The organism is Gelidibacter sediminis, from assembly GCF_004364975.1.
Taxonomy (GTDB): Bacteria; Bacteroidota; Bacteroidia; order Flavobacteriales; family Flavobacteriaceae; genus Gelidibacter; species Gelidibacter sediminis.
The window spans coordinates 791,624-1,252,996 of the sequence record NZ_SOBW01000008.1; the positions used below are offsets into that span (position 1 = coordinate 791,624).

A 461,373-nucleotide genomic window follows, 5' to 3' on the forward strand; every position below is an offset into this window, starting at 1 on the left:
TTTATAATTGAGGTAGAAGGTGTTTTGCGATACTCACGTTAGCCATTTGCGTGAAACGGCACGTTTAGAAAACCAAACTAAAAATACTGCGATTACGATAATGGTTAAACTTAAAAAGATGTCTCGCGGATTGACTTCTGTCAAAATATAAAATTGTTGAAGTCCAACGGCAAGGAAGGAAATAAAAAAAAAAATGTATGCCCAACGTTTGCGTAAGAGTAGCGAAATGGCACCAAGCAGACCAGCAAATACTGCAATGGCAAACACTGAGATATACCAAACTGGCAAGTTAGCGTATAAAGTTTGGTCAGATTTCGAAAGTGCAGATAGCTCTTCCTGGGTCATTAAGGCGTGTGAAAGATAGTTGTAGACACCAATGGCATTCCACAGTATCGCTATCACACTTACCACCCAAAAATAGACAGGAGGCTTGTTTAAACTAGTAAAATTCATAAATTGTCGTTTTTAAGTCGGTTAGGACACAACAATTTATGAATTTTTTGATTATAATCAGAAAGTATTTTCCTGAGATGCTAAAAGAAACTTTAATCTTCTTCTACAACATGAAGCACTGGGGTTTTATTAACCCATTTTCCGTTTTTAGATTCACCTAAAATGTAAACTTCTTTAGTCAATTCATACTCTTTAATAGTACGAAGCATATGTTCTTTAGTATCTCTATGGATTTTAATTCCTGTAGTTTTTCCTTTATTTCTGATTTCTATATAAAAACCGTCTCTAAATTTGATCGGTCTTGTAGGTGGTCTTCCCATGAATATTATTATTTGTAGTATATAACACGCATATTAAACATTTTAATGTCAAAAAGCAAACGTTATTTAAATTTTTCAAAAATAGCTTTCTTTATCATCTAAAGCACATTTATTTGATAGTAATTTTATATTCATTAATTGAGCCATACTATACGGAAAAAAATATTTACTTTTAAATCAATTATTTCTACAAAAGTGCTTAATGAAATCCAAAACGAAAAAAAAATCTTATAAAACCGTCAATCGTTCACCAGGTACTGTACATTACCGTGGTAGAAAACAATCTACTGTAACCACTGTTGAGATTATCAATTATAGCAAACAATCACATCAGCTTATAGAAACACAAAATGTAGAAGAGGCTTTTCATTTTAAAGGGAAAGATACGGTTACATGGATTAATGTTAATGGTCTCAATAATACATCTCAAATTGAGAAACTTGGAGTCCATTATGGGCTACATCCATTAACCATGGAGGATATTCTAAATACCAACCATAGGCCTAAATTGGATGAATTTGATCAGTATTTGTTCCTTGTTTTAAAAATGCTATATTTTAAAAATGATGAAGAACTGGTGTATGAGCAAGTTAGTATTGTTGCGGGAGAAGGCTACGTATTAACTTTTCAAGAAGCCGACGGCGATGTCTTTGATGATTTAAGAGAGCGCATTAAAGTAGGAAAAGGGCGTGCACGGGGCATGGGTTCAGACTACTTGATGTATACCATTGTAGATGCTGTTGTAGACAATTATTTGACAGTTATAGAAGCTTTTGGAGATAAAATTGAAGACATTGAAGATCGTATTTTTGAAACAAACACAGAAGATCATCAAACTGCCAATACCATTCAAGCACTCAAACGCGAGGTCATTAAAATTAGACGCTCTGTATTTCCGTTACGTGAGGCCATAAACAGGTTGGAGAAAATAGAACACCCTATTATTGAAGAGAAAACCAGGAATTTCATTAGAGATTTATATGATCATATTGTACAAGTAAATGAAAGTATCGAAGTTTATAGAGAAATGGTGTGGAGTTTATTGGATATGTACATGACCATAATCAGTAATAAAATGAACGAAGTAATGAAAGTATTGACCATTATTGCTACTATTTTTATTCCGCTAACTTTTATTGCAGGCATCTATGGGATGAATTTTGACAACATACCAGAATTGCATTATAAGTATAGTTACTTTATTTTGTGGGGTGTCATGATTTTTGTATTCTTATTAATGCTATTGTATTTTAGAAGAAAGAAATGGCTTTAAATTTATTGAAAACAAATATAATTGTATTGTTTCTACTGTCATATTAGTCAATGAGACATCAGGATTAGTACTACACAGAGATAAGTATTGTTTTCAGAAAGGCCCTGTAACATTATGTTGTGTTCGTATACATCAAACAAAAAATCTCAGGTTGATTGGTAGACCAGAAATAAAAGTTCCAATACAAAAGTTTACAACGTCCATTGCCATATTTTAATATTAGAATGGATGTATCATCCTAACTTTATCAACTATTAATTATTTTAAAATTCGTAATAATTTCACATATGAGAGAAGAATTAAATAAATCATTTCAAAGTCTAGTTTCTAAGTTGTTGGGGTGGATGAATTCATTTGTCGAGAATATTCCAAATTTAATATTGGCAATGTTAGTGATGCTCATTGCATATTTTTTGGCGAAATATGTGAGTCAACTAATGATGAAGTTAGTTGGGAGTCGAGTTAAGCAAAAATCAGTCAGCAATATTATTGCCAGGTTAACGACTATCATGGTTGTGTTTTTAGGACTGTTTCTAGCCCTCGGAATTTTAAACCTCTCGCAAACTTTAACATCACTTATTACCGGTGCGGGAGTTTTAGGATTAGTAATTGGTTTGGCGCTACAAGGCACACTTTCTAATACAATTTCTGGAATTGTTATTTCGTTTAGAGATAAAATCCAAATTGGACATTGGGTAGAAACCAATGATTTTGCTGGCGAAATTATAGATATTAATCTTAAGAATTTCACCCTAAAAGAATCAGATAATAACATGGTTTTAATTCCCAATAAAACCATTCTTGAAACCCCAATGAAAAATTACTCATTAACGCCCTATATTCGTGTTGATGTATCGTGTGGTGTAGGCTATGAGTCAGATTTAGAATTTGTTCAGGAGTTAACTAAAAAAACCCTAGAACAAACTTTTGAAAAAATAGATGATATGAAGCCAGTAGAATTCTTTTTTACAGAATTTGGTGATAGTTCCATAAACTTTAAATGTAGATTCTGGATTGAAGGCACCAAAAATGTCCATAAACTAAATGCCACCAACAAAGCAATAATAGCGATTAAAAAAGCATTTGACGAGGAAGGAATAAATATTCCGTTTCCAATTAGAACTTTACAGTTTAATAATCAATTGAGTGTAACAGAAATCAATGATGACACATCAAATTAGTATTAAAGAGAAGTTTTATGTACTCGCCTTAAATTTGAATATATGATAAGATATCCCGTGTTCTCTAAAGCACTATTGGATTTTTTAAAGCAATTAAGAGACAATAATAATAGAGATTGGTTTGCTGAGCACAAAGCAGAGTTTACCATTTTGCAAACAGACGCAAAGCATAATTTCAATGTCCTCTTTGAAGCACTTAACATGCATGACGACCTAGAACGTTTAAAAATATTTCGGATTTATAGAGATGTTCGTTTTTCTAAAAATAAAGCACCCTATAAAACACATTTCAGTGGGTCATTTCAAAGAAGAAAGCCAGAACTACGGGGTGGGTACTATCTACATATCCAGCCCTACGACAAATCATTTATCGCTGTGGGTTTTTGGGATCCCTCTAAAGAAGATTTATTGAGAATCCGAAAAGAATTTGAAATGGATGATGATGTAATCAGAACATTAATTGAGTCTAAAAAAATACGTGAGATCTGGGGAGAATTGATGGGTGATGAATTAAAAACGGCACCAAAGGGTTTTGATAAAACACACAAGGCCATTGATTTGATCAGGAAAAAGCAATTTCTTTTCACCAAAACATATACTGATGCGCAGGTGCTTTCCCCTGATTTTTTAGAGGATGTCAATACCGCGTTTAAGGCCATTAGACCATATTTTGACTATATGACTGATGTTCTAAATACCAATACCAATGGAGAACTACTTATATAACTTCCGTTATCGTAAAAGTGTTCCCATTAAATTCAATTTTATCTCCGCTAATTTTATTGTTCAAAAGCAATCCAATTGGTGAGCTTGGTGAAATAGCAAACACACTGAGGTTATCAATGTCAATTTTTCCGGCACTAATTGAAATAAAAAAATGATTGGTGGTGGTTTTAACTAAACTCCCCAATGACACATAAGTATTGACTGTTTTGGGACTAATAGCCCTTAAACTGTCCAACATTTTTTGTGCATCGATAAGATGGAGCGAATTCTTTTCCAGATCATTTAAAAGTTTTCCGTTTCCTGAATCGTCATCGTCACCGCTACCTTTATCATTGCTTTCAAGAGAATCTTTAATGGTTTCGATTTCATTCTTGTAATTGGCAATACGCTTGTTGGCATAATCATAACATGCCTGCAGAACATCACTTTTTATTTTCATATAACTGCTGCCATTTCTGGTCTAAATAGTTGAATATGACTAACCAATCGCTCCTTTACAAGATTCATCATTCGCTTGTTTAACGCGGATGAATTTTTAATATAATCTGCATATTCTTCAATAGTAAACTGACCTATGATCATACCTTTTATTGAATTTCTGAGCTTCATATCCTTGTTAATGGCATTCTCAATATAGTCCAATTGTTTCGGCAAAGATAAATCATAAAACACATTTTTGTGCTTCACAATGTAATTTTTAAACACTGCCACAATAAGATCATTTTGAAGTTTTAATAAGGGTCTCAAAATTCCATTTTGAAATCGCTCTTCACTGCTCATCGTATCGTAAATTCTAGCTCTAGAAATGATCGGTCTTATTTGAAGGAGATCTTTTGTTCTGTTTGTCATAGCATTGGATTTTATTAAATGTATGCATAATACATTCTTCATATAACAAAGCGCTTAGATATTGTTAACTGCTTTATTAACAACCATACATCTTGCTCTTATTTTAAAATCTTAAAAATTTAATAGTTCTGTAAGTATTGCATTGAAGTCAGTAAAAATATCAATATGATTAATGATGCCATTGCAAGTGTGCTAGATTTGTAGTCGTTCAGTGTTGAATATAGATGAGTGGTGTCCACCTCAATTATTTAAGCACTTTATAAGTTGATTAATAAAAATAAGTATTAAACCACTATATGAGATTTCACACACGTAAATGGGTAAAACCTGAAGATTTAAATCCTAACGGTACTTTATTTGGAGGACAATTGTTGGCTTGGATTGATGAAGAGGCAGCACTCTATACTGTTATTCAGCTAGAAAACTCTAAAATTGTAACCAAGTATATTTCTGAAATCAATTTTATGAGTTCTGCCAAACAAGGAGATATTATTGAAATTGGCATGGACGTGGTGAAATTTGGTGGAACTTCAGTAACATTAAAGTGTGAAGCGCGAAACAAAATGACTAGAGAAACGATACTTACCGTTGATAATATCATAATGGTAAATTTAGGAAAAGATGGAAAACCAGCGCCACATGGCAAAACTGAAATTGAGTTTGTGAAGAACCGGATGAAGTGATTTTTTAAAATACCTTAACAAATTATGGGAAAGCATTAACAACCCGTATGTAGTAATATTCGTATATTTAATAATAACCAATAGAACTTTATCACAATGAAAAAAATAGGAATTATAATTCTCGTAGCATCACTTTTCATGTCATGCTCTTTATCAAAAGTAGAGAAATCTGCTCGAAAAACTGTTGATGGTAATTGGGTACTCAACTCCGTTACTTATGACACGCCAGGCGTTTTCAATACTGTTTTATTGAATGATGCAACAGCGTCTTGCTTTGAAGATAGTCAATGGTTTTTTAGATCCAACAATAGTACCGGAACTTATAACATTATAAATACCGATTGCTCAACTGGAGTCAGAAACTTTAGATGGGCCGCAAATGAGATTGGAAAAGATACGGGTAACTTTGATTTTACCTTAAAATTTACAGATGCTAAATTTAAAGATATACAGGAAGATACCGGCTATCGAATGAATTTGAAATACCTAGATGATAACAGTATGCAAATTACCCAAACCGTACAATTTGAAGGAAAGCCCTTTAAGATCAATTTAAACTTTACAAGAACAACTTTATAAACTTAAACACATGAAAAATACGATAAAAACAATTGCATTACTATTTATGGTAACTGCATTAGTAAGCTGCGATGCCACCAGAAATGCTAATAATAAGCAGAAAGGAACAGTCATTGGGGCGTCTAGTGGCGCTGTAATTGGTGGGGTTATAGGAAATAATGTTGGTGACAAGAACAACACCGCTTTAGGTGCCATTATTGGTGCGGTAGTTGGAGGAGTAGCAGGAAATTATATAGGTGACCGGATGGATCGTCAAGCGGAACGCATAGAACAAGAAATTCCGGGTGCTCAAGTAGAGCGCGTAGGTGAAGGAATCAACGTCGTGTTTGATGAAAGTAGTGGGGTGTATTTTGATACTAATAAATATAATATCAATAGTGCCTCCTCAGCAACATTAAACAAATTAGCTGGGATCTTTAAGGAATATCCAGATACTAATATTTTAGTGGAAGGTCATACCGATAGTACAGGGCCTTACGATTTTAATATGACCTTATCTAAACAACGCGCAGGTGCTGTTACATCCTACTTATCAAGTCAAGGTATTTCATCAGGACGCTTTACAACCAATTGGTATGGTCCTAATCAGCCGAAGTATGATAATTCCACTACAGAGGGTAGGGCAAAAAATAGACGTGTAGAATTAGCGATTATTGCCAATGATAAAATGAAGAAAGAAGCAATGGAAAAAGCGGGTGATTAAACTAATACCTATAATCTCTTTTAAGACAAAAACAGCCCTTAAAGGGCTGTTTTTTTATGGTTTATGGTTTGTATTAAATAGGATGGGTGACAGCTCAAACATTTCTAAATCGAAATATGAAATTGCTGCGATAACATGATCAAAAATATCAGACATAATATATTCATAGTTCACCCAACGTTTATCACTACTAAAAGCATAAATTTCTAGAGGAATACCTTGTGCGGTGGGCTCCAATTGCCGCACCATTATCGTCATGTCTTTATTAATGCCAGAATGACGTTCAATATAGGTTTGAATGTACTTTCTAAAAACTCCTAAATTGGTCAGGTTACGCCCGTTAATTAATGTTGATTTATCTACCTTATTAGATGTATTGTAGTCTAATAGCTCATTTTGCTTAGTGGTAAGATAAGCAGATATGAGTTCAATTTTTTTGAGATTTTCAATTTCATCATCAGTAAGATAATGAACACTTTTTGATTTAATAAGTATTGATCTTTTAATACGTCTACCGCCTGAAGATTGCATACCTCGCCAATTCTTGAACGATTCTGAGATAATCGCATAAGTTGGAATATTAGTAATGGTCATGTCAAAGTTTTGAACTTGAACAGTGGAGAGATTTATCTCAATAACATCTCCATCAGCACCATATTTTTCCATCGTAATCCAGTCGCCAATTCTTAAGGTATCATTTATAGCCACCTGAATACTAGCAACAAATCCTAGGATGGTGTCCTTAAATATCAATAATAAAATTGCAGATGCAGCACCTATAGTGGTAAAAAATTTAAGGAATGATAGATCTATAATCGTAGCTAATATTGAAGCTGCACCTATAACCCATACAAATAGCATTACTACCTGAATATAACTGTCTATAGGTTTGTCCCTTAATCGGGGTAAGGTTTTAAAATACGATTCTAAACTTCTGAGAACGCTTCTAACAATCCATATGGTAAGTAAAATTCCGTAAACTTTAAGTGCCATAAGTATAAAGGACTCGAAGTGCGGATAATCGTAAAACACTATGGGAAATAACTTTATTGTAATTAAGAGGGGCACCAAATGCGCAATATTCCGTGGCGCTTTATGACTTACTAATAAGTCATCAAATTGGGTACTTGAACGTTGGGCAAATTTATTGAACGTTTGCACTAAAATTTTCCGTGTAACGTAATCTGAAACAAAAATGATTACACACAAAATTAATAGTAACGTAAGCATGTTCATAAATGTTGCCCACTGATCAGTGAAGCCTAGACCAAGAAAGTAATCACAAAAAATATGAGTGTATTCCGACATTATGCGGTTTGGTTTAAATATTTACGTTCAATGTAAAATGTTGCAAACGGAATAAGTGATGCCAATAGTACAATACCTAGTGTTTTAAAGGACCACTTTAATTTAGATCCTACCAATAGGGCTAAAATGACATAGGCAATAAATAATAAACCGTGCGTCATACCGATAGGATAGAGTAGGGTCTCGTAAATTTCTGGTTGAAAAGGTTTCACCAATAACATGTTACCAAATAAGACTAAATAGGAAATACCTTCCAAAATGGCAACAAATTTGAAGCTTTTTAATAGTGTGAACATGGCAATAAAATTTTTATGCAAAAATACCTATGTTATCCTGTATAAGCTAATTTTAACAGGAGAAAATAGGGTATTTGCATTTGGCATTTATACGGTAAGATAGCTGACCATTATATCGAAAAAAGAACGATATTCAGCTTTTATTCTGATAAGTATAACCATTCAAAATGGTCTTCATTTTTGAGTGATTTTATTCGTGTAAAACCGTTTTTGACGTAAAATTGATGTAATCGATTTTCTTCAGTCAGCAGAAAATATTTTTCATGCGCTTCAGCTTTCTTAAGTTGGGTAAGCCAGTAAGAACCCAAATTATTGCTGCGTTTGTGTTTTGCAATCCAAATAAATCCAAGATAGAGATAGCCCTTGCTAAACCAATAATTTGCTTCATCCTCAAAATATGTAAAGTTTGGAGGGCAAGCAGAAAACATGATGCCACCTCCTATAATGATATCGTTCTCTTCAATAATATAAATTTTGGCAACAGATTCATAATCCTTCCAATATGGAGCGATTTCTTTTTGCCATTCTGATGGTAACATATCAAAGAATTGTTGGGGTTCTGTAGTGAGCTGTCTAAAAGTTAGGGAATCCATGTTTTTAATTTATTGCTATTAATATAAAGGGTATAAAGTTAAATATTTTAAGATGAATACAAACTATAATAGACCCCAAGACCACAATCGATCAGAATCTTCAAACCAACGGTCGCCTATATCTGTCCTGTAATAGCCATTATTTACAATAATATTGCTGATTCTATTATACATCATCTTTTGCGCATCTTTCATGGTAATTCCTGTTCCTGTTACTAAAAGGGCAATACCCGTGTTTCCCGTAATCAACCATTCATCATTAACTTTTTTAAGGTGCATTGGATGGACACCTTCTTTTAAATCTTTTCTAAAAACCACTACAGCATCCTTAGAAAATAATTCGAAAGTTTTTTTATCATTATAAGGAAAAGGTGGTACTACTATAAAAGCGCCCACTTGAAAGCCTTTTTTAGTGGAAATTTTAAAATTCTGACCTGTAGCCACTTTATAGAGCAGTTCTCCTATAGGCTCATTAATGCCCGCACGTTGGATAAATATTTGAGGAAATCCAAATCGGGAGGTGAATTCAAGAGGATAAATACCGTTACCATTTACAATACAGTTAATGTCAATATGTCCTATAAAATGTTGTTTAGCTAAAGTGGCTTCGAATTTTTTAAGCGTGGCGTCAAAAATTGGGGATTGATTCACCCAAAACATGCTTGAGCCCATTTCGCCAGTAGACACCCCTAATTCTTTAGGGAATAGTTTTTTATGTTCAAAGGTAATATTGATGGGCTTGAGAAATTCTATGCCATTAAAAAAAGCAGAGACTGAAATTTCTACCCCTTTAACTTTTTTCTGGAGTTGGAAATTCCCAAAATCATTTCCCCAAGATTTGTCATAGGCTCTTAAAACACGTATGACGTCAAGACCTTCGTCATCACTTCCAACAAATAACAATTGCTTTAATTCTTGGGTTTCACCAGAGGGTTTTACAACGTAGGCATCAGGATTGTTCTCAACATAGGTAATGGCATCCTGAAAACTTTCAAACTCCCTAAACGGCAAGGTTTTTATTTTGTGTTTTTGAAGTTCCTGTTGTCCAAAATTTCGATCCAACTCAAGTCTATCGGTATATTCACTTCCACCAAATACAACCTTCCCAGATGTTCTTAGGGCCGAACATTCTTTTCCAAAACCCGTATAATCAAAAATGAGTATATCAGCCCATTCTATGTGCTTCTTCCAATCCTTAACTTTTTTTATAAAGCCAGAACCAATTTCTTTTGACGGTTTATCCTCAATGTATAGTTTAACATCGTGTCCTTCATTTTTAGTGGTATATGCAATATCAAGAATCTCGCCCCAACGAGAAACGAACAGGAAGTTCTTTGGTAAGCTGTTGTGCTTTTTCAAGGTGTTTTTATAATGAATTATGTCTTACGAAATTACTCAATTATTCGATTGGAAAAATAAATTAACAACCAATTTAAAAATAAAAGAGACTGTTAGAAATAACAGTCTCTTTAGGATTAATTAATTAAAAAATAATGCCTATTCTTCAGTTCCCATTAGGGCAAAGAATTTATCTAAATTAGGAAGAATCACAATACGCGTTCTTCTATTTTTAGCTCTATTATCATTTGTGTCATTCTCAGCAATTGGCTTGTAAGAACTTCTACCTGCTGCAATCATTTTTTCTGGTGCAACACCATAGTCATCTTGTAACTTTCTAACAACTGAAGTGGCACGCAACACACTTAAATCCCAGTTATCTGCAATTTTACTTGTACGGATGCTTCTTGAGTCTGTATGACCTTCAACCATAACCTCTACACTTGGTTCTGAATTGATGACATTAGCCAATTTTTGTAAAATATCATTTGCTTTGTTGCTAACTTTATAACTAGCTGTGTTGAATAACATTTTATCAGAAATTGAAATCATCACGACCGTTTCATTAATGTCTATTGAAATATCTTCATCTTCATTAAGTTCACTATTGTCTAATGATTTATTCAGGTTATAAGACAACGCAAGATTCATAGAATCTTTTAAAGTCTTTGCTTCTGCTAATTTAGCCTGATCTACATTCTGCAATGTTTTACGCATTGCTTTTTTAGTATCATTTGAAATCACTGCAATATTGTCAACGTTTACAAGCATAGCATCATTCTCCTCTGTAAGGGAATTGATTTTTTTATTGTAACTGTCAACACGAGCTTGTATAGCATCAAACTTAGCTTCAAGATCTTCTTTTTCTACTCTCGTCTTAGTTAGTTCACTCTTTATTTGGCCATTTTCTTGCTCAAGAGCAACATATTTCTTTTTAGAAACACACGAGGTAAACATTATAACGGTGAATACTGCAATTGAAATTTTTTTCATAATTATAAATTTATTGGTTTAGTATATGTACGATCAGCTATGCCTTATAGACGTAATGGCTTCTCATATTTTTGATTATTTTAACATTTTGCATTGTTAATGCAACAGGATCTGTTAGTTAAGTGTTTTCTGTCATTTTATTTTTTTTTAGATAAAGTTAAACTGTGTAATGAATTGCGAGTAGGCTCTCTCATATTTAGGGCTCTGAATCTTTGCTTCCTTGGGTTACAGAGGTTTCGCTTTTTTCCAATCTTACTGGAAATCCTTTCTCGCCACCGTAAAGTTTTATTTCTTGGATATCGGCTGGTAGGTAATAGCCATTATCCTCTAATGCTTCTTTAATATTCCTAACCACGTTTCCTTTAGTAATCAATGCCATTCTCCTAAAATCGGTGGTATCAACCCAAAAATAGACCTTTAGGTTAACCGTGCTTGTCGCAAGTTCATCTTCTATGACAAAATTTACGTGTTCAGGATCTTCGATCACATTCGGCTCTTTTTTTAAGGCATTCATAATGGTTTGTTTTGCCCCTTCTATATTATCTTCATAGGCGATTCCAATTATAAAATTCCATCTATAAAAGCCATCTTCAGTATAGTTGGTTACGGGTTTTGTTAAGACATCACTATTTGGTATATAAACATCCTTTCCATCAAAAGTTTTTAGTTTAGTATACCTAAACTCCAAATTTTTGACTTTACCAAAGTTATCTCCTATTTCAACCGTATCATTTACATCAAATGGTCTGTTGAATGCCAATATCACCCCTGCAATAAAATTTTCACCGATATCCTTAAATGCGAAACCTAAAACTAAAGCGCTAGCTCCCGCAGCAGTCAGTATGGCCGTTGCAATTCCACCCAGTCCGGCAGATCTTAACGCAATCATGATGGCGAATATAATGAGCACATACTTAATTGCCTGACCCAAAAATTTACTCATAAGTGGATCGTGGGTTCTATCAGATATGCGCCGTCTTGCAAACTGACCAATCCATCCGGCTATAAGGGAACCTAACACTACAATTAATACACCAACCCCGATACCTGGAAGTTGGTCTATAAAGTTGTTATAAAAGTTAATGAAAGACTCTGTTACCGTTTTTGTATCGTATTGCATAGGTTTATATAAGTGACACTACTTTTATAGCTCAATCTATCTCTGTTGAATCTGTTTCCTCCAAATGTTCATTTCCTGGACCACCTTGACTGTAGAGTTGATTTTCTTCATCTTTCAATTTTCTTTTGGAGTTAGTATTTGGTTGTTCCCTACCGGGAATATCCAAATCCTTTCCTTCAAAATCTACGGGCATAGTTCTATTATCATCATCCAAAAACGCGTCATCACCCCCGTCTGTTCTAAGATGTTTTTTCTTATCGCCAAGAATTTCTTTATCATGTTTGGTGACGTCTGAATTATATGTTTTTTTCTCTTTATTATCCATAGTTGTCATATTTATAATTTCCTGTTTCTAAGATACAGCGGTATTAGTTTAACATTTAACCGGTTCGATAGTAATCTTAATGCTATAAGAATCAACAGACGTCTGTGGTGAGTTTGAGATGAGTTCAGTTTTAAATGGGTTGCATCAATCAATTAGCTTTTAAGGTTATAATTTTGAATTGTTGGTATACTCACGTCGTGGTAAGCGTTTTTTACACAACGCAACACAAACAACTCATCTATAAAGTGAAGTAAATCACTAAAGATTGAGAGAGATGCAGTTGATCAGTCAACTTACTGTTTAAGCATTTAATAGGCAACGCCAGCATCATTTTTAAACAACACACACAATTAGACACTATGAGTACAGATAAAAAAACATTTGCTACAGTCAATCCGGCAACTGAGGAGGAGATTGCAACCTATACATATATGACCAGCGAGACTGCGTTTAAAGCGGTGGAAGAGTGCCATAGCGCTTATCTCGAGTGGCGGACAAGGCCGGTTGAAGATCGAGCTAAAATTATTAAATCCATTGGAAAGGAATTAATTAACCAAAAAGATAAATTGGCAAAATTGATGACTGAAGAGATGGGGAAGCTCTTAAGGCAAGGTCATCAAGAGATAGAGCTTTGTGCTGGCATTTGTGAGTTTACAGGTACTGAAGGTATTAAGTACCTTAAAGATGAGGAAAGAGATCTGGCTGAGGGCGGAAAAGGAATCATAACATACTCTCCAATAGGTGTTATATATGGTATTCAGCCTTGGAATTTCCCAACTTATCAGGTCATTAGATATTCTATAGCCAATTTATTGGCAGGAAATGGTATTTTATTAAAACATGCTAAAAATGTAACTGGCTCAGCTTTGTTATTGCAAGAGATTTATAATACGGCTGGACTACCAAATGACTTGTTTAAGGTACTTATTGTAGACCATGACCTATCGGACAAAATAATTGAACATGATTTGGTGCGTGGCGTAACCTTAACCGGTAGCTCTGAAGCTGGCCGAATTATCGGAAAAAAAGCAGGTGCTGTGTTAAAGAAAACGGTTCTGGAATTAGGAAGTAATGATGCATATTTAGTGCTAGATGATGCTGACGTGGCATTGGCTGCAAAAACCTGTGTACAAGGTCGTATTTATAACAATGGTGAAACTTGCGTTTCAGCAAAACGTTTTATTGTGACTGAAAAAGTATACGATCAATTTCGGGACGCTTTTATTGAGGGCATGAAAGCGATAGTGACTGGAGATCCTACTGAAAAATCTTCTAAGATGGGACCATTAGCTCGAAAAGATTTACGAAAAACGCTCCATGAACAAGTAGAAGAAAGTGTGAAAAAAGGTGCCAAAATTAGTTTGGGTGGAGTAATACCCGAAGGCAAAGGATATTATTATCCAGCAACAGTTTTAGAAAACGTCACCCCAGGACAACCAGCTTATGATGATGAATTATTTGGACCTGTAGCATCCTTAATTAAGGCCAAAGACAATGAAGACGCCATGCGAATTGCCAATGATAGTCAATTTGGATTGGGTGGGGGCATATTTTCCAATAATGAGGATAAGGCCATCCAATTGGCAAGAGAGCATTTTGACACAGGAATGGTTAACATCAACTCATTCGGATTGGCAAGGCCAAATATGCCATTTGGAGGTATTAAAAATTCAGGATTTGGCAGAGAACATGGCGGATTTGGGATTCGTGAGTTTGTAAATGCAAAATCCATTTATATTCCAAGAAAAGATTAATCAATTATTTAAAATAAAATTTTATGAACATTACATCAGGCAGAGGCAATCATAGTTAAGGCTAAAGAAAAAGCACAGGAAATTGATACAAAAATGAATATCTCTATAGTAGGTGTAAGTGCAAATCAGGTCGCATTTGTCCGTATGGATGGCGCATAGTTAAGGAATGCAGATATCGCCTTAAAAAAAGCTAAAACTGGAAAATTTTTTGATATGATCAATGGAGACGGTGGTAATTTGTCCCAACGTAGGACGTCACTATACACTATTGAGTATTCCAATGGCGGTTTAATTACGTGTCCAAGAGGTATACCAAGTAAAGATCCTCAAGTACAGATAATTGATGTCATAGGAGTGAGTGAAAGTTTAGTTGAAAATGACCATATGGTTGCATCAGCTGGTGCTTCAGCATTATAAGTTAAATTTAAAAAAAAAAAAAAAATAATATTATGAAATTCAATAGAACAGCCAAGGCCCACTGGGAAGGTGGTGGCAAGGATGGTAAAGGAACATTAACAACGGAAAGTGGCGTGCTAAAAGAAGCTCCTTATGCCTTCAAAACACGATTTGAAGATGCGGTTGGTACCAATCCGGAGGAATTAATCGGAGCGGCCCACGCAGGTTGCTTCACAATGCAATTGAGCTTTTTTATAGTGGAGGAGGGATTTACAGCAGAAAGTTTAGATACACAAGCAAGAGTCTATTTTGAAGACGGGAGCATACCACAAATTGAATTGGATCTTAAAGGTAAAGTGCCTGGTATGGATAAAGACAAGTTTAATGAATTGGCCACAAAGTCTAAAGAGAATTGTCCGGTATCTAAATTGTTGAATGCTGATATATCGTTAAAAACTTCTTTTGAAAGTTAAGTCATCCTGATTTATCTAACATTGCATCAAGGTATTTGGATAGATTTATCTAAATTTTTATTTCTGTTAATGAAGCCAATGCCTATACAAATTTATGATTGAAATGGTCGTATTGCACTACTAAATCCATCCGATAAATAACAATTTTAAAAGAGGCGATGCAACGTCTCTTTTTGTATTTTTGCGCATTACTTTTCGTCACTTTTCCACTTTATACCTTATGAGCAGTTCAAAAAATACATTTTTAATAATACTCGCTTTTTTTTCTATTTATGTTATTTGGGGTTCTACTTATTTACTCAACAAAATTGCAGTAACAGAGCTACCACCATTTATGTTGGCTTCTATGCGATTTGTAACAGCCGGCATCCTCATTTTTATAATTGCTAAACTTATGGGAAAATCTTTAGCTATTACTAAAAGACAGTTCCTCAATACAGTGATTGCTGGATTTTTGTTTTTAACTTTTGGTAACGGCATTGTGGTGTGGGCACTTAAATACGTAGATTCTGGGTTTGCAGCTTTGGAGATTTCTGCGCAACCGTTGGTAGTGTTGATTTTGATGCGCATATTTCAAGGAAAAAAGATTAAGGCCATGTCTCTATTAGGCGTCATTTTAGGTGTTATTGGTATTTATTTATTGGTCAGTCAAAATGAAGTGGTAAGTAAAGAAGGATCTATATTGGGGATGATCATGATTTTTGTCTGTATGGTAAGTTGGGCTGCAGGCAGTTTGTTTGTGGGTAAGGCTGATTTGCCTTCCAATTATTTCGTCAATACCGGTTATCAAATGTTTGCAGGTGGTATAATGTTAATAGTGTTCAGCTTGTTATTTGGAGAAACATGGAGTTCACCACATATTTGGAGTGAAAAAGTTCAGATGTCCATGGGATTGTTAATTGTTTTTGGCAGCATTGTGGCCTTTACCTCATTTAATTTTTTGCTCAAAAGGGTATCTCCAGAAAAGGTAGCCACTTCCACCTACGTCAACCCCATTATAGCTTTATTGTTAGGATGGTATTTCCTAAACGAGGTAATTACGACACAATCCATAATTGCAGCCATTGTTTTACTGACAGGGGTCTATTTTATCAATACAAAGAAAAAACTCGTGCTTTTTGCTCGTTTCCGTAATAGAATTTAAATATCTTTAAGTTTTAAGCAGTCATGGATAAACAGACTTTACATAACACAAGAGCGCGCATTTTACCCTATGTACACAACACGCCAATATTTACATCACATTTATTGGATGATATGTCCGGTGCAAAATTGTATTTTAAATGCGAGAATTTTCAGAAAATGGGAGCCTTTAAAATGCGTGGTGCTGTTAATGCTATTTTACAATTGTCCACTGAACAGCAGGAGCGAGGGGTTGTTACACATTCTTCAGGTAATTTTGCACAAGCCTTGTCTTTGGCAGCTAAAATTTTAAATGTCCCTGCATATATAGTAATGCCAGACAATGCCCCAAAGGTTAAAAGTGAAGCAGTCGTGGGTTACGGTGGAAATATTACGTTATGCGCTGCAACCATTGCTGCTAGGGAAGCAGCCGCTGCAAAAATTGTTGCTGAAAGAGGCGCAACATTTATTCATCCTTCCAACAATTTGAACGTTATTTTAGGAAATGCTACAGTGGGAATGGAGCTCTTACAAGCTCATCCTAATTTACAGATGATTGTGTCGCCTGTTGGTGGAGGAGGATTGATAGCCGGCACTGCATTATCTTCACATTTCTTTGGTGTGGATTGTAAAACCATTGGGGGAGAACCCAAAGTTGTGGATGATGCCTATAGATCAATGCAAACTGGTCAAATTGAAAAAAATGAAGTCAGTCATACTATTGCTGACGGATTGAGAACACAACTAGGTGATATTAATTTCCCTATCATACAGCAATACGTTGATCATATTATTTGTGTAGAAGAACAGGAAATTATCCAAGCTATGAAATTACTTTGGGAGCGCTTAAAAATAGTTGTCGAACCATCCAGTGCAGTGGCTTTTGCAGCGGTATTAAAAAATAGAGACTATTTTAAAGATCAACACGTTGCTATTATACTTTCTGGGGGTAATGTTGATCTAGAAACTATCAAATTTTCATGAGCCATCTGGTTTTTAATCGTCAATAATTGACGTTTATGTAATTTGCTTACCTTTTAACGTTTAAATCAAGCGTTTATATGTTTTTTTACTTAAACATTAGTCAATCCTTTAATTTTGAAGTAATTAATAGGTAGTTGACATATGAAAAATCTAAATTTTATTCTCATAATGGTATTGGGGTTTACGACAGGTTTTGGAGTTAACGCACAAGAACCTGGTTCGGAAGAATCAGTTAATTATCAAGATCGTCATCCCATTTTTGATTATTCAGAAACAGTTTTGAATAGTATCGATTCAGTACCGGATTTTAATTCAAAATCCAATCCTTTAAAAATTACTGGAACAGTATATATGAGTGATGGGATGACACCAGCCCAGAATGTTATTTTATATATTACGCAGTCAGATGAGCATGGACAATATCAATTGAAAAATAAAGCAGATAAGCGCTATGTGTTTCATCAAGCGTGGGTAAAAACACAAGCTGATGGAAGTTATACTTTCTATACTTTTGTTCCTGGGAAAGAGCGAAGAAGTAATACTCTAAAACGTATTCATTTGGCAATTAAAACCCCAACAGGCATGGTGGTACAAGCCAATGATCTTGTTTTTGACAATGACCCATTACTAAGAAAATCTTGCAGAAAAAAACTAGCCAAAAAGGGATTTGACTCAATACTTAAATTGGAAAAGAAGGGCAACATCTCTGTGGCCAGGAAGAATATCATTCTTGACAAGTCTGTAATGCAGATTGCACAAAATTAAATTGATTTCGAACGTCATTTATTTTTTGTCATAAAAAAAACCCACAATTTGTGGGTTTTAGTACTTTTACAAGCATTCGATTAGCTTTTATTAGCTAACTCATTCACGTCAGTCTTCACATCCGATTTAACGTTTTGAGCGCTATTTTTTAAGCTGTCTAGGTTTGATTTTACTGAAGATTCAACTTCAGTGTATGTATCTTTAACCTTTTGACCTACGTCGTTAACTTTGGAATGAAGTTTATTTTTCTGTTCAGGAGATAAGTTTTTATATTTCCACCAGGCAAAAACACCTGCTCCAAGTCCTAATAAGGCCAATAACCCTTTTCCTTGCTGTCTTTTCATTATTTAAGTTTTTAGTTTGATTTTGTTCTTTAAAGATAAGCTATTTTTAGATTAAAGAATAAATATTTTAATTGATTGTGAGAACTTTAATAGCTTATTAAGAAAGTTTTAAGAAGTTTATAGACATCTTATTTATTGGCCTTCACACATCGGTATCCAAACATAAAAAATAATAATATAATCTAACCAATTCAGCTAGCTTAGTAAGTTAATTTGCTTATAAAACTGAGTATAGAATTGATTATTAGGTTGTAATGTTTTAATTTAGAAAAAAACAAAATATGAAAAATGTAATTACAGTCCTAATACTCTTATTTTCAAGTTCAATATGTGCTCAGATTCCTGATGGCGTAGATAGCCCGAGTATAAAACATGAAGCCGATAGAATAACAAATGCCTATGATAAGCATTTAGGCCTTACGGGAATTCAATTTCCGTTGTTCAAAAATAAGGTTGCCGATTATTTGAAACTAGCCCAAAAGATCAAAAATAACAATGAGGGACGTGAGGAGTTAGATGCGTTATTAGAACTTCAGGCGAATGAAACCTTAGCCATGAGCGATATACTGACCCAAGCGCAACACAGAGTTTATAAACGACTTAAAAGTACGATTCAGCCCTTAAAAGTTATAAAAGTAAAAGAGGATTAGTTGGGCAAATAACTTATTTAAATTTTAATTTTACCAAATGAATGGTTGCAGGTCCGCCCGCTGATTCGTTTGAGATATAGAGATCGCCAGTGGCACTAAATGTCATTCCTTCTGGTTGTGGGAAGTTTAGTTCGTCCAATTTATAAGCCCACTTTGGTGTGCCTTGGGGGTCCATTATTAGTAATTTCGGATTTCTTCCTTCTAAAATATAAATCTCTTTGGTAGTGGGATGCACAGCAATTTCAGATGGATAGAAAGTTTTCTGAAGTTTTTTATGTCTGAAAGGTTTTAGTATATCTGAGGCCATTTCTATTTTATATGTGGGCGAATTTCTATCCATATTTTGGCTGGACAATGAAATACTGTAAATACCTTTATAATCGTCTTTTAAATCCGTGTCTTTAGGTACGGTCAACAGTGTACCTTCCTTATTTGAATAGGTAAGAGATTCTATATTGTTTGATGATTCGAAATCAGTTTGATATGAGCTTACTGATTTTTTTTCGCTATCCCAATCTTTAATTTCATAGAGCAAACCATCACTTTGCATCACGTATAAATCATTTTTATAACGAGCAATAGCTTCAAAATCGCCATGATCTGCAAATGGAATTTTCCTCGTGATTGTTTTGGTATTTAAATCATATATGTATACAATACCGTCTTCATCCTGTACACAAGCAATAGTTTTATTATCTAACCACACAATGCCACTAACTTCATCAAGATCTGAGGGCAGCTCCCAAGTTTTTTCTATGGTGTAATTAGCACTGCCTTTTTTCAATTCAGCGTTTGCATCATTCACTTTTGCAAATCCAATAACCGCTATTCCAATTAGAAGAGCCACAAAAAATCCTATATAAATTGTTGATTTTTTCATAATGTAAATTTCTGTGTCAAAGTTCTATTTTAAAACTGAAAAGAATTAGGAATAATTTACTAAACCTCCATATTTAATACAAAATTAACCACCCTTTGGAAAATATAAATTGAAATAGTGCTGATCTTTGAACGAGTATAAAAGTTCGATCGCATATTTTTCTGAAATTGCCTTTGCAATCGCAAGTCCTAATCCTGTAGATTTTTTATCAACACTAATTTTTTTGAAACGTGAAAATATCAGGTTAGTATCTAAAGCAATAGGACTACCAAAATTACTTATCACAATTGAATTTTGATGGACTATAATGGTCACGGTATTATTCTGTGAACCATGTACAATGGCATTTTTTATCAAATTGGTCAATAATACAATGGCCAGGTCTTTATTCATTTCAAACTTTAGCCGTGCGCGATAATCAATCTTTAAATTGATGTGTTTGTGTGAAGCTAAGTCTTGAAAATCTTCGGTTATAGTGGCAATTAGTTGATTAAAATCTATGGGTTGCTCATCTATGAATTGTTTATTTTCTATTTTTGACAGTAACAGTAAGGATTTGTTTAGGCGGGTTAATCGTCCTAAATCGTCTAATATAGAAGCTAAGGTTTTGAACTCTGCCTCTGATAAATTGGTATTTTCCAAAAATAACTCCAATTTATTGATGCTAATTGCCAAAGGTGTTTGTAGTTCATGTGATGCGTTTTCAATAAAATGCTGTTGCTCTAAATACCGCGCCCTGCTTTGATCTATTAAAGTGGTGATGGATTGATTGAGTAACTTAAACTCTTCTATCGTGGTGTCTTTTGTTTTGATCTGGTGGTTTTTTTCAATTCTAAAATTTGGCAATTGTGACATTAGACTATGAAAAGGTTTCCAAATTTTTTTGAGCATCAAATTGTTTAATACAATAATGGTAATCATAAGCGAGAGATATAACACAATCAGATAGGTTACTAAGTCCCTAATTAAGTCATCCTCTTCTACCATAGACGTTATGAATTTTATCTTATAATACGCGTCATTATATTTCATTTTGGTTTCAAAAACTCGTACAGGTTCAAAATCTTTTTCGTTGAGCATATACATTAAAGTGTCAGAATACCGCGTTTCAAACTTATCGTAATACTGTCTAGAAATAGGGGTAATACTGTGGTTCCATAGCTCTAGGTCCTTATGTTCCAATATTTCAGGGTTTGCTGGTAACCGCTGCAAAAGCAATACCTTTTGATTGTCCAGCCCATCATCCAGACTATCATAAATTTCATCAAGCATGGCATAATAAAATATAAATGCCCATATTGTGATGAGTGGCACCAATAGGATGGCTAGGTATTTTGTAGTATGATTGAGTAATTTCATGAGATGACCTCAAGTTTATAACCTACACCGTACACTGCTTCAATAGTTATGGTGGCATGCTCAAGTTTTTTTCTGAGATTCTTAATTTGTGAATAAATAAAATCAAAACTGTCTGCTTGGTCAATATGATCTCCCCACACATGTTCTGCTAAGGCTGTTTTGGTTACCAATCTTTTTTTATTAGTAATCAGGTACATCAAGATATCATACTCTTTTCGGTTTAGCACTAAGGGTTGGTTCTCAACCATGACTTCTCTGGTTTCAGGAAAAATGGATACATTACCAATACTAATATGAGGGTTGCCATCAAAATGACGACGTCTTAACACCGCTTTTACCCGTGCATGAAGTTCAGACATATGAAAGGGTTTTGGTAGATAATCATCAGCACCTAAATTCAGACCTGCCAATTTATCGTCTAATGAGTCTTTGGCAGAGACAATAATTACACCTTCATCTTTCCCAGAAGCCTTCAAAGTTTTTAATAATTCTAATCCATTGCCATCAGGTAATGTAATATCCAACAAAATACAATCATAATCATAAACCCCAATTTTATGAAGCGCAGCAGAATAATCAGTAGCCGTTTCTACAATATAATGTTGACGTTCCAAGGTCTGCCTCATATTCTCCAACATTTCGGGTTCGTCTTCTATAATCAATAATTTCATAAAGAGCGTTTTTTGTTGCAATCTTACTATTGAAAACTATAATCATTTAGGAATACTTCTAAAATAATCAAAATGGTTTTGGTGCAACGGTGGATAAATAGAATTTTAGAAAAGCTTAACATATAAAAATTGTTATTCCTAATTTGTTACAGTTTTGGGCCCTTTCTTTGTATCAAATTAAAATAATAATATCATGAAAAATTTAAAAATAGCCGCTGTACTATTATTTGCAACAGCAACTATTAGTGCACAAGATTTAAAAACTAATGAAGTACCAGCTGTAGTACAAAATGCGTTTTCTACTGCCCATAATAACGCAACTGATGTGGAATGGGAAAAAAAAGCTGAGCACTATAAAGTAGAGTTTGAAGTCAATAACATGGAACGGGATATATGGTATGATAGCAACGGGGCTGTTGTAAAGTCGGAAATGGAAATTTCAGAAGGTGAATTGCCTGCAGCCGTTGCAAAAGCTGTTAAGGATGCATATACCGATTACAAAATCGATTCAATAGATGTGCTTGAAATGAATGGAGAAAAAACATATGAGATTGAAATTGAAAAGGGTTGGTTAAAAGAACGTAAGCTGATTATAGATGCTACGGGAAAAGTGATCAGCGATTTAGAAGATTAATTTATTATAGTGTAGTGATTTAATTAAAGGGATTGAAACAGCGTTTCTATCCCTTTTTTTATAATATAAATTTTTAATGTATATATCAGAGTATCGCGTTTTACTAATATTGATTATCCTTTTTTTATCTTTAAAAACAAGGTCGCAGAATACCTTATCAAGTTATTTTGAACCATCAATTTCGCTATCATATCAAGTCAGTTCGAAGTACAGTCATAATTTTGGAATTGAAAGCAGAAATAGTATATATCATAATGATAAATTAGTCTTTAAGATGAAGCAAATTGATATCTCCCATTTATCTGAATTCCAATGGAACGCACAATATGCTATTGGATTTGGGCTACAATTCCGTTCAGAACATACGTTTGATACTACCAAAAAAAATGAGTTCAGGCTGCAACAAGAGTTGGCCTATAGCCCTTCTTCCAAAAATTTACAAATACATCATAGGTGGCGCATTGAGCAACGACTATATACGTCAGTTTCAAAACACCGATTTAGATACCAATTAAACTATAAAATTCCATTGACGCCAAAGCAAGTTTACGAGACGTACGTGACAATTGAAACTGAAAGTCTGTTAGAACTAGCTAAAACTCAAAAGCCAGAATTAGAGCAGCGGGTTGGCATGGGTGTTGAATAGACGTTGAATACAAGTTCCTCATTCCAAATAGGTTTAGAATATCAATTGGAGAATTTTACACAGCAATTACAACATGAAATTTTTATTTCTGCCGAATTGGGCCTTGAGCTATAACAATTTTTAAAATAATCTTCATCCCACACAAGCCAGATCTATGACAGACTAATGCTTTATTCCGGCTGTTCAGAATCATCAGTTTTTTTGCCACTCATCATAAAGCTTATAATTATGCCTACTAAGGCAATGCACACCAGTGCAAAAATTATGATCATTATTACGCCATTGTTCCAATTGGCATCTAAAAATGTTGGTTGATACATCGTATTTATATTAAGTTGTCATCCAAAATTAAACCTTTACGCACATATTAAAAATGATTAATGTCAGCTAACTCCAACATAAAAACTAATGATTTGATACTATTAAAAATTCTTTCATAATATTCATTAAAATAAGCATGAAATCATTTTTTAAATATGGAAATTGTATAATTTTGCAACGCCTTAAAACACAGAAAAATGAAGCCATATATTATAATGATCCTCATGTTGTTTTCAATAAGATCAGTAGCCCAAATTGATTATAAACGACAGTTGGACAGTTTAACAACAGTCCATAAAGTATGTACCATTGAAAACATGATTAGAAATCATCGGATCAAGCTCGATCAATTAAAAAAGGAAAAGCGACGACTTAATGCCCAATTAACGGATATACAGAGTTTTAAATTGGGGCGCACAGAAGCTGAAAAAGAGGAGCAGCTCTTTGAGGTTAATACCTTACTAGAGGCAAATGCACAAGCGCTTACCAATGCAACCGTTTATTTGACATCACTGATCAATGATTTAGTTATTGCCAATGATGATGTTAAAAATTGGCCAAAAGAATAGTCAATTGTCAGTATAATGGGAGTGTTTAATGAGTCATAATAAAGTTTAAGTCTGGTAAAGACTATATGCCATGTAAAACACTCCCTTTACTCTGTAAATCACACCTTTTTAGGGGGTAGCGCAAAGGCTACCGCATCATGCTCAAAATGGTTGCGATGTGAGCCGTCACAAAATGGTTTATTGGCAGATAGACCACATCTACATAGAGAGATCACATCTCTACCGCCTAAATCATATGCATTACCATCTTTATCTACAATTTCGAAATCTCCTTCAACTCTTAATGAGCCATTGTTGTTAACTTTTAGGATTGTTTTACTCATAGCAATTATATTAGATATTTTGTTAGGATATATTATGCTAATTTAGGCTAAGTTTTTCAATTTAGAAGTGAAACATTAAGTTTGGGCAGTTGACCAACTATTAAACAAAGACTTGGATGTAGAAATTGAATTTTATTAGGTCTTAACTTCAAAGTTTGTATGCTTTGCAAGGATTAACAAAGCACTAACAGAAAGAGTGCGGTAAATGCCTTAATTTAGTGATTTCAAACCATCTTAGGCCCTAGTCATTAAATATTCTATGCCACATGAAATTTACCACCACTGCGTATTCCATATTAGATTTGGCTCTCGTTTCCGAAGGTCACAGCCTCAAACAAACCTTTAATAATTCACTTTTATTGGCGCAACACGCAGAGCGTTATGATTATACTCGTTTCTGGCTCGCTGAACATCACAACGCGGTCAATATTGGCAGTAGTGCTACCTCTGTGCTTATAGGATATATTGCGGAAGGTACAAATACCTTGCGGATAGGCTCTGGCGGGATAATGCTTCCTAACCATTCGCCGTTAATTGTGGCCGAGCAGTTTGGGACTTTAGGTTCCTTATATCCTAACCGGATTGACTTAGGGTTAGGTAGGGCACCAGGAACTGATAGGGAGACAGCACAGGCTATCAGATCGGATTTTATGCAAGCTGCACATTCTTTTCCTGAGGACTTGGATGCCATTCAACAATATTTCTCAACGGACAACGCACACTCTAAAATTAGAGCTACTGTAGCAGAAGGGGTTGATGTACCACTATATATTTTAGGTTCAAGTACTGATAGTGCTCATTTGGCCGCCAGAAAAGGATTGCCTTACTCTTTTGCAAGTCATTTTGCAACGCGCCATTTGGAAGAAGCAATAGCGATTTATAGAAAGGAATTTCAACCTTCAGAGGTCTTAGCTGCGCCGTATGTTATGGCGGGGGTAAATATTATTATTGGAGAAACCGATGCTGAAGCCGAAAGTTTTGCCACGTCTTTAATCCGAATGTTTTTAGGCATATTTACAGGGAAGCGCGATTATATGCAGCCACCAACTGCCATGACTCAGGAGTATAGAGAAATTATGGCGCATCCGCAAGTGCATCAAATGTTGAAATATTCCTTTATAGGTAGCAAAGCAACCGTTAAAGCCCAAGTGAAGGATTTCTTAGAGACTCACAAAGTAGATGAGCTTATTGCGGTAACCAACATTTATGATATTCAAGACAGGATTCGTTCTTACGAATTGTTTGCGGAGATTATGGAGGAGTTGAATGAAGAGTAAATTGAGCCACATTTAAGACCATTTCATATTAGTGTAAGACCTTACCAAGGCATTAATATCCCATACCATGTCATTCTCTGCAAAAGTGTGGTTATCTTTGCCAAAAATATTTTTATGTCGCAATCATTTTCTGATTTAGGTATCAATAATCAATTACAACAAAGTTTAAAAATTTTAAACATTTCTGTACCTACAGAAATTCAAATAAAAACCATTCCAGTTATTCTAAATCAGAACGAAGATGTTGTGGTATTGGCAAAAACTGGAACCGGGAAAACTGCAGCTTTTGGTTTGCCTTTGTTGCAATTAATTGATGCTGAAAACACGGCTGTACAAGCCCTAATTTTAGCACCTACAAGAGAATTAGGACAACAAATTTTTAATAATATTACTGCCATTGCTGGAGAAAGCTCACAACTTTCTATAGCTTCCGTTTGTGGCGGAATCCCCATCAAATCGCAAATAGAACGTTTAAAATTGACCACTCATATCGTAATTGCAACTCCAGGAAGATTACTTGACTTGGTTAAACGTGGTGCCATTGATCTCAAGAATATTCAATATTTAGTTTTGGATGAAGCAGATGAAATGGTCAGCACTTTAAAAGATGAGGTCGACGCCATCATTAAAAGCATTCCAAAATCGAGACGTACCCTATTGTTCACTGCTACCATGCCTGGAGCCATCAAACAATTGGTTCAAAATTACATGTCAAAACATGTGTTACATATAGAAGCTGATATGGCATCTGTTGGACATCAGGGTATAGATCATCAATATGTGGTGGTGGAGCCTATTGAGAAATTGGAGGTATTGCTACATTTTTTAAATTCAAAAGAAGGTGAACGCGGTATCATCTTTTGTAAAACGAAAGCAGCTGTTAATAAGCTAGCCAAAAATTTAGCTATCAATAAATTTCCTTCCGGAGCGCTTCACGGGAGTTTGACTCAGGGGATTCGCGATCGGATTATGGGGCAATTTAGGGAAGGGTATATTGATATTTTAGTAGCTACAGATCTGGCAGCGCGTGGTATTGATGTTAAAGAAGTCTCCTACGTAGTCAATTATCATTTGCCGGACACTTATGAAGCTTATGTGCATAGAAGTGGGCGTACGGCAAGAGCAGGTGCTAAAGGATTATCCTTAACCATTCTGCAACAGGAAGAAGTTGAAGATATTGCCGATTTTGAGAATGAACTAGGCATTGTTTTCAGCACAATTAAAAAAGCAGACGCCCAAAGTATTGAAGAGAATAACACCCTTTTATGGGCCAAAAAAATATTCAAGACCAAGCCTAATCGAGACGTTTCGGAAGATCTAAAATCGAAGATTAAAACTGTTTTTCATCATTTAACCAAAGAGGAGTTGGTGGATAAAATCCTGGCGAATTACTTGGCACAATCTCATATTGAAACGCCTAAACCAGCAGTTTCTAAGTCACCTAAAAAGAATAAAAAATAATGGCAAATACAATCAAAGACCAACAGGATATTTTAGATAAATTAAATATCCAAACCTTGCACCCAATGCAGGAGGAGGCCATTTCCGTAATTTCAGAAAACGTCAACACCATTTTATTGTCCCCAACAGGCACAGGAAAAACATTGGCGTTTTTATTACCATTATTAGATACACTAGATCCAACAGAAAGTGATGTTCAGGCATTAATCATTGTGCCATCGCGAGAACTCGCCATTCAAATTGAGCAAGTCGCTAGAAATATGGGTTCTGGGTTTAAGATTAATGCAGTTTATGGTGGAAGGCCAATGGCTAAAGATAAAATTGAGCTGAAGCATACACCAGCGGTTTTAATTGGTACGCCTGGTCGAATTTTGGATCATTTTGATGCCGATCGTTTTTCGAAGAAAAGTATAAAAACACTTATTTTAGATGAGTTCGATAAATCTCTTGAAGATGGATTTGAGGACGAGATGAAACATATAATTGGTCAGTTACCAAGTATTAATAAGCGCATCCTTACGAGTGCCACTCAACTTGAAAAAATTCCAGGATTTGTGCGTTTGGATAAACCCGTAACTGTTAATTATCTAAATGTTAAACGTAAATCTACACTATCTATTAGAACCGTGGTGTCTCAAAAGCCAAATAAACTACCTATACTACTAGAGCTTTTACACCATATTGGTAATGAGCAAGGCATCATATTTTGTAATTTGAGAGAAGATATAGACCGATTGAGTCACTTTTTAAAGCGCAACAATATAAGTCATTCGGCTTTTTCTGGAGGTATGGAGCAGCAGGATAGAGAACGATCTCTTATCACTTTTAGAAATGGCACGAGTCAAATATTGTTAGCGACGGATTTGGCCTCGAGGGGGATTGACATTCCTGAGCTTAAATTCATCATTCATTACGCATTACCAAAACATAAGGAAGAATTCATCCATAGAAATGGTAGAACTGCGAGAGTCAATAGTAAAGGAACGGCATATATTTTAAAAGGTAGTGATGAAACCTTGCCAGATTTTGTCAACGATGCTCAAGGTATAAAGATTTCCAAAAAGGCACCTGTTACAGCACCACAATGGGAAACCCTATTTATTTCCGGTGGCCGAAAAGATAAAATCTCAAAAGGCGATATTGTGGGGCTTTTTATGAAACAAGGAGGACTTACGCAGGAGCAATTGGGTACTATTGAGCTCAAACAAGATTGTGCATTTATTGCTGTGCCACTAAATGAAGCTAAACGCATCGTCAGCCTTCTGGACAATACGCGCTTGAAGAAGAAAAAAGTAAGGATAAGGGTATTGTAATTAGAGATATGAACCCTTATTATTCTTTAATTCTGATCGGTTTCAAGCGAATTATACCTACGGCATCCAAGATTCTAATAACTAAGTAAGTCATATCAATTTCATACCATTTTACGCCAAAGTTTGCTCTACTGGCGTGTCTGTGGTGGTTATTGTGATAGCCTTCACCCATCATTAAAAAATCAAAACGGAATAAATTCTTACTGGTGTTTTTCATTTTATAATTGACATAGCCATAAATATGTCCAAACCAATTGATGATTACACCGTGGATTGGCGCCATTAAAAAAGTAACAGGAAGTAAAAGCCATTGCCACCATGCCGTTGCGAAGTATACAAATACTAAAACATAAAAGGTTATCCAAAGCAATCTTGAAAAACGAGAGCCTGCAAACTTATCAAAGGCAGCCCATTGTGGTACATTTTTAGTGAATTTCTGATCTACTTCTACCCGTTGATCGTTAATATCTTGATAGATAGTTTTCGTTTTCCACATCATCGCGAATAAATTATCGTCGTAAGAAGGGGAGTGTGGATCTTTTTCAGTATCTGTATAAGCATGGTGCATACGGTGCATGATGCCGTAACCATAGGCACTCAAATAACTGGAACCTTGAAAAATCCAAGTGAGTACAAAAGTGATGCGTTCCATTGTTTTAGACATCGTGAACACTTGATGTGCAGCGTAGCGGTGTAAAAAGAATGACTGAAAGAATAGGCCGCCGTACCAAAGTACTAAAACGAAAATAACAATTACCATAAAAAACTTTTTTTACAAAGGTAAACTGATAGCAGTCGCAAAACAATGAACCTAGGTCAAGTAATCTTATTATAAACGTTTTCTAATTCGGCTAAGTGCCTGAGCTGTAATGCCAATATATGAGCTGATGTATTTTAACGGAATAACTTTTAGGAGTTCTGGGCGTTCCTTAAAGAGCTTCATATAGCGCTCTTCAGCACTAAGGTTTAATAGGTTCTGCTCACGTTTAGATTTGATTAAAAAGAGTCGTTCCGCTGTTAAGCGACCAATGAGGTTGCCAATTTGTGTGGTTTTATAAACTTCTTGTAAGTCGTCATAAGAGATGCTCAAAAGTGTTGTCTCCGTGAGTGCTTGAACCTGATAAGCGGACGGTGTTTGGGTTAGAAAGGAGTCATATGCACTGACAAACTGATCTTTAAAACTAAAACCAAAAGTGATTTCTTTTTCTGGATTGTCTTTAGGTATAAATAAACGTACAACACCTGATTCAATGAATGAAATATAATTTTCAATCTCATTGACTTTTAAAAAAACGGACTTTTTAGGAATAACACGACGGTGCAATTTTGAAGTGAAAAAATCCCAATCTTCGTCGGCTATAATGGCAATTTGATCAAGATAAGCTCTGATTTGATTCACGGTGCTGTTATGAGGGTTTTACGAAGGTGCAAAGATAAGGATTTGGCTTGGTTTGACAATTTCAAACTTAGAGGTTTAAAACATGATAGATGATCGCACTGATGTTGCAAATAATGTCTCATCACCAAAATGGTTATGAACCAAGATATAAAGTTGAATTAGCATTATGGAAATATAAAAAAGGTCAGTATATGCTACTGACCTTTTTTAAGTGTTTTAATATATTTAATGTCCTACTTTTTTTCTTTTAAAGTTATATAATGTTTCATCTATCGTAAACCAACAGAAGTAAAAAATTCCCACTGAGAAAATAACATCGCCAATCATGCGTAACCATTTTAAGGTTTGGACTACAGGAGAGTATAATAAATCTGCATCTCTCGCAAATGAATAGCCTTGTGTTATGGATGTATACGCTTGAATAATTCCTATAGGTAATAAACTAAAAACAACCATAGCTACCAATCCAATGTTTAACAACCAGAAAGCGCGTTTCAATTTTGTGTTTTCCCATATACGATCAGAATAAAAACGAAGACAAATAATAATGAAGCCCATACCTAACATGCCATAAACACCAAATAAAGCGGTATGTGCATGGACGGCGGTGGTATTCAAACCTTGTATATAGTACAGTGCAATTGGCGGATTAATCAAGAACCCGAATACACCGGCACCAATAAAATTCCAAAAGGCAACAGCAATAAAGAAAAAGATGGGCCATTTGTATTTTTGAATCCAATCTTGACTTTTTAACAGGTTCCAGTTCTCTCTAATTTCAAACCCCATTAAGGTTAAAGGCACTACTTCTAGCGCACTGAATGTAGCGCCTAGCGCTATGGCCTGTACAGGTGTTCCGGAGTAGTACAAATGGTGTAATGTTCCAATAATACCACCAGCTAAAAAGATGGCTGCAGACGCTACAGAGACACGACCTGCAGTTTTTGTGGAAATCACTTTCATTCTCGAAAATATAAAGGCGATCACTACGGTTGCAAACACTTCAAAGAAGCCTTCCACCCATAAGTGAACTAACCACCACCTCCAATAATTGATAACTGGGAGACTGCTGTTTTCTCCATACATTAATCCAGAGAAAAAGAATAAGCCAATGGCCACCACTGACACAAGCAAGATGATTACAAGATCTCTAGATTCATCTTTCTTATTAATGGCGTACATTAAATGTCTTCCCACCATGATCACCCATAATACAAGGCCAATGGCTAAGACATATTGCCAAAAACGGCCTAAATCCATATACTCATAGCCTTGATGCCCAAAGAAAAAATTGGTGGTTAAATCGAGAAACTGATGTACCCCCAACCATTCTCCAAGCATAGAGCCTAACACTATAATTAGTAAGGCAAAGAATAGAAAATTGATTCCAAAAACTTGATATTTCATTTCTTTACCAGAAATCATCGGTGCCAAGAAGAGTCCAGTAGCTAACCAAGTGGCAGCAATCCAAAAGATGGCCAACTGTGTATGCCAGGTTCTGGTGATGGAATAAGGTAAAAATCGTGACAAATCATAACCAAAAAACGCTTGTCCCTCAACTGTATAATGCACGGTCAGAGCTCCTAATATAACTTGCAAGCCAATCAATAATGAAATGACTATAAAGTATTTTAACACCGCTTTTTGAGAGCCCACCAATTGTAATTTGGATAACGGATCTAAACCTGGTTTTTCTAATATTTCACCTTTTTCGTGATTTCTTAAATAATAGTAGGTTAAGATCCCGATGAACAATAACAGCAATACAATGGACAATCCTGACCAAATTAGTGAATCATCAGTAATTAAATTGTCAATTAAAGGCTCATGTGGCCAGTTGGATGTATAGGTGTAATCTTTTTCTGGCCGATTGGTGCTTGCCGCCCAAGACGTCCAAAACAAAAAGGCATTAAGCTGTCCTAATTTTTCAGTATCGGTTAAAGCACCTTTCGGAATGGCATATTGCTCATGGCCTTCAGAAAAAATAGAACTATAATGTTTGATGTTTTCTGAAATAGCATCCCAGCGCACCTGAGATATAGTGATGGTTTTGGTAGTAGGGTTGAAGGTGTTCGTCTTAACATCCTTAATTAAGCGGGCCTTGATGGCTGCCTTTTTTTCCACATCAAGGTCGTCATAAGCAGTATTGTAATCCTTTTGTGCCCAATGCTCCAGCATATAAACTGCTTCTTTATGTATCCAATCTGCCGTCCAATCAGGAGCTACATAACTTCCGTGACCCCAAATAGAGCCAACTTCCATACCGCCAATGGACTCCCATACATTTTGACCAATCTGAATATCGGCCTTGGTGTAAACAACTGAATTGGTTTCTTTAACAATCACCTGTTCAGGAATGGGAGGTTGGGTTTGATACACTTCAGTCCCAATCCAGATTAGGACGACGAATGATAATACGACTACGCTGATAAATGCGATCCAAATTTTTCTCATGTGTTCTAGTAGGTTTTAAGTTAGGCAACAACATTATTGACGCGCTCAACACTGTCATTTTTTGACAACGATAGGCGTATAATAGCGTCTTGGGTACAGTGTAAATCGTGAGGCACGTTTGGATCTAAAGTGATGAGATCTCCCTTTTTTAGTTGTAGTGTTTGACCATTGACACCAAAATCTATCGCTCCTTCAAAAATCTCTACAACAATAGAAGAGGGGGCTTTATGTTCTTTCATTTGGTGGCCTTTGCGCATGGCAATTCTAATTTCCTTTGAGTGGTTGCTCTCTAGGAGAACAGTGACTGCTGGCTTGTCTGATTTATAAACCAATTGATCTGTTAGTGATGCTGTTTTCATAAATAAAAAATATCTAAATGTTAATTAGTATAAAAAGGTCTTTTTGTCCTTTATTGATGTAAATGATTTAAGTTTTTGCGTGGAATGACTGAAATTTTATGGCTGTGGCCAACACTTTCAGTGTGATGTTGTGTATTATGTTTAAGTTCTTTTCTAATCTTTAGAAAAACACTCCTCCGAGTTTCACGCACTATAAAAAAGCGGTTATATAAACTTTTTACAGATTCAAAGAGATTGCACTTTGCCATTTGCACTAAAATTTTAGCTTTAAAAGCAGGAGGGAAGTCTTCCGCTTTTAAAATAGTTGTTACATTCACTTTTCCTCCAAAATACGATGGTTTTGCTCTGAAAATGACGGGTCTTAATCTGTACTCACAAGACTTAGAAAACATAGTGGTGATTTAGTCTGCAAAAGTAAATCAAAAATCTATAAAGGACAATTTTATCCTATATAAAATTATGAGTATTTTTCATGGTAATTTATAGGGTTGAATGTCAATAAATTAAGTTACTATAATGGCTGAGCAGACGGCAATGACAGATTATATTATTTAAAAGTCATACTTTAAAAAAAAATCCGCTATGTTTACAATTCAAGAGAATTTATACCATATAACATAAAAGTCGCACCCTAAGAATTGTAAAAATAGATAACAATCAAAACATAAAGTTTGTTATTTGTTTTCAAACATTTTAAAGTAATGATTGCATCAGAAACCTTAGTGACTTATATGTGGATTTTATTGGCCGTTTACGCAGCGGTCATTTTATTTTTTGTGATTAGAGGTGCACGTAAAAATAAAGATCTTCAGGATTATGCGGTTGGAAATATTGGGTTCCCTGCTTGGGTTGTCGGATTATCTTTGGCAGCATCTATGACCAGTGCGGCAACCTTTATCATCAATCCAGGATTTATAGCGCTATACGGTATTTCAGGTGTGATTTCTTTTGCCTTGGTATTGCCCCTTGCAGCATTTATTTCGTTGATTGTGTTTACCAAAGGTTTTGCCAAACAAGGGAAAGCCGTTAAGGCCACTACAATGGCACAATGGATTGGTAAGCGCTATAAAAGTAAAAACTATGCTATTTTCTTCGCGTTTGTCGCACTCTTATTAATGACATTTATCGTATTGATTAATGTTGGGCTTACCCAAGTCATTTCAAAATCTCTGAATGCAGAACCTTTTTACGTGTTGATGGCGATTACCACGTTTGTATTTGGATATATGATGTTTGGTGGTGCAAACTCTATGGTTTATACCAATACTATTCAAGCGATTATCATGTGTATAGTGGCCATCATTTTAATTGGTTCTGGTGCGGAATATTTTACGGACGGGATAGATGGTTTTATGCAAAAATTAAATGCTATCGACCCTAATTTAACTAAGCCAACCAATCCGTCAAGTTTCCTTTTTCGTGATTATTTTGAAATTATCGTCACCCAAATTGTCATTGGTGTCGCTATTGTTTGTCAACCGCACATCATCACCAAATCATTATTATTAAAAGATGCAACTAAAGTAAACACGTATCTATTTAGTGGAATTGCGTTTATGGTCATCTTCTTTTTGGTGGTTATTGTTGGGCTTTACGCCCGTATCAATTTTCCGGATTTCACCGTCAACGGCACAACCTTAAAAATGGATGAAATCATTCCAACCTATGTGGTCACAAAATTCTCTGTAGGTGTTGGACTAGTAATTGTGGTGGGGCTAATTTCCGCAGGATTATCTACCTTGGAGAGTTTGATACAATCCTTATCCATCACCATTACGTCAGATATTATTAATCCGCTGTTTAAGGATAAGTTTACTAAAAACACTATTTCTATCAATAAAGCGGTAATCGTAGTACTAGGAATTGTGAGTTTCCTGTTGAGCTGGAACCAAATTAAAAATCCGGATATTAGTGTGGCTATTTTCGCGCAAAACGGTGTGTATGCCTATTTTGCCGCTGCTTTTGTACCGGTGTTATTCGGAACATTCTTGAAAAACGTTTCTACAAGGTCTGTCTTTATTGCCAGCATCACCGCTATTGTGGTTCATTTTGGAATTTATTATGGCAGATTAACCCCGTATATGCAAGAGCCGGTTAACAATCCTGGAGTATCTGCAGCAATTGGAATTGTAGTATCACTCATTGTAGGGTATATATTTTATAAATTAGACGAAAAGAAACAACGTGGACACATTAGATTGGATAGCTAAATGGGCGGATTATACGCCTGAAAAAATTGCAATCACTTCGTATGACTCGAATAAAAGTTATACGTATAGCGACTTGCACAACTATGCCAATCAATTAACTAAAAAATTTGCTGCACGCCATATAGAAGAAGGTGACAGAATAGCTGTTTTATCTGAGCACGGTTTGGAATATATTGTACTGTTTGTGGCGTGTCAGAGAATGGGCGTGATTATGGTGCCTCTAAATTACCGACTGTCGCAACGTGAGATTTCAAAGCTCATTGCCGACTGTACGCCAAGTTTACTTATTTATAATCAGAACCATCAACCTAAAGTAGCACAACTCGCCAATCAAAATTTAAAAACAATTTCGTTTGACACCTTAAGAGATTACTATGAATCCCCTAGTGCTACTCCAGTAAAAAACTTCGAGATTAAAGAGGATAATCCTTTATTTATATTTTACACTTCCGGCACCACGGGTACTCCAAAAGGCGTTATTTACACCAATAAGATGTTATTTTGGAACAGTCTCAACACGTCTATGCAACTCGGAATCACTTTTAGGGATTCTACCATTAACATTTTGCCTCCCTACCACACTTCTGGGTGGAATGTATTTATCACACCTTTATTGCACAAAGGTGCTCATATAGGCATGTTAGAAAAATTTGATGCTGAAAAAACCTTGTGTTTGTTAGAACTTAACAAGACCACCTTGTTTATGGCGCTTCCAACAATGCTCTTGATGATGCAAAAAGCACCTATTTTTAAAAATGTTAACCTCCGCAAATTACGTTATATCATTTCAGGAGGCGAGAAAGTCCCTTCAGAACTCGTTGCCTATTGGAAAGAAGAAAAAAACATTTACATCAGGCCAGGCTATGGTTTAACGGAAGCCGGACCAAGCATTACCTCGTTACATCATAAAATGGCGCATCTTAAACCAAATTCCATTGGGAAACCCAACTTTTATTTAAGTATAAAAATCGTCAATAAAAAAGGTGATGTGGTGCCGCCAACTGAAGTAGGGGAACTGTGCATTAAAGGCGATATTGTTACCCCTGGATATTGGAATAATTCGGTAAAAACAAATAACAAAATAAAAAAAGGATGGCTTTTTACGGGCGACTTCGCCTATAGTGATGCAGAAGGTTTTTTGTATATGAAAGGCCGAAAAAATGACATGTATATTTCAGGTGGCGAAAATATTTATCCGCAGGAAATAGAAACCCAATTGGAAGCTATGGAAGCTATTGATAAGGCGGTAGTGTTAAGTGTAAAAGATGAAAAATGGGGCCAATGTGGCATTGCCTTTGTAGCCTCATCAGACGCACAACTCTCTGTAGCTGAAATAAGGACATTTTTAAAACCTAATCTCGTCGCATTTAAACATCCTAAGTATATCTTTATATTAAACGACATTCCGCAGACAAGTTTAGGGAAAGTATCCCGAAAACAACTCTTAACGTACTATAATACAATCACAGCCAAACCATGAAACAGCTAAGCTTCCTTTTTGCATTTATTCTTTTTAACGCTTGTGTATATTCTCAAAAACCTATGAAAGAGCTACTTTCTGATTATGATTTTAAAAGCCAAATGGTTACAGTGGACGATTTGGAAATCAGTTATATCAAAGAAGGTTCCGGAGAAAAAACATTGCTTTTTGTACATGGGTTGAGCAGTAATGCTGATGCATGGTCTAAAAATATTGATGCTCTTAAAAATGAGTATACCTGTGTGGCTTTAGATTTACCTGGTTATGGAAAATCTTCTAAACCTGAGGCAGATTACACAGCATCATATTTTGCTGAAATTCTATACAAATTTATTGAAAAGTTAGCCTTGAAAAACATTATTTTGGTAGGTCATTCAATGGGTGGGCAAGCAAGTGTTAAATTGGCTGTACATCATCCTGAAACTATAGAAAAACTGATTCTTGTGGCACCAGCAGGTTTAGAGCAGTTTTCTGAAGCTAGCGGTAACCTTATGAAATCCTTTTTAACACCGGAATCTGTTAAAAACACCACGGATGAACAAATTGTAAAAAACTACGCTTTAAATTTTCATGATCAGCCTGAAGAGGTTTCAAAAATGATAGCGGACAGAATCCGAATTAAAGAAGCTTCAGATTTTGATGCCCATTGCAATGCCATTGTTAACAGTGTTTCTGGTATGTTGAATGATCCAATTCACAACGACCTGAAATCTATTTCGCAGCCCACATTGGTTATTTTTGGAGATAAGGATATGTTGATTCCAAACCGTTATTTTAATCCAACGCTTACTACTAAAGCGGTTGGTGAAATCGCGTTAAAGTATATTCCAAATGCTCGTTTGGAATGTATTGAAAATGCAGGTCATTTTGTGCAATTTGAAAAGCCATCTGAGGTTAACGCACTCATCCAAGAATTTGTGTCTGGAAACTAAATCAATTTTAAATTTAACATCATTCTATTTATTTAGAACCATAAGCAGGATGCCTTATAACCTACAGTTTCTGCTATATTTGAAACCATGAAGACGAAGCTTAAAAAATTCACTGAATTTAGCAAAACGATATTGCCAAACGAAGCTAAATACCTTCAGGGACAATATCAATTTGTCGATGAAGAAAAGCTTCAAATCATCCAATTGGTTATTGCCAATGCACTGTCTCAATCTACAAGAAAGGATTATGACGATGCCATAGATAAGCGAAAATATTCTTATATAAAAGATTGGATTGCACGGAAATTGCTAAGCATAGACGTTGATGCCACTATTGGTTGGCTCATGTCCTTGAATCAGAAAATCCTAACGGATGCCATATCATCAAATGAAGAAAAGCAATTCCTGAACTATATCAGTGGTTATAAGGCAGTCGATTTTAATTTCCAGAATTTATATGAATTAGCCAAAGAATATAAGTCATTTCTATTGGTGAGGATGCGGTATAAGGACCATCAAGTCGTGGCTGATTTTATTAAGGAATTCAATCCTTCCTATTCAAAAGCCATCACTATAAAGGAAAAATTATACACCGCCACAACTGAAATCACCAATCAATACACCCTCAATAATAACGAAACGAAGCATTTGGAAGCGTGGTTATTGGAAGTTTTTAATGATGATTTCATTAGCGGTAAAAACAGGTATCAGGCCTTTGTATTACTCGCCTTCATGTATACCAATTACAATGAAAATGATAAGTTAAAAGTGCTATTCGATCAAATTGACTTTTACTTCAGTCAAGGAAAAATGTATTCAAGACGTTTGTTATCCAATTATTATGCGAGTCGTGTACTACTGCATTCCAAACAAGATGAATTGAAGGAAGCTGAATATTATGGCTATCTCTCCATCCGTCAAAACAACAATGACACCCTGATGTATTTGAATAATCTGGTTGCCATTTTGTTGCGTAATAACAAACCTGATAAGGCGTATCTGTTGTTGGAGAAACATAAAGATCTTTATAAGGAAACCCATAATTACCATCAAAAAATAGGGTATTGTTCCTACCAAATTCGCGTCTTATCTGAACTTCATAAAAACGAACTTGCGGAAGCTACCGCCAAAACTTTTTTGAGAAAGTATAAAAACGAAGTCTTAAAACACCGTTGGCACCATTTTTTCACCTCCTATATTGGAACCTTAATCGCGCAGGAGAAATATGAAGACGTTTTAAAACTTTCCACAAAATTCGGACTCATAGAAAAGGAGGAAGAACGCCAGAAACAAAAGAATTATGTGCCAAATATTTCATGGAGTATATCCTTGTCGCGCTATATGGAAGGCAAGATCAATTCAACGCGTTTATTGGACGAAATAAAGGCGCCACTCATAGATATCAAACCCACCACAAATCAAAAACAATTGATGATTAAGGTGATTGATCGGCTTTCAAAAAATTTACCTGAAGCCTTTTTAAAACTAAAGTCACATATCTAAGTTTCTATAAAATTTCATAGCATATATAATGTGTCTATAGGATTTAAAGTCTATTTATAGTATAAAGTCACACTTAAAACCTTTTGGTTTTGCCGCGTTTTGTTTTGTAATTCATAATAGATTGCCACCTAAACGAACTCAATCCATATTCACAATTATGAAAAAACTACTCTTTTTACTAACCTTAATTGGTTCTTTTGTGGTTAACGCCCAAGATACAGGAACCGTAAGCGGCTTAATTACAGATGCCAAGGGCATGCCTTTATCTGGTGCAACTGTGTCTATTAAAATTCTGAATAAAGGTGCCATGACTGATTTTGATGGCCGTTATACCATTGAAAATGTCAATGTTGGCACGTATAACGTGGCTGTTTCCTATATTGGTTACGAAACGAATACCAAGAATATTTTGGTAACTGCTGGTCAAACAACCCAAGTGGATGTCTCTTTAAAAGATTCTGATACAGTGTTGGATGAAATTATCTTAACTGCAAACAAAAAGCCACAAAAAATTACAGATGTTCCAGCGACTGTAAATGTGATTACTGCGAGAGAAATTGAAGAATTTCCTAGCTTTAATATAGGTGAACTTGCGGCAAGACAAAAAGGGGTAGACTTTGTAAGAAGTGGTGTTTTAGGAACTGGAATTAACATAAGAGGTTTTAATTCTGCTTTCAACTCTAAAAACTTACAAGTTACTGATGATCGTTTGTCTTCTCTGATTGCTACCGGATTGCCATTAGGCTCATTTTCTACGGTAACTAAAGATGATATTGAACGAGTTGAAATTCTTTTAGGACCTAATGGAACACTTTACGGACCTAATGCGCATAACGGGCTTGTGAGTACCATTACAAAAAAACCTAGAACTTCTGAAGGCACAACTTTTGCAATTGGCGCAGGTAACCAAAGTGTTTTAACTGCAAGATTGAGACACGCACAAGTAATTGACGACAAATTTGCCTATAAATTTCATTTTGAGAGATCTCAAGGAACGGAATATGATTATGTTGACAGTGTATATGTAGGCACAAAAGCTTACAAAGAACTTGAATTGGATCGCGATTTCGATTCCCAAAAATATGGTGCATCTTTATACTACAAGCCTACCAAAGGTTCTGAATTGATTGGTTATTACGGCCATAGTAACACGAACAATATTGGCGCTACCAATGCGGGGCGTAACCAAATTAAAGACTGGAGTATTGATGTGGCACAAGTAAAATTTGTGTCTAAAAACTTCTTTGCGAATACATACTATACTTGGAGTAAAACAGATGATACCTATGCCATGAATCAGCGTACCCAAAACTACGTTTCATTTATTGATAACGGATTTTCTGAACAGGAAGCCCGCGAGCGCTCCTATACAGAGCAATGGTTTCCTACGGGTGAAGGAACGGGAATTGTGTTGCCACGAGGTGCGGTGTTTAAGGATGCTTCAAAACGTTTTAATGCTGAAGCGCAATACAATAATAATTGGGATGCCTTTTACCTTACTCTAGGCGCTCAGTATCAACTTGACATGGCAGATTCTAAAGGAACTTATTTATTGGATGATGGTGGTATAGATTTGGCACAAACAGGTATCTATACACAGTTGGAGTATAAATTAGAAGACTCAGGATGGGGATTTCTCCTTGGCGGTCGTTTGGATAACCATGATTTATACGGGTCCAATTTTATCCCTAAAGCTGCTATTACCAAAAAAGTAAATAATGGCACTTTTAGAATAACTTATGGTAAAGGAATTGCCGTGCCATCTATTCTAAACTTAAAAGGAAATTTATTTGGTGGCTTAGTTTTAGGAAATGGGGAAGGTTTCACACTAAAAGATGGTACTAAAATTGCCAAATTGGATGTAGAAACCATCAATTCTTATGAAATTGGCTACAAAGGCAAAATTTCAGACAAATTGTTTATTGATACGAATGCCTATTATAATCAGTCGGATAATTTTATAAGTCCATTAGTGAATGTTGCGGGTACGGCTACAGGAAACTTTGTGACGCATGTTGGAGACAAACCAATTGGTGAAGTTGTACAAGGGTCTAACGGTGCATTTATATTGACCTATTTAAACTTTGGCTATGTAGATACTTACGGACTTGATGTTGGCCTAAACTACTATTTTACTGATAGTTTTAGAGCGGCGTTTAATTACTCTTATTTTGATCGTGATCTTGACTTAACAGATATGGCTAACGATGGTAATTTAGATGGAAAAGTTCTTGAGAGTGAATTGCCTATCAATACACCAAACCATAAATTTAGCTTAGGGTTTCACTATAATCAAGGGAAATTTTACGGTTCTATTTTTGGACGTTATGTTCAAAAATACGATTTCTTCTCAGGAATTAATATTGCTGCGAAAACGCAAGACTTAGATGGTGATGGTGTAAATGAGATTGTTGAAAACGCTAGAGTTGGTAGAACTTGGAATTACGGTCAATTGGGAGGTTTTACAGTAGATGCTAATGCAGGTTATAACTTTACAGATAATTTGTCTTTAGGGATGAGCATTACAAATTTATTCAATGCTGAAGTAAGAGAATTTGTGGCGTCACCAGTAATCAATACGTTGATTTCTTTTGAGCTAAAATACAAAATCAACTTCTTTAAAAATCAGACAGTAGCAACCAACTAAGTTTCTTAAGCATGTCAAAAATACAAGTGAATAACATTGAACTTGATTATGAAGACCATGGAAAGGGACAAGTGCTTCTATTGCTTCACGGATTAGGATCAACAAAAAAAGATTGGGACGCTCAAGTCCCTTTCTTTTCTAAAAACTATCGCGTTATTACGGTAGACTTAAGAGGCCATGGCAACTCTAGCATACCAACAGATGATTATGGCGTACTGGTGATGACTGAAGATGTCAAAACCTTTATGGACCTGTTGCAAATTGACAAGGCTACCCTGGTAGGGTTTTCAATGGGCGGCGCTATTGCTTTTCAGATGGCAGTAAGCCATCCCAACTATATTCATAAAATAGTGATTGTTAATAGTAGTCCGGATTTCAATAACATGGGAACCATTGGCGAAGAATTGCTTAATAGTAGAACTCAATTTTTGAAAACTAAAGGCTTGAAACTACTAGCAAAAGAGATTGCGTTTAATATGTTTCCTGAACCACACCAGTTCAAATTGAGAAATGCCTTTGAAGAGCGATGTAAAAATAATAACCACAATGCCTATTATCAAGCTTTTGTGACTTTGATGAACTGGGGACTGGGAGCACAATTGGAGACAATTAAGGCAAGAACACTTGTGGTGGCGTCTGATATGGATTATACACCTGTGGCCTTTAAACAGGCGTATGTAGAGAGGATGCAAAACGCACAGTTAGCTGTGATTAAAAATTCAAGACACGGTGTTGTTTTAGATCAACCAGACGCGTTTAATAAAGTGCTCGAAAAATTTTTAAAAAATGAATAAAATCGTACTCATTACAGGAAGCACTAGTGGTATAGGATTGACCATAGCGAAGAAATTCGCAAAGAATGGTTATCATGTAATGTTTCATGGTTTAGAAACAAACGGTGCTGAGATTGCAGAAAAAATAGGCGCGAAGCATAAGGTAAAAGTGGCCTTTTCTAATGCGAATTTATTACAACCTGAAGCTGTTGAAGGTTTGATTGCGGAGACCATTTCTAAATTTGGAGCGTTGCATGTATTGGTGAATAACGCCGGAATTCAACATGTGTCGCCAATTGAAGACTTTCCAAATATCAAGTATGAAAACATTATTGCCATTAATATGAATGCAGTATTCTATGCTTCAAAAGCGGCTTGGGGTCAGATGAAACAGCAGAAATTTGGTAGGATTATCAATATTTCTTCCGTCCACGGATTACGAGCATCCGAATTTAAATCGGCTTACGTGGCGGCCAAACACGGCGTCATTGGGATGACTAAAGTTTTGGCTTTAGAAGGTGCACCTTTTAATATTACCTGTAATGCCATTTGTCCTGGCTACGTCAAAACACCTTTGGTGGAAGGCCAGATAAAAGATCAGGCCAAAGTCCATAATATGACGGAAGAAGAAGTGGTTGAAAAAGTCATGCTTAAAAAGCAAGCCGTAAAACAATTTGTCCCAGCAAAAGCCATTGCAGATATGGCAATTTTGTTAGCCAAAGAATCTTCAACAACAATTACTGGGACCTCATTCACCCTAGATGGCGGCTGGAGTGCCCAATAATACTACTGCTAATTTAATTTTAATAGTTGAGTTCAATGCCCCGACGGTTCCGCTTTCGGGGTATTGTGTTTTATGATTCTAAATTAATGACTATTTCAATTTAAGTCTGAATTGAATGAATTTATAAAATTAATCGTATCCCAAATTCTCCTCCTTTTTAAGGAGGAGTGGATTCGGTAGAGATGCAGAAGACGCGGTTGTTTTTAAAATGATTCTCACTTGATTTCGCATTTCCAATTTTCGTAAATTGTAGGAATCTAAATTTATTCATAATGGATCAGGTAACTTCATTTGATTGGGCACGAATATTTGTAGGGGAACAGCCCTTGTTCTTCTTGGCCGAACTGTTTTTACGCGTAGTGGTCATTTATATTATGGCTATATTGTTATTGCGGATAGCTGGAAAACGCTCCCGTCAACAACTTACCACCCTAGAGCTGTTGTTGGTGATTGCTTTAGGCTCCGCCGTGGGCGATGTGATGTTTTATCCGAGTGTGGCAATACTTTATACCATTATCGTCATGTTAACGATCTTGATTTTGCAGCTCCTCATCGAAAAACTAAAAACAAGATTCCCACGATTTGACAAATTTGTCGATTCAAAACCGACTTTGATCATAAAAGATGGCCAATTTATAGAAGAAAGCTTAACATCAGAGAATCTTACCAAAGCTGAGATTTACAGTTCGCTACGACTAAAAGGAATCCGAAATATGGGTGAAGTAGAATATGCCTATTTAGAAATACCCGGACAAATTAGTGTCTTCAAATTTGAAAAGGGCCAAGAAAGAGACGGCTATGTTTTAGTGCCGTACCAAGAAGAATAAAATGAATCTATCTATATACAATAGAAATTCATGAAATACATCAGGACCGCAAAATTCTCCTCCTTTTTAAGGAGGAGTGGATTCAGCTTCAGCAAAGAAGCAGAGGACGAGGTGGTTTTTTTTGAAAGAACTAATTACAGCTGAGTTATACAGTTCGCTGCAATTAAATAGAATTCTTGATTAAAGAAGTATAATATACCTTTCCGATATCCTCAGGATAATTCTATCTTATCAATGAGTATATATTTTACTATAAATTTTATAAGTTTTGAAATCCCAAAATTCTCCTCCTTTCTAAGGAGGAGTGGCTTCTGATTCCGCAGAGAAGCAGAAGACGAGGTGGTTCTGAAGCAGAATCAAACCTAAAACCTCAATCCTCACCCCTCAAACCTATTTCAACAAAGGCTCCAAAGTCTCCCAAACCGTTTCTGCCAAAATTTTATGCCCCTCTACATTCGGGTGAATACCATCACCTTGATTTAAAGCAGCAATGCCACCAACATCCTTCAATATAAATGGAATAAATTCTAGGTTATTTTTTTCGGCAAGATCAGCATACAATTCTCTAAATCCGGTGGTGTACGTTTTACCCATATTTGGAGGTAGTTCCATCCCTGCAAGAATAATAGTCGTCTCTGGGCTTTTTGATTTTACCACATCAATAATCGCCTGTAAATTGGCGCGCGTTTCAGACAAGGCCACACCACGTAAACCGTCGTTGGCACCCAATTCTAACAAAAAGATATCAATAGGTTGCTTGATGACCCAATCAATTCTGCTTTTTCCACCCGCCGTCGTTTCACCGCTGACGCCTGAATTGATAACCGTATAATTCAAATTTAAAGAATCAATTTTTTGTTGCACCAAAGCCGGATAAGCTTCAGTCGTATCCTCCAAGCCATAGCCTGCCGTGATACTATCCCCAAAACATAAAATAGTTTTTGTGGCAGTTGTTGGCGTTGTTGATTCTTCAACCAGGGTGTCAGTCTGTTCGATATTTGTAGTTTTTTTTGTATCAGAATCGCCACAAGAAAACAACAACAATGGTAAGATAAAATAACAAAACTTTATGAGTTTATGCCTGCTGGACGTTGGTAGATGTAATTGCAATTGTTTATTTTGAGCCTCGAACATAAATCGCTATTTAAATTAAAATTAAATGTCAAAGATATTAAAGATTACTGGGTTGGAAAAAACATATACCAGTGGTAACAAACAATTAACGGTCTTACACGACATCTCTTTTGAGGTTGAGAAAGGCCAAACCTTTTCTATTGTCGGACCTTCAGGCAGCGGAAAGACCACCTTGTTAGGAATTTGTGCTGGTTTAGACCAACCCAATGCCGGCAATGTGGAGTTATGTGGACAGGGCTTAAATAGCTTAAATGAAGACCAGCGCGCACAATTGCGGAACAAAAATGTCGGATTTATTTTTCAGAATTTTCAGTTGTTACCAACCCTTACCGCCCTCGAAAATGTAAGTGTGCCTTTAGAATTACAGGGCGCGAAAGATGCTACCCAGAAGAGTAAAATCTTATTGGAAAAAGTAGGACTCGGTGATCGAGTGCACCATTATCCGTCGCAACTCTCGGGTGGCGAACAGCAGCGTGTAGCCCTAGCGCGCGCGTTTGCAAATTCACCATCCATTTTATTTGCTGATGAACCTACAGGTAACTTAGATGAAGAAACAGGAGAGAAGGTCATTCAATTATTATTTGACCTCAACAAAGAAAATGGCACCACCTTGGTGATCATTACGCACGATTTAGAATTGGCCAACCGAACCCAACAAATCCTAAAACTTAAAGGCGGAAAAATAGTAACCAATCAACTGACTTCAGCACTGTGAACAATTCCAATAACAACACTTCCTTACAAACACCTTGGCTTTTTAAAATGGCTTGGCGTGATGCCAAAGCTAGCATAGTACGCTTACTTTTATTTATGGCGTCCATTATTTTGGGTATTGCCGCCGTGGTGTCTATTCAATTATTTAGCACGAATTTAAAGGACAATATTCAGCGTCAGTCAAAAAACTTGATGGGAGCTGATTTTATCATCGATTCCAGACAAGTACCAACTGAGCGTGCGCAAGCCATTATCGATTCTTTACAGCCTGATGCTTCTGAAGTCAAATTTGTATCCATGATTGCGTTCCCTAAAAATGGTGGCACAAAATTGGTACAGGTGCGTGGTCTTGAAGGTAGTTTTCCATTTTATGGAAGCCTCGATACAGAGCCTTCTGCTGTTTCCGGAACCTACCAAGAATCTGGAGGAGTGCTAGTGGATGCCACTTTAATGTTGCAGTTTAACGTTAACCCTGGAGATTCCATCAAAATTGGAGAATTGACACTTCCAATTGCCGGCGCATTAAAATCGATTCCGGGAAGTTCTGCGTTTTCGAGTTCTGTAGCGCCGCCAGTGGTTGTTCCGTACCGATTTATAGAAGCCACTCAATTATTGCAATTTGGAAGTCGAAAGGAATATCAATATTATTATAAGGTTTCGGATACTATTAATCTGAAACAACTTCAAGATCAATTAGAGCCGCAACTCGATTTGGAGAATGCCGATTTAGACACGCATACCAGTACTACCAACCGCTTGGGAAGGCGTTACGACAACGTGGGCAAGTTTTTGAATTTAGCCGCTTTTATTGCCTTGTTATTAGGGTGTATAGGTATAGCCAGCTCGGTGCATATTTATATTAAAGAAAAATTACGGGCCATCGCTGTTTTAAAATGTATGGGAGCATCCCGACTTCAAAGTTTTCTGATTTTCTTGATTCAAATTGCGGGCATCGGGATTGTTGGCGGCTTAGTAGGCTCGCTGATTGGGGTGGGACTTCAACAATTATTTCCATATCTGCTTAAAGACTTTTTACCGTTCACACTGGTCATCAGTATTACGCCAGCACCTATTTTGATTGGGGTGTTCTTAGGGCTGTTCATGTCCGTATTATTTGCGCTGTTGCCCTTATTACGCACTTGGTATGTATCACCTTTGGATGTGCTGCGCGTGGATGAAAAAGCCTCTCAAGAACCTACTAAAATCCGACTTCTTGTATTTGGAGCCATATTGGTGTTCTTGTATTTATTTTCATTGTGGTTGATAAAGGAGCCGCTCTATGCTTTGGCATTCGTGGCTGGTACCCTGATTACTTTTATGATTTTGGCCGGGGTTGCCTTAGGGTTTATCAAAGCCGTAAAACGCTTTTTTCCTAAGCACTGGAATTTCACCGCGCGTCAAAGTCTGCTAAATTTATTTCGCCCTAATAACCAAACCGTAGTTTTAGTGGTGGCGATTGGCTTGGGGACATTTTTAATCAGCACCCTGTATTTCACTAAAGACATTCTGTTGTCAAAAACAGAAGTAGGGCAGACTTCAGAAAATGCCAACATCATCGTATTAGATGTGCAACCGCCGCAATTGGATTCGGTAGCTCAAACTATTACGGAGAACAGTTTACCTGTTCTTAATAAAATTCCGTTGGTGACTATGCGGATGCACAGTCTTAATGGAAGATTGGTGAATGAACTGCGTCAAGATACCACTCGCCAAATCCGCGGTTGGGTCTTAAACCATGAGTTTAGAACGACCTATCGGGATGCCTTGACGCCATCCGAGGAAGTGGTAGAAGGCGAGTGGGTTTCGCAAATCAATACCAATGATCCTATAGCCATCTCCATTTCAGATAATTTAGCCGACGATGCCAAACTGAGCGTAGGCGATCCTGTAGTCTTTAATGTTCAAGGTGTATTGATGAAAACCACCGTAGGCAGTATCCGTAAAGTAGATTGGGCACAAATGCAGCTCAATTTTACCATTGTTTTTCCTGCAGGTGTACTGGAACAGGCACCACAATTTAATGTGCTGACCACATCTGTACCTGACGATGCCAGTTCGGCAGCGCTGCAACAGAATTTGGTCTCCAATTTTCCCAACGTCACCATCATTGATTTGCGCCAGGTCTATACCCTGGTGGAGGATATTTTAGATCAGGTTTCTTGGGTGATCAACTTTATGGCCTTTTTCAGTATCATTACGGGAATTATTGTCTTAATTGGCTCGGTAAGAACTAGCAAATACCAAAGGATTAAAGAAAGTGTCTTGCTACGAACCTTGGGTGCAAAAAATTCACAGATTTTACAAATTTCAGCTTTTGAATATGTGTTTTTAGGGTTGTTGGGAAGTTTGGTAGGTATTATCCTTGCCCTCATCAGTAGTTTGTGTTTGGCACTTTTTGTATTTAAAGAACCTTTTATACCGTCACTAATTCCATTTATAGTGTTTCTACCAGGTATTACCTTGTTAGTACTGGTCATTGGCTTGAGTAACATTCAAACCGTGTTGAGAAGTTCACCGTTAGAGGTATTGCGGCGTGAAGCATAAACACAACTACTAGTAAAATTTAACCGTTCCGAATTCTTCGGGACGGTTTTTTATTTTATAGCCGCACTTAATCGGCTATTATTTAATTCATATTCACTGATTTATTCCGTAAATTGAGTGCTAATCATTTATACATAAAAAATGCGTAACTTACTATATTCATTACTCATCCAATTACCACCGGGGACTCGAAACCCAGATGATAACAGTCCCATGGATTTTTCCAATCCCTTTGATCTCATTGTCTATATCATTCTGCCCATTCTATTGATCATCTTTTATATATTATGGAGAAGGAGCAAAAGACGCAATAGAGACTAGAATCTGTTTAAGACTTGAATTAATCCACTAACAATAACCTTTCCATGTTACAAAATGTTTTAATAGAACGTCAAATTTATGCTTCAGAAGAACATAAAATGATGCAACAAATGATTCAAGATTTCATAAAAAATGAGATCATGGATCATATAGACGAATGGGAAAACAATGGCATGGTCAGTCGCGAGATTTGGGAACGTGCGGGCGAATTGGGATTGTTGTGCATTGACATGCCCGAGCAGTATGGTGGCAGTGGATTGGATTATAGTTTTAGTGCGCTCTTTATTGAAGAATTAGGCAAAGAAGGCATTAACGGCCCAGGGTTTTCATTGCATTCAGATATTGTAGCACCTTACCTTTTAAAATATGGGACGAAGGCTCAAAAAGAGGCATACCTCCCAAAAATGGCTTCCGGTAAAATGATCACGTCTATCGGGATGACTGAGCCCAATTGTGGAAGCGACTTAAAAGCGATTAGAACTACTGCTGTTGACAAAGGAGACCATTATTTGGTTAACGGACAGAAAACTTTTATCACCAATGGGTATATGTGCGACATGTCTATTGTTGCTGTAAAAACCCATCCGGGGACAGAAAAAGAAGGCGTGTCCTTATTGATTATGGAAAGTGCTTGGAATGGATTTGAAAAAGGCATTCCGTTTAAGAAAATTGGCATGAAAGCTCAAGATACCTGCGAGCTGTTTTTTGATAATGTTAAAGTCCCCAAAGAAAATTTATTGGGTGAAGAAGGTTTAGGCTTTAAAATTATGATGACTGAATTGGCCAGAGAACGCTTAACAGTAGCACTAAACGCCATTGGTGGGGCAGAAGGAGCCATAGAAAAAACCATTGCTTATACCTCTACCAGAACGGCGTTTAAACAACCTATTGCCGGTTTCCAGAACACCCAATTCAAGTTGGCCGAATGTGCCACGCAACTACAATTACATCAAGCGTTTTTAGACCGCTGTACCCAATTGTTATCGACACATCAACTCACTGCTGAAAGCGCATCTATGGCGAAATATTCTGCCACCGAAATGCACAGTAAAGTAGTGGACGAATGTCTACAGCTTTTTGGAGGCTATGGCTATATGTGGGATTACCCAATCGCGCGGATGTATGCCGATAACCGTGTGGCCAGAATTTACGCTGGAACCAATGAAATCATGAAAATATTGATTGCGCGTGGCTTGTTTAAGGAAGTGTTTGAGCAGATGAAGAAAGAATCTAGACCGATTCGCTGATAGAATTAAGAATTAAGATCGCTTCGCTATTAGAATTAAGAATTTAGACCGCTTCGCTGCAAGAATCAAGAATCAAGATTTGGATGGTGGAAATGTTTATGTTTTAATTTCAGATTTAAAATTTCGTGAAATTCGTGCAATTCGTGTCCAATAGAATCAAGACCGCTTCGCTGCTAGAATCAAGAATCAAGACTTGGTTGGTGGAAATGTTTATGTTTTAATTTTAGATTTAAAAATTCGTGAAATTCGTGCAATTCGTGTCTTATAGAATTAAGACCGCTTCACTGTTAGCATTTAGAATCTAGATTTGGTTGGTGGAAATGTTTATGTTTTTAGTTCAGATTTAAAACTTCGTGAAATTCGTGCAATTCGTGTCAAAAAAACACGCACTTCATTAAAGATGCTTTACAATTGGAGTTTCGTAACTGTATATTTCTTGTGTTTTCTCAAAGTAGATGTATTAGAAACATGAATTCGCGCTTCAGCTCATCAAAAAATCACGTATCTTTAGCATTCTTATAAAAGCTAAAATCCCAATGAATTTATGAAGTATGTGATGTCATTACTGTTTGTCGTCTTATTATTTGGCTGCAAAGAAGTGAATTCTAATGACGAAAATAAACTACGAAAATTTGTAGAACAATGGAATGAGGCGCATACACTTTTAAAATCGCCTTATTTAGCACCTAATTACATGAATGTGGTCTCCTATTACGGGAAACAACGCACCAGAGCACAAGTCATGCAGGACAAAAAGATGCTATTTGAACAATTTCCTGATTATACCCAAAGTATTTTAAACGATGAAATTGAAGTCACGGAAGAGGCAGGAAAATATTTGGTGACCTTTACCACACACGTTAGGTATAACGGAATAGAAACTGATTACGATTCTTATCTATCAGTAACAATTAAAAACGGCGATTTTAGAATCCTACGAGAAGGCGTGGCTGAATCAGGTAACAATTTGGATGCTCCTATTTTTCCGAAGGCACGCGAAAATAATCGCATTATCGCTAATAAAAGGCAGCTTTTTGGCGATTTTAATGGCGATGGATTATCAGATTATGCCACGGTCATTTCCCCAGAAGTAATCTCAACTGAGACGACTGAAGGTCAAAATAACGATGGCGTAAAATGTAAAGGTGGGTGTGAGAGCATTATCGTTTTTAGTAGTAGCGACTTAGAGAATATCACCATAAAAGGAGCGTACAAATCGGAGCTAGAAAACCTCAAGGACCTGAATAGAGATGGTGCTGATGAGATTGGCTTTTGGGATATCAAGCCCACATCCAAGACCTTATACGTGTTTAATGCCACCAATGGCGCCTTACTTACCCAACCGATTTTTATTAACACCACAGTGCATAAAGGCTTAAAACTTATTGATGTTTTTAAGAAATCAGGTGTCAACAAAATTACGGTTACCCGCAGTGTGGAGCAAGATGGCAAATGGGCACTAAAAAGCCAAATTATTATGTTGGACTAGACTTTTATTTCGATTCCCAAAGTAATTTTCTGGCCGTTCCATAGTTCCCCAATTGATACAGCGCTAAAGTAGGGGCCATAAATTTTGTTGGACGAAATTTATGAGTCTCTAAACTATCTAAAACGGACGTATCTGCTACGCCTAAACTGATGTGCGGATTATAGTTTTCATAGCTGTGATCACTCACAAACTTCGGTACGTAGGCAAATGTAAAATCGTCAATAGGCGTTCCATCCTCATTTTGCACATACGATGCTTGGGAACCATTGCTCAAACTGAACGGTTCTAAAATTTTAATCACCTTTTCATGTAGTCGCATGAGCGGTTCACTTTTTTCGATCCCCATTGAAGCGAAACTTGCTTCTTGGCCCTTATTATATTGGAGTTTGTCCACCAAAAGGGTCTCATTTTCTATGGTTTCATAAAGCCCCTCGAGTACTTTTTCTATTTCAGGCACATCGCTTTCATTGACATAGGCCTGTATTAGGGTGATGTGGGGAATATGTTGAGCGTCTAAAGTAAAATTGTTTGGATTGTTTTCTAACACCGATTTGTTCAAAGCAACCGCTTGATTATATACGTCTTGGGGAAGCGTGAGAAGTACATCGATAGCGATGACGTTTTCTTGCTTTTGTCCACAGGAATAGGTAAGGGTCAGGATTAAAAAGGAAATGATCAGGTACTTCAACTTCATATTAACACGTAAATTAATGCGGTCAAAAATAACCAAAATGTGACACATTCCCTTTTTTAAGGCTTTAATAACGCACACTTCGTTGTTAGCTTTTCAACCAGGAACATTTTAATTGTTATTGATTAAGCATCCAAAACCACAGTTTCCTTTTTCGCCGTTTTATTAATTTTTAATTGCAATAAAAACACCATCGCTATAAACGCCACTCCAAAAATGAGCAATAACATTATGATTTCTGAGGATACGGAGGCAAAATCGCCACCATAAAAAGCTATTTTACGAAATGCACTCAAAAATTGCGTCACCGGAATAAACTGCGCCACACTTGCAATAACCTCAGGAATTGCAGCCGTCGGCCAGGTAAATCCGCTCAAAATAAATGCAGGCGTAGAGATGACCATCAATAATTCGGTTGCTTTTAACTGACTAGGGATGGCGATAGAAAATAACATTCCAATAGCCATAGACGCCAAGGTCAACAAGATGGTTAGGACCAACATTGGGAAATTGAAAATATCTGCCGTAATCTTAAAAAATGGGAAAAATGAGCTAACAATTCCCCAAATAAAAGGCAACATGATTAAAAATGGTGTCGCTTTTAGTAAAATAAGGTATAACGACGACTTGTGATTTTTTACCAAATTCGCAAAATACCCATCTTCAAAATCTCTTGAAAACGCCAAAGCCATTGCTAAAAATATAATTTGTTGCATAATAGCAGCCATAATCCCTGGCAACATAAACGTCACATAGTTTCCGGTAGAATTATAGAGTTTATTAAAGTTGATTTTAAAACTTTCGAAGGATGCTTTGGCCTGGTCTGGATGCATGCCTTGTTTTTTAAGCCCTTCAATTTCAATCCCTGCATTCATCGTCATCAACACCGTGTTAATGTGATTACTTGCCGTGTTGGCGTTCACGATATTGGCCATGTTCAAATCTACACGAATTTCAGGGTGCTTCTTTTGTAGCACGTTCTTTTCAAAATCGGTAGGAAAGGTAATCACTGCCGCATATTGCTCGGTAGGCATTTCGGCAACAATATTCCCAGAAGTTGGGCGCACATCTTTTACAAACAAACCTTCATTTGCTATAAACGCATCAATAATTTGATCGGTTACCGGACTGCGGTCTTGATCTACAATAACAATCGGTAAATCTTTAACCTTGGCCTGTTGGTATACAAAGCCGAACAAAATTCCGTACCCAATTGGGGCTCCGAAAAAGATAGCCATCAATACGCTATTTGAAAAAATACGCTTGAATTCTACCTTAAGTAAGCTTTTGAAATCTTTCATGGGTTACTATTTGATAAGAATGGTTGCGTTAGTATAAAACTGTTGTTTGGATACATCTGATGTTGGCACCACTTTCAATTCATAGATAGACTCAGACAAGTTGTATAAAGGCGCCGTACTGGTAATGTCAGCATACTGTGCCATTTGTTTAATAGCGACAATTTTAGCGCTTGTCTCATCTTTTGTATAAGGATTGATTAACGTCAATTCCTGACCCAATTTGAAGTCGTAAATTTTAGATTCCGGAATGGTAAATCTGAAATACAGACTGTTGGTTTTGTAGCCATTAAACATGGTATAGCCCGGCGTTAACAATTCGCCTTCCTCTAAACTTATGGTCTCCACAGTCATATCTGCTGGGGCAATCATATATTGTTCATCAGAGGCTGACAAGACTTCTTCCTTAGCACCTACGGCACGGTCCAATTGGCCTTGTGCCTGTGCGATTTGTTCTGAACGCGCTCCTTTTCTAACCTCATCACGCTTTGCTTCCAAAGCTTTTACTTGAGCTTTAGCCATATTGAGTTTCATACGTACCTCATCAAATTGCTGTTGACTCACCAGCGAATCCTGATACATGTTTTGCAATCTGTTATACGACTCTTGGGCAAACTCCAATTGCGCTCTACCAGAGTTTAATTGGCCTTCAATTTGGTTCAACTGTTCAATTGTAGCGCCGTTAGTAGCCAGATTTAATTGACCTTTGGCAGCCGTTATAGCTCCTTCAGCCTGTGCAAGTTTTGCATTGACTTCAGGGGTATTCATCAATGCTAGTGTATCACCTTTTTTAACCGTTTGACCTTCTTCAACGTAAATTTTTTCAATTCGTCCACCAATTTTGCTGCTAACAGCAATGGTTTCAAATTTCACTTTTCCACGGTTGGAAGTTATTTTATCGTTTTTACAAGCGTTTAAAGAGAGTAGGGCAAAAGCGCCTAAAAGTATGTGTGTATATGTTTTCATGTCTTAAGTTGTTGTAGGGTTAGTAAGTGAGGATGCCTTTGGCGTGTAACAAATCGGCTACAGCACGGCGTTCGTTAAAATAGGATTCTTGTAATTTAAAATTGGCTTTTTCAACATCATTTAATGCATCAAGCACATCGTTAATGGACGCTAAATTGTTTTTATACTGTTTGTTGATCATTTCGTAAGTGTCATTTGCCAATTCAATTTCTTTCTGCACAATTGTGGTGTTTTGCAGTGCCGCCTGATATGTTAATTCTGCTTTTGTGATACTCAAAGCAATCATCTCTTCAGCATCTTCTATTTGGTCACGGTATCTTTGACTTTCCAAAAGCGTTTTTTTGCTGTTCAATCGGGATTGGTTGCCATCAAAAATCGTCCATCGCACACCTGCACCAATAAACCACTTAGGATCTAGGAGCGATAAATCGTCTTCAATAAATTCATAATGACCTTTTACCGCAATTTTCGGAATAAAACTGCTTTTCTCCATTTTGGCTTTGTATAGGGTCGCTTTTTCAGCTTCTTCCAATGCCTTAATTTCGTTGCGCTTTTCAACGTTAGCGACTTCTGAAACTGCAAAGGATTGCAATTCTGGATCTAACAATCTTAAATTTTCTTTCGTTTCGCCTGTCAATTGGTGTAGAAGTTCAATAAGTAAGATGTTGTTGTGTTCAAACTCTAATTGTTTGCCTGCCAATTGCTGTTGTGCCAATTCAATTTTTTTCCTGCTGATAGGTGTCGCCAAGCCATTTTCAATCGCTTTTTTCACATAAAACACCTGTTCGTTTAAATAGTCTTCAGATGCCGAAAGGACTTTTTTAGAGGCTTTTACCAAGGCTAATTTGTCATAAGCTTCAATAATTTGTAAAGCGACTTTGTCTTTTTCGGCTAGTCCTACATAGTTTAGGGACGATTCTTTATGTCGACTTGCCTTTAGGGCGTTGGTCGCTTCGAATCCGCTAAACAATACCCAATCTAAATCCACCGACGATTTTAAAATGTTTTTATTTTGAAGGTTGGGAACTTCTGTTAAAGGAATATTTTCAGGAAACGGTGTATTAAATGGAATCCCAATAGCATCCTTAATGACCAATTTCTGAGTCCCAATCAGTAAATTCCGAGTGTTTTCATCAAAGGTAATGTCGTCATTCAGCCTTGTGTAGCTCCCGTTAAGAGTGATTTTTGGCAAGAAAACAGACTTCGCTAATTGCTGATCTATTTGCGCTTGTGCGGCATCAATTTGATTGGAATTGACCTGATGATTCTTAGTGATGCCTTTTTGAATCAATTCTTTAAGTACAGGATCTAATTGTTGTGCTGAAAGTGACGATGGGACTGCAATTGCAACAACCATCAAAAATAATCTTAAGACACTGTTTTTTAAATTCATTAGTAAATGGTTTTAAATACTAGGCAAAATTACGTATCAATATCTTGATTTCCTTTGACCTATGTCAAAAAAACGGAGGTAGGTGTAAGGTTTGAGGGTGTAAGTTGTAGGTTTGAAGTGGATTTCAAAATGTTGATTAGTGAATACTTTACTTACGGATGCGGCTGAGGGTTTCTTGGGTCATGCCCAAATAAGAAGCAATATGGCCAAGCGGTACTTGATGGACAATATCAGGGAATTCGGCCAACATATAATCGTAGCGTTCTTTGGCGGTTTGAAATTGGATGGCGTTGAGCTTATTCACAATTTTAGTGAGCATTTCTGTTGTCACTAATCTTCCTAATTTTTCCATCTTGTGGTATTTTGCAAAGAGTTGGTCTATGTCTTTTTTTGATATGCTAAATACCACGGAATCTACCAAGACTTCCAAATTGTACAAGCTTGGTGTTTGTTGAAAAAAACTGTCGGCGCTGGTCATAAATTTTCCAACTCCAAAAAACCATTGGGTAATTTCTTTTCCGTTTTCATTAGTGTAAAAACTTCGGCCCATACCTTGTTCTATAAAATATAAGGTTTTGCATATATCACCTTGATTAACGAGTAGCTGGCTTTTAGATACAGTCTCTTTTTTGAAATGACTTTGGATGTCATTCAATTCTTTATTTGTAAAAGGAACCAAAGTGCCAAGAAATTCATATATGCTCATAGTATAGTGCTAAACCTTATTAATATTGGCATTTGACAAGATAGGTAAAAATGTAAAACAGCAAAAGACACTAATAACAATTACTGTTTTTTATTAAAAACTGATCACTAAAATAATCATCAAACCCAAGGAAATCTTCCCCAAATACATCTGATTCAATCTCTTAATTTAAAAGTTGGACAGCATGTGCTAAACCAGTTTTTAAAACTTATTTTAGACATATTTTTTTTACATTGGATTAATTGACTCATCAGTATAAGGACTGGTATCACAATAAATAGAATCTCTCACACCATCTAAAAACAAATGCCTAATTTTGCAGTCATTTGTTGACAGAGCTTCAAAACTTTCCTTTCCAGTTAAATTTAAGACATCGCAGAATATAGCCATTTAACGATTTGGCTTAAAAATATTATGTTGATGATGGAAGTATTGCATGTCAATTAAACGCATCAGGACATTAAGGTATTCTTTATTCATGAAGATATGTACACACGAGACTCTAACGGCTTAAACAAGGCTTCACGAACGCTATTGCTAATAGGCGTATTATTTGTGGCTATCAATCTTAGACCAGCCCTTTCTAGTATTGGTCCCTTGGTAGATCTGATAAGTCAGGATTTTGGATTATCAGATACGCTACTCGGACTGCTCACTACCATACCACTAATAGCATTTGGCATTGTATCTACCATCACACCTCTTTTTACCAAACGTTTTGGCATTGGAAACACTTTGTTAGCCGCCTTAATTTTACTGACTTTAGGCATTGTAATCCGTTCTATAGCGGGTGTGTTTGGGTTGTATTTGGGTACCATTTTATTGGGTATTGCCATTGCGTTTGGTAATGTCTTGCTCCCTGCGTTAATCAAACGAAACTTTCCTCATAAAGCAGGATTTGTGACCAGTTTATATTCAGGTATCATGTCTCTAGGGGCTGCAGTCGCGGCGGGCCTAAGTTTTCCTTTGGCTGTAGAATTTAATTTAGGTTGGCGAGGCTCTTTAAGTGTGTGGGCGGTATTGTCCATAATAGCATTAATCATATGGATTCCTAATATTAAACGGCTTGACCGATCCGTACCTAGCAGAAGTTTTAAGGTGGCCATGAAAAGGTTAAGCAGTTCAGTATTGGTGTGGAAAATGGCACTATATATGGGACTCCAGTCTTTGACGTTTTATGTGATTTTGGCTTGGCTGCCTGCCATTCTTATGGATAGAGGTTTTGACGCCTCCTATGCAGGTTGGATGTTGTCACTGTCTCAGGCCACTGGAATTATCGGTGCTATTGTAATTCCTATTTGGGCCGGTTCAAGAAAAGATCAACGCTTGATTATTGTGTCTTTAATAATCATTGAAGTAGTGGCTTTGGTTGGCTTAATTTTGCCAGGCATGGCTTTGGTGGAGCTTTGGGTTGGACTTATTGGATTAGTGCTTGGAGGCACTTTTGGATTGGCCTTATTGTTAATTGTTTTGCGTTCAAAAGATGCTGAAACAGCTGCCGAACTTTCTGGAATTGTACAATCTATTGGGTATCTGATTGCAGCAACTGGCCCGTTTATTGTTGGCCTCATTTACGACCTAACACAATTATGGGATTATGCTTTGGCACTTTTAGTTGCTGTTGCAATAACCAAGTTGGTTATGGGTATTGATGTAGGTAAAGATAAAAAGGTTTAACATTTAATGAGTTGTCTTTAAAAATTTGGCCATCTGCATGTAGTGGCTAACGTGTGCCTTTGACATCAGTATTTATTCATTTCTGATCTATCGTTTATAATCTTAAGCATTTACTAGTGCGCTTCACAATCATAATTTAAAAATTTATTTTAGTTTCATAATTATTGATTATCAATGTTTTAGTGGTCATAAATTTTTATCTTTAGAGGTAGTAACTCTTATATGACTTCTAAATTGAAACACTATTTTATACCCATTTTGTTGTTGTGTATCTCTATGGCCAAATCAAACGCGCAAAATGGAGCCTTATCGAGTGATGAAGCATACGCTCAATATAAGAATATAAGTGATTCCATGGCTATTTCATTCCCTGAAGATGATATAAAAACATTCAGGCGATCATCTTTTAATGAAACCCAATTGGAAAAATATCTATCCATGCATTTTAAGCGGATGGATCTCCTATCCCATATTAAAGGACATCATATTTTTGTGCTAAACAGTTATCTGCATTCTGGCAATTGGTTTAAAGCTATAGGTTTCCCGAAGGAATCCATTAAATCCTATCAAAGTTTCTTTCTTCATTATCAGTTGGTAGAACATGAGTTGTCTGAAGAGGATAAAAATGGTTTTAATGTGATGCGGTTTTTTGCTCATGGTATTCTTGCTGAAAATTATGCCAATCTTGGACAAATGGATAGCGCTGAACAGCAGCACCAACTGAATATGGACTTTACCCGCAACCTTGATAATTTCTATTATCCTTCGGCTATTAACAATTATGGATTGCTCCTGTATTGGCATAAAAAAGAATTGGATTCAGCCCTTCATTATTTTCAGAAAGCTTATCAAATCACAGCATTAAAATTCCCTACGCACACATTAATAGGGAGTATACGCGATAATATTGCAGATGTTTATGTTGAACAAAATCTTCATGAAAAAGCGCAACCGCTATATGCTCTCAATTTCGATTTTTATAAAACAGCAATTAATGAGAGAACCTTAAAAAAGGATATACCCCGCCTAATTAGTGCTGGCGCCCAATTGCTGACAAGTAATATTCAATTAAATAGGCTAGGGGCCGCACAGCAAATTTATGAAGATTTAGAAACCATTGTAAAAAATCAGGAAAATTCCAATTCTATCCAACCTGAATCCTATTTAGAATTTTTAAAAGCAAAACAATACCTTTTACAGCAACAACATAAAATTGACGCTGCATACACCACTGCAAAACATATTTATGCGTATTCTGATAGTATTCATAAAGTTGCCGCCATAACCGATAAACGTTGGCAAGAGGAGTTTAATGACGCCACTATTGATAGAATTGCGCTCAATTTTAAAATTGATCAAATGGAAAAGGAGAATAAAATTAAAAGCCAGAGTGCAAAATTAAAGTTAATAGGATTGGTCTCCTCCGTGTTTATTTTACTCTTACTGATTCTGTTTTTAAGCAGACGCCAACATTTGGTCAATGCCAAGACCAAACAATTGCTGGCCGAACAGCAATTGGAAAATTCAGCCTTAAAGGTGAAGCAGCTTCATTCTGAAATTAAGTCTAAAGAACGCGATTTATCAGATTTTGCAATTAGCTTAACCCAGAACCAAGAGTGGACCAAACATCTTGCAGAACATTTAGAAGCGATTAAATTAGCCCCACCTGAAGATCGCGATGTGCTGTTGGAAGCCTTAGATCAGGATATTAATAATAAAATAAGTTTTGATAGTGATACACGGGAATTCTTTGAGCGCTTAGACAAATTAAGTGATGCATTTTATAGTAAACTTACCTCGCTGTATCCTAATTTAAGCAAAAATGAAATCAGATTATCTTCTTTAATTCGCTTAAAGATTGAAAGTAGAAGTATTGCTACGCTTCAAAATATTACTATGGCTTCACTCAATACAAGCCGTTATCGGCTCAGAAAAAAACTCGATCTTTCTGAAGATGTCGATCTTGACACTTTTATTCAAAATTTGTAAATTCTTATAAAACAGCCATTTTGGAGCCTAAATCACTGGTTGTCTATTAAATGTCTATGGCTTGTATATCAGCTGTCTATACTCATTCTAAAAATTTACAGTCCATCTTTTTTAATTTAGTGCTGTCCTAAAATCAGAGTTACTCCCTCAAATTTCCTAAGTGTTCTTAGCGTCACACCTTTGTATAATTTTAAAACACCTTACACTCATGAAAACAAGTATCCTCGGTTTAGTATTTTTAGGAATGACCAGCCTCATGCCCGCACAAAATGATTTTGCAATGGTTACACCAGAGTATAGCCATAGCGTAACCTCTAACAAACCCGTTGTTAAAAACGGTCAGTATTTATCGAAAATGACGTTGCAACCTGAAGCTGTGCGCGTTATTAAATTACAGTCCATAGCAGCCAACTATGACATTAGTGCAAAGTCTATTTACAATGCAAAAACATCACAAACGTATTCGGTAGTTATCAAATCAGCTGAAAATTATATCAAAGCCATTTATGACCATGATGGGACCATCATTAAATGTGAAGAGTTTTACAACAATGTGAGAATGCCCTACCAGATCAGCAGCGAATTGGCAAAAGAATATCCAGGTTGGGAGTTTCATAAAATCCATTACACCATTGATTACGCTTTAAATGAAACGCCAATCTTTGTGTATGAGGTCATATTAAAAAAAGGGAAAACCTCTAAAAAAGTTCAAATTACACTTTAAATATTTTGGATTTTGTTATGATGCTCGTGAATTAGGGCATATGTATGGCGTACACGATACGTTGCTCAGTGTTACTCAGCAATAAGACTATAGAAATTAAAAAAGGCTGTCCTATTTAAAAGACAGCCTTTTTTGATGTTCAAAAAGTGAGCATGCTATTTCAAACTTTCTAGTAACTTTTCTGCTACCAACTCAGAAGACGCTGGGTTTTGACCAGTAATCAAATTCCCATCTTGAATGGCATAAGCTGCCCAATCTTCTTTTTTAGAATAGATCCCGCCATTTTTACTAAGCATATCTTCCACTAAAAAAGGAACAACATCAGTTAATTGTACAGCCGCTTCTTCAGTATTTGTAAATCCAGTCACCTTTTTGCCTTTGACTAATGGATTGCCTTCAGCATCTTTAACGTCTTTTAAAGCCGCAGGTGCATGACATACAAAAGCAATAGGTTTCTTCTGACTGTTGAATTTTTCAATTAAAGCAACAGATGTTTTATCATTTGCCAAATCCCATAAAGGACCGTGACCACCTGGATAAAACACGGCATCAAAATCATCCGGATTCATATCTGCCAATACTTTGGTGTTTGCAATTAATTTTTGCGCTTCGGCATCATTATCAAAACGCTTCGTCGCTTCTGTAGCCGCATCTGGAGCATCACTACTTGGGTCAATTGGTGCAGCACCACCTTTTGGCGTTGCAATAGTAATGTTGGCACCTTTGTCTAATAAAGTGTAATATGGGTTTGCAAATTCTTCAACCCAAAACCCCGTTTTTTTTCCTGTATCTCCTAATTTATCGTGAGATGTTAATACAAATAAAATGTTCATGTCTTTTTTATTTTTAATGTTATTCTGATCTTCTGAAACGATTTCAGAAGCTGATTTAGTGTGATCCTCTTTACAACTAGATGTGGTAATGAGGGTTAAAATTACTGCGAGTGATGGTATTAGTTTCATAACTTAATAGGCCATTTTTACAATCTTCTCAACTTTATCCGGAGAAAGATTTTGATGTTCTCCTAATCCTAACCAGCCGCGTTCTGTAAAACGTTTTGAGATCGTTTCCGCCGTACCTTCGTAATCTTTAGTGTAATCAGATAGTTTTGTGTCTATTCCCAATTCGTGGAAAAATGCCACTGTACGTTCAATAGCTGCATAAGCTTTATCATCGGTACTTCCTTCAGTGATATTCCAAACACGTTCACCATATTGTGCCAATTTTTCTTTCTTAGCTTCAAAATTATACTTGTAATGGCTTGGAGCAATGACTGCTAAAGTTCGGGCATGGTCAATTCCGAATAGTGCGGTTAATTCATGGCCCATAGCGTGAACAGCCCAATCTGTAGGAACTCCTTTTTGTAACAATCCGTTTAAGGCCATGGTACAGCTCCACATAAAGTCGGCAGCCGCTTTATAGTCCGTTGGATCCTTTATTACTTTTGGAGCCACTTCAATAATGGTCTGTAAAACGCTTTCTGCAAAACGATCTTGTAAAAGTGCACCGTTAGGATAGGTCATATACTGTTCTAGCACGTGGGTAAACGCATCGGTCAATCCGTTGGCCAATTGACGTTCAGGAATGGAACTGATCACTTGCGGATCTAAAATGGAAAATTCCGGAAATAATCCAGGCCCGCCCATAGCGAGTTTTTCTTTAGTTTCTGCCCTGGTAATTACTGCGCCTGAATTCATTTCAGAACCTGTTGCAGGTAAAGTCAACACCGTTCCAAACGGCATTCCTTTTTCGGTTTTAATGTTTTGGGTTAAAATATCCCAAGGGGTATCGCCTTCAAATAGGGCAGCAGCCGATAAAAATTTGGTGCCATCAATCACTGATCCACCACCAACGGCGAGTAAATAGGTGATGTTTTCATACTTGATAACCTTTAAGGCCTCCATCAACACGGCGTATTCCGGATTGGCAGGAATGCCGCCAAACTCAATGACCACAAAGTTTTTTAATGCAGATGTAACTTGATCATAAATGCCGTTTTTCTTAATACTTCCACCACCATAGAGTAATAGTACTTTGGCATTTTTAGGAATTTCATTTTCTAGTTTTGCTATCGTGTCCTTTCCAAAAATGATTTTGGTCGGGTTTTTAAATTCAAAATTGTTCATTATTTAATGTTTTTTTTAGTTAATTATAGTTTAACAATCATTTTCCCAGTGTTTTTACCTTCAAATAAGTCGATAAAAGCAGTTGGGATATTGTCAAATCCTTCCACGACTGTCTCAGTGTAGGTCAATTTATCTTCAGCTAACCATTGTGATAATTGTGTCATGGCTTCTGGAAATTTCTCAGCGTAATTAGACACAATAAAACCTTGCATCAGTGCACTATTCTTTACCAAAAATGGCTGTACACTCAAGCCTTTAGGAAGTTGGGTATTATTATATACAGAGATGGCACCACAAATGACCATTCTTGCAAATTTGTTGATGCTAAAAAATACTGCATCAGAAATGGGGCCGCCAACATTGTCAAAGTAGATATCAACACCGTTCGGCGCTGCTTCAGCAATGGCAGCCGGCATATCTTTGGTCGTGTTATAATTGATTCCTGCATCAAAACCGAATTTCGATTTGAGCATCTCAATTTTTTCATCGGTACCTGCAATGCCTACCACTCGTAATCCGAGGAGTTTGCCAATTTGACCTACTACCGAGCCAATAGCTCCAGCAGCTCCAGATACCACTAGAGTTTCTCCAGCTTTTGGTTGTCCTATTTGGGTTAAGCCTAAATAGGCGGTCAAGCCGGTCATGCCTAAAATTCCTAAATACGCACTTAAAGGTGCTTTAGATGGATCGACTTTTAAAAGACCTTCACCACTGCTTATTTGTTGGGTTTTCCAATCGAGCATACCAGAAACATAATCACCTGCTTTGAATCGCTCGTTTTTGGAAGCAGTTACCTTAGCTATAACACCAGAATGAATTGGTTTGTTGAGTTCAAAAGGTGGTACATAAGATTTTGCGTCGCTCATGCGACCTCTTAAATAAGGGTCTACGGAAACATATACGGTCTCTAAAAGGAGTTCCCCATTGGCAATGGACGACTCGGTATTGTCAGTAACAAATTCGAAATCTGCTAAAGTAGGGGTTCCTTTTGGTCTGTTTTTTAATAATATAGTCTTGGTCATGATATGTTGTTTTTAGTTTATAATTGTTACTAAATCAGCCATAGGTTTTCGCACCTTAACCAAATTTACCAACCAATCTTCTTCTTCTTCTTTTCTATAGCCTAAGGGCAATAACACTGCGCTGCGTAATCCTTTTTCACGAAGCCCTAAAATAGTGTCTACGGCCTCCGCCTCGAAACCTTCTATAGGCGTCGCATCTACACCTTCAAAAGCAGCCGCTATAATGGCTTGCGAAAAGGCAATGTAGGCTTGCTTTGCAGCATGATGATAGTTTTCTTCAGCATCTTGTTGAGGATAGGATCCGAGCAACATCTGACGGTAATTCTCCCAGCCCTCATTTTTAAATCCGCGAATCTCGTTGGTCAAATTGAACATATAGTTGATCCGATCCTCAGTATACGTATCCCATGCCGCAAAAACGAGTAGGTGAGAACAGTCTGTAATGACCGATTGATTCCAAGCTACCGGTCTGATTTTCTCCTTTAACTCTTGATTTTTAATCACCATGATCTCAAAGGGTTGTAGGCCACTTGAGGTGGGCGCCAAACGGGCTGCTTCTAAAATGTGTTCAATTTTATCTTCAGGAACAGCCTTGCCATTCATTGCTTTTGCGGCATAACGCCAGTTCAATTTATCTAATAATTCCATATCTACGTTATCGTACTATTTGTTTATAATTTCAGCTCTAATAAAAGCTTCTTTTAAAAGTTTAATTCTGTTACACAACGCCTATTTGCAATACTCCAGACCACAAATCTTAATACTTAATTCTCAATACTCAATTCTTAATACTGCTCCAAGCCGATTGATAGGCATCTTCTAATTGTGAAGCCTCCAACTGAAATGCGCCACGTTTTTGTGCCATCATTAAAAATGACAACGGATTGATGGCATAGGCATACAATAAATAGTTGGACATGTTTTTGATCAATCCTTCTTTTTTACCGCGTTCCCAAAGGTCGAGTAGGGGTTGTAAATGTTTGATGCCTTCCTGCAAACTTGGTTCGTCTATAATTGGAGTGTTATCACATTGCGCCAGAAACATTGCGTTTTCAGATTCGTTGAGTTTAAAATCGGCAATGCGTTTCCAAATAATCTCAAAACCGTGTTCTACAGACATATCAGTAGTATAAGTTTCAAAGGCATAACTGGTGTACTGCGCTTTGACGTCGATATAGGTTTTGTTGACTAAATCTTGCTTATTTTCAAAATATAGATAAATGGTCGCCGGAGAAACATTGGCCATTTTCGCAATCTTACTCATAGGTGTTGCGTGAAAGCCATTATTGTTTACCAACTCAATGGTGGCCTTTATAAGCGCGTTGCGTTTGTCAATACTTTTTTGAAGTTGTGCCATGTTATCTTTAAATCTGATACAAATATACAATAAAAATGAACGTTCATTCTTTTTTTAACAAAGGTTTAGGGTTCCAGGTCTAAGTGGTCCTAATGGAATCCTATTAGGATCACTGTTTTAAGGAACCTAGAACCATATACTTAAAGTTATTTTTGGGCCCTTATGCGTGCCGGTGCCTCGCGCTTTAAGATGATAAATAGGGTCGTAGAGGCGAACAGCAGGAGGAGATACCAAGAATTTCCAACCAAATCAACATAACTGATTTTGCCATTGGCGAAACTTAAAATCATCAATACTTGCGCGCCATAGGGTAACAGTCCCTGGGTGATACACGCAAAAATGTCTAAAGTGGAGGCCGTTTGCTTAGGGTCTAGGGCATAATCATCATTGATAGATTTAGCGATGGCACCAGAAATGATAATGGCCACGGTATTATTGGCAATGGCGAGATTGACGCTCGACACCAAGGCGCCAATCCCAAATTGGGCGGTTTTTTTGTTATTGATTACCGTTTTTATGTTGACCAATATAAATTCGATACCACCGTTAAAGGCAACCAGCGCTGCTAAACCACCCGTTAATAAGGAGAGCAGAAATATTTCGGTCATATTGGTAAAGCCGGTGTAGGCGATGCGGGTGAATTCAATGATCGAGAAATCGCCATAAAACAAGCCTAATAGTCCTGCGGTAATGACGCCCAACACCAAGGTAACAAACACATTGACTCCAATGATAGATAGGATGATCACCATCAAATAGGGCGCTATTTTTAAGGCCGAATAGCTGTAAGCTACCGTATCTGAATCAGTTGGTTCCAACGCCAAACCTTGATAAATAAGAATACCGATAGTCGCCACGGCAGCGGGAAGAGCAATTTTGATATTGGCTTTAAATTTGTCGCTCATTTTGACGCCTAAAGATTGGGTGGCCGCAATAGTGGTATCGGAAATGACTGATAAGTTATCGCCAAACATAGCCCCGCCCAACAAGGCGCCACAAAGGATGCCCAATGAGAAGTCGCCCGTATCCGCAAAGCCAATGACGATAGGTGCCAAGGCAACGATAGCACCCACCGACGTTCCGGTAGACACAGATAGAAATGCGGCAATCACAAATACCCCAAAATAAATATACTGGCTACTAATCAGGTCCATACCCAGATGCACAATAGTATCTACACTTCCGGTGGCTTTGGTGACCGCGGCGAAAGCTCCCGCCAGGAGGTAAATCATACACATGGTAAGAATCTTAGGATCGCCACAACCTTCTAAAAGTGTCTTGATCTTAACTTCTACGGATTGTCTAAACAGTAAAAACGCCACTAAAATTCCGGCGATGACGGCAATAGGCGCGGGGAGGGCATAAAAATCATCTTGGATGATGCCAACACTTAAAAAGGTGATGATAAATACAAAAAATGGGATTAAAGCTTTAAAACTGGGGGTCACTGTACTGGTCATGAGTCTGTCTTTACAGAATCGCAACGGGAGGAGGATAGCAAATAATGAGGACATGGGATAACGTTTGTTCCAAAGTATTTGGCTTATCTATTTAGCACCTTGCTCGTTAATGCAGGTTGCTATCTCTCTATGAGATTCTTGATAATTAAGTGGGCAAAAGTAAGGGATTTTTTATAGTAAAAATGAAAAGGTTGGAGAATTTTCAAGAAGAATCTTCTAGTACTAATTGTGAAAAATTACCAGATTGAGATTTTAATTAAAACCTACAATTATGTCAGATCACGTAAAAATCCATATTCCCAAAACTGTAATATCTTTGTTCTTTTTTTTTGTTATATAACTATGGAAAAAAAAACTTTAAAGATTTCTTTTGTGCATGTTAGCAATAAATCCATTTTAGTGGTTGGTATAATCTTTATTAAATAGTTTTTCTTAAACTTTATACTCAAGGTTCAATTCGCTAGAATCGTCTAAAATATATTTTAACGTATATTTTTCCAATATCCGAGATTTTTGTTAAGAGTGGCAATATAAATCTTAAAATAAAATTTGTTCTATAATTTATATTATGTAAAATAGAATTTCATAGCAGAAAGAATGGCCTTTATTCCTTGCCATCTTCCAATGCACTCACCCGACCTGTATATTCAATTGAACTTCTGGTTGTGGACTGTACGTTGATCGTGCTTCTTAAATTTGGGTATAATGTAATTCGCATATCGTAATGTTCGCTGTTGCGGTATTTGTCATCAATCCTAAATCGAATCTCTACAGCGTGCTTAGCATCGTCTTGAATAACTTCATACGCTTTAGGCACATCATCAAACTCAATACTAGTTTTATTGGCATTATAACCACCACCAAAATTCTGTTCACCAAAAAATGGCAAATAACCGCTAATACTATCGCCTTTAATGGTCAATTTATTGGCGTTTGTGGTCAAGTCAATATTGTTGGCGTTATTGCCAGGACCTAAAATATTTGAATTGGCCACTCTACTAAACGCTGCAGATGCAAATGGTGAAGCACTGTTGGAGATAATCACTAAAGATCGCGAGTCGACTAATTCCTTTAAGTTTTGATAGGCAATATCATCCTGTGGTGTAAACTCTTTGGATGAACCACATGCTATTAGCACCAAAAAGAGCGCGCTATAAAGAAGTACATTTTTCATAGTTATTAATTTACGAATTTTTTTGGAAGTGATTCCGATGGTTTTACTAAACTATTCTTAAAATTTTGTTATGAGAAAAGAGAAGTTTTGGACACGAATTTCACGAATTGACACTAATTTCTCTGTGGAATTCTGTGTATCTCTGTGTAACTATTTCTTAGAAAAGAGAGAAGAGTAAAAAGTAAAGAGATGTTTTGGACACGAATTTCACGAATTGACATGAATTGATATATATTGAATCCCAAGATGTACTCTGGTGATACCCTTAAATTACTGTTTTTCCGCATCATTCGTGACATTGGTGAAATTCGTGTCAAAAAAACATTTATTTAATTTACACGAGTTTTTCTCTGTGGAACTCTGTGTAACCTCTGTGGATCTCTGTGTAACTTTTAGAAAAGATAATAGAAAGAAGAGACCACCTTTGTAGTACCATCGTGTCAAAAAAAAAGAGCATCCACAGTGTCCTGTAAATGCCCTTTCATCTTAAATATTCTTGTTTTATTTTGGATCTAAAATCAATTCAATGCGTTTTATGGCATCTTGATAGTGGTATTTTGTCTCCGTTTGAGCCACTGAATTTTTGCGGTTAATCAATTGATTTTTCAGAGTGTTCAACTCCCCTCTCACTAACGCTCTAACGTCTGATTGGTTAACATTATAATACGATCCCCATCGACTTGGTTTCAATTCTTCAGTCATCAAATAGGCCATTCGGTCTATATAAGCACGCTGTAAGTTACGACGGTAAACATCAACACTTTGGTGGCTAGTGAGTTCTTTCCAAATGCCTTTACGCATGTCTTGCAACAGTTCCAACGCCGAATAATTTTCAGTACTAATTGCTATGCCATCAATTAATCTGCCCATCACGTCAAAATCTAGAATATTATTTAAATGTCTGGCCTGAGCGTTTCTAAACCTCTCCGTATACCCCGTGTGGTCTATATTTTGAAGAATTTGAAAGTCAATCATCCATGTAGGTGTTGCAAAAGTATTGGTTTGTAACCATGCCATGGCCGCCTTTTGGTCGGCTTTAGGAGCAGCAGTATAAATGACACCACCTTGCTGCGGTCGTTTGGTGTTTTCATAAACCCCACCAATATGTGTGGCAACATGACCAATATAGCGGTTCCAAACCCCTAACAACTCCCCTTGCAATTCTTTCAAATCTTCATAATCATTGGTCTTATCGCTGGTCCACTGCGGTAAATTTGCTGCAACATATTGCAAATTTTTGAGTCCGTAAGTACTCGCTTTAATAGAATTGTTACCAATATCTTCCGTTTGTGACGACGGATCAAAACGACTGCTCTGTTTGCCGTATTTAAATCGTGGATCATCAGCTTTATCCAAAATCCACTGATTCAAGGTTGGCTTCTCCCCTTCTGTGGTTGCGCCTGGAATAAAGCGGTAGCCCCAATTGGTGACATAATGATCATACGGTCCCATCTGACGGATAAAGCGTATATTCTGATCGCCTGGTTGGGCAATATAATTATAACGGGCATAATCCATTAAACTCGCAGCAATGCCATGTTCTTGAGTGAACGCACCATCCCGATAACTTTCTACATCGTAAGCGTTACTAGCCGCCATATTATGAGGAAATCCTAAGGCGTGACCTACCTCATGCGCAATAACCATGCGCATCATTTCCCCTATTTCTTCATCGCTCGTTTCTAAAGTACGTGCAGACGGATTGGCAGCACCAGTCTCAAGCATGTAACGGTTTCTATATGAACGCAAATGGTTGTGGTACCATATGATATCACTTTCAATAATTTCTCCGGTGCGCGGGTCCGATACACTCGGGCCTACAGCATTCCTTGTAGTGCTCGCCACATAACGGACTACCGAGTATCGGATATCTTCAGCGCTAAATTCTGGATCTTCTTCATAAGTTGGAGGATCTTTCGCAATAATGGCATTTTTAAAGCCTGCGGTTTCAAATGGTTTTTGCCATTCTTCAATCCCTTGCTTAATGTATTTGCGCAGCTTTTCAGGGGTGGCAGGATCTAAATAATACACAATTGGTTTGATGGGCTCTACCAACTCTCCTCTATTATAGGCCGCAAGATCTTTAGGTTCCAATCGCCAGCGACGTATGAATGTTTTTTCATCAGCTTTCAAAGCTTCACTACTATAATCAACTTGACTAACCGTAAAAAAACCAACCCTTGGGTCAGCAAGTCGCGGTTGCATGGGCACTGTAGGTAATAGAACCATAGATTGATTCATCTGTAAACTGATAGTTTCCGTTTCAGGTAACATAGGTGGTTTTGAAGCATTGTACGTAAAGTCTTGAACGATTTCAATATTCAGAGGAAAACTTTTTGCAGAAGTGATAAAACTTCTAGAGTCATCCAAGTTGCGGACCTTATAGGTATCACGTAAGCTTGCCGATAGACCGCTGATGGCTTTAACATCGGTACTGTAAAATTTGGTCACATCAATAACCACTGCAGATGAATCTTTGTTAAAAGCTGCAATATCAAATGCATATAAAGTAGGTTCGTAATTATTTGCCTTTACGGAAATATTGATGGGCAAACTGTCATGAGCAACTGCGTTATATGATTTGACCTTGATGAGTATCTTATCCTGAAACCGTTCCCAAGTAATTAACTGTTCATTAGCCTTTGACCCTGCATTCATATAACCACCACCTAAATTAGACGGTAATTTTGCCATACGGCTCACCAACAGCATATCCTTATTGAGCAAACTATCTTGGATTTCAAAAAAATACTTATCCTTTATTTTATGGATTTTGAACAATCCATCATCTGTAACAGCCTCCTTTGTTATGACTTTGTCATAAGGCCTGATGGCGTCCTCTTTCTTTTTTTCAGGTGCCGGTGCGGTGACCTCATTTTTAGATTTTTTCTTCTTTCTTGCAGATTGTGACTGTACGTTAAGCGGATTGAGGAGCCCTCCAAAAAGTAGTGCCCACAGACATAATTTTTTCATTAAATGGCGTTTTTATTAAGGTTCATAAATATAGCAAGAAGTTTTAAACTAAACATGGACTAAATACAGACAAATGTCCAAACACAAAAAAGGCCTTATCCATTTACAGATAAGACCTTTTGTATCCTATGATAATGTGCTTAGATCATCGATTCGAGTTCTGCTCTATTCACCGCTTTTCCATAAATTTTTTGATCAGGGTCCATGATTTTCGTTTTGCTTAAATCGCCAACATATACCGCATCAAATCCAATGTCTTCAATGAGTTGTTGGGTCACACGCTTACTATCTTCATCTTGTGCAGCAAATGGTACTGCCACTCGGTCTTGATCACGCCACGCTTTCGTTTTTAAATGATCGGCTTTTATGGTATTAAATGCTTTGGCCGTTCTTGCCGTCCCAAATTTCATGGCGGTGTATTCTGAGGCATTTCTATTGCTGTCTGTTACCTCTTGTGCCATTGCACCATCGAGTTCTGGGTATGGGTTTGTCGCATCAATAATTACGCGATTTCCATATTCGCCAGCATAGAGCTCAGCCAATTCATCAATGGCTTTAAAAGGTACGGCTAATAGATACACATCAGCATTGGCTTCAAACGCTTTTTCAACGCTCACCGCCTTGGCATTGCTGCCGCTATCTCTGACCAAATCGTTTAACTGTTCTGGATGGCGTGAGCTGAAGAGCACTTCGTGTCCTGCTTTTGCCCAATGTTTTCCTAAATTTCCGCCGATATTTCCACTTCCTATAACTCCTATTTTCATCTGTTTAATTTTTAACTGTTACTAAAACCATCTTGAAGATCAAGATTGCTAATTACAAGTTAACTTGAATTAATAGAAAGCGCTTGCCGAATTGCGCATAATCTTGACCCAATTCAACTTTTAACAGATAGTTGGCAAAATTAAACAAATAGGTAAGCTAATTCAGATTCTAAAAAGGAGATGCTTATTCTTCTGGTGGATAACCGTGAATTTCTTCAAAAACCGTGTCAAAATTCTCTCTGATATAGGCGCGTAATTTCATACGGTAATCGTCATGCAGCCATTTTACAAAATTGAAGGTGCTTTTACTGATACATTGTGTATAACGCTCCAAACGATGATTGATATCATCTTCCAACAATTTCATGAGAGCGAGTGCATCATAAACATCTTCGCTGTTTTCAACACATATTTTGGTGTGATGGGCAATAGATTGCTCCAATAAAACCTTTGAAGAATCGCCATTATTTACAGAGTCAATATAGGCCTGTTTCATATCGAAATAGACTTCTTTAGAATTCGCAAATTCCTTGCGAATGGCATCGGGCATCTCATATCTAAAATTGGCCTCAATATCATCATCATTAACAATGCTATCTAAATAATAATTTGGAGATCCGAATATTCTTTGCCAATCAATATCCGCACCCCACGGTCCGAAACGGTGCATATTGTTACCTAAATCGATAATCTTAAAGACCTCTTTACCTTCATAAATACGAGACCCACGTCCCACCATTTGATAATATAATGCCAAAGACTTTGTAGCTCTGTTTAGAATAATGGTATCTACAGATGGTTCATCAAAACCTGTAGTCAAAATACTTACTGATGATAAAATAGCATTTGGCGTTTCTTTAAACCATTTTAAAATAGCTTTACGTTCTTTTTTAGAAGCGGTATTATCTAAATGTGCAATGGTATACCCTGCTCTTTTAAAGGTATCATAAACATGTAAAGAAGTGTTGATCCCGTTGTTGAAAATCAAGGTCTTCTTATTTAAGGAGTGTTGCTCATAGGCATACACCACTTTTCTTAACATGTCTGTATTGGTGTAGAGATCTTCAGAAGATTTAACGGTATAGTCGCCGTTAGAGCCCACTTCCAATGAGGTCAATCCAACATTATATTGATAAGTTTCGGCCCGAGACAAAAAGTTATTTTCAATAAGGGATTCTATAGTTTCACCAGTAATCAGTTCATTATAATTATCCTTCATTGGTAAATCTTTATTAGAACTCAACGGAGTTGCCGTAACGCCGAGAATAAAGGATTTTTCAAAGTACTTAAAAAGTTTAGTAAAAGAATTGTAATGAGCCTCATCAATAATAACCAAACCGACATCTGATATATCCAACATATCCTCTTGGAGCCTATTGTTCAAGGTTTCTACCATTGCTACAAAACAGCTATAGTCGGCCTGATCATCCAAATTAGCCTTACTGTCTACCACCTTGTTGCTTACGTTAAATTCCGTCAACATTTTTGAGGTTTGCTTGAGCAACTCAATACGGTGGGTTAAAATCACAGCTTTTTTGTCGTGATTCTTCAAGTATTGTCTTACAAATTCAGAGAATATAACCGTTTTTCCGCCACCAGTAGGCAATTGGTAAAGTAAATGATAATCTTCAGGAGCTTCATCGAAAGCTTTAAATACTTTATCGATAGCTTTTTTCTGATAATTATATAAATCTTTTCCGGTTTGACGTTCTAAATTTTCTGAAATGGTTTTTACAGACATTCGCAATGGAGCTTAGGCATTTGTATTAGTAAGAAGCTGCAAAGATAAGTGTATTAGAGGGGTATTGCAATATTTCGTATAAAAGATATTTGTAATTTGCGACGGATTATTATGGATACAGTTACTTTACAACGAAATTTTGAAGGATATGTCAACACACCTTTACTTTGGTGTGATGCTCCAGTTTACGGATTGAAACCCTATGTTATGGGTTCATATTCAATTGAACATCATATCATCCCAAACGGTAAAAATCTTAGACTTGGGAAGCTTGTGGAACAATTTGTATTCCACGAAATGGCAGCCGATCCTTCTTGTATTATTTTGGCCAAAAACATTCAGATACAAGATGACAAGTTAACCATTGGCGAATTGGATGCTTTATTGGTGACCAATACTGGGCCTGTGCATCTGGAAATCATCTATAAATTTTATCTGTATGATCCAGATGTAGGAGATAGTGAATTGGCACATTGGATTGGCCCAAATCGGAAAGATGCACTGGTGCAGAAACTGAACAAACTTAAAGAAAAACAGTTGCCACTCCTCTATCACCCAAAAACACAACCGCTGATTAAAAAACTAGGATTGAACGCCTCAGACATTCAGCAACAGGTCCTCTTTAAAGCCCAATTGTTTTTGCCATTACATTTTAGAGGCGATGCTTTTAGCCAATTAAACCTTGAGTGTGTAAACGGGTTTTATTGTAACAGCGCTGATCTTGCCCAGTTTAAAGCCCATTTATTTTATATTCCCAGCAAGCTCAATTGGATCATGGACCCTGATGACAACGTGAGTTGGCTAGATTATGAAGATTTTATGGTGGACGTTATGGTTTGGCTACACGAACATCGATCGCCCTTATGTTGGCTGAAGACTGGCACGTACATTAAAAAATTCTTTGTAGTCTGGTGGTAAATTTTATAATCGATTCATCCCCAAACAGATTGTGGGTTTAAACAGAATCCTTGCCAGATGTCCACAAAAAGTTTTACTTTGCACAGGTAATTTTGCAGGGTTCAATCAGCGTTTCAAACTCTATTAAATTTACCATTAATCAACTTTATTTTGGGTTTATGCCCCCAAATATTGAGCACCATTAATCAAACACCAAAATCTAATTTTGAAAGTCTGTATTGCCGAAAAACCGAGTGTTGCCCGAGAAATTGCAGCTATTTTAGGAGCCAATAGTAAACATGATGGATACTATGAGGGCAATGGCTATGCAGTAACCTATACGTTTGGGCATTTGTGTACCCTTATGGAACCCAATGATTATAAACCGCATTGGAAAAGTTGGGATTTAAATAATTTACCCATGCTGCCCGAAAAGTTTAAAACCAAGGTGGTCAGCAATTCTGGCATTCAGAAGCAATTTAAAATTGTCAAAAAACTGTTTGATGGCGCTGATGTGGTCATTAATTGTGGTGATGCGGGCCAGGAAGGAGAATTGATTCAACGTTGGGTATTGGACCAAGCCAATTATAAAGGTAAAGTGCAACGCCTATGGATTTCTTCATTAACCTCAGAAGCCATCAAAGAAGGTTTTGAGAACCTGAAACCCTCTGAGCAGTATGATAATCTTTTTTATGCTGGATTTTCTAGAGCCATCGGCGATTGGTTATTAGGCATGAACGCCACCAGATTATACACCCTTAAACACGGGGGCTATAAGCAAGTACTATCAGTTGGACGCGTGCAAACGCCTACACTTGCCATGGTGGTCAACCGATTTAAGGAAATTGAAAATTTTGTACCACAGCCCTATTGGGAATTACAAACTCTTTATAGAAATGTTGTATTTAGTTATGAAGAAGGTCGGTTTACCAAAATGGAAGACGGTGAAATTCTGGCCAATAAAGTAAAAGAACACGAGTTTGAAATCGTCTCTATTACCAAGAAAAAAGGCAAGGATTATGCACCAAAACTCTTCGATCTTACGGGTTTGCAGGTGTATTGCAACACTAAGTTTGGTTTTTCAGCGGACGAAACTTTAAAAATTGTCCAAAAGTTATACGAACAGAAAGTGGTGACCTACCCGAGAGTAGACACCACCTTTTTACCTAATGATATTTATCCAAAGGTTCCAGGGATTTTAAAGAACTTGACAAAATATGCGCCACTGACCACGCCGCTTTTAAATAAAAAAATTAAAAAATCGGCTAAGGTTTTTAACGATAAGAAAGTTACAGATCACCACGCCATCATTCCTACGGGTGTGGAAAGTCCGTTGCAATACAACCAACAACAGGTCTACGATATTATTACAAGACGTTTTATAGCGGTATTTTATGACGACTGTGCCGTGTCTAATACCACAGTGATTGGAAAAGCAGTCGACGTAAATTTTAAAGCTACTGGAAAGGAAATCTTGAGTAAAGGCTGGCGTGTCGTTTTTGAAAGCGCTTCCAGTTCAAACAGTAACAGCGCCAAAGAAAATTTACTACCAAGTTTTGTAAAAGGTGAAAAAGGTCCGCACGAGCCGTCGTTTTTAGAAAAACAGACCAAACCGCCCAATCAATTTACAGAAGCTTCCCTCCTACGGGCTATGGAAACCGCAGGAAAACAAGTGGATGATGATGAGATGCGCGAACTGATGAAGGAAAATGGAATTGGCCGTCCCTCAACACGAGCAAATATTATAGAAACGCTTTTTAAACGCAAGTATATAGAGCGCAATAAGAAGCAGGTCTTACCTACTCAAATTGGAATCCAGCTGATTGACACCATCCAAAATGAACTTTTAAAGTCGGCGGAGTTGACCGGGATGTGGGAAAAACAGTTAAAAGATATAGAAAAAGGTACTTATAGTGCGGCCCAGTTTATTGCGAACATGAAGAAAATGGTGGATGCCTTGGTATATGAAGTGCGGAGCGAAACCAATCGTGCCAATATTTCACACACCCAAGCTGTACAGAAAACCGTTGCCAAAAGAGAAACGAAAAAGAAGGCAGGCATAACTTCAGAACAGTGTCCGAAATGCAAACGAGGATATTTGATTAAAGGGAAATCGGCTTTTGGATGTAGCAACTTTAAGAATGGGTGTCGTTTTGTGCTTCCCTTTAAATTTAAAGACAAAAAGATTTCAGAAAAGCAATTTATTAGATTACTCCAAAAAGGTTCTACCGTCAACTTAAAAGGATTTCAAACGGAGACTGGAGAATTGGAAGGACTCCTACGTTTTGATGATAAATTTCAACTGGTTTTGGAGCCAAAGAAATCGGCCAAAAAAGCGCTTCTCGATACACTGACCTGTCCTAAATGCAAAAAAGGAACGGTTATCAAAGGCAAAACAGCCTATGGGTGTAGTGCCTATAAATCAGGCTGTGATTTCAGATTTACCTTCGACGAGGTTCGTAAAAAATCAGAAGGAAAAAAAATGAGTAAGGAATTGGTATATAGCATTTTAAATGGAGACATCTAAAGCAGAAACACATGTGTATTATATGCTTCATAAACCTTTTGGATACTTAAGTCAATTTATGAGTAATGCCAAACACGAACGCAATAAAAAATTTTTGGGAGAACTCTATGAATTTCCGGAAGGCGTGATGCCCGTTGGTCGTTTGGATAAAAATTCGGAAGGCCTTTTGCTTCTTACCACCGATGGATTTTTAAGCAATGAAATCAACAGCAGTCAGGTAGAAAAAGAATATTATGTGCAAGTAGATGGTGCTATTACAGCACACGCCATAGCGGCCTTGCAAACGAGTGTCAATATCGGGTTTAAAGGGATTAAATACGATACGAAACCGTGCAAAGTATTTCAATTGGAAGGTCCTCCTAAATTACCAGAACGGTCTATAAAAATAAGGGATGCACGACATGGGCCAACCTCATGGTTATCGATTACGATAAACGAAGGAAAGTTTAGACAAGTCCGCAAAATGACCTCTGCGGTTGGTTTTCCTACATTGAGATTGGTACGTGTACGTATTGGTACCATTCATTTAAATAGAATGGCACCAGGTGAGGTTATAAAATTGAATGAATTAAAAGTAGATTAAACGCGCTTAACTCTAACGGCATTCATGCCTTTCATTCCGCGTTCCAACTCAAAGGTTACTTTGTCATTTTCAGCGATATCATCTAAGAGTCCGCTCACGTGACAGAAATACTTTTCATTATTTTCTAGGTCAATGATAAATCCGAAGCCTTTAGAGCTATCGTAGAAAGATACCTTTCCTTGTCTGATCGGATCTTCTTCTTCGCCTTCTTCTTTCTTAGGCACACCTAATACAATATCCTCAGCTTCAACTTTAATTTTATCTTCAGGGTTTGGAGGTGTGTCTGTTAAATTGCCGTAAGCATCTACGTAAGCAAACTGAATACCATCTGTTCCACCTTCCGCTTTACGGGCTTCTTTTTTCTTTCTTTTTTCTTCACGTTTTTTAGCACGTGCTTTTTCTTTTTCAATTTTGTTAAAGGTCTGTTGCGACTTAGCCATTCTTTTTTTTAAATATGTTTTAAGGGTTAAACTTTGAAATACCAATCAATACTGAAGATAGGCAATTTTTGAAAATTGAAACGTCTAAAGATTAATCAAGTGATTACAACGTATGTAAATTATAGAGAGTAATAAGTCTCTAATTATATACATACCTTACAAATATAAGATATTGATTTCAATCTGCCATCTGTCAAGCCATTATTCTTTGTGGTTGTGGGCCTAGCCCTCATATGAAGAGCCAAAAACTAAACTAATATCAGCCTTAAAAAGCACCTTAATTGCCAGACTTGCTTTATAAACAATCCTCGTGTAAATATTTTTTTGTCCTATTATAAATAGGATTGTTCCCTAATTCGATACTTGGAACAAAATTTGTAAAAGGAATTATTTTTCTCCAAAATGATAAAATTAATAAGATGGCAAAAATTTTATAGATATTTAAATCTATTGCCTTGAGGTCTTTACAACAGAAGATTATATTTTTCAGGCAGCTCATAAACCACAAAGTTTCATTTATAAAGAACTAATCTATTAGGAGATTTGTAAATATTTATCTAAATTTATAAAGAGAACTCCGCTAAACATAACGCTAAATGACTTTTATCACTGAAAATATTATCCCAGGAAATTATGGTAAAAAATTCACCACAGATGTGAATGAGGCGAATGAAAAATCACGATTGGAAGCAGCTATTATGGAAGTAAATGGGGTGACAAAGGTTATCTTTGAAGCTGGTGTCTACCCATTAGAATTTACCGTTCATACAGATCAGGTTGTACATATCACCGAGTTGCAGGACAAAGCGAAGGCCTTGGGGTATCATGTGATTGCTAAAGAACCTTTCTTCCCATTATTTTAGTATTACTCTTCCTTTATAAGAATAATACTAGCAGTAACACCAGTAAGTAGATTCCATTTTTTAGAAGATACAATTACGCCATTATCATCATACACCTGAAATTCTGCGGTATTTGGTCCCGACTCTCCTTGATTAAGCGCTACAAATTCTATTTTATTGATGCCCGGAACCAACGGCACGTCAAAACTCTTATAACTTCCTGTCAGTAATAAATTGGGGATGAATACTGAGCCATTGACAAAAACGCGTACACGGTCGCCATCAGGATATTCATGATCTCTACAAACAATATTCGCCTTGTTTCCTGTCATTCTGAAATTACCCAAAAACTGGTCTTCCATAGTTTCCATTTTAAAACCCTGTTCTACAGCCTTGGCATTCCATTTTTTATCAAAAATTTCACCTGGATCCCTAAGATTAGAGTCGTCAAACATTGAAAATTCCTTTTCTTGTTTTTTAATGGTAATGGGATTTTCTTTTGGAGTAGACTCTTCTTTCTTTACCGGATCAATTTTAACGGGTGTAGGCGCTGGTTCTTTCTTTTCTTCCTTTTTTTCTACTGCAGGAATAGGAATACTCTTAATTGGAAATTCCTGAGCGTTCGTATTGAAAATTGTTACGAGAAAAAAAATGCCTAAAAGCTTAAGTTTGTAGGTTGCCATACGTTTAGAAACTGTTTCAGGTACCTTAATCAATAATTGTACCTATTAACGAAACTAACAATAAATATTGACTATAATTTTAAAGAAAACGTTAAAACTTACCGTTAAAACTGAGCCTTAGTTTCCTGATATACTCTTCCATAAGCCAGTCTTTATAATTTTTGGTGCTGTTCATCATACAATAGGAATATTGTTTGATCCTATAGGAAATATCATCCTGTAGATATTTTATAATATCGCGTGCATCAAATATGGTGTCAACATTCTCGATAATCATTTGTGAATGTTGCTCAATAGATTTTTCTATTGCCGTGATAGACTTCTGACCGTCAGCAATGGCACGTTCATAAGCTTCTTTCACATCAAATTCAATGTGTTCAGTGTTACTAAAGCGTTCCCGAATAGAATCCGGCATAACATACACAAAATCGCGCTCAATATCTTCATCATCTCTTAAATTTTCAAGATATAAATCAGGATACTTAAAAATATGTTGCCAGTCTACGGTCTGATCCCATGGTCCAAAACGAACTGCATTATTTCCTAAATCTAACACTGTAAATGTTTTTTTATCGGCTAGAATACGTGATCCACGTCCAATCATTTGAAAATAAAGAGTTAGAGAACGTGTGGCTCGATTAAGAATGACAGATTCTACTGTGGGCTCATCAAAACCAGTAGTTAAAATGCTGACAGAGGTTAAAATTCCATCAGGAGTATTTTTAAACCATTTCAATATTTCTTTACGTTCTTGCTTACTACAGGTGTTATCTAGATGCCTAATATTGTACCCCGCACGTTGAAAAGAGTAATATACCTCTCTAGAGGTCTGGATGCCATTATTAAAAATGAGCGTTTTTTTTCCTTTAGACATTTCTTCGTAAGCAAAAATCAGCTTACTCAACATGTGTGAATTGGTATAGAGCGCCTCCGAAGATTTTACTGTATAATCACCGTTAACTCCAATTTTGAGCGTGTTTAATTCCACATCAAAATTGTAGAGCTCAGCTTTGGCTAAAAATCCATTCTTAATTAAGGTTGAAATATCATCACCAACTATCAATTTTTGGTAATTATCTTTCATTGGTAACTTTATGTTAGAGCTTAAGGGTGTAGCCGTAACACCTAGAATAAAACAGTTCTCAAAGAATTTAAACAGTTTTCGAAAAGAGTTGTAATGGGCTTCATCAATAATGACCAGACCAATATCTTCCAAACGCAATTTTTTATCATTCAAACGATTGTTCAAGGTTTCAACCATGGCCACAAAACATTTATACTGATCTTGGTCTGGCAGTTCTTTAACCTTGCTATTAATGATTTTGTTATGGACATCAAAATTAGTGAGCATTTTTGATGTTTGTTTGCAAAGCTCAATCCGATGTGTCAAAATGACCACCTTCTTGTTATGATTTTTTATGTAGCGCCTAACAATCTCAGAGAAAATAACCGTCTTTCCACCTCCTGTTGGGAGTTGGTACAACAAATTAAAGTTATCAGGAGACGTTTCCAACACCTCAAAAATCTTGTTGAGATCAGCAAGCTGATAATCATATAGATTTTTTTTGGTTTTGGTGACATTAAAATGTTCTGACGTTTCTAACATAACATAGGGAATTCGGAGAAAATTTGCACAAAATTAATACTTTATAAGAGTTAATGGGAAGGAATGTTGAAAAGATTTTAGTAACGATAAAAGTCAGGTGTATGATTTATTTGAATATTGTACGATACTAGGTGCACAATATCGAAACGTTAGAAAAAAAAAGAGAACCTTATAAAGGTTCTCTCTAATTAAAATAAAAATTATTTTTAAGGTATTAGGAAACGTTAATACGTTTTGCAGGTTTTTCCTTTGCTTCTTCTTTTTTAGGCAAATGTACCGTCAAAATTCCATCTTCATATTTTGCGCTTATATGATCAGATTCTATACTGTCTGGCAAAGTAAATGTTCTTTTAAATGAGGCATATCCAAATTCTCGACGCGTATAATTACCCTCTTCCGTTGTGTTGTCTTCTTTTCTTTCAGAAGACACAGAAAGAATTTTGTTATCAACGTCAATGTCGAAATCTGATTTTTTCATTCCAGGAACCGCAATTTCCAAAAAGAATTCCTCAGCGTTTTCCTTAATATTTACTGCTGGTAATGTCATTCCTGTATTAAAATTAGACATAAAACCTGTGCCCATGCCACTTTCAAACAAATCTTCTACCCAAGATGAGAAGCTAGGCAATGATGCATTGCTCCTTCTGGTTGCATTTTTTGAAGTAGACATCTCGTTTCCATTTTTCTGAATTGTTGCTAAACTACTCATGGTTCATCAAAATTTTAAGTTAAACTTCATTTTCAATTCGTATAATTCAAAATGAATACCAAATTTTAAAATGAGATTATTTGCTCGCAATTTTGACGTCTAACGGACAATTTGGCACGGTTAACACTCTAAAAACTAGCAAAATGACAGATTTCGATGTCTTTTTATTGCCAAAGGATGAATTATTCCATTGACGCTTTTTTAATAGCCTCTTCAGATAATTTATACTCGATACAAACAGTGCGTCTCCCCCATTCTCTTGCTGCTTCAATATCTTTTCCCATATAAATATCTATGTGCTTACGCCATTTAGGGTGCATTTTATCTTTTACCAGATATACACCGTCAAAACCCTCAATAACTACCGGAGTATTATGTTTTATCCCCATGCGAAGCAAATCACGTGACACTGCTATATATTTCACGCCGGGTTTCAAACTATCTCCAAAAGCTGTTATTTGTGGAGTGCTGCTGGTTTGCGCGGGTGTAGAATTGTAAGCACTAGCTTCAACTGTAATGGAATCCCATATCTCAATAGGTGCAACTTCTACAGGTTTCGCACAGCCCAATACTATTAAGAACATCATTAAAAAACGTATTCGCATGAAATAAATATACAACTTAAAGAATCATAAATTCATTTTTGTAACTTGTCAAGTCATAAATATATTATATAAATCCATGAAAAAAACGATTCTTTCTTTAAGTTTATTAACGCTCGTTATGAGTTGTAAAGACGACAACCAAAAAATGGTAGAACCAGATGCAAAACAAGATTCCATAGCACTTATTGAGCGTGCTAAGGCTATCCATGAGCGTGTCATTACCTTAGATACGCACTGCGACTTTAATGTTGCCAATTTTACAGATGAAACTAATTATACCCAAGATTTATCATCTCAGGTAACACTTCCTAAAATGAGTGAGGGCGGCTTAGACGTGGCCTGGTTTATTGTGTATACAGGACAAGATGAATTAACGGACGCAGGATTTAAAAAAGCGCACGAAACCGCCATGGGTAAATTTGATGCTATTCATAAATTGGTAGATGATATCGCACCAGATGACATAGAGCTGGCAGTAACATCAGATGATGTCAGACGCATTGTAAAATCCGGAAAAAAGGTGGCTATGATCGGGATTGAAAATGGCTATCCGGTAGGAAAAGATATTGCCAATGTTGAGAAATTTTACAATTTAGGTGGACGCTATATGTCATTGTCACATAATGGTCATAGTCAATTGAGCGATAGCAATACGGGTGAAGCCGATTCCGTATGGTTACATAATGGTTTAAGTGATTTAGGTAAGAAAGTGATCAAAGAAATGAATCGTTTAGGGATGATGATTGATGTATCACACCCAAGTAAAGAAGCAATGAAACAAATGATCGAACTGTCAGAGGCCCCAATTATTGCATCTCACTCTTCTGCAAGAGCTTTGTGCGATCACAGTAGAAATTTAGATGATGAGCAATTGGAGTGGCTTAAAGAAAATGGCGGTGTTGTGCAAACGGTTGCTTTTGCGGCGTATTTGAATACCGAGAAGGCTGAAAAATATGTGGCATTTAAAAAGGAAGTGGCTCTGACAGTCATGGACTCAATGAATGTGGCATATTTGGAATGGAATGATATGAAAGATCTTTCGCCAGATGAGCGCGATGCATATTATGCCGTTTTAGATAAAGTAAGACCTATTGTGGATGCGAAGATTAAGGGTATGAAGGATGTTCCTGAAGGGGTAACAGTTTCAGATTTTGTAGATCATATTGATTATATGGTCAAAAAAATTGGGATTAAGCATGTTGGTATTAGTAGCGACTTTGATGGCGGTGGTGGTATTGTCGGTTGGAATGATGCCTCCGAAACCTTTAACGTAACCCTAGAACTCGTAAAGCGTGGCTATACTGAGGAAGAAATTGGAATGCTATGGAGTGGAAACTTGTTACGGGTTTTGGACGACGTGCAGGCCTATGCTAAAAGTGTTCAAAAAAGCTAAGCCTTACATACATTAGTAATTACAAAAGTCCGCATGATGCGGACTTTTTATGTTTATAAAAAGAATTACTTTACGATTTGTTGCTGGCTATAATTTGCTTTGCTTTATCCGCATCAGCATGAGATACATAAATTTCAATATCGCCGTAAATTCCGGGATAAGAAGAATCCGACTTATTCAATTCCTGGTAAGCAATAGCCTCATTTTCTAAAATATTTTTGATTTCCATAATTCTCACCTGAGAACTTCCTGAATATATTTTTACGTCGCTCATATGTTTTAGTTTTAAATATGTGATTATCTTTCTAAGTTAAGGAAAAAAAAGGAAAGTATCTCAATTGTAACGCTGACAGCATACTGTTAAAAATAATGAGAGATTTATAGTTTAAAATGGATGTTATTTGTGCTGATGTGTAGGGAATATGATCCTAAAAACAAAAACCAGTGTCTGTGAGAAACACTAACACTGGTATAATTTTAAATTAATATCTTGTCTAGTACGCTAATACAGCACGTAATGCCGCTTCAAATTTCCCTTTAGCCAAATATTGATCTTCCAGTTGGTTGATGAACGGAATTGGGGTTTCCATACTAGCGACACGTTTAACCGGTGCGTCTAAATATTCGAAACACTGTTCCATGAGCATCGCACTTAAGTCGCTCGCAATTCCACCAAACATAGAATCCTCTTGTAGTATAATGGCGCGGCCTGTTTTTTTAACAGAGTTAAAAATAGCTTCAGAATCTAAAGGCTGCAAGGTCCTTAAATCGATAAGATCAGCTTTAACATCTTCATTTTTCGACAATGTATCGAGTGCCCAATGTACTCCTGCTCCATATGTGATAATCGTAATGTCATTGCCTTCTTTTAATAATGCTGCTTTACCAAACGGAATGGTAAAATAATCAGTCGGTACGTCTTGGCGAATACTTCTGTACAACGCCTTATGTTCAAAAAACAACACCGGATTTGGGTCGTTTATAGCTGTGTTCAACAAGCCTTTGGCATCATAGGGGAATGCAGGATAGACCACTTTTAAACCAGGGGTCTTCGTAAACCAAGCTTCATTGGTTTGCGAGTGGAATGGCCCGGCAGCAACGCCTGCGCCGCAAGGCATTCTAATGACTACATCAGCCTTTTCATTCCATCGGTAATGCGATTTTGCTAAATAATTGACAATTGGGTTGAAACCTGAACTCACAAAATCGGCAAATTGCATCTCAACAATGGCTTTCATTCCTGCAATAGATAACCCCATGGCTGTCTCCACAATGGCGGATTCGCATATTGGTGTATTGCGCACGCGCTCCTTTCCAAATTCGGCTACAAAGCCTTCTGTTATTTTAAATGCACCACCGTATTCTGCAATATCCTGACCCATTATCACGAGGTCTCTATGGCGTTTCATACTCTGTCTTAATCCTTGAGAAATGGCATCGATAAATCGAATATCTTCACTGTTTGACTTTGGTTCAACATGCTGATAATCAAACTCTGCGTAGACATCATTTAATTCAACGCTTTCATCGGCTTTGATAGTTTCCTCTGCGCTTGCAGCTTGTAGAGCGACATCAATTTCTGCTTTAATGGTGCTTTGAAATTGATTGTCTTGTGCCGTTGTTAAAACGCCTAAATTAAACAGGTAATTTCTATAATTATTAATAGGATCTTTAGCTTCCCATTCTTTTATTAGTTCAGTAGGTACATATTTTGTGCCACTAGCCTCCTCATGGCCACGCATTCTAAATGTTTTAAATTCAATAAGTATAGGACGTGGACGCTTACGCACACTCTCGGCCAGTTTGAGTACTTTGCCATACACTTCAAGGATATTATTTCCATCTAAAATGAATGAATCAATGCCATAGCCTTTACCTCTATCGGCTAAATCTTTACAAAAATATTGTTCGCTGGTAGGTGTCGATAGACCATAGCCGTTATTTTCAATACAAAATATAACGGGTAATTGCCAAACGGCAGCCACGTTTAAAGCTTCGTGAAAATCGCCCTCACTAGTTCCTCCTTCTCCAGTAAACACCGCGGTTACTTGGTTTTTATTCTTGAGTTTGCTCGCAAGTGCGATACCGTCAGCAACGCCCAATTGCGGCCCCAAATGAGAAATCATTCCCACAATATGGTATTCCTGTGTTCCAAAATGGAAAGAGCGATCACGACCCTTAGTAAAGCCATTTGCTTTGCCTTGCCATTGACTGAAAAGGCGTTGCAAAGGGATTTCGCGTGTGGTAAACACACCTAAATTACGATGCATAGGCAAGATATATTCGTCTGACTGCAACGCCATGGTAACACCAACCGAAATTGCCTCTTGCCCAATTCCTGAAAACCATTTTGAAACTTTACCCTGACGGAGTAGTATTAACATCTTTTCTTCTATCAATCTAGGCTTCAGCATAGTTTTGTAGAGTTGAAGAAGTGTTTTGTTATCGAGATTCTTCCTATCGTAATGAATCGCGCTTTTAATGGATGATAACATAAGGTTAGCGGTTTAATTCTCAAATGTAAATAAAAATCGATAGAATGACTCTAATCGTTCATTTTTTTACCGTAATAAAGCACTTAGGATTTACAGTATTTTAGTTACTTTTGTGATAAAGCAATTAAACCTAAAACAGATATAGCAATGAATGTGATACCAAGTGTAAATCTTAAGGATTTTGTATCAGGAGATCCAATAAGGAAACAAAAGTTTATTGACGAAATTGGTAAAGCCTATGAAGAAATTGGTTTTGTGGCCTTAAAAGGACATTTTCTAGATGATTCATTGGTAGATGATCTCTATGGAGAGGTTAAAAATTTCTTTTCGTTACCAACAGAAGTCAAACAGAAATATGAAATTCCAGGAATTGGAGGTCAGCGTGGCTATGTGTCATTTGGTAAAGAAAGTGCAAAGGGCCAGAAGCAAGGCGATTTAAAGGAGTTCTGGCATTTTGGCCAATATGTAGAAGATGATCCTGTGCGTGCTAAAGAATATCCTGAAAACGTTCAAGTAACTGAGTTGCCTAGGTTTAATGAAGTTGGAAAAGAGGCTTATATCATGTTAGAAAAAACTGCTAAGTATGTACTCAGAGCTTTAGCTCTTCATTTAGATTTAGAGGAAACATATTTTGATAATTACATACACAATGGCAACTCTATATTAAGACCTATCCACTACCCACCTATTCTTGAAGAGCCAAAAGATGCTGTACGTGCCGCAGCGCATGGCGACATTAATTTGATTACGCTACTTATGGGCGCACAAGGGCGAGGATTGCAGGTTCAAAATCATAAAGGTGAATGGTTAGATGCCATTGCAGAACCTGATGAATTGATGATTAATGTTGGCGATATGCTTTCAAGACATACCAACAATAAATTGAAATCGACAATACACCGTGTGGTTAATCCACCAAGAGAGTTATGGGGAACCTCACGATATTCCATCCCATTTTTTATGCATCCTATCAGTGAAATGAAATTGGATGTTTTAGATAGTTGTATAGATGAAAATAATCCGAAGCAATATGATGATATAACGGCAGGTGAGTTTTTGACGGAACGTCTCATTGAACTTGGTTTAATCAAAAAATAATGATTCAAGATCATTTAAAAGTATTCATACTTAATTTCACAACTCATAGAAGACTGATACGATATGGATTTAGAAGATCAACTTAAAAAGTTGTTTCCTGAACATACACCAGAAGAAACACCAGAGGACAAACCTTCCAACATATGGTTGCAAGATGAACCTATCCTCTGCAAATATGAGAAAAGAAAAGGAAAACCGATTACTATTTTAGAAGGGTATACAGGTGCAACGGAAGATTTTAAAACTCTAGCTAAAGAGTTAAAGACAACATTAAGTGTTGGGGGTAGTTTTAAGGATGACAAAATCATTATTCAAGGTGATTACAGAGATAAAATTATGGCACTGCTTAAAGAAAAGGGGTTTGCTGTAAAACGTGTAGGAGGCTGATGGCTTCTAAAACATTACATATCACTAATGGTAATCAGCTCACTGATTATTTAAAAAAGCTCAAGTATGCCGGCCATTTTCTGACTTGGCAAGAAATGCTTTGTGAAGGCCCTACTATTGAACATATCGCATCACGAGCGTTTTATAATTTAAGGAAGGAATTTTTACAAGAGTGTTATGATATTGAAATCAATAAGGAGGAGCTTATTGAAGAAATGGATATTTTGAATCATATAGAACAGTTTGATGAAATCATCTTATGGTTTGAATATGATTTGTTTTGCCATATCAACCTAATAGCAGTGATGAATCTCCTCAGGCAAAAGGGCATTGAGCTTCCACTCTACTTGGTATGTAGTGGCCGGGTAAAGGGAGAAAAGGAACTCAAAGCATTGGGAGAATTAACGCCAGAACAGCTCCAAAAACACTATACTGAAAGAATTAAGTTAACAGAAATTGATAAGGATTTAATGCGTTCTTTGTGGCGCATCTATTGTGGCAAAGACCATAACCTTTTTAAACCCTTTATTGTTCAAAATTCATCATTCCCTTATTTAAGCAATTGTTTAAGAGCGCATTTAGAGCGGTTTCCAGATTCAAAAACCGGCCTATCTACACTCGAGACCCATACACTTAAAATGATTGCAGACCACAACATCAAATCCACACGTCATTTATTAGGATACATCCTCAATTTTCAAGGCTACTATGGCTTTGGAGACCTTCAAATTAATAGGATGATTTCACTTTTGGAAATATTTTATGTACAACTGGACGATCGTCTTGTCCTAAACGAAAAAGGAAGACAAGCCATTGAACATGCTCATGATTTTTCCTCAGAACTCCAATCTCCGATGGTATTTGGAGGGGTAAAAAAATTAGATTTTCAGTTCAGTAAAACTGAGAATAAACTTATAAACACAGTATAATGGCGATAGCGGCTTCAGAACTCATATTAAATCCAGACGGTAGTGTGTACCACCTTAACCTGAGACCAGAACATATGGCAAGCACAATCATCACCGTGGGAGACCCAGATCGTGTTGATAGTGTTACCGAGCATTTTGACACTGTCGAATTTCAAACTCGAAAAAGAGAATTTCATACTCAAACGGGTAGCTATAAGGGCAAACGTATTACTGTAATTTCTACTGGTATTGGTACAGATAATATTGATATTGTTCTTAATGAATTGGATGCACTTGTCAATATCGATTTAAAAACAAGGACGCTTAAGAAAGATCTGACTACTTTGGATATTATCAGAATTGGCACATCTGGCTCAATTCAAAAGGAAATTCCGATAGATACATTTTTGATAAGTGAATTCGCTGCAGGGTTTGATAGCTTATTGCACTTTTATAAAAACGAAGGTATACAAGATTTTGAGATGTCTGAGGCACTCGTTAAACACACTAATTGGAGTCCTTTAAAATCAAAGCCCTATATTGTCAAGTGTAATACTGACTTAATGGCAAAATTCAGTTCAGATCAAACCATAAAAGGTTTTACGGCTACTAATGTCGGGTTTTATGGGCCTCAAGGGAGAGTGTTGAGATTGCCGGTTCAGGATGAGAGCCTTAACGACAAATTAGCGCATTTTAATTACAAGAATAGATTTATTACAAATCTTGAGATGGAAACGGCTGGCATTTACGCGCTTTCAACACTTTTAGGACATAGAGCTTTATCGATGAATGCTATTATTGCCAATAGAGCTACGGGAGAATTCAGCAAAAATCCGTCAGAGATTGTTAACGCTTTAATAAGTTATACTTTAGAAAAATTAGTACAGTAACAGATTGCAGAAAAGCAATAATCTAAATAACAAAACAAACTTCTACGAGCAGAACTTGTAAGAAGTATAACATGATTCTTAATGAAGACAGTAAAAATTGGTGGTGTACCGGAACATTTCAATTTGGCGTGGTATTTAACGTTGAAGGATGGCGAATATAAAGACGAAAACATCAATTTGCGTTGGCAGGATTACTATGGTGGCACTGGTGCTATGACTGAAGCCTTGAGAAACGGCGATATTGATATTGCGGTGATTTTGACCGAAGGAATTGTGAAGGATATAGCAGAAGGAAACCCGAGTAAAATTGTGCAGGTTTTTGTTGAGACACCACTCATTTGGGGCATTCATGTGGCGGAAGGTTCAGAGTTCAAAGCTATAGACCAATTAAAAGGCAAACGTTGCGCCATTAGTAGATATGGTTCTGGATCTCATTTAATGGCTTATATCAATGCTGAAAATAATGATTGGAATCTAGAAACTGATTTGCGATTTGAAGTAGTGCAAGATTTGGAAGGTGCCGTAAAGGCCCTCAGTAATGGCGAGGCTGACTACTTTATGTGGGAGAAATTTATGACCAAACCTATTGTAGACTCTGGCGTTTTTAGACGTATTGCCAATTGCCCAACCCCATGGCCTTGTTTTGTAATTGCTGTCAGAAATGAATTTCTGGAGGCTAATGAGAATATTGTGAAGATTATTCTTGAAATCATTAATAATACCACTATTGATTTTAAGGAGATCCCTAGTATTGATCGGATGATTGCCAATAGATATGCGCTAGAATTAGAAGATGTGCAAGAATGGCTTTCTTTAACAGAATGGTCTCAACGCCATTTGGATGAAGCTACAGTTACCAAAGTTCAGCAAAAACTCATGAAACTGGACATTCTCTCTGAGCAACTTCCTTATAAGCAAATTGTCAAAAATGTTTAGAACAACAGCATGTTGAGATAACAAAACAACTGGCATTACCATTCTATAATTGGCAAACCTTGCCGCTCAAGCTCCGCATTTGTTTGGCTAAAACAGCCATTTCCAAACCAATAGCCTCTATTGGCGCTCAGCGGTGATGGGTGTCCAGAACTGATGATGTGGTGTTTTGACTTCTCTATAAATTTAGTTTTTTGTTTGGCAAAGCTACCCCACAATAGAAAAATAAGACCGTGTTTTTGGTCGCTTAGCGTTTTAATTACCGCATTGGTAAAAGTTTCCCATCCTTTATTTTGATGACTCCCCGCAAGACCTTCTCTCACGGTAAGGGTTGCATTTAACATTAATACGCCTTGCTTTGCCCACGATTCTAAATTTCCAGAAATTGGATAGGCTTTGTTGACATCGGTTTCAAGCTCCTTAAAAATATTTCTAAGAGATGGTGGGTGTATAATGTCATCATTCACTGAAAAACACAAACCATTGGCCTGTCCTGCACCATGATATGGATCTTGTCCAATGATTACCACTTTGACATCCTTAAATGAACACCAATTAAAAGCATTGAATATGGCTTCTGGTTTTGGGTAACATTGATATGTTTCATATTCTGTTGCAACAAATTCTTTTAAAGCTTCAAAATATGGCTTTTCTAATTCGTGTTGTAAATGGCTTTTCCAGCTTGGAGGTAGGTTGAATTCCATATATTTATATATACTTTGAATAAAAATAGGTTGATTTTTGGTTCTAGTAAAATATCTATCTGAAAACTTTAATTTTCCTTAAATTTGAACATATTTAAAGATCTACATAAAAGCGAATGCACATTCACGAAAAAACTCTTAAAGATATTGAATTCTATACCGTCCTTAATCAAATGGCAGCGCATTGCATAACCCAATTAGGAACGGAGAAGGCATTGCAGACCGTACCATATTCTCAAAAACAGGACTTGTTGACGGCTTTAGCCTTAACTAATGATTATTTAGCTTCTTTTGACAATGACAATCGCATTCCAAATCATGGTTTTGAACCAATTACCAATGAAATAAAGCTTCTTAAAATAGAAAACTCAAATTTAGATACGGTAAGTTTTAGAAAGATAAAAGCCATATCTATTACGAGTAACGAGATAATAAATTTTCTGAAAAAATTCAAGGAATATTATCCTAACCTTCTCGAGTACGCGTCAACAATTACGGTTACCACAGAATTGATTACTCAAATTGATGCCGTAATTGACAGATTTGGTGATGTTAAAGACAATGCTTCTGATGAGCTTTTTAGATTGCGGCAAGAGATAAATGTGGTGAGAGGAAAAATCAACCAGAGTTTTGGCGCGGCCTTAAATTCTTATAATGGCTTAGAGTATTTAGATGATATAAGAGAGTCCGTTGTTGATAATAAACGTGTCTTGGCCGTAAAAGCTATGTATAGACGAAAGGTGAAAGGCGCTATTTTAGGTGGAAGTAAAACCGGTAGTATTGTCTATATTGAGCCTGAGGCCACCTTTAGATACACCAGAGAACTCCATAATTTAGAGTTTGAAGAAAAGGAGGAAGTCACCAGGATATTAAAACAACTGACCAATTATATCAGGCCATTTCGTAATTTATTGCAAGAATATCAACTTTTCTTAACAAATGTAGATGTCATTTTTGCAAAGGCAAAATACGCCCAATCCATAAATGCAATTCTTCCTGAAATTATTGAAACTAAAGATTATATGTTAAGGGATGCCATTCATCCTTTACTCTATATTTCAAATAAACAGAAAAACAAACCTACATACCCGCAGTCTATTGAACTGCATCCCGAAAATAGAATTATTGTCATCTCGGGACCTAATGCGGGCGGCAAAAGTATTACCCTTAAAACCGTTGGCTTACTTCAGGTGATGCTTCAAAGTGGTATGTTAATCCCTGTTCATGAACGCAGTAAAGTCTGTTTGTTTGATCGTATTTTGACCGATATCGGTGATAATCAGTCTATAGAAAATCATTTAAGCACCTATAGTTACCGCTTAAAACAGATGAATTACTTTTTAAAAAAATGCAACAAAAACACTCTATTTCTGATAGATGAGTTTGGAACGGGCAGTGATCCTGAATTGGGAGGGGCATTAGCAGAAACATTTTTAGAGGAATTTTACCATAGAGAAGCCTTTGGGATTATTACCACCCACTACTCCAATTTGAAAGTATTGGCTAATGAATTGCCGTATATGCAAAATGCCAATATGATGTTTGATGAAAAAAGTTTGGAACCGATGTTTAAATTGGCATTGGGCCAAGCCGGAAGTTCATTTACTTTTGAAGTGGCTCAAAAAAATGGCATTCCCTACAGCTTGATTAACAGAGCAAAGAAAAAAATTGAACGTGGTAAAGTCCGTTTTGATGCCACTATTGCAAAACTTCAGAAAGAGCGCAGTAAACTCGAAAAGACAGAACAGTCTTTAAAGGTCAATGAACGTAAAACCCAATCTGAAGCTGAAAAACTTGAAGAAATTAATAATAAAATTCAGAAAAAATTGGAAAGCTATCAAGAATTGTATGATAGCAACCAACGGTTAATTTATTTGGGACAGAAAGTGAATGATCTGTCTGAAAAATATTTTGACAACAAAAGAAAGCGAGAGCTGATGGACGAACTGTTCAAATTGGTACAAATAGAAAATTCAAAGCGCAAAAAGGTATCTGCCAAAGTCAAAAAAGTTCAGAAGGCAAAAGAACAAAAAGTTATTAAAGAAGCTGAGAAAACAGTAGAAGTCATTCGCCAGAAAAAAAAGGCAGCCAAAAAGAAAGTTGATGCGGCGCCTAAGCCTAAACCAACCTTTAAAGTTGGAGATCGGGTTCGTTTACAAGACGGAAGAGCGGTTGGGAGTATTGATAAAATAGAAAAGAATAAGGCATTTATTGATTATGGTATGTTTACGACCAGTGTAGATATGGAACAATTGGAATTGGTACAACGGGTGAAGTAGGTTTTGATTTCTCTAACTAAACACAACCCACTGAATACTGAATACTGAATACTTAACACTGAAAAACTGAGTACTGAAGACTGAAGCCTGGATTCAAGCCATAATGAAAGAAATAAGAACAGTATAAAAAGAACCTATGTCCATACCATTAGAAAAAGACAAACAACTCATCCTTTTTGATGGCGTTTGCAACCTCTGTAATACTTCTGTGCAATACGTAATTAAACATGATCATCAGGATGTTTTTCGGTTTACGGCCTTACAAAGTGAGGTGGGGCAAGAAATTTTAGCGCAATTTAAGATTGATACTAGCAAAACTGACTCAATATTGCTTTATTCTAAAACAGATGGCATTTCGTACAAATCTACGGCAGCCTTAAAAATAGCCTCAAAATTAGGGTTCCCTAGAAACCTCATAGCAACTTTCCTAATTGTACCTGTCTTTATTAGAAATTGGGTATATGATTATATTGCACAAAATAGGTACAAATGGTATGGTAAAAAAGAGGAATGTATGATTCCCACTCCAGAACTAAAATCAAAATTTTTATAATATTAATATAAGTAAAAAGTCCTCAAATGAGGACTTTTTACTTCTATATTCTATTTCAAATATTTAAGATAATATACCCATCGAACTTGTATTAATTACAAAGTAGCCAATCGACTATTATAAAGATAGTCACTGTACATGTTTTTATAGTATACCTTGCGTTCAATAGACTCAATAACAGGTGTCGCAAAATTAGTATCGTACATTTGTCCCATCACATTTAATCCGCCAGGACTAAATACATTAATTTCCATTAATTTGGATCCAACAATATCAATTCCTACTAAAAACATTCCATCTTGCACCAGTTTTGGTTTAACAATATCCGCCAATTCCATAATCTGATCCGTCATTTTTACCTTTTGAGGTTTTCCTCCTGCATGTATATTACTTCTAATATCACCTGAAGCGTTTACTCTTTGCATTAAAGCATATTGACCGTTTACTTGTAATGGTTCACCATTCATGATAAAAAGTCGTGTGTCGCCTCCTGTAGCTTCTGTGAGGTATTCTTGAGCAATTACGAATCCATCTCTACAAATAGCATCTATTGTTTGTGAAAGATTGTGTTCATTCTTTTTATCCATCATAAACACATTTGTACCACCAGATCCCTGCAATGGTTTTAAGATCATTTTTTGCTTTTGTTCCTTAAAAAACTCTTTTATTTCATTATGATCTCTAGTAATGATGGTTTTTGGGCGAATAATTTCAGGAAAATGTTGGAAATACATTTTATTGACTGCCCCTGCCAAACTACTAGGGTGGTTTAAAACAATGACCCCATTTCTCATGGCAATTTCTCCAAAAATAAAAGCGGCATTATAAGCCCAATCACGTTCATTTATTTCATCAGCTGGATTATTTCGCAAAAACAGAACGTCTAAATCTTGTGATGAAAGGGTCGTAAATTCTTCCTTCTGAACAGCTTTAAAATACGTTTCTTCGCTTTTAAAGGTTTTGTCCTTAACAGTTTTACACCGTACTGACAAATGGCCTTTTGAGGCATATGATAATTCTCCAACACCAATAAAAAAGACTTCATGCCCTCTTTTATAGGCCGCAAAGCCCAGTGCAGGTGTTGTGTAATTCCACTTTTCTGTGGCATGATCATTTATAATAAAAGCTATTTTCATTTTTTATATAATTTAATTAACAAGTTCAACAATATTGATGCCTTCACGTAGTTTTTGCAAACGTATTTTTACATCGTCACGAGCTAAAAACCGAGGTAAAATAGGCTGTTTCAATACCTTGCGGTATAATAATTCTTCAATTAATTTAATATGTGTAACATTAAATTTTCCCGTATACAATGGCTCTATGCGGCCACCATTTTCCAAATAGGCCATTAAATCTATCAGACCAGCTAAATACACCGCATCTTTGGTAAGCCCACCACCTCTATATACACGCATACTTATGTAATAGGCAACCCTATCAGGAAATGCGTAGTCAGTTCTCAAGAGATTAAAAGTTTCAATAAAATTGGCATTGTCTATCATGGACTGTACGGCAATCACCCTACCCGCCAACAACCGAAGCCTATTAATAGTCAGGCCACCTACCAAATACTCTGCAATAACAGCCAAACCTTCTTGTAATTGATCATAACCTTCAAACCCTTCATGCATTTGTTTTAATGGCTGACTCTTACCATTACAATAGGTTAAAATATGGGTTCCAATTTCGTGTTGTATGAGGGCATCACACCTATTGACATCCAAATTCATTTCTTCATTGATCAGTAATTTTGATTTTGAAACCATAATGCCTGCCACATCATCCCTAATCTCAATACCAAGGTCTAAATCTGGAAACTGTTGAATGTAATGGTCCATTTCACGTTGTGCAAACTCAGCAAACTCAATTCCGTTATAACGTTTAGAGCTTTTTATGGTCTCCGCTTTTGGATAGACTGCTAAGATATGTTTTGCGACATCTAGAATATCTTCCCTTATAACCCCATATAAACTTTCTCCAATAAACCTGAAATTATCAGTACCTCGTTCTTCCAACATGATGAGTTGCTTTTCAATTTCAAGACGTTTTCCCCTTAAAATAAAAGCGATGGTAGGATCTTCAATTAGATCTATAGGGATGTTATATAATTTTCGTTTTTCGAGCTCCGGGTCAACGGCAAGTAATCTGTACTTAAATGATGGTATCTTTTCATAATTATTTTGTACGAATTTGTCCCATTCTTCATTGCTATTTACAGGCGTCACTCGAAGCAGAAATGACATGCCTTCACTGATTTCGGCCAATTTGGTGTCAGAAGAAAGGGTGACCGCGTCAATGTGGGTTTTACCAAGCATCAAATAATTTTCGAAAGCATCGGTAGTTTGTACTCTTATAAATTCGTAAACCGCCCTTTTTATCGTTTCGGAAAAAATGGTGTAGAATTTTCTAAAAAACAACGAAAACAATTGATTGGTTGCAGAATTCAAATAAACAGTAGGTACAGATATCCCGATAATAAGCGTTCCCTGTTTCTTTGACTGTTCCACATCTAGCAAGGGTTTCAGATGCTTAGGGTGTCTAAACTCTGTGTGAATGATTTTAGAGTCTACGTAAGACAAGGTTTTTCTAATCTCACTAAAACCTTCCTTGAGAGCATTTACAGTTTCTAAAGATTTGCTCTTAGGACCATAAATTTGAAATTGACTTTTTAATGAGTCGTTATTAGGCCATAATTCGAGAATCAAAAATGTTTCAAATTTTTTGGATGTGATCAATCTTATGGCTTCCAAAAGATGCGAAATTTCAACGTTTTCATCAACAATGATGTAAGATGCTTGAGTTTTAAGCAATCGTGAAAAATAAACATCCCGTTCTGTATATCGGTAGACACAAATAAACGGGAGTAACTTATCAATATGTAAGAGACCTTTATTTGGCAATTCCACATTAACAGGGACATGCTCTGTAATGTTATTACAAATTGTCTCAACTAACTCAGCATCTATATGGTAATCTTCAATCATTTAATTGGAATAAATATTATAGAAGTTGGAAGCGTGTTCTGGCAATTTCGATTTAAGCCCTTTTCTAATTGCAGAGACAACTTCTGGGAAAATAACCTGACTTTCTTCATCGCAATAAATTTTAGCCACTTCGGTTGCCAGCACTAAAGTATGATCAAAATGTTCTGTAATGAATTTCAGAAAATAACCATTACCCTGAAAAGTATCGTTAATTTTGGCTGTATTTGGGATGTCATTAGGCAATTTTATTTTCGAAAGATCTTGTCTCCAATCTTCTATAGAATTTTTAAAACGTTCATTATCTACGTTTGAAGTTCCTAAATTCCATGTTGGCACTGCCCTATCCCAGCGCTTCCAGTTATAACTATGCATGTCATAAACAATGCAGCAACCAAATTTCTCTTCCAGAGTTTTAATTAGCGCATAAACAACTCTATAAAAATTAGTGTGCTTTTCCAAACTTTGTGCTTTTTCGACCGCTGTTAAAGGTTCCTTCCACAATTGCTTGCCCCAGGCATCATCATATATAGCATTCTCAGGATCACGGTTAAGATCATATTCAAATCTTGAATCCATTCCAGAAATGACAATAGGATGATGTTTTACCATATTTTCGGTTTCAGGATCTTCTTCATACCAACGCTCATACTCAGTATGTAAACACTTGGACCATAGTGACCTCCTAAATTGATGGCCATTATGCACTGCAGCACAAGCATACGGCACATAGTCGTCAATTTTTATGGTAAAGGAATAATCCGACGAAACGGCGTGAAATAGTTCTTTAGCTTCTATTTTAGAAATAATGTCCTCAATTGATAATTTTTGCATATGACTATTTAAATACTTTAAAAATGGAAATTAAAGCATTCATGGCTGAAGAGTGAACTCATATCATAACAATTGTATCGATTTTTGAATAGTTGGGTTGGTTTAAGAAATACTTAAGAATTTAGAGGTAGTGACAACAATGTTTAAACTGAACTTCTTTACGTTATACTATTATCAAACTACTTTTTTAGAATACATTTGCAGGCTTATTAAATTTTATTTCCATGAACACTAAATATTATGTTGCGGTCATCAGTGCCTTTAGCATTTGGGGCTTTTTTAGTGTAGTTTTAAAATCATTGGACGATTTTACTGCGTTTGACATACTGAGCTATCGCACCTTGGGATCTGTTGCAATCATGCTCTTTGTGTCTATGGCACTGCGACCAAAAGTATTAAAAACCAATATAGTACTATTTAAAACGCTAGGGCGACTGGATAAGAGACGGATTGTTATAGTCAATATTTTAAGTGGTTTATTTTTAGCACTTAACTGGTATATCTTCATTTATGTAATGAACAATGTAAGTGTGAGTGCTACCTCTTTAGCGTATTTGATTTGCCCTATTTTAACTATGGTATTGGCCTACATCATTCTGAAAGAAAAATTGTTTAAATTACAATGGGTGGCTGTGGTTTTAAGTTTAATAGGGTGTTTATTGCTTTCTTTGGGTAATTTTACCGATCTGTTTTATAGTATGATCATTGCATTAACCTATGCATTATACTTGGTGTTGCAACGAAAGAATCAGGAAATGGATCGATTTTTAGTGCTGACCTGTCAGGTATTTTTTGCCGTAATTTTTCTTTTACCGTTTATTATTAGCTATGATTCTCCTAATGAGAAAACACCATATTTCTATGGAATGTTGGCGTTAATAGCCGTGGTTTTTACCATCATTCCAATGTTTCTTAATATTTATGCCTTGCGAGGTCTAAACTCTTCAGTGGTAGGTGTTTTTATCTATTTAAATCCACTGATTAATTTTGTTCTTGCTATCTTCTATTTTGAAGAAGCTATCAGTGTGTTAGAAGCAATTTGTTATATTTTGATAGTCATCTCAATTGTGATCTTTAATTTCTCGGCAATAAGGAATAGAATCAACAGAAGGCGTGCCACTCACATTTAACTTTTAGAATCCAAATCAAAAGTTTCCGTTGGACTTTTATGATCTTTATAATCTAGCATATTTTCGCCATCGGCAATTATGGAACATACCGTAGCATCTCCAGTAACGTTGACCACAGTTCTAAACATATCCAAAATTCGATCTACAGGGAAGATAATTGCAATCCAAGCCGGATTTAGGCCAACAGAATCCAAAACGATTATCAACATCACCAATCCGGCACTAGGCACCGCTGCTGAACCAATAGAAGCCAAGGTTGTTGTCAACACTACCGTTATCTGTTGTCCTATTGTCAAATCGATCATGTGCAGCTGAGCCAAAAAGATGACCGCCACAGCTTGATAAAGGCTGGTACCATCCATATTGACCGTAGCACCAATAGGAAGAACGAAGCTGCTTATTTTTTTATTCACCCCAAGATTTTGTTCTACACATTCCATAGTCACCGGAAGTGTGGCAGCACTACTAGAGGTTGAGAAAGCTAAGGTTTGGGCAGGACTCATTGACTTAAAAAAGCCTGCATACGGGATCTTCTTAACAAAACTTTTCAATATTAAAGGGTAGGTTATAAATATCATGATAAGAAGCCCCATCAATACCGTTAATGAATACCAACTCAATCCTTTAAATATTTCTAGCACTTTGCCAATATCATTTCCGGCCATTTTACTCACAACACCAGCTAATAACGCGAAAACAAAGAATGGCGCCGCCTGCATGACCAGATCTACCATTTTCAGAAAAACCTCATTAATACCATCGACGAGCCTCAATACAGGTGCCGATTTGTCATCAGGAATAAACAGTAAAGAGACACCAAAGAAAATTGCGAAAAAGATGACCTGTAACATTAAACCATTATTGGATAGGGAACGAAAAAAATTGTCAGGCACAATGTCTACTAAAGGCTGTAAGGGCGTAGACTCCTTTTGTTTTCCTGCGGTTTCAAGTTTATCTGAAACAGAGGCCTCTTTAAGGTCTTTTTTAGTTAAATCAGAAATTTCCTGAGCGCGCTTAAAATACTCAGGATCTTTTAAATAATTAATGCCGTCTTTTATTTCGTAACCTTGAGAATCTGCCCAAATCTCATAATTGATGCGGTTATCAATACGGCTCTGTTCATCTATTAACTTACCGGGTTTAATTGTGTTTACCAATAGCAGGCCCAAGGAAATAGCGAGGATTGTAGTTATTAAGTACATGCCTAAGGTCTTTCCTCCCATACGCCCCAAACTTTTTGGATCTCCAATATTAGCAACCCCACTTATGATGGAAAACAATACCAATGGAACGGCGATTAATTTTAATAAATTGATAAAAATTGTGCCAAACGGATCAATCCAATTGATGGTAAAAGCGCTCCAGCCCATAAAACTTGAGACTAATGCCCAAATAATGCCAAGGACCATTCCAATGATTATTTTCCAGTGTAATGCTAATTTCTTCATATATATAAATATGTTTTACTCCCGCGAAGGCAGGAATCTTTTCAATTTTAGACAGACGCTTGCGACACTAACCCTAGCCTCAGGATTAGTTTTAGAACTCCTGCTTGCGTAAAAGTTGATAATCGGCTAGTACCAGTGCTGCCATGGCTTCTACAATAGGAATTGCTCTTGGAACAACACAAGGATCATGTCTTCCTTTACCTTGCATTTCTACGATATTGCCTTTATTATCTAGCGTATTTTGTTTTTGAATTAGGGTTGCAACAGGTTTGAAGGCCACTCTGAAATAGATATCCATGCCGTTGCTGATCCCACCTTGAATACCTCCTGATAAATTTGTTTTTGTACTGCCGTCCTCATTAAATTGATCATTATGATCACTGCCTTTCATTTTGGCACCACAAAATCCGCTGCCATATTCAAAACCTTTTACGGCATTTATGGAGAGCATGGCTTTACCCAATTCAGCATGAAGTTTGTCAAATACTGGCTCGCCGAGACCTATGGGCAAATTTTGTATGACACAGGTCACTGTTCCACCTATGGTGTCGCCTTGCTTCCTAATTTCTCTTATGCGCTCAATCATTTGATTTGCAATAGCTTCATCAGGACAACGTACAGTATTACTTTCAATTTTTGAAAAGTCTAATTCTTGGTAAGGTTTCTCCAAAAACAAATCGCCCACAGATGATGTATAGGCATAGATTTTAACGTCTTTAAGCATTTGCTTTGCTACAGCACCTGCTACTACGCGACAAGCAGTTTCCCTTGCTGAGCTTCTACCTCCACCTCTATAATCGCGGACACCATATTTTTGATCGTAAGTATAATCTGCATGACTTGGGCGATACACGTCTTTAATATGTGAGTAATCGTTAGACTTCTGATTGGTGTTTTTTATGATAAACCCGATGGGAGTGCCTGTAGTCTGACCTTCAAAGATTCCGGAAAGAAACTCCACAACATCGGACTCCTTTCTTTGGGTCACAATATCTGATTGGCCTGGTTTGCGCCGATCCATTTCAGCTTGAATGGCTTTAAAATCTAATTGAATTCCTGATGGACACCCATCTATGACTCCACCAATTGCAGCTCCGTGAGATTCTCCAAAGGTGGTTAGTTTAAACAATTTTCCGAACGAATTCCCCGCCATATATCTTATTTTATGCTAATGTAATTGTATTCTGAGAGATACAAAAATAGAATTTTTAAACCTTTTTTGATTTTTTAGATCATAAAATTCAATTTAAGTTCACTAATGTGTTGGAATTTAATTTCTTATGTAATATTCAATGTTGATAGTTAAACATGAGTTTGTTTTAAAATAGATTTGATGTTGGTAATCAATTTCAATTATCATCTCATAAAAGTGCACGCCTTAAAATGGTTATAGGATGCAAGGCTTCCTTTTGAGTGCCGTCTTTAATTTGATGCCTGCAACTGGTGCCATTAGCCGAAATGATTGCACCTTCATCTGCGAACCTTACTGCAGGAAACAAAGTTTGCTCTCCCACTTGCATGCTTACCTCATAATGCTCGGCTTCATAACCAAAACTACCAGCCATGCCGCAACAGCCACTCGGTATTAGAGTTGCCTTATAATTTTCTGGCAAATTCAGAACTGCGAAACTCGACATCTGGTTGCGCAGTGCCTTTTGATGACAGTGGCCATGGAATTTTATAATCTTTGATTCGTTTGTAAATTGTGAGGCTGTAATATGGTTTAAAAGTATTTCCTGCTGTATAAACTCTTCAATTAGGAATGTATGTTTGGCAATAGTTTTGGCAGCCTCCTTATTCTCAGCCAATTTTGGATATTCATCTGTAAATGTCAACATAGCAGATGGCTCGATACCTATTAATGGAGTGTCCGCCGAAATGAGATCTTTAAAGATTGTCACATTCTTATTTGCTACTTTTTGAGCTTGCTCTAACAGACCTTTAGATAAAAATGCACGACCGGACTCAGCATGCTGAACAAATTTAATTTGATAATTAAGCCCCATCAACAACTCTATTGCATCACGTCCAATAGCTGCATCTAAATGATTTGTAAATTCATCATTAAAAAAATAAATAGTTTTAATGAATTTTTTGTCAATATGTTGATTTACTTTGTTTTCTATAAAGTTTCTTAAACTATAAGTTGAAAGTAATGGTAGAGTTCTTTCTTGTGCAATATTGAACATTTTTTTTATCATTCTGGAAGTAAAACCCTTACTAAATAAAAAGTTCGTAAGTTGTGGTGCGACTCTCGCAAATGCATTGAGATCATTATTGTAAGCAAATAACTTTGTCCTTAAAGTAACGCCATTAGCCTTTTGGTATTGGTATTGAAATTCTGCTTTTAAACTTGCCACATCTACACTGCTCGGACATTCGCTAGCACAAGCTTTACAACTTAGGCAGAGCTCAAAAACGTCTTTCAGTTCTTGATGATCAAATTTATTGGCTTTTTCAGAGTTTGTTAAAAATTCGCGTAACGCATTAGCCCTCGCACGTGTTGTATCCTTTTCATTTCTGGTTGCCCTATAGCTTGGACACATAGTGCCTCCAAACTCAGGAAGTTTTCTACAATCGCCCGATCCATTGCATTTTTCAGCCTCCCTTAAAATGCCCAAAGATGCAGAAAAATCTAATAACGTGTCTATTTCAGGCTCTGATCTGTCGGGTTGATACCTTAGATTTTGATCCATTGGGTAAGCTTCCACAATTTTCCCTGGGTTAAAAATATTATGCGGATCAAAACAAGCCTTTATCCGTTTGAGCAGTTGGTAATTTTCTTCGCCAATCATCATTGGGATAAATTCCGCCCTAACAATTCCATCACCATGTTCACCACTCATAGAACCTTGATATTTCTTCACTAAATGGGCCACATCAGTGGTAATTTGCCTAAATAATGCTACATCTTCACTTTTTTTGAGATTTAGAATGGGTCTTAAGTGTAATTCACCCGCTCCGGCGTGGGCATAGTAGATGGCTTTTTGGTTGTGTCCTTTCATTAATTCAGTAAACTCACTGATATAATTAGCTAAATCAGGTAACGCCACAGCCGTGTCTTCAATGCATGCTGCTGATTTTTTATCGCCAATCATATTGCCTAAGAGGCCGAGCCCAGCTTTTCTAAGTTCTACTGCTTTATCTATTTCATCTCCTACCAACACCGGAAACGCATAACTCAATCCTGACTCTTGGATAGTGCTCAAAAGTGCTTCCGTTTGTTGTAGAACAGCTTCAACAGTTGTTGCCCGCACTTCACACATCAAAATCGCTTCAGGATCATCAACAATAAAAGCTCGGTTTTCTGCCTGCGTTTTATTTTGCTTGGTGCAATCTAAGATGGTCTTATCCATCATTTCACATGTAAATAACTGATGCTGCATGGTCATTTCTACACTTTTCAAACATGCCTCTATACTATGGAAATGCGCCGCCACCATCATGCTTTCACTAGGAGGTAGAACATCCAATTGTAGGGTGATTTCTGTAGTAAGTGCCAAGGTGCCTTCACTACCAGAGAGCAAATTACACATGTTAAATTGCTCCGGCCTATCACTAAATATTTCATTTTTTAATAACTCATCAATCGCGTAGCCGGTATTTCTGCGATGGATTTCAGGCTTTGGAAAGTTGTTCCAGATACGTTGTTGCACCTGTTTTGATTGCAGTTCTTTATAGATTTCCTGATAAATAAAGCCTTCTAAAGATTTTAGTTGGGTCTTTTCAAAAAATTCATCCTTAGAAAGTTTGGTGAATATGGTCTCTGTGCCATCACTCAAAATGGTTTTCAATTTTAATACCTTATCTCTTGTGACACCGTACTGAATTGAGGTAGTGCCTGAAGAATTATTACCCACCATACCGCCTATCATACAACGGTTGGAGGTAGAAGTGTTTGGACCAAAAAACAGACCAAATGGCTGCAAATAATTGTTCAATTCATCGCGCACCACTCCCGGCTCAACAGTCACTGTTCGCTCTTTTTCATTGATATTCAAAATCTTGGTAAAATGCTTGGAAACATCTACAACAATCCCATCACCTACACATTGTCCTGCTAACGAGGTTCCCGCTGTACGGGGAATTAAGGAGGTTTTATGTGTTTTGGCAAAATTTACCAGTACTTTTAGATCGTGGACAGATTTTGGATAAACCACAGCAAGAGGAAGTTTTCTGTAAACTGAAGCATCTGTAGCATATAGTGCCTTCATTAATTCATCAGTAAACAATTGACCTTCTAGCTGATTACTAAGGTCTTGAAATGGAGTTATTAAGTGGCTCACCATTGATGTGTTTAAAATTCTAGGATATTGTTGAAATTTAGGTCTAAAATTAGGGGTATTTAGCCGATTTTAACATAATGTTGGCTTATTATTTTCATTAACATATCAATTCAAAATGTATTTTTGTTTAAACTTAAAAACTAACATTATGAGAAAAATATTTTTAATTGCAGTTGCTTTTATTGGCGGCTCTATGATGATGAATGCGCAAGAGATTTCAGAAAATGCCATTGGTTTACGTTTGGGCGATAGTGATGGTTTTGGTGCAGAAATATCCTACCAACGCTTACTTGGTTCAGACAATCGTTTGGAACTAGACCTAGGCATTAGAAACGGAAAATATTACGATGGTTTTAAATTAGCAGGTATTTACCAATGGGTATGGAACATAGATGGCGGCTTTAATTGGTATGCAGGTCCTGGCGCTGGTCTTGCAAATTACAGCTATGATTATAATGATAAAAATTTTCGCGATGATGATAGTGAGACCTTTATCTTTCTTGCGGGTCAAGTGGGTATTGAATACAATTTTGACATTCCTTTAATGTTGTCTTTAGACTTCAGACCTGAATTAGGATTTGGTAATGAGAATATTGTGAATAATAATAATGACTTAGATTTTGATATTGCTTTAGGGATTAGGTTCCAATTCTAAATTCTACTGCGCTTTATTTAAGAAGCGTGTATAAAAAACCATCATGTAATTATGATGGTTTTTTTTATAAATTTTTCTGATGTTTACGCCTAAATTCGGTAGGTGTCATTTGATACGCATCTCTAAATATTTTGGAAAAATAACTACGACTTGTTAGTCCTGTTTTATATACGATTTCAGAAATGTTTAAATCTGTATCCTGAAGTAAGGCCGATGCAAGATCCAATCGAATTTCAGAGATATAGTTGTTTACCGTAGTATTGTATAGTATTTTAAATCCTTCCTGTAATTTTGCCTCAGTCAGCCCAACCTCCTTTGCAATATCATATATTTGATAGGCTTTCTCGAGGTTCAACTTGATGAAATGTACGGCTTCCTGTACCTTAGAAACTTCATATTGTCTTAAGACATTGCGATTTTGTTCATTATTTAAATCGTCCTGATACTGTACAATTTGTTTGCCCAAAAGCTGATAACCGCTACTGATCATAAAAATATGCCGTAAAAAATGATCGTCCTTATAGTTTTTTATCTCATCAAATACTCCGGCAAGGGCCAAACTATAATAGCCTTCATGATAAAAACTTTTGGTAGCCGTGGTGTCATCAAAAATTGCCCTTAGTTCAGATTTAGAAATGTCTGAGGCACAATCGTCATAAAGTGTAAAGCGTTCTCTATCCATCTCTAGACTGTACAGATTAATTTCCTGATTTTTTTTAAAACGGATAACATGGCCGTTATAATCTTTACTTGCTACAATGGCTTGTTGAAATTCTTTAAGGTCGTGACGCTCTTCTTCGTTAGAAAATCGATGATCAAAATGACCTTTGGTACAGTATAGAAATTTTAAAGGATGTGTAGAATCTTTAACAAACTGGAGTTCCACATCCATGTTAAATTGACAATGGTATTCAATAATGCCCAAACCGGACTCCAACATCATAGCTTTAATATAGCCCTTTCCAATAGCATCCGTCAATTCTAAGTGGTACTCTTTACAATTGAGTTGATATGGAAGCTGTAATGCGTCTGCCAAATCTTGAATGACAAGATCTACGGGTAAGGAATTGACCTTAAGAATAACCATAACTTAAAAAATTGCTTCCATATTTGTTTACATGGAAAGATAAAGATACATTTATTTTGTTACCATGCTCTGCTTTAAGGTTCTAACGTAAATGGCTTCGTATTGTGGTACCACCTTACCAATACCAAACTTTGCGGCTTCCTTGGCAGCATTTACCTTAAATGTATTAAGGCGTTCATCATCACTTAAAATATAGATGGCATTTTTTGACATGTCCTCCACGTCATTCACATTGCTTAAAAAGCCAGAAACACCTTCAATATTCACTTCAGGAATTCCGCCAGTGTTACTGGAAATGACGGGCACACCTAGCGCCATTGCTTCTAAGGCGGCTAAACCAAAGCTTTCTGTCTGGGAAGGCAGTAAAAACAAATCGCTAAAACATAGTATTTTGTCAATTTCATTACTATTACCAAAAAACACTACTTTATTTTCAATGCCCAGTTTTTCACAAAGACGTTCAGCCTCTATTTTCTCAGGCCCCTCACCTACCATCAATAGTTTTGCAGGCATTTGCTTTTGAATGTTATCAAACACCTTAATGACATCAGGAATCTGTTTTACCTTGCGAAAATTACTGATGTGCGTAATAATTCTTTCGTTGTCCTTAGCAATAACATGTCTTTGACAATCTGTTATTTGTGTTGTATGCCGACTAAAATCTATAAAGTTAGGCACAACGTCAATCTCTCTTTTAATATCAAATAAACGTAAGGTATCGTCTTTCAAACTTTGAGACACAGACGTAACAGCATCTGAATTGTTGATACTAAAGGCCACAGCGGGTTTATAAAACGGATGGCTCCCTACTAAGGTTATATCTGTACCGTGTAGTGTAGTCACAATAGGAACGTAAATCCCTTCTTCCTCCAGCATTTTCTTTGCCATATAGGCTGCATAGGCATGTGGTATGGCATAATGTACGTGCAGTATTTCAATGCCGTGGAGTTTAACCATATCTACCAACTTACTAGATAACGCCAATTCATAAGGCTGGTACAAAAATAAGGGGTATTCCGGAACTGTTACTTCGTGATAATGGACATTGGTGCCCAACAAGTCCAATCTTACGGGTTGGCTATAAGTGATAAAATGAATCTCATGACCACGTTTTGATAAGGCGAGACCCAATTCTGTTGCTACCACGCCACTGCCTCCAAAGGTTGGATAACATACAATTCCTATTTTCATTATTTATACTTTATCTGATAAGTGCCAAGGTGCACTTAAGGGTTTGGAGTAAAGTTAGATATTTTTAAATTAAAAACTTTTAACTTCACGAATCTGTTGCTATAATAATCTTTTGCTTACAGTGTCTACTTTAGACCTAATCTATAATGGCTTCATAAATTAAACGTTGAATTTCCGTTCTGATACCTTCCTTTATTAAGGTATTATTAGTTGCTGACGGATAGGTTCTGTTTGACAAAAACACATATACAATATCCTGGTCTGGGTCTGCCCATGCGTATGTTCCTGTAAATCCGGAATGGCCAAAACTTGATAAGGACACGCAACCACATGTAGGACCGGCAGTACCTAGTTGGGGTTTATCAAACCCGATACCACGCCTAACGCCAGTTTCACAATAATAGCACGTGTTAAATTTATCTATCGTATCAGATTTTAAGTAGCGTTTACCACCGTAAAATCCTTTTTGAAGGTACATTTGCATAATTTTGGCTACATCATTACTATTACTGAAAATACCAGCATGACCGCCAACACCGTTCTGCATGGCAGCACCCATGTCATGCACATAGCCTTGGATGGTTTGATATCTGTAATAATCATCTTCTTCAGTGGGCACCAACTGACTGTTGCTAAATTTTGAGGCCGGATTATACGTGGTATGATTTGCTCCTAAAGATTGATAAAAGTGCTCTTGAACCAAATCATCCAAGCCTTTGTCATAATGACGTTCAATATATTTTTTTAATATAAAATATGGAAAATCACTATATCGGTAACGCAAACTTGGTAACAAATCAGTATCCCTAATAATTTTTTGTAGCGTGTCTGGATAATCATGTCTTAAATACATCTCATCAGCTACTTTCACGTTAAACATTGGACTCGATACTCGCCTGTAGTATTTTGGGTCTGGCTTTTTGGAGGCGTCTAAGGTAGCGGTGTAGAATGGGATCCATGGCTTAAGTCGGGCGTAATGCGAGAGCATTTGTTTAATGGTAATATTCTTTTTATTCGATTCTCTATATTCCGGTAATATTTGAGACAATTTGGTTTCTGTTGATACCAACCCTTTTTCTTCCAGTTCCATTAATAGTGGTAAGGTAGCCAATATTTTTGTCAAGGAAGCAACATCATACATATCGTCTAATTCTACTGGTTCCTTACCATTGTAAGTGTGTTTTCCAAAAGCTTTGTTGTAAATAACTTTTCCTCTTCGTGCCACTAAAAGTTGTAAACCAGGTGCTGCCTTATGAGCAATGGTCAGGTTTGCCATAGAGTCTAATTTCTTTAATTTTTCAGAGCTCATACCTACAGATTCCGGCAAACCATAACTCAAATTCTGTAAACTATTATATGTATACCCTGTACCAACTTTAAAGTTCTCTCCTGCAGATACAGGTAAGGTACCAATTGCCGGAATGGCACCAAAAATGAGTTGCGCTGATTTACGCATAGAAATTTCGCTATTTTGATAGCTCATTACGATACCTTCAATATTTTCAACAGAATGCAGGTCGGATAGCGCATATGGGCGAGCAAAAACATTTAAAACCACATTATTTGTTCGTGCAATTTCATAGAGCCAAGTCATCTCTCTTTCTGAAAATTGGTAAGGCTTCCACGGATTGACATTTGATTTGTGAAATCCTACAATTACTGTATTGTAATTTTGAAGCTTAGCCAATAAGGCATCCAACTTATCAGCTTTAATTTCATGAACTTTGGTATATTTCCTTAATTCATCTAAATATGCCGAATTATCAATGGCATCACCCATTTCTACATAAGCAATCTTCTTAGTCTCCAAATGTCTTAAAGGCAGAATTTGCTTTTTATTGCGCACCACAGTAATGGCGCTTTCCATCAATTTTTCGTAAAGTAGATCATCCTTTAAACGGTTAAGGTCTTGCACAAGATTGTTTGTACCTATTGGAACATACTTATGAAGGCCCACCTTGTATTTAGCCATTAAAATCTTTTTGACGGAATGTGCCAGTCGTTCTTCTGTAAACTCATTGGCCTCATAAGCTGCCACCATCTTTTCTATAGCTAAAGGAATATTTTCAGAAATTAAGAGTACGTCATTTCCAGCCATAAAGGCAGCCAAATCAATATCTCCAGGTTTACTGAAATTTGCCACGCCTTTCATTTCCAAAGCATCGGTAAAAATTAAGCCTTCAAATTGCAACCGTTCTTTTAATAAATCAGTTATGATGCGTTTAGACAAAGATGAAGGTGTCCCAACATTAGGTTCTAAACTCGGTACATTCAAGTGGGCAACCATTACACTGGACAGTCCTTCTTTAATAAGTTTTTTATAAGGATAGAGTTCAATGGAATCAATTCGTGTTGCATCAAAATTTATTGTGGGTAGTGTCTTATGGCTATCGGTATCCGTATCGCCATGCCCAGGAAAATGTTTGGCATTGGCCAATACTCCCGCACTTTGGATGCCTTTCATAAATGCTAATGATTTTGCCGTGACATTATCTCTGTCTTCGCCAAAAGAGCGATTCCCGATGATTGGATTTTTGGGATTGGTATTGATATCTACATCTGGAGCGAAATTAAAATGCACCCCAATCCGTTTGCAATGCTCACCAAGCTGCCGGCCCATTTGCTCCACGAGCGTGTTGTCAGTAATGGCACCAAGGGTCATGTTATAAGGAAAGGCATAGGTTGAGTCCAAGCGCATGCTCAGCCCCCACTCAGCATCCATACCAATCAATAACGGCACTTTAGAAATGGCTTGATATCGGTTGTTTAATTTGGCTTGCTTTACGGGTCCGCCGGTAGAATAAATAAGTCCACCAATGTGGTATTCGTTTATAAGTTTGGCTACTTCAGCTTCATTAGATTTATTGTTGTTTGACAATGCGCGTGCCATAAATAATTGGCCGATACGTTCTTGAAGGCTCATGCTATCATAAATGTCATTCACCCATTTTTGTTGGGCGGAGGCATCAGTTGTTACCAATGGGTTTTTAGAGTTCTGGGCAGAAATTTTATATATAAAACAAGATAAAATGAGGAAAACAATTAATCGCATATAAATTTGGGTCTTTAAAGCTAAATATTGAGGGTTAAAACCGTGGTAAAATACCACTTTTCATGGAGGTGCATAAAATTTTAAGATAGTTTTATAACGTGCGTCGCTATGATATAGTACGGATGTCGTAATACTTTTAAAACTGAATTAAGGCATCCAATGTTTTTGTAGTTTAAAAATCACATTTTATGCCAAACTGAAGGTGGTTTTTTTATTTCAAAAATCGACTATGCCAACTTTCGCTCGCAGGCACTTCCCAATTTTCATTAAATTCTGCAATATTGTTGACTAAATTATTAAAGACAATGGTGTTTTTTGAAACCGCTTTATCTTTAGCCATTTTCTTAAAATCAATGAGCGTTTTGTAAGCTATAAAATCACCTTGTTTATAGGAGACATTCATTTTATCCATAAGATCAACGTTGTACTCCTTTTCCAATTGTTGTATAAAATGGACTGAGGCGTCAATACTGCACCCTGTAGCTTTATTTAGATTTTGATTTAAGGCGATAACAATAAATCTTTTGTACTTAATGGTATAACCAGATTCTAAATCGCTGCCATGTGCAGTCCAATTAGAAATAAACATATCTAATTTAGATTCCAATTCAACAATTTCTTCATCGGTAAATGAGCGATTGGCTTGATAAATCCAAACTCGGGATTCTTCTGGTAAGGTATTAAAATCAACTAGCATAAATATTCTTTTTCTGATGCAAAAATACGGTTTTACATCCAATTTCTGTCTTGAGATTCGATCTTATATAAGAGAAAATCTAATATAGACCGGGCATGTACTTCTGAAATATATGGAATACTTACTGATTGTGATGCTGTAGCAATATGTAATGAAGCAATATGGCGATGTTTTTGAAAAATGCTTTGTTTAATGGCAACCGACTGAATTTTATGCACTTCATTAATATGTTTGACCCGGTCCATAAAACCACTGTTTATGGTAATATATTCTTCAGTAATTTGAAAGCTTGCCTTTTTGTATGAGAAATGTACAAATAACGCGATCCAAATTATTATCGGAACATTAACCAACCAAAAATAATTACCAAAAATAAAGAATGCAGGAATATTTAGTATAATCCCAATAGGTACTGACCTTAATAAGAGCACACGTTTGTATAATATTTCTGGTTTGAATATTTCACCTCTATCATCATACTTAGGATAGAAATTACGGATTAGATGTGTTAATTGATGTTTTTCTAAAGCAACAATCACAGAGTTTTTTTGCTGTTTTTTATTAATCATAGCCTGCTTAATAGACAAGGTATGCAGCCCGAGATAACTCTTCAACCGGTTGGTCTTAACCACTAAGTTTTGAATTCTTACCGAGGTTAAAATCAGTGAAACTTTATTGAACAGTCCTTTATTTATTTCAATGGTGTCAGCATTTTCAATAACTTCCAAATTGTAATTAGAAATGAATGTTTGAATAACTGAAAATAGCATGGAACCTAAAATAGCAAGAATTACTATAAATATGTTGGCTATTAAAATATTGATAATGCTACCAGATTGCAAATTGACAGATGCTTTTAATTGCTCTGTAACATGAAATTGTTGTAGATATTTCTCAAATTCATTATAAAGTCCAACAACAAATGAGAATATAATTAGGAAGCTTTTAATATGATTTTTTGAAATACCTTCTAGCAACAATCGCCTACCGGAAACTCTAAAATAAACGATAGGTGCTGAATGCTTTTTGTCAACACTAAATTGCTCCAATTGCTTATTGCTAAACAATTGGTTTTTGAGACTGAGCGCAGTATCGCGGTCTAGAGCATGGATCTCAATTTCAGTGTCATCATCGCCTGCAGTTTCTATGGTTAATGAAACCACGTTTATAAGTTGTTGTATAAAATTCTGTTTAATATAAACATTTTGAATTTTGTTTATAGGGAGAATTGTTGTGTCCTTGTTGAGAATTCCTGTAGCTAAATGGAATTCGTCATTATCTAAGTAAAATTTAAAATTGAGATATTTAAGTATGGCAATCGCCAACAGCATTATAAAAACACCTATGATGGCCAGTGTCATGTTGGTTGGATTTAAAAACGCAAAGGATTCGTTCTTGGACAACGACAGGCCTAAGGCTAAAATCAATACAAAAGACCTTGCAAAAAATTTATAGGTATTCAGGGCAAATATGACAAGAATCCCTTTAGGAGATTGGCGTGCAGATTGCGAAAAATCATGCTGTTCCATTGACTTTCTTACTTAAGAACTCATTGATTTTTTCAGCTTCATTCAGGTTAAGGCCTTCAATGTTCAAATCAATCCCTGATTCTCCAGCAGTAAAAATATTCAATGTGGCCAATTTAAATTTTCTGGCCAGCCAACTTCGAGAAATTTCGATGTGCTGAATACGTGAGATCGGAACGGCCGCAATTGTATTTGTCAATAAACCCTCAGTATAAATGACGTCCTGCTCCCTAATGGCGTATTTTCTAGTTTTAAATGCCAGAATGGTATAGGCAATAGTGATAAACGCCAGGAGACCCACAGCGGAGGTCAGGTACCAGAACAAGCTCTGAAACAGCCCTGTATTGACCATTTGTTTAGCAATAAAAAGACCTATTATGATTAGAAAAAAAATGGCACATCTATTTAAAATTAAGATGTTGAGATATTGCCTAGAAACTGATTTAAATTCTATAACATCAATAGAAGGCAAAATATTTAAGTCAATTTGCTGGTTGCTAAACATTGATGCGTGGTTTCTAATATAAGTAAGATTTACTTTTTGAGTTGTTTTTTGAAATTTCTGTAGCTCAAAAATCCGTAGACCAACACCGCAAACGGGAAATAGAATGCTAAGCGTTCCCAACGAATTCCACGGCCTAAAATATAATCAAAAATCAAGACGACAACGCAAAACAGCGTGCCACCTACAAATGCTGCAATAACGACTCTTTTCTTGCTGACTTTTGGCATCTTAGAGATCTTGGGCGTTGGCTATCAACTCAGCAATATCCATGACTTCAATTTCAGATTCTTTATCTTTAGCTTTGACACCATCCGTCATCATGGTGTTACAAAATGGGCAGCCGGCTGCAATAATTTGAGGTTTAACATCAATAGCTTGTTCTGTACGCGCAATATTAACTTCTTTATTGCCCGGTTCAGCCTCCTTAAACATTTGAGCGCCACCTGCACCACAACATAAGCCACGAGATTTGCAACTTTTCATTTCTACCAGCTCAGCATCCAATTTTCTGATCAAATCTCTTGGTGCCTCATATACATCATTAGCACGACCCAAGTAGCAAGGGTCATGAAAAGTAATACGTTTTCCTTTAAATTGGCCGCCTTCAACGGTTAAGCGCCCTTCATCCAAAAGGGATTTCAAAAATTGTGTATGGTGCATCACTTGGTAATTTCCACCAAGTCCAGGATATTCATTTTTAATGGTGTTAAAACAATGTGGACAGGCCGTTACAATTTTTTTAATTTCATACGCATTGAGCACTTCAATATTGGTAACAGCTTGCATTTGGAAAAGAAATTCATTGCCCGCACGTTTGGCAGGATCACCCGTACAGCTTTCTTCAGTTCCTAACACAGCAAAATCCACATTAGCTTTGTTTAATAATCTCACAAAGGCTTTGGTTACTTTCTTGGCTCTATCATCAAAACTCCCCATACAACCCACCCAAAAGAGGACCTCTGGTTGCTTCCCTTCTGCCATATATTCCGCCATTGTAGGCACCTTCAATGTAGTATTACTCATAATGTCATATTTTATTCTAAAATCTTCTGCATGCGCAGGTTTAAGCTCTAATCATGATGTCCATCATCAAAAACCTTGATAGTTACATTCTTGTCTACAAGCTCAGTAAACTTGCCTTTGTATTGTGTTGCTTTAACTAAATGGTTATCTATCCAATGGTAATTTCCACCACGTGGTTTTCCCATTAGTAAGGTATGGTATTTAAAGCCATGTTTTTTTAACCAAGTTTCAGTATGGTTACGGTGCTCTTCCATACGCGATGTAAAGAAACAAATCATATGGCCTTCGTCATACCATTTATTACAAGTTTTAAGGGCGTCAGGATACACTTCTGCGGTAAGCATACGTTCTGGTTCTTCATTTGGGATATCATCACAAATGGTTCCATCGATATCAATTAAATAATTCTTGACACCTTCTGGGAGTACAGGGCTTACTTTCTCTCCTTTTTCTACTTTGTCGTGTAAAAATTTGTCTGCTTCTTCTCTTTCCATAATTATACACCCAATACTTGGGGTTTTTATTAATTAAACGCTTGATTAAAATATTTTCAAGCTTAAAACTAATATTATTTCAGCACAAAGTTCGTTATAGCACAATTATTATCCGCTTTTTCAATTATACTCAATAATCGTAATGCTCTACTGTTATTTGTTTAAATTATAAGATGTAAATTAACAAATCTTGAATATTGAACTTAGACCATTATTCATTTTTCCAGTTCAGTCTATCCATTTGATTATAAGGCCATGGTGCACCGTTGTTTTCAACATTGGTCATCATATTGTTCAGTTCCATAGGTGCTGCAGACTGCTCCATTACTAAATAACGACGCATCTCCATAATAATAGACAGTGGGTCAATACTTACAGGACAAGCCTCAACACAAGCATTACAAGTGGTACATGCCCATAATTCTTCTCTAGTAATATAATCATCTAATAATTGTTTGCCATCTTCTTTAAATGTGCCACCGTTGGCGTCTATATTCTTACCCACCTCTTCTAGACGATCTCTAGTGTCCATCATGATTTTACGAGGCGATAATTTTTTGCCTGTTTGGTTGGCAGGACATTCACTGGTACAGCGTCCACATTCCGTACATGTATAGGCATTGAGCAATTGCACCCAGTTGAGATCTTGAACATCACTAGCGCCAAATTTTGCAGGCGCTTCAGCACTTTCCGGTTGCGCCGCAAAAGGATCTATACTTGGGTCCATCATCATCTTAACCTCATTGGTTACAGATTCCAAATTATCCAACTCGCCTTTTGGTTTTACTTTACCGTAATAGGTATTTGGAAATGCTAATAAAATATGTAAATGTTTAGAGAAATAAAGGTAATTTAAAAAACCTAGGATCCCCAAAATATGTAACCACCATGCGCTACGCTCAATGATATGAATGGTGCCATCTGAAAGGCCGCTAAACCAAGGTGCAATAAATTGACTGATGACATTGCCATTATTCATTTCCTGAAACTTCAGATCGGTGGCATTCATAACCAAGAACAACAACATGAGCACCATCTCAATATAAAGAATGTAATTGGCGTCATTTTTAGGCCAACTGGTCATTTCATTAGCCCAAAAACGTTTAATTTTTACGACATTACGTCGAATCCAAAAAATAATTACGGAGACCAAAACTAAAAATGCGAGCACCTCAAAAGCGCCGATAAGAACACCGTATAATGGACCAATTCCTGAAAAAATACGATGTGTGCCGGCCAAACCATCAATGATGATTTCTAGGACTTCAATATTGATAATAATAAATCCGACATAGACAATAATATGCAAAAAGCCAGCAATAGGACGTTTGACCATCTTACTCTGACCGAGTGCAATCATTGCCATGTTTTTCCAGCGTTGCGAGGTGTTATCACTCACATCTACATCATGGCCTAATTTAATGTTGCGGATTAATTTTTTTACATTTTTGGCAAAATAACCAATGCCAACAATCAATGCGACTGCAAAAAGGATATTTGGAATGTAATTCATTGTTAGGTTGGTTAGTTGTGTTCTAATTCTACATGAATATCGTCAGGTTGCGATTTTTCATCTTCAATAATATTACCCTCAGCATCAAAACGCTTCGGCTTCTTTCCAAAAACAGAAAAATGCACATAACGTTTTGGGTTTAATTTAAAGTCTTGCAATAATTGTTCGAGCTGTAATGATGCGCCTTCAAGGTTAACATATAACTGATCATCATTAAGCATTTTTCCCAAGGAACCTTTTCCATCTTTAACACTAGCCAATAAATTATTGACTTCTTGCAATGTATTATCTAGATTTTCAAAGGTTTTAGAGATTTCCACTTGCTTAAATTCTGTTGTAATTTCCGCAAGGTTTCCTGATAAGGTATCAAAATTACTAATTGCTGATGTTAAAGAAGCATCGTTTTTAACCACCAATCTATTCATTGCATTAGAAACTTCTCTAAACGAAATAATTGTTCTATTTAATTCAGCAATTGCAGCCTTTAAACCATCTTCATTTTCATTAATAATTAAGGTATTAAAATTAGTCATTAATGAATCAGCAGTCTTTAAGGTAACCCCTAAATTACTACTAATTCCAGAAAAGTTTTTGGTTAGGCTTGTAATTAGACCTTCTTCAATTTCGGACTCTAGAAAATCGCCGTCTTTTGCAAGTTCTTTTCCAGGCATTGGTACGATAGCTAACGCGTTCCCCCCCATTAATCCCGTTTCATACATGCGGATTTTACTGTTTGTAGAAAACTTCACATCTTCAGTAACCACAAATGTGACAATGGTTTTGCCCGTGTTGTCATCATAGGTTATTTCTTCTATTTTGCCAATTGTATTACCTTTTATAGTAACTAAGGAAGCCGTACTTAGCGCATTATAATCAAATTGCGTTTGGTAGCGATTGTGTTTCTTAAGGATATTGATACCCTTTAGGTAGTTGATCGTAAAAACCATTAGGAGAATTCCACAGATTACGAGTATCGCTGTTTTAACTTCTCTTGTTATTTTCAAAGTCTTTGAGGTTTAGTTGCACAAAATTAGGTATAAATTTATTAAGAATCTTTTTAATTTGCGGCAGATTTTAGAACAGATGAAAGGTCTACACGCTTCCCATTTTGATAGGCAACGATAAATGAAGATGGATAGCCTTTAGTTTTAGCAACTTCAGCGAGTCTTTTAATTTCATTATAATCAGATGTATACCCGTAGAAATACTTAAATAGATTCCCTTCTTTCTCTCGGGATAACTCCTGCAATCCTTTAAAATTATACGGTTTCGGTTCAATTTTGTTAGAGCTTGCCGCTAACTGCACTTTAAATACAATATTTGCATAAATTTGGGTTGCTGAATCATCAGATTTAACCTCTTGATCAACGGCTTGGGTAATACTTTCAATATCAGTGACATCTTTATAAACATTCTCTCCAACGTTTCTATTCAAAATCATTTTATAATCCATAATGCCTTTGTAAATAGATAACGCCATTTCATTTTGCCCTTTAGTTGAATTGAGGTAAGCACCTTCAGGCTTGTAAGTTAGAAATCCAGTCTCTACCAAAATACTGGGCATATAGGTATTGTGCAATACCCAAAAACCAGCCTGTTTTACACCACGGTCTGTACGTTTTAAATTGTTCGTAAAATTATCTTGTACCAGTCGTGCTAGCTGGGTGCTCTGATCTAAATAATCCTCTTGCATTAAAGTCAATCCAATAAACGATTCTGGAGCATTGGGATCGAAACCGTCATAATGTGATTTATAATCTTCCTCCAGAAATATAACTTCATTCTCCTTTTTGGCAACTTCAAAGTTACGTTGATTGGCATGGAGCCCCAGAACGAAAGTTTCCGTGCCATGAGCACTAGAATTATGGGCATTACAGTGTACAGACACAAATAAGTCAGCATCAGCATCATTGGCTATTTTAGCGCGGCCTCTTAAGGGTACGAAAACATCTGTTTTACGCGTATAAATCACTTTTATGTTAGGGTGCTTTTCTAAGGCCTTACCAACGGTAAGGACGATATTGAGTGCAATATCTTTTTCTTGATAACCGTTACCGGTATTTCCGGGATCATTACCGCCATGGCCAGCATCCAAAACAACCACAAATTTGCCCTTGTTTTTTTGAAAGGCATGTACAGTAGATGTGAAACTTATGACTATAAATATATGTAATACGAAAATGTAATGTAGGTGCGTTCTCATAAAGGTTTAAACGAATAAAAATCTCGGTTTATTTTAATTTTAAATTTTAAATGAATAATAATTAATCACAAAAAAATATATGTAATTTTGACTTTTCAAAAACCGAGCCATACTTTTACAAAAATACACTTAAAAGCATTGCATACAAATAGCTTTCATATTCTTTTTTTTCTGAGTTTTACAGTGTTTATTAACACTTTGGGGATGGCTCAAGAGCTCCCTAAAAAACAAACACCAATACTTCCAAAAACAGAACAAGAAGCTATGAAAGTTACTATTGACGCTGACTCTATATTGAAACCAGTCGTCAATATCCAAGAAACCGACTCTACTCAGCAAGACACACTCCCCAAGAAGAAAGAATTCCTCACAGATGTGGTTAACTATAAAGCTTTGGGTTATGTGTCTCTCAATCAAAAGTTTAAGCAAACCACTTTATATGACCAGGCGGAAGTGAATTACCAAGATATGTCTATTAAATCTGGTATCATTGTAATTGACCATAATAAAAATTTGGTTTACGCCGGGCGTTTAAAAGATTCAGCTGGAGTGTATTCGCAAGCACCAACTTTTAAGCAAGGGGCTAATTTGGTAGAACCAGATTCGATCATTTTCAATACTGAGACCAAAAAAGCTCTGATTTTCAATTCGAGAACAGAGCAAAGTGGTGGCTACATAATTGCGGATATCACAAAAAAAGAAAACGATTCGGTTTATTTTATAAATCGCGGAAAATTTACAACTTCTGAGAATAGAGAAGATCCGGAGTTTTATTTTTTAATGCGTAAAGCCAAAATTGTTCCGGACAAAAAAGTAGTTACGGGGTTGACCAATATGTACATTTACAATGTGCCAACACCCATTGGATTGCCTTTTGCCTATTTTCCATTAACAAAAAAACAGACCTCAGGTATACTCTTTCCAACATTTGGCCAAGACAGTCGACGCGGATACAACCTTCAAAATGGAGGCTACTATTTTGCGATTAGTGATTATGTAGATTTGGCAGCATATGCCGATTATTATACCAATGGTAGTTATGGCTTTCGTACCGAGAGCAACTATGCCATACGGTACAAGTTTAGAGGAAATTTTGGCTTTAGATATGAGAACCTCATAAACAGTGAACGGGGCTTTCCGGATTATTCAAAATCTTCTATTTATAATTTGAGATGGTCCCATTCTCAAGATTCCAAAGCCAATCCCAGTTCGCGTTTCTCGGCTTCTGTTAACCTAGGGAGCAGTAAGTATTACCAAGAATCTGTCAATCAGATTAACGCCTCCAATTTTTTAAATAACACTCTATCATCTTCAGTATCGTATTCAAAATCGTTTACGGGGGAACCACAGGTAAATATGAGTGTTACTGCCACCCATTCACAAAATACGCGAACCCAGCAAATAGACATGACCTTGCCTACGTTTCAAGGAAGTGTGAGTAGAATATTTCCGTTCGCCCCAAAGGTTGGCACCAAGAAAGGGATCATTGACAATATCAACTTTCAATACAACATCAACGCCCAGAATAGAATTAGTACTACTGATTCGCTATTCTTTAAAAAAGAAATGTTTGATGAGGCAAGAATGGGCGTGCAACAGACCATTCCACTATCAACCAATTTTAAGGTCTTCAAATATTTTAGTGTGAGTGCCAATACAAATTTTGAAGAAAATTGGACATTCAATACGGTTCGTAAATATTATGATGAAGAAGCCAACCAAATTTTAACTCAAGACTTGACCGGATTTGATAGCTTTAGAACCTACAATTTTAGCACTAGTATTGGAACTACAATATATGGCATGTTTAACCTTCAGAAAAAAGGAAAAGACACCAAGATTAAGGCCATAAGGCATATTATGAGGCCATCTATTAGCTACAACATCAATCCTTCATTTGATGAGTACTATGACACTTTTGATTACATTACCGCCAATGGCGATATTACAAGAGCGGAATACAGTAGGTTTGAAGAATCTCTTTACGGTGCCCCAAATAAAAACTTTTCGAGCTCTCTGGGCTTGAGTTTGGGAAATAATATTGAAGCAAAAGTAAGAGATCGGGACTCCACGAAAACAGAACCTAAAAAAATTATCCTGTTGAACAACCTTAACTTTTCTACCTCTTACAATTTTGCTGGAGATTCGTTACAATGGAGTCCGGTAAGAGTTTCTGGTGGCACTCAATTATTCAATAATAAGATGAGCGTTAATTTTGGAATGACATTAGATCCTTACGCACTTGACAATAACAATAGACGCATAGCAAAATTTAATATAGATAATGGAGGTAGCCCTTTTAGAATGACCTCAGCCAGTTTGAATTTGAGTTATAGTTTGAGCAGTGATACGTTTTCAGGCATAAAGGAACCTGATCAACGTGCCATAGATGAATCTGTGAGAAGTGGTGGCCGTGCCGATGACCTTTTTGGAAAACCACAAAATTTTGCTGATGACCGTTTGGGAGATGAAGAACCCGAAAAAGATACTGATGTGAAATCTGAATTTTATAACTTTACCATTCCATGGAGTTTACGTATTGCCTACGCAGTTAATTATTCCAATAGTGCGCGGCAGAATGAAATTTCATCCAATTCATTAATGTTCTCTGGTGATATTGATTTATCACCGCGATGGACGGTAGGTGTATCTTCAGGTTATGATTTCAAAAATCAGGGATTTACATATACCCAATTACGTTTTGAGCGGGATTTACTGAGTTGGCGAATGAACTTTAGCTGGATCCCCTTCAGCCAACGCAGTAGCTGGAACTTCTTTATTGGTATTAAATCGAGTTTATTGAAGGATATTAAATATGACAAACAAAGAGAACCTGACCAACGTTTGTAGTTGGCTTTCAACTCATTTAACGCATAACACTTAAATTTAGAATGTAAAACCAATGTATTATGAAAAAAATCATCAACACTCCCAATGCCCCTGCTCCTATTGGTCCCTATAATCAAGCTGTTTTAACTGGAAATACGCTCTACACTTCAGGACAAATTGCGTTTGATCCAGAGACTAATGAATTAGTTTTAGATTCGATTGCGGTAGAAACAAAACAGGTCATGGAAAATTTGAAGGCTGTTTTAGAAGCTGCAGATATGACGTTTGAAAACGTTATAAAGTCATCTATCTTTATTAGTGACATGAATAACTTTGGACAGATAAATGAAGTCTACGGCACATATTTTATTGCTGAAACAGCACCTGCTAGAGAAACTGTAGAAGTTGCCAATCTACCTAAATTTGTAAATGTTGAAATTAGTATGATTGCGGTAAAATAACAAGAGTTGGTAATTTGATTGACAATTGCAAAAACAAAAAAGCAGTGTTCTTATATGGAACACTGCTTTATTTATTTTTAAGGCCAATACGTAAAAATCAATTTAATCTCTTTGTATGGTAGGCCACTAAACCTTCTATAGGACGTCTAACAAAATTACCTGCGGTAAAGCCCATTTCTTCTGCCACTTCCAGGATTTGTTTTTTAGCAAAAAATGCAATAGAACCTACAAAATGAACAGGGACTTTTTCTACTTCATGCTTATATTGAAAAATCATATTTTTTGCAAATAGACGGATACCTTCCTTAATCATATCTTGAATGTAGGGCGAATCTATATTCAAAAACATAAATTCTGCAAAACTTGCCAAATATGCATTAGGGCTTGGCTGTTTGTATAGATTGTATTTTATAAAATCAGCATCCATATTATATTTATCCGCAAAGGAAACTTTGATGGTCTCAGGCATATGGTTAAAATAATAATCTCGTATCATTTGTTTTCCATAATAATTGCCAGAAGCATCATCCATTAACGTATAGCCTAAAGATTGAACCCTTTGATCTAAATGAGCACCATCATAATAGCTGCAGTTTGACCCTGTTCCTAAAATACATACCACTGCAGCTTCGTTGTCATCATTAAGCGTTGCTCTTACAGCAGCCATAGTATCTTCTGTAACCTCTACTTCTGCGTTTATAAATATGTCTTCTAAAACCCGTTTTAGGAGCAACCTCGGATTTTCAGTACCACATCCTGCGCCGTAGAAGAAGATGTGAGTTACCTCGCGTTTATGCGCCATCAGTTCCTCACTCTTACGAATGGTTTTATAAAGTTTTTTCTCTTTAAGAATTTCAGGATTTAAGCCACTCGTGCGGATTTTTTCCAGAAGTTGTTTCCCGTTATTGTCTACTGAAATCCAATCGCATTTTGTAGAACCACTATCAACTATTAAAATCATCTGTCTTTAGAATAAAAAATCCGTATAAGTTAAGCTATACTTAAAAAGCACGTCTTATACGGATTTTATGGGTTACTTATAAGGAGTGGATATGTTGCGCCAATTCAACCAATTTAGTAGAATATGCAAACTCATTATCATACCAACCTACTACCTTGAAAAATCGTGAATTCAATTCTATTGAAGCATCAGCATCAAAAACACAAGTGTTTGTTTCTCCTACAAAATCTTGAGACACCACCAATTCTTCGGTATAGCCTACCACACCTTTCATGTCACCTTCTGAAGCATCCTTAAATGCTTTTTTGATTTCTGCCAAAGAAGTTTCCTTAATGGTTCTCACAGTTAAATCTACTACTGATACATCTGCCGTTGGAACACGGAACGCCATTCCTGTAAGCTTACCGTCCAATTTAGGAATCACTTTCCCCACAGCTTTAGCTGCTCCTGTAGATGCTGGAATGATATTCATTAGCGCACTTCTACCGCCTCTAAAATCTTTTTTAGAGGGACCATCAACCGTTAATTGCGTTGCTGTAGTGGCGTGTACTGTGGTCATTAATGCTTCTTCAATACCAAAGTTGTCATCAATAATTTTAGCCATAGGGGCTAAGCAGTTAGTTGTACAAGAAGCGTTTGATACAATTTTATCAGATGCCTTTACATCCTTATGGTTTACACCCATTACAAACATAGGGGCATCTTTACTTGGTGCTGATATAACTACTTTCTTAGCGCCAGCTTCAATATGATATTGTGCTGATTCTAGCGTTGTGAAAATTCCTGTACAGTCTGCAACAACATCTGCCCCAACTTCATCCCATTTAAGATTGCGTGGGTCTCTTTCTGCAGTCACACGGATAGTTTTGCCATCTACTACCAAATGTCCATCTTTAACTTCAATTTCTCCGTCAAATCTACCATGTACAGAATCGTACTTTAATAAGTATGCTAAATGCTCTACTTCTAACAAATCATTAATGGCTACGATATCTACATTTGGTTTTTTTAATGTTGCTCTAAAAACGATTCTTCCAATTCTTCCAAAACCGTTAATTCCTAATTTTAAATTTGACATGATCTTCTATTATTTATTACTATTATTATTTATGTGTTTGTACGTTCTAAAGTGTCCTTTACTAAGAGTCTGTTTTGAATCCTTTAAGTGGACATGATTTCAGAAACGCGCAATAACTCTCTATTTATTTGTGATTTCCCTTTAACAGCTTGTTCTAGAGGCGTCAGAGTCATCTTGTTATTAAGTAATCCCACCATATAATTAGACTTTCCTTCCAACAAACTTTCTACAGCCTTTACCCCCATTCTACTAGCTAGGACCCTATCAAAACATGATGGCGGACCTCCACGTTGCATATGGCCTAATACAGAAACTCTTACATCGTATTCGTCGAGATTGGCCTCTACATAATCTTTAAGCTCAAAAACGTTTTTACCAATTTTATCACCTTCAGCCACTACTACGATACTTGACGATTTACCAGAGCGTTTACTGCGTTGTAAAGATTCCAATAAGCGTTCTAACCCTAGATTTTCTTCAGGGATTAAAATTTCTTCAGCTCCTGCGCCCACACCTGCGTTTAATGCAATATGACCAACATCACGCCCCATAACCTCTACAAAGAATAAGCGGTTATGTGAACTTGCAGTATCTCTAATTTTATCAATACATTCTACCACTGTATTCAATGCAGTGTCGAACCCAAGGGTATGCGAAGTTCCGAAAATATCATTGTCTATGGTTCCTGGAATTCCGATAATAGGAAAATTAAACTCCTTGTTGAAAACGAGTCCACCATTAAATGTACCGTCACCCCCAATAACTACCAACGCCTCTACACCGGCATCTTGAAGTTTTTGATGTGCTATTTTACGACCTTCAGGGGTTCTAAACTCTTTAGAACGGGCTGATTTAAGAATGGTACCGCCCTTATTGATTATATCTTTTACGCTACGTGCATCCATTGCCTTAAAGTCGCCTTCCATCACACCTTCATAGCCGCGATAGATGCCCACACATTCCACATTATGATAAGCGCAGGTCCTGACCACAGAACGAATGGCAGCATTCATTCCAGGAGAGTCACCTCCAGATGTCATTACCCCAATTTTTTTTATGCTTTTTGACATTGATTTTTTATGTTAGAATAGTAAAACTACTAAAGAAATATTATAAAGAAGGTAGCATTTATCATATTTTGAGTAGAAGACTTAAATTCAATCGTTTTCGTTAATAACTATCTCAAAATTGTTCGAAAATAAGTGGGCCTATAAGTCATTTTGATCACTTTTGTCCTTCATTTTGATGTATTCAACCAAAGGCTCTTCTTCGCGGATTGCCGATTGTTCGTCCTCAATAACCGGATCCTGTTTTCTGTTTTTGCCTGAAAAGATGATACGAAGTAATTCTCTAAAGGTGTCAAACTCTACATTATAAGATAGACCAACACCTTGCGTATACCCAATTTCTTCACCAAAATTTCGAATGTTATTCTCCCGATTGAAGAATTTTGCTGATAAGGTACCGTCTTCATTTAATAAAAGTTCTATCTCCGCATCGCCAGCAATAACCGTTTCATTAACCCCGCCAATTGGTACGCCCACCTTGCCATTAAATAGCACCCTGTCGCTAATTTTAGTGCTTAGGGTTAAGCCCAAACGATCATCTGTTCTATAGTCTGGTGTTTGCTCTCCTGCCTGAAAATTAAGTCCCAATTTCAGTTTGTCGTCATCACTAGATAACAAGCCATTAAACAGACTGTTTACACGGTCAGCGATGGTCCCATACGCCTGCTGACCTAGACTAATTTCACTAGCAAAAGACCCTGTGGCCAATAAAAACAATGCTTGGTTTTCTCTACTCTCCTTCGTTTCTAAACGATATTCCAATTCTGACCGCACAGTAGAACTGGCATTTGGAAAAGTAACTGCAAAATCAGGTGTGGGTTGTTCCAATTGCCCTGTAAGATTAATTTCTACATTAACAGGAATGCTTCGGTTAATAGGATTATCTAATAAAATTGACGGATTGGCCTCGGTTTTATAGATGGCTTTGAGGTTAATTTGTGCCTTTAAAGGATCACCTTCCCAAATGATACTCCCTCCAGGTTCTACTACCAAGTCTTTCTGAATCAACCCACCATATGAAAAGTTATAGATGCCTTTAAATACTGAAAAATCACCCCACATTTTAAATTTGCCGTTGGTGTTGATTTCAAATAAAAGATTCCCTTCTCCATTTCCACGGATAGTACTGCCAGAGTTTCGGTCGATGACAATTTCTATATCAGCATTTTGGTTGACGTCTAAGTCAAATTTGAGTTCCAATCCTTTCACTTGGGTTTCTGTAACCACTTCACCCCTTAAACGGGCTGCTTTTTCTTCTGGACTTAAAAAGTGAATGTAAGAGTTGTCTCCAAAACTTTCTACGTCATTTAATGGTATTTTGAATACTGTGCCCTCAGAAGTACTTCCATCAACCGTTATGACCAATTGATCAGTCGGGCCGTATATACTTGCCGTACCATTCATAAATGCGGTGCCATAGTAGAGTGCATCTTCAGCATCGTCAGTATTTAACACCAACAATCTCTTTGTGTCAAAATTTAAACCGAGTTTCCAGTCTGAGAAATTTTGATGAGACATATAACCATTTAAAGTTGCTTTCGAGAAAAATTCTGAATCTGTCAGCACCACGTCATTCATAATGAAACGTTGCTCTTTTAAAATAACTTCGGTATCAAAATCAAAGGCATAATCTACATTTAGATACGGAATGGCCATTCCGGCATTGTCTAATATCAATTTCCCTTCAATTTGAGGTTTTTTCAATTGGCCGGTTACCTGCACATTTCCTGAAGCTAGTCCCCTGATGTTATTGATAACATCTGCACCAAAAACATTGAGTGGCTCCAAATCAAACTCATCAAAATCAATATCTAAGTCAATAAACGAATTGTTGGCACTCACATCGATACTGCCCTTGGCGTCCAAAGACTTAAGGTTGTCATTTCGCAAAAACAGATCCACTTCATAGTTTGTGAGTGACTGATTGCCTGCAATGTCTGCCTTTAAATCGCCCAACAAATAGTCATTAAATTTAAATTTATCAATGGTGACATTGGAGTTGGGAATATATACCCCATTTTGTTGAAGCACGTCTAAATTTCCATTTACAATACCACCAAAGGATAGGCTATCTAAAGTTGGTGTGATTTTGTACAAATCGACGTCCTTTAAACTCAACTTGAGATCTTTATAAGTAGAGTCTCTTAAAGCACCCGCCAGTAGAATCTCTTCATCGTCATGGCTAAACATGACATCCGAAATATTAAACTCTTTAAACCCTCTATCAAAAGCCACTTTATTCAATTGGTTTTTTTCCTCATTGATAAACCATTTGTTGTCTTTAAGTATAACATCCGATTTCTTAAACCCAACCACTGACTTATTATCTTTATCAATGGTATAAAACAGACTCAAATTATAGTGGTCCTTATTCTCTGTACCCCCATTAAATTCAGATTTTATAAACAAAGTATCTCTCACCGTAACATTAATCAGGCTGAATTTTGAAACATTATAAAAGTTGGTATTTATAGAATCTATTTCTATAAAGGTGTTATAAAGTGGATTGCTATTATCAATAGTGACTTGGATGTCATTAGCGAAATAATTTAGCAATTTAATTTGCGGTGAATTAAATTTTAAATCGAAGCCGCGCTCATCAGTCTCAATTCGACCTTTCAGAGAGGTGTTTTTGCCAAGTTCCAAATCATGGTAAAAGACCTCGACTATTTTATTGTATATGGTAAAATCAAAATCCATATACTGCTCACTCAATATTTTATGAGGAATATAATTAGTATAAATACTACCTATAGAATTTTCAACAAGTTTACCAATGTCCCTAAATTTAAATATGCCCCTGACAGTACCTTGGACAATGTCTGGCGAATTGATATCTATGACACGCTCATTTTCCTCATAGCGCGATATGATTTCAAAATCGTCAAAGTAATAATAATCGTGCTCATTTATGTACGTGGTGTTTTTAAAGGTCAGCTTTCCATAAGCATCGTCTATAGTAGACCCGTCCATGTCCATCAAAATAGTACCCATAAAAACAGACATGCTATCCTTTTGAACAAAATTTAAAGCTTTAAGATTTGCATATTCCACGTCTGCCGTAAAATCCAATGAACTCACTTTCTTTGACATATCAGCCAATCCATTAAATCTAAACTTAAAGTTTTCATCATGGGACACCAAGTTGCCATTAAAAACTTTATTTCCTAATTTACCTGAAACGTCAATATAGTTGTAGTTATAATTGTTGTAATTGATGCTTTGTACCTGCCCATTAATATTGGTTTTTAAATTTTCGAGCGTAAAGCCTTTGCCATCAACATCTAAATCAAAACTTGTTTCTTTAAGATTTGGATCATTTAAGAGCTCTCCAATATTAAAATTCTCAACTATTATATTGCCTTTGTAGCTGGCATTATCAATATCATTAAATCGTAATAAATATAAATCAGAATCAATATGTCCGAGTGCTGTGTTGATTTTTAAATCGGCAAAGATATCTGTAGAGGTTATTTTAGTCTGACCGTAAATGGTGAAATTACCCAATTTTGAAAAGACACTCGGGATGGAGGCTCCTAATAGATTGGGCATTAAGGTCCTAAGATCGTAATAATTTGACGATAAATTACTAAAATCTCCATCCATTACAAATGTATTACTCTCAGTATTAAAAAGGTTTTTAAAATTAATATCACCGTAAATCTTGGTTTGACTACTGGTATTGAGTCTGAGGTTGTTCATATTCAAATCATTTAGTGTCCCAGTTAGATTGACACTAAACCTGGCATGATCTTCTATACTGAATTCGTTATAAAAAGTGTTCAGTTCATTCAGCATTACATCAGAATCATTGAATGTGGCCACTACTTCTACCTTATTGGTAAAGTCAACAAAATCAGCTCTATTATAGTTGAAGGTCAGTTCACCATTTAAATAAGAACTGGGAGTTTTGATAGACAGGTTGGCAAAGGTCATATACTCTAAGGTATATTCAAAATCAGTGACCATGTTCTGAATGGTCAAGCCTCTACTGTCTTTGAACGTTAAGGTGTTTATTCGTGCACTAACATTACTTCCATTGATTAAAAAATTGGTAGCGTTAAGGTTGAGATTGTTAAACTCTAATATTTTAGGAGTTTCCTTGTTGTCATTTATCATCCTGAAAACACTCGCATAAATGGAAACATCACTAGAAGACAATAGGAAATCGCTAGTTTTGGAAGGATTGTCCTGAGCAAAACGTTCTACAAAGACATCTAGATTAGTATCCTCTTCTCCAAGATAGGTCCTTACATTAAAAGTTAACCCCTGAATATCTATGTCTCCAAATGCCAATTTGCCATTAACAAGATTTCTATAACTTCGAATTGAGGTATTTAATTCCTGAATCCCTATCAGGGTGTCTTGTTTGTAATCTTCAATAAAAATACCCTTTAACTCTACATCTCCATTAAGCTGTAGCGCCACTTTATTAATAAAAATATGAGTTCCGTAGGTATCATTTATGCGTTGGGTGACCTTTTTTCCCAAATAAGTCTGTACTGGCGGAATAGAGAGTATTAGCACCAAAATGATGAATAGCAATAAGATTATTGCTACAATTTTAGATGCTATTTTTAAAAGTTTTTTGATACGTATTAAAAGTTATAACTTTGAAGCCAAAATTAACAATTATTGCGCCTAATTCTTACTAATGGCTACACAAAATATTTATATTCTTGCTATTGAGTCTTCCTGTGATGATACTGCAGCTTCAATAATGCTTAACGGCAAAATATTAAGCAATGTTGTGGCAGGGCAAAGTATTCATGAAGCTTACGGTGGTGTGGTACCTGAATTGGCATCTCGCGCACATCAACAAAACATTGTTCCTGTTGTAGATCAGGCCTTAAAAAGAGCAAATGTAAACAAGAACCAATTGCATGCCATTGCGTTTACACGCGGTCCTGGTTTGATGGGTTCATTATTAGTAGGGACCTCCTTTGCCAAGTCCTTGGCTTATGGTCTGGACATACCAATAATTGACGTAAACCATATGCAGGCCCATATTTTGGCACATTTTATTGATGAAGAAGGGTTTGAAAAGCCACCATTTCCGTTTCTAGCAATGACAATTTCCGGTGGACACACCCAAATTGTAAAGGTCAATTCCTATTTTGATATGGAAGTAATTGGTGAAACCATTGATGATGCAGTTGGAGAAGCCTTTGATAAAAGCGGAAAATTACTAGGTCTTGGCTATCCTGCTGGTCCCGAAATTGACAGACGTGCAAAACTTGGCAATCCAAAAGCTTTTAAATTTACAAAACCCAAAGTTGACGGCTTGAATTTTAGTTTCTCAGGACTCAAAACTGCCATTCTGTACTTTATTCAAAAAGAAACGAAGTCAAATCCCAACTTTATTGAAAACAATTTGAATGACATTTGTGCTTCCATTCAATATACCATTATTGGAATTTTAATTGATAAATTGAAACTGGCGAGTAAAGAGACTGGCATCAATCATATTGCTATTGGCGGTGGCGTATCAGCAAACTCAGGCATCAGACAAGCTTTGAAAAATGGCGAATCTAAATTTGGATGGAAAACCTATGTGCCCAAATTTGAATTTACTACAGACAATGCGGCCATGATTGCCATAGTGGGCTATTTGAAGTTTTTAGAAGGAGATTTTGCAACACAAAGTGTAACAGCTTCATCGCGTCTTAAAATTTAATCATCAGACAAGTATACTATGCAACTTTTTTATAACCCGACCCTTACCGAAGATACAACTCATATTTCTTTCTCAAAAGAGGAAAGCAGACACATTGTTAAAGTACTCCGTAAGACCAAGGGTGATTTATTGCAAATCACAAATGGTAAAGGCTGGTTATTTACTGCAGAAATTATTATAGCAGATGTTAAAAACTGTCAGGCAGCACTACAATCTAACATATTTGAATCCCAACGTGATTATAAAATTCATTTGGCCGTAGCGCCTACTAAAATGAATGACCGTTACGAATGGTTTTTAGAAAAAGCTACTGAAATTGGCGTCGACACTATCACGCCAATTATCTGTGACCATAGTGAGCGCAAGGTTATAAAACTCGAACGTTTTGAAAAAATCCTACAATCGGCAATGAAACAATCCCTGCATTATTATTTGCCAAAACTTAATGATGCTATTCCGTATACTGAATTTATAGCAAAGGAATTTCAGGGGCAAAAGTTTATAGCGCATTGTGAGGAAACAGGGCGAAAATCATTAAAAACAAGTTTAAAATTAAAACAGGATGCACTTATATTGATAGGACCTGAAGGCGATTTTAGTACTAATGAAATAGATTTGGCCATTAGCTTGGGTTTTGAGCCCGTCATGTTGGGGAACACACGATTGCGTACTGAGACGGCAGCAATTGTAGCGTGCCATAGCATCATATATTCAAATGAATAATTTATTAAAATAGAGTGACTTAAGTAGTTGTGATAAAGCATCTTAAAACATTTTATATGCTATAAAATTTTGATATCAGTATTCCATGATATTAAATATTACTTTTAGTAGGGTGTTTCTTTTGCACTTATTAAAGAAGGCACATCATCAATTTATATTTATTTTTGGTTTATGAATATTTTTAAGGCGCATTATTATAAGTTTTTAAATGTTGTATTTGTGTTTATAACATTTTCAACATATATATCCGCTCAAAATATTGCTGTACTAAAATATAAAGGAGGGGGCGATTGGTACGCAAACCCGACAGCCTTGCCTAATTTAATTGCGTATTGCAACGCTAACATTCACACAAAATTAAATCCTAAACCTCAAACGGTTGAACCAAATAGTACGGAGATATTTGAATATCCATTTCTTCATATGACAGGCCATGGTAACGTGTTTTTTAGTGAAGATGATGCTGATAATCTGAGAAATTACTTGTTATCTGGTGGCTTTTTACATATTGATGATAATTACGGTATGGAGCCCTACATTGTTAAAGAACTAAGAAAAGTATTTCCTAATAAAGAACTCATTGAATTACCAAAAACACACCCAATATTTCATGTAGCTTATAAGTTTCCTGAAGGCCTGCCTAAAATTCATGAACATGATGGCAAAAGGCCACAAGCTTTTGGAATATTTGAAAAGGAACGATTAATCATTTTGTTTACTTATGAAAGTGATTTAGGAAATGGTTGGGAAGATCCAGAAGTTCACAATGATCCTTTCGAGGTCAGGGAAAAAGCTTTGAAGATGGGTGCTAATATTATAAAATATGTTTTTGAAAACTAATGTTCCAAATCAGTAATCATCAATCTACAATCCCCATGCAACTCACCCATTACACATCTAAATTTAAACGCCACACATTTCCAATCACCTTGGTTTGCGAAAATGTAACGAATGCCGCTAATGTAGGAAGCATATTTAGGATTGCGGATGCATTTGGCATAGAAAAACTTATTTTTTGTGGGAGTCCAATCCCAAAAGGACGAAAGATGACAAAAACATCGCGGTCCACTGAAAAGTATGTTCCTTATGAACATCACGAAGATGCGCAATTTTTGTTAGGAACACTCAAAAACTCAGGATATCACATTGTAGCTATAGAAATTACCTCTTCAAGTACGGCACTTGATAAAATGAGCATTGAACAGCAATCGCCTATTGTTTTGCTTGTGGGTGATGAAAACTTTGGAATTTCTGAAGCGTGTTTAAAATTGGCAGATCAAATTGTACATATTGAAATGTTTGGACAAAACAGTAGTATGAACGTTACGCAAGCTACCAGTATCGCACTATATGAAATGACTAATCAATTGAAGAACTAATTAGAATTGGCTCATGTTAAAGCAATAATATGGAAACCGTTAAAGTTATTCGTAACAGCATCCTAAATTTGGTTAAATTTAAAGCATGAATTCAAACATTATCTCTAAAGGTCTGTTAAAAACGCTCGCCATTGTATTTGGCATTATCATACTCATCTATTTTCTTTATCAAATACAATCGCTACTACTGTATCTTTTTATTGCTGGCGTAATTTCATTGATTTTTAGACCTGTTGTTCACTTTTTAAAAAGGAAACTTCGACTGGGTAAAAACCTGTCCTCTTTTATAACGCTTTTATTGATTGGAGGGCTCTTTACATTGATTCTTTGGATTTTTATTCCAATTATTCTAGAACAAAGTAAAAATATCTCAGAAATTGATTTTGAGATGGTTAAAACAGATTTAAACGAACTAAACATTCAAGCAAGTGAATATTTAGGTGTTGAAAAAATTAATATCATTGAAGCCATTAAACGTACGGACACCGTAAGAAATTTTGATTCTGAAATTGTAGAGAGTTTTGTGGATGTCTTTGTAAATAACATCACCTCATTTATTGTTGGACTCTTTTCAGTATTATTTATCTCATTCTTTTTGTTAAAAGATGAACGGATGATCAGCAATGCCGTAGCCATTTTTGCAGAAGAAGGCAAGGAACGTCGTTTTTTAAGAGTATTGGACAAAGCAAAAGAGCTGTTATCCCGATATTTTATAGGACTCATGGTTCAAACTACCATAATGGCCATATTTTACTTGGTATTACTAATGTTTTTAGATATTAAGAACGCATTGGCTATTGCTATTATCTGCGCATTCCTGAATATAATTCCTTACCTAGGCCCACTTCTTGGTGGTGTTGTCATGATTTTAGTGGTGGTATCCAATAATTTAGGGGCTGATTTTTCTTCAGATTTACTTCCATTATTAGTAAAAGTAGTGATTGGCGTAGGTTTGGCCCAACTTATTGACAACCTTGTTTCCCAACCAATCATTTTTAGTCATAGTGTACGCTCGCATCCATTAGAAGTGTTTATTGTTATTATTTGCGGTGGCTTGTTATTCAGTATTCCAGGAATGATTTTAGCAGTTCCGGTCTATACGACGCTAAAAGTGATTTCCAAAGAGTTTTTGTCTGAATATAAAATTGTGAAGCATTTAACCAAGGACCTATAGTTTCTTTTTGATAATTTCGCGTAAAACCGATTTTAATGAATTTAGCAATTCTAGAAGATGATGTTCAAGAGTTCATCACGAATAACCTGAAATCTGATGTCACCGCATTGATATTAAAAGGAGTGCCATTTAAAAAGGTATCGGTACAAGAAGTGGTGGAGCAAATTGAAGCCAAACTAAAATCGGAGAAAAAACTACCCACCTGGTTTCTCAATCCAAAGATCTATTTTCCAAATAAATTAAATATAGAACAGACTTCGTCTGAACTTACGGCTGATTATAAAACTCAAATCATTGATGGTAGCACCCTTATAGATCTTACCGGAGGTTTTGGTGTAGATGCCCATGCTTTTGCGAAACATTTTGATCACGTCACGCACTGCGAATGGAATACTGATCTCAGCGCAATTGTAAGTTACAATTTTGAAGTGTTAAAAGTTTTAAATTGTGAATGTATAGCTGTAGACGGGATAGCTTACCTTCAAACATCGACAAAATCTTTTGATTGGATTTATGTTGACCCATCTAGGCGTCATGACAGTAAAGGAAAAGTATTCTTTTTAAAGGATTGTTTACCCAATGTTCCAGAACATCTGAATGTTTTGTGGTCGCATACCAACAACATTCTGATAAAAACATCACCATTGTTGGACATCACAGTGGGTTTAAATGAACTGGAATTTGTTAAGACCGTTCATGTAGTAGCCGTAAATAATGAGGTTAAAGAATTATTATGGATTTTAGAACAAGGGTTTCAAGGAGAAGTTGAAATCAAGACGATGAACCTTAAATCTTCCAATTCAGAACAATTTGATTTTTTAATACATGAAGAAACTTCTAAAGATGCTGTTTACAGTCCACCACTCTCCTATCTTTATGAACCCAATGCGGCCATTCTTAAGTCAGGTGGATTTTCAATTTTAACACATCTGTTGCCTGTAACCAAACTCCATAAACATTCACATCTCTATACAAGTGACAATTTGATTGATTTTCCTGGAAGAATTTTCCAAATCCTCAATGTATTGCCATATAACAAAAAGCTGATTAAAACATTAGATATTGATAAAGCGAATATAACTACAAGAAATTTCCCAGAAACTGTACAGGCTCTTAGAAAACACTTTAAAATTAAAGATGGTGGCACAAAGTACCTATTCTTTACTACAAATGAGGAGAACGAGAAGATAGTAATTGTATGTAAAAAAGTTGATTTAATATAAATCAAACTGAATTACAAAGTTGACACATATTTGAGCATCATGTAATTCAGCTGATTATATTATTTTGAAGTTGAAGTGAGTATTCAGAATATTAATTCTTAGAACATATTAAACACTGGTCCTAGTAGTACATAAATAATTATAAACACTACAATGGTACCAATACATCCACACTTACCACCACCAACTTTCTTTGCTCCCCAACCTGCAAGAAGCGCTCTAAGTATATTTTTCATCTTTATAAATTTTAAAAAATAAAGATAGTTCAAAACTATAGCGATGAAGTGCGCATTAAATAGAAATTATAGCTCAAATAATGATTTTTCAGTAAATCCGTAGCATACAGAAGCGTCCACGGTGCGTTTAGTATTGAGTCCAGTAAATTCACTAAATGCAGGTAAAATTAACCGTTGCTCAGACACTTCAAAACAAGGTAGTTTAATAAATACTTTCCCTCGGCCTTTAATGGTAACACCAGGATGCGTATGTCCTGAAACACAAAAAACAGTTGGTTCGCAATGTTGTTCATCATGAACAAACCTAATTCCATTGACATCTTTATGCGTTTTAAAAACAGAAATTCCCAAAGCCTCGTAAAAACTATCTTTTAGTCGGTCGTGATTACCTTTGATAAGCTCAAAAGTAATGGAGGCATTCTTTTGGATAAAAGTCTGAAATTGATCAATATCAGTATTGTTTTCGGCATGAAAGAGATCGCCAACTACCAAAACAGTGCGCACATTAAAACGGTCAATAAGCGCTTGCAAACGTTTTAAATCTGTATCCAAAACAGCGGACGGGATAGCGATGCCTGCTTTTCTAAAATGAGCAGTTTTTCCAATATGTAAATCAGAAACCACTAATGTAGCCTCAGCTTTCCAATAGAGCGCACGCTGATTGGTAAGTGTTAAGGTGGTAAGATGAACCGAAATGTCTTTGGTAATAATGGTCATATTTGGGTTTGCTTCATCACTTCATCACGAATTCGTCTAATGCGTGCATCCAGATCTTCACTGGTAAGCGATTGACGTAAACTATCCACTTTTATAGGAAAGCTTAAAGGTGAGAAAGATTTGGCAAATTTAAGAATAAGTTTGCTTTTAGAGATCCGTTCAAAGGCTTCTTTTAAACGCACTTCTTCCAACTGCTGATTAAAGACTTCTGTATAGGCTTGTCGCAGTAGTAAATTTTGAGGTTCATAGTCTTCCAATACTCTAAAAATAAGTCCCGAGGACGATTGTAAGCTTTTATTGTTTTTCCGATTTCCGGGCTGACTTTGCACAACGAGTCCTGAAATAACCGCAATGTCACGGAATTTTCGTGAGGCCATTTCTGATGCGTTGATACTGCCAATCACATGCTCCATCAAATTTTCCTTTGACAGAATCGTTTTTATCGTGTGTTCATCAATGGGAATGGATTGGTCACTTAACAATTCAAAACCATAATCGTTCATAGCGATGGTAAAAGTCAACGGTTTTATCAGACTCAAGCGATAAGCGATTAATGCCGCCATTACCTCATGAACCAGGCGCCCTTCAAAAGGATACATAAACACATGATGACCATCCTTGGTTTCAATCAGTTCAATCAAAAACTCATCTTTTTCAGGAATGTGCGAATGCTTTTCCTGTTGGGAAATCAACGGATGTAAAAATTTGAGTTCCTTCTCAGTTGTTTTAGGGTGTAAGGATTCTGACAGTTTCTCACGCAAATATTGACTTAAATAAGACGACAAGGGCAAACGTCCGCCCAACCAACTGGGCGTTACGGCCGATTTCCGTTTACTGCGTTTTACTAAAACCGTCATGTCCTTGATGGTAACAATTTCTAAAACGCGCCCCGCCAAAATAAAATGATCATTAGGTTTTAATTTGGAAATAAAATACTCTTCCACCATCCCGATATAACCTCCGGAGAAAAACTTCACTTTCAACATGGCATCACTGACGATGGCACCAATATTCATGCGGTGCAACATCGCAATGCGTCTGCTTTTTACTTTGTATAATCCATCATCATCAATGATGACTTTATGGTATTCTTCATAAGATTTCAAGGTGTTCCCGCCTTCGGTGATAAAATGTAAAGCCCAGTGCCAATCCTCTTCGGTCATATAATGAAAGGCATGCACTTTTTGGACGGCCGCAAACAACTCTTTTTCATTGAATCCTTCACCAACCGCCAAGGACACCATATATTGAATCAACACATCAAATGTGAGCACCATCGGCTCCCGTGCCTCAATGCGTTTGTCTTTTACCGCTTGTTTAAGAGCTGCAGCTTCTATCAGTTCTAACGAATGGGTGGGAACAAAATAGATTTTGGAGGTTTCGTACGGCGAATGGCCACTACGACCGGCACGTTGCATAAATCGGGCAATACCTTTTGGTGATCCAATTTGAATGACACAATCTACAGGTTTAAAATCGACGCCCAAATCTAATGATGATGTACAGACCACAGCCCTTAAAAGTCCATCGGAAATAGCGTCTTCTATCCAATTCCGCAACTCTGCGTCAATAGACCCGTGGTGAATGGCAATTTGACCCGCCAAATCTGGTTCAATTTTTAAAATCTGTTGGTACCAAATCTCCGACTGATTTCGGGTATTCGTAAATATAAGCGTGGTGTTGTTTTCATAAATAATGGGTATTATTTTGGCGGCCATTTTCACACCCATATGCCCTGCCCAAGGCAAGACTTCGATTTCATCAGGTAAGACGGAGACAATTTCTATTTTCTTTTTTTCCTTGGCAACTATGCGTTTTGTTTTGATATGCTCATAAGGAATCAAAACTCTTTGCGCTTCGTCAAGATTTCCTATGGTGGCGGTGATGCCGTAAATAAGCATTTTTGGAGATAGCGACAACAACCTAGAAACCGCCAATTCAGTTAGCACCCCGCGTTTGGAACCTAATAGTTCGTGCCATTCATCAATAGCAATGCAATTGAGGGTTTTAAAGAATCGTGAATTGTTTTTTTGAGAAAATAGTATGTGTAATGTTTCGGGAGTAGTCAGTAATACATCCGGCATCAATCGTTCCTGACGCCGACGGTCCTTTTGTGGAGTGTCGCCATTTCGGACTTCAACTTCCCAATCCAAACCAATTTCTTCTACCGCAATGATCATAGCTTTGGCTAAATCTTTTGCCAAGGAGCGCAACGGACTTACCCATAACAGTTTCATCCCTTTTTTATAGGCTTCAGGTTGGTTTAAATAATCAATCACCACGGCTAAAAACACTGAAAATGTTTTTCCAAACCCCGTTGGTGCCACCACCATACCACTATAACCATTATGATATTGGTTCCAGGTTTGCAACTGAAAATCAAACGGCTTCTGCCCTTTTTCGTGCATCCAATCCGCAATAATCTGATAGCCTTGTGAATCTTGAACGTTTTTCAATTTGGATTGGTGATTAAAAGTTTAACTTGTTCAATAGTATCAATCTCCTCAACTGATTTATCACGACGCCACCTTAAGATACGTGGAAACCGTAAGGCTACGCCAGATTTATGACGGTTGCTAAACGCGATCCCTTCAAAAGCGATTTCAAACACAAGCTCAGGTTTAACAGTTCGTACGGGGCCAAATTTTTCAATGGCATTCTTATTGACAAATCTCGAAATTTCTGTTATTTCTTTATCGGTTAAGCCCGAATACGCTTTAGCTACTGTTACTAACCCGTCATCTTTTTTAACTGCAAAGGTATAATCGGTGTATTTGCTACTGCGACGGCCACTCCCCTTTTGCGCGTAAATCATCACCGCATCAATGGTCAGCGGATCTACTTTCCATTTCCACCAATCGCCCTTCTTTCTGCCGGTATGATATGGCGAATTTTTCTGCTTTAGCATCAAGCCCTCACTATTAAATTCTCGAGCTTTATTGCGAATGGCATCCAATTCATCCCACTCCGTAAATTCTATAATTTCTGAGATAACAAGGGTGTCATGCGCACTATTCGAACTTAAAAGTTGTTCCAATAATTGCCTCCGGTACTGTAAGGGTTGCGTACGAATGTCATCGCCATTCCATTCCAAAACATCATACACATAAAATCCGACCGGCACTTCCTCAAGCATCTTTTTACTGACATTTTTCCGGTTGAGACGTTTTTGTAAATCGTTAAATAATAATACAGCGTTGTCCTTGAGCGCTAGAATTTCACCATCAATTACAAAGTCTTCCTTAAAGTCTTGCAATATGGTGACGAGTTCAGGGAATTGACTTGTTACCAATTCTTCACCTCTAGACCAGATAAAGATTTCATTATTGCGTTTTACAATTTGCCCTCTGATGCCGTCCCACTTGTATTCCACTTGCCACTCTTCAGGTTGTCCCAATTCTGGCAGTTCTTTTTCTAAGGAATAGGCCAAGCAAAATGGATAAGGTTTAGAATTGTCATAATTAATATGCTCCCCATTAACGAGTTCATTAAAGCTTATGGTATCCATATCCCAATGGCCAATAATACTGTGCATGAGTTGATTGGCATCTATACCTGAATATTTAGACAAGGCATTTACTAAAGTTTTCTTAGACACCCCAATTCTAAAACTACCTCCTATAAGCTTGTTGAAAATTAGACGTTCTTGCATTTGCAATCCAGACCAAGCATGGAGCACATAGGCTTTTTTTTCTGCATCAGATTTTGACTTAAGCGCTTTTAGTTCGGTCATCCAGTCACTTAAAGTTTTATCGATATGGTGAGTGGGATCCGGCAACATCAAGGCAATAGTTTCGCCTAAATCGCCCACACTGCTATAGCTTTCCAAAAACAACCATTCCGGTAGCCCAGTAATTTCTAGACACCATTGACGCATGAGCGTCGTTTTTACGGGGCGCGGTGGACGTTTGCCAGTAAATAAAGTGATCAGCCATAATTTATCCTTTTCGGGAGCAATCTTCAAATAATCGACCAAGGCATCAATTTTTGCATTGGTTTTATTAGTGATTTCAATGGCGCTAATAAGGTCAGAAAAATGCTTCATGGGCTAATGGGTTTTTCTGAGATAAGTTCTGCCTCTTCTTCTTCCGTGCCGTATTCTGTTTTCACTTCCGCAGATGGAATTCCTATTTCATTTAAATATTTAGAAAACGTAGCCTGACTGCCATGGGTAACATACACTTTTTCAGCTTCTGTTGCTTTTACTGCAGATAAAAGTCCATTCCAATCTGCATGATCACTGACTGCAAAACCTGCATCTACAGACTGCCAACGTCTATTACCTCTAATTTGCATCCATCCCGAGCAAATAGCGGTAGCGGCATTAGGGATTTTCTTAATTAATTTTGATCCCAATAACCCTGGGGGTAAGATCACTATTCTATTCTGTACATCCTCTTTCTTAAAGTCATAGGTTAAAAGTTCCGTTTCCGGAAGCGGAATGCCGGAATCTTTAATAGCAGTATTTAAATTATGGATGGCGGAGTGCACATACATTTTATCCACACCTTCCATGAGTTTCATCAGGCGTTGGGCTTTCCCAAGTGAATATCCTAAAAACACACTCGTTCTATTATGTGCTTGATTTTTCAGTACCCAATTATACATCTGTTGTTGCAATTGCGCTTCACTTAGCCAATTATAAATGGGAAGTCCGAAGGTGCTTTCGGTAATAAATTCATGACATTTGATAGGTTCAAACGGAACGGTGATATAATCATTCTTCACTTTATAATCGCCCGTAAAAACGACAACAAAGCCTTTGTATTCCAATCGAATTTGGGCTGACCCAATTACATGTCCGGCAGGGAAAAAGCTCACCTGAACCCCATTGATCATTTTGGGTTCATTATAATTTAAGGATTCCACGTGAATATCAGCGCCTAAACGATGCTTTAATATGGCTTTGGAATCTGTTTGACACAAATAGAATTTATTACCACGTCGTGCATGATCGGCATGTCCGTGAGAAATAATAGCATACTCAACCGGCAACCACGGATCTAAATAAAATTTCCCAGGGATGCAATAAATACCTTTTTTTGTGAATTTAACGAGTTTCAAATGCCTTATTTATAGATTAAAAAACTCGAACCGAAGTCCGAGTTGGTGTGGATTTAAACTTATGGCTTTAATGTACCACTATCCATAGTATCAGGTTGATTTCCTGTAATGGCACCGATACCCATTTTAACTAAAGATATTAATTTATTATTCTTAGGATCCCAATAGAATGCCTCCGTAGGTTTAACCGAAATTGCGGTTATATTGGGATCATTCTTACCATCAAACCAAGCATCGTCACCACTTCCATAAAGGTCCTCAATAATAGATCGGTCTGTCGTAATGGTGGCCATTCCATAAATGTTTAAAAATTGCATATCATCCTTATCGGCATAAATGAGATGTAAGTTGGCATCATTCATAATATTTTGATTGTGGGTGCTATTTTTATGACTTAAAAACCAAATATTACCTTGGTCGTCCACTTTTTTAGTGCTCATGGGAATCATGTGCAGCGGTGTTTGTTTCAAATTGGTCGCCATCATGGTGAAGTCAATATCTTCTGCCATGTCTTTAATCTTCTTCCTAGCGTCTTCGTTATATAAATTATCAGTGCTCATAAATCCTTATTTTTTAATTAATATTCAATCTGTTTAAGATATTGTTAAAATTACTAAACAGATCCACAGATGCATAGTGCAATCCAAAAAAATAATAGCGCAATTCCAAATTTGTGGAATCGCATTTCATTTCTTGACACACTAATTTTAGCAAATGAGCTAACCAAATAGTTATTATCGCCCTAATTTAGATGTTAAAACTACATTTATGGACACCAAAAGAATATCTCAAGAAATAGAAGCTATTTTAAATGATCAAGTCACCAAAGAAGCTGAAGCGGCACAGGTTTTTCTAAGTTATGGCTGTTGGGCCGATGCTCAAGGTTATGGAGGAATTGCAAACTTCTTTTTTAGACATGTAGCCGAAGAACGTAACCATATGATGAAAGTTATGCAGTATATTATGGAGCGTGGTGGTAAAGTTAGAATTACAGCAATTAAAGCACCCCCAAAAGACCCTACAAGCTTGCAAGACTGTTTCGAAAAGACATTTCAGCATGAAGTAGATAATACATCAGCTATTTATGAAATCGTAAATTTGGCGCATGAACAGCGCGATTGGGCTACCTATAATTTTGCACAATGGTTTGTAAAAGAGCAAATAGAAGAAGAAAAATTAGTTATGGAGCTTTTAGACAAACTTAAAATTGCTGGTGGCGAAAAAGCTAGCAATGAATCTTTATTCAATCTCGACAAGTTTATTGGTGAAGCTCCAGATGATGTGCCTTTGGCCCGAGAAGCCACGATGGATAATCCTGAATAAAGCATAAGTTAGTTTAACTGATATAGTAATGCCTACAGAAAATTTGTAGGCATTTTATATTGTATATATGAGAAGTCGAGAGAAATTTTCATGTCTGATTTGATCAGTGTCAGAGGACAACATACGTCTACTTTAGAAGATTTAGATTTTATTCGTTTTATCTATGAAAAATATAGCAGTGCAACGCCTGAACAAGTTGATTATTTAGTAGCTATTGCCAGTCATTTCAATACTACAAGTGATCAAATTCGGGAAAACCCATTTTTCGCCTCCGATGGTTTTGCAAGTTCAACTGGTGTGATTGTCATTGGTGATGGTATTGTTTCCATGTTAGCTGAAACTGGTCGTGATTCAAAAGTTGTATGGTCTGCTATACTTGCACATGAGTGGGCGCATCAATTGCAATTCCAAAATTATGGAAATTGGGAGTATCCCGTACCAGGGTTTATTGGGACTCCAGAATCAACACGTATGACAGAATTGGAAGCTGATTTTTTTACTGGGTATTATTTAACTCATAAGCGTGGAGGAACATACAACTGGAAACGCGTAGAGGATGTGTTATTGGCGTTTTATAATATTGGCGATTGCGGATTTAGCAACCCCGGTCATCATGGCAATCCACTGCAACGTTTAGAAGCTGCCAAACAAGGCTACATGTTGGCTGCCAGTCAACAAAAAGCAGGTCAAACTCCTGATTCACAATATATGCATGAAGCATTTATTTCTACGTTGCCGATAATTACAGAATTAGCTCAATAAAGCGTCTAACAAAATAAGATACCATAATGTTTAAACCACCCCTTTTGGGTGGTTTTTTTTATTTCATATCGATTTTATCCAAAAGAAGTACCTATATAACAATATCGTGCTTTCCTGTTTTAGCGCAATATGATTTAAATGAAAAAAGCGCACTGACAGTGCGCTTTTGTGTTGTGAGCCCGATAGGATTCGAACCTATGACCGCCTCCTTAGAAGGGAGGTGCTCTATCCAGCTGAGCTACGAGCCCATTCAAGAACTAATGTTCTGAAATGATAAAACAAATTAAAGTCTATTTAGTTTGTCTTACGGTCGGCAAATATACAATTTCTATTAAAACATTATAAATAAAAAGTAAAAAAATTACGCATTAAATACTCTATTTTTCTGCCTTGATAAATCGCTGAATGAAATGACTTAATTTTTAATAAGTTAGCAAATGTGACACTTTTATACTCAAGAAAGAAAGTAAACAACAATTTTCAAAATTTTATCATTTGCTACTCGGGTCTAAACAATCTTTAATATTACAACGAAAATTCATGGAGTGTTTTTGATTTGTTTCGTCTGTGATACCAATCATTATATACCAACTCAAGCTTATCTACATTAAAAGCCCCAAAATAATGGTCGCGGTAACTCTCTAATATGGTTAAGAATTTCAAATTATGCTCCAATAGGTTGCTAAACCTGCAAACTGTGGCGTGGGCTGTTTGAATTAAGTACCGCTGGTCCATACTTTCTTGGAGATTTGAATTTTTGAAATTTGCTCTTAATTGATTTCTAAGCGAATTTAAAGCAGGTTCCGTAGGAAACCCCTGAATCATGATGCCAGATGGCGATGCGGTAATGCCTTTGCAGGTTATGGAAATTGGAGCTATCCGTTTAAGGCTTTTTTTTACTAACGCTATATAATCTGGAAAATGTAATACATCACTATCAAGGCCATCATAACATGAAATTATTGAAAGTACTGTAATATGTATGTCTGTAGCGGGATAATAATACTGATTTGGCGCAGTATTATAAAGTTCTTTTAGGAACATCTGTATGGCGGTCTTAACCGACTCTGGTGGTCTTATGATGAGCGACAACCCATAACGCTGATCCTTATTGGAATGAATTAATGGATCAACCTCATAGGTGTTGGAGATGATGTGTTTTACAGCGTTTTTATACATGTTGCGATACCGTTCCTCTAAAAGCACTGGATATGTTCTTTAACGTTATTAACTATAAATTTTCAATTAGACTTTTTTTGTTTTTGAGAGTAAACCGTTTCATTATTAAAAAAGGTAGCTCCACAAATGGCACTACCTTTAACACAAAACCATATTGTAAATTCAATTTACCAAAGCAAAAGCTTGTTTGGCAATTTCTAACTCCTCGTTGGTTGGAATTACTAATATTTTTACTGGTGAGTCTGCAGTATTGATTTCCCTAATATCTTTTGACCTGATGTTATTCTTTGAATCCTCTAAATATATTCCAAATACATCCATCTCGGCACAAACCAATTTTCTAATCATACTAGAATTTTCTCCAATGCCTGCAGTAAATACAATAGCATCTAAACCGTTGAGTGCAGCTACGTAGGCGCCAATATACTTCTTAATGCGATAGGCATTAATGTCTAGAGCGAGTTGGCATTCTCTATTGCCTTTCTCGGCTTTAGCTTCAATGTCTCTTAAATCCATATGTCCGGTCAGTCCCAACATGCCACTTTTATTGGTGAGCAAGGTTTTCACTTCATCTAGCGAGTACTTCAAATTATTAACCAAATGAAATATGATAGCATGGTCAATATCACCGCTGCGAGTCCCCATGACCAAACCATTAGAAGGCGTAAACCCTAAGCTTGTATCAATACTTTTACCATTCTTTACGGCCGTCATACTGCACCCATTACCCAAATGGATGGTTATGATTTTTGAAGCATCCATTCCTAAATAAGTAATAGCTTTTTCTGATACATATTGGTGACTCGTGCCGTGAAATCCATAAACCTGAATTTTGTGTTTTTCATAAAGTTCATTTGGTACGGCATACCGCTTTGCATAATCTGGAATGCTTCGATGGAAGGCAGTATCAAAAATAGCAACTTGTTTGGCCAATGGAAAAATTTCTTCACACACAAAGATGCCTTCAAGATTTCCCGGGTTATGTAAAGGCGCCAATGTAGCGTATTCTTGAATATTGTCCTTTACCTCTGGTGTAATTAATGTGGTGTTTGAAAATGAATTGCCGCCATGTACTACCCTATGCCCTACTATACTTATTTCCTTGGTATTATTTATAACACCTTTATCGGCGTCTTGCAGCAATTCCACAATCATGTTCAATCCTTCACTATGAGTACCAATACTTTTCGTAATTCGAAGTTCATCAAGGTTTGTTTTATAGTTGATAATAGCATCATTAGAGCCTATACGCTCTACTAGACCGCTGCAAATTAAAGTTTCAGAAGGCATTTCCATCAATTGAAATTTAATGGAAGAACTTCCAGAATTTATTATTAATATCTTCATTATGTTTTGTATTTAGATGCCTTGGGCTTGTATGGCGGTAACGATAACTGTATTGTAAATGTCATCTACCGTACAACCCCTGCTCAAATCATTAACAGGTTTGTTTAAGCCTTGAATAATAGGTCCTATTGCTAATGCTTTTGTTTCACGCTGCACCGCTTTATAAGTGTTATTGCCAGTATTTAAATCAGGGAAGATAAAAACATTAGCTTGGCCAGCGACTTCAGAATCTGGAAGCTTTAATCTGCCAACAGTAGCATCTACTGCGGCGTCATACTGGATAGGACCTTCAACTTTTAAATCAGGTCGCTTGTTCTTTACAAGTTTAGTGGCTTCACGAACACGTTCAACGTCTGCACCCACACCAGAAGTGCCTGATGAATAGGAAAGCATTGCTATTTTTGGATCAATTCCAAACATCATACTGGTTGCAGCAGAAGAAATAGCAATATCAGCCAATTGAATTGAGGTCGGATTCGGGTTAATGGCACAATCTCCATATACAGAAACGCGATCATCCAAACACATAAAAAACACAGAAGAGACAATAGGCGCTTCAGGTTTAGTTTTAATAAATTGTAGTGCAGGCAAAATGGTATGTTGGGTGGTATGGGCGGCACCTGAGACCATCCCGTCAGCATCTTCTTTATACACCATCATGGTACCAAAATAGGATACATCTTCCATCAAATCTTTAGCCATGGCGAGATTAACGTTCTTATGCTTCCGCAATTCAAATAAGGTTTCGGCATAGGCTTCAAAATACACAGATTCGATAGGGTTGATGATATTGACTTTATTTAAATCTAAACCAATGTCAAGCGTTGCGACTTTATCGTCTATTTGTTTTTTGTTTCCAAGCAGTGTTATACTTACAACATCCAAATCAACAAGGCGTTTGGTAGCTCTTAAAACACGTTCATCATTACCCTCTGGCAAAACAATATGTTTTTTATTGGCTTTGGCTCTTTGAAAAAGATTGTACTGAAACATGCGAGGCGTTACTCCATTGGTTTCGAAAGTTATAAGGCGCTCAATTAACGCCTCTACATTAACATATTTTTCAAAAACTTTAATGGACGTGGTAATTTTTTCAGTGTTTTGAGCGTAAATCTGCGATTTAATGTTTCCTAGTCGATTTGTCACGGAAAAAGTGCCACCTTCAACCAAAATAATTGGAACGACCTCTGAAAGGCCTTCTATCAGTTTAAGTATCGGTTCCTCAGGCATTAATCCACCAGTCAGTACAATTCCCGAAATACTTGGATAATTATGTGAAATATTGGCTTGTAATGCACCTAAAATTATATCAGCGCGATCACCTGGTGTAATTACTAAGGCATTTTCTTTTAAATGAATGAGGTAATTGCGCAATTGCATGGCACCGACACTAAAATTCCCAGCTTGATTGTTAATAAAAGCCTCCCCAAATAATACTTTGGCATCTAAAGTGTCAACAATTTCCTTGATGGATGGATTCGCCAATACGTAATTGAGCGGAATTGCATTGACGATAACTTCTTTAGGTAGGTATTTTTCTAATTCAGAAGTAACTAAGGTAAGGTTTCTTGGTTCTATTTTATTGGCAATTACAGACAAGACTTCAACGCCTTTATCTTTAAATGAATCGAATGCCATTTGCAAGTTCCCTACCAATTCATCCAAGGTTTTACCTACGCCACCACCAATGATGATAGCAGGAACGGCAAGGTTCTTAGCAATCAACACGTTCATGTCGAACTCCATAATAGAACCTTCACCAATAAAACTGGAGCCTTCTACTAGCACAAAATCAAATCGGTCTTCTAAAGCTTTATACTTCTCAATTATTCTACCAATAATTTCGTCATCCTTATTTTCGTTTATTTTTTTTATCACCTCACTTCTGGTGTAGGCATAAGCATCTTCAAATTGAAGATCTAAATTAAAATATGTAGAAACGGTGTTGATATGGTTATCGATTTCTCCTGGATTGAAGTTATCAATTATAGGCCTGAAATAGCCAACCTTAGCGGCTTTTCCCAATAACGATTGCATCAAACCAAGTGCAATAATAGATTTTCCAATATTGGGTTCAGTAGTGGCAATATAGATGCCTTTGTTTGTGTTTTTTCTTGTCATTTGATCCTCAATTTCTAAAATTATACTATGACGCCAAATTTTTTAACAAAAATAACGATTTCAAACAGTATAACAAGATAAGGCCTTATGACATTGGTCATAGTTAAACCAATGAATTTTACAATTTATTACATTTTCATTGCTGGTTTAATAATGAAGAATTGTAGCCTAAAAAAACATGTCGCAGTTTAAGGTTTATCCTTTATTTTGTATATGTATGCATCTAGGGTATCCTAGTCCATTGGTTTGTGGTTATTGCTCCTTTGTAATCTAACAATTATGCTAGTTAATTTTTCAATACTATTCTAAATCGTGCTTTACCACTTTCTAGGTGTTCTATAGCTTCATTAACCTTTTCCATAGGAAATTCCTCTACTTGTGGATAAATGTTGTGTCTGACACAAAACTCGAGCATGGTCTTGGTTAATGCGGGACTGCCTATTGGACTTCCTCCTACTGATTTTTCGCCCATAATTAAAGAGAATGCAGGAATTGCCATTGGTTCCAAAACAGCTCCTACCGTATGGAATCGTCCTTTTGGTGCTAATGCGGTCAAATAAGAATTCCAATCTAATGAGACGTTGGTTGTATTTAATATAAAATTCAGTTTCCCTACTACACTTTCCAATTCTTTTGGTGAGGTTGAATCAATAACCTGACTTGCACCCATATTTAAAATAGCGTCCTTTTTCGCTGCATTTGAACTAAAGGCTATCACTTCACATCCCCAATGCTTTAAAAATTTTATGGCCATATGTCCTAAGCCTCCAATACCAATAACACCAACCTTATCTGTGGGTTTAACTCCTGCAAGGATAATTGGATTGAAAACGGTAATGCCTCCACATAATAAGGGGCCCGCTTTGCTCATGTCAATGTCATCAGGAAGCGGAATTGCCCAAGACCAATGGGCGCGAACTTTATCAGCAAATCCACCATGTCTTCCTACAATAGTTGCCTCGCTCTTTGAACAAAGATGGTGGTCTCCATCCATACATTGATCACAACTCATGCATGATGCCGAGGTCCAGCCCAAACCGACTTTGTCTCCAACGATTACATTTTTTACTGCATTTCCGACAGCTATCACCTCTCCAATTATTTCATGACCAGGAACTATTGGGTATTTCGTCATTCCCCAATCATTATGTATCATACTTAAATCAGAATGACAAATGCCACAATAGGACACTTTGATATCAACCTCTTCAGAACCTAGTGCTCCTAAGTTATAGGAATAAGCTGTTAGCTTTGCTTTTGGCTCAGTGGCCGCATATCCGTTTACTTTCATAATATATAAAGTTTAAGTTTTATAGTTTTTTTAAATTATTAAACAATGCTATTGAAGTAAGTAGCCCCATCATATAGCTAACGTCTGAAAACCTTAGTCATCTCTATAAAATTGGGATGGGTGTGTCTTTTGCATTTTAAAAACTGGTACTTCAATACCCCAAATTATTTTATTAAATAGCGTAGTCAAAAAATTTCAAGATTGCAAGAACACATCCATTATATACAAGTTTGGACATCAGCCTCAATAACTTAACTGACCCCATAGCAGTTAAATTTTAAAAATACTATCAGCATCAATTATACAATTGGCAACTGTACAAACATCTGTGCTGGCCTTACACCTGCGTACTTCCAACCAAGAAAGTCACATTATCTGCTGCAAAATTGCTAAGATCTGCTGCCGTTTCCTGTCCTGCAGGAGAATCCATTGTGGTTTGCAAAGCTTCGGGACTAGCAAACCAGAACTCTGCCATTCGGTAATACCTAGCCTCCGACTCGTCAGGAGTGCTTAAAAATTTTGTTAGTTCAAATTTTTCATAGCCTTTCATTTTAGATGCTATGGGCAAATGTGTTTTAGAATAGTAGTTTTCAAACGCCACTGTATCCTTTGGGTGGCCGTAAAGTATGGTTAATTTTATCATGACCTTAAAATTTTAATTAATTTGATTTATATACTTCCATTTCAATCTCAATCATAAATTCTGGAATAGCCAATTCTCTTACGCCAATCCACGACCCAGTGGGATAACGTCCTTGATATAGTTTGTTTCGATAGGTCGCAACTTCAAGAAATTTGGGCATATGAGTAGTGAACACGTTTTCAACAATAACATCATCGAAGCTACAATCAAAATGTTTTAATATGCGTTCTAAATCAGCATAACAATTTATCATTTGTTGTTCCAAATCACCTATAGCAGTAGGATTGCCCTCAGCATCCATACTTACGGCACCTGAGATTTTAATTGTATTTCCAATTTTTACTGCATGTGAGTAGCCTTAGGCACGCTCTACTTCTGGTCTCAAATTAAAATATTCAGGAACATCCTTAGCGTCAGAATTTAGAGCTATTGAAGGTTGATTTAAAACAGGTTTGGCATTGGTTTGTTGGTTACAACCTGTAAAGGATAAAGTTATGAATAACATAATGCCTAAGAGAATACCTTTAATTTCTTGTAGTATTCCTCGTAGTTTCAGGTCATTTAGAATCCTGAATTTGAAAGCTATTGTTAGTGGTTTCATATAGTATTAAATTATAAGTAAAAATTAGATTCTGAAGTCTTAGGATTGATCATTACAATTTTGGTTTTAGCCATATAGCTACAATCAAAATTGAAAAAAATGTGCGATACGGCATACCGCTACCGCACATTGAGGTGGTCTTTTTTATTTTCTCTCAGAAACTTTTACATCGCCACTAATTCCGCTTAATTCTGGACGTAATATCCAAATTTCCGTCTCAACACCATCCGTCAAAGCCATCCAATCTTTTAGGAATGTTGCCCAACTGCTTTTGCCATAAACCGACTCATATTTAGAAACGAAATTGTTATCTCTACCCAACCAAGACGATTTATCGAAAAATGAAATGACTGCCATATCCCGGCCTTCCTTAGTGCTCGAAAATTCATTGGTATATATGCCATAAGTTTCCTCCGGACTCTTGTCAGCATAAACTTTATTAATTTTTTTAACTAAAGCTTTGGCATCATTCATTTTACCACGTTTCATATCCCAATAGTTGACTTCCATATTTTTGATTGTAAAATCTTTAGGAAATCGAGACATTTCAGCCTCAAAGCGCCAATAGCTGGTATGTCCACTATCTGCAGTAGTATATGGTGCCACATTGGTGTTCCAGTCGTCATCATGGCCATCTTTTTGCGTTGGTCTGTTATCTAATGAACTCCATGGAAACGGCCCCATAACCCACACATAACTTCCCGTGTTTGGTCCGTTGGATATCCAATAGACTCGTGTAGCATATGGTCCGTTGCCATGAAATTTCTTATTGTGTGCCATGAGTCCCTGTTCAAATTGAGTCACTTGCGCTGGGTTGGCCCTGAGTATAGCATTTTCAAAGACGCCATATTCTGCTGTATTTTGAGAGAGGCCTATAAAAGGTATCAATAATACTATTAAGGCTGCTTTTTTTAATAAATCCCAAATTGGGTTGGTTTTTAAATGTCTATTTTTTTGTAAAAGTATCATAATATATATTTTGTGTTCGTTAATTACGAACTGGTTAAAACTTATTCTCAAACTTCAATTATGATTTGGGAATTATGGTGAAAAGCACTATTAATCCAATAATTTGGCATTATAATAGGCTGTTTCTGATATTATTTTTCCGTCCTTATTAAAATCCATGATATAATGAATTGGTAGGATAAGTGCTTTCTTATCAGCTTTGCGAATAAAATTAATATTCCACCACGATTGAACCACGCGTGCATCGCCCATCTCATAATGCAAATAGTCAGGATAACCCACCATATCAATACTGCTTACTTCAAATTTTTCTAAGATTTGTTTGTCAATTGCTTTCTGTTCCTCTAATGATTTACCTTCAAAAGTTGGAGAGCTGGAATCGAGAAAACGGACGCCTTCGTCATAAAAACTATACACTTTTTCCCAATCATTATTCTCAATGGCATATATCATCTTTCTCACTGTATTAATGTTTTCATGATTATTGTATATAGTGCCATTAGACCTTTCAGCATAGCTTGCTCTGATTTCATCAATGACGACTTCATTGCCATAGTCTATAATCATTTTAATTTTATGATCTTTGGTCACTGTGTATAAACGATGGGCTGCGGCATCAATTTTTACCCCAGACTTCTTGTGTACACCTTTTAATATGTCCCAAGTTTGTACCCACACTTCTTTATTGGGATTATCTTTTTTGTACTCAATTGCATCTGGGTATGAACCGGGATAGTTTTCACGTGCATAGTAATCAAGTTGATTATAATATACCATCTGATTGTTTAAAAATGCCTCTTTATCTCTTCCTTTGTCATTCTGATTGGTAGATGTTCCGTTATAAGCCTTAAAATCCTCACTTAAATAACTGGCCAATTTACTTTTATCTCCAGCTATAGAGGCTTTAACAAAATCCTGTACGACGTCTATGCTTGGATGCTCCATATAAACGGTTCCATTATTTTTTTGGGCATAGGTCATAAATGCACTAAGCATCAGTACCACATAAATTATTTTTTTCATATTATTTGGTTTTATCGTTGCTCTCGCAAACTGGTTAGTATTCAATTGTTCTTATTAGTATTTTAATTATGTAGTGTTGCTTTAACAGTTCGGAATGGAATTTTTAAATCCTGAACTGCCAATCGGTTTTGATAAATGATTTTAGGTTGATTTTTGGGTTGTTTTCCATTTAACATTAAACTAACGTCAGATACGGGATAAGTTTCACTGGAAAGCAAGTAGTTTTTACCATGTAACCCAAAGGTGGTAGCAGCTTTATAGATGCCATGAGCCACATCATTAACATCTACAACCGCAAACTCTGCATCTGTATCATAAAGCATTTTCACAAATGCATTGGGTGCAAGATTATTTTTGATTAAAAACTGTAAGCCTGTGGAGGTGGAATCTTCTCTTTTGGACATCGATTCTCCAAAAACGGCTACCGGCGAAACACTAGTGATTTCAACATCGAGATCTGGATGTTCTTTTATATATCCTTCAACAGCTTTGTTGGCGATATACTTAGCTTGGGCATACGGATGGCTTTCATTGCTTAAAAAAGGTGGATCGTTCTCAGAAATTGTATCTGTTGCCATTTTACCTTGAGGCGGTAAAGGAAAATTAGTGTTCCAGGCAGCAACCGAAGCTATAAATACAATCTTTTTTATCTTTGGACTTTCGGAAAGCACATCCAAAAAGTTTTCTGTACCACGTATCGTAGGGTCCAAAAGCTCCTTCTGCGCATCTTTAACCTCCAATTGAAATGGAGTGCCCCCATGAATCACTACATCACAATCATTAACAAAGGATTTAAGTTTTAATTTGTTTATAACATCTAACTCTTTAATCTCTAAATGCTCAGAATTATGAAGCGTTTGTAAGTGCTGATACTTATCTTTTTTGGAAATATCTGTAACAGACACCTTCACTTTATACCCTTGATCTAAAAACTGTTTGGTAATATGACTTCCAATAAATCCAGATCCCCCAATAACGCCTACTGTTTTCATAATTAAAGGTTTTTATGAGTTATGACAAGCGTCTCAACACTGTGGTTATAAAGCCTCCTATTATTAGTTATGATATCCTGTAAAATATTAAAATTTGTAAATCGCTTTATTAAAGGCAGCTTACCCACTAAGGGCATGGTGATGATTAGGTTGTCTAATGGTTGTGAACTTAAAGTGGCGGATGGGTTTGGAACTGTGAATAAGATGTGGTAACAAATCAATAAAATTCCAATAATGATTAATTTTGAAAATCGATGATTTTTTAATTGATGGTTGTTAAGGTTTTCTAATTTCTGGACAGATTTATCCTGTGGATTTTTGACGGTGACACATAAAAATGAGAAAAATTTTATATGGAAATTAGCGACATTAATTGCCCTTGCGGTTTGAGAATATAATTTATGCCCTTTAGTTTTCATAATAATTTGCATGTATTGGAACACATTTAAAAGCTCAGGCTTTAAAAATCTGCACTGCTTTGCTATCAATTATTATAAGCTTAATCAGGTTCTAGGGGAAGTGGGTTAGCTTAAAAAAAAATGTCAACATGATCGACCATTTTAATATTTACTAAATTACACTGTACATTGCTCATTGTCAACCACATATTAATGTGGTTTTAGCTTATCTTTTTGTATATTTGAATGTTACCAACCTTTTCCATTCTTAAAAGCTTTGAAACCTCTTATAAAGAAAATAGCTTTTGTCACCTTTATTTATTTGCTTTTTGTAAATAATGTGCTCAATGCACAAAACCCTTCCCAAATAGACATCCTCACTACTGAACAAGGCTTAATTTTTAGAGACGTTACTTCTATTGCACAAGATGCTAATGAAATGATGTGGTTTGGAACAGATTTGGGTTTGGTTAGGTATGATGGGTACAATTTTAAAGTCTATAATTCTGATAAAAGCAATCCCTTTTACATTAAGGAAGAATTAATTACCGGAGAATTGGTTTATAACGCCCACACCAATGAGCTTTGGTATATGGCTAATGAAAAGCTGTTTAAAATTCAACTTTCTACAGATGCTGTAACAGCATACAATAGTAATCATAATTTGAAAGGAAATGTACTGCGCATACTTAAGGACTTAAATGGCGATATATGGGTCATTACAGATGATTTTGTTACCGCAGATTATGGTCAGGCAAAGCATTACCTTCAAAAATTAATTAACGGTTCGTTTGAAGTGAAATATAGTATTCCAAGAAATAAACACCCCTACAGCCGATTAATTTGTGACAAAAAGGGTGATTTGTTATGGAGTGCACCCTTATATAGTTTAAAATTCGACACAGATGGTACGTTACTAAAGACCTTTAATTTCCCAACTTTTGAATGGCATGGAAATTTATTACAGTTTACGGTATCTTTCTATGACAGTCAGAATACACATTATTACTTTTCTCAAAAAGACAGGGGTGTTTCAAGATTAAATGAAGAAAATCTTAACACAACACGTGTATTCGATATTGAGCATCAGTTTTATTATGGTATTGAAGATTATCAGAAACATTTATGGTTTGCTAGTAACAAAGAATTATACCGGATGCATCCAGATGGTCATGTCAAAGATTTCACTGCTCAATTACAGGCACGTTTTGAGTACTCAAAAATTAATTGTCTTTTTATAGATGTCAATAAATTACTTTGGGTAGCCACTGATAACGGATTATTTAAGATACGGATAGGTGAAGAATTATTTACACCGCTCTTTAAATCAGATAATAAAGGATGGGGCAATACCATGCGTGGTGTTTTTGAAGATGCCAATGGGACTATTTTTGCCAAATGTGAAAACAAAAATAAGTTGATTTACAAAACTATTTCTGGAAATATTGACACACTAACCATTCAAATAGATAGTGTCGCCTTAGAAGGGTTACAGTATACAGCAAATTTTTATGTGCTTGATAAAAACAAGCGGCATGCTTACACATTAGGTGAAAACTTGTTGAAAATTAATTTAAAGACAGGCGCCACCAAGAGTTACGATGAATTTAGGCCAAACGTAACCTTCAAAGCCCATAATCCATTAATCAAATTAAAGAATGGCAAATTACTTTTTGGTCAAAGTCTGTCAAGATTAGTGCTTTTTGATCCTGACACAGAGACGAGTGTGCCTGTCTTTAAAAACTTTAATAAGGCTAATGACATTGCCGATTTAACCTATTTTAAAGAAAGTATACACGACAGCATTTTCTATATTGGCACCCGCAATGACGGCTTACTAAAAGTACATCTCAGTGGCCAAATTGAAACGATCTTCAACACCAACTCACACCCCACTATTTCCAGGAATTTTGTACTTGTTATTGAAGAAGAACCAAATGGAGCACTTTGGGTAGGAACCTATGGAGGTGGCTTAAATTTTATTTCCGACGATGGTCTGATTGGAAAAATTTATAATAAGTATAATGGGTTGCCTGATGATAATGTTGTAGGTATCCTGACTGACGATCAGGATAACTTATGGATTAGTACATATAATGGCCTGTCTCATTTTGACAAGAATACAGAAATCTTTCAGAATTTTTATCCTGAAGATGGCTTGTCTCATTATGAGTTCAATTACACCTCATTTTTTAAAGACAGTCGTGGCAATTTTTATTTTGGTGGTATGAATGGTCTTAACCAATTCAAACCTTCTGCAGTATTGAAATATTCTGATCCACCAACATTACGGTTGTTAGGCGTTTCGGGCTATAACAGTAAAATGAAATCAAGGTTTTTTACTGATTTCACCCAAACCCAAACAAATGCCTTAAACCTAACAGCATATGATCAGTACTTCGAAATTAACTGGACGATGCCAAGTTATTTCCAAAACCAAAAAAACAGTTATTCAACCAAATTAGAAGGCCTGGAAAAGCAATGGTTTTATAGAGGTAACGTGGCCTCCATACGCTACAATCAACTGCCTGCTGGAAATTATGTGTTAAAAATAAAAGGTAAAGATTCGAGGGGCAATGAAAGCGAGGCAATGTTGGCCATTCCAATTCATGTACGTGAGATTTATTATAAACAATGGTGGTTTAAAGTGCTTTTGATGCTCACTATTATTGGAATTATGTTTGTCATATTTAGATATCGTTTTCAACAAGCCTTAGCTATGGAACGGTTGCGGACAAAAATATCGAGCGATCTTCATGATGATGTTGGGTCTTTGCTATCCGGATTAGCAATGCAAACTGAACTCATGGAAATGAATGCCAGTGAATCTGATAAATTCAAACTTCAAAAGATTGCAGGTATAAGTAGAAATGCCATTTCGCAAATGAGAGACTTAGTCTGGAGTATTGATAGTAGACGGGAAACTGTTAAAGATTTGATTGAACGGATGCAAGAGCTGGCTGAAGAATTAGTATTACCAAAAAACATCTCATTTCATATTGATAGCGCGAGTGTTAAACATCCCAATAGGAAGTTATCAGCACAAACCAAACAACATATATTTATGATTTATAAAGAGGCAATTACTAACATTATTAGGCATTCTGATGCTAGCAGTGTAACCATAACTATACTGAGTAATGCGCATAATACGGACATTATTATTAAAGATAATGGGCAGATAAAAATGCCTCATAAATCGACAGGATTTGGTTTGGCAAATATGGTGATGAGGGCAGAAAAATTAAATGGCACTATTAAATTTAAAAAAAACCATGGATTTGGGGTGTTTTTACACTTGCCATTCGCACTATAATACCACATGATAATGTGATTGCGCGCATGAGTTAATAAAAGTACCTTACATAACCTAACTATTCTATACCAACATGAAAGACATTAGGCTGGCCATTATAGAAGATGATGCCTTAGTACAAGAGAGCTTATGCAGTTTTTTTGAAGTTCTCAATCATACCGAATGTCTCTTGGTAGCCTCCTCTATAGAAACTTTTCTAAAAGACTTTAAAGACTTAAAAGTACCCCCTGACATCATTTTATTAGACATCAATTTACTTGGAATGTCTGGAATTGAAGGTATTCCATTACTAAAAAATGAATTACCTAAAACAGATATCATCATGCTCACCACTTTTGATGATAGTGATAGTATTTTTAACGCATTGTGTGCTGGCGCCTGTTCGTATTTATCAAAAAAAACCTCCTTAAAAAAGATACAGGAAGCCGTAGAAATCGTATTTGATGGAGGGTCTTATATGTCGCCTTCAATAGCCCGAAAAATTGCCAATCATTTTGCACCTAAATCGGTCAAAAACCAGATTCTCACACCTCGTCAGCAAGAGATTGTAGCCGGAATCGTTGATGGCAAGAGTTATAAAATGATTGCTGAAGATTTATTTGTTTCACTAGACACTGTTCGGAGTCATATTAAAAATATCTATAAAACTTTAGAAATTAACAGTAAGGCTGAACTGATTAAAAAGTCTTATAATAATGAAATTTAAATCAGGCATTAACGATGTACACGTATTAAAAATAACATGATGCGAACGTTTATTGTAGATATGAATTCAAAATAGTTGCTCATTATAAGCCTAAAACCGCGAAGGGCGATTTTAGAGTCTTTTTTCATCTATTCGCTCATGCGCAACTCCGTTGGCACCGCCACATATAAAAAAAGCCTAACAAATCTTATGATTTGTTAGGCTTTTAGTGGTCGGGATGGCAGGATTAACTTGGTTGATCCTGAGTAAGGGTCGTTGCTCATTATAAGCCTAAAAACCGCGATAAGCGGTTTTAGCGTCTTTTTTCATTTGTTCGCTTATGCGCAACTCCGTTGGCACCGCTACACATGAAAAAAGCCTAACAAATCTCATGATTTGTTAGGCTTTTAGTGGTCGGGGTGGCAGGATTCGAACCTGCGACCTCCGCGTCCCAAACGCGGCGCGATAACCGGGCTACGCTACACCCCGAAATCAACTACTAAAGTTGAATTCTTTTAAAATTGCTATCCGGTATTATTAGCAATTGTTGCGGAGAGACAGGGACTCGAACCCTGGCGACAGTTTCCCGTCGACAGATTAGCAATCTGCTCCATTACCACTCTGGCACCTCTCCTATTGTTAAAGAACATCCTTAAATGCGGATGCAAATGTAGCCCTTCATTACAAAGAAAACAACTATTTTTTAAAAATTTTATAGGAATTTTTTTATTCCGGATATTCTATCCTGAGATGGAAGATGTTAGCCAATTTATTCTTTAAAATTTTCTTGATAGATTCAATCTCCTTAAAGGTAATATTGGCATTTAAAAACTGTCCGTCCTCCATCTGTTTGTTGATAATATTTTCAACAAAATGATTGATTTTTGTTGATGAAGGATCCTTCAAACTTTTAGAAGCAGCTTCAACACTGTCGCACATCATCAAAATTGCAGTCTCCTTACTAAAAGGCTTTGGCCCTGGGTATCTAAAATCATCAGCATCCGTGGCAATATCAATCTCCTTTTCCTTCATATAAAAATAATACACCATACTCGTCCCGTGATGTGTCCTGATAAAGTCAATAACACGATCTGGTAAATTGTTCTTTTTAGCTATTTCAATACCATCCAATACATGGGAAAAGATGATGGCAGCACTCTCTTGGGCCGACAATTCATCATGAGGGTTTAATCCTGTAGATTGATTCTCTGTAAAATACGTAGGGTTCTTCATTTTACCTATGTCATGGTATAATGCTCCTACCCTGACCAACATTGCATTTGCCCCAATTTCATTGGCTGAAGCTTCGGCTAAATTGGCAACGTTTAAACTGTGATGAAACGTACCAGGTGCCTTGTTAGACAATTCTTTTAACAACTTCGTATTGGTATCTGAAAGTTCCAATAATGACACGTCTGACACTAGACCAAACAAGCGTTCATATATGTAAATAAGCGGTTGCACAAACAAGGTTGCCAATCCACATAAAATAAACATTCCAAAGGCTTCCAAATCGAGCTCAATAATACTGCCTTCGTGAATTACGAAAAACGCAAAATACGTTACGATATACACTAGTGTAATTTGCCCAACAGAAATAAAGAGGTTTGCACGTTTATACAACTCTGAAACGGTAAGGATGGTTACGATGCCGGCAGTAATTTGCAAAAACATATATTCATAACTATTTGGCACCACAAAGCCCAACAAGAGTACCGTTAAAACATGTGCAAATAAACCGAGTCTGGCATCAAAAAAGGCCTTCAATACTAATGGCAATACACATAGTGGCACAACATACACAAATTTAGAATTGTACTTTACAATAAGCGTAGTGAGCAAAACCATTAAGAGAATATTGAAAAATATAAAGGTTACTTTGGTGTTGTCCAAAAAGACATCTTTGCGGTATTTCCTTAAAAAAAGCAGTAACATTAATAACGTTAGGGCTACTAAAAGGGAATAGGAAATGACAACCCAGGTATAATTTGAAGCACTCCAGACCTGCGATTCATACTCCGACTCTAAAGATTTAAGAATATCGTATTTATGGCCTTCTACCAATTCTCCTTTAGAAATTATCAGCGTTTCACGCTCAACATTCCCTCGTGTAGATGATATTTTATCAAGTTCTTCATTTAGGGCGTTTTGGGTAATGGATTTATTGACCTTTAAATTAGGCTCAATCAAATCAAAAAACATTGACACAAAGACGGCACTAAAGTTAGAATTCCTTTTTTCTTCAAGTTGTTTTTCCAAAATCTTTCTGAAAGCATCAATTTTGGCCAATTCGGAATAGGTGGTTGTGGCAACTTGATTTTGACCATCTAATAAAATGACACTCTTGTCGTTAGGGTAATTATAGTCTTCTTCTAAAACACCATTTTTATAGATTTGGTCAAGTACGAGCTTCCCTATCCTGTACAACTCGGTTTTTTTCCTGCCAAGTGAGTCATCAAATGTAGCGTTGAATTTTTTATTATAGTCTTCGTAAACAAAGTCTTTAACCTCGCTAAAAAGATCAAAATAAACCGCACTATTTTTTACAATAGCAGACTTTTCCTTTTCAAGTTCCTCCGGTGTTTTTTGTATGGCAAAATCAAATGGAGCATAAAGATTCTCAGATTGCCACGGTTTGTTTTTGTCAAAATTATATTTGAATTTACCACTCTTTGGAAAGAGGTAAACAATTAAAAAAGTAGTTCCTATAAAAAGGAGAATTTTGTAAATAAGTGCATGATTCTTGTACCACTTACTAATAAGATTTTTCATCAAAGTCGTCTCAATTGTCTTTCAAAAGTAATAAAATATTAAGGGACTTGTTGGTTTAACGTGAGGTTTCATTCCGAAATCAATTAAAAAATGTTTAATTTTGCGTTAATCAAATCAAAACCCATATAAAATGAGTAAAGAAGTCGTTATTGTATCAGCAGCAAGAACTCCGATAGGTAGCTTTTTAGGCGCTTTATCAACAGTTACTGCACCCAGATTAGGAGCCGTTGCCATTAAGGGAGCAATGGATAAAATTAACCTAAAACCTGAATTGGTACAAGAAGTGATTATGGGCAACGTAGTTCAGGCTGGCACAGGCCAAGCACCTGCGAGACAAGCCGCAATTTATGCTGGAATTCCGGACACTGTTCCGTGTACTACCGTAAATAAAGTTTGTGCTTCAGGTATGAAAGCAGTAATGCAAGCGGCCCAAGCAATTGCGTTGGGAGATGCTGATATTATTGTTGCCGGCGGAATGGAAAACATGAGTTTAATTCCGCATTATCTTCACGCAAGAACGGGAACAAAATTTGGTCCTGCCACATTAATTGATGGCATGCAAAAAGATGGTTTAGTAGATGCTTATGATGAAAACGCCATGGGTGTTTGTGCAGATGCATGTGCTACAGAATATAAATTTAGTAGAGAAGATCAGGATGCTTATGCAATTCAGTCTTATGAGCGTTCTTCAGCAGCATGGGCTGCGGGAAAATTTGATAATGAGGTAGTTCCGGTAGAAGTTCCTCAACGTCGTGGTGATGCTGTTGTAGTTTCAAGAGACGAAGAATATACCAATGTAAAAATGGATAAAATACCATCATTGAGACCTGCCTTTTCTAAAGATGGTACTGTAACAGCTGCCAATGCCTCAACTATTAATGACGGTGCTGGCGCTGTTGTTTTAATGAGCAGGGAAAAGGCTGACGAATTAGGTTTAAAACCATTGGCTATCATAAAAGGATATGCTGATGCGGCCCATGAGCCAAAATGGTTTACAACTGCGCCAGCTAAAGCTCTACCAAAAGCATTGGATAAAGCGGGAGTTGCAATAGAAGATGTCGATTTTTTCGAATTTAATGAAGCTTTTGCGGTGGTTGGTTTAGCCAATATGAAACTTCTAGGTCTTAATGATAGTAACGTTAACGTTAATGGCGGTGCCGTTTCTTTGGGTCATCCATTAGGATGTTCGGGGGTAAGAATTATCATTACCTTAATAAATGTATTAGAACAAAATAATGCGAAGCTAGGTGCTGCGGCAATATGTAACGGTGGTGGAGGTGCATCTGCAATTGTAATAGAACGTGCATAAACTAGTCTTGTTCTAAAAATCATCGCATTGCAATCATTACATTTGTTGTTACCAATTTTTCAGGTCTTATAAACTGAAAATTTATAAAAATAGTCAATAGACCATTTCACCCCTATGCCATACGGAATTGCCAACTTAAGCATCATCCCTTTAAGAATTGAACCTGCTGATTCTACTGAATTGTTATCTCAAGTACTCTATGGCGAAATTTTTAAGGTGACCGAACGACGGAAAAATTGGAGTAAAATTCGTTTGGTGTATGATAATTTTGAAGGATGGATTGCAAATAACCAGTACTTGGAAATTACGGAAACGGACTATGAAACATTAATCGGATTACCATCACGACTTTCTGGAGACTTACTTGAATTTATACAAGATCAGCAGAATCAGTTGATCACGATTCCTTTAGGCTCAAGTTTGTCAGCTCTCAATTACCTAAACCATACATATGATGGTTATATACTAGAAGGCATTCAATCAAAATCCAATATTATTGATACTGCATTTTTATATCGAAATGCACCATATTTATGGGGTGGTAAAACACCTTTTGGTATTGATTCCGCTGGATTTACGCAGATGGTCTATAAATTGAATGGTTATCAACTGTCTCGTGCTGTTGAACAGCAAGCAAAACAAGGCGATGCGCTTAGTTTTATTGAAGAAAGTGAAGTTGGCGATTTGGCTTTCTTTGATGACAATGAAGGACAAATTATTCATGTAGGAATTATCATGCCAGACAATTATATTATACACGCCCATGGTAAAGTTCGTATTGACCGCTTAGATCATTCTGGAATTTATAACGTAGATACTAAAATGCACACCCACAAATTAAGGGTAATTAAAAAAATCATATAAAAAAAGGCTATCTTTTAAAGATAGCCTTCTTCTAAACATATAGTTTTTGTGCCGTACTATTGACCACTTTCTAAAGCTTCCACTTTAAGTTTCATTTCCTTCATTTTTGCAGTTTCACCCAAAGCGCTATAAATATTCACTAAAGTCTTTGCCGCTTGTAAATCTGTAGGTCTTAACTTTAAAGTTGTTTCCAAATAAGGAATAGCCTCTGCATACAACTGAGATCTTTTCTCTTTCAACTCGTCATATTTCTTATTATCAGCAGCTGAACTACCTAAAGCATTCATCTGCTCAATAATGCTTTGCTCTTGACTCAAGATTAAGACTGCCATGTTATTATGAACGTCAGTATAATCTGGCTTGATTTGTAAGGCTTTATTGTAATATTTTTTTGCAGTTTCAGCATCTCCTCCTTCTGCAGATACAATCCCTAAGTTGAATAACAATTCTGGATTATTAGGGTCACTTACCAAGGCTTGTTCAATTAATTTTTTGAATTCGTCCTTATTCCCCATCTTTAATTGCATATTAGCTTCAGAAATAATTAAGCTCGCATCATCAGGGTTAGCTTTTCTTGCATCCTTCATAGCTGCAATTGCTTTTTCGTTATCACCTCGCGTCATATAGATCAACGCGATGTTTTTAACAATCTCTCCTCTCTTAGACTCAGATTTCTTAGTAGCCGGTGAAATATGTGTTCCAGCTTTTACAGAGATATCCATGATACTTTTGGATGGAAAACTCTCCTCTTCCCCAGTTTCCTTGTTAACTGCAACGTATTCCGTATCAATACCCACATAGCCTAAATCTTTCAATTCTTCGTAATGTTTTAAGGCATTGTCATAATCTTCACCATTTACCGCAGTTGCAGCTGCATAATAAAGATACAAAGTGTCTTTTGTTGACATTCTATAAGCTTTTTCAAAACCTTTAGAAGAAGCTACATAGTTTTTCTTTTCTAAAGCGCCATTCGCGTTAGTTAAGAAAGATTCTAACATTTTTTGCTTTATTTCCTGAACATCATCAGCATATTTTCCATCTTTCCCTTCTACTTTAGCTACCATGTCCAAACTTTCAATAGCAGCATCCATATCAGCATCTGATCCTGCACCATTGGCATAGAGTGCCTGTCCCTTTAAGAAATAAAAGTTAGCCTTCATTTTATCATCTGCATTGCCTATTAAAGATTCAGCAGCGTTAATTGCAGATTTAGCTTCTGCATAATTGTTTTTCTTTATTGCTTTTTCAGCATCTTTTAGCTCACTCTTCTGTGCGAAAGACATAGAGCCTACTAAAAGTGCGAAAGCGACTGTGACTTGTTTTTTCATTTTTAGTTGTTTAAATATTAAGGATTAATTATAAATTATTGGTTTTCGTCTTCTGTGTTATCAAGAGTTGTGCCATTATCTGAAACACCATCATTATCAGCAAGCTCATCTAGTGCCTCTTCTATTAATGGATCCTCTTCATCCTTCATCACTTTTGCGACAGCCGCAATAGAATCGTTACCCTTCAAATTAATCAATTTTACACCTTGTGTAGCACGTCCCATTACGCGAAGATCCTGAACGGCCATACGGATGGCAATTCCTGATTTATTGATAATCATTAAATCATTATCATCACTCACAGACTTAATAGCCACAAGACTTCCTGTTTTTTCAGTAATAGAAATTGTTTTCACACCTTTTCCACCTCTGTTGGTAATTCGATATACAGCTTCACCATCTTCTGGATCATCAATATAGGTGCGCTTGCCATAACCATTCTCAGACACTACCAATACTGACTCTTCCTGCGGGTTTTCAATAGTCACCATTCCAATAACTTCGTCTTTAGGATGCGCTAAGGTTATCCCTCTTACTCCAGAAGCATTTCGTCCCATAGGGCGTGTTTTTGCTTCTTCAAAACGAATTGCCTTACCAGATTTAAGTGCCAACATGACCTGGCTGTTACCGGTAGTCAATTTAGCCTCTAGTAAAATATCATCATCTTTAATAGTGATGGCATTAATACCGTTGGTTCTTGGACGGGAATACTGTTCTAGTGAGGTTTTCTTGACTTGACCATTTTTGGTTGCCATAATGACATAATGACTGTTAATGTAGTCTTCATCCTTAAGGTCTTGAGTACAGATAAACGCTTTCACCTTATCATCTTGTTCAATATTAATCAAGTTTTGAATGGCTCTACCTTTTGATGTTTTGGTGCCTTCCGGAATTTCGTACACGCGCATCCAGAAACATTTTCCTTTTTGAGTAAAGAACAACATGTATTGATGATTGGTACCCACAAATAAATGTTCCAGGAAATCTTCATTACGCGTCGTTGACGCTTTCTGACCAACCCCTCCTCTATTTTGGGTTTTATATTCTGTTAAAGAGGTACGTTTAATATACCCTGCATGAGAAATTGTAATGACCACTTGCTCATCAGGAATCATATCCTCAATACTTAAGTCGCCACCTGCATATTCAATAGTAGAACGGCGTTCATCACCATACTTATCTTTAACAACGACCAACTCATCTTTAATGATTTGCATACGACGCTCTTTTTTATCAAGAATATCCTTCAAATCTTCAATGGTTTTCATCAAATCTTCATACTCAGAACGCAATTTATCTTGCTCCAGTCCTGTCAATTGACGTAAACGCATCTCAACAATGGCCTTGGCTTGTAATTCAGAAAGTTCAAAGCGTTCAATTAATTTCTCTCGAGCTTCATCGGCATTAGATGATGCACGGATAAGGGCAATAACTTCGTCAATATTATCAGACGCAATAATTAAACCTTCTAAAATATGAGCGCGCTCTTCTGCTTTACGAAGTTCATAGGTAGTCCTTCTAACAACCACCTCATGTCTGTGCTCCACAAAATGGTGAATCAACTCTTTTAGATTCAGCAATTGAGGACGCCCATTGACCAAGGCAATATTATTGACACTAAACGATGACTGTAATGCTGTATATTTATATAAGGTATTTAAAACGATGTTAGGAATGGCATCACGTTTCAACACGTAAACGATGCGCATCCCATTTCTATCTGACTCATCACGAATCATGGAAATACCGTCAATTTTCTTCTCATTAACCAAATCAGCCGTTTTCTTAATCATATCAGCTTTATTGACTTGGTACGGGATTTCAGTCACTACTATAGACTCTCTACCTTGTACCTCTTCAATATTGGCTTTACCTCTCACAACAATTCTTCCACGACCTGTTTTAAATGCTTCAATCACTCCATCATAACCATAGATTGTTCCACCTGTAGGAAAATCTGGTGCTTTAATATGGGTAATCAATTCATCTATTTCTATATCATGATTCTCGATATAGGCAATGATACCGTCCACAACTTCACTTAAATTATGTGGCGGCATATTTGTAGCCATACCAACAGCAATACCAGAAGCACCATTAACTAATAATCCTGGAATACGTGTAGGCAATACGGTTGGCTCTTGCAACGTATCATCAAAATTCAGTTTATGGTCTACAGTCTCCTTATCAATATCTGCCAACATGTCTTCTGAAATCTTGCGCATACGTGCTTCTGTATAACGCATTGCTGCCGGACTATCACCATCAACTGAGCCAAAATTCCCCTGACCATCAACTAACATGTAACGTAAACTCCATTCCTGGGCCATACGTACCATCGCATCATAAACAGAGGTATCGCCATGTGGATGGAATTTACCTAATACCTCACCAACAATTCTCGCCGACTTTTTATGTGCGGTGTTAGATCTCACTCCCAGTTCATGCATGCCAAAAAGCACACGTCTATGCACAGGTTTTAGACCATCTCTAACATCTGGTAATGCACGTGACACAATGACCGACATTGAATAATCAATGTAAGCCGATTTCATTTCATCTTCAATGTTGATAGGAATCAATTTTTCTCCTTCTGCCATATATAAATTAATTAGATTTTTTGTAGGTTTTCAAATCGTGCTAAGATAACCAATTCATGAGTTATAACGCCACTTTAATAAGGCTTTTTTGGTGTTTTTTATTAACAATATCGCATCTTTTATATTTAATAAGTATCTCGTTAAATGTTTTGAAATTGTGAAGTTTTTTTTGTCACTTAGCAACTATAAAACATTTAAGGAATAGTTTTTGCCCTAATACACTTGTTTTTACTATTTTTAATGCAGAAAGGATTTTACTATGGATGATAATTTTTCCCCAAGAGTCAAGGACGTTATAGCCTACAGCAAAGAAGAAGCTTTAAGGCTTGGCCATGACTTTATTGGAACAGAACATTTGATGCTCGGATTGCTGAGAGATGGCAATGGCAAAGCCATTGATATACTAAGCGCACTAGAGATTGATTTAAACCATTTACGTCGTAAGGTTGAAATCTTGAGTCCAGCAAACCTTAGCAATACCGCTATATCAAACGAAAAGAAAAACTTGCACCTCACGAGGCAGGCAGAGCGTGCCCTGAAAACAACCTTCTTAGAAGCTAAATTGTTCCAGAGCACTGCTATTAATACCGCACATCTTTTATTGTGCATCTTGAGAAATGAAAATGATCCTACAACTAAGCTTTTAAATAAGCTTAAAGTGGATTATGATAACGTGAAAGAACAATTCAAATCTATGATAACTAATAATGATGACTATACTGAGTCCCCTAAGGCTGAGTCGTTTTCTGATGATGATATGAATGAAGATGACGCTACTAAGCAAAATCCGTTCAGTCAATCCACCGCTAAAGGTGCGAAGAAGTCAAAAACACCGGTTTTAGATAATTTTGGTCGTGATTTAACGGTTATGGCCGAAGAAGGGAAGCTCGACCCTGTTGTGGGTAGAGAAAAGGAAATACAACGTGTCTCACAAATTTTGAGTCGACGTAAAAAGAACAACCCATTGCTTATTGGCGAGCCGGGTGTTGGTAAATCGGCTATTGCCGAGGGTTTAGCACTGAGAATCATCAAACGTAAAGTATCCAGAATCCTTTTTAACAAAAGAGTTGTTACTTTAGATTTGGCTAGTTTAGTTGCCGGTACCAAATACCGTGGACAGTTTGAAGAGCGTATGAAGGCCGTAATGAACGAATTAGAGAAGAATGATGACATTATTCTTTTCATTGACGAGATCCATACCATTGTTGGCGCAGGTGGTGCTACTGGTAGTTTGGATGCGTCAAACATGTTCAAACCTGCTTTAGCCAGAGGCGAAATCCAATGTATTGGTGCAACTACGCTAGATGAATACAGACAGTATATTGAGAAAGATGGTGCTTTAGAGCGTCGTTTCCAGAAAGTCATTGTGGAGCCAACAACTGTTGAGGAAACAATAGAAATTCTTAATAACATTAAAGGCAAATATGAAGAACATCACAACGTTCAATATACACCAGAAGCTATTGAAGCTTGTGTAAAACTGACCAATAGGTACATGACGGAGCGTTTCTTACCAGACAAGGCCATTGATGCCTTGGATGAAGCAGGTTCACGAGTCCATATTACCAATATTGATGTTCCTAAAAAAATATTAGAGCTCGAAAAGCAGTTAGAAGATGTTAAGGAGACCAAGAACTCTGTGGTTAAAAAGCAGAAATATGAAGAAGCTGCCAAATTGCGTGATGATGAAAAACGTTTAGAAAAAGAATTGGCTACAGCCCAAGAAAAATGGGAAGAAGAAACCAAACTTCATAAAGAAACCGTAACTGAAGATAATGTTGCCGATGTTGTGTCTATGATGACTGGAATTCCGGTAAATAGGATTGCACAAACGGAAAGCAATAAATTGGCAAAATTACCAGAACTAATCAAAGGAAAAGTAATTGGCCAAGACGAAGCTGTCGCTAAAGTGGTAAAAGCTATTCAGCGTAACCGTGCGGGACTTAAAGATCCTAATAAGCCAATTGGTTCATTTATCTTTTTAGGTCAAACAGGTGTTGGTAAAACGCAGTTAGCCAAAGTGCTGGCAAAGCAACTTTTTGATAGTGAAGATGCCCTTGTTAGAATTGACATGAGTGAATACATGGAGAAGTTTGCAATATCAAGACTTGTAGGTGCACCTCCTGGATATGTGGGTTACGAAGAAGGTGGTCAATTAACTGAAAAGATTAGACGTAAACCGTACGCTGTTGTCTTATTGGATGAGATTGAAAAGGCACATCCTGATGTGTTCAACATGTTGTTGCAAGTATTAGATGATGGGTATTTAACAGATAGTTTGGGTCGTAAAATCGATTTCAGAAATACTATTATCATCATGACTTCCAACATTGGAGCTCGTAAACTGAAAGATTTTGGTCAGGGCGTCGGATTTGGAACAGCTGCAAAAGCTGCACAGGCAAGCGACAACTCGAGAAGTATTATTGAAAATGCGCTGAAAAAAGCATTTGCTCCTGAGTTCTTGAACCGTATTGACGATGTGATGGTATTTAATGCTTTGGAGAAAGAAGATATCGATAAGATTATTGATATTGAGTTGGCACAATTGATTTTGCGCATTAAAGATTTAGGATACGCACTTAAATTGACGCCGGCGGCTAAGGATTATATTGCGGAAAAGGGATTTGACAAACAGTATGGTGCAAGACCATTAAAGCGTGCCATTCAGAAGTATGTTGAAGACACTTTGGCAGAAGAAATCATTACCGCGCACATCAATGAAGGTGACACTATTACTATGGATTTGGATGCCAAAACCAATGAGTTGGTTGTTTCTATAGAAAAGCCAGAAGAGGAAACAAAAATGTAGGCATATTTATATATATAAAATAGCATCTATAAATTATAGATGCTATTTTTTTTGAATTACCTCAAATTTTGCTTAAATTAAGCTATGATTGATTTTTTAAAATTTGACTTCTGTTAGATTGAAATACATGATAGTTATGTTATTGTAACTATTGATGAAGGGGTTACAGTGATGCCAAAACATAACACTGTACTTGTTAATATCGTAGATACTTATTTTAGAGATCGTGAATTTGTATATATTACGCACCGTATCAATTCGTATGCTGTAGATCCTTCTGTCTATTTTGAAACTTCAAAAATAAAGAATCTCCGAGCTTTTGTAGTGGTGTCCAACGATTACAAAGCCAAGTCGAATGCTGAGGTAGAAATGTTATTTTCATCAAAACCATTCAAAATATTCGACAATTTGGAAGATGCGGTATCATGGGTAAAATCTTCTGTTCTAGCATAAAACTCATGAATTTAACATGAGACACTCTTAGAATTACTATCATTAATAAACGATTTTTTTCGTCCCTCAAAAATCACTCGAACTGACATTGCACAGCCATTGTCAATTCGAGTGAATTCCACGATTGAAATGAGTGGAATTTGTATCGAGAATCTACCTCGATTATTGCACGGTTCTCGATACTATTTTTTCGTCCCTCAAAAATCACTCGAACTGACATTGCACCTTTGTCAATTTGAGTGAATTTCACGATTGTAATGAGGGAAATTTGTATCGAGAATCTATCTCGATTATGGAACCGTTCTCGATACTATTTTTTCGTCCCTCAAAAATCACTCGAACTGACAGTGCACAGCCTTTGTCAATTCGAGTGAATTGCACGATTAAAATGAGTGGAATTTGTATCGAGAATCTATCACGGTTATTGAACGGTTCTCGACACGATTTTCTCGTCCCTCAAAAATCACTCGAACTGACATTGCACAGCCATTGTCAATTCGAGTGAATTCCACGATTGTAATGAGTGGAATTTGTATCGAGAATCTTACTCGCTTTTTGAACGGTTCTCGATACGATTTTTTTCGTCCCTCAAAAATCACTCGAACTGACATTGCGTAATTCTTGTCAATTCGAGTGAATTGCACGATTGAAATGAGTGGAATTTGTATCGAGAATCAATTGCGCTTATCGAACGGTTCTCGATACGATTTTTTCGTCCCTCAAAAATCACTCGAACTGACATTGCACATCCTTTGTCAATTCGAGTGAATTGCACGATTGAAATGAGTGGAATTTGTATCGAGAATTTATTGCGCTTTTTAAACGGTTCTCGATACGATTTTTTCGTCCCTCAAAAATCACTCGAACTGACATTGTACAGCCTTTGTCAATTCGAGTGAATTACACGATTGAAATGAGTGGAATTTGTATCGAGAATCTATCTCGATTATTGCACGGTTCTTGATACGATTTTTTCGTCCCTCAAAAATAACCTCGAACTGACACTTGCGGTTATACCTGGAACAACACACTAAATTAATAAGTCGCTAATTCAGCAAGATGAGTGTAATGAAACCCTCCATGGTTGTTTTTCGTAATAAATTTGAAATAGCGATATGAAGTACCTTCAGGCAAATTCACGTATTGCCAGTTTTGCATTTTTTCTAATGAATAGTCTCCTAATTTCACCCAACTACCGTTGGTGTTGCTGCCATAAAGTTCAAAGTCTTTGATGGCACCATTTAAATTTTCCCGATTGCCAAATGCAAAACCATTTATTTGTGTAGATTCATTCCTGTCTAAAATAAAGTAGTGGGGATGATTTGGACGACTCGTTTTATATTGCGTATGCCAAAACGTATCTTGAAACCCATCGAGCATAGTACTTGCCAAGCCATCATCTTCCTGACTGTTAACCTCGATGATATTCCATTCTGTTGGGTGGATTAATTTTTTACTATTGATGACTTCAATATTTGGGATACCATTTTTAAATTCATATTCATAGCTATAGGTGCTATGTGAACCATTTTCATGGTAAAACCGAATTCTAAGTTGGTAGTCGCCACTTAATATAAAAAATTCAGATAGTGAGCTTTCAATATACAGACTGTCTGTGCCAACTGGTTTTACGTTCCATGCAGGTGCATCATAATCTTTATTGCCTCCGGCAGGATAAGGATCGTGCCACACTACAATGTCCGTAACAGGTATGGCACTCTCAAAGTTCCCAGAAATTATAATTTTATTATCTTCTACCTTTCCTTTCAAATAGGTCAGTTTATTCTTGGTTGGTCCGTACCAATCCGTGCGAACTTCATTACTAAAAGCTTGACTATTCGCAAATGTAGCCGCTGTGGCGCCGGTCATAAACGTAGGAGATTTACCATAGGTATAATTGCCCGCGCCCATCAAAGCAGTGCCTTTAGTTGCTTTTTCACTCTTCTTTTCACTATTGTGAGGCGCGTTTAATCCATGGCCTAACTCGTGGTACAATCCGCCAATCCATTTGGTGGCTAGTGCGCCATATACGCCAGTGGTTTCCAAGTGTTCCAATTTCATTTCAGGATAATCTAATGCATAGCAGAAGGTGCCCAGTCCATAAAAAGGCACACCTCCAGGGTTTAAAGGATCTCCTGATATAGACGGAAGGATGACCAAAGAATGCTCACTGTGTTTTTTGTCTGGGTTTTCAGCAAAATAAGATTTTAATTCTCTATTTATAACCGACCCTCCTCCGCTATACGGGTAAGCATCTTTGCCACGTTCAGCAAAAATGGTATTAATATTAACGATGTTATTACTTTTTAAATCCAATCCAAATGACTTTCTTCCAAAGCCTTCCTTTTCCATATAGTCTGCACAATAGCCTTGAAAGGCTAATAAAATCTCAGAAATTCGTTTGGTATAGCCCGGAACCGTATCAACATCTATTGGCACCCAATAAATCACATTCAACTTATAGGCTTGATCTTTCCATTCATTATCAATAGTAGTATTAGAGGTAATATTTGGTGGATTGCCCTTAGATGTCCTGTTTTTTGAAGCACAACCAAAAAGTGATATTAGAACAACAATAGTTAATGCAATAGGAATGAATTTTATCATGCGTAAGGTTTTAGAGAATTATGTAGATTATAGTTCCGCCCCAAAAATATTGTTTAACTCTAAGAAGTAAAAGTAATTTTAGAATTTTATAGTCGTGGAACTAAATACTTATACTTTGCCTATTCGAGTGAATTGCACGATTGAAAAGAGTGGAATTTGTATCGAGAATCTATCTCGGTTGTTGCACGGTTCTCGATACGATTTTTTTCGTCCCTCAAAAATCACTCGAACTGACAGTGCTTAAATTTTGTCAATTCGAGTGAATTGCACGATTGAAATGAGTGGAATTTGTATCGAGAATCTTACTCGATTATGGAACCGTTCTCGATACTATTTTTTCGTCCCTCAAAAATCACTCGAACTGACAGTGCTTAAATTTTGTCAATTCGAGTGAATTGCACGATTGTAATGAGTGGAATTTGTATCGAGAATATATCTCGATTGCTGCACGGTTCTCGATACGATTTTTTCGTCCCTCAAAAATCACTCGAACTGACAGTGTCTTAAAATTTAATCAAACAGCAACTCATTTTCAATCGAAAAATCAGTGATAAATTGCACCGATTTCTGCATGAGCTCATGAAAAATTAAATCTTGAGTCACAAATTGCACTTCACTTTGGTAACTATTTAAAAATGCTTCTATTAAAGGTGACGACGTTGTTGGTTTTCTAAAAGTGATGGCCTGTGAAGCATTCAACAATTCGATTGCCAAAATCTTTTCTACATTATACACTAAGGTATAGGCTTGAGTTGCAGAGTTAGCACCCATGCTCACATGGTCTTCCTGTCCGTTTGAGGACACAATAGAATCTACACTTGCAGGTGTGGCCAATTGCTTATTGGCACTGACGATACTTGCAGCAGTATATTGCGGAATCATAAATCCGGAATTCAACCCAGGATTGTCCACCAAGAATGTTGGCAATCCGCGCAATCCTGAAATGAGTTGATAGATACGTCTTTCAGAAATGTTGCCAAGCTCTGCCATAGCTATCTTTAAATAATCTAATGCTAAGGCTAATGGCTGTCCGTGGAAATTACCACCAGAAATAATTTCGTTCTCACCAACAAACACGTTAGGATTATCGGTTACTGAATTGATTTCGGTTTTTATGGTTGTATGGATAAACTCTAAAGTATCTTTAGTTGCGCCATGAACCTGTGGAATGCATCTAAAGGAATACGGATCTTGAACATGCTGCTTTTGCTGAGAAATCAACTGACTGCCATCCAAAAATTCCCGAACACGTTCTGCCGTTTTCAATTGCCCATTATGAGGACGTACCAAATGCACCAATTCATTAAACGGCTCGATTCTTCCATCAAAAGCATCCAAAGAAATACTTCCGATTAAATCGGCCAAATAAGAAAGTTTATAAGATTTCAATAATAAGTGGACACCATAAGCACTCATAAACTGCGTTCCGTTTAAAAGCGCCAAACCTTCTTTAGACAACAACGTAATAGGTTGCCAATTGAATTGCTCCATAATTTCAGAAGCTGGCTTTACCTTGCCGTCATGAAAGACTTCCCCCTTCCCTATCAATGGTAAGGCCAAATGAGCCAAAGGTGCAAGGTCTCCAGAAGCGCCTAATGAACCTTGAGTATATATAATTGGTAAGATATCATTATTATAAAAATCGACCAAACGCTGTACCGTTTCAAGCTGTACACCACTATGACCATAACTTAACGATTGAATTTTCAGCAATAACATCAGTTTTACAATGGCATTGGGTACCTGATCTCCCATCCCACAGGCATGAGACATCACCAAGTTTTCTTGTAACTGGGTTAATTTGTCTTTAGAAATTTTTACATTGTATAACGATCCAAACCCAGTATTGATACCATAGATTGGCTCATCTTGCTCCAACATTTTGTCGTTGAGATATACTCTACACGTATTAATTTTGGAAATGGACTCCTTTGAAAGTTCAATCTTTTTGTCATAAAAAAGGATGTCGCTTATCGTAGATATTTCTAAAGTCTTCGAGGATATCGTATGCGTTAAATTCATTATTGTCAATTATAGGCTCAAAAATCAACAATACCTTTACATTATGCAACAAATGTTAATAATTAATAAAAGATTCTATAATGTCTCTACAAACCCTTATTTTTGGCAACCTAAAAATATAACAATGAAAAAAATATTTATTTTCTTAAGTGCTTTAGCTATTGTGTCTTGTAACGAAGCACCTAAAGATTATGTTACGTTATCAGGTAAAATTACCAATAAAACGAGCGATTCTATTTTGTTAAGAAATAGAACGACCATGAAAGCAATTGTATTGGCTTCTGACGGAACTTTTTCTGATACCATTAAAGTGGATCAACCTGAAGTATTCGGTTTTTTTAATGGCGGAAGCGCTTTACCTATCTTCTTAAAAAATGGATTTGATATAAAAGTAAATGCAGATGGTAAAGATTTTGAAGAATCTTTAGAGTTTTCAGGATCGGGAGCTGAACATAACAATTTCTTAAAAGATCAAATGCAATTAGAGAAAAAGTTATTAGATCAGGATAAATTGAGCAACTTAAGTTCTGAAGGACTTAAAGCTGAAATGGACCAGATTAGAAAAGAATTATTGGCGTTTTATGACCACGATAAAAGTATTGATTCTACTGTCGTTAACATGGCCAAATCAAACTTGAATCCCATGCTGAATATGTTTCAAAATTACTTTGCAGAATCGATTGCCATTAGAGAGCAATTTCCTGTAGGCTCACCTTCTCCTACGTTTGAAAACTATGAGAACTTTAAAGGCGGCACAACATCTCTTAAAGACTTGGCTGGAAAATTTGTTTATGTTGATGTTTGGGCAACTTGGTGTGGACCTTGTATTGCAGAAATTCCTGCTTTAAAGAAATTGGAGGCTGACTACGCCGATAAGAATATAGAGTTTGTAAGTATTTCTATTGACGATGCCATGCGAAGTGGCGGCGGCGATTTAGCAGTGGCCAAAAACAAATGGAAAACCATGATTGAAGAGAAAAATTTAGGAGGCATTCAGTTGTTTTCTGATAAAAACTGGCAGTCAGATTTTATACAAAATTACAACATCAAAGGCATCCCGAGGTTTATTTTAATTGATCCAAACGGCAACGTTGTCAATGCAAATGCACCAAGACCTTCAAGCGATAAGCTTACGGAATTGTTCGACAGTTTGAAAATTTAACAAATCAATTTCTACAAAAATTAAAAACCGCACTTTCATTAAAGTGCGGTTTTTTGGTTTTAGCGTTTACCTTCCTCCGCTTCATCGGTTGGTTGCGGCATCGGCGGTTTTTCAAAAAGGCTGAGGTAAGCTCTGCCTAAATAATCTATGACATGGCTTGCTGTTAAACTTTGATACCCATAATCTTCTACAGCAATATCAGCCGATTTTCCGTGAAGATAGACTCCAAAAACCGCGGCAATTAATGGTTCATACCCTTGGCAAATAAGTCCGGTGATAATTCCTGTCAGCACATCTCCCGTTCCCGCTGTGGCCAATCCGGGGTTGCCCGTTGAATTGACATAGAATTTACTTTCAAATACGGTTATGGTATGCGCCCCTTTAATGACAAGGATACATTTATATTTTTTGGAGAATGCTTTGGCTTTTTTCAGTTTGTCAAAGTCATCCTTCCAGGTCCCAATCAAGCGTTCCAACTCTTTCGGATGTGGCGTTAAAATGGTTTGCGGTTTTAGCAATTTGAGGTCACTTTTGTGTTTTGATACTATATTAAGCGCATCAGCATCAATTACTAAAGGTGCTGTGTTAACCTTTAAAAATTCCTGAAGTGCAAGATGTGTGTTTTTATCAGTTCCCATTCCCATACCAACGGCAATGGCAGTAGGCTCAATATCAAATTTGATGGTTGTAATGTTCTCATCATCAATATCAGTGATGGCCATAGCTTCAGGAAAAGCCGATTGTAATGGGATGTAGCCACATTTAGGCGTAAACGTTGTGACCAGCCCAACCCCAGAGGCCAAAGCTGCTCGTCCTGAAAGCATTACTGCACCTATTTTACCATAGCTACCACCAATAATTAGAGCATGGCCAAAAGTGCCCTTATTAGAGAATTTTTCCCGGGGTTGATAAATGGGAAGCATCTCCATTTTGCCCATCAACTCTACTTCTGTATCTGTGTTCTGTAAAAACTCAGGATCAATACCAATATTTAGCACCTCCCATTGTACGGTATACTTAGAGGTTTGTGGAAGAAAAAACACCAATTTAGGCGATTGAAAACTCAGGGTGTAATCTGCCCAAACGACGCCATTCTCATCTTCAGGAACGCGATCAGCATAAAGTCCTGAAGGCAAATCAATAGCCAGTGTAAACGCTTTTGAGGCTCTAAAATGCTGGAAAAGTCGCTTTACCCAGTCATTGGGCGGTCTATTGAGTCCAATACCAAAAACAGCATCTACAATAATATCATCGGGACCAATTGCAGGAAAATCAGCTTCACAACTTAACATCACGGGCCATTTTTTGGTGGTTTGTTTGATCAAATCATAGTTCACCAAAAACCCTTCGGTACGCTTGTCACTACAATTGACTACATAGGTATGCACATTGTATCCGTAAATATTTAAATGCCTCGCCACCACTAATCCATCTCCTCCATTATTACCGATGCCGCAGAACACATGAATGGGCACTTGTGCGCCTTGCATTCGCTGATGGATCCAATTGAAGATTTGCATCCCAGCACGCTCCATTAATTCTGTTGAACTAATGTTTTGCTTTTTTGCGGTGACTTGATCGCCTTTATATATTTGTTCTTTTGAGAATATCTTCATATTAAGAGTCTTTTTTTAAGATATATTTATTAATGCAGTCCTTACATTCAAAAATGAGACTGAATATTTTTTTATTAGAGTAAAAATAATACATTTGGAAGGTATAGACCAAGATATGTATAGCATACATTACACAAAAAATCTTTTCTTCACCTTTATTTCTATTAAAGGCACTACGTCTATTATTGGAATTACCCCTTGGGGTTAATTTATATATTTCATCTCGTCCACATATTCCATTTTCATTTTTTTAAAGTAGATACTTTTAATCCATTATACACGCTACCATGAACGTATTAAAATTTGGAGGAACATCAGTTGGTTCCTCAGAAAACATAAAGAAGGTTATCCAAATCTTAGATGATTATTCGCAAACTGAATCTGTAATCTGTATTGTTTCAGCCGTTGGCGGCATTACTGATAAATTGTTGAAGGCCGGTGAATTGGCACAACAAAAAAATGAAAGCTATCTTTCTGAATTTAAGACAATTAAAACAATTCACCTCAATATTTTGTCAGAGCTAATAAACACCCATAATGAGTCTGCAAAAGAGTATATTGAAAGCACATTAGCAAGTTTAAAAAGCTTGTTGGATGGTATTTATCTCATTAATGAACTGTCTCCCAAAACCAAAGATAAGCTCGTAAGTTTTGGAGAACTCCTATCCTCCTATATGATTGCGGAAACCATGAAAACTTCTGGTTTAGATGTCGTTCGGAAGAACAGTCAGGACCTCATAATTACCAATGCCAATTTTACAAAGGCAGAAGTAAATTACAACATTACAAATATAAATATTCAAGAGTATTTTAAGACTGCCCACCAAAAAATTACCATCCTGCCCGGCTTTGTTTCAAAATCGGAGTCTGGCGAAATCACTACCCTTGGGCGCGGCGGTTCTGATTTTACGGCTGCCATTGTCGCGGCGGCATTAAAAGTTAACCGATTGGAAGTTTGGACGGACGTTAGCGGCATGTTTACAGCCAATCCTAAACTCGTTAAACAAGCCTATCCAATTGAAAAACTGTCATATCAGGAAGCTATGGAACTGTCTCATTTTGGAGCCAAGGTCCTCTACCCACCTTCCGTTCAGCCAGTTTTAAATTTGGGCATTCCAATTCATATTAAAAATACAACGGAACCCGAAGCTCAAGGCACTATTATCACTAACGACAAGAGCAATGGGTTTTCAAAAGCTGCAAAAGGCATCACCAATATTAGCAATATTGCTTTATTAACGTTGCAAGGACATGGGATGGTGGGCATTCCTGGATTTTCTAAGCGCTTGTTTGAAACCTTGGCTCAAGAGAAAATTAATGTGATTTTTATTACCCAAGCATCCTCGGAACATTCGATCTGTTTTGGAATTGATGAGGGGGATGCCAATCTTGCCGCAATGAGTATTAATTTGACTTTCGAAAATGAAATCGCATTAAAAAAAATAGATCCTATTATTGTAGAAAAAGATCTGTCTATTGTGGCGCTTGTGGGTGATAACATGAAAAATCATCAAGGCATCAGCGGCAGAATGTTTAGTGCTTTAGGGAAAAACAACATCAATATCAGGGCCATTGCTCAAGGCGCATCGGAAAAGAACATCTCTACAGTAATTGCACAAAAAGACGTAAAAAAAGCACTAAATACCATACATGAACGCTTTTTTGAAGACCAAACTAAACAACTCAACGTGTTTATTACAGGCGTTGGTAATGTAGGTGAACGTCTTGTTGAACAAATTAGGCAACAACGAAAATATTTGAAAGAACAATTGAAAATCAACTTGAGAGTAATTGGGTTATCCAATTCTAAAACCATGATTTTTGATGAAACAGGATTGTCTCTTAAAAATTGGAAGGAACAATTAGCTTTGGGTGAAAAAGCGTCCTTAGAAGGATTTTTAGAGCGCAACAAGAGCTTCAACCTGCGTAATAGTGTGTTTGTAGATGTAACTGCAAATGAAGATGTTTCAAAAATATATGCAGATTATTTACAGGAAAGTATTGCTGTTGTAGCCTGCAACAAAATAGCCTGTTCTAGTGCGTTTGAAAATTATAGCAATCTGAAACGGCTGTCCGTAAAGTACAATGCACCTTATTTATTCGAAACGAATGTTGGTGCGGGGTTGCCTATCATTGACACGTTAAACCATTTAATTGCTTCTGGTGATAAAATAACTTCTATTCAAGCAGTGCTTTCCGGAAGTCTCAATTTTGTATTTAATAATTTTGATGACAGTACAAAATTCCACGATGTTGTAAAACAAGCACAAAAAGAAGGCTATACAGAGCCTGACCCACGTATCGACTTGAGTGGTGTAGATGTGGCTCGTAAAATTCTGATCCTCGCTCGTGAGAGTGGTACCGAAATGAATTTAGAGGATATTGAAAACACTTCGTTTTTGACGGATGCAAATTTAAAAAGTGATTCTGTAGCTGATTTTTATCAAACCTTAATTGATGATGAAGCACACTTTCAAAAGCTTTATGCGTCAGCCAAAGCGAACGATTGCCAGTTAAAATATGTGGCGGAATTTAACGATGGAAAAGCCAAGGTTGGATTAAAAGAAATCCCTAAAGACCATCCCTTCTATAATTTACAGGGCAAGGACAATATTGTCATGTTTTATACCCAACGCTATCCAGAGCAGCCCATGATCATTAAAGGTGCTGGTGCTGGTGCGGATGTGACGGCATCTGGGTTATTTGCGGATATTATTCGGATTGGGAATTAGGATTCAGTGGGCAGTTTTCAGTGGGCAGTAGGCAGTCTTCAGTAGGCAGTTTTCAGTAGGCAGTTTTCAGTAGGCAGTGGCACGAGAATTCATAATCTGATTTAAATTAGTGATAATTCGTGCCATTCGTGTCAAAACAAATTAAGTTACGGTGACTTTAATGCTCTTTTTGATATTAATTGAAACTTAAAAAATAAAGTACTTGTGATAAAAAACGAAATCAAAATATTCTCCCCGGCAACGGTAGCCAATGTCTCCTGCGGATTTGACGTCCTCGGGTTTTGTTTAGAGACCATCGGCGATGAGATGGTTGTCAGAAAAACAGATAAAAAAGGTATTTTCATCACAAAAATTGAAGGTTTTGATCTCCCTTTTGAAGCTGAAAAGAATGTGGCGGGCGTTTCTGCTTTAGCGATGATTGCTGATGCGAAACCCGACTTCGGTTTTGAGATTGAAATTTATAAACGGATTAAGCCTGGTAGCGGAATTGGGAGTAGCAGCGCCAGTGCCTCAGGATGTGTGTTTGCTATTAATGAGCTTTTAGGACGACCTTATAATAAAACCCAAGTAACTGACTTTGCCATGAAAGGCGAAGCCTTAGCGAGTGGCAGCGAACATGCTGATAATCTCGCCCCAGGAGTTTTTGGAGGATTTACTTTGGTTAAAAGCACTGTACCATTAGAAGTGTTACAATTACCAACCCCGAAAGATCTTTATGCCACTATTATCCATCCGCAAATAGAAATCAAAACTGCTGATGCACGAGCTATTCTGCCTAAGACATTTCCTTTGCAGGATGCGATTACGCAATGGGCTAATGTGGGCAGTTTTGTGCATGCTTTACACACCAACGACTATGAATTGTTGAAAAGAGCGTTACAAGACGTCATTGTTGAGCCACACCGTAGTCAATTGATTCCATTTTTTAAAGAGGTAAAATCTGCAGCGCTCAATAATGGCGCCTTAGGTGCGGGGATTTCTGGTGCTGGACCTTCAATTTATGCATTATCAAAAGGGATTGAGAATGCTAAAAATGTTGAGAAAGCGATGCGAGCCGTATATTCCGAAACGAATATTGCGTTTGAAACACATGTATCTAAAATTAATACAGAAGGCATAAGAGAAATTTAAATTGTGAAGTTAGATCGCGGAGTTTCACAGAGAAATGTGTAAAATATTCGTGAATTCATGACGAAAAAATAAAATTGAAAATGAACTACAGATCACTAAATAAAAAAGCACCAAACTCAAGTTTTAAAGACGCCGTCATTAGAGGAATTGCGCCTGACAAAGGATTGTATTTCCCGGAAAGCATCACCCCTTTACCGTATTCGTTTTTTCAAAGTATTGACGATTTATCATACGAGGAGATTGCCTTTGAGGCTATCAAACAATTCGTTAGTCCTGATATTCCTGAAGCTGTGTTAAAAACGATTATTGCGGAAACCTTGTCATTTGATTTTCCTGTAGTGGCAATTAATGACAATGTTTCTACATTAGAACTTTTCCATGGTCCGACAATGGCTTTTAAGGACGTAGGTGCTCGATTTATGGCCCGATGTTTAGGATATTTTAACCAGAATAACACTAAAGAAGTTACGGTGCTGGTTGCCACTTCAGGCGATACTGGCGGTGCCGTGGCAAATGGATTTCTCGGCGTAAAAGGCGTGAATGTGGTCATTCTATATCCTAGTGGAAAAGTGAGTGCTATTCAAGAAAAACAGTTAACCACATTAAAGCAAAACATCACAGCTTTAGAGGTTGATGGTGTTTTTGATGATTGTCAAGATATGGTGAAAAGAGCGTTCTTGGACGAAGACTTGACTTCTAAAATGCAACTAACGTCAGCAAACTCAATCAATGTCGCGCGTTGGTTACCCCAAATGTTTTATTTCTTTTTCGCTTATAAGCAACTGCATAAAACGCATAAGAACATTGTGTTTTCAGTACCAAGTGGCAACTTTGGAAATATATGCGCAGGAATGATGGCGCAACAATTAGGTTTGCCAATCCATCATTTTGTGGCGTCTAACAACCAAAATAACGTGGTCACTGAATATCTCACCACGCAATTATACCAGCCAAAACCTTCAGTACAAACCATTAGTAACGCTATGGATGTTGGTAACCCGAGTAATTTTATCCGCATTCAGGAAATCTTCAAAAATGATTTTGAGTCCTTAAAATCGAATTTATCCTCTTATAGTTTTTCTGATGATGAAACTCGCGAGGCTTTAAAAGAACTCTATAAAACCTATGCATATGTTGCAGATCCGCATGGTGCCGTGGGTTACTTAGGTTGTAAAGCCTATCTAGGAAAGAATCAAGATGCGCATTGTGTGTTTTTGGAAACTGCTCATCCTACGAAATTTTTGGATGTAGTAACCTCTGTAATCACAAAGGATATAGAATTACCACCACAGATTGAAGCCGTGATGGATCAAGATAAAGAATCCATTTCAATAGGAAGTTATGATGAATTAAAATCGGTACTTTTAAATACCATAAAATAAAGAAGAGGCGTAAGCCTCTTTTTTAATACTATAAGATCTAATATAATTACCGTTAAATGTTTTCAAAAGCTTTACCTATCAAGGTATCCCCCTTCACAATTTCGAAAGTAACCTTGTTAGCGGTGTTATCGTTAAGCACCCGCACCAATGTTTGTGCAACATCTGCCCTACTAATTTCGCCTTGTTGCGATAATTTAGGCTGTAGCTGGATATGATTTGTTGGTTTGTCATTGTTAAGACTTCCTGGTCTAACAATCGCATAATTGAGGCCGCTGCTCTTTAAGTGTTCATCAGCATTTTGCTTTGCTTTTAAATAATCTTGTAGTTGTTCCGCTTTCTCTGGAGCATCTGCACCCATGGAGCTCAACATTACGAATTTTTTAATGTTGGCATGTTTTGAAGCATCAATCATGCGTTTGGCTCCTTCTTGATCTACACCTATCACATTTTTACCGCCAGAACCGGCAGCAAAAATAACTTTATCTATATTTTCGAGTGTATGTGAGACATCCTTTTCTAAATCGCCCAAAACAGTTTGGATTCCTTTCGTTTCGAAATCTTGCATTTGATCTATTGATCTTACCATGGCCACAGGCTTAAAATACTGTGATTCAGTTAATAATTGAACAATTTGTTTTCCAGTGGTGCCATTTGCACCTGCTACCAATACGTTTTCCATACTATCAATTTAATAGAATTTATATCATGGCCAATTTTGGAACAGGGTTTAACTAAAGTTTATAACTATAGCAATAAGATTGTTTGCCATATAAATCATCCTTTTAATCGTCTCTATTCATTTTTAAAACAGATAATTTTCGATACTTTTGTGCTGCAACCATGGAAGATTTTTTAGTAGGAATATTGAAGTTTTTCGGCAATACTGTCGAAAACATTATTTCAGGCCTAAGTTTAAAACAAGGACTTTTGTATGCATTCTTTATTATCGCCATTTGTTTCGCCATCGTTTACTATCTAACAATAAATAATTAAATAAACTTTCTGCAACTGAATTATAAACAGTGATTCGGAAATTAAACAAACAATTTATGAAAAACACAGCATTAACAGCCACTCACGAAGCTCTAGGAGCTAAATTAGTCCCTTATGCAGGATTTAACATGCCTGTTCAATATGAGGGTGTCAGTGTAGAACACGAAACCGTAAGGAAAGGGGTTGGTGTATTTGATGTATCACATATGGGTGAATTTTTAATTGAGGGACCTCATGCCTTAGAACTCATTCAGAAAGTGTGCAGTAATGATGCCTCGAAACTTACCATTGGGAAGGCGCAATACAGCTATTTACCAAATGAAACAGGTGGTATTGTTGATGATCTAATTGTTTATAAAATTAAGGAGGAGACATATTTATTAGTGGTCAATGCTGGCAATATTGAAAAAGATTGGAACTGGATCAGTTCTAAAAATGATGTGGGCGCCACCATGAGAGACCTTTCTCCTGAGTATTCTTTATTGGCTATACAAGGTCCAAAAGCTGTGGAAGCCATGCAAAGCTTAACAAGCCATGATTTGTCTGAAATTAAATTCTACAATTTTGTGGTGGGCGATTTTGCAGGTATCGAGAATGTTATCATTTCTGCAACAGGTTACACTGGTAGTGGCGGATTTGAAATTTACTGTAAGAATTCAGAAGTGAAACAGATTTGGGACAAAGTTTTTGAAGCAGGTGCTTCTTACGGCATCAAACCAATCGGGTTGGCTGCACGTGACACCTTGCGTTTAGAAATGGGCTACTGCTTATATGGCAATGATATTGATGAAAACACGTCTCCTATTGCTGCTGGTTTAGGTTGGGTAACAAAATTCACCAAAGAGTTTACCAATAGTGAAGCTTTAAAATCAGAAAAAGAGCACGGTCCAGAAAATAAATTGGTCGGTTTTGAGTTAGATGATCGAGGCATCCCACGTCATGGCTACGATATTGTTGATGGCAATGGAAAAATTATTGGCGTAGTAACCTCTGGCACCATGTCGCCATCATTAAACAAAGGGATTGGCTTAGGATACGTACCAGCTATTTTTGCCGAAGCAGGCAGTAAAATTAACATACAAATTCGTAAAAATGCCGTTCCAGCAACTGTTGTGAAAACGCCATTTTATAAAGCATAATACATGATTGACTACCAAAATGTCATCAATACCATACATCAAGATTTAAAGGACGAGATCAATAGAGGCGTTGTTGCTTCTTATATTCCTGAATTGGCTGATGTAGATGCAAAAAACTTTGGAATTCATCTGAGGCTCATTAATGGAGACACTTTTGCCACTGGCAATTGGGATACGAAAATGTCCATTCAGAGTATTTCAAAGGTTTTGACGCTCGCCATGGCATTACCGATGTATCCGGAAAATTTATGGCAACGTGTAGATGTGGAGCCTTCAGGAAACCCCTTTAACCATTTATCACTATTAGAATTGGAAGATGGTATTCCTAGAAATCCGTTGATAAATGCAGGGGCACTAGTTATTGCTGACATTTTGGTATCACTTCTTGATAACCCTAAAGAAGATTTTTTAAAGTATGTACGCTCAGTGGTTGATGATCCTACCATCAATTTTAATGAAACTGTTGCTAATTCAGAACGTCTAACGGGGTATAATAATTACGCTGCTGCAAATTTATTAAAGGCATATGGCAATTTGAAAAATGATGTGGAGGATGTGTTAGATTTTTATTTCCATCAATGTGCGATAGAAATGAGCTGTGAGCAGCTCACCAAAGCATTTTTTATGTTTGCGAACCATGGTGCTTGCTGTCAACAGAACAAACGTATTTCTGAAAGTCAGGCCAAAAGGATCAATGCCATCATGCTCACTTGCGGATTTTATGATGAAGCTGGAGAATTCGCCTTTGAGGTTGGCTTACCAGGTAAAAGTGGCGTTGGCGGTGGTATAGTAGCACTCCTACCCAATCATTTTACAATTTCAGTATGGTCGCCTGGATTAAATGAGAAAGGCAATTCACTTTTAGGAATGAAAGCCTTAGAGCAGTTTACAACCATGACCAAATTGTCTATTTTTTAAAGAAAGTGCCCCAAATTTATGATGACACCAGACCACAAACATCGCATCCTGATCTTAGGAGCCAGTGGCTTTATTGGTAATGCTTTGTATAAAGAACTGTGTTCTTATTTCAGCACCTTTGGCACTTATCATGTAACAAACCCCGCTTTTGAACTTAACAAACACTTTTTTCAATACCGTGTTGAGGAAGATGATATTTTTGAGATTTTAGAAGCGGTTAAACCCTCAATCATCATCTCCTGTTTGCGCGGCGATTTTCATGCGCAAGTTATCGCCCATCGGCATATGGCGGAATATGTAGTAGCACATGATTGCAAGATTCTTTTCCTATCGTCGGCTAATGTTTTTGATGCCTATAGCAAATTCCCAAGCTATGAAGATGACAAGACACTCAGTGGCAGTATTTATGGCCATTTCAAGATAAAAATTGAAAACATGTTGATGCGACTGCCAAAGAAAAAGGTGGTGATTGTCAGGCTCCCCATGATCTTTGGGACACAATCGCCTCGGGTTAAAGTACTCAAGCAGCATATTGCCGATAAAACAGCCATTGAGGTATTTCCTAATTTGATTATGAATGTGACCACCGATTTTAAGCTGACCCAACAAATTCATTATATCATCAATAGAAATAAACACGGCATATTTCATCTTGGAAGTTCAGATTTAGTCCATCATGACGATTTTATAATGGAAATGGTGACTTTAATCACCTCTGAAAACGTACATTTTAAGCAGGTATATACTACAAACGAAGATCGTTATTTGGCTGTTATACCTAAATTGAACCCTTTACCAAAGCATCTTCAAATATGTAGTACAGAACTGTTGGAAGAATTGAACAATTACATGAATTATAATCCGTAGTCTTAGAGTTTGTCAATTATAATTTATAATTTTAAGAAACTAAAAAATCTAAAATATGTCTCCACTATCTGAAGAAACCATTGAAAAAAAATTATTACATTTTCCTGATTGGGAATATTATGACAACGCACTTCATGCAGAATTTGAATTTGATAATTTTAAGGATTGCTTTAGTGCCATGAGTAGAATAGCCTTTGAGTGTGAAGCACAAAACCACCATCCAGATTGGAAGAATGTTTATAACATGCTTACCATTTCCTTAACCACACACAGTGCGAAAGGCGTGACAGAAAAAGACTTTAAATTAGCTGAAGCGATTGAAGCCATTGTGGAAGTACAAGATTAAAAATAGATGGTATTAGACTGAAATAGGATCCCTTCGCTTAGAGAACAAAGATTGATCATAACTGAAAAATGAGCAATCATTATCATAAAATAAAAGTTATCCTGTCTGTCTAAAGCTTATTGACTTCAACAAACATGGTTTTAGTTTTAAGATCTTATGTTAAACTGTAAAGTATAAGGTTTATAACAAATAGTAATCAATTTTAAAATAACAGCCTTTCTTAAGGCTGTTTTTGATTAATGTATTGTCGATCTCCAATAACTTATCGTAGATGCTAAAATTAATATGCTTTAAAGATAATTTTGAGCCTACATATACCAACTCATAACTCTATTTTTTTAAATTTGTTAAGAATTTGAGATCATTCGGCTGATTGCTAAATTGTAACAATAGATGTTTATGAAATGCGTCTCAAACTCATATTTTTAAACTTTTAAACTAAAAACTTAAAATGGGAAGAGCTTTTGAATTTCGTAAGGCACGTAAAATGAAACGCTGGTCAGCCATGAGCAAGGCCTTTACGCGTATTGGCAAAGATATTGTAATGGCCGTAAAAGATGGCGGTCCTGATCCTGATACCAATGCACGGTTGAGAGCTGTTATTCAAAATGCCAAGGCCGTAAATATGCCTAAGGACAATGTGGAACGCGCTATTAAACGTGCTTCTGACAAAAATTTAGGCGATTTTAAAGAGGTCTTATTTGAAGGATATGCACCCCACGGTATTGCCATTTTAGTAGAAACCGCTACAGATAATAATACAAGGACCGTGGCTAACGTACGCAGTTATTTTAATAAATGTGATGGTAGCTTGGGTACATCTGGCTCTGTGGTTTTTATGTTTGACCATACTTGTAATTTCAGAATTAATGCTGAAGGTCTAGATCCAGAGGAATTGGAATTGGAGTTTATAGATTTTGGAGCTGAAGAAGTCTTTATGGACGATGACGGAATTTTAATTTATGCGCCTTTTGAAAGTTATGGGGCCATTCAGTCTGAATTGGAAAATAGAAAGATAGAAATTTTATCCTCAGGATTTGAGCGCATCCCTCAAGTTACTAAAAAACTCACGCCAGATGAAGCTGAAGATGTAGAAAAGTTATTGGAAAAATTAGAGGAAGATGATGACGTACAAAACGTGTACCATACTATGGAAGAAACTTCTGAAGAATAAGCATTATTAAGAACTCAATAAGTATAAAAAGCCAACAATCTCTTGTTGGCTTTTCTCTTTTTCATAGCAATGATTTCCGAATCACAAAAAATTCAATTCTAAGTGTTATCACTCGTAACTCATTACAAAAACGGCACTCTGTCAGTAAATTTGGAGTATGGTGGTAAAATAGGACTCATCATCATAAATTAGCAACCTTTTAATAAAATAACTCGTTCAAATACCCATACAGGCACCACTAAAAAAAGCTATCATTTACACAGACAGCTTTTTTTATGTTTTAGAATGATTGATGTTTCTTTTTAGGGACATGAAATGTTTACTTTATGTTTCATCATCAATTCACTCAAACAGTTTCAAATTTTATGCCAAAATTAGATTAGAATGTTAAAAAAGTCATAATCATGAGTAGGCATGAACTTTGCCTTTTACGCCATGAAAAAACCTGCGCATATATTTAAAATCAGCCTCTATATCATCTGTAGGGTAAAAAGGTTCTGAAATTTTATTTTGTTTATTTTCAAAATCAAAAGTGAACATGATAATAGGCACATTTGCTTTTTTAGCAATGTAATAGAATCCTGTTTTCCAATCCTCCACTCGCTTTCTAGTGCCTTCTGGCGATAATGCCAACCTAAACTCGTCCCGATTGTGGAAGAGCTTTGCTATAGCTTCCACCTTGTTTTGGCCTGGACGTCTATCTAAAGGTGCGCCTCCAATAGCTTTAAAATAGTAACTAAATGGCCATTTAAAAAGCTCCTTTTTCGCTACAAAATTGGCTTTAATACCAATGACCTGTCGCATTAAAAGGGCAATATAAAAATCTTCCCAACTGGTGTGTGGAGCGGCAATAATAACTGCTTTTTTTATGGTGTCTTTTGACATCGTAACGTTACCGACTACTTTCCATCCCAACACTTTTGAATACATAAATTTAGATAACCATTTCATATTACATCTTTTCGTATAAGGTTCTCAATTTTTCTCTGGTGATGGTTTGTTTCCAATTTTTACCTAGGGCATTTTCCCATAGTGGTTCCAATCCTAAAGCCACATTAATCATGGTGTCAAATTCGTCATCGGCTAGTTGAGCGCAAATCCCTTGTGGAAGTTTGATATTATGGATCGTTTTCATGTGTTTAAATAAAGCAACGTCCTCTGGATAAAATTCTTCTAGATGATCAAAAACTATGCAATTCCCGATACCGTGTTTCGTTCCTAAAAGATAGCCCAATCCGTAACTCAGCGCATGGGCCACACCTACTTGAGAATAGGCAATACTCATGCCGCCATGCCAAGATGCCATCATCAATTTGTCTTGTAACGCTTCTTTTGAGCCATTGGCTTCAACAAAAATTTCTTTGCACAAATCATAGGCTTTTTCACCATAACTCTGACTAAATGCATTGAGATACGTGCCTTTTAAAGATTCCACACAATGGATAAAGCAATCCATCCCGGTATAAAACCACTGATCTGTTGGAACGTCTTTAGTCAACTCCGGGTCTAGGATGACCTGATCAAACGGCGTATAATCTGAATTGATGCCCAATTTTCGCTTTGGCCCTGTCAACACTGTAGTACGCGACACCTCTGATCCTGTTCCAGAAATTGTTGGGATACCCACATGATAAATGGCGGGCGATTTGACCAAATCCCAACCTTGATAATCTTTAGATTCGCCTTTATTGGTAAGCATTATAGATACGGCTTTTGCCAAATCTAAAAGGGTGCCACCACCAATACCAATAATGCCCGATGGACGGTCTTTATAGGTTAAAATGATATCTTCTACCAACGCATCCACTTGAGATGTCGTGGGTTCTTTATCTGCTGAAATAAAAAGCAATTGATCTTCATAAGCCAAAGAAATTCTTGACGTTAACCAAGCATTGCCTTTAAAAACATCATCAACAAGATAAATAAATGGTGCCTTAACATTCAGTCGTTTTGGTTCTAAAATATCACTTAACTGATTAAAACTGCCACGTCCAAATACAACTCTGGACACCATTGGATAATTTTTATAAATCATTTTGATAGGGTCTTAAACTTTAGATTTGGGTGTTTTCTTTAGCAAAGGAAGAACTTCCATGACACTGGATAAGGTTTTATAATTCTTATATTCTTTTTCACTTGTTTTAACTTGCTCATGAATCCACGTGGTATGAAATGGCACATGGATAGCGTGAGCCTTGATATTTACCAATGGTAAAATATCAGATTTTAAGGAATTGCCAATCATCAAAAATTCTGAGGGTTTGATATCCAAATGATTCAGTAATTTAGAATAGTTGGCTTCTTTTTTGTCGCTCACCACCTCAATATGATGAAAATAATCCATTAGACCAGATTTCTCCAATTTGCGTTCCTGATCTAATAAATCGCCTTTGGTCACCACTATTAAGCGATAATCATCTGCTAAGGTGGTCAACACTTTTTCAACACCTTCAAGCAATTCAACAGGTTTATTAAGCATGTCCTTACCTACATTAAGAATGGCTTCTATTGTCGTATTGCTTATGGTATTATTAGACAGTTCTATAGCAATTTCAACCATAGACAAGATAAAACCTTTGATGCCGTAACCGTATAACGGTAAATTTTCGATTTGTCGTTTAAACAATTCCTGATCAATTTTATTGGCGGTTTCATATGGCGCCAACAGTTTTGCGAACTCAAGTTCTGCATCCCTAAAATAGGTTTCATTAACCCACAAGGTGTCATCAGCATCAAAACCAATCACTTTTATGTTCGAATAATCTATTTCCATAAACGTTTTGCGCGTTCTAAGTCCTCGGGTGTATCAATTTCCACTCCCTCCACATGGGTTTCGACCATTTTTATGCGTTTACCATACTCCAAATACCGGATGCATTCTATCTTTTCAGTCGCTTCAATAAACTGCATCGGCAAGTTATAAAAGTCTAGTAAGGCTTGTTTTCTAAAGGCATAAATCCCTTTGTGCTTAAAATAACGAGCACCCGCTTCTTTATCTCTTGGATACGGAATTGGACTTCTTGAAAAATAGAGGGCAAAATTATTTTGATCTACAATAACCTTTACGGTATTGGGGTTACTAATATCTTCCCAATCGTGGATTTCTACCATCAGCGATGCCAAATCTATTTGTTTGTTATGGTCATCTTTAAAAGCATTGAGCACCTTTTCTAAACTTTCACGTTCAGTAAACGGTTCATCTCCTTGTACATTTACTACAATATCCACATCTAAATCCTCAACTGCTTCTGCAATCCTATCACTACCAGATTCATGCTCTTTTTTGCTCATAATGGCTTTACCTCCATTATTGACTATTTCGTCATAAATGATGTTACTATCCGTCACCACATAGACGTCATCAAACAAATTGGTGGCCACGGTAGCCTCATAGGTTCTAAGGATAACGGTTTTACCCGCTAAATCCTGCATCAGCTTTGCTGGAAATCGTGATGCGCTGTAGCGCGCCGGAATCATTGAAATTATCTTCATAGTTGACCGTTAATTCAAATCAAAAGTAAAACTTTTTAAGCTATTTCAAGGTTTGGAAGGTTTAATCTTTTTATAAAGTTTAAAAATGACAAACACTACAAAAATCACTAATACAAAGGCGATAATAGGCAGGAAAATTGAAAAAACAGACATCACTATAGATGTCCCCGTTTCAATAGTTGACACCAGCGGATTTCCTAAACCTGCGGTAGATACTGAAGACGTCATACGAGATGCTCCGCCTGCGCTTTTAATCGTAGCAGCGGTTCCACCTCCCGCAATGATGGCAAGGGCCCAAGTAATTATCGGGCTTAAGTCGGCCACTGTAGACACCATGACGGCTGTACCTGCAATTGCGGCCAATGGAATAGCTATGGTATCCAATAAATTATCAACAAAGGGAATATAGTATGCTAAAATTTCAATTAAGGTAGCTACGCCCAACGTTATCACTGCAGTGAGGCTACCAATCCACACCCAAGCATCATTCAGTTCCCATACATTGAAATATGAAGCCAAACTAAGTGCAAATAAAGGCAGGAAAACTCTGAAACCTACAGATGCCGCTAATCCGATACCGAGAAAAATACTAATTATCGTTTCAGTCATTTATATAGAGATAGCCTACGGGGGACGCATTAATATAACCAATAATTTTTAAAGTTATTAAATTCTTGCATATGTTGACTTAAATTTAATTTGTCTTCTATAATCCCCATTGTGTTATTAAGTTAGGAGATAAAAAACTCATCGGGAAACCCAATTAAATATAATTTTTCCTTTGCCCTTGTCATTGCAGTGTAAAGCCATCTCAAGTAATCTTTATCAATACCATTTGGTAAATAAGGTTGCTCCACAAACACTGTATGCCATTGACCACCTTGCGATTTATGACAGGTAATGGCATACGAGAATTTAACCTGCAAGGCATTAAAATGCTTGTTATTCTTAATTTTTAGAAATTTCTTATAGTTGGAAGATTCATCTTCGTAATCTTTTTGCACCTCCTGATATAACCTATTTGATTCTTCATAAGGAAGTGATGGCGACTCTGCCTCTATAGTATCTAAAAGTAAAACCGTTTCAAAGGGGGACATTTTTGGATAATCGACCATTTGCACTTTAACTTCAGCAAATCTAAAGCCGTATAATTCTTGAATACTAAAAATTTCCAAAACCTGAATAATGTCACCATTAGCAATAAATCCCGCTTCAGATGTAGGTTTTACCCAAAAATAGTTATTCTTTACCACCATCAGAAAATCGCCCACAGTAAGCTCATTTTCATTATTTAAAATGCGCTCCCTAATCTGTTTATTGTATAAATTGGCACGTTTATTACTCCTTACAATAATCGCCGTTTCTTCCTTACCCTGGTCAGAATATCCATCATTGATGGCATCCATGATTTCATAACCATCTACAAGCCTGACAATATCTGAAAAGCCTTTTAAATCAAATTTAAACGATTCATAAAACTCACCTTCCAACACGTCGCGAAGGTTGGTGGCATTCATTAAAATTCCAGAATCTTCGGCCTGTCGCATGACTTCGTCCAATTCCGTTGAAATAACATTTTTATTGTAATTAAGATTAAGCTGAATTTGATCTAACGCCGGACTTAAATCAGATTTTACAGGTGGTAATTGTGCTTTATCCCCAATAAGTAAAAGTTTACAATTGTGACCTGAATAGACATACTGCATTAAATCATCCAAGAGCGAACCGTTTTCAAACAATTTTGAATCAGATGGCGCATCAGGAATCATGGAAGCTTCGTCTACAATAAATATGGTGTTGCGATGTTTGTTTGGTTGCATAACAAATTTCACACCACCACCTTTATCCTTTTTAGGAAAATAAATCTTCTTATGTATGGTAAAAGCTTCCTTTCCTGAATAATTTGAAATCACTTTTGCCGCTCTTCCGGTAGGCGCCATTAATACAGCACTCTTTTTAATATGCCATAAATTGGCTACCAACGTACCAATAATGCTTGTTTTTCCGGTACCAGCAAATCCTTTAAGAAGATAAATTTGGTTTGTATTGGTATCAAGAACGAACTTAGAAAGCTGATCTAAGACTATATTTTGCTTTAACGTGGGTTCAAAAGGGAATTTTTGTTTTAAATGTTTATAAAAATCGGAGGCATTCATATTTCAATCGGTCATTATTCTTAAAGCGGAAAGATAAGGTTTATAAAGAATTGTTGTAACTTTATACATCGTTTTTTGAGCGTAGCCTATAATATGTCATACGTGACTATTTTTAATTTTATCATTTTTATAAGGTTTGGTTTTCGTGAATAAAAAAAAATTGTAGATTTGCGTTAGACCATTTATAAAAATAAACTCACAAACTATGCTAACAGTAATTCTTGCTATTGTAATTGTTATCCTTCTTACGATTGGAATCGTTTGGTTGATTGACAAATTTGTTCCTAAAAACTTTAAGCCGATTTTACATATTGTGCTCTGGGCGGCGATTGCTTTTCTAGGCTATTCTACATTTATGTCAGTCTATGGAGAAATTGAATTTAATAAGCTCAAAGAAAAACGTTATGCGGCGGTAATTGAAAAACTGATTGACATAAGAGATTCACAAATGGCATACAAACAAGTAAACGGAAAATTTACCGATAACTTTGACGCTTTAGTAAGATTTATTGATACAGCTAATTATACTATCACACAACGAAGAGATTCAACCGTAGTGGATGAGGAATTAACTAAACGTTTTGGAGGTGTTACAACGACTAAAGAAATTATTATTATAGACACCTTAGGTTTTGTACCCGTTAAGGATTCATTATTTGGCGCAGATACACGCTACAAGACCATGATGAATGTGCCTGTTGGTAAACCTGGTGCTAAGTTTACTTTAAAAGCAGGTATGTTAGACAACATTCCAGTATTTGAGGCAAGTGTAGATAAAGCCATCATCTTAGATGGCGAAGACAAAAATCTTATAGCAAAAGAAAAGCAAGTTGTTTCTGTTGACGGCGTAAACGGACCAAAACTTATGGTAGGTTCAATGGACGAAGTTAAGACCAACGGAAACTGGCCTAAAAACTATTCAACTAGAGAATAAATTGGAATCAATACACTTAAAAAAACTGTCCATTCAAATTAGTTTGAGTGGACTTTCTTTTTGTATTCTAAATACTGCTGACAAAACGGTTGACTATTTAAAGCGAATTGACTTTAAAATCAAACAGTCGCCAGAAGCTATTTTGGAACACCTTAAAAATGCTATTGCAGATGAACCGCTTTTACGCGATACTTTTGATAGCGTATTAGTGCTGTTTCAGAATGATTTGTCCAATGTAGTCCCTCAGCAATTCTTTAATGAAGAGCATTCTTCCGATTATCTTAAGTTCAGTTCAAAAATTATAAAAACTGATTTTATTTCGCATGACACCATTGAAGTCAATAACAGTGTCAATGTGTTTGTGCCATATGTAAATATCAATAATTACATTTTTGAAGTTTACGGAGCGTTTGAATATAAACATGCTTCAACCATCTTAATTGAACATGCATTGCAGGAGACGCAAGCTACAGAAGAGACCAAGCTGTATATAAATGTTGCGCCGGTTCATTTTGAGATGGTCGTCGTACACAACGGACAACTGCAACTTTATAATACGTTTGATTATCATACTAAAGAAGATTTTCTCTACTACATTCTTTTTGTAATTGAACAGTTAAAGTTAGATCCTGAAACACTTCTCCTTACATTATCTGGTTCTATTGAAAAAGATGATGAACTTTATAAACTATTATATACTTATATCCGATTTGTGTCGTTTGAGGAGCCATCAAAGGCCCTCTCCTTTGATCTTTTAGAATTACAGGTCTCAAAACACCAACATGCGCTTATCTTAAACAGTTTCAATTTATGAGAATCATCTCAGGTCAGTATAAAGGCAGACGTATTACACCACCAAAAAAGCTTCCAGTACGCCCGACTACCGATATGGCCAAAGAAGCGCTTTTTAATATCTTAAATAACAATTTTTATTTTGATGAGATTTCTGTACTCGATTTGTTTGCCGGTACCGGCAGCATCAGTTACGAATTTGCGTCTAGAGGTACTGAGACCATTACTTCTGTAGATGAAGATTTTGGATGTATTAAATTCATCAACAAGACAGCTGAAGAATTTGAAATGAACATTCAAACGGTCAAGAGTGATGTCTTCAAATTTTTGGAAAGTACTAAAATGCAAGCGACAGTTATTTTTGCCGATCCGCCTTACGCATTCAGTTTAGAGCAATTTGCAAGAATACCGGAATTGGTTTTTGAAAATAACCTTTTGGAAGACGACGGTATTTTAATTGTCGAAAGTGCTAAACAAATGGACCTATCGGGGCTTCCTTTCTTTAGTTACTCCAAAAATTATGGCAGTAGCTTATTTAGTTATTTTGAAAGACCGAAATTGTCTGTTAGTTGATCTTGCAAAATTATCAAACTAGCATTACATAAGTATAACAAACAAAAGCCCTTTGGAGATTCCAAGGGCTTGTATGTTTAAGTAAATCTATAAGCCGAATTCTGTATCACCTCTAAAAGTGACCCTTATCATTTATCTGCGTGTACTGTTACCAGCACACTTTAGCTGTCTACCCTCCAACAATTGAGCGTGCCGCCCTCTCGCCTGTCACCATCTGTTAAAAACAAACAGCAAACAAGCAGCGTTGGTATACATGACATTGCACCACATAGAGTTTACCTGGTTTCACTACAGCATGACCTGTACATACTTTCTGTTGCACTTTTCCTGATCTCACGACCGATGGCCATTAACCATTATGTTGCACTACGGTGTTCGGACTTTCCTCCAAATGCTCAACCAAGTTGAACCGTCAGCGATAAGGCGATTTACTTGAGGCCAAAGTTAGCTTAAAGTTTTAACTGCTTAAAATTATTTAAGACCTAAAATTATCCCAATAAAAATTACCTCAAAAAAAGTTCCAAATGAGGTCGTAGTTCATAAATCTACTCACAATTTTTGTTAATAACTAATACTAAAAACGGTTGTTGTAGCTGCTTATTTCGAACTGATTTTATAACTTTGTTACTTCTAGGCTGACATCTATTGTGCAGCATATTTAGAGAATTATCAATGGAACATTTTATCGTATCGGCTCGCAAGTATAGACCTCAGACATTTAAGGATGTTGTGGGTCAGCAGGCTATTACTAATACCTTATTAAATGCCATTGAACATAATCATTTAGCTCAGGCTCTACTCTTTACTGGACCTCGGGGCGTTGGTAAAACCACCTGTGCCCGTATTTTAGCTAAAATGATTAATAGTGATGGTACTGAACAGGAAGACGAAGATTTTGCATTTAATATTTTTGAATTGGATGCAGCCTCTAACAACTCTGTTGATGATATCAGAAATTTAACGGATCAGGTTCGGATTCCACCACAGGTTGGAAAATACAAAGTCTATATTATTGACGAGGTCCACATGCTTTCCCAGGCTGCATTTAATGCGTTTTTGAAAACTTTGGAAGAACCCCCAAAACATTGTATATTTATTTTAGCCACCACAGAAAAGCACAAAATCATTCCAACAATTTTGTCGCGTTGCCAAATATTCGACTTTAAACGCATCACTGTTAAGGACGCCAAGAACTATCTCAAATACATAGCAGAAGAACAAGGTATTGACGCTGAAGATGATGCGCTTCATATCATAGCTCAGAAAGCAGATGGTGCCATGCGCGATGCGCTTTCCATTTTTGATAGAGTGGTCAGTTTTTCTGGAAAGAACCTAACCCGCCACGCGGTTACTGAGAACTTAAACGTTCTAGATTATGAAACCTATTTTACAAGCACTGATCTGATATTAGATAATAAAATTCCTGAATTGCTCATTCAGTTTAATGAAACCTTATCGAAAGGATTTGATGGGCATCATTATATTGCAGGTCTGGCATCGCACTTTAGAGATTTAATGGTTTGTAAAAATGAGCACACCATCGAACTTCTTGAAGTTGGGGAAGATACCAAGCTCAAATATATAGAACAGTCCAGAAAGGCCAGTTATGAATTCCTAATGAAGGGCATAGAATTGGCCAACGACTGTGATCTAAAATTTAAAAACAGTAAGAATCAACGCTTACTTGTTGAACTGACCTTAATGCAGCTTGCCTCTATCACTTTTGATGGAGAAAAAAAAAATAGCAAACATTACATAATACCGGCCTCCTATTTTAAGGGCAAAGGTATAAAACCCGTGCCAGTTACTCTTCCTAAAAAAGAGGCCGTAGTTACTAATACTGTGGCTGAACCCGTGCGATCAACACCAGAATCTAAGCAAAATCAACCGCATAGCCCATATGCTCAACAAGCAGTCAAAAAGATTGATTTAAAACTTGATAACAAGCGCACTTCGGGATTGTCACTTAAAAGTATCAAGGCTAAGAAGGAACATCTTATTAAACAAATGGAGGTGGTCATTGATCCTAATGATTTACCTACTGAAGATTTTTCTCAGGAAGCTTTTAACAAGGCTTGGTCCGCATACATTAGCGCTTTAAATCGAAAAGGCGAAAAAATAATGGTGTCTATGCTAGAAATGAGTAAGCCAGTATTAAAAGGAACTACTATCCATGTAGAATTTCCAAATGAATCTCTGAAAATAGAATTGGAGCGCGCTCAATTTCCTTTAATGGAACATCTCAGAAAAACACTTCGTAATTTTAATTTATCTTTAGAGATTGAGGTGAATGAAGAAATATCTAAAAAATATGCCTTTACACCAATTGAAAAATACGAAAAATTGAAGGAGAAAAATCCGAATATTGAACTTCTAAAAAAGACCTTCGGATTAGATTTATAAAATTATTATTATATTCTACATCGTATATAGTTGTTTAAAGAACCACAGCATGAAAAATTTATTAGGTATTTTCGTCGTAATTGCCGCTATTTGTTTTAACTGCGATGGCCGGCAAACTAAAAGAGAGGCCTTTGTAAAGGCTGTGGCTGAATATAATTTAAACACCACACCTCTGCCCGCTGTAATTTTTAGCCCTGATCGCAATGTAGAGATTGTTACGGATACTTTGATTGCAAATAGCCTAAATGTACGTATTAGAAATTATTCTTTAATGGATGCCCAAATTGTGGTATCTCGTACAGAAATGAATAACTCAAGCCAAATACAATACCAACGCATATTTGAATCTGAAATCACAATTACCAAAGCATCAAAATCAATTTTAAGCACTCATATCTCTGCTAAGCAATTTAAAGGATGGAGCACGGATCCCTTTTGGAAGGATGCCACATTGCAGCATACTTGGGTCAATCAAGAATTATCCAGCGCTGATGCTATTACGTTAGAGATATCGTTTATCAACCCTAATACCAAAGGGTATAAATTATATCGAATGTATATAGATACTCATGGCAAACAAGCTTTGCATTTAATTGAAGAACACAGTTAATTACTAACCTTTTTAAACACTCCCAAAGGCCACCGTTATAAAATGGGTGACTTTAAAATGATACAACATTATGCTCGGACTAAAATTACCCACTGATCCACGTTGGGTCAACATTGTTGAAAAAAATATTGAAGACATTTTAACAGACCATGCTTACTGTGAACAAAAAGCGACTAGTACTGCCATATCATTAATTGTTAGTTTTCCAGAATATACTGAACTGGTGCAAGAAATGGTAGCTTTGGTTAAAGAGGAAATTAGCCACTTTAAAATGGTACACGATAAAATACTTGAAAACGGATGGACGCTTGGTCGCGATCGTAAAGACGAGTATGTTTTACAATTGATTACATTTTTTCCTAAAGGCGGCAGCAGGACCACACAATTGGTACACCGGTTACTTTATGCGGCCTTAATTGAAGCGAGAAGTTGCGAACGTTTCCGTTTGTTATCTGAAGAATTGGAAGATAAGGAGTTGGCCGAATTTTATCGCAGGTTAATGGTGAGCGAAGCCAATCATTATACCATGTTTTTAGGATTTGCCAGACAGTATGGAGACCGTAAGGAAGTCGATAAAAAATGGAATGATCTATTAGAGTTTGAAGCTGAAATCATGAAAAACTTGAGTAAAAGTGAAACGATTCATGGATAGGAATCCTGAACTTTAAATTCTAAGTATAAAAAAAGCTCCAGTCAATGTGGAGCTTTTTTTGTTTGGAATAATAAACATTAGAGCCTATACGTTACTCCAAATTGCATAACACCTTGCGTTGCTTCAAGGTTTATATCATCATTAAATACATTGGTGATTCCGTATAAATAACGGAAGTCAATTCCAAATTCGTCAGTGAGCATATATTCAGCAAACCCAACACCTGAGAATGCAAAATTTTTAAAACCATCATCATGTTTATGCACTTTTAGTCCTACCTGCGGTCCAACGCCAAGTTTCAATCCACCAACGATATTGTAGTTTAAAATGACTGGTAAATTTAAGTAGTCAGTTTTAAAATTTTGAAGATTTGCACCCTCTGGAGAATATTGCAATTCAGTCATTACCGCCAAGGTTTCAGTCAATCCAAAATCTACGAAAGCTCCAAAAACGAAGCCATTTCTATGCGGATTGGACATGATGCCGTCTTCTTTATAATCCATATTAGAAACGTTGGTACCAAAATGAACACCATATTTAATGTCTTGTGAAAATGTATAGGTAGATAAACCTATAACCAATACTAATGTGTATAATTTTTTCATAATATTTGATTTGAGGATGCGAATATAACTCGAAAACCAGTACGTTTTTTAATTATTAGATGTGTTACAGAGAAAAGAAGTCAAAAGGTTATGTCAAACAATATTGACGCTAGAAACTGCACCAAAATAAACGCTTTTAATAATGCCATCAGAAAGTCCGATTTTTGGCACATAGATATACTTGGCATCACTCCATTTCATAGCACTTAGATAGATTCGTGTTGCGGGTATGATCACATCAGCCCGATCCTGATTTAAATCCAATTCTGTAATACGCTCTTCATAACTGTAGGTTTGCAACATGTTATAATACGAGGTCAAATAGAAATATGTAAGAGGCTTCCCTAAAGGTTTTCCAGAAATTTTAAAGATTTTGTTGATATTTCCTCCAGATCCCAAGAGGTCAATTTTTTCAAAATCTTTGGTATTTTGCTTAATCCAAGCCTCCAGCTCTAACCAAGCTTCCTTCTGTACAATGTCATTTAGCAACCGTACCGTTCCTATTTTAAAAGATTTTGAAGCAGTTGTTATTCCTTGATGAATAACAGAGAATTCGGAACTTCCTCCACCAACATCCACGTATAAATAAGTCTTACTTTTATCGATAAAACTATTTAAATCTGTAGCGGCAATGATTGCAGCTTCTTCTTCACCGTCTATAATGTCAATTTTTACCTTAGAGTGCTTTTTGATGAGCTTTACAATGTCCTTGCCATTTTCAGCTTCACGCATTGCCGAAGTTGCACAGGCCTTATAAGCGATTACTTTATGGGATTTCATAAGCAATTTAAAGGCATTCATGGTATCAATCAGACGCAGTTCATTCTCTTTTGAAATTTTCTGATTTAAAAACACATCGGCACCTAAACGAATCGGTACCCTTACCAATGAACTTTTCTTGAAAAGTGTAGGTTTCCCTTTTTGTTCAATGATATTTGAAATGAGTAAACGTACCGCATTTGAACCAATGTCAATTGCAGCATATTTTTTAATGGTTAACATAATTTAATTTTCTAGCTTATCAACATAATAATTATAAATGGCAAATTGCGCTCTTACCTTTGGCAAATCATTATGCTTGTATTTATTTTCATGAGAACCACACAGCATGCGGGCTTTCACATTATCGTTCCAAGAGATTTCAAAGACATCCAACAATTCCTGTTTAATGTCTTTGTCATAAATTGGACAGGTTATTTCCACTCTGTTTTCAATGTTACGAGACATCCAATCTGCAGATGAAATAAAGACTTTAGGATCGTTATTATTGCAAAATACCAATAATCTGGTATGTTCCAAAAACTTATCAATGATACTCACCACCTCAATATTTTCACTCATGCCTTGGATACCTGGAACCAAACAACAGATTCCTCGTACTATCATCTGTATTTTGACACCTGCCCTACTGGCCTCATAAAGTTTGTCTACCATCATATAACTTGAAATGCTGTTCAACTTCAACTTGATATAGGCTGGTTTTCCTTGTTTGACGTTCTCAATTTCTGTATCAATCAGTTTAAACAATTTGGTTTTGGTATAGTGCGGCGAGACAATAATGTGTTTATATCTAAATATTTTATAATTGGTTTCAAAAAAATCAAACACTTTAACCACATCCTTTAAAATCTTTTGATCTGAGGTAAAGAGTGTGAAATCTGTATAAAGCTTGGCAGTTGACTCATTAAAATTGCCTGTACTTAAAAAACCATAGCGTTTAATCTTATTATTTTCCTCGCGCTCTATAACACACATTTTACTATGCACCTTAAGTCCTTTTACGCCAAATAAAAGATTGACGCCATCGGTTTGCATCTGCTCAGCATAGTCTATATTGGCCTGCTCATCAAAACGAGCCTGCAATTCAATAGCCACCGTAACTTTTTTACCATTCTTGGCCGCATTAATCAAGGCGCTGGCCACGTGCGAAATTTGGGCCAGACGATAGATAGTAATTTTAATGTTTTTTACTTTAGGATCTAAAGCCGCCTCCCTTAAAAATTTTACGATATAAGAAAATGTATGGTATGGTGTATGGAGTAGGAAATCTTTTTTTGCAATATTCTTAAAAATACTGGTTTCCAAACTCAAGCCTTTAACAGGTAATGGCTTAATTTTATCATATAACAAATCAGTCCTTCCCAAGCTGGGAAAATCCATATAATCTCTTCTATTATGGTAACGTCCACCTGGAATAACACTGTCTTTTGAGTCAATTCCCATGATATTCATCAAAAACAATAGGGTTTCCTGATCAATGGTTTTATCATACACAAAACGAACAGGCTCTCCCGTTTGTCGATGTTTTACACTGTCTGAAATTTTCTCAATAAAACTCTTACTTAAATCGCTCTCAAAGTCCAATTCGCCATCACGCGTAATTTTGATCATATGCGCCGATACTGACTCATACTCAAATATATTGAAAATGTCGTTCATACAATAACGCAACAAATCATCCAACAGAATAATATAATTGTCATTTTCTTTCTTAGGAAGCACCACGAAACGGTCCATTGTTTTAGGGATTTCTATCAGGGCATATTGCTTTTCTTGATTGGCCAAAACCATTCTAACAGCCAAATAAGCCGCACTATCCTTTAGCGTTGGAAGCTTTACCAAATCGCTCAATATAATGGTTACCAAAGCAGGACTTACATGTTGAATAAAATAATTCTTGATAAATTTGTGGTGAATTTCATCAATCTGCGTCTCATTGACAATGTGTATGTCTTCATCTTCCAAACGCTTGTGTATGGTTGCTAAAATGTCAAGACTATCACTTTGCTGTTTAATGACAATTTGAGTAATAATTTCTAAAAGCTCACTTGCAGAAATTCCGCCCAACTCACTTTTACCAGTCTTTCCGGCCTCGTCAATCCGTTTCACCGTGGCGTATCGCACTTTAAAAAACTCGTCCAAGTTATTCGAAAAAATGCCTAAAAACCTAAGCCGTTCAATTAAAGGCACAGTTTCGTCCTCAGCCTCTTGTAAAACACGTTCATTAAACTGCAACCAGCTTAATTCTCTATTGATGTATGTGTTAGAATATATATCTGTAATCATTAAATACAAGGTGAATTTAGTCTCTGACAAATATATTCTATTTATAACTTAAAAGGAAGTTACAATTTAAGGAATAGCTATTTGTTAACTTAGGAATGTCACTTGTAAAAAAACCAACTATTAAGTGTTGGTTTTCTGGATGCTACTTCAAATCTTTGGGCTTTCTAATCATTTTGGTATGACCTTTTTTTATTTTCTTCCATGAATCCACGTCAAATTCAATCATAACGAATCCTGAGGTTGGTAAATTGTCAAGAGATTGATTGCCAAGGGTGTTGGTTAATTCAGTAAAAGCATGATTGTGACCAAATAATATAACCTGATCATATACATCGTCCAAATTCTTAATAAAACGCAACACCCGATTTCCTCCAAAATCATAGAGCTGTTCTTCTATAGACAATATTTGTTCTGGATAATTTAAGTTGTTCATAAAAATCTTGCAAGTACTTAAAGCTCTATTGGCTGGACTTGAAAAAATGGCATCAGGTATATATTGAAGGCTATCCAATGATTTTGAAAGTAGTGCTGCGTCGTTAACTCCTCTCTTACTTAAAGGACGCTTTAAATCAGTAATATCATGTTCCCAAGAGGATTTAGCATGTCTTATTAGTACTAATGTCTTCATAGTGTATGTCGATTAAATGCAGTTATTATCGGTAATCCGCTCATTATCTCCGTTTTAACGATTATTTGGGTCTCTTAACATTTATATTTGCTTTAGCTCATACTAATCTGTTGCTTTGTTAACATAATTATTAATGTAACGACCCCAAAATCTAAAAACATGTTAATAGATCCATAAAATTCGACAACGTATTCCGAAGTCGGTCTTCCCTCAAGATAAACATTCAGAAGCTTTAACAATTACCAAATAGACATTGAATGTCATGTTTAGGTGTGCTTCTCTACAGTAATTAAATCAAATTAATTATTCTTTTAAAGAAAGACTAAATTAATAAAAATATGGCTTTAATTATTTTATACTCATCAATAATATATTGTTTTGCTAATAAAACTTATAGACATTCCAATATATTAAAGTCAACAAATATCGCTTTTAATCATATAATAATTAGTCACACTTCTTATACCATAATTTAATAAATAAGGCTTATGAAAACAATTACTCATCAAATCATTATAAAACCTTGCCTGTTTTTAATGGTTTTCCTTATTCAAAGTTTTGTGTTTTCACAAACACAACCATTTTATATAGACTCTGACTCTGGAGAATCGAACTCCCTGTCAATAAGTGCAGATGTAACGCTGTCTAAAGATGTCCTTGCCGATTGTACCGCAAATGACTTTACTTTAGCTAACTTATATCTTGCAGATGAAAATGGAAATCCATTGGCAAATACCTGTACTCCAGGCACAACCCAATCGGCATTTATTTATGTAAAGTTTGCCGCCAATACAAACGCCAACAGATACAGTTTGTTCTTGGATTATGACGTATACGTAAATGGTGAAGAGGGTGAACATAGGAGTGCTTGTCTATATGAAAAACAAGCTATCCCTGTTGGTCAGAATTTACGATTGCAAGAAATTAATTGGACATGTGGTGACCGCATTGAATTGAAGAATTTTTATATGGCGTGGCAATCTACCAGCAACGCAAGCTGTGGTACGAATCCTGCCAAATGCTATCAAAACCCTCCAGGTTTTGTTGTGAACGCACCATTAATTGCCAATTTTACTTCGGCATCAAATTGTGATTCTTATGTTGTTCAACTAACAAGTACAACAACTGGTGGTGATATCAATAATCCATACACTTACAAGTGGGATATTAATAACGATGGAAGTGTTGAATATACAACAGCCAATCCTAGTCATAATTTCGGGGTTCCTGGAACATATCAAGTAAAGTTACAAGTTACCGATGCTGTTGGCAAAGTAGATTCTCAAATCCATGCCATTACAGTAAATCCGATATTGCAGAATTTGACATTAACCAGTTCTATTATCGCCTGTAGTGGTGGCAATACTGGAGAAATTTTAGCAAGTGGTGTTACAGGTGGGGTTGGAAACTATACTTACAGCATTAGCCCTAAACCATCTGGATATGTTCAAAATGGTGCACAATTCACAAATCTTCCGGCAGGTTCCTATACGGTGACTGTTTCAGATGAAAATAATTGTACTATTAGTGCAGATACTACTATTTCCGTTGCTGAAAGTACAACACCATCCATAACAGCTCCTGCTAATTTTACTGTTGAAGGATGTACAACTGCAGAGATAAAAAATAATGGATCTACGGCCTTAAGCTTTAGTACAACTCCAGTAAATATCACCACAACAGAATTTACTGCGGAAGGTGGAACATTTACAGAATCAAATGTTTCAATTACATATCAAGATGCACAATTTGGCACCTGTCCTATTGTAATTACAAGAACCTTTACTATAACTAATGACTGTGGAAATTCGGCTTCTGCTACACAAACTATAAACATTGCTGATACTATTGCACCGGTATTTGCTGCATTACCTTCACCTTCAACAATTGAATGTGGTGCAACGCCAAACTTTGCTCAAGCAACTGCTACAGATGCATGTGGTGGCGAGGTGAACTTAACTTTTGTAGATGTTACAACACCTGGATCATGTGATGGTACTTACGCCATTACAAGAACGTGGACTGCAACAGATGCCTGTGGAAATGCATCTACAGCTTCTCAAACCATCAATATTAACGATACAACGGCTCCTGTTTTTGCCTCATTACCGGCACCTTCAACAATTGAATGTGGTGCAACGCCAAACTTTGCTCAAGCAACTGCTACAGATGCATGTGGCGGTGAGGTGACCTTAACTTATGAAGATACTACCACTCCTGGTTCATGTGAAGGTGCTTACGCTATTACAAGAACATGGACTGCAACAGATGCCTGTGGTAATGCATCTACAGCTTCTCAAACCATCAATATTAACGATACAACGGCCCCTGTTTTTGCTGCATTACCGGCACCTTCAATAATAGAATGTGGTGCAACGCCAAACTTTACGCAAGCATCTGCTACAGATGCATGTGGTGACGAGGTGAACTTAACTTTTGTAGATGTTACAACAACTGGATCATGTGATGGTACTTACGCCATTACAAGAACGTGGACTGCAACAGATGCCTGTGGAAATGCATCTACAGCTTCTCAAACCATCAATATTAACGATACAACGGCCCCTGTTTTTGCCGCATTACCTGCACCTTCAACAATTGAATGTGGTGCAACGCCAAACTTTGCTCAAGCAACTGCTACAGATGCTTGTGGTGGTGAGGTGAGCCTAAGTTATGAGGATATTACCACACCTGGTTCATGTGATGGTACTTACGCCATTACAAGAACGTGGACTGCAATAGATGCCTGTGGAAATGCATCTACAGCTTCTCAAACCATCAATATTAACGATACAACGGCTCCTGTTTTTGCCGCATTACCTGCACCTTCAACAATTGAATGTGGTGCAACACCAAACTTCGCTCAAGCTTCGGCTTTAGATGCATGTGGTGGTGAGGTGACCTTAACTTATGAAGATACTACCTCTCCTGGTTCATGTGAAGGTGCTTACGCTATTACAAGAACATGGACTGCAACAGATGCCTGTGGTAATGCATCTACAGCTTCTCAAACCATCAATATTAACGATACAACGGCCCCTGTTTTTGCTGCATTGCCTGATGAGACAACTATTGATTGTGAACAAACGCCAAGCTTTGTCCAAGCAACTGCAACTGATGCCTGCGACTCAGATATTACTTTAACTTTTGAGGATGTTACAACACCTGGATTATGTGAAGGTGCTTATACTATTACAAGAACTTGGACTGCTACTGACAATTGTGGAAATGCTTCAACGGCAGCACAAATAATCAATGTTCAAGACATTACTGCTCCAGTATTTGCAGCACTCCCTAATGAATCAACCATTGAGTGTTCAGAAACACCAAGTTTTGCTCAGGCTACAGCAGTTGATGCTTGTGGATCTTCAGTTACATTAACTTTCAAGGATGTTACGACTGATGGTGCATGTTCAGGGGCTTATACTGTAACAAGAACCTGGACTGCTATTGATACTTGTGGAAATGCTTCAACAGCATCGCAAGTTATCAATGTAATGGATACTACAGGTCCTACAATAACTACATTAGCGTCTGATTTAGTTGTGGAATGTGATGGCAATGGAAACAACGGTGCCTTTGATGCTTGGTTAAATTCAAATGGTGGCGCTGTTGCTTCCGATGGCTGCTCCACTAATTTAACTTGGTCAAATAATTATGATGGCTCAACTTCAGATTGCTCTAAACCAGTTATTGTCACGTTTACTGTAACTGACGAGTGTGGAAATACCAGCACAACAACGGGTAGCTATTCTATTATGGACTCTAATCCACCAGTGATTACTGCTGCATCTGATGTGACTGTAGAATCTGATGGAAAAGGAAATATCCAGGACTTACAAAATTGGTTAGATACCAATGGCGGGGCTACTGCAACTGATGATTGTTCTGCAATCTCATGGTCTAATAACTTTACAAGCTTATCAGATTTATGTGGACCAACAGGTGCTGCTACTGTAACCTTTACTGCTACTGACGGTTGTGGAAACGCATCCAGTACTACTGCGACATTTACAATTATAGACACCATAGTTCCAGTTATATCACCATTACCTGATGTAACAACTATTGAATGTACTGAAACACCAAACTTTGCACCAGTAACTGCTATAGATTCTTGTGGTTCTCCAGTAACGCTGTCGTTCATAGACACCACTACTCAAGGAGAATGTGACAATACATATTCAATTACCAGAACATGGACAGCAACTGATTTCTGTGGAAATACTGCAACAGCATCACAAACAATCAATGTGCAGGATACAACAGCGCCAGTTTTTGAACCTTTACCTGCAGAATCGACTATAGACTGTGATGCTACTCCAAGTTTTGCGCAAGCATCGGCAACAGACGCATGTGGCTCTGAGGTAACCTTAACATTTGAGGACACTACCACCGCGGGTAACTGCGAAAACACCTATTCTGTAACTAGAATCTGGACAGCCATTGATACTTGTGGAAATGTTGCAACTGCATCTCAAACAATTAATGTTCAAGACACAACCGCACCAGTCATTTCTGCGCTCCCTGCTGAATCGACCATTGAATGCGGTGCAACACCAAATTTTGCTGAGGCAACGGCAACAGATAGTTGTGGATCTGAAGTGTCCTTAACTTTTGAAGATACCACTACTGCTGGTGAATGTGAAGGTGCATATTCTATAACTAGAACATGGACAGCGACTGACGCTTGTGGAAATGCATCAACGGCATCGCAGACTATTAACGTTCAAGACACTACAGCACCAGTCATTTCTGCACTGCCTGCAGAGTCCACTATTGAATGTGGGGCAACACCAGCTTTTGCACAAGCAATTGCAACAGATGCTTGTGGATCTGAAGTATCCTTAACTTTTGAAGAGGTAACGACACCTGGTTCAACTGAAGGTGTTAGTGCGATTACAAGAACTTGGACAGCGGTAGATGCATGTGGAAATGTTTCTACGGCATCTCAAACAATAAATGTACAAGATAATACAGCACCTGTGTTTGCAGAATTGCCTGCAGATTCAACAATTGAATGTGGTGCTACACCAAACTTCGCTGAAGCCACGGCTACTGATGTGTGTAGTACTGAAGTTACGTTATCTTTTGAAGATATAACCACTGCTGGCGAATGTGAAGGTACTTATGCCATTACAAGAATATGGACCGCAACTGATGCATATGGCAACGCTTCAACGGCATCGCAAACCATTAACGTTCAAGACACAACGCCACCAGTATTTGCAGCATTACCGGCTGAAACTACAGTGGACTGTGATGTAACACCAAGCTTCGCTGAAGCTTCTGCTACTGACACCTGTGGGTCTGAAGTAACATTAACTTTTGAAGACACCACTACTGCTGGTGAATGTGAAGGTGCATATTCTATAACAAGAACATGGACAGCGACTGACGCTTGTGGAAATGCATCAACGGCATCGCAGACCATTCACGTTCAAGACACAACTCCACCAGTATTTGCAGCATTACCGGCTGAAACTACAGTAGACTGTGATGTAACACCGAGCTTCGCTGAAGCTTCTGCTACTGACTCCTGTGGGTCTGAAGTAACATTAACTTTTGAAGATACCACTACAGCTGGTGAATGTGAAGGTGCATATTCTATAACTAGAACATGGACAGCGACTGACGCTTGTGGAAATGCATCAACGGCATCGCAAACCATTAACGTTCAAGACACAACGCCACCAGTATTTGCAGCATTACCGGCTGAAACTACAGTAGACTGTGATGTAACACCAAGCTTCGCTGAAGCTTCTGCTACTGACACCTGTGGGTCTGAAGTAACATTAACTTTTGAAGACACCACTACTGCTGGTGAATGTGAAGGTGCATATTCTATAACTAGAACATGGACAGCGACTGACGCTTGTGGAAATGCATCAACGGCATCGCAGACCATTAACGTTCAAGACACAACGCCACCAGTATTTACAGCATTACCGGCTGAAACTACAGTAAACTGTGATGTAACACCGAGCTTCGCTGAAGCTTCTGCCACTGACACCTGTGGGTCTGAAGTAACATTAACTTTTGAAGACATCACTACCGCTGGTGAATGTGAAGGTGCATATTCTATAACTAGAACATGGACGGCGACTGACGCCTGTGGTAATGCTTCTACAGCATCACAAACAATAAATGTATTGGATACTACACCTCCTAGCCTAGTTACTGAATATGATTCAGAACTTACTATAGCTTGTGATAACATTCCTACTGCCCCAGAATTGGTGTTTGAAGATGCTTGTTCAAGCAATATTAATGTTGTATTCACTGAAACTTCTACAGCTTCTGAAAGCTCGCCAGATTATGTAATAACAAGAACTTGGACAGCAACAGATACTTGTGAGAATGAAGCGGTATACAACCAAATCATCAATGTGAATCCTGCTAATGTTATTACGACTACTGACACTGAACTTTGTAATGGAGATGACATCAATTTTGATCTCTTTGAGTTGTTAAGTGGTTCTTATGATACCAATGGACAATGGACAGTAGTTACTGGCAACGCAAGCTTAGATGGCAGTCTATTTAATCCATACCAATTGGAATTAGGAACATACTCTTTTATGTATTCATTATCTGACGAGTTCTGTACAACTGAAACTGTGGTAAATATTACCTTAAATGATGATTGTGTAGTATTACCGTGTGGAGCTGAAGATGTGATCATCTCAAAAGCAGTGACTACGTATGCTGACGGAAAGAATGATTTCTTTACTGTAACCGGCGTTGAGTCTTGCGGGTTCACTGTGGAACTCCAGATATTCAATCGCTGGGGTGCATTGATCTATGAGTCTAAGAATTACCAAAATGATTGGAATGGTGCGTCATCAAAAGCATCCATCGGAAACTCTAACTATGTACCAACGGGAACATACTACTATATCGTTAATCTTAAAAACAGTGGATTACAACCTTTTGCAGGTCCAATCTACGTTGCAACCAAATAACTTTTAACCTATGAAATTCTTAAAGTTTAATATTATCGTTTTCATACTGTTCACTAGCTGGATGGGAGTTGCACAACAATTGCCACAGTTTACACAGTATATGTATAACACCATCTCTATCAACCCAGCGTACGCTGGTAGTCGTGAGACCTTGAGCATGGTTGGTTTGCACAGAAGTCAATGGGTAGGACTCGAAGGAGCACCAACAACCCAGACTTTATCCATACATACTCCATTGCGCAATGAGAAAATTGGTCTCGGTATGTCATTTATTAATGACGAATTGGGATATCAAAACTTCCAATATTTGTATGCTGATTTTTCATACACTATTCAGACAGGACAAAATACGAAACTAGCTTTCGGATTAAAAGGTGGTTTTACCGGTTTTAGTTTGGATCCCGAATTTAGGGAAGCAGAATTTGATGACCCTGTAATTTATGGCTATGAGAATAGATGGAAACCAAATATTGGTGCTGGTGCTTATTGGCATTCAAACAGGTGGTATTTAGGTTTATCTGCACCCCGACTATTAAACTCTGATTATAATGGCGAGCAAGAATTTGAGGCATTGGAGCGATTAAGCTACTATTTTACAGGAGGGTACGTTTTTGATGTAGGTGCAACTACCAAATTTAAACCTGCATTTATGCTAAAAGCAACCAATGGTGCACCATTATCCTTAGATCTGACCGCCAACTTCCTTTTTAATGATGTATTCTGGATTGGTGGAGGCTATAGAATTGACGAAAGAACCTCTGCTATTAGCGGGATAGCTGATTTTCAGGTGTCTAAACAATTAAGGATTGGATATGCATATGAATATCCATTCTCAGACCTAAGACCTTATACCAGTGGTACTCATGAAATTCTCTTGATGTTCGAAATCTTTAAAAGTAAACGTATTAAATCGCCTCGATACTTCTAAAACCTATGACTATGAAAACAAAATTATTTATATTTCTTTTTGCGCTTAGTAGCACGTTCATGGTTGCTCAAAAAAAATTGGCTGATAAATTCTTCGAGAATTATGCCTATGTAAAAGCAACAGAGCTCTATGAGGAAGCCGTTAAAAAAGGTGACAGCAGTGAGCATGTTTTAACGAGATTAGGAGATTGTTACTATAACAACTCAAGGTCTAAGGAAGCTGCCCTATGGTATGGAAAGGCTGTAAACAAATACAACAAAATTAATCCAGAATACATTTTTAGATATATTCAAAGTTTAAGAAGTATTGGTAATTATGTTGAAGCTGACAAATGGTTAGTTAAATTTAAAGAAATTCAAAGTGGCGACAGTCGGGTTAAAGACTTTGATGCCAATAATCTTGAGATGTACGAAGAGTTAGCCTCTACAGAGGATGTTGTTGTAGAAATTGAAAATTTGCCATTTAATAGTGAGTTCTCTGATTTTGGTGGGTATACAGCTAACGGTAATTTGTATTTTGCATCTTCAAGACATAAGGATTTAAAAAAGAACTACGGGTGGAATGATGAACCTTTTTTAGATTTATATGTGCTATCTGTAACCGACTCGTTAGGAAAAAAGAATTTTGGTGAACCTGATTTTATCAAGTCTTCAAAAATTAACACAGCCTATCATGAAGCCACATTAGCCATTACCAATGATGGCCAAACAATGTACTTTACCAGAGATAATGTGACAAAAAGAAACAAATTGGATTATGATCGCAAAGGTACCTCCCATCTTAAATTGTACAAAGCATCTTTAAAAGATGGCCAATGGGAGTCTATTGTAGAGTTGCCTTTTAATGATACTTACTTTTCTAATGGACACCCAACATTAAGTCCAGATAACACAAAATTATATTTCGTATCAGATCGTGAAGGTGGATTTGGTCAAACGGATATATACGTTGTTGATATTTTAGAAGACGGAAAATATAGCACACCTAAAAATTTAGGACCTAGGGTAAATACTGCGGGACGTGAAATGTTTCCTTTTGTAGCTAAAGACAGTACATTCTACTTCTCCTCAGATGGCTATTTAAATTTAGGGCTATTGGATATTTACAAATCTAACATTTTAAAAGACGAAAATGCTCAACCGGAAAACTTAGGAGCTCCTTATAATAGCGGCTATGATGATTTTGCATACTTCATGGACGATAGTACCAAAACAGGTTATTTTTCTTCTAACAGACCAGGAGGTAAAGGTAGTGATGACATTTACCGTTTTAACGCAGAACCTTGTGCACAAAGGATTGAAGGTATTGCTAGAGACCTTAAAACTAATGAGCTACTTGCAAATGTGGAAGTGAAGTTAATTAACAGTAATGGAAAGATAATTGCTACCGTAATGACCACTGAAACTGGTGCATTTAAATTTGATGCAGATTGTGATAAAGACTATACAGTATTAGGTAGCAAAAAAGATTACAAGGACGATATGAAAAAGGTGGCTACCAACTTCGAAAATGGAAAGGTAAATAATGCCGATCTCTACTTAACACCATTAATAGACAATGATCAAATTGTGATCAATCCTATTTTCTTCGATTTCGATAAATGGAATATTAGGACAGACGCTGAATATGAATTGGAGCATATTGTGGATGTCATGAGAGAACACCCAGAAATGGTCATCAAAATAGAATCGCATACGGACAGTAGAGGAAGTGATAATTATAACATGAAATTGTCTGACCGAAGAGCGAAATCTACTAGAGACTATATTCTATCCCGTGGCATTGCCAAAGAACGTATAGAAAGTGCTATAGGTTACGGAGAAACCCAGTTATTGAATAAATGTTCTAACGGCGTAAAATGTAGTTCTGAAGAACATCAACTAAATAGAAGATCCTACTTCTATATTTTAAAGAAATAGCAATAACATAATTATCATTAAAAAGCAGACTCAAGAGTCTGCTTTTTTTTATATATGGTTTTACAATTAGCCGTCACTGAAAAAGTGTAAGCATTTTTTCTTATGTAATGTAATCGAAATAATGATCATAAAATGCACCTCTAGATTCCGTTTATGAAAAAAACTTTTCTGGTAACCCGTAAATAGAGTCAATTATAAGAATAAAAAAACCACTCATAGAGTGGCTCTTTACAAAATAACTAAACTTAAAAATCAATTATATTATCGTTTGATGAAGATATTGGTAAAATACCATTTACCTTCTAAATTTTTCTCTGCTGAAATATCAAAATCTGTAAAATCACCTTCTATAACGGCCTTATGACCAGGACTGTTTAACCATGCCTTTACAACTGATTCAGCTGACGTGTAGGAGTAAGCTACATTTTCAGAAACCTTCGTGGCTGAGGCATTATTAACCAAGCTTTCTTTACGTTGGTAAAAATTATCATGGTTAACCTGATTAACGCTTACCATATAATCAGTGTGTGTGTATGCCACAGATTTTATAATACTTAAGTTGTTTAAGGCAGTCAACCCTAAATTTAGTCTATGTGCATTAATTAACTCAAGAATTTCTACTTCAATAGTCTTGGTTGCTGGTACATTTATAGCTGTAGGATCTAATTGTTGCTCATCTAGTTTTTCTGAAGAGCAAGAGAACGTAAGCATGGCAACGAAGGCCAACAAAGGCAGGTATAGCGTAGGTTTCATACGTGGATTATTCGATTTGGTCTAGCTAAATTAGAAGAGAAATCAACAAAAACTGTTAAAGAAATGTTAAAATCGATGAAAGACACACACTTAATCGATTTTTTATGTCAATCATCGATGAAATGCACGTTTTGACAAAAATTTTTGTGCTTTGGTCGTTGAAAATAGCATTTCATCGACAACGAAACGCCACTTATAGAATCTTTAAGACTTCTATAATGAAGATGTAAAATAGAGCTAAGCTAAACTCTAAAATTTTAAGGTAGAAAGTGAAAATGAGGCCTACTTTAGCGAAGTAGAAGCAGATCAGGTATAACCGTCATGAAATTTTAAATAAAATAAATAATCTTATGAGTATTTACATGGCAATAGATTTGGAATATAAATTACGTTATCATGTCTAAGTTTTTTAAAGCTATTTAATTGCCGTAAAATAGACTTAATACATGCGCACATTAATAGTATTTATATAATTATAAAGTTATGGGTTTAAGTAGGGAGTTTATGTTTAAGGAGCCAAACGTTCCATAATCCAATCAAATTCGTCATTCAGAAGGAATCGAATCCTGTCATGTAATCTATTGGGACGCCCTTGCCAGAATTCCATAGAAACCGGCTTTACTATAAATCCGCCCCAATACGCAGGTCGCGGAATCTCCTTGGACTGATATTGCTTCTCAAGTTCGTGGAGGTTCATTTTAAGTACTTCTCTACTTTCAACAACTTCACTTTGATGCGACACTAAAGCACCTAATTGACTTCCGCGCGGACGGGATTCAAAATAGCCGTCACTCATATTTGCCGCTATTTTTTCAGCCACACCTTTAATAATAATTTGACGTTCTGCCTTGGGCCAAAAGAAGGATAAGCATACCTTCGGATTTTTGAGTATAGCTCTTCCTTTTTCGCTTTCATAATTGGTATAAAAAATAAAGCCTTCATGGGTGAATTTTTTAAGCAACACGACTCTACTTTTTGGAAAACCATCTAAACCAACTGTCGCTATGGTCATGGCATTGGTTTCTCCTTCATCAAAATTTGTATCCACTTCATGAAACCATTTCTGAAAAACTTCTAAAGGATTGTTGCTAATATTAGATTCCAACAATTCCTGTTTCTCGTAAGATTTTCTATAATTCCCTAAGTCTGTATTCATTACAAATTTCGTAAAAGTTAAACGTAATTGATTTTTTTTTTGTTCATCAAATTCTTATAAATTTAACCAAAATTTACCTGAAATGCGATTTGAAAAAAGTATATTTTTTGACCTGGTACCACATTTTAAAATTGAATTCTCATTTGGAGATTTCTTTCTATGTAAAAACTTTGTCATCTCAGAACTACATGAAGGCATCCATTTTGATTGGGACAAAATTTTGGAAGTTATAGAAGCAATTGGTACCTATTATGGTGAAGATTTTGAAATAGCCTACATATCAAATCGCGTAGAATCCTACTCTATTGATCCTCACTTATGGCACAGATTTCATAAGGAGTTTAATTTTATAATTGCGAGTGCCACCGTTGTATATAATGATTTTGGATATATCAACGCATCCATAGAAAAACAATTTGCAAATATCAGCCTTAAGCGTTGCGGTAGTTTAGTTGAAGCGCTGAATTGGGTAAAACATCTTAAGGAATTCAATCAAAATTAAATTGTTTTCCATCTTTAGCTAATTTAACAGCTTTAAAAATGGTTTGTGCTTCCAGTTTAAATTGATTCAAATCGTCATAGCGCGTGGAATAATGACCTAAGATAAGCATTTTTACATTGGCCATTTTCGCAATTTGTGCGGCCTCTTTGGCAGTGGAATGTTTCGTTTTTGGAGCAAGATGTGCGTGCTTGTCTAAAAACGTGGATTCATGATAGAGCACATCTACATCTTTTATAATAGGAACAATACTTTCTTTATATGCAGTATCACTGCAAAAGGCATAACTTTTTGTTGGATTTGGAGCAGAAGTTACTTTTTTATGATCAATGAGTACGCCGTCATTATTTAATACATCATGACCTTGTTTTAATTTATTGTAATAGGCAATGTCAATATTGGCCTCTATAACTGCAGGCATGTTTAAATGCCGCTCCCCCTCCTTTTCCTTAAATAAAAAGCCATTAGTATATACACGATGATCCAAAGGAATGGTCCACACCTCTACCTTTTCATCTTCAAAAATAAGTTCAGAATCGTCTGAAGTCAACTCATGAAAAATGAGTGGATAATTGGTCCAGGAATCTGCTAATTTCATTTGCATGATAATGACTTCCTTAAGACCTTTTGGGCAGTGGATATGCAATTCCGTTTCACGGGTTAACAGTCGGAATGTCGAAATCAAACCGACCAAACCAAAGAAATGATCGCCGTGTAAATGGGAAATAAAAATATGCTTAATACGTGCAAACTTGATTTTATTGCGGCGTAACTCTACTTGCGTTCCTTCTCCACAATCAATCAAGAACAGATGATTATTAATCTCTAAAACTTGAGCGGTAGGATTAGTATCCTTTCGTGGCGTGGCGCTGAAGCAACCGAGTATGGTAAGTTTCATAGTATGAGTTTAGAAGTTTTTAGTTTATGAGGTTTAGTACCTGTCCAATAGCTTTTGAGGACTTTACACTAGGTACATCTAAACTTTAAACTCCTCAACTTATAAACGTATTTTAGATTCCCAAATCGCGCTCCATCTCCTCCATTTCAATAAGATCATACGCTTCTTTAAGTGTTGGAACCACCATAATTTCGTCTGGCGTTTCTTCTATATTGATTTTATTTGTCACAATTACAAAGGAATGTTTGGCGCGACGGTGCATGTTGGATATTTCTAAAAACTCGATAATATCTTGTAAACTTACTTCTCGAATCACCGATAAATTTATAATGACATCATCGTTTTTAAATTTTGGATATGTTGCTTGAAGTTTTTTTACCAATTCAACAATGGTACTTTTTTCTTGCGTAATAATAGTGATGTTGTTGTCTTTGTCAAAAAGCATACCTGTCTGTTTTAATGTTTAATTTTAGAAGCTAATAAGTATATGACCGCCATTCTTATAGCCACACCATTTTGAACCTGATCCAAAATAATGGCTTGTTTAGAATCGGCAACGTCACTAGTAATCTCCACGCCACGGTTAATTGGTCCCGGGTGCATAATTGTTATTTCTTTGTCTAAAGAATTGAGCAAGGCTCTATTTACCCCATACTGCTGTGTATATTCTCGGGTGGATGGAAAATAAGTCATATCCATGCGTTCATTCTGTACTCGGAGCATATTGGCCACATCACACCACTGTAAGGCTTTTTTAAGATTTGTTTCTACTTTCACGCCTAATTTATCGATGTATTTTGGCAATAAGGTTTTTGGTCCGCACACCATCACATTAGCGCCTTGTAATTGCAAAGCGAAAATATTGGACAAAGCCACACGGCTGTGCAGTATATCGCCAACGATAACCACATTTTTCCCTTGTACTTCACCCAATCGTTCACGAATGGAATAACTGTCCAGTAAGGCCTGTGTAGGGTGTTCGTGGGCGCCATCTCCAGCGTTTATGATACTTGCGTTAACATGTTGCGAAAGAAAAACACTAGCACCAGGATTTGGATGTCGCATAACCACCATATCCACTTTCATGGATAGAATATTGTTGACAGTATCAATTAAGGTTTCTCCTTTTTTTACGGATGATTGTGAGGCTGAAAAATTAATGACATCTGCAGAGAGTCGTTTTTCGGCCAGTTCAAAAGAGAGTTTGGTGCGGGTAGAGTTTTCAAAAAATAGATTGGCAATGGTAATATCTCGGAGCGAGGGTACTTTTTTAATTGGTCGGTTAATAACTTCCTTAAAATGATCGGCAGTTTCAAAAATAAGTTGGATATCCTGTGAATTTAGATATTTAATTCCCAATAAGTGATTGACACTTAATTCGCTCATTGCTTACTGTATTTATACTCTATTAATTATTTTGCCCATAATTACGCTTCAACTAAATACACCGTATCCTCACCTTCATTCTCTATCCAATTGACCTTAACTTTTTCCTTGTTGATGGCATCTACCTGTCGTCCTCTATAATTAGGCTGTATAGGTAAGTGCCGACTGAAACGTCTGTCAATTAGGGTTAAGAGTTCAATTTCATTTGGGCGTCCAAAAGACTGTATCGCAGTTAGCGCAGAACGGATACTTCTACCAGTATAGAGCACGTCATCTATAAATACAATATTCTTGTCTTCCACGATAAAATTAATTTCGGTGGTATTGGCCTCTAAAGGCTTTTCTCCACGCCGAAAATCATCTCTAAAAAAAGTAATGTCTAAATGACCTAATTGAATGTGATCGATTTTATAGTCATCCTTTAATATTTGAGCTAGTCTGTTAGCCAAGAATTTTCCTCTGGGCTGAATGCCTATGAGAACTGTATCCGTAAAATCGTTGTGTTTTTCAATCAGTTGACAAGCCAATCTATGGAGAATGATATTGATCTCTTTTGCGTTAAGTAGAACTTTTTGGCTCATAGTTTTCCAAACGTATTTGGTTTACAAATTTAGGATAAATATTTGTGTGTGCAATGCTTTTATGTATCTAAGACTCAAAGAGGAAAACAACCGCATAAAAAAAGCCTTCAACATGGGTTGAAGGCTTTGATTTACAAATGTTTTGAAAGATTATTTCTTCCCGTCCATTTTATCTTTAAGAGCTTGTAAAGCATCGTTTGCATCACCAAGTGTTGGTTTTGCCTCTGCTGCAGAAGCTTCTGCTTTAGCAACAGCAGCTTTTACGTTAGCAATTTCTTCTTGTTTAAAGATAGCCGTATGAGAAGCGACAACACGTTTGAATTCTTTATTGAACTCAATAATTTTGAATTCAGCAGTATCACCTTTTTTCAATTTTTTACCATCTTCCATTTCTAAGTGGCGTGAAGGTACGAAAGCAACGATATCTTCATTAAACTCTACGGTTGCACCTTTATCAACCATCTCAGAAATTTCTGCTGTATGAGTAGTTCCTAAAGCAAATTCAGTTTCGTATTTGTCCCAAGGATTAGCAGTTGTTTGTTTGTGACCTAAACTTAATTTACGTCCTTCAACATCCAACTCCAATACCACAACATCTAACTTATCACCTACGTTACAGAACTCACTTGGATGTTTGATTTTCTTAGTCCAAGATAAGTCAGAGATGTAAATCAATCCGTCAATACCTTCTTCTAATTCTACAAATACACCAAAGTTTGTAAAGTTACGTACAATACCTGTATGCTTAGAACCTACTGGATATTTAGAAGTGATGTCAGTCCATGGGTCTGGTGTCAATTGTTTGATACCTAATGACATTTTACGATCTTCTCTATCAAGAGTTAAAATAACCGCTTCAATCTCGTCACCAACTTTTACAAAATCTTGAGCAGAACGTAAATGTGTTGACCAAGACATTTCACTTACGTGAACCAAGCCTTCTACACCTTCTTCTACTTCAATGAATGCACCGTAATCAGCAATTACAACAACTTTACCTTTCACTTTATCTCCAACTTTTACGTTTTCGCCTAAAGCTTCCCAAGGATGCTTGCTCAATTGTTTTAGACCTAATTGGATTCTTGATTTATCTTCATCAAAATCAAGGATTACCACGTTAAGTTTCTGATCCAATTCTACAATTTCGTTTGGATGGTTGATACGTGACCAAGAAAGGTCAGTAATATGAACTAAACCATCTACACCACCAAGATCAATAAAGACACCGTAAGAAGTAATGTTTTTAACAACACCTTCTAATACTTGACCTTTTTCTAATTGACCAATGATTTCTTTTTTCTGTTCTTCGATATCAGCTTCAATAAGAGCTTTATGAGAAACTACAATGTTTTTGAATTCGTGGTTGATTTTAACAACTTTAAATTCCATTGTTTTATTAACATACTGATCGTAATCTCTAATTGGTTTCACGTCAATTTGAGAACCTGGCAAGAAAGCTTCAATACCAAATACGTCAACGATCATACCACCTTTAGTACGACATTTAACAAAACCGTTTACGATTTCGCCAGTGTCATGTGCATTGTTTACACGATCCCAAGCTTTGATTACTCTAGCTTTACGATGAGATAATACCAACTGTCCGTTAGCATCTTCACGTACATCAATTAATACTTCTACTTTGTCACCAACTTTTAAATTTGGGTTGTAACGGAACTCGTTAAGAGAAATTACACCTTCAGATTTTGCATTGATATCAATAATAGCGTCACGATCAGAAATATGGATCACTTCACCTTCAACAACTTCATCATCAAGGGTGTCCACGAAATTTTCTGATACTAATTTTTCGAATTCCTGTAGTTTCTTGTCATCAACTTGCTCAATTCCTTCTTCGTAATTGTGCCAGTTAAAATCTTTTAAGAATTTTTCAGGATTTGCTTGCGCCTCTGATACTTTAGGAGCTGCATTTTCAGTAGTTTGTGTTTCTACTGCAGTTTCTGTAGCGTTAGTAGTATCTACTTCGGCTTGTTTTGTTTCTTTTTCAGACATGTGCTGAATACTAATTTTGTATTCTGGGTGTTGGAGGAAGTTTTATGCGGACAACACTCAGAAGTGTTATTTGCTTTTAGTTTTCGTTCCTTTTATCTTCCAATGGGTGCCGCTAAAAGGAGTGCAAAAATACAATATAAATATCTCATTTACAAATTAAATAAGGATCCATAACAATATTTTACTTCCGACAAAAGTAAATGGAGAACAATTGATTGCAATTGGGTTATCAAGAGCCAATAAAACCAGGTATATTTACGTTTACATAAATTTAAAAAATCAATTATTATGGTAAAATCTAAGTATCAAAGTGTGTTAGATCTTGGTCAAGAACTAAACATTCAAAACGGCGATGTTTCTGAAGAAAATGGTGTTCTAAAAATTAAAGGTACAGCTAAGACTCAATATGAAAAGAATCTGTTATGGGATAAAATCAAAGCCATTGGTGGAGAAAACCCTTCTGACATTAAGGCTGACATTAAAGTAGCTGATACTTCTGTATATGCAAGACATACTGTAAAATCTGGTGAAACCCTTGGTAAAATTGCTAAACAATATTATGGTGATGCCTCTAAATACCAAAAGATTTTTTCTGCAAATACTGACATTCTGAAAAATCCAGATATGATTCATCCAGATCAAGAACTTATTATTCCAAACGACTAATCTAAATCTTGATAACAATAAAAAAACGATCCATTGGATCGTTTTTTGTTTAATATTTGATTTTATTCTTGATTAATGACGCGTTGGGCCATGTTGTACAATTTTTCAAATTGCGCCACTAATGACATATCAGAATTGTCAATCTCTAAGGCGTCTTGGGCTTTAATCAGTGGCGAGTCTTCGCGCGTAGAATCAATTAAATCTCTTGACATCACGTTTTTCAACACATCCTCATAGCTTACATGTTCATGTCGCTCTAGTAATTCTTTGTAGCGTCTTTTAGCTCTGGTTTCTGCAGATGCGGTCATAAAAAATTTTAATTCAGCATCTGGAAAGACCACTGTACCAATATCTCTCCCATCCATAACAACACCTTTTTCCTTGCCCATCACCTGTTGTTGCCTCACTAACATGCGCCGTACCTCTGAAATTTCAGCTACTCGACTAACATGCTGTGATACTTCTAATGTTCTAATGTCATTTTCAACATTTTTTCCGTTTAAATAGACTTCTGCAAAACCAAGCGTTGCATTATATTTAAAACCTATCTGTACATGGTCTAATTCTGTTACCAATCGGTCTACATTAAAATACGCTTCAGAAATGATGCCATGTTGCATTGCATAAAGCGTTACTGCCCGATACATAGCACCCGAATCTACATACACATAATTTAAGGCTTTAGCCAATTGTTTGGCTACCGTACTCTTTCCTGTGGATGAAAATCCATCAATGGCAATTGTAATCTTCTTCATTTATCTTAAATCTATTTGCAAACCGAAAAAACTTGTGTTTGAAGCGCCGCTATAGCGTGCATGGGAATAATTGAAGCGCAATTTATTAAGTTTGATGCCAATCCCAAAGGAAAGTCCTGAAAAGTTACGCTGATCTACAATGCGAAGTTCTTCGGCACGTCTAAAATTATAACCCACTCTCAGATTAAATCCAGCTTCTGGAAAGAGTTCGGCACCCAAAATGGTATGACGCATCAATGCATTCAAAAAACCGACTTTTTCTTGAGTTTGATTGCAGTCTAAATCGGTCGTTGCTCGGGCTGGATTGGACACACCAATAGGCCATTGTTGTAAATTATCAAATGTGAGATGCCATCTTATGGGCACATATTGTAAACTCTGTGATAATCCTAGGGTCACTTCTACAGGCAGTTTCTCGTTTAAGTCGGCGTACGACGTAAATTGGGTACCAAGGTTTCTGATGGTAATTGCCGCGTGAAAATCGAGTTTCTCATTCACATAAATCACCCCAACATCTATGGCCCCTCCAATAGAATTATACTGTTCTAGTTTAGAAGTGATCAACTTACCACTAGCGCCGACATAGAAATCTGAGAATGGAACTTGGTAGGAATACCCAAACGATAAGGCTGCCTCATTACCTGTAAAGGTTCCGGTAGAGTTACCGCTTTCATCATAGCCGTCAAATGTCCCGTAGTTGATATAGGTCACCCCCACGTGAAAAGTTTGCACATGTCTATCCCATGTATAAGCATATGATCCGGTACCATAACTAACACCTCCTAAATAACTGGAATAATTTAATGCCAATTGATTATCCATGAGCGGATTGATGCTGGCAGGATTATACAAGCCACCTGTTACATCGTAATCAAAATTAGTAATCACTTTACCACCCAGTGCGGCTTGACGAGGCGAGGACACTAAATTCAAAAATTGATACGTCGATTCTCCACCAAGTTGAGCATAAACTGATATATTGATGGAAATGAAAAATAAAACAGCAATCCTCTTAACCATAGAAGGACAAAAGTAAGATTTCTTGGGTAATGCGCTGATATGTTTTATTCTATTTTTATGACAAAAAAAAACGGCAACAATTTGTTGCCGTTCTAGTTATAAGGTTTTAGCATTCTTGACTTTCTCGTCAGTTAAGGCTTCTTTCAATACATCACTCATATCTGTGACATAATGGAATTTTAATCCTTTTAAATATTCAGGTTTGATTTCTTCGATGTCGCGTCTATTGTCTTCACAAAGCAGGATTTCTTTTATTCTAGCGCGTTTTGCTGCCAAAATCTTTTCCTTAATTCCACCTACGGGCAGCACCTTTCCTCTTAAAGTGATTTCTCCTGTCATTGCCAAGCTGTTTTTCACTTTACGCTGCGTAAACAATGACACTAAAGAAGTTAGCATCGTCACACCGGCACTTGGACCATCTTTTGGTGTTGCACCTTCTGGCACATGAATATGAACGTTATATTTGCCAAACACTTCAGGGTCTATACCAAATTCATCTGCATTAGACTTTATGTACTCCATAGCAATAGTAGCCGATTCTTTCATCACCGTACCTAAGTTACCGGTAATGGTCAAATTTCCTTTACCCTTAGAAAGTATCGATTCTATGTATAAAATATCACCACCTACGCGCGTCCATGCCAGTCCGGTTACAACCCCGGCTACATTATTATTTTCATATTTGTCTCGCTCCATACGTGGCGAACCTAAAACTTCAATAACATCTTCATTAGAGACCTTTTTATTATAAGGCTCTTCCATAGCAATATTTTTGGCCGCATAACGAACCATTTTTGCCAATTGTTTTTCCAAGCCTCTGACACCGGATTCTCTCGTATAGCCCTCTACAATCTTTTCTAATTGTGGTTTTGCAATTTTCAAATCGACATCAGTAAGTCCGTGTTCCTTAAGTTGTTTAGGCAATAAATGGCGTTTGGCAATTTCTACCTTTTCTTCAATGGTATATCCTGTAACGTCAATAATCTCCATACGATCCAACAAGGCAGGTTGTATAGTGCTTAGGCTATTTGCCGTAGCAATAAACATCACCTTAGAAAGGTCAAAGCCCATTTCTAAAAAGTTATCGTGGAAGTCGCCATTTTGCTCAGGATCCAATACTTCTAACATAGCAGAAGAAGGATCGCCCTGATTACTGTTAGACAATTTGTCTATCTCATCCAATACAAATACAGGATTAGATGTTCCTGCTTTCTTTAAGCTTTGTAAGATACGTCCTGGCATGGCTCCTATATAAGTTTTTCTATGCCCGCGTATCTCCGCTTCATCACGTAACCCACCTAAAGACATACGTACATATTCTCGTCCCAATGCTTCAGCAACCGATCTACCCAATGAGGTCTTCCCTACTCCTGGAGGACCATATAAACAAAGAATTGGCGATTTCATATCATTACGCAATTTTAACACTGCCAGATATTCAATAATTCTACGTTTTACGTCATCCAATCCATAATGATCACGGTCTAAAATACGCTTGGCACGTTTTAAGTCAAACTTATCTTTACTGAATTCATTCCACGGCAATTCTAGAAAAAGATCGAGGTAATTTCTCTGAATGGAATATTCTGCAACCTGCGGATTCATGCGTTGCAATTTCATTAACTCCTTTTGAAAATGAGTCTCGACTTTTTCATCCCATTTTTTGGATTTAGATCGCGTTTTCATCTCATCAATCTCTTCATCATAAGACACGCCACCCAATTCTTCCTGAATGGTTTTCATTTGTTGATGCAAGAAATACTCACGCTGTTGCTGGCTCATGTCACTCTGAACCTTAGATTGAATATCATTTTTAAGTTCCAGTTTTTGGAACTCAACATTCATATATTTTAAAGTGGCTAACGCACGTTCCTTCAGATCATTAATTTCTAATAATTTTTGCTTCTCTTCAACCGACAGATTCATGTTAGAGGATACAAAGTTCACCAGAAAAGAATTACTCTCAATATTCTTTATTGCAAAGGTAGCCTCTGTTGGAATGTTAGGACTGTCCTTAATAATTTGAAGTGCCAGGTCTTTAATAGACTCGATAATGGCTGAAAACTCCTCATTATCTTCAGTAGGTTTTGCTTCTGCAACATCTTTAACTGTTGCTGTTATGTAAGGGTCCTCCGTAATTACCTTATCAATTTCAAAACGCTTTTTCCCTTGTATAATAATAGTTGTATTGCCATCAGGCATTTTCAATACACGGAGAATGCGCGCCACAGTACCTGTGGCGTAAACATCTTTGCCTTCAGGATCTTCAATACTACCATCTTTTTGAGACACTACGCCAATTACCTTGCTACCCTTATTGGAATCATTAATAAGTTTTATGGATTTATCCCTTCCTGCAGTAATTGGAATTACGACACCTGGAAATAAAACAGTATTCCGAAGTGGTAATATTGGAAGTGTTCCGGGTAATTCTTCATTGTTGATCTGTGCTTCATCTTCAGGTGTCATTAAAGGAATTAACTCAGAGTTTTCATCAAACTCCTGAAATGACAAACTGTCAAGACTTAAAAATTTTGATTCTTTCATATATGTTTAAAGGTCATTATGTCATAAAATTGACACAATATTTTTTTTTCAATTAGTATTAAAGTCCACCTAACCCTTATAAATCAATAGTTTAATCAACTAAACAATTAGATAGACACCCTATGTTTTCAATAGTTATGCCATACTTGACGGAATGTCGCGATGTTTATAGATCGTCAATTTAAGTAGGCTGTGACCAAATTCACAATTATTTTATAGACTATTTTTTAAAATACTGTAACATACTTTAAGTAACTTCATCATTATAACAAAGCAATTGTTTTTGAAACCAATCTTAATACATAATAAAGATTTATTGGAGCAATGCAAACTTGGTAACGAACGCGCTCAAATGGAAATCTATCGCAGGTATTATCACGCCATGTATAATACTAGTTATAGAATTGTAAAGGATAAGTTTGTGGCAGAGGATATCATGCAAGACTCATTTCTGATTGCCTTTACAAAATTAGATACTTTAAATGACGTCAATATGTTTGGTCCGTGGTTAAAGCGTATAATTATTAACAACAGCATTAGTGCATACCGCAAGAATGAGAAAAATCAGGAGGTTGCGCTTGAGGAGGTCCTTTATAAAGTTGAAGACGATCAGGGTGTAGAAGAGGACTATCAATGGAGCACTATAAAAGCTGCGCAAATAATAGACTGTATGAAAAGCTTAAAATCAAATTACCAACTCGGTTTGACCTTAAATTTAATTGAAGGTTATGATTATGAAGAAATTTGCGACATTATGAACATTAGTTATGCCAATTGCAGAACGATGATTTCTAGAGCTAAAGAGAGTTTGAGACAAAAATTAAAGCCAATTATGGATCATTAACATGAATGTTATGAAAAAGAATACTATAGATCATCTATTTAAAATAGTACATGATGATTTTGATCTTGAAGTGCCCGTTGACGGTCATGAGCAGCGATTTTTAGAGAGGTTGCATAAAAAGCAACGAAGCAAAAAACCAGCATGGACAACAATGAAAAAATTAATTGCGGCTATTGCAGCTATTTTAATTGTAGCTATTGGACTGTTTACAGTTGTGAAACCGCAACCACAATCTAATGATTTGGCCAATGTTTCTGAGCAATTATCACAAACACAGAATTTTTTTACAACGGTAATTTCGTCAGAATTAAGCAAATTAAAATCCATCAGAACGGCTGAAAATGATGCTCTTGTTGCCGACGCATTAAAACAATTGGAGTACTTGGAAAACAATTATGAACGCCTTAAAATAGATCTTAAAATTAGTGGACATGACAAACGGGTGGTTTATGCCATGATTAGTAATTTACAAAGCCGCATTGATTTGCTGGAGAACGTTTTAAGAGCCATAGAAAATTTGAAATACATACAATCAGAACACTCATTAACACTTTAATATTGAATCTATGAAAACTAAATACTTCATTTTCGCAATAGCCTTTATTCTCTGGAACCATTCTTTTGCATCAACAGTATGGAATGGCAAACACACAAAGGAAAAAACGATAAAAAAATCATACGCCGTAACTAAAGATGCACTTCTAAAAATTGACAACAGTTATGGTAATATTAATGTTATAACCTATAGTGGAAATACGGTTAGTATTGAGGTAAGGATTAAAACCAATGGCGATAATCTGGAAAAGGTGGAAGAAAAATTAAACGACATTACAGTAGATTTTCAAGCGTCTTCCAGTCGAGTTTACGCCAAAACAATGTTTCAAAAAAACAAGTCTAAAGGTTGGTGGAACTGGGGCCGAAATTCAAACGTCAATATGGAGATTAATTACATCATTAAATTGCCAATTACCAATAGCGTCGATTTAAACAACGATTACGGAACAATTAATTTGGATCGATTGGAAGGTCATGCAAAAATTAATTGCGATTATGGTAAAATCATCACTAAAGAACTTTTAGCAAATAATAATTCCATCACGTTTGATTATACTAATAATAGTTTTTTTGAGTACATTGAAAGTGGGAAGATTAATGCTGATTATAGCAGCTTTACTGTAGCTAAGACTAAGCATCTGGAAATTGAAGCGGACTACACCAAATCTGTTGTTGAGATTGCTGAAAACGTAACGTACACCTGCGACTATGGATCGATATCCATAGAAAAGGCAAATTATGTTAAAGGGGATGGTGATTATTTGACCGCTCGATTAGGTGAAATTTATAAAAACATTCAATTAATTTCAGATTACGGTTCCATTAGAATTGATAAGATGACTGAAAATGCTGGTAATATTTCCATTGATTCTGATTACACAGGCATCACCATTGGTTACGACGCTAATTATCAATTTCAATTTGCTATCAATCTCGAATATGCATCGCTGCGCGGATCGGATGACTTTCAATTTACAACCAAAAAAGAAGCATCCACGGAAAAATCTTATAAAGGTTCCCATGGAACTTCAACTACTCAAAATCTGATAAAAATAAATTCTGATTATGGAAGTGTTACTTTCAAAAGAAATTAAAACCACATTTATAAAATTTAGCAATAAAATGTGTCTTTGTATTTTTAACGCGAGTTTTAGTTACGGCTTCTTTTAAGAACCAAAGCTAAGAATGTCAAAATTACAGCGTTTCATTTCAGAAATTATTAATGTCATGCTACAAGATTTTTCATCTTGAGTAGTTTAACATTTAAACTTTTTAGATTAAATAAGTTTAAACTACGCATGTTTAGGAACTCTAAAAAGCAATGCAATACCGACCAAAAAAAAGATAAACAAAAACAAGATAGCATTGCGCATGCTACCTGTAACTTGATCAATTGTCGCAAAAATGACCATTCCTATAACAATACCAATTTTCTCTGCCACATCAAAAAAACTAAAGTATGAAGTGGTGTCCTTAGTTTCTGGTAGAAATTTAGAGTATGTAGAACGTGCCAAAGATTGTATACCGCCCATTACGAAACCTACAAAAGCTGCAGCTAGGTAAAAATCATTTGGTGTAATCATAAAATAGGCATATACACAAAGTGACATCCAAATTATGTTAACAACAATTAATGTTTTAATATTCCCAAACCTTGATGAAGCTTTTGAGGTTAAAATCGCTCCAACCACAGCCACTAATTGTATAATTAGAATGCTGGTAATTAACCCCATGGTTTTCTCATCACTATCTGCCCAAGCAATTTCTTCTTCCCCAAAATAAACGGCCACCAACATTATAGTCTGCACGGCCATACTAAATACAAAGAATGCAATTAAATACCGTTTTAATCTCAAATTCATTGTAAGTTCTTTCCAAACTGCTTGTAGCTCTCTAAAACCATTAAACACCACCGCCTTTGTTACTTTGTGCCCTGAAGAAACACCTTTTGGAAGCATATAAAATGTATACTGACTGAATAGTATCCACCAAAGTCCTACCGTAATAAACGATACTTTCATAGCATTGATGGATGCAGCATTGCTAGCCGCTTCTGTAGCCATAACAATTTCGTTCTCTGTACCGTTTGCTAGAATGTCTGGACTTATATCAACATTAAACCCAAAAAATTCGGGCTTCATTACCATGGCCAGATTAAAAATTAACAAAAGGACACTCCCAATATAGCCCATTGAAAATCCTTTTGCACTCACCTTATCCTGTTGTTCAGGAAATGCAATATCGGGCAAATAAGAATTGTAAAACACCAAACTTCCCCAATAACCAATAAGTCCCATGAAATAAAATAACAAACTAATATGGATGTATTCTAAGCTAAACCAATACAATCCGATACATCCTATACCTCCAACGTAACAGAAAAACTTCATAAAGTTTTTCTTATTTCCAACATAATCAGCAATTCCCGATAAAATTGGCGAAGTGAATGCCACAACCAAAAAAGTAAATGCCGTAACAAAAGTGATTAGCGCAGTACTTTTAAATTCGAAGCCAAATGCAGTAACTTTTTTAACTTCAGACATGAACAATGCTGAGTAGAAAATTGGAAATATTGAAGATGCAATGGTGAGTGTATAAACTGAATTCGCCCAATCATAGAATGCCCAAGCGTTAAGCAGTTTTTTACTTCCTTTTTGAAGTTGTGTCATTCGCGGTAATAGGTTGTGTTATTTAGTAAACAGATGATTTTGTTTTTAGACCTAAGGGTTCAAAATGATGATAAAAAAAAGCTGTTTACCAAATGTAAGGTAAACAGCTTTTAAAATTAGAAATTTAATTTAAAACTAATGTGACTTATTTCTTAAATGTCGTTGTTCCAAATTTATTAGCCTCTAATCTTGCTTTTGCTGCAAGCGACTCAATATTTCTAATACGCGTTTGATTAGCAGGGTGTGTGCTTAAAAATTCTGGAGGAGCCTGTCCACCACTTTGTGCACTCATACGTCTCCACAAATTAGCAGCTTCCAATGGTTCATAACCTGCGATGGCCATAAGGTATAGTCCAATTTCATCAGCTTGAGATTCATGGCTTCTACTAAAAGGCAGCATTACACCTACCGTTGTTCCAACTCCATATGCTTGGTTGAATAAACTTAAGGTTTGAGGGTCTTTAATTGCGACGTTCCCAGCTACGGCACCTAATTGTTGTAACATGCCTGCACTCATACGTTGTTGACCATGATTGGCAAGCGCGTGAGACACCTCATGACCCATAATGGCTGCTAAACCAGCTTCACTATCTGCAATAGGTAGGATACCTGTATAAACTACAATTTTTCCGCCAGGCATAGCCCAAGCGTTTACTGTTTTATCATCTATTAAATTATACTCCCATTGGTAATCTTTTAAATAGCCCTGATAACCATTGGCATCAAGCCAACGTTCAGCCGCTACAGCAATTTTTTGACCGATACGTTTTACCATTTCCGCGTCTTTTGTACCAGTAATAACTTTGTTCTCACTTAAAAACTGATCATACTGTGCAAAGGCGGTAGGAAATATCTGTGAATTGGGCATTAACGCCAAGGTTTTATTACCTGTAAAAGGATTAGTAGCGCAAGATAGGAAAAGCGTTAAAGCTCCTATGGCGATTATTGAATTTTTATACTTCATTGTTGTATGACTTTAGTTATGGTAACTAAATTACAAAAACCGTTCCCTAATTGATGAACTCATTCCAAATTAGTTTTTGCTTAAATTTAAAAATGGTTCAATTTTAGTGTCCAAACACATGTATTTGCGTAAAACTCTTCTCAATAACCATGGTATTATCGCCATTCATTTTCACGTCGCTTAAAGCTATATCTTCATTATCAACCTGGATTTTATTAACCGTAAACGGCAACCCATGAAATTTCACTTTAAATCTTTGGTAACCAGCATCAAATTTTCCTTCCTTATGTTGTTGTATAATAAGTTCATTTGATTTTCCTGTAAGTTTAAATGTTCTTAAACTGTAACGTCCTTTGGTATAATCATAACCATCGTGAGCATCATCAAATAATGTTGACGATTCTTTTCCGTTTTTATAATACACATCGAGCGCAACTTCATCAATATCTAATTCGCCAACATATTGTTGTACTGGATACATAGGAATTATGGCTCCAGCTTTTACGAAAATAGGGATGGTTTCAATATCAGCATCTACCCACATTTCCTTTCCACCTGTAACCAATTGGTCGGTCCACAAATTAAACCACTCACCCCGAGGAATAAACATACGTCTACCACGCGCGTTAGGTTCTAAGATTGGGCATACGAGAATATGATCACCAAAAATAAATTCATCTGACCGGTAATGTGTGTGTACATCCTCTTGATCAAAAATGACCAGCGACTTCAACATTGGAATCCCTTCCTCTACATATTTCCAGAAAGTGGTGTATAAATAAGGTAATAGTCTATAGCGCAATTCAATGAATTTCCGTACGATATTAGTCACATCTTCATCAAACGCCCAAGGTTCCTGATTGCCATGATCTCCAGATGAATGGACTCTAAAGAATGGGTGAAAAATTCCTAATTGAATCCAACGTGTAAATAATTCGCCTTGTGGTTGTTCAGCAAAACCTCCAATATCGCTTCCGGCAAAAGAGAATCCTGACATTGCTAAACGTTGTGCCTGGATATTGGCAATCCATAAATGCTCCCAAGTGGCCACATTATCTCCCGTCCAAGTAGACGTGTAACGTTGCGTCCCAGAATAGGCGGCACGTGTAATGACAAACGGACGTTTTGGATAGGCGAATTTCTTAACCCCTTGATAGGTAGCTCTAGCCATTTGCATACCGTATACATTATGTGCTTTTCTATGGCTACAGCGGTTGCCATCATACTCATGGCGCACATCATCAGGAAAGGTCTTGTTAGGAACCTCCATGACTGCAGGCTCATTCATATCATTCCACACCCCTTTTACACCAATATCTTCAATCAATTCTCTGTATAAATCAGACCACCAATCACGTACTTTTTTATTCGTGAAATCTGGAAAATAACACTCCCCTGGCCAAACTTTTCCTTTCATGTAAGGACCGTCTGCACGTTTACAGAAATAATCATTCTCTAAAGCTTCAGTAAATACCGAGTATTCTTTATCAATTTTAATTCCCGGATCAATAATTACGACAGTTTTAAACCCATCATCCAACAATTCTTTAACCATGCGTTTTGGATCAGGAAAATGGGTTTTGTCCCACGTAAAACATCTAAATCCATCCATATAATCAATATCGAGATAAATGGCATCACACGGAATTTTCAACTCCCTAAACTTAGAAGTGATTTCCTTCACTTTAGATTCTGGATAATAACTCCATTTACATTGATGAAACCCTAAAGCCCAAAGTGGTGGTAATTGTTGTGGTTTCCCTGTCAGATCAGTATAATTGGCCACCACGTCTTCCATTTTTGGACCGTAGATAAAATAGTAATTCATTTCGCCACCTTGTGCCCAAAAACTCGTAACGTTGCGTCTTTCCTGGCAAAAATCAAAATAAGACCTGAAACTGTTATCAAAGAAAATTCCGTAGGCCTTCTTATTATGTAAGCCTGTGTAAAATGGAATCGCTTTATAAATAGGATCAGTCCCTTTGCCATAGGCATAACTGTCCGTCACCCAATTTTCAAAGCGTTTACCTTTTAGATTAAGTTCTACCGGCTTATCCCCTAATCCGAAAAAACTCTCACCATCATGAGAAGTTTTACTCATTTTGACAATGTTGCCACCGTATTCATAACTTTCTTCCCAATGGAACCCCAATTCATCTTCATTAATCAGTTTATGATCTTTAGCATCAAAAATATAAACTTTAAGATTGTCTTTTTTAATATGACAGATGAGCTTAGAAGTGGAGATTTTGTAAGACTCTGCTTCCTCTTCTATCTCTAATTTATTATAGCCTTTACTGGCATGTTTAGTGATGGCATATGAAAAATCTTTTTCAAAAGTACCTGTTGTGGTGTATCTGAAGCGGATGACACTATCCCTTAAAATAGTCATCGCGAGAACCACATCATTATCAGTCGTAAAATAAAAGGTGTCAACATCCTTCTTATAGGACACTATATTATTAGGAAAAATATTTCCTTTGTTTTCTAACTCGGTATTTACAATCATAATTTTATTATATAATTCACAAAAAAACGCATAAGTTTAGTAAAATAAAATATTAGTTAAGAGCACTTATTAACTATAGCGTTTGAACTGTTAAGAATTGATGAAATTGAACGGTTTCTTAGTTCTTCTTTTTGGAAGATTTTGTAGTTGATTTAACTTTGGCCGGTTTTACTGAAGATTGAGCGGGTTTGCTTTTTGCTTTTTCCTTTTTAGATTCTGATGATGGCTTCAGCTCTATAACTGGCTCCTTAGTTTTATTAAGGGCCTTGGGTTTAGACTTAGATTGCCCCTTGATACTTGCGGAACCTAGGCCTCCTTGTTTGTACTTAAACACAACCATTCCCAATGGTGGTATGCTAATTATAGCTGAAAAATTGCGATTGTGCATTTCGGCCTTTTTAGTGGTGATCAAATTATTATTAAAGTCGCCCGTACCATTATATATTGTAGCATCGCTATTAAAAATCTCTTTCAATCTTCCTTTTGCCGGTACTCCAATACTATATGTAACCATTGGTGTTGGTGTCATGTTACAGGCTATTATTAGTTGCTCTTCTTCTGTATTGCCCTTCCTGATATAGACTAAAACCGAATTTTTGTGATCATCGTAAGCAATCCACTCAAAACCTTCACCTGAAAATTGCTTCTCATAAAGTGCAGGCTCCGATTGATACAAGCCATTTAAATCTATGATTAAACGCTGGATGCCCTGATGGGATTCAGAGTCTAACAAATGCCAATCCAACCCTTGGCTAAAATTCCATTCATTTTGCTGACCAAACTCGCAGCCCATAAACAATAATTTACCTCCTGGATGGGTAAACATATAACTGTATAACAACCTTAAATTCGCAAAACGCTGCCACTCATCGCCAGGCATCCGACCTAGAATAGATTTCTTCCCGTACACCACTTCATCATGGCTTAATGGCAACATAAAGTTTTCTGAAAAGGCATAAGTTATTGAAAAGGTCAAATCATTTTGGTGGTATTGGCGGTAAATTGGAGGTTTACTGAAATAATCGAGCGTATCGTGCATCCAGCCCATCATCCACTTCATGCCAAAACCAAGTCCCCCAGAAAAGGTAGGCCTTGATACCATTGGGAAGGCTGTCGATTCTTCAGCAATATTCTGAACGTCTGGATAATTGGCGTATACGGCTTCATTCATTTCTTTTATAAAAGCTATGGCGTCTAAATTCTCCCGTCCGCCGTGAATGTTTGGTTCCCATTCGCCATCTTTTCTAGAATAATCCAAAAACAGCATGGAAGCTACGGCGTCTACGCGCAACCCATCAGCATGATATTGGTCTAACCAAAATAAGGCATTACTGATTAAAAATGATTTAACTTCATTACGACCATAGTTGAATATTAAACTCTTCCAATCATGATGGTAACCTTTGCGCCTATCAGGATGCTCGTATAAACAGGAGCCATCAAAATATCCCAATCCGTGGGCATCTTCAGGAAAATGTGAAGGCACCCAATCCAATAGAACTCCAATATCATTTTTATGCAGCGTATCTACTAAATATTTAAATTCTTCAGGATATCCAAAACGCGTTGTGGGGACAAAATAGCCTGTAATTTGATAGCCCCAACTTGGATCATACGGAAATTCCATGATGGGCATCAACTCTACATGGGTAAATTTCATTTTTTTGACGTAGGCTACCAAATCCTCTGCCAATTCAACATAAGACAGAAACCGATCTTCAGTAGCATGGCGCTTCCAAGACCCTAAATGTACTTCATATACGGAATGTGGAGCCTCTAACGCATTATTTTTCTTGCGTTTGGCCATCCAATTCTTATCCTTCCAAGCATAAGCATCTTCCCATACAATTGACGCTGTTTTTGGAGGGTGTTCAGCTCTCCGTGCATAAGGATCTGCTTTTTCAGTTTTTATGTTGTTGTGATGACTCGTAATTTTGTATTTATAGATAGCGCCCTGTCCAACATGAGGAATAAAGCCCTCCCAAACACCACTCTTGTCCCAGCGCACATTCAGAACATTCTCATCTTCATTCCAATGATTAAAATCGCCCACCACAGAAACCTTTTTGGCACTTGGTGCCCATACTGCAAAATAGGTGCCCTTAACACCCTCGTGTTCCATTATGTGGGATCCAAACTTTTCATAAAGCCTAAAATGTTTTCCAGCTAAGAACAGATTGATATCAAAATCAGTAAAACGGCTACAAGGCTTAACTTCTGGCATAAATAAAGTTTAAAAAGATTAAGTGTGTTAAGATATACTAAATTAAAAACCTAAAGTAATAAAATTACGTACAAATGTTATGGTAACATCACTATTAAATCAATGTGATAGACTTAATGGGGTATCAAGAAAGTAAAAAGAATTACTTTCGACTTAACATTAACATTATAATTCAATTAAAATGAAAACACTACCGTTATTACTCATATTAAGCATCTTTTTCAGTTGCAACAGTTCTGCGCAAAAGAAAGAAACGAAGACAGAGCATTCACCCTCTTTTAAAATTACTAAGACAGATGCGGAGTGGAAAGCGCAATTAACTGCCGATCAATATTACGTTTTAAGGAAAGCGGGTACTGAACGTGCATTTAGCAGTCCGTTAAATAACAACCATGCCAAAGGCACTTATGTTTGTGCAGCCTGTAAAACACCGCTTTTTAAAAGTGAACATAAATTTGATTCTGGCACTGGATGGCCCAGTTTTGACCGGGTGATAGAAGGAAATGTGGCTTTTTCTACAGATACCAAAATTGGATATGTACGTACTGAAGAGCATTGTGCCACGTGTGGCGGACATTTAGGTCATGTTTTTGATGATGGACCAAGAGCTACAACAGGAAAACGTCATTGTATTAATGGTGATGCTTTAGAATTTGTCCCTACAAGCAAATAAACTCCCATCAGAAAATTCTTAATTCCGTGAGAGTCATTGATTCTATGGCGTTTTTGGAATTTCTACTTTTTTTGCTATTTATCTTTTGAATTTATATTTCTTAGTTAATTTTAAATTATGGAAACCACCTTCATACCTGGCATTATAAAGCAATTTATATATTATAAAACTGTAGGCGATAAAACCATTGCCCAGTTGTCTTTTGAGGAAATGAATTACCAACCCAATGAAGCTTCCAATAGCATTTCAGTAATTGTAAAGCATATGGTAGGCAATATGTTGAGCAGATGGACTTATTTTTTAACTGAAGATGGTGAAAAGGAATGGCGCCAGAGAGATCAAGAATTTGAGGCAACTTTTACTACTAAAGAAGAACTTCAGGAAGCTTGGAACCAAGGCTGGACCTGTTTGTTTAACGCCATTTCACCACTTACCGGAGAGGATATGGACAAGATAGTATATATTAGAAACGAAGGGCACACTGTTGCGGAAGCAATTTTCAGACAATTGGGACATTACCCCTATCATATTGGTCAAATGGCCTATATCGGCAAATTATTAAAAGCTGACGAATGGGCTAATTTATCCATACCTAAGAATCAATCGGCACCCTACAATACGTATAAATTTGATATAGAAAAAGGTAAGCGACATTTTACTGATCATTTATAAATGGAATACACTCAGTAAAATTTCGTTTGTTGCTATGGTCTATCCTTAACATATAGCCATTTAAATCAGAAATTACACCTGCTGTAACTTCACGATTAGTCACAAATAACAATTACAAACAATTCTTAATAACTATTCCCATTTTAGGAAATGGTAATTTGCAATTTGAAATTTACTTTTTGTAACTTCGTAGCTTCTAATCACGATTAAAAAATACTCATGAGTAAATACGATATCATTGTTCTTGGAAGTGGTCCTGGTGGCTACGTAACTGCTATTAGAGCATCACAATTAGGATTCAAAACTGCTGTTATTGAAAAAGAAAGTCTTGGCGGCGTTTGTTTAAATTGGGGCTGTATCCCAACAAAAGCCTTATTAAAATCAGCACAAGTTTTTGAATATCTTAAACATGCTGAAGACTATGGGCTTTCTGTAAAAGATGCTGACAAAGACTTTGATGCGATTGTAAAGCGTAGTCGCGGTGTTGCAGATGGTATGAGCAAAGGTGTTCAGTTTTTGATGAAGAAAAACAAAATTGACGTTATTGAAGGTTTTGGAAAACTTAAAACTGGAAAGAAGGTTGAAGTTGAAGGTAAAGAATACAGTGCTGACCACATCATCATTGCAACTGGTGCGCGGTCTAGAGAATTACCTAGTTTAAAACAAGACGGTAAAAAAGTGATTGGCTATAGAGAAGCCATGACTTTAAAAGAGCAACCTAAAAAGATGATTGTTGTAGGTTCTGGTGCTATTGGTGTAGAGTTTGCTTATTTCTACAACTCTATGGGCACTGATGTGACTATTGTTGAATTCTTACCAAACGTTGTTCCTGTTGAAGATGAGGATGTTTCTAAACAATTGGAAAAATCATTCAAGAAAAGTGGGATTAAAATCATGACCTCCTCGGAAGTCACTAAAGTTGACACCTCTGGAGAAGGCGTTGTGGCAACTGTAAAAACCGCAAAGGGAGAAGAAACTCTTGAAGCAGATATCATACTTTCAGCTATTGGAATTAAATCTAACATAGAAAATATAGGCTTGGAAGATGTTGGTATTGCTGTAGATAGAGATAAAATCTTAGTCAATAATTATTACCAAACCAATATTCCTGGATACTATGCTATTGGAGATGTAACTCCTGGTCAAGCGTTAGCGCACGTTGCTTCCGCAGAAGGCATCTTATGTGTGGAAAAAATTGCAGGTCAACATGTAGAAGCTTTAGATTACGGCAACATTCCTGGATGTACGTATGCATCACCAGAAATTGCAAGTGTTGGAATGACTGAAAAACAGGCCCTAGAAAAAGGTTTCGATATTAAAGTTGGTAAATTCCCTTTCTCAGCCTCAGGTAAAGCTAGTGCTTCTGGCGCAAAAGATGGATTTGTAAAGGTTATTTTTGATGCCAAATATGGCGAATGGTTAGGCTGCCACATGATTGGTGCTGGTGTAACAGATATGATTGCAGAAGCTGTTTTAGGACGTAAATTGGAAACTACAGGACATGAGGTCTTAAAAGCAGTACATCCACACCCTACAATGAGTGAAGCGGTTATGGAAGCTGTTGCAGCCGCATACGGTGAAGTAATTCATTTATAAGCTAGGAAATTGTTGATTGACGACTGTCGATTGTTGATTGACTAATGATAATTACATAAATATACAAAGCGATTCAAAATTTTGAATCGCTTTTTTTTGAGTTGAAATCTTAGAAATAACTTAAAGTTGAAGTCCCATTCCGAAAAATAGGCCGTTTGGCGCTAATTCGTCGAGACCTAAGGCGAATTTTACATGAACATCTAAAGCTTTTGTGATGGCGTAGCTTGAGCTAATATCAGCCCCAATTCTAATCTTACTGGTAAAAAAATCGAAGAAGTAGTTGATACTGGGTCCTGCCAGTAAATAGAGTTTGTTGGCTACTTCATACTTCGCGTACAACGGAACATTTAAAAAATTAAAATCCCCCACTGAAATATATAATGCTTCAGGCTGTATCGTTAAGAAATCATCTATAGGGAATGCTATAAATATACCGCCATAGTCCCCTGTTTCGGAGGTGGCGTATGTCCCTAAATTTTGTTGATCAACAGTGAAAAAAGTTAAATTCAAGCCACCCTTTACGCCTAATCTCGTGTCCATATTTTGGGCATTTCCAAGGCTCGTAAAAGTTACAAAAAGTATGATTATAACGTATCTCATTTTCACTTAATCATTTAAGAAACTTTGTATGGCCAATTCATAACTTTGCAATCCAAAACCAAGAATCACCCCTTTGGCGTTTGGCGCTATATAAGATTGGTGCCTGAATTCTTCTCTAGCATAAGTGTTGGAGATATGTACTTCAACAACAGGCGTTTTAACAGCTTTTACAGCATCACCAATACCTACGGAGGTATGTGTGTATGCGGCGGCGTTCAGAATAATCCCATCAAAACTAAAGCCAACCTCCTGAATTTTAGAAATCAGTTCGCCCTCTATATTCGATTGAAAATGGAAAATTTCAACAGTAGGATATTTTTCTTTTACGGTATCTAAAAATTCATTTAGAGAAAGGCTGCCATAAATATCCGGCTCACGAGTGCCTAAAAGATTTAGATTTGGGCCATTAATAATCATCAATTTTTTCATAAGCTAAAAGTATTAAATTTTAGGCATATAAAACGCATAAAAAAAGGAGCCCGTGGGCTCCTTCAAGATATTTGATATGTAAGTATTGGTATTACGGTTTCTTAGAATGAAAAGGCTACCCCAAACTGCCATACGGAATTTTTTGCGTCTGTATTTTCAAACATGGTATTGTCCTTATAAATGTTGGTCAAACCGTGCGTGTATCTTGCAGAAAGAGCAAATCCGTTGTCAAATTTATACCCAGCACCTAAGGCTACATTGGTGTCAAAACCTTTAACATGGGAATCGTCAGAATCGATCACGGTATCTCCTCCTCCTTCGCCTGGAGAATAATCAATTTCCTCACTAACCTTAAATCCAAATTGTGGACCAGCCTCAGCGTACAAACCTTTAACCAAATAAACCTTTGCCATTAAAGGTACTTGAATGTAATTGAGTTGGTACTCAACATTATCATCTGTATCAAAAGCATTATCCTGATCTCTGGTAGCTATCGTAAACCCTTGTCCTGAATACAACACCTCTGGCTGAAAGGAAAATCGTTCAGAAATAGGAATTTCCATAAATAACCCTAAATTAAAACTTGTTCTAGAGTCTAAATCTCCTATGTCATCTCCTGTAATAGTAGAGAAATTAACACCTCCTTTAACTCCAAATTGAGCTGTTGTATCATCGGACTGTGCATTAATAGTTGTAAATCCGAAAATAGTTACTAATGTTGCAAAAAATAAATTTTTCATAAGTCTGTTTTTTAAAGTTCCAACTCGATATACGTTAAGAAACTACCTACAAGATTTTGCTTTAACACAATTTAACGAACTTTAAGGGCATTTAACACAAAATTTATAATACCACATAAATTTTCAACCTACACCAATCATGTTACATAAGTGTTAAATGCAATTTATAAATAGAGATCTGTTAGGATTAGCATAAAAGGTTTATTATTGCGGATATAAGCTTAAGCAAAACTAATTGTATTGATATGAAATGGACAGATACCCTTAATGACTTTCAATTATACTTAAAAATCGAGCGTGGTTTATCTTCTAATTCTATAGCCAATTATACGTTTGACATCCAAAAGCTAATCCGGTTTTTAGAACTACATGATATTTCAGTAACCCCTACTTCTATAGATCATTCTACCATTCAACAATTTATCTATGAAGTTTCAAAAAGTTTAAATGCAAGATCCCAGGCACGAATTATCTCAGGTTTACGGAGTTTTTTTGGATACTTAGTGTTTGAAGATTACATTTCGATTAATCCATTAGATCATATTGAATCTCCAAAAATTGGACGGAAACTGCCTGATACTTTAAGTTTGGACGACATTAATAATCTGATTGCTGCTGTTGAACTCACTAAAGAATACAATGGGGTTAGGATAGGCGAACGGGACCGTACCATACTTGAAACCTTGTATAGCTGCGGACTCCGGGTAAGTGAATTGATCAATCTTAAATTATCAGATCTCTATTTCGATGAAGGGTTTATAAAAGTTACAGGTAAAGGAGACAAACAGCGCTTTGTCCCTATAGGAAGGTCCACCCAAAAATATATCACAATTTACAAAGATGAAGTGCGCACTACAATTAAGGTGAAAAAACAATTTCAAGACACCCTTTTTTTAAATCATCAAGGTAGACAATTGTCTCGTGCAATGATTTTTACCATAATTAAGAAACTTGCATCAAAAATTGAGCTTAACAAAACCATTTCCCCACACACCTTCAGACATTCTTTTGCGACACATTTATTGGAAAATGGAGCTGATTTAAGAGCCATACAGCTCATGTTAGGGCATGAAAGCATAACCACTACAGAAATTTACATGCATGTAGATAGAAGTCATTTAAAAGAGGTACTTTTAAAATATCATCCTAGAAAATAAACCATTTTATTGTAAAACTTAACTCATTATAGTCGATGTATGCGATGTTTTATATTTTTAGATTGTTGGTAATTTTATATAATGGTTCCCTCTTAAAGTTACTGCCGTATCCTATGGATACATTTATATGAAATGTTAACTCTATTCAAAATAAATTTTAAATTAACTAAGTTATTTCATAACTTGTAGTTAATCCCCCTATAACTAGAGCAATAGCAATTGTTTATAGTGAATTTCTTAAGATTTACAATCTTACCCACTATTAAAACCTAAAAACGAAATGCTATGACCTCACTTAGATCAGGATTACCATTATATCAATTAAATACAACGTTTGTGGAGAATCTTAAATGGCAATTGGCCTTGGAGTATTCAGGTATAGGAATGTGGGAGTATGATGCTGCTGCAAAACGCGTGTATTTTTCTGAAGGTTCTAAACAAATTATTGGTGTTAATGATCCCAACTTTGGAGCCCATATAGATGCATGGAACGAACGCGTCCATCCAGACGATAAAGAAACTTATTATAGTAATTTTCAAGATCATTTAAAAGGCCTGGTGCCGATGTATGAGAACGAGCATCGCGTAAGATGTGAAGATGGCTCGTATAAATGGATTCGTGATAGAGGCAAAATTGTTGAATGGGACAGTCATAACAATCCTAAACGGATTATTGGTACGCATACTGACATTACCTATCAAAAACAGAATGAGATAAAAATCAATCAATCCCTATTGCTAGCCACTGAACACAACAATAAGCTTAAAAATTTTGCACACATCGTTACCCATAATTTAAAACAACATGCCGCAAATTTTGAGGGCCTGATGGAGTTATTTGATGATGCAGAATCACGCTCAGAAGAAGAAGAAATACTGAGTCATTTAAGAACGCTGTCCTCCTCATTGTCAAAAACAATTTCTAATTTGCACGATATTGTAAATGTTCAAAACAGCAAAAACCTCAAAACAAAAAAAATATACATTGCTGATGCCATAGACAATATATTAGAGGTGCTTGACATAGTCATAAAAGAAAATAGCGCCACCATTTACAACAATATACCTAGAAAATTATTTTTATATTACAACTGTTCTTATTTTGAGAGTATCATTCAAAATTTATTGTCTAACGCCATTAAGTACAAACATCCTGATAGAGATCCGGTGATTTCCATCGATTTTTATTTCGATAAAAACGAATTTCAACTCACCATATCAGACAATGGTGTAGGTATTGATCTAGACAAATATGGTAAGGACATTTTTGGATTGTATAAAACATTCCATCATAATGATGACGCTGAGGGTGTAGGGTTATATCTCATTAAAAATCAAATTGAAAGTTATGGAGGCCGCATTAAAGTGGAAAGTGAAGTAAATGTAGGAACCACATTCACCATCATTGGTAAAAACAAAAAAGTCTAGCATTGGCTAGACTTTTAAAATATTTAATACCGTTTTTATTTGGCAATATTGACGGCTCTAGTTTCTCGTATTACCGTTACCTTAACCTGTCCCGGGTATGTCATATCCGTCTGAATTTTTTGAGAAATCTCAAAAGACAAATTAGCTGCTTGCTCATCAGAAACACGCTCACTTTCTACCATAACTCTCAATTCTCGTCCTGCTTGAATGGCGTAGGCTTTATTAACACCATTAAATCCAAAGGCCACATCTTCCAAATCTTTTAATCTTTGAATGTAAGAGTCTAAAACTTGACGGCGGGCTCCTGGTCTTGCACCTGATATAGCATCACATACTTGAATAATTGGCGCTAATAAAGTAGTCATCTCAATTTCATCATGATGGGCTCCAATGGCATTACAAACTTCAGGCTTTTCACCATATTTTTCAGCCCACTGCATTCCTAAGATCGCGTGTGGGGTTTCCATATCTGCTTCTGAGTCTGGCACTTTACCAATATCATGTAATAATCCAGCGCGTTTTGCAATTTTAGGATTCAAGCCCAATTCGGCTGCCATGACCCCGCAAAGCTTTGCGACCTCGCGTGAATGCTGTAAAAGATTTTGACCATATGAAGAACGGTATTTCATACGTCCTACCAATTTGATTAATTCAGGGTGCAACCCATGAATTCCTAAATCAATTACTGTTCGTTTTCCTACTTCAATAATTTCCTGCTCAATCTGTTTTTGTGTTTTTTGAACTACTTCTTCAATTTTAGCTGGGTGAATACGTCCATCGGTTACCAATTTGTGAAGTGATAAACGGGCGACTTCACGTCTAACAGAATCAAAACACGATAAAATAATCGCTTCTGGAGTATCATCAACAATAATCTCCACTCCAGTAGCGGCTTCGATAGCGCGGATGTTTCGTCCTTCTCTACCAATAATGCGACCTTTAACATCATCGGATTCTATGTTAAAAACGGAAACGCAGTTATCAATAGCCTCTTCTGTACCAATACGCTGAATGGTATTTATAATAATTTTCTTAGCATCTTGCTGTGCAGTTAGCTTCGCTTCTTCCAATGTATCTTGAATATAAGCCATAGCATCAGCCTTAGCTTCGTGTTTTAGCGATTCTACAAGCTGTGCTTTTGCTTCTTCCGCAGAAAGTCCTGAAATTACTTCTAGTTGTTTAATTTGACTTTTATGAGCCTTGTCGACTTCCTCTTTCTTCTTTTCTAAAAATTCAAGTCGGAAATCATAATCCTTAATTTTATCTTCTATTTCTTGGGAAAGTTTTTTGTTTTTAGCTAATTCGCTAGAGACTTGAGACTCCTTGTCACGCGTTCTTTTTTCAGCTTCAGCAATTTTTTTATCACGAGAAAGAATAATTTTTTCATGTTCAGATTTCAATTCAATAAACTTCTCTTTTGCTTGAAGAAGTTTATCTTTTTTTATCGATTCTCCTTCAGCATTAGCCTGGCGTATGATTGAATTGGACTCTTCTTGTGCGTTTTTAATTAATTTAGAAGCATTATTTTTTTCGAGGACTTTTGCAATAATATAGCCGAGTATGATGCCCAATACTACCCCTCCAACAATTAGTAAAATTGTATTTTCCATGTTTAGTTTAGTTTAATATAATTTGATATCATTAAAAACACCCAGATATCACCGGGTTTAGCTTAGCATAACATTTGGTTGACATGCAAAATCTAAGCAAAAAAAAAGCCTACATCAGCTTCAAATTTAGTATAAACTCCTTAAAAACAAGTTTAGGGCTAACAAGCTGATCAAAAATCTGCTCAAAGGCAGCACGGTTTTACAACTTAAACTCACCCTTTTTAAAGAAATAATGTTGAGTTTATCAAATAAATAACTAATGTAGGCAGTAACCTATTTATTTTAAAGAACGTTAAGAGCTTAAATGAGAATGAAGAAGGTCGTCTAAAGCGGATAATCTATTTTTGACATCTTCACTAACATTGTCTTTATCTATTGTTTTCTGTTCCACTTGGGAGGCAAATTGCAAAGCACACATAGCTAGTACATCCTGTTTGTCCCTCACGGAATAATTCTGCTCAAACTGACCAATCATAGATTCAATTTTCTTAGCGGCCTTTCGCAATCCTTCCTCCTGACTAGGTGCAATCGTTAGCGGATACACCCTGTTAGCTATGGATAGCTTTATTTTTAGCTGTTCTGACATTAAATACTATGCTTACATTATTCAGATAATTGCGCTATACAATGATCTATGTCTTTTATTAATGTATTTATCTTGAGCTTTGTCTCTCGTTTATTTTCATCACTGCCCAACATTGAATTTGCAATCTTAAGAGCTTCATATTTTTCAACCCAAGAACTCAAGGCTTCCTGTTGCTGAATAATTTTTTGCTGATAATTGGCCAATTCTTCAGAAAGCTTTGCATTGGTTTGTTTTAAAACCTCCTGCTTATGTAAAACCTTGCTGATTTTATTCTCTAAAGAATCAACAATATCTTCAACTTTACCCATGTACAAATTTCAATACTGATGAAACAAAGTTAACATACCTTATCAAAAATCACAATTGTTTTATCATAAATTTTGAAAATTTTTAAAGTCATAATTCTAAAGCACTTATGCTTGCCAAAGTTAACAATGCATTACAACTTTATTAAAAACGTCTGTTAGATAATAGTCAAATTGTCTTAAGCATGTCAATTATGTTATATCTGTTGATACCTAATTCTGTTATTCCAAACAGGTTATACTAATCAGGTGGTGTAGGACGTTAAGATACCTTAAGTGATAAACCCTTTTACGTTAGGCACTCCTAAGTTTTTTTAATAATTTTAGCCTTTTAAATTTAGTTATGAAATTTCTTATTCTCCCCTTACTCTTAACCTCCTTTGCATTTTCACAAGTTGACTATCCTAAAGATTATTTTAGAAGCCCGTTAGATATTCCAATAATCCCTTCTGGCACTTTTGGCGAATTGAGGACCAATCATTTTCATGCAGGCTTAGATATCAAAACACAGCAACGTGAAGGTCATAATATATACACAGTTGCAGAGGGTTACGTAAGCCGAATTAAAGTATCACATTATGGTTACGGCAAAGTCATTTACATAACACACCCCAATGGTTACACCAGTGTGTATGGTCATCTTTCTAGTTATGCCCCCATCATTGAAGCCTATATAAAAGCAGCACAGTACAAAGCAGAATCTTATGAAGTTGAATTGTTTCCTGCAGTTGATGAGTTGAAGGTTAAAACAGACGAAATTATTGCCTATTCAGGAAATACGGGAAGCTCAGGTGGACCCCACCTACATTTTGAAATTCGAGATCAACAAGAACGCACTATTAATCCGCTGCTGTTTGGCCTTGATGTGCAGGATAAAAAAACACCTTTTGTAACAGCGGTATATGCTTACACCAAAGATGACGCATCTTCTGTTAATGGTAAAACGGGTCGTGTGGAGTTACGCCTCATTCCTACAAAAAACAAAGACTACATTGTAGAAAATATAACTGCCCATGGCACAGTAGGTTTCGGTATTGTCAGCTATGACTCTCAGGATCTTGCCGTCAACCAAAATGGTATTAATGGCTTGGAAACCTTTTTTAATGGCCACAGAAAATTTGAAATGGATTTTAATCGATTTTCATTCGCTGAGTCTCGACATATCAATAGATTTCTTGATTATGAATACTATAAAACAAGACGAAGTCGCATTCAAAAACTCTTTGTTGAACCAGGAAATGTGCTCAGTCTATATCAAAATTTAGACAATGATGGTTATATAATGGTTGAAGACAGTACCGCTTCAGTTTATAAAGTTCGAATTAAGGATTTTCATGGCAACGAATCATGGGTTACCATCCCTATTAATGGAAAAAAAACATCCGTTGCACCCAAAATAGTGGACACCAAGAGCAAAACCTATATATTTTCTGATCAACCTACTAATTTAACTGATAAAAATGTCAACGTATATTTTCCGTCTAACAGTTTTTATGAAGATACGTTTATAGATTTTAGCGTAAATAATGACACTCTATATCTACATAAAGATGTGATTCCGCTTCAAAAAAATGTCTCAATCACATATGACGTCAGCAAATATAAAGACGCTGAAAAAAACAAATTATATATTGCCGAACTCATAGGATCCCGAAACTATCCTAGTTATTTGAACACCAAAAGACAAGGCAACACATTAACTGCATCCTCCAACGCATTAGGGACTTATGCTCTAGTGTTGGACACCCAAGGCCCAAAAATTTCGGCTTTAAACTTTCAGGATGGTAAATGGTTAAGCAATTATAGATATCTTAAATTTAAAATAACTGATGATCTTTCAGGTATCAGTAATTATAGAGCTACCGTCAATGGCAAATTTATATTATTGGAATATGAATATAAAACGAATACTTTGACTTTTGATTTTAATGATAATGTAGTGACAGATACCAAAAATGAATTGAAACTTGTGGTAACCGATAATGTAGGAAATAGTTCTACATTTGAGGCAACTTTTTTTAGAAAATAAATTCCGCTCTTGAAACTAGATTTTATTTACCGCTTTGCCTTCATTCTGTTGCCCATACTAAGTTGGTCGCAAACTGCCACTATAAGAGGTGTAGTATTAGATGATCGGAACATTCCTATTGACAATGTTAACATTACCTCAAATGAGGTTGGCACAATCTCCAACACCAATGGATTTTATGAACTTAAAATTGCTGCAAATACTGAGGTAACGGTAACGTTCACTCATATCTTATACAAACGCGTATTGGTTAAATTCAATCTCAAAAATGGACAGGCAGTAGAGTTTAATCCGGTGATGGACCTGAATATTGAGCAAATTGCCACAATTGTAATTAACAGCAATCAACGTCAATCTGTAAATGGCGTCACGACTATTGCGCCAGAATTGCTTAGAACAATAAAAGGGGCCCAACCCGGCGTAGAGAATATTTTAAAAACTTTACCGGGCGTAAATATTTCCAATGAATTGAGCACACAATATTCAGTACGTGGTGGCAATTTTGATGAGAATTTGGTTTATGTCAATGAAATTGAAGTGTACAGGCCATTTTTAGTGCGGTCAGGTCAACAGGAAGGCTTGAGTTTTGTTAATACAGATCTTGTACAAAACGTCGATTTTTCGGCTGGCGGATTTCAGGCAAAATATGGCGATAAATTATCTTCAGTGTTGGATATAACGTATAAGAATCCCATCAAATTTGGTATGAAGGCTGACGTGTCATTATTAGGCGGCAGTATTTCTGCGGAAGCAGTGTCTAAAGACTCCAAATTATCCGGTATTATGGGCCTACGCTACAGAGACAACAGTTTAATATTAAACTCTTTGGAGACTGAAGGCAACGTAAAACCTGTATTTGCAGATGCACAAACCTATTTAACCTATAAATTTACAGACAAGTTTCAGGTTAATTTCCTAGGAAATATATCCAGCAACAAATACACCTTTCAACCTCAAAATAGACAGACTAACTTCGGAACTATTGACAACCCGATAGCCTTATTGGTATTTTATGAAGGACAGGAAAAAGATGCCTATCACACCTACTTTGGAGCTTTTAAAGCCAATTATTTTGCAAATGACAATCTTACACTTAAGCTTATTGCCTCCACATATCACACTATTGAAGAAGAACATTTTGATATTTTGGCACAATACCGCTTAGGTGAAGTTAATGGCACTATTGGTGATGAAAATTTTGGTGAAGTAGAATTTAGCGAAGGTGTAGGTGCCCAATTGACCCACGCTAGGAATGATTTAGATGCTTTAATAACAACAGTAGAGCATAAAGGCGATTATAAAATAGACACCAACATCTTTGAATGGTCCATAAAATATACCAATGAAGATATACGGGACAGGTTGGTTGAATGGGAAGTTATTGATTCAGCAGGATTTTCAATAAACCCACCCAAATCAAATAGCTTAAAAGACCAACCCTACCAACCGTATGAAGGACCTTTAGTAGCCTTCCAAAATGTGCGCGCTACCAACTCAGCTCAGATTCAACGCTTTCAAGCTTATGCACAATGGAGCAAGCGTTCTGTATTAGGTTCAAACGATGTCTTTTATAATTTTGGAGTAAGGACACACCATTGGACAGTAAATGGAGACAGGATAGAAAGTCATTCGCAAACAGTTTTTAGTCCGCGAGCACAATTCGCCGTTAAACCTGATTGGGATAAAGATATGATATTTCGAATTGCTGGTGGCCTATATTACCAACCTCCGTTTTACAGAGAGCTACGTGATTCTTCGGGAACTGTACAGCCTTCTGTAAAAGCGCAAAAATCCATACACTTAGTCTTAGGTAATGAGTACAGCTTTAAAATGTGGGACCGACCATTTAAACTGGTGTCTGAGACCTACTACAAACATTTGACAGATGTTAATCCGTACACTTTAGAGAATGTCAGAATTAGGTATCGTGCCAATAACAAAGCTAAGGCTTATGCTTATGGCTTAGATTTAAGATTAAATGGTGAATTTGTACCGGGTACAGAGTCTTGGTTCAGTTTTGGGTACCTAAAAACTGAAGAAAATATAGAAGAGCGCGGGTATATTGCAAGGCCTACAGATCAACGACTAAAATTTGGTGTCTTATTTCAAGATTATGTACCCAACATCCCAGAATTGAAAGTGTATCTAAATCTAGTTTACAATACAGGGGTTCCAGGTGGTTCTCCAAGTTATGCTGATCCTTATGATTATCAAAATAGACTGCGCGATTATAAACGTGCTGATGTTGGATTTTCCTATGCCATTGTAGATCGCGACAAAGCCTATAATGCCAATTGGAAAAATGCATTTAAAGAATTGACTATCGGCGTGGAAGTTTTTAATATGTTCAACGTTCAAAATTCCATCACCAATACCTGGGTTAGAGACGTGTACAGCAAACGTCAATATGCCATACCAAATTATCTGAGTCCACGAGTGTTTAATGTGCGACTGTCCATGAAGTTTTAGCTTAACTTTTTAATACTAATGCAGCATTGCAGACCTTTGGTTTTATGTTTATATAAAATCTTTTAACACCGCCATTACATAATCTACTTCTGCTTTAGTATTAAAACAGGACAATGAAAAACGAACAGAAGGTTTCAATAAATTTTCAGCATTCAATAGTTCAGTCAATACGTGCGAATTTTGGTTGCTCCCACTTTGGCATGCTGAACCTCTAGAACAGGCAATGCCTTTTAAATCCAATTGAAAATGAAGCATTGCTCCTTTCTCTGGCGGTATTGACAAACATACGTTTAAAACGGTATACGTACTGTGGTCTTGATCTTCACAATTGCCATTAAAAGTAATTTCTGGAGACAAATTTTTTAACTGATCTATAAAATACGTTTTAAGTTCTGAAATATGTTGCCGCTCAAGATCAAGGTTCTCATAACTCAGTTTGAGTGCGGTTTCCATCCCTACAATATTATGAATGGCTTCAGTTCCTGCACGATACCCACGTTCTTGCTCACCTCCAAACAAAGAAGCTTTAATACCTGAACCTTTTCTTATAAACGCAAACCCAATACCTTTTGGACCATGGAACTTATGGGCACTTGCCGCAATAAAATCGACTGGCGTAGTTTGTAAATCCAAATCATAATGTCCTACGGATTGCACAGTATCACTATGACATAAGGCACCATGCAACTTACACAAATCTGCTACCTTTTGAAGATCCAATTTATTTCCAATTTCGTTGTTAACGTGCATTAAACTCACCATCACCTTATTATCAGATTGCAAAAGCTGTTCAAGGTTATTTAGGTCTACCATCCCATTTTCCTTTAATTTTACATATGTCACAGCTATGTTGTATTCTTTTTGAAGTTGTGCAACCGTATGCAGTACTGCATGGTGTTCTAATTTGCTTGTAATAATTTCGGTAACGCCCAAATCTCTCACGGCGCTTCGCAATACTAAGTTATCAGCTTCTGTACCCCCAGCGGTAAAAACAATTTCTGAAGCATGTACATTAAGGAATGAAGCAATTGTTTTTCTAGAAGTCTCCATTAAGGACTTGGCTGAACGCCCTAGGCCATGTGTAGAAGAGGCATTGCCATAGTGTGTATGCATCACATTAATCATGCGCTCTATTACCGCATCGCGCATTGGTGTTGTGGCTGCATTGTCAAAATAAACCTGTTTCATAGCTGAGAAATTATTGTGGATTTTTAGAAAACTGACTATTAAGTTTTGCTAAAAATTGATTCCAATCTGCAAAAATACTCCAAATAAAATTATTTGAGAGATGGTACGTTATAAATTGGAGAATGCCTTATTTTTGTTGCTTAATCGATGGAAATGCAAAAATTAGTTTACCTTTTAGGTTTGTGCTTAGTGCTATCAGCATGTGACGATGGCGATATTATTGAAGTAGAATTGGATTTTGATAAACAACTCTCTATTTGCGAACTTAATCCGGAGGTATTTTTCTTATACGATACAAAAACTGATCCTTCCGAATCTTTAAGTTTAATCTTCCCAAACAACTCTACCACACGACAGATTTTTAACCCGGAAACGAATAATTATACAAGTACATTTGAGATTAATGGAACAAGCACCAAGTTTAATTATAGAACCTATGATGGTAAGCCCGAAAATTTAATCTGTAATTTATTACCGGATGCTAGCACAAATATTCTTAAAGATTATGCGGCCAGTTCTGGAACCGTAACCACACTAACAACCTTTGTTGACGATGACGGTGATGGGATCCCATCAGCATTTGAAGATAAAAATTCAGATGGCGACAACAATCCTGCAACCAATCCCACCGACTCTGACGGCGATGGTATTCCTGATTATCTGGATGCCGACGATGACAATGATAATGTTTTGACAAAAAATGAAGGTCATCAATATACTACAACTGACGCTCTGAGAAATGCTCAGGATACGGATGGCGATGGAACACCAGATTATTTAGATGATGATGATGATGGCGATAATGTGTTAACGCGTCTTGAAGACGAAAATGGCAATGGTAACCCGAGGGATGATTTTGATGAAAGCACCGCCACCCCAGGTGTTCCGAGGTATTTAAACAAAGTGGCCACAGATGATTATAATTATCAACAATTTAATAAAAACACGTACCAACGCATTATTACCGTTAAATTTCAGATTAAGAATGTCAACTTGGATATCATAAGTTTAACTGACATTGATTTTGGAACCTACACGAAGAGTTTGACTATTGAAAGTGAGTGATATTTTTGTCATATTTGCTAAGGAAATGTTCTGAATACAACTTTATTGACGCATCCTACACTTCCTACAGATTCTGATAAATATACACTTCAGTAGCGCCTAATCCGTATTTCTGGAAATCAGCTGCATAATATTTGACGTTATCATATCGTCTGAAAAGGGTTTCCAATTCCATTTTTAACACACCTTCACCAACACCGTGAATGAATACTATTTTTTGAACACGTTTTTTAATCGCGAATTCCAATTTTCGCTCTGCGGTTTCCAATTGCAGGGTCAACATATCATAATTGGATAAATGACGGTCATTTTCTGTAAGATTATGGATGTGCAAGTCTACCTCCATGGTAGGTTGACTTCTTTCTTTAGGTTTTACCCTAACAGATTTTCGCTTCCCATATTGCTCTTTTTCTGAAATGACATCACTAAAAGAATGCTCAGAAAAAATCTTAGATTTTAAAGTGTCTTTGTCTTCTATTTTAAGTAATTCAGATTCTTGAAAATCCATCAGAAATCCATCTACAGTGTCTAAAAATACCGTATTACCTTCAATTTTTGAGACCGTCCCTGAAATGGCTTCATCTAAAACGGTTACTTTATCCCCTATTTTTAGTTTCATGCGTCTTCATTATTATCAGTAGAAGAATCTGGATCGTTTTTACTAGGAATGTTCTTAGAAATACGATAGACACCAATCATCAAAATAACAATGCCCCCAATAAGAACATATTCATTCTGGTCCATTCCCGCTCTTGCGTAAATAGCTACAAAACCACCACTAATGATGAGTAATAAATTGATAAGTCGTGATGTATTCATAAGGTTTTAATTTTTATGTGAATAGCGAAATTACACATTTACTTCTTAAAAATTCTGTTGTCCAAGGCAAATCTAATCTCAAAAAATCCAACAGTCACTTGCTTTCTTTTTATACATTTGTGTATGTCAATGTTCAATTTTATAAAGCCTGAAGATTTTATGCTTCCTTGCATCAACAAGCAATTGTTTGGTATGGAATGCCTAGGTTGTGGCATTCAACGTGCAACATTATTAGTGTTTCGGGGCGATTTTGTAATGGCATTTAAAATATACCCTGCTATATACACACTTATTTTATTAACAGTTTTTCTTATATTTAACCTATTCGTTAAATTTAAATATGATGAAAAATTAAAAATAGCATTGATCATTATAAACGTAAGTATCATAATAATCAGTTATTTTTTTAAAACAACCAACTAACTCAATATAATATATGGAACAGCAAAAACTTAATACCACAATTATTTATGTACTTTCTATTCTTGGCTTACTCTGTTGTTGCATAGGAGGCTTAGGTTTTATATTAGCCGGCGTTGCTTATTTCATTGCACACACCAAGCTTAAAGAAGCTCATTTAAATCCAGAACAATACACAAATATTTCTGGCATGAAAACCGCAAAGACTGTTGCATTGGTCATCTTAATTCTAAATCTTGTGTATTTAGGCGCAACTGTTTACAGAGTTTCAACTACTGGATGGGATGTCATCATGGAGCAGTCACGTGAAATGATGGAAGGATACGGATTTGAAGTACCAGAATAATTCATATTAATTAAAATAAAGGAAGCGGCTAAAAAGCCACTTCTTTTTTTATATCAATATCCCTAAGAAATTTGCACTTCTAATAAACTCTTTTACGCCAATCCCATTACCATTGCACCTATTAACAATAATATATATAGACCTACAATTGCTATTGTAAAAATGCCTAAAAACTTATAATGTGATTTTAAGTTTGCAAAAGCTGCTGTCAAATCGTCATTATTTTTGGCATTTAAGGCACTTTTCATTTTACGTGAGAAATTGAAAAGATATAGCACAGGAAAAAAGTAGCATACCGCCATTACTGCATAAAAAATACCGACAAAGGACATATTCATGGTCATTCCCATTGACTCGTAAGGGTTGCCACCAGGCATTAGGCCCATAGCCACACTAAAGAATATTCCAAAAAGCAGCATCAATCCTATCCCTATAAACCCTAAAATAGATAGAAAATAGGTCCAACTGGAGGTTTCCTTTAAAAATCCAAAGATAGCAGGAGGCAAATTTAATTCAAACGTATCAAAAGCTGATTTTTCTGCTATCATTAGGATTGCGGTTCAAATTGTTTTAAAGTTTTGATAATAATGCTGACACAGTCTAACAACTGCGCTTCATTGATCACCAATGGCGGTGCAAAACGAATAATATTTCCATGTGTTGGTTTGGCCAACAAACCGTTATCTCGCAATGCCAAACAAATGTTCCAAGCGGTCTCGCCATCTTCACTGTCATTGATTACAATAGCATTAAGCAATCCTTTACCTCGTACTAATTTTGTTATTGTACTAGTTGTAATAAAAACATCAAGCTCATTTCTAAAAAGCTGACCAAGTTTTTCAGCATTATCTGCCAAATTCTCCTCTACAACCACTTCTAGTGCCGCCATAGCAACTGCTGCAGCCACAGGATTTCCGCCAAATGTACTGCCATGGTTTCCTGGTTGAATAACGTTCATGACAGGGTTATTGGCCAACACCGCACTAACTGGATAGGCACCTCCACTTAAAGCTTTCCCTAAAATTAAAATATCTGGCTTGACATTCTCATGATCTACGGCCAACAGTTTACCTGTTCTTGCAATTCCAGTTTGCACTTCGTCTGCAATAAACAATACATTATATTGTTCACATAACGCCTTAGCTTTTGAAAGATAATTTTCGCTAGGCACATAAACACCGGCTTCACCCTGAATTGGTTCTACCAGAAAACCTGCAACTTTAGGATTCGATTTTAAAGTCTCTTCCAATACTTGTAAATTATCATATTCAATTTTTATGAATCCATCCGTAAAAGGTCCAAAATGTTTGCGCGCTACCGGATCATTAGAAAATGAGATAATGGTAGTGGTGCGTCCGTGGAAATTATTTTCGCACACCACAATTTCAGCTTCATGATTAGCTATACCTTTAACTTCATAGGCCCATTTTCTACAAATTTTAAGTGCTGTTTCTACGGCCTCAGCCCCTGTATTCATTGGTAACACTTTATCGAAGCCAAAATACTTTGCCACATAGGCCTCATATTTGCCTAACATGTCATTGTGAAATGCTCGAGAGGTTAAGGTCAACGTTCTTGCTTGATCCACCATTGCATTGATAATTTTTGGGTGACAATGCCCTTGGTTTACGGCAGAATAGGCAGAAAGAAAGTCGTAATATTTTTTTCCTTCCACATCCCATACATACACACCTTCTCCTTTACTCAATACTACTGGTAACGGATGGTAATTGTGTGCACCATACTTGTTTTCTAAATCGATCGCTTGTTGCGAAGTTAATTGGTCTAAAACAGCCATTTTTAATAAGAATTTTAAGGTTTTATGTCTTAAAAAGACATCGTTTGACCACTATTATAGAGGCAAACATTAATAATTAAATCTCGCTAAGCGAGGAAAATAACCATTCCTACTGTACCTTTATTCTTTCTAAATCCCGATAGATACGGAACGAAAAAGCAGCGTGGGAGAGAAATCATCCCTAGGGCCTGCAAATTATGAAATAATTAAGCCTCTAAAAAATTTTTAGACTGATTTAGAACAAGATTTTTTATAAAATTTGGCATGAGGCCAACTATTCTATTTCATCACCTTATAAGAATCATACTTTTACTGTTAAAATGGCAAAATGTAATTCGTAAATCGCATTTGGTTTCACTATTTTTGCGGCATGGGAAGACGAAATAAAAAACAAATCTTTGAGAATGTTCTGGTTGTTGATGCTGGCGCAAAGGGAAAATCAGTTGCAAAATCGCCAGATGGCGCCGTTATTTTTATGCAAAATGTAGTTCCGGGCGATGTGGTTGATGTTGAAACTTTTAAAAAACGTAAATCCTATTACGAAGGGAAGGCTATCAAATTCCATGAATATTCTGATAAACGTACGGAACCAAGATGCCAACATTTTGGCGTTTGTGGCGGGTGTAAATGGCAGGATATGGCCTATGAACACCAATTGTTTTACAAGCAAAAAGAAGTTGAGGAAAATTTAAAGCGCATTGGTCATTTAGAACTTCCGCCTATCACACCAATTTTAGGTTCTGCCAAAGATTATTTTTATCGAAATAAAATGGAATTTTCATTTAGTGACAGCCGTTGGTTAACATTGAAGGAAATTAAATCTAATGAGAATTTTGGTGATAAAAACGCACTCGGCTTTCATATACCTGGTATGTGGGATAAGATATTGGATATCGAGAAATGTTGGTTGCAAGCTGATCCATCTAATGCTATTAGAAATTCCGTAAAAGAATTCGCCGTAAAACACGGGATGGAATTTTTTAATGCTCGCAACCAGACCGGGTTTTTAAGAACAATGATGCTCCGCACCTCTTCTACAGGTGATATTATGGTACTTTTTCAGTTTTATAAAGAAGATAAAGCCAATCGCATTTTGTTGATGGATTATATCGGCGATAAATTCCCAGAAATTACTTCGCTACAATACGTCATCAATGGAAAAGCAAATGATACTATTTACGATCAAGAAGTGATTTGTTATAAAGGCCAAGATCATATTTTTGAGGAAATGGAAGGTTTGAAATTCAAAATCAATGCAAAATCCTTTTACCAAACCAATTCAAACCAAGCTTATGAGCTTTACAAAATAACCCGTGATTTTGCCGATTTGCAAGGTGATGAATTAGTATACGATTTATACACTGGTACAGGCACCATTGCACAATTTGTGGCCAAAAATGCCAAAAAAGTTGTGGGTGTAGAAGCTGTTGCTGATGCAATTGTGGCTGCAAAGGAGAACGCACAATTAAACGGCATTGACAATGTTGATTTTTTTGTTGGCGACATGAAAAATGTTTTCAATGCTGATTTTATCAATCAACACGGCCACCCAGATGTCATTATTACAGACCCTCCAAGAGATGGGATGCATAAAGATGTGGTACAACAAATTTTAAATATTGCACCATCAAAAGTGGTCTATGTAAGCTGTAATAGCGCTACCCAAGCAAGAGATTTAGAACTGATGGATGCCATGTATAGAGTAACCAAAGTGCAACCGGTAGATATGTTTCCACAAACACATCACGTAGAAAATGTTGTACTTTTGGAAAAAAGATGAGACGATTGATGATTGTTGATTGTGATTCTCAATAATTGAATAATTACTGAATAAATAGAAAATTCAAAAAACTTGAAACAAAACACCCTCTATAAGTACACATGGATCATCTGTTCGTTAGTTTTGATTGCGACGCTTTGGAGTTGTGAACGTGATGACATATGCGCCTCTGCAACACCAACTACACCTCATTTAATTGTTCGATTTTATAATATAAATGAGAGAGCCGAGACAAAAACGGTAAGACGAATGAATGTTTATGAAGAAAACAGTTCAAAATATCTCCTATTGGACAAAACACTAGACTCTATCGTATTACCATTGCGAATTGATGCTCTAGATACCCCCAATACCACTCGATTTATCATTGAAAAAGACGGCGATTTTGCTGTAGATGAGGATGACACCACGGCATCCAATAGCGATATAATTGAAGTAACCTACACCCCTGAATTGATCTATGTGTCCCGGGCCTGCGGTTACAAAAGCGTATTCAACAATTTAGTAGCGAAACGTGAGACAGATGATAATAACTGGATTATTGATGTTCAAGTAATAAATTCCACCATAAACAATGAAGATGCAGCGCATATCAATATTTATCACTAGTTTGATTATTTTGATGGTGTTACCTCTAACATCATTGGCACAAGAGAACCAAGACAATTCGCTAAACGATACCATTATTGTAAAGCAAAAGTATGGTTTGCGTGTGGGCGGCGACATTGGTAAATTGGTTCGATCTTTTATTGATGAAGACTATACCGGGTTCGAGATTAGTGGGGACTACAGACTCACACAAAAACTTTATCTTGCTGGAGAATTAGGTACAGAAGAAAATTCGGTAAAAAATGATTATTTAGATGTTACTGCTAAAGGCAGTTATTTTAAAGCGGGTATAGATTATAATCTCTATAAAAATTGGTTGGATATGGAAAACCTAATCTATACGGGAGCACGCGTTGGAGCCAGCACTTTCAGCCAGAATTTGAATAGCTATACCGTATATACTACAGACCAATACTATGACACGCCATATACATCATCTGACTTACAGGAGTACAAAGGCTTATCTGCCCTATGGATTGAAATGGTTATTGGTGTTAAAGCTGAATTAGTAACCAACCTTTTTGTTGGTATCAACGCTCAAGTAAAAGGTATGATTACCCAAGATCAACCATCAAATTTTGAAAATCTTTATATTCCTGGCTTCAATAGAACGTTTGATAGTGGCCGATTTGGATTCGGGTTTGGATACAATGTGTCGTATTTAATTCCCATCTACAAGAAAAATAAAAAGATTACCATACCAGATTAATCCATTTAAAATCTCATAATATATTTGTAATTAGTTGCAGTATTTTGCTTAACTTTTGCATACAAATAACCACCCATGCATAAAGATAGGATTGCCGATTTATTAGAGGAAAAATACCATACCCTCATTAATTGGCTCGAACTCCAGGAGGACTACAAATGGATACAGGGCCCTGAAGGCAAATGGACTACAGGACAGCAAGCCTTACATTTACTTCAAAGTATCAAGCCACTAAATGATGTGCTGAGCTTACCGCGGTTCTGGTACAAATACGCCTATGGGATAAATAATCGTGAATTGCGTGATTATGACACCATCGTACAACGCTACTTGCAACGCTTGGAAGCCTTCAAGAAAAACCCTAGCAAACCCTCAAAACAATTAAGAATTCCAAAAATTAAGGATAAACGCTATATTCTGACACGTTTACAGGTAGAAAGCAAGAAATTGCAGTATAAGACACGACGCATCTCAGACAAGAACTTAGATACTTTGGTACTTCCCCACCCTGTAATGGGAAAAATGCCAGTACGCGAGCTATTAATGTGGACTGCCTACCATGTGGAGCATCATACTAATCAACTCCAACAAGCCTATTAAGACGTGGGATGAGGACTTATAAAATATATAATAGATCTATAAACGAAAGCTTAGTCCATATATTTTCCTTTCTTACTGCCTTCGTACATAACATATTTTACTAACCTAGCTTCCAATTTAGCGTTGACCAAATGAATTTTTCGTGATGGTCTCAATCCTACGTGTTTTAAAGCATCAAGATTTGAGGTGATAAACCAGGCATCTGTTCCTGGATAGTTTTGTTTTAAGGTATCCCCAATATTTTTGTAGAAAGACTCCATTTCTACATCCAAACGCTCACCGTAGGGCGGATTGAATACCATATGAAGTTTATCATTGCCAGCTTTTTGGGTTTTAAAAAAATCTTCATGACGCACTTCTACGAAATCTTCCAATTGGGCATTTTTTATATTTTCCTTGGCTTTGGTCACTGCACTGGGCGATTTATCATAGCCGATAATTTTATGATGAAAATCTCTAGTTTTACTTAAAAGTGATTCTTCAATTTTCTCAAACAAATCAACATCCCAATCTTGCCAACGTTCAAAGGCAAATTCCTTACGCATCAAATTTGGTGGAATATTACAGGCAATCATCGCCGCCTCGGCCAGAATGGTACCACTACCACACATAGGATCCATAAAATCAGTCTGGCCGTCCCAACCAGATAGCATAATTAAACCTGCTGCCAATACTTCATTAATTGGTGCAATATTAGTTGCTGTTTTATAACCTCGTTTGTGCAAGGAATCACCAGATGAATCCAATGAAATATTACACGTGTTGCGATCAATGTGAACATTTATCTTTAAATCAGGAAACTTTAAATCAACGTTTGGACGTTCGCCCGTAGTATCCCTGAATTTATCAACTATGGCATCCTTAGTCTTTTGTGCAATGTATAGTGAATGCGTGAACAAATGTGAATGTACGGTAGCATCTACAGCAATTGTTCCTGTGGGTTTTACATATTGCGACCAATCCATTCTATAGATCTGGTCGTACAAATCTTTCTCATTATTCACCCGGAAACTATTGATGGGCTTCAGAATTTTAATGGCAGTCCTCAGCGCCAAATTGGCTTTATACATAAACCCCTTGTCTCCCACAAAACTCACATTGCGCACCCCCACTTTAACCTCTCTGGCACCTAATTGGGTTAATTCTTTTGCCATCAAATCTTCAAAACCAAATAAGGTTTTGGCAACCATATTAAAATTATTATCCATTATTCTCATCCTATAGATTACAAAAATAAAGTATTTTTGCAGTCAGACGAATTTATAATGACAAAAGACACAACACTGTGGTACGCTTCATGGTTTGATACACCGTATTATCACATTCTTTATGAAGATAGAGATTACGCCGAAGCACACCTGTTCATGGACAATTTAACCTCATACTTGAATTTACCAGAAAATGGTAAAATTCTAGATTTGGCCTGTGGTAAAGGTCGTCATTCCATTTATCTCAACTCCTTAGGTTATGATGTGACTGGTGTTGATCTCTCCGTAAACAGCATCGCCTACGCCAAACAATATGAGAATGAAAAACTACATTTTGAAGTACATGATATGTGCAGACCATTTAATGATCAGTTTGATGCGGTCTTCAATCTGTTTACCAGCTTTGGATATTTTGACAGGACAGAAGACAATTTAAATACCATTAAAGCCATACGGGAAGATTTAAATGAATCAGGTTTTGGAGTAATTGACTTTATGAATAGTGATTTTGTTATTGAAAATTTAGTCCCAGAAGATGTCAAAACCGCGGGTGGCATAGATTTTCATCTCCAACGATACGTTGAAGATGGTTATATTATAAAAGACATTAGGTTTACGGATAAAGGTGAGAAATTTCATTACCAAGAACGGGTAAAAGCAAAGACTTTAGCCGATTTTGAAGTACTTTTTGAAGAAGCAGGTGTCTATCTACTAGATGTTTTTGGGGATTATAAATTGCGCAAATTTCATAAAAACACCTCTGAGCGCTTAATAATGATTTTTAAATGATGCACTATTTATTACCCATTTTTGCTGTTGTTTTCGGGGTTTTTTTAGTCTTAATATTTAAGCATAAAAAATCCAATTACACAAAATTACTGTTATCATTTAGTGGCGCATTTTTACTAGCATTGACACTTTTTGATTTGCTTCCAGAAGTTTATGAACATTTGGATGCAAAAAAAACGGGACTGTTTATCATGTTCGGTATCCTGATTCAAATTTTGTTGGAATTTTTCTCTAAAGGGGCAGAACATGGTCATCTCCATGTACATGAAGGCGACACGGCATTCCCTTGGGTTTTATTTATCAGCTTGAGCATTCATAGTTTTCTAGAAGGTTTTCCAATACATCAACACAATGACATGGTGTATGGTGTACTTATTCATAAAATTCCAATTGCGGCCTTAATAACTACTTATCTGGTACATTCCAAATTCACAAAACTACAAATTGTTGGGTTTTTAGTAGTCTTTACAGCAATGACGCCTATTGGAACACTAATATCCAATACCGTGACATTAGTTGAAGACTATGTATTTTATATTAATGCCATCGTCATTGGAATTTTCTTTCATATTTCAACCGTTATTTTATTCGAAAGCAGTGAGGGTCACAAATTTAATCTTTCAAAACTTGTCGTTATCGTGCTTGGAATTTTGGTAGCGTATCTAATTTAAGATTTAGGTTTGAGGTCTGAGGTTTGAGGTTTGAGGTCTGAGGTTTGAGGTTTGAGGTTTGAGGTTTGAGAGTAGAGAAAATATAATTTATATTTAAAAAGATTCCCGCTTTCGCGAGAAATAGCATGTTTAGTAAGGAAGATTCGAGAAAATTAAGAGAAGAGTTCTGGATCAGTTTCGGGAAATCATTTCCTAGAAAATGGATTCTTTATGACACGAAATTAAAAGGCTTTGCATTCAAGTTTCATTTTGATACCAAATCCGCCATGGTCACTTTAGACCTTGAAGACGATTTGGAAAATCGAATAAAGTATTGGGATAAATTACAATCTTTAAAAGCTATTTTAACTGATGAATTTCTCCCCGAAGCACTTTTTGAAGAAACTTATTTTTTAGATAACGGTAAAGAAATTTCCAGAATCTACATTCCACTTGACGAGAAAGTCTCCATCCACAATAAAAACAGTTGGCGAACTGTCATGGAATTTTTTGTCGAAAAAATGACACTTTTTGAAAGCTTTTTCGAAGATTACAAGGATTTTATTGACTCCTAATAGTTAGCCGTCTTCAGTTGGCAGTCTTCAGTACACAGTATCGAGTATTAAGTATTAAGATTTAGCTTCATAGAAAGCTTATGTCTGAAAACTACCAACTGAAGACTGAAAACCATCATCCAAACCTTGCTCCTTTCCTCAAATTGTCAGATATTGTTAGCTGAGCAAAAAAATTGAATTGCCACAAAAACAAAACCACTATGATTATAGACGTTCACACCCATATAAATAATTATCACGAAGACCGCGTTGTATCTTTAGAAGACAGTTTAAATAAGTTGACAGATACCATGGCGGAAAATAATGTGGATTACTCACTGGTATTGTCGTCTTATAAAGTAAATGAACACCGGCCAAGCACTAAAAAAGTCGTGGAAGCCATCAGTCATAGAGATAATCTTGGTGTTGTGGCGGGCGTGAGTTATTTGAATTATGATTACAAGGATTTACGCGAACTCAGCGAGTTCCTAGACGCTGGACTCATTAAAGGTCTTAAATTTTATCCAGGTTACGAGCCGTTTTATCCTAATGACATTCGGTTTAAGGTGATGTACGATATGGCCATAGAGTTTGATGTACCTGTAATGTTCCATTCGGGTGACACCTACGCTCCTACTGGAAAAATCAAATTCTCACATCCCATTCATATTGACGATTTGGCGGTGGATTATCCTGATTTGAAGATTGTTATATGTCATGTAGGGAATCCTTGGATTAAGGATTGCATGGAAGTCGTTTATAAAAACAAGAATGTACATGCAGACATTTCAGGCTTGGTCTTAGGCGATTTTAACGAAAAATTTGAGCGCTACATGAAAAAGGAAATTGAAGAAATGATAACCTATGCTGGCGATCCTAAGTATTTATTATATGGCACCGATTGGCCTATTAGTAATATGAAGTCTTACCTCAAATTTATGGACCAGTTGGATCTGGCCAATGATAAGAAAGAATTGATCTTATGGAAAAATGCTGCCGACCTATTTAAGATTGACGTCCTTAAGCTTAAAAAGTAAAGCTATAATACATACAGAAATATAAGCAAGTAGTGACAAATGGCACCTCCCAATACAAATAGATGCCAAATTACGTGATTATACGGTATCTTGTGTACTGCATAAAAGATTATGCCGATGCTGTAAAATGCGCCGCCTGCAAATAACAGCGCCAAACCATTTGGTCCAATTAATTCAGAAAGGTGGCTAAAATCAAAAATAATTAACCAGCCCATAACCAAATAGAGCAAGGTGGAAACAATTTCAAACTTTCCTGTAAAAAACAGTTTTAAAATCAATCCGAAGCCGGCAACAGCCCATACACTCCAAAACAATGGCCAACCTAAGCTATTGTTTAGCGCTATTAAGGTGACTGGGGTATAGGTTCCGGCAATTAATAGGTAAATGCTGATATGGTCTATAATTCGAAAATAATGTTTTTTTCGTTCGTTAGAAACAGAATGATAAATGGCAGAAGCTGTAAAGAGAATGATGATTGAAAGACCATAAATAATAACACTAAATAAGCTCCAATCAGTGTTATGCTCTTTATAACTAACGAGTAACACCAAGCCGGCAATCCCTAAAAGCGCCCCAAAACCATGCGTCCACGCATTTAATTTCTCTTCAAATTCTGATTGTATTCGCATTAATTCCTAACCGTTTTATCTGCCCATTTGGCTTTCAATTCAAAATAATCAATAGGAAACGCCGATTTTTGACGTTCCAATTGCCCGTTTTGAAACGCGCGTTCTAAAATATCCTCAATCAAATAATCTTCACTCACATCTAAAGGATTAAATTCTTCCTTTAAGGAAATATCGAATAATTTAGCCGTGTTATTAAACCAAAACGCACGCCAGCCACTGCGCAACTCCTTAATCAGTTCAAAGGTAGTCTGACCTGTTTGACGATGAATCAGTTTTACTAAAATTTGTCCTTCAGTACGGCTTAATTTCTTTAATTCGGCCGAGAATTCTTCTTCTATATACCTTTGGATGATTTTTGCATACTGCCGTTTTTGACTGTTACGCTCTAAAGTTTCCAAACGACTGGTCAACTCCACCAAGCGTTCTGCAGCCAATTTGGCATAAGGATAAACTTTAATGGTTTTTCGTTTTAATATCAAATAACGAATTCGGGCCTCCTTATTGTCAAATTTTAATCGATTTAAAACTACAACGGCATCTAGATCAATGGTAGTCACTGGTATCGAATCGCCATCAATATAGTAATACTCTACCGCGGTAGAATCTTGCTCCACAGGAAGTGTTTGAGCAAAGAGCAGGACTGGAAAAACTATAAAAATGTAGGTCAATAACTTCATCTGGTGCACTAGTGCTAATATCATTCCAAAATTAAGAATTTACACCTGCATTAACCTTAAAATACTATTAATATTGCTAATTTTATAAAAAATTTTATCTCATGCCGAATAAAAACATATTAGACAACAAATCACTAGAATTTTTAGAAAACTATTTAAACAATGCTTCCCCTACAGGTTATGAATGGACGGGACAAAAACTATGGATGGACTACCTCAAACCGTACGTGGACGAATTTATAACAGATACTTACGGAACAGCCGTTGGGGTTATTAATCCGGAAGCAAAATATAAGGTGGTAATTGAGGGGCACGCTGATGAAATCTCTTGGTATGTTAATTATATTTCAGATAACGGCCTAATTTACGTAATCAGAAACGGCGGGAGTGACCATCAAATTGCTCCAAGTAAGATTGTGAACATACATACCAAAAATGGCGTGGTTAAGGGTGTTTTTGGATGGCCGGCTATCCACACTAGAGACAAGTCTAAGGAAGAAGCTCCAAAACCCGATAACATTACTATTGATGTTGGTGCGAAAAACAAGGAAGAAGTTGAGAAGATGGGGGTTCACGTTGGATGCGTCATCACTTATCCTGACACTTTCCATATTTTAAACAACGATAAATTTGTATGTCGTGCCATTGACAATCGTATTGGAGGTTTTATGATTGCACAAGTCGCTCGTTTATTGCACGAAAATAAAAAATCTTTGCCTTTCGGACTTTACATCACCAATTCGGTACAGGAAGAAATTGGATTGCGTGGTGCAGAGATGATTGCAGAGCGTATCAAACCTAACGTTGCTATTGTTACAGATGTGACGCACGATACAACTACACCGATGATCGACAAGAAAAAAGAAGGCCATTTGGAGCTCGGTTTAGGTCCTGTAGTGGCTTACGCCCCGGCTGTGCAACAGAAACTTCGCGATTTAATTACAGAAACGGCAGAAGCAAAGAAAATTCCTTTTCAACGCTCCGCATGTTCAAGAGCAACGGGCACAGATACAGATGCGTTTGCCTATAGCGGCATGGGCGTTGCCAGTGCCTTAATTTCGCTCCCTTTACGTTACATGCATACCACTGTGGAAATGGTGCATAGAGACGATATTGAAAACGTCATCAAATTAATATACGAAACGCTATTGAACATCAAGGAAAACGATACGTTTAGTTATTTTGAAGATTAATGGGTATCTCGAAACATAAAGATGTGTTTGATATTCCTGAGAACATCTGTTATTTGAACACGGCGAGTTTATCGCCGTCGTTTAAAGCAGTAGAACAGGCAGGACTAGATGCGGTATTACAAAAAAGCAGACCATATCTCATACCCTCATCAGATTTTTTTGATCCTGTTATTGAGTTAAAGCAAAAGTTCGCTAAACTAATTCAAGTAGATAATTATGAGCGAATTGCAACCATACCATCTGTATCTTACGGGATTGCAACCGTAACCAATAATATCAAATTAGAACCAGGACAAAATGTAATTTTGATGCAGGAACAATTCCCAAGTAATTATTATTCCTGGAAGAAATTAACTGATAACTATCAAGCGCATTTAAAAATAATTCCAGCGCCAAAATCCAAAATCAAACGTGGCCAATTATGGAATGAGGCCCTATTTGAAGCCATTGATGACAATACTGCTGTTGTAGCCATGGGACACATTCATTGGTCCAGTGGCACACTTTTTAATTTAAAAGCCATACGAGAAAAAACCCATAAGCATAAGGCATTATTAATTATAGACGGGAGCCAGTCTGTGGGAGCACTCTCCTTCTCCGTTAATGAACTTCAGCCAGATGCACTAATTTGTGCGGGTTATAAATGGCTTTTCGGACCTTACGGTTGTGCCTATGCCTACTACGGGCCCTATTTTGATAACGGTGAACCTTTAGAAGAAAATTGGACCAATCGATTGGACAGTCATAAATTACCGGACCTCACTAAATACCAAGATGATTATAAACCCTTTGCCAACAGGTATGTTATGGGAGAAAGCGGAAGCTTTATCCATGTTAAAATGCAACTCGCAGCTCTAGAACAAGTGTTGTTATGGACGCCTGAAGCCATTCAAGACCACTGCAGAACACTTTCCATAAAGGCGGCAGAGGAATTGCGCCATTTGGGATGCTCTATTGAAGATGACGCATATAGAAGCCATCATCTTTTTGGCCTCGAATTACCTGCCTCCATTGACATTGAAGAATTTAAAAAGATTCTTTCCCAACATTCGGTGTTTGTATCCTTTAGAGGCACCTATGTTAGATTGTCATGTCATCTATTTAATACAACCCGCGATTTTGATACGTTTATTACCTGTTTAAAGTTAGCTATAAAATAATGGAACCTGAAGAATATATCGCCATTCTGAATGCAGACGGTTCTCCTACTGGCAAGAATTGCCTTAAATCTGAAATACACAAAAAAGGCTATTACCACAATACAGCACATGTATGGCTTTATAATGACAATGCCGAGATACTTTTAGCCCAACGTTCCGCCACCAAAGTCATTTATCCCTTGCTCTGGGATATTTCCGTGGCAGGCCATGTAGATGCCGGCGAAACGATTGCGCAAGCGGCTATCAGAGAAACCTGGGAGGAAATTGGACTCGAAATTACAGAACAACAGCTCTTAAAAATTGGCGTTTATGACTGTTTTCAAAGTTACCCCAATGGCATTGTCGATAATGAATTCCACCACACCTTCATCGCTAAAATCACTTGTTCTATAAATGATCTTACATTGGACCCTAAAGAAGTACAACAGGTAAAGTTTGTCAGTATACCAGAATTTCTTGAACTGTTAAGCAATAGTGCCAATAATAGCCATTTCGTACAGAGTAACACCGCTTATTATTTGGAGGTGATTAAGGCCATTGAGAACCAAATGACAAATTCAAACGCATGACCTTATTACTGCTAGCCATCTCACCTGTGCTCATCATTATCATTTATATTTATATAAAAGACAAATACGAGAAGGAGCCCACTCGGTTGTTAGTTTACAATTTTATATTGGGCGCCATTGTCAGCATTATCATCACCACGATGCTGTACATGATTATCGACATCCCTTTAAAACTTGAAAATCATACCAGCATTTTAGAACAATTTATCAAGGCCTTTTTTGTGGTTGGGCTGACGGAAGAATTCAGCAAGTATGTTATTGTCCGTTATTATGCGCAGCCTCATAATGAATATAACGAGCCTTTTGACGGTATCGTGTATGCCGTCATGGTTTCTATGGGGTTTGCAGCAACAGAAAATGTGATGTATGTGCTACAGGGCGGCATGGAAGTGGCCATCATCAGAGCATTTACCGCTGTTCCTGCGCATGCTACGTTTGCCATTTTAATGGGATATTTTATGGGGAAAGCGAAATTTTCGAAAAGCAAGAAGCTATTAAATCTGACCGGGCTCTTTCTCGCTACCCTATTTCATGGCGCTTATGATTTCTTTCTATTTATTGATTTTATTCCGGGCATTTGGATAGGCGCTTTTATTTCTTTGTTTATTGGAATTGCATTGGCCAAGAAAGCAATTAAGAACCATCAGATCAATTCTCATTTCAATACAAAGAAAGAACGATGAACACCAAACTTTGCTTAATTTTATCGGAATGAAAAACACTATAGCCGAAAGGATTGCCGATTTCCTTAAAAACTTCCCTCCTTTTGACCAATTTTCAAAAGAGGATTTATACGCCATTGCACAAGTGGTAACCATAACCTATCTCGAAAAGGACAACATGGTTTATACTGCAGGCGAAGCATTGCACGATAAATTCTACATGATTCACAAAGGAGCTATTGCACTTACAAAAGAAATTAACTCTAAAGTGGAAACAGTAGATCGTTTTGATGAAGGTGATGTGTTTGGACTCCGCCCCCTATTTGCTAAAGAAAATTACGCCACCAATGCTGTTACTGAAGAAGAAAGCATTCTTTATGGTATTCCCTTAGCCACATTTAAGCCCTTAATAAGCCAAAATAAGGATGTTGTGGACTTCCTTATAGAAAGCTTTGCTTCCAATACTGAAAATCCTTTTTCTAAAGAAATACACGGCTCCTTGTATGACCATCGCTTGGAGGTTTTGGCAAATGACAAAGAGCTTTTCGAGCTGCAACCTGTACGCTACATCAAAAAAGTGATCACAGCCAAGGCACACACTAAAATAAAGGATATTGCAGTACTCATGCAAAAGCACAAAATTGGATCAATACTTATAGAGGAAGACTTTATTCCCATTGGAATTGTTACTAATGTGGATTTACGCAACAAAGTCATCACTGGAGAACACACCATAGAAGATGAAGTGAAACACATTATGAGTGCACCGGTATTGTGCTACCCTAAAGGGGTGTCCATAAGCCAAGCTCAACTTACCATGATGAAACACAATATTAGTCATTTATGTGTCACTGCAGATGGCACGCCTAATTCGAAAATCATAGGTGTCATTTCCCAAAACGACATCAATGTGATGCGCGGGAGCAATCCAACAGTATTGATGAAAGCCATTAAACGCTCACAATCAACCAAACAATTGAAGCATATCCGCAAAAAAATAATGGTGCTTCTAAAAGGATTTGTTCAACAAAACATCCCTTTAACCCAGACCAGTAAAATTATTTTTGAACTGAATGACGCCACCATCAAACGCATTATTGAGCGCTGTATTGTAAAGATGGGGAAACAGCCTCCGGTAAAGTTTGCCTGGATGTCCATGGGCAGCCAAGGGCGAAAGGAACAATTATTACAGACTGATCAGGACAATGCCATAGTATTTGAAAATGTTGATGCGGAAAAACGGGAAGATGTAAGAGCCTATTTCCTCTTGCTCTCAAAGAAAGTGAACAAACGATTGAATGAAGTGGGTTTTGACTTTTGCCCCGCCGATATTATGGCAAAAAACCCCAAATGGTGTTTGAGTTTGGATGAATGGAAACGTCAGTTTAATCAATGGACATCCAACACAGGTGATGACGAAATATTATTATCATCCATTTTTTTTGACTTCGACATCACGTATGGCGATGCCAACCTTACTAATGAACTCTCAGACCACATCTTTGACATTACAAAAAACAACACTATGTTCTTGTCCAAGCTAGCAGCAAGTGCCTTAAGAAGTGCTTCTCCACTTGGTTTTTTTAGACGGTTTTTGGTTGAAAAAGATGGGGAGTATAAAGATTTTTTTGACATTAAAAAACGTGCCATCATGCCAATTGTAGATGCTGGCCGGCTGTTTGCGTTATCCAATCAAATTAAAAACATTAATAATACGGCAGAGCGATTTGAAAAAATGGCGGAATTGTTTCCGGCGAATGAAGAACTGTACCTATCTTGTTCTTACGCCTCAAAAGCATTGCTCAAATTCCGAACAAAACATGGTCTGCTTCACAACGATAATGGTCGTTTTATTGAAATAGCGGCATTGAATAAAGAAGAGAAAATGAAATTGAAACGGTGTTTTAATACTATAGCACGAATTCAGGAATCTATCAAACTAAAGTACAATCTAAGCAATTTTAAATGAGGCTCTGGAACTTCAAAAAAAAGACTTATCCCGACTATTGGGAAGCGTATTTGCTTCATTTTGAAAAAAAAGAAAAAAAATCGTTGGAGTCATCGCGGTTTGTCGCTTTGGATTGTGAAACCACAGGGTTTGATTTCTATATAGACAGAATTCTGTCTATTGGAGCAGTTTCAATTTATAAAAATGAAATTGCAGTTGTAGATTCATTGGAGATCTATGTTAAACAAACACATTTTAATCCGGATAGCGTTCCAATCCACGGTATTCTCCAACATGGGAAGTTAGAAAAGTGTACTGAAGAAGACGCCATGAAGCAATTTCTAAATTATATTGAAGATGCCGTATTGATTGCCCACCATGCCAGATTCGATATCATAATGATTAATGCAGCATTAAACCGAATGGGTTTACCAAAACTAAAAAATAAAGTCATTGATACTATGGACCTTTATGCCAAGACGCGCATCAAATCAAATTTTATAGATCAAAACGCCCAATACTCATTAGACGAAATTGCAGAAGCCTATGCCATAAATTTGATGGATAGGCATACAGCATCCGGAGATGCACTGATTGCCGCACTCATATTTCTCAAGACTACTTCACTTCTCAAAAAATCGAAATCCTTTAAATTGAAACGCTATTTTCTTAAATCAACAATGTTTTAATATCCCTTATAATATTCGTAACTTTTCCACCATTAATGATAAAAACCTTATGAATAAAAAATACCAAGTACTGGTCAATGGAGAACAGGAACGGTCTCTAATCCATCAAGATATAGAGTCCTTAGATGCTATAAAGACATCGGCTACAACATACCATATACTGCATAGTGGCAAATCATACAATGCTGAAATTATCGATCATAATTTCAGTAAAAGATCCTATAAAGTAAAGATTAACAATAGTACCTATAATATAAACATAAGCAATAGTTTAGATCAATTGATAAAAGAACTAGGCTTTGAAATTGGAAACTCTAAAAAAGTGGATAAGATTACTGCGCCTATGCCTGGATTAATTCTGGAAATTAATGTCAAAATAGGTGATGAAGTCATGGAGAATGATTCCTTATTAATCCTTGAAGCCATGAAAATGGAAAACGTACTCACCTCCCCCAGAGAAGGCATTATAAAATCTATTGCTATTAAAAAAGGAGAAGCGGTAGATAAAAATCAATTGTTGGTGGAATTTGAATAAATCAGTTTATTTCCAATAACCACTAAATATCAGAAGCTCCTCTAAAGTAGCTTATTATTAACTAAAACATGAGATTCACGCTATCGCGAGAATGAAAATACATTTTTTAATGAAAAAAATACTAATTGCAAATCGAGGAGAAATTGCCATTCGCGTTATGAAAACGGCAAAAAGAATGGGGATTAAGACCGTCGCGATTTATTCTACTGCGGATCGGAATTCGCCTCACGTCAAATTTGCAGATGAAGCCGTTTTAATTGGCGAAGCCCCGTCTAATCAATCCTATTTATTAGGCGACAAAATAATAGAAGTTGCAAAAAGCATGAATGTGGATGCAATTCATCCTGGCTATGGATTTTTAAGTGAGAATGCCCACTTTGCAGAAGCTTGTGAAGCCAATAACATCATTTTTATCGGTCCAAAATCAAAAGCCATCAAAATAATGGGCAGCAAACTGGCTGCTAAAGAGGCGGTGAAACACTACGATATACCTATGGTACCCGGCATTGATGAAGCCATTACTGATGTTGATAAAGCACAAGCTATCGCCAAGAAAATTGGCTTCCCAATTTTAATCAAGGCTTCGGCAGGTGGTGGTGGTAAAGGCATGCGTGTTGTTGAAAAAGCTTCCGAATTGGATTCGCAAATGAAACGCGCCATTAGTGAAGCCACCTCTGCATTTGGTGACGGCTCTGTATTTATTGAAAAATACGTGGGCAGTCCACGTCATATTGAAATTCAAGTGATGGCAGACACATATGGCAATACCATTCACCTATTTGAACGCGAATGCAGCATTCAACGTCGCCATCAAAAAGTCATTGAAGAGGCACCTTCTTCAGTCCTTACACCTGAATTGCGCTCTAAAATGGGTGAAGCGGCTATTAAAGTTGCTCAAGCCTGCGATTACGTGGGCGCAGGAACTGTGGAGTTTTTATTGGATGAACATCTCAATTTCTACTTTTTAGAAATGAACACCCGATTACAAGTGGAACATCCAGTAACAGAACTTATTACCAACACAGACTTGGTAGAACTTCAAATTCGTGTGGCTCGTGGTGAAGCTCTACCTATAAAACAAAACGATCTAAAAATTAATGGACATGCTTTAGAACTGAGGGTTTATGCGGAAGATCCGCTTAACGACTTCCTTCCTAGCGTTGGTAATCTAGAGGTGTACCGCTTGCCGGTAGGCGACAACATCCGGGTAGATAATGGTTTTGAAGAAGGGATGGATATACCTATTTACTATGATCCGATGCTGGCCAAATTGATTACGTACGGCGCTACGAGAGAGGAGGCAATTGAAGAAATGCTGAATGCCATTGGCCATTATCATATAGAAGGTATTGAAACAACGCTTCCTTTCGGAACCTTTGTATTTGAACACGAAGCGTTTCGTTCAGGTAATTTTGACACACATTTTGTAAAGAAATATTTTTCTCCAGAAAGCATCAAAACCCGTTACGAAGAAGAAGCGCATATAGCAGCTTTAGTTGCTATAAAACAGTATTTGGAAGACCAAAAAATAGTGCGTATCCCTAACAGTAACTAAAGGATAATACTAAGCGGATTGAAAACCATGAACAACCAAGATCACATAATTCAATAACAGAAAATCAAAAATGCGAACACCTCCAATCTTATTTATCGTTTGCATCTAAAGTGAAATTAAAAATATGGAATCAAAGATAAAAGACCTGAACGAAAAACTTGCCCTGGCTTATCTCGGCGGTGGTCAAGATCGTATTGACAAGCAACACGAAAAGAAGAAACTTACTGCAAGAGAACGTGTGGAATATTTATTGGATGAAGCCTCTTTTGAAGAAATTGGCGCGCTGGTTACCCATCGGGCTAAAAATTTTGGAATGGCCGATCAGCAATTCTATGGTGATGGTGTTGTTACAGGCTATGGTACGATACATGGTAAATTGGTATATGTGTTTGCTCAGGATTTTACAGTTTTTGGAGGCTCCTTATCGGAAACACATGCTGAGAAAATTTGTAAGGTAATGGATTTAGCCGTAAAGGTTGGCGCTCCGATTATTGGATTAAATGATTCTGGCGGTGCACGAATTCAGGAAGGCGTTAGGAGTTTGGGGGGATATGCAGATATATTTTATCGCAATGTCCAAGCCTCTGGAGTGATTCCGCAAATATCAGCCATCATGGGGCCTTGCGCGGGTGGCGCAGTTTACAGCCCTGCAATGACCGATTTTACAATCATGGTACAAGATACCAGCTATATGTTTGTTACGGGCCCTAATGTGGTTAAAACAGTTACCAATGAAAATGTGACCTCAGAGGAATTGGGTGGTGCGAGTACGCACTCTACGAAATCTGGCGTAGCACACATTACTGCTTCCAATGATATTGAATGTTTGGAAGATATTAAGAAGTTAATTAGTTACCTACCCCAAAACAATACAGAAACCACACCTCTTTTACCTTTTGAATTAAGAGATGAAGTTAGAGACGTACTTTCCAATATTATCCCGGACAACGCCAATAAGCCTTATGACATGCACAGCGTTATTAATGGAATTATTGACACCGATTCGTTTTACGAAATCCATAAAGATTATGCCGAAAATATTATAGTAGGATTTGCCAGATTGGGTGGTAGAAGTATTGGCATTGTGGCCAACCAACCAATGTACTTAGCAGGCGTTTTAGATGTGAACAGTTCTAAGAAAGCAGCGCGATTTGTACGTTTTTGTGATTGCTTCAACATCCCTTTGCTTGTTTTAGAAGATGTTCCAGGGTTCTTACCAGGAACTGACCAAGAATGGCGCGGTATTATTGTTCATGGTGCTAAGCTGCTCTATGCGCTTAGTGAAGCCACCGTGCCTAGAGTAACCGTGATTACCAGAAAAGCGTATGGCGGTGCCTATGACGTTATGAACTCTAAACATATTGGTGCGGATATGAATTTTGCTTGGCCAAGTGCTGAAATTGCGGTAATGGGTGCCAAAGGAGCGGCTGAAATTATATTTAAGAAAGAGATCAATAAGGCAGAGGATAAAGAGGCTAAGTTGAAAGAAAAAGAAGCAGAATATGCGCGTCTTTTTGCCAATCCGTATAGTGCCGCAGAGCGCGGCTTTATCGACGAGGTGATTCTACCTAAAGACACACGACGCAAATTGATAAAAGCTTTTGCCATGTTAAAGGATAAAAAGGTAGAAGCCCCAAAACGCAAACACGGAAACATTCCATTATAATTGGAACTGTACAAAAACAAAAACGACTTCAATACCCCTATTGAAGTCGTTTTTAATTACATCTGTATTTAAATTTCAATTATGTTTTCGAGACTGTTTTCTTTTTATGGCGTGTTTGTTTTTTCGGTTTTGTTGGCGTTTCTTTTATGCGTACATAAATCAATTTATAATGTCCTTTAGAATCTTCACGACGTTCCAATTCAAATTCTTTTAGCGATTTGATTAATGGTGTTAATTTTTGAAACCCGTAATTACGCGAATCAAAATTAGGCTGCTTTTTTTGCAATAATCCGCCTACATCGCCCAAAAAAGCCCAGCCATCTTCGTCTGCCACATCATCTATAGTAGCGGCGATAAACTTAATTTCTTTTTGGGTAATTTTATCAACATTACTTTTGGTAGTTTTGGACGTTTCAGTTGAAACTACTTCTTCATCAGAACTCTGATTCTTCAAAATTTCAATGTAAATAAACTTGTCACAAGCCACGATAAATGGATTTGGTGTTTTCTTTTCACCAATCCCGTACACTTTCATACCTGCTTCTCGCAAACGGGTTGCCAGACGTGTAAAATCGCTATCACTAGAAACAATGCAAAAACCATCAACTTTGGCGGTATACAGAATATCCATTGCATCAATAATCATGGCTGAATCCGTAGCATTTTTACCCACGGTATACCCATATTGTTGAATTGGCGTAATGGCATTTTCCAAGAGCATGTTCTTCCATTTGGAAAGGTGCGGTTTGGTCCAATCTCCATAAATACGTTTAATTGTTGGGTTGCCATATTTTGCAATTTCCTCCATCATTTCTTTTACATAGGCTGAAGGGATGTTATCCCCGTCAATTAATACCGCAAGTTTTATATCCATTTGTAATATTGTAATTGTTAGTTTATTCTAGTGTTAAAAATTTAAAGATACCATTTTAATAAGAAATCCTATACCAATGTTAATTTTAAGCAGGTATTAAAAAATTGAAACCATAGTCGGATTCGACTATGGTTTCTTGCTCAACCAAATATTATAGCATTCAACTAATAAGAAAAACTAAACGAGCAATTTTTGAAATACTTTGTCTTTAATAGCACGGTTTTGTGTCACACAAGCCACATATTTTTCAAATATATAGTCGTGTTTTTGAATGTAGAACTGGTCACATTCCAATTCATCACACTCTATCACATTATTAAATAAGTTTCTATAAGAGTAAAATTCATTTAAAAGATTGATGTTTTCATTAATGTCATCTAGTAATGCATCACGCAAATCCTTATCACCAATTCTGTGCGAAACTATTTTAGCTAACTGCTCGGCTTCCACATTCATGGCATCCAAATGGGATATCCAGGTGTGAAGCTCCCGATGCATATGTCTTTTGACAATTTCATCATCCCTTTCATTACCATAATTCACTAAGGGTTCCATTACGCAATATTTAATTTTGTTATGTTGTTTTGCTTGACATCCAAAATTGTAATGTCTTTGTCGCCGCCAGGGAACGTCCAACTTATACTATCATTTTTAGCGTACCCTAAAACTGCTGCCCCCATTGGCAATAACAAGGATATTTTCTTTTGGGAATTATTGCTTTCAGCGGGCAATACCACTTGAAAAGTATAAGACCACCCATCTTGAGTTGCAATTGTAATTTCAGAATTTATTCTTACAACATCATCTGGCATTTTATCATCATCCAAAATCTCTGCACTCTCCATTTCTTTTGACAACTTTGTCAGCGATACTTTTTGGGTTGAATCTTTATAATCTTTTGTGAGTGTCAACAAGCGTTTGATCATCACATACTCTTTCTTTTCTAAAATCAAATTACCGTACTTCATGTTTACATATTTATTAATAATTAAGGAAAAATACCACGTTGTATATACGCTCTTTCAATACGCTCTATCGCAATCATATACGCCGTAGAGCGCATATCTAAATTTTTAAGTTGAGAGGTTTCATAAACTTTTTTAAATACCTCTTTAATTTTCTTATCTAATTTAATCATGATCTCATCAAGACCCCACAATTCTCCATTTCGGTTTTGCAACCATTCAAAATAGCTGCCTACCACACCACCTGAATTACAAAGAATATCAGGAATTATGTCAATACCACGGTCCTTCAGTATTACTTCAGCTTCAACTGTAGTAGGACCATTAGCTCCTTCTGCAATTAAAAAAGCTTTTATTTTGCGTGCGCGTTCTTCCGTAATTTGGTTTCCTAACGCCGCAGGAATACAGATATCACATTCCAATTCAAAAAAGGAATCCTTATCAACCGCTTCTGAATCTGGAAAACCTAAGATACTTCCGTCATTAGCTAGAGTATGATTAAGTAACGACTCAACCTCCAACCCTTTTGGGTTTACAATAGTACCAAAGGCATCTTGCACACCAACCATTTTAGCGCCCACTTCTTGTAAAAAATGCGATGCCCAATAACCAACATTACCAAACCCTTGCACGATGAAGGTTTTATCTTTCAAATCAATGTTTTTATACTCTGCCCAATATTTAATGGTCAAAAATACACCGAACCCCGTTGCCCTGTCACGTCCCTCAAGACCTCCAGAGCCCACCGGCTTTCCCGTGACCACATGTTGATTTTTAGAGCGCTCTGATGGCGTTTTTGTTGACATATAAGTATCTGCAATCCAAGCCATGGTTTGTGCATTGGTATTTACATCTGGAGCAGGAATATCATGCTCAGGACCAATATTATCTCCCAACGCATAAGCAAAACGTCTTGTAATACGTTCTAGCTCAGATGTTGAATATTTTAAGGGGTCCATTTGGATACCTCCCTTTGCGCCGCCATAAGGCAATCCTGCTAAAGACGTTTTCCATGTCATCCACATTGCCAATGCTTTTACTGCGTCAATATCAATTGTTGGATGAAAGCGTAAACCTCCTTTATATGGACCTAGTGCATTATTGTGTTGCACCCGGTAGCCTTTAAAAATTTCCACATCGCCATTATCCATACGTACTGGGAAATGAATGATTAGTTCATTATTTGCAACAGATAGGATTTTTTTGATGTTAGGGTTTAAATTCATCAATTCAGAGGCCGCATCAAATTGCTTCATTACATTTTGAAGCATCCCTTGTTTTGGAACCTCTTTGTCGTTCATTTTTTTTGTTAAAGTCATATAGTTATATTTAAAAGATCACCTCCTCTTTACTGCTTAAGGCAGATAAATCATTGGCTTGATTCAGAAATTTTTCTTGAAAAACTTGATCATGATCCTCAGACACCTCGTATTCACTACAAGACCAAATGGCTCTTTTATCATTGGTCAAACAGCAATATTTCAAATGCTCACAAGAGGCACATAAACTATTTTCGAGAGTGTTCATAATTAAATATTTATAGCTTACCCCTTAAAAGCAAATGGTATGCCGCTAAATCGTTCAAAAGCTAAAATTTAGTTATATATCTGAAAATCAATATATTATAAAGTTTTAATTAAAACATATAATTCCATATATCGGGTAATATCTCCTCGACGGGTCATAAATACCCAATATTGGAACAGTTATTTAATTTTTTCACGTAAGGTTTTGCGATCTATCTGTAAGATTTCTGCAGCCTTGGTTTTATTATTATTTGTTGCTTCCAAAACTTTGAGTATATGTCTTTTTTCAACTTCCTTCAGCGGTAAAAAAATATCTTGTTTTGGAAAATCTATTTGATACTTTAAATACTTAGGCAAATCTTCAATCTCCACTTGCCTATCGCACATTATCACTGCACGTTGAATGCTATTTTCCAGCTCCCGGATATTTCCCGGCCAATCATAGCGCTCTAAAGCTGACAAGGCCTCTTCTGAAATTTTTACGATACGATCTTTGTACTCTACGCCATATTTAAACAGAAATTTATCCACAAGCAATGGAATATCAGATTTTCGATCTCGTAGTGGAGGAACATCAATTTGAACAACAGTGAGACGGTAATACAAATCTTCTCTAAATCGGCCATTTTTAATTAACTCCTTCAAATCTACGTTTGTGGCAGCAATGACTCTCACATCTATCTTTTCAACCTTTTGAGAGCCCACTCTCATAATTTCCTTTTCTTGTAAAACCCTTAGCAAGCTCAATTGTGTTACCATTGACGCGTTTCCAATTTCATCTAAAAAAAGTGTGCCTTTATTTGCTGCTTGAAAAAATCCACTACGGTCATCATTTGCCCCAGTAAATGCCCCTTTGGTATACCCAAATAGTTCAGCTTCTAACAGATTTTCAGGAATGGCACCACAATTTACTGCAACAAAAGGGGCTGCGGCAAATTTTCCCAAATAATGGATGGCACGAGCTACCAATTCTTTCCCTGTTCCACTCTCTCCTTTGATAAAAACTGTCGCCTTATTTTCTTTTACTCTATCAATGATATTAGAAACATTACGAAACGCCTCTGACTGCCCAATCAGTTCTCCAAAACCAGGATTATTAAGCGTTGATTTTTTATTTTGAGTATGCTTCACAGGCCGTAAGGCAATAGACTTTTCTACAGCTTTTTTAAGTTCCTCTTTGGTGAATGGTTTAGTCAAATAATCCATAGCTCCGGATTTCATGGCCTCTAAAGCACCATCTATTGAAGGAAAACCGGTGACCGCCAATTTGGGTATTTCAGGAAAATGTTCTGAGACATACTTAACCAATTGAAGACCGTCAACACCGGGCATTTGGAGGTCTGTGATTAGAAGATCAATAGATTGATCTTGTAAGATCCCGATTGCCTCTTTTACTGAAATGGCCTTATACGTATGGTAGTTTAATGATTTGAGATGCCGTTGGATCAGCTCCAAAATTTGCACATCATCATCTACAATCAGGATATTTTCCTTTTCCAACTTCATATTTATATTTTTGGAAATGTCAATGTAAACACTGTTCCTTTAGGCTTATTGAAACTGTGTTTTATAGTACCTCTATGGCTTTTCATGATACCATGCACCACACTCAATCCTAGACCTGAACCTTCACCAACTGGTTTTGTTGTATAAAATGGGTTAAAAATATGCTCTGAAATTTCCTTAGGAATGCCCTTGCCTTCATCACTGATATGCAGCACAACTTCTTTGGGCTGGTTGCTGACATTTACGTCTATTATTCCATTTTTCGGAGAAAAATAAATGGCATTAATAACAAGATTAAATATGACTTGCGTGAGCTGAATGGCATCTACCCGTAAAAAAATATCATCTTCATTAAACGCTAAACGACACTCCAGTCCTTTTTTGCTAAAGTTGGGTTTTAAAAGGTTTATGGCCTCTATAATAATCGGGTTAATATTAACAAGTTGCATATGATGCGGCATTTCACACGAAAAGAACATCAGTTTCTTTACAACTTCTCTCGAAAATATGGCACTGTTCATTATTTTATCCAAGTCTTGTAGGGCATTATTGTCGTTGATAAAACGCTCCTTCAAAAGTTCAGAAAACCCGAGGATACTGGCCAATGGTGTATTGAGTTCATGTGCTATACCTGCAGTAATTTCACCCAAAATGGCCAACCTGTCTGCGCGCTCCATTTGACGCTTTCTTAATTCCTCTTTTTCAATAATTTGCTTACGTTCTATCAGATTCCCAATTTCTGAAGCCACCGTTTTGAGCAGTTGTTTTTCTTCAGTTAAGAATACATTCTGATTATATTTCTCTTTAGAATAACCAATCTTTATGGAACCAAAAGGTAAATTAAATACTTTAATGGCGGATAAAATAAATACCTGATCCTTTAACCGCTGTCCAGCACATACAACAGTATCTCCCAGCTTCATTTCTACAAAAGCCTCTTCATTATAGAGAATAGCCGCCTTAAGACTGGCGGCTATTGCTTTAAATGTTGGATCCAGATCATAAAGATTACAATTGGCAATATAGGAACTGACATTATACAAACAGGTCAGCTCCTTAATGCGTTCTTTTAATTGATCTTCTGTTGAAACTAAAGCTCCCATTTATTCTGAAATCCTATGATCTATAATATCTTGAACCACCTCTGGGTTTAACAGTGTACTTGTATCGCCTAAATTGCTCATATCATTTTCCGCGATTTTTCTTAAAATACGACGCATTATTTTTCCACTTCTTGTTTTCGGCAAGGCTTCAGTAAATTGTATTTTATCAAGTTTTGCAATAGGTCCGATACGCTCAGAGATCAATTGGTTGATTTCCTTACGCAAATTATCATGCACCCGACTTTCTCCTGTCTCTTTTAAAGACACATACCCATAAAGGGCATTCCCTTTAATTTCGTGAGGGAAACCGACAATGGCACTTTCTGAAACCGCTGGATGTTCATTAATTGCATCTTCTAATGGCCCTGTCCCTAAATTATGTCCGGAAACAATTACGACATCATCTACTCTACCTGTAATTCTATAATATCCAACTTCATCCCGTAAAGCGCCATCGCCTGTAAAGTATTTATTCTCATAAGTAGAAAAATAGGTTTCTTTATAGCGTTCATGATTATTCCAAATGGTACGCGCCATACCCGGCCACGGGAATTTAATGCATAAGCGGCCCTCCACTTGATTACCTTTTAGTTCTTCGCCTGTTTCATCCATAAGTGCTGGTTGCACTCCTAAAAATGGTAAAGTAGCATAAGTTGGTTTGGTTGGGGTTACATATGGCAAAGGAGAAATCATAATCCCCCCTGTTTCTGTTTGCCACCAGGTGTCTACAATCGGGTTTTTACCCTTGCCTATAATGTCGTTATACCAATGCCAAGCTTCCTCATTAATAGGTTCTCCCACTGATCCCAATACTTTAATACTAGATAAATCTACATTTTCTGCAAATGATAAATTTTGCTTGGCTAGGGCGCGAATTGCTGTGGGAGCAGTATAAAATTGGTTTACCTTATGTTTCTCAACAATCTTCCAAAATCTTCCAAAATCAGGATAATGAGGCACCCCTTCAAACATTACAGTAGTTGCACCGTTGGCCAAGGGGCCATAAACAATATAACTGTGTCCTGTAATCCATCCGATATCAGCCGTACACCAATAGACATCGTTTTCTTTATACTGAAAGACATTTTTAAATGTATAAGCCGTGTACACCATATATCCACCCGTAGTATGGACCATACCTTTTGGTTTACCGGTAGAACCTGACGTATACAAAATAAACAACGGATCTTCAGCATCCATAAGTTCTGCTTCACATTCCGCAGCAGCTTTATCTATTAAGGGTTGCAGCCAAATATCGCGGTCTTCCACCATGGTAATATCAGTATTGGTACGTTTAACAACCAACACTTTATCAACACTACATTCTTGAAGTGCCTCGTCAACTATGCCTTTAAGATCTATGCTTTTGCTACCTCTATAGGACCCATCAGCAGTAATCACAATTTTGCAATCGCTATCAATAATGCGCGTAGACAATGCTTTTGATGAAAACCCTGCAAATACGACATTGTGAATGGCGCCAATTCTGGCACAGGCCAATAAAGTGACGGCCAATTCAGGAATCATAGGTAAATACACGCACACACGATCTCCTTTTTTTACCCCTTGGTCTTTAAATACGTTTGCCATTTTACAAACACGCTTATGCAGTTCCTTATAGGTGATGTGTTGCGCGTCTTCATCTGGACTGTTGGGTTCAAAGATAATTGCTGTTTTATCACCTCTATTCAACAAATGTCTGTCTAAGCAATTCTCTGTAATATTGAGTTTTGCGCCTTCAAACCATTTAATTTCTGGTGTGCTAAAATCCCAACTGAGTACCTTATCCCATTTTTTACGCCAAAGGAAATGTTCTTCAGCAATTTCTTCCCAAAAATTTTCAGGTTCTCTAACTGACTTTCTATAGACTTGGTAATATTCTTCAAGATTCTTAATACTATAATGACTCATGTTTATTATGCTTTGTTGTCGTATTGTTAATTAGATTAGGTCATTGTTTACATGACGAACGTATGGCCCGTTTCTCAAAAATATCAAATAATTTTTAAATTAGGTTAAACTTGATCAATACCTAAACTATTTCCAACTTTTTAAATTTAGGGGTCACATAAAGAGTTTTTAAGCTGATCATATTCCTTATAAAATCGTTCCTATTATTTTTATATTCATAGAACATAGAATTTTTTCTAGAGTTTACAAATTGATCCGTTTAGCGTAGGCTTTCATTTCCTTTATTACCTTAGGTGCTAAAATGATGGTTGCCGTCATTGTAGGAATGGCCATTAAGGCAAACGTTCCATCTATCAAATTGAGCATCATACTTAAAGGTGTAATTGCACCAAGAATGATACTTGCGATATAAAAATAATTATAGTAATGCTTGTTATGCGCTCCAAATAAAAAGGACATGCATTTTGTACCATAATAAGAATAGGTAAACAACGATGATATGCTAAAGGTAGCTATACATAATAACAACAAGTAGTTGCCATACACAGGAATAGCATCATTAAATGCTGCGGCCGTTAAACTTACGCCATTAACTTCGCTTGTTTGCCAAACTCCGGTAACCAAGATGGCTAACGCTGTTAAAGTACACACCACGAGTGTGTCTATTGCCGGGCCCAACATGGCTACCAAACCTTCACGTACAGGTTCGTTAGTCTTAGATGCACCATGAGCCATTGGTGCGGTCCCAATCCCAGCTTCATTAGAAAATGCACCACGCCTAACACCTAATAAAATTAATCCGCCAACAAGACCTCCTAAAAAAGAATCGCCGTTATAGTATTCTCCAGCAAACGCATCGGTGAACATGAGGGCCAAATAACGTGGTACTTCGTCAAGGTATACCCCCAATATGATCAAAACTAGGGCAAAATATAGCACTACCATACTTGGTACCAATTTAGATGCTGTTTTACTAATTCTGTCCAATCCACCCAAAATAACCACTGCTGTTATTGCCACAAGAATGACTCCTATAATAATATTTGAGGTAGTGCTTACTTCCACCCCATTAGGTTCCAATAGAATAAAATTAATGGCTTGTTTAAGTTGATTGACGTTAAAAACTGGTAAAGCACCTATAAGTCCGCAAATACTAAAAAACACCGCTAATGGTTTCCATGATTTGCCTAAACCTTCCATAATAAAATACATAGGCCCACCTTGAATATCTCCATTACTATCTTTACCTCTATACATAATAGCCAAGGTGCAGGTAAAAAATTTAGTTGACATGCCCACAATGGCACTCATCCACATCCAAAACATTGCTCCCGGCCCACCAATGTGAATTGCTACAGCCACCCCAGCTATATTCCCCATTCCGATAGTGGAGGCCAAAGCAGTAGAAAGTGCCTGAAAATGTGTGATTTCACCTGGAGCATTAGGGTCATCGTACTTACCTCTTAAAACATTTAGGGCATGAAAAAAATAACGAAAAGGCAAAAATCCGGAGCGTCCCAATAAATATAGGCCTCCTCCAATTAGTAATATCAATAAGGGTAAACCCCAAGCATAATCAGCATAGGTTTGAAAGATTGTATCTAAAGTCTCCATTCGTAAAATTTGGTTAGCGATTTTAAAGATATAGTTTTCACCTTAGAAATTTTAAGAATGTTATATAAAAAATCTCGTTTACACTTAAAAGTTATTAATTTTGGATTTTAACATTATCTTTACATTTACTAGCCATAACCTCATTGAAAGCAAACCGACTTTATTTTATTGACGCTGTAAGAGCGTTTGCCATTTTAATGATGCTTCAAGGCCACTTTGTAGATACACTTCTTAACCCCATTTACAGAGATGACTCCTACACAGCGTATACTGTTTGGTCTTATTTTAGAGGCATCACTGCCCCTACATTTTTTACTATTTCAGGATTGGTTTTTCTGTATTTACTATTAAAAGCTCACGCTAAAGGAAGTGACAAACAACGTTTACGGAAAGGTGCTACGCGTGGCGTGATGTTAATTGGCATTGGATATGCGCTGAGAATCCCGTTTTTTTCTTGGTTAAAAGGTGATTTTGATACCTATTTTTTGGTCATTGACGTCCTTCAATGTATCGGATTATCATTACTAATGCTCATTGGCCTCTATCTTCTCTGCAGAAGAAACAGCACTATTCTCTCTATTTTGCTCTTTATAATAGGTTGCGTCATATTTGTTACTGAGCCACTCTACCGAACGTTGACCTTAGAGAATGTGCCGCTGGTTTTTGCCAATTATTTGAGCAAAAGCAATGGCAGCGTGTTTACAATTCTGCCGTGGTTTGGCTATGTGGCCTTTGGCGGGTTCTTAGCGACCTTGTTTTTTAAGTATTCGCAACGAAAATATTTTAAACAGATTACGGTATCTGCCTTTTTTGTTTTGAGCATTCTATTGCTGTTTTATTCAACACAAATTCTGCAACAATTGTTTCGAATTACAAACATTGAATTGTTTGAAAGAGCGGCTAACTATAATTATCTATTCTTGAGATTGGGGAATGTGCTCTTGTATTTCGCCTTCTTTTACTTTCTGGAACGTTTTATGAAGCAATCCATCGTGACTAGAATTGGCGAAACAACGCTTAATATTTATGTGGTCCATTTTATCATCATCTACGGAAGTTTTACAGGAATTGGCTTAAAGCATTTCTACTATAAATCCTTAGAACCTTGGGAAGCAGTTTTTGGTGCGCTCGCCTTTATAGTGGCAGTCTGTATTATTGTTTTCCATATTGGAAAAACCAACGCTTTTATTTACAAATACCTCAGAAAATTATTGCACCTCATTAAGCCAATAGACAAAAACACCAAAGAAACTGACGAAGAGTTCTAATGGTACTCAGATAAAAAACGCTCCACATTTGCTAGGATGCGTGCCTGTATTTGGCTCACATCTGCCTTTACGAAATCCTCACCCATAATATTCTCATAGAGTTCAATATACCTGTCAGAAACAGTTTCAATGTAGGCATCTGTCATTTCAGGAACTTTCTGGCCCTCTAAACCTTGAAAACCGTTAGTTATGAGCCACTGTCGTACAAATTCTTTAGACAACTGTTTTTGCTCCACCCCTTTGTCTTGACGATCTTCATACCCGTCGGCATAAAAATAACGTGAAGAATCTGGGGTATGTATTTCATCAATCAATACAATTTTACCTTCTTTGGTTTTTCCAAATTCGTATTTGGTATCTACCAAAATCAACCCTCTACTCGCCGCAATTTCTGACCCACGTTGAAAAAGTTTTCGTGTATAGTCTTCTAGAATCACATAATCTGCTTCGCTAACAATACCGCGTTGTAATATATCCTCTCTAGAAATATCTTCATCATGATCTCCCATTTCAGCCTTAGTAGCGGGAGTAATTATAGGCTCCGGAAACTTGTCATTTTCTTTCATGCCTTCTGGAAGTGTCACGCCACATAACATGCGTTTGCCCGCTTTGTATTCTCGTGCAGCATGCCCCGACATATACCCACGTATAACCATTTCAACTTTAAAGGGTTCGCATAAATGCCCCACAGCAACGTTGGGATCTGGGGTAGCAATCAACCAATTAGGTACCAAATCTTCCGTTTGACCCATAAATTTGGTCGCAATTTGATTGAGAATCTGTCCTTTATACGGAATACCTTTGGGCATAACCACATCAAAAGCGCTTAACCTATCTGTAGCAATCATGACCAACAAATTATCATTGATATTATAAACTTCTCTGACCTTGCCTTTGTAAAGTCCTTTCTGTCCTGGAAAATTAAAGTTGGTGTCTATAATAGTATTCATATTGGTCAAGTTTTAGCGAATTAATATCCCACAAAAATAAGGGTAATGGTCTTTAGAATGCAAAAAAAAAGAGCAGTAAAAACTGCTCTTCTAAAATGTATTAATGTGGACTGTTTAAAATCTTAAATTATATGTTGCTCCAATTCCTAAAATTCTAATGTCTACATCATGTTCTGCAAAGGTGTTTTGGTAGTATGCAAAAATGTTCCAATCGTCATTATGATAGCCAATTTGAGGGTTCACATAAAGCCCTCCTTCATTGTTGTCAACATTTACCAACAATCCGTACCCAAAATCTGTTCCAATAAACAAACCTTTCTTTTGGAAGTAGTATCTTGCAAAACCAGCTGCTGGAACAATACCAAAATCGTCTATCCCCTCTTTACCAAACACATGACTATAACCGGTTGCGAGACCAATACCAAAATTAGGAGTTACCAAAAATTGCCCCTTTACATCCAAGCCGAGAGAAAACGACGCATAGTCATTAGCGTCACTCACCGGTAAGCCTGTATTCATCCCAATCTTTAACCATGAGTTATTTGAAGTAATGTCATCAACTTCCTGTGCAAAAGTTGTGCCTACAACAAGCAATGCTACCACTAAAATAAGCTTCTTCATATTTCTAAAAAATTTTTAAGTTAATAAAACTCAACAGTCAAAAGCTGTACCAATATTGAGTTTAGAAACCTGTTGGAATCAATTAAAAACATAAAAGACTGATAGTTAATATTTATAATAAAATTAATGCCTTGTCAGGCCTGTCAGTATGGATTTCATGACACATGAAAAAAATCATAGATTAGAGGCCAATTTATAATTCATGATTCTCAATACTTTTATAAGCTTCAATAATCTTTCTGACCAATTTATGACGAATGACATCGGTTTCGTCTAAAAAGATGATTCCTACACCTTCTACATTCTTCAAAATTAATAGTGCTTCTTTTAATCCGGAGGTGGTACGTCTTGGCAAATCTATCTGTCCTGGATCGCCGGTCAATAAAAATTTTGCATTTTTACCCATTCGGGTCAAAAACATTTTCATTTGATTGTGCGTTGTATTCTGACCTTCATCCAGTATGACAAAAGCGTTATCTAAGGTACGCCCACGCATAAAGGCCAATGGCGCTATTTGGATGGTTCCGTTTTCAATAAATTGCGCCAACTTTTCAGCAGGAATCATATCTCTCAGCGCATCATAAAGCGGCTGCATGTACGGATCTAATTTTTCCTTTAAATCGCCTGGTAGAAAACCTAAGTTCTCCCCTGCTTCCACCGCAGGTCGTGTAAGGATGATTCTTTTAACTTCTTTATTCTTCAATGCCTTTACCGCCAAAGCAACCCCAGTATAGGTCTTACCAGTTCCGGCCGGTCCAATGGCAAACACCATATCATGTTTGCGCATGCTCTCCACCAATTTACGTTGATTGACTGTTTGGGCTTTTATCACCTTACCACCGACACCGTGAAGAATTGCCTCGCCACTTTTGTCAGATGTGGCATAATCTTCACTGCTTTCACTTGTCAAAACATTCTCAATAGCATTTTCATCTATCTTATTGTATTTGGCGTAATGTTTAAAAAGCATGGTCATGCGCTTGTCAAATTCTTCCAATAAATCTTCATCACCATAGGCTTTTAACTTATTGCCTCTCGCAACGATTTTTATTTTTGGGAAATATTTTTTAAGTAGTTCAATATTAACGTTATGTGGTCCAAAAAAATCTTTTGGAGCAATTTCTTCTAATTCTATGATAAGTTCGTTCAAAAGCTATCGGATTTAATATATTAATCTCTTAAGTTTTATTAGTTTTGTGTGGGTAAAAAAAGTCTCAAAATTTTCACGCTACCATACAAATCTAACTGAAAATTTTATATATGTTTTATCAAAACATAGAATAAATTGATTTTTTTTAAACAAACATAATTTAATGGCAACACCGTAGAAAACAACCTAAAGCAGAATTTTTAAAAGTACATGGCAATCATCACATTAACTACTGATTTTGGAGAAAAAGACCACTTTGTTGGCGCTATAAAAGGATCTATTTATAGTGAGTTGGAAGATGTAAAGATTGTAGATATCTCTCATGATATCTCGCCCTTTAACGTATTGGAAGCAGCTTACATTATTCAAAATGCCTATAGTAGTTTTCCAAAAGGTTCTATTCATTTGATAGGAATTGACTCTGAGCTAAACCCCGAAAACAAACATATTGCGGTTAAATTAAACGATCATTACTTTATATGCGCCAACAATGGCATTATGAGTATGATTTGTAATGAAATTACACCTGAAAAGATTGTAGAAATTAATATCCATGACAAAATTGAAACTAATTTTCCTGTTTTAGACGTGTTTGTCAGGGTAGCCTGCCATATTGCTCGTGGGGGAACCTTAGAAGTTGTAGGCAAAGTGATTTCGGAAATTAAACCAATAAAACATTTGAATCCTTTTGTTAACGATGATCAGTCTCAAATTATTGGCAGCGTTATATATATTGACAATTATGGCAATGTAGTAACTAATATTCGTCGTAAATTTTTTGAACAGACCCAAAAAGGACGTTCTTTTGAAATTTCAGCAAGGAATTATAAGTTTAAGGAAATCTATAAAAAGTACAGTGATATTGTTAATTTCGATATCCCAGAAGAAGAACGCCAGGATGAAGGTCGTGGATTGGTTGTATTTAGCTCATCAGACTATTTAGAGATTGCCATTTATAAAAGTGATAGAGCTACGGTTGGTAGCGCATCAAGTTTAATGGGCTTACAAATGCGAGATACGGTAACGGTGAATTTTTCGAATTGATTGAAGTTGGCTATGGTTGATTGCTCATTGTTGATTGCTGATTGCTGATTGCTGATTGCTGATTGCTGAAAATTTAAGTTTAAAGACTGAAAATGGACAGAAGAATGAAGACTGAAAACTGAAAACATACTAAACTATAAACAATGTTTGTACGAATTGTAAAAATGAGTTTTGAACCGTCAAAAATCGATGCATTTTTAGCGTATTTTGCCACTAAAAAAGAGCTTATTAGAGGTTTTGAAGGGTGTAGATTTTTAGAGCTTTACAGAGATAAAACAAATGCAAATATATTTTTTACCTATAGCTATTGGGAAAAGGAATCAGATTTGGAAAATTATAGACAGTCTGAGCTGTTTAAGAATGTATGGGCCACCACAAAAAAAATGTTTAATGACAAAGCAGAAGCTTGGAGCGTAAACAAATTAGTAACACTTAAATAATTTACAACATTAATACATGTTTGCAATATTTAAAAAAGAAATCAATGCGTTTTTTGCATCTCCAATAGGTTACTTGGTAATTGCATTGTTTTTAGTACTCAACGGACTTTTTCTGTGGCTTTTTAAAGGCGATTTTAATATTTTGGAAAGTGGTTTTGCTGAATTGACACCATTTTTCCTTTTGGCACCTTGGATTCTTATTTTCTTGGTTCCTGCAGTTACCATGCGCAGTTTTTCCGATGAAAAGAAACAAGGAACCTTAGAGCTTTTGGTTACCAAACCCTTATCTCACCTTCAAATTGTAATGGGTAAGTATTTAGCCGCATTAATACTCATCATATTTGCATTGCTGCCAACCCTGCTTTACATCGTGGCATTAGACAATTTAAAAATGAGTGCCAATGTTTTAGACTATGGGAGTATTATTGGTTCTTACCTCGGATTGATCTTTTTAGTGGCCGCTTATACCGCTATCGGCCTTTTTGCCTCAACCCTATCTGACAATCAAATTGTGGCGTTTTTAAGTGCTGTATTTCTTTGTTTCTTCTTTTATTTCGGTTTTGAAGGCCTTTCCAATTTGAGTTCTTGGCCCATAGAATCATTAGGGATGGAAGCACACTTTAACAGCATCAGTAGAGGTGTTTTGGACACTAGAGATTTAATTTATTTTATTAGTATTTCAATATTTTTTATTGCCTTGACCCAACTCAACATTCAAAAAAAATAATATGATCATTACGCCATTACTTGTTGTTTTTTCAGTTATCGTATTTACCCTGACTTTTCTATTTGTTAATACAATAGATGACCGAAAATGGATTACAATTCCACTAAGCATTATTTTAACCCCATTTATTTACTTCTATGCGTTTTATCCTATGTTAAATATTTTCAGCAGCTATCATCATGAAAAATATTTTGACTCTGAACTATGGCATAAAAATCCGTCGTTTCGCTATGAAATGTATGATAATATCATTGAAACAGACACGTTGATTGGTATTTCAAAACCAAAAATAAAAGAACTTTTAGGAACCTATGAATGGTTGTCTTGGGATGAAACATTAGATGCCCACAATGAGAATCGTTGGAATTATGGAATTGGTATTCTACCCGGGGCATTCAATAGTCAATCTGAAGCAATGGAGATTGTATTCGATAATGACACAGTACGTCAAATAAACACCTATAAAATTACCCTTAAAACGGATGCTAAAAAATAAATCCACTCTTTTCAAAATTATAGTCCTTCTAATTGCTTTAATCTCATTAAATTGGGTTGGGGGTTACATATACAAACGATTTGATTTGACGCAAAACAAACGTTATACCCTCTCTCAATCTGCTTTAGCTACTGTCAAGGATGTTAAATCGCCATTAATTGTGGATGTGTTTTTAGAAGGTAACTTTCCGTCTGAATTTAGACGTTTAAGAAATGAAACCGAGCAGTTGCTGGAGGAGTTTGCAATAGACAATGATCATATTATCTTTAACTTCATTAATCCGTTGGCAGATGAAAAGTCACGCAATGCCAACATCGAGCAATTGGTAGAACGCGGATTAGAACCTTTACAATTGAGTGTCAACGCCAATGGGAAGACCTCTCAAGAATTGATATTTCCATGGGCTTTGGCCAGTTATAACGACCAAACGGTTAAAATCCCATTAATAAAGAATAAAATTGGCGCTTCACAACAAGAACTTGTAACAAATTCCATTCAGCATTTGGAATATGCCTTTGCGGAAGGATTCCAAAAATTGGTCACCCCAAAAAGTAAAAAGATTGCCATATTAAAAGGTAATGGCCAATTAGGAGATGTTTATTTGGCAGATATTCTTCAAACTATAAAAGAACATTATTTTATTGCACCTTTTACTTTAGATAGTGTAGCTACAAATGCAGTAGGCACTTTGAGCAAGCTTAAGACGTTTGATTTGATTATTTCTGCAAAGCCTACTCAGGCATTTTCTGAAGAAGAGAAATTGGTTTTGGACCAATATACCATGAATGGTGGCAAGAGTTTATGGCTCACCGAAAGCATTCTGATGGATAAAGACAGTCTTTACAATGACGAAGGCCGAGGCATTGCGATGCGAAATGAACTTAATCTTAATGATTTCTTCTTCTCTTATGGGGTGCGTATCAATCCGGTAATGGTTAGTGATTTATACTCAGCACCAATAACCATAGCCATTGGTGAAGGTAGTAATGCACAATTTCAACCCTTAAAATGGCCCTATTCGCCATTAGCTGCCGGAAACCCTGAGCACCCTATTACAAGTAATTTGAACTTGGTAAAATTCGATTTTGCGAGTCAAATAGACACTTTAGTAAGCAGCACCCAAAAAACCATCCTCTTACAAAGTTCTAAACTTTCAAAATTAGAAGGTGTGCCCAAGGAAATTTCTTTAGAAATTGTGACGGAAGATCAAGACCCAACCACTTTCACCAAAGGACCGCAAACCTTAGCCGTGCTATTGGAAGGCGAATTTACATCAGCCTACAAAAACCGGATTAAACCTTTCAATAATTCTACTCACAAAGACAGTAGTCCAATTACCAAAATGATTGTGATTGCCGATGGTGATATTATCAAAAATGATGTTATTAAAAACAAACCGCAAGAGTTAGGCTTTGACCGTTGGACCGGACAAAGCTTTGGTAATAAGGAATTTTTAATCAATTCCGTCAATTACCTCTTAAACGACGATGGCTTGTTGGATGTCAGAACTAAAGATATCAATATTGCATTTTTAGATCCTGAAACTACGATTGAGACTAAAACGCAATGGCAGATCATCACCATTGCCCTGCCACTGGTAATTCTAGTCATATTTGGCGTTTTATTTAACTTTATCAGACGTAAAAAATACGCTTAATATAGCTCCCAAATCCTGATTTATAGCTTCCGATTGTATTGCCTAAAATTCGCATTTAGTATTGCGAATTTTAAATCTTTCCTAGCTAAAATTTACGATCGTGACGGCGACTTTTAGTTGCCCTTGCATAAAATAAAGAAAAGCCTGTAATAAGCTTAACATATACACAAACTGTTAATAAAATTGTATAAGTTAGGTCTAGGAGTATCACATTAAACAAATATATTTGCTTTGTCTAATATCTAACATACAAAATAAACACATACATGAAGTTTATCGTATCAAGTACCTATTTACTCAAACAATTGCAAGTGTTGGGAGGGGTCATAAATAACTCAAATACCTTACCTATCCTAGATAATTTCTTGTTTGAACTTAATGATTCTAAACTTACCGTTTCTGCAAGTGATTTAGAGACTACAATGTCTTCAATTATTGATGTTGAAAGTACAAGTGTAGGAAGCATTGCATTGCCTGCACGTTTGTTATTGGACACTCTTAAGACGTTTCCTGAGCAACCTCTTACTTTTGTTGTAGAAGATAACAATACTGTTGAAATTAGCTCTAACCACGGTAAATATGCCTTGGCGTATGTTGACGGTAACGAATTCCCAAAAGCAGTTGCGCTAGAAAACCCAAGCACCACCATGGTTATGGGAGATATTCTTGCCACCGCCATTAGCAAAACTATCTTTGCTGCGGGAAATGACGATTTACGCCCTGTAATGAGCGGTGTATTCTTTCAGTTTTCTACTGAAGGCCTCACGTTTGTGGCCACTGATGCGCATAAATTAGTAAAATATACTCGTGAAGATGTGACTGCCAATCAGGTTGCTGAATTTATAATGCCAAAGAAACCTTTAAATCTTCTAAAAGGAATTTTAGCAGGTAATGAGGAAGCTGTGACAATTGAATACAATGACTCTAATGCCAAATTTACTTTTGAAAACTCCGTATTGGTATGTCGCTTAATTGACGGAAAATATCCTAACTACGAGGCGGTAATTCCAAAAGAAAATCCAAATAAACTGACTATAGACAGAAACCAATTCTTGAACTCTGTTAAACGTGTGAGCATTTTCTCTAACAAAACAACGCATCAAATCCGTTTGAAAATTGCTGGTGCTGAATTGAATATTTCTGCTGAAGATATTGATTACAGTAACAAAGCTGAAGAACGTTTAACTTGTGATTACCAAGGTGATGATATGCAAATTGGGTTCAACTCCCGTTTCTTGACAGAAATGTTGAACAATCTTGGTGCTAGTGAGGTGCAACTTGAAATGAGTTTACCAAACCGTGCTGGAATCTTAACCCCCATTGATGGATTAGATGAGGGTGAGCGCGTGACCATGTTAGTGATGCCGGTGATGTTAAATAATTAAAACAAACTTTTCTATATAAAAAACGCCTACTGTAAAAAGTAGGCGTTTTTGCTTTATCTCATGATTGTTTAACTAATAAAATTAAAAGATAAAGGGTATTTTGGTATTTCGCCATTGCTCGCTTTTATGGCATTTATAACAGGAATTACGATGGCTATAATTCCTAATACGATAAATCCCACTAAGCCAATCCCACAAAATAAAATAAGTGGCACGCAAATGATACAATACACTATTAAGCTTAATTGAAAATTGATAATGTTTTTACCATGCTCTTCCATCTGATACACTTTCTCCTTTTGTGTGAGCCAAATGATTAAGGGCAGAATTAAACTTCCAAAACCTATGACTAAGGTTACCAGTTGGCTTAAATGTGTAATGACGATTAATTGTCTGTCTTCTCTCATGTTGATTTGATTGTTGATGATTGATGTACTTATGTGACGCATCATAACCAAAAATGTTACAACTAAATTAGAATCGATAGTCTATGGATACACCACCATAATAATTTCGAGGGTTTCCAGGATAATAGTATCTCGGTTCTGAATTGTTAAATCCTGTGGCATTAATCAAAATAGACGACGCATAGTGCGTATCCGATAAGTTGTTCACCCCAAAATGCATTCTATAACCAATGCTCTTAAAAAGCTGACCGGAATACTGTAACTTTAAATTTGAGAGTTGATAGGCCTCACTAAACAAGCTGTTGGAATCGTTCATTGGCATTTCTCCAATATATAAATGGTTTGCAAATAAAGACAGCTGATTTAGATGCAAAGCAACCCCGGAAGCCATTGTTATATTTGGCACACCAGTAAGTTTATTGCCTGAATAATCAACGTCTTCGCTTATAAAGTCTTTAAATTTGTGCCAATTAAAGGAGGTGTTGTTAAACGGTATGATGTTAAAATTTTCATTAATCACAAGTTTATAATCTGCAGAAACCTCCAAGCCTTGGTGTAATGTGCGGCCAGCATTTCTTCCAATATATTGATCATCACCTATACGTTGCGCTACCAACAAATCTTTGATATCTAACATATAATAAGATACTAACAGATGTAATCGTTTCTCCAACAAATTGGCCTCTGTTCCCAATTCATAATTATAGCCTTTTTCTGGACTTATCTCAGGGTTTACAACACCTTCTGGTGTTAAAGTCTCCTCCAAACTCGGATAATTAAAGCCATAACTCACATTGGCAAAAAGTTGTTGCTGCGGCGTAACTTGATATCTAAGGTTGGCATTTGGGGCCACAATGTCCTCAAAATTTCTGGTCGCATCCGTATTGGCCTCACCAGAGTTATACTTGTCTGTAAGGTCGTAAGTTGTATTGTTATAATTGACACCAAACTGAAAAATTAAGTTGTCTACTATCGGGAGGATTAGGCTAGAAAACAGATTTGTTTTTTTCCTGTATTCCACATTATCACTAAGTAGCTGGCCAGCCACACTCCCATTTCCGTTGTTTGTAGCATAAAGATTTTCGAAAGTTTTCCATTCATAATCGTCCTTAAACACTTCTGTCCCAAAATCCCATTTTGCTTTACGCCCTAAAAAATTAAAATGGTATGTAAACACTGATCGCAATCCCACACCCTCGGTAGATTCCTCTAGAATATTAAAAGGTCTTGGCTCATAATGGTCGTTAAAAGTATAAAACACACTTGATGTATTCTGAAAATTCTCAGAGAACTTATAGCTCAAGCTTGCTCCCGCTAAATGGTGTTTATCCGCTTCAAAACCTTGAGCTTGAGACCAAGTAAATGCTGCTTTTGATGGATTCTTCAAATAGTCAGTCCGCCCAATGGAACTCGGAATCTGGGCCCTATAATTACTGTGATTGAACACAATTGAAAGCTGCGTCTTGTCATTCAGTTTATAACTCGAATTTAAAAAATAGGAATTTTTTCGGTACTGACTGTTATCCCGATACCCATCCAATTCCAAATGGTCATACGCCATATGTAAGATGAAGTTACCATTAGAATAATCAGATGAAATGCTGTTTTTAAACAATCCGTATGAGCCTATAGTAGTATTGTTTTTAACGGAAAGTCCCTCAGATTTAGGGTGCTTGGAATTTAAAAGTATAGTACCCCCCAGATTGGTGCCATACAATGTGGCCTTAGGCCCTTTAATGATTTCTATTGATTGTAAATCTTCTGCATCATAAACATCTAGCGCTGTCTCTCCAACCCCATTGGTAATGGGAATGCCATTAAAATATGCCTTAATTTTATTAGTTCCATAAAGTGTTCTAGAGCCTACCCCTCTAATTGTAATACGATTGGTGTTAATGGCACCGCTTTGAATATAAACTCCTGAGGTTGTATTGAGTGCGTCTACTAGCGCAACGGGGCTTTGTTGTTCCAAAGCTTCCCTAGATATCATGCTTGTAGGGATTATGACTTCACTTTTAATTGCTGAAGGAGCCATAAGCACTACGGTATTGAGCTCTTCTATTTCTGTTTTTTCTTTAAGATAAAATACCTGATTGACCTTATACAATTGTGAAGAGCTGGTGTCATAGTGAGGATGAACAAAGCTGACAGTTAATGGTAATTTTAAATGTTCAGGAAGCACAAATACACCATTCAAATCGGTTGTAGAAATTAGCCGATGGCCTATAACAACCGACACTCCCTCAATAGGCCGTTCTTGATTAGTCTTTACAACCCCAGTAATTTGTTGGGCATGTAGTACATTAAAAAAAACGGCTATGAACATCATAACCGCTTGTATCTTTAAAAATTTCATTCTTAAATAGTATATCTCAAATTAGTATGAAAGGTTAGACGCTGTTAAATAGACGCCAAATTATAGAGCTTCTACTCTACTTAGTTGTGCCACGTAAAATCAAATTTGTTTTAATAGTTTTGGTCAGTGGTTTTGTAGTGTTTTTATTATTTAAGCGATCTATCAAGAGCTCAACGGTAGCTTTACCAATATCCATAGTGTGTTGCGATATGGTTGACAATTTTGGATCTGTAAACGCAAGCACATTATCATCAGAAAAACCAATAATTGACACATCTTTAGGGATGTTATACCCCAATTTTAAAGCTTTGTGAAGGGCTACTACGCCAGAAGTATTATCACTAGAAATAATACCATCCACTTGTTTATGAGTTTTAAAGAGTTGATCGATAACAGCTTCTAAATCGTCATCTTGACTGATGTTGATAAAGATTGGTTCATTTGTATAGGTGTTATCTTCCTCTAAAGCTTTCAGATATCCATTTTTCCTCAGTTTACCCACACTTAGCGCATCAATATCACTGATGTGCACAATGTAGCGTCGTCCTTCGCAAATCAAATGTTTTGTAGCTTCATAAGACGCGCCGTAATCGTCAATAATAACCTTGTCACTATCAATGTCATCGGCTACTCTATCAAATAAAACAACGGGAATATCCTTGTTCAGAATTGCAGTAATGTGGTCAATAGTATTATTAACCTGAGTCTCTTCTGCTAAGGACATAATAAACCCATCTACACTGCCATTAGACAACAATTGAAGACTATTCTTTTCTTTAGAAAGCAATTCATTAGACAAACAGGTAATGATGCTATAACCTTGTTGCGAGGCCTCAGTTTCTATAGCATACAGAGCTTTGGCAAAGAAATGGTTAAGCACATTGGGGATTATAACCCCAATCGTTTTAGTTTGATTGTTTTTTAGGCTTAATGCCATTCTATTAGGCTGATAATTGAGATGCTCGGCCAACTCCTTAACACGCAGAATGGTGTCCTTACTTATTTCTTCACTATTATGTAAGGCCTTAGAAACTGTAGACACAGAAACATTTAATTGTTCTGCTAATTGTTTGAGCGTAACCATATATCTTCAATTAAAATACGTATGATTGCTAAAAATACGCCCTTTATTTATAATACGAAATGGTTGATTAATTATTTACAGTCTTACATAGCTAATTTAAAATACATATGTCATCGGAATTTACAATGGATTAGATTGTTATTGAGGTATCATCATATTATTTTAGGAGGACATTTTTTAGATGGAAAATAAAATGTCCTTCATATTTACATTAGAGTTCAAATTGGGCACTTAAGGTAGCTTCTGAACTCCCACCAACAAAGACACTAAATGTACCGGGTTCAACTATATATTTACCATCATTATCATAGAAGCCAAGTTCTGACTTGGTCAACACAAATTTGAGGGTCTTTGATTCCTTCGGATTTAAGGACACTAATTCAAACCCTTTAAGCTCTCGTACGGGTCTTGTAACGCTGGCAAATTCATCTCTTAAGTACAATTGTGCGACCTCTTTTCCTTTAACATTACCGGTATTGGTCAAATTGACACTCACCTCAACAACGTCATCAGACACCCTTTCAACTTTTAAATTACTGTAGGCAAACGTGGTATAACTTAAACCAAACCCGAAAGGATATAATGGGGCGTTACTTACATCTGAATAATGTGACCAAAACACTTCACCAGGCGCAGGAATGGTTGGTCTTCCTGTACTTTTGTAATTATAATACATAGGCACTTGCCCCACATTTTTTGGAAAACTCATCGGTAATTTACCGCTCGGGTTATAATCCCCATAAAGCACTTGTGCAATGGCATGTCCACTTTGAGTTCCTAAATGCCAGGCTTCAACTATAGCTGGAATATTAGCATCTGCCCAATTAATCGTTAAAGGTCTCCCGTTATTAAGTACAAGCACAATATTTTTATTGGCTTTATATATTGCCTCCAATAACTCCTGTTGAACTCCTGGCAGCCCTAATTCAGAACGACTGCGCCCTTCTCCAGATTGCAAGCCGTGCTCTCCTAAGACCATCACCACAACATCTGCATTTTTGGCTGCGGCAATTGCTGAAGCAAATCCGCTTTTATCAGTAACGTTGATGGTCAATTCTTTAGGGAAGGCTATTTCGCCAGTAGCAACATCAGCACCTTTTTCATATTTTAACGTGTTCCCTTTATACGCTTTCATGCCTTCAAGTACAGAAACTGCAGTACCATCATCAGCACCAATACGCCAGCTTCCTAAGGGACTTGTCTTATCATTTGCCAAAGCGCCTATAAGGGCAATTTTTTGACCTTGCTTTTTTAGTGGAAGGATTTGATTTTCATTCTTGAGCAGAACTATAGATTTTTTGGCAACGTCCAGAACGATATCATTAATCCTCTTGCTTCCAATGACTTCTGTTTCAGTAGTCTCATTACAATATTTATAAGGATCTTCAAAGAGACCCAATTCATATTTAACTCTTAGAATACGCTTAACCGCATCATCAATCAAACCAATATCAACCTTACCCTCGTTTACAAGTTGCGCTAATTCATTGACGTAAGCATAAGATTCCATATCCATGTCAGCTCCTGCTTTAATAGCTATTTCTGCAGCGTGCAATCGATTTTTAGCCCGTCTGTGCGCAATCATTTCATTAATAGAACCCCAATCAGTAACTACAAATCCGTCAAAATTCCATTCGTTCTTTAAAATGTCTCGTTGTAAAAAGGCACTTCCTGTAACTGGCACCCCGTTGAGTTCATTAAACCCATTCATAAAAGTTCTTACACCTGCATCTACGGCAGCTTTAAACGGTGGTAAAATAATATTGTATAATGTTGATGTCCCCACATCAACCGTGTTGTAATCTCTACCAGCTTCAGCGAAACCGTACCCTGCAAAATGTTTTGCACATGCTACAATGGTATGCGCTAATGACAAATCATCACCTTGAAAACCTTCTACGCGCGCTTTTGCAATCATTGAACCCAAATAGGGATCTTCACCTGCCCCCTCCATAACGCGACCCCAACGGGCATCTCGAGAAATATCAACCATGGGTGCAAAGGTCCAGTTGATGCCTGAAGCAGCAGCTTCTTCCGCAGCAACTTGGGCAGATAATTTTATAGCTTCCAAATCCCAACTTGCAGCTTCAGCCAGCGGAATTGGGCTAACCGTTTTATACCCGTGAATTACATCAAATCCGATAATTAAAGGAATACCCAATCGCGTTTCTTCTACAGCAATTTTCTGCACTTCCCTTACATTTTTCACACCACTTACGTTGAGCATAGAACCAACCCAACCTTTTTTAAGGTGTTCATATTTGTTTGCCGCTGCACCGTTGGCAGGTGCCGGACCAGTAACATCCCAAAATCCATTATATTGATTCATCTGACCAATTTTCTCTTCTAAGGTCATTTTGGCCATGAGTTGGTCCACTTTAAAATCAATAGAATCCTTTACCACGGCATTGCTCTGCTCATTAGTGCCGCTAGTTGCATTGGATACGTTACAAGACATCACTAAAGTTAAAAGGTGGCAAAAACTTAAATAATATAGTATTTTCTTCATTATTGGTACACTTTTACATAGTCAATTTCTAATGCGGCTTCCGTAAAATTAGAATCAATGGCACCTCCAAAATTTCCACCCATTGCTAAGTTCAGAATCAGAAAGAAGTCTTTATTGAAAGGTGTATCACTAGTATTAGGAAACGTATGATACACTTCTCCATCCACTAAAAATTTGATAAACTCTGGAGTCCACTCAGCACTATAAATATGAAATTCAGTAGAGGCCGTAGAGACTGTGGTCGATTGGGTAACACCAGCTCCCCCCGAATTTCCTGGAAAGTGTAAGGTAGAATGTATGGTGTTTTGGTCATTACCAACGTGTTCCATGATGTCAATTTCGCCACTGGCTGGCCATCCAACAGTATCGTAATCAGCACCTAGCATCCAAATAGCTGGCCATGTACCACCACCGGTAGGCAATTTTGCTCTGACTTCTACCCTACCATAGGTAAATTCAAATAAATTTTCAGTTTTAATTTTAGAAGACGTGAATCCACCATTATCAGCTTTAGCAGTAATCTTTAGGACACCATCCTCAACTTTTATATTTTCTGGACTATCCGTATAACTCTGTGATTCATTATTACCCCAACCGTTGCTGCCTGTTCCTAAATCATAGGTCCAATTGGCAGGATTTGGAGCTCCGTTAGTATCAAAATTGTCTTCCCAAATCAAGTTATTATAAATTGAATTGAAATTCTCTGCATCAGGTTCTTCTGAGGTAATGATAAACCACCAATTAAACTCCCCATTGCCATCAGCAGTCGTCAAAACCATTTCATTTGGTTCAGATCTGTCAAATATTTGATACTGATGTGAACCCCCTACGTAATACCCAATAAATGCAGTTCCGGAAAGGACTATCGTTTCTTTACCACTAGGGGCTATTAATTGCCATGAAGCAGAATAATCATCATAAACATAATTTACAATGTCGGCGCCTTGTTGTTCGCCGCCGCCAACACCGCCTAGTTGCTGAATCAATCCATCGCGACCAAAGACAGTACCTTCTGAATTTGTAGTTGGATCATCATTAGTATTGTCAGTGATATGAGTAAAAGTACCATCAATATTAAAGATATAACGATCATCATACATCCCTGAACCAGCTTTTTCTTCAGGACCAGCCGAATACCATTCTGCAGGCACTGTTCCATTTATTGGACCTAAACCAAAATGTCCTTTCATTTCAGACTTTATACGCCATGTTTTGTTGCCAGTACCTACTAATTTATCTATTAAATCTTGAGGTGGTGCATAAGTGACCAAAACCTCAACGTCTATGGTAGTTGTGGTAGAGACACCTCCCGTACCAAAAGCAAGAACAACAACTTGGTAAGTATTTACACCTAAACTACTAAACGCAATTGACGCTAGACCATTGGAAGCATCCACTTGAACCCCAGGACTAATAAATCTGAAGGAAGCCGCATGATTTGCGGTAGCGGTAAAGTTTACGGTTCCACTGCCATCGCCATATGGATTTTCAGCATCCTCACCTACAATTTCTGCAGTGATAACAACATTGGTTGGCGCTATAATATCTCCGGCAGAGGGGTCATCTTCCTGACAACCTACAACCATAAGAGCAGTTGCAATAAGACAAGAGCGCATTATATTTTTAAAATTTTTCATATGCTAGTTATTAATTCTATATATACTTTTAATTTGTTAAGGCGAAATCATCATAGTAGTAAGTTGAATCGTCTCCACTATTACCAAAATCAAAGAAAATGACCACCCTCATATAATCTGCGACTGCTGCCCCACTAAAATCATACACCAAGGTTTCCCATACATTTGCGGCAGTCGTATTTAGGTCTACCTCATGTACGATACTTGCATCAGCATTCTCCAATTTTAATTTCACTACCGCCCCGGCTTTTGGAGACCATGTTTTGACACTTATCTTACTATTATTTGTAAGATCAAGGATAGCTGTTTCAAAGAAGGATCCTGCCCAAACTTCAGCTCCTGACGTTTTGGTCAATTGGGCCACTTTTCCAGAAGTGTTAATTCCTGAAGACTCAGGATTATCTACCACTTGTACATCGGCTATATTTCCAAAAGTTGTAAAGGTTGGTACTGTACCTTCAAAATTTTGAAATACTATGGGCTGGGATGCGCCAGAATCATTAACGAGTTGAATTTGATCATAATAATAGTCTGCACCAGTACCTGCGTTGCCAAAATCGAAGAAAATTACAATTCTTACATAATCCGTGGTTGGCGCTTCACTAAAATCATAAATCAATTCTTCCCATGCATTTGCGACCGTTGTAGTTAAATCTACTTCATGTACAGTACTTGCATCTTGATTTTCCAATTTTAATTTAACAACAGCGCCAGCGATAGGTGACCAGGTTTTGACACTTATTTTAGAGTACGAAACCAAATCTAAAGGACTAGTAGTTTCAAAAAATGTCCCTGCCCATACTTCAGACCCACTGGTTTTGGATAATTTGGCCACCTTAGCGGTCGTATTTACTCCTGAAGGATCTGGATTGGAAACCACCTCTGTATTTGCTATATTCCCAAACGTGGTAAACACAGGTGGTGTTCCTTCAAAATCCTGTACCATTGAGGTAGTGGTACCTGAAGGAGCTTTATAAAAATAAATATTATCAATAAAAATGGTCTTTCCAGCAGGCGTACCAACAAATTTAAATTGGTGAATATCATCCATAGAAAGTCCTTGGCTTGTAAAATCACTTAAAGGAATATTATAACTGTTCCATTGCCCTGCAACTAGATTCTTTTGAACAGATTTTTCGCCAGTAGCAATGCTAATTGGAAAAATATCTAAGCTCACGTTTTCATCTGCTGTCCAAACGTCAATGTGTAAAAATTCCATTTGGGAAGCATCTACAGTTGCACCAAATTGAACTCCTTGATAATTTAAATTACCATACTGAATAATGCTATTTCCATTAAGGGCTATCTGATTATAGGTGGTTGCTTGCCCCCAATTAGGATAAAAATCAGTGCCTTCAATGTTTGCATAAGCGTCACTAAATATTGAAATTACATTTGCGACATCTCTGACAGGTTGAGGAGGAGCATTTTTTAATGGCTGTAAAATTGCTGTCACCTCAAACACTTCAGTATAAGTTGTAGTTTCAGTAGCTGCACTGAATGCCGTAACAGTAATAGTATAGGTGCCTGCCTCCTGATATGTATAGGTCGTAACATCATTTATATTAGTCATGATTGGATCACTTCCATCTCCAAAATCAACATTGTAACTCAATGCAAAATCTGCTGTTGCCGTAACGTGAACGGTCTTAGATATGGTTGCATCATTTTCAATTGTCACCAACAAATTCTCAGGCGCTTTAAAAGACACTTCAATTTGCTGACTCACGGTGGTACTCAAACCATTAAGACCAGTAGCTGTTATGGATGCCATGTAAGTGCCTTCTTCATACACGTGATTTACACTGCTACCAGGCCTCATGCTTGCTGATGGCGCTGAATTGTCTCCAAAATCGACCATAAAGCTCGTGGCACCTTCAGCCAATGGAGTAATTGTGACTTGCCCTGTATTATCCTGAGTTACGGTAACTGCAGCTGACACTTTGGTTGGTGCGTTAATCGCATCAAGATCTACCAGTTCATCATCCGTTGTGCAATTATATATAGCGAGCATAAAAATGCTTAAGCTTAAGATGTGTTTAAATAATTTCATATTCTTTTATGTTTTAGTATCCTGGATTTTGCGACCAACGGTTTCCTGCTAATTCGATTTCAATTCTAGGAATAGGGAACAATTTATTTTTATCGCTAAAATTATCAATGGAGGCTGTCTCCCCTGTCCTCACCTGATCAAAGAAACGATGTCCTTCGCCAGCAAGTTCTAAGCGTCTTTCGGTATAAATGTCTAGTGTTAAATTGCTGCCCGAAGAATTAATAGGGCTCAATCCTGCTCTTTCTCTTACCAAATTAAGATAGGTTTTGGCCTTTGTATCATCAATACCGCCTTTGTTATAAGCCTCAGCTGCCATTAAGAGAACATCTGAAAATCTAATGGCGCGATAATTATTACTGTGGGTCAAATTCACATCACCGGCGTTGGACTCAGCATATGGAATGTATTTTTTATTAAAATATCCGGTATGTTCACTGCCAGTACTATACTTAACGTTTGGTCTTGTGGCAACAAACGCCTCAATGTCAAATATGGTTGCATCTCTCCTTTTATCTTCTGCCGAATAGGCATTGTACAATTCTGGAACTGGCACATTAAAACTAAATCCTGAAGTATAAGGTGCAAAGTTACCTGACGTAAATCGTGGGCCCATAAATCCGACCGCTATATTACCTTCTACACATTGAAAGCATCCAAAACCACCACCTTCAGCACCAAAATATTGGACTTCAAAAACGGATTCCTTATTATTTTCATTAGAATTTAAAAACAACGTATCAAAATCTGTTAGTAACTCATATTGTCCTGAATTGATAACCTGATCTAATGTAGCCGCTGCATTTGAATATTTTCCTTGATACAGGTAAATTTTGCCCAAAAGCGCTAACGCTGCACCTTTTGTAACACGACCATTCTGTGCTTGTTCCCATGGCAAACTCGTTATTGCAGTTGTTAAATCTTCCTCTAATTGGGCATACACTTCTGCCTTTGGAGTCCTGTCTATAGATTGGGTTTGTGCAATAGAAATTCTTCCATCTAAATACATTGGTACATCTCCAAAAAACTTCACCAATTCAAAGTAATAATAGGATCTTAAAAATAAATTTTCTGCCAATAATTGGTCTTTACCTTCAAAATCAATCTTCTCTTCAAACTCAATGATGTAGTTTGCGCGACTTATGCCAGCATACATCCATTGAAAAACACTTCTCAGTGCACCATTATCTGGCGTATGGGTCATATCATCTATTTGTTGCCAATCTAGCACATCTGTTGGGTTTTCTCCTCCTGCATAGCTGTTGTCTGAGGCTATCTCTCCTAAGATGTTGTTGAGATAGGTGGTGGCTAATAAATCATACACCCCAACTAGCGCATCTTCATAATCAGATTTAGAATTGAAATAATTTTCTGTATTTTCTTCCCCTTCTGGTAAAATTTCGAGATAATCATCACATGTAAATGTCAACATGATGAGCATTAATGCTAGTATATTTTTAATATTTGCTTTCATATTGATAGAATTAAAATGAAACATTGATTCCTGTTGTAAATGTTCTTGTTTGTGGATATTGCCCTAAATCAACACCTGCTCCCAACGGATTTGAATTGGAAACATCTGGGTTATAACCTTCATATTTAGTAAAGGTGTAAAGGTTGTTTATGGCTACGTAAAGTCTAAATTTATCCATACCCATCTTCTCTAAAAATCGCGTTGGTACTGAATAGCCTAATTGAATATTCTGAATTCTTAAATAAGAACCATCTTCTACAAAAAATGAAGAAAACAATTGATTATCAGAAGCTGAACTTGAAGCTCTAGGTACGGTATTGGAAGTGCCTTCACCTGTCCATCTATTCAAATAGAAATCAGGTTTATTGCTATAGGTTAGAAAACGTTCGTAGCTACGTACCACGTCATTGCCTAACGATGCATATAAAGAGGTCGCAAAATCTAATTGTTTATAATTTAAATTGAAATTAAAACCCATTGTAGCGTCAGGAATCGGATTTCCAATGACGGTAAAGTCATCACTACTTCCAAATTCAACTATTCCATCGCCATCAATATCTTTGTATCTTAAATCTCCCGGACTTGCATTGCTTTGTGTAGCATGGGCATCAACCTCCGCCTGATTTTGAAAAACACCGTCAGTCTGCAAGCCATAAAACACGCCAATTGGTAACCCTGTTTGAAAACGTGATGTCGCTTGGTTCAAGCCAAAAAGACCTCCAGGTATAAATCCTGCCGCATTGTTAACCTCCAAAGCCTTGTTTTTAACACTTGTTAAGGTGTACCCCATGCTCATTCTGAAATTGTCAGAAAACTCATGCGAGAAATTAAGGCTTAAATCAATCCCTTTATTTTCTATCGTACCCGCATTTACAACTGGTGCAGAACTACCTCCAGCCGATGCACCCAGCAATGCCGATACTTCAGGAACTAACAATAAATCTTCAGTGCGTTTATAGTAATAATCTAAGGAGAGATCTAATTTACTATTGAAAAAAGACACATCTACGCCAACATTTGTTTGATGATTAGTTTCCCATTTTAAATCAGGGTTTGCCAGTGCACCAACGGCGTTACCAAAAGAAAGCATCTCATTAAAAGGGTAAGTAGCTTCGCCATTTGTACCTTGTAGAAGACCCAACCATCTAAAGTTTCCAATCTTATCATTTCCTGTAACCCCATAACTCCCTCTAAATTTAAGTCGGTTGATAAAATCAACATTGAAAAAATCTTCATTAGATACTAGCCAACCAGCTGATACGGATGGGAAATTCCCAATTCTATTATTTGGACCAAATTTGGTTGATGCATCTCTTCTAATTAAACCAGAGAACAAGTAGGTGCCTTTGTAATCATATTGTAAACGCGCAAATACCGAGTACCAACGGTTCTCATTTCGGCCATCAGTAGTACTTACCAAAGCTTGTGTAAGTTCGCCATCTACAATTTGAATTATAGATTGTGTATTGCTTAAATAGGCATTGTCAAAACGATCAGGTCCGTTTACCAAGGGTCCAGCACCGAAGAATCCTTTATATCGCTCACTTCTTATAGAAGTTCCTAATAGGGCGTTAATATTATGGTTTCCGAAGGACGTATTGTAATCGATAAAATTTTCCCAAGTATAGTCAAAGGAGTGTTGTTTGTTTTCAGACACCGTACTGAATAAATCTTTGAGGCCATCGTCATTTCTATCTGTATCAAAAACTGATGGATCTGCCGTATCCAGTGTGACGTTGTTAACCACCTTGCCGCGGCCATAGTATTGTAGAGGCGAATAAGATCGACCACCAAAATCTGAATAATTAAAATTAAGTCGCGTAGTCGCCTTTAAGTTATCGAGTATACCATATTCTAGTTGTATTTTACCCGTAAATCGGTCTGCCCTTCCTTCATTAAAAGTGTTGTTGATTAAGGCTAACGGATTGATGATCTCATTACCTTGTTCCGCGCCAATAAAGGTATATCCTCTAGAAACACTGTTAGCAGCCTCACCATTATAAACAGTGGTTAGCGGCGATGCATTAAGTGCATAATACAGTGCTGAACCTCTTCCTCCCTCTGGAATGCCTTGACTTCTGATATTTGTATAGAGCAAGAACGTATTTAAATTGAATTTTTCAGAAAGTTGAATGCCTAAATTATTTTTAAAAGTCCAACGCTGATAATTAGATTTATCACTCGCAATAACACCATCTTGTCCAAAATAACTGGCGCTCACCCCATAGGTAATGGTTTCAGAACTTCCTGTGGCACTTAAACTGTGGCTAAACATTGGAGCGCGCTCAAACAATTGATCCTGCCAATCTGTATTTGTACTAAGGGTTTGTAAATTTGGAAATGGTAAATCATTTCCATCAGCAGCTTCAGACTCATTGATATAAATGGCATATTCCAAATTGTTCATCATGTCAATTTGGTTTTCAGCCTCTTGAACAGCATAATATGAATTATATGAAAATTTTGTTTTCCGTCCCTTTTTACCGGTTTTAGTGGTAATCAATATGACACCATTGGCGCCTTGCACACCGTATATGGCAGAACTTGCATCCTTAATGATATCCATGGTCTGTATATCATTCGGATCAATAATGCTCAAATCATTACCAATATTTACACCATCTACAATTACCAATGGCGAATTGTCTCCGTTTGTGGTAATACCCCTGATTCTGATGTTTAAAGCCGCTCCAGGCGATCCAGAATTTGCAGTAACCTGCACCCCCGCCGCATTACCTTTCAGCGCTTCTTCAATACGGGTTGGATTACTCTCTAAAATTTTCTCAGAATCTAAACTGGTAAATGCACCAGTAACCAATTCTTTACGTTGAGCCCCATATCCAATAACCACAACTTCGTTAAGGGTTTCAGCATCCTCTTGTAAATTGACAATAATAGATTGGGCATTCACCACTGTTACTTCTTGACTGAGATAGCCAACATACGAAAAGACCAAAACGGAATTAATCGGGACGTTATTAACAGTAAAAAGACCATCAAAATCTGTAGAGACGCCCTTATTAGTGTTTTTAATAATGACATTTACTCCAGGCAGTGGTTGGCCACTTGCAAGATCTTTAACCGTACCATTTACATCAATGGTTTGACTCATTGTTATGGTTGTGGTTAAGACCAAAAGAAAGGAAAGGAATTTTGCTATCATAGTGTAAAACTTTATTTGATAAACTTACACCTATACATTAATAAAAGACAATAAAGCACCACAACAATAAATATACATCGTGAAATAATGTAAATATTTTTATGAATTATGCAATATTTCCCACAGTATACCGATTAATGTAGATTATCAATAAAGTTGAACTACAACGAAGTAGTAGCTCGTAAAAAGTAAAATGTTGTGGTAATGTTTGGGCAAAATGCACGTTTGTTGTAGCCCTACAATTCTAGGATGTAATTTGTTAAGCTGGCCTCATGAGGTAAATTCATCTTTTTACGTAACCTGTAACGTTTTACTTCTACGCTTCTATGCGAAATATTCAGCAAGGGTGCAATTTCCTTTGATGATAAATTAAGTCTCAGGTAAGCACAGAGCTTTAAATCATTGGGTGTTAAGTTAGGATGCTTTGTTTTAACTTTCTTTAAGAAATCTTTATCGGCGTTGTTGAAGGCTTCCTGAAAGAACTTCCAATCATCTGTAGTGTTGATGTTTTTATCAATTATTTTTATGACGGGCTTGACATTCTTTTGGTCAGCGGTATTTTTAAGCTCTTCCTTAATCTGATTTAGAAACTCATTCTTTTTAATGAGGCTCATTGTAGAGATGGCTAATTCTCGATTTTTATTATCAATATCCTGTTGTAATTTTTCGTTCTTAAGCTGCATCAAAAGTTGCTCACTTTCAAGCTCCTTTAATTCAAGATCTTTCTGATTTTTTATGATGAGCTTTTGTCGCTGCTTTTTATAATTCCGTTTATAGAGGTAATGCACCGTAATACCAAATGCTATAACACATATCACATACAGCACTAGCATACTATTAGAGAGGTACCATGGTTTGCTAATTGTAAAATGATACACACCTTCGTTTTCTGATCTATTATTGCCTATTCTAGCACGTAATAAAAAAGTGTAAGATCCATAAGGCAGGTTTTTAAACAACACAGAAGGCTCTGATGACCAATCACTCCAACCATCATAGTAGCCAACCAATTTGTACTGATATTCGGCCTCTAAGTACTTATAATATTCTGCAACACTGTAATTAAATTGAATATTATTGTCACCATTCTTAAACGAAGGGGATTCATTGATGTTGACATAGGAAATTTCGCCATTTAGCGCGTAATTGGTAATAGAGTTAATAGTTACCTTATACGATTTTAAATCAATATTATTTAAATCAATAATGATATATCCCGATGACGTGCCAAATAGGTATTTGTCATCTACCATATGCGAAATGGTCTCATAACCTACCATTTCCTTTCGCAAAGATTTGGTGATTGGTATTTTACTAATTATAGGTTTGTCACTAAATTTTCCAGGAGATACATAAACAATATTTTTATTTGAGAACCCCCAAAGCTTATCATGTTGACCATCTGCGATCAGTTTGCCCGAAGAGAATTCACCCTTTGGAAAAATGCTGCTTAACAGCGTATCTTTAGTAAAGGTGTTCAAGGCTTTATCATACTTAAAAACACCCTCTTCATGCCCATAATAAATCTCGCCTTTATAAGTAGTGAGACTAGATCCGAATCCTTTATTAACTGAACTGTCCACACTTACAGTTTGCACCGCTGACCACTCAGGATTGGCAGTTATTTCCAATACGCCTTTATATTCATGGCTCACTAAAACTTTTGACGAATCTACAACTGCAAAATACCGGGAGGATATATCAAACCCTTCCAACTTATTTTTGTAGGACCATTGTCCATACTGCCTTTGCAAAAAATGTAAGCCGCTATAATTACCCTGAATTAAGAGATCTTTGTGCTCCATAAAAGGCTGAATGTCCCACGTGCCTGCAATTGGTGCAATCATTTTAACCTGATCAGCTTCAACTATAAAAGTTCCTAAGTTGTGACCACAAAAAATGGTATCGTCAATATTTTTTAAGGTCCAGACTTGACCTTTTGTACCTTCTATAAACTTAAAACGGGTATTGACATCCATAGGTTTATAAAAAAGACCTTGATTGGTACCTAAGTATAATATATTATCATGCATTATAGATGTATAAACAGTGCCCAAGTCGCCTTTTTTATCGTTATAAATATGTAATGCTGATTTGATATTTATACAATTGATACCATTATCGAGCCCCAGCCATATATTGCTATTATTATCTTCAAAAAGTGATAATACCGTATTATTTGACAATCCATCGGTTTGATCAATCTTATAAACAAAGCTTCCAGAACGGTTCAGATAAACCATTCCATTGGAGATGGTGCCCAAAATAAAATCGCCATTATTAAGTTGGACACTACTATAGACACTTAGATTATCAATAAATTCCTTAGAAGGTGTCTTCCATTCTGAAAGCGCATCATCATTCCATATAAAAAACCCTTTTTCTTGAGATTGTATGAGAAGTTCGCCCTGATGTTTATATATATTAACAATGACGTTAGTTTGAAGTTTGGGGTGATGGCTGATTAAACGCGATTGTCCATTTTCTATAGTATACAGCCCTTCTCCATAGCTCTGATAAAATATAGATTGTTCAACTTTGAAAATTTTGGTAATGGTGCTTTCTGTGTTTATAATCTTATAGTCACGTTTATCAAGGTTATAGATGTATATTCTATTTAAGGATTGGAACAAGATATACCGGTCCATCGCTACGATATTCCAAAATTGCTCATCATCAATTAACGGGATCTTCAAATCATCAGAGATGGAGGTGTAAACGAGTCTACCTAGAGCGTTTCTTTTCCAAAAACCAAAATTCATATAACAACCTGTGTAAATATGATCATCCACGACCTTTACAGATCTAATCACAGACTTATTAGGTGCAGGGTATAATTGCCATTGGGCACCATTAAATTCTAGCAGCCCCTTATTATTGGCAACATAGATGTAATCCTCTTCAGATTGAGAAATGCTCCAATTTTGATTATCACCGCCGTATTGGAGCGGCTGATAAATGGTTATGGGTGGTAACTCTTGTGCTCTCAAAGCGTTTGAAAGCAATAGAAGTATACTTAAATATATGACAGATTTAAATTTCAAATTATTGTGATTCCTTTACAATAATACGAATAATAGCGGTGTATTCTACTACCTACAATTAGGTAAAGATTATATAATGCAACTGTGCAATTACACGTGTGGAGAGTTAATGATGTTACAAAAACCCATCAACCATATAACACCAAACCCTGATTTAGAAAACATTAACCTAAACAATGTTAAGCGGATATCATTTATAATTTATTAATGATTTGAACGGTTTGAATAATTTCCTTATTAAAGATAGTTCTATTAAAAAAACTAAAAACATTCTCTAATTGACTGAATGGAATGGACGACAATTCGTGTTTTCCTCCGATGACCTTGTAAAAATAATAAGGCATTTGCAATTCCAACAATCTATCTACGATGGTTGCAGAGCCATCTAGCATAATATAGCCTTTCTTTTCAGGTTTGCACATTTGATGTGGAGCACTTGCAAAAGGAACAATAGCATCTGCAGTTCCATGAAAAAATACCGACGGCAAAGCGTTTTCCTTAGTAACATAGTCTGCATTGACCATCGCGCCTGCCAACGAAAATACACCAGCAAATTTGACATCATTATACTTTTTTAAATCGTCTACAAAATACTCGCGCATGTAAACAGCATTCAACATGCCTTCAGCCCCTGCACTACTCCCTCCTGCAATTATTTTGCTGACATCAGCGCCTAATAATTTCTTGTTATCAATGATAAATTTTGCGGCATCTAAAAAATCGATGGTTGCACTTTTAAAAGTGGATAATTTATCAGCTTTAGGGCAATCACAGCCAAAGCCTGTTGCTTGGCCTTTACGGGTTAATCGGTATGAAATAAAAACGGCCAAATATCCTTTTTCGGCAGCCATTTCACCCAACTTTACTTCACTCGGATAATTTCTGGCGCCCCCAACAAATCCACCGCCATGCATCCATATCATTACAGGAACAGAATCATTATTTTTAATTTTTTTGGGCGTGTAAACATCCATTTTAAGTGTATCTAAACCCTTAATAGCATACGTATAGGTGGTCACCTTAGTTTGCGCAATTGCAACGCTAGTACATAGTATAAAGGCGTAAACAAGGTTTTTCATATCAATTTGAGTTCTATGAACGAATGATGCAAAGTCATAATTAAACCATTGGCAGCACTCCTTAGCATTTTTTAATCCACGGTAAAAATATTAATAATAGTTTAATAGGTGTTATAATAAATAAGTATAATTCAACACCATGTTTTTTGAATATCCGTTTAATCAAACATGCCCTTTATAGTTAGGCTATAAGGGCATGTTTACCATTAGGAAAGGCATTGTTTAAAAAATTTACAACAATTTGAAACCTGTTAACGAATTGGGCTCTTTGTACATTCACAATTGCTAATGCCTTGTAAGAAATCAATTCCTATAGTGATCATGTGTGTTCCTGAATTGTATCCAGAGAGATCATTTATAGTAACTTGGTATGAATATGCGAAGTAAAAATTTGATTTCATAATTCCTGCCATTGGCCCAAGATTAAGTGGCTTAAACATTTGATCATTAAGAAAACGGTAAGATAGACCCGCCCAATAATAATCTTGAGAATCATTACTACCTATATATTTTCTGTATTTAAAGTTGATGTCCGTACTCGATCTTCTATCACTACTGAACATTTGATAATAAACAGACGGTTCAAATTCAACACTTTTATCAGCCTTACTGCTAATAATTAAACCAGAATAGATTTGGTAATTTAGTAATAGACTTGGTTCTATACCTGTAAATTGATCAATATCCTTTTTTAAAATATTGTTGGCATTAAAACTCAAATAAAAGCCTTTATTTCTATATAAAACGCCAGCATCAAAGTTGTTGTTATTTACAGACCTGTCATCAGTAACATAAGGATCAACTATTGGCGCATCATAATTGGTTGTAAAATTTTCAGTCTCTATCCTGAAGCTATTAAAGTTATATGAAACTCCAAAGGACAAGTACTGTTTAGAATAGTAGTCTAAGATTAAATGGTGTGCAAAAGAAAACTTAGCGCCCTTTTGTCTAGTATTTCCATTTTTATCATTATACAAAGAAACGCCTACGCCAGATCGGTCAGATATTCTGAAATCGCCGTATAACGATTGGTTGTCTGGTGCACCCTTGATGCCAACCCATTGGGTCAAGCCATTTGCTCTAATTTTCAAATTATCACCAATACCTGCATAGGTTGGAGAAATTACGAAATCATTATCAGCCAGATACTGGGTAAATACAGGGAGATTTAACTCTTGACCAAACCCGTAAGATATCATCAAAAGGAATGTATATAGTATAATTTTTTTCATCTGATTAATTTTAATTTGAGACCTCATCATCATTAATTACTATTACCTGTATAATGTAAAGTGTCCTACAAAATCACGATCCTCTTTGCCGTCGTTTAATTTAACTACGTACCAATAATCTCCTGTAGGTAATTCCTTTCCTTTATATTTTCCATCCCAAGCTTGTCCTTGGCTGTAGGTCCCTACCTCTCTACCATAGCGATCAAATATTTTAAAAACCATATTTGGATAGTTAGTAGCACAACCAGGAGCCCACTGGTCGAGGTAATTATCGCCATTAGGTGTAAAATAATTTGGAATACAGATATCTATATACTCAAAGAATCGGGTTGCTGATGCCACACAGCCACTACTATCCGTTACTTGAACAGTGTATTCTCCAGAGTTGCTAATCATATAAGTGGTGGCATTACCCATATCTACTCCGTTTAGTGTGAATTGATATTCACCTGTACCACCGGTGGCGGCTGCTTTAATCTCATTGAGACCACCATCTGTAATGACCAACATTAACGGTTCAACTTGGTTGATATCAAATAGTGCTGTTCTCTTGATACATCCATTTGTATGTCTGACATCAATATAATGACCCACACCAGGAAGAACATTATTAAATGTATTACTTGATTGGTATGCACCTCCATTTAAGGCGTAATCTAGTTCTGACGGATCTGTAATGCTGTCATCTACCTGAACTGTTACCACATTACCTGGGGTATTGTTCTCACATAAATACTCAATAACTACAGTTGGATTAATCAGCACTGATTCTGGAAATGTTATATTCCATTCTGACTCACAACCTTGACTATCTCGCACAAAAACACTGTGATCTCCGCCTCCTAAGCCAGTAAAATCGAATTGCGTTTGAGATGCAGCTCCAGTAATGTAAACGCCATCATAGTCGTCTAGGCTTACACTGTACGGTGCAGTACCTCCAGTAATTGTAATGCTGAACTCACCATCACCATCGCCTTCACAAACTTCAGGATATATAGATCCAGGAACAATATTGACCATAAGTGGTGCAGGTTCTTCCACCGTAACACTTAAAATAACGTAACAACCTAATTCATCCTGAACCAAAACATCATAAGCGCCTGGGGCTAAATTTTCGAAGATATTCGAATCAAAAAATTGGTTCATTTGTGGCGATATGGCATATTTAATAACACCTGTTCCGCCTGTGGCATTAATTTGAACTGCGCCATTATTTCCTCCAAAACAACTCACATTGGTTACCGTAGCACTTACCTCTAATGGTGCAGATGGTTCTGAAATTGTAATAACCCCACTCGTGGTAGTACAGTCTTGACTATCTACCTTCACATAGTAATTGGCCGCATACAGTTGAGTGAATACACCAGGAGTATTTTGAACTGCCGCTGTCATTGGGTTCCCAGAAGCATCCAATAAGGTGTAGACATAATCTCCCAATCCACCTTGGGCTGTTGCTACAATAACACCTGTATTATCTCCAGCACAATTTATTACCGCATTGCTTAAACTTAACTCTAAAGTTAAATCAGGAACTGCCTCAATTGTAATGTCGTTAGTTACACTTGCAACGCAACCATTGGCATCTCTAACATAATATTTATACGTTCCGTCTGCTGGCACTGAAAATGTAGTTGAAGTTGTGAACGTCCCCAATACTGTGGCAAAATCAGCTGTGGCGCTATAACTATAAATTCCTGTTCCACCAGAGGCACTTAAAGAAAGCGTAGCGTCAGAAAGACATGTTGCGGTTGTGCTTGCCACTAATTTTGAACTAATTGCAGTTGGAGCGGAGATAATAATATCCATTGAGGTTACACTACAATTATATCCATCATTAACGGTAACATTATAAGTACCTGCTCCTAATCCGCCAAATATTGGTGAGCTTTGTGGGCCAGAACTGCTTGGCGTTGGCAAAATCGTATTTAACGTATAGGTGTAATTATTCCCTTGTCCACCTGAAATATTACTCACTGTTATACTAGCGTTCTGATCTCCAAAACACGATAATGTTGCAGTACTTGGTGTAAATGTTGCCGTGATTGGTGTTGGCTGGAGAAGTACTACAGACTCAGAAGCTATACAGCCACCAGCATCTCTCACATTAATGATATAATTGCCGGCTGACAACCCTGTGAAAGTACCATTTGATGAATAAGGTACGGTAGCCGCACCGGTCAATTCATATTCATAGGTACCCCAGCCTCCATTTGCAATAGCAGTAATTGTTCCTTGATTATTATCGCAAGTTACATTGGAAGTTTCGGTTGCAATAAGACTCAACGCCGCTGCAGGCGATGCAATAGTTACTACATTAGTAGTGGTAGCACAATAAGGACTTTCCGTTTCAGTAACTACTACTGTATAATTTCCTCCCGTTAAGCCAGAAATAACTTGCGGATTTATGCTGGTATTAGCATTAGTTGGCGCAATTACTGTTGTGCCTACGCTATCTAAAACTTCGTAGGTGTAACTGCCACTATAACCAGTCACATCAATTTCAAGCTCACCAGTAGCACTTCCAAAACAAGTGACTGCAGTAGTCGCCGTTGCAACTACCTCAATCTCATTATATGGCGCTACTGTAAACACGTCGGTATTAATATAACAACCTGTGTCTACATCCGTCACTTGAAAGTAATAATCGCCAGGAGCAGTAATGCTAAATGTATTTGAAGATTGTGGTGCACCATCAGGTAACATTTGGTAAGAAAAATTTCCTGAGCCACCGTTTACGTTAATTTCTACTGATCCTGAATTTGTACAATCTATAGGGGTAACTACAGCAACCTCAGCTGCAGTAAGATTTGGTAGCGGTGTAATGTCAACTGTATTAGTCGCTAAACATCCATTGTTGTCTTTGACATAGATAGTTATTGTTTGCGTACTCCCTGAATCAATGATTTCAAAAGTGTTGGTGCTAAAATAATTAGTGCCATCAATACTATAATAATACGGTGCCGTACCTCCTACTTCTGAAATAGTTAAAGTGGCAGTACTTGTTGAATTATCGGCAGCACATGCAAAATCAGTAGCTGTACCAGAAACATCCAATACCATAGGTTCATTAACATCAACCACTTCTGTTGCAACGCAAGCTCTGCCGGAAGTTACTTGAACTGTATAGGATCCAGCAGGCAAATCAGTAAACACTTTTGATGCTTGCGATGCCCGTGTTACTGGTCCTGCAATAATTTCGTAAGCATAAATCGGATTGTCATTACTCGTAGGAAGGTTAACAGTAAGCATACCATTTGCACCTCCATTACATGTAACATCAGTTACATCTGTAGCAAAACTAACAGGAGTGGCTGCGTTTAAGGTAAGGTCAATAGATGTAGTGCATGACGTTACTGAATCCGTTATGGTAATCGTATAGGTTCCTGATGGCACACCTGAAAACACATTATCAGTCAATACTATTGAACCTGCGTTAGGGCTAATAGCGTAGGTGTAATTTCCAGAGCCACCTGTTCCCGTTACGGTAATGATCCCATCATCATTAGAACATGAAGGTAATGCTGTGATTGCAGGTGTGAGACCTATAGGCGATTCAATAGTAACTGACACTATGTCTCCACAACCGTTGGCATCTTTTACCTCAATGGTGTAAGTTCCAGAACTTAAATTCGATAATTTAAATGGAGCAGTCTTTGTTTGAAAAGCACCAGAATTAATGCTGAAACTGTACGGTGCAATACCTGCTGTTGATAAAGAAACATCTATTTCAAAATTACCTTCAACTGCGGTACACTGATTATTAACTACAGCTGCTAAAACAGGTGATGGATCAGCCTGTAGATCGAGAGGTGCTGCAATAGTTTTTATACATCCATAGGCATCTTTTACATGCACGTAATACACGCCAGCATCCATGTTGAAAACATTTGCCGAAGACCACGCTGCGTCAGACGCCGCTGGTGCAGTGGCAGATGTTGAAATTTGATACATATAAGGTGCTGCTCCATCTCTTGCTGTAGCACTTATAACTCCGGAATTGGCGTTACAATTGGCGTTTTTATCGATAGAGGCAGTGACACTTAATTCTATCGCAGATTCTGTGATGTTGAACGCCTCAGTCATGACTCCACAACCGGCATTTGAACCAGATGTTTCACGTACCAAAACATAGTAATTTCCAAATGGTAACGGACCAAGATTTGATATTGATAAAGTGCCGCTTGCCGGAACCGTATCTGTTCCACTAACACCCGTTGTCGTAAATGAAAGTGAATTATAGATTTCATAACTAACATCTATTCCTGTACCTGCTGCATTATTTATAGTAAAAGACACACTTCCATCTGCACTACCTGTACAGGTGATATTATTGGCAATCAATGCTGAAGTTGTGAGACTTGAATTGCTCGGAATAGGCTCAGTAGCCTGTTCATAATAACTACAGCCCGTAGAATCATCGAAAACAATAAAAGTGTAGGTCACTCCCGGTACTAGATTTGAAAATGTTGCAGACTTACTTCCTGGCGCATCTTCTGAGATCCATGATCCCGATGGATTTGGATAGACAGATCCTGGACCTTGATAGATACTGAAAAAGAATGGACCTGCACCTGCTAAGTTTGTTTCAATACTTACGACCGCTTCACCACCTGAGCTACAATCTAGTGTAGATTGGATTACAATATCCAAATCATCAGGTGGAGAGGCCACTAAAACATCCTGTTCTAATATAGAACATCCATTTGCATCTACTACGTTTATCTGATACAATCCAAAATCTACGACATCAAAAGTATAGGAAGTTGAACCATCTGCATTTAATTCAGACTCATCATAGCCATTGGTACCAGTTACAAAATAATTATATGGTGGTGTTCCGCCGCTAACACTATCAATAATTACCGCCCCCATAGAAACACCTCCGCTAGACGTGTCGCAAGTAATAGGTTCAGCATGATAGTTTACCACAATGGCATCCGGCTGTGTTATGATAACAGATTCAGTTGCTGTACATGATTTAGCATCAGTAACGGTAACAGTATACGTACCTGCTGGCAATCCTGAAGTTTGCGTACCATAATTAACACCTGTAGTATCATTATTAATATTGATCACAAAAGGCGGTGTTCCCATGGAAGGATTTAGGGTTACATTAATGGCGCCGTTAGTATCTCCATGACAGGCGTTGGATTGTGATTGTGCAACTAAGCTAAACGCAGGTGGTGTTATAACCTCAACTGTTGTTACTCCAGATTGGGCAGTACAGCCTTGTGCATCCGTAATTTGAAATTGATAGGTGCCAGCAGTTCCAGTAGTATACACAAACGGAGATCCCGTTGCTCCAACATTGGTATAGGCTCCACCATTTATAGAGACTGCATAGGTATACGGTGCATAACCCCCTGAAATTGTTCCTGTAATCTCAGCATCTGGTGTTGCAGTACAATCCATGTTTTTTGTTAACACAGTATTTAGTGTTATTTGATTGGCAATTGTTTCTGAAGCCAAAGTCAACTCACAACCATTTGCGTCTCTAACCTTAATTTCATAAGATCCTGGAACGAGATTATGAAATGTATTGTCCGACTGAAATGCACCATTGTTAATGCTATATTCAAATGGTGCTTGACCAGTGGTGACTGATACTTCAAGGCTCGCGGCGTTTACACCATCATAACAATAATCTGATGCCGTACTAATGCTTGCCGCAAGTGCTTCTAATGGTGTTAATTCAAATGTATCTGTTATCACACAGCCTTTTGCATCAGTAACACTTGCGGTATATGTGCCCAACTGTGATAAATTTGAAAATGTAGGGTTAGATTGAGAAGGTACACTATTCCCATCTGGCAGGGTTAAGCTATAGGTGTTTCCACCCCAACCTCCTGTTGCATTAAGTACCACGCTACCATTTTGTGAACATGTCATTTGATTTACAGTCATGGTCATTGCCAATGTTGCTGTAGGAGCATCAATTTGTACAGATGCGGGAGCATTACAACCATTTGTACCGTCAGTAACTACAATAGTGTAGGTTCCTGCCCCTAACCCATTTAGCACTACTGGAGACGTACCAATAGTAGAAACCCCACCATTAACAGTATAACTGAAAGTATCAGGTCCTGATACTGTAAATTGAGCAGAGCCATCTGAGGCGCCAAAACATGTAACATCTTTAATAGGCTGTGCGACTACACTAATACCCGGTAATGCTGCAATGGCATAAGATTCACTATAAGTACAATCCTGCGCATCCTTTACTTGAAACGTATAAGTTCCTGGTGCTAATCCTGCAAAACTTGGATCACTTTGATATGCTGTTGCCGAGGCTGCTGGAGCTATGATTTGATACTCTAAGCTTCCAGAACCACCAGTAGTATTGGTTATGGTTACCGTAGCCGTATTTGAAGAACACGTAACCTCTGTACTACTAAATTCTAAATTTGTTGGTGGATTTAATGGGCCAATGGTAACCTCATTTGTCGCAAATGTACAGCCGCTAGCATCCTTGATCGTAACTGTATAGCTGCCATGGGTCAAGTTTGAAAACGTTTGCGAGGTTTGAAATGTTATGCCGTCTATACTATAGGTATAAGGCGCTATGCCTCCTGAAACTCCAGATACTGTAATTGTACCATTGCTGCTACAAGTGTATGGCGTGGTCAGTGTTGCGACACCTTGAATAGCTTCACTAGATAGAATAGTAACCGTTTGCGGTGCGGACTCACACACAGCAGCTCCTGAAGTGTATTGTACAACCACATCATAGTTACCTGCTACAAGTCCTGAAAACACTGAAGAATTGACAAACGTTTGTCCACCGTCAATACTAAATTTTACAGTATTTCCATTAGCATTGCTAACATTAATAGTAATGGTACCAGAATCAGTAGCATCAAAACATGTAATATCAGTTTTAGCAACGGTAAATTCTGGCGCTGAAGTAGCGTCCACCGTTACTGATACCTCTGTAGTACAATGATTGGTATCTACTACTGTTATGTTATACACACCGCCTGATGAGATTACGATTTCCGGGGTGTCTTGAAAATCGGTGGTGCTATTAACATAATATAAATAGGGAGGCGTCCCACCAATTGGATATACTGTAATCTCACCGTCACTACAACTTAAAGGTTTTGTAATAGCTGCTGTAGCAGTTAATAACTCAGGATTAACAATTGTTAGTTCTTCTGAAAAGGTACAACCGTCGTCGGTCTCAACCATAGCTGTGTAAGTGCCAGGATTTAAATTTGAAAATTGGTAATCGCTCGCCCTAATTGGACCTACACTATTTACTAGAGTTCCTGATTCATAAATGCTATAATAATACTGAGGTAAGGCATTATTGACTGCTATACGTATGCTTCCTTTATCATCATGACATGCAGGTTGGGTTACACTTGTTGTCATTGTGACATCACGTTCTCTTACATATACACTAGGTGTTTCAAAAATACAAGGATTGGTATCAACACCTGTTTGCTTCATATAAATCACATAGTAGCCAGGAGTGCTGATAGAGAATGTATTATTGGCTTGAAAGTTAGTGCCATCAATACTATACTCATATCCATTTGGAACTCCACCTACAGTAATGCTACCTGGCGTAGTACAAATAATGTCTTTTGCTGTGGCTGTTGGATTCAGTAAATTTTGATATACATTAAAATAGAAAATGCTAAAACAGCCACCAGGATAGTTTATCACTATCCTAAATTGTCCAGAAGTGTTCGCTGTATAATTTGGTCCCGTGCCCACCTGATTCCACGTACAACCAGCATCTTCATTTGCACAATCTTGGTTAACCACTGCAGCACAGCTCGTTTCATCTAATTTTTCCCATATAATGGAAGCAGCATCACTAATACCTGTAAGAATATCACGTGTGTCATTAGCCCCGCATAAAAATATATTTGGTAATGGTTTTCCATCATTTGGACAGGTAACAACCTCATCTGCATACGGAATTATAGGGTTTTCTTGAGTTGTTCCGTACAACACTACATCAATAATTTCATCAATAGAGATACACGTAGCAGAAGCCGTGTTTGTTACATAATAGGTGCCTACCTCAGTTGCTGTGTATGTTTGACCCGTACCAATAACTGGAGTACCACTGGCACTAGTAGACCATGAATAACTATCATATCCATCAGCAGCTGTCAATAATACGCTCGCACCACACAACACTTCAGTTCTCTGAAAGTTACAATTTGAAATATCCACAAGAAAGTTTGTAGGTTGTGGTAAACCAAAACATTCAGTAGTAGCATAACTTCCTTGCTCCTCAATTACAATATTGCTTAAAACACCTGTATAAGCTGCAAATGCTTGGTTTAAAATTTCATTTGAACACGCCTGTCTTAAATCGAAGCAATTTGGGACGATCTGTACCGCTAGGCGAATGACATATTTAGGATCGCCCATTTCTACTGAGGTATTGGGAACTGAGAACACCAGAGTTCGTGTTACCGGGTCATATGATTGAAGGGTTGCACCTCCTGAGTTACTTAAATCTATATCAGTAGCTGGGTTAAAAATGATATTGTCAGGAAGAATATCTGTAATGGTGAATTCTTTTACATCATCATTACCATTACTTTGGTAACTTATTTCGTAAAACAATTTCTGCCCTAATACAACATCTTCCCCATTTATTTCACGTCCATTTTCGTCTACGACAATCTTAAGCAAGTCTATGTTAGGAGAAATAACATCTACGGCAAATGCTGAGAAAAACGTAAAAATCGGATCAGCCTGACCTCGGGCTACTTGCAACGCAAAACTGGCAGATGTGTCATCATTGCGTATGTATTCTGGTTCTGAATTTAATATTTCTAGCGCACCCGTATCATATCCTAAGGTATTACTGCTAAATGGATTTCTAGGTGTTGACACACCATTCCTGTTTTCAATAACAGAGCCAAAAAACTTGTTAGCAGGACGTAACGGGGTCACAACCTGCTTTCCGTTTATTTCTAATTTTGTAGCTCTTTTTGTTCTATCACCATCTAGGGCAGCATAGGCAAATTGTAAATCGATATGCCCTGCTGGTGGCGTTCTGAATCCTGAAACCGGAATGACTTCCTGATGGCCATTAAAAATATGGCTGAATCCATCAAAGGTGGTAAATGATTTGGTGTGAAGATTTGGGTCTTCGTAAATTATAAAAAGTGTCCATCCGGCACTTAATCCCGTAGAGTAGTTTGACCCTGTACTAGAAACGACATTTGCTACTGTATATGTGCCTTCAATATCTGTCAATCCTGATAATAGACTTGTTACATCTGCATAACTGGCATAAGGCGTATTTCCAGGCTCATTGGCTTCTGAGACTATCGGATTGACCACAGCATCATAAATAAGCTCGCCTTGGATATCTGTATAAGTTGAACTTCCAGGAATTTTAAATTTCACTTTATCAATAGCTGATCGATTCCCGCTTTGCAATGTAGCCCCCCAATATAAGCCAGCATATGCTACTCTATAACAAGTGGTGGCACTCCCATCTCTTTGTGGCGGCACCTGAATGTCAGCACTACTCGAGCTAAATGTAGACCCATCACTATCAATATCTATATACTGCATAGATATATCCTGATTATCTTGGTTACTAAGGTTAAAAGACTGATTGTCTTTACCCAGTATACTATTTCCTACTACCAACATACTCCCTCTTACCTCAATATTCTTTCTTACTGTAAAAGGTTTATAGGTTTGAGAAATGGCTGTATTGCACACTGCTAGAAACAAAAATGCAATAAGTAGGCGAACTAATGTAGGCTTTATCATGTTATGGTAGATTAATAATTCCGGAATCTCCAAGGGGCATTGATGAAACTGGATTGGGGTTTTTATTTATATAGTTCTATTTATTTTGATATATACTTGTGAAATTATTTCTACATGGGGCGATGTCAGAAAAAACTCACGTACTATTCATTAAATTTAGTTTTCAATTTTTATTATGGAAAGCTTACTGGTATATGGTTGACTTCCTTTATTCTTAAGAGCATCATTGGCGGCTTCAATCGTATCTACTTTTTGATGGTATATAAAATACTTGCTTGTGTTAACATCATAAAAGAAATCAATTGTAGACACACCAGCTGAAACAACTTTAGCTAGAAACGCATCTCGCTTGGCCGTATCATTATGTACCGCCAATACAACATAAAATCCGCTTTCAATGTTCTTTATATTCTTTAAAATTTGAATGTTACTACTTTGTGTTTCCCCAAAATCAAAATCCGCAACTTCCAATGGTGCTGAACTTAATGGTGTGTTTTGTTTGATGTATTTTAGAGTGGACCTATCTTGCGTATACCTATCATCCTCATTATTAAATGCCGCACGTTTAATACGACGTCTTCGTTCAAATTCAGTGGCCACATTAATTTGATTCAATTTGGTATTTAAATCTGTTTTTGCTTGTACCGCTCTTATTTGCTCAGCTTTAAGAGCATTCAGTGCTTTTTGATAATAAAGGAACACTGCGTCATTTTTAAGTGTTGGAATTTTAGAACGTTCTTCAATTAATTTTTCGAACTCTTTTATTCTAACATCATTAGTTGCAATTATTTGATCCAAATTAGTTTTAATAGCTGCAAGTTTATTGTTTTCGTCCGTAATGCTTTTAAACGGCTTTGGAGCTCGATAAATACCTTGTTCACTCAAGTCATTTTCTTCCTTCAAATCTTTAAGATCATCATTTTTAGTCGTAACGATTTCAGAGAATTGTGATAACAATTCCTGTTGAACGTTTTTAGATTCTTCGGCGAGAACAGCAATTGATTTTATAGAAGCACCCAAAGCATCTTTCGGATTTTCAATAGCTTGCTGAATTAATTCTTCTTTAGCTTTTTGAGCTACTTCTGCTTCTGCCAATTGTTTTGCTTTGGCCTCTGCTGCCAATTGTTCCGCTTTTAAAGCATCTGCGCGCGCCTTCTCATCTTCAAGTTGTTTTGCTTTAGCAGCTTCAACGGCTTCTTGATTTTCTTTTGCTGCGGCCTCTGCTTCAGATTTCGCCTGCGCTTCCGCTTTCACTCTTGCCAATTCTTCTGCCTTAATTTTTTCTTGGGCTGCCAATTTTTCTTTGGCTTCTTGTTCTGCCTTTGCTTGAGCCGCACGTTTTGCCGCAGCATCTGCTTCTGCTTTAGCACTCTGTTTCGCAGCTAATTTTGCTTTCGCATCCTGTTCTGATTTCAATTTTGCCTCAGCCTCACGTTTCGCATTAGCTTCAGCTTCCTTAAGTGCTTGTGCCTCCTTGGCTTGATCTGTTTCTACCTCAATAGTTGCTTTTTCTTCGACTTCAGTTATAGCATTGATTTCTTTTTTGATTTCCACAGCTTTTTTCTCCTCCGCCAATTGTGCTCGAGCTTCTGACTTTTCTTTTGCTCTAGCTCTTATTTCTTCACGTTTAGCTGCCGATGCAGCTGCTCTTTGGACTCTAGTATCGGCATCCACCTTTTTTACATTAGCTGCCAGAACTGGTTTTTGATTAGGTGTGAATAATGCGCTCATCTCGTCCTCATCACTATAATCATAACGCGTTCTATTATTAAATTTAAAGGCGAGCGTAATATCGTGTGAAGGTCCAAAATCTGTAAGGTCACCCAAGGCTTTTTCAAAATTGTATTCGATAGCTATTTGGGGGGTAATATTAAGTCCTAAACCAGCCGTACCGCCGTACAAAGTGTTATAACCTACCTGCGCCCAGATTCCTTTTGGTACCGTTAACATGGCAATGGCTGAGATGGTCGTACTTTCCTTTCCAAATTCAGACCTTATTAAACCTGAAAATTTTGCCTCATCAAAAAACCCTCTGCTGTTCATATACCCAGTGTACATAAGGTGTGCCTGTATACTTTGACGAGGATCATCCTGAATAAGTTCTGACGATTGCACATTATACAATACCAAATTATTAATAGAAACTCCAAAATCTAGAAAAGCAGTCCCGTAATTTATGCCTGGATTAACGGTAAGCAATAAATGGGACGGTACATTGTCTAAAGACGCATCAGGATAATTGGTAACCACATTTCCGGTATTAATACCACTTTTATAAACCCCAAGATTGAGTCCGAATGTTAAATTGCTGTCCTGTTGCAACCTTACATTGTAAGCAAAGTTAACAATGCCTCCAAACGTAGTTAGAATACCATAATTTTGCTGAAATAATCCCACACCAGCACCAATGTTTTCAGCAAATCGGCCTGCATAACTTAGTAAATATGTTTCTGGAGCATCTTCAAATTGCACCCACTCTCTCTTATTGTAGAGACTGATATAATTATGTTGCTCCCTAACAAAACTTAAAGTAGGATTGATCGTGTACCGATTAAATGTTAAGGAGTTTCTGACAGGAACAGAAAGTGATACCACGCCATCCTCTTCTTGGGCATTAACAGTTTGAAGCGTACAAACACACAAAACGAATATTAACACATACTCCAGTTGAAACAGCTTGCCGCAGCTTTCAACTTTGTATAGCCCCCCTTTTAGAAGGTGCTTAATATATTGGGTGTTATGTGGTTGTAGTTGCCTCATATTATTTCACTACTGTAATAGAGCCTTTTTTTGTTTCTTGATCTTGTGTGGTGATGATATAATAAAACACCTGATTGATGCTAGATAGCGGCATTTGATTCTCTGGCCAATTGTTAAGGTATTCCTTAGTCTGCAATACTATTTTACCTTGATTGGTCATAATAATAATCTCAGTATTTGTTCCACTGACATACTTTAGGGGGATTACCCAAGTATCATTGACACCATCGCCATTTGGACTAATCATATTGGGTATTTTTGCCACTTCAGGAAAAGGGTCCATAGTTTCGCGTATGCTGAACTTATGCTCTGTGGAGGATTGGCACCCGGAGGATTGGGAAATTATCAATTTATAATTTCCAAATGCGGTTGCTTCAAACGTTGCCCCTACCGCGGCAGGGATCAAGACGTCATCTAAATACCATTTAAAATTAGGGGCGTTGGCATCTGTTGTTGCTTCAATAATGAGGCTCTCACCAACATCCATCATATTTGACTCAGGCACATTGATGGCACTCTCAAAGCTTTCAATCTCTAAGTCAATAGATCCAGAAGCTGAGCAGTCGCCCAAATCAACCTTAACCGCATAGGTTCCTGCGCTATCAGTTTGGTACATCTGATTGGTGGCATCAACAATTGCAACACCATCCTTAAACCATTGGTAACTTTTTCCGGATATAGTAGTTAAGGTTGTGATGCCATCTCCTTTACAAAATGGGTTCCCTAAATTTGAAACTATTGTAGCATTAGCTTCGCCAGAGCGAACTTCACTTATTTTAACGCGATTAGAATATGAGTTTGAAGTACACGTGCCATAATTTGTTCTTGCAAAATAGGTACCTTCCTGGCTTACATTCAGTGTAGGACCATCAGCCACAAAAATGGAGGTTGTAGGGCTTGTTTCTTTATACCATTTAAAGGTAAGGGAAGGGTATTGTAAAGGTGAATCATTAGAAGCTGTACTCTCACTATCAATAGTTAATAAATAGCTTCCGCCAGAGCAGTAAGCACCTGTAGACACCAAATTATTGATGCTAAATGGACTATCCTGAATTTTATAATAAGCTGGAAATGGTACAGAACTTGAACTGGTTGCGACGGGTGCTGTACTTTTTATCCGTAATCGATAACCTTGTCCGGCACTGGTTTCCGGAATACTAAATTGCAAGGTAGCAGGCGAGCTTGTTACCGCCCCTGCTTGAGAGGTAAACACCACTGTGGCATTTGCGAAATTGCCAGTGGCATCAGACATTTCTATCTTGAATTGATTGGTAGAACTGAGTCCAGCCTCTGGAGAAAACACGAAAGTAACATGATAACTATTAAATGACGGACTCGCACAAGCTTGGGTAAAACCTAAATTTGGAGTACCAATAACTATTTGTGCATGTAACTGTCCGGAATAAAACAGGACTGTGCCAAATAAAAACAATAAAGCCTTTAGAATAGTAGTTTTACGCATTCAAGGTTGGTTGTTAGGTTTTCTGATTATTAGTATGACAAATAAGTGTTTGCCCAGTGGTTTTGTTCACAACTATTTTATTAAACAAAATTTAATAGTATTAAGGCAAGAAGCCCCCTAGTTAAGAGAGCCTAATTACTTATCTGTTTTATTAATTTTCCATCATTCTGATTTTAGTCTTCAATGTCTACGACGTTTGAAGCAATAATTTTATTAATGCGCAATCTAAAGTCAGGGCGTCTTGCATTCTTAACGTCAATAAAAGTTTCGGCATCATCGCCTTTAGAATACACGTTAAAGAAAAGACTGTTTCCGTACCAATTTTCTAAATCAGCATTGTTGGAATTGTGTTCTGTAAAAATGTTGCCTTTACAATTGTTGAAGTACATATCAGTAAATTTGATATTCTCCAAATTTTGAGCATTTATCTTCACATTATTATCAATAATGACCGCTGGATTATAACCCGAGATGACACTCTTACTGATATCTATTTTAGCGTTGTCTGCAATATAAATGGCCTCTTTAACCAAACCAACCTTAATGTCTGAAGCAAGATTATCACTTACGTTGATTAAAGTCATGTTTTCAGCATTCACAAAAGTGGTTTTCTTTGAAAAATCTACTTCATCCTTACGCTCATAAGAGGCTATAAACATGCTTCTCGATCCGTTAGACCCAGATACGTAAGGCGATCTGATAGCTAGAGAATTGCTGATATGACACTGAGTGCCGTAATTAAATTCATAATCGTTGCTTTTACTTCTGAAAGACACCAATTTCTCTAAAGAAAGTTCACCGCCTAAAATATTAAATGAATTACCGTCAGAATAACTGACCATAACGTTCTCTACAATGGTGTTAATACCTACACCGGCTAAGGTTAAGGCATTAAAATATCCATAATCCCTGGTCCGTCTTCCAGCAAATTCAATTCTGACATATTTAAAAATACCAGAATCGCTATTAACATTAGATCCGCCATAACTTATAGATTCAAAGGAAGATGGTTTTAATCCGTAGTTAACGCTTGATGAATTCCCGTACTTATTAATTGGTGCATCTCCCAAGATGAATACACCGCCCCAATCGCCTTCTTTTTTGACACTTCTATTGGAGGTAAATACAATTGGATCTGTTTCCGTTCCTTCAGCTATAATTTTAGCACCCTTTGAGATGATAAGTGATCCTACAGTCTTAAAATCGCCAATAATTACAGTTCCTGGTTCAATTGTAAGGGTGGCACTATCGGTTACAAATACACTCCCCAATAAAAGGTAAGTATCTCTTTTAGTGAGCTTCGTATCTTGAGTAATGTTTCCACTTAAAATTTGGGTAGGTTCTCCTGTATCAATATGGTTAGGCCTAAATTCGGTCCAGTTATTTAACCAATTATCTTTGCCTGTTATTCCTTTTTCTTGTTGCGCATAGCTTCCGCACACTATCAAAAGAAATAAACACAGCGTTTGTGTAAAATTTTTCATAAGTAAGTTGTTATTTTGGATTCATTAACTTTAAATCAAACATATGTATAAATCCTACCAAATACAAATATAGTCGTTGAAATGCATGAAATGAAATATATTAACAAGATTATTCTTACATAAAACATTAGTTTAGACCATTGAAATTTTAAAGACAGTCATTTATAATGCAGAATTATGATTTAAATAGTCATAAAAAAAAATCTCAGAAAGATTTCTGAGATTCTTATAGCGGTTAACCTAGTTCATTTATTAGCAAATAAATTATACTGCAAGACTGTATCTTGTTAGCATTAATATTTATTAAATTCACTATACGTATGAAGAGATTTCAATGTTTCTTCATAAAATAAAATGGCAGAAATTAGATTGGTTTTATCCGAATATGGCAAAACTTTATTCTGAAATTCAATAGTACTGTCAAAATAGGTTTGTGAGGCCTTTATATTTTCTTCTAATGCTTTCCGATTATCCTTTGTATCTGGAATCCCCAATGATGTCATTGTTACCCCAGGTTTTGTGGCAAAAGCGATATTTGGAAGAATCTTCACGATCACTTCAATGCGTTCATTATATAAGGTTAATAGTTCGCCCTTAGGCAACTTGTCCAAGTCAGCGCGATCGTGATACTTTGCGATAGAAACTTTACCGCTAATAATACTCTGTGGTTCTTTTTGTGCAAAACCAGAGCTTGTTATTAACAGAAAAGCAACACTAAGTATAGTAAGTTTAGTTTTCATAATGGAAATTTAAGGGTTGCAATCACAAATTTATGTAATTAAACGAAAAAAACAAGCGTTTTGTCGATTTTTTGTTTTTACTTAAAATTGCAACTAAGATTTCTCAGCAGCATCAAATCTACGCTCAGATTTTAAGTTATATGTATAGTAATTAGGAAAGCATCTTATAATTGCCTTCCAATTTATTGGTTCTGATATTATTACCCCTACCAAGCATATTTAGAAACCTAATTTGAATGCTGATGGTTATCTGTATTAATTCACTTACTTTTGCAGAAATTATGGATTCACTCACACAAATTGTTTTAGGGGCTGCTGTAGGGGAAGCTATTTTAGGAAAGAAGGTAGGTAACAAAGCCATGTTTTATGGTGCCATTGCCGGAACTATTCCTGACTTAGACATTTTTTCTTCCTACTTTACTGACACTGTTACAGCCCTGCAGATACATAGAGGGTTTACACATTCTATTGTATTTTCTCTGCTTTTTGCTCCTATATTCGGATGGATTGTATCACGCTATGAACGTTTTAAGGATTTTAAAAGCTGGTCATGGCTGTTTTTTGGGGCATTCATTACACATCCCATATTAGATGCTCACACAACCTGGGGTACACAACTATTTTGGCCATTAGATGAACGATTAGCATTTAAAACCATTTTCGTCATTGATCCGCTGTACACTGTGCCTTTTCTACTGTTTTTAGTCCTAGCCATGTTTCAGCACCGTAGCTCTAAAAAAAGGAGGTTGTATAATACCACCGGGTTATTAATAAGTAGTACTTACCTCCTTTTCACCTTTTTATTAAAATGGATGGCGTACAATCAATTTGAATCGGCATTGCTGCAACAGCAAATTGCTTATAAGGAAATTGACACGAGGCCCTCTCCTCTTAATACCATATTATGGAGTGCCAATGTTGAAACTGATGATGCTTATTTATTAGGGTATTATTCATTTTTTGACACCCAACCCATCTCATTTGAAATTTACAAAAAAAATCATGAGTTATTAGGCAACCTCATAAACCAGGATAATGTGCAACGGATGATTGCCATCTCTAAAGGTTGGTTTACCATAACAGAAAAAGATGGTAAGCTATTATTTAACGATTTACGCTTCGGTTTATTAAGCATGGATGCTGGAACACAAGATTTTGTATTTCAATATGAAATTGTGTCTGACCATCAAGGTGATGTGTTTTTTATAGAACAGGAAAAAACACAACGAGACGCCAAGAAATTGATGTCCGATTTATGGTTACGAATAAAGGGGAATTAAATGTAAAGTGATCTTCTAGAATGACAAACTTATTTTCAGGAGCATCAATTTAGAAAACCAAAAAAACACTTACTAACATACTTTCAAATTTTATAAGTACTTATTTTACAGTACTATGAGTGGGTATCGTAAAGTAGCTAGTAAGTGCTGAATTAAATTGAAAAAAATTTACAGCATATTTAATCGTTCAATAGGCGTACTTACCATAATTTTTGCGGAAGATGTGGCTCTATTTGGATATCTTTTATAATAAGATCCATCCAATTTTAAATATATGGTTTCAAGATTGCAACTTCATACACAACTGCACTGCCTTAAGTTTGAGCCGTTAAATTCCCAATTAAAAAATCTATTAGAAATCTATCCCTACTGCGAACTGCCACACACGGTTTTTTGGATCTCCTTCATCATAAATGCTTCCCATACCTAAATGGTATCTTACACCTAAACTAATTCCTGATTCAGTTTTAAATCCAGTTCCAAAATTAAATCCCCAATCAAATTTTTCAGGCTCCAATTCACGTGATGTATCAAAAAGCCCAAAGTTGCTATCATACTCTTCTTTATGAGAGATAGCCAAGCCAATTTGTGGCCCTGCTTCTAGATAAAAATGATTGGCAGGATATATCTTTAGTGATACAGGTAGGTTCAAATAATCTAACTTTTGTGTAAATGTCCCTCCATTATCTTTAAGCTGATAACCCTGTTGAGAATACATTAATTCCACTTGTATAGCCACAGCACTTATAAGAAAGGACTCTCCATAAAATCCTGCAAAAAAACCATGACGCTGACCTGTTTCTGAGTCCTCATCAAAACTTACTGCAGCCAAATTATAACCTAATTTTAATCCAACGTTTGAAGTATTCGTATCTTTTAAAGCTACCTTTTCTTGGGCAGCAATATGCATAACAAAAGTTAATGTGACAATAATTGTGATATAAAGTGATTTCATATTGTATATTTTGTTTCTATTCATAATTTTTATTTCGTGTTACTTGCCACCATTAGCTCTCAAATCAGCAATACAATTTGCATCTAAGCTCGGTGCAGCACTCATATTAGCCATATCAAAAATTCCTGCTCCAGACTCTGACTTCCAAAACATCAAACAATCATCATTATTACAATGTTTAGGATGTGCACCATCTTCATGATTTGTTTGCATAGGACTTCCTAGGTTTGTAAGTCCAAAAATATGTCCAAACTCGTGTGTCATAACAGTAGTTTCCAACAATGAACGACTAGGCTCTAACGGGCTATTACTATAATTGTTCAAGGTTTCTTGAAACACTACAAAGGAGGTATTCCAATAAGCCGTTCCGAGTACCACAGTGTCATCAGCAGTTGAATCTCTATCAGATTTTCCGTCAGAAAAATAAGCCCATACAGCAATTCTATTTTCTGTATTATAATATTTTCGGTGTTGTCTTTCTATATCCGCGATATCATTAATGCTATATCTCGTTTTATTTGGAGAAGCTATTGCGCGTTTTTCCACGACAATTCCTTGAGGTTTAAACGTTCGCTTTTCTATAAAAGATTTTAAATTATTTATGGATGCTTGTGAAGGTTCATAACCATCAACATATACAACCTCTATAATCATACTTGTAAACTTGACATCAGATAGCAAATCATTTGCTGAACTCCCAGTACTTTGTCTGTTTACAGATTGAATAACACCATTTTCTTCATTAATTATTACACCATCTTCTGAACATGCACTTAGGATAATTATCCCTAACATAAGGACTACTTGTTTGAATTTCATTTCTTCAATTTTTAAGGATTTTTAAAACAGCTGTCTAATTCTGACAGCTGTTTTTTTAACATAACATAAATAATGGTGCAATTTAATAAATTAAATTTGGGACAGAACTAATTTTACAGCAGCATCAGTTTTACTTTGTAGTGAAATAGAAGTTTGAGAATAACTCGTTACCTTCCATGATTTATTAAGTGCCATAAAAGCTGTATTACTAGAAAAAGTTATATTTAAGAACACATCTATTTCTGAAACTACTTTAAAACTTCCATTAACAGTTGCTAGTGTAGGATTAACTGAATTCTTGGCTGTAACAGAAAGATCATTTGCAAAGTTAATGGTGTAATTTGCATAGGCATTAGCGGTATCAGTTCCTGATTGCACATAAGAATCTACCTTATATAACCCATTAACTAATATATTTTCTAAACTTTTGGCGTTTTGCGAAGCATCCTCCTTAACTGCTTCTGTTTCTAAACATTCTGAAATACGAGATTGCAAATCCATATCACTTGTAATTTCGACTACTGCACTTCCTTCCCCTTTAACTGCGGCTTTAATTGGGTATTTAATAGCGAATAACGCTGTATTATCAAAAGAGTTTATATATGTATATAATTCTTGTTTTGATTCAATTACTACACTGCCAGTTTGTTGCGCTTTTAAATCATAGGTCAAAATTGTAATTGGCATTTGAATATCCAAACAATTAATTGCCGATTTCGCCTGATTTTCCGCGGTCTCACATGCACTTATTAAAGCGTTATATTCTGTTTGATTCGCAACTGTAACTTGTGTATAGTCGCTCAATCTTACCTTTAATGGAAATTGAAGTTTAATATTAACAGCATCACTCGTAAATTGTCCAAGAATATTTAATACTAATTGATAATCGGATTCACTTCTAACTGTAATTTGTGTGTTATTAATAGTAGCTGTCACTGGTAATATAATGGATGAACAGGAGGTTCCATCTAAAAAATCGTCAAAACTACCATCGTGCATAGCTGACCGTTCTAAATTTTTTGCGGTAGCAGATGTTGAGGAATTTGTATTAGGATTTTCGCCATTATTAACATCTACTTCATCTTGGCAAGAAGTTAATGTGATAATTGACAGACCTAAAATTGCGAACAAAGATTTGAAGGTTTTCATGATTTTCATTTTTTTTGGGTTTTAATTTAATTTGATTTTTAGCAAGCTACATTGTGCGCTTTGTATAGATAAAACCCCTAACTCTCAAATTACCCTATACTTTTTTATATTTTTTTTATGTTTTTTTCCTAATATACTGGTGCACAAAAGCTTAAATACTAAGTTATTTTTATATTATTTTTGCCTATCTTAAATATGATAGATCTCATGAGTACCCCCAAGCCTAAACTCTGTGAAGAAGATTATTTCAACACTTTTTATCTAGAACATATCCAAGCAGCAAGCAATTTTGCATATTTTAAATGTGGTAATAGTGATACTTCTTTAGATTATGTACAAGATGCTTTTCAAAAAATTTGGGGAAACTGCTCAAAAATTGATCCTGACAAAGCCAAAACGTACCTATTCACCACCATTAATAATCTCTTCTTGAATCATGTTCGGCACAATAAAGTTGTATTAGCATATGCTAAAGCCGCGCCTTATAAAGATCAAACAAACTTAAACCCCCAATATTTAATGGAGGAAGATGAGTTTAAAAAAAAGCTTCTTGCTGCAATCGAAGATTTAAGTGCTGACCAACGAGAGGTATTTTTATTGAACAGGATTGAAGATAAAAAATACAAAGAAATTGCTGAGCTTCTCAATATTTCCCAAAAAACTGTAGAGAAACGTATGTCTGCTGCATTAAAAATTATGAGAGAAAAAATAGATCGAACAAAATTTTAAAAAATTAAATAGGGTTATTATAAATTAAAGTGTCTTATAATTGAAAATCAATAAACATGGATAAAGAACGCGACATATTAAAGTGGTTTGAAGGAGAACTTTCCTTTCAACAGCTAACAAACAAGTATCCAAATGATGATTTTTCTACTTTAGAAAAAGTAAACTTTTACTCAAAACAAATCAAAGTTCCAAAGGTTGATACCTATGCATCTTTAGATGCTTTTAAATTGAGAAACTCCCAAAAACAAACATCTAAAGTTTTCCCTCTAAATTATAAAAGTTTTCTTAAGATTGCTGCTGTGTTTATTGTCTTAATAACAAGTTCTTATTTTTTGTTTTTCAATACAATGACGTCGTACACAACAACAATAGCGCAAACAGACACTTTAACCCTTCCGGACAATTCGGAAGTAGTTTTAAACGCAAACTCCAAAATTTTCTTTAATAAAAAGGCGTGGAAAGACAATCGTAACTTAAACTTAGAAGGCGAGGCTTTTTTTAAGGTAACTAAGGGCAGTACATTTACTGTACAAACGAAAGAAGGCGAAGTTAAAGTTTTAGGAACACAATTCAATGTTAATCAGCGTCCAAATTATTTTGAAATTCATTGTTATGAAGGCTCAGTAAGGGTCAACACACATACTAAATATCAGATTTTAGCCCCAGGCCAATCTATAAAAATTATAGCAGGAACTATGGGTGAGGTTGAGAATTTCAATGCTCAAAATCCATCATGGTTAAATAATGAGTCTAGTTTTAGCAACGTACCTTTGTGGCAAGTAATAAAAGAGTTAGAAGTACAATATGACATTCGCATAAACGCTTCAAAAGTAAATACTTCACAATTATTTACAGGCACATTTACGCATTCAGATAAGAATATCGCATTACAATCTGTAACTATTCCTTTAAGAATTAGTTTTAAAATTGATGGAAAAGCAGTGGAATTTTACAATAATGAGTCAAACTAAATTCCTTTTTATAGTTCTCTCATTTGGATTATTGTCTTTCGAAGTTTATGCGCAGGACAAATTACCATTATCTGACTTACTAGCACAACTTGAAACTAAATTTGACATCAAATTTTCCTATTCCGTGAATGATGTCAAACAAGTACGGGTTGGCCAACCACATGATTCTGCTACGCTAGTGCAAATTATCAATCAGCTTAATGCAAACACAAACCTAAATTTTGAATTTTTAGATGAACGGTATATTGCTGTTTCTGTCAATAATAAGAATATTTCTATTTGTGGCATTGTGTATGCTGAAAACTTAAACACACCTCTATTTGGAGCCACAATAGCTGTTACTAATAGTTCAAATGGGACCGTTACAGATGTTAATGGTAAATTTGAATTGAAAGACCTATCCGCAAATGCTCTCGTTTCCATATCCTATTTAGGATTCACCTCTCAAACCATTTCTGCATATAATCTACGCATATCTAATAACGGATGTACAACCATAATCTTACAAGAACATAGCCAGGTACTTAACCAGGTTTTTATTTCAAAATTCTTAACAACCGGTTTGCAAAAATTAATTGATGGGAGCACCATTTTAAATACCGAGAAATTCGGAATTCTACCAGGGCTTACAGACCCAGATGTTTTACAATCCATACAAGCCTTACCTGGCGTGGAGAGTGTAAATGAGAGTATAGCAAACATCAACGTGCGCGGCGGAACTAATGATCAAAATTTAATATTATGGGATGGTATCAAAATGTACCATGCGGGACATTTTTTCGGGCTTATTTCCGCATATAATCCTCATTTAACTAATAGTGTTGTGGTAACCAAAAATGGCACTTCTAGTGAGTATAGTGATGGCGTTAGTAGTACAATCAATATGTCTACAAAAAATGAAATTGGTTCTGAACTGTCTGGTGGTTTTGGCGCGAATTTGATTCATGCCGATGCTTTTCTTGAAATTCCTGTAATTGACAGATTAGGGTTACATTTGTCAGGTAGACGCTCTTTTACTGATTTCATCAATTCTCCAACCTACAATAATTACTATGACAGGAGTTTTCAAGATAGCAAACTTTCTACTACAAAAAATCCAATTGACAACACTGGAGATGCATCAGAATTTTATTTTTATGATTACACTGCTAAATTATTATATGACCTAAATGATAGTCATAAATTTAGAGCCAATTACATTGGAATTAGCAATCAATTGGAATTTAAAGAGCCTGACCAAAATGACACTGAAGATAACGTATCTAAAACCAGTATCTTAAAACAAGAAAACATAGGGTTTGGGGCTCATTGGGATGCTATATGGAACACAGATTTTTCCTCGTCTATCTCAGCATTTTACTCTCGCTATAATGTAGATGCCATTGATTATAATATTGATCGAAAGCAGCAGCTTACACAAGCTAATGAGGTTTTAGAAACAGGTGTAAAAATAAAAACAAATTATAAATTCAGTAACCATCTTAATTTCTTAAACGGCTATCAATTTAGTGAAATTGGTGTGTTAAACGGCACTACAGTTAACGCCCCATCATATGTGACCATTAAGAAGGATGTGTTGCTAAACCATGCACTTTTTAGTGAAGTGGAATACAATAATAAAACGACATATTTACGTGTGGGCGTTAGAAGTAATTACTTTCAGAAATTTGCTAGATTTATTATTGAGCCACGCCTTAATTTTAAACAAAAGTTGAACTCCCATTTGGCGCTTAAATTGCAAGGCGAATTTAAAAATCAATCAGTAAACCAATCTATTGATTTTGAATATAATTTTTTGGGTATCGAAAAAAGAAGGTGGGTTTTGGCTGACGATATAACTGCCCCTATTTCTGAGAGTAAACAAGGTTCTTTTGGTTTAGAATTTCACAATAATAATTGGTTAATTGATGTTGAAGGATTTTATAAGCATGTGGATGGCATCACCACCTCAAATCAAGGATTTTATAATAATTATCAATTTATAAATGCCAAAGGAAGCCACACTTCTAAAGGTGTAGAATTATTACTAAACAAGACAGAGCGCACCTATAGTGCTTGGTTAAGTTATACTTTTAGTACAAACAATTATTATTTTCAAGAATTCAATCCGTCAAAATTTCCGCATAATGTAGATGTCAGGCATTCCATATCAATGGCAATTAATGTGAATGTATTAAAAAATTTAGAGATTTCCATTGGTGGCATATGGCGCTCTGGAAGCCCTTATACAAAGCCTCTAAAGGATAAAGAAACTGTTAAGGATGGCAACACATATAGCGTTAATTATGATTCGCCTAATAGAGAGAATCTCGACGACTTTATGAGATTTGATGCTTCATTACATTTTCAGACACAAATAGCAGAAAAGGTGCGTGCCATAATTAGAGCTGGAGTGATTAATATTACTAACAAGACAAACGTTACTAATAGATATTTCAAAGTAAATGCAGATAATTTAGACACGACTGTTCAAGTTGATCATAATTCATTAGGATTAACACCAAACTTGAGCCTAAGAATCAATTTTTAATACCATACACCTTTTGGAAAGGCTTCAATAAACAACGGATATCCACATTTTAGGGTATATTTTAAATTTTTATAAATATAAATATATTGTTTTAAACTTTTCTTTCCTGAATAAAACACTTAAGCAAAAAAATACTTACCGCTCTAAAGCCTGTCATGGCAACTAAACAATAGCTTTTTCATCACAAATCAGATTTTATATGTGCTAGTTTAGATTTTAATCAGATTATCCTGATATAAGTCATTTTGCTTTTACATTTAAAATCTTAAATTTACAGTTCAAAACCATTAACCTTATTAAATCCTCTCTATTTCATTGAAATAAACTGATAAAAAGCATGAGATATCACCTATTAGTACCAACAGATTTTTCAGAGAACGCATGGAGTGCTGCGCTTTACGCCTTAAAATTGTATGCCAATAAGCCATGCACTTTCTATTTTTCGCATGCTTGGACATTTTTGAACTCTGGATCGAGAACGCATATATCTCAAAGCTATATAGATCCCTTAATTGAAGAAGCGAAGGCACAACTAGAAGCAGTAAAGGAAAAAGCGAAACAGGAAAGCTCCAATAATGACCACGAATTTGAAACAATTTTCAGTTTTGGTTCCCTTATGGACTCTATAGAATTTGCAAATAAGGAGCATAACATCGACTTGGTGGTAATGGGTACAAAGGGTGCCACTGGTGCTAAAAAATTATTTTTAGGCAGTAATGCCGTTACGGTCATAAATAGAGTGAGACGCGCACCGTTATTACTAGTGCCTAAGAAAAGTAGATATGAAACACCTAAAAAGATTTTGTTTCCAACGGCATTCAATAGATTTTTCGGTGAAGAAATAAAGCGTGTAAAACAATTAGCCGAGCTGCATCTGTCATCTATAGACATTCTCCATATCAATAAAAAAGAAACGCTTTCTGAGATTCAAAATTCTAATCTGGAAAGTTTAAAAACAGAATTGGAAGACTTTGACTTAAATTTTAATTGGATGTCAGATTACAATTCAAAAGCAATTGCCATAACTGATTTCATAAAGGATAATGACATTAATATTCTTGCTATGATTAATTATGAACATAGTTTTATTGAGAATTTGGTTAAAGAACCTATCATTAAAAAATTAGGTTTTCATTCTAAAATTCCATTTATGATCATCCCACGGATTGATTAAGGTAACACAATTTTTTTTATATACTCCTGATATCACACGTAAAAAAAATAAAAAAGCGACTCCAAATGGGTCGCTTCGTTTTTTATTGCTGATTATGAAAATAGTTGGTGGATTCAGTATTACTAGGCTACGTCAGCTAACCACCGCTGTACATAAACATCATTTCTTGCATGCCATTGTGTATGCATGGCGTATAAAAAACCGTTTCTCTCAAATTCATAAGCCCAAGTGTAACGGTCCATACCCTTTTCATCCTTTATGGCATTCATTTTTTCTGACTCCGTAAAATGTGTTGGAACTTTCAATACTAACGGATTTTTTATATCAAAAACTACTTTTGAATGCGATTTTCTGCAGAACTTATCTAAATCGGCATCAGATAAATTTTGAAGGGCTTTTGAAATTTTCTCTTGAATTTCAATATTGTTATATAATCTTTGACTCATAATAAAGGTGACATTATCTTTTATTTGGTTATTCACTATAACCATTAACGCTTGTATAGCGTTTTACTTGTGGATTAATAGGAAGGGGTCAAAGATAGGGAGATTATTTGTATTAACTACCCATGCGGTAGTAAACCCTGAATTTAAAAACCATATTTTGATATCCCTAGGCATATCGCAATTGAAAGTTAAATACCCTCAATTATTAAGATGCACTAGCTATAAAAGTTTAATATCAATCTTTTAAACGGCAATTAAGCGAGCAACTATATTGCTGCCTTCTGCGTATTTCAATGTTTTACACTTCAATAATTCCTACAACTACAGAACCATAATAGAGAGGTGCACTCTTTAACTTAGTCATATAACACATATTTTGCTCGCGTTTCTTTAAAAGACTCCAATCCAGACTGCCATGTTTTCTTTATTTCATCAATGGACATGCCTTGCGCAATTTGTGTCTGTAATTTGGTGGTTCCTGCCAATTTCTTGAAGAAGTCGTTAAAGAATGTTTTTTTGTCTGGTGCGCCATTATACGCTTGTATCAACCAATCTAAGCGAATTTCATTAAGCCTCTCCACTTCCCTCAAATCTTTACCGTAGCAAAGCTCACCTTGATGTTTAGGCGTTTTAGCTCCAAAATTAGGTTGTGGTGTAAAGCTGAAATTGAACTGTTCTTTTGGTAAATATGGTGCTCCAAAAATTTGAAATTGCATTTCAGTACCACGGCCACAGCTTACCGTTGTGCCTTCAAAAAAGCACACACTCGGATATAAATTAATTGACTTGGCATTTGGAAGGTTTGGCGATGGCAATATTGGTAAATCGTATTCTGAAGCATAGGTATAGTTCTTCAATGGCACTACAGTTAAATCGCATTCAATGCCATTTTCCAGCCATTTCTCGCCATTGATCATCTTTCCATATTCGCCAATAGTCATTCCATAAACAATTGGCACCGGATGCATGCCTACAAAACTTTTAACGTCGCTCTCTAAAACAGGTCCATCAATATAATGACCGTTAGGATTTGGACGGTCTAAAACTATAACGGGAACATTGAGTTCCGCAGCAATTTCCATCACATAATGTAATGTGGAAATATAGGTGTAAAAGCGAACACCAACATCTTGAACATCAAAAAGCATGACATCAACGTTTTTCAAAAATTCTGGGGGTGCCTTTCGATTTTTACCATAAAGTGAAAATACCGGTAACCCCGTTTTATCATCCACACCGTCTTCTATATATTCGCCTGCATCAGCAGTACCGCGAAAGCCATGTTCGGGAGCAAAAACTGTGGTTACGTTAACATTCATAGCTATTAGTGAATCCACAATATGAGTATAGCTATCTTGACTAGCATTTTTAAAAATAACACTTGTTTGATTGGCAACAACACCCACTTTTTTACCTTCCAACAATTTCAGGTAGGCTTCTGTCTGATTAGCGCCTGTAACTATCTTAAGATTTTCAGCCGGAGTATGTGCCCCAGTGTGATTGTTGTCTTGATTTTTCTTAGGCGCAGAATTACAAGCTAAAATAGTGATTAAACATATGAAAGCATATTTCATAAAATTAAATTTTTTAAGTTGTTAGTATAAAATCTAAAGGCTAAATATTCCTTTATATGGAGATTATAAAGAATTTACTAGTCCTGAATGCACAGGATAGCTCGCAGAAATGGACGCCGGTAAGGTCCCTTTCGCTACTGCTTCTCCATAAATTATTTCAGCTGACAGTTTTTTTGCAACATCAGAATTTTCATATGATATCAGAATGCCTTCCACGTGCTCTAAATTGGTCTCATTTAGACTATACTGACTCGCGAAAACTGTAAGAATGGTTTTATGTGCTTTAGCTATCGACTCAATCACTTTCTTATCGTCCTCCGAAATAGCATAGGTTAAGCGGCTGTTTTTCCGATGGTACCCTATAATGACTTTATCGTAATTTTTTAGCTCTTCGAGCAAATTTTTGTTAGAAATTTCAATCACCTCAGTCCTCAATTTTAAGGCCTTTAAAAATGCGTCATGAGGACCTTCACCCAGTTTTACGAAAGCAACTTTCTCATCGGTATTTTTATTCATCGGCAGCACTTTATCATCATTTTTTATCAAAGTAATCGCTTGTCTTATTGCTTCCGTATATAGATTCGTATTAACCTCACCGTTTAAATCCTTGATAAGGTTTTTTGTTGGTATTGGTTGATAGTTATTCAATCCGGCATCGAATTTGGCGGCAAGGATTTTCTTTACAGAAAACGCTAAACGCGCTTCCGTAATTTCTTTATTAGTGTAAGCTTCTACAATTTTAGTGATGGCTTTTGGTGCATCCTCAGAAAAAAGAAGCACGTCATTTCCTGCTTGAAATGCGGCTAGGTCAATATCGCCTGGTTCTCCATAATCGGCTACACCTTTCATGTTTAATGCATCGGTAAAAATAAGACCTTCGTACCCCAAGTTTTCTTTCAGTAGTTCCGTCACAATTTTATAGGATAATGACGATGGTAAGCCCGATTGAGGTTCTAAACTTGGTACGTTTAAATGGGCCACCATTACACCACCAACACCTTTTTTGAACAACTCTTTATACGGATACAATTCTACCGAATCAATTCTTTGTTCTGAAAAAGCAACTGTTGGCAATGTTTTGTGCGAATCTGTATCAGTATCGCCATGACCAGGGAAGTGCTTGGCAGAACCAATGACGCCTGTACTTTCCATGCCTTTTGTAAATGCCCACGCCTTTTGGGTAACATTATATTTATCCTCGCCGTATGAACGCACACCAATCACAGGGTTTTTAGAATTTGTATTGATATCCACTACAGGTGCAAAATTGATATGAATGCCCATACGGTTACAATCTTTACCAATTTGCTGACCAATCTTTTCAATAATCTTGGTATTGGTTATCGCACCCAAGGTCATATTGTATGGATACCTTGCTGTACTATCCAATCGCATATTCAATCCCCATTCGCCATCGACCCCTATAAGCATTGGAACTTTAGATAAGGCTTGATAAGTATTGGTTAGTTTTGCTTGTCGCATTGGTCCTCCTTGAAAAAATATCAACCCCCCAATTTGATAGTCATTGATGAGTTTTTGAATAGAATCAGTATGGGAATCCACTCGATTGGAATAAGCGCTCACCATAAACAACTGCCCTACTTTTTCTTGAAGTGACATTTGGTTGTATACACTGTCCACCCATTGCTTTCTATGATCCACTTCTACAGGACGTTTACTGGACGTTTTAGCACAAGAAGCCAACACAAGCATGGCAACAATGACTATTCGTAAAATCTTTTTCATTTCTTATTCAATTTATAGGTATCAACTGCTTTACGGACGCTTTTATGTTCAGCTAACAGCGATTTTGCCGTAGTTTCATCCACATGCGCTTCATTCATAATCATTTGAACGCCTCTAGTGACTAACTTTTTGTTAGACAATTGCATGTCGACCATCTTATTGCCTCTCACCCTTCCTAGCTTGATCATGACCGTTGTAGAAATCATGTTTAAGGCTAATTTTTGGGCTGTTCCTGCTTTCATTCGCGTACTTCCTGTAACAAATTCTGGACCTACAACCAATTCGATAGGAAAATCTACTGCTTGCGATAACGGCGAATTGGCATTACAGGTGATACACCCAGTAATGATACCTTGTTCTCTTGCTGCTTTTACACCACCAATCACATAAGGCGTGGTACCGGAAGCCGCAATCCCGACTAGGGCATCTTTTGAAGTAATGTTGTGTTTTTTGAGATCTTCCCATGCCAGTTCAGCATTATCTTCAGCATTTTCAACAGCTTTTCTTAGCGCGCCATCACCTCCAGCAATTATACCTACTACCATAGTATCTGGCACACCATATGTTGGCGGGCATTCGGAAGCATCCAGCACGCCCAAACGCCCACTAGTGCCTGCGCCAATATAAAATAAGCGTCCCCCATCTTTCATTTTAGAATATATGGCATCTACCAAGCTTTCAATTTGAGGAATGGCTTTTTCTAAGGCAATAGGCACCGTTTTATCCTCAGTATTCATATTGGAGAGCAACTCAAATGTGTTCATTTTCTCAAGGTCATTATAATCTGACGCTTGTTCGGTTGTTAATTTACCTTCCATAGGGTTTATTATTTTATTTGCTATTATGATGAAGTTTCAAATTGATGTGGCTTTTTCTTTACGAGAATCAAGCACACGATTGTTAAAAAGGCATTGACGAAAATATTCATGAATCCAAAATCAAAGTTATACCAATTTATAAAGAAGTAATTTAAAAAATAAGTTACTAGAGGCATGGCAATACATATATACGGTACCGCCGCATCATATACTTTTATTTTTGTGAAAATGCCCAATAAATACAAGCCTAATAATGGTCCATAAGTGTATCCGGCCACCTTAAAAATAGTTGATATCACATCGCCTTTACTTTCTGAAAAGGCCATGATTATTAGAAAAAGAAACGCTGAAAACCCAAACAATGTGCGATTTTTAAGTTGTAGTTTTTTCTTAGCATTCTTCGATTTTATGTTTAGGAAATCATGTGTAAACGATGTGGTGAGTGCGGTAAGCGCAGAATCGGCGCTAGAGAAAGAGGCCGCTGTTATACCTAAAATAAAACTAACCCCTGCAAATATTCCAAAATGATTTAAGGACAGCATTGGAAACAAATTATCGGTATTGATAAATTTCCCGTTTTCAATATCTAATTGTAGGCCGAATTTCTCAGCATATAAATACAACATCACACCTAATCCTAAAAATAGAAATTGGGTAACCGCCAAAAAGATGCTGAAGGTCAGAATATTTTTCTGAGCCTCACCTTTAGATTTACAGGTTAAGGTCTTTTGCATCATATTCTGGTCTAACCCAACCATTGCCACGGCAATTAAAACACCGGAGATAAACTGTTTATAGAAGTTATTTCCTGAATTGAAATCCCAATCAAACACTTTAAAATACTCATGATTGGTAACTGATGTGATTGTTTCTGACACACTCATATCTAATGAACTGTTTACGACGTAAATAGATATACCTACCGCTGAAAGCAGGAAAAATGTTTGCAAAGTGTCCGTCCATACTATAGTTTTAATCCCAGATTTATTGGTATATAACCAAATCAGGACTAAAATAAGGATGACCGTAACATAAAACGGAATGTTGAAGGCATCAAAAACGGCATATTGTAAAATTTTTGCTGCCAGCATCAATCGTAGTGCGGCACCAAAAGACTGTGAAATAAGAAAAAACATAGAACCCGTTTTATAGGTCTTCATCCCAAAACGTGTTTCTAAATAACTATAAATTGAAACTAATTTTAAATCGTAATAGATTGGCACCAACACATAGGTTATAAAAACATAGCCTACTACATTCCCGAAGACAAACTGTAAATAATAAAAATAGTTATTGCCCACCATACCAGGAATAGACACGAAGGTGACCCCTGATAAAACGGCACCTATCATCCCGAAGGCAACAATTTGCCAAGGCGATTTTCGATCTCCCGTATAATAAGAATCCTCACTTGTGTTCTTTGAAACAATGTGAGAGATCAGCATTAGGACTCCAAAATAGCCGGCAATTATCAATAGAATTATAGTTGCACTCATGTGTATGTGTCGTTTTTATTTTAATGGTTAATTTGGTTGTGATATATTTTAAATCTCTAAAAATACTTTAATAAATTTTAAACGGTGTAAGCAGTTCTGTTTTATCATTCATTAAATATTAGAATTGCCAAGGGCAAATTTAACAAGTATGACAAGATGCAAAAGAAAAAGGTGAAGGTCTAAATTGTTTGAAATTTAAAGTCCTTCACCTCAGCTTTTAAATAAAATTGAAGAAACACTTCATACTAATTTTTATCCCACCACATTCTTGTTAATAGACCGTCGCCACCTTGCTGCTCTATGGCAATTGCAAGCATTTCTGGATTATTTAATTTTTCAGAACCCGGGTAAGGTAATCTTCTTGGTATTTGACCTTCAGTGAGCAGATCTGCAACATTTGCAGGCACTAATTCAGGATATCCAGATCGTTTCCAGTTAGAAAAGGATTCCAATCCGTTACCAAAGGTTGCAACCCAATATTGTTCGTTGATCATCTTTAAAGCTTCAGAAGGCTTAAAAGGATTGTCTGCTAAATAGGCGTCGATTTGAGTTGTAGTAATTATGGCACTATCTCCATATAGCGATAAGTATTGCATTGCCGCAGTAACTCCGGCTTTGTAATGCGCTTCAACATCGGCACCTGCTAAACCCCATCGCACAGCAGCTTCGGCCAACATAAACTCAACCTCAGCGTAAGTTTGAAAAAATAACGGTGCATCGTATACCACATTTCCAGAACCTCCAAAAATATGAATGTTTGGTTTTGAATTGGCATTCCCTCTAGTAGCATCATTAATGTCCTGGCCTGATTGCAATGCAAAGTCCGTATTACCATCTACAGTTGAAAATAACACTGAAACTCTAGGGTCATTTTTAACTTTCATATAATCCATTAATGTCTTTGATATCTTCACTTGGGTTGGCGCCCTAGATGTAAAACTTTTAGTTAGCGGATTGACATTAGGTCCGCCATCACTGGCTGAGTTTTCATATTTTGTATATGCAATATCGGCATTACTTGTCATTACGCCTCCTTCAATAGCCTTAGTAGCCCAAGATTTGGCAGCAGCATCATCAACTTTTACCATCCTCATAGCTAAACGCAACATTAATGAATTAGCGAATTTTTTCCATTTTTGAGTGTCGCCTGCAAATAACAAATCGGCAGATCCATAAGAACTAGGAGTTCCTTCCCCAAGGATGGTTGCAGAACTTTCTAAAGTCTCTAACATATTCATATATATATCACTTTGCCTGTCGTACTTTGGAAATCGAATGCCTTCTAAAAAGCCTTTGCCTGCTTCGCTATAAGGAATATCACCGTAAGCATCTGTAAGTCTACTAAAGATTAAAACTTTTTGAACTCTAACAATGGCCAAGTCAGTTTGAGCTGTTGGACTGGTGCTTGTTTTCAGTTGTTCTTCTAAATCTACCACATTCTTAACCGTATTAGAAAATTGCTCTTCAAATAACTGGTGGGTGTTTCCTTCTTTATACAAAAATGAGGCATAAGAAGTGTTGTTAAGATGCTGCACATTCTGCATCAAATGGATCACATTGTAAAATAAGGTTGCTACATAACTACTCCCACCCGTATACAATTGGATGAATGTTAACTTTGTGGAAGGATCAAGTTGCGTTGGTTTGGTAGGATTCACGTTGAGTTCCTCAAAGCCTTCATCACATGAACTAAACATCATAACTATTGCTAGTAAAATCAGTATTTTTTTCATTTGTCTATTTTTTAAAATTTCATGTTTACAGAAAACCCATAGCTTTTGGTTGATGGGATTCCAAATCTTTCAATACCTTGAGAATTCAAGTTGTTAAGCGCTGCTTCTGGATCGATATTATCTATATCTCTTTTGATAAAAAACAAATTTCTACCAATTACAGATATCCTTAAGTCATTTATAAAAAGATCTTTTAGCACATCACCTGGCAGATTATAAGATAAACTCAATTCGCGGAATTTGACAAAGTCTGTGCTATAGACAACCTCTTCAGAAATCCCTCTACTCTCTTCTAAGATAACACCATAGTAAGTTCTTAAATTTTCAGGAGCAACCGTCATAGTAAACGGGTTGCCCGTGGCATTATCTATGCCAGAAACTTCCAATCCATTTTCACGACCTTCCAAAGTCTTTTTATGCAATCCACGTAACATCAATTCTCTATTAGTACCTGAGTGCACACTGCCGCCGTATTTAGCATCAATTAAGAAACCTAAAGACAGACTTTTATATCTAAACGCGTTATAGAACCCTACAGTATACGGTGCTACACCTTGACCTAATATTTTGTTTTCGCCTTGGATTGGTTTTGGTATACTCCCCGTAATATCATACAAGATATTTCCTGAAGCATCTCTTTTGTAGGACGAACCATAAATGACTCCATAGTGTTCTCCAACAATATGGGAGATAATAGCTGTACGTGAACGTGTTTGACTTCCGTCAACATTAATGGGTGTGTTCTCATCATCAGTTTGAAGAATTTCACTATCATTATAACCTAAGTTGATTGAAGTGTTCCAGGAAAAATCTTCAGTTCTGATCGGGGCCCCGCCAATTAACAATTCAATACCTTTATTTTCTAGTGCTCCGATATTTAAGATTGACGATGTAAATCCTGAAGACTGTGATGCCGCTGCCCTTACAATATCGTTAGTAGTTTTATTGCGATAAAAAGCAACATCTATATTCATTCGGTTTTTAAAGAATCGCCCTTCTAAACCAAATTCGATTTCGTCCTTTTGAAATGGGATCAAATTAGGATTAGGGATTGAATTCCCATTTAATTGTCCGAAAGATTGGCCCTGAAAGCTTCCCGTTACTGCATAGTCTAAATTCAAGGCATAAGCATTTTGCGCACCACCAGCTACTTGAGCATAACTTGTTCTTAACTTTAAATAATCTATAGATTTAGGCATGTCAAAAGCTTCACTAAGCAGCAAACTACCACTTAAAGACCAATAGAAATCATTATTTGGTGTCTCTTTACCTGGATAAGACAAGGTGGAAAACCAATCATTTCTACCTGTAAATGTTATGTAAAGGTATTTGTTATAATCTACTTCAAAAGACCCATAAATCGAATTTGTTTTTGTTTTGTAGTAATCATTTTTGGGCTCAGGCAAGGTAGTGTTATTCAAATCTTCCAAACCTTGTACAATGAAGCCTCTACCAATAGCACTTAACTGCTCAAAGGAAGATGAACGTGAATTGGCTCCTATTATGGAACTGGTTCCTATAGTATTCGTAAGCTCTTTATTGATACCCAACATAATATCAGCATCTACTGAAGTATAAGTTGATTTAGCTTGACTCAATTCACCACCCGGGCGGTAAGTGGTACCGAAAGGGGTTACGGCTTTTCTTGCAAAATCGTAAGTATCGATACCGGCACGACCTGTAGCATAAAGCCAATCTGTAATATCATAACGTAAAGTGGTAGATGCAGTTAGTCTATTTTTCTTGTCGTCGTTATTAAAATTATTGACAGCCCAATATGGATTTGAAATAAAATTACTCGGTTGGAACCTAAGTTCAGTACCTTCCTCATTAGAACCAGGTCTCAAGTCATTTATATCCAAACTGCTCGGTAAAACATATGCAACTGTATTTGCGTTTCCTGGTGTATCTCCAATATTGATACGGTTATGTACTTTTTCAATAATATACTTGGCATTAACCGTAGAGGTCAACTTGGGATTGATATTTGCAGAAGCATTTAAAGAAAGGGACTTTCTATTTAAAGTAGAGCCTGGAAATATATCGTTGTTATCTAAATTGGACATTGAAAAGCGGTAGCTGTAATCATCACCTCCTTTGGACAATGCCAAAGTATTAATTGCTGTGGTCCCTGTTTGGTAGAACTTATCCAAGTTATTACCTGTATAGGCATAAGGTCTTTTAACACCGTCCCAGTTGTAAACCATAGATCCATCCATAATTGCACCCCATGATTGCAGCGTGCTAACAAATGCATCATCTACAGCATTTTCCATATTTGCAATCTCTATCGGGTTGTTATTTACATCATATTCATAACCAGGTTTTAATCTATTATCCCCTTGTCCGTATGTGGTTTGAAGGTCTAGCAGATCTGTGTTAACGCGATCAAATGTATATGAAGTAGAATATTCAATACCCAAAGTTTTTTTACCTTTTCCAGATTTAGTTGTTATCATAATGACCCCATTGGACGCTAAAGAACCATACAAAGCCGCAGCCGAACTTCCTTTTAATACTGAAATTGATTCAATATCATCGGGATTCAATGATGAAATATCATCACCCCCATCTCCAGTACCGTCATTGGTAGGACCTACCACTGAACTTTTTGTATTATTAATAACTGGAATTCCGTCTACCACATAAAGTGGTTGATTATTACCAGTTAATGAACTGGCTCCACGAATAACTATTCTACTAGAACCCGAGGCACCAGAACTGGTTGTAGACACATTAACACCGGCAACTCTCCCTTGCAAAGAGTTTACCGCACTTGTTGTTTTAACCTGAGAAATATCTTCACCATCTACAGTGGTGAGAGAATACCCTAATGCTTTTGATTCACGCTTAATTCCTAAAGCGGTAACTACAACTTCATCTAAACTTGTTGCATCCTCTTCCATCTTCACATTCAACACTTGATTGTTACTTGACAGTGTTAATGTAACCGTTTTATACCCTACAAAGCTAAATACAAGCTTTTGACCTTGTAAATCACTCGCACTGTTAATGGTATATTTCCCATCAAAATCTGTTACACTCCCGTTTGAGGTTCCTTCCACTATCACATTTACACCCATTAAAGGCATACCGCTACTAACTTCCGTTACCGCACCAGATACTGACGAAGTTTGTGCAAATGACATTTGCCCAATGAACATGCACAACATGACAACTACTTGACCACAATAATTTTTCATACAGTTAATATTTAGTTAATTTTCATTAAATATAGTAAAAAATAAGAATTACACGCATTAATTATGCACAATTATGCGTTTTTAAACCAAAAATCTCGAAATGTTTTATTAACAGCACTAATAGTGCATTCTCTCTTTCTAAATTTTTATAAAGATTTTATTTCTATATAGAAGATAGCATATCGCCCAAAAGACGATGATATGACTTATGGCGAACAGTAAAGAGCCATTCATATTACCAAAAGTTGGCGCAAATACATTAGAGAATAGGTAGCGATATAAGGAGATAGTATCTGTTTGTCCTGACACTGGAAGCTTAATGATATAACTGATAGTTTTAGCATAAACTCCTGAAAATACAAAGATAAATAGCGGATTTGAACCAAAATGAACAAATGGTCTGGACCAAGAACTTGTTTTTTTATAGTCGATTATAAAAATTAATACAACCAAAACCAATGTGGCCAAACCTGCAGTATACAAAACATAGGAACTGGTCCATAATGGTTTATTTATAGGTAATACCAATCCCCAGGCGCCACCAAGAATGGTCATAAGGGCCCCGTAAACTGACAGTGTCTTCATTTTTAAGATTAAAGATTTTGTATTGTGTATCATATCACCTATAAGATATCCGATAATTACCGTTCCAACTGCCGGAATGGAAGATAAAAGACCTTCAGGATCAAATGGAATACCGAAGCCTTTATAAATATGCTGATCTCCAAACACATACAAGTCCAATGTTCTGACAACGTTGTCCTCTAAGGCATACGGATCTAACCCACCGCCATAATATAGAAGTGCCCAATACCCAAAGAGTATTATCGCCAAGATCATCCAAAGCTTCCGTTTAGTAAAATTGACACATAGCAAGGCCCCTGCACCATAAGCTAAAGCAATTCGTTGTAATACTCCCATGATTCGGACATTCTCAAAATTGAAATAAGGATATAGGTTAAGAAGCAGACCAATCAGGAAGATACCAAATGTTCGTTTCAGAATTTTAGAAATTGCTGCTTTAGAAGCTGCTTTCTCATACTTTTTAAATGAAAAATAAAGTGACACCCCCACAATAAATAGAAAAAACGGAAAAACCAAATCGGTTGGTGTACTCCCATGCCAAACCGCATGCCTCAATGGCGAATAGATAAAACTCCAGCTCCCTGGAGTATTTACCAATATCATCAAAGAAATAGTCATTCCCCGCAAAACATCCAATGAAATAATTCTCTGAGAAGTGCTCATAATTTCTTAGTTTTAACAAAATTTTATAAAAGTATCCTCAAATGTATACTTTTTTATCATTACATGCAGAAGTAAGAGACGACTCTTGCATTTTATTGCATATATTGAGCAGTTATTATGCATCAAGTTTTCGCTAGAATCGGAATAGAGAAATAAAAAGATGAAGAAAAAAGAGCGCCAACAAAAGATTGTTGATGAAGTGAGTATTAACAGAAAAGTCAGTTCCAGCTACCTATCTGAAAAACTGGACGTGTCTGAAGATACGATTAGAAGGGATATCAAAGAGTTGCATGACCAAGGATTATTGGCAAAAGTACATGGTGGCGCCATATCAACCGTTCAAAAGTTATATCATTATAATGAGGACGTCATCTACAACAGAGAGAATAAAGTTCGAATTGCCCTAAAGGCCATTAAATTAATTGAAGATGGCATGGTCATAATTATGAGTGGTGGGACAACCAACCTAATTTTGGCAAAATTACTACCCAAAAACTTAAAAGCAACCGTTTATACTTATAGTTTGCCTATTGCCATGCAATTAACGGAGCATCCATTGATTGAGACCATCTTTATTGGCGGTAAAATTCAAAGAAGCGCGATGGTGACCACCGGAATTGATGTGATCCAATATCTTTCAAATATCAGAGCGAATATATGCTTTATTGGGGTGAGTGCTTTAAGCATAGAGCAAGGCGTCACTGATGAAGGCTATGAGGTAGCCATGATCAAAAAAGCCATGATCAATGCATCTCAAAAGACAGTATTTCTCGTCACTCCTAATAAATTCAATGCTACCTTAAATCATGATGTTTGTAGTTTTGGGGAAATTGAAACGGTTGTAACAGATCTCGCTTCTGATGATTTAACTTTTAAAAAGTATCGAAAGGAAGGATTGCCTATGCTGTAGCACACACTACTGTTCAAAAATTAAATATATTTATCAATAGGATAATATCAAATTCATGCACTTACAAAACAAGACGATTCTTATCACCGGTGGTGCTTCGGGAATTGGTAAAATCATGGGCCGATTGATGCTAGAGCGCAAGGCAAAAATCATTATTTGGGATATCAACCAAGACGGCATCGACACAACAATTAACGATTTTTCAAAATTAGGTTCCATTTCAGGGTATCAAGTAGATGTTTCTAATATCCAACAAATTAAAGAGACAGCACTTAAAGTAAAACAAGATCACGGCGGCGTTGATGTCCTTATCAATAATGCAGGAATTATAGTGGGCGAATATTTTCATGACCATTCTACAACTGACATTGTCAAAACAATGGAAATCAATGCGAATGCACCCATGCTCATCACGGCAGAATTCTTAAATGATATGCTCCAAAAGAACTCGGGGCACATCTGTAACATCGCATCTTCAGGCGGGCTTATTTCCAACCCCAAAATGTCAGTATACGCAGCTAGTAAATGGGCATTAATTGGATGGTCCGACAGTTTGCGACTCGAAATGAAAAAATTAGAAAAAAATGTGAATGTCACCACCATCATGCCTTACTACATCAGCACCGGAATGTTTGATGGTGTAAAATCCAAGATTCCAATTCTAGAACCTGAAGCTGCAGCCCTAACAATTGTTAAAGCTATTGAATACAACAAGAAAATGGTAACAATTCCTGGTTACATCTATAGAATCACGCGTTTTGGGCAGGCCATCATGTCTGTTAATGTATTTGACTGGTTTACGGGAAGCGTTTTGGGTATTTATAGCACTATGGAACATTTTACAGGACGAAAAAAATAAAGCCACAACACACTTCTAACCCTACTAAATACAGCCTTTAATTTCTATCGCTCCACGCCAATAAAAAATCTACCGACTAACCTCCCATTATTTTTTTAGCTAAACTTTAATACATCTGTAACATCCACAGTGTCAAAATAGATTATTTTTGCAAAATTAAATTACGAAAACATGATTTCTGATTTACTCATTGCAATGCTGTGGAGTATTTCCCCATTAGGAGAGGCAAAAGTAGGTATTCCTTACGCGCTATTAAACGGTGTAAATATATACCTCACGTTTGCGTTTTGTTTTTTGGCCAATGTTTTGGTGTTCCCTATTATGATGTTCTTTCTAAAAGTAATTAATCTCTATTTTTTAAAATATTACTATTACAAAAAAGCAGCTCTGTTTGTAGCACGACGTGCCAAAATAGGTGCTGGAGATAATGTTAAGAAATACGGGTTTTGGGGTCTGATTATTTTTGTGCTTATTCCTTTACCAGGCACTGGTGTCTATGCCGGAAGTATTGCAGGGTATTTATTTGGCGTCGAGCGTAAACGTGCTTTTTTAGCTAATGTTATTGGAATTTTTATCTCCTGTGCTATTGTATGGACCACTACCTTGGTGGCTATGGAAGGTTTTAATTAAACATATTAGATCCGCATTCATCATATAATCGCTTTCTAGACTCAAACAACGTTGAGTAACCCAACTACCATGCTCTTAAAATCAACTCAATTTAAAAAGCACTAGAACCTCCTTTCTACTTTTAGTATCCATAAATACAAAGGCAATATTTGTTATAAAATGACTGACCAACACTGCTATTGCAGCGCCATTAACGTGCCACATAGGAATCAACAAATAACATAAGATGATATTTGAAATACAGCCCAAAATAAACCGATAGACATTTTTTTGTAAATCGTTTGTATTGATGAGGTGCTTTTCATAAACCATCCCAACAAATACAATAAGTGGCGCCCAACAGAAAATCAATAGTGGTCGCTTAACTTCAGCATAAGACGCTGAGAAAAAGGCATCTAAAATGAATCCACCAAAAATGGTATAAAAACAAGCTATGCCCATTCCCAGAATCAGCATAATTTTTAGAAGCGCTTTTATTTTCCTTTGATAGAGACCTGGGTCAACTTTAAACGACTCCGCTAATGATGGATATAGCGCATTGATAATTGAAAATCCGATATTCCAACTCAAAATGATAACCAGAAACTGCACTGTAGCAAAGATGCCGTTAGCGTGATCACCATGGTAATATTTAAGAAACAACTCATCTATAGTAATATAAAACATGATAAGACTATTGGAAATGATGAGCGGGAACGACATCCGTAATAAAGACGATGCCAAGCTTTTAGAAAACTTCCACTGTTTAAAAAACAATAGATTTTTATGCTTTAGAATGCAGATGTAAATGAGCCCTTGAATAAGAAAATCAAGAACAATCAATTTCGCAAAGTAATACACATCAAATTGTTGTGTCACTCCATAATATTGTAAGCCAACAATACCCCCTAAACTGGTTATTTTACTTATAAAAATAATTTTTGTCCACTTTTTGGCGAGCAAATAGTATTCGAACACGTCAGTGAGCTTAAACAAATAGCCAAAAGCTATCATAAGATATAAGCCCTTTAAAGCACTGTCCTCTAGCACACCGAAATACACTGTAATACCAAAAAAGACCACTACCCAACTCACTAATCGCAAATAAAATGCTGTGGCGAGAATTCGGTGATAGCGCTCAGGAATAAATACAATTTCACGGATACAAATGGCCGATAAGCCAAGAAAAAACACTGGGGTAAACATCCCTAATACCGATTCTACAAATTTGAGTTTTCCAATGTCGACAGTGCCCAGCGCACTAAAAATTTTTGGAACAATAAAGACGCCGGTTACAAGCTGTAGAATTTTTTCGAGCGTAAACCATTTGGTAGCAATAAAGTCTTTCTTACTAAATACCGATAACATCAACTAGATTTGGGAGGGTAAATATATAAAAACGGATTCCCTTTAGAGGTTTGAAAGTAAATTATTACTTTCGTTTTCCTAATCTATCCTATGACCCCAGAGTTTCTCCGACGGTATTACATATTACGCGTCATTTCCAATCCGAAAGTATACGGTATTGAGAAAAATGGTTTTGTTCCAATGACTGATTTACAAAGGGCACTACATCAATTAAGAGCCAACAATATTGATGACCCCTTATATGAGAAATTAAGTCAGAATGGCCAAAAAACAATAAAACGCGATTTAGAAAAAATCAAGTCCTACTACCACACTATTATCTTACACAAGCGAAATTACGGGTATTACGTAGAAGAAACTGACGTGAGCGAATCATTAAAAGAGGTCTATGAAAAAACAGAAATCTACCTTCTACACCATCACGCCCATAAGTGGAAATCGTATGTCACAACGTCCCGAAACTCGCTAAGTGCTCAAGTAGATTTGGTGCCTCTAATCCACGCTATAGAGCAGCACTTTATAGTAGAATTAGAGTATCGAGGTTGGTATGATGATAATGGATTTCAGACCGTAGTTGGATTTTTTCAACCCTTGCATCTTAAGGAAATCAACAAAGCTTGGTATTTAATCGCTCATAATGAGCAGTATGGTATTTATGCCTTCTGTTTAGATGATCGCATTAAAAGGTTCAAAATCAACAAGCAAAGTGTAAAACAGCCCATCACGTTCAACGCTTTTAAGTATTTCAAAAATGTCATTGGCATCTTAAAAACAGGGATGCAGCCAGAATGGATCCATGTTGCTGTGGCAAATCATCATTTCAAATATCTCATCAATAACCCCTTACATCATTCCCAACAGATTGTAGCAGCTCCTAAGTTAGCAGACACACATGATCTGGACTATAGCAATCCAGACATCTGGGGTGAACTAAAAGTATATATAGAACCTAATTATGAATTTTTAATGGAGATTTTTAAATACAATCTCTGGGTAAAGATTGTTAGTCCGTTACATGTTAAAGCCTTTGTAAAAGAGCATTTAGGCATGATGATGGCCTATTACGATCAACACTAATTTTTATATTTTCGATTTCCAAAGCTTATAAAATTCTACCGCGCATCTTCTTTTGGTCAGTACTACCTGCTAATGAGAGATTTGTAACGTTAGGTCTCATTGAGTATGAGAACGGTTTCTTAAAATTTTTCACATTAAAATTAAACTTTTTTCAATCGGACATGTTTTGTCCATTTAGGACATAGTTTTGAAACTGAAAATAAATTGAGAACCCCAAATCTACCAACCTATGGCAACCTACAGATGTCGGAAGTGTGGCATTCACAAAAACGACACCCTAAATTCCCAGTTAAATACGAGAATTACTTGTACTGCTTTGGAAAAAAATTCTGAAGTGGTACTACATAGTTGGGAAAAGCTTTCTGAGGACGATTTAGTATGTAATTGAATGTCGAAATTCGCAAAACTTTGAAATTATCTAGCAAACCTTACTATATAAAAAATCAGCCTATAAACAACTCAATTAAGCTGCGACCATCTTAAAATATACGAATAATGCTATTTTCATTAAGCACCCGCCCCTACCACCGCTCCGAAATAGATCTCCTATTCACTAAAGTAAAACAACAAATGCACCAAGAGGCCTTAAAGCAAGGCGGAGATGGCATCGCGCTTTATAGAGACTGCTACACAGGTAAAATTCTGCGTGGGGGCGATCGCTATGATTATGAGCATATCCGCTCTTCAGAATCCATATTCATGAAGTATTGCGACCAATTGACCAACTCTGAAATTGCTGAAGTGGTCAACTGCCCTGAAAACGTAGCGGTGACGTTGAGAACAATTAACCAATCCAAAGGGAAAATGAGAATGGAAGATTGGCTTGCTAATGCTAACAATATTATCAACCATAGGATAAATATGGGGTTGACAAAAAGCGCTTTGGAATATGCGGATATCGGAATTCAGCGGAAAGTAAACGAAATACTTTTGCGAAAGTGATCAATGTTTTATAAAACCATTGTATTAATTCCCGATTTTTACTTCATCATGAGGGGAACTCAGTCCTGTAGGCATGTCCGTTAGCTGATTTCCATCTACAAACATTTTGCCGTCTCGAATTTCGAAGGTATTATTTGTCTTTGAAGGCAAGGAGTTTATAACCGTAAAATCTCCTCTATCTACTAATTTCGCACTAAGGGCGGCACCTGATACGACATCAATTTCCAAAAGGGCATCCATCGGTATTGATTCTGCATCTGCATAAGGCTGCACCTGAATCACTAGAGTTTTTCCATCCCTAAACCCCAACTTATATGGATGCAACATATAAAAAATAGAGCCGTAATCAGTATCATTATTAATCCTAAATTTTTGTTTTAAATCATTTGTGTAGAAGGTATACTTCATTTGCTTAAGATTTACATCATAAATTTCCAGTTTGGATTTACTATCATTCAATGGCGACTTGATCTGACTTGACCCCAAAGCCAAATACCGTCCATCAGGTGAAACTGACAGGGCATCTAATCGCCAATTACCCATTTGTATTGCAGGTTCATTCAATACATTTGCTCGGAAAGGCTGTCTATTACTCATTAAGGCGCTATTCACTGTTTTATTTTTCAAATAATAGATACGTGTCGTACCACAAGACAGTAGAAAACATAAACATAAGGCGACGGAGAATTGAATTGCTGAATTTTTCATGTCTTAAAATTTTATAAATCATTAAATATCAGCAATTTACAAAATATTAAATGACTATAACACTAAGGCATAAAAATTATTAGGTCATGCAAAAGCGGCACTAAAGCATACATATCAGTTTAAATTTCTTTATTCAATAGCGCATGAACCGCATTACCCCTACATTAATGAGTATTTTTGCCATCTCTATTTTATATGATTAATTATGCAGCATTATAAAGAAACATCCAAACGCAAAGATAACTCACAACCAAAAGTAACGATGGTCCAAGCTTTTAAGACCATTATTTGGCCTCGCCGAAATTTAGTTTTTATCGGGCTCATTTTAATCGTAATTAAAAGTTTATCCGGATTGATTTTGCCTTGGCAGAGTAAAGTGCTGTTGGACGAAGTGGTGCCTAATAAAGATTTATCCCAACTCTATACCTTGATTGCCATTGTAATCAGCGCCATTACCGTGCAAGCGCTAACATCCTTCTTACTCACCAGAATCTTGAGCGTTCAAGCCCAATTTTTAATCAGCGAATTGCGTTCTAAAGTGCAGAAAAAAGTATTGTCATTACCTATTAGCTTCTTTGACAACACCAAATCTGGCGCCTTGGTTTCAAGAATCATGACCGATGTTGAAGGTGTCAGAAATCTTATAGGTACCGGATTGGTACAATTGGTAGGTGGCTCGTTTACAGCAATCGTATCCTTAATTATTTTGATAAAATTAAATGCCTGGATGACGTTGTTTGTATTTGTACCCTTGTCAATTTTCGGAATTATAGCCTTAAAAGCTTTTAAATATATCCGTCCAATTTTTAGAACCCGTGGTAAAATCAATGCTGAAGTTACAGGTCGTTTAACTGAAACGCTTGCTGGCGTCCGAGTTATTAAGGCATTTAATGCTGAGGAGCAGGAGAATATCGTTTTCGAAAAAGGAGTTGAACGGCTTTACCAAAATGTAAAGAAGAGTTTAACAGCAACGGCATTGATGACGAGTTCTTCCACATTTCTAATCGGCGTGGCTACCACCGGCATTATGGGCATGGGTGGCTATTATATGATGATTGGTGAAATGACCACGGGCGACTTTCTATTCTTCACCCTCATCCTAGGGTTTATGATTGCTCCCATCGTACAAATGAGCAATATCGGGAGTCAGTTGACTGAGGCTTTAGCTGGTTTGGATAGAACTGAAGAACTGATGAACATCACTGCCGAAGAAGATAATCAGGATAGAACTATTGCCCTGAACCAACTTAAAGGCGACATTGAGTTTACTAACGTGTCCTTTTCATATGAAGAAGGCAAGCAAATTTTGCACAACATCAACTTTAAAGCACCTGCCGGTTCGGTTACCGCTTTGGTGGGAAGTTCTGGGTCAGGGAAATCGACCATTGCGGGTCTTTCTGCTACATTTTTAACCCCACAATCTGGAAAGGTCACTATTGACAATCAAGATTTATCTAAGGTGAACTTAAGCAGCTACCGACAATATTTAGGCGTCGTTTTACAAGATGAATTTTTATTTGAAGGAACTATCCGCGAAAACATCATGTTTCCAAGACCAAATGCGACAGAAGCAGAGTTGCAAAATGCCGTCAATGCGGCATACGTTAATGAATTTACAGATCGGTTTGAGGAAGGCCTAAACACCCTTATAGGAGAACGAGGCGTTAAACTCTCTGGCGGACAAAGACAACGTTTAGCAATTGCTCGCGCAATTTTAGCCAACCCTAAAATCATAATTTTAGACGAAGCTACGTCGAGTTTAGATACCCAAAGTGAAGCCTTAATTCAGAAAAGTTTGGGCCAATTGATTAAAGACCGAACGACCATCGTCATTGCGCATCGTTTAAGCACGATTAGAAAAGCAGATCAAATTTTAGTTATTGAGGCTGGGCACATTGTAGAGCGTGGCACTCATGACCAATTGATTGTTAAAGAAGGACGCTACTATGAACTTTATACGTATCAAGCGAAAATATAGAACTTTGTAATCAGTTCATCATCAGTATTACTTTTTAGAATACCAACTTAATAGTTTTTTGGAGTGCTAAAACAAAACTGACTAGAATATAGCAAAATTAAATTCAAAGTTACAAAAATGAATACTTTCATATTTACCGTAACCAAATCTTTTCTATGAGGCATTCTTCATTCTTAGTAAAATTATACTTAAAACTTTATTTATCAAATAGTAAAACATAAATTTGATAAAGAATTGAAATAAAGCAAGGCATTTTTTAAGAGCAATAGCATATGAAATTTATTGGTAGTCAGTTAGCGTATTATTTAGGCGACAAGGACTTTAAACAAAACTCCAAAGTCTTGCTTAAATATTTAGTCCTCTTAGCAATTGTCATCATTATATATTCTGTTCTTTTCCACTTTATAATGGCGTCTGAAGGCCAAAACCATTCTTGGATCACAGGCTTTTATTGGACACTGACCGTCATGAGTACATTGGGCTTTGGAGATATTACTTTTGCCTCTGATCTCGGTCGTTTTTTTAGTATCGTGGTTTTACTTTCTGGAATAGTCATGTTAATGATTGTGTTGCCGTTTGCATTTATTAGACACTTTTACATTCCACTTTTAGAGTCAAAAAAGAAAAATAAAGTACTACGTCAGGTTCCTTCTGGAACCAAAAATCACATTTTGATATGTTCTTATGACGTAATAGCACGTGATCTTACTGCGCGGTTAGAACAAGAAAACACGCCCTATTTCGTCATTGAAAATGATTTGGAAAAAGCGATGAAAATGCATGATGACCATGTCCCAATATTACTTGGAGACTTGGATGACCCAGAGACCTTTAACCTAGGTAATATTGAAGATGCAAAAATGGTATTGATCAATAGAGATGATTTCCTGAATACTAAGATTATTTTGACCATTCGGGAAATTGCCCCTTCCATTCCCATTGTTGCCATTGCGACGTTGATTGAGTCGGTAGATGTACAGCAATTAAGTGGTGCAGACCACGTGTTACCTGTAAAAAAATGGCTTGGAGAACAGTTAGCCAATAGGGTCAACACCCAACATGCAGAATCTCATGCCATAGGGCAATACGAAGACCTATTGATTGCCGAATTACCAATCTATAACACCCCATTTGTATCACAACGCATCCGAGAGATGGATTTGAGACAACGCTTTGGGGTCAGTATTGTAGGTATATGGGAGCGCGGAAGGTTGCAACCGATAACAGGCAATGAAACACTCACACAGGAAAGTATATTAGTAGTCATTGGACATAAAGAACAACTCCAAAATATTGATGAACTCTTTCATGATTACGATGTCAACCCTCATCCGGTTTTACTGATTGGAGCGGGCCGGGTAGGATTAGCGGCGGCAACATCTTTACACCAAAACGGCGTTTTGGTAAATGTCGTGGATAAAGATCCGGAAGTGTGCAAAAAAGTAAGTCCTTATTGCAACAAAGTATTTTTGGGTGATGCCTCCGATTATCACTTACTCAAAAGCGCTGGAATTTTAGAGGCACCTTCCGTTTTATTATCTACCCATGATGATACTATGAATATTTATCTTGCCTCCTATTGTCGCCAGTTAAACAGGGATGTACGAATAGTGAGTCGGATATCCGAAGCTCGAAATGTAGACATTATACAAAAAGCAGGCGCCAATTTTGTATTAAGCTACTCTACCTTAGGTTCTGAGGCCGTGTTATCCATCTCTAAGGGCCAGGAACTGACCGTTCTTGGAGAAGGGTTTACCTTGTTTATCATTCCCATCCCAAAATCATTAGAAGGCAAGTCGCTGGCAGAATCTAATATTGGCGCTAAAACCGGCTTATCGGTTATTGCCATCAAAGAAAATTCGAAGGTTATGACCTTGTTATCATCACAGACCATTCTGCCTCATGGTGCCGAAATAGTGATGTTAGGTAATATTGAAATGAAACATAGATTTAATAAGATATATGTGAAAGGGAATTGATCATCATTTTTAATTCTTTCACGGCTTGAATGCTGTAAAAATCGAATCTCAATGCTATTAAAGCACCAATTCACCTTATCAACTGATACTTAGGAAAAACCAAATAGGATTTATGTTTCAATGTCATAGTTAGCCTTACCTAGTCTCAGAGCATTATATATTTAAAATTCGGTTAATTATAAAGGCAGACTATTTATACAATATCATAAATAGAAAATCTGAAACTGATTTGTTACTATTTATTATGGTGTTTCCCCTATATTTGATCCCTTAAAAAATAAATATTTATGAAAAAATACACGGTATTGGTTTTGGTTTTTGCGTTATTGACTGCATGCAATAACAGTGATGACAATGTAGACTATAGAGAGAAAAATAATGAAGATATTATAGCATATATTGACAACAATAATTTAAATGCTCAAAAAAGCGATTCTGGTTTATATTATGTCATTAACGAGCTTGGCTCTGGCATTCAACCAACCGTTACTTCGAATGTAACAGTAGCTTATAAAGGTTATTTTTTAAACGGTCAGACTTTTGATCAAAGTGATGCTAATGGAGTTTCCTTTGGTTTGCAACAAGTTATTAAAGGCTGGACAGAAGGCATTCCTTATTTTAGAGAAGGCGGTAAAGGTACCTTATTAATTCCTTCGCATTTAGGATATGGAAATCAAGGACGTCCTGGTATTCCTGGTGGGGCTGTTTTAATATTTGATATCCATCTAATCTCTGTTAATTAGTTAGAGAGACTTCATCATCTTTAGAAATAAGTTTTAAGGGCATATCAATTTTTACCAAATAAGAATTATGGCTTATAACAAATGCAGAGCATCATCCGTATGTTGGACACTTATTTTACTTTCAATACAATATTTAACTACTCCCATATTTACTGGTGTTAGAGCATTCGGGCAACAAATAGGAAACAAAAAACTCATAAAAAGAGTAAATCGAGAGCAATCATTAATAAATTCATTTACGAATATAACATAAAAAAACCGCTCGATTTGAGCGGTTTTCAAATAAAAGCACCAAGCTATTAATTGGCTATCCCAGAGCCTAAATAAGTACTGTTTGATACTTGGCTACCATCGGCAGTTATAAATGCCATAAATAGCTCTACAGTATCTCCTGCGTAGGTTGTTGGTATCGCAACAATTTGAGTTCCTACTGTTCTGTCTGCACCATCTGTTAAAGAAATAGATTCTTTCTTTGATGGATTGTAAACCAATAACATTGCTTTATCAGTAGTGTTGGCGTTACCTTCAGCAGAGTTATCATCCCAGTTAAAAGTTACCTCTCCAGGTGTTGCAAGATCTGTAGTAGGGTTCAAAGCAGCTGATAAACCTCCCCTACTTACCAAAGCGGTTGCGTAATCCACCTCAAAGTCTGGTTCGACTCCTGTAATGGCATTATTTAACACATAAGACATTGCAGCATTAAATGCTGTTTTCTTCACTGCTAAAAACTTATATCCCTTTTGGATAAATGGTTTAACAGCTTGAATAAATTCTAAAGTCACAGTAAACTTATTTCTTTGGTTTACTTGACCTATAGTTCTTGGATTGGCTACACTTGAAGGTTTAATTCTGATGTAGTCAATTCCTTTCCAGCTTCCACCGATAATGTTTCCAACCTTACCGGAAAGCCCTCCTAAAATTCCTTGAGCAATTTTACCCATAACATAAATAATTTAAATGAAACTTACTTTTCTTCGGACTTGGTACGGACTTAACACGAAGTTGTACCTTCCGATGAAATATATGGCAACTTTTATGCTATTCGTTAGATATGGATTTTGTTGCTTTAGATTGCTTCCTTTTGCATCAGAAATAAAAAAATGAATATTTTTTTTACAAAGAAAAAGAGAAAAAAGAAAGCCGTTTCTTTGATGGCGTTGACATACTGTCAAGTTTTTTGGAAAAAATATTGCTGATGGAAAGGGTTTTGAAATTTGCGCCTGACCAAAGGTGCAAGATTTTTTTCAAAACCCGTAGGGCTTGAACTTTATAGTATGATGAGCGTTGGATGAAGTAAGCCATCTATCTTTGCAATCTTTTTTTTACTTTACCTCTATTAAAAACTAAAAAATGAAATGTAATATCTGTTTAAATAAAGAAGCTGATAAGAAAGGATCACATATAGTACCTGCATTTATCCTTAAAACTCTATTTGAAAGAAATAAAGAGTTTGTAGTTTCGATTGGAAGTGAAGCAGTACAAAATCACATTGGACGAGAATTGACACCAGAACAAATAGAGGAATATATGGGAAGAGAACTTACTGATGAAGAAATTGAACAAAACTATATTCCTTTTATTGAAGATAATATCTTTTGTAGTGATTGTGAAAAAAGGCTTGGGCATTTAGAGTCCTTATATGCTGATAAAATCCATAAAAAATTAAGTGTTTTAGAATGTGATAAAGATGATGTTATTTCTTTTGAAAATGAAATAGGGTTAATTTCTCTATTCTGGTATTCTGTAATTTTAAGATTTTCTATAGCCCAACACAATAAATTTAATCTTAAAGAGAAGGAATATAGAGCCATAAGAAATTATCTAAATAATAATCTAAAAGACACAACACAAGAGTTGAAAAGCCATGTAGAAAAAGATATTTCTTTTAATTGTCCTTATCCTATCGGGATTTTTTTTAATTCCAATGCTGTAAAAAAATTATCCAGTAATAGTGTTTTAGATATTCCAAAATATAAAAATCCATATTTTTTATTATTTAATGAATACATCATAATTTTTTACAATAAGGCCACACAAGTTAATGGAATGAAACACTCTTTTTTTGGGCTTGAAAAATCATTTGAAGCAACCAAGAATATTAACTATAATAAACAAAAAGAATGTCAAATCTGTGTAGTGAGAAATGATGTATGGGAAGAAGTTAAAACTAATATCTTCGAGTTATTTGCAAAATTTAAGCATAGAGAGTTTGTAGATATGTTCAGATTTGTTGCCGAACATTCAAAATTATCTTTTACAAGAGAAAATATAGTAAACTTTGTAAATAGAATTTTATACGAGGATACACACATTGCTGATAGATACGATAGAATACGTGTTCTTACAATTTTAGCAGAAGAGCTTAATAAATTACCTAAAATAAAATAAGCAGGTAATCGCGTAGCGTATGGCGATAGCCATAATAGCGAGCCGCCAGCGAGTTGAGCAAGGGTGGTGTGGGAAAATAGCCTGATAAGGCTACCACACCTACGTTGAAAACGCAAGGGTGGCGCAGGTTTTTGATGCCGTTGGCTATAGCGTGGGTGTAGCGTGGGAAAGCAAGTGTAACAATTGAATAAAGCTATTGAAGGATGGTTACCGTTTTTAAATTTTAGCAATTGTGAGAGTGCTTATTGTTATTTAATATTTAAGGATTTAAGTAGATTAAGTAATTGAGGGTTTTGGTTTATACTAACGAACAATTGCCAATTTAAAAATGGGATGTGTGTTGGCTGAAATAGCTGACTGAATGCGTTACTCTTGCTGTGTGTTTGCAATATAGAATAAGCCGCTTTGTGATTTAAAGACTATTTAATCAGTTATTAAAGAGATTTTAAAGGTATTTGGAAATTTCAAATTTCTTGAAGCGGTTATTGTATATGCAAAATGGCTGCCATCAAAAACTGTGACACCCTGATTAGCCCGCAGCGAACAGCAGGCGAGCCAAATAGTGAAGCAGCGGTTGTACCCCAATTTTTATATTGTGTGCCACAAGCACACACCTTATTGGGGCTTGGGGTGCAAAAGTAGCTGCGGGTGAGGAAGCTGTGTAGTGTGTGAAGTAAAGCAAATACATAGTGCTAACGAGGATGTACCACCGCAGTAGTGCTATGTATGTTAAGCACAAATGCATCGCATTTGTGATTATGCTTTATGGAACAAAATGGAACAACTGACGAACACCTTATTACCTGCTCTAACGAGATTGAGCGCAAAGGCAAAAAGTACAGGCTGAAATTTTTCAATTTTAGCTTGTACTGCGGGGAACGTAAAGCTCTTGTATTTGAGGGCGTGTAGTGCAACGGAACAAACGAGGATGCAAGTGCTTGAAGTGTGGGCTTACCAGTTCCTTCTGCTTTTCATAGTCAATGATTCCCTATCTACATCTTCCAATAATGTATCTTCCTTTTCAATTAATGGGTCGTACCAATCTGCTTTTTCCTTTGCCCATTGTATCGTATCTTCTATAACTTCATTTTGAAATTGAAGTTTTAAATCATTATTCTCTAATTCCTTTATGAAATTTCTTAAATATTCTGCTTTATGCCAACGGGTTGCCATTGAAAGCAACTCCTTAAATTTTGATAATTCCTGCTCTTTTTGTTTACGTAACTCTTCTTCCTTTTGACGGGTTTTTTCTTGTTTCTCACGCCTAATGGCATTTTCGATTTGTCGCTCTTTATCTTCTTTGGCCTTTAGTTCTATCCAGACTAAAATATCAGCAAGTTTGTCTTCTAAAACCGTGGTTTTCGTATCTGACCATTCTTTTATAGGATATGACCTATCTAATTTTAAACATAAATTACCTGTAGGAACCAAATCAAATTCATCCCAGCTTCTATTTGTTTCTAGTTTTACTCGTCTATTCTTTTCAGTTAATCTGATATTGTATGTTTGGTCATGTATAACTATTTCTGTGCGATTAGAAGTATTAAAACTATAACCACGTTTTTCTATCACTTTTACCAACGTATCCATAAACCTCAAAGCTCTTGGAAATAGACTATCTGATACGCTAATACTTAATACATTGGTATCATCTATTTTCATACTCCAGTTTCTGGATTTGTTTCTAATTTTGACCGCTTTATGGTATTCTTTGGTCGCAATAGTATATTTATGAGGCTTTGATAATTTATCTGGAACTTTTAATGACAATTCCTTATTTGTTTCGATTTCTGTTTTTAGTTTGCTTTTTACTTTGCCTGGTGGATTATATGCTACATGACCATTTTCATCAAGAAATAGGATTATTGTTTTGTCTTTTTCTACATCTACTGGGAATATAGTTTTAGAAATTTTTTTATTGTGCTTTATCTTTTGCCAATGACCTGATTGTGGTAGTGGGATATTCTGTTGCTTGCAAATTTTACGCAAATTATAGGCATCAAAATTTAACTCTTTTGCTATTGTTGTTAGTGGTTTAGACCAAACTAAATCATATAAATCCTTTCGTTTGAGGCCTTTTTTATCTGACATTTTTAGATATTAAAATGGTAACATATCAAAATAGAGCTTTCCATTTGATTCCTTTATTTTTACATCAATTCGGCTATATTTATGGTAATTATCGTAGAAAGAGTAATGCTTATAACCTTCGTCTTCCCATTCTGGATTTTCAATTTTTAAATGCAACTTCCCTTTAGATGTTTTATAAGCACATTTAAGCATACTCGTAAAGAACCTATAAAAATTTAATTTATTAGGAAAGGTTGTCTCGATGTTATTGACTAATAAATGATATAGGAAGATTTTTGGTTTGTTTTGAAGTACGGCTATAATTAAACTTTTTTTAAGTTTAGTTTTATTTGAAGTTGAATAGAGATACATATTTTAATCCTTATTTTTCTCAAAATTTTGAATAAGTGAGGAAACTAAAACTCCACCTGCCGCTCCTGCCAACCATCCCCAGACACCTATTGCTCCGCCCAAACCTGCAATACCAATACCTCCAGTACCGAAAATAACTAAACCTGTAATTGTGCCTAAAAATGCCCCTATTAATAATTTACCTTTAACTGACCTTTTAGACCATAATACTTTCTTTATTTCTTTAGCTTTTTCTTCAGTAGTAAGATTTGATTTTTGAATAGATTCAACTTCCTTTAATAACGCTAAAAATTTATCTCTTTGTTTTTTTGAGAGTTTTAAAAGAAAATCAATGCCCTTTTGGACTTGAACTGTAATTTCATTGTCACCTTGATTAGATTTTTCCATTTTTATTACGGTATTAATTAGAACAAGTTTGTAACATATTGTGGATATTGCTCTTTAAAACTCAAAATAGCTTTAGACAACGAGCTATTTGGATTTTGAAATTGAATGTAGCAATTTTCCATACTTCGAGTAATTGCCATTAACACCCAAGTTGCAGCATACATTTCTCGTCTTTTCTCTGGTGTTAACTGATCAAATAAAGTTTCCAACAAATAATTATCCGCATCATTTTCAAGCGTTTTTTGTTCAAAAAACTCATCTAAATTGAAACACATTACAGACCAAGCCTCAATACCGCGACAAGATTCATAGTAAATAGAACGTACAGATAAAGCTCCTGGTGGACTTAATTTCCTTTTATCAACATTACCCGTTGTATTCCAAAAAACTAAATCTCCTATTGCGACTTTTGCTTTATCAATTAGTACCCATTCTCCTTTTGTTTTATTATTATCCTTAACAATATTGTCATATTCATTGACTGCTACAGATGTGTCTTCATCTATTTCAATACCATTATTACTACCACTCTCTGCTGCTGTTAAAAGCAGTAACGATTCGTAGTTTGTACATCCTTGTCTTTCCCCAATTGTTTTTAGTCTCTTAATTGCTTCAACTTGTTTGTCAGAAGTAAATGAATAATCTATAAATACATTACCATGATCATCTGTATCTAATGGTTCAATATTAAGGTCTATTTCATACCAATCTGCTATATGATTTGCAAGAGCTGCAATAGCAGGTTTCATTCTATATGATTTACGTTTTTTAGTATATCTGTAAAAATCAATATTTTGGTTTCTTGATACGTGCCAATCACATAATTGAGCATATCTAATTAACTGTTCCTTACCTCCATTAGCAATTACAATATTATTACTACCAAAAATGCTATATAAGATATCCCGTTCTAATGGATGGCAATCTTGTGCTTCATCAATATATGCTATTCTACCTGCTCTAAACCCCCCTAAACCTTTTTTATAACGTGTTTTTAGCTTTTCAAAATTTATCTTACCACTACCATCTTTTTCAAGAATTTGGGGATTTAAGGCCATTACATTTTCTAATAAATCATATTTATTAACTACATCCATATCACTTAAAAATGCATCTAAATTAGAAGCTGCTTGAAGGATACGTTCCAATACCTTATGATAGTCCTTCAAAAAAACGTTTGAACTTTCAAGATTACCAAGCTTTTGTACTTTATCATTTCTATAAAATTTGAATTGTTTAGCTGTTTCTTCTTTATTTGGTAAACTTTTTAAAGATTCTTGTAGATATTGAATAAATAAAATAGCTTCTCGTCTTACACCCTCTGAAGTAGTCCATTTACTTTGAACATACATTAAAAGTTTAGCTAAACTAATATCATATTCTTTAAGACGTATGGCATTAAAATATTGTTGAATCTCAACCCATCTGGAATCTAAAGTCGCTGTTAACTCATTTATTCGTTGTTCAGTAAGTAATAAAAGAACCCCTAACTTTTTTGCTACACCATAAAAATATCCGTGAATTGTATATGTAGTTGTTGGTTGTTTTTCTTTTCTTTCCTCTGGTGATAATCGATTTGTAAAACTTTGAATTTGAGAAGCAATGTCATAAACTAAAACATGATTATAAGTTAAAAACACCCCTTTTCGTCCTTCAAGACTTAATCTTAACATCCATTTTAGGATATCTGATGATTTACCTGTTCCTGCTTTTCCGTTTACCTCAACTAATTTTTCTCCAATATTGTCATAAGCTTTAGATGAAGCATCATCTAACTTATTCTGTATACGATCTATTTTCTTTTTAGTGATATATCCATCTCTACTATCTTTTGAGGCTCGCTCAAATATTTGCCTTATCTGTACCTCAAAAAGATCATCACTATCAAACCAATTGCTATATCCTGGCCATTTGAAATAATGATTTAATTTTATTACATCTTCAACCTTATCATAAGTGAATTGGTTATCGATAATTATATTTTTTGAATAATAAGAATGTGATTTATTCTTTATCCAGATAATGGGATGTACAGTGATATGCTTTCTCTCCATTCCACAATTACTGCTTAAATAATTGGTTAAACCCCATTTCATTTTATTTGCATTATCTTCAAAATCGATAAATGCACCATCGATATCTACCAAACCACCTTCAACAGTAATTTTGGAATTGTAATATTCATTTATTATTGATACAGCAATGATTTGATTTTTGACATAAAATCTATCATCATTAGTTTCTACCCTGTACCAACTTTTTTCCTTTTTTGGAATATTCAACAAAACAATGAAGTCTATACTTGTCTGTGAGGATACTGATACCGGGAAATTATTTAATACAATTACTTCTGCCTCTTTACAGGTTTCATTTAACTTTTCTATAACCGATTCTTTAAAAGTATCGTAATCTAAATGTGCATTGGTACCGTTAATTTTTAAAAAGTTAAATTCCATTTAATAAAGTTTTAGATTTACAAAAACCACAATTTATTTTTAGCTTCTTCTTTAATATCGTTTTGGAAACGTGGTACTAATTGAGCCACCATTTCTGGGTATCTAATGGTTATTGGTACGTTTTGAGGTTTTAATGATTTCCAATACAGTCTGCTGAATTGAAAAACTTGGGTGAGCAATTCTGTAATGATGTTATCATCTTCAAAAGCATCATCATTAGGGCTGCTCATACTTACCTTAATTGGAAATGGGAAACCGTCGGAATCAAAAAAACGTTCTTCTTCAAACCTACCGTTATTGAATAGTAAAAATTTACGTTCTCCTAATCTAACAAATGTTCCACTGTAAGGCATTAGATTATTTTCAAAATCGGTATCATAAGCTATGATGTCTTTCGATTCTGTTTTGTTGATATTTAAGATGTAAATAGGTTTATTCTCCAGATTGAGTTTATGCATTCCTTCTAATATGGGTTGCATTTCTCGTTTACTCATTTCTTTGTAAAAATGGATGACTATTTTATCGGCTTCGGATTGAGTAAAGAATTTACGGATTGCTGAAATAATACTTCCTGCTAACAAGTCTGTTTCGTTTTTTGAAAAACAATCGAACTTATTGAAAATACCGTTGTTTTGAAAGCTGAATGCACTTGCTACATAGCGGTGTTTATGATCTTGATTTGTAAATGCACCTACACCGATAACCAATTCTTTTTTCTCGGTTACTGCCAGTTTCCAAGGTTTCCCTCCTAATTTGGCGTGAATAGCTAATGAAATGTTATTTAAGTGCCATTGGTAATTGGTAATATTTCGTTGTAAATCTTCAAAATCAATCGCTTGGGTCATAATACCTTCATCTAAACACAATTCTTTTACCTGATAATAAATGTTTTTAAGCTGCGGATTGGATTCAAACCTTGTAAATGGACTAATATAAAATGCTAAATAAGCTACTGATGTATCCCATTCTAACTCATTTAATTTCTGTTCTATCTCTGGAATTGGATTTTCCTTATTTTCAAATTCAATAAAATGGTTAGGTGCTGAATTTACTGGAATGTCAATAAAGCTTTTTAATCCTTTATAATAATTACCTGTTCCGTTTTTTAGATAGCCCCATAGCTTTTTAATTGTTGCTTCGTGGTCTTTATGATAAATAAAAAAGAATTTAATGTTTGGATTGGGTGGTCTAAAATATGGTCTGTATCTGTTTAACTCTAATTTAGGTGTTATACCAGTTTGCTTGTTGCCTTGTGCGTCTTTGCCATATTCCAACAAACCTTTTTCTTTTTCTATATGACCAATTCTATTTAAAGGTGCATCGATAAATTCCTCACTTCTAAAATCACATATTTGTTTGAAACTATCCGTTAAAAGATGCTCTTTGGTAAAATCCTCTATTTTTTTGAGGTATTTGATGTATCTGTTTTTTGTTTTTTTAAGTTCAAATGGAATGTTTAAATCTCTTTGCAGCTCTCTGTTAAGAATTGGTAATAGTTCCTCTAAAATAAGGCTGTTGTAAAAGGTTTCTTTTTGAGGTGTGTCTGTCTCCATTTGAAAATTCACTACTTGATTTCTAAAAATAGCTTTAGTAATCAGATGTGTATACTCTAATTCTTGAACTGATTTTTTTAGGATTTTAGATGTACCATCGAATGCTACTACCAACTCGGGATGATCTGATACTTCGGCAATTTGTATTTTTAATGTAAACTTATCGTAATAGTGATAGTCTTTATGATATTCATCTTTACTTAATACCCAAACTTGCCTGTCTTTTAATACGCCGTTTTTACGATTTACAATGTTTAGGTTATCAAAATGCTCTTTAATTTGTGCGTTTAAAAACTGCTTGTATAAATTGAGATTGTAATTGTTGCAATCTACTTTTAGTGGTTTAAAGCCTTCTCTGGGTTTGGTAAAGGTGGTGTATATTTCCTCTGCTTCCTCTAACTCCTCATTGCTAAACACCTCTGTTATTGTACTTGGAAACTTCCTATGGTGAATGGTATCTACTCCATCTACTTTGTTGAGCGATACATAAAAGGTTAATAGTTTACGTGGCCAATTGAAGTTAAGTATGTTGAATTTTAGGTGTTCTTGCATAGGTATTGAGGGGTTTTTTATTATTTACATATAGTTTTATTTAGTTTTTTAAAGATTGCCACGTCGCTACGCTTCTCGCAATGACAGCTGTTCTATTTTTTTTAGTTTATCAATATCAAAGAATAGTTATCTTTTGCTGTTTCTTTTAATTTATCATCTAATACAGCTAGAATGTCATCCACATTTTTTTCTGAATTTATGACATCTAACAATTGATGGTTGCTTAAAACATCTGTCACTCCATCGGAAGCTAAAATGATATAATCTCCTTGTTCAAAATCTTCAATGCGTTTGTAATCAATCTTTGCTTTTTTAATATCATTTTGAATTGCTCTGGTAACAATGTGATTGTACTTTTTTGCACTATTGGCCTCAACAAAGACCTTATTTTCAATTAATTCATTTTTTAAATTGTGTTCCACAGATTCAAAACCTATTTGTTCATTTTTTATGTGCCAAATTTTTACATCACCTATCCAAAAACAGTGTAAATCTCCATTATCTTGAATTACACCTCCTAAAGTTGCACCCATATTTGAATCTTGTTTTTTATTTTCTGTTGCCAACGCTCTTGTTACTTCTTCAACAGCTAACTGGATGCTGCTTTTGTCATAGCTATTCTGAATCTTTAATATTTCATATAGATTATTTACAATAAAATTAGCAGCATATTCTCCGTTCTTATAACCACCCATGCCGTCTGCTAACAGGAATATCTCTTTATCAAGCCCCATGTTCTTTATAAAGACTACATCTTGGTTAGATTTACGTGCCCCTTTATTTGTAATAAAATTACTATTCATCTTTTTTAACTGCATTGATTGTTGCTCCACCATGTTTTGTTACTCTTGGTCTTGTTATTATTTTTACAGGTTGATTTGTTACCCTTTTATCGTTTGCTTTAGAAGCCCATAAAAACCCCTCTCCTGGTTTTAAAATACTCATATCTGCTGGTGTCAATGTTGCCAGTTGTGTAATGGATTTTTGAATATGTTTTAACCATTGTGGGCTATTAAACTTATGCAATAATACTATTGAGCTTAATTCAATAATTTCATTAGGTAAACTAGGTGGATCTTGACTTGCAATTAATATGCTCACCCCTTTGTGTCTCATTTCTCTTATGGCCGTAACAATATTTCCAGTCAACTCTTTATTATCCATGTATTTATGAGCTTCATCAAAAACAATAAACTTATTAAATTGATTTTCTGAACTGTTTGTTGCAGAAAAAATATCTAATGCTGTTACAAATAAGCCTAATGCCTGATCTTTATGGATAAACTCATCTCTCATATCAATAATAATGAGTTTTGATGGCTGTAAATAATTGGCTAAATGATTGACATCCTTTACGTATTTTGAGGCAAACCTAATTCTACGGATAGCTAATGTTTTATCTCTTTTAGACAAAAGTTCACTATCACTTATTGCTTGATTTAATGTTGCTACATTTAAGTTATTGGTATCAAATAACTCTTCTAAAAGGAAATTGATTTCATTAATATAATCTGACGTATTACCCACTGCATTCATTAAAAACTGCCAATCCTTTATTGATAATTCATTAGGATTAAACAATAACGGCGCCACCTCAACAGATGGAAATTGATTTCTACGTTCTTCCACTTTACGTTCAGGACATAGGATTATGATATCATCTATACTATCCGGCTCTACATTATAAACGTCCTTTAAAATCCTCAATTCGTTAGGCTGGTCGTTAGGCTGAATCATTGATGTAAACTCTGGTTCGTAATCCATACTCTCACTGTAATGAAATATTACTCCCGCAAGTGGTGATGGCAACTTATTGACATTACTGAATTGCTTTAATACCATTTCAGTTAAGGTTCCGATGGAATAACTTTTTCCGCCACCTTGTACTCCAAATAGACTCATTGTATTAACCCCACTTAAATCAATAGCGATTTTTTTGTTTTGATGCGCTGTTTCACCCAAAATCCCATATTGTGAAGATGGTTTAGAGTTACCTATAAATATTTCAAAATTTGGTTCTGAATATGGTTTTTCTGTACTTTTTATTTTACTATCACTAGGTGTAACAATAGGTTCTTGAGGCTCATTCACCTTTTCTTGTTCTTGAATCGAATCGTTTGACTGAATCGATTTTCCTTCAGGCTTTACATCTACTACTTCAGAATTGTTAGCTTGCTCTTCTTGAGGTTTATTTTCCGGTTCAATGCGTGATGGTGCTTTTTTAAGCTTTTGAATAAATGTTTTCATTTTATTGTCAACACCTAAAGCTTCTACTAACTCCCTGCCCAAGTCATCTCCTTCTAATCGAATGGTATTTAAATCGGAATCTGGATCTAAAATATCTTCGATTAAATCTTTGCCTATGGTAAACATGGTTATATCGCCATCAACTATTTCTTTGAGATGTTTTTTTGATGTAGAAAAATCGTAAATAACACCTACTTTATTGAACTTTAAACTATAGCCTAAATCTAAATCCAATAAGAAGTCGTTATAATTATCGTATACCAAATCACTCAAGTAGTTATAACGGTTTGACCTATTTATATAAAAGCCAAGTAATCCACGTAGCTCCTTATTTTTTATTTCCCTATCCAACCTATCGTTAGAGAGATTGTATTGTGGGTCGAAATGGAATCTTAATACCTCTATAGTGTTTTCAATCTGTTCCTTCATTTTCATTTTCAGGTCTTCACGTTCTGTTTCATTAAGCGCCTTCCTGCACTTAATTTCTATAACAGTAATAAGAATTTCTTTTTTCTCTAGGTCTAGAGATACCAACAAACTATCTGCCCTACTTTTACTTTCAAAACTATTCTGGTTAAATAAATTTTGATGTAAATCGATAGGTATTAAAATGCCGTTTTCTAAAAATCCTTTCTTTTCCAACACCCTCTTTGTAAAAGCAGAACCAATTACCTCGAATGCCTGGTTTTTAGATGAGTTGAGTTGTAGTACCAGTGAGCTACTTAAAGCCCTTAAATCTTCCAAAAGGGATTTAATTTTTACTTGATGTTCTTCATTGTGAATGTCCAAGTCAAACTCCTTAAAATGAGGTCCTATTAACCCTAGTACCTCTGATGTTGGCCTTGTAGTAAGATAAGATGATATTCCTGAAACTTCTTCACCAGGTACATAATCTAATAAAAATGGAATATCCTCACCATTTGAGGGTTGGTCATATACCTCTGGCCCCATATTCTTATCAAATGTTACCACCCAGTCTGAATAATCATGTAAGTGGGTTATTAACACTTTATCCCTTTCATTCAATACCATTTGTGTTGATGGAATTGCCTCTGTATATTCTAATTTTAAAGCACAACTTGTAAAGGATTGCATGTTCTCAAATAATTGAATACCCAATTGACCAAGATTACTATAAACTATTGGTAAGTTATTACCCTTAATAAATCTATTCCATTTAAATCTATTGTCATCGTTCTCAACATTCACCGTATAATCCGTAACAATGCCATTCACATAGAAATTTCTAGTGTCTAAATCTGGTTTTACCAATTCAATTTTTATTGGAAATGGGCTTATTAAAAAACTAATATGCGCATTGAACTTCAATGGATTCTTTAAATAATCAGAAATGTTATTTATTGAAAATCTTAATTTAGGAAACAATCTGTTTTTGGATGGCTGCGAAAATGCTTCGGCTTCTTCAGAAATTGTTGATTGTGGATTTAATAGGCTTTTAAGTGCATCTCCATGCTCTATGATCTTATCACTATCCTTAAATAATCTTATCTCATATTTTATGGCACTAAATTCATTTTCTTTTTCCAATTCAATTAGTGCATCAGAAAAGACATTGGCATCACCTGCATTTACCAAATTCAAAATTAATTTGTCCACATAAGGATGTTGCTTTAAATAATTTTTAATGTGGTTAATTACCAGTTTCTTACTAATATCTGTATCAATATAGTTGTCTTTTGTGATATTAAAAAGCCCTCTGAAATAATGAAGTAACTGCCTAGATATTGATGTAAAAGACTTGCTTTCTTTATTGTCTATTCCTTCTAAATACAAGCCCCAACCATGTGCTAATTCACCTGAATAATTGTAATTTTTTAAAGACTGATTGCCAACAATAACCAATGGATTATTGGAATAGCTAAATTCATTATTAAAAAGCACTTCTAAATTATTCGACCATGCTTCTTTGTATTTTGAAAAGCCTAATGTTTCTTGTTCCCATTTAAAAAACACATCCAAAAGCTGAAGTGTCCAAGTTAATCTTAAAGGGTGTAAAGGGGATAAAAGCAATGCTTCTATTTTTTTTCCGTCAGGTAGTTTGCTGTCTAATTTAACGACATCCAAAAATTGTAATTCACTTACTAAATCTACCAAATTAGCTTTGTCTTCCTCTGAAATTTCAACATTGGATATTTGATTTTGAAGTTCAGAAGTCCAAGCTGTAAATGCTGAAATATAATTCGAAATATCTTCTTTAAAATTAAATATATCTGCAGTTTCGAAAACACCATCATTGTTTTCATTAGATTCCCGAATATATTTGAACACTTTATAACGCAAGCTCAATACTGTTTCTGGTGCGCTTAAGGTTAACTTACTCTCTATAAATTTGCAATCATTAAAATTTGTAAATGACGCATTGTTATTTATATCAACCTTAACATAACCCAAATGCTCTGCATTTTCTAAAAACTCATTTTCAATGGTTCTTAATTTAGTTGATAATAGAATTTGATAGTTATGGTTTTGCGAATAGTTTATGTGAAATACAGAGGTGTGGCTTATTTTTTTATCGTCTAACCAACAATTTGAAGGCTCTACCGGCTCTGGCGTTACAGGTTCATTATCATGTTTTAGGTCGTAGATTCTGTGATTTAAAAAGGCTTGAAATACGCTTTTAACCTTGTCTTTCCTTTGGTTGTCTTCACGATCGACGGTCTCATCAACCACAAAGTCAAAATCTTCAGAATCACAGGTTAGTTTGTAATTAAAGTCGTCTTTTAAGGCTTTTGAATTGTTTTTCTCCTCTTCTTCCCAAGCCTGTTGAATTTTAATTTCCTTAAAATCATCGTTATTATTTAATATGTCTCCAAACTCATTCTCGGCCAATACTTTGATGAAGTAGGCACCATCGTCAATGTGGTTTGCATGCAACTCGACATCGGCATCGCGGTATGCGCGATTAGATGATGAATTTTTTAGTTTTCGCAACACCGTAATTTCTTCTCCTCTACCACCATCAACCGCCATAAGAACTATCCTGAAATATTTCAATTCCGATATTTGACTAGGGTTTGGTGTTGTTGAAAACCTAACTTTAATCTTTGAAGGACTGTTTGGATTAGCATATAATTTTTTTATATCATCTTCTATTTTAAAATCACTTGATTTAATATCATCAACAGATAGTTTTACTTCATTAAAATCTCTTTCTAAATCGGATATTTTCCAGTTTGAAAAGTTTAGATTTTGGTATTTTTTGAAGATGGTTTCTGCTATTTCCTGCTTTGTGCTTAAATGGTCTTCATTTTTAATAAAGTTTACAATTTCCCCTTGCAGCGTATTCGATTCAATAGGGATATCTGCTATACGGTCTGCCATTGGCTTATCAAACGTTGACAGTACCTCAACACAATCTGAATTAAATTTTATTCTGGACCTTATTTTATTGCTATCCTCCAGTAATTTGGTGTCTGGTATTAAATTAAGATTATATAAATGGTTACCTATGCTATTATTACTAAAGCCAACTTCTTTAAGGTTTATAAGAAAGTTTATAATTTGAGTATTCTTGAGGTTATCCCGACCTATGAAATTTATTATATCCTCGATAATCAAGTTTTTAAATTCTACAGGAATTTCATCAATCAACTTGTTGATTAATTTTGTTTCTACACCTTCTAAACTCAACTCCTTAAAGGTTGCGTTACCATAAGAATCTTCTGCTGCCGTTCTACTGTTGGATGGGATTAAAATTAAAAGCGGTTTAGATTGGTTATTCCTCAATTCAATCAGTTTGGTGGCACTAATACATTTTTCATTCGTATTCACCTCTGATATAATGTAGGTATCTATTTCTGGAAATAGTTCATTTATTTTATCGCATAAGACATTTAATTCTTTAAAAGCCAATCCTGCAATTTTCATACAATGGCCAGGTTTTGCACTTTGCAGTTCTTCTTGATGCAAATCAATAACTAACTCAATTATTTCCTTATAATATGTATTTATCATCATCGGTACTTTCTAATGTTGGTTCAATTGGTATCTTGGTCTTACTTTTTGCAGAATATATGCATCACTTAAATCGTCGTAAAACCCTATTTGACGTAATTTTTGTTTAAAAGCCTCCACATTTTCCTTGAATGCTAAATGTGTATTTACATTGGCATCTCTAAATCTTGGCTCGGTAATTCCATTGATTATTAAACCATATCGCTCCCTAATTCTATTCATTAATTCTTCAATAGATAAGCTTCGGGTTACAAAATGGTCGCCTTGACTTTCCAAAACCATAATCTGCACCAAGGTTTCCAATAAACGTGTTCCCATAACAAACCTTCTGGGATGCTTTTTACTTCTCCCTTGTGCCATAAAACCTCTATCGGAATTGTTTTGACTTAAATTTGCCAGTAATCTTCTATATTCAATAAACTGTCTCTTTGCTTTACTATTTAATATGATGGCGAGGTACTTATCAAAATAGGTTTCTTCATATTTAGTAATATCATCAACTAATAATTTATCTTCCTCTTGAAGATTTCTGTATAATGTTGTGTATTTTACTTTGTAATAGGTCTCGCTTTCGCTGCTCTTAAGTTTAAGTGCAGACAACGCCTTATCTAAATTAGCAGAATTGTCTTTATTCAGTCCAAAAGGTTCTAAAGTCATGTTTATTTTGAATGTGGCCTCGATATACTTATAAATGGAATTGTAAAGCTTATCAGCATCCTCTATGGCATAAACCGATACTTTGCTCTCAAAATCATCTGTTGTATCAATCACAATATTCCAGTCATCTTCTATTTCAACTGTACCCATTTCAACCATTACTGGTAAAAAATGAATTATTTTTTGGGTATATAAAGACATGTGAAACGATATGATTGTTTTTAAGTAGTCAACCAAAACACTTCTTGGTATTTCTTGCTTATAGACTAACAATCTTCTAATATCATCACAGAATAATTCGGCTTGTTTCTTTAATAATGGTTCAATTCTGTTTAAGGTTTTTTTAGAATCAGGATAGAAATTGGGCTTAATGATTTTTATTATGTTTAACATTCCCAAGCTATCAACATCTAATTCATCCAATTTGTTCAGAGTGTCAGTAGTTGCATCCCAGCCTTCACTTAAAAATTTTTTTAGGTCATCTTTAACTTGTGGGTTTGCGCTTAACATCAAATAAACTTGATCTGCTGAACTATAATCTCTGGCTACACTCGCATTCCGTAACCGGAAACTTTCAAGATGAATAGGACGTAAAGAAGCTAGTTTTTCCTTATCTATTTTCCCTCTGAAAGCCATATTCACAAAGTTATTGCGTATCCAAGGTTCAATTGCCTCCTGATTTTCGGTATAACCAGTAACTAAATTTTCTTTTTCCAAGACTTTTAAAGCATTGCTCAAATGTTTTATTTCCACATTTTGCTTTCTTCCTGATAATCTCGGTTTTTGACCATTATAACTTAATAGCATAAACAAACTAATCAAGGTATAATCAATATTAATCGCCTTTGCATCTACCGTATAAATGAGTTCGTTACGAAATACACTTTCCTCTTTATCTAATTTAATCGCCATACTTAAAAGTTTATTGGTTCGATTACTATTCTATTTTGATTGTCTTTTTTGATACTGAAATAATCGGCATCGTCTCTTGTTACGACCACTTTGTTATAGTTTAAGTTCTTGAGTAGATTTTTGAAAATAATTAACTCTACAAACTTCCCTCTTATATCGTTGAGTGATGGGCTAAACCCTTGCTGAATGAAATACAACATTTCGTATAAATCCAATGATATGGTTAACTTTATATGTGGTTGCCTTTTATGTTTGAACATAAAACTATCTGGCTCGTATTCTAGATATTTCACCAAGTGTTCTGTATTGTTTACTTTGAGTTCGAAATCATTAAGATTGAACAGCCTAAAGGATTTGCTAAATGGATCTGTTATCTCTGTAGCCGCCAAAACCAAACTTTTTTGGTCAATATTGGTGTTATCACAACCTTCATTCAATGCTATGGCTCTGGAAATACTTTGTATGGTTTCTTTGCCTGTACTCTTGTCCTGAAGCAATTGTACAAATTTGAATACCGAATGGTACGGCAACCTTAACATAAAGGATGGCATTCCATTGCCTTTTTGGTTTTCACTCTTTATTAAGGTGGATTTCCCTTCATAATAGTGGTGTCTGATATAGGATTTTTGAACGCTTCTTATGCGCTCTAGAATTTCACTTGTCTTTTCATGAACCGGTAAACGTAATTCTTCATCCTTTACCTTATTAAAAAGGTCTATTAAGTCTATTTCCCGTTCTGAAAACTCGATAAATTCCTTGGGTTGATGCTTATCAAAAAATAAGTTTCTATCGGTTTCTGGAATTGGTACTTCACCAATATCTGTTTCCCTTAACAACTTAATCAAACGGTCTTGGTTGCCTGAATCATCCAAAACTGGATTGGTAATATTAAAGTAATAGTATTGCCAATAGTTTTCAGGTTTACCCGCCGCTGCTTCATATAACTTATTGATGTCTTCACATTCATGGTCTCTGGTTAAGGTATAAGCTATAAAAGAACGCAGGTCTCTCATGGTAATATGCAACTCTCTTTTTAAACTCACGGTCCGTAAGAGCCATTCCATTCTGGTGATTACCTCATCTCCTGCTGCAGAATCATTTAAGGATTCTACATTGTATTTAATGAAACATTTATTTGCTAGTGAACAGCCTTCACATTTTGTCCATAGTGCTTTATTGGTCAGTTTCTTTACTTGCTTTCGAAATAAGCTACCTCCATTTTCGGTGTCTGCCACCACAGAGCGCAGATTTAGATTGATAATCATAACACCTTCTGGCAACTTAAAATGACCTTCATTATAAAAATATTGGTCTATTAAATTATAAAGGTCTTTATGTTTTGATGAGGTCATTAAGAAATCTACCAAACGTCCTTCATTAATAGCAATGATGCGTCCCTCTTTGGCTCGACTGAAATCCCTAATATTTTCAAAAGGTTCAAAAAAAGTTTCCAAGACGTCATTATTGGCATTATCCTCTTGGTCTTGCGACCCATCATAATTGCTTTCATATGGCATCCCATTTATCTGGAAACGTGCACCATTTTTATGTTTGAAATTTTCAAGATTTTTGACTTCTTTTTCAATCTTTTTTATAAACGCTGTTTTTCCATCTCCTGCATTACCAGTTATAATCAGTAGCTTATACCTGTTATTAAGAATGTCAGGAATCAGTTCTTGATCTAACATTGAGAAGGAATATGTCCAATCATCAAACTGATTTGCTGATTGACTTGCTCTAGTTCCGAAGTTTCCTTGTTTAGACTGACTGTACAACGAATTGATGTATTCTACAATGTTAAGGCCTTCTACATCTATCTTAAAGCGTTTTATTTTGTCCTTATTTTTCTCAACGGTTTCTATTAAACTCTGATAGACCCTTTCTACATTTCCTTCGGTAAAGGTTTTTGCGCCACCATTCCAAAATATCTCGCTTACAATAGATTTGCTATCCACCTTAATGTTTACTTTTATTTTTTCATCAAGTTTTATAGACGATTTATATTTTTTTAGGTTATCCTTAAACTTACTCAAAGCAACATCAATGGTATCTTTAAGCACCACAAAACGTTGCATGTTATCTGCCAACTTGATATTACAACCTGGTTGATAAATCGTTATTTCGGTATGATATAAACGTTCTGTATTTGGTAATTCTGTACCAGCCTCTTCTTTCTCTGCCAACAAATTATCTTCTCCAATAGCCTCAAGAGCTTCCAGCATTTCCTTTGCCGACTTAAAACGCTCCTCTTTTTTAGTACTGATAGCTTTAGATAGAAAGTCTGCAAAGTTTTGTGAAATGGCTTCATTTAACTTTTTAGGCTCATTTGATAGCTTATGCATCATAGGTATCTTATGTGGTGCCCATGGGTATTGTTTACATACCAATTGGAACAAAGTGACACCTAATGAAAACACATCTGCTGATGTATCCCAGTTGACATTATTACTATCAGAAACTAAATCTGGTGCGAGGTATGGATTTGTACCCACAAAATCGGTGTTGTCTTCTGCAAAAGAAGCCACGTTAAAATCGATTAACACAAAACGTTCTTGATTGTCCCAAATAATATTCTGCGGTTTAATATCGCGATGGAACATGGGTGGATTTTGTGATTGCATAGACACCAATGCCGACAGGATGTCTGTTGCCAATTGATACACTCTATGCATTGGTAATCTGGCATCGGTACGCACATAGGTACTTAAATTATCACCATCCAGTAACTCGGTTAAGGTGTAAAATTGCCCTGATGGTGTTGTCCCATTCCAAACAAATCGTACAATATTAGGGTGACTTAACTTGCTTAATGCTGCATATTCGTCCTTTACGGATGCATCATTTACACTGGTGTTAAACAGTTTCATGGCATATTCCGTCCCTTGAATAGAGTGCTTAACTTTAAATACTTTAGAATAACCTCCTTTACCCAATTCATTATAGATGGTGTAATCACCAATACGGTCGCCTTCTTTTATTTCGTCTAACTCCTTATCAGAAACATCTGCATCTTCTTTTTTAGAGTCTTGCGTTTCTTTTTTAATTGTACTTTCAACTTCTTGGGACGTTCCTTTTTTAATAATAGCTTCCAATTCCTCTACGCTATCAATACGCTGAAACTCATCAACCAAAATGGTTTTATTGCAGATTTCGTCAATCCACTTTGGTAAGGTTGGTTTTACTTTAGATGGCCATTTGTTTTCCGGTAATCTCCCATTTAGGTTATTCAATTCGTAAGGCGATTTTATAGGTTCTTCTCCTACAAATAACCAATAGGTTAAAATACCAAAAGAATATAAATCGGATGCTCTACTGGCTTCTCCTACGGTTAGTTCTAACGCATGATATGGTGTGGCGTTTTGCTCATTTATAGTAGCCTGAACCGTGTAGCCTTCTTCATTGTGATAGGTAAAATAGGCTTTACCGAAATTGCCTAACATCGCATAACCACCTCTATAATAAATATTATCTGGATTGATATCACGGTGGAATACATTGTGCTCGTGAGCTGCTTTTAAGGCTGACGCAATGTTTTTTAAAATATCTATTTTTTCTGAAAAGGTGAATTCGCTTGTTTTTGTTTTTAACTTATTACGTAAGGAATCTTCCTCTAGAAAATCTGTGATTTCATAAAAGAGATGGTTTTCTTCATCTAATTCATATTGAACATTAGTAATAAAGGGGTTACTCTTGATATGTTCTAAAGCCTTAAACCCATTTTTGATTTTCAGTTCTCGTTGTTTGAGTTCTTCTGGTGACAAGCCTTTTACCTGAAGCGTATATTCCTTGATACGTTTGCGGATGGATGAAGTAACACCTTTGGGTTTGGCAAGATATTCTGTATAATAATTTTCTTGGTCTACAATTTCCAGAATCTCGTGGCTGTAGAGTTCTTTTTTGTCTTCGGTTTTCTTTTCGCTGAAACGCCCAACTAAATAATCTACAATTTTATCCTGTATATCGGCAATGGAATTTTCATATCTATCGCTTGCTGGATTTGCAATAAAGTTGATTAAACGTTGGTCTAACTGAAAACTTACTTTACCTGCTTCTTGAACAATATAAGGTTCAATACCATTTGGATACGATAAGGTTACCATATTGACTACATAGGCTCTCCCTAACTCATATTCGTATTCTTTGAGTTTAGAGGCTAAAATGGCGGTTTTAATACGCCCTGTTTTTAGCGGATTGGGTTTTTGACGGTCGTTAACATACCAATAGTTGTCATCGCCTTCTATACGCCCTTTCCAGTCTTTGTTTTCTATGTTGTAAATGGCATGTGGTGTTACCACAATAAGGTCGTACTCCCAATATTGGGTTTGGTTGTTACGTGGGTTGGTTGCTGCCAGCTCTATATTAGGAATCAAGGTAAAACTATCTGGAAGGTTGACTTCTAGAAAATCTATTAAACGCTGTTCGCCTGCATTAACAACAGTCTCGAAATAAGGTGGTTTTATGATTCTTGCCATTGTTCTATTTCGTTTTCTATTAGGTTGATTGCTTCAAGTTCTAATTTTAAAGCTTTATCAATTTTTGTTCTGTATTGTTTTACATTCTGATTAATCAAAGCCATTTCATTTTCATTAATACATGGTATTGGTATATCATAAAACATTTCTTCTGTAACAAATGGTTGCCCGACTCCAGATTTTCGTTTTCGGATTATCTCATTTCCTGCTTTAGAAGATAAAAAAGCATATACATAAAAAATGTCTTCATCATTTTTTAATTGTATTCTAATAATATTATCAGATGCAATAGTGTCTATTAATTCTTCAAACGGTAAGTAAACTTTTCCAACTGTATCTTGCCCGACACGACCAGTTAAAATCATATTCTCCTTTATCTTACTGTTATTTTTCACGCTCTTCTTCACTATATAATTACAAGACCTAAATGGATTTGAGCTTGATATATCACCATTACTCAAAAAAGGTAATCCTCGTTCTTTAGTTGTATAATTTCTTTTATCCCTTCCTCCTGTGAAAATACTTGTAGCAAAGTCCTTTAAAAATTTATAATCTCCACTCAATATTTGTCTTTCATAATCATCACCGATAGATAGAAAATAATTTCCTCCTAACCTTAATTCACTTTTTAACCTTTGTGAGGAAACAAGTCTATATTTATCACAACTGTCCTTTTTAACAATTTTAGTTTCAAAAACAGATTGAGCTTCTTTCAACAACTTATTAGCTTCTACACGTAATTTTGAAGCTTCTACAATGAGGTTGTGAATTTGTTGTTGTTTGGGTTCTTCTGGAAGTAAAACTGGTAACCGTCCTAATTCTTCAGGTGAAATTCTTGGAACTACAGCACCATAAATCATGGATTGGATATACTCATTGACAATTGGCGCACTCAAATATGCATATAAAAACCCATAAGGTACTTGGCTCGTTTCAATTCTAATTATTTCTTGAGAGCCAATGCACCCAGAAAAACTATCATTTACCAAAGTAGTATTACCAACCGTTCCAGCACAACTTACTAATATTTGTTTATCCCTTAAAGTCATTTCATCAACCCAAGGTGTATATTTAACAGAAATATTTTTAGCAGTATCAAGTGGTTGCGTTTTTACCATATCACTTGCTGTAATATATTGATGAGCAAAATTTTCATTTTCAACAAATACTCTTTTGAAAATTCCACCTTGGTACAATTTATCAGCTAAATCGGCTAGACTTGAATTCGCGATTCCTTTATCCAATAAATCTGATATCACTTTCTTACCCCTATTTAGATAATAATCAGGCTTGAATACCGTAAGGCCTTCATTGAATCTTGATATTTTTATGTGACCACTTCTCATTATTACAGCTTGTTTAGATATTTATTATAAGCTTCAGAAATCTTTGGTAAATCATCGTCGAGTTTTTTTACCTTTTCAACTCTAGATTTAACTTGTGGCGCACTATCATCCTTTTTTTGTACGAGGTATTCTTTTTCTACCCTAAACACCAGTTCTGCACCATCCTCATCACGTAAATAAATAGGGTTACCACGCCTGTCTTTCCCCAATTTTTCGGCAATTGCCATAAATACATCATAATCTTCATCTTTATCTTGTGCCAGTTGGCGTTGCAGGTCGCTTTTTCGTTCTAAAAACAATAAGGATGCCTGTACACCTACTTGTGGTAAAAAGGCCTCTACTGCTAAATCTACAGAAGCCAAAATTTTAAATTTATCGAGAATCCACTCTCTTACGCTTTGTGTATTTGGATTCCCCAAAATACCATCTGGTAACACAATCGCCATTTTACCACCTGGTTTTAAAAAGTTATAGCAGGCTTCTATAAACAATACTTCTGGCGCATTGCTGTAAGCTCCTAACTCGTACCGTAAAGAACCATCTTCTTTATAAATAATACTAGCATCTACTTTTACCTTGGCACCAAATGGTGGGTTGGTAAATACCATATCGAACTTTTCACGCGCATCAAACCCATAGGCATTGCTTTCTTCGTCCATTGCCAAAAGGCTCCGTTTTATGCTGGCTTCAATTTTTTCAATCTCGGTAGGGTGCTCCCAATTTGGGTATGCCAAGGAATTGACGTGAAAAATATTGGCGTGACCATCACCAGCCATCACCATATTCATACGTGCTGCTTTCTTCAAATCAGGGTCAAAGTCAAAACCAAAGATGTTGTTTTCGGCATATTGCCTAACCAATTCATTTACTTGTGGACTGTTGTACTGCGCTTCCAATAAAGGTCCTGATAAGTCTGGAAATAATTCTTGGGTAATTTGTTTACGTACGTGGTCTAACACCATTACCAAAAACCCACCCGAACCGCAGGCAGGATCCAGAACCCGATGGTTTTCTTTAGGGTCTAGCATTTCTACCATCGCCTTAATGATGTTACGTGGTGTAAAAAACTGACCTGCTTCTTGTTTTAAGGTGTTACTTACAATAGTTTCATAAGCCATACCCTTAACATCTACCGAAGCATCTAAAAAAGAATATTTTGCCAGTTCACCAGCGATAAAGGCTAAACCTTTATTCGTAAGGTCGATGGATTCGTTTCCAGAAAACACTTCAGAGAACACTTCATCATCTTTTAATTCCTGAAATAAGCCTTTAATACGTTGTGCCACCGCTTCGCGACCAGCATCTGTATTTTGTTCTTTAACACCAACCCAAAATTTTCGTCTGTAGGTTGACCCATCATCATTTGCAGAAAAGCGACGTTTTTCATCATAGAGTTTACAGAAAATAAGATTTAAGAGTTGCCAGAAGGCATCCTTTTTACGTCCTTCATTTCCATAGATGTAATCGTGCGAGCGTTTAAATACCTTGATTAAGGAATCGTTAGCCGGTTTTCTACTAAAAGAACGGTCGTTGCGGTCTAAATCCTCCAATGTTTCACCTTCACCAGGAAAATCGGATAAGTCTGTGAATTGGAAATCCAACCCGATGTCGTCTTCCTCTTTTTGTAGAAAGTGATAACTTGAACCGTTTGCCCATAAACCAAACTCGCAATCGTCAGCAGCAGCCATTGCGTTTTCCAATGTAGCTGTTAGCCCTTTTTTCTTATCGGTTACTTTCACCTTATCATCTTGCACCACCACCATACGGATAATATTTTCCTGTAAATGTTCTTTACCCTTGGCAAACACCACCAATTCCAACTTCTGCTTTTTGGACTTATCGGTTTCAGGGTCGGTATAGACAATGGTAAAATCACGTTCCATATCATCTAAATCAAACCCATACTCTTCATTGAGCATTAAGATTACCGATTGTAGGTTGTTTTCTTTGGCGCTAATTTTTTTAGCTTGATTGGTTAATACGCAGAGTAATTGGTTATCCTCTAATACTGTACTGTCCTTTTTTTCTTTTATTTCTGTTGCCATTGATTGACTATAATTTTATTTGGTTGTTTATATTCTCTATGCAGTTTAAAACCTCATCGTAGCTTAAGACTTTATGGGTTTCCAATATTTGATTAATGAGTCTGCTTTCTTCTTTTTGTTCCACTTCTGTAACTAAAATTTCTTTAATGCTTTGTTTAGCCTCTGGATAAGCTTTTAATAATTGATTGATGTGAATACCTAATAAGGTAGCTCCACCCTTAACTATGGTATGGTCTTCGGTGTAAACCGCTTCAAAATGTTCAAGCGATTCATCCCGATGGATTTCCAGATAGTTTTGCAGGATAAAAGCGATATCATCTGCATCCTTATTGGTTTTATGGTTGCGGTCTCTCCAAGCTACTATTTTTAAAAGCCCTATACCTGCCAAGGATGCGATTTGAATGTCGATATCCTCATCGATACTTACCTTTAAGGACCCATCGTTTACCGCAGGAAAACCAAGTACCGACATCGCGAATTCCTCTTCTGGCGGCCAAAAGATTTTAGCGTCTTCCTTCATGATATTACCAAAAGGCACGATATCTAAATCGAATTTGCCCAAATACTGGAAGCGTTGTTTTTGGTCTGGGTCTTTAGTAAAATTAGGTAGTTGTGTAATGCCTTCTTCTACCGTTTTGTATTGTTCCCAATCGTTGATGGTGATGGCTATATCCAAATCGTGTGTTAATCGTCCGGAACTTTCATCGTGTAACTCCATAATAATATCGCGAGCTGTGGCTCCAATGACAAAAAAGGAAATACCCGATGCCTTGAAATAGTCGGTTAATTCCTGAAGAATAGGCTTTAATAGCGGATGGTTGAACTTTTTACTGGATATGCTGTAACTCATTTTCAAATATTTGGTTAGCGATTTCCACGTTTCGACCATAGCCGCTATTCATTAAATCGGTATAAATCAATAAGGCCGGTACTGTGTTTTTATTCCAGTTGTTGTTTTGCCAAAATTTTTGGCGCACTTCTACATTACCCGTTTTATCAGGAACTAAACGCAATGTTTTTGCAATTTCAGGTAATTCCAGATTGCTATAGATGGTAAATTCTTGAGGTCTTAAATTCTCGGTTAGGATGGCTCCCGCAGGTTCACCTCCCAAAAGGATGTCACTACCTGTTTGATTTAAAAGTGTGTGACGCCAATTTTGAGCCATACCAGAATCTATAAACTTCATTCGGCTTCTTATAATTCGAGGTTTTAAAACGGTGTTGAACTCCACCAACCATCGTTCCAAAAGCTCTTCCATATTTTTAAGTACTCTTTTGTCTTTGGTTTTAATCAAATAATTTAATTCTTCCAGTTCAGCCATCACATTACTTACAGAACCTAGAGATACGCCTACTTTTTCTGCAATAGTTCTGTATGAATCCTGTAAGTTTTCGGGTTCGCTTAACAGATGAAAGATGATTTTAACCCCAGCTTCTTGAAAGGCTCGAGATTGATTGGTTAAGGTAGCCGTTCTTCTCTTCTGACCTTCAATAAAAATTATCAAGTCGTCTTTTTTAACAAAAGCGTTACCTGCAATATCTATATAATTAAACTCCCTCTCCTTTAGATGATTTGCCGCTTCTTTAGATATATATTGTGCAATTAATATAATTGGCTTATTGCTTCGATTTCTAATTTCTTCAAGCTGTGACAACACCAATCCCTGATTAGAGGTTCTCATAGCTGATTTTGCTTCTACTACAAACTGTATGTTTTTGATGTTTAAAATAGCATCATAATTAGCCCTTGATGTTTCGATATCAATAGGAATATCAATCAATTTTTCAAGGTTAGCAACAGCTTCGTATATAAAATCTTGATTTCGATACATAATCTTTTGTTCATTATTTTTAAGTGTTCAGTGACAATGAACATTCAAATATATTGAACATTAAATTAAAAAACAAGTAAAACGTAAAGAAAAACAAACAGGGTTACATTTCATTACGGAAAAGCGTAATTGCGGAATTAAGGAATTAAAGGATATGACTATAAATCCTCTATTTCCTTGATTTCCTTCATATCACCTTTGCAGGATTTGAATAGCTATTATGTGCTTCTCTATGAATTAATCCTGCATCAACAAACTTGGTGATATAGCCTTCTGCCGTTTTATGTGGAAAGTTTTGTTTGGTTGCTAAATCTAAATAGTCTTGTCTATCAAACTGTTTTGGTAAGCTCTCTAAAAATCGTTCTTTACGATTTAGGCGTTTTACCGTTTTTTGTTCAATAGGCAAATCGTTAAATACTTTACTGCTGTGCTTTACTAAAATTGAAATTATGTTTAGGGCATTTTGAAAATCTATATCCTCACATTCTTTTACTTGATTGACATCACCATCTTCCATTATGCGAAATGCCGTAAATAGCATCATTAAACGAAATGCAATCAAGCCTAATCGTCTAATGGTTGCAATGTATTCTTCGGGTTGTAGATTGATGTATTTGGTTTGTAAGGATTCAAAAAACGTATTGAATTGCTGTTGTTGAGTTTCAGATAAACGTATTTCAATCTCCGGATTATTCTTTAGTGTTTTATATAACCCTAAAAACTCATTTCCTAATTGCGAATAGTAATCATCTAACCCAACATTATTATTGCTTGAAAATACGTTTTTCCAAGTTGGTTTTATATTCATATAATAGAACATAAAACGACTGAACAAACCATTTTCGGCATTCGGGATTAAAGTTGCCACTTGCTTTGGTGTTCCTGACAATACTGTTGACAAACACGGTTTTTCAATATCTACATACTCTCTATCGGTTCTACGATAATAGCTAATGGTTTCGTGATGGAAGGCTTTACGAAAACCATCAGAATAATTACCGTAATCGCTTTTAAATGCTTGTGCCAAAGTATCGCCTTCTGTTTCAAAAATCAGTCCTTTGCCTTCATTATCAGAAATTAATTGATAAACACCAGTAACACTATTGTTGGCAGGAATAAACAACATTCTTTCGGGTGGTTTACCTGGTTTCTCTAAATTTTCATCTTTACCCTTGTTCATATTATAAGTTGCCATTTCTGTATTAAATTGTTGCTTCAATACTTTAGCTTGTTCACGCTTTAATTTATGAACAGGATCTACCAAATTTTTAATTTGGTTAAGCCTGCCTTTACCTGCAGATGCAGGTGCTGTCACAAATAGATATAGATTGCTAAATACTTTGCGTTGGTCGTAAATACCAAAGAGTTTAGGAAAACAGGCACTAAAAGCCGTCAAAGCTCCTAACAACAAAATGTCCTTTTCCTCTTGACTACTCGCAGGATTTACAACTTGTTGTAAAAACTGCGGTAAGGTATTAAATACCTCATCCGGTATTGTAGGCATTGCTTGTCCTGGTGCATCAACAACAGTTGCAACATTTGTTGCAAACTCGTTGTTGTTTTGTTGCTTCATCGGTTTTATGCCTGCCAGATGTGCATAATGGTAAAACGTTGCAATGGTAATCCCATGACCTTTTGCATTTAGACATTTATTGAATTGTTCGTCACATTCTTTTGAATCATAACCTGCATAGATTTTGCTTATTCTATGGAAGTAGTCCCTTCCTGTTTCTCCATATTCTTCAGCTAAAGCAAAGCCTAAATCTCTCCAAGTAGCATAATTTCCTGTGATGTCAATGCCTGATTGCTCAATTGCTGAAATATAGGTTTCAATGTCGTTATCAGCAACAGCAACAACATTAGTTGTTGCGTTGTTGCTTTTTGGTTGCTGTTGCTCTTTGGAAACTTCCAACCATTCTTTTGGATTAAATATTTTAGTCATAATGCTTGGTGTCTTTTATGTAAAAAGGCTGTTGGGTCGTATGGTAAAAAACACGCTCTGGAAACGTCTTTACCTGACTGGTCAACCTCAATGTTATAAGTGTGTTTTATATAATTGGCTACTGCCGTGAAATACTCTGAATGTGTTACGTCTGAAACATCTATTCTGATAATCCATTTTAAGCCATCACCAGATGGTGATGTGAATAGCATTTCGGTTTCAAAGTATTCATCATTTAGCAATTGCGTTTTTAGCTCTTTAAGATTATCTAAATGGTCAAAATCAATGGTTAATAGATTGGAATGTTGTAATAAGTTGTTATCATTACGCTTTTCAAACGTTCCTGAAAAAGTGACGTAATCAAAGCGATTCGCTTTGAATTTACGTGCTTCTTTCACATCGGTTATTGCCCTTAAATCTTCTGTAATCTTTTTGTATTTATCACTTGTGATTAATGTAAAAACTTGATGTAATCGCAAGGTTTCCGAAGGAAACACATTGCGAACTGGGGCTTTGAAAAAGCTACAATACCCATACCAGATATCGTCTGGACCATTCAACCAATCTAACTCGTCTTTTTCCTTGACTTCTAAATTGAGATGCAACTCTTGGTTAATCTTGAGTAGCAATTCTTCGTCATCGGTTATTCTAAAATGGTATTGCGCAAAATCGAATACATCACCGTTAAAAGTTTTTAGTTCTGTATCTCGATGTGTTGCAATTACACCATCAATATGAATCCGTAAGGTTTCTTTACCACCATTAAAAGGGTTTCGGGTTATCCCGCAGTCCCTTCCTTTTACAGAAAGGACTGTTGAATCAGAATAATACTGTCTTAACACGTAAGCATAAATCTTTAAGCCGTAATGTGTTGTGTCTAAAATTGCCTCTCTACTTATTTCCATCTTGCTTGAAATTATGGTTGTAGTAGTTATCTTGTAGCAATTGCTCTACATCGGACACCTTATAATAAAACTTGCCTTTTACTTTGCTATAAGGCAGTGTTCCGTTATCTCTCAAGGTCTGTAAGGTTCGCTTACTGATATGTAAGGCCTGCAATACGTCTTGATTGTCTATCCACGTATCTTTCAATACTTCCGCTCTCGAATGTCGCAACAACTCGATACGTGCTTTTAAGTCCTTTATTTGTTGTGAGAGCGCCAAGAGTAAATCGATTATTTCAGTCATAACTTCACCGCTCCTTTCTTAATTAAGTAATCAGCAGCTTGTTGTTCGATTTCATCTTGTGAATCAACACGGTTACTCAATAACCATTGCTCCAGTTCAACTCTGTTGAAATAAATTTTCTTACCATTCGGTTTGTAATGTGGAATGGTTCCAGTACTCGTAAGCTTGTATAAATGGGATTGTGACAATTCCAAAAATTTACAGGCTTCGTTAAAAGTCAATACGTTTTTTACAATAATGTTTCTGTCTAAAACATGTGCTTCAATAATTTTAAGACGTTCTAATATTTCGTCCATAACTAATTAATTTTAAAAAATAGAAATGGACATCTGGCCAAATGTCATTCTTGGTTTTCAAGAACAGGACAAAGGTTTAAAAACAATGATTTTTAAAGTGTGAGAGTTTTATATGAGTGTGAGAATACAATGAGATTTCTAAATAATCTCATTGTTTTTTATTGTATTTGTTTGAAGATATTATCAATGATTTCCTTTTTTAGAGGTGCTTTACTTTTGGTATAAAGATTTTGAGCTGTCAATGGTTTACCCAATTTTGTATAAAATAAACCTGTAGATTCAATTAAAGTGGGTGTCATATTTTTGAAATGTGGCTGCAACCGTTTAACAACATATTTAAACTCGGTTGTTTTACAATCTAAATAGATTTTCTTTTGAAAACCTTTAAAATCTTTAGCAACTAATAAATTATGTAAGTCTTTAACATCTGTTTTTGCATCAAGTAAATCAATACTTAATTGAAGCCTGTTCAATATTTTAGACAACCATTCAGAATCATCTTTTAAATATCCAAATGAGGTTTTTGGTTTGCTTTTCTGTTTAGACGGCTTGTTAACTACCTCTTTTTTATCAGCTTCTAATTTCACAAATATTGAAGTATCAAAATCAGTATCATTAAAGTACTTTTCAGCTATTTCTTGAATTGAGAATAAAGCAGTATCTGAAAATTGTCCGTACTGTTCTTGTAGTTCAATGTATAAGCGAATTGCCGATGCTTTTAAGTAATTGATGATATAATCGGTATCGTTGCCTAAATCGTTACTTATAGACTGTTTTTTAATATAGTTGGAAATGTCCTTTAAATACTTATTGAACTTATTAAATTGTACGGTATAGTTATACTTGTTTTCGGGTTCCGTAGCATCTTTTGGGAATTGGGATTTTAATGCTGCTAATTCAGTGTCAGTGTCATTTGAAATCAGCTTAAAATAATATTCTTTTTTACTGTTTAAAGGTCTTTTAAAGTTTACTTTAAAAACCGCATTATCAGCTTTTGGTGTTTCCTTTAATTCAGAGTTCAGAACATTAAATTCTCTTTCATATCTATTGTCTCTATGTAAACCGTTGGTAATCGATACCAAACTTGCAAATACATTTCCTTTCATTATAAATCCAATTGAATACGGTTAGCAGCTTCTTTCTTTTTATCATCAATTACTTTGGCATAAATCTGTGTTGTTCTTAATTCTTTATGCCCTAATAATTTTGATACCGTGTAAATGTCTGTACCCAAAGTTAATTGTAAAGTGGCATAGGTATGACGTGCACAATGAAAGGTAATCTCTTTTGTAATACCTGCTTTCATCATCCATTGTTGCAATTTAAGGTTTGACCAGGCACTATAATGTAAGCCATCAAAAACTTTTGCTTCGGGTTTTCCTGCTTCTCCCAATAATTCTCTGGCTTGTTCTGAAATTGGTAAGGTTTCAGCTCCTTTGGTTTTCTTTTGTCTGAAACGTATGTAATAACCCATTTCTTTAGAGTGTTGGATTTCTGACCACAACAATTTTTCAATATCTGACCAACGCAATCCGGTAAGTGCTGAAAATATAAAAGCATTTTTTAATAGTGGTAACTCACATTCTGTGTTAACTGCCTTTTGTAATTCATCAAGCGTTAAAAATTCTCGTTGAGGTTCTCCTTGTTTGAAATAATCTACACCATTAGCAGGATTGACTTTTAAAATACCATCCTTTACCGCTTGCTTTAAAGCTGCACAAAACTTACCATAGTATGAATATTTAGAGTTTTGAGACAGTTTTTTACCTGCTCTTGCCATAGCATCCTTATCTAAATACTCTTTGAAACGCTCAACAAATGATTTATCCAAATCTTGAAAGCTTACATCCGTAGGACAAAAGGTTTTTAAATGTTTTAGCATACTGTTCCAATTACCATAGTTGCCAGAGCTGGTATTTTTCTTTTCAGCTAAAGCCGTAACATAAGTAATAAAGCTTCCTTTTAATTTCTCAATATCCTGAAAGCCATAAATACCATTTTGTATTTCTATTTGGCGTTGTGCGCAAATGGTTTCTGCTAATTGCTTGGTTTTCTTGTTAACCTCTCTTTCGGTTTTAGTTTTAGGATTAGGCGTCAGGTATAATCGCAAATACTCGGTTTTGCGTTTTCCTTTATGATAGTAATCTAAATACAGACTTATTTTATCATTCTTCTTACGTTGTCTTAATGTTACTTTCATAATGAATTAATTAAAAAGGTTTTCAATTTGTGATCTAGCAATTATTCTTTTTCTTCCAAAAGAAACAGCTTTTAAGCGTCCTTGTTGAATCATTCTTTGAATGGTCCATCTGCTAACACCAATCAATTGTGAGGCTTCAGTAACGCTTAAAAAGTCTTTGTTATTTACAGTATTATGATAAGTGAGAGTAGGTTCGTTTTTTTGTTTCTGCATATCAGTAGTAAGAGTAGATTGTATTTTCTCTTGACGTTTTCTTATTTTATAAGCTTTGCTCGCACAGACAGATGTGCAGTATTTAGTAACTGTGGTTCGTGCTGTAAAAGCATTACCGCAATGCTTACAGGTTTTTGGGATGTATAAATTACTGCTCATAAATGGTGCTTTATGTAGCGTAATGGTGCAACGTGGGGCAATATGGTGCATCATTTCGCCAATCTTTTAGCCAACAGATTTGGGCAACAAATCCGTATGTTTGGCAACAGATATACAACAAATTTAGTTAAAAAAGAGCAAAAAAGCAACAAAAAAGAGAAGACAAAAATTTGTAAAGTCAATAAAATCAATACATTAACAAATAAAAGAAAATAAGTTACTTCCCGATACAAAAATTCGCAAAAATATTTCCCAACAAGTCATCATTGGTAATCTCTCCGGTGATTTCACCAAAATGCAAGAGCGCCTGTCGGATATCAATGGCTAATAAGTCGCCAGACAACTCAGAATCTAAGCCGTATTTTACTTTCTGAATTTCCTCAAAGGCTTTTAAAAGTGCATCATAATGGCGCGTGTTGGTCACAATAGTTTCATTGTTTCTAAGGGCTCCTGTATTGATTAAATTTAGGAGCGTATCTGTTAGTTGCTCTACCCCAATCCCAGTTTTAGCAGAAATTGGAATGAGGTGTGTGGCGTGAGGTGTGAGGTGTCCAATTATATCTGAAAGTTCTTCAGTAGTAATCTGATCAATTTTATTAAGGATGACAATCAGTTGCTTTTGGGGAAATTTATTCTTTATTTTTTCGATTTCGATGACAATATTTTTTACAGCATCAGGGCCAACTGCCAACTGAATACTGCTGACTAATAGTAATACCACTTGCGCCTGTTCAATTTTTTCGAAAGTTTTCTTGATCCCGATACTTTCGACAACATCTTGCGTTTCTCTGATGCCGGCAGTGTCAATAAACCGGAAGGCCATCCCGCCTATGACAATTTCATCTTCAATGGTATCTCTCGTGGTTCCTGCGACGTCAGAGACAATTGCGCGTTCTTCATTAAGTAATGCGTTCAACAACGTCGATTTCCCAACATTGGGTTCACCAACAATAGCGACAGGAATTCCATTTTTAATGACGTTTCCAACCGCGAAAGAATCGATCAGTCGCTTTAAAACATGAATGATTCTAGTAATCAATTTATAGAATTCATCTCTATTTGCAAATTCCACATCTTCCTCTGCAAAATCCAGTTCCAATTCAATTAAACTGGCAAAATTCAACAATTCATCACGTAAATTTTTGATCTCATTGCTAAATCCGCCACGCATTTGTTGCATCGCAATTTTATGGGATGCTTCACTATCACTCGCTATCAAATCGGCAACAGCTTCAGCCTGACTAAGATCTAATTTTCCATTTAAAAAAGCGCGTAAGGTAAACTCTCCAGCGTTGGCCATGCGACAGCCGTTTTTTAGAAATAGTTGAATGATTTCTTGCTGAATATACAAACTGCCGTGGCAGGAAATTTCAATCACATGTTCGCCTGTATATGAGTGTGGGTTTTTAAAAATAGTTACTAAAACCTCGTCAATGATGCGAGGCTGATCTATAATATGTCCCAAGTGTACGGTATGAGATTTTTGTACGGCCAAGGTTTTGCCTGAAACCGATCTAAAAAATTTCGAAGCTAGAGTGATGGCATCTTGTCCTGAAAGTCGGATAACCGCAATGGCACCACTACCAGATGGTGTTGCCAATGCTACGATGGTGTCATTTGAAATCATACCTTAAGTTTTATACTAAAATCCTTTTTATGCAATCTTACAACCATTACGCTATTAAAGCTTACCCGTTTTATGCATCACAAATAAAATGATAATTGGTACGGCCAATAAACCTACCATCAATAAATCGGTTTGAAATAGTGATGGCTTGAGCATTAAGGTTACAACGTAACCCCCAATAGCACCACCAAAATGTGCATCATGGCCAATATTTCCCACTTTATTTTTCATTCCATAAATAGAATACATCAAATACAGAATTCCAAAAACATAGGCCGGAATAGGCAACGGTATAAACAACAATCCTAACTGCATGGAAGGCTCCAAAAGAATTGCGGCATACAACACGCCAGTTACAGCACCACTCGCGCCAACTGCGCTATAATAATGTTCGTGTTTGTGGAAATAAAGTGATAATAAGTTTCCTAAAAGTAAACTTGCAATGTAAATAATTAAAAAATATAACGTTCCTAAATGATAAACCACAACAGGCGCAAAAAAGTAGAGTGTAAACATATTGAAAATGAGGTGCATCATGTCTACATGCAAAAATCCTGAACTGAACATCCTAATTTTTTCACCTCTAACAATGCCACCTACATTAAATTTATAGCGTTCAAAAAAGCTATAATCATTAAATCCCTTGTAGGAAATGATGGCGTTTGCCGCAATAATAATGATGGTGACCAAATCTAAATTACCCATAAACTCCAAACGTATTAATTATTTTTAAGCATATCTTTGCACCTGCAAATCTAATATTAAAAAATGCAATTTCTTGTTTACATCTTGGTTTATCCACTAATTTGGTTAATTTCAATATTGCCATTCCGGTTGTTATACGCATTTTCTGATGGACTGTATTTGATTATCTATAAGGTAATAGGTTACCGGAAAAAAGTGGTTCAGGATAATTTGAGATTGGTATTTCCTGAAAAGTCTGAAGTTGAAATAAATACGATTACTGAAAAATTTTATCACCATTTTTGCGATATGATGGTAGAAGCCATCAAATCTTTAACCATTTCTGAGAAAGCGATGAAAGAACGTTTTACGTTTACCAATGTTGAGCTGATCAACGATTTGGAAAAGCAACATAGAAGCATCGTATTGATGTGTGGTCATTATGGCAGCTGGGAATGGATTTTTATTCTGCAAAAATACGTGTCACACAAAGGTTATGCGGTGTACAGTAAACTAGGTAACAAATATTTTGATCGATTGGTGAAACGCATTCGGGCTAAATATGACAGCACGCTAATTACCACTCAAGAAACTGTTCCAACACTCACCCAAACCAAGCAAAACGGCGAATTAACCATTAATGGATTTGTATCCGACCAATCCCCTCGCTTATCAAGAGCATTCCATTGGAATCAATTTATGGGAATTAAGGTGCCTATCCACACTGGTGCTGAAATGTTAGCTAAAAGATTAGACATGTCGGTGGTGTTTTTTAAAGTGAAACGGCTAAAGCGTGGATATTACCAAACTACTTTTGAGACCATTGCAGTCCATCCGAGAGAGTATCCCAACTACGAGATAACAGATATATTTACACAGAAAGTAGAACAACAAATTCACGAAGCCCCACAGTATTATTTATGGACGCACCGCCGATGGAAACATAGAAATGCGGTACCTGAGGAGTTTAAATAAAATTTGGGTACGTGGAGACGAAAATTCGCTAAGTTATTCTGAAGAATATTTTTTAGTGTGTGCAGTCGTAAAGACAACATGATTATTCTGTAATGATATGTATAATTTGTGCAATTAATCTCAAAACAATCGTCATCAATCAACACCATCAGTAAACCTTACTAGGCCTGCTTTACATATAAATTAATTGAGGTAATGCTTATCACTGCAAGTCTTTCTAAACAACTATCCTGTTGTCACTTCGAGTGTTTTTCAAGAACGACAGTGATTGAAAAATGTATCGAAAAGCGATTAATACTATAGTGATAATTCGTGTAATTCGTGTCAAAAAATATTCGCCACAATCAGTGTCACTCGCCCTATTCTACGTTCCAGGCAAATTAACTACAACTCAAACCACTCCTCCACCGGCAACTGAAATTTATCAGTATTGACGGTCGACTTGTGCACAAACTCATTTGTCGCAGCAATGTAATTGTAATCCTTGGCCCATTCCTTATGGTTTTTTGCCAGTGCTTTTAAGCTCTCACAGAAATACACTGCTTCTTCAGTAGATGTTGTAGGGTGAATAGACATTCGGATCCAACCGGGTTTACGCATCAATTCTCCTAAGGATATTTCCTGAGTCAGTGCATTTGAAGTTTCCACATCCACATGCAACAAGAAATGGCCATAAGTACCGGCACAGCTACAACCGCCTCGTGTTTGAATTCCAAAACGATCATTGAGGATTTTTACACCTAAATTGTAATGTAAATCATCTATATAAAATGAGATCACTCCCAAACGGTCTTGGTGCTGACCTGCTAGAATGTTTATATTTTCCACGGGATTCAAAGCACTAAAAATATAATTGATGAGCTCATGTTCACGTTCCAGCATTTTTGCAACGCCCATTTGTTCTTTCAATTTAATGGCCAAGGCAGTTTTAATAGTTTGTAAAAACCCTGGTGTTCCTCCATCTTCCCGATCTTCAATATTGTCAATATATTTATGTTCTCCCCAAGGATTGGTCCAGCTTACGGTACCACCACCCGGACTGTCAGGAATCATGTTTTTATATAATTTCTTATTGAAAATCAACACACCTGAAGTCCCTGGACCTCCCAGAAATTTGTGCGGCGAAAAGAAAATGCCATCTAAGGCTTCGTCTTCATCTACCGGATGCATATCAATATCTACATAAGGTGCAGAACAGGCAAAGTCTACAAAACAGACACCGCCGTTCTGATGCATCACTTTTGCAATGTCGTGATATGGCGTCTGGATGCCCGTCACATTAGATCCTCCAACTACAGAAGCGATTTTTATTGGCCGTGCTTCATAGTGTTCTAAAAGTGCTTTTAAGTTATCCATACAGAACAACCCGTCTTCACCAGGTGGAATCACCTCAACTTTAGCAATCGTTTCCAACCAAGAGGTTTGATTGGAATGGTGTTCCATATGTGTGATAAACACCACTGGCCGCATTTCATCAGGCACCGTAGTGTGCTTTTGCAAATTCTCAGGGACTTTTAAGCCTAAAATTCGCTGGAATTTATTGATGGCTTCTGTCATCCCACTACCACAGCATATCAAAACGTCATCGTCATTACTGTTCACATGCTCTTTAATGATGTGTTTGGCCTTATGGTATGCCTTGGTCATGGCCGTTCCAGACACCGTTGTCTCTGTGTGTGTGTTGGCCACATAAGGCCCAAACTCATTCATCAACTTCTCTTCAATAGGTCGGTACAAACGTCCAGACGCTGTCCAATCTGTGTAAATTATGTTCTGCTTTCCGTAAGGCGTCATAAAATCTTGGTCAATGCCAATAATGTGCTGCCTGAACTGCTGAAAATAGTCTTCAAGTTCGGTGGTTTTTGCTACTGATGTATCTGTTGAAATCATTTGGTTACAATTTTCAATGCTATATGTTCCTGCTTTAAGGCAGGTCTTCTTATAAGTGCTGCGTTACTACGCTTTCACTATGATCACTACTTTTCCCGTACTAAATATTGGCAATGGTCTTAATCTCTGATATGATCTTATCACCTAATGCATCTGCTTCTTCCTGTGAAGGTGCTTCCGTATAAATCCTGATGATAGGCTCTGTATTACTCTTGCGCAAATGCACCCAACTATTGCTAAAATCAATTTTAACTCCATCAATAGTGGTTAAGTTTTCGTTTTGGTAACGATCTTCCATTTTAGCCAAAATACCGTCCACATCCATGCCTGGAGTCAGTTCTATTTTCTTTTTCCCCATAAAATAATTTGGGTAGGTGGCTCTTAATTCGCTCGTTTTCATTTTCTTTTCAGCGAGCAGACTTAAAAATAGCGCAACGCCAACAAGGGCATCACGTCCGTAATGCAATTCAGGGTAAATGATGCCCCCGTTACCTTCACCACCAATAATGGCGTTATTTTTCTTCATTAGTTCTACAACATTTACCTCACCTACGGCGCTCGCTTCGTAAGTACCCCCCTGTTTTTCAGTGACATCCCTCAAAGCTCTAGTGGAGCTCATATTGCTTACAGTGTTTCCAGGTGTTTTGCTCAATACATAATCGGCACAAGCCACTAAGGTATATTCTTCACCAAACATTTCTCCATTTTCGTCCATAAAAGCTAAACGGTCAACATCTGGATCGACCACGATGCCTAAATCGGCTTTTTCTTTAATCACCTCAGCAGCCAAATCGTATAAATGCTCTTTTAAAGGTTCTGGATTGTGGGGAAATTGACCGTTTGGCTCACAAAATAATTTGATGGCATGCACACCCAAACGCTCCAACAATAGTGGAATAGCGATGCCTCCTGTAGAATTCACCCCATCAACGACTACTCTGAATTGTGCATCTTCAATGGCTTTTTTATTCACTAATGGCATTTTTAAGACCTCATCAATATGAATATCGATATAAGCCTCATTTTTTGTAATCTCTCCAAGATCGTCGACTTCTGCAAAGTTCATCTCACCAGATTCAGCGATTTCTAAAATCTTGGCACCTTCTTCCCCATTTAAAAATTCACCTTTTGCATTTAAAAGTTTTAGCGCATTCCATTGTTTCGGATTGTGACTTGCAGTTAAGATAATCCCACCATCTGCATGCTCCATAGGCACAGCAACTTCAACCGTTGGCGTGGTTGATAAACCAAGATCAATGACATGAATGCCCATCCCAACCAAGGTGTTCATCACCAAATTTTGTATCATTTCTCCCGAAATACGCGCATCACGCCCCACCACAACCCGATAGTTGTCTTTGTTGCGTTGCTGCTTTAACCATACGCCATAAGCAGATGCAAATTTTACGGCGTCAATTGGCGTTAAATTATCGCCAACTTTTCCTCCAATGGTGCCTCGTATTCCAGAAATTGATTTTATGAGTGTCATATGTGTTCTTTAAAGTGAAAAGCAAATATACGATTACAATTTTGGATATCTAAATTGCAATTCCGTAAATTAGACCAATGAATTTTTTAGCCCACATTTACCTTTCTGGAGATAACACGGCCATTACCATTGGCAATTTTATGGCGGATGGCATTAAAGGCAAGCGGTATGCAAAGTATCCTAAAGACATTCAAATTGGCATATTGCTGCATCGTGAAATTGATACCTTTACAGATGCGCACCCGACCGTTAGAATGAGCACCAAACGACTTCATAAAAATTATGGCCATTACAGCGGGGTGATCGTGGATATTTTATACGATCATTTCTTGGCGAAAAATTGGTCACACTATTCCGATACACCACTTGATGTCTATATTGACAACTTTTATGAGGATTTGAAAGCACATTTCACCATTCTGCCCGTACGGATTCAAAAAATGATGCCCTATATGATTTCTGATAACTGGCTACTGAGCTACGCTAAAATTGACGGCATCCAAAAAGTACTGAATGGTATGAACCGTCGTACCAAAAATATTTCTGGGATGCACAAAGCAACTGACGAACTTCAGGAATATTACGAAGAATTTGAAGAAGAATTCACCGACTTTTTTGAGGAATTGCGCGCTTTCTCTAACGAAAAACTAGTGATGTTACAGCACATGTACGCATTGATGTAATTGATTCTAAATGAACCTAAAATCTTAACAATTTCAAATAGCACCAAGCAATGGCCAAGCCAAAAAAAATATTCAAAATAATAGTAGGGATAGTTGTCTTCTTTACTTTGCCGTCTATGCTATTATATGGATTTATATATTTTAAATATAATGAAGATTTACCAACAGGCATTAAAGGTGCACAAGCAGAACAGCTGGCCACCAAGATGCTCAATGCATTAAACCATGACGCCTATAAAAACACGAATTATTTAGAATGGACCTTTAAAAATCGGCATCATTTTAAGTGGAATAAAGCCAAAAACACTTGCAAAGTCTATTGGAAAAACTATAAAGTCGCCTTAGACTTAAATTCCCCTGCCATTAGTGAAGCCTTTGTAAACGAACAAAAAATTGAAGGCAAAGAGGCCCGAGAACTGATTGAAAAGGCGCACTCCTATTTTAATAATGATTCTTTTTGGGTGGTGGCACCCTATAAAATTTTTGATGCGGGTACAGAGCGGCGCCTCGTCAATTTGGAGAATGGTTCAAAGGCATTATTGGTAACCTATACCTCTGGCGGCACAACCCCTGGCGATTCCTATCTCTGGCATTTAGACGAGTCGGGAAAACCTAAAAGTTTCCAAATGTGGGTAGATATTCTGCCAATAGGCGGTTTGGAAGCATCCTGGAACGATTGGACTACCACCGAATCTGGTGCTCACCTGCCCACTTTCCACAAGTTTTTGGTTTTCGGGATTGAAATTACAAACCTAGTAGGTATTTAGTAATGCTTTACAGTTACAGTTAGCCTAAAATCGTTGCATTTAATCTTTTAACCCTCTAGCAATTTAACAAAACTCTAAATATCGAGCACTTTATTTTTCAGGTCATTATCAGTACCTTTGCAAACTTGTCTGTAAATCAGATAAGATTGCACTACTATGAGTAAATTTGAAGAAACAATCGAGGTTCAAGGCGCACGCGTTCACAACCTTAAAAATATAGACGTTACTATTCCTAGAGAGAAACTTGTTGTCATTACAGGCCTGTCTGGTAGTGGTAAGTCATCATTGGCTTTCGACACCATATACGCCGAAGGTCAGCGTCGATACATCGAAACCTTTTCAGCCTACGCACGCCAATTTTTAGGAGGACTAGAGCGACCTGACGTCGATAAAATTGATGGGCTTTCTCCTGTCATTGCGATAGAACAGAAGACCACGAGTAAATCGCCGCGTTCAACGGTGGGAACCATCACTGAGATTTATGATTTTTTACGCTTGTTGTTTGCTAGGGCCAGTGATGCCTATAGTTATAATACAGGTGAAAAAATGGTGAGCTATACAGATGAGCAAATCAAAGACTTGATTAAAGAAAGTTTTAACGGCAAACGCATCAACATTTTGGCGCCCGTCGTCCGTTCTCGTAAAGGCCATTACCGTGAATTGTTTGAGCAAATTGCCAAACAAGGCTTTGTAAAAGTTCGTACGGATGGTGAGGTGAAAGACTTGGTAAAAGGCATGAAGTTGGACCGCTATAAAATGCACGATATTGAAATTGTCATTGACCGTCTGAAAATTGACAATACGGTAGACAATGAAAAACGTCTTACGGAAACCATAAACACAGCCATGTATCATGGTGACGATGTGTTAATGATCCTTGATCAGGACACCGATGAAACCCGCTATTTTAGTAGAAGTTTGATGTGCCCGACCTCTGGGATTTCCTATCCAAATCCAGAGCCTAATAACTTTTCCTTCAACTCCCCAAAAGGCGCTTGTCCTAAATGTAATGGGATTGGTAAATTGTATCAGGTTAATGAAAAGAAAATTATTCCGGATGATAGTCTTTCTATCAAAGCCGGCGCTTTGGCGCCACATGGCCCTTATAAAAACAGCTGGATTTTTAAGCAGTTTGAAACCATTGCGCAACGCTTTAATTTTCAATTGACTGATGCCTACAAAGATATTCCTGACGAGGCAAAAAAAATGATCCTATACGGAGGTAACGAGAAATTCTCCATTGAAAGTAAGACTTTAGGGGTTACCCGTGATTACAAAATCGATTTTGAAGGCGTTGCTAATTTTATCGAAAATCAGTTTACAACAGCCGAAACAACTTCTCTAAAACGTTGGGCCAAAGATTATATGGACAAAGTGGAATGTGATGCTTGTCACGGTTCCCGCTTACGCCAAGAATCGCTTTATTTTAAAGTCAACGGACTCAACATTGCCGAATTGGCCAATAAAGATATCGTTGATTTAGCTAGCTGGTTTGAAGAATTGACGCCGCAATTGTCTGAGAAGCAACTTAAAATTTCCGAAGAAATCATCAAAGAAATCAGAACCCGTTTGCAATTTTTATTGGATGTAGGTCTAGAATATTTATCACTCAATAGAAGTTCAAAATCACTCTCTGGTGGTGAAGCACAACGGATTAGATTAGCTACACAAATTGGATCACAACTTGTAGGCGTACTTTATATTTTAGATGAACCAAGTATTGGACTACACCAACGTGATAATGAGAAATTAATAAAATCATTGATAACGCTTCGCGACATTGGCAACTCGGTAATTGTGGTTGAGCACGATAAAGACATGATTGAATGCGCAGATTATGTTATTGACATTGGACCAAAAGCCGGTAAATACGGTGGCGAAATAATCAGTGTAGGTACTCCTGAAGAGTTGAAAACTCATCATACACTCACAGCCGACTATCTTAATGGCACCAAGCAAATTGTAGTTCCAAAAAAACGTCGTTCTGGCAATGGGAAGTTTATAGAATTGAAAGGCTGTACGGGCAACAATCTCAAAAATGTGTCAGTAAAGTTCCCATTAGGTAAAATGATTGGGGTTACTGGCGTATCTGGAAGTGGAAAATCGACTTTGATAAATGAAACCCTCTACCCTATTTTAAACGCATACTATTTTAATGGCGTTAAAAATCCAATGCCATACAAAAGCATTAAGGGCCTGGAACATGTAGACAAGGTCATTGACATCAACCAGTCGCCAATTGGCCGTACGCCACGTAGTAACCCAGCGACATACACTAAAACTTTTGACGAAATCAGAAGTTTGTATGCTAAAATTCCAGAAGCGATGATTCGTGGATACAAACCAGGACGTTTCAGTTTTAATGTTAAAGGCGGACGTTGCGAAACCTGTCAAGGCGGTGGACTTCGAGTCATTGAAATGAATTTCCTCCCTGATGTGTATGTAGAATGTGAAACTTGCCAAGGTAAACGTTTTAATAGGGAAACTTTAGAAATTCGCTACAAAGGCAAATCGATTAGTGATGTGTTGGACATGACCATTAATGAGGCGGTGGACTTTTTTGAGCATATTCCGAAAATTTTCAAGAAGTTAAAAACAATTAAAGATGTAGGTTTGGGCTATATTACCTTAGGACAACAAAGTACAACATTGTCTGGAGGTGAAGCTCAGCGCATTAAATTAGCTACAGAGCTGAGTAAACGCGATACGGGAAATACCTTTTATATTCTTGATGAACCTACAACAGGATTGCACTTTGAAGATATTCGGGTATTGATGGACGTCCTCAATGAGTTGGTCAATAAAGGGAACACCATTTTAATAATAGAACACAATATGGATGTCATCAAAACAATGGACCATATTATTGATGTGGGTTATGAAGGAGGTAAAGGGGGTGGCCAAATTATTGTAGAAGGCACGCCTGAAGTTGTGGCTAAACACAAAAAGAGCTATACAGCCAAATTTTTAAAGAAGGAACTCGAAATTGCAACGTTAACACAAAATTAGGTCTCAAATTACATACCTTTCATGGATAGTGTTAAAAATTTATTCAAATTGGCACTTCAATAGTATCAAAACTTTATTACCTTAGTGTTATAACTTTAAAACTATCAATTATGAGAGGTATTCTTTGGCTAGTAGCCGTAATTTTAATCGTAGTATGGCTTTTGGGCTTTTTAGGTGTTGTTGAAGGCATTGGAACTGGAGGACTTATTCATGTCCTTCTAGTAATTGCAGTGGTTGTAATTCTTTACAACATTATATCAGGTCGTAAACCACTATAATCAGTATAGAACGAAATGATCTTAATATGAGGCAAATCGGAAGATTTGCCTTTTTTCATTTTTAAATGGGAAGAGAACAGCCCCAAACATTTTAAAAACCTAGTGAATTCAAGTTATTATCGTATTTTCTATTAAATTTGTGTGTTTTGGCAGATTGCAATAGTTGATAATACTATACTGCTATTACTAAATATTTAATAACCGACATTAGAATATAGAAAATGAGATTAGAAAAACACAGTAAAGCTTGGAATGAAATTAAAACAAACGATTCATGGGCCATTTTTAAGATCATGGGCGAGTTTGTAAATGGATATGAGAAATTAAGTAGAATAGGGCCTTGTGTGTCAATATTTGGTTCAGCACGTACCAAGCCAGACCATAAATATTATAAATTAGCTGAAGAAGTTGCCAAAAAAATTGTAGAACATGGTTACGGTGTCATCACTGGGGGTGGACCAGGAATTATGGAGGCGGGTAACAAAGGTGCTCATATTGCAGGCGGTACATCTGTAGGATTAAATATCGACCTACCTTTCGAACAGCACGACAATCCGTATATCGACTCCGATAAAAGTTTGGATTTTGATTATTTCTTCGTAAGAAAAGTGATGTTCGTCAAATATTCCCAAGGTTTTGTGGTGATGCCTGGTGGATTTGGAACACTGGATGAGTTGTTTGAGGCAATTACCCTAATTCAAACCAACAAAATTGAAAAATTTCCAATCATTCTAGTAGGCACTGAATTTTGGTCAGGTTTATTAGACTGGGTCAGGGCAACCTTATTGGATTCATTCGCTAACATTAGCGATAAGGATTTAGACTTGGTACATTTGGTAGATACCCCTGATGAAGTTATCGACATCTTGGATGCATTCTATAAAGAATTTGAATTGAGTCCGAATTTCTAAGAAACAATAGCTTAATATATACTCAAAGAATCTTGGAGCACATTTGACATCACAATGAAAATGTGCTCATTTTTTTTAATTAAATGATTGGACATTCAAAAAATATTTCAAAATTTACTCCAATTAAAAACCCTAAACCCTTCAAATACGTTAAGTTTAATTAAGCGCATAAATGTGTTTCATAAATCTGAGCAAATTCCGTTTAAATAATATTTTTTTCACCCTAAAGTTACCATAGCACATTGAACAAGCAAGTCTTTTTTTGTTTTCTCCTCCTCTCTTCGGTAGTTATGTTCGGTCAGAATGAGATCAGCATAGATGCCCAATTCAACATGGAACAAAGGACCGCAAAAGTGATACAGACTATTCAGTATCAAAACAGTTCTAAAGACACTTTAAAGACTATTTATCTCAATGACTGGAACAATAGTTTTTCTACAAAACGGACCCCATTGGCAGGTCGGTTTACTGAAGAATACAGCACAAAATTTCATTTTGCCAAAAGTGACATGCGCGGCTTTACCAGTATTACTTCCCTGAAAACTGTCAATGGGGAAGATTTGAATTATAATCGTCTTAAAACACACCCTGACGTGGTGGAAGTTCAACTGGCCGAACCCCTTCTACCAAACCAATCATATCATATTCAATTGTCATATATCTTACAATTTCCTGTGGATACTTTTACTGATTATGGCGTTACTGATACCAATGAATATAATTTAAAATATTGGTACATAACCCCAGCAGTTTATGATGGGGCCTGGCAATATTATAGTAATAAAAACTTAGACGATTTATATATACCTAAAGCCTCATTAAATTTAAAATTAGAATTTCCTAAAAATTACGCTCTGTTTTCTGAACTGGATATTCAAAATATTACGCAGAATGACAAAACACAGACTTTTTATCTATATGGTAGAGATCGTGTAGATACAAAGCTTTATCTTAACAAGTTTCCGAATTTTAATTATGTACAGACGGATAATTTTACCGTAATTACCAATATTGAGAGTGAAGGCATTAAACCTACAGACCGTGCCATCATTACAGATAAAATTACACAGTTTATAAACAAAAACCTTGGGCCTTATCCGCATAATAATTTGTTGGTAACAGATATTGAATATAAAAAGGATCCGCTCTATGGCATCAATCAATTACCAAAATTTATCAATCCGTTTCCAGGAAATTTACAGTATGAACTCAAACTTCTAAAAACAGCATTAAAAAATTACTTAGACAACACCTTACCATTAAATCCTAGAACGGATTATTGGCTTAAAGATGGCATACAAATCTACTTTTTAATGAAGTATGTAGAAGAACAGTATCCTGACCTTAAGTTGCTCGGAAATTTATCCAATGTATGGGGCATTCGCGCCTTTCACGCTGCCGATGTCAATTTTAACGAGCAATACAACCTTTATTTTATGCAAATGGTGCGTACCAATAGAGATCAATCCTTAACGACGGCTAAAGATTCACTTCTCAAATTTAACGCCAATATTGCAGGAAAATTTAAAGCCGGTATTGGATTGAAATATCTGGACGATTTTATAAATGCTGATATATTAGAGAACACGATTAAGCAATACATACAAAAATCCTCAGCAGAACTCACTTCTAGTGCTGATTTTGAGCAACTATTGAAACAAAACACAACTAAAAATGTAGACTGGTTTTTTCAAGATTACATCAACACTTCAAAAAAGATTGATTTTAGAATAAAAGATGTTATCAAAACCAATGACTCCGTAACATTCACCATAAAAAATAAGCGGGACACAAACGTCCCTGTATCGCTTTTTATGTTAAAAAATGATACCATCCTTAATAAACATTGGATTGAGGGCATCAATGGTTCAAAAACGCTGACCATTCCGCATGACAACGCCACAAAGTTGGTTTTAAATTATGACAACACCATTCCAGAATACAATCTCCGTGACAATTGGAAATCCTTAGAAGGCTGGTTTTTTAATAACAAACCGTTACAGTTCAGATTGTTTAAAGACATTGAAGACCCTAATTACAATCAGGTGTTTTTTATGCCTTTAGTAGAGTTTAATAATATTTATGACGGACTCACTTTAGGCGCTAAAATGTACAATAAAACACTATTAATGAAGAATTTTAGTTATAGGTTATCTCCTAAATATTCATTCAACTCCCAAACCCTTACAGGTGGTGGCCATGGCGTTTATACCCATCATATAGAAAACCAAAACTTATACCGCATAAGTTATGGCATTGGGGGCAGCTACTCCTCTTTTGCCGAAAAAGCTTTTGTAACGGTTATCAGTCCGAGTTTATCTTTCTATTTTAGGGATAATAATAATTATAGGTCAAATAAAGGAAGCTTTTTAAATTTTAGATTTTTGGATATTTCCAGAACCAATAATAATCCGTTGTTAACCGTCACCAATCCTGACTATAGTGTTTTTAACGTACGATATGTTAATGCCCACACACATTTAATAGATTATTCTAAATTTTATTATGATTTTCAGGTGGCCAAACAATTCGGTAAAATATCTGTGAATTACGAATGGCGCAAACTCACAGAAAACAACCGACAGTTTAATTTTAGATTCTTTGCAGGAACTTTTCTTTACAATAATACAGATCCAACTTCAAATTATTTCAGCTTTGCGTTAGATAGGCCAACAGATTATATATTTGATTATAACTATTTAGGACGTTCGGAAGCTTCAGGAATTTTCAGTCAGCAAATAATTATTGCAGAAGGCGGATTCAAATCGAAATTAGAGACCCCGTTTGCAAATCAGTGGATGACCACTGCAAATGTAAGTACAACCTTGTGGCGCTATGTTGAAGCCTATGGTGATATTGGCTTAGTAAAAAACAGATCTGTCAACCCAGAATTTGTCTATGACTCAGGCATTAGGCTTAATTTGGTAACAGATTACTTTGAACTTTACTTCCCAATTTATTCCAATCTAGGTTGGGAAGTGGACGAACCTAATTATAGTCAACGCATCCGTATCAAATTCACTTTAGACCCTGAAGTATTGTTAGGGCTGTTTAGACGTAAATGGTATTAATTTTACCGACTGCTAACAATAAACACTGCATTTGCACCTTAAGTATTCCATAAATAGTGGCTTTCTATGGACTATATATTTCCAAAATTATGTAGTTTAGTCCCTTTGTGCTTAAAACTCTTTATAATGACAAAATCAATTTTCTTTAGTTTTCTATTTTCAGTACTATTTTTCAACATCTACGCACAACAGAGTGAGCTTTCCGTAGAAAAAATCATGCAAGACCCCAAATGGATGGGTACCTACCCCTCCAATATCAAATGGGACCAACAAAGCAGTGCAATATATTTTAATTATAATAAAGATGCTGATCCGGCAGACTCCTTATATCGCATTCAATTAAAAAATACCAAAAACATTGAAAAGGTAAGCTGGACAGAAGAAAAAAATACCAATTTTGTAAGAGGCACATATAATAACTCTAGAACAAAAAAAATAGTTTCTAAGGAAAATACCCTGATTGTTTTTGACCTCAAATCAGGAAAAGAAACAATGTTATTGCAACTCCCAGAAAATATTCGCAACCCTCATTTTTTGGCAAATGAAGACTGGATTGCATTTGAAGTTGACAATAATGCATATATCTACTCACAGAAAACAGGTGTTTTAAAGAAATTGACACAGATAGAATCCGGAAACAAACCCAAAGTAAGAGAACAAAAATCATCAGACAAAGCCACTTTTCTAAAGGAAGAAAACCTCAAATTATTAAGTGTTGTTAAAGAACGAGAAGACCATAAAGAAATTTCAAAAAAAATTAGAGAAGCCCGTCAAGACAAGAAGGCATATACGTTTTATGCTGAAGATCGACAAATTTTTAATATACAGGTATCACCAGATGCTAAATTCGTCACTTTCACATTGTATGACCGAGGTAAAAGCGACAATACTATAGTGCCAAATTATATTGATGCATCCAGTTATACTAAAGATTTAAACACACGTTCAAAAGTGGGTGACGATGAAACTAAGGTAGATTTGGCTATCTATAATATTGAAAAAGATACGGTATATACAATTATGACAAATGCATTACCGGGCATTAAAGATTTGCCAGATTATGTTAAAGATTATCCGGATAAAGAATGGGAAGAAAAAGAACGCGAGGTTGTGAGTTCTCAAACCTATTTTTCTGATAATGGACAGCACGCCATAGTTAACATTCGTTCTAAAGACAATAAAGACCGATGGATTGCGAAATTAGACCTAAATACCGGAGCGCTGACCACTTTAGATAGACAGCGTGATGAAGCGTGGATTGCCGGTCCTGGAATTGGATGGTCTATGAGTGGTGGCACTATGGGATGGTTACCTGATAATAAACATATTTATTTTCAGTCTGAAGCTACGGGGTATTCTCACCTCTATCTTTTAGATGTTACCAATGGCCAAAAGAAAGCATTGACTTCAGGAAATTATGAGGTTTTTGATCCTTTTTTATCCAATGATAAGAAATACTGGTACTTAACTACATCGCAAGTAGGCCCAGGGGAACGACACTTCTATAAAATGCCATTGATGGGCGGAAAAATGGAGCAATTGACTGCTATGACAGGAAATAACGAGGTGACACTCTCTCCAGACGAAAAACACATGGCTATACGTCATTCATATAGCAACAAACCATGGGAACTGTACTATAAAAAAACGTCGTCAAAAGCAACTGCTATACCGTTAACTTCGGGGCAATCTGAAGCGTTTAAGGCCTATAAGTGGAGAGACCCTCAACTCGTTACTTTTAAAGCTGAAGATGGTGCCAATGTCCCAGCGCGTCTATACCTTCCAGAGGCCTCAGTTAAGAATAATGCCGCCGTAATTTTTGTTCATGGCGCAGGGTATTTACAAAATGTCCATAAATGGTGGTCGTCTTACTTTAGAGAGTATATGTTCCATAATCTGTTAGCAGATTTGGGTTATACTGTTATAGATATAGACTATAGGGGTAGTGCAGGTTACGGGCGCGATTGGCGAACAGGTATATACAGGCATATGGGAGGAAAAGACCTCTCTGATCAGGTGGATGGTGCTAAATACTTAATCGAAAACCATGGCATTGACAAAAATAATATTGGTATTTACGGGGGTAGTTATGGAGGATTCATTACACTAATGGCACTGTTTACTGAAGCGGAAACCTTTAAATCTGGTGCCGCACTACGATCAGTAACTGATTGGGCACATTATAACCATGGGTATACTTCTAACATCTTAAATGAACCATTTCAAGATCCTATTGCTTATGAACGCTCCTCTCCAATCTATTTTGCTGAAGGCTTGGAAGGCCATTTATTGATTGCTCACGGAATGGTAGATGTCAATGTGCATTTTCAAGATGTGGTGCGTTTATCACAACGCTTAATAGAATTGGGAAAGGATAATTGGGAAATGGCAATATATCCTGCTGAAGATCATGGCTTTGTAGAACCAAGCAGTTGGACGGATGAGTACAAACGTATCTTGAAGCTCTTTAACGCAACACTTCTCAACAAATAAAAACTTTAACAATCTAATTATCAGCTCTTGGCACACAGACTTATAGCGTGCTAAGTGCTGATAATTAATCGTATTTTCATGTCTTCCATTCGTATTTCAATTGCAATACTTGTCAGTTTTGATTACTTTTGCAATATCTAAAAAGCCCAGCATGCAAACAAGTGAAAAAACAATCAACGATATATCTTTTGAAGAATTTCAATCAGAAATACTAAGTGATTACAAAATTGCTATGACCAGTAGAGAGTGTAGTCTACTTGGTCGACGAGAGGTGTTGACTGGAAAGGCTAAATTTGGCATTTTTGGAGACGGCAAAGAAATACCACAGCTAGCTTGGGCTAAGGTATTTCAAAACGGCGATTTCCGTTCTGGGTATTACAGAGATCAAACGTTTATGATGGCTATTGGAGAACTGAGTATCCAACAGTTTTTTGCAGGCCTTTATGGCGACGCGAATATTGACCATGATCCGATGTCTGGAGGCCGTCAAATGGGAGGTCATTTTGGCACCCACAGTTTGGACGAGAAAGGCAATTGGAAGAATTTATTGGAACAAAAAAATTCAAGTGCTGATATTTCTCCTACTGCCGGACAAATGCCACGACTTTTAGGATTGGCACAAGCGTCTAAGATATATAGAAATGTTAGTGGTATACACAGCGCTAAATTTTCAGAACGAGGAAATGAAGTTGCTTGGGGCACTATTGGCAATGCCAGTACCAGTGAAGGTCTGTTCTTTGAAACCATTAATGCTGCCGGTGTATTACAGGTACCAATGGTCATTAGTGTTTGGGATGATGAATACGGTATTTCAGTACATGCAAGACACCAAACAACTAAAGAGAATATTTCCGAAATTTTAAAAGGTTTTCAAAGAGATAATAACAATAAAGGTTACGAAATCTTAAAAGTTAAAGGCTGGGACTATGTGGAGTTGGTAGAAACTTATCAGCGTGCCTCTAAAATTGCTAGAGAAGAACATGTACCTGTAATGATACATGTCATAGAATTAACACAGCCACAGGGCCATTCTACTTCAGGTTCTCATGAACGTTACAAAAATAAAGAGCGTTTAGATTGGGAGCTGGAGCACGATTGTATTCGTAAAATGCGTGAATGGATTATTACTCATGGTATCTCAACAGAAGTTGAATTGGATGCTATTGATAAAAATATCAAGAAAAAAGTAAGAGAAGGAAAAAAAGCAGCTTGGGAGGCCTATCAAAATCCGATAAAGGAAGAACAGCAAGAAGCCCTTCAAATCTTAAATAATTTAGCAAATTCTAGTGTAAATAAAGCATTTATTGAACGTGTTATTACTGAATTGAATAACGTGTCAGAACCCATTAGAAAAGATATTGCTGCAGCAGTTAGAAAATCTTTGCGCTACGTCATTGCTGAAGATTCTATAGAAAAGGACGACGCACATCAATGGATTGATGCTTATTTAGAAAAAATACAACCAAAATACAGTTCACATTTATTTAGTCAATCAAAAAAATCAGCAGTACAAATCAAAGAGGTTAAGCCTACTTATGACGCTTCCGCAGAGGACGTAGATGGCAGATTGGTGCTTAGAGACAACTTTGATGTTCTTTTTAGTAAATATCCGCAAGCTTTGATATTTGGTGAAGATGCAGGTACTATAGGAGATGTTAATCAGGGGCTGGAAGGACTTCAGGAAAAGTATGGTGAACTAAGAGTTGCTGATGCGGGTATACGCGAAGCGACAATAATGGGTCAAGGTATAGGCATGGCAATGCGCGGGTTACGACCAATAGCTGAAATTCAATATTTGGATTATATTCTATATGCACTCCAAATTATGAGTGATGACCTGGCTACTTTACATTATAGAACACATGGGCGACAAAAAGCCCCAGTCATTGTGCGTACAAGAGGACATCGATTGGAAGGCATTTGGCATTCGGGCTCTCAGTTGGGAGGTGTTTTAAATCTCATAAGAGGTATTCATGTATTAGTACCTCGAAATATGACTAAGGCAGCAGGTTTTTATAATACCTTGTTAGAAAGTGATGAGCCAGCGTTAGTTATTGAATGTTTAAATGGATACCGACTAAAAGAAAAACTACCAACAAATTTAGGTGAGTTTAAAACCCCTCTTGGTGTAGTGGAAACCCTGAAAGAAGGTACTGACATTACTTTAGTATCATATGGTTCTACATTACGCTTGGTACAACAGGCGGCTAGAGAATTACAAGAGGTAGGTATAGACGCTGAAGTTATTGATGTGCAATCATTACTGCCATTGGATCTTAACCACGATATTGCTAAAAGTGTACAGAAAACCAACAGATTGCTGGTGATAGATGAAGATGTTCCTGGTGGTGCTTCTGCTTATTTACTCAACGCTATTTTAAATACTCAAAATGCGTATCAGTATTTGGATGGACAACCAAAAACATTAACTGCACGTCCTCACAGGCCAGCATATGGTACAGATGGCGATTACTTCTCTAAACCTTCTTTAGAAGATATTTTTGAAAGTGTGTATGCCATGATGCATGAAGTAAACCCTAATGATTATCCGAAATTGAGATAGGTCTTTACACCAAAGCGTATACTGCTAGATTATATAATTTTGTTAAAATATGCGCTAAAACGTAAGCAAATTAGTATTTAACCTAAGATTGCACCTTTCTATAACTTAATTTTTATTTTAGTTACTTTAAAATCGTACTCAACGCAGCATTGATCTTTAGGATGTATTTGTTCGAAACATATCCTATAGAAGTGGAATGTTTAAATATAGGTATCTTTAGGCAACAACTTTACTGGACATTTTAGCCTGAAATTTTAGAATTCTGCTATCAAATTACCAACATCCCCATATTTGATTATATTTGTTTTTGTATAATTTAACTTACCACAATGAAAAATAACAACAATCTAAACGATTTAGCATTTGCTATTTTAAGAGTATCCTTCTCAGCTATGATGCTTACTCATGGCATCCCAAAAATCAATATGCTACTTGAGAGCAGCTCCGGTTTTCCAGATCCTTTTGGTATTGGAAGCACACCATCACTAGTTTTAGCCGTTATTGGTGAAGTAGTTGCACCTCTATTGGTCTTAATCGGTTTTAAAACGAGAATTGCCGCAATTCCTGTAATCATCACAATGGCCGTTGCAACATTTTTTATACATCTCAATGACGATTTTGGAACTAAAGAAAAAGCAATTCTTTATCTTTTGGCTTTTATCATTATCGCTATGGTTGGACCAGGGAAATATTCAGTAGATGGTAGAAAATAAGTAGATGAAAGCAGTTTCTGTTGTTACCATAAAGAAAGAATTAAAACACCGCTCTACAGAAGAATTGTTAGCGCTGTGCTTGCGACTTTCTAAATTTAAAAAGGAAAACAAAGAGCTCCTCACTTATCTCTTATTTGAAGCCCATGATGAAAAAGGCTATATTGAAACAGTTAAATCAGAAATTGATGAACAGTTTGAAGCTATAAATACCAACAGTTATTTCTACATAAAAAAAAGCGTTCGAAAAATTCTGAGATCTATTAAGAAATACGCCCGATATTCTCTGAAAAAAGAGACAGAAGTAGAACTATTGCTCCATTTTTGTACGGTACTTAAAGACTTTAAGCCATCCATAACTAGAAATATTACGCTTATGAACATTTACGACCGCCAAATAGCGTCGATTAAAAAAATAGTTAGCGGGTTACATGAAGACTTACAGTATGATTATCGTGTAAAACTTGAAGCGTTAGAAGATTAATTACGATAATTTCATCAACTAAAAAAAGCGTCATTCCCCAATAGGAATGGCGCTTTATTATTATTATTATTATTATTATTATTATTATTATTATTATTATTATTAATGATTAAGCCATTTGGTCTTCATGTTTACCTTCATAAACCTCTTCCACCAGTTTAGCATTAAATGCTGGCAAATCTTTTGGAGACCTACTAGTTACCAATCCTTCATCTACCACCACTTCTTGGTCAACCCAATTAGCGCCCGCATTTAACATATCTGTTTTAATAGAACCATATGATGTTATTTTACGCCCCTTTAACACATCAGCTTCAGCCAACACCCACGGACCATGACAAATGGCGCCAACAGGCTTCTTGTGTTCAAAGAATGATCTTACAAAGCTAACCGCTTTTGGGTTGGTCCTTAATTTATCTGGATTAATGACGCCACCCGGCAACATTAAAGCATGGTAATCACTCTGACTTACTTGATCTAAAGTTTTGTCTACTTTATAGTCAGCGCCCCAATTGCCATCAGCCCAAGATTTGATAGTCCCAGAATCTTCTGATACAATATGAACCTCTGCACCTGCTTTTTCCAATGCTGTTCTTGGTTCTCTTAGTTCACTTTCTTCAAAGCCATTTGTAGCTAAAATGGCGACTCTCTTTTTATTTAAATTTTCCATGGTATTTAAGTATTTTAAATTAATTATTGATTCTGATATCAAAATACCTAATAAATAAGGAGTTTAAAAATTTTGTAACGGCTTTAACCTAAGCTTAGTAATATCTGTTAAGACATCTTAAAATAAAGCCAGACACCATAAATTTTATATTGCAGGTCAGCTACCGCATAATGCGTACAAGAAGCTCTTTAAGCAAATCGCCTTGAGGCACAGCGTTAGCGCCAACACCTTTGCTTTTCACATCAAAATCGCGCAAGATACCAACTACGGCGCTCACTTTGCGCATCGGGTAATTACGTGCTGCTGTAATATATTCGTTTACAAAATACGGATTGATTTTTAGGGCAGTAGCCACATTTCGAGGCGATTTGTCCGTCATTCCATGAAAATGAAGTAATTGGGAGAAAAAATTGAAAAGTAAAGCCACCGTTACCACCATTGGATTGTCCTTAGGGTTTTCAGCGAAATAAGTGATTATTTGATGTGCCTTCTTAACATCACCATCACCAATAGCCTTTCGCAACTCGAAATTATTGAAGTCCTTACTAATACCAATGTTCTCTTCAATATGCTCAGGAGATATCTGAGTACCCTTGGGTAATATGATTTGGAGTTTTTCTAATTCGTTATTTATCTTACTTAAATCCGTCCCTAAAAATTCAACCAACATTTGAGATGCTTTTGGAGCAATGGTAAAATCTTTAGGAGCGAGTACTCTTCTGATCCAATCCCCTACTTGATTTTCGTAAAGTTTTTTACTCTCATAAACTACACCCATTTTATTTAGGGTTTTATATAATGATTTACGTTTATCAATAGTTTTATACTTGTAATTCATGACCAGAATTGTTGACGGTTGCGGATTTTTGGCATAATCCACCAACTTCTCAATACTTCTAGATAAATCTTGGGCTTCCTTTACGATAATTACCTGATATTCCGCCATCATTGGAAAACGCTTTGCATTTCCTACAATGTCATCTATAGACACATCTCTACCATACAACACCATCTGATTAAATCCGCGCTCCTCTAAAGACAGTACATTTTCTTCAATAAAATCTGATATCTTATCAATATAATAAGGTTCCTCACCCATTAAAAAATAGATAGGTTTCAATTTCCCGCTCTTGATATCAGCAGCTAACTGTTTTACTTCATCCAAAATCTATAAAATTTTCAAATTCTCAAACACCGCCATCCAATTTCTGCTTGCGAAGTTTGGTAATTGGGTATTGAAGATTAACTTTGGTATTGTCTAATTAAATAGCCTTGCAACAACTCAATTTTCCAAAGTTTTCGTTTCGTTTCAAAAATAGCGAAAATAAAGTATCTATTTTTGACACTGTTCGTAAAAAATTTATCGTCCTACAGCCTGAAGAATGGGTGCGCCAACATTGTGTGCAATACTTAATAACCGAGAAAAATTACCCTCACGCTTTAATTAATGTTGAAAAAGAATTAACCATCAATAAGTTAAAGAAACGCTATGATATTGTTGTTTTCAACCCTCAGGGAGATGTGCATATAATTGTGGAATGTAAAGCGCCACAAATACGAATAGATCAGAACACATTTGATCAAATTGCACGGTACAATCTTATTTTAAAAGCCAATTATTTAATGGTAACCAATGGATTGGAGCATTATTTTTGTCAGATGGATTTTGAAGCAGAAAGTTATGTGTTCTTAAAAGACATTCCGAATTATGAGAGAACTTAGAATTTTTGCTCCCTTTAAAATTTAAATATTGAAATAATAACGCGTGAATAAATCAGATATAGCCATTGTAATCTTAAATTGGAACGGAAGGGCCTTGTTAGAACAATTCCTTCCATCTGTCATTGCACACTCTGAAAATGCTACGATCTATGTTGCCGACAATGCCTCTACCGATACCTCTGTTGCATACGTCAAATCAAACCATCCTACAGTTAAAATTATAGAGAATAAAACAAATGGCGGGTACGCCAAGGGTTACAATGACGCTTTAAAACATGTGGATGAGAAGTTTTTGTGTCTTTTGAATAGTGATATTGAAGTCACACCCAATTGGTTGCAACCAGTTTTAAATATCTTTAACACCCATTCAGATACCGCCATCATCCAACCCAAGATTTTGGATTACAAAAATAAGAGATACTTTGAATACGCAGGAGCAGCCGGAGGGTTTATAGATAAATATGGATATCCTTATTGTAGAGGCCGAATTTTTGATACGATTGAAGAAGATTTGGGCCAGTATAATGATACCACATCGATATTTTGGGCTTCGGGTGCCTGCTTTTTTATAAAAAATTCGGTTTTTAAAGCCTTAAACGGTTTTGACGCATCCTTCTTTGCACATATGGAAGAAATTGATTTGTGTTGGCGCGCTCATAACAGAGGCTATTCAACCACCTACGTGGGTACATCAACCGTTTACCATGTGGGTGGCGCAACATTGGATAGCGACAATCCCAAAAAAACATATCTCAATTTTAGAAACAGTTTATTCACCTTAGTAAAAAACGCTCCAAAACATTTGTTCTATTTGATTGTAATACGATTAATATTAGATGGGTTGGCAAGTTTAAGATTTCTAATATTTTTTAAATTTTCTCAAATTTTGGCCATTTTGAAGGCCCATGTACACTTTTATCTTCAACTCCCAAAACTTTTAAAGCAACGTAAGGAATTACGACCCGGTAAATCAAGTAAAAGAATCTCAAAATATTACACAATTCAATCAATTGTATGGCAGTATTTTATAAAAAATCAACAGAAATATATTGAATGAATAAATCTGTTAAATTTTTTGTTAATTCTTCTTGTAACTACCGTTTTTTATATAATTTTGGCTTGTTAAATTTTTAATTATTTAATCGCTACCATTATGAAAAAAATCATGTTATTAAGTGTGTTTTCATTGTTTATTCTAAGTTCATGTGTTTCTAAAAAAGAATACGCTGCTCTTGAGGCAAAACAAAAAGAAACACAAGATTTATTAAACACTGCAACTGTTAAATTGAACAGCTGTTTGTCTGACTACGCTGCTGCAAATGCACGTGTTCAAGGCTTACAAGATCAATTGGCTGACATGCGCAAAACCAATCAAGATCTTATAGATACTAAAGGTAACTTAACTACTCTAACTCAAAAAGGAGCTGAGAATCTTGAGAAATCTTTAGAAAGTCTTAAAGAAAAAGATCTTAAAATTACACGTTTACAAGATGCATTGACGAAAAAGGACAGTGTTACTCTTGCAATCGTAACAAGCTTAAAGAAAGATGTAGGACTTAGCGATCCGGATATTCAAATTAATGTTGAAAAAGGTGTTGTTTACATCTCTATTGCAGATAAATTATTATTCCAAAGTGGAAGCTACAATGTAACTTCTAAAGCGAAACAAATTTTAAGTAAAGTTGCTACTGTTGTAAACGGAAAACCTGATTTTGAATGTATGGTTGAAGGTCATACAGATAGCGTACCTTACAAAAAAGGCGGTATCTTAGAAGACAACTGGGATTTAAGTGTAAAACGTGCTACTTCTATTGTAAGAGTACTAGAGGATTTAGGTGTTAACCCAAAACAACTTATTGCTGCTGGCCGTAGTGAGTATGTACCATTGGTTCCTAATGATTCTGCTGAAAACAGATCTACAAACAGACGTACGCGTATCCTAGTACTTCCTAAAATTGACCAATTCTATGAAATGGTTGAAAAAGAAATGAAAAATATGATTGCTGCTGACGCTAAAAAATAAGTCGTAATCTAATAGTAATAAAAAAGCTCAACATATGTTGAGCTTTTTTTTTATGCCTCTATTTAGTTTTATTATTAGAATAGTAAGATTTTAGAAAATTTCCAAACTTCCTTTACCCTCTCTTATAATTAGTGGCTCTTCTTCTGACAAATCGATAATTGTAGACGCTTGATTATCACCATAACCTCCATCTATTACTAAATCTACAAGATTATCCCATTTCTCTAATATCAATTCAGGGTCTGTAGTGTATTCAATAATTTCATCATCATCACGAATAGATGTAGAAATAATTGGTCTTCCTAATTGTCTTACAATTTCTAGGGCAATATTATTATTAGGCACCCTGATTCCCACAGTTTTTTTCTTTTTAAATGGATGTGGTAATGTTTTTGCTCCAGGAAGAATAAATGTGTAAGGACCAGGTAATGCGCGCTTAAGAATCTTGAATGTAGTAGAATCGATTTGCTTTACGTAATCGCTTAGATTACTCAAATCACTACAAATAAAAGAGAAATTAGACTTTTCCAGTTTTACACCTTTAATTTGAGCAACGCGCTCCAAGGCCTTAATATTATTAATGTCACAACCCAAACCATAAACGGTATCTGTAGGATAAATAATAAGTCCGCCAGCTTTTAATACCTGAATAACCTTTTTTATTTCCTTGGCGTTTGGGTTCTCTTCATATATTCTTACAAATTCAGCCATACTATATTGTTTATTAGATCGTTTACAAAGTAATTAAATATTTTATTATGAATGGCATAAAACTACTTTTAGTCGGTATAATGATGGCTTCCCTATCAGTAGCCTGCAGTGAGGAAGGTACTGAAACTACAGTTAAGAGCATAAATGCAGCTGAATATTACCAAGAACTCAATATTAGTTACGGAACGGACAGTCGTCAAGTTTTTGATATATTCCTTCCCAAAAACAGAACGTTAGCCACCAAGGTTTTGATTCTAGTTCATGGAGGCGGATGGACAAGCGGCGATAAGATTGATATGCATGGTTTTAGGGATGGTATCCGTAAGGACTTACCAGATGTAGCGATTGTCAATATGAATTACCGACTTGCAGATGATGCCCATAATCCCTACCCAATGCAAATTGAGGATATTTCTGCTGTGATAAGACATCTTAAGTTGAACCAGGAGCAGTATACCATATCTGATGACTATGGATTTATTGGCGTAAGTGCTGGTGGTCATTTGGCCATGCTGTGGAGTTATGGGTTTGATTCTACCAATACTATTAGTATGGTGTGTAGTATTGTTGGACCTACAAATTTTACAGATCCTGCATATGTAAATAGTACAGATACAAATATTCGTGCGTTAATGGATGTGTATGGCGTATCTGCAACCACAGCTTTTTTAGAGGAGGTTAGTCCCTACCATCGTGCCACCACAACCGCACCGCCAACCATTTTATTTTATGGTGGAAAAGACCCGTTGATTCCTACTTCGCAGGGCACTGCTATGAGAGATAGATTACAAGAGGTAGGCGTTACCAATGCATTTACGCTTTATGAAAATGCAGGCCATGGTTGGATCGGATTTGAGTTACTGGACACTTGGTCCAAATTAAAGTCTTTTATACAAACGCATTTATAATTCAACCCATCTAACCCAACACATCTAACTTTGCAAAGCGCAACAATAGTTTTTTAACCCCGCCATGTTCAAAGTTTATTTCCGCTTTGGTATCAGTGCCAACACCTTCAATTTTCAACACTTCCCCCTTTCCAAATCGCATGTGCTCCACAATATTACCTACAGTTAGCTTCCCATCAAAAAGATTGACATCAGAACTGCCTGTAGATTTTCCAATGGGTTTCAGTTTTGCAGGTGGAATAAACTTCGCAGGTTTTTCTTCAGACTTACGCTTGGCAGGCTTCTTAAAACGAATTTTATTGGGTTCAATATCGCCAAAAATATCGGCCGAGAGCATCGGATTGAAACGTCTATCGTCTAGGGGTGTTAAAATTTCTAAGAAGTTCTCGTCAATTTCTTCAATAAACCGACTTGGCTCAGCATCAATTAATTTCCCCCAACGGTAACGAGACATGGTATAGGTTAAATAAGCCTGCTTTTCAGCACGCGTCAATGCCACATAAAATAAGCGGCGTTCCTCCTCCAATTCACTACGGGTATTCATACTCATACCACTTGGGAAGAGATCTTCTTCCATCCCCACAATATACACGTAAGGAAACTCTAGGCCTTTAGCCAGGTGAATGGTCATTAGCGCAACGTGGTCGGCATCACCTTTATTGGCATCCAAATCAGTGGCTAATGCAACATCTTCTAAAAATTCCGGTAAAGCCCCTGTGGCATCCGCCAACTCTTCCTGGCCTTCCACGAAATCTTTAATACCATTGAGTAACTCCTCAATGTTTTCCATTTTAGCAATGCCTTCTGGCGTGCCATCGTTTTTGAACTCTTTAATGAGACCTGTCACTTTAGTAACGTGCTCTGCCAAATCAAAGGCATTTGCAGTTTGGTTCATCACCTGAAAGCTCTCAATCATGGTAACAAAGTTCTTCAACTTGTTTTTCGTACCTGAGTTGATATTGATTTCTACCTTATCAATATGTTTCATCACATCAAATATGGAGCGGTTATACCCATTGGCTGCCACCACCAATCTATCAATTGTAGTTTGGCCAATGCCTCGTCCCGGAAAGTTAATAACGCGTTTGAGCGCTTCCTCATCCGCCGGATTGATAATCAACCTTAAGTAAGACAAAACGTCCTTAATCTCTTTACGCTGATAAAATGAGAGTCCGCCGTAAATTCTATAGGGAATATTTCGCTTTCTCAACGCGTCCTCCATAGCACGGGATTGTGCATTGGTCCGATATAAAATGGCAAAATCGCTATTTTTAAGCTGGTGCTCCATTTTATTTTCGAAGATGGAACTCGCCACAAAACGGCCTTCATCCCCATCTGTCATCAATCGATTGACTTTAATCTTTGGTCCGTCATCATTTGCCGTCCACACCACTTTTTCTAGTTTGGTTTGGTTTTTATCAATGATGGAATTGGCGGCATTGACAATATTCTTGGTAGACCTGTAATTCTGCTCTAAACGGAACATTTTTACATCATCATAATCCTTTTGAAAGTTTAGAATATTGTTGATATTGGCACCCCTAAAGGCATAAATACTTTGCGCATCATCTCCTACCACACAAATATTTTGAAATCGATCAGATAATGCTCTAACTATTAGATATTGTGAATGGTTGGTATCCTGGTACTCGTCTACTAGAATATATCGGAATCGATTTTGATATTTGGCCAACACATCAGGAAAACGCGTCAGTAATTCATTGGTTTTTAACAACAGGTCATCAAAATCCATCGCTCCTGCCTTAAAACAGCGATCTACATAATTCTTGTAGATATCCCCCATCCTAGGGCGTTTTGCCATGGTATCCGCTTCAATCAACTCAGCATTCTGAAAATAAGCTTTTACGGTAATCAAACTGTTCTTGTAAGAAGAAATTCTGGAACTGATTTGTTTAGTTTTATAAATATCCTTATCAAGTCCCATCTCTTTGATTATGGCGCCAATTAAGCGTTGCGAGTCCTGTGCATCATAGATGGTAAAGTTGCTTGGGTAACCCAATTTGTCAGCCTCAATACGCAAGATTTTTGCAAATACGGAGTGAAATGTACCCATCCAGAGATTTTTGGCTTCACTCGTACCAACTATTTCTGCAATTCTGCCTTTCATTTCGCGAGCAGCCTTATTGGTAAACGTCAGTGAAAGAATATTGAATGGGTCTACACCTTGACTCATTAAATAGGCAATTCTAAATGTCAAGACACGCGTTTTACCTGAACCTGCACCCGCAATGACTATCATAGGTCCATCTTTCTGCAATGTTGGTGCTAGCTGCGCTTCATTTAACTGACTTAAATACTTTTCCAAATCTCATTCAATTTTAAGTGTGTGAAATTAACCAAAGCTTCTGTTTTACGTAAGCGTTTTTATCAATAATTATAAACAATTGCGATTGTTTTATCAGTTTAAAACCCGTAAAATGACTAAATCTAATTATGGCAATACAGCACATCTTATGATGCTCTTTTTTAAGACCACATAGTTTTTATATTCCCTATATTTAAAACTGTTAGTGATTAAAAAATGCTCAACAGGGTGTATTCCTGTAGATTCACATCAATTAGTATGCAAGCAAGAACTATATAATACACTAATCTATTTTTTACCGTCTCCGGTCAAAACACTAACCAGACCTGAGCGGACGCTAAGCCATAGAAAATTAAATATAGATTTGGTATGGTCCCGTGCAATTCCTTCTTTAAAGCCTTCTCGAAAACCATCGTGTTCCGCATCACTATCCTTCTTAATAAAGAGATTGGCAATGGCTGATAATATTTTCTTTTTCTTCTTTCCTTCCTTGTCCAAAACTACCACTTTAAAATCTTCATAATTAACCTTCATATCTACCCTAGACGTATTGACATCTCCAGATATCGTGGCATAGGTTTTTAAAAGCTCTCCTTCAAAACGGACTTTTAAATTAGGTTGAGAAAACGGATTCAAGTCTGGCGCAGGTAGTTTGCCTATGTCAACCTTAAAAACAAACACGTCGTTGACGTCATTCACATCAAACTGCCAATCTACTTTAAGTGGCGTTCGTGCCATAAAGACCGCATCGATATTTAAACTGGTTTTTTCTGGACTCTTATAAGTATTGCTAATATTTTTAATATTGGCGTTCATTTTAGTAAAGGCAATCTTGCCCGCCTCCATATCCGCATTCACTTTTTCAGAATACACAATAGTTGCATTTCTTAAAATGACATTGCTTAGTGTTAACTCAAAAGCAAGCTCTCTTAAAGCCTTGCTATATAACTCTTTTTGGGTATAGTCATCAGCAACCAACTTATTTCTGTACAAGTGCATTTCAGGGCTATCAAAAGTGACTTTTGGACTTTTAAAATAGAATATGGAGTCATTTTTATAACCAAAATTTTGAGCTTCCAATGTTAATGAAGGAATGCGAACATCAAAATGATCTCGCTCAACAGCTATCATTTGGTTCAATTTAATTTTAGAATACTTAGTGTAAAGATGTATTGTTTTAAAAGTAGCCTTATCTTGAGTAATCACAGCTGAACTTAATTTTAGATCTTCATAGTCTCCTATTTTATAATGCAAATCATTATAAGATAAATTGTAGTTAGCATAATTAAATGGAATCCGTCTTTTAACCGTGTTGCTATTCAAACGGATGTCCATAACATTAGCGGTGACATTTGTAGTATAAAGTAACAATGAATCTGTTGCGATATCTTTTATGTGAAGCTCTCCATTTTGTACATTAAACCGGCCTATTTTAATCTCTTTTTTCAATTGTTCTAAGGCAGAGTACCTGTATTCATTCTTCGGGATAGCGCTGTCATGGTTGTAGAGCATTTTTGGACTCCGCAATTGCACACTTTCAACGTGAATATGATCATTTTTGAAATAGTTGAAAAAACCAAAACCATCTACCAATAAAGTATCCAGCTCCATTTCTGCATTGTTCTTTGCACTATGCCTACCTCTGTTGATAATTTTGGGGTTCACCATAATAACACTCCCGTCCCAAACACTCACATCTATAGAATGGTAGCTAATACTTAGGGACTCCGGCAAATCATTTTCAATAAAACGTTCGAGTTTGGATACAACCATGGCTTGAGCCATAAAATATCCTATGATACTAATAACAAATAGTGTAATTGCTGTTATTACTACAATTTTTAGAGGTTTTGTCATGAACTAAAGATATGCTAATAGCAACCTGAGTGTTAACACGAATAGAAAAATTTTTATCCATAATCAAATACGCATATGGCCAGCTGTTCTCTATTTTTTACTATGTATTAAGAATTTTAGAAAAAAACATCTTATGTTTGATAAAAATAAACACACACCCAACATTGGAAACAAAATTAATTGACGCATTACTTTATGCAATACCAGCCCTTATTACCGGACTCGTAGCATATTATTTTTTTAAGGAATTTATTAAGAATGAAGAGGCCCGTAGACGCTTTCTAATTCAGAAAGATATGCAGGTCAACTCTATGCCCTTACGCTTACAAGCCTATGAGCGCATGGCTATCTTTTTAGAGCGTATTACCCCTTCAAAGTTAATAGTAAGAGTAACGCCAACATCTTCAAATAAAGATAGTTATGAGAATTTACTTATAGCAAATATTGAACAGGAATTTGAGCATAATTTAGCACAACAGATATATATTTCTGACGATTGCTGGAACATAATTTCTGCTGCAAAAAATGCCACAATTCAACTCATCCGTAAAGCGAGTCTTTCTGAAAAAACAGATACCGCCACAAAGCTAAGAGAAGTTGTACTGACTGAAATGATGGAAAAACGCGCGCCTAGTGATGCCGCCTTGGCTTATATAAAGCAGGAAGTAAGCGCTATGTGGTAAACCCTATAACAACTCTACTTCAGCTGTTTCGTTTACTGAAACATGTTTTAATTCAGCATAATTAAAACCTTGCTCCCACCACTTGGCCATCAATTTTTTGCTAAATATCAGCGAGTTTTCCGTTAAGGTGGTAGGTGTGTAGTACAAATTTAGTTTCACATTTTTATTAAGCGCAGCTAGCTGCCCAATAGTGACATCACTCTTTTCAACCTGATCCATCAAATACGAAAACAGATTCATCATTAAGGAAAAAGGATTTTTACCGAGTACTTTATGACCTTCCATATTTTCAGACTCCAATATAATAGCATCAATCTCAGTGGCTCCACGTAAAATAGCCTCCCTGATGGGTACCACACATCCAAATCCGCCATCTGCATATTCACATTCATTTTTGGTTGCTAAAGACATAAAAGGAATATAATTGCAGGAAATCCATATCCAGTCACAGAATTCTTCATAAGTAAAATCCCTAATAGATTTATATTCTACGGCACTTTTTGTGAGATTGGTGACCGTAACCACCACGTCAATACCCGACTTTTTTATTTTATGAAATTCGTGTTTAGTGAGGTTTCGCTTAATGTTTTTGCGCAACGCCCCACTTTCGCCAAAGGTTCTCTTTCGTTTAACAAATTGAATGATGGAGTTGAAATAATTAATAGACACAAACTCCCGTCCATCTTTCTTATGCTGTATAAATGGACTAATGCTAAAAATGTCCTTTTGGCTGACACTTGTAAACATGTCGTACAACTTTCCAATATCATTAACTGCTAAATGTGGCACTAATAGACTTCCCGTTGATGTTCCTAAAAACATATCATACTTTTTATGCTGATGCTCAATGAGGTACTGTGCTACACCACCAGCAAAGGCTCCTTTACTTCCACCTCCAGAAATTACTAATGCTTTCTTCATCTATTCGGTTATCTCCGGTTCTAACGGACTTGTTTCTATATCTTTATACTTTGCAAAATCAAAACCACTTTGCCACCATGCGGTCATTTTCTCTTTACTAAATACTAGCGAATTGGTGGTCAGCACGGTTGGCGTATAATAGAAATTAATAATAGCATCTTGATTCTTCGCCACGAACTTCCCTATACGGATGTTTTGAAACTCTATTCGATCTACCATAAACGCAAACATATTGGTCAGCAAGGAAAAGGCATTTAAGGACGGCATCCTATTGAGTTGCGATACTTCCGTTTGCAAAATAATAGCGTCCACTACAGTTGCCCCTCTTTTAATTGCCTCCTCGATAGGCACCATAGACCCTAAACCACCATCAGCATATTCGCATCCACCCTTTTTAGCTAGCGACATAAACGGGGTGAAGTTACAGGAAATCCACACCCAGTCTATAAAATCTTCGTAATCAAAATCCTTAATCGATTTATATTCCACTTGATTTAAAGAAAGGTTTGAAACCGTTACCACGACATCAGTTTTCATTTTTTTTAGCACATTAAAACCTTCTTCTGTAACATGAGAATAAATAAGTTTCTTTAAGTTTTGGCTTTCACCAAAGGTTTTACTGCCACTAAAAAGATTGCGAAGCACATTAAAGTGATTTATACTGATGGTTTCAATGCCTTTTTTTCTTTTAATATTAAACGGGCAGACATTAAATATAGACTCCTGAGTAACATTGGTATAAATTTCCTTGATCTCTTGAACCTTATTCAAGGCCAGATGAGACACCAACAAACTTCCTGTAGAGGTACCAATATACAAATCATAATCCAGTTTTTTATTTTCAATAAGGTATTGGGCAACGCCGCCAGCAAACGCTCCTTTACTTCCTCCTCCTGAAATTACTAATGCCCTCATTTATAATTGTACAAGTATCTTTATTTAATGTGTTAGTTTATATATAATTGCTTCATACACAGTGTTATCTTTTAACGCTTTCAAGAGTCCCTTCGCAAATTTCTGAAAGCGCCAATGGTGATGTTTCGTTGCTTGTAACAAATTGCCCAATGACATCTCATCGTAACCATTAAGTAATTTGAGATAAGTAAAAGCATTCATCCGCAATTCAAAACCAAATTGCGGATTCGTATAACTTTTTAACTCCTCAAACACCTCCCGTTTCGCATCTGGTTGATACTCCAACGTATTTAAATGAAGCGCCAACCAGAGCAATTTAACATTATAATCGTTAAACCCATAGATATCTTTGGTTTGCTGCAGATATTTAGCGCGCTCCTCAGGGAAATTAACCCACAAATTATACAACGCTACTTCTTTTGTAACATAGGAAGCATCTTGCAATAGGCTCTCATAAGCAGTTTTGAAAGCAAGCGGAATAGTGCTCATTTTTTTCGCGATAGCCTGCCTCACCTCTATGTTATTATTAAAATCTTCCAATTTAACGACATAATTGTCATGAGAAAGGATTTTAATTTTTGCTTTGTCTGAAATGTCAGAAACCAAGTAATCTTGGCATTTGTCAGGATGGTTTTCACAATTCACTTCCAAATACTCCTGTATCATTGCCGATTTCTTTAAGCTCTGAACCATGGCATCCTGAGGAAGCATTACATCCTTCAGCCAGACCTGCACAAAATCTGTTAAATCCTGTCCACTAACAAATTCGACTTCAGCAATAAAGTCAGAGGTTTCAACAGTTTTAAACATATGTTTAAGAAGGTAATTTTTTACAGCAGTTCCAAAAGACTCGTCACCTACCTGCTCACGTAAAATATGAAGCGCCCAACACCCTTTTTGATAAAAAGTTAAACTGCTCGACTTCGGATTCAGCAAAGATGTGCTTTCACCAGCATTTTCCTGAGCCAACAACTGTTGGGCATAATCGTGCAATTGCCAAAAATAATACGCCTCACCAAACACTTCTCGCTCTGCTAAAAGCGCATAATACGTTGCAAACCCCTCCTGCAGCCAATGATGCTCACCACTTGTTGCGGTCACCAAGTTTCCAAACCATTGATGCGCTAACTCGTGTGCATTTACATTTACATAGTTTTTGTCATTAAACCCTGTAGCATCCACCATGAAAGCATCAGAAAAAATAGTCAAGGTCGTATTTTCCATGCCTGAATACAAAAAATCCTTAACAGGCGCCTGTTTGTAAACTTTCCAAGGATAAGCAACGCCAATCTCCGTTTCCAAGAAATCGAACATCTGCTTACTGTAACGATAGGTAGCCTCTACTTTAAATGAATCTTCCGGATAATAGTAATACTCTAAAGGCACGCCGCTCTCTGAGATTTCAGTTTTAACGTTGTAATCTGCAATTGCAAGCGCAACAAGATAACTACTCATGGGTGCCTCCATATTGAAGCGCCATTTGACCCTATGGCCTGCAAGTGTGTCTTTTGCCATTAGCACTCCGTTAGCCAACACCGAATAACCTAATGCATGCGTAACCGTAAGATCAAACTCGATTTTGTCATTCACATCATCAAGGCTAGGCAGCCAATTACTAGTGTATTTCCCTTGACCTTGGGTCCAAATCTGATCATTTACAACATACAAAGCTTTGTCTGGCTTGGCCGTATAGGAAAACTGAACCTCATACGATTCACCCTTTGTAAATTGCTGTAAAAACACAATTCTGCGGTCATCGACATGATATTCCGGCTTTTGTAACTTTTCAGTTAAAACATTTCTGATATTCAAATCATGAAACTCCATTCTGACTGCATCCAGATAGACAGAATCCGTATTTTTTAAAACTTTAAATCGTACGGATACGTCGCCAGAAACTACGCCAGGAGTTACAAATTCAATGTCAGCTTTGATATTCTCAAAATCAACAAGCTCGGTTTGTTGCGCAAAAGTCAACACTCCAATTATAAGAAAGCAGATTACTAAAAATGATCGCATAGGTAAGAATGAGCTAAGACGCCACCAAAATAAGAAAAATAAATTGCTCTAAGTTCATGCGGTCACGCAATCTTTAAGCGCAATTCACTGACACAGTAGGTTTAGCCTGCTAATACATTATTCATCCGCTCTACCATTTTCGCATTCGCAGGAAATAGTTAAATTCGCAATTATGAATGCCAAACTTCAAACTCCTATCGACTACCTAAAGGGTGTCGGTCCTAATCGGGCGGATTTACTCCGCTCGGAACTTGGCATTCACACCTACCAAGACCTGATCAACCTCTTCCCCAACCGCTATATAGACAAAACCAATTATTACAAAATTAACCAATTACAGCGCAACAGTGCTGATGTACAAATTATTGGAGAGATCACTAACTTTAAAGATGTCGGCACCGGCAGAGCAAAACGCTTGGTAGCTACGTTTAGGGATGATACAGGTATTTTGGAACTCGTTTGGTTCAGGGGGCATAAATGGATCAGGGATAGCATAAAACTAGGAAAAAAGTACGTTATTTTCGGAAAAACCAATTGGTTTAATGGCGTATTCAATATGCCACACCCTGAGATGGAATTGCTAGAAGAACACGAAAAAAATTTGCGCTCGGCCATGCAGCCCATTTACCCATCCACAGAAAAATTGGCCAACAAAGGCGTCTCCAATCGGGTTTTGAATAAAATAATGCAGCAATTGTTTCTAGAAACCCAAGGTCGCTTTGAAGAAACGCTATCAGAAAATCTACTCTCAGAACTCAAATTAATCTCTAAAAGCAAAGCGCTTTTCAACATCCATTTTCCAGAAACCCAAGAACTCTTATCACAGGCACAATTTCGTCTGAAATTTGAAGAACTTTTTTACATTCAGCTGCAATTAATCATCAAAAACCTAATCCACAAATCAAAAATTAAAGGCTTTAATTTTGAACATGTGGGATTACATTTTAACACCTTTTTTCAAGACCATTTACCTTTCGAATTGACTAACGCTCAAAAACGTGTTTTAAAAGAAATAAGGGCCGATTTAGGGAGCAATGCCCAGATGAACCGACTTTTGCAGGGCGATGTGGGCTCAGGCAAAACCATAGTTGCGCTAATGTCAATGTTAATGGCACTTGATAATGGTTTTCAGGCCTGTTTAATGGCGCCGACTGAAATTTTGTCAGTACAACACTATCACGGACTTAAAGAACTAGTTAAAGAACTGAATATCAATATTAAGATACTCACTGGTTCAACCAATACTTCAGAAAGGAGAAAAATTCATTCTGCTTTAGAAAATGGCGATTTAGACATCTTAATTGGTACTCACGCCTTGTTGGAAGACAAAGTTAAATTCAAGAATTTAGGGCTTGCAGTGATTGATGAGCAACATCGATTTGGAGTTGCGCAGCGCAGTAAACTATGGCACAAAAACACCTCGCCTCCACACATTCTAATTATGACGGCAACACCAATTCCGAGAACTTTGGCAATGTCGGTTTATGGCGATTTGGATGTGTCCGTAATTGACGAATTACCGCCGGGCAGAAAAGACATAAAAACAGTACATCGTTATGATAAAAATCGGTTAAAAGTATTTCGATTTATCAGAGATGAAATTGAAAAAGGAAGGCAAATTTATATCGTTTACCCATTGATTCAAGAAAGTGAAAAAATGGATTATAAAGATTTGATGGATGGGTATGAAAGCATCTCTAGAGAGTTTCCCTTGCCAAACTACCAAATCTCTATTGTACATGGTCAAATGAAACCTGCCGATAAGGATTTTGAAATGCAACGTTTTGTTAAAGGCGAAACACAAATTATGGTTGCCACCACTGTAATTGAGGTAGGTGTTAACGTCCCAAATGCCTCCGTAATGATTATTGAGAGTGCTGAACGCTTCGGACTTTCACAACTGCATCAATTAAGAGGCCGTGTTGGCCGTGGTGCTGAACAAAGTTATTGCATCTTAATGACCAGCCACAAATTAAGTGAAGATAGTAAAACAAGACTGCAAACCATGGTCAGTACTAATGATGGGTTCGAAATTGCTGAAGTGGATTTACGATTAAGGGGCCCTGGAGACCTGATGGGTACACAGCAAAGTGGCGTCTTAAATCTCAAGATTGCCGATGTTATTAAAGATAAGGACATTTTACAGCATGCACGGTACTATGCCAAAACCATTTTAAAAGCAGACCCTAGCCTTTCTTCCCCCGAAAACAAGGTCATACGGTATACTTACGGCCAATTAAGCAAATACAAAAACATTTGGAACTACATCTCCTAAATGCTTGGCCCTTTTGTCAACTTAAGTAAATGCAAGGGCTCTTCTACGCCATTGCCCATTAACAATCCTACCATTTTTACGAAAAGACAATAGCATGTTTGACGACGATATTACAGACAATTAAAATAGTAGTATCTTCGGTCTTTATCAATCCAAATTTTGGAAAATAGCTCAACCTTATGCTACATCTTAAATTAGAAACAGATCCCCGATGGGCAGCCATTGCGGAGGAGAATATTGAAGAAATTCTAACGGATCATGCGTGGTGCGAGCAGAAGGCAGCTACCAACGCCATCACTATTATTACCCACAATTCGCAATACGAAGATTTGGTAACACAGTTATTGGAGCTCGCCAAAGAAGAGCTCGAACACTTTCAAATGGTGCATGACATCATCAAAAAGCGAGGATATACCTTAGGAAGAGAACGTAAAGACAGTTATGTTAACAAGCTTTACAAGTTTATGAATAAGGGCGGCAATCATCTACAAAGTATGGTAGACAGACTTTTATTCTCCGCGATGATTGAAGCTAGAAGCTGCGAACGTTTTAAAATGCTCTCACAACACATTGAAGATCCAGAACTTTCAAAATTCTATTATGATTTGATGGTCAGCGAGGCGGGACATTACACACTTTTTATAGGGTTGGCCCGTAAATACGGCAAAGACATTGATGTAGATAAACGTTGGAAAGAATTAGTGGCGTTTGAAGGTGAACTCATCAAAAGCTACGGAAAAAGCGAAAGCATTCACGGTTAGAGAACTGCAACCTGAGCAGTTCACTATTCTGACAACAATTTATTTACAAAAGCATTAAACTCGTTTTTAAAAGCCACGTATTTTTCTCCCGTTGCAGGCCCATTGAATCCCGTATGGATCTTTCTGACTTTTCCTGTTTTATCTAGGAATATTGTGGTGGGGTACGACATTACCTCGCTCAGCATAGGCAATTTTTTATGCGCTTCTAACTTGTCTGATGATCCATGTTGTGCCAACACTATTGGATAAGTGATGCCCAACCTATTTTTTAACCGATTAATGCCTGCAAATGCCAATGAATCTGTTTTGGCATTTTCAAAGGCCAACGCCACAAACTCCACACCTTTTTCGGCATTATTCTTATAATATTCTGAGAAAAAAGTACTTTCATCAAGGCAATTAGGACACCATGTCCCCATTAATTGTACCACCACAACCTTATTTTGAAAACGCTCATCTTCTAAAGACACTATATTACCGTTTGCGTCGGGAAAAGCAAACTCCAAGCGCTCGTAATCTTCATTGAACGTGGTGAGTGTATTGGCATCAGGCAAATTAAAATTTTCATTTCGTTTCGCCTTAAAAGAGGCCTCCCAAGTATTGCCAGAGTAAAATGTGCCCTTTAAACTATCACCATTAACTGAGGCTAAAAACAAGTAGGCATGGGCACCGTCAAATGTTGAGAGTTTTAATTGGTTACCATCAACAATGCCTTCCAGATGTCTATAATCGCCAGTCTTAGTTCTAAATGTTCCTGTAACTAGTTCGTCTTTTTGCATAAAAACTCCTTTGGCCATATAACTATCTCCTTCTGCCTTTGGCGTAAATACCACTTCCCAATTGCCTGAAACGTTTGTGTTTGGTGCATTGTTGGCTGAAAACCTATTTTTAGAATTATAGACAGCCTTAAAAGGAATGTCTTTGTCCATCGTCTTATCAATAAACCGTCCTGTCATTACATCATCAGAAAGCTTAATAGCAAAATATCCATCAAAAACTGGCATTTTAATAAAAACAGAATCATTGTCATAAGTAATATCGTCCACCAGAATAACTTCTTCCGCATTGGTAATTTTTAAACTCTGATCTGAAGTAACCTCAAAATTAAATGGAATGTTATGACTGTCATTAACCTGCAACTGACCCAACCAATGGCCTTGTTTCATTTTTGTGGAATAATCTTTATTACAGGAGAACATGATAAACGTGCATAATACTACTAGAAGATATTTCATATATAACTTAGGGCTTTTGTTAAAGGACCAAATTTAAAGGAAAAACATAGAAAATAAAATAATTTACAATTTCCATAACTATATACTATTATTATCTTTACGCCGAATTTGAGCAACACGCAATACAAAGCTATTGCGAATATTATGGTTGCGTAATTTAGAATAAACTATAATTACCTAAAGCACAGCGTTTAAAATATGAAAATTTCCTATAATTGGTTAAAGCAATTTGTCAATATTAATTGGACTCCCGAAGAAACAGGTGAGCTCCTAACGGATTTGGGCCTTGAAGTTGAAGGCATTCAGAAATTTCAATCTGTAAAAGGCGGATTGGAAGGCATTGTGGTAGGTGAAGTTATAACTTGCGTTCAGCATCCTAATGCAGATCGTCTTAAATTAACAACCGTTGATATTGGCGCGGGTGCGCCCCTTCAAATTGTTTGTGGCGCTCCAAATGTAGCTGCCGGACAGAAAGTACCGGTTGCCACTATCGGCACAACGTTGTACACCGATAAAGGCGAAGCTTGGACCATCAAAAAAGGAAAAATTAGAGGTGAGGAAAGTCACGGAATGATATGTGCCGAAGACGAATTAGGTTTAGGGTCCTCTCATGAAGGTATCTTAGTTTTGAATGACAGCGTAAAAGTAGGTTCATTAGTGGCTGATCTTTATGAAGTGGAGAATGACCATGTATTTGAAATTGGGCTAACCCCAAATAGAGCAGATGCCATGAGCCATTTTGGTACTGCTAGAGATTTAAAAGCTGGTTTGTTGCAAAAAGAGATTCACATGGAAATGATTACCCCATCGGTAAGTTCATTTCGTGTGGACAACAATATGCTCAAGATTGATGTAGAAGTTGAAGATAAGGAGCTGGCACCGCGTTATTGCGGACTAACCATTTCTGATGTTAAGGTTGGACCGTCTCCTGCATGGCTACAAAACCGATTGAAGGCTATAGGACTAACACCAAAAAATAATATTATAGATGCCACCAATTACGTTTTGCACGAATTAGGCCAGCCATTACACGCTTTTGATGCCAACAAAATTGAAGGTCATAAAGTAATTGTTAAAACACTACCCAAAGGCACGAAGTTTAAAACCTTAGACGGTATTGAACGCGAACTACATGAAGAGGATTTAATGATTTGCGATAGCACCAAACCAATGTGTATTGCAGGGATATTTGGTGGTGAATTTTCAGGAGTGACAGAGCATACAACTACCATTTTCTTAGAAAGTGCTTATTTTAATCCTGTAAGCATTAGAAAAACAGCAAAACGACATGCCTTAAACACCGATGCTTCATTTAGATTCGAACGTGGCGTAGATCCAAATATCACCGAATATGCATTGAAACGCACAGCTTTATTGATACAAGAGGTTGCAGGAGGTATTGTAACCAGTAATCTGGTAGACCTCTATCCTAAAAAAATAGAAGACTTTCAAGTACGTTTGAGTTTTGAGAATGCTCAAAAATTAATTGGGGAAGAAATTCCTAAGGATGTTATTAAAAGCATTTTGATGTCATTGGACATTAAAATTAACAATGTTACGGAAACAGGATTAGGTCTTACCGTACCTGCCTATCGCAACGATGTGATACGTGAAGCAGACATTATTGAGGAAATCTTACGCGTATACGGTTATAACAACATCAATACTACAGACAAACTTAACGCCTCCATCTCCAACACCTCACGTTTTGAAGATTTTAAACTTCAAAACATCGTAGGCAACCAATTGGCAGCACTAGGGTTTTATGAAATTTTATCAAATTCATTAACCACACCCGAGTATGTAAAATTAACGGATAGCTTGAGTGAGGACCATAATGTGGAAATGCTGAATCCATTAAGCAATGATTTGAGTGTGATGCGTCAAAGTTTGCTCTTTTCTGGTCTGGAAGCGATAAGTAGAAACATCAATAGAAGACGCTCAGACCTTAAATTATTTGAATTTGGAAAATCCTACCATAGTTACACTGACAAGCGCATAGAAAACAAACATCTGACCTTATTTTTGACTGGCAAGAAGCAGGCTGAACGTTGGAATTCTGCTGAACAACCAACTGACTTCTTTTATATGAAAGGAATTATCACGGCTATTTTAGAACGTTTAGGCCTAACTAAGATTAAAGTTGGCCCTATTCAAAATGATGCGTTTAGTGAAGGGATAAACTTCATGTCCGGGAAAAAGACCATAGTAGAATTTGGAGTGGTGAATAAAAAGATTATCAAACATTTTGATATTTCTCAAGAGGTGTTGTTCGCAGACTTCAATTGGGATAATGTGATAGAAATAGCAAAGCATAACAATGTCAACTTTAAAGAGCTTGCGAAATACCCATCCATACGTCGTGATTTTGCACTTTTATTGGATAATGCTGTAACATTTGAAGAGATTGACACTATGGCCAACCAGACAGAAAAACGTTTGCTTAAAGAAGTGGATTTATTTGACGTTTATCAAGGAAAAAATTTGCCAGAAGGCAAAAAAAGTTATGCCGTGAGTTTTAAATTTCAAGACGAACACAGTACGTTGACAGATAAACAGGTGGATAAAATTATGAGTAAACTCCAATCTAATTTTAAAGAAAAACTGGGTGCCGAACTAAGATAGATTTTATTTGGAAGACTACAGATTGCGGCGGGTTGGCGCCCACCGCTAATCTGTTAAAATTTATGTTATAATTGACATGAAACCTTCAAATAATTCTTAATTTTAACCTTTTAACTTAAATACATTTAACTATGGCAACTGTAACACTTAAAGGCAACCCCGTAACTACCTCTGGAGAACTTCCAAAAACAGGCGTTGATGCACCAAACTTTAAATTAGTAGCAACTGATTTATCTTCAAAATCATTAAATGATTATTTAGGAAGTACTGTAGTTCTTAATATATTTCCAAGTGTTGATACGGGCACATGTGCACAATCTGTAAGAACTTTTAATGAAAAGGCTAGCCAGCTCGACAATACTAAAGTGTTATGTATTTCTAAAGATTTACCGTTTGCCCTGTCACGTTTTTGTGCCGCAGAAGGTTTAGAGAACGTTGAAAGCCTATCAGACTTTAGAGATGGTAATTTTGGAAAATCGTATGGCCTAACTTTTGTTGATGGCCCCTTAGAAGGTTTACACTCGAGATGTGTAGTGGTTTTAAATAAAGATGCAGAAGTTATTTACACTGAACAAGTTTCTGAAATCACTGAAGAACCTAATTACGAAGCGGCTTTAAATTCCCTTTCTTAATTTTTTTCTATGTCCGCTAAAAAAGAATCCTTTTTGCTCAATCGTATCAAAAGTGTCGGTTGGGCATTTAAAGGAGCGTGGCTTTTACTGCGGACTGAAGCCAGTATTCAAATACAATTTTTTATAGCTACTGTAGTCACAATTGCTGGCTTTTATTTTGATATTAGTAAAACCGAATGGCTATTTCAAGTCACCATGATTGGTTTGGTGATGAGTATTGAAGGCATCAACACTTCCATTGAATATATTGCAGACTTTATCCATCCAGAATTTCACAACAGTATCGGCCGCATTAAAGATGTGGCTGCGGGCGCTGTTTTTATTGCCTCAATTGCAGCAATAATAGTGGCTGCAATCATTTATTTGCCCAAGCTTTTTTAATACTAAATCCGTTAGGATTAACGTTAGTAATTTGTATTTTTGTTTCCTTAGGCTAACAAATGATCCTAACAATATTAAGTACTATCATTAAGAATTAATAGATTTCCGTAGTCACGGAAAGACACTATGGCGAAGAAGAAAACTAAGACTAAAAGCAGCGCTACCACAAAGACCAAAAAACCAAAATTCAAACTTACAAGCCAGCAGAAACTCATTTTTGGTAGCTTGTTAATGATTCTTGGGATTTTGCTTTCCATTGCTTTTCTATCATTCTTCTTTACTGGAGAAGCAGATCAAAGCACCCTTACAGAAATTGGCACTAGAGAGGTTGTAGCAGAAAACTGGCTGAACAAACTTGGCGCATGGGTAAGTGACTTTTTTATCATGAAAGGTTTTGGTGTGGCCTCTTTTATCTTTGCAGGATTGGTATTTCTTTCAGGTATTTACGTGACCTTAGACATCAATAAGTCAAAACTCAGAAGCCATTGGATTTGGGGAACGTTAGTGGCTATTTGGTTCTCTATTTTCTTTGGTTTTTTTGCCCATAAATATGATGCACTTGGCGGTACCATAGGCTTCGAAATGAATACCTTTCTTCAAGATTATATTGGCATAATTGGTACCGCACTCCTTCTCTTCTTTGGATTAATAATATATGCAGCAATTAAGTTTAAGCTGACTGGAGAGTCTATTGTTGCGTTTTTTAAATCGGCCAAAAAGGAAATGAAGGAAGATTTTAAATCAGATACCAGGACTTCAGATACTTACGTACCATTCGACAATGATTTATCGGCGGAGGCTGAAGACATCAAAACCGCATTCGATTTAAAGCCTGCAACACCAAAACCACCTACTACGCCTGTTCAGACAAAAGCTGAAGCTCCGGTAACAGTTCCTGATTTGGATATTTACGTTCCAAAAGTTAGAAAAGAGCCGGCTGAGATAGAAGAGGTGGCTATGCAAGTAGAGCATGTTGCAGAGGAAGCTTCTGAAAGCGATAATCTATCTGATAGACTTGTTGCCGACTTTGGACAATTTGATCCGACCTTGGAATTAAGCAAATACCAATTTCCGCCACTAGACTTGCTTAAAAAATATGATTCTGAAGGCATCACGATAGATCAGGACGAGCTTGAAGAAAAAAAGAACCGTATTGTTGAAACCCTTAATAATTATAACATTGGCATTAGCAGTATAAAGGCAACCATCGGCCCTACGGTGACGCTGTATGAAATTGTTCCCAATGCTGGAGTTCGGATTTCAAAAATTAAAAATTTAGAAGATGATATTGCCCTATCATTGGCAGCACTCGGGATTCGTATTATAGCACCAATCCCAGGAAAAGGGACCATCGGTATTGAAGTCCCTAATAAAAACTCGACTATTGTGTCAATGCGTTCCGTAATTGCGTCGCAAAAATTTCAAAAATCTGATATGGAATTGCCCATTGCATTTGGAAAAACCATCAGTAATGAAACGTTTGTTGTCGATTTAGCCAAAATGCCCCATTTATTGATGGCAGGCGCCACAGGACAAGGTAAATCAGTAGGTTTAAACGCGGTCTTAACCTCCTTACTGTATAAAAAACATCCTGCAGAAGTAAAATTTGTACTGGTCGATCCTAAAAAAGTAGAATTAACACTTTTCAATAAAATTGAGCGTCACTATTTAGCGAAGTTACCTGACAGTGAAGATGCCATTATTACAGACAATACTAAAGTGATCAATACATTAAACTCATTGTGCATAGAGATGGACAATAGGTACGAAATGCTGAAAAACGCTATGTGCCGAAACATCAAAGAATACAATGATAAGTTTAAGGCGCGTAAACTCAACCCAGAAGAAGGCCATCAATTTCTACCATATATTGTATTGGTGGTTGATGAGTTTGCTGATTTGATTATGACCGCAGGCAAGGAAGTTGAAACGCCTATTGCCCGTTTGGCACAATTAGCGCGTGCTATTGGCATCCACTTAATCATTGCCACCCAACGTCCTTCAGTAAACGTAATTACTGGAATCATTAAAGCCAATTTCCCGGCACGTCTAGCCTTTAGGGTGACTTCAAAAATTGATTCAAGAACTATTTTGGACAATTCAGGTGCTGACCAATTAATTGGTCGTGGTGATATGTTGTTTACCCAAGGAAATGAGCTAACCAGAATTCAGTGTGCCTTTGTTGACACCCCAGAAGTAGAATTGATTACTGAATATATAGGTAATCAAAAGGCTTATCCGGATGCATACCTCCTGCCAGAGTATGTTGGCGAAGAGAATGGCACAAGTCTTGATGTAGACATATCCGACAGAGATAAACTGTTTAGGGAAGCGGCTGAAGTTATTGTAACAGCGCAACAAGGATCTGCTTCTTTATTGCAACGTAAATTGAAATTAGGCTATAATAGAGCGGGTCGATTGATTGACCAATTGGAAGCTGCCGGCATTGTTGGTCAGTTTGAAGGTAGTAAGGCACGACAAGTTTTAGTGCCTGATTTAGTGGCCCTAGATCAATTATTAGCCAATGAAATTCCATAATACGGGCATAACTGAAATAACTTTTAAGAAAGATTAAAAAAACAGAATAATGAAAAAACTATTTGTATTAGCAATTGCCTTAGTATCATTTTCAACCTATGCTCAAGACGCAGCAAAAGCGAAAGTCTTGCTTAATGAAGTAAATGCTAAGGTTAAAGGATATCAAAATATTGGTATCGATTTTAAATATGTACTTAAAAATACTTCTGAAAACATTAATCAGGAAACCCGTGGTGACGTAGTTATTGAAGGTGATAAATATTTATTGAATATTCTTGGTGTTACCCGTATTTTTGATGGCAAAACACTTTACACCATAAATCCTGAAGATGAAGAGGTGACCATATCTAAAAATAATACTGAAGATGAAAACACCATTACACCAAGTAAGATGTTATCATTTTATAAAGAAGGTTACAATTACGCTATGGACATTGTTCAAAATGTAAACGGTCGTAAAATTCAATATGTTAAATTGACTCCAATTGATAGTAATTCTGAGATTAAGCAGGTATTATTGGGGATTGATGCACAAACAAAACACATTTACAACCTTATTGAGGTGGGTAAAAATGGGACTCAAACCACTTTAACCGTAAATAGTTTCAAAACTAATGAGCCTATCTCAAAAACCTTATTTACTTTTGACGCCAATAAGTACAAGGGCTATTATATCAATAAGCTGGACTAGTTAAGGCGTACACTTTATGAAAATACTGGATAGGTATATACTTAAGACCTACTTAAAAACATTTTTGAGCGTGTTTGTTATACTCATGCTCATTTTTGTTTTACAGGCTGTTTGGCTTTACATCTCAGAATTGGCAGGCAAAGATTTGGATGTTGATGTCATCTTTAAGTTCTTACTTTATATTACACCTACCCTTATTCCTTTAATACTTCCATTAACCATCCTATTAGTCTCCATAATGGTATTTGGCAGTTTTGCAGAAAATTACGAGTTCGCTGCCATGAAATCCACTGGTATTTCGTTGCAACGTGCTATGAGAGGCTTAAGTATCTTTATAGTACTACTTTCTGTAACCACGTTTCTATTTGCAAATAATGTGATTCCATGGGCAGAATATAACGCTTATAATCTAAGAAAGAATATTGCTAAGGTAAAGCCTCAAATGGCTATTGCTGAAGGCCAATTTAATGAACTGGGTAATTTTAATATTAAAGTTGATAAAAAATCTGGCGATCGCGGACAGTTTCTATCCAATGTGATTATGCACCAAAGCAAGGTTACTCGTCCTGGTAATTATACGGTGATTATTGCTGAATCTGGCGAACTTAAAAGCAGCCCTACCTCCAATATTCTGCAGTTGGTTTTATTTAATGGGAATTACTACGAAGAAATTTTTAGTAAAAAGCCGAAAGAAATTGAGAATAAACCACATGCCAAAAGTTATTTCGAAACCTATACCATGAATGTGGATCTTGAGGCTTTAAACGATGTAGATTTGGACGATAAAAGCTATACCAGCAGATACAATATGCTAGATGTTGCGGGGCTTAACTATACTATAGACAGTCTTTACAATAACAAATCAGTTGAATATAAAAATTTTGCGGAGACCCTTTATGGAAGGACCTCTGTTGGCACTATTAACTCCAATTTAATCTCGGAAAGAAACATCATCCCAGAAAATTCTACACCTGTAGAAGATAGTATCTCGTCTGTTGATGCCTTTAAAGGCAATATTACAGATTTGTATGATCTTAAAACAAAACTTCAACTCACTAACTTAGCGTTAAATACAGTTAACAGCACCACCCAAATTATTGAGACCAAGCAACAATTTCTTCAAGTTTCTGAGAAAAACCTAAACAAACATCTTATTGCCTTGCACGAAAAATACGTGTTGGGTTTTGCGTGCTTCATCCTATTCTTTGTAGGTGCGCCCTTAGGAGCTCTCATACGAAAAGGCGGTATCGGTTTGCCATTGGTTATTGCCATTCTTCTGTTTTTGACCTATCACTTTATTGGAATATTTGCAAAAAACAGTGCTGAGGACGGTACTTTAAATCCGATTTTGGCAACTTGGCTTTCTACCCTGATCATGTTGCCCTTGGGTGTATACCTGACTACACGAGCCACAAATGATAAAGGGCTGTTTGATTTTGACAGCTATCTTAATCCAATAAAAAGCTTCCTTAACCTACGCCCTAAAAATTCGGTGATAGTAGATGGAGAGTTAGTGCAGTATAGTTTCTTAGATGGCTATAATACCGAAAAGCTCATACAGGTTATCAAAAATCACGATGCGCTAGATTTTGATGAGAGCGTGAAACCTTTCGCCCTCAATCAATTGTTGAAACGCAACCAAAGCATAGAAGATCTACGACATCAAGGTGTAGTTATTGAGGACGCTTATCTGCAATTAAGAAAAGAAGCTACGGATAGTATTGCCTATTCAAAATTTGCTGTTATTTTTTATGCGGTAGGGTTACTGTTGATTGGGTTGCATTTTATTTTTAAAAATAATGGATTACCCGAAACCGCAGCATCAGCAAGAGATTTAGGATTCATTTCACTTCTCGTTTATCTGTTCTACTATGTTATCACATTTTTAAAATCCAAGGTGTTTTATAAACATTTAAAAGTGAATGTTAAACCGCTCAATCCATTCTTAATGTTAATTGGATTGCCATTTTATGGGGTTTCACACTTTTTACTTAAAAATAAAATCAAGGAAGACTTAGACCGTAGCGCTATCCTAAATGTAAAATAAGCTATATCTTTGCATATAATTTCAAAAAACATGACCACAAGTACATATACATCTGCTATACAATTACACACCATTGAAGAAGCCATTGAGGATATTAAAAATGGAAAAGTTATTATTGTTGTAGATGATGCCGATAGAGAAAATGAAGGAGATTTTGTAGCTGCCGCAGAAATGGTAACGCCTGAGATGATTAATTTTATGGCCACTCATGGTCGCGGATTGATTTGTACGCCATTAACTGAAAAGCGTTGTAAAGAATTGGATTTACACCCAATGGTTCATAACAACACTGACCCAATGGAGACGGCATTTACGGTTTCTGTAGATTTGCGCGGGAATGGCGTGACTACTGGAATATCGGCCAGTGATAGAGCCCAAACCGTTAAAGCACTGATTGCGCCAGATACCAAGCCTCACGAATTGGGGCGTCCAGGCCATATTTTTCCATTAGTAGCCAAACAAGGCGGAGTATTAAGACGTACAGGTCATACAGAAGCTGCTATTGATTTTGCACGTTTAGCAGGTTTGAAACCGGCGGGTGTAATAGTGGAAATCATGAATGAGGATGGTACTATGGCACGCTTGCCTCAGTTAATGAAAGTTGCTGAAAAGTTTGACCTCAAAATTGTTTCTATTGAAGATCTTGTAGCCTACCGAATGCAACACGATTCCTTAATTGAAAAAAAGGAGGACTTTGAAATTGTTACCCGTTTTGGTAAATTCAGATTAAGAGCCTACCAACAAACTACAAATAGCCAAGTACACATTGCCTTAACCAAAGGTGCCTGGAAAACAAATGAGCCGGTCTTAACAAGAGTCAACTCTACGCTTGTAAATAATGATATTCTAGGAACCCTAACTAACAATGCTGATAAAAAACTGGACAACATGTTTAAATTGGTTAATGAAGAAGGCAAAGGCGCCATTCTTTTTATCAACCAGCAACACCAATCTACCGACTTGTTGAACCGTCTAAAGACATTAAAGCGGGAGCAGAATCATAAAGATGTGATCAAAGCACCGAGCATTGCCATGGACAACAAAGATTTTGGAATTGGGGCACAGATTCTTCATGATCTGAACATACACAAACTCCTTTTAATGTCTAATAGCGAGCACACCAAACGTGTGGGGATCATTGGGTATGGATTGGAGATTGTAGACCATGTCGATTACTAGTCCACAACTTCAAACACCTTAAACAACCCTTTACTTCTTGTATTGGGGACCTCTGAGATAAAGGCATACGTGCCAGGTTTTAAATCGGCATAAAAATATCCAGTCTTACCAGCAGCCATGTCATTAACCCCACCTAAAAACGTAATACCTTTAGGCACTGGGGTAATTAACCCTTTGGCATTAGACCAATCCATCCAAGCTTCCAACGCCTCTTCTTTAGCACCTGGTTTTAGTTGTACCAAATTTAGATCGTGCCATATAAAATTTTCATGTTTCTTTTGATCTTTAACATATACTGAAAAAATCTGCTTCCCTTTGCTGATCTCCTTGTCATAAGATATGCCGTCAACGCCAGATAGCACAATATTAACCGTGGGTTCTGGTGGTTGATTTCCACTTAGTTCCTCCGTAACAATAATTGGTTTGGCCATGCCCATAAGGGTGTGAAATTTTCCGTTTGGCATTTTTACATAACACTCCATGATATAATACCCCGGATCCAGCTTTAATGTGGTAATGGCCGTATGCTGGGGTGCTATTAAGCCCGACCCACCGGAGAAAATAATATCGGAATACCATGTTGGCAAACTAGAAAAAGCAGCAAATCCTTCTGCATCTTTTCCGGCGTTTATTAAGTCCATCCCTTCTTCAAACACGGGCGCGAGATCCTTAATGGTATTGTCAATAGTGATTCCTTCTGGATACTTGTCCAATAAAAAGAAATGGGTTTCATTAGAAAGGTTTTGGTACTTGAAAGTATTCCATCCGGAAGGAATAGTATCCACAGACTGAAACTCCATACTCCGTGTTATGATGTCTATAACATTTGATGGTTCTTTAACTACCTGTTCAACCGGAAATGAATTCTCGTTCATGGCTTCAGTTCTTTTTTCATTTTTACAGTTGAACATACAGTATGATAATATTAAAGCGTAAATTTTAATTTTATGAATTTTCATAATTTCTGATTTCTATATATAAAATTAATAAGAAGATTAAGGATGGCTACTGCTCTATCACTATATTAAAATCCAATAACGTGAAGGATTGTAATAAACAGATACATTTTGAATTTCTACTATTTTAATTCAAATTGTAAATACGTTTTCTGTAGAGCATATATGAAATGTTAAAGCATTATAAAACCCCAAGTAATTATATCCATCCATTAGGGGTTTTATATTGCTTTTAATAGGTTATCTATTTTACGTCATAATTTGACAAAAGATCAATCGGCATTATCAAAATGCAACATCCTAACCGAACTTAAATTTTCCAATACCCATAAATTTCCATCTTTATCAAATGTGATTGCTCCTGGCAAACTCAACCCAGTAACTGCTGTATCAAAAGTGCCATCTAGATGATAGCGACTTATTTTACCGCCTATTGGAGATAAACCAGGGATGCCCAAGAGTGAAAACCAACTATTTGCATCAAGTTCTACAACGTAAAGCATTCCATCAGGCCCAATTTCTACATCAATCACAGAAGTTAGTCCATCTATTAACAGTTCATAATCGTCAGTTACATTTCTCTGATCAAGAACAACATTTGTAGCTCCAGCTCTTATTTTCCATACACGTGATCGTCCAATTGGAAACACGCCATCTTGAGGGCCCAATGCGCCCGTAAGTTCCCCAATATAAATATGGCCATCAGCATCTTCAGCAATTGATGTTGGAACTGGTTGTGCATAGCAATCAATTTCTTTATCCCTCCCAGCGTTCCATCTTACAAGATAATCTCCATTGTTATCTATTGGAGGAGTTAGAATAGCCAAATAGTCTATTTCTCCAGTTTCTGAAGTTTTTAGAACCGTATTTCCGGCAGCATCTGCAACATAAACCGTTTGTCCTAATGAAGCCATTACCTTATAAGGGTTGTTTTGCGGACCAGCACTAAAACCATCTATGGCTTCGCATTGTTGATTTTTCCATTGGATACCTTTAAAAGCATCTGGGTCATGATCACGTTCAAAAGCAGCAAGATCTGCAACCATGCGCACATTGCCATAGGACGCTTTATACAATTCGCCATTTTTAGCAAGATCTGAGCCGGCGCTTACCACAAAGGCATTACCACTAGAAACTGCAGCTATACCTTGAATGTCAGTAGCACTATTTACGGATGTCATTGTTTTTACACTGCCATGTTTTATGACTTCAATGGTTTTTTCGTTAACGCCATTAACAGCCACCATAATACTACCATCGGGAGCCGCTGAAATATCGTATACCGTTCCATTAAATTGATACGCATTATGATTTAATTGCTGCGTTTTATTTTGTAATTGAGCCTCGGTTGTCGAGACATCCGTTTCAAGCGGGTCTGTTTCACAGGATACGATGAGCGAAAGAAATACTAAATAAATTGGGGCAACCTTAAACTTTAATTGTGTTTTCATGATGTACTAATATATTTAATGATTAATAATTGCATTATGCTTATGTTTCATATGTAAAGTTTTTAATCTATAAGTTTTCCGAAGCCCTAGAACTGTCTTGCCAATTTGAATTTTATAATCAAACCTATATATAATTAAAAATCAGCCGCCTGGGGAATTCAGGAGAGCTCCTTGCATCCTTCTCATTCTTTTCATTGTAATCATATTTATAAATGCTCTAATTGTTTTAAATCTAGCATAGCAATGGATTGCCATACGGCATCATAAGATAATCCATAACTTTCCAGGGTGATTCCAAACCGCATAGCATATAAAAACGAGACGCGATAAAAGTTGTCTTGCTTCACATATGTCTCTAGAACTTTCAATCCATTTTTTTCATATGTTTTTTGATATTGTGAAGGCTTTTCATTGTTTATTTGAAGAGTCTGCGCCATGTAATGCGATTGAATGGCCAACAAACCATCCTTACTAGCACCGTCAACAATGCTCACAATTAATTTCTTATCCGTGTTATTTTTATAAACGGCACCGGCAGATGCAATATCCTTTTGTGGGATTTGGCTTTCGGTAAATTCAATCCGTTTTAGTTCGCCCAATTGTACTGGTAACCAATGTTGAAATTGCGCTTCCGTAGCGGGTTCTGTTACTTTTAAATGGTCACGGAAGTCTTCTGCATTTTTTGAGTTTTTTACGACTTTAACAGACTCATTGATGATTTGCACATCTTCAATAATACCTCTGCTTTTCTCTTTTCCACAAGAAAACAGACAGAAGACGCCACATAAAAGGGCTACTATGGATTGGAATGGATAGTTCATTTGAATATTTATTAAATTTTGTACTACAGCTCCCTGCTGCCATACTTACTCCTGATGATTGTGTTGCATTTTATATATTATTTTGACCTGCACTTACAGAAACAAGTATTTCATTTCATATAAGTATACATGCTTGGGACTTTCTATGCTTCAAAATCTCTTAACTAAAATTCTTTTCGAGATTTGTCCTTCCGCAGTGGTAATTTTGATAAAGTTAACACCATCCAGGTACTTGCTTACATCTATGTAATTCATATCTCGCGATGAAAATATTAATCTTCCTTGAATGTCAAATAACTCCAATCTATCTATATCTTGACGGAAGAAATATTGACAATTCTTGAAATTGGATTAGGATGATTCATCACACCTGAAGCCTTATAATTTCTGGAATTCAGGTTACACTTCACTTTAATTACAGCATCTGTAGAGACTAACTTAGTAGAGGTTAAAGATGAGCCTTCATATACAACCGCATGTACAATAACATAAACACCATCTTTAAGACCAGATACATCTATTGGTCCAATTTATAGACTATTGAGATTGTTTAATAATTCTTTTACAATAGTATATTGACCAGGCACTACAGTGACCTTGTTACCTTTATTAGCCAAGTACAATTGATTGTCTCTCCATTTATAATTCAATCCTTCTTAAACATTTGAGCCCCTGATAAAAAACTCATGGCTTTATAATCTTTTTTGTTAATGGTATTTGGCGTCTGTTTAAGTGATACTGCGGAAATCCTGAAATTATTTTTAGCTTTCTTTTTATCTATATATTCCATCTCCATAACCAAGCTGTTTGTAAATTGCTTGGCCAATCTCGGATCTAAATCAGGGAGTTTCATATTTTTATTAGCACCGAAGTTGAAAAAGTTGGGCAAGGCCAATTTTGCCTCTGTGGTGTGGTATACATTTACAATATACTTTTCATGAATCAACTGTAACCCTTTACAGTTATAGTTTAAAATATATTTACCAGGCAACTCTTTCACTTCATAATCTATTTCCGAATTATCGACTTTAACTTCAGGAATTGCATAGATCTGTAGTACATTTTGATTACCCTGAAGCTTCATAAACATTACCATGGTATTCAACTCATTGTCAAAGAGCATCGTCATTGTGCCCATATCCTTAATCTGTGGGTCAACCATTTGGGTAGCGGTATAAGGCGCATTTTCTTTAATCAAAATGGTCATTTCTATATTGTTTTTTTTCTTTGAATCCATGACCATAAGTGTTTTATACTCCCAGTCAAAATCATAAGAATCAGGAAGCATATCTACAGTCACTTTATTGTTGCGCATCGAATTTTTTGCAGATTTTATCATGCCCTTGGAATCACTAGTATCATAATCTTCATCAGATGCTGCATCTCTATTTTTTTCTTTATTAAAAGATCCCATGAGGGCTCCCATCATATCCTGTCCTCGTGAACGCACCTCTCTGGCAGGTGGCAATTGCACTTCTACTGGTTTATAATCATACACCAATAAACTCTCGCCAGGGGGCATCATGTCCATTTGAAAGCCATCAGAGGGCTGATTTACTGCAGACTTGTTCGTATAAATCTCAACGAGACGGTTTTGATCGTCAAATAGCACATAGCTTCCTTCATAGCCAGGTTCGTTTAAAAACTCGAACTTGGTATAGGTTTTCCCCCTATTGGTTTGCTTGATCTCTTTAAAATCTTCATACCTAAATTGTTCCGGTTTATAGATAAAAGCAAATTCTACAATTCCATTAAAAGGATTGGGTGTTAGACCTTGGTCTTGTTGTTTTTGAAGCTGCGCCATAAAAGGTTCTGGTGGTAATTTATAGCCTTCTACAATCATGGTTGGCCCCATCATACCCTGTCCTGCTGAAGCCATCAATGACGATTTATTGAAAGCATTTTCTTTTTCATTATAACCATATATAAAACCTTCACTATCTATATATCCCCCTTTTGGTTGGTCGTCTTGTTTTATCCTAACAGCAATCTGATCAGCATCAAAAAATTGGATTTGGTTTAAATTTCCATTTTCATGAAGGAGTATGACGACATCTTCCTTAAAGAAGTCTTTTTTAGCTGCTGTATGCAAACCTAGTGACGCATTGCCGGTGGTAATTTCAGATTGGTTTTCAGTTTCTGATGGTTTATTAGATGTCGTGTTAGATTTATCCTTTTTAGAGGTGACATCATCTATGGTTTTTTCAGTTTTTTCTGTGACAACCTCATCGGTTTTTCTCAGAATTGTGCGCTCTACAGCCTGTTCTGCTTTTTTCTTTAGCTTTTTAAATATTTGGGCTTCAGCGGTTAAACTCATACATAAACAAAGCATTGTGCATAAAATATATCGTGTTCTCATAATAATTTTCTTTAAATGTTATTGAACCATTTTATATAGAATTCACCCATTAAGGGCACTGGTTTTGTTTTCTCATTAATAGCGTTCATTAATCCCATAATCCACATATATAGTAATATACAGACACCTATGAGATTGATCAACCAACCCAAATATGGTATGTAATTAAGCAACCCCAGGGCCAATCCTGTTAGGGCCAGACCAAAGGATTGAATAATATGAAATTTTGCAAAGGCATTTTTCTTTTCAGCATTCATTATAAAGGCGATTATTAAACCTAAAATGGTTAAATAGGCTATTAATGCTATTGTTTTACCTTCTAATGCGTTGGTGTTTGAGTGTGTTGTTTCCATAAATTCACATTTGTTATTATTCATTCTTTACCCATTGCATCCCATAGCTTCCATGTCAATGTCTCCAATTATTTTATTAAGACCCCAAGCTATTTTATTACTTTTAAAACCAACTGTTTCTACAGCTACCTCACATGCAAATTGCTTGAGTTGAGTCCTAATTTTAGCGTCCATTCCAGATGCATCCATCAATAAAATAGTTTCAGAAACAATGGCATAGAGCTTAACTAATGTAATACCGTATATTGCAACAATAGCCAGGGCATGAGAGCCAATTGGATGCAATGCCTTGAGACGGCCCAATACTTTCATAAGTGCACCCAATGCCTCTAAATAAGGTTCAGCACCTGAGGTGTCATATGGCAGCTCGCTGCTTCCGCCTCCACTTCCATTGGGTAGCATACCATATACTTCTCCAGTTTTCCCATCTATATTCCAAAAGGCTTTTGAGCTTGCGCTAGAATCGAAGATTTTGTATTTTGAATTTCTGTATATCCGCTCTCTCCAATACAGAAGATCATCTTTATTAATACTATCCAACCATTTGGATTCACGAGCATCTGAAAGATTAATCCATGATTTATCCGCCAATTGTTTAAATGTACTATCTTCAAATAGCTCATATTCTCTGATGGCAAGTTGCGACGTCTTATACATCGTTGTTTTAAATGCTGCTAAAGGGCTGGTTCCAATGGTGGTATATTGTGATGTCGGAAAGTAATCGAATTGAGACATGGCTTTTGAGGTGATAAAACCAGGTTTTAGAGTTTGCATCCCAATTTTCAAACCATTTGCATAAGTCAAAGATTTTTGAGATGCTATATCATATAGAGGGCCGATGAGATTTAAAACAGAACCAGAAATAGAGAGTTGTCCCTTCTCATAAACTTCTCTGGCTTCTATTGGTTTATTATCTATAAATAATTCACCCCAATCTCGTGTGCTCAACTTATAGTTTAGCAAATCTGTGACAGCAGCAGCATAAGTTGGTCCATTCCCTTCAAAATAAAGCTGGGTGCTACCCAACATAAAATCGTTAACCTCTTTTGCCAAAGCATCAGTAATATCGCCCTTTCGATGAATATCATTTTCCCATCCTGCCAGTACACGTTTGACAGTAGGCTGATTTGCGTATTTAAGTTTTAGATAAACACCAATAATCCTTGGACCTAACTGAGCCATGTTGGAAAATTGATAGTTACAACTCGCGTTAAGGCGATTATTATCAATAGCTATGGTAACATGTCTTTGTTCAGTTTTAGCTGTTGAAAAATAACTAAAAGTATAAGGGTGTATTTCGATTTTTTCTAAATAGGAAATGATAGCCTCAATGGTCTTTTTAGGATCATTGGCAAGTATATGCATCCCATCAGTAATGGTAGCCATATGATTAAATGTATTGACCACACTCTTATTTTCTGTGGCAATCACATTCAGAATTATTGCTGGAGGTCCATTTTTATAGCTAGCTTCATTATTTGGATGATAGTTGTCATCGTTATGTCCGTCTGTCGCAAAAATCACTAAATCTGCATCAGTATTTGATGCTTTTAACAACCAAGTATATAGTGACGAAGGGGTTATCCAGTGTGTAATAATTGCATCTGGATAATTTACCTTAATCCTATCTTGCAAGTTAGTCACAAAAGCATCCATCTGATCACCTCTATACTCAGCTGGCATGCTCATTGAAGCATCTGACAGAATTAATATTCTAGGTATCTTTTGATTACTTTCTAAGAGCGCACTCACTGGTTGGCCACCATCGGTAATTAAAAAATCCTTAGCGGAAAGCCCTTCCACAATTTCACCTTGTTCATCTCTTGGAGAAACTGATAATTTAACCTTTGGATACCCCACAGGTTTTGCTACGGCATCTAGATATTTAATGCGACTTTGTAAATTTTTATCAGTTTTAGCTTTAATGGCAACACCATTAATTTTTGCTGACAAGTTTCCTTTAGGAAGTGTAATGCGTCTGCCCCCCAAGGTAATAGGATCTACCAGCTTAGAATGCGATTCCATATACGTTGCATCTTCACCAATAGCTTGCAAAGCAAAAGCAGGTGTGAATGTTCGAATACTTTGTATTGGTGTAACGCGTCTGACTTCTGGAATCAAATTATCCAAAAACATGATATTTAACTGTCTCCCTACTAAATCCTTCGCTAACCATTCATGGTCAATAAGTACTTGTTCATTTTCAGGAGTAATTGAATCTCTATAAGTAAGTACAATTTGTACTTTATCAAGATTTTCAATTGGTTTCTTTGCCGCTGTAATGGTATTATTTTTATCTCTTAAACTTCCAAATGGGACATCCGGATCACATAGATGAGCATAAAATATTTTACCTTCATGCTTCAATTCTACTGTTGGGGTTGAAGTATTATCCCATCTAAAATCAAATGTTCTGTAATTATAATTGGACGGCAAGTTTAAATCGTTCCAAATTTTTTCACCTAATTGATGGGCCAAATTGCTATCGTTATCCACCCCCTTACCATTAAATTCCGTGTAACCTGAGTAGCCCAATTCATCAGCCCACCTATTCATTTGTTTTTCAGAAATTTTAGGTTCAAATGGTCTATTAATATCGCGTAAAAAAAACTTGATTGTTTCTTCAGGTTTAATCTTAGTATGTTCATGTACTATCCTTGCATTAAATCCTGCTTTTTGATACATGTAGGTCAGCAATTCAGCTTTTTCTTGAACCGTGGCCATTCCACTCCGTAAGGCATATTTCCATCCCCATTTTAAAGCATTGCTCTTACCTATTTTACTTATTTCTGTGGGAATTAATAGCAGTTGATTTTTTACAAAATCAAACATCTTTTCTGGGTCAGCCTCTAGTATAAGAACCTCCATCTGACCTTGCAAATGATCGGGGCTTGTTTTTAAATAATGCAACAGCTCTTCCCATACTTTATAAGGCACTTTTCCGGCACCTTCAAATTCAGGGTCGCTAGCACAACTTAAAGCTGCTGCTGGCAATGATAATGCTATCGACCCTAATGCGATTTTTGTTATAAAATCACGTCTATTACAAGTATATTGTGCAATATGTTCTGGATTTGTTCTCAATATTGAATATTTACTTCTCCGGAAATCGGAAAATTTTTACCATATTCCATTATGCCACTACCTTCGCCATCAAAGGTCATACGCAATTGGCTGTCACTCAATTGTGTGATGCTAATGGTACCTTTTCTAAAAATGATACGTTTGTTTAAACTTTTAACGTTTCTGTCGGCGTCAAAAAAATTAAGGTCCACCTTTACATTTTTTGCATTGACATCAGGGATGCTATATGATGCACTACCCTGACCTAAAACACTGGTGTTGAACAGATTGAAATGCAATTGTAACGGATTTCCATCCTGCCAAAGTTTATATTGAATACTGTCATTTGCCATAGTGACAAGTCCTGGTTCAAGTCCAGTTTTTGAAATTCCAAGAACTTTTCCTTCCATTTGAACGACTACCGCCTGCTTATCTGCTGAAGCCTTTAGATGTACCAAGTTTTTTTGATTTGAATCCTGACAACAGCATAAAAGTGTAATTAGAAAAAAATGGATAATAGACTTCATAATTTATGGTTTATACAATTATTAGAATCGACTACCTAAGCAGTACAACCCATTATTACAGTTGACTTTATACGTACAAGGTTACGGGGCTTTAAAAACCTGAAATGATCTGAAACTGACCAGTGAAAATTAAGAAAAAGGGAACGCTACAAACTCCACATTTTACAAGTCGCGTTCCCCTTTATCAACTGATTAATAGCATCTTTAAGTTTCTTTTTTAATCTCTATCGTTTTTACAACATGATTATTCAATAATATGCTGAGTATATAGGTTCCTTTTTTGAGATGGTCGATACTGAGATATAATCTTTTGTCTCCAGAATTGTCGGTGGGATTCGCCATCATCTCTGCTATTAACTTTTAGATAATGTAAAGGTATCACTGATACGAGCTTAGCTATAGAACATATGTTTCAAAACATAGAACATATGTACCAAACCCTAAATAAGGAATCATTTTTTAATAGAATGCCCACTACTAATACCATAAGATTTTCTTTAGTTTTACAGTAGTTTAATGCCCTATATGCTACTATAGTTTAGTTGATGCAGACTGATAATCTTGTGGAGTCCGACCATAAACTTTCTTGAAACACTTGATGAAGTAAGAAGGTGTATTAAAACCAATTTGATAAGCAATTTCTGAGATAGTGGCGTCAGAAGCTTTTAGTAAGGGCAAAGCTAATTTGACACGTTGCACACGTAAAAATTCTGTTGCACTCATCTTAAAAATCGCCTTTAGTTTTCTATGTAATTGCGATCTACTCATGTGCATGCGCTTTGCAAACAATACAATAGTGAATTCCGGATTCGTGATCTCCTTATCCAAGACCGTTTTTAAACGCGTTAAGAATTCAGTTTCTGTAGAGGTACTACCCAGTTCTGGGTCAATATTAAAATCTTTACTAAAATGGTGTTGCAATTGATTTCTTCCTTCAATTAGCTTTTCTACTCTTAATTTCAGTAATTTACTATTAAACGGCTTGGTAATATAAGCGTCCACTCCCGTGGTTAATCCTGAAATTTCATTATCAGCTCCCACCTTGGCCGTTAATAGGATTATGGGAATATGACTTGTAAGTTCATTATGTTTTAAAAAGTTACTTAATGCAATCCCATCTTGTACAGGCATCATCACATCACTAATAATTAAGTCTGGGCTGTGTGCCAAGGCCAAGGCAACACCACTCTTTCCGTTATTGGCCTCAATAATTCGATAATCGTCTTTAAATATAGAACTGATAAATTTCCGAATATCATCTTCATCTTCTACAATTAACAACAGCGCTCTGTCAGATGGCGCTAGGGTTTGGTGGTGGTTAATTTTTGACTCCATCTCAATATCTGACACTTTTATATCCTGAGCTGCAAAAGCTGATTCGTGAATTGGCAACGATACTGTAAATTGAATTTTGTCAGCAGCAATTGTATTTACAATAATCCGACCCTTGGCAAGCTCCACCAATTCCTTTACCAGTGCCAGACCAACCCCAACCCCTTCTGAAGCTTGGTCGTCTTGATAAAATCTTTGAAATAATTGACCAATATCTTTCTTAGAAATATCTTTATTGGTATTAATTATCGATAGTACCATTTGTTGGTGATGCTCGTTGGCATCGACTAAAATAGTGCTGCCCTTTGGTGCATATTTTATGGCATTCGTCAACAGGTTAGAAGTGATTTTTTCTACAATATCTGTATCGTACCATGCAGATGTCAAGTTATTGATATTTTGAGTAATCGTTATTTTTCTTTTTTCCGCTTGATATTGAAACGCCGCTATAATTTGCTTTAATAAAATATTTAAATTGTTTTTAGAGACCTCAAGCCTTAGTTGGCCCGAATCAATTAAGGATAAATCGAGCATCTGATTAACGAGTTTTAGTAGCCTATTGGCATTTTGTTTTACCAAATTAAGCTCATGCGCATCATCAGGTTGCAGATTTTTTTTTGCCAATTGATGTTCAATAGGGCCAGAAATGAGGGTTAATGGTGTTCTAAATTCATGTGAAATATTTGTATAGAGTTTGGTCTTAAACTCATCTAACTTTTTTAGACGCTCTGTTTCAGCATGCTCGAGCTGGAGCTGTGTTTGCATATGCCAACGCCATTTAAAATAAACGTAAATGATGTATATAGTAGCAATTATAAGAATAAGATATATTGCTTTTGCTAAATTGGTAAGATACCAAGGCCTTAAAATAGAAAATGAATAGGTGGCCGGCACGGGGTTCCACACACCATCATAATTGCTAGAAATTACCTTAAACACATAATCATTGGGAGGTAAATTGGTGTAATGTGCCGTGTTAGTATTTCCTGAGCTTACCCAAGTTGAATCGTGATTGACCAATTGGTATTTATACTGATTCCGATCCGGTTGCGAAAAATGTAATCCAGAGAAGGTAAAAGTTAAGGTGTTCTGGGTATGGCTAAATCTTGCCTGTTGCTCTATAGGTTTCTCTTTATTAAAGATTTCTAATTTTGAAATGACGGTTCTGGGTACAATCCTATTTCTGGTAATGTCTGATGGCATAAACCAATTGACTCCATCCAAACCACCAAAATATAGCGTCCCATCAGACGCTTTATAATAGGCCCCGGTATTAAATTCAAAGGCTTGCAGTCCGCTATAGTTACCATAAACTTCAACTACAGCTTCGCCATTAATTAATTTGAACTCAAATATGCCTTTGTTAGAACTGAGCCATAAACTATTAGCATCTCCTGGTAAAATGCCATATATCACCATATTGGGCAAGCCGTTAGAGGTGTTATAGGTGTTGACCATTTTATTATTAGAGTTATATGACTTCAAACCATCGCCATTAGTGCCAATCCAGATGACTTGGCCGTCAAAATATAGCGATTTGATGGCACTGGAAATTGGCTCAATTTTTTGTATACTATCTGTTTCAGTATCCAACAGAAATAAACCGTCATTTTCAGTTCCTATCCAATACTCTGTATTCTGGCCTTTTTCTATTGTTCTTATATTGTTGCTGGTCAATGCCGAATTATCTTTATGATACGATTTTACTACACCACGACCAAGATCAAAAAGCAGCAGTCCATGTTCTCTGGTGCATAGCCAATTTTGTGTTTGGGAATGCTGGTATATTTTCCAAATGGTATGTTGGTCTAGGGGCTTAAAATTTCTCATATTACCCCACCTATCCATCAACTGTAAGCCACGGCCTTGATGGCCTATCCACAAGTAATCATCATCTGAAAACAAACTCATTATTCGGTCGCTTTTCAATTCAGAGTTCTTTTGGGTATAGGTTTTATAGCTGTCATTATTAAAATTAATGGCAGTCAACCCTTTACCTGATGTCCCCAACCATAGTGTTTGATCTGATTCAAGAGTAATAGAGCGCACTACATCTACGTGTACATCAATTGGAGTCTGAGCATTGGTTATGAGGTTAAACTTCTTTAAATGCTCATCATAATAGCTCAGACCAGCCCCGTCAGTACCCAACCAAATGGTTCCTGTAAAATCTTCGTACAAACACAACACATCGTCGTAGTGCAAAGCATATGGATCGTTTTTATTGGCTATAAAATGTTGTACCTCATTCAAATCTATATCTATCAAATACACACCATCGCCATACGTGGCGACCCAAAGTTTATTATTTTTATCAATCAGGATATCCTGAATATTTAAAATTGAAGGCAATTTTTGATGATCAAACTTTTTAAATGATGTTGCCTTAGGTGCTTTATAGTACAGTCCGTTGCCATAGGTACCACACCAAATAGTGTCATCCTTGGAATTCGCCAAGGCACTAAAATTTAGCCCATTATCATCTACCGTAATTTTATGGAGCTGCTGGTTCTCCAATGTAAAGATATGATTTGCCGTGGCTAAATAAAGTTGATTACCTGTGTTGAGAAAGTCATATATAGCGGTGTTTTTAATGATATCCTCAAAAACCTTCGCTATCCTATTCTGTTGCAAATTAATTTGATATAAGCCATCAGTATAACTGCCCACCAAATAATTGCCTTGTTGGTCCTGAATGATACAACTAGGCGATGTAATGGTTTGAAAAGATTGAAAAGTTTGTAGAGAATCATTAAATTTTTCCAGACCATTTTTAAGACTAATGATCCATAAATTGGCGTCAGCGTCAATGTAGGTTTTTCCCAACCTACTGAACGTGGGGCGAGTTACATCTTCAAATTGCTTATTGTAAATTGTAAAGGAT

General features: G+C 36.4%; 373 protein-coding genes, 3 tRNA genes, 2 other RNA genes, 2 pseudogenes and 1 riboswitch (2 of these 381 only partly in view). Of the genes and pseudogenes, 161 read left to right on the plus strand and 219 right to left on the minus strand.

Annotated features, from left to right (window positions below):
- Window positions 1-11 carry the 3' end of a tRNA pseudouridine synthase A gene (locus BXY82_RS10155; RefSeq protein ID WP_317128581.1) on the plus strand. Its footprint begins 676 nt before the window's first position, so only the last 11 of its 687 coding nucleotides appear in the window; its start codon lies off the left edge, out of view; it ends in the stop codon at window positions 9-11.
- Between the two features lie 22 nt (window positions 12-33).
- Here the strand turns inward: BXY82_RS10155 and BXY82_RS10160 are convergent, their stop codons facing one another.
- Entirely contained in the window at window positions 34-453 is a 420-nt protein-coding gene (locus BXY82_RS10160; RefSeq protein WP_133758085.1) for a hypothetical protein, read from the minus strand.
- Between the two features lie 92 nt (window positions 454-545).
- The gene (locus BXY82_RS10165) at window positions 546-773 is read right to left on the minus strand and encodes a hypothetical protein (protein ID WP_133758086.1); all 228 of its coding nucleotides are present in this window, start codon (window positions 771-773) and stop codon (window positions 546-548) included.
- Window positions 774-975: 202 nt separating this feature from the next.
- Here BXY82_RS10165 and corA point away from each other — a divergent pair, with 202 nt between their 5' ends.
- The 3 genes from corA (at window position 976) to BXY82_RS10180 (ending at window position 3,953) form a co-directional block, all read left to right on the plus strand.
- Window positions 976-2,046 carry a magnesium/cobalt transporter CorA gene (gene corA / locus BXY82_RS10170; RefSeq protein ID WP_133758087.1) on the plus strand — a complete coding sequence of 357 codons (1,071 nt, stop codon included), beginning with the start codon at window positions 976-978 and terminating at the stop codon, window positions 2,044-2,046.
- A 287-nt stretch (window positions 2,047-2,333) separates the two neighbouring features.
- Window positions 2,334-3,227 (plus strand): mechanosensitive ion channel family protein, encoded by an 894-nt coding sequence (locus BXY82_RS10175; protein ID WP_133758088.1) that lies wholly within the window; start codon window positions 2,334-2,336, stop codon window positions 3,225-3,227.
- Window positions 3,228-3,269: 42 nt separating this feature from the next.
- Window positions 3,270-3,953, plus strand: a complete 684-nt coding sequence (locus tag BXY82_RS10180) for a DUF2461 domain-containing protein (protein ID WP_133758089.1) — start codon at window positions 3,270-3,272, stop codon at window positions 3,951-3,953.
- Here BXY82_RS10180 and BXY82_RS10185 read toward each other — a convergent pair.
- A complete protein-coding gene (locus BXY82_RS10185; protein WP_133758090.1) occupies window positions 3,946-4,392 on the minus strand; it encodes a transcription elongation factor in 447 nt (148 codons plus the stop codon). The two genes, BXY82_RS10180 and BXY82_RS10185, sit on opposite strands and share 8 nt — an antisense overlap.
- Window positions 4,389-4,802, minus strand: coding sequence for a glyoxalase (locus tag BXY82_RS10190; protein WP_133758091.1), 414 nt, complete (start codon window positions 4,800-4,802; stop codon window positions 4,389-4,391). The genes BXY82_RS10185 and BXY82_RS10190 overlap by 4 nt, the downstream gene beginning before the upstream one ends.
- 296 nt (window positions 4,803-5,098) lie before the next feature.
- Between BXY82_RS10190 and BXY82_RS10195 the strand changes: the two genes are divergently transcribed.
- The 3 genes from BXY82_RS10195 to BXY82_RS10205 all read left to right on the plus strand — a co-directional run bounded on the left by BXY82_RS10195 (window position 5,099) and on the right by BXY82_RS10205 (window position 6,767).
- The gene (locus tag BXY82_RS10195) at window positions 5,099-5,485 is read left to right on the plus strand and encodes an acyl-CoA thioesterase (protein WP_133758092.1); all 387 of its coding nucleotides are present in this window, start codon (window positions 5,099-5,101) and stop codon (window positions 5,483-5,485) included.
- A gap of 96 nt (window positions 5,486-5,581) precedes the next feature.
- A complete protein-coding gene (locus BXY82_RS10200) occupies window positions 5,582-6,064 on the plus strand; it encodes a lipocalin family protein (protein WP_133758093.1) in 483 nt (160 codons plus the stop codon).
- A 10-nt stretch (window positions 6,065-6,074) separates the two neighbouring features.
- The gene (locus BXY82_RS10205) at window positions 6,075-6,767 is read left to right on the plus strand and encodes an OmpA family protein (protein WP_133758094.1); all 693 of its coding nucleotides are present in this window, start codon (window positions 6,075-6,077) and stop codon (window positions 6,765-6,767) included.
- Window positions 6,768-6,821: 54 nt separating this feature from the next.
- Here the strand turns inward: BXY82_RS10205 and BXY82_RS10210 are convergent, their stop codons facing one another.
- From BXY82_RS10210 to BXY82_RS10240, 7 genes are all read right to left on the minus strand, one after another.
- Entirely contained in the window at window positions 6,822-8,075 is a 1,254-nt protein-coding gene (locus tag BXY82_RS10210; protein WP_133758095.1) for a mechanosensitive ion channel family protein, read from the minus strand.
- Window positions 8,075-8,371, minus strand: a complete 297-nt coding sequence (locus BXY82_RS10215; RefSeq protein ID WP_133758096.1) for a DUF3817 domain-containing protein — start codon at window positions 8,369-8,371, stop codon at window positions 8,075-8,077. Before BXY82_RS10215 ends, BXY82_RS10210 begins: the two co-directional genes overlap by 1 nt.
- A 140-nt stretch (window positions 8,372-8,511) precedes the next feature.
- Window positions 8,512-8,964, minus strand: a complete 453-nt coding sequence (locus BXY82_RS10220; protein ID WP_133758097.1) for a GNAT family N-acetyltransferase — start codon at window positions 8,962-8,964, stop codon at window positions 8,512-8,514.
- A 63-nt stretch (window positions 8,965-9,027) separates the two neighbouring features.
- Window positions 9,028-10,323, minus strand: coding sequence for a phosphoribosylamine--glycine ligase (locus BXY82_RS10225; RefSeq protein ID WP_133758098.1), 1,296 nt, complete (start codon window positions 10,321-10,323; stop codon window positions 9,028-9,030).
- Window positions 10,324-10,461: 138 nt separating this feature from the next.
- A complete protein-coding gene (locus tag BXY82_RS10230) occupies window positions 10,462-11,295 on the minus strand; it encodes an OmpA/MotB family protein (protein ID WP_133758099.1) in 834 nt (277 codons plus the stop codon).
- Between the two features lie 196 nt (window positions 11,296-11,491).
- Complete coding sequence (locus BXY82_RS10235; protein WP_133758100.1) at window positions 11,492-12,415, minus strand: mechanosensitive ion channel family protein; 924 nt, start codon at window positions 12,413-12,415, stop codon at window positions 11,492-11,494.
- A gap of 31 nt (window positions 12,416-12,446) precedes the next feature.
- On the minus strand, window positions 12,447-12,740 hold the full coding sequence (locus BXY82_RS10240) for a hypothetical protein (protein WP_133758101.1): 294 nt from the start codon (window positions 12,738-12,740) through the stop codon (window positions 12,447-12,449).
- Window positions 12,741-13,099: 359 nt separating this feature from the next.
- Between BXY82_RS10240 and BXY82_RS10245 the strand changes: the two genes are divergently transcribed.
- The 6 genes and pseudogenes from BXY82_RS10245 to BXY82_RS10270 all read left to right on the plus strand — a co-directional run bounded on the left by BXY82_RS10245 (window position 13,100) and on the right by BXY82_RS10270 (window position 18,234).
- Window positions 13,100-14,494 carry an NAD-dependent succinate-semialdehyde dehydrogenase gene (locus BXY82_RS10245; protein WP_133758102.1) on the plus strand — a complete coding sequence of 465 codons (1,395 nt, stop codon included), beginning with the start codon at window positions 13,100-13,102 and terminating at the stop codon, window positions 14,492-14,494.
- Between the two features lie 39 nt (window positions 14,495-14,533).
- Window positions 14,534-14,911 (plus strand): annotated as a pseudogene (locus BXY82_RS15705) (GlcG/HbpS family heme-binding protein); the annotation flags it as partial.
- A 32-nt stretch (window positions 14,912-14,943) separates the two neighbouring features.
- On the plus strand, window positions 14,944-15,363 hold the full coding sequence (locus BXY82_RS10255; protein WP_133758103.1) for an OsmC family protein: 420 nt from the start codon (window positions 14,944-14,946) through the stop codon (window positions 15,361-15,363).
- A 220-nt stretch (window positions 15,364-15,583) separates the two neighbouring features.
- Window positions 15,584-16,507: an EamA family transporter gene (locus BXY82_RS10260; protein WP_133758104.1), complete on the plus strand. Its 924-nt coding sequence runs from the start codon at window positions 15,584-15,586 to the stop codon at window positions 16,505-16,507.
- A 23-nt stretch (window positions 16,508-16,530) separates the two neighbouring features.
- Entirely contained in the window at window positions 16,531-17,469 is a 939-nt protein-coding gene (locus BXY82_RS10265) for a pyridoxal-phosphate dependent enzyme (RefSeq protein WP_133758105.1), read from the plus strand.
- Window positions 17,470-17,610: 141 nt separating this feature from the next.
- Window positions 17,611-18,234 carry a hypothetical protein gene (locus BXY82_RS10270; RefSeq protein WP_133758106.1) on the plus strand — a complete coding sequence of 208 codons (624 nt, stop codon included), beginning with the start codon at window positions 17,611-17,613 and terminating at the stop codon, window positions 18,232-18,234.
- A gap of 80 nt (window positions 18,235-18,314) precedes the next feature.
- Here the strand turns inward: BXY82_RS10270 and BXY82_RS10275 are convergent, their stop codons facing one another.
- Window positions 18,315-18,578, minus strand: coding sequence for a YtxH domain-containing protein (locus BXY82_RS10275; protein WP_133758107.1), 264 nt, complete (start codon window positions 18,576-18,578; stop codon window positions 18,315-18,317).
- Window positions 18,579-18,859: 281 nt separating this feature from the next.
- On the opposite strand from BXY82_RS10275, the gene BXY82_RS10280 reads away from it, so the two are divergent.
- Window positions 18,860-19,228, plus strand: coding sequence for a hypothetical protein (locus BXY82_RS10280; protein ID WP_133758108.1), 369 nt, complete (start codon window positions 18,860-18,862; stop codon window positions 19,226-19,228).
- A gap of 13 nt (window positions 19,229-19,241) precedes the next feature.
- On the opposite strand, the gene BXY82_RS10285 is transcribed toward BXY82_RS10280, so the two are convergent.
- The 3 genes from BXY82_RS10285 to BXY82_RS10295 all read right to left on the minus strand — a co-directional run bounded on the left by BXY82_RS10285 (window position 19,242) and on the right by BXY82_RS10295 (window position 22,138).
- Window positions 19,242-20,108, minus strand: a complete 867-nt coding sequence (locus tag BXY82_RS10285) for an SdiA-regulated domain-containing protein (protein ID WP_133758109.1) — start codon at window positions 20,106-20,108, stop codon at window positions 19,242-19,244.
- An 84-nt stretch (window positions 20,109-20,192) separates the two neighbouring features.
- A complete protein-coding gene (locus BXY82_RS10290; RefSeq protein ID WP_133758110.1) occupies window positions 20,193-21,467 on the minus strand; it encodes a sensor histidine kinase in 1,275 nt (424 codons plus the stop codon).
- Window positions 21,464-22,138: a response regulator transcription factor gene (locus BXY82_RS10295; protein ID WP_133758111.1), complete on the minus strand. Its 675-nt coding sequence runs from the start codon at window positions 22,136-22,138 to the stop codon at window positions 21,464-21,466. The genes BXY82_RS10290 and BXY82_RS10295 overlap by 4 nt, the downstream gene beginning before the upstream one ends.
- Before the next feature lie 193 nt (window positions 22,139-22,331).
- On the opposite strand from BXY82_RS10295, the gene BXY82_RS10300 reads away from it, so the two are divergent.
- Window positions 22,332-22,772: a PepSY-like domain-containing protein gene (locus tag BXY82_RS10300; protein ID WP_133758112.1), complete on the plus strand. Its 441-nt coding sequence runs from the start codon at window positions 22,332-22,334 to the stop codon at window positions 22,770-22,772.
- Between the two features lie 76 nt (window positions 22,773-22,848).
- Window positions 22,849-23,418, plus strand: coding sequence for a DUF2490 domain-containing protein (locus tag BXY82_RS10305; RefSeq protein ID WP_133758113.1), 570 nt, complete (start codon window positions 22,849-22,851; stop codon window positions 23,416-23,418).
- 170 nt (window positions 23,419-23,588) lie between these two features.
- Here BXY82_RS10305 and BXY82_RS15455 read toward each other — a convergent pair whose 3' ends face one another.
- Window positions 23,589-23,738, minus strand: coding sequence for a flagellar basal body-associated FliL family protein (locus BXY82_RS15455; RefSeq protein WP_166643289.1), 150 nt, complete (start codon window positions 23,736-23,738; stop codon window positions 23,589-23,591).
- 198 nt (window positions 23,739-23,936) lie between these two features.
- Between BXY82_RS15455 and BXY82_RS10310 the strand changes: the two genes are divergently transcribed.
- Window positions 23,937-24,308 (plus strand): hypothetical protein, encoded by a 372-nt coding sequence (locus BXY82_RS10310; RefSeq protein ID WP_133758114.1) that lies wholly within the window; start codon window positions 23,937-23,939, stop codon window positions 24,306-24,308.
- 98 nt (window positions 24,309-24,406) lie between these two features.
- On the opposite strand, the gene BXY82_RS10315 is transcribed toward BXY82_RS10310, so the two are convergent.
- Window positions 24,407-24,631 (minus strand): CDGSH iron-sulfur domain-containing protein, encoded by a 225-nt coding sequence (locus tag BXY82_RS10315; protein ID WP_133758115.1) that lies wholly within the window; start codon window positions 24,629-24,631, stop codon window positions 24,407-24,409.
- 266 nt (window positions 24,632-24,897) lie between these two features.
- Here BXY82_RS10315 and BXY82_RS10320 point away from each other — a divergent pair, with 266 nt between their 5' ends.
- The 3 genes from BXY82_RS10320 (at window position 24,898) to BXY82_RS10330 (ending at window position 28,682) form a co-directional block, all read left to right on the plus strand.
- Window positions 24,898-25,908: an LLM class flavin-dependent oxidoreductase gene (locus BXY82_RS10320; protein ID WP_133758116.1), complete on the plus strand. Its 1,011-nt coding sequence runs from the start codon at window positions 24,898-24,900 to the stop codon at window positions 25,906-25,908.
- A 114-nt stretch (window positions 25,909-26,022) separates the two neighbouring features.
- A complete protein-coding gene (locus BXY82_RS10325; protein ID WP_133758117.1) occupies window positions 26,023-27,369 on the plus strand; it encodes a DEAD/DEAH box helicase in 1,347 nt (448 codons plus the stop codon).
- Window positions 27,369-28,682 (plus strand): DEAD/DEAH box helicase, encoded by a 1,314-nt coding sequence (locus BXY82_RS10330; protein WP_133758118.1) that lies wholly within the window; start codon window positions 27,369-27,371, stop codon window positions 28,680-28,682. Before BXY82_RS10325 ends, BXY82_RS10330 begins: the two co-directional genes overlap by 1 nt.
- A 19-nt stretch (window positions 28,683-28,701) precedes the next feature.
- Here the strand turns inward: BXY82_RS10330 and BXY82_RS10335 are convergent, their stop codons facing one another.
- The 5 genes from BXY82_RS10335 to BXY82_RS10355 form a co-directional block, all read right to left on the minus strand.
- Window positions 28,702-29,442: an acyl-CoA desaturase gene (locus BXY82_RS10335; RefSeq protein WP_133758119.1), complete on the minus strand. Its 741-nt coding sequence runs from the start codon at window positions 29,440-29,442 to the stop codon at window positions 28,702-28,704.
- A 69-nt stretch (window positions 29,443-29,511) separates the two neighbouring features.
- Window positions 29,512-30,081: a Crp/Fnr family transcriptional regulator gene (locus BXY82_RS10340; protein ID WP_133758120.1), complete on the minus strand. Its 570-nt coding sequence runs from the start codon at window positions 30,079-30,081 to the stop codon at window positions 29,512-29,514.
- Window positions 30,082-30,306: 225 nt separating this feature from the next.
- Window positions 30,307-32,535: a nitric-oxide reductase large subunit gene (locus tag BXY82_RS10345; protein ID WP_133758121.1), complete on the minus strand. Its 2,229-nt coding sequence runs from the start codon at window positions 32,533-32,535 to the stop codon at window positions 30,307-30,309.
- 20 nt (window positions 32,536-32,555) lie between these two features.
- Window positions 32,556-32,894 carry a cupin domain-containing protein gene (locus BXY82_RS10350; protein ID WP_133758122.1) on the minus strand — a complete coding sequence of 113 codons (339 nt, stop codon included), beginning with the start codon at window positions 32,892-32,894 and terminating at the stop codon, window positions 32,556-32,558.
- Between the two features lie 50 nt (window positions 32,895-32,944).
- Entirely contained in the window at window positions 32,945-33,286 is a 342-nt protein-coding gene (locus BXY82_RS10355; protein WP_133758123.1) for a hypothetical protein, read from the minus strand.
- Between the two features lie 309 nt (window positions 33,287-33,595).
- Here BXY82_RS10355 and BXY82_RS10360 point away from each other — a divergent pair, with 309 nt between their 5' ends.
- The 8 genes from BXY82_RS10360 to BXY82_RS10395 all read left to right on the plus strand — a co-directional run bounded on the left by BXY82_RS10360 (window position 33,596) and on the right by BXY82_RS10395 (window position 44,050).
- Window positions 33,596-35,104, plus strand: a complete 1,509-nt coding sequence (locus tag BXY82_RS10360; protein WP_133758124.1) for a sodium/pantothenate symporter — start codon at window positions 33,596-33,598, stop codon at window positions 35,102-35,104.
- Window positions 35,079-36,584, plus strand: coding sequence for a class I adenylate-forming enzyme family protein (locus tag BXY82_RS10365; RefSeq protein WP_133758125.1), 1,506 nt, complete (start codon window positions 35,079-35,081; stop codon window positions 36,582-36,584). The genes BXY82_RS10360 and BXY82_RS10365 overlap by 26 nt, the downstream gene beginning before the upstream one ends.
- 62 nt (window positions 36,585-36,646) lie before the next feature.
- The gene (locus tag BXY82_RS10370; protein WP_166643290.1) at window positions 36,647-37,516 is read left to right on the plus strand and encodes an alpha/beta fold hydrolase; all 870 of its coding nucleotides are present in this window, start codon (window positions 36,647-36,649) and stop codon (window positions 37,514-37,516) included.
- An 87-nt stretch (window positions 37,517-37,603) separates the two neighbouring features.
- A complete protein-coding gene (locus tag BXY82_RS10375; RefSeq protein ID WP_133758127.1) occupies window positions 37,604-39,019 on the plus strand; it encodes a hypothetical protein in 1,416 nt (471 codons plus the stop codon).
- Window positions 39,020-39,176: 157 nt separating this feature from the next.
- Window positions 39,177-41,666 carry a TonB-dependent receptor gene (locus tag BXY82_RS10380; RefSeq protein ID WP_133758128.1) on the plus strand — a complete coding sequence of 830 codons (2,490 nt, stop codon included), beginning with the start codon at window positions 39,177-39,179 and terminating at the stop codon, window positions 41,664-41,666.
- An 11-nt stretch (window positions 41,667-41,677) separates the two neighbouring features.
- Complete coding sequence (locus BXY82_RS10385) at window positions 41,678-42,460, plus strand: alpha/beta fold hydrolase (protein ID WP_133758129.1); 783 nt, start codon at window positions 41,678-41,680, stop codon at window positions 42,458-42,460.
- Window positions 42,453-43,223, plus strand: a complete 771-nt coding sequence (locus BXY82_RS10390) for a 3-hydroxybutyrate dehydrogenase (RefSeq protein WP_133758130.1) — start codon at window positions 42,453-42,455, stop codon at window positions 43,221-43,223. Before BXY82_RS10385 ends, BXY82_RS10390 begins: the two co-directional genes overlap by 8 nt.
- A 272-nt stretch (window positions 43,224-43,495) precedes the next feature.
- Window positions 43,496-44,050 carry a DUF421 domain-containing protein gene (locus BXY82_RS10395; RefSeq protein WP_133758131.1) on the plus strand — a complete coding sequence of 185 codons (555 nt, stop codon included), beginning with the start codon at window positions 43,496-43,498 and terminating at the stop codon, window positions 44,048-44,050.
- A gap of 390 nt (window positions 44,051-44,440) precedes the next feature.
- Here the strand turns inward: BXY82_RS10395 and BXY82_RS10400 are convergent, their stop codons facing one another.
- Complete coding sequence (locus tag BXY82_RS10400; RefSeq protein ID WP_133758132.1) at window positions 44,441-45,184, minus strand: arylesterase; 744 nt, start codon at window positions 45,182-45,184, stop codon at window positions 44,441-44,443.
- A 25-nt stretch (window positions 45,185-45,209) separates the two neighbouring features.
- On the opposite strand from BXY82_RS10400, the gene BXY82_RS10405 reads away from it, so the two are divergent.
- The 4 genes from BXY82_RS10405 to BXY82_RS10425 all read left to right on the plus strand — a co-directional run bounded on the left by BXY82_RS10405 (window position 45,210) and on the right by BXY82_RS10425 (window position 51,499).
- Window positions 45,210-45,899 (plus strand): ABC transporter ATP-binding protein, encoded by a 690-nt coding sequence (locus BXY82_RS10405; RefSeq protein WP_133758133.1) that lies wholly within the window; start codon window positions 45,210-45,212, stop codon window positions 45,897-45,899.
- 47 nt (window positions 45,900-45,946) lie between these two features.
- Complete coding sequence (locus BXY82_RS10410) at window positions 45,947-48,442, plus strand: ABC transporter permease (protein ID WP_133758641.1); 2,496 nt, start codon at window positions 45,947-45,949, stop codon at window positions 48,440-48,442.
- 365 nt (window positions 48,443-48,807) lie between these two features.
- Entirely contained in the window at window positions 48,808-50,010 is a 1,203-nt protein-coding gene (locus BXY82_RS10420) for an acyl-CoA dehydrogenase family protein (RefSeq protein WP_133758135.1), read from the plus strand.
- Window positions 50,011-50,554: 544 nt separating this feature from the next.
- The gene (locus tag BXY82_RS10425) at window positions 50,555-51,499 is read left to right on the plus strand and encodes a hypothetical protein (RefSeq protein WP_133758136.1); all 945 of its coding nucleotides are present in this window, start codon (window positions 50,555-50,557) and stop codon (window positions 51,497-51,499) included.
- A gap of 4 nt (window positions 51,500-51,503) precedes the next feature.
- On the opposite strand, the gene BXY82_RS10430 is transcribed toward BXY82_RS10425, so the two are convergent.
- The 5 genes from BXY82_RS10430 to BXY82_RS10450 all read right to left on the minus strand — a co-directional run bounded on the left by BXY82_RS10430 (window position 51,504) and on the right by BXY82_RS10450 (window position 56,553).
- Entirely contained in the window at window positions 51,504-52,193 is a 690-nt protein-coding gene (locus BXY82_RS10430; RefSeq protein ID WP_166643291.1) for a 2'-5' RNA ligase family protein, read from the minus strand.
- A gap of 122 nt (window positions 52,194-52,315) precedes the next feature.
- On the minus strand, window positions 52,316-53,491 hold the full coding sequence (locus tag BXY82_RS10435; protein WP_133758138.1) for an ABC transporter permease: 1,176 nt from the start codon (window positions 53,489-53,491) through the stop codon (window positions 52,316-52,318).
- A 6-nt stretch (window positions 53,492-53,497) separates the two neighbouring features.
- Window positions 53,498-54,454, minus strand: coding sequence for an HlyD family secretion protein (locus tag BXY82_RS10440; protein WP_133758139.1), 957 nt, complete (start codon window positions 54,452-54,454; stop codon window positions 53,498-53,500).
- A 19-nt stretch (window positions 54,455-54,473) separates the two neighbouring features.
- Window positions 54,474-55,847, minus strand: coding sequence for a TolC family protein (locus BXY82_RS10445; protein ID WP_133758140.1), 1,374 nt, complete (start codon window positions 55,845-55,847; stop codon window positions 54,474-54,476).
- A 148-nt stretch (window positions 55,848-55,995) separates the two neighbouring features.
- Entirely contained in the window at window positions 55,996-56,553 is a 558-nt protein-coding gene (locus BXY82_RS10450; RefSeq protein WP_133758141.1) for a Crp/Fnr family transcriptional regulator, read from the minus strand.
- 486 nt (window positions 56,554-57,039) lie between these two features.
- Here BXY82_RS10450 and BXY82_RS10455 point away from each other — a divergent pair, with 486 nt between their 5' ends.
- From BXY82_RS10455 to BXY82_RS10465, 3 genes are all read left to right on the plus strand, one after another.
- Window positions 57,040-58,230: a CynX/NimT family MFS transporter gene (locus BXY82_RS10455; protein ID WP_133758142.1), complete on the plus strand. Its 1,191-nt coding sequence runs from the start codon at window positions 57,040-57,042 to the stop codon at window positions 58,228-58,230.
- 276 nt (window positions 58,231-58,506) lie between these two features.
- A complete protein-coding gene (locus BXY82_RS10460; RefSeq protein WP_166643292.1) occupies window positions 58,507-60,219 on the plus strand; it encodes a transcriptional regulator in 1,713 nt (570 codons plus the stop codon).
- A gap of 208 nt (window positions 60,220-60,427) precedes the next feature.
- Complete coding sequence (locus tag BXY82_RS10465) at window positions 60,428-60,943, plus strand: hypothetical protein (RefSeq protein ID WP_133758144.1); 516 nt, start codon at window positions 60,428-60,430, stop codon at window positions 60,941-60,943.
- 155 nt (window positions 60,944-61,098) lie between these two features.
- On the opposite strand, the gene BXY82_RS10470 is transcribed toward BXY82_RS10465, so the two are convergent.
- The 10 genes from BXY82_RS10470 to BXY82_RS10515 form a co-directional block, all read right to left on the minus strand.
- On the minus strand, window positions 61,099-61,905 hold the full coding sequence (locus BXY82_RS10470) for a type 1 glutamine amidotransferase domain-containing protein (protein WP_208293693.1): 807 nt from the start codon (window positions 61,903-61,905) through the stop codon (window positions 61,099-61,101).
- Between the two features lie 3 nt (window positions 61,906-61,908).
- Complete coding sequence (locus BXY82_RS10475) at window positions 61,909-63,069, minus strand: iron-containing alcohol dehydrogenase (protein WP_133758145.1); 1,161 nt, start codon at window positions 63,067-63,069, stop codon at window positions 61,909-61,911.
- Window positions 63,070-63,092: 23 nt separating this feature from the next.
- A complete protein-coding gene (locus BXY82_RS10480; protein WP_133758146.1) occupies window positions 63,093-64,091 on the minus strand; it encodes an NADP-dependent oxidoreductase in 999 nt (332 codons plus the stop codon).
- 12 nt (window positions 64,092-64,103) lie between these two features.
- Window positions 64,104-64,739: an NAD(P)H-dependent oxidoreductase gene (locus tag BXY82_RS10485; RefSeq protein ID WP_133758147.1), complete on the minus strand. Its 636-nt coding sequence runs from the start codon at window positions 64,737-64,739 to the stop codon at window positions 64,104-64,106.
- A 130-nt stretch (window positions 64,740-64,869) separates the two neighbouring features.
- On the minus strand, window positions 64,870-65,448 hold the full coding sequence (locus tag BXY82_RS10490) for a TetR/AcrR family transcriptional regulator (RefSeq protein WP_133758148.1): 579 nt from the start codon (window positions 65,446-65,448) through the stop codon (window positions 64,870-64,872).
- Window positions 65,449-65,594: 146 nt separating this feature from the next.
- Window positions 65,595-66,908, minus strand: coding sequence for a Na+/H+ antiporter NhaC family protein (locus tag BXY82_RS10495; RefSeq protein WP_133758643.1), 1,314 nt, complete (start codon window positions 66,906-66,908; stop codon window positions 65,595-65,597).
- A gap of 53 nt (window positions 66,909-66,961) precedes the next feature.
- Window positions 66,962-67,058: riboswitch (SAM-I-IV-variant riboswitch) on the minus strand.
- A gap of 454 nt (window positions 67,059-67,512) precedes the next feature.
- Window positions 67,513-68,082, minus strand: a complete 570-nt coding sequence (locus tag BXY82_RS10500; RefSeq protein WP_133758149.1) for a DUF4251 domain-containing protein — start codon at window positions 68,080-68,082, stop codon at window positions 67,513-67,515.
- Between the two features lie 501 nt (window positions 68,083-68,583).
- Window positions 68,584-71,055 carry a zinc-dependent metalloprotease gene (locus tag BXY82_RS10505; RefSeq protein WP_133758150.1) on the minus strand — a complete coding sequence of 824 codons (2,472 nt, stop codon included), beginning with the start codon at window positions 71,053-71,055 and terminating at the stop codon, window positions 68,584-68,586.
- Between the two features lie 140 nt (window positions 71,056-71,195).
- Entirely contained in the window at window positions 71,196-71,819 is a 624-nt protein-coding gene (locus BXY82_RS10510; RefSeq protein ID WP_133758151.1) for an NADPH-dependent F420 reductase, read from the minus strand.
- A gap of 184 nt (window positions 71,820-72,003) precedes the next feature.
- The gene (locus BXY82_RS10515) at window positions 72,004-73,560 is read right to left on the minus strand and encodes a DEAD/DEAH box helicase (protein WP_133758152.1); all 1,557 of its coding nucleotides are present in this window, start codon (window positions 73,558-73,560) and stop codon (window positions 72,004-72,006) included.
- A gap of 111 nt (window positions 73,561-73,671) precedes the next feature.
- Here BXY82_RS10515 and BXY82_RS10520 point away from each other — a divergent pair, with 111 nt between their 5' ends.
- From BXY82_RS10520 to BXY82_RS10530, 3 genes are all read left to right on the plus strand, one after another.
- Window positions 73,672-74,478: a DUF1853 family protein gene (locus BXY82_RS10520; RefSeq protein WP_133758153.1), complete on the plus strand. Its 807-nt coding sequence runs from the start codon at window positions 73,672-73,674 to the stop codon at window positions 74,476-74,478.
- Between the two features lie 205 nt (window positions 74,479-74,683).
- Window positions 74,684-76,984 carry a type IA DNA topoisomerase gene (locus BXY82_RS10525; protein WP_133758154.1) on the plus strand — a complete coding sequence of 767 codons (2,301 nt, stop codon included), beginning with the start codon at window positions 74,684-74,686 and terminating at the stop codon, window positions 76,982-76,984.
- Window positions 76,971-77,567 carry a pseudouridine synthase gene (locus BXY82_RS10530; protein ID WP_243835778.1) on the plus strand — a complete coding sequence of 199 codons (597 nt, stop codon included), beginning with the start codon at window positions 76,971-76,973 and terminating at the stop codon, window positions 77,565-77,567. Before BXY82_RS10525 ends, BXY82_RS10530 begins: the two co-directional genes overlap by 14 nt.
- Here the strand turns inward: BXY82_RS10530 and BXY82_RS10535 are convergent.
- Window positions 77,564-78,007: a cold-shock protein gene (locus BXY82_RS10535; protein WP_133758155.1), complete on the minus strand. Its 444-nt coding sequence runs from the start codon at window positions 78,005-78,007 to the stop codon at window positions 77,564-77,566. The two genes, BXY82_RS10530 and BXY82_RS10535, sit on opposite strands and share 4 nt — an antisense overlap.
- Before the next feature lie 596 nt (window positions 78,008-78,603).
- Between BXY82_RS10535 and BXY82_RS10540 the strand changes: the two genes are divergently transcribed.
- Entirely contained in the window at window positions 78,604-78,870 is a 267-nt protein-coding gene (locus BXY82_RS10540) for a heavy-metal-associated domain-containing protein (RefSeq protein ID WP_133758156.1), read from the plus strand.
- A gap of 2 nt (window positions 78,871-78,872) precedes the next feature.
- Here the strand turns inward: BXY82_RS10540 and BXY82_RS10545 are convergent, their stop codons facing one another.
- From BXY82_RS10545 to BXY82_RS10560, 4 genes are all read right to left on the minus strand, one after another.
- The gene (locus BXY82_RS10545; protein WP_133758157.1) at window positions 78,873-79,532 is read right to left on the minus strand and encodes a hypothetical protein; all 660 of its coding nucleotides are present in this window, start codon (window positions 79,530-79,532) and stop codon (window positions 78,873-78,875) included.
- A 91-nt stretch (window positions 79,533-79,623) separates the two neighbouring features.
- Entirely contained in the window at window positions 79,624-81,138 is a 1,515-nt protein-coding gene (locus BXY82_RS10550) for a DEAD/DEAH box helicase (protein WP_133758158.1), read from the minus strand.
- A gap of 214 nt (window positions 81,139-81,352) precedes the next feature.
- The gene (locus BXY82_RS10555; protein ID WP_133758159.1) at window positions 81,353-81,847 is read right to left on the minus strand and encodes an Hsp20/alpha crystallin family protein; all 495 of its coding nucleotides are present in this window, start codon (window positions 81,845-81,847) and stop codon (window positions 81,353-81,355) included.
- A gap of 182 nt (window positions 81,848-82,029) precedes the next feature.
- Window positions 82,030-82,434 (minus strand): 3D domain-containing protein, encoded by a 405-nt coding sequence (locus BXY82_RS10560; protein WP_243835779.1) that lies wholly within the window; start codon window positions 82,432-82,434, stop codon window positions 82,030-82,032.
- Window positions 82,435-82,528: 94 nt separating this feature from the next.
- Here BXY82_RS10560 and BXY82_RS10565 point away from each other — a divergent pair, with 94 nt between their 5' ends.
- Complete coding sequence (locus BXY82_RS10565) at window positions 82,529-83,845, plus strand: dipeptidase (protein ID WP_133758160.1); 1,317 nt, start codon at window positions 82,529-82,531, stop codon at window positions 83,843-83,845.
- Window positions 83,846-83,915: 70 nt separating this feature from the next.
- Here BXY82_RS10565 and BXY82_RS10570 read toward each other — a convergent pair whose 3' ends face one another.
- Together BXY82_RS10570 and BXY82_RS10575 are read right to left on the minus strand one after the other, a co-directional pair.
- Window positions 83,916-84,119 carry a putative signal transducing protein gene (locus tag BXY82_RS10570; protein WP_133758161.1) on the minus strand — a complete coding sequence of 68 codons (204 nt, stop codon included), beginning with the start codon at window positions 84,117-84,119 and terminating at the stop codon, window positions 83,916-83,918.
- A gap of 220 nt (window positions 84,120-84,339) precedes the next feature.
- Entirely contained in the window at window positions 84,340-86,340 is a 2,001-nt protein-coding gene (locus tag BXY82_RS10575) for an alpha-ketoacid dehydrogenase subunit alpha/beta (RefSeq protein ID WP_133758162.1), read from the minus strand.
- 147 nt (window positions 86,341-86,487) lie between these two features.
- On the opposite strand from BXY82_RS10575, the gene BXY82_RS10580 reads away from it, so the two are divergent.
- The 5 genes from BXY82_RS10580 (at window position 86,488) to BXY82_RS10600 (ending at window position 90,559) form a co-directional block, all read left to right on the plus strand.
- Entirely contained in the window at window positions 86,488-87,438 is a 951-nt protein-coding gene (locus BXY82_RS10580; RefSeq protein WP_133758163.1) for an isopenicillin N synthase family dioxygenase, read from the plus strand.
- A gap of 63 nt (window positions 87,439-87,501) precedes the next feature.
- Window positions 87,502-87,825 carry a translation initiation factor gene (locus BXY82_RS10585; protein WP_133758164.1) on the plus strand — a complete coding sequence of 108 codons (324 nt, stop codon included), beginning with the start codon at window positions 87,502-87,504 and terminating at the stop codon, window positions 87,823-87,825.
- Window positions 87,825-88,754, plus strand: coding sequence for a DUF1835 domain-containing protein (locus BXY82_RS10590; RefSeq protein ID WP_133758165.1), 930 nt, complete (start codon window positions 87,825-87,827; stop codon window positions 88,752-88,754). Before BXY82_RS10585 ends, BXY82_RS10590 begins: the two co-directional genes overlap by 1 nt.
- Window positions 88,754-89,623: a nucleoside phosphorylase gene (locus BXY82_RS10595; RefSeq protein WP_133758166.1), complete on the plus strand. Its 870-nt coding sequence runs from the start codon at window positions 88,754-88,756 to the stop codon at window positions 89,621-89,623. Before BXY82_RS10590 ends, BXY82_RS10595 begins: the two co-directional genes overlap by 1 nt.
- Window positions 89,624-89,704: 81 nt before the next feature.
- The gene (locus BXY82_RS10600; RefSeq protein WP_133758167.1) at window positions 89,705-90,559 is read left to right on the plus strand and encodes a substrate-binding domain-containing protein; all 855 of its coding nucleotides are present in this window, start codon (window positions 89,705-89,707) and stop codon (window positions 90,557-90,559) included.
- 35 nt (window positions 90,560-90,594) lie between these two features.
- Here BXY82_RS10600 and BXY82_RS10605 read toward each other — a convergent pair whose 3' ends face one another.
- The gene (locus BXY82_RS10605) at window positions 90,595-91,260 is read right to left on the minus strand and encodes a uracil-DNA glycosylase (protein WP_133758168.1); all 666 of its coding nucleotides are present in this window, start codon (window positions 91,258-91,260) and stop codon (window positions 90,595-90,597) included.
- Window positions 91,261-91,376: 116 nt separating this feature from the next.
- On the opposite strand from BXY82_RS10605, the gene BXY82_RS10610 reads away from it, so the two are divergent.
- Window positions 91,377-93,539, plus strand: coding sequence for an endonuclease MutS2 (locus tag BXY82_RS10610; RefSeq protein ID WP_133758169.1), 2,163 nt, complete (start codon window positions 91,377-91,379; stop codon window positions 93,537-93,539).
- Between the two features lie 136 nt (window positions 93,540-93,675).
- A complete protein-coding gene (locus tag BXY82_RS10615; RefSeq protein ID WP_133758170.1) occupies window positions 93,676-94,092 on the plus strand; it encodes a thiol-disulfide oxidoreductase DCC family protein in 417 nt (138 codons plus the stop codon).
- 95 nt (window positions 94,093-94,187) lie between these two features.
- Here BXY82_RS10615 and BXY82_RS10620 read toward each other — a convergent pair whose 3' ends face one another.
- From BXY82_RS10620 to BXY82_RS10630, 3 genes are read right to left on the minus strand one after another with little or no spacing between them, the layout of a single operon-like run.
- Window positions 94,188-95,228, minus strand: a complete 1,041-nt coding sequence (locus BXY82_RS10620; RefSeq protein WP_133758171.1) for a glutathione synthetase — start codon at window positions 95,226-95,228, stop codon at window positions 94,188-94,190.
- Between the two features lie 12 nt (window positions 95,229-95,240).
- A complete protein-coding gene (locus BXY82_RS10625; protein ID WP_133758172.1) occupies window positions 95,241-97,079 on the minus strand; it encodes a flavohemoglobin expression-modulating QEGLA motif protein in 1,839 nt (612 codons plus the stop codon).
- The gene (locus BXY82_RS10630; protein WP_133758173.1) at window positions 97,080-97,910 is read right to left on the minus strand and encodes an N-formylglutamate amidohydrolase; all 831 of its coding nucleotides are present in this window, start codon (window positions 97,908-97,910) and stop codon (window positions 97,080-97,082) included.
- Window positions 97,911-98,134: 224 nt separating this feature from the next.
- On the opposite strand from BXY82_RS10630, the gene BXY82_RS10635 reads away from it, so the two are divergent.
- Window positions 98,135-99,040, plus strand: a complete 906-nt coding sequence (locus BXY82_RS10635) for an EamA family transporter (RefSeq protein WP_133758174.1) — start codon at window positions 98,135-98,137, stop codon at window positions 99,038-99,040.
- Here BXY82_RS10635 and BXY82_RS10640 read toward each other — a convergent pair.
- From BXY82_RS10640 to BXY82_RS10650, 3 genes are all read right to left on the minus strand, one after another.
- The gene (locus BXY82_RS10640; RefSeq protein ID WP_133758175.1) at window positions 99,037-100,488 is read right to left on the minus strand and encodes a dicarboxylate/amino acid:cation symporter; all 1,452 of its coding nucleotides are present in this window, start codon (window positions 100,486-100,488) and stop codon (window positions 99,037-99,039) included. The two genes, BXY82_RS10635 and BXY82_RS10640, sit on opposite strands and share 4 nt — an antisense overlap.
- Window positions 100,489-100,579: 91 nt before the next feature.
- Window positions 100,580-101,641 (minus strand): chorismate synthase, encoded by a 1,062-nt coding sequence (gene aroC, locus BXY82_RS10645; protein ID WP_133758176.1) that lies wholly within the window; start codon window positions 101,639-101,641, stop codon window positions 100,580-100,582.
- 208 nt (window positions 101,642-101,849) lie between these two features.
- Entirely contained in the window at window positions 101,850-104,777 is a 2,928-nt protein-coding gene (locus BXY82_RS10650) for an FAD-binding and (Fe-S)-binding domain-containing protein (protein ID WP_133758177.1), read from the minus strand.
- 145 nt (window positions 104,778-104,922) lie between these two features.
- Here BXY82_RS10650 and BXY82_RS10655 point away from each other — a divergent pair, with 145 nt between their 5' ends.
- Window positions 104,923-105,429, plus strand: a complete 507-nt coding sequence (locus BXY82_RS10655; RefSeq protein ID WP_133758178.1) for a hypothetical protein — start codon at window positions 104,923-104,925, stop codon at window positions 105,427-105,429.
- Between the two features lie 64 nt (window positions 105,430-105,493).
- Here BXY82_RS10655 and BXY82_RS10660 read toward each other — a convergent pair whose 3' ends face one another.
- The 12 genes from BXY82_RS10660 to BXY82_RS10715 form a co-directional block, all read right to left on the minus strand.
- Window positions 105,494-106,516, minus strand: a complete 1,023-nt coding sequence (locus tag BXY82_RS10660) for a helix-turn-helix domain-containing protein (RefSeq protein WP_133758179.1) — start codon at window positions 106,514-106,516, stop codon at window positions 105,494-105,496.
- 51 nt (window positions 106,517-106,567) lie between these two features.
- A complete protein-coding gene (bshA, locus tag BXY82_RS10665; protein WP_133758180.1) occupies window positions 106,568-107,707 on the minus strand; it encodes an N-acetyl-alpha-D-glucosaminyl L-malate synthase BshA in 1,140 nt (379 codons plus the stop codon).
- A 136-nt stretch (window positions 107,708-107,843) separates the two neighbouring features.
- On the minus strand, window positions 107,844-110,759 hold the full coding sequence (locus BXY82_RS10670) for a glycoside hydrolase family 3 N-terminal domain-containing protein (RefSeq protein WP_133758181.1): 2,916 nt from the start codon (window positions 110,757-110,759) through the stop codon (window positions 107,844-107,846).
- A gap of 211 nt (window positions 110,760-110,970) precedes the next feature.
- Complete coding sequence (locus BXY82_RS10675; RefSeq protein ID WP_133758182.1) at window positions 110,971-111,456, minus strand: ABC transporter ATPase; 486 nt, start codon at window positions 111,454-111,456, stop codon at window positions 110,971-110,973.
- Window positions 111,457-111,488: 32 nt separating this feature from the next.
- Window positions 111,489-112,985 carry a PH domain-containing protein gene (locus tag BXY82_RS10680; RefSeq protein ID WP_133758183.1) on the minus strand — a complete coding sequence of 499 codons (1,497 nt, stop codon included), beginning with the start codon at window positions 112,983-112,985 and terminating at the stop codon, window positions 111,489-111,491.
- Entirely contained in the window at window positions 112,972-113,487 is a 516-nt protein-coding gene (locus tag BXY82_RS10685; RefSeq protein WP_133758184.1) for a PH domain-containing protein, read from the minus strand. Before BXY82_RS10685 ends, BXY82_RS10680 begins: the two co-directional genes overlap by 14 nt.
- A gap of 29 nt (window positions 113,488-113,516) precedes the next feature.
- Window positions 113,517-113,714, minus strand: coding sequence for a hypothetical protein (locus tag BXY82_RS10690; protein WP_133758185.1), 198 nt, complete (start codon window positions 113,712-113,714; stop codon window positions 113,517-113,519).
- Window position 113,715: 1 nt separating this feature from the next.
- Window positions 113,716-114,510 carry a (Fe-S)-binding protein gene (locus BXY82_RS10695; protein ID WP_133758186.1) on the minus strand — a complete coding sequence of 265 codons (795 nt, stop codon included), beginning with the start codon at window positions 114,508-114,510 and terminating at the stop codon, window positions 113,716-113,718.
- Window positions 114,511-114,557: 47 nt separating this feature from the next.
- On the minus strand, window positions 114,558-115,004 hold the full coding sequence (locus BXY82_RS10700; protein WP_133758187.1) for an LNS2 domain-containing protein: 447 nt from the start codon (window positions 115,002-115,004) through the stop codon (window positions 114,558-114,560).
- A gap of 211 nt (window positions 115,005-115,215) precedes the next feature.
- Window positions 115,216-116,517 carry a (Fe-S)-binding protein gene (locus BXY82_RS10705; RefSeq protein ID WP_133758188.1) on the minus strand — a complete coding sequence of 434 codons (1,302 nt, stop codon included), beginning with the start codon at window positions 116,515-116,517 and terminating at the stop codon, window positions 115,216-115,218.
- An 11-nt stretch (window positions 116,518-116,528) separates the two neighbouring features.
- On the minus strand, window positions 116,529-117,521 hold the full coding sequence (locus tag BXY82_RS10710) for an MlaD family protein (RefSeq protein WP_243835780.1): 993 nt from the start codon (window positions 117,519-117,521) through the stop codon (window positions 116,529-116,531).
- 53 nt (window positions 117,522-117,574) lie between these two features.
- Window positions 117,575-118,720 (minus strand): N-acetylmuramoyl-L-alanine amidase family protein, encoded by a 1,146-nt coding sequence (locus tag BXY82_RS10715; RefSeq protein ID WP_133758189.1) that lies wholly within the window; start codon window positions 118,718-118,720, stop codon window positions 117,575-117,577.
- A gap of 87 nt (window positions 118,721-118,807) precedes the next feature.
- On the opposite strand from BXY82_RS10715, the gene BXY82_RS10720 reads away from it, so the two are divergent.
- Complete coding sequence (locus BXY82_RS10720; protein WP_133758190.1) at window positions 118,808-121,570, plus strand: putative LPS assembly protein LptD; 2,763 nt, start codon at window positions 118,808-118,810, stop codon at window positions 121,568-121,570.
- Between the two features lie 59 nt (window positions 121,571-121,629).
- A complete protein-coding gene (locus tag BXY82_RS10725; RefSeq protein ID WP_133758191.1) occupies window positions 121,630-122,010 on the plus strand; it encodes a Rid family detoxifying hydrolase in 381 nt (126 codons plus the stop codon).
- 97 nt (window positions 122,011-122,107) lie between these two features.
- Here the strand turns inward: BXY82_RS10725 and BXY82_RS10730 are convergent, their stop codons facing one another.
- The 4 genes from BXY82_RS10730 to BXY82_RS10745 all read right to left on the minus strand — a co-directional run bounded on the left by BXY82_RS10730 (window position 122,108) and on the right by BXY82_RS10745 (window position 129,643).
- Window positions 122,108-122,971, minus strand: coding sequence for an N-acetylglucosamine kinase (locus tag BXY82_RS10730; protein ID WP_133758192.1), 864 nt, complete (start codon window positions 122,969-122,971; stop codon window positions 122,108-122,110).
- A 76-nt stretch (window positions 122,972-123,047) separates the two neighbouring features.
- A complete protein-coding gene (gap, locus tag BXY82_RS10735; RefSeq protein WP_133758193.1) occupies window positions 123,048-124,049 on the minus strand; it encodes a type I glyceraldehyde-3-phosphate dehydrogenase in 1,002 nt (333 codons plus the stop codon).
- A gap of 83 nt (window positions 124,050-124,132) precedes the next feature.
- Window positions 124,133-125,119: a 6-phosphofructokinase gene (gene pfkA, locus BXY82_RS10740; protein ID WP_133758194.1), complete on the minus strand. Its 987-nt coding sequence runs from the start codon at window positions 125,117-125,119 to the stop codon at window positions 124,133-124,135.
- A 138-nt stretch (window positions 125,120-125,257) separates the two neighbouring features.
- On the minus strand, window positions 125,258-129,643 hold the full coding sequence (locus BXY82_RS10745) for a translocation/assembly module TamB domain-containing protein (RefSeq protein WP_243835781.1): 4,386 nt from the start codon (window positions 129,641-129,643) through the stop codon (window positions 125,258-125,260).
- A gap of 127 nt (window positions 129,644-129,770) precedes the next feature.
- Between BXY82_RS10745 and tsaD the strand changes: the two genes are divergently transcribed.
- The 6 genes from tsaD to BXY82_RS10775 all read left to right on the plus strand — a co-directional run bounded on the left by tsaD (window position 129,771) and on the right by BXY82_RS10775 (window position 135,292).
- On the plus strand, window positions 129,771-130,793 hold the full coding sequence (gene tsaD / locus BXY82_RS10750) for a tRNA (adenosine(37)-N6)-threonylcarbamoyltransferase complex transferase subunit TsaD (RefSeq protein ID WP_133758195.1): 1,023 nt from the start codon (window positions 129,771-129,773) through the stop codon (window positions 130,791-130,793).
- Window positions 130,794-130,811: 18 nt separating this feature from the next.
- Complete coding sequence (locus BXY82_RS10755) at window positions 130,812-131,516, plus strand: 16S rRNA (uracil(1498)-N(3))-methyltransferase (RefSeq protein WP_133758196.1); 705 nt, start codon at window positions 130,812-130,814, stop codon at window positions 131,514-131,516.
- Between the two features lie 171 nt (window positions 131,517-131,687).
- Window positions 131,688-132,356: a DUF4159 domain-containing protein gene (locus tag BXY82_RS10760; RefSeq protein WP_133758197.1), complete on the plus strand. Its 669-nt coding sequence runs from the start codon at window positions 131,688-131,690 to the stop codon at window positions 132,354-132,356.
- 35 nt (window positions 132,357-132,391) lie between these two features.
- The gene (locus tag BXY82_RS10765) at window positions 132,392-132,895 is read left to right on the plus strand and encodes a TrmH family RNA methyltransferase (RefSeq protein WP_133758198.1); all 504 of its coding nucleotides are present in this window, start codon (window positions 132,392-132,394) and stop codon (window positions 132,893-132,895) included.
- 85 nt (window positions 132,896-132,980) lie between these two features.
- Window positions 132,981-134,069 (plus strand): AI-2E family transporter, encoded by a 1,089-nt coding sequence (locus tag BXY82_RS10770; RefSeq protein WP_133758199.1) that lies wholly within the window; start codon window positions 132,981-132,983, stop codon window positions 134,067-134,069.
- Window positions 134,070-134,104: 35 nt separating this feature from the next.
- The gene (locus BXY82_RS10775) at window positions 134,105-135,292 is read left to right on the plus strand and encodes a THUMP-like domain-containing protein (protein ID WP_133758200.1); all 1,188 of its coding nucleotides are present in this window, start codon (window positions 134,105-134,107) and stop codon (window positions 135,290-135,292) included.
- A gap of 98 nt (window positions 135,293-135,390) precedes the next feature.
- Here BXY82_RS10775 and BXY82_RS15460 read toward each other — a convergent pair whose 3' ends face one another.
- The 6 genes from BXY82_RS15460 to BXY82_RS10800 form a co-directional block, all read right to left on the minus strand.
- The gene (locus BXY82_RS15460; RefSeq protein ID WP_166643293.1) at window positions 135,391-135,528 is read right to left on the minus strand and encodes a hypothetical protein; all 138 of its coding nucleotides are present in this window, start codon (window positions 135,526-135,528) and stop codon (window positions 135,391-135,393) included.
- 66 nt (window positions 135,529-135,594) lie between these two features.
- On the minus strand, window positions 135,595-136,245 hold the full coding sequence (gene pdeM / locus BXY82_RS10780; protein WP_133758201.1) for a ligase-associated DNA damage response endonuclease PdeM: 651 nt from the start codon (window positions 136,243-136,245) through the stop codon (window positions 135,595-135,597).
- A complete protein-coding gene (locus tag BXY82_RS10785; protein ID WP_262711370.1) occupies window positions 136,242-138,701 on the minus strand; it encodes a ligase-associated DNA damage response DEXH box helicase in 2,460 nt (819 codons plus the stop codon). The genes pdeM and BXY82_RS10785 overlap by 4 nt, the downstream gene beginning before the upstream one ends.
- Window positions 138,698-140,290 carry an ATP-dependent DNA ligase gene (locus BXY82_RS10790; RefSeq protein WP_133758202.1) on the minus strand — a complete coding sequence of 531 codons (1,593 nt, stop codon included), beginning with the start codon at window positions 140,288-140,290 and terminating at the stop codon, window positions 138,698-138,700. Before BXY82_RS10790 ends, BXY82_RS10785 begins: the two co-directional genes overlap by 4 nt.
- Window positions 140,287-141,309 (minus strand): ligase-associated DNA damage response exonuclease, encoded by a 1,023-nt coding sequence (locus tag BXY82_RS10795; protein ID WP_133758203.1) that lies wholly within the window; start codon window positions 141,307-141,309, stop codon window positions 140,287-140,289. Before BXY82_RS10795 ends, BXY82_RS10790 begins: the two co-directional genes overlap by 4 nt.
- A gap of 59 nt (window positions 141,310-141,368) precedes the next feature.
- Complete coding sequence (locus BXY82_RS10800; RefSeq protein WP_133758204.1) at window positions 141,369-141,869, minus strand: pyridoxamine 5'-phosphate oxidase family protein; 501 nt, start codon at window positions 141,867-141,869, stop codon at window positions 141,369-141,371.
- 208 nt (window positions 141,870-142,077) lie between these two features.
- On the opposite strand from BXY82_RS10800, the gene BXY82_RS10805 reads away from it, so the two are divergent.
- Both BXY82_RS10805 and BXY82_RS10810 read left to right on the plus strand, forming a co-directional pair.
- Window positions 142,078-142,632 carry a ferritin gene (locus tag BXY82_RS10805; protein ID WP_133758205.1) on the plus strand — a complete coding sequence of 185 codons (555 nt, stop codon included), beginning with the start codon at window positions 142,078-142,080 and terminating at the stop codon, window positions 142,630-142,632.
- A gap of 90 nt (window positions 142,633-142,722) precedes the next feature.
- On the plus strand, window positions 142,723-143,394 hold the full coding sequence (locus BXY82_RS10810; protein ID WP_133758206.1) for a hypothetical protein: 672 nt from the start codon (window positions 142,723-142,725) through the stop codon (window positions 143,392-143,394).
- A gap of 174 nt (window positions 143,395-143,568) precedes the next feature.
- Here BXY82_RS10810 and BXY82_RS10815 read toward each other — a convergent pair.
- The 11 genes and pseudogenes from BXY82_RS10815 to BXY82_RS10860 form a co-directional block, all read right to left on the minus strand.
- Window positions 143,569-143,642, minus strand: a tRNA-Arg gene (locus BXY82_RS10815).
- A gap of 277 nt (window positions 143,643-143,919) precedes the next feature.
- Entirely contained in the window at window positions 143,920-144,573 is a 654-nt protein-coding gene (locus BXY82_RS10820; RefSeq protein WP_133758207.1) for a 2'-5' RNA ligase family protein, read from the minus strand.
- Between the two features lie 162 nt (window positions 144,574-144,735).
- Window positions 144,736-145,920, minus strand: a complete 1,185-nt coding sequence (locus tag BXY82_RS10825) for an acetate/propionate family kinase (protein WP_133758208.1) — start codon at window positions 145,918-145,920, stop codon at window positions 144,736-144,738.
- Window positions 145,921-145,932: 12 nt separating this feature from the next.
- Window positions 145,933-148,041: a phosphate acetyltransferase gene (gene pta, locus BXY82_RS10830; protein ID WP_133758209.1), complete on the minus strand. Its 2,109-nt coding sequence runs from the start codon at window positions 148,039-148,041 to the stop codon at window positions 145,933-145,935.
- 286 nt (window positions 148,042-148,327) lie between these two features.
- A complete protein-coding gene (gene ahr / locus BXY82_RS10835) occupies window positions 148,328-149,332 on the minus strand; it encodes an NADPH-dependent aldehyde reductase Ahr (RefSeq protein ID WP_133758210.1) in 1,005 nt (334 codons plus the stop codon).
- 337 nt (window positions 149,333-149,669) lie between these two features.
- Entirely contained in the window at window positions 149,670-149,975 is a 306-nt protein-coding gene (locus tag BXY82_RS10840) for an EthD family reductase (protein WP_133758211.1), read from the minus strand.
- A gap of 16 nt (window positions 149,976-149,991) precedes the next feature.
- Window positions 149,992-150,318: pseudogene (locus tag BXY82_RS10845) on the minus strand (RidA family protein); the annotation flags it as partial.
- 15 nt (window positions 150,319-150,333) lie between these two features.
- Window positions 150,334-150,576, minus strand: coding sequence for a hypothetical protein (locus tag BXY82_RS15680; RefSeq protein ID WP_317128584.1), 243 nt, complete (start codon window positions 150,574-150,576; stop codon window positions 150,334-150,336).
- Window positions 150,577-150,720: 144 nt separating this feature from the next.
- A complete protein-coding gene (locus BXY82_RS10850) occupies window positions 150,721-151,545 on the minus strand; it encodes a hypothetical protein (RefSeq protein WP_243835782.1) in 825 nt (274 codons plus the stop codon).
- Between the two features lie 90 nt (window positions 151,546-151,635).
- Window positions 151,636-152,568 (minus strand): nuclear transport factor 2 family protein, encoded by a 933-nt coding sequence (locus BXY82_RS10855; RefSeq protein ID WP_133758212.1) that lies wholly within the window; start codon window positions 152,566-152,568, stop codon window positions 151,636-151,638.
- A gap of 62 nt (window positions 152,569-152,630) precedes the next feature.
- Window positions 152,631-153,560, minus strand: a complete 930-nt coding sequence (locus tag BXY82_RS10860) for an NAD-dependent epimerase/dehydratase family protein (protein ID WP_133758213.1) — start codon at window positions 153,558-153,560, stop codon at window positions 152,631-152,633.
- A 675-nt stretch (window positions 153,561-154,235) separates the two neighbouring features.
- Between BXY82_RS10860 and BXY82_RS10865 the strand changes: the two genes are divergently transcribed.
- Complete coding sequence (locus BXY82_RS10865) at window positions 154,236-157,274, plus strand: ligand-binding sensor domain-containing protein (protein ID WP_133758214.1); 3,039 nt, start codon at window positions 154,236-154,238, stop codon at window positions 157,272-157,274.
- 73 nt (window positions 157,275-157,347) lie between these two features.
- Window positions 157,348-157,980 carry a response regulator gene (locus BXY82_RS10870; protein ID WP_133758215.1) on the plus strand — a complete coding sequence of 211 codons (633 nt, stop codon included), beginning with the start codon at window positions 157,348-157,350 and terminating at the stop codon, window positions 157,978-157,980.
- 390 nt (window positions 157,981-158,370) lie between these two features.
- Here BXY82_RS10870 and BXY82_RS10875 read toward each other — a convergent pair.
- From BXY82_RS10875 to BXY82_RS10885, 3 genes are all read right to left on the minus strand, one after another.
- A tRNA-Pro gene (locus BXY82_RS10875) sits at window positions 158,371-158,448 on the minus strand.
- A 61-nt stretch (window positions 158,449-158,509) separates the two neighbouring features.
- Window positions 158,510-158,593 (minus strand) — tRNA-Ser (locus tag BXY82_RS10880).
- Between the two features lie 92 nt (window positions 158,594-158,685).
- Window positions 158,686-160,731 (minus strand): HD family phosphohydrolase, encoded by a 2,046-nt coding sequence (locus BXY82_RS10885; RefSeq protein ID WP_133758216.1) that lies wholly within the window; start codon window positions 160,729-160,731, stop codon window positions 158,686-158,688.
- A gap of 130 nt (window positions 160,732-160,861) precedes the next feature.
- On the opposite strand from BXY82_RS10885, the gene BXY82_RS10890 reads away from it, so the two are divergent.
- Together BXY82_RS10890 and BXY82_RS10895 are read left to right on the plus strand one after the other, a co-directional pair.
- The gene (locus tag BXY82_RS10890) at window positions 160,862-162,040 is read left to right on the plus strand and encodes an acetyl-CoA C-acyltransferase (protein ID WP_133758217.1); all 1,179 of its coding nucleotides are present in this window, start codon (window positions 160,862-160,864) and stop codon (window positions 162,038-162,040) included.
- 114 nt (window positions 162,041-162,154) lie between these two features.
- Window positions 162,155-162,904 carry a C40 family peptidase gene (locus tag BXY82_RS10895; protein WP_133758218.1) on the plus strand — a complete coding sequence of 250 codons (750 nt, stop codon included), beginning with the start codon at window positions 162,155-162,157 and terminating at the stop codon, window positions 162,902-162,904.
- A 56-nt stretch (window positions 162,905-162,960) separates the two neighbouring features.
- On the opposite strand, the gene BXY82_RS10900 is transcribed toward BXY82_RS10895, so the two are convergent.
- Together BXY82_RS10900 and gyrA are read right to left on the minus strand one after the other, a co-directional pair.
- Window positions 162,961-164,232, minus strand: coding sequence for a tetratricopeptide repeat protein (locus BXY82_RS10900; protein WP_133758219.1), 1,272 nt, complete (start codon window positions 164,230-164,232; stop codon window positions 162,961-162,963).
- A gap of 35 nt (window positions 164,233-164,267) precedes the next feature.
- A complete protein-coding gene (gene gyrA / locus BXY82_RS10905) occupies window positions 164,268-166,832 on the minus strand; it encodes a DNA gyrase subunit A (protein WP_133758220.1) in 2,565 nt (854 codons plus the stop codon).
- A 259-nt stretch (window positions 166,833-167,091) separates the two neighbouring features.
- On the opposite strand from gyrA, the gene BXY82_RS10910 reads away from it, so the two are divergent.
- Window positions 167,092-169,641 carry an ATP-dependent Clp protease ATP-binding subunit gene (locus BXY82_RS10910; RefSeq protein ID WP_133758221.1) on the plus strand — a complete coding sequence of 850 codons (2,550 nt, stop codon included), beginning with the start codon at window positions 167,092-167,094 and terminating at the stop codon, window positions 169,639-169,641.
- A gap of 171 nt (window positions 169,642-169,812) precedes the next feature.
- Window positions 169,813-170,094 (plus strand): hypothetical protein, encoded by a 282-nt coding sequence (locus BXY82_RS10915; RefSeq protein ID WP_243835783.1) that lies wholly within the window; start codon window positions 169,813-169,815, stop codon window positions 170,092-170,094.
- A gap of 1,035 nt (window positions 170,095-171,129) precedes the next feature.
- Here BXY82_RS10915 and BXY82_RS10920 read toward each other — a convergent pair.
- Together BXY82_RS10920 and hutH are read right to left on the minus strand one after the other, a co-directional pair.
- A complete protein-coding gene (locus BXY82_RS10920) occupies window positions 171,130-172,701 on the minus strand; it encodes a discoidin domain-containing protein (RefSeq protein WP_133758222.1) in 1,572 nt (523 codons plus the stop codon).
- A gap of 510 nt (window positions 172,702-173,211) precedes the next feature.
- Window positions 173,212-174,723: a histidine ammonia-lyase gene (hutH, locus tag BXY82_RS10925; protein WP_133758223.1), complete on the minus strand. Its 1,512-nt coding sequence runs from the start codon at window positions 174,721-174,723 to the stop codon at window positions 173,212-173,214.
- Window positions 174,724-174,847: 124 nt separating this feature from the next.
- Here hutH and BXY82_RS10930 point away from each other — a divergent pair, with 124 nt between their 5' ends.
- On the plus strand, window positions 174,848-175,885 hold the full coding sequence (locus tag BXY82_RS10930; protein ID WP_133758224.1) for a TlpA disulfide reductase family protein: 1,038 nt from the start codon (window positions 174,848-174,850) through the stop codon (window positions 175,883-175,885).
- A gap of 59 nt (window positions 175,886-175,944) precedes the next feature.
- Here the strand turns inward: BXY82_RS10930 and BXY82_RS10935 are convergent, their stop codons facing one another.
- Window positions 175,945-177,501 (minus strand): NAD(P)H-hydrate dehydratase, encoded by a 1,557-nt coding sequence (locus BXY82_RS10935; RefSeq protein ID WP_133758225.1) that lies wholly within the window; start codon window positions 177,499-177,501, stop codon window positions 175,945-175,947.
- A 287-nt stretch (window positions 177,502-177,788) separates the two neighbouring features.
- Here BXY82_RS10935 and thrA point away from each other — a divergent pair, with 287 nt between their 5' ends.
- From thrA to thrC, 3 genes are all read left to right on the plus strand, one after another.
- The gene (thrA, locus tag BXY82_RS10940; protein WP_133758226.1) at window positions 177,789-180,233 is read left to right on the plus strand and encodes a bifunctional aspartate kinase/homoserine dehydrogenase I; all 2,445 of its coding nucleotides are present in this window, start codon (window positions 177,789-177,791) and stop codon (window positions 180,231-180,233) included.
- 207 nt (window positions 180,234-180,440) lie between these two features.
- Window positions 180,441-181,364, plus strand: a complete 924-nt coding sequence (locus BXY82_RS10945) for a homoserine kinase (RefSeq protein ID WP_133758650.1) — start codon at window positions 180,441-180,443, stop codon at window positions 181,362-181,364.
- A gap of 80 nt (window positions 181,365-181,444) precedes the next feature.
- Complete coding sequence (gene thrC, locus BXY82_RS10950; RefSeq protein ID WP_133758227.1) at window positions 181,445-182,746, plus strand: threonine synthase; 1,302 nt, start codon at window positions 181,445-181,447, stop codon at window positions 182,744-182,746.
- A 52-nt stretch (window positions 182,747-182,798) separates the two neighbouring features.
- On the opposite strand, the gene BXY82_RS10955 is transcribed toward thrC, so the two are convergent.
- Window positions 182,799-183,425 carry an SDR family oxidoreductase gene (locus BXY82_RS10955; RefSeq protein ID WP_133758228.1) on the minus strand — a complete coding sequence of 209 codons (627 nt, stop codon included), beginning with the start codon at window positions 183,423-183,425 and terminating at the stop codon, window positions 182,799-182,801.
- Between the two features lie 370 nt (window positions 183,426-183,795).
- Between BXY82_RS10955 and gcvT the strand changes: the two genes are divergently transcribed.
- From gcvT to BXY82_RS10980, 5 genes are all read left to right on the plus strand, one after another.
- Window positions 183,796-184,878, plus strand: a complete 1,083-nt coding sequence (gene gcvT, locus BXY82_RS10960; RefSeq protein ID WP_133758229.1) for a glycine cleavage system aminomethyltransferase GcvT — start codon at window positions 183,796-183,798, stop codon at window positions 184,876-184,878.
- Window positions 184,879-184,881: 3 nt separating this feature from the next.
- Window positions 184,882-185,796: a glutaminase gene (locus BXY82_RS10965; RefSeq protein ID WP_133758230.1), complete on the plus strand. Its 915-nt coding sequence runs from the start codon at window positions 184,882-184,884 to the stop codon at window positions 185,794-185,796.
- Between the two features lie 18 nt (window positions 185,797-185,814).
- Window positions 185,815-186,663 (plus strand): sugar nucleotide-binding protein, encoded by an 849-nt coding sequence (locus tag BXY82_RS10970; protein ID WP_133758231.1) that lies wholly within the window; start codon window positions 185,815-185,817, stop codon window positions 186,661-186,663.
- Between the two features lie 55 nt (window positions 186,664-186,718).
- Window positions 186,719-187,009, plus strand: coding sequence for a 4a-hydroxytetrahydrobiopterin dehydratase (locus BXY82_RS10975; protein WP_133758232.1), 291 nt, complete (start codon window positions 186,719-186,721; stop codon window positions 187,007-187,009).
- A gap of 451 nt (window positions 187,010-187,460) precedes the next feature.
- Window positions 187,461-188,183, plus strand: a complete 723-nt coding sequence (locus BXY82_RS10980; RefSeq protein WP_133758233.1) for a YebC/PmpR family DNA-binding transcriptional regulator — start codon at window positions 187,461-187,463, stop codon at window positions 188,181-188,183.
- Between the two features lie 402 nt (window positions 188,184-188,585).
- Here the strand turns inward: BXY82_RS10980 and BXY82_RS10985 are convergent, their stop codons facing one another.
- The 6 genes from BXY82_RS10985 to BXY82_RS11010 form a co-directional block, all read right to left on the minus strand.
- Entirely contained in the window at window positions 188,586-189,134 is a 549-nt protein-coding gene (locus tag BXY82_RS10985) for a 1-acyl-sn-glycerol-3-phosphate acyltransferase (RefSeq protein WP_133758234.1), read from the minus strand.
- 1 nt (window position 189,135) lies between these two features.
- Window positions 189,136-190,218: an iron-containing alcohol dehydrogenase family protein gene (locus BXY82_RS10990; protein WP_243835784.1), complete on the minus strand. Its 1,083-nt coding sequence runs from the start codon at window positions 190,216-190,218 to the stop codon at window positions 189,136-189,138.
- 12 nt (window positions 190,219-190,230) lie between these two features.
- The gene (locus BXY82_RS10995) at window positions 190,231-190,956 is read right to left on the minus strand and encodes an HAD family hydrolase (protein ID WP_133758235.1); all 726 of its coding nucleotides are present in this window, start codon (window positions 190,954-190,956) and stop codon (window positions 190,231-190,233) included.
- The gene (gene kdsB / locus BXY82_RS11000) at window positions 190,947-191,675 is read right to left on the minus strand and encodes a 3-deoxy-manno-octulosonate cytidylyltransferase (protein ID WP_133758236.1); all 729 of its coding nucleotides are present in this window, start codon (window positions 191,673-191,675) and stop codon (window positions 190,947-190,949) included. The genes BXY82_RS10995 and kdsB overlap by 10 nt, the downstream gene beginning before the upstream one ends.
- A 45-nt stretch (window positions 191,676-191,720) precedes the next feature.
- Window positions 191,721-192,284 carry a DUF4126 domain-containing protein gene (locus BXY82_RS11005; RefSeq protein WP_133758237.1) on the minus strand — a complete coding sequence of 188 codons (564 nt, stop codon included), beginning with the start codon at window positions 192,282-192,284 and terminating at the stop codon, window positions 191,721-191,723.
- 122 nt (window positions 192,285-192,406) lie between these two features.
- Window positions 192,407-193,831, minus strand: a complete 1,425-nt coding sequence (locus BXY82_RS11010; RefSeq protein WP_133758238.1) for an ATP-dependent DNA helicase — start codon at window positions 193,829-193,831, stop codon at window positions 192,407-192,409.
- A gap of 205 nt (window positions 193,832-194,036) precedes the next feature.
- Between BXY82_RS11010 and BXY82_RS11015 the strand changes: the two genes are divergently transcribed.
- The 3 genes from BXY82_RS11015 to BXY82_RS11025 are packed head-to-tail and all read left to right on the plus strand — an operon-like array spanning window position 194,037 to window position 196,130.
- The gene (locus BXY82_RS11015; RefSeq protein WP_133758239.1) at window positions 194,037-194,765 is read left to right on the plus strand and encodes a hypothetical protein; all 729 of its coding nucleotides are present in this window, start codon (window positions 194,037-194,039) and stop codon (window positions 194,763-194,765) included.
- A 1-nt stretch (window position 194,766) separates the two neighbouring features.
- Window positions 194,767-195,579 carry a DUF3822 family protein gene (locus tag BXY82_RS11020; RefSeq protein WP_133758240.1) on the plus strand — a complete coding sequence of 271 codons (813 nt, stop codon included), beginning with the start codon at window positions 194,767-194,769 and terminating at the stop codon, window positions 195,577-195,579.
- Window positions 195,576-196,130 (plus strand): RsmD family RNA methyltransferase, encoded by a 555-nt coding sequence (locus tag BXY82_RS11025; RefSeq protein WP_133758241.1) that lies wholly within the window; start codon window positions 195,576-195,578, stop codon window positions 196,128-196,130. The genes BXY82_RS11020 and BXY82_RS11025 overlap by 4 nt, the downstream gene beginning before the upstream one ends.
- 74 nt (window positions 196,131-196,204) lie before the next feature.
- Here BXY82_RS11025 and rnpB read toward each other — a convergent pair.
- Window positions 196,205-196,565: RNase P RNA component class A (gene rnpB, locus BXY82_RS11030), an RNA gene on the minus strand.
- A gap of 237 nt (window positions 196,566-196,802) precedes the next feature.
- On the opposite strand from rnpB, the gene dnaX reads away from it, so the two are divergent.
- The 3 genes from dnaX (at window position 196,803) to miaE (BXY82_RS11045) (ending at window position 199,795) form a co-directional block, all read left to right on the plus strand.
- Complete coding sequence (gene dnaX / locus BXY82_RS11035) at window positions 196,803-198,533, plus strand: DNA polymerase III subunit gamma/tau (RefSeq protein WP_133758242.1); 1,731 nt, start codon at window positions 196,803-196,805, stop codon at window positions 198,531-198,533.
- A gap of 49 nt (window positions 198,534-198,582) precedes the next feature.
- Window positions 198,583-199,143: a hypothetical protein gene (locus BXY82_RS11040; protein WP_133758243.1), complete on the plus strand. Its 561-nt coding sequence runs from the start codon at window positions 198,583-198,585 to the stop codon at window positions 199,141-199,143.
- A 70-nt stretch (window positions 199,144-199,213) separates the two neighbouring features.
- Window positions 199,214-199,795 (plus strand): tRNA-(ms[2]io[6]A)-hydroxylase, encoded by a 582-nt coding sequence (gene miaE / locus BXY82_RS11045; RefSeq protein WP_133758244.1) that lies wholly within the window; start codon window positions 199,214-199,216, stop codon window positions 199,793-199,795.
- A gap of 77 nt (window positions 199,796-199,872) precedes the next feature.
- Here the strand turns inward: miaE (BXY82_RS11045) and BXY82_RS11050 are convergent, their stop codons facing one another.
- From BXY82_RS11050 to BXY82_RS11065, 4 genes are all read right to left on the minus strand, one after another.
- Window positions 199,873-200,400 carry an outer membrane beta-barrel protein gene (locus BXY82_RS11050; RefSeq protein ID WP_133758245.1) on the minus strand — a complete coding sequence of 176 codons (528 nt, stop codon included), beginning with the start codon at window positions 200,398-200,400 and terminating at the stop codon, window positions 199,873-199,875.
- Window positions 200,401-200,493: 93 nt separating this feature from the next.
- Window positions 200,494-201,402, minus strand: coding sequence for a Ppx/GppA phosphatase family protein (locus tag BXY82_RS11055; protein ID WP_133758246.1), 909 nt, complete (start codon window positions 201,400-201,402; stop codon window positions 200,494-200,496).
- Window positions 201,403-201,405: 3 nt separating this feature from the next.
- A complete protein-coding gene (gene ppk1 / locus BXY82_RS11060; protein ID WP_133758247.1) occupies window positions 201,406-203,466 on the minus strand; it encodes a polyphosphate kinase 1 in 2,061 nt (686 codons plus the stop codon).
- A 142-nt stretch (window positions 203,467-203,608) separates the two neighbouring features.
- On the minus strand, window positions 203,609-204,094 hold the full coding sequence (locus BXY82_RS11065; RefSeq protein WP_133758248.1) for a SixA phosphatase family protein: 486 nt from the start codon (window positions 204,092-204,094) through the stop codon (window positions 203,609-203,611).
- A 488-nt stretch (window positions 204,095-204,582) separates the two neighbouring features.
- Here BXY82_RS11065 and BXY82_RS11070 point away from each other — a divergent pair, with 488 nt between their 5' ends.
- From BXY82_RS11070 to BXY82_RS11080, 3 genes are read left to right on the plus strand one after another with little or no spacing between them, the layout of a single operon-like run.
- Complete coding sequence (locus BXY82_RS11070; protein WP_133758249.1) at window positions 204,583-211,059, plus strand: HYR-like domain-containing protein; 6,477 nt, start codon at window positions 204,583-204,585, stop codon at window positions 211,057-211,059.
- 10 nt (window positions 211,060-211,069) lie between these two features.
- Complete coding sequence (locus tag BXY82_RS11075; protein WP_133758250.1) at window positions 211,070-211,987, plus strand: PorP/SprF family type IX secretion system membrane protein; 918 nt, start codon at window positions 211,070-211,072, stop codon at window positions 211,985-211,987.
- Window positions 211,988-211,998: 11 nt separating this feature from the next.
- Window positions 211,999-213,906, plus strand: coding sequence for an OmpA family protein (locus BXY82_RS11080; RefSeq protein ID WP_133758251.1), 1,908 nt, complete (start codon window positions 211,999-212,001; stop codon window positions 213,904-213,906).
- Between the two features lie 261 nt (window positions 213,907-214,167).
- Here the strand turns inward: BXY82_RS11080 and BXY82_RS11085 are convergent, their stop codons facing one another.
- Both BXY82_RS11085 and pdxH read right to left on the minus strand, forming a co-directional pair.
- Window positions 214,168-214,659 (minus strand): CAP domain-containing protein, encoded by a 492-nt coding sequence (locus tag BXY82_RS11085; RefSeq protein ID WP_133758252.1) that lies wholly within the window; start codon window positions 214,657-214,659, stop codon window positions 214,168-214,170.
- 508 nt (window positions 214,660-215,167) lie between these two features.
- A complete protein-coding gene (pdxH, locus tag BXY82_RS11090) occupies window positions 215,168-215,815 on the minus strand; it encodes a pyridoxamine 5'-phosphate oxidase (RefSeq protein ID WP_133758253.1) in 648 nt (215 codons plus the stop codon).
- 82 nt (window positions 215,816-215,897) lie between these two features.
- On the opposite strand from pdxH, the gene BXY82_RS11095 reads away from it, so the two are divergent.
- The gene (locus BXY82_RS11095) at window positions 215,898-216,317 is read left to right on the plus strand and encodes a hypothetical protein (protein ID WP_133758254.1); all 420 of its coding nucleotides are present in this window, start codon (window positions 215,898-215,900) and stop codon (window positions 216,315-216,317) included.
- Here the strand turns inward: BXY82_RS11095 and BXY82_RS11100 are convergent.
- The 5 genes from BXY82_RS11100 to rpsA all read right to left on the minus strand — a co-directional run bounded on the left by BXY82_RS11100 (window position 216,304) and on the right by rpsA (window position 221,192).
- Window positions 216,304-217,212 (minus strand): ribonuclease Z, encoded by a 909-nt coding sequence (locus tag BXY82_RS11100; protein WP_133758255.1) that lies wholly within the window; start codon window positions 217,210-217,212, stop codon window positions 216,304-216,306. The two genes, BXY82_RS11095 and BXY82_RS11100, sit on opposite strands and share 14 nt — an antisense overlap.
- Window positions 217,213-217,324: 112 nt before the next feature.
- Window positions 217,325-217,657: a ribonuclease Z gene (locus BXY82_RS11105; RefSeq protein WP_133758256.1), complete on the minus strand. Its 333-nt coding sequence runs from the start codon at window positions 217,655-217,657 to the stop codon at window positions 217,325-217,327.
- Window positions 217,658-217,668: 11 nt separating this feature from the next.
- Complete coding sequence (locus BXY82_RS11110; RefSeq protein ID WP_133758257.1) at window positions 217,669-218,598, minus strand: aspartate carbamoyltransferase catalytic subunit; 930 nt, start codon at window positions 218,596-218,598, stop codon at window positions 217,669-217,671.
- Window positions 218,599-218,639: 41 nt separating this feature from the next.
- On the minus strand, window positions 218,640-219,179 hold the full coding sequence (gene pyrR, locus BXY82_RS11115) for a bifunctional pyr operon transcriptional regulator/uracil phosphoribosyltransferase PyrR (RefSeq protein ID WP_133758258.1): 540 nt from the start codon (window positions 219,177-219,179) through the stop codon (window positions 218,640-218,642).
- A 150-nt stretch (window positions 219,180-219,329) separates the two neighbouring features.
- Window positions 219,330-221,192 carry a 30S ribosomal protein S1 gene (gene rpsA, locus BXY82_RS11120; RefSeq protein WP_133758259.1) on the minus strand — a complete coding sequence of 621 codons (1,863 nt, stop codon included), beginning with the start codon at window positions 221,190-221,192 and terminating at the stop codon, window positions 219,330-219,332.
- A 288-nt stretch (window positions 221,193-221,480) separates the two neighbouring features.
- On the opposite strand from rpsA, the gene BXY82_RS11125 reads away from it, so the two are divergent.
- On the plus strand, window positions 221,481-221,858 hold the full coding sequence (locus BXY82_RS11125) for a LysM peptidoglycan-binding domain-containing protein (protein WP_208293694.1): 378 nt from the start codon (window positions 221,481-221,483) through the stop codon (window positions 221,856-221,858).
- A 62-nt stretch (window positions 221,859-221,920) separates the two neighbouring features.
- Here the strand turns inward: BXY82_RS11125 and cmk are convergent, their stop codons facing one another.
- The 3 genes from cmk to lon form a co-directional block, all read right to left on the minus strand.
- Entirely contained in the window at window positions 221,921-222,613 is a 693-nt protein-coding gene (gene cmk, locus BXY82_RS11130) for a (d)CMP kinase (protein ID WP_133758261.1), read from the minus strand.
- On the minus strand, window positions 222,614-223,633 hold the full coding sequence (gene porQ / locus BXY82_RS11135; protein ID WP_133758262.1) for a type IX secretion system protein PorQ: 1,020 nt from the start codon (window positions 223,631-223,633) through the stop codon (window positions 222,614-222,616).
- Window positions 223,634-223,729: 96 nt separating this feature from the next.
- Window positions 223,730-226,180 carry an endopeptidase La gene (gene lon, locus BXY82_RS11140; RefSeq protein ID WP_133758263.1) on the minus strand — a complete coding sequence of 817 codons (2,451 nt, stop codon included), beginning with the start codon at window positions 226,178-226,180 and terminating at the stop codon, window positions 223,730-223,732.
- Window positions 226,181-226,463: 283 nt separating this feature from the next.
- On the opposite strand from lon, the gene BXY82_RS11145 reads away from it, so the two are divergent.
- From BXY82_RS11145 to BXY82_RS11155, 3 genes are read left to right on the plus strand one after another with little or no spacing between them, the layout of a single operon-like run.
- Complete coding sequence (locus BXY82_RS11145; RefSeq protein ID WP_243835786.1) at window positions 226,464-227,024, plus strand: RNA polymerase sigma factor; 561 nt, start codon at window positions 226,464-226,466, stop codon at window positions 227,022-227,024.
- A gap of 10 nt (window positions 227,025-227,034) precedes the next feature.
- Window positions 227,035-227,580, plus strand: a complete 546-nt coding sequence (locus tag BXY82_RS11150; RefSeq protein ID WP_133758264.1) for a hypothetical protein — start codon at window positions 227,035-227,037, stop codon at window positions 227,578-227,580.
- 10 nt (window positions 227,581-227,590) lie between these two features.
- Window positions 227,591-228,673, plus strand: coding sequence for a hypothetical protein (locus BXY82_RS11155; protein WP_133758265.1), 1,083 nt, complete (start codon window positions 227,591-227,593; stop codon window positions 228,671-228,673).
- Window positions 228,674-228,871: 198 nt separating this feature from the next.
- Here BXY82_RS11155 and BXY82_RS11160 read toward each other — a convergent pair whose 3' ends face one another.
- The 4 genes from BXY82_RS11160 to glgB form a co-directional block, all read right to left on the minus strand.
- Window positions 228,872-230,248, minus strand: a complete 1,377-nt coding sequence (locus BXY82_RS11160; protein ID WP_133758266.1) for an MFS transporter — start codon at window positions 230,246-230,248, stop codon at window positions 228,872-228,874.
- Between the two features lie 145 nt (window positions 230,249-230,393).
- Window positions 230,394-231,212 (minus strand): M48 family metallopeptidase, encoded by an 819-nt coding sequence (locus BXY82_RS11165; protein WP_133758267.1) that lies wholly within the window; start codon window positions 231,210-231,212, stop codon window positions 230,394-230,396.
- A 103-nt stretch (window positions 231,213-231,315) separates the two neighbouring features.
- Complete coding sequence (locus BXY82_RS11170; protein WP_133758268.1) at window positions 231,316-233,721, minus strand: glycoside hydrolase family 31 protein; 2,406 nt, start codon at window positions 233,719-233,721, stop codon at window positions 231,316-231,318.
- A 118-nt stretch (window positions 233,722-233,839) separates the two neighbouring features.
- Window positions 233,840-235,945 carry a 1,4-alpha-glucan branching protein GlgB gene (gene glgB, locus BXY82_RS11175; protein ID WP_133758269.1) on the minus strand — a complete coding sequence of 702 codons (2,106 nt, stop codon included), beginning with the start codon at window positions 235,943-235,945 and terminating at the stop codon, window positions 233,840-233,842.
- Window positions 235,946-236,126: 181 nt separating this feature from the next.
- Between glgB and msrB the strand changes: the two genes are divergently transcribed.
- From msrB to lpdA, 3 genes are all read left to right on the plus strand, one after another.
- The gene (msrB, locus tag BXY82_RS11180) at window positions 236,127-236,618 is read left to right on the plus strand and encodes a peptide-methionine (R)-S-oxide reductase MsrB (RefSeq protein ID WP_133758270.1); all 492 of its coding nucleotides are present in this window, start codon (window positions 236,127-236,129) and stop codon (window positions 236,616-236,618) included.
- A gap of 117 nt (window positions 236,619-236,735) precedes the next feature.
- Window positions 236,736-237,290 (plus strand): DUF1572 family protein, encoded by a 555-nt coding sequence (locus BXY82_RS11185; protein WP_133758271.1) that lies wholly within the window; start codon window positions 236,736-236,738, stop codon window positions 237,288-237,290.
- Window positions 237,291-237,509: 219 nt separating this feature from the next.
- Complete coding sequence (lpdA, locus tag BXY82_RS11190) at window positions 237,510-238,886, plus strand: dihydrolipoyl dehydrogenase (protein ID WP_133758272.1); 1,377 nt, start codon at window positions 237,510-237,512, stop codon at window positions 238,884-238,886.
- Between the two features lie 120 nt (window positions 238,887-239,006).
- On the opposite strand, the gene BXY82_RS11195 is transcribed toward lpdA, so the two are convergent.
- From BXY82_RS11195 to BXY82_RS11205, 3 genes are all read right to left on the minus strand, one after another.
- Complete coding sequence (locus BXY82_RS11195) at window positions 239,007-239,486, minus strand: porin family protein (protein WP_133758273.1); 480 nt, start codon at window positions 239,484-239,486, stop codon at window positions 239,007-239,009.
- A gap of 6 nt (window positions 239,487-239,492) precedes the next feature.
- Window positions 239,493-239,915: a type II 3-dehydroquinate dehydratase gene (aroQ, locus tag BXY82_RS11200; protein ID WP_133758274.1), complete on the minus strand. Its 423-nt coding sequence runs from the start codon at window positions 239,913-239,915 to the stop codon at window positions 239,493-239,495.
- A 101-nt stretch (window positions 239,916-240,016) separates the two neighbouring features.
- The gene (locus BXY82_RS11205; protein WP_133758275.1) at window positions 240,017-240,655 is read right to left on the minus strand and encodes a porin family protein; all 639 of its coding nucleotides are present in this window, start codon (window positions 240,653-240,655) and stop codon (window positions 240,017-240,019) included.
- A 245-nt stretch (window positions 240,656-240,900) separates the two neighbouring features.
- On the opposite strand from BXY82_RS11205, the gene xerA reads away from it, so the two are divergent.
- Both xerA and BXY82_RS11215 read left to right on the plus strand, forming a co-directional pair.
- Entirely contained in the window at window positions 240,901-241,812 is a 912-nt protein-coding gene (xerA, locus tag BXY82_RS11210) for a site-specific tyrosine recombinase/integron integrase (protein WP_133758276.1), read from the plus strand.
- A gap of 285 nt (window positions 241,813-242,097) precedes the next feature.
- Window positions 242,098-243,240 (plus strand): sensor histidine kinase, encoded by a 1,143-nt coding sequence (locus BXY82_RS11215; protein ID WP_133758277.1) that lies wholly within the window; start codon window positions 242,098-242,100, stop codon window positions 243,238-243,240.
- 35 nt (window positions 243,241-243,275) lie between these two features.
- Here the strand turns inward: BXY82_RS11215 and rny are convergent, their stop codons facing one another.
- The 4 genes from rny to BXY82_RS11235 form a co-directional block, all read right to left on the minus strand.
- Window positions 243,276-244,850, minus strand: a complete 1,575-nt coding sequence (gene rny, locus BXY82_RS11220) for a ribonuclease Y (protein WP_133758278.1) — start codon at window positions 244,848-244,850, stop codon at window positions 243,276-243,278.
- Between the two features lie 133 nt (window positions 244,851-244,983).
- A non-coding RNA gene (ssrS, locus tag BXY82_RS11225) (6S RNA) lies at window positions 244,984-245,091 on the minus strand.
- 51 nt (window positions 245,092-245,142) lie between these two features.
- Complete coding sequence (locus BXY82_RS11230) at window positions 245,143-245,436, minus strand: cell division protein ZapA (protein WP_133758279.1); 294 nt, start codon at window positions 245,434-245,436, stop codon at window positions 245,143-245,145.
- Between the two features lie 17 nt (window positions 245,437-245,453).
- On the minus strand, window positions 245,454-245,744 hold the full coding sequence (locus BXY82_RS11235; protein ID WP_133758280.1) for a hypothetical protein: 291 nt from the start codon (window positions 245,742-245,744) through the stop codon (window positions 245,454-245,456).
- A 340-nt stretch (window positions 245,745-246,084) separates the two neighbouring features.
- Between BXY82_RS11235 and BXY82_RS11240 the strand changes: the two genes are divergently transcribed.
- Window positions 246,085-247,770: a M23 family metallopeptidase gene (locus tag BXY82_RS11240; RefSeq protein ID WP_133758281.1), complete on the plus strand. Its 1,686-nt coding sequence runs from the start codon at window positions 246,085-246,087 to the stop codon at window positions 247,768-247,770.
- Between the two features lie 9 nt (window positions 247,771-247,779).
- Window positions 247,780-250,239, plus strand: coding sequence for a TonB-dependent receptor (locus tag BXY82_RS11245; RefSeq protein WP_243835788.1), 2,460 nt, complete (start codon window positions 247,780-247,782; stop codon window positions 250,237-250,239).
- Between the two features lie 48 nt (window positions 250,240-250,287).
- On the opposite strand, the gene BXY82_RS11250 is transcribed toward BXY82_RS11245, so the two are convergent.
- The gene (locus BXY82_RS11250) at window positions 250,288-251,427 is read right to left on the minus strand and encodes a cysteine desulfurase family protein (protein ID WP_133758282.1); all 1,140 of its coding nucleotides are present in this window, start codon (window positions 251,425-251,427) and stop codon (window positions 250,288-250,290) included.
- Window positions 251,428-251,580: 153 nt separating this feature from the next.
- On the opposite strand from BXY82_RS11250, the gene BXY82_RS11255 reads away from it, so the two are divergent.
- Window positions 251,581-252,492, plus strand: a complete 912-nt coding sequence (locus BXY82_RS11255) for a hypothetical protein (protein ID WP_133758283.1) — start codon at window positions 251,581-251,583, stop codon at window positions 252,490-252,492.
- Between the two features lie 64 nt (window positions 252,493-252,556).
- Here the strand turns inward: BXY82_RS11255 and BXY82_RS11260 are convergent, their stop codons facing one another.
- Together BXY82_RS11260 and BXY82_RS11265 are read right to left on the minus strand one after the other, a co-directional pair.
- A complete protein-coding gene (locus BXY82_RS11260; protein ID WP_133758284.1) occupies window positions 252,557-253,111 on the minus strand; it encodes a Smr/MutS family protein in 555 nt (184 codons plus the stop codon).
- On the minus strand, window positions 253,108-253,311 hold the full coding sequence (locus BXY82_RS11265) for a hypothetical protein (protein WP_208293695.1): 204 nt from the start codon (window positions 253,309-253,311) through the stop codon (window positions 253,108-253,110). The genes BXY82_RS11260 and BXY82_RS11265 overlap by 4 nt, the downstream gene beginning before the upstream one ends.
- A 159-nt stretch (window positions 253,312-253,470) precedes the next feature.
- Here BXY82_RS11265 and BXY82_RS11270 point away from each other — a divergent pair, with 159 nt between their 5' ends.
- Together BXY82_RS11270 and BXY82_RS11275 are read left to right on the plus strand one after the other, a co-directional pair.
- Complete coding sequence (locus BXY82_RS11270; protein ID WP_133758655.1) at window positions 253,471-253,734, plus strand: DUF2752 domain-containing protein; 264 nt, start codon at window positions 253,471-253,473, stop codon at window positions 253,732-253,734.
- Window positions 253,735-253,747: 13 nt separating this feature from the next.
- Window positions 253,748-254,077, plus strand: coding sequence for a CCC motif membrane protein (locus tag BXY82_RS11275; RefSeq protein WP_133758285.1), 330 nt, complete (start codon window positions 253,748-253,750; stop codon window positions 254,075-254,077).
- A gap of 92 nt (window positions 254,078-254,169) precedes the next feature.
- Here the strand turns inward: BXY82_RS11275 and BXY82_RS11280 are convergent, their stop codons facing one another.
- Both BXY82_RS11280 and rocD read right to left on the minus strand, forming a co-directional pair.
- The gene (locus BXY82_RS11280) at window positions 254,170-254,625 is read right to left on the minus strand and encodes a DUF5362 family protein (protein ID WP_133758286.1); all 456 of its coding nucleotides are present in this window, start codon (window positions 254,623-254,625) and stop codon (window positions 254,170-254,172) included.
- Window positions 254,625-255,875 carry an ornithine--oxo-acid transaminase gene (gene rocD, locus BXY82_RS11285; RefSeq protein WP_133758287.1) on the minus strand — a complete coding sequence of 417 codons (1,251 nt, stop codon included), beginning with the start codon at window positions 255,873-255,875 and terminating at the stop codon, window positions 254,625-254,627. The genes BXY82_RS11280 and rocD overlap by 1 nt, the downstream gene beginning before the upstream one ends.
- 370 nt (window positions 255,876-256,245) lie before the next feature.
- Between rocD and rlmD the strand changes: the two genes are divergently transcribed.
- The 4 genes from rlmD (at window position 256,246) to BXY82_RS11305 (ending at window position 259,573) form a co-directional block, all read left to right on the plus strand.
- On the plus strand, window positions 256,246-257,655 hold the full coding sequence (gene rlmD / locus BXY82_RS11290; RefSeq protein ID WP_133758288.1) for a 23S rRNA (uracil(1939)-C(5))-methyltransferase RlmD: 1,410 nt from the start codon (window positions 256,246-256,248) through the stop codon (window positions 257,653-257,655).
- Between the two features lie 72 nt (window positions 257,656-257,727).
- Entirely contained in the window at window positions 257,728-258,264 is a 537-nt protein-coding gene (locus BXY82_RS11295) for a DUF6452 family protein (RefSeq protein WP_133758289.1), read from the plus strand.
- On the plus strand, window positions 258,236-258,973 hold the full coding sequence (locus BXY82_RS11300) for a DUF6048 family protein (protein WP_208293696.1): 738 nt from the start codon (window positions 258,236-258,238) through the stop codon (window positions 258,971-258,973). Before BXY82_RS11295 ends, BXY82_RS11300 begins: the two co-directional genes overlap by 29 nt.
- A gap of 75 nt (window positions 258,974-259,048) precedes the next feature.
- Window positions 259,049-259,573, plus strand: coding sequence for a DinB family protein (locus BXY82_RS11305; RefSeq protein WP_133758290.1), 525 nt, complete (start codon window positions 259,049-259,051; stop codon window positions 259,571-259,573).
- A 50-nt stretch (window positions 259,574-259,623) separates the two neighbouring features.
- Here BXY82_RS11305 and BXY82_RS11310 read toward each other — a convergent pair whose 3' ends face one another.
- The gene (locus BXY82_RS11310; RefSeq protein ID WP_133758291.1) at window positions 259,624-260,781 is read right to left on the minus strand and encodes a THUMP domain-containing class I SAM-dependent RNA methyltransferase; all 1,158 of its coding nucleotides are present in this window, start codon (window positions 260,779-260,781) and stop codon (window positions 259,624-259,626) included.
- A 57-nt stretch (window positions 260,782-260,838) separates the two neighbouring features.
- On the opposite strand from BXY82_RS11310, the gene BXY82_RS11315 reads away from it, so the two are divergent.
- From BXY82_RS11315 to BXY82_RS11330, 4 genes are all read left to right on the plus strand, one after another.
- On the plus strand, window positions 260,839-261,570 hold the full coding sequence (locus BXY82_RS11315) for a class I SAM-dependent methyltransferase (protein ID WP_133758292.1): 732 nt from the start codon (window positions 260,839-260,841) through the stop codon (window positions 261,568-261,570).
- Window positions 261,567-262,241, plus strand: a complete 675-nt coding sequence (locus tag BXY82_RS11320) for a ZIP family metal transporter (RefSeq protein WP_133758293.1) — start codon at window positions 261,567-261,569, stop codon at window positions 262,239-262,241. Before BXY82_RS11315 ends, BXY82_RS11320 begins: the two co-directional genes overlap by 4 nt.
- A gap of 125 nt (window positions 262,242-262,366) precedes the next feature.
- Window positions 262,367-262,795, plus strand: coding sequence for a DUF4268 domain-containing protein (locus tag BXY82_RS11325; protein WP_133758294.1), 429 nt, complete (start codon window positions 262,367-262,369; stop codon window positions 262,793-262,795).
- 200 nt (window positions 262,796-262,995) lie between these two features.
- Window positions 262,996-263,811 (plus strand): amidohydrolase family protein, encoded by an 816-nt coding sequence (locus BXY82_RS11330; protein WP_133758295.1) that lies wholly within the window; start codon window positions 262,996-262,998, stop codon window positions 263,809-263,811.
- Between the two features lie 2 nt (window positions 263,812-263,813).
- Here BXY82_RS11330 and trhA read toward each other — a convergent pair whose 3' ends face one another.
- The gene (gene trhA, locus BXY82_RS11335) at window positions 263,814-264,440 is read right to left on the minus strand and encodes a PAQR family membrane homeostasis protein TrhA (protein ID WP_133758296.1); all 627 of its coding nucleotides are present in this window, start codon (window positions 264,438-264,440) and stop codon (window positions 263,814-263,816) included.
- Entirely contained in the window at window positions 264,440-265,117 is a 678-nt protein-coding gene (locus BXY82_RS11340; RefSeq protein WP_133758656.1) for a DUF4294 domain-containing protein, read from the minus strand. The genes trhA and BXY82_RS11340 overlap by 1 nt, the downstream gene beginning before the upstream one ends.
- A 101-nt stretch (window positions 265,118-265,218) precedes the next feature.
- Between BXY82_RS11340 and BXY82_RS11345 the strand changes: the two genes are divergently transcribed.
- The 9 genes from BXY82_RS11345 (at window position 265,219) to BXY82_RS11385 (ending at window position 275,094) form a co-directional block, all read left to right on the plus strand.
- Window positions 265,219-266,310, plus strand: coding sequence for a M42 family metallopeptidase (locus BXY82_RS11345; RefSeq protein WP_133758297.1), 1,092 nt, complete (start codon window positions 265,219-265,221; stop codon window positions 266,308-266,310).
- Window positions 266,310-267,470, plus strand: a complete 1,161-nt coding sequence (locus BXY82_RS11350; protein ID WP_133758298.1) for an aminotransferase class V-fold PLP-dependent enzyme — start codon at window positions 266,310-266,312, stop codon at window positions 267,468-267,470. The genes BXY82_RS11345 and BXY82_RS11350 overlap by 1 nt, the downstream gene beginning before the upstream one ends.
- The gene (locus BXY82_RS11355) at window positions 267,470-268,039 is read left to right on the plus strand and encodes an NUDIX hydrolase (RefSeq protein WP_133758299.1); all 570 of its coding nucleotides are present in this window, start codon (window positions 267,470-267,472) and stop codon (window positions 268,037-268,039) included. The genes BXY82_RS11350 and BXY82_RS11355 overlap by 1 nt, the downstream gene beginning before the upstream one ends.
- Window positions 268,036-268,722: a PrsW family intramembrane metalloprotease gene (locus tag BXY82_RS11360; protein ID WP_133758300.1), complete on the plus strand. Its 687-nt coding sequence runs from the start codon at window positions 268,036-268,038 to the stop codon at window positions 268,720-268,722. The genes BXY82_RS11355 and BXY82_RS11360 overlap by 4 nt, the downstream gene beginning before the upstream one ends.
- Window positions 268,723-268,750: 28 nt before the next feature.
- Window positions 268,751-270,670, plus strand: coding sequence for a DUF294 nucleotidyltransferase-like domain-containing protein (locus BXY82_RS11365; RefSeq protein WP_133758301.1), 1,920 nt, complete (start codon window positions 268,751-268,753; stop codon window positions 270,668-270,670).
- A complete protein-coding gene (locus BXY82_RS11370) occupies window positions 270,667-271,338 on the plus strand; it encodes a 3'-5' exonuclease (RefSeq protein ID WP_133758302.1) in 672 nt (223 codons plus the stop codon). Before BXY82_RS11365 ends, BXY82_RS11370 begins: the two co-directional genes overlap by 4 nt.
- 49 nt (window positions 271,339-271,387) lie before the next feature.
- Window positions 271,388-271,873, plus strand: a complete 486-nt coding sequence (locus BXY82_RS11375) for an acetyl-CoA carboxylase biotin carboxyl carrier protein subunit (RefSeq protein WP_133758303.1) — start codon at window positions 271,388-271,390, stop codon at window positions 271,871-271,873.
- Between the two features lie 109 nt (window positions 271,874-271,982).
- Window positions 271,983-273,428: an acetyl-CoA carboxylase biotin carboxylase subunit gene (gene accC / locus BXY82_RS11380; protein ID WP_133758304.1), complete on the plus strand. Its 1,446-nt coding sequence runs from the start codon at window positions 271,983-271,985 to the stop codon at window positions 273,426-273,428.
- A 124-nt stretch (window positions 273,429-273,552) separates the two neighbouring features.
- The gene (locus tag BXY82_RS11385; protein ID WP_133758305.1) at window positions 273,553-275,094 is read left to right on the plus strand and encodes an acyl-CoA carboxylase subunit beta; all 1,542 of its coding nucleotides are present in this window, start codon (window positions 273,553-273,555) and stop codon (window positions 275,092-275,094) included.
- A gap of 79 nt (window positions 275,095-275,173) precedes the next feature.
- Here the strand turns inward: BXY82_RS11385 and BXY82_RS11390 are convergent, their stop codons facing one another.
- The 9 genes from BXY82_RS11390 to BXY82_RS11430 all read right to left on the minus strand — a co-directional run bounded on the left by BXY82_RS11390 (window position 275,174) and on the right by BXY82_RS11430 (window position 284,593).
- Complete coding sequence (locus BXY82_RS11390; protein ID WP_133758306.1) at window positions 275,174-275,968, minus strand: NYN domain-containing protein; 795 nt, start codon at window positions 275,966-275,968, stop codon at window positions 275,174-275,176.
- A 177-nt stretch (window positions 275,969-276,145) separates the two neighbouring features.
- Complete coding sequence (locus BXY82_RS11395; protein ID WP_133758307.1) at window positions 276,146-276,523, minus strand: hypothetical protein; 378 nt, start codon at window positions 276,521-276,523, stop codon at window positions 276,146-276,148.
- Window positions 276,523-276,936, minus strand: a complete 414-nt coding sequence (locus tag BXY82_RS11400; RefSeq protein ID WP_133758308.1) for a GreA/GreB family elongation factor — start codon at window positions 276,934-276,936, stop codon at window positions 276,523-276,525. Before BXY82_RS11400 ends, BXY82_RS11395 begins: the two co-directional genes overlap by 1 nt.
- Before the next feature lie 20 nt (window positions 276,937-276,956).
- Window positions 276,957-278,252 (minus strand): Glu/Leu/Phe/Val family dehydrogenase, encoded by a 1,296-nt coding sequence (locus BXY82_RS11405; RefSeq protein ID WP_133758309.1) that lies wholly within the window; start codon window positions 278,250-278,252, stop codon window positions 276,957-276,959.
- A 10-nt stretch (window positions 278,253-278,262) separates the two neighbouring features.
- Complete coding sequence (locus BXY82_RS11410; protein ID WP_133758310.1) at window positions 278,263-278,460, minus strand: hypothetical protein; 198 nt, start codon at window positions 278,458-278,460, stop codon at window positions 278,263-278,265.
- 179 nt (window positions 278,461-278,639) lie between these two features.
- The gene (locus BXY82_RS11415; protein WP_133758311.1) at window positions 278,640-279,965 is read right to left on the minus strand and encodes a sigma-54-dependent transcriptional regulator; all 1,326 of its coding nucleotides are present in this window, start codon (window positions 279,963-279,965) and stop codon (window positions 278,640-278,642) included.
- Between the two features lie 2 nt (window positions 279,966-279,967).
- Window positions 279,968-281,068: a sensor histidine kinase gene (locus tag BXY82_RS11420; protein ID WP_133758312.1), complete on the minus strand. Its 1,101-nt coding sequence runs from the start codon at window positions 281,066-281,068 to the stop codon at window positions 279,968-279,970.
- Entirely contained in the window at window positions 281,069-282,979 is a 1,911-nt protein-coding gene (gene acs / locus BXY82_RS11425; protein WP_133758313.1) for an acetate--CoA ligase, read from the minus strand.
- A gap of 243 nt (window positions 282,980-283,222) precedes the next feature.
- Window positions 283,223-284,593 (minus strand): alanine/glycine:cation symporter family protein, encoded by a 1,371-nt coding sequence (locus tag BXY82_RS11430; RefSeq protein WP_133758314.1) that lies wholly within the window; start codon window positions 284,591-284,593, stop codon window positions 283,223-283,225.
- Window positions 284,594-284,736: 143 nt separating this feature from the next.
- Between BXY82_RS11430 and BXY82_RS11435 the strand changes: the two genes are divergently transcribed.
- Window positions 284,737-285,861: a heparan-alpha-glucosaminide N-acetyltransferase domain-containing protein gene (locus tag BXY82_RS11435; protein ID WP_133758315.1), complete on the plus strand. Its 1,125-nt coding sequence runs from the start codon at window positions 284,737-284,739 to the stop codon at window positions 285,859-285,861.
- Here BXY82_RS11435 and BXY82_RS11440 read toward each other — a convergent pair.
- The 3 genes from BXY82_RS11440 to BXY82_RS11450 all read right to left on the minus strand — a co-directional run bounded on the left by BXY82_RS11440 (window position 285,858) and on the right by BXY82_RS11450 (window position 288,582).
- A complete protein-coding gene (locus tag BXY82_RS11440) occupies window positions 285,858-286,811 on the minus strand; it encodes a phosphoribosylaminoimidazolesuccinocarboxamide synthase (protein WP_133758316.1) in 954 nt (317 codons plus the stop codon). The genes BXY82_RS11435 and BXY82_RS11440 overlap by 4 nt on opposite strands.
- 114 nt (window positions 286,812-286,925) lie before the next feature.
- Window positions 286,926-287,432 carry a hypothetical protein gene (locus BXY82_RS11445; RefSeq protein ID WP_133758317.1) on the minus strand — a complete coding sequence of 169 codons (507 nt, stop codon included), beginning with the start codon at window positions 287,430-287,432 and terminating at the stop codon, window positions 286,926-286,928.
- A gap of 193 nt (window positions 287,433-287,625) precedes the next feature.
- Complete coding sequence (locus tag BXY82_RS11450) at window positions 287,626-288,582, minus strand: PhoH family protein (RefSeq protein ID WP_133758318.1); 957 nt, start codon at window positions 288,580-288,582, stop codon at window positions 287,626-287,628.
- Window positions 288,583-288,792: 210 nt separating this feature from the next.
- Here BXY82_RS11450 and BXY82_RS11455 point away from each other — a divergent pair, with 210 nt between their 5' ends.
- The 6 genes from BXY82_RS11455 to dnaN all read left to right on the plus strand — a co-directional run bounded on the left by BXY82_RS11455 (window position 288,793) and on the right by dnaN (window position 294,331).
- Entirely contained in the window at window positions 288,793-289,626 is an 834-nt protein-coding gene (locus tag BXY82_RS11455) for an SAM hydrolase/SAM-dependent halogenase family protein (protein WP_133758319.1), read from the plus strand.
- Window positions 289,627-289,769: 143 nt separating this feature from the next.
- On the plus strand, window positions 289,770-290,066 hold the full coding sequence (locus tag BXY82_RS11465) for a putative quinol monooxygenase (RefSeq protein ID WP_133758321.1): 297 nt from the start codon (window positions 289,770-289,772) through the stop codon (window positions 290,064-290,066).
- A gap of 16 nt (window positions 290,067-290,082) precedes the next feature.
- Complete coding sequence (gldF, locus tag BXY82_RS11470; RefSeq protein WP_133758322.1) at window positions 290,083-290,793, plus strand: gliding motility-associated ABC transporter permease subunit GldF; 711 nt, start codon at window positions 290,083-290,085, stop codon at window positions 290,791-290,793.
- A gap of 1 nt (window position 290,794) precedes the next feature.
- The gene (locus BXY82_RS11475; RefSeq protein ID WP_133758323.1) at window positions 290,795-291,289 is read left to right on the plus strand and encodes a hypothetical protein; all 495 of its coding nucleotides are present in this window, start codon (window positions 290,795-290,797) and stop codon (window positions 291,287-291,289) included.
- Window positions 291,276-292,946 carry a gliding motility-associated ABC transporter substrate-binding protein GldG gene (gene gldG, locus BXY82_RS11480; RefSeq protein WP_133758324.1) on the plus strand — a complete coding sequence of 557 codons (1,671 nt, stop codon included), beginning with the start codon at window positions 291,276-291,278 and terminating at the stop codon, window positions 292,944-292,946. Before BXY82_RS11475 ends, gldG begins: the two co-directional genes overlap by 14 nt.
- A 266-nt stretch (window positions 292,947-293,212) precedes the next feature.
- Complete coding sequence (dnaN, locus tag BXY82_RS11485; RefSeq protein ID WP_133758325.1) at window positions 293,213-294,331, plus strand: DNA polymerase III subunit beta; 1,119 nt, start codon at window positions 293,213-293,215, stop codon at window positions 294,329-294,331.
- Between the two features lie 68 nt (window positions 294,332-294,399).
- Here the strand turns inward: dnaN and BXY82_RS11490 are convergent, their stop codons facing one another.
- From BXY82_RS11490 to BXY82_RS15465, 17 genes are all read right to left on the minus strand, one after another.
- Window positions 294,400-294,738: a DUF4870 domain-containing protein gene (locus BXY82_RS11490; protein ID WP_133758657.1), complete on the minus strand. Its 339-nt coding sequence runs from the start codon at window positions 294,736-294,738 to the stop codon at window positions 294,400-294,402.
- Window positions 294,739-294,805: 67 nt separating this feature from the next.
- On the minus strand, window positions 294,806-297,094 hold the full coding sequence (locus tag BXY82_RS11495; RefSeq protein WP_133758326.1) for a TonB-dependent receptor family protein: 2,289 nt from the start codon (window positions 297,092-297,094) through the stop codon (window positions 294,806-294,808).
- A 76-nt stretch (window positions 297,095-297,170) separates the two neighbouring features.
- Complete coding sequence (locus tag BXY82_RS11500) at window positions 297,171-298,178, minus strand: LacI family DNA-binding transcriptional regulator (RefSeq protein ID WP_133758327.1); 1,008 nt, start codon at window positions 298,176-298,178, stop codon at window positions 297,171-297,173.
- 211 nt (window positions 298,179-298,389) lie between these two features.
- A complete protein-coding gene (bglX, locus tag BXY82_RS11505) occupies window positions 298,390-300,687 on the minus strand; it encodes a beta-glucosidase BglX (RefSeq protein ID WP_133758328.1) in 2,298 nt (765 codons plus the stop codon).
- Window positions 300,687-302,324, minus strand: coding sequence for a glycoside hydrolase family 16 protein (locus BXY82_RS11510; RefSeq protein WP_133758329.1), 1,638 nt, complete (start codon window positions 302,322-302,324; stop codon window positions 300,687-300,689). Before BXY82_RS11510 ends, bglX begins: the two co-directional genes overlap by 1 nt.
- A 28-nt stretch (window positions 302,325-302,352) precedes the next feature.
- On the minus strand, window positions 302,353-304,377 hold the full coding sequence (locus tag BXY82_RS11515; RefSeq protein ID WP_133758330.1) for a PKD domain-containing protein: 2,025 nt from the start codon (window positions 304,375-304,377) through the stop codon (window positions 302,353-302,355).
- A gap of 13 nt (window positions 304,378-304,390) precedes the next feature.
- Window positions 304,391-305,848: a RagB/SusD family nutrient uptake outer membrane protein gene (locus BXY82_RS11520; protein WP_133758331.1), complete on the minus strand. Its 1,458-nt coding sequence runs from the start codon at window positions 305,846-305,848 to the stop codon at window positions 304,391-304,393.
- Window positions 305,849-305,858: 10 nt separating this feature from the next.
- Window positions 305,859-309,011 (minus strand): SusC/RagA family TonB-linked outer membrane protein, encoded by a 3,153-nt coding sequence (locus BXY82_RS11525; protein ID WP_133758332.1) that lies wholly within the window; start codon window positions 309,009-309,011, stop codon window positions 305,859-305,861.
- 236 nt (window positions 309,012-309,247) lie between these two features.
- The gene (locus tag BXY82_RS11530) at window positions 309,248-312,001 is read right to left on the minus strand and encodes a helix-turn-helix and ligand-binding sensor domain-containing protein (protein WP_243835792.1); all 2,754 of its coding nucleotides are present in this window, start codon (window positions 311,999-312,001) and stop codon (window positions 309,248-309,250) included.
- A 248-nt stretch (window positions 312,002-312,249) separates the two neighbouring features.
- Window positions 312,250-313,134, minus strand: coding sequence for an alpha/beta hydrolase (locus tag BXY82_RS11535; protein WP_133758333.1), 885 nt, complete (start codon window positions 313,132-313,134; stop codon window positions 312,250-312,252).
- Between the two features lie 251 nt (window positions 313,135-313,385).
- The gene (locus BXY82_RS11540; RefSeq protein WP_133758334.1) at window positions 313,386-314,366 is read right to left on the minus strand and encodes a PorP/SprF family type IX secretion system membrane protein; all 981 of its coding nucleotides are present in this window, start codon (window positions 314,364-314,366) and stop codon (window positions 313,386-313,388) included.
- A gap of 42 nt (window positions 314,367-314,408) precedes the next feature.
- On the minus strand, window positions 314,409-324,122 hold the full coding sequence (locus tag BXY82_RS11545) for a T9SS type B sorting domain-containing protein (RefSeq protein WP_133758335.1): 9,714 nt from the start codon (window positions 324,120-324,122) through the stop codon (window positions 314,409-314,411).
- 156 nt (window positions 324,123-324,278) lie between these two features.
- Window positions 324,279-326,882 (minus strand): PorP/SprF family type IX secretion system membrane protein, encoded by a 2,604-nt coding sequence (locus tag BXY82_RS11550; RefSeq protein WP_133758336.1) that lies wholly within the window; start codon window positions 326,880-326,882, stop codon window positions 324,279-324,281.
- A gap of 1 nt (window position 326,883) precedes the next feature.
- Entirely contained in the window at window positions 326,884-328,344 is a 1,461-nt protein-coding gene (locus BXY82_RS11555) for a T9SS type B sorting domain-containing protein (RefSeq protein ID WP_133758337.1), read from the minus strand.
- Window positions 328,345-328,517: 173 nt separating this feature from the next.
- Entirely contained in the window at window positions 328,518-329,828 is a 1,311-nt protein-coding gene (locus tag BXY82_RS11560; protein ID WP_133758338.1) for a hypothetical protein, read from the minus strand.
- Window positions 329,829-330,121: 293 nt separating this feature from the next.
- Window positions 330,122-330,568 carry a hypothetical protein gene (locus tag BXY82_RS11565; protein ID WP_133758339.1) on the minus strand — a complete coding sequence of 149 codons (447 nt, stop codon included), beginning with the start codon at window positions 330,566-330,568 and terminating at the stop codon, window positions 330,122-330,124.
- Window positions 330,569-330,719: 151 nt separating this feature from the next.
- Window positions 330,720-330,863, minus strand: a complete 144-nt coding sequence (locus BXY82_RS15465) for a hypothetical protein (RefSeq protein WP_166643294.1) — start codon at window positions 330,861-330,863, stop codon at window positions 330,720-330,722.
- Here BXY82_RS15465 and BXY82_RS11570 point away from each other — a divergent pair.
- On the plus strand, window positions 330,850-331,848 hold the full coding sequence (locus BXY82_RS11570) for a metal-dependent hydrolase (protein WP_133758340.1): 999 nt from the start codon (window positions 330,850-330,852) through the stop codon (window positions 331,846-331,848). The genes BXY82_RS15465 and BXY82_RS11570 overlap by 14 nt on opposite strands.
- Before the next feature lie 352 nt (window positions 331,849-332,200).
- Here BXY82_RS11570 and BXY82_RS11575 read toward each other — a convergent pair whose 3' ends face one another.
- The 3 genes from BXY82_RS11575 to BXY82_RS11585 all read right to left on the minus strand — a co-directional run bounded on the left by BXY82_RS11575 (window position 332,201) and on the right by BXY82_RS11585 (window position 334,771).
- Window positions 332,201-332,803, minus strand: a complete 603-nt coding sequence (locus tag BXY82_RS11575; protein WP_133758341.1) for a porin family protein — start codon at window positions 332,801-332,803, stop codon at window positions 332,201-332,203.
- Between the two features lie 39 nt (window positions 332,804-332,842).
- On the minus strand, window positions 332,843-333,622 hold the full coding sequence (locus BXY82_RS11580; RefSeq protein ID WP_133758342.1) for a membrane metalloprotease: 780 nt from the start codon (window positions 333,620-333,622) through the stop codon (window positions 332,843-332,845).
- Window positions 333,623-333,712: 90 nt separating this feature from the next.
- Window positions 333,713-334,771 (minus strand): hypothetical protein, encoded by a 1,059-nt coding sequence (locus tag BXY82_RS11585; RefSeq protein ID WP_133758659.1) that lies wholly within the window; start codon window positions 334,769-334,771, stop codon window positions 333,713-333,715.
- A gap of 207 nt (window positions 334,772-334,978) precedes the next feature.
- Here BXY82_RS11585 and BXY82_RS11590 point away from each other — a divergent pair, with 207 nt between their 5' ends.
- The 4 genes from BXY82_RS11590 to BXY82_RS11605 all read left to right on the plus strand — a co-directional run bounded on the left by BXY82_RS11590 (window position 334,979) and on the right by BXY82_RS11605 (window position 340,175).
- Window positions 334,979-335,500: an RNA polymerase sigma factor gene (locus BXY82_RS11590; protein WP_133758343.1), complete on the plus strand. Its 522-nt coding sequence runs from the start codon at window positions 334,979-334,981 to the stop codon at window positions 335,498-335,500.
- A 56-nt stretch (window positions 335,501-335,556) separates the two neighbouring features.
- Complete coding sequence (locus tag BXY82_RS11595) at window positions 335,557-336,471, plus strand: FecR family protein (protein ID WP_133758344.1); 915 nt, start codon at window positions 335,557-335,559, stop codon at window positions 336,469-336,471.
- Complete coding sequence (locus BXY82_RS11600; protein ID WP_133758345.1) at window positions 336,458-339,001, plus strand: TonB-dependent receptor plug domain-containing protein; 2,544 nt, start codon at window positions 336,458-336,460, stop codon at window positions 338,999-339,001. The genes BXY82_RS11595 and BXY82_RS11600 overlap by 14 nt, the downstream gene beginning before the upstream one ends.
- A 337-nt stretch (window positions 339,002-339,338) precedes the next feature.
- Window positions 339,339-340,175: a universal stress protein gene (locus BXY82_RS11605; RefSeq protein WP_133758346.1), complete on the plus strand. Its 837-nt coding sequence runs from the start codon at window positions 339,339-339,341 to the stop codon at window positions 340,173-340,175.
- A gap of 122 nt (window positions 340,176-340,297) precedes the next feature.
- Here the strand turns inward: BXY82_RS11605 and BXY82_RS11610 are convergent, their stop codons facing one another.
- The 8 genes from BXY82_RS11610 to BXY82_RS11645 form a co-directional block, all read right to left on the minus strand.
- Window positions 340,298-340,621 carry a hypothetical protein gene (locus tag BXY82_RS11610; protein ID WP_133758347.1) on the minus strand — a complete coding sequence of 108 codons (324 nt, stop codon included), beginning with the start codon at window positions 340,619-340,621 and terminating at the stop codon, window positions 340,298-340,300.
- A 356-nt stretch (window positions 340,622-340,977) separates the two neighbouring features.
- Entirely contained in the window at window positions 340,978-342,195 is a 1,218-nt protein-coding gene (locus BXY82_RS11615) for an exo-beta-N-acetylmuramidase NamZ family protein (protein WP_133758348.1), read from the minus strand.
- Between the two features lie 63 nt (window positions 342,196-342,258).
- Window positions 342,259-343,941, minus strand: coding sequence for a glycoside hydrolase family 3 protein (locus BXY82_RS11620; protein WP_133758349.1), 1,683 nt, complete (start codon window positions 343,939-343,941; stop codon window positions 342,259-342,261).
- Window positions 343,938-344,759, minus strand: a complete 822-nt coding sequence (gene murQ / locus BXY82_RS11625) for an N-acetylmuramic acid 6-phosphate etherase (RefSeq protein ID WP_133758350.1) — start codon at window positions 344,757-344,759, stop codon at window positions 343,938-343,940. Before murQ ends, BXY82_RS11620 begins: the two co-directional genes overlap by 4 nt.
- A gap of 23 nt (window positions 344,760-344,782) precedes the next feature.
- Window positions 344,783-346,255: a sodium:solute symporter gene (locus BXY82_RS11630; protein ID WP_133758351.1), complete on the minus strand. Its 1,473-nt coding sequence runs from the start codon at window positions 346,253-346,255 to the stop codon at window positions 344,783-344,785.
- 245 nt (window positions 346,256-346,500) lie between these two features.
- Complete coding sequence (locus BXY82_RS11635) at window positions 346,501-347,988, minus strand: SusD/RagB family nutrient-binding outer membrane lipoprotein (RefSeq protein ID WP_133758352.1); 1,488 nt, start codon at window positions 347,986-347,988, stop codon at window positions 346,501-346,503.
- Window positions 347,989-347,999: 11 nt separating this feature from the next.
- Complete coding sequence (locus tag BXY82_RS11640) at window positions 348,000-351,191, minus strand: SusC/RagA family TonB-linked outer membrane protein (RefSeq protein ID WP_133758353.1); 3,192 nt, start codon at window positions 351,189-351,191, stop codon at window positions 348,000-348,002.
- A gap of 138 nt (window positions 351,192-351,329) precedes the next feature.
- A complete protein-coding gene (locus tag BXY82_RS11645; RefSeq protein WP_133758354.1) occupies window positions 351,330-352,439 on the minus strand; it encodes an acyltransferase family protein in 1,110 nt (369 codons plus the stop codon).
- Between the two features lie 160 nt (window positions 352,440-352,599).
- Between BXY82_RS11645 and BXY82_RS11650 the strand changes: the two genes are divergently transcribed.
- From BXY82_RS11650 to BXY82_RS11660, 3 genes are all read left to right on the plus strand, one after another.
- The gene (locus BXY82_RS11650; RefSeq protein WP_133758355.1) at window positions 352,600-353,349 is read left to right on the plus strand and encodes a DeoR/GlpR family DNA-binding transcription regulator; all 750 of its coding nucleotides are present in this window, start codon (window positions 352,600-352,602) and stop codon (window positions 353,347-353,349) included.
- Window positions 353,350-353,404: 55 nt separating this feature from the next.
- Complete coding sequence (locus tag BXY82_RS11655; protein ID WP_133758356.1) at window positions 353,405-354,208, plus strand: SDR family oxidoreductase; 804 nt, start codon at window positions 353,405-353,407, stop codon at window positions 354,206-354,208.
- A gap of 171 nt (window positions 354,209-354,379) precedes the next feature.
- The gene (locus tag BXY82_RS11660; RefSeq protein ID WP_133758357.1) at window positions 354,380-354,838 is read left to right on the plus strand and encodes a COG2426 family protein; all 459 of its coding nucleotides are present in this window, start codon (window positions 354,380-354,382) and stop codon (window positions 354,836-354,838) included.
- Between the two features lie 81 nt (window positions 354,839-354,919).
- Here BXY82_RS11660 and BXY82_RS11665 read toward each other — a convergent pair whose 3' ends face one another.
- A complete protein-coding gene (locus BXY82_RS11665; protein WP_133758358.1) occupies window positions 354,920-356,185 on the minus strand; it encodes a flippase in 1,266 nt (421 codons plus the stop codon).
- Between the two features lie 90 nt (window positions 356,186-356,275).
- Here BXY82_RS11665 and BXY82_RS11670 point away from each other — a divergent pair, with 90 nt between their 5' ends.
- A complete protein-coding gene (locus BXY82_RS11670; protein WP_133758359.1) occupies window positions 356,276-357,262 on the plus strand; it encodes a helix-turn-helix transcriptional regulator in 987 nt (328 codons plus the stop codon).
- Between the two features lie 495 nt (window positions 357,263-357,757).
- Entirely contained in the window at window positions 357,758-358,204 is a 447-nt protein-coding gene (locus BXY82_RS11675) for a hypothetical protein (protein ID WP_133758360.1), read from the plus strand.
- 24 nt (window positions 358,205-358,228) lie between these two features.
- Here the strand turns inward: BXY82_RS11675 and BXY82_RS11680 are convergent, their stop codons facing one another.
- Entirely contained in the window at window positions 358,229-358,912 is a 684-nt protein-coding gene (locus tag BXY82_RS11680; RefSeq protein WP_133758361.1) for a hypothetical protein, read from the minus strand.
- 205 nt (window positions 358,913-359,117) lie between these two features.
- Between BXY82_RS11680 and BXY82_RS11685 the strand changes: the two genes are divergently transcribed.
- The 3 genes from BXY82_RS11685 (at window position 359,118) to BXY82_RS11695 (ending at window position 363,612) form a co-directional block, all read left to right on the plus strand.
- On the plus strand, window positions 359,118-360,890 hold the full coding sequence (locus BXY82_RS11685; protein WP_133758362.1) for an ABC transporter ATP-binding protein: 1,773 nt from the start codon (window positions 359,118-359,120) through the stop codon (window positions 360,888-360,890).
- A gap of 272 nt (window positions 360,891-361,162) precedes the next feature.
- Window positions 361,163-362,869: a potassium channel family protein gene (locus tag BXY82_RS11690; RefSeq protein ID WP_133758363.1), complete on the plus strand. Its 1,707-nt coding sequence runs from the start codon at window positions 361,163-361,165 to the stop codon at window positions 362,867-362,869.
- A 287-nt stretch (window positions 362,870-363,156) separates the two neighbouring features.
- The gene (locus BXY82_RS11695) at window positions 363,157-363,612 is read left to right on the plus strand and encodes an FKBP-type peptidyl-prolyl cis-trans isomerase (protein WP_133758364.1); all 456 of its coding nucleotides are present in this window, start codon (window positions 363,157-363,159) and stop codon (window positions 363,610-363,612) included.
- Between the two features lie 299 nt (window positions 363,613-363,911).
- Here the strand turns inward: BXY82_RS11695 and BXY82_RS11700 are convergent, their stop codons facing one another.
- The gene (locus tag BXY82_RS11700; RefSeq protein ID WP_133758365.1) at window positions 363,912-364,553 is read right to left on the minus strand and encodes a DUF6266 family protein; all 642 of its coding nucleotides are present in this window, start codon (window positions 364,551-364,553) and stop codon (window positions 363,912-363,914) included.
- Between the two features lie 409 nt (window positions 364,554-364,962).
- On the opposite strand from BXY82_RS11700, the gene BXY82_RS11705 reads away from it, so the two are divergent.
- The gene (locus BXY82_RS11705) at window positions 364,963-366,000 is read left to right on the plus strand and encodes a hypothetical protein (RefSeq protein WP_133758366.1); all 1,038 of its coding nucleotides are present in this window, start codon (window positions 364,963-364,965) and stop codon (window positions 365,998-366,000) included.
- Window positions 366,001-366,951: 951 nt separating this feature from the next.
- Here the strand turns inward: BXY82_RS11705 and BXY82_RS11710 are convergent.
- The 22 genes from BXY82_RS11710 to BXY82_RS11815 all read right to left on the minus strand — a co-directional run bounded on the left by BXY82_RS11710 (window position 366,952) and on the right by BXY82_RS11815 (window position 399,206).
- Window positions 366,952-368,091 carry a hypothetical protein gene (locus BXY82_RS11710; RefSeq protein ID WP_133758367.1) on the minus strand — a complete coding sequence of 380 codons (1,140 nt, stop codon included), beginning with the start codon at window positions 368,089-368,091 and terminating at the stop codon, window positions 366,952-366,954.
- Between the two features lie 9 nt (window positions 368,092-368,100).
- On the minus strand, window positions 368,101-368,442 hold the full coding sequence (locus BXY82_RS11715) for a hypothetical protein (protein WP_133758368.1): 342 nt from the start codon (window positions 368,440-368,442) through the stop codon (window positions 368,101-368,103).
- A gap of 3 nt (window positions 368,443-368,445) precedes the next feature.
- Entirely contained in the window at window positions 368,446-368,829 is a 384-nt protein-coding gene (locus tag BXY82_RS11720) for a hypothetical protein (RefSeq protein ID WP_133758369.1), read from the minus strand.
- Window positions 368,830-368,846: 17 nt separating this feature from the next.
- A complete protein-coding gene (locus BXY82_RS11725; protein WP_133758370.1) occupies window positions 368,847-371,285 on the minus strand; it encodes a hypothetical protein in 2,439 nt (812 codons plus the stop codon).
- 17 nt (window positions 371,286-371,302) lie between these two features.
- On the minus strand, window positions 371,303-373,390 hold the full coding sequence (locus BXY82_RS11730) for a Piwi domain-containing protein (RefSeq protein WP_133758371.1): 2,088 nt from the start codon (window positions 373,388-373,390) through the stop codon (window positions 371,303-371,305).
- A 101-nt stretch (window positions 373,391-373,491) separates the two neighbouring features.
- The gene (locus BXY82_RS11735; RefSeq protein ID WP_133758372.1) at window positions 373,492-374,226 is read right to left on the minus strand and encodes a PP2C family protein-serine/threonine phosphatase; all 735 of its coding nucleotides are present in this window, start codon (window positions 374,224-374,226) and stop codon (window positions 373,492-373,494) included.
- Entirely contained in the window at window positions 374,186-379,615 is a 5,430-nt protein-coding gene (gene mads8 / locus BXY82_RS11740; protein WP_243835794.1) for a methylation-associated defense system ATP-binding protein MAD8, read from the minus strand. Before mads8 ends, BXY82_RS11735 begins: the two co-directional genes overlap by 41 nt.
- Window positions 379,616-379,624: 9 nt before the next feature.
- Entirely contained in the window at window positions 379,625-381,181 is a 1,557-nt protein-coding gene (mads7, locus tag BXY82_RS11745) for a methylation-associated defense system protein MAD7 (RefSeq protein ID WP_133758373.1), read from the minus strand.
- Between the two features lie 2 nt (window positions 381,182-381,183).
- Window positions 381,184-385,653: a methylation-associated defense system protein kinase MAD6 gene (gene mads6, locus BXY82_RS11750; RefSeq protein ID WP_133758374.1), complete on the minus strand. Its 4,470-nt coding sequence runs from the start codon at window positions 385,651-385,653 to the stop codon at window positions 381,184-381,186.
- On the minus strand, window positions 385,638-386,999 hold the full coding sequence (mads5, locus tag BXY82_RS11755; RefSeq protein WP_133758375.1) for a methylation-associated defense system restriction endonuclease subunit S MAD5: 1,362 nt from the start codon (window positions 386,997-386,999) through the stop codon (window positions 385,638-385,640). The genes mads6 and mads5 overlap by 16 nt, the downstream gene beginning before the upstream one ends.
- A gap of 2 nt (window positions 387,000-387,001) precedes the next feature.
- Window positions 387,002-389,044, minus strand: a complete 2,043-nt coding sequence (gene mads2, locus BXY82_RS11760; RefSeq protein WP_133758376.1) for a methylation-associated defense system DNA methyltransferase MAD2 — start codon at window positions 389,042-389,044, stop codon at window positions 387,002-387,004.
- A gap of 7 nt (window positions 389,045-389,051) precedes the next feature.
- Complete coding sequence (locus BXY82_RS11765) at window positions 389,052-389,894, minus strand: nucleotidyl transferase AbiEii/AbiGii toxin family protein (RefSeq protein ID WP_133758377.1); 843 nt, start codon at window positions 389,892-389,894, stop codon at window positions 389,052-389,054.
- Complete coding sequence (locus BXY82_RS11770; protein WP_133758378.1) at window positions 389,872-390,876, minus strand: type IV toxin-antitoxin system AbiEi family antitoxin; 1,005 nt, start codon at window positions 390,874-390,876, stop codon at window positions 389,872-389,874. The genes BXY82_RS11765 and BXY82_RS11770 overlap by 23 nt, the downstream gene beginning before the upstream one ends.
- Before the next feature lie 187 nt (window positions 390,877-391,063).
- Window positions 391,064-392,818 (minus strand): DUF3987 domain-containing protein, encoded by a 1,755-nt coding sequence (locus tag BXY82_RS11775; protein WP_133758379.1) that lies wholly within the window; start codon window positions 392,816-392,818, stop codon window positions 391,064-391,066.
- Window positions 392,815-393,723 carry a BT4734/BF3469 family protein gene (locus tag BXY82_RS15525; protein ID WP_133758380.1) on the minus strand — a complete coding sequence of 303 codons (909 nt, stop codon included), beginning with the start codon at window positions 393,721-393,723 and terminating at the stop codon, window positions 392,815-392,817. The genes BXY82_RS11775 and BXY82_RS15525 overlap by 4 nt, the downstream gene beginning before the upstream one ends.
- Window positions 393,710-394,006, minus strand: coding sequence for a helix-turn-helix domain-containing protein (locus BXY82_RS11785; protein ID WP_133758381.1), 297 nt, complete (start codon window positions 394,004-394,006; stop codon window positions 393,710-393,712). Before BXY82_RS11785 ends, BXY82_RS15525 begins: the two co-directional genes overlap by 14 nt.
- Window positions 394,003-394,302 (minus strand): helix-turn-helix domain-containing protein, encoded by a 300-nt coding sequence (locus tag BXY82_RS11790; protein WP_133758382.1) that lies wholly within the window; start codon window positions 394,300-394,302, stop codon window positions 394,003-394,005. Before BXY82_RS11790 ends, BXY82_RS11785 begins: the two co-directional genes overlap by 4 nt.
- 158 nt (window positions 394,303-394,460) lie before the next feature.
- Window positions 394,461-395,408: a DUF6617 family protein gene (locus tag BXY82_RS11795; protein ID WP_133758383.1), complete on the minus strand. Its 948-nt coding sequence runs from the start codon at window positions 395,406-395,408 to the stop codon at window positions 394,461-394,463.
- Window positions 395,408-396,502 carry a site-specific integrase gene (locus tag BXY82_RS11800; RefSeq protein WP_133758384.1) on the minus strand — a complete coding sequence of 365 codons (1,095 nt, stop codon included), beginning with the start codon at window positions 396,500-396,502 and terminating at the stop codon, window positions 395,408-395,410. Before BXY82_RS11800 ends, BXY82_RS11795 begins: the two co-directional genes overlap by 1 nt.
- Window positions 396,503-396,508: 6 nt before the next feature.
- Complete coding sequence (locus BXY82_RS11805; RefSeq protein WP_243835795.1) at window positions 396,509-396,928, minus strand: helix-turn-helix domain-containing protein; 420 nt, start codon at window positions 396,926-396,928, stop codon at window positions 396,509-396,511.
- A gap of 163 nt (window positions 396,929-397,091) precedes the next feature.
- Complete coding sequence (mnmE, locus tag BXY82_RS11810) at window positions 397,092-398,501, minus strand: tRNA uridine-5-carboxymethylaminomethyl(34) synthesis GTPase MnmE (RefSeq protein WP_133758385.1); 1,410 nt, start codon at window positions 398,499-398,501, stop codon at window positions 397,092-397,094.
- A gap of 54 nt (window positions 398,502-398,555) precedes the next feature.
- Window positions 398,556-399,206, minus strand: coding sequence for a rhomboid family intramembrane serine protease (locus BXY82_RS11815; RefSeq protein ID WP_133758386.1), 651 nt, complete (start codon window positions 399,204-399,206; stop codon window positions 398,556-398,558).
- A gap of 63 nt (window positions 399,207-399,269) precedes the next feature.
- On the opposite strand from BXY82_RS11815, the gene BXY82_RS11820 reads away from it, so the two are divergent.
- The gene (locus BXY82_RS11820) at window positions 399,270-400,160 is read left to right on the plus strand and encodes a lysophospholipid acyltransferase family protein (protein WP_133758387.1); all 891 of its coding nucleotides are present in this window, start codon (window positions 399,270-399,272) and stop codon (window positions 400,158-400,160) included.
- A 384-nt stretch (window positions 400,161-400,544) separates the two neighbouring features.
- Here the strand turns inward: BXY82_RS11820 and BXY82_RS11825 are convergent, their stop codons facing one another.
- Both BXY82_RS11825 and glmM read right to left on the minus strand, forming a co-directional pair.
- Window positions 400,545-402,050: an aminotransferase class V-fold PLP-dependent enzyme gene (locus BXY82_RS11825; protein ID WP_133758388.1), complete on the minus strand. Its 1,506-nt coding sequence runs from the start codon at window positions 402,048-402,050 to the stop codon at window positions 400,545-400,547.
- A 100-nt stretch (window positions 402,051-402,150) separates the two neighbouring features.
- A complete protein-coding gene (glmM, locus tag BXY82_RS11830) occupies window positions 402,151-403,539 on the minus strand; it encodes a phosphoglucosamine mutase (protein WP_133758389.1) in 1,389 nt (462 codons plus the stop codon).
- A 77-nt stretch (window positions 403,540-403,616) separates the two neighbouring features.
- Here glmM and BXY82_RS11835 point away from each other — a divergent pair, with 77 nt between their 5' ends.
- From BXY82_RS11835 to BXY82_RS11880, 10 genes are all read left to right on the plus strand, one after another.
- Window positions 403,617-404,222 carry an acyl carrier protein phosphodiesterase gene (locus BXY82_RS11835; RefSeq protein WP_133758390.1) on the plus strand — a complete coding sequence of 202 codons (606 nt, stop codon included), beginning with the start codon at window positions 403,617-403,619 and terminating at the stop codon, window positions 404,220-404,222.
- A 50-nt stretch (window positions 404,223-404,272) separates the two neighbouring features.
- On the plus strand, window positions 404,273-404,989 hold the full coding sequence (locus BXY82_RS11840; RefSeq protein ID WP_133758391.1) for a hypothetical protein: 717 nt from the start codon (window positions 404,273-404,275) through the stop codon (window positions 404,987-404,989).
- A 156-nt stretch (window positions 404,990-405,145) separates the two neighbouring features.
- Entirely contained in the window at window positions 405,146-407,998 is a 2,853-nt protein-coding gene (uvrA, locus tag BXY82_RS11845) for an excinuclease ABC subunit UvrA (RefSeq protein WP_133758392.1), read from the plus strand.
- Between the two features lie 110 nt (window positions 407,999-408,108).
- Window positions 408,109-408,276 (plus strand): lmo0937 family membrane protein, encoded by a 168-nt coding sequence (locus BXY82_RS11850; RefSeq protein ID WP_133758393.1) that lies wholly within the window; start codon window positions 408,109-408,111, stop codon window positions 408,274-408,276.
- A gap of 221 nt (window positions 408,277-408,497) precedes the next feature.
- Window positions 408,498-409,187 (plus strand): LOG family protein, encoded by a 690-nt coding sequence (locus BXY82_RS11855; protein WP_133758394.1) that lies wholly within the window; start codon window positions 408,498-408,500, stop codon window positions 409,185-409,187.
- A gap of 332 nt (window positions 409,188-409,519) precedes the next feature.
- Complete coding sequence (locus tag BXY82_RS11860) at window positions 409,520-412,258, plus strand: gluzincin family metallopeptidase (RefSeq protein ID WP_243835797.1); 2,739 nt, start codon at window positions 409,520-409,522, stop codon at window positions 412,256-412,258.
- 126 nt (window positions 412,259-412,384) lie between these two features.
- A complete protein-coding gene (locus BXY82_RS11865; protein ID WP_133758396.1) occupies window positions 412,385-414,751 on the plus strand; it encodes a S9 family peptidase in 2,367 nt (788 codons plus the stop codon).
- 151 nt (window positions 414,752-414,902) lie between these two features.
- Window positions 414,903-417,314: an alpha-ketoacid dehydrogenase subunit alpha/beta gene (locus BXY82_RS11870; RefSeq protein WP_133758397.1), complete on the plus strand. Its 2,412-nt coding sequence runs from the start codon at window positions 414,903-414,905 to the stop codon at window positions 417,312-417,314.
- A gap of 329 nt (window positions 417,315-417,643) precedes the next feature.
- Complete coding sequence (locus tag BXY82_RS11875; RefSeq protein WP_133758398.1) at window positions 417,644-418,027, plus strand: DoxX family protein; 384 nt, start codon at window positions 417,644-417,646, stop codon at window positions 418,025-418,027.
- A gap of 4 nt (window positions 418,028-418,031) precedes the next feature.
- Window positions 418,032-418,508, plus strand: a complete 477-nt coding sequence (locus tag BXY82_RS11880; RefSeq protein WP_133758399.1) for a hypothetical protein — start codon at window positions 418,032-418,034, stop codon at window positions 418,506-418,508.
- 109 nt (window positions 418,509-418,617) lie between these two features.
- Here BXY82_RS11880 and BXY82_RS11885 read toward each other — a convergent pair whose 3' ends face one another.
- Both BXY82_RS11885 and holA read right to left on the minus strand, forming a co-directional pair.
- Complete coding sequence (locus BXY82_RS11885) at window positions 418,618-419,178, minus strand: type 1 glutamine amidotransferase domain-containing protein (RefSeq protein ID WP_133758400.1); 561 nt, start codon at window positions 419,176-419,178, stop codon at window positions 418,618-418,620.
- A 160-nt stretch (window positions 419,179-419,338) separates the two neighbouring features.
- Complete coding sequence (gene holA, locus BXY82_RS11890) at window positions 419,339-420,343, minus strand: DNA polymerase III subunit delta (RefSeq protein WP_133758401.1); 1,005 nt, start codon at window positions 420,341-420,343, stop codon at window positions 419,339-419,341.
- A 107-nt stretch (window positions 420,344-420,450) separates the two neighbouring features.
- On the opposite strand from holA, the gene BXY82_RS11895 reads away from it, so the two are divergent.
- The 3 genes from BXY82_RS11895 to BXY82_RS11905 all read left to right on the plus strand — a co-directional run bounded on the left by BXY82_RS11895 (window position 420,451) and on the right by BXY82_RS11905 (window position 422,923).
- Window positions 420,451-420,900 (plus strand): type I restriction enzyme HsdR N-terminal domain-containing protein, encoded by a 450-nt coding sequence (locus BXY82_RS11895; protein WP_133758402.1) that lies wholly within the window; start codon window positions 420,451-420,453, stop codon window positions 420,898-420,900.
- 43 nt (window positions 420,901-420,943) lie between these two features.
- A complete protein-coding gene (locus BXY82_RS11900; RefSeq protein WP_133758403.1) occupies window positions 420,944-421,957 on the plus strand; it encodes a glycosyltransferase family 2 protein in 1,014 nt (337 codons plus the stop codon).
- 96 nt (window positions 421,958-422,053) lie between these two features.
- Window positions 422,054-422,923 carry an OmpA/MotB family protein gene (locus tag BXY82_RS11905; protein WP_133758404.1) on the plus strand — a complete coding sequence of 290 codons (870 nt, stop codon included), beginning with the start codon at window positions 422,054-422,056 and terminating at the stop codon, window positions 422,921-422,923.
- Between the two features lie 90 nt (window positions 422,924-423,013).
- On the opposite strand, the gene BXY82_RS11910 is transcribed toward BXY82_RS11905, so the two are convergent.
- The gene (locus BXY82_RS11910) at window positions 423,014-423,634 is read right to left on the minus strand and encodes an L-threonylcarbamoyladenylate synthase (protein WP_133758405.1); all 621 of its coding nucleotides are present in this window, start codon (window positions 423,632-423,634) and stop codon (window positions 423,014-423,016) included.
- A 47-nt stretch (window positions 423,635-423,681) separates the two neighbouring features.
- Between BXY82_RS11910 and BXY82_RS11915 the strand changes: the two genes are divergently transcribed.
- Window positions 423,682-424,542 (plus strand): alpha/beta hydrolase, encoded by an 861-nt coding sequence (locus BXY82_RS11915; RefSeq protein WP_133758406.1) that lies wholly within the window; start codon window positions 423,682-423,684, stop codon window positions 424,540-424,542.
- Window positions 424,543-424,552: 10 nt separating this feature from the next.
- On the opposite strand, the gene BXY82_RS11920 is transcribed toward BXY82_RS11915, so the two are convergent.
- On the minus strand, window positions 424,553-426,868 hold the full coding sequence (locus tag BXY82_RS11920) for an ATP-dependent helicase (protein ID WP_133758407.1): 2,316 nt from the start codon (window positions 426,866-426,868) through the stop codon (window positions 424,553-424,555).
- A 288-nt stretch (window positions 426,869-427,156) separates the two neighbouring features.
- Window positions 427,157-428,725 carry a hypothetical protein gene (locus BXY82_RS11925; RefSeq protein ID WP_133758408.1) on the minus strand — a complete coding sequence of 523 codons (1,569 nt, stop codon included), beginning with the start codon at window positions 428,723-428,725 and terminating at the stop codon, window positions 427,157-427,159.
- Window positions 428,726-428,871: 146 nt separating this feature from the next.
- Between BXY82_RS11925 and BXY82_RS11930 the strand changes: the two genes are divergently transcribed.
- Window positions 428,872-429,408 (plus strand): DUF7935 family protein, encoded by a 537-nt coding sequence (locus BXY82_RS11930; protein WP_394345932.1) that lies wholly within the window; start codon window positions 428,872-428,874, stop codon window positions 429,406-429,408.
- A gap of 3 nt (window positions 429,409-429,411) precedes the next feature.
- Here BXY82_RS11930 and BXY82_RS11935 read toward each other — a convergent pair whose 3' ends face one another.
- Genes BXY82_RS11935 through BXY82_RS11945 form a run of 3 tightly spaced genes read right to left on the minus strand, consistent with a single transcriptional unit; the run spans window position 429,412 to window position 433,263 of the window.
- The gene (locus BXY82_RS11935) at window positions 429,412-430,329 is read right to left on the minus strand and encodes a patatin-like phospholipase family protein (RefSeq protein WP_133758409.1); all 918 of its coding nucleotides are present in this window, start codon (window positions 430,327-430,329) and stop codon (window positions 429,412-429,414) included.
- A complete protein-coding gene (locus tag BXY82_RS11940) occupies window positions 430,330-431,244 on the minus strand; it encodes a patatin-like phospholipase family protein (RefSeq protein ID WP_133758410.1) in 915 nt (304 codons plus the stop codon).
- Between the two features lie 24 nt (window positions 431,245-431,268).
- On the minus strand, window positions 431,269-433,263 hold the full coding sequence (locus BXY82_RS11945) for a M1 family metallopeptidase (protein WP_133758411.1): 1,995 nt from the start codon (window positions 433,261-433,263) through the stop codon (window positions 431,269-431,271).
- 172 nt (window positions 433,264-433,435) lie between these two features.
- On the opposite strand from BXY82_RS11945, the gene recG reads away from it, so the two are divergent.
- Together recG and miaE (BXY82_RS11955) are read left to right on the plus strand one after the other, a co-directional pair.
- Window positions 433,436-435,538, plus strand: coding sequence for an ATP-dependent DNA helicase RecG (gene recG / locus BXY82_RS11950; protein WP_133758412.1), 2,103 nt, complete (start codon window positions 433,436-433,438; stop codon window positions 435,536-435,538).
- A gap of 179 nt (window positions 435,539-435,717) precedes the next feature.
- Window positions 435,718-436,299: a tRNA-(ms[2]io[6]A)-hydroxylase gene (gene miaE / locus BXY82_RS11955; protein ID WP_133758413.1), complete on the plus strand. Its 582-nt coding sequence runs from the start codon at window positions 435,718-435,720 to the stop codon at window positions 436,297-436,299.
- A gap of 23 nt (window positions 436,300-436,322) precedes the next feature.
- Here miaE (BXY82_RS11955) and BXY82_RS11960 read toward each other — a convergent pair whose 3' ends face one another.
- Window positions 436,323-437,534, minus strand: coding sequence for a TlpA disulfide reductase family protein (locus BXY82_RS11960; RefSeq protein WP_133758414.1), 1,212 nt, complete (start codon window positions 437,532-437,534; stop codon window positions 436,323-436,325).
- 198 nt (window positions 437,535-437,732) lie between these two features.
- On the opposite strand from BXY82_RS11960, the gene pheT reads away from it, so the two are divergent.
- The 7 genes from pheT to ribB all read left to right on the plus strand — a co-directional run bounded on the left by pheT (window position 437,733) and on the right by ribB (window position 447,627).
- Window positions 437,733-440,159 carry a phenylalanine--tRNA ligase subunit beta gene (gene pheT, locus BXY82_RS11965; protein ID WP_133758415.1) on the plus strand — a complete coding sequence of 809 codons (2,427 nt, stop codon included), beginning with the start codon at window positions 437,733-437,735 and terminating at the stop codon, window positions 440,157-440,159.
- 131 nt (window positions 440,160-440,290) lie between these two features.
- Window positions 440,291-440,791, plus strand: a complete 501-nt coding sequence (gene tpx, locus BXY82_RS11970) for a thiol peroxidase (RefSeq protein ID WP_133758416.1) — start codon at window positions 440,291-440,293, stop codon at window positions 440,789-440,791.
- A gap of 9 nt (window positions 440,792-440,800) precedes the next feature.
- Window positions 440,801-441,172 (plus strand): diacylglycerol kinase family protein, encoded by a 372-nt coding sequence (locus tag BXY82_RS11975; protein WP_133758417.1) that lies wholly within the window; start codon window positions 440,801-440,803, stop codon window positions 441,170-441,172.
- Between the two features lie 126 nt (window positions 441,173-441,298).
- Window positions 441,299-443,710 (plus strand): DNA translocase FtsK, encoded by a 2,412-nt coding sequence (locus BXY82_RS11980; RefSeq protein ID WP_133758418.1) that lies wholly within the window; start codon window positions 441,299-441,301, stop codon window positions 443,708-443,710.
- A 49-nt stretch (window positions 443,711-443,759) separates the two neighbouring features.
- Entirely contained in the window at window positions 443,760-444,401 is a 642-nt protein-coding gene (locus BXY82_RS11985) for a LolA family protein (RefSeq protein ID WP_133758419.1), read from the plus strand.
- A 70-nt stretch (window positions 444,402-444,471) separates the two neighbouring features.
- Complete coding sequence (locus BXY82_RS11990) at window positions 444,472-446,448, plus strand: LptF/LptG family permease (RefSeq protein WP_449404157.1); 1,977 nt, start codon at window positions 444,472-444,474, stop codon at window positions 446,446-446,448.
- A 30-nt stretch (window positions 446,449-446,478) separates the two neighbouring features.
- A complete protein-coding gene (ribB, locus tag BXY82_RS11995) occupies window positions 446,479-447,627 on the plus strand; it encodes a 3,4-dihydroxy-2-butanone-4-phosphate synthase (RefSeq protein WP_133758421.1) in 1,149 nt (382 codons plus the stop codon).
- Here the strand turns inward: ribB and BXY82_RS12000 are convergent.
- The 9 genes from BXY82_RS12000 to BXY82_RS12040 all read right to left on the minus strand — a co-directional run.
- Complete coding sequence (locus BXY82_RS12000; protein ID WP_133758422.1) at window positions 447,624-448,586, minus strand: hypothetical protein; 963 nt, start codon at window positions 448,584-448,586, stop codon at window positions 447,624-447,626. The genes ribB and BXY82_RS12000 overlap by 4 nt on opposite strands.
- Before the next feature lie 269 nt (window positions 448,587-448,855).
- A complete protein-coding gene (locus BXY82_RS12005; protein ID WP_133758423.1) occupies window positions 448,856-450,034 on the minus strand; it encodes a ScyD/ScyE family protein in 1,179 nt (392 codons plus the stop codon).
- Between the two features lie 206 nt (window positions 450,035-450,240).
- Entirely contained in the window at window positions 450,241-450,855 is a 615-nt protein-coding gene (locus BXY82_RS12010; RefSeq protein ID WP_133758424.1) for a hypothetical protein, read from the minus strand.
- Window positions 450,856-451,005: 150 nt separating this feature from the next.
- The gene (locus BXY82_RS15710; protein WP_166643295.1) at window positions 451,006-451,158 is read right to left on the minus strand and encodes a T9SS type A sorting domain-containing protein; all 153 of its coding nucleotides are present in this window, start codon (window positions 451,156-451,158) and stop codon (window positions 451,006-451,008) included.
- A 343-nt stretch (window positions 451,159-451,501) separates the two neighbouring features.
- Complete coding sequence (locus BXY82_RS12020) at window positions 451,502-453,172, minus strand: hypothetical protein (protein WP_133758425.1); 1,671 nt, start codon at window positions 453,170-453,172, stop codon at window positions 451,502-451,504.
- 53 nt (window positions 453,173-453,225) lie between these two features.
- Window positions 453,226-453,567 (minus strand): DUF4870 domain-containing protein, encoded by a 342-nt coding sequence (locus BXY82_RS12025; RefSeq protein WP_133758426.1) that lies wholly within the window; start codon window positions 453,565-453,567, stop codon window positions 453,226-453,228.
- Window positions 453,568-453,594: 27 nt separating this feature from the next.
- Window positions 453,595-456,651 (minus strand): vWA domain-containing protein, encoded by a 3,057-nt coding sequence (locus BXY82_RS12030; RefSeq protein ID WP_133758427.1) that lies wholly within the window; start codon window positions 456,649-456,651, stop codon window positions 453,595-453,597.
- Window positions 456,648-457,088, minus strand: coding sequence for a hypothetical protein (locus BXY82_RS12035; protein ID WP_133758428.1), 441 nt, complete (start codon window positions 457,086-457,088; stop codon window positions 456,648-456,650). Before BXY82_RS12035 ends, BXY82_RS12030 begins: the two co-directional genes overlap by 4 nt.
- Window positions 457,089-457,688: 600 nt before the next feature.
- On the minus strand, window positions 457,689-461,373 hold the 3' portion of the coding sequence (locus BXY82_RS12040; protein ID WP_133758429.1) for a two-component regulator propeller domain-containing protein. 182 nt of this gene lie beyond the right edge of the window; 3,685 of the gene's 3,867 nt are visible here — the last part of the coding sequence; the start codon falls outside the window, past its right edge — the gene reads right to left on this strand; it ends in the stop codon at window positions 457,689-457,691.

Coding starts and splice junctions, on each gene's coding strand:
- BXY82_RS10160 (WP_133758085.1), bottom strand. CDS start 453: ATGAATTTTACTAGTTTAAACAAGCCTCCTGTCTATTTTTGGGTGGTA.
- BXY82_RS10165 (WP_133758086.1), bottom strand. CDS start 773: ATGGGAAGACCACCTACAAGACCGATCAAATTTAGAGACGGTTTTTAT.
- corA (WP_133758087.1), top strand. CDS start 976: ATGAAATCCAAAACGAAAAAAAAATCTTATAAAACCGTCAATCGTTCA.
- BXY82_RS10175 (WP_133758088.1), top strand. CDS start 2,334: ATGAGAGAAGAATTAAATAAATCATTTCAAAGTCTAGTTTCTAAGTTG.
- BXY82_RS10180 (WP_133758089.1), top strand. CDS start 3,270: ATGATAAGATATCCCGTGTTCTCTAAAGCACTATTGGATTTTTTAAAG.
- BXY82_RS10185 (WP_133758090.1), bottom strand. CDS start 4,392: ATGAAAATAAAAAGTGATGTTCTGCAGGCATGTTATGATTATGCCAAC.
- BXY82_RS10190 (WP_133758091.1), bottom strand. CDS start 4,802: ATGACAAACAGAACAAAAGATCTCCTTCAAATAAGACCGATCATTTCT.
- BXY82_RS10195 (WP_133758092.1), top strand. CDS start 5,099: ATGAGATTTCACACACGTAAATGGGTAAAACCTGAAGATTTAAATCCT.
- BXY82_RS10200 (WP_133758093.1), top strand. CDS start 5,582: ATGAAAAAAATAGGAATTATAATTCTCGTAGCATCACTTTTCATGTCA.
- BXY82_RS10205 (WP_133758094.1), top strand. CDS start 6,075: ATGAAAAATACGATAAAAACAATTGCATTACTATTTATGGTAACTGCA.
- BXY82_RS10210 (WP_133758095.1), bottom strand. CDS start 8,075: ATGTCGGAATACACTCATATTTTTTGTGATTACTTTCTTGGTCTAGGC.
- BXY82_RS10215 (WP_133758096.1), bottom strand. CDS start 8,371: ATGTTCACACTATTAAAAAGCTTCAAATTTGTTGCCATTTTGGAAGGT.
- BXY82_RS10220 (WP_133758097.1), bottom strand. CDS start 8,964: ATGGATTCCCTAACTTTTAGACAGCTCACTACAGAACCCCAACAATTC.
- BXY82_RS10230 (WP_133758099.1), bottom strand. CDS start 11,295: ATGAAAAAAATTTCAATTGCAGTATTCACCGTTATAATGTTTACCTCG.
- BXY82_RS10235 (WP_133758100.1), bottom strand. CDS start 12,415: ATGCAATACGATACAAAAACGGTAACAGAGTCTTTCATTAACTTTTAT.
- BXY82_RS10240 (WP_133758101.1), bottom strand. CDS start 12,740: ATGGATAATAAAGAGAAAAAAACATATAATTCAGACGTCACCAAACAT.
- BXY82_RS10245 (WP_133758102.1), top strand. CDS start 13,100: ATGAGTACAGATAAAAAAACATTTGCTACAGTCAATCCGGCAACTGAG.
- BXY82_RS10255 (WP_133758103.1), top strand. CDS start 14,944: ATGAAATTCAATAGAACAGCCAAGGCCCACTGGGAAGGTGGTGGCAAG.
- BXY82_RS10260 (WP_133758104.1), top strand. CDS start 15,584: ATGAGCAGTTCAAAAAATACATTTTTAATAATACTCGCTTTTTTTTCT.
- BXY82_RS10265 (WP_133758105.1), top strand. CDS start 16,531: ATGGATAAACAGACTTTACATAACACAAGAGCGCGCATTTTACCCTAT.
- BXY82_RS10270 (WP_133758106.1), top strand. CDS start 17,611: ATGAAAAATCTAAATTTTATTCTCATAATGGTATTGGGGTTTACGACA.
- BXY82_RS10275 (WP_133758107.1), bottom strand. CDS start 18,578: ATGAAAAGACAGCAAGGAAAAGGGTTATTGGCCTTATTAGGACTTGGA.
- BXY82_RS10280 (WP_133758108.1), top strand. CDS start 18,860: ATGAAAAATGTAATTACAGTCCTAATACTCTTATTTTCAAGTTCAATA.
- BXY82_RS10285 (WP_133758109.1), bottom strand. CDS start 20,108: ATGAAAAAATCAACAATTTATATAGGATTTTTTGTGGCTCTTCTAATT.
- BXY82_RS10290 (WP_133758110.1), bottom strand. CDS start 21,467: ATGAAATTACTCAATCATACTACAAAATACCTAGCCATCCTATTGGTG.
- BXY82_RS10295 (WP_133758111.1), bottom strand. CDS start 22,138: ATGAAATTATTGATTATAGAAGACGAACCCGAAATGTTGGAGAATATG.
- BXY82_RS10300 (WP_133758112.1), top strand. CDS start 22,332: ATGAAAAATTTAAAAATAGCCGCTGTACTATTATTTGCAACAGCAACT.
- BXY82_RS10305 (WP_133758113.1), top strand. CDS start 22,849: ATGTATATATCAGAGTATCGCGTTTTACTAATATTGATTATCCTTTTT.
- BXY82_RS15455 (WP_166643289.1), bottom strand. CDS start 23,738: ATGTATCAACCAACATTTTTAGATGCCAATTGGAACAATGGCGTAATA.
- BXY82_RS10310 (WP_133758114.1), top strand. CDS start 23,937: ATGAAGCCATATATTATAATGATCCTCATGTTGTTTTCAATAAGATCA.
- BXY82_RS10315 (WP_133758115.1), bottom strand. CDS start 24,631: ATGAGTAAAACAATCCTAAAAGTTAACAACAATGGCTCATTAAGAGTT.
- BXY82_RS10320 (WP_133758116.1), top strand. CDS start 24,898: ATGAAATTTACCACCACTGCGTATTCCATATTAGATTTGGCTCTCGTT.
- BXY82_RS10325 (WP_133758117.1), top strand. CDS start 26,023: ATGTCGCAATCATTTTCTGATTTAGGTATCAATAATCAATTACAACAA.
- BXY82_RS10330 (WP_133758118.1), top strand. CDS start 27,369: ATGGCAAATACAATCAAAGACCAACAGGATATTTTAGATAAATTAAAT.
- BXY82_RS10335 (WP_133758119.1), bottom strand. CDS start 29,442: ATGGTAATTGTTATTTTCGTTTTAGTACTTTGGTACGGCGGCCTATTC.
- BXY82_RS10345 (WP_133758121.1), bottom strand. CDS start 32,535: ATGAGAAAAATTTGGATCGCATTTATCAGCGTAGTCGTATTATCATTC.
- BXY82_RS10350 (WP_133758122.1), bottom strand. CDS start 32,894: ATGAAAACAGCATCACTAACAGATCAATTGGTTTATAAATCAGACAAG.
- BXY82_RS10355 (WP_133758123.1), bottom strand. CDS start 33,286: ATGTTTTCTAAGTCTTGTGAGTACAGATTAAGACCCGTCATTTTCAGA.
- BXY82_RS10360 (WP_133758124.1), top strand. CDS start 33,596: ATGATTGCATCAGAAACCTTAGTGACTTATATGTGGATTTTATTGGCC.
- BXY82_RS10370 (WP_166643290.1), top strand. CDS start 36,647: ATGAAAGAGCTACTTTCTGATTATGATTTTAAAAGCCAAATGGTTACA.
- BXY82_RS10375 (WP_133758127.1), top strand. CDS start 37,604: ATGAAGACGAAGCTTAAAAAATTCACTGAATTTAGCAAAACGATATTG.
- BXY82_RS10380 (WP_133758128.1), top strand. CDS start 39,177: ATGAAAAAACTACTCTTTTTACTAACCTTAATTGGTTCTTTTGTGGTT.
- BXY82_RS10385 (WP_133758129.1), top strand. CDS start 41,678: ATGTCAAAAATACAAGTGAATAACATTGAACTTGATTATGAAGACCAT.
- BXY82_RS10390 (WP_133758130.1), top strand. CDS start 42,453: ATGAATAAAATCGTACTCATTACAGGAAGCACTAGTGGTATAGGATTG.
- BXY82_RS10395 (WP_133758131.1), top strand. CDS start 43,496: ATGGATCAGGTAACTTCATTTGATTGGGCACGAATATTTGTAGGGGAA.
- BXY82_RS10400 (WP_133758132.1), bottom strand. CDS start 45,184: ATGTTCGAGGCTCAAAATAAACAATTGCAATTACATCTACCAACGTCC.
- BXY82_RS10405 (WP_133758133.1), top strand. CDS start 45,210: ATGTCAAAGATATTAAAGATTACTGGGTTGGAAAAAACATATACCAGT.
- BXY82_RS10410 (WP_133758641.1), top strand. CDS start 45,947: ATGGCTTGGCGTGATGCCAAAGCTAGCATAGTACGCTTACTTTTATTT.
- BXY82_RS10420 (WP_133758135.1), top strand. CDS start 48,808: ATGTTACAAAATGTTTTAATAGAACGTCAAATTTATGCTTCAGAAGAA.
- BXY82_RS10425 (WP_133758136.1), top strand. CDS start 50,555: ATGAAGTATGTGATGTCATTACTGTTTGTCGTCTTATTATTTGGCTGC.
- BXY82_RS10430 (WP_166643291.1), bottom strand. CDS start 52,193: ATGAAGTTGAAGTACCTGATCATTTCCTTTTTAATCCTGACCCTTACC.
- BXY82_RS10435 (WP_133758138.1), bottom strand. CDS start 53,491: ATGAAAGATTTCAAAAGCTTACTTAAGGTAGAATTCAAGCGTATTTTT.
- BXY82_RS10440 (WP_133758139.1), bottom strand. CDS start 54,454: ATGAAAACATATACACACATACTTTTAGGCGCTTTTGCCCTACTCTCT.
- BXY82_RS10445 (WP_133758140.1), bottom strand. CDS start 55,847: ATGAATTTAAAAAACAGTGTCTTAAGATTATTTTTGATGGTTGTTGCA.
- BXY82_RS10450 (WP_133758141.1), bottom strand. CDS start 56,553: ATGAGCATATATGAATTTCTTGGCACTTTGGTTCCTTTTACAAATAAA.
- BXY82_RS10455 (WP_133758142.1), top strand. CDS start 57,040: ATGTACACACGAGACTCTAACGGCTTAAACAAGGCTTCACGAACGCTA.
- BXY82_RS10460 (WP_166643292.1), top strand. CDS start 58,507: ATGGCCAAATCAAACGCGCAAAATGGAGCCTTATCGAGTGATGAAGCA.
- BXY82_RS10465 (WP_133758144.1), top strand. CDS start 60,428: ATGAAAACAAGTATCCTCGGTTTAGTATTTTTAGGAATGACCAGCCTC.
- BXY82_RS10470 (WP_208293693.1), bottom strand. CDS start 61,905: ATGAAACTAATACCATCACTCGCAGTAATTTTAACCCTCATTACCACA.
- BXY82_RS10475 (WP_133758145.1), bottom strand. CDS start 63,069: ATGAACAATTTTGAATTTAAAAACCCGACCAAAATCATTTTTGGAAAG.
- BXY82_RS10480 (WP_133758146.1), bottom strand. CDS start 64,091: ATGACCAAGACTATATTATTAAAAAACAGACCAAAAGGAACCCCTACT.
- BXY82_RS10485 (WP_133758147.1), bottom strand. CDS start 64,739: ATGGAATTATTAGATAAATTGAACTGGCGTTATGCCGCAAAAGCAATG.
- BXY82_RS10490 (WP_133758148.1), bottom strand. CDS start 65,448: ATGGCACAACTTCAAAAAAGTATTGACAAACGCAACGCGCTTATAAAG.
- BXY82_RS10495 (WP_133758643.1), bottom strand. CDS start 66,908: ATGACCAGTACAGTGACCCCCAGTTTTAAAGCTTTAATCCCATTTTTT.
- BXY82_RS10500 (WP_133758149.1), bottom strand. CDS start 68,082: ATGAAAAATGTACTTCTTTATAGCGCGCTCTTTTTGGTGCTAATAGCA.
- BXY82_RS10505 (WP_133758150.1), bottom strand. CDS start 71,055: ATGAAAAAATTATGTCTGTGGGCACTACTTTTTGGAGGGCTCCTCAAT.
- BXY82_RS10510 (WP_133758151.1), bottom strand. CDS start 71,819: ATGAAAATAGGAGTTATAGGAAGTGGAAATATCGGCGGAAATTTAGGA.
- BXY82_RS10515 (WP_133758152.1), bottom strand. CDS start 73,560: ATGTCTGTAAAAACCATTTCAGAAAATTTAGAACGTCAAACCGGAAAA.
- BXY82_RS10520 (WP_133758153.1), top strand. CDS start 73,672: ATGGATACAGTTACTTTACAACGAAATTTTGAAGGATATGTCAACACA.
- BXY82_RS10530 (WP_243835778.1), top strand. CDS start 76,971: ATGGAGACATCTAAAGCAGAAACACATGTGTATTATATGCTTCATAAA.
- BXY82_RS10535 (WP_133758155.1), bottom strand. CDS start 78,007: ATGGCTAAGTCGCAACAGACCTTTAACAAAATTGAAAAAGAAAAAGCA.
- BXY82_RS10540 (WP_133758156.1), top strand. CDS start 78,604: ATGACTTTTATCACTGAAAATATTATCCCAGGAAATTATGGTAAAAAA.
- BXY82_RS10545 (WP_133758157.1), bottom strand. CDS start 79,532: ATGGCAACCTACAAACTTAAGCTTTTAGGCATTTTTTTTCTCGTAACA.
- BXY82_RS10550 (WP_133758158.1), bottom strand. CDS start 81,138: ATGTTAGAAACGTCAGAACATTTTAATGTCACCAAAACCAAAAAAAAT.
- BXY82_RS10555 (WP_133758159.1), bottom strand. CDS start 81,847: ATGAGTAGTTTAGCAACAATTCAGAAAAATGGAAACGAGATGTCTACT.
- BXY82_RS10560 (WP_243835779.1), bottom strand. CDS start 82,434: ATGATGTTCTTAATAGTATTGGGCTGTGCGAAACCTGTAGAAGTTGCA.
- BXY82_RS10565 (WP_133758160.1), top strand. CDS start 82,529: ATGAAAAAAACGATTCTTTCTTTAAGTTTATTAACGCTCGTTATGAGT.
- BXY82_RS10570 (WP_133758161.1), bottom strand. CDS start 84,119: ATGAGCGACGTAAAAATATATTCAGGAAGTTCTCAGGTGAGAATTATG.
- BXY82_RS10575 (WP_133758162.1), bottom strand. CDS start 86,340: ATGTTATCATCCATTAAAAGCGCGATTCATTACGATAGGAAGAATCTC.
- BXY82_RS10580 (WP_133758163.1), top strand. CDS start 86,488: ATGAATGTGATACCAAGTGTAAATCTTAAGGATTTTGTATCAGGAGAT.
- BXY82_RS10585 (WP_133758164.1), top strand. CDS start 87,502: ATGGATTTAGAAGATCAACTTAAAAAGTTGTTTCCTGAACATACACCA.
- BXY82_RS10590 (WP_133758165.1), top strand. CDS start 87,825: ATGGCTTCTAAAACATTACATATCACTAATGGTAATCAGCTCACTGAT.
- BXY82_RS10595 (WP_133758166.1), top strand. CDS start 88,754: ATGGCGATAGCGGCTTCAGAACTCATATTAAATCCAGACGGTAGTGTG.
- BXY82_RS10600 (WP_133758167.1), top strand. CDS start 89,705: ATGAAGACAGTAAAAATTGGTGGTGTACCGGAACATTTCAATTTGGCG.
- BXY82_RS10605 (WP_133758168.1), bottom strand. CDS start 91,260: ATGGAATTCAACCTACCTCCAAGCTGGAAAAGCCATTTACAACACGAA.
- BXY82_RS10610 (WP_133758169.1), top strand. CDS start 91,377: ATGCACATTCACGAAAAAACTCTTAAAGATATTGAATTCTATACCGTC.
- BXY82_RS10615 (WP_133758170.1), top strand. CDS start 93,676: ATGTCCATACCATTAGAAAAAGACAAACAACTCATCCTTTTTGATGGC.
- BXY82_RS10620 (WP_133758171.1), bottom strand. CDS start 95,228: ATGAAAATAGCTTTTATTATAAATGATCATGCCACAGAAAAGTGGAAT.
- BXY82_RS10625 (WP_133758172.1), bottom strand. CDS start 97,079: ATGATTGAAGATTACCATATAGATGCTGAGTTAGTTGAGACAATTTGT.
- BXY82_RS10630 (WP_133758173.1), bottom strand. CDS start 97,910: ATGCAAAAATTATCAATTGAGGACATTATTTCTAAAATAGAAGCTAAA.
- BXY82_RS10635 (WP_133758174.1), top strand. CDS start 98,135: ATGAACACTAAATATTATGTTGCGGTCATCAGTGCCTTTAGCATTTGG.
- BXY82_RS10640 (WP_133758175.1), bottom strand. CDS start 100,488: ATGAAGAAATTAGCATTACACTGGAAAATAATCATTGGAATGGTCCTT.
- aroC (WP_133758176.1), bottom strand. CDS start 101,641: ATGGCGGGGAATTCGTTCGGAAAATTGTTTAAACTAACCACCTTTGGA.
- BXY82_RS10650 (WP_133758177.1), bottom strand. CDS start 104,777: ATGGTGAGCCACTTAATAACTCCATTTCAAGACCTTAGTAATCAGCTA.
- BXY82_RS10655 (WP_133758178.1), top strand. CDS start 104,923: ATGAGAAAAATATTTTTAATTGCAGTTGCTTTTATTGGCGGCTCTATG.
- BXY82_RS10660 (WP_133758179.1), bottom strand. CDS start 106,516: ATGGTTATTCTTAAGGTCAATTCCTTACCCGTAGATCTTGTCATTCAA.
- bshA (WP_133758180.1), bottom strand. CDS start 107,707: ATGAAAATAGGAATTGTATGTTATCCAACCTTTGGAGGCAGTGGCGTG.
- BXY82_RS10670 (WP_133758181.1), bottom strand. CDS start 110,759: ATGCGATTAATTGTTTTCCTCATTTTATCTTGTTTTATATATAAAATT.
- BXY82_RS10675 (WP_133758182.1), bottom strand. CDS start 111,456: ATGCTAGTTGATTTTAATACCTTACCAGAAGAATCCCGAGTTTGGATT.
- BXY82_RS10680 (WP_133758183.1), bottom strand. CDS start 112,985: ATGGAACAGCATGATTTTTCGCAATCTGCACGCCAATCTCCTAAAGGG.
- BXY82_RS10685 (WP_133758184.1), bottom strand. CDS start 113,487: ATGTTTAGCAACCAGCAAATTGACTTAAATATTTTGCCTTCTATTGAT.
- BXY82_RS10690 (WP_133758185.1), bottom strand. CDS start 113,714: ATGCCAAAAGTCAGCAAGAAAAGAGTCGTTATTGCAGCATTTGTAGGT.
- BXY82_RS10695 (WP_133758186.1), bottom strand. CDS start 114,510: ATGAGTAATACTACATTGAAGGTGCCTACAATGGCGGAATATATGGCA.
- BXY82_RS10700 (WP_133758187.1), bottom strand. CDS start 115,004: ATGGAAAGAGAAGAAGCAGACAAATTTTTACACGACAAAGTAGAAAAA.
- BXY82_RS10705 (WP_133758188.1), bottom strand. CDS start 116,517: ATGAATTACATTCCAAATATCCTTTTTGCAGTCGCATTGATTGTTGGC.
- BXY82_RS10715 (WP_133758189.1), bottom strand. CDS start 118,720: ATGAGAACGCACCTACATTACATTTTCGTATTACATATATTTATAGTC.
- BXY82_RS10725 (WP_133758191.1), top strand. CDS start 121,630: ATGAAAAAAATCATCAACACTCCCAATGCCCCTGCTCCTATTGGTCCC.
- BXY82_RS10730 (WP_133758192.1), bottom strand. CDS start 122,971: ATGATTTTAATAGTTGATAGTGGTTCTACAAAATGCGATTGGATTTCA.
- gap (WP_133758193.1), bottom strand. CDS start 124,049: ATGTCAAATTTAAAATTAGGAATTAACGGTTTTGGAAGAATTGGAAGA.
- pfkA (WP_133758194.1), bottom strand. CDS start 125,119: ATGTCAAAAAGCATAAAAAAAATTGGGGTAATGACATCTGGAGGTGAC.
- tsaD (WP_133758195.1), top strand. CDS start 129,771: ATGGCTACACAAAATATTTATATTCTTGCTATTGAGTCTTCCTGTGAT.
- BXY82_RS10755 (WP_133758196.1), top strand. CDS start 130,812: ATGCAACTTTTTTATAACCCGACCCTTACCGAAGATACAACTCATATT.
- BXY82_RS10760 (WP_133758197.1), top strand. CDS start 131,688: ATGAATATTTTTAAGGCGCATTATTATAAGTTTTTAAATGTTGTATTT.
- BXY82_RS10765 (WP_133758198.1), top strand. CDS start 132,392: ATGCAACTCACCCATTACACATCTAAATTTAAACGCCACACATTTCCA.
- BXY82_RS10770 (WP_133758199.1), top strand. CDS start 132,981: ATGAATTCAAACATTATCTCTAAAGGTCTGTTAAAAACGCTCGCCATT.
- BXY82_RS10775 (WP_133758200.1), top strand. CDS start 134,105: ATGAATTTAGCAATTCTAGAAGATGATGTTCAAGAGTTCATCACGAAT.
- BXY82_RS15460 (WP_166643293.1), bottom strand. CDS start 135,528: ATGAAAAATATACTTAGAGCGCTTCTTGCAGGTTGGGGAGCAAAGAAA.
- pdeM (WP_133758201.1), bottom strand. CDS start 136,245: ATGACCATTATTACCAAAGACATTTCGGTTCATCTTACCACCTTAACA.
- BXY82_RS10790 (WP_133758202.1), bottom strand. CDS start 140,290: ATGAAGCATTTTTCTGACCTTATTAGCGCCATTGAAATCACTAATAAA.
- BXY82_RS10800 (WP_133758204.1), bottom strand. CDS start 141,869: ATGAGCACTGATAATTTATATAACGAAGACGCTAGGAAGAAGATTAAA.
- BXY82_RS10805 (WP_133758205.1), top strand. CDS start 142,078: ATGGACACCAAAAGAATATCTCAAGAAATAGAAGCTATTTTAAATGAT.
- BXY82_RS10810 (WP_133758206.1), top strand. CDS start 142,723: ATGTCTGATTTGATCAGTGTCAGAGGACAACATACGTCTACTTTAGAA.
- BXY82_RS10820 (WP_133758207.1), bottom strand. CDS start 144,573: ATGTATAAAAACGCTGTAAAACACATCATCTCCAACACCTATGAGGTT.
- BXY82_RS10825 (WP_133758208.1), bottom strand. CDS start 145,920: ATGAAGATATTAATAATAAATTCTGGAAGTTCTTCCATTAAATTTCAA.
- pta (WP_133758209.1), bottom strand. CDS start 148,041: ATGACAAGAAAAAACACAAACAAAGGCATCTATATTGCCACTACTGAA.
- ahr (WP_133758210.1), bottom strand. CDS start 149,332: ATGAAAGTAAACGGATATGCGGCCACTGAGCCAAAAGCAAAGCTAACA.
- BXY82_RS10840 (WP_133758211.1), bottom strand. CDS start 149,975: ATGATAAAATTAACCATACTTTACGGCCACCCAAAGGATACAGTGGCG.
- BXY82_RS15680 (WP_317128584.1), bottom strand. CDS start 150,576: ATGAAACCACTAACAATAGCTTTCAAATTCAGGATTCTAAATGACCTG.
- BXY82_RS10850 (WP_243835782.1), bottom strand. CDS start 151,545: ATGATACTTTTACAAAAAAATAGACATTTAAAAACCAACCCAATTTGG.
- BXY82_RS10855 (WP_133758212.1), bottom strand. CDS start 152,568: ATGAAAAAAATAATTTATGTGGTACTGATGCTTAGTGCATTTATGACC.
- BXY82_RS10860 (WP_133758213.1), bottom strand. CDS start 153,560: ATGAAAACAGTAGGCGTTATTGGGGGATCTGGATTTATTGGAAGTCAT.
- BXY82_RS10870 (WP_133758215.1), top strand. CDS start 157,348: ATGAAAGACATTAGGCTGGCCATTATAGAAGATGATGCCTTAGTACAA.
- BXY82_RS10885 (WP_133758216.1), bottom strand. CDS start 160,731: ATGAAAAATCTTATTAGTAAGTGGTACAAGAATCATGCACTTATTTAC.
- BXY82_RS10890 (WP_133758217.1), top strand. CDS start 160,862: ATGAGTAAAGAAGTCGTTATTGTATCAGCAGCAAGAACTCCGATAGGT.
- BXY82_RS10895 (WP_133758218.1), top strand. CDS start 162,155: ATGCCATACGGAATTGCCAACTTAAGCATCATCCCTTTAAGAATTGAA.
- BXY82_RS10900 (WP_133758219.1), bottom strand. CDS start 164,232: ATGAAAAAACAAGTCACAGTCGCTTTCGCACTTTTAGTAGGCTCTATG.
- gyrA (WP_133758220.1), bottom strand. CDS start 166,832: ATGGCAGAAGGAGAAAAATTGATTCCTATCAACATTGAAGATGAAATG.
- BXY82_RS10910 (WP_133758221.1), top strand. CDS start 167,092: ATGGATGATAATTTTTCCCCAAGAGTCAAGGACGTTATAGCCTACAGC.
- BXY82_RS10915 (WP_243835783.1), top strand. CDS start 169,813: ATGCCAAAACATAACACTGTACTTGTTAATATCGTAGATACTTATTTT.
- BXY82_RS10920 (WP_133758222.1), bottom strand. CDS start 172,701: ATGATAAAATTCATTCCTATTGCATTAACTATTGTTGTTCTAATATCA.
- hutH (WP_133758223.1), bottom strand. CDS start 174,723: ATGAATTTAACGCATACGATATCCTCGAAGACTTTAGAAATATCTACG.
- BXY82_RS10930 (WP_133758224.1), top strand. CDS start 174,848: ATGAAAAAAATATTTATTTTCTTAAGTGCTTTAGCTATTGTGTCTTGT.
- BXY82_RS10935 (WP_133758225.1), bottom strand. CDS start 177,501: ATGAAGATATTCTCAAAAGAACAAATATATAAAGGCGATCAAGTCACC.
- thrA (WP_133758226.1), top strand. CDS start 177,789: ATGAACGTATTAAAATTTGGAGGAACATCAGTTGGTTCCTCAGAAAAC.
- thrC (WP_133758227.1), top strand. CDS start 181,445: ATGAACTACAGATCACTAAATAAAAAAGCACCAAACTCAAGTTTTAAA.
- BXY82_RS10955 (WP_133758228.1), bottom strand. CDS start 183,425: ATGGAAAACGTATTGGTAGCAGGTGCAAATGGCACCACTGGAAAACAA.
- gcvT (WP_133758229.1), top strand. CDS start 183,796: ATGAAAAACACAGCATTAACAGCCACTCACGAAGCTCTAGGAGCTAAA.
- BXY82_RS10965 (WP_133758230.1), top strand. CDS start 184,882: ATGATTGACTACCAAAATGTCATCAATACCATACATCAAGATTTAAAG.
- BXY82_RS10970 (WP_133758231.1), top strand. CDS start 185,815: ATGATGACACCAGACCACAAACATCGCATCCTGATCTTAGGAGCCAGT.
- BXY82_RS10975 (WP_133758232.1), top strand. CDS start 186,719: ATGTCTCCACTATCTGAAGAAACCATTGAAAAAAAATTATTACATTTT.
- BXY82_RS10980 (WP_133758233.1), top strand. CDS start 187,461: ATGGGAAGAGCTTTTGAATTTCGTAAGGCACGTAAAATGAAACGCTGG.
- BXY82_RS10985 (WP_133758234.1), bottom strand. CDS start 189,134: ATGAAATGGTTATCTAAATTTATGTATTCAAAAGTGTTGGGATGGAAA.
- BXY82_RS10990 (WP_243835784.1), bottom strand. CDS start 190,218: ATGATTTATAAAAATTATCCAATGGTGTCCAGAGTTGTATTTGGACGT.
- BXY82_RS10995 (WP_133758235.1), bottom strand. CDS start 190,956: ATGGAAATAGATTATTCGAACATAAAAGTGATTGGTTTTGATGCTGAT.
- kdsB (WP_133758236.1), bottom strand. CDS start 191,675: ATGAAGATAATTTCAATGATTCCGGCGCGCTACAGCGCATCACGATTT.
- BXY82_RS11005 (WP_133758237.1), bottom strand. CDS start 192,284: ATGACTGAAACGATAATTAGTATTTTTCTCGGTATCGGATTAGCGGCA.
- BXY82_RS11010 (WP_133758238.1), bottom strand. CDS start 193,831: ATGAATGCCTCCGATTTTTATAAACATTTAAAACAAAAATTCCCTTTT.
- BXY82_RS11015 (WP_133758239.1), top strand. CDS start 194,037: ATGCTAACAGTAATTCTTGCTATTGTAATTGTTATCCTTCTTACGATT.
- BXY82_RS11025 (WP_133758241.1), top strand. CDS start 195,576: ATGAGAATCATCTCAGGTCAGTATAAAGGCAGACGTATTACACCACCA.
- dnaX (WP_133758242.1), top strand. CDS start 196,803: ATGGAACATTTTATCGTATCGGCTCGCAAGTATAGACCTCAGACATTT.
- BXY82_RS11040 (WP_133758243.1), top strand. CDS start 198,583: ATGAAAAATTTATTAGGTATTTTCGTCGTAATTGCCGCTATTTGTTTT.
- miaE (WP_133758244.1), top strand. CDS start 199,214: ATGCTCGGACTAAAATTACCCACTGATCCACGTTGGGTCAACATTGTT.
- BXY82_RS11050 (WP_133758245.1), bottom strand. CDS start 200,400: ATGAAAAAATTATACACATTAGTATTGGTTATAGGTTTATCTACCTAT.
- BXY82_RS11055 (WP_133758246.1), bottom strand. CDS start 201,402: ATGTTAACCATTAAAAAATATGCTGCAATTGACATTGGTTCAAATGCG.
- ppk1 (WP_133758247.1), bottom strand. CDS start 203,466: ATGATTACAGATATATATTCTAACACATACATCAATAGAGAATTAAGC.
- BXY82_RS11065 (WP_133758248.1), bottom strand. CDS start 204,094: ATGAAGACATTAGTACTAATAAGACATGCTAAATCCTCTTGGGAACAT.
- BXY82_RS11070 (WP_133758249.1), top strand. CDS start 204,583: ATGAAAACAATTACTCATCAAATCATTATAAAACCTTGCCTGTTTTTA.
- BXY82_RS11075 (WP_133758250.1), top strand. CDS start 211,070: ATGAAATTCTTAAAGTTTAATATTATCGTTTTCATACTGTTCACTAGC.
- BXY82_RS11080 (WP_133758251.1), top strand. CDS start 211,999: ATGAAAACAAAATTATTTATATTTCTTTTTGCGCTTAGTAGCACGTTC.
- BXY82_RS11085 (WP_133758252.1), bottom strand. CDS start 214,659: ATGAAACCTACGCTATACCTGCCTTTGTTGGCCTTCGTTGCCATGCTT.
- pdxH (WP_133758253.1), bottom strand. CDS start 215,815: ATGAATACAGACTTAGGGAATTATAGAAAATCTTACGAGAAACAGGAA.
- BXY82_RS11095 (WP_133758254.1), top strand. CDS start 215,898: ATGCGATTTGAAAAAAGTATATTTTTTGACCTGGTACCACATTTTAAA.
- BXY82_RS11100 (WP_133758255.1), bottom strand. CDS start 217,212: ATGAAACTTACCATACTCGGTTGCTTCAGCGCCACGCCACGAAAGGAT.
- BXY82_RS11105 (WP_133758256.1), bottom strand. CDS start 217,657: ATGCTTTTTGACAAAGACAACAACATCACTATTATTACGCAAGAAAAA.
- BXY82_RS11110 (WP_133758257.1), bottom strand. CDS start 218,598: ATGAGCGAATTAAGTGTCAATCACTTATTGGGAATTAAATATCTAAAT.
- pyrR (WP_133758258.1), bottom strand. CDS start 219,179: ATGAGCCAAAAAGTTCTACTTAACGCAAAAGAGATCAATATCATTCTC.
- rpsA (WP_133758259.1), bottom strand. CDS start 221,192: ATGTCTGAAAAAGAAACAAAACAAGCCGAAGTAGATACTACTAACGCT.
- BXY82_RS11125 (WP_208293694.1), top strand. CDS start 221,481: ATGGTAAAATCTAAGTATCAAAGTGTGTTAGATCTTGGTCAAGAACTA.
- cmk (WP_133758261.1), bottom strand. CDS start 222,613: ATGAAGAAGATTACAATTGCCATTGATGGATTTTCATCCACAGGAAAG.
- porQ (WP_133758262.1), bottom strand. CDS start 223,633: ATGGTTAAGAGGATTGCTGTTTTATTTTTCATTTCCATCAATATATCA.
- lon (WP_133758263.1), bottom strand. CDS start 226,180: ATGAAAGAATCAAAATTTTTAAGTCTTGACAGTTTGTCATTTCAGGAG.
- BXY82_RS11150 (WP_133758264.1), top strand. CDS start 227,035: ATGAAAAAGAATACTATAGATCATCTATTTAAAATAGTACATGATGAT.
- BXY82_RS11155 (WP_133758265.1), top strand. CDS start 227,591: ATGAAAACTAAATACTTCATTTTCGCAATAGCCTTTATTCTCTGGAAC.
- BXY82_RS11160 (WP_133758266.1), bottom strand. CDS start 230,248: ATGACACAACTTCAAAAAGGAAGTAAAAAACTGCTTAACGCTTGGGCA.
- BXY82_RS11165 (WP_133758267.1), bottom strand. CDS start 231,212: ATGAAGTATAAAAATTCAATAATCGCCATAGGAGCTTTAACGCTTTTC.
- BXY82_RS11170 (WP_133758268.1), bottom strand. CDS start 233,721: ATGATTGTAAATACCGAGTTAGAAAACAAAGGAAATATTTTTCCTAAT.
- glgB (WP_133758269.1), bottom strand. CDS start 235,945: ATGCCAGAAGTTAAGCCTTGTAGCCGTTTTACTGATTTTGATATCAAT.
- msrB (WP_133758270.1), top strand. CDS start 236,127: ATGAAAACACTACCGTTATTACTCATATTAAGCATCTTTTTCAGTTGC.
- BXY82_RS11185 (WP_133758271.1), top strand. CDS start 236,736: ATGGAAACCACCTTCATACCTGGCATTATAAAGCAATTTATATATTAT.
- lpdA (WP_133758272.1), top strand. CDS start 237,510: ATGAGTAAATACGATATCATTGTTCTTGGAAGTGGTCCTGGTGGCTAC.
- BXY82_RS11195 (WP_133758273.1), bottom strand. CDS start 239,486: ATGAGATACGTTATAATCATACTTTTTGTAACTTTTACGAGCCTTGGA.
- aroQ (WP_133758274.1), bottom strand. CDS start 239,915: ATGAAAAAATTGATGATTATTAATGGCCCAAATCTAAATCTTTTAGGC.
- BXY82_RS11205 (WP_133758275.1), bottom strand. CDS start 240,655: ATGAAAAATTTATTTTTTGCAACATTAGTAACTATTTTCGGATTTACA.
- xerA (WP_133758276.1), top strand. CDS start 240,901: ATGAAATGGACAGATACCCTTAATGACTTTCAATTATACTTAAAAATC.
- BXY82_RS11215 (WP_133758277.1), top strand. CDS start 242,098: ATGACCTCACTTAGATCAGGATTACCATTATATCAATTAAATACAACG.
- rny (WP_133758278.1), bottom strand. CDS start 244,850: ATGGAAAATACAATTTTACTAATTGTTGGAGGGGTAGTATTGGGCATC.
- BXY82_RS11230 (WP_133758279.1), bottom strand. CDS start 245,436: ATGTCAGAACAGCTAAAAATAAAGCTATCCATAGCTAACAGGGTGTAT.
- BXY82_RS11235 (WP_133758280.1), bottom strand. CDS start 245,744: ATGGGTAAAGTTGAAGATATTGTTGATTCTTTAGAGAATAAAATCAGC.
- BXY82_RS11240 (WP_133758281.1), top strand. CDS start 246,085: ATGAAATTTCTTATTCTCCCCTTACTCTTAACCTCCTTTGCATTTTCA.
- BXY82_RS11250 (WP_133758282.1), bottom strand. CDS start 251,427: ATGAAACAGGTTTATTTTGACAATGCAGCCACAACACCAATGCGCGAT.
- BXY82_RS11255 (WP_133758283.1), top strand. CDS start 251,581: ATGCAAAAATTAGTTTACCTTTTAGGTTTGTGCTTAGTGCTATCAGCA.
- BXY82_RS11260 (WP_133758284.1), bottom strand. CDS start 253,111: ATGAAACTAAAAATAGGGGATAAAGTAACCGTTTTAGATGAAGCCATT.
- BXY82_RS11265 (WP_208293695.1), bottom strand. CDS start 253,311: ATGAATACATCACGACTTATCAATTTATTACTCATCATTAGTGGTGGT.
- BXY82_RS11270 (WP_133758655.1), top strand. CDS start 253,471: ATGCTTCCTTGCATCAACAAGCAATTGTTTGGTATGGAATGCCTAGGT.
- BXY82_RS11275 (WP_133758285.1), top strand. CDS start 253,748: ATGGAACAGCAAAAACTTAATACCACAATTATTTATGTACTTTCTATT.
- BXY82_RS11280 (WP_133758286.1), bottom strand. CDS start 254,625: ATGATAGCAGAAAAATCAGCTTTTGATACGTTTGAATTAAATTTGCCT.
- rocD (WP_133758287.1), bottom strand. CDS start 255,875: ATGGCTGTTTTAGACCAATTAACTTCGCAACAAGCGATCGATTTAGAA.
- rlmD (WP_133758288.1), top strand. CDS start 256,246: ATGGGAAGACGAAATAAAAAACAAATCTTTGAGAATGTTCTGGTTGTT.
- BXY82_RS11300 (WP_208293696.1), top strand. CDS start 258,236: ATGCAGCGCATATCAATATTTATCACTAGTTTGATTATTTTGATGGTG.
- BXY82_RS11305 (WP_133758290.1), top strand. CDS start 259,049: ATGCATAAAGATAGGATTGCCGATTTATTAGAGGAAAAATACCATACC.
- BXY82_RS11310 (WP_133758291.1), bottom strand. CDS start 260,781: ATGGATAATAATTTTAATATGGTTGCCAAAACCTTATTTGGTTTTGAA.
- BXY82_RS11315 (WP_133758292.1), top strand. CDS start 260,839: ATGACAAAAGACACAACACTGTGGTACGCTTCATGGTTTGATACACCG.
- BXY82_RS11320 (WP_133758293.1), top strand. CDS start 261,567: ATGATGCACTATTTATTACCCATTTTTGCTGTTGTTTTCGGGGTTTTT.
- BXY82_RS11325 (WP_133758294.1), top strand. CDS start 262,367: ATGTTTAGTAAGGAAGATTCGAGAAAATTAAGAGAAGAGTTCTGGATC.
- BXY82_RS11330 (WP_133758295.1), top strand. CDS start 262,996: ATGATTATAGACGTTCACACCCATATAAATAATTATCACGAAGACCGC.
- trhA (WP_133758296.1), bottom strand. CDS start 264,440: ATGCGAATACAATCAGAATTTGAAGAGAAATTAAATGCGTGGACGCAT.
- BXY82_RS11340 (WP_133758656.1), bottom strand. CDS start 265,117: ATGAAGTTATTGACCTACATTTTTATAGTTTTTCCAGTCCTGCTCTTT.
- BXY82_RS11345 (WP_133758297.1), top strand. CDS start 265,219: ATGCCGAATAAAAACATATTAGACAACAAATCACTAGAATTTTTAGAA.
- BXY82_RS11350 (WP_133758298.1), top strand. CDS start 266,310: ATGGGTATCTCGAAACATAAAGATGTGTTTGATATTCCTGAGAACATC.
- BXY82_RS11355 (WP_133758299.1), top strand. CDS start 267,470: ATGGAACCTGAAGAATATATCGCCATTCTGAATGCAGACGGTTCTCCT.
- BXY82_RS11360 (WP_133758300.1), top strand. CDS start 268,036: ATGACCTTATTACTGCTAGCCATCTCACCTGTGCTCATCATTATCATT.
- BXY82_RS11365 (WP_133758301.1), top strand. CDS start 268,751: ATGAAAAACACTATAGCCGAAAGGATTGCCGATTTCCTTAAAAACTTC.
- BXY82_RS11370 (WP_133758302.1), top strand. CDS start 270,667: ATGAGGCTCTGGAACTTCAAAAAAAAGACTTATCCCGACTATTGGGAA.
- BXY82_RS11375 (WP_133758303.1), top strand. CDS start 271,388: ATGAATAAAAAATACCAAGTACTGGTCAATGGAGAACAGGAACGGTCT.
- accC (WP_133758304.1), top strand. CDS start 271,983: ATGAAAAAAATACTAATTGCAAATCGAGGAGAAATTGCCATTCGCGTT.
- BXY82_RS11385 (WP_133758305.1), top strand. CDS start 273,553: ATGGAATCAAAGATAAAAGACCTGAACGAAAAACTTGCCCTGGCTTAT.
- BXY82_RS11390 (WP_133758306.1), bottom strand. CDS start 275,968: ATGGATATAAAACTTGCGGTATTAATTGACGGGGATAACATCCCTTCA.
- BXY82_RS11395 (WP_133758307.1), bottom strand. CDS start 276,523: ATGGAACCCTTAGTGAATTATGGTAATGAAAGGGATGATGAAATTGTC.
- BXY82_RS11400 (WP_133758308.1), bottom strand. CDS start 276,936: ATGAAGTACGGTAATTTGATTTTAGAAAAGAAAGAGTATGTGATGATC.
- BXY82_RS11405 (WP_133758309.1), bottom strand. CDS start 278,252: ATGACTTTAACAAAAAAAATGAACGACAAAGAGGTTCCAAAACAAGGG.
- BXY82_RS11410 (WP_133758310.1), bottom strand. CDS start 278,460: ATGAACACTCTCGAAAATAGTTTATGTGCCTCTTGTGAGCATTTGAAA.
- BXY82_RS11415 (WP_133758311.1), bottom strand. CDS start 279,965: ATGAAGTTGGAAAAGGAAAATATCCTGATTGTAGATGATGATGTGCAA.
- BXY82_RS11420 (WP_133758312.1), bottom strand. CDS start 281,068: ATGGGAGCTTTAGTTTCAACAGAAGATCAATTAAAAGAACGCATTAAG.
- acs (WP_133758313.1), bottom strand. CDS start 282,979: ATGAGTCATTATAGTATTAAGAATCTTGAAGAATATTACCAAGTCTAT.
- BXY82_RS11430 (WP_133758314.1), bottom strand. CDS start 284,593: ATGGAGACTTTAGATACAATCTTTCAAACCTATGCTGATTATGCTTGG.
- BXY82_RS11440 (WP_133758316.1), bottom strand. CDS start 286,811: ATGAATACTATTATAGACACCAACTTTAATTTTCCAGGACAGAAAGGA.
- BXY82_RS11445 (WP_133758317.1), bottom strand. CDS start 287,432: ATGAAGAAGCTTATTTTAGTGGTAGCATTGCTTGTTGTAGGCACAACT.
- BXY82_RS11455 (WP_133758319.1), top strand. CDS start 288,793: ATGGCAATCATCACATTAACTACTGATTTTGGAGAAAAAGACCACTTT.
- BXY82_RS11465 (WP_133758321.1), top strand. CDS start 289,770: ATGTTTGTACGAATTGTAAAAATGAGTTTTGAACCGTCAAAAATCGAT.
- gldF (WP_133758322.1), top strand. CDS start 290,083: ATGTTTGCAATATTTAAAAAAGAAATCAATGCGTTTTTTGCATCTCCA.
- BXY82_RS11475 (WP_133758323.1), top strand. CDS start 290,795: ATGATCATTACGCCATTACTTGTTGTTTTTTCAGTTATCGTATTTACC.
- gldG (WP_133758324.1), top strand. CDS start 291,276: ATGCTAAAAAATAAATCCACTCTTTTCAAAATTATAGTCCTTCTAATT.
- dnaN (WP_133758325.1), top strand. CDS start 293,213: ATGAAGTTTATCGTATCAAGTACCTATTTACTCAAACAATTGCAAGTG.
- BXY82_RS11490 (WP_133758657.1), bottom strand. CDS start 294,738: ATGAGAGAAGACAGACAATTAATCGTCATTACACATTTAAGCCAACTG.
- BXY82_RS11495 (WP_133758326.1), bottom strand. CDS start 297,094: ATGAAATTTTTAAAGATACAAGCGGTTATGATGTTCATAGCCGTTTTT.
- BXY82_RS11500 (WP_133758327.1), bottom strand. CDS start 298,178: ATGGTTACGCTCAAACAATTAGCAGAACAATTAAATGTTTCTGTGTCT.
- bglX (WP_133758328.1), bottom strand. CDS start 300,687: ATGAAGAAAATACTATATTATTTAAGTTTTTGCCACCTTTTAACTTTA.
- BXY82_RS11510 (WP_133758329.1), bottom strand. CDS start 302,324: ATGAAAAATTTTAAAAATATAATGCGCTCTTGTCTTATTGCAACTGCT.
- BXY82_RS11515 (WP_133758330.1), bottom strand. CDS start 304,377: ATGAAATTATTTAAACACATCTTAAGCTTAAGCATTTTTATGCTCGCT.
- BXY82_RS11520 (WP_133758331.1), bottom strand. CDS start 305,848: ATGAAAGCAAATATTAAAAATATACTAGCATTAATGCTCATCATGTTG.
- BXY82_RS11525 (WP_133758332.1), bottom strand. CDS start 309,011: ATGATAGCAAAATTCCTTTCCTTTCTTTTGGTCTTAACCACAACCATA.
- BXY82_RS11535 (WP_133758333.1), bottom strand. CDS start 313,134: ATGAAAAACCTTGTTTACGCCTTTATACTATGTACTAGCGTTGCAATT.
- BXY82_RS11540 (WP_133758334.1), bottom strand. CDS start 314,366: ATGAAAAAAATTATACTATATACATTCCTTTTGATGATATCTTACGGG.
- BXY82_RS11545 (WP_133758335.1), bottom strand. CDS start 324,122: ATGATAAAGCCTACATTAGTTCGCCTACTTATTGCATTTTTGTTTCTA.
- BXY82_RS11550 (WP_133758336.1), bottom strand. CDS start 326,882: ATGAGGCAACTACAACCACATAACACCCAATATATTAAGCACCTTCTA.
- BXY82_RS11555 (WP_133758337.1), bottom strand. CDS start 328,344: ATGCGTAAAACTACTATTCTAAAGGCTTTATTGTTTTTATTTGGCACA.
- BXY82_RS11560 (WP_133758338.1), bottom strand. CDS start 329,828: ATGAAAAATTTTACACAAACGCTGTGTTTATTTCTTTTGATAGTGTGC.
- BXY82_RS11565 (WP_133758339.1), bottom strand. CDS start 330,568: ATGAAAACTAAACTTACTATACTTAGTGTTGCTTTTCTGTTAATAACA.
- BXY82_RS11570 (WP_133758340.1), top strand. CDS start 330,850: ATGGATTCACTCACACAAATTGTTTTAGGGGCTGCTGTAGGGGAAGCT.
- BXY82_RS11575 (WP_133758341.1), bottom strand. CDS start 332,803: ATGAAATCACTTTATATCACAATTATTGTCACATTAACTTTTGTTATG.
- BXY82_RS11580 (WP_133758342.1), bottom strand. CDS start 333,622: ATGAAATTCAAACAAGTAGTCCTTATGTTAGGGATAATTATCCTAAGT.
- BXY82_RS11585 (WP_133758659.1), bottom strand. CDS start 334,771: ATGAAAACCTTCAAATCTTTGTTCGCAATTTTAGGTCTGTCAATTATC.
- BXY82_RS11590 (WP_133758343.1), top strand. CDS start 334,979: ATGAGTACCCCCAAGCCTAAACTCTGTGAAGAAGATTATTTCAACACT.
- BXY82_RS11595 (WP_133758344.1), top strand. CDS start 335,557: ATGGATAAAGAACGCGACATATTAAAGTGGTTTGAAGGAGAACTTTCC.
- BXY82_RS11600 (WP_133758345.1), top strand. CDS start 336,458: ATGAGTCAAACTAAATTCCTTTTTATAGTTCTCTCATTTGGATTATTG.
- BXY82_RS11605 (WP_133758346.1), top strand. CDS start 339,339: ATGAGATATCACCTATTAGTACCAACAGATTTTTCAGAGAACGCATGG.
- BXY82_RS11610 (WP_133758347.1), bottom strand. CDS start 340,621: ATGAGTCAAAGATTATATAACAATATTGAAATTCAAGAGAAAATTTCA.
- BXY82_RS11615 (WP_133758348.1), bottom strand. CDS start 342,195: ATGAAATATGCTTTCATATGTTTAATCACTATTTTAGCTTGTAATTCT.
- BXY82_RS11620 (WP_133758349.1), bottom strand. CDS start 343,941: ATGAAAAAGATTTTACGAATAGTCATTGTTGCCATGCTTGTGTTGGCT.
- murQ (WP_133758350.1), bottom strand. CDS start 344,759: ATGGAAGGTAAATTAACAACCGAACAAGCGTCAGATTATAATGACCTT.
- BXY82_RS11630 (WP_133758351.1), bottom strand. CDS start 346,255: ATGAGTGCAACTATAATTCTATTGATAATTGCCGGCTATTTTGGAGTC.
- BXY82_RS11635 (WP_133758352.1), bottom strand. CDS start 347,988: ATGAAAAAAATACTGATTTTACTAGCAATAGTTATGATGTTTAGTTCA.
- BXY82_RS11640 (WP_133758353.1), bottom strand. CDS start 351,191: ATGAAAAATTATTGTGGTCAAGTAGTTGTCATGTTGTGCATGTTCATT.
- BXY82_RS11645 (WP_133758354.1), bottom strand. CDS start 352,439: ATGAGCACTTCTCAGAGAATTATTTCATTGGATGTTTTGCGGGGAATG.
- BXY82_RS11650 (WP_133758355.1), top strand. CDS start 352,600: ATGAAGAAAAAAGAGCGCCAACAAAAGATTGTTGATGAAGTGAGTATT.
- BXY82_RS11655 (WP_133758356.1), top strand. CDS start 353,405: ATGCACTTACAAAACAAGACGATTCTTATCACCGGTGGTGCTTCGGGA.
- BXY82_RS11660 (WP_133758357.1), top strand. CDS start 354,380: ATGATTTCTGATTTACTCATTGCAATGCTGTGGAGTATTTCCCCATTA.
- BXY82_RS11665 (WP_133758358.1), bottom strand. CDS start 356,185: ATGTTATCGGTATTTAGTAAGAAAGACTTTATTGCTACCAAATGGTTT.
- BXY82_RS11670 (WP_133758359.1), top strand. CDS start 356,276: ATGACCCCAGAGTTTCTCCGACGGTATTACATATTACGCGTCATTTCC.
- BXY82_RS11675 (WP_133758360.1), top strand. CDS start 357,758: ATGCTATTTTCATTAAGCACCCGCCCCTACCACCGCTCCGAAATAGAT.
- BXY82_RS11680 (WP_133758361.1), bottom strand. CDS start 358,912: ATGAAAAATTCAGCAATTCAATTCTCCGTCGCCTTATGTTTATGTTTT.
- BXY82_RS11685 (WP_133758362.1), top strand. CDS start 359,118: ATGCAGCATTATAAAGAAACATCCAAACGCAAAGATAACTCACAACCA.
- BXY82_RS11690 (WP_133758363.1), top strand. CDS start 361,163: ATGAAATTTATTGGTAGTCAGTTAGCGTATTATTTAGGCGACAAGGAC.
- BXY82_RS11695 (WP_133758364.1), top strand. CDS start 363,157: ATGAAAAAATACACGGTATTGGTTTTGGTTTTTGCGTTATTGACTGCA.
- BXY82_RS11700 (WP_133758365.1), bottom strand. CDS start 364,553: ATGGGTAAAATTGCTCAAGGAATTTTAGGAGGGCTTTCCGGTAAGGTT.
- BXY82_RS11705 (WP_133758366.1), top strand. CDS start 364,963: ATGAAATGTAATATCTGTTTAAATAAAGAAGCTGATAAGAAAGGATCA.
- BXY82_RS11710 (WP_133758367.1), bottom strand. CDS start 368,091: ATGTCAGATAAAAAAGGCCTCAAACGAAAGGATTTATATGATTTAGTT.
- BXY82_RS11715 (WP_133758368.1), bottom strand. CDS start 368,442: ATGTATCTCTATTCAACTTCAAATAAAACTAAACTTAAAAAAAGTTTA.
- BXY82_RS11720 (WP_133758369.1), bottom strand. CDS start 368,829: ATGGAAAAATCTAATCAAGGTGACAATGAAATTACAGTTCAAGTCCAA.
- BXY82_RS11725 (WP_133758370.1), bottom strand. CDS start 371,285: ATGGAATTTAACTTTTTAAAAATTAACGGTACCAATGCACATTTAGAT.
- BXY82_RS11730 (WP_133758371.1), bottom strand. CDS start 373,390: ATGCAAGAACACCTAAAATTCAACATACTTAACTTCAATTGGCCACGT.
- BXY82_RS11735 (WP_133758372.1), bottom strand. CDS start 374,226: ATGGTGGAGCAACAATCAATGCAGTTAAAAAAGATGAATAGTAATTTT.
- mads8 (WP_243835794.1), bottom strand. CDS start 379,615: ATGATGATAAATACATATTATAAGGAAATAATTGAGTTAGTTATTGAT.
- mads7 (WP_133758373.1), bottom strand. CDS start 381,181: ATGGCGATTAAATTAGATAAAGAGGAAAGTGTATTTCGTAACGAACTC.
- mads6 (WP_133758374.1), bottom strand. CDS start 385,653: ATGGCAAGAATCATAAAACCACCTTATTTCGAGACTGTTGTTAATGCA.
- mads5 (WP_133758375.1), bottom strand. CDS start 386,999: ATGAGAAGTGGTCACATAAAAATATCAAGATTCAATGAAGGCCTTACG.
- mads2 (WP_133758376.1), bottom strand. CDS start 389,044: ATGGCAACAGAAATAAAAGAAAAAAAGGACAGTACAGTATTAGAGGAT.
- BXY82_RS11765 (WP_133758377.1), bottom strand. CDS start 389,894: ATGAGTTACAGCATATCCAGTAAAAAGTTCAACCATCCGCTATTAAAG.
- BXY82_RS11770 (WP_133758378.1), bottom strand. CDS start 390,876: ATGTATCGAAATCAAGATTTTATATACGAAGCTGTTGCTAACCTTGAA.
- BXY82_RS11775 (WP_133758379.1), bottom strand. CDS start 392,818: ATGACTAAAATATTTAATCCAAAAGAATGGTTGGAAGTTTCCAAAGAG.
- BXY82_RS15525 (WP_133758380.1), bottom strand. CDS start 393,723: ATGGAAATAAGTAGAGAGGCAATTTTAGACACAACACATTACGGCTTA.
- BXY82_RS11785 (WP_133758381.1), bottom strand. CDS start 394,006: ATGACTGAAATAATCGATTTACTCTTGGCGCTCTCACAACAAATAAAG.
- BXY82_RS11790 (WP_133758382.1), bottom strand. CDS start 394,302: ATGGACGAAATATTAGAACGTCTTAAAATTATTGAAGCACATGTTTTA.
- BXY82_RS11795 (WP_133758383.1), bottom strand. CDS start 395,408: ATGAAAGGAAATGTATTTGCAAGTTTGGTATCGATTACCAACGGTTTA.
- BXY82_RS11800 (WP_133758384.1), bottom strand. CDS start 396,502: ATGAAAGTAACATTAAGACAACGTAAGAAGAATGATAAAATAAGTCTG.
- BXY82_RS11805 (WP_243835795.1), bottom strand. CDS start 396,928: ATGATGCACCATATTGCCCCACGTTGCACCATTACGCTACATAAAGCA.
- mnmE (WP_133758385.1), bottom strand. CDS start 398,501: ATGATTTCAAATGACACCATCGTAGCATTGGCAACACCATCTGGTAGT.
- BXY82_RS11815 (WP_133758386.1), bottom strand. CDS start 399,206: ATGGGTAATTTAGATTTGGTCACCATCATTATTATTGCGGCAAACGCC.
- BXY82_RS11820 (WP_133758387.1), top strand. CDS start 399,270: ATGCAATTTCTTGTTTACATCTTGGTTTATCCACTAATTTGGTTAATT.
- BXY82_RS11825 (WP_133758388.1), bottom strand. CDS start 402,050: ATGATTTCAACAGATACATCAGTAGCAAAAACCACCGAACTTGAAGAC.
- glmM (WP_133758389.1), bottom strand. CDS start 403,539: ATGACACTCATAAAATCAATTTCTGGAATACGAGGCACCATTGGAGGA.
- BXY82_RS11835 (WP_133758390.1), top strand. CDS start 403,617: ATGAATTTTTTAGCCCACATTTACCTTTCTGGAGATAACACGGCCATT.
- BXY82_RS11840 (WP_133758391.1), top strand. CDS start 404,273: ATGGCCAAGCCAAAAAAAATATTCAAAATAATAGTAGGGATAGTTGTC.
- uvrA (WP_133758392.1), top strand. CDS start 405,146: ATGAGTAAATTTGAAGAAACAATCGAGGTTCAAGGCGCACGCGTTCAC.
- BXY82_RS11850 (WP_133758393.1), top strand. CDS start 408,109: ATGAGAGGTATTCTTTGGCTAGTAGCCGTAATTTTAATCGTAGTATGG.
- BXY82_RS11855 (WP_133758394.1), top strand. CDS start 408,498: ATGAGATTAGAAAAACACAGTAAAGCTTGGAATGAAATTAAAACAAAC.
- BXY82_RS11860 (WP_243835797.1), top strand. CDS start 409,520: ATGGAACAAAGGACCGCAAAAGTGATACAGACTATTCAGTATCAAAAC.
- BXY82_RS11865 (WP_133758396.1), top strand. CDS start 412,385: ATGACAAAATCAATTTTCTTTAGTTTTCTATTTTCAGTACTATTTTTC.
- BXY82_RS11870 (WP_133758397.1), top strand. CDS start 414,903: ATGCAAACAAGTGAAAAAACAATCAACGATATATCTTTTGAAGAATTT.
- BXY82_RS11875 (WP_133758398.1), top strand. CDS start 417,644: ATGAAAAATAACAACAATCTAAACGATTTAGCATTTGCTATTTTAAGA.
- BXY82_RS11880 (WP_133758399.1), top strand. CDS start 418,032: ATGAAAGCAGTTTCTGTTGTTACCATAAAGAAAGAATTAAAACACCGC.
- BXY82_RS11885 (WP_133758400.1), bottom strand. CDS start 419,178: ATGGAAAATTTAAATAAAAAGAGAGTCGCCATTTTAGCTACAAATGGC.
- BXY82_RS11905 (WP_133758404.1), top strand. CDS start 422,054: ATGAAAAAAATCATGTTATTAAGTGTGTTTTCATTGTTTATTCTAAGT.
- BXY82_RS11910 (WP_133758405.1), bottom strand. CDS start 423,634: ATGGCTGAATTTGTAAGAATATATGAAGAGAACCCAAACGCCAAGGAA.
- BXY82_RS11915 (WP_133758406.1), top strand. CDS start 423,682: ATGAATGGCATAAAACTACTTTTAGTCGGTATAATGATGGCTTCCCTA.
- BXY82_RS11925 (WP_133758408.1), bottom strand. CDS start 428,725: ATGACAAAACCTCTAAAAATTGTAGTAATAACAGCAATTACACTATTT.
- BXY82_RS11935 (WP_133758409.1), bottom strand. CDS start 430,329: ATGAAGAAAGCATTAGTAATTTCTGGAGGTGGAAGTAAAGGAGCCTTT.
- BXY82_RS11940 (WP_133758410.1), bottom strand. CDS start 431,244: ATGAGGGCATTAGTAATTTCAGGAGGAGGAAGTAAAGGAGCGTTTGCT.
- BXY82_RS11945 (WP_133758411.1), bottom strand. CDS start 433,263: ATGCGATCATTTTTAGTAATCTGCTTTCTTATAATTGGAGTGTTGACT.
- recG (WP_133758412.1), top strand. CDS start 433,436: ATGAATGCCAAACTTCAAACTCCTATCGACTACCTAAAGGGTGTCGGT.
- miaE (WP_133758413.1), top strand. CDS start 435,718: ATGCTACATCTTAAATTAGAAACAGATCCCCGATGGGCAGCCATTGCG.
- BXY82_RS11960 (WP_133758414.1), bottom strand. CDS start 437,534: ATGAAATATCTTCTAGTAGTATTATGCACGTTTATCATGTTCTCCTGT.
- pheT (WP_133758415.1), top strand. CDS start 437,733: ATGAAAATTTCCTATAATTGGTTAAAGCAATTTGTCAATATTAATTGG.
- tpx (WP_133758416.1), top strand. CDS start 440,291: ATGGCAACTGTAACACTTAAAGGCAACCCCGTAACTACCTCTGGAGAA.
- BXY82_RS11975 (WP_133758417.1), top strand. CDS start 440,801: ATGTCCGCTAAAAAAGAATCCTTTTTGCTCAATCGTATCAAAAGTGTC.
- BXY82_RS11980 (WP_133758418.1), top strand. CDS start 441,299: ATGGCGAAGAAGAAAACTAAGACTAAAAGCAGCGCTACCACAAAGACC.
- BXY82_RS11985 (WP_133758419.1), top strand. CDS start 443,760: ATGAAAAAACTATTTGTATTAGCAATTGCCTTAGTATCATTTTCAACC.
- ribB (WP_133758421.1), top strand. CDS start 446,479: ATGACCACAAGTACATATACATCTGCTATACAATTACACACCATTGAA.
- BXY82_RS12000 (WP_133758422.1), bottom strand. CDS start 448,586: ATGAAAATTCATAAAATTAAAATTTACGCTTTAATATTATCATACTGT.
- BXY82_RS12005 (WP_133758423.1), bottom strand. CDS start 450,034: ATGAAAACACAATTAAAGTTTAAGGTTGCCCCAATTTATTTAGTATTT.
- BXY82_RS12010 (WP_133758424.1), bottom strand. CDS start 450,855: ATGAACTATCCATTCCAATCCATAGTAGCCCTTTTATGTGGCGTCTTC.
- BXY82_RS12020 (WP_133758425.1), bottom strand. CDS start 453,172: ATGAGTTTAACCGCTGAAGCCCAAATATTTAAAAAGCTAAAGAAAAAA.
- BXY82_RS12025 (WP_133758426.1), bottom strand. CDS start 453,567: ATGGAAACAACACACTCAAACACCAACGCATTAGAAGGTAAAACAATA.